The following is a 456,563-nucleotide window of genomic DNA, read 5'->3' on the forward strand; positions in this document are numbered from 1 at the left end:
GTCGCATACGTACAGTCTGTCGGCGCCGATGGCTCGGTCGTGCTCGAAGAGTACAACTGGATGGGCAGCCACGCGTATCACACGCGGACAGTGGCGCCGAGTGACGTCGCGCTCTACCTGTATCCACCGGCCTAGCGGCTACTGCAGCGACGACGTCAGCCGGGCCAGGCTGTCCCCGACCTTTTCGATGAGCGGTCGCTGCAGCCACTCCTCGAGCTCGAGACGCGTACTGTTGGCGCGGTAGCCGTCCTGGATCGTTCGCATCCGTTCGGCGAACTCTTCGCCGTGGATCAATACAGACACTTCCATGTTGAGGCTGAACGAGCGGATGTCCATGTTGCTGGAGCCGACGATCGAGACGCGGTCGTCGATGGTGAAGTGCTTGGCGTGCAGCACCGTGGGCGGGCGGTAGAGATAGATCTTGACCCCGGCACGCAGCAGGGCCTCGTAGTAGGAGCGCTGGGCGTGATAGACGAGTACCTGGTCGCCGATCTCCGAGACGAACAGCTCGACATCCACTCCGCGTGAGGCGGCAGTGATGATGGCCAGGAGCGTCGATTCCTCCGGCACGAAGTAGGGGCTCGTGATGCTGATGCGCGAGAGCGCGTTGTGGATAAGCATCGTGTAGAGCTTGAGATTGTTGTCATTCTCGAAGCTTGGCCCGCTGGGCAGGATCTGGGCGTCGAGCAGGGCCGGGTCGGGGGAGAGCACGACAGGGGTGGTGTCGAGCGGGAGGAGTTCATCGGTATCGCTGAACCAGTCGGTGACGAATACCGCGTTCAGCTCACGCACGACCGGACCATCCAGCCGGATCATCAGCTCATGCCAGTGCAGGCCTCGCTCGATGTTCTTCTTCTTGTGGTACTGCGCGTCGATGAGGTTCTGCGAGCCGGTGAAACCGACGCCACCGTCGATGACAACGAGCTTGCGGTGATTGCGCAGGTCGGGACGTTGCCACTGACCCTTCAACGGTCGAAGCGGCAGCATCGCTTGGAACTCAATACCGTTCTCGCGCAGGAAAGCTTCGGTCTCCTTGCGTTTGGGGTACATCAGGCTGGCGACGTGATCGGCCAGGACCCGCACGCGAACGCCGCGAGCCGCTGCGCGGGCGAGGGCGTCGAAAAACCCGGTGGTGCTCGCATCCCGAACCAAAATGAAGAACTCTACGTGTACGAAGCTGGTCGCCAGGTCGATCTCGCCGGCCATGGCCTCGAATGAACCCTGGTATGCATCACTGAGGTCGACGCGGTTGCCACCGACCATGGGCAGGGCGCCAAGGTTGAGGTTGAGCTGGGCCGCCGAGTGCAGCCAGGTCGGCCACTCGTCGCCGTGGCTCAGCTGATCGAGGCCGTCGGTGCGCTGCAGGATGCTCTGGCTCACCTCACGCTGCTTCTCACGGCGGGCACGGGGAAGACGACTGAAACCGACCAGGAAGAAGGCGATCGCGCCGAGGAACGGGATGAAGATGATGGTCAGCAGCCAGGCGATGGCCGTCGACGGGCGTCGGTTGGCCGAGATGATGACGATGGCAACCGTGCCGAGAATGAGGTGGAGGACGACCAGGAGCAGGGCGGAGACATCGAAGTCTGACAACGGGTTCACGCGGGATCAGCTCGCTGCCTGCTTGGGAACGACAACCTTCTTGATGATCAGCAGTATCGAGGCGACTGTCGGGCAGGCGATGAGGGCGCCGAGCAAGCCGAGCAGGGTTCCGCCGATGAGCGCTCCGATGAGTACGAGGGAACCGGGGATGCTGATGGCCTTGCCCACGACGCGCGGGGTCAGCACGTAGGCCTCGATCTGCATATAGACGAGCATCGAGATCAGCACGACGAGAGCCGTTCCTGGCGAGGTGAACAGAGAAACTGTCGTGATGATCGCTGTGCTGATCACGCTTCCGACCAGCGGAATGAGGGTGATCGGCAGAGCCAATGCCGCGAGAATGGCGGCGTAGCGAACGCCGACAACTGTGAGCAAGATAAAGGTGAATGCCGAGTTGATCACCGCGAGGATGAACATTCCGCCGAGGTATTTGCCGACTGAGTCGGCGATCTCTTCGGCGATGTCGACGAAGCCCTGACGCTTGCTCATCGGGACCAGTTCGTAGAAGCTCTGCTTGATGGTTTCAAGCGAGGCGACAAAGTAGAGCGTGAGAACGACGACGAAGATCACGCCGAACGTGGCGTTGATGATGCTGCCGGTCACGTGCAGGGCGCCACCACCGACGGCCAGCCAGACGTTCGGGTCTGCGGCGGCACGCTCAAGCCAGCCGAATAGCTGCAGTGGGTATCCGCCGAGTGCGCGATTGAGGTCGATGAACCACAGCTGCTCCTGAACGTTGTCGAAGTTGGAGGGCAGACGCGACACGAGGTCGGCAGCCTGCTCGCTGATGATCGGAACGACCAGGCTCACCAGCAGGCCGATGATGGCGACGAAGCTGCCGAGCACGATGAGCACCGCGCCGGTGCGGGAAATGCGCTTCGACTCGAGCCTCCGCACCAGCGGGGAGAGGCCGAGGCTGACAAATCCGGCGAAGAAGATGAGGGTGAGCGCCGAGCTGAGCGAGGCGATGGCCGAGCCAAGCAACAGCGCGAGCAACACGCCGAGCGTCGTGATGAAGCCGAATGTGAACGGACCACTCCTCAGGAGGGTCGCCGTGCTCAACCGACGGGGCGTCGGGACATCGAGCGTGTCTGTGCTGAGGGCGTCCATGCGTTGCGTCTCCTCGTTCGAAAGTGCGCGTTCGTATCAGGCGAGGCACGCGCAGCGGCGCCGGAACCCAGGAGGGAGCGGTACAGGCGTCGCGATCTTATCCGCTTTCAACATCCGCTTGAGAGTTGGCGCGCTGAGGGCGCCACGGAGTTGCGAGCCGGCCAGAATCAGCCGTGGCCAGCGGATGTTGCTGGTCGCGCCGTTTCGGTCAGGCGCGTGGCACCGGGTAAGCTCGTTGGGTCAGCCTCTGTAGCTCAATGGAAGAGCAGTTCCGTCCTAAGGAAAGGGTTGGGGGTTCGAGTCCCTCCAGGGGCACCATGGTCGATACGATCTGGTGGGCGACACCGATCGGGCTCACGTACTTTTCTAACTGTCTGCTGTCACCCAAGGTGATTCAGCAGGCTGGTTCTGGCACACGGTGCACAACCGGCTCACCCACTCGCTCAAGGTCTCGGCCGTCGCCCGATCGACTACATCGCGTCCTTCACCGACGCGCAGGCCATATCGGTTGCGGCGCTCATCAGCAACACCTCTGACAACCTGTTGGAGTCAGGACCGCAGCCTCTGAGCGCCGCATCCATGCAGCGATCGCGGCTACACCTACGCGCGGACGGTTCGCCCACCATCGACGGAAATGACCTGGCCAGTGACGTAGCCGGCGTCATCCGACAACAGGTACGCTCCGGCTGCGGCAATATCCTCTGGGCGCCCGACCCTGGACTTAACGAACGTCGATTCGATGGTCGGGCCCTCCATCGCCGCACGGACCTCGGCGGGGAAGCGGTCGTGAACAATCACGCCGGGAGCAATGGAGTTTGCTCGGATGCCGTCGATGCCGTAGCGGGATGCCACGTGGCGCATGAGTGCGTGTCCGCCAGACTTCGCCATGGCGTACGCAACGCGGACGGGCTCGGCTACGTAAGCGGATCCTGAGCTCGTGTAGACGATGGATCCGCCACCACGTTCGATCATGGGCGGCAGCGCTGCGCGCGTGCAGAGGACGTAACCGCGCAGGTTGACCCGGAGGCTGTCGTCGATCTCGTCCATCGTCATGTCGAGAAGGCCGTGTGTGGGATCGCCCCCCACTTTCGCAAAGTTGACGTGAAGGCCGTCAAGACCACCGAATGTCGACACGGCGAGTGCCACAGCGTCACCGACCGATGCTTCGTCGGCACCGTCAAGACGAGTAGCGACGATGGAGCCGCCTGCCGCGCTGATGGCGGCGGCCACGGATTCGACCCCGTCGATGTCGATGTCCCCGAGCACAACGTTCGCGCCCTCCGCCGCGTATCGCTCAGCCAGGCCAGCACCGATGCCGCCGGAGCCCGCAATCAGGATCGTTTTACCGTCAAGTCTCTTCATATGTCCGACCTCAGTCATCGCCGTTGATTTACGGGACAATTTGTCCCGTAAATCATCAGGCTATCGAGCGGGGGAGACGGGTTGCAAATTCCAGCTCAGGGGAACCGGTCTGGTCAACGGCAGATCTGCACCGGAGCCGTGCCCGCGGCAGCGCCGTGCAATATCAGATCGACCAGACTGTCAGACATGTCACTGCCTGGCCCGTGAATGTTGGTGATGCGGTGAAAAACCGCGCCAAGCAACGTGTCGACCATGGTGTCCAGATCGATGTCCGGTCTCAGCTCGCCGGCCGCGACGGCACGTGCGAGGCGTTGCTCAAGCTGGTCACGAAGCGGAGTAACCAGGAGATCGCGTTGTCGGATGGCGACCTCTTCATTCGCCGCGGCGGCTGCCGTGAGTGCCCTGCGAAGCGGGTCGACGCCCGGGGCGGTCAGCGAGGTCGACAGTGCGCTCAGGGTGGATTTGAGGTCTGTGCCGATGTCGGACGCATCAACCACTGAAGCCATAACGAAGGAAATGTTTCCCTCGACAATGCCCTCTGCCACGATGTCGCCTTTGGTTCGCCACCATCGGTACGCCGTCTGCTTTGACACGCCAGCGCGAACGGCGATCTGCTCAATGCTCAGCGCATCCCAGCCGATTTCGACGAGTAGGTCACGCGCGGCATTTAAGATTGCGACGCGATTCACTTCGCTGCGGGGGCGCCCCCGCGGAGTTTTCTCCATGTTCGAAGGTTAGCTCGGCCGTCGATGCTGTGTCTCCGCCCGAACGGGTCGTCCCCGAGAACCGAATCTCGGCGACGACCCGTGCACGTGCTGATACTCAAGTCCGGTTCATCGGAACTGCGTCATTTTCATAACCAGGTACTGGTCATTCTGATCCCTGGCTCTGCGGGCCTCTAGCTCCTCGGTGTTGAACTGCATGGCGCTGCGCCTCACGTCATCGGAGGCAGCGCGTTCGCGCCACGTTGCCCTGATGGGGCGGCGGCCCCACCGGATAAGCCCGATACCGAAATGCATCGCGGCACGATCCAGCAGCCCAACGCGGCGCACGGATGAGCGCGCCTCTGTGGCGGTAGCCGGTTCGGGCGGGTGGTCCTGGCGCCCGATTGTTGGCGCCATATGAGTTTTCATGATGGTTGAATCCTTCGTGTTCGCAACCCGGGGGCGCGCGAAAGAGCGTGCGGGGTCGCCGAATAATGGGTGGCCGCTCAAGGCGGCGAAAGTGGCTGCGCGCGAGTGCGCGCGCCACGCGCGGGGTGAGTGACCTAATGCAGGCGACTGCACAACGGTGCAGATGCTGCCTGGTCGAGCTTCGAGAGCGTCACCACCGTCTGGACCGGTGGGCTATCTACTGGTCGATCAGGCGGTGAAGACGCCGACGAAGCCGGCGGTGGTACGGGATGCGAATGCATTCATGTGGTTAATCACGCTGGGCTCCTTTCGTCGATGGCGTAAGCCTCACCCTAGGGGCAGTTCTGTGTTGAGCGCAACAACTTTCTGTGTATTGAAGAAGGCCCGGCTCAGATTTCTCTGAAGCCGGGCCTGTTGTCCTGCGGAGTGAAGTTAGCTTCCTGCGCCCACTTCGCTAGCCGCTGACTTGACCGCGTCGTCGATTTCGGACTTCTTGACATCCTTCAGCTGCTTGGCGATGTGCTTCTCGGCCTTCAGCTCTGCCTTGTCGATCGCTTCTTCAAGGTTGCTGGCGCCGGCGACGAGCAGCGCTGCCTCGCCTGCGTCAATGAGATCGCCGAGCTCCTTGACTTCGGAGCGGGACATGCCACGCCAGAGGTGGCCGCTTGCTGCGCCGATTGCGCCACCGACGATCGCGGTCCCGATGATGGCTGGCGGGAAAAGAAGTCCAACCACCGCGCCAGCGACGGCTCCGCCCCAGCCGCCGTGCCGAGTAGCCATCTCGTCCTTGTTGACGTGCACCTTGCCGTCTGAATCCTTAGTAATCACTGCCGCGTCGTAGGTGCCGACGACACCAGAAGAATGCATCTCCTTCACAATGTCGTAGTCAGCACGGGCTGCGCTTTCGCTCGGGTAGGTGCCGATGTAGAGAAACATTCCGTCGTCGTCAGCCATGGTGGTCTCCAATTCGTAGTGAAAATTCGCTAGTCAAGCGCGTTTTCTTCATAGAATCACGATGCGAGCAAAGCGTCACCCCCTTCACCCCAGACCGACAGGTTCAGGTGTTACCTGGCGATTTTCTTCGCAGCCGTTCTCGTGGCCTTCATCGCCCGTTTCTTGGTCTGGGCCCTGGCCTTCTTTACTGCAGGGTCGTTCCAAAATCTCTTCGCTGTGCGGCGGATCTGGCGGTAGCGGGGTCTGCCGGCTTTCGCGCCGGCGGTGTATGCGGAGGCGGCAATGGCGATAACCACGACCCATGCGATTGGCTTCGGCATAATGCTCCTTCTGTTTTTTGAATCTTTGTTTCATCGCAGTCTGGCGCTAGCGCCTACTGCAGGCGAGTCGTCGTGGTGACCCTGGCTCGCAATCCACCGCTGATCTGAACAAGCGCGGGGATCTCGCGGCCGAGGAGTTCGTCGAGGGCACGTAGTTTTGATTCCACGATCAGTGCTGCGTCCCTCGGCGATACTCCGCGCCGACAGGTGACCGCCACTTTCAGCACGGGAGTGCGGCGCACTTTATACATTGAGACGTGCGACGTGACGAATTCGGGGCGCTTGGCAAGCGCATCCTGGATGGCATTCTGCGGGACTGCCGCGTCGATGATGGTTGTGCCGTGTTCACTGGTGGATTCAGTCAGCGCAGTCCCGGTATGGCCACGGCCTTGGCGGGCGATGAAGACGATGAGCAGGACTATCGCGATGACAAGAAGTACGAGAATCGCCGGCATGATCCAACTCACTCCGGTGCTGCCGAGCGCTGTCTGTTGCAGCCAGGTCGACATCTGAGCGTTGATCTCGTCGATTGAGTCCTTCCAACCGTCACGGATGGAGGGCACGAGCGCGCCCGCGACGGCCACTGCGCCGACAACAAGCAGAAGCAGGCCGCACACGAAGATCAGGAGACGGTTGGCACCCCGGTTGGTGTTATTCATGCGCCGACCCTTCCTCGTTCTGCGAGACGGACCCGGGGGCGAACCGGCGGACGCAGCCCATATGAGTCGAGCTGCTCCGTGACGGCGTCGGTGACGTCATCCCGGCTCACGGGAATTCCCGAGGTCGGAGTAAGACGCACGTCAGCCTGACGGTGAGAGACCGAGACTGTTGTGTTGTCAGGGTCGACGTTGCCTGCGTATGACGAGTGCCGAGCAAGAGCGGATGCGATCACTTCGTTGTCGACGACGGTCGCTGCCCGTTCGGTGTCGAGCACGTGCCGTGCCCTGCGTCCCGGAATCAACGCGGCGATGATGAGGATCAGCCCGATCAGCGCAACGACGATCCCAACCGTCGACACGATCGCAACGGGTGCGTCAACGAGCCCGACGGCGTGTGTGAACATATCGGCGGGGGCCACCAGCAGTGCAGGCAGCCCGAGGAGGGCGATTACGATCTCAGTCCCGATCCAGGCGAAAACCACAATGAGGATCACAGCGAGAATGATCGCGAGCAGCGAGCGTGGCGAGTGGGTCTCCCTGCGGATGATCCGCGCGTAGAGAGATTTTCGGTTGGCACTCATGTCACTCGTTCCTCCGGCTGAATGTTCACGCCGCTGATCCGCACGGTGACCCGGCCGATTGTCGAACCGGTGAGGTTGCTCACGCGATCCCGAATCGTTTCCTGCGCCCTGCTGGTGCGATCAACGATCGAACCCCCTGCACGCTTCACCGCTGTGGGATCTGACTGCACTCGGTCGAGGGATACGACCCGGATGGGAGTGGTGACAGTGACGGCGAGTGCGCCGCTGTGGTCGGTAAGATCGACGCCGACATGATTGGCGTCGACTCCGAGAGCCTCAGCAGTGACAGCTGAGACAACACTTTTCAGAGCTTTGGACGTGATGCGAGTTCGACCCCGCTGTGCCGCGTCGGCCACGGGTGGCGCAATGGTCGCGGCAATGGTCATGAGGAGGAGCGCTTTCCTCGGAACGCGTCAACGAGGGTAGCGACGTTGAGCTTGCCATCGATGAGTCGACCGATCAGAGCGCCAACGGCCATGGCCACGGCGACGAAGAGGCACGGCCAGAAGCCGAACGCGATCCAGGTGAGGGAGAGGACCGCCCCAATCAGGATGCCGGTGCGAGTAGCGGTCGCGGTCATTGGACTCGTGCCTCGCTGTCGTCTTCCTTGTCGTCAGAGGGCAGGTGCACATCGTTAACGGTCACATTGACCTCGGCAACCTCCATGCCCACGATCGACTCGATCGCGCGGATCACGGCGGAGCGGACGCCGTCGGCCACGTCCTGCAGGGGAGCGGGATATTCAGCGACGATGGTGACATCGACGGCGACCTGAGTCTCGCCGACCTCGACGCTGATGCCCTGTGCCTGGTCGACACCGCTCACGACCTCTTTGATCGCACCGAGTGCGCGGGCCGCTCCGCCACCGAGGGCGTAGACACCACGGGATTCGCGGGCAGCGATGCCAGCAACCTTCGCCACGACGCCGTCGTTGATCGTGGTCTTGCCAAGCGAGTTCTGCGCGTGGGTGGGCACTCCTGCGCTTACGGTCGCTGGAGTGGGGATGTTGTTCGCCATGATGATTCTCCTTGATCCTGTGCCCGGACCATCCGGGAAATAGGGGTCTTCATCTATAAGACGCAGCTCGCGGTCGATTCGTCACGCCCGAACTCACCTGATCTTTCAGCCCGCGAAGCGCTGGCGCACAGACGTACTGACCCCGTCCTGATCGGACGGGGTCAGTACGGGAGGGTCTAGTGCTTAAAGGAATCCTTGACGTTCTCGCCAGCCTTCTTCGCATCCGCGACGGCCTGATCGGCCTTGCCCTCTGCGACTTTGCTGTCATCACCCGTGACCTTGCCCGTTGCCTCTTTGGCCTTGCCTTTGAGGTCTTGGGCGGCATTCTTGATCTTGTCGTCTGCACTCATAGTTTCGTCCTTGTCTTGTCATCTCGTGCCACACCGCAGCCGCGGTGGTGGATGCCGCAAGATCACCGGCCCAACTGGCTCCGTGTATGCGACTCTTACTAGTGAGACGCATCTGAAACCCGGATCGTCACGAAACCGCACCGAAAAGCTTTCGGGAGGTGAAGTCCATGCCGTCGAGTGCTTTGAACGAGGCCAGCGATCGCATCCTCGCTGGTCGCGCAGGAGACGGAGATATCCGCGCCTTCGAAATCCTGATCCACCGATACAGCCCGCTCTTGCGCAGCTACGCACGACATCTGCTCGGCTCCTCCGACGAGTCCGATGACACCGTTCAGCAGACCTTCATCACCGCCTGGCAGCAGCTTCCAACGCTCGTAGACCCCGGCGCGGTCAAACCGTGGTTGATGCGCATCCTCAACCGCAAGTGTCTCGACCGAATCCGGGCACGCAAACTCACGGAGAACATCGACGACAATGAGATCCTGGCCGTCGACCCGACAGTCGACCCGGAACTCGTGGCGGAGGATCACGCGTTCAACAGTGCGCTGACGGCTGCTCTCCTGACGCTGCCCGAGAACCAACGACGGTGCTGGCTGATGAAAGAAATCGCGGAATACAGTTATGTCGATATCGCGAACGAACTCAATCTACCCGCATCAACAATCCGCGGCCTTCTTGCTCGGGCACGGATGACCCTGATCCGAGAAATGGGGCCTTGGCGATGACACCCGATCCCACTCCGCCGACGTCAACTGACGAAGACATCGTCGTCGGCGATCTCGCTGTCTCCGATCTTGACGGACATACGGTCGACGAACTCCTCGAATACTACGACGCGGGTTTCGCCCCTGCGGATCCCAGTATCGACAACTCCGCGGGTTGCCAGATCGCGCTCGCCGCGATTCGGCGCCTCCGCACTCTCACCGATGAATTCCTTGAAGACGAGTCGCGAACGCTGCCACCGTTGGATGGGAGCTGGATCACAGGGATCTTAAACCAGATCAGTGTCCAAGCTCAGGCCGGCCGTGATATCCCCCTCTACCAATTGGAGAGCGACAGCGGAGTGGTGGTCACCGAAGGGGCAGTGCGGGCGATCATCCGTTCTGCAGGAGACGACCTTCCCGGACTCCTCGTCGGCCGCATCCGCTTCACCGGTGACATCACGCGCCCGGGCGCGCCCGTCGGAGTCGATGTGGATGCCACAGCCATCTGGGGCCGGAATATCCCCGAATCAGCTGACGAGCTGAAGCATGCAATTGCCGCTGAACTGAACAAGCACACGCATCTGAACGTCACATCGATCAACGTGACAATTCACGACATTCAACAGACCACGAGCTGAGGAATCGGTATGTCTGACATCACACCGAGCGTGCTCGCCGACGAGATTGAGACGCTGATTCGCGCCACAGACGGTGTGACGGCCGTTTATCCCACCGCAGCGATTTCCGTCGTCATCGTCGGAGAGGTGCTGGCCAACACCGTCCTGCCCATCGCGGCACCCGCCCTCGTCAGCGTGGATGTCGGCAGCGACGGGACGACGGTCACAGCTCTCATCGGCGTCGCTAACGGAATTCCTGCCCACGAAACCGGGCGGCTTGTGCAGACCCGCATCATTGACTACCTCGGGCGCACTCGCGTACAGGCCGCCGACGTGACGGTCAGAGTGGGCATGATCGGCTCCTGAACGCCGGCACAGCCGCGATGGGCCATCGCCAGGTGAGATGGCGCCAGAAGCGCGACGCCATCGAGCGAATGCGCAATCGCCGGCTGAATGTCCGCGCGTGGCGGCTCGATTTAGGCAGCCTCGACTTCACGGAATTCCCGTTGAAGCTCAGCGGTCAGCGCAGTGGTTGGACTGCGCCCATCGTGCGCGCGCATCACGGCATCGAGAGCCTCGCGGTCGATCCAGTACCCTCTGCCCGCGTCACCCGGCAGATTGAAATTCCAACGCGCCTGATTCATCGAGGTTCTGGCGAGATACCGCCGCCGGTTTAGCGAGGCGTTCCTCCAGCCAGGCAGCCTGCTTTGGCCAGTGATGTGCCTGTCCGCCTTCGTGCTGATTGAACGGATACACCTCGATATCGGCCTGCTGTGCCCAGTGGTTGCGTGACGCGAAGACGGTTGACGGTGGGCAGACCGTGTCATGCAAACCGACGGAAAAGAGGGCAGGGGCGCTCGCGCGTTTGGCGAAATTGACGCCGTCGAAATACGACAGGGTCTGGAACGTTTGCTCAACCAGATCGCGGTGCACTGACAGATAGGTGACCACTTCCTGGTAGGGGAAGTCATCGGTCATACCGACAGCCCGCTCGAAGTGCTGCAGGAAGGGCACGTCAGGAAGCACTCCAATGAGCCCCTCGACGAGGCCGGCGGCCGCGATGGCGATTCCACCGCCCTGGCTTCCGCCAGAGAGCGTGATCCGGTCGGGGTCGAGGCGATCCAACGTGCGCGCTGCGTCGACGAGACGGACGGCATCCGTGTAGACCCTGCGGTAGTAGTAATCATCAGGGCGCTCGATGCCCCGTGTCATGAAGCCCGGCGCTGACGGCCCGGTACCGGCGGGATCTGGGGTGTCTCCGCCGGAGCCCCACACGCTGCCCTGACCGCGGGTGTCCATGAAGAGGTACGCGTATCCGGATGCCGCCCAGGCCAGGCGCTCATGTGGGAAGCCGCGCCCGCCGCCGTAACCGTTGTACTCGATGACGGTGGGGAGCCGACCTGCCACCCCAACGGGGAGGAGCAGCCATGCCTTGACCGGCTGGCCGCCAAATCCATTAAACGTGAGGTCGTACGCCTCGATCTGGGAGAGCGGGGACGAGACGCGTTCACACACTGGCTCAGCCGGAAAGGTGCGCGCTTCGGCGAGCGTGCGCTGCCAGAACTCGTCGAAGTCGTCTGGCTCAGCGACGTCGGGTCGGTAACGCTGCAGCTCGGGTAGCGAGAGATCGAAACGTGCCATGCGGTACCCATTCTGTTGGTGGATGAAACGAGCGTAGTGGCAATCGGTCGCGTCGTTGCCGCGGTGTGGGTATTCCAGATGTGGGTAGAAGGGAGCCCGCCAGACGATCCGTCCAGGGCAAACGCGCTCCTGGGCTTTGCGGCGATTGGCGCTGGCCTCTATGGCCTGGTGCCGTTCTTCATCGCACATCGACCAGAGCGGATGCCGGTGGCATTGTCCTGAGCGACGACATGCGTGATCCGATAGCCTGCAAGGCCCGGCATTCGGGCATCCGCTTCGATATCCACCCGCAAAGGACGCCCCATGACCGATTCTCCGCACCCGTACAGCGATGCCTATCTGGAGCTGAACAAGGCCAATTGGGATGAGCGGGCTCCGCTGCACCTGGCCTCGGCTGACTACGGGGTTCAGCGATTTGTGGACGACCAGAATTGGTTGTCTCACGTGGTGACATTCGATCGAGCGCGCCTGGGCGACCTGTCTGGCCTTCGCGCCGTGCATCTGCAGTGCCACATCGGCACAGACTCCATCTCGTTGGCGCGCTTGGGCGCAACGGTCATCGGGGTTGATCTCTCGTCTGTCTCCATCGCCGGTGCGACAGAGCTTGCACAGCGAGCCGGTACCGACGTGACGTTTGTTGAGGCCGACGTGTACTCCGCGGTTGAGGTGCTCGGCGGCGAGCGGTTCGATCTGGTCTACACCGGCATCGGGGCGCTGTGCTGGTTACCCGACATCGCGCGGTGGGCCACAACCGTGGCATCGCTCCTGGTGCCTGGCGGGCGCCTCTTCATTCGGGAAGGGCACCCGATGCTGTGGGCCATTGACGAGGATCAGCCCGGCGCCCTCGTGGTCGGTTACCCATACTTCGAGCAGGTCGACCCGATCATCTGGGACGACTCATCGACGTATGTCGAGACGGACACGCCTATTCAGGCCTCGGTCACCCATGAGTGGAACCACGGCCTTGGGGAGATCATCACGGCGTTGTTCGACGCAGGCCTCCAGCTCACCGCGCTGGTCGAGCACACCAGCGTTCCATGGGAAGCGCTGCCCGGTCGGATGGCACTGGATGCCTCTGGAGAATGGTCTCTCATTGACCACCCGGAACGCTTACCCCTGAGTTACACGCTCCAGGCAGTCAAGCGAGCGTAAGTCATCGCGGGCGTGACCCTTAGCGTCGGCATGGCTCAGTCCGCTAATGCTCGAACACAAAGACGAATTATGAGCAACAAAGTTTAGAAAAGAATCGTTTTTCAGTTCTAGTCGCGGTAGAATTGAGGCATGCTCATAGTTGAGGAATCTCGCCAAGTGAAAGACATCCTGCGGGATTTCACAGCGGAGTTTTCGGAGGCCACGCCGTGCGCAACTGTGCGCGTCGAGAGTGATGATGACTTGGTCGAACGCGCCATTCAGGCCGAGCATGCCGGGCGGTGCCTCGATGCGTACCGGGTGTCGCTGGCCGCGGAGGTCGCAGAGCGGTCACGAAAGACGCTTGAGGTCGCGGAGCGGCTCTCATCCAAGCGGGGGTGCCGCAGTGGCACCGAACTCCTCGAGCGCCTGACGGGGGTGTCGGCGAAGACGATCGCGAAGCGAGTCCGGCTGGGTGGGCAGGTGCGCACCCAGTACGCGTTGGACGGCACTGCATTCCCCGCGAGGTTCCCGGTCGTCGCAGTGGGCTTGGCCAGTGGTCACCTCGGCCAGGACAGCGCCGAAGTGATCATTGCGGCGCTCGGCCCGTTGCGTGGTCGCATTGCCGTCGATCAGATTCAGCTTGCCGAGGAAGCCCTGGTTGCTGCGGCGACCGGGCAACCGATCGGGCCAGATGAGGAGCCCACGGTCCCGGTGGCCGCGGATGAGACCCTGCTGCAGGCGCAGGTCTGGAAGGCGTTCATTGACCCGGATGGGCTTGAGCCCGACGAGAAGCGGGCCATGCTGAACCGAGGTTTCCGGCTCGCCGCGGAGCGCGACGGGCTCATCCCAGTGTCGGGCGCGTTGATGCCGGAGACGGCGGCGAAGTTCCAACGACTGATGGATGCGTACATGTCGCCCAGAACTGCGCAAGTGAAGTTCCTGACCGCGGAGGAACAGAACCAGCAGATTGACCAGGACGAGCTGGAGCGCGACGACCGCACTCAGGACCAACTGCGCCACGACCTCTTCGCGATGATCGTCGACACGGCCGCACGAAGCGCTGAGGCTCCCACAATCGGCGGAGCAGCTCCGACGGTGCTGGTGAGCGTTCGGCAGGACGACCTGCTCACCGGAAACGGCGCCGGTCACATTGACGGACAAGTGGCACCGATCTCGATGCTCTCGGTGGAGCAGATGATCTGCGCTGGGGGAGTGCAACCGGTGACGATCAACGCGAAGGGCAAGATCATCGAACTCGGTGTCACCGACCGGTGTTTCACCGGACAGCAGCGCCGGGCCATCACGCTCCGCGACGGAGGCTGCATCATCCCTGGCTGCCAGAGCCCGGCGGCGTGGGCGGAGATTCACCACGTGATCCCGGATGCGCTCGGTGGGCCGACAGAGGTCGGCAACGGAGTGACGCTCTGCTGGTTCCACCACCGCACCATTCATCGGTCGGGGTGGCAGATCCGGATGGTCGACGGGGTGCCCCAGGTGAAGGCGCCGATCTGGATGGACGGGCACCAGAACTGGCACGTGGCCACGAAGTCACCAACGCGAATGACAGACCAACTCGCTGATAGACGCGATCAACGCGATCAACGCGATCAACGCGATCAACGCGATCAACGCGATCAACGCGATCAACGCGATCAACGCGATCAACGGCGAACCGGCTGAACCAAGCATTCCCCAACTACAAGCATTGCCCAACTAGTTATGCTGGCGCACCTCGAAGTGGTCACGCAGAGGCGCATGTAACTCCGACTCGACCACGACGGGCGCAGACGAGTCCTGGTGATGGCGTCAATCACTAAACTTGGAAGCCTTGACTGAGGGAGATCCATGACGAACGTGACCGGGCCAGACATGCATCAGAGGCTGCCCGTGGCCGGCTGGTATCCCGATCCGTCTGGGCTTCCGCGTCAGCGCTGGTGGGATGGCAGCCAGTGGACCGAGCACCTGCACGATCCATCGCTGGAGACCTACGGGGTCACTCCTGCTGTCGTCGTCGGTCCGAACACTCCGGCATACACGCCCTATATCTGGGCGATCGTGCTTCTGCCGATCTTGTCATTGATCGTTCTGATCACCATGGATCCGATGGGCCAGGCCTTCAGGATCGACGAGCATGGTATGCCGCAGACGAGCCTGGCGATGGTCGTGATCGAGCTTCTCGGCTGGGCAACGTACGCGGCGACAGTCGTGTTTGCCTATCTCGACTACGCACGGCTGAAGAGCGCAGGTTTTGCACGCCCGTTCCACTGGGCGTGGGCGTTCCTGTCGTCAGGTGTTTACGTGATCGGGCGTTCGGTGGTCGTACACAGGAGCATCCCCCGCAGCCTGACGCCGATCTGGGTTTACGCTGCTGTCGCACTCGCTGGCCTGATCATTGTCACGGTGCAGATGGTGTCGGCCGTGTCGACGTTCATGTCGACGGTGCCGGGCGGGATCGTCGCCTAACAGGCTGCTGGCCACGGGCTGCTGCGCTTCGCCGCCAGCGGCTACCTGGCGTCGTAGGTGGCGCGAGATGCTTCGATGTTCGGGTGGTGGGTGACCGCCCAATTCGCCAACACGATGGCCGGTTCGATCAACGTGCTGCCCATCGGGGTGAGGGTGTATTCGACGCGCGGCGGCACCTCGGCGAATACCTGCCGCGAGACCAGGCCATCTCGTTCAAGTTGACGCAACGTGAGGGTCAGCATCCGCTGTGAGATGCCGGGAATGTGCCGCTGCAACTCGGTGAATCGCAGGTGACCGCCCTTGAGGGTGACGATCACCAGCAGTGACCACTTGTCACCGATACGACTGAGCACCTCGCGGATGGCGCGGCCATCGGCCTGATCGCCGTGGCACGAATCTTCATACTCACTCTTGGTGATGGTGTCCAACATGTCCGTCGTGATCGTCGTCATCGTTTCGTTCCTGTTCCTCTGGCACACGCGTGTGCCTTTTGTAGCGACCACAATAATCACGCATCATGTGGTCACGCACAAATGGTAACTGAAGCGGATGTCACTATGTCAGTATCCGTCTCGGCATCAGCTACTGCGGCCCGCTCTCACGTCACTTCATCGATTGGACTCGCCATGCTCATCACTCTCTGGATCATCAACGGACTCCTTGCCGTCGCCTACCTGGGTGCAGGCTTGATGAAAGCATCCAGGCCCAAGTCAGCCCTCGCCGCGTCGGGAATGGGATGGGTCGAAGATTTCTCTCCAGCGAGCGTGAGGCTTATTGGTCTGTCTGAAGTACTCGGTGCGATCGGCCTTGTGCTGCCGTTGCTTCTGGGCGTGGCCCCTGTATTGACGCCGATCGCCTCCACGGCGCTGACGATCGTGATGATCGGCGCCGTCGTCGTGCACGCCCGCCGCAAGGAGAACGCAACTCCGTCGATCGTGCTCGCGATTCTCTCTGCGGCCAGCGCGATCCTCGGCTTCATCGTCGTCTTCTCCTAGCGTCCCCTGGTTGACATGGCCGGGCTGGCCTGTGCAGTGTGGCCCGGTCTGACCGGCTCCTTAAGTCGCTTAGAGTTTTCGTATGACTGCCACCGCGCTTGAGGAGCTCAGCACTGAGCCGTATGTCCTGCTGACGACGTTTCGCAAGAGCGGCGAGCCGGTATCGACTCCGGTCTGGATTGTCGACAGCGGCGACGGGCGTCTACTGGTGACCACTGCAGGTAACTCGGGCAAGGTCAAGCGCATCCGCAATGGTTCACGCGTGGAGCTCACGCCGTGCGACATGCGGGGCGCCACGAAAGACGATGCTGTTGTAACCCCTGCAACTGCCGAGGTGCTGACGGACAGCGCTACCCGCGAGACCATCGAGGCAGCGCTTCTTGCGAAGTACGGCCTGCGCTACAGGGCGATCCGTGCTGCGGGCAAGCTGCGCGGTTCCGACAAGGTGAGTGTCGTGCTGCGCCTCACGCTGACGCCGACGGCATAACGCACCTTTTTACTCCGCCGTCTTGGCGGCCTTCGCCGCGCGATGCTGTTTGGCTCGCGCCACAGCGGCTTTGGCTGCCTTATTCATGGTCGTGCTTGCTTTCTTAGCGCCCTCGAACTCGGTGCCGAGCAGCGCGAGTCCACCGAGCGCAATGAGTGAGCCAGGACCGGGCAGCGGGATGAGAACGATTCCGAGCGCCACGGTTCCGGTGCCGGCCACGCCGATGGTGGTGCGGTAGACACGATCAGCTGTGGGATTACGACGGATGCCGGAACGCACGCTGGTGAAAGCACGCGAGGCGACGCCCGGTGTGTGCGGCGGTTCCTGTGGCGTCGGCGTCGAAGTCGAAGTGGTGCTGTCGCTGCGCGATCCTGTTGCCATGGGGTCAGCGTAACCTCACCAGCTGACTGTGGCCATTGAGGTGCAGGGGCCCGGCCGTCTGAGGGCCGTGCCAGAATGACGACACGAATCACACGAATCACACGAATCACACGAATCACACGAATCACACGAATCACACGAATCACACAACACCGAACAGCAACGAAGCAAGCGACGGGAGCCTGATGCAAGAAACAGTCATCACAGTGCAGGGTCGATTCTCTGACTGGTACAAGCCCGAGCGAGCAACAGTCGATCTGAGCGTCAGCTTCGAGGGCCCCGACCGCCTGCCTGTCTTCGAGCACGCCACTCGCGCCGCCGAGATCGTGCGCTCGACGATCACATCGCTACATGATGCGCAGGCCGGCCCCGTCACCTGGTGGTCCTCGGACTCACTGGCTGTCTGGAGCACCAAACCGTGGAACAACGAGGGCAAGCAACTCGCACCGGTGATGCACGCGGCAATCAACTTCAGTGTTCGGTTCAGTGATTTCGAAGCACTCGCCCGCATGATCGAAGTCGTTGCAGGGATTGATGGTGTCTCGGTCGGAAACATCGACTGGTCGCTGACTGCCGGTCGTGAGACATCCGTCACAGCAGAGGTGCGATCACGGGCGGTGAAAGATGCAGTTGCCAAGGCCAGCGTCTACGCGCAGAGCATCGGTCTCGGCTCGGTGCGAGCGATCGCGCTGGCGGATCCGGGCATGCTCGGCGATCAGGGCGCTGGACCGATGCCGTTTGCGGTGGATGCCATGCGGATGGGCTCTGCCGGCGGCTCAGAGCTGATGCTGAAACCAGAAGACATCGAGGTCACTGCTGTGGTCGACGCCCGCTTCATCGCCAGCTAGGTAGTTCCCGCATGATTCAGCTCGCGAGCCCGCCCTGCTAATCGGCGATCAGGCGCTTGCCGAACGACGCGACGACATCCTGCGTGTACCCGAGAGCTTCGTAGAACGCGAAAGCTGCTGCGTTATCTGCACGCACCTGCAGGTTGACCTTGGGGCATCCTTTTTCTTCGAGCAGGCGCTCGACCTCACTCATCAGCACGCGGCCGAGACCCAGGCCCTGCTCGTCTGGCGTGACGGCAAGGTAGTTTACCCAGCCGCGGTGGCCATCGAAGCCAGCCATCACGCTGGCGATGACGGTGTCGGAACGAGCACCAGCGGCATCCGTGCCCGACGGAATGACCCCAACGAGAAACAGCTCAGGCTGCACAGTGAGCTTGCGTTCGATGTCGAGTCGAGGATCGTTCCATGGGCGGGTGAGCCCGCAGGCGTTCCAGAGTTCGATAACTGCATCGGTGTCTGCGGGGGAGAAGGCGCGAATCTGCATCCGACCATTCTCCCGACATTTCGTGGGGCGCGAATTACAAGTTGAAGGTAGCCAGCACCGCGAGGTGGTCGCTGGACCCCGACTTGAATGTGCGCAGCGACGTCGCCTCTAAGCCACGCTGGAAGATGTGATCGATACGACCGATCGGGAAGTTGGCCGGCCAGGTGAATCCGAGCGACGCATCCGACTGGTTCGGCTCGGACAGCTCAGCCTGCAACGGCGCCAGCGCAATGTCGCTCGAGGTCGCGTTGAAGTCGCCGAGCACGATTACCCTGTCGTTCTCGTCGTTCGGCACGATGCCAGCCAACTCGGCGAGCATAGTGTCGCGGTCGGTCTGTTCGCCGGGGCGGAACGAGGCGGCATGGATGACATAGACGCTCACCAGTCCTTGTGGAGTGTCGATGTCGGTGGCCAGTGCTCGCTTCCAGCCCAGGCCGAGGTCGAGCGGCTGCTCGTTCACAATCGGATAGACGCTCCAGAGCCCGACGGTGCCGACCGTATAGCTGTACGGATGGCTGTCGGCGAGAGCGGATGCTGCCGCGACGCGGGCATCCGCATCGAGTTCTTCGAGCGCGATCACCTGGGCACCCTCGTCAGCCAGTGTCGTTGCCGACGTTGCGGCGGAGCCCGAACCCGCGTGCACGTTCTGGCTGGCAACGGTCAATGAATTCTCGGATGCCGCGGCCGACGAGATCCAACCGAGTGGAACGAGAGTTGGCACAAATGCGACTGCCCACACCAAGAGAGGAACGACAACAATCAGCCAGGCGCGCCGTCGGCGCGTGAGAAGGGCGATCAGGAGTAACACCGGAATCAGCAGTCCGAGCCACGGCAGAATCGTGGCGAATCCGGTGCCGACCGAGCCGGGAACGAGCGAGCCGAATGCCAACAGAACGGCGAGAAGCAAGGCAGCTACAGCGACCGCCCGTGACCGCGTGCGCCGTGAGGCGTGGGTTGCTGAAGGAGTCGGGTCACCGCCGGGAGCTGCTCGATACATAGTTGATATCTTGTCGGCCCGCCCTGTGCAATTGCCGAGCGCACAGCGTGCAGGACCCAGGGGCGTGGCGTCGCACCTGCCCGGGTTCTCGCCGGGGGAGTGCGACACTTGACCGAACCGAGGAGGACCCGTGGCGCTGATCGACAACGCGATCTATGTGGATGGTCGACGAGCCGCGAGCCCCGCAACGCTCGACGAGAGCTTTGAGAGCATGAAGGCGAACGCAGGGTTTGCCTGGATCGGCCTGTACCGACCGACCGAAGACGAAGTGCGGTCGGTCGCCCGAGAATTCAACCTGCACCATCTGGCCGTCGATGATGCGCTGAAGGGGCACCAACGTTCCAAGCTGGAGAAGTACGACGACACCCTGTTCGTCGTGCTGCGACCCGCCAGGTATATGGACGAAGACGAGCGGGTGGAGTTCGGTGAATTACATGTTTTCGTCGGACCTGACTTCGTCGTGACCATCAGGCATGCAGAGTCCCCTGACCTGGCCCAGGTTCGGCAGCGGTTGGAGGGCGAGCCCGAGCTGCTTGCGCTCGGTCCCGAGGCCGTGCTGTACGCCATCCTCGACCAGGTCGTCGACGAATACGCTCCTGTTGTCGCCGGCCTGGAGGACGACATTGACGAGATCGAAGACCAGCTCTTCGATGGAAACCCAGCGGTGTCACGGCGCATCTACGCACTCTCACGTGAGGTGATCGAGTTTCAGCGGGCAACGAAGCCGCTAGCGCCGATGCTCGAATCGCTGGTCAAGGGATTCGAGAAGTACAACGTGGCCGTCGACCTGCGGCGCCACCTGCTCGACGTGCTCGACCACACCCTGCGGGTATCGGAGCAGGGGGATGCCCAGCGGGAGCTGCTGCAGAACGCACTGACTGCAAACAGCACGGTCGTGGCGCAACGGCAGAACGATGAGATGCGCAGACTGTCTGAGACGAGCCTCGCCCAGAGCGAAGAGGTCAAGAAGATCTCGAGCTGGGCCGCTATTCTCTTCGCACCCACCCTCGTCGGCACGATCTACGGAATGAACTTTCGGAACATGCCAGAGCTTGATTGGGAGTACGGGTATCCGTTCGCCATCGCGCTCATGCTGTTGATGGGCTTCGGGCTCTACCGGGTGTTCAAGAAAAGAAACTGGCTCTAGACCGCCCCAAAGCTGCGAAACTCGGGCCGCCTAAGCGGAAAATGCCCGTCTCAGACTTAGGGTTGCGATGTGTGGCGCCTCGATAAGAAACTAAGTGACGACGACGTGCAGTCGGAGTACGCGGACGCGTCAGCGCCCAGCGCGCAGAACATGACCTCGCCTCACGCCGTCAGTCTGGGAGATCCGACGCTTGTCGCCGGCAACATTGCTGAGCCGTCATGGCAACGCTGGCGTGAGGATCTCGCCAGGGTCGGTGGCGATTCGCCTCTGCTGCATTTCAGCGACAACCCTCGCACCCGCATTGAATTGAGTGCGAGCCACCCCGGTGGTCTTCCGCAGTTCATCACCGGCAAGTCGACGCTGCTGTCCAACCTCATCCGCGATGAGCTCGCGCTGCGCAACGCCCGTCTCGCCGCGGGAGAGATCACTCAGAAGGGCATCGAGCTGCGTTCGATGCGCGGAATCGAGTCGGTACACCTGGCGATCGGCCTGGCAGAGTGGCGCCACGGCGACACCGAGTTCACCGCACCTGTGCTGCTGCGCCCCGTCGCAATCCGCCGTTACGGCCGCGATTTCGAGCTCAAGCTCAAGGGTCAGCCGTTCCTGAACCCCGAGCTCGCGCATGCACTGCACGAACAGTTCAAGATCACGCTGGATGCTGACGCGTTCGTCGCACTCGCCATCACGAATGGTGCGTTCAAACCGCAGCCCGTGATCGACCGCCTGCGTGGCCTCACCACTCACCTTCCCTGGTTCAACGTGGTTCCGCGCCTTGTCGTTTCGTCGTTTGCCGATGTCGGTCGGGTGCTCGCCGAAGACGCCAGCAACTTCGACCACCCGCTGCTTGATGCGATTGCCGGCAACCCGACGTCGCGCCGCGCGGTTGAAGCCGCATACAACCCGGTCGTTCCGATCGGTCAGGATGCCAGACCGCCGGCCACCGACACGCTGCTGCTCGACGCCGATGCCGAACAAGAGAACGTCGTCGCGCAGATCGCTGCGGGCAACTCTCTTGTTGTGAAGACGCTGCCCGGCACGGGCGGCACCCAGACAGTCGTGAACGCAATCGGTTCGCTCATCTCGCAGCACAAGCGTGTGCTGGTAGTGAGCGCTCGCCGCTCAAGTCTGGACGGCATCGCTCACCGACTGACGCATGTCGGATTGCCCGGGGTCGCGGTCACTCCGCGGTCACTCCGCCGCGACCTCATCCAGTCGATCACCCGCAACGAGAAGGCGACCCAGCCCAAGGTCGGAGATGTTGACGATGCTCTCGTTCGCCTTCGCAAGGTGCTGCTCGACTACCGTTACGCGCTTACTCGCCGCGATCCAGCGCTCGGCGTCTCTGTGCTCGACGCCCTAGGTGAGCTGACGCGCCTGGCCCAGCTGCCTAACCCGCCTGCAACGACGGCTCGCCTCGACCGCGCAGCTCTCGAACGCCTCGCACACGACCGCACAGCGGCAGCCCAGACCCTGATCAAGGCCGCGGCGCTCGGTGAGTTCCGCTATGGCCCGGGGGATTCGCCCTGGTATGGCGCCTCGTTCGCCTCGACAGCTGAAGCCGGATCAGCGCACCAGCTGGCCAAGCGCGTCAACCAGATCGAGCTGCCGCGTTTGCTTGAGCGCGCATTCGGACTGATCGGTCAGACGAAGCTGCGCCCGTTCGAGACCATCACCGAGCTCGGCATCTACCTGCGTCTGCTGCTCGACATCCGCGAGACCCTCGACAAGTTCCAGCCGGCCGTTTACGACCGTTCTCTTGTTGAACTCATTGCGGCCACGTCGTCGCGCCGTGAGTCGTCCGAGATGTCGGCGACCAGTCGTCGCCGGTTGCGGAAGCTCGCGGAGGAGTACCTGCGTCCCGGCGTGCACGTCAGCGATATGAACGAAAGCCTGCGTCGCATCCAGCAACAGCGCACCCTGTGGCAGCGATACGTCGTGGCCGGAGCGATCCCTGAAGTGCCGGTCGGCATAGCGGATGTGCACGTTGCGTACCAGCGTGTCGCCGCCGATCTCGGCGCGCTCGACGTCCCTCTCGGCATCGCGGGTACGACAAATCAGCTGGCAAATCGTCCGGTGCAGGAACTCACTCACATGATCGCCGGGCTCGCCGCCGAGAGCGAGGTGCTTGCGAATCTGCACGAGCGCACCGCCTTGTTGGCGACGCTGCGCGAGCACAACCTCGATCCGCTGATGATGGACCTCTCTGAGCGTCACGTCTCTGAGCAGGATGTCTCAGCCGAGCTCGAACTCGCTTGGTGGCAGTCGGTGCTTGAGACGATGCTCGGTTCTGACAAGGCTCTGCTGAACGCCAACACCCAGGTGCTCGACCGGCTCGAAGCCGACTTCAAGCTCGTTGACGAAGCCCATGCGTCGTCCTCCGGCTCCCTGCTGGCCTGGCTGCTCGCCGAGACCTGGAAGATCGGGATCGTCGACTGGCCAGAAGAGGCCGAACAGCTGCGTCGCCTGCTCCGTTCAGACCGACTCAGCCCGACCAAGCTGCACGAGGTTGCTCCGCACCTGGGTCGTGTTCTCGCTCCGGTCTGGTTGGTATCACCATATGAAGTGGCGACGCTGACCGATCAGATCAAGTTCGACACCGTGCTCCTTGTCGATGCAGGCGCGACCACGCTTGCGGAGAACGTCGGGGCGATTCGCCGCGCCAAGCAGGTCGTAGCCCTCGGCGACCCTGTCACGCAGACGCCCTCGGTGTTCCAGACCAGCATCACCGACAACTCGGATGACGCGCCATCCGCCGAGACCAGCGTCGACGCGCTGCACGCCGACTCTGCATTGGCCAGGCTCGGCGAGCTGCTCCCCACTCTCACGCTCACCCGCAGCTATCGTGCCGGCGGCGAAGATCTCACCGAAATCGTCAACCATCGTTTCTACGGCGGGCGCATCGACTCCCTGCCCTGGGCCGGTAGCTTCCTCGGGCACGGCAGTCTCACCCTTAACTACGTCGAGGGTGGCCACGGTATGCCGGATGCCGACACCGGCGCCGTCGAAAGCGTCGACGCCGAGGTTGCCAAGGTCGTTGAACTTGTGATGGATCACGCGGTCAAGCGGCCACGCGAATCGCTGATGGTCATCACGGCAAGCACCAGGCACGCTGTGCGGGTGAACCAAGCAGTCCTCGCCGCGTTCGCGAAGCGCACCGACCTCTCTGACTTCATCCTGAAGGACCGCACGGAGCCGTTCACCGTGCTCACATTGGAGCAGGCCGTTGCTCAGAGCCGCGACCGCGTCATCTTCTCGATCGGCTATGGTCGTACCCCGCACGGACGCCTGCTGTCGAACTTCGGTTCGCTGGGTGAGCCGGGCGGAGACCGCCTGCTGGCGATCGGTATGACGAGGGCGCGCCGCGCGATGGATATCGTGTCGTGCTTCCGACCAGCAGACATTGACGATGACCGTCAGCGGCACGGCATCCTGGCGCTCTCGCAGCTGCTCAGCCAGACCGAGGCTCGCGGCACTGAGGTGTCGGTTCCTGATGCCAGTGAAGCCATGCTCGTTGACCTCGCCGGTCGCCTGCAGCGCATGGGCATCACCGTCTCGCTTGGGCACCGCGGCAAGCTCGCTCTCGCTGCCTCACACGCCGGACGTGCAGTCGTCGTCGAAACTGACGTCGTCGTTGGCCGCAGCAGCCTGCGTGAATCACTGCGACTGCGACCAGAAGTGCTGCGCCGTCTCGGCTGGCATTACCTGCGCGTGCACAGCTTCGAGTTGTTCAGCAACCCGGATGCCGTTGCGGCCCGTGTGGCAGCGCTGGTCGGAATCAAGCCGTCGACCGAAGGACAGGTTGAAGGCGCGTAGCCTTGACGCATGAGTGACCTGCACCATGGCACCACCGGTCCTGCCCAGACGGGCAGCGATACGGGTAGTGGAACTACCGCCGAACCACGTCAGAGCGTCGTCAAGGCGCCTGGACGCGCCAGGCGTGCACGGCTTACTCCTGCACCAGACACCGATCCGAGCCCTGACGTTCCGGTTCCGCGTGAAGACGGCGGGATGGCTCGAGCTGAGGGCGCTGCTGCCGGCAACACGTCACGGGGCGAGAACGACGACAGGCTGCGCCAGGACCGTCCGCCGCACTGGTAGGCGCTACTCGGTTTTGTCGTCGGTGTCTGTGCCGGTTTCTGTGACTGGGGAATCCGGGCCGGTGTCTGCGTGGCGCGCCCCGTTCAGGATCGCGCTCACTTCGTCATCCGCGGTCTGCCGAAAGTCGTCGTAGTACTCGCCGACGGCGAAGAATGACTCTGGAGTGTGCAGGCTCACGATCTCATCGGCAGAGGGCAGCCGATCGAGAGCGCTGACGGGACAGACCGGTATAGCAAGCACCACCTGTGACGCGCCGAGATCGTGCATGACGCGACAGGCGGCCTCTGCGGTTGATCCAGTGGCGACGCCGTCATCGACGACGATCACCGTGCGCCCGGCTGGGTTGATCCTGTCTCGTATCCGCCAGCGAGCAACACGATCGTCGAGCTCTGCCCGTTCGCGCTCCTCCACCCCGTTCAGTTGGCTGTCGGAGATCCAGCCTGGCCCGAATTCGGAGTTCAGCACGCGAACGCCGTCTTCGCCAATGGCGCCGAGCGCAACTTCAGGTTGTGGGGGATAGCCCAGCTTGCGCACGATCACGAGATCGAGCGGTGCGTCGAGGAAGTCGGCAACTGCGGCAGCGACCGGAACGCCACCGCGTGGAATGGCCATCACCACGGGGTCTACGTCGCGCAGGTGTTCAAGCAGCGGCGCCAACCGCTGCCCGGCATCCGCTCGATTCGTGAATGCCCGCATATCAGGCCGGCTGAGCTTAGAGAGTGTGCTTGGCGCCGCCCTCGCGGGTTGCCAGCAGGTCGCGGATCTCGGTGAGCATGTCGAGTTCGGTCACAGGATCCGCTTCGTCTTCTGCGGTGATGCCTGACTTGCGGCGGCGCTCCTGGGCTTCCTTCATCTTGTTGATCGGCACGACGAAGACGAAGTACACCACGGCGGCGATCAGAAGGAAGTTGATGATGGCCGCCAGCACGAGGCCAAACGAGATCTCGGCCTTACCGATATGTACGACCATCGAGTTCGCGAGGCTGTCCGCATTGAAGAGCGCTGCGATCAGCGGGTTGAAAATTCCGTCGACGATTGCGGTGACCACAGCGGTGAACGCAGCGCCGATGACGACCGCGACAGCCAGATCGATCACGTTGCCACGCATGATGAACTCTTTGAATCCCTTAAACATGGGGTCTCCTTCTATCACGGTATGGCACGACAGAAGCCGACGCCGGTACGTTGTGTGCTTCTCAGCCTATGCGTATCGGTCCCAATCAGGGAAGAGAATCGGCCGTGAGGCGCGCTTTGTGAAGCATTAGGAAGCGGCGGCCGAGGTGGAACTGCTTGGGCTCGAGCTTGAGCTCGAGCTGCTGCTTCCGGCACTGACGGCAGGCTTGCTTTCCTTGGCCGGCGTTGACGCAGCGGCAGTGCTTGCGCTCTTCGCCGGTGACGGGGCTGAACTTGACTTGGTGGTGTCGCGCGAGTCGTTGCGGTAGAACCCTGAGCCGTTGAATGTCACGCCGACTGCCGAGAACACCTTGCGCAGTTTGCCGTGGCAGGTGGGGCACACGGTGAGTGAGTCGTCGCTGAAAGCCTGGTGGATATCGAACGCGGTGTCGCACTCCGTGCAACGGTATGAATAGGTGGGCACTGAATCTCCGTGCTGTGTGGCGCCGCTAGCTGCGGCGCTGGGTGGCGGCGTGCGTCTGCACGTCGAAGAATTAGAACGAGATGATTCTCGTCGGGGTGATCACTCCGTTGACCGGCTGATCGTGCACTTCTTTGGGAACCTCGTCGAGAAACTCGTTGTCGTAGATGACGGCGTAGACCGGTGGGCAGCGTTCCATCGAGCCCAGAGTCTTATCGAAGTAGCCGCGACCCCAGCCCATCCGCATGCCGGTCTCATCGATCGCCGCGGCCGGAATGATGATCAGATCGACATCGTTGATGGCGATCGGACCGAGCAACTCGCCGACGGCTTCAGGAATTCCGGTAATGCCTTCGATCTCTTCCTGCTCTTCACCAACTGTCCAGTCGAGCAGGCCGTCTTCACGCGTGATTGGGAACAGAATCCGGATGCCTTCAGCCTCTGCCCAATTGAGGAACGGACGCGTGTTCGGTTCGTTGCGAGCCGAGAGATAACAAGAGATCGAGCGGGCAGACAGGTCGATGACCAGGCTCTGCAGGTTCTCTGTAAATCCAGCTGTTGCGGCTTCCCTCTCAACCGACGTCAGGTTCTGGCGGCGCTCCCGCAATTCTGCGCGAAGCGCCCTCTTTCGGTGACCGATATCAGAGCCCATGGCTTCATTCTAGATGTGGAATCCGATCGTATGCCGATAGCCTGTGGTGCATGATAAATCGGATTACTAAGGCCGTCATTCCCGCCGCAGGACTCGGAACACGATTTTTGCCGGCTACAAAAGCGATGCCAAAGGAGATGCTGCCCGTAGTCGATAAGCCCGCTATTCAGTACGTCGTAGAGGAAGCGGTCACCGCTGGACTCCACGATGTGCTCATGATCACGGGGCGTAACAAGAACTCGCTGGAGAACCACTTCGACCGACTGCCTGAGCTTGAAGCGCTGCTTGAAGCAAAGGGAGACGCCGGTCGTCTGGCGAAGGTGAACGCGTCGACCGACCTGGCTGACATGCACTATGTGCGCCAGGGCGACCCGCGTGGCCTCGGACACGCAATCCTCCGGGCCAAGATGCACGTGGGCGACGAGCCGTTCGCTGTGCTGCTCGGTGACGACATCATCGACCCGCGCGATCCGCTGCTCGGCCGCATGCTCGACGAGCAGGTCAAGCGCGGCGCAACGATCGTGGCGCTGCTTGAGGTCGACCCGTCGCAGATCTCGCTCTACGGTGCTGCTGCTGTCGAGATGACCGACGACCCCGACGTGGTTCGCATCACGGGTCTGGTCGAGAAGCCTGCAGTCGAGGATGCCCCGTCGAACCTCGCCATCATCGGCCGCTATGTCCTGCGTCCCGAGGTCTTCGGCATCCTGGAGAACACCGCCCCGGGCAAGGGTAACGAAATTCAGCTGACGGATGCGCTGCAGACCATGGCCGTCACTCCTGAGGAGACCGGTGGCGTCTACGGTGTGATCTTCCGCGGCCGTCGTTACGATACCGGCGACCGCCTCGATTACATCAAGGCAATCGTGCAGATCGCTGTCGACCGCGCTGACCTCGGACCGGATCTGCGCCCGTGGCTCCGCGAGTTCGCTGCGGGTCTCGAAGACGGTCCTGTGGAAACCAGCCCGCTCGATTAAGCAGGTTCCACTAGATTTATTTGGCTGTACCGAATACAACTGCACCAACCGGGCAAATGCCCCACGATTAGACGGGTGAAGCGTGCCGATCGCTATTCCGACCCTGCGCGAGGGCGATATCTCGTTGCGTCCCGTGCGGATCCGCGACGCGAAGCTGCTTGAGCAGGAGCTCATGGAGAATCGCGGTTGGCTGCGCAAGTGGGAGGCAACAAGCCCGTATGCGCCGATGTCGTTCGACACTCGGGCCAGCATCCGCGGCTTGTTGTCTCACGCCCGCTCTGGCAATGGCTTGCCGTTCATCATCGAATCGGACGGCGAGTTGGCCGGTCAGCTGAACGTGTCATCGATCACCTGGGGGTCGCTGTCGTCTGCGACGATCGGCTATTGGGTGAGTGAGCGGTTTGCCGGCAGGGGCATTACGCCGACAGTCGTGGCCTTGGCCACCGACTACTGCTTCTTCCAGCTCGGATTGCACCGGATGGAGATCTGTATTCGGCCGGAGAACGCGCCGTCGCTGCGCGTGGTGGAGAAATTGGGTTTCCGCTATGAGGGTCTTCGGCGGCGATACATCCATATCAATGGGGAGTGGCGCGACCATTTCTGCTTCGCGTTGGTAGTTGAAGAGGTGCAGAGCGGTGTGTTAGCTCGCTGGCACGACGGTACAGTGCCGCCGAATGCCGCCATGATCACGCCGGCAGACCTGGCTGCTTCTGCGCATCCATTGCCAGTGACGAAGAAATAACAGCTGATAGTCAGCTGAAATCTCTGCAGACACACCCTCGGGAATGTGGCACATAATACGTGGTCGCTCATACCGTAGGGAGCATGAGTGGTGAGGCGCTGGGTGGGGGAGTCATGGTGGCGATTGCCGCTGTGCTCTGGGTCGCGTATCTCATGCCCACATGGGCAAGGCGCCGACAGTATCTGGCGACTGAGAGAAATGCCGTAAGGCTGCAGCAGACGATGCGGATTTTGGCCGAAACCGCCGAGGTTCCCGGCGAGGTGCGGCTTGAAGCGTCGGCACGCACGGTGTCTGCTCAGCAGAAGTTGCTTGCTCAGGCCGAGAGCGACGCCAGAGCGGATGCCAAGCAGGCAGCGGATGCCGCACGGGCATCCAGGCGCGCTGCCGTTCTCGCAGCGCGGGCCTCATTGCAGCCTGCACCTGCTCCCGAAGGTTCGCCGCCGGTCTCAACGCTGCACAAGCTGCGTCGAGCCAGGTCGCTCGCCTCCGTTGTTCTTCTGCTGGGACTCATCACGATCATGGCCGGGGTTGCTCCAGCGCTGTCAGGCGTCTGGGTACTCCTCCTTGCTGGCGTGGTCACCGCTGGAGCGTCTCTTGGCCTGTTGTCCAAGCTCGCCAAAGCAGGTCGCTCAATCCGTGCTGCTGGACAGGTTGCGGTTGTGCGTCCATCCCAGGCTGTGCAGGATCTGGCACTGCCGCGGTTCGAGCCGGTCCAGTTGGTTTCAGAGCCTCAGACCGCTCCTGCGACCTGGACGCCACGCTCGCTGCCACGCCCCATGTACCTCTCGCGGGGATCGATCGCACAGACGGCTATGGCGTCGGTGGATGCTGCTGCCCAGCTGAAGGCAGCCGCTGCTGAGGCGGAGATCGCGCTGCGCGCTGCCCAGATCACCAGCGACGCAACACCGCTCACGCGGACGACATCTGCCCAGCCTGCGGCGAGTATCCCCGCTGCGCGTCCGGCCGAGCGCGAAACCGCGTCGAACAGCCGCTTCGCGTCGATGGGGATCATTGGCGAGACAGCCCCTGGAATGTCCGACCTTGACGCCGTGCTTCGTCGTCGCCGTGCCGGATAGCCCAGACGCCGAACCATCATCCGCCAGCTCCGACGCCGGCGGAGATTCCGCATGCTGGCTGGCGAATGTATGTCCGGGCTGTGGCAGCTATGTTGATGATGCAGCGCTCGGCGTCTGCCCACGCTGTGGGGGCGTTTTGCTGCAGGATGAATAGCCCAAACGCGCACTTTCAGCGGGCGCAGCTGTGTCGGTGGCGCGAAGTCCCCACTCGCGCGTGATAATCTTCATAAGCAGTTTGGGGCTATGGCGCAGTTGGTAGCGCGTCTCGTTCGCAATGAGAAGGTCAGGGGTTCGAATCCCCTTAGCTCCACCAACGTTCAAGAGCCCGACACGAAGTGTCGGGCTCTTGAACGTTAATGAACGCTGTGATTCGAGGAGGAGCGAGGGCGGAGCCTGAACGACGGGGTCCCCTTAGCTCCACTGAATGGATAAGGATCGGCCCAGAGGGTCGGTCCTTACCCATTTAACCGACGGGCGACCCTCGGCACTGAACACACAGGTCTAGTGCTCACTCAAGCGCCGAGAGCGGTGCCGCTCATGAGGCAAGAGCACAGGGTTGTCCAATTTGGATTGTGCACAATCTAATTGCCTGTTACGTTTATGTGATGACGATCTTGAACCCGCTCGCCCTCGATGCGCAGGTGTGTTTCGCCCTGTACTCGGGGGAGAAGGCAGTGACGTCCGCGTATCGGGAGTTGCTGGATCCGCTCGATCTCACCTACCCGCAGTATTTGGTGATGCTTGCCCTCTGGGAGGAAGACGACGTCACTGTCTCGTGGCTGGGATCGCGACTCGGCCTCGATAGCGGCACGCTGTCACCATTGCTCAAGCGTCTTGAGGCCGCGGGGCGGGTGACTCGCATGCGCAGCGCTGAGGACGAACGCGTGGTGAAGATCACGCTCACCGCCGACGGACGAGCTCTCAGGGAGGGGGCACTGCGCGTCCCCGCCGAGCTGTTCGCCCGGTTAGGCCTTGACCCCGTCGAGGCTACCGAGTTGCGGCGCCTCCTCGCAAAGATCTGTTTCACGAATACCGCCCGGCTTGAACGGGCAACCGACACGAAAGAAGCATGATGAACACGCTCTACACCGCTGAAGCCCTGGCAACCGGGGGTGGCCGCAACGGTCACGTCGCGACGACAGACAGCCGCATTGACCTGGGGCTCGCTATTCCTGTGGCGATGGGTGGCACCGGCGACGGAGCAAACCCTGAACAGCTCTTCGCTGCCGGCTACGCCGCATGTTTCCACAGCGCACTTCAGATGGCGGCCCGCGAGCACAAGGTTTCTATCGACGGATCAAGCGTGGGCGCCCAGGTGCACATCGGTGCAATCGAGGGTGGTTTCGGGCTTGCGGTCACCCTTGAGGTAGTGATTCCAGACGTCCCGGCGGATGTCGCGCAGTCGCTGGCCAGCCGGGCGCACGAGGTGTGCCCGTACTCCAACGCCACGCGCGGCAACATCGCTGTGGAAATTGTCGTTTCTGACGACTAATCGAGCGGCCCTCTGAACACATTCTCAACTGTTGCTGACACGACAAGCGCCACCCGAAAGGGTGGCGCTTGTGTGCAAATATAGGTGACGCAATGGAAGAGGGAAGCAATGGCTGGTCAGAGCGAGCGCACCGCTGAGACACGCGAGCGCATCCTGTCAGCCGCGGCCGTGGAGTTTGCCGAGCACGGATATGCGGGAGCCTCGATCAGCGCCATAGCCGAGACATCCGGCACCGGAAAAGGTCTGGTCCAGTATCACTTCCGCGCAAAGTCAGACATTGCGGCCGCCGTGATTCGATCGGTTTTCGCCGTGGCCCCGTTCGCCAATGTTTTGGGGGAGACCCCGTCGCGCGGTATCGACGCAATTATCGGCTCCATCCGTGGAGTCGGGGGAGCGTTCCGCAATGATGTGCGGGTTCGCGCCGCCGTGCGACTTGTCCGCGAGTACGACCAGATCAACATCCCCCTCCCGATGCCGTATGTCGGCTGGATCGCGCGGATCGCGGGAATGCTCAACGAGGCCGCTGACCTGGGTGAGGTGTCTCCTGGCCTGGATTCCGCGCGTGAGGCGTACCACTTGGTGGCGAATTTCTATGGGGTGCAAGAGGTGTCGAGCCGGTTGACCAATCGTGATGACCTGATGGAGCGCATAGAAGAGATGATGCTTCGCTCGTTGACCGTTCTGGGAGTATCCGACGTCGCGAATCGGCTGCGTGCGGGCTTGAACCAGGAAGCGTGACAACGCCGACGACCACGTGCACGTCACGATTGGCACAGCCCACCTCCTTACTGTACGCTCGTACAAGGCGGTGGTTTTCGGCCTCATGATTGACGCGAATCGGGGGATTTGCAGTCGCGTAGTGAGCCTTCCCGCCCAGACCGGCACTGGCGGGAGTGCCGGTTGATAGGCCAGCTGCGCTGGTGGTCGGGGGACTGCCAGCGCGGCGGGCGCCGTGGGCGAATGCCGGACTCCCCAATCTTCGTACGGCGCCACGCCGATGCGAATTTGCACTATTGCAACAATTGAGTAAAACTGCACTCCGTGTCAGAAAGTGCAACGTGTCAACCAGGCATCCGTGAACGCCGTAAGGCGTCCACTCGACGCCAGCTGACGTCCAACGCGCGTCGCCTGACGGCGGAGCGCGGTCTCAAAGGTTTCACGATCGAAGAGCTGTGCGATGAGGTCGGCATATCACGACGCACGTTCTTCAACTACTTCCCGAACAAGGAACATGCAGTCATGGGCAGCCATGACGACGAGTTCACCAGGCCCCTGCTTGAGAAGTTCATGGAGGGCAGGCCAGAGGGATGCATCGGAGTCTCTGAAACGTTGATGCCCGATCTTCTCGAGCTGGCCGTGACCCAGATGAACTTGAACGCAATCTCTGCGGAGGAAGCCAGGGCATTTCACGCGGCGATCGACAAGGAGCCCCAGCTCATCGGCTCAGTGCTGAAGATCGGGGCAGAGCGCGAGAAGCAGTTGGCCGAGATCATCACGAAGCGTGAAGGCATGGCACCAGATGACCAGACCGCGCACATTGCAGTGGTTCTCATGAGCGCTCTTTTGCGCAAGAGTACTGACGACTATTTCGCGCATGGAAACACAGTTCCCTTCGAAGAACTGATCAGGGGCCATTTTGCTTCAGCTCAGTCGCTCTTTGAATCACCCCACCCCACCCACACCCCCTAAGGACACTCTCTTCGATGGCCTCCTCTTCATCATCGACAGCAGTCGGCCAGCCGCTGCTGCTGACCCAGAAACGTATCTGGATCATCTTCTCCGCGCTCATCGCGGGAATGTTGCTCTCCAGTCTCGACCAGACGATCGTCTCCACTGCGATGCCGACAATTGTCGGGCAGCTGGGCGGCGTCGAGCACCAGGCATGGATCACCACCGCGTACCTGCTCGCGACAACAATCGTGATGCCGATCTATGGAAAGTTCGGTGACGTTCTCGGGCGTCGAAACCTGTTCCTGATCGCCATCGCACTCTTCACGCTCGCCTCTCTCGGCTGCGCATTCGCGACCGATTTCTGGGGCTTCGTCATCTTCCGTGCAATCCAGGGCCTTGGTGGCGGTGGCTTGATGATCCTCTCGCAGGCCATCATTGCTGACATCGTTCCGGCGAAGGACCGTGGAAAGTACATGGGTCCGCTCGGTGCAATCTTCGGCCTGTCTGCCGTTGCAGGCCCGCTGCTCGGCGGCTACTTCGTCGACCACCTCACGTGGGAGTGGGCGTTCTACATCAACATCCCGGTTGGCATCGCTGCGTTCGCGATCGCCTGGTTTGCCCTGACGCTGCCCAACAAGAAGGCAACGAAGAAGATCGACGTCCTCGGTGTCGTGCTGCTCTCGGCCGCGACGACCTTCCTGATCTTCTTCACCGACTTCGGTGGCAGCAAGAACCACGGCTGGGGTGCCCTCGAGACGTGGGCCCTTGGCGCCGCGATGGTCGCAGCAATCGGTGCATTCATCTGGGCAGAAACCCGTGCTGATGACCCCGTCATTCCGCTGTCGCTCTTCCGCAATCCGATTTTCATCAACGCGACGGCGATCGGTCTCACCCTCGGTCTCGGTATGTTCTCGGCAATCGCATTCGTGCCGACATTCCTCCAGATGTCCTCAGGGACGTCTGCCGCTGAGTCCGGCCTGCTGATGCTGCCGATGATGGCGGGTCTGATGTTGACGTCGATCTGGTCGGGTATCGCCATCAGTAAGACGGGAAAGTACAAGCTCTACCCAATTTTCGGCACGCTGCTGACCGCGGCAGCAATGCTCGCGATGACCACGCTGAGCGCGACCACGCCCATCTGGCTGATCTGCGTTTATCTGTTCTTCTTCGGGGCCGGCCTCGGACTGATCATGCAGGTCATCGTGCTCGTTGTACAGAACGCTGTGCCGGCCGAGATGGTGGGCACTGCAACCAGTACAAACAACTATTTCCGTGAGGTGGGTGCTGCACTCGGTGTCGCAATCTTTGGAGCGATCTTCACCAACTCGCTCTCCAGCAAGCTGACCGACGTGTTCACTGACGCCGGGGCATCAGCAGCGGATGCCGGCAGTGCCACAGCGACACTCGACCCGCAGACGCTGAGCCAGCTTCCGGATGCCGTCCGCGAGGGCGTCGTGACCGCATATGCCGACTCGCTCGCGCCCGTGTTCTGGTACCTGATTCCGTTCATCCTGCTGTCGTTCGTACTTGCGCTGTTCCTCAAGGAGATTCCGCTCTCTGACACTGCAGGCATGGTGGCTCGCGGCGAAGCAATCGGTGGTGCTGAGGCTGAAGAGATGCATGCCGCCCAGCTGGCTGGTGCTGGTGCTGGTGCCGGTGCTGATACTGCCGTGGATCGCGCTGCCTCGGATCGCGCTGCTGCGGGCGGCCCTGGGGAGGGATCGGGAGATCTGGTGTCAGACGACTCTGGCCCCGGAAAGGTCTAGCTCGAACACCCTCGCGTCCAACGCGACGTCCTGAAATGACGCGGTCGGCCTGATGGTCGGCCGCGTCATTTCACTGTGCAGGCACGCGGGGTCGGCCTTGCCGACGCGTTCACAACCGGCATAGAGTCCAGACATGGCCGATCACGCAGAGGTTCACAAGCCGCCAGTAGTTGTGGGGGTTGCGCCGGGGCAACCAGCCAGAATTGTCATTCAGGCGGCGCGCTTTGCTGCAGAGTTCGACACCTCGCTGATCTGTGCGCACGTGAACCCCGGACGGTTCGTGGTCTCGGAGTCAGCAGATGGCTCTGTGGTTTCATCGCCGATCGATCCGGACTTTGCCGACAATAGGGAAGTGGAGTTCGATCGTGAGCTGGCCGAAACCCTGTCGACAGTGCTGACTGACACTCACGTCGACTGGAGCACCCGTGTTCTGGTCGGCGATGTTCCGACGGCTCTTGGCCATCTGGCCGACACGGTGAACGCATCGATGATCGTCGTCGGCACCCATGATCGCTCGTTCAGCGGTGGCGTCCAGGAATTCTTCAACAGGTCGATTGCAATCCAGCTGGCCCACACTCAACTGCGCCCCGTGGTCGTCGTGCCTTCGCGGGCTCCCGGAGCCGAGTCGCGGATGCCATGGGAGTCAGCCTGATGGCGGGCGGCGGGCGCCCAAGTCACCTCAAGTGGAGATCGATCGGCCTTGTCGCTGCCGGCGGTGCGGTGGGTGCAGCCTGTCGTGAAGGGGTGTCTCTGTTAATCCCATCGGTGGGGGGCGTTCCCATCGCGATCGCCATCATCAACATAGTTGGCGCTTTCTTCCTCGGTTACCTCTACGAGATTCTCACTCGGCGCCCGTCAGGCGACCCGACGGTGTCGACGATGAAGTTATTGATCGGCACCGGATTCTGCGGTGGTTTCACCACATACAGTTCCCTGGCGACCGACACCGCAGTACTGAACTCGCACGGAGACTGGGGCATTGCACTGGTGTACTCGCTCGGTACCGTCGTGCTCGGCGCACTTGCCACATTGTTCGGAATCTTCATCGCAGCACGGGCGAATGACCGCTACAAGGCGACGCATCAGGCCGCGGCCGCATCCGGCACCCAGTCGGCGAGCGGAGCGCACTCATGAATCCGCTGATCTTCATCCTGCTCGCCCTTGCCGGCGGTGTCGGTGCCAGCGTGCGTTTTCTCGTCGATGGCCTGATTCGTGCCAATCTGAAGACCGCTTATCCATGGGCGACGACGATCATCAATATCTCCGGATCCCTGGTGCTTGGCTTCATCACCGGATTGACCATCGCCCGGGTGCTGCCGACCGACTTGAACATTGTGATCGGCACGGGCTTCCTCGGCGGATATACGACCTTCAGCACCGCGAGCTACGAGACAGTTCAGCTGATGAGACAGCGCCGGTATGGGCATGCTCTGGGGAGCGGCATCGGGATGCTCATCGGCTGCGTCGCTGCTGCGATGCTCGGGCTCTGGCTCGGCGGTTTGGTCTGACGACGAGTATTTGATCAGGTGTCCGAGAAATGCGGGCATAAGCGGATGATTCATAAGGTGAATTGTTATCACCGATTGAATTGTCTCCCCACCTTCGTGGGACACGCACAAAATGTCCAAGCTGCGGGCAGTTGGGAGCCCATCAGAAGGACTTATTGCCGCGAAGTTGACGCGCGGTTCGCGTGCCTGAAACAGTGAGTGCCTATGAGCACCGACGTCACATCAGCCCCATCAATTACCGGCTACGAGAGCCTCAACGACAGGGTATTTGTGATGGTCTCGTCGACAGCAAGCGTGGTCGACGCCACGAGCCCATCCCGTTTCCACTACTTCGAGCAGGATGGCGTCATCTGGGGGTCCTACGACGGCGACACCGTTGTGATCGGCCGCTTCTCCGGCTACCGCGAGAGCGACACCGTCACGATCAACTTCGTGCACCTGGGCATCAACGGAGCCACGACATCAGGCCCGGCGACCTCGGTCATCTCAACCGCCGCAGACGGAACGTTGCTGCTGACTGAGAACTTTGAGGGCCCGAACGGAACCCCAGAAGTCAGCGTGTGCCGCGAGGTGCGCGCTTAGCAACCTGCGCAGCGTGTGCGCTCTGTGCGCGTTCGTCGCTGGTTCGGACGAACCGGGTCATGCCGTAGCGCTCACCCGACTGTCGCAGGGTGTCGCTTGAATCGACGGGCATTCGAAGTGACACGTGTGAGCGTTCCTCGTCCATGAGGAAGACGGTCACGGTGGCTTTGATGGATGGCCACTGGGCGAGCCTGGTCGCAACCAGATTGTGGATGGCCGAGACCCCGGAGGCCCGGACGACAAGCATCGCGTCGTGCTCGCCTGTCATGACCGTGAAGTACTCGAGTTCATCGAGGCTTGACAGGCGGCTGCGGAAGTCGGCCCACTGGCTCTGGCGGACAGTGACGAACACCATTGCAGCGACGTTCAGCCCAACGGCCGCTGGGTCAATATCGGCGTGTACGCCGCGGATCACTCCCGAGCGCACCAGCGATTCGTAGCGGGTGTATGCGTTCGAGCGAGAGATGCCCAATTCCTCAGCCAGAGTGGCGATGGAGATCCGTCCGTTGTCTCGTAACATCTCGAGCATTCGTACATGAGTCTCATCAAGGTCCATCTGTGGCGCCCCTTTTGTCCATCGAATCATGCAGCCAGTCGGCTCGGTAGAGATAATATGCCGCCGATGGTCAATTTGTCATCAGTTTGTCCTGCATATCTCCGGTGACATTGACACTTGATCGACAATCCCAGTAATTTCAAGCTAACAATCCATCCCCCGTTAGGAGAACACTCCGTGTTGTCACCCACACGCCGTGTCGCGACAGTCGTTGGTCTCGCGACCGTAGCTGCGCTCACGTTCACTGCATGCAGCAGCTCACAGAGCACGGAATCGGGGTCAAGCGCGAAGTCCGTCGTCGTCGACGCATCCTTTGACCTGAAGACCGCCGACCCAAGCCGTCAGTATGAAACTACTGGGTCCATCGTCGCCAAGGCTCTCTACGAGACCCTGCTGACATTCGACGGTGATGACGTCACGCAGCCGGTCGATGGCATCGCAAGTTACGAAATGAATGCAGACAACACGGTCCTGACCCTCACGATCGATGGTGACCACACCTTCTCAGACGGTTCAGAGGTCACCGTCGACGATGCAGTGTTCTCCCTGGAGCGCGTGCAGGGCATCAAGGGAAACCCGTCATTCCTGCTCGACGGTGTCACCGTTGAGAAGACCAGCGACACCACGCTGACCCTGACATCCGCAGAGCCGAACCCGGCGCTTCCTTACATTCTCCCGAACCCGGCACTCGGTGTGCTGAGCGAGAAGATCGTCACTGAAAACGGTGGAACCACCGATGCAGACGACGACGCAGAGTCGTTCCTCAACACCGAATCTGCCGGCTCAGGCCCGTACATGCTCGAGTCATTCGACGCAGCATCGCAGGTCGTGCTGACCAAGAACCCGAATTACGCAGGCGAAGCGCCCGGCTACGACCGCGTTGTGCTGCGCAACGTGCAGGGCCCGACCCAGAAGCTCAACATCCAGGCCGGTGAATCGCAGGTCGCCCTTGATCTGAACCCCGACCAGGTTTCAGAGCTCGACGGTTCAGATGTCACAGTGATCAGCAACGCATCGCGCTACATGATCTTCCTGCTGCTCAACCAGGACAAGAACGTCAGCGACGTCACCAGCAACCCCGACTTCCTTGCAGCAGTCAAGCAGGGCATCGATTACGACAAGATCGTGTCGCTCGCCGGTGACGGTTCGGTTCAGCCGGGTGGATTCATCCCATCGCTGTTCGTCGGAGCACTCGACGCATCTGAGGGAAACCAGCGCGATGTCGCTGCTGCGAAGGCATCGTTGGCCGCGTCCGGTTATAAGGGTGACCCCGTTTCGCTCAACTTTCCCAACGACATCACTGTTCAGGGCCTGTCGCTGCAGAGCGTCGCGGAATCAGTCCAGGCTCAGCTCGCCGAGGTCGGCATCAACATCGTCCTCGCTCCGGCGCCCGTTGCCACTGAGCTCGACGCGTACCGCAACGGAACGGAGACCATCGGTCTCTGGTACTGGGGCCCCGACTTCCCCGACCCGTCGAATTACCTCGTATTCACCCCGGGTGAACTCGTCGGCCTGCGTGCGGGCTGGGCGGCAGGCTCCGATGCAACGGTGACCGACCTCGCTGCAGCGGCTCATGCAGCAGTCGGAACCGAGGCTCGTCAGGCCGCATACGCCGACCTGCAGAAGGCACAGAATGCAACGGGACCCTTCGTTCCGCTGCTGCAGCCGGCTCAGAATGTCGTGACGTCGCCGAGCATCACCTCGGTCAGCCTCAACCCCGTCTGGACGATTGATCTTGCCGGAATCAAATAGCATCACTGCCGCGCCAGCGGTTGCAGGTAACGCGTCAGCGGGGATCCCCCCGCTGGCGCGTTACCTCATGATCCGGCTCGGCATCACTGCCCTCCTCATCCTCGGCGTCACTCTGGTGACGTTCGTACTCACCAACCTGGTTCCGGCCGATCCCGTGCAGGCTGCCCTGGGCGAACAGGCGGCGGCGAACCCGGAGATCGTCGCACAGTTCCGCGCCGACGCCGGACTCGACAAGTCGTTGCCCGTGCAGTACTTCACCTACCTGGGCAATCTGATTCAGGGTGACCTCGGCACATCGACGCAAACCAGACAGCCGGTTGCCGAAGAACTCGGTCGCGCGTTCCCCGCGACAATCGAACTCGCCGTGGGGGCAATCCTCATCTCGGCGATCATCGGCATCGGTCTTGGCCTGTGGGCCGCACTTCGCCAGCGCACCTTCGTCGACCAGATCATCCGTGTCGTCAGCCTCATCGGGCTGTCGGTGCCCACCTTCTGGATGGCCCTGCTCGTCTACTACATCTTCTTCTTCCAGCTTCGACTGTTCCCCGGTTCAGGACGACTCGACCCGACTGCCATTGCACCGCCGCACGTCACCGGCATGTACACGGTCGACTCGTTAATCGCCGGCCAGTGGTCGACATTCTTTGATGCGGTCTATCACCTGGTGCTTCCGGCATCGGTGCTGGCTCTGTACACGATCGGTCTGCTGACGCGGTTCGCTCGTTCGGCAATTCTTGAGGTGCTTGATTCCGAGTACGTCAAGGGCGCCAGGGCCAAGGGGCTCAGTAGCCCGACGGTGATGTTGCGCTATGTGTTGCGTGGCGCACTCGTGCCCATCATCACTGTGCTCGGCATCGCGTTCGGCTCGCTCCTGAGCGGGACCGTTCTCGTCGAGAAGGTCTACTCGTGGCATGGCCTGGGTGAATACGCGTTCTCGTCGGCGACCAAGCTTGACCTGCCCGCCATCATGGGCGTCGGTCTCGTCGTCGGCATCGTCTACATCGGTCTCAACTTCCTGGTCGACATCGCCTATGGATTCATTGACCCGAGAGTGAGGGCAGCATGAGCCAGATAGCGCTCCAACCGGACATCCTCACCACGCAGGCACGCCGCAGGTTCCGCTTCCCGAAGGGTGCCCGCGATCCGCTCGCCGTGACCGGGGCGACGATCATCGTTGTCTGGCTGCTGCTTGCGCTGCTGTCGCCGATGATCAGCCCTGCCGGCCCTCTGGCCCAGGACTTCGAGCGTCTGCAACCGCCGAGTGCCGAGCACTGGTTCGGTACAGACCAACTCGGACGCGACGTGTTCTCTCGGGTGCTCGCTGGGGCACGGGTGTCGATTCTGCTCCCGCTGCTACTCGTCGTCTCATCGATGGTCGTCGGTACGGTGCTCGGCGCCATTGCCGGATACTTCGGCAAGGTAGCGGATGAGACCATCATGCGGATCGCCGACCTCGTCTTTGCGTTCCCAACGATCATCCTGGCCATGGTCATTTCTGCATCGCTCGGCCCGAGTCTGACCAATGCGGTGATCGCAATGCTCATCGTGTCGTGGCCGGCGTATTCACGCGTGACGCGTTCGCTGGTCGTCGTGGCATCCCGGTCTGAATATGTCGTCGCCGGGCGGCTGCTGGGCAACGGGCCGTTCGTGTCGCTTGCCAAGGACATCCTGCCGAACGTCATCGCACCGGTCGTGGTGCTCGCGACGCTCGACGTCGGCACGGCGATCCTGCTACTAGCCGGACTCTCGTTCCTCGGACTTGGCGCGGTTCCGCCGACGCCGGACTGGGGAGCCATGGTTTCGGACGGCGTCCAACAGTTCTCGTCATGGTGGATCTCGGTCTTCCCTGGCCTGGCCATCCTGACTGTCGTGCTGGCCTTCAACTTCCTGGGCGACGCACTGCGCGACTCGCTCGACCCGCGAACCGCCGACGCAGTGAAGGGACGCGCACTGTGACCAGCACCAGCACCAGCACCAGCACCAGCACCAGCGCTGGCGTGAAGACCGGAATCTCGATCTCCGGACTGACCATGACTCTCGGCAGGGGAGAGAACGCGAAGCACATCCTGCGCGGAATCGACCTGGACATCCCGGCCGGTCAGATCACCGGCCTGGCTGGCGAGTCCGGCTCGGGCAAGACCATGACCGGGATGACGATCTGCGGGCTGCAACCGCCGCAGGCGCAGCTGGGCGGTCGCATCGACTATCGAGGAACCAACCTGCTCGATCTGTCGCAGCGGGGGCTCAACGACTTGCGCGGCACGGAGATCGCCATGGTGTTCCAGGATCCGACAGCGAGCCTGCACCCGATGCTCTCGATCCAGACGCAGCTTACCGATCACCTGCGGCACCACACCGGGCTATCGAAGAAGGACGCCATCGAGCGCGCGTTCACCGTGCTCGAACAGGTGAAGGTTCCCGATCCGCGGGCTGCACTCAAGAAGTATCCGCACCAGTTCTCTGGCGGTCAGCTGCAACGCATCGCCATCGCATCCGCGATCATGTGCAACCCGAATGTGCTCATCGCTGACGAGCCGACGACAGCATTGGACGTCACGGTGCAGGCCGGCGTGCTCAGGCTGCTGCGTGAGCTGTGCGACGACCTCGGCCTCGCGATCCTGCTCGTTACCCATGACCTCGGAGTGATGTCGGCTCTGGCCGACACTATCGCCGTTATGAGAAACGGGGAGATCGTCGAACACGGCGATCGGTTCCAGGTGATCACGGCGCCGCAGGATCCATATACGAAAGCGCTCATCGACGCGCTGCCGCAGGCTGACGGTTCGCACGGAGTCACGCGCATCGACGCGCTGCTCCTCGACAACACGGTGGAGGCATAATGCCCGAATTGCTCACGATCGATCGGGCCAGGGTGACGTACAAGCAGCCGGGACGCCAGCGTCTCGTCGCGGTCAACGACGTCAGTCTGAGCCTTGGCAAGCGGCAGGTTCTCGGGCTGGTCGGCGAATCAGGCTGCGGCAAGTCCACTCTGGCGAAGGCCATCTGCGGACTCGAAGGTCTGGCTGGCGGATCTATCGAGTTCAACGGCATTCCGGTGAAGAAGCTCGGGATGCACAAACGTGACAAGGCGCAGTTGCGTATTCAGATGGTGTTTCAGAACCCGTACGCGTCACTCAACCCGCGCCGCACGATCGGTCGTCAGATCGAAGACGGCCTGCGCGTCAACCCGGACAGCTCCGCGTGGACGGTGCCAGACCTGCTCGATCACGTCGAACTGGATGCTTCTGCTCGCGACCGCTTTCCGCACCAGTTCTCCGGAGGTCAGCGTCAGCGCATCGCTATCGCGAGGGCGATCGCTGCCGGCCCAGAGCTGCTGGTCGGCGACGAGCCGATCGCGTCACTCGACGCATCGCTGCAGGCAAAGGTGGCCGGTCTGATGCGCCGGTTATCGCTGGAAACCGGGGCGTCGCTGCTGTTCATCAGTCATGACCTGTCAGTCGTGCGCGTGATCGCCGACGACGTAGCTGTCATGAGCCACGGTTCGATCGTCGAATCAGGCAAGGTCGACGAGATCTGGTCGAACCCGCAGCAGCCATACACGCAGCAGCTGCTTGCATCCATTCCGAAGGTCGACGGCCTCGGCATTCTGCCTGGTTAGTCTCGAAAGAACAGGGAGGGAGGACAGCCGCGTGGCTGCCCTCCCCTCCCTGTTGTTCTCCCCTTAGCCGTTGAACTCGGCCGGGTGCGGACCGGTGCGGCCCTCTCGCTCCAGAGCGTCGATGGCCGTGAGGTCGGCATCCGTCAGCGTGAAGTCAAGGATGTCGAGGTTCTCACGGATGCGCGACGGCGTCACCGACTTGGGGATGATGATGCGGTCCTGCTGCAGGTGCCAGCGCAGGATGACCTGGGCCGGCGTGCGACCGAGGCGCGCGGCGATCGCGGTGATCGTCTCGTCGCTGAGCATCGCGCCTTGGGCAAGCGGGCTCCAGGCCTCCGTCGCGATGCCGTGAGCGCGGTTGTAAGCCGCAGTCTCATGCTGCTGGAGAGCGGGGTGCAGTTCGACCTGGTTGATGGCCGGCACGACTGTCGCGGCAGCGAGAAGCTCGTCAAGCTGCTCTGGCAGGAAATTTGAGACGCCGATTGCCCGCACGCGACCGTCAGCGTATAGCTTCTCGAGTGCGCGCCACGACTCGACGAATAGCTTGTTCGCGGGGGCTGGCCAATGAATCAAGTACAGGTCGAGGTAGTCGAGCCCGAGAGTTGCGAGGCTGGCGTCAAACGCGGCCAGAGTCTTCTCGTAGCCCTGATCGGAGTTCCACAGCTTGGTGGTGATGAACAGCTCGTCGCGGCTGATGCCCGAGGTCGCCAGTGCGCGACCGGTACCTGCCTCGTTGCCATAGATGGTGGCGGTATCGATGCTGCGGTAGCCGGCAGCAAGGGCTTCGGCGACGGCAGTCGTCGTTTCGGCATCGCCGACCTGGAAGACGCCGAAACCGATCTGCGGAATCTCGACGCCGTTGTTTAGCGTGATGGTGGGGATGGCGGTGCTTGTCATGATTTCTCCTTGTGGTGCGGTGTGGTGCGATGTGAAGAGCGAGGAAGGTCAGGCGCCAACGTCGACCAGATCTGTTGCCGGCGCAGTGCGTCGCCTGGCGACCAGCATTGCGCCGCTCAGCAGGACCAGGGCGATCAGGGTGATCAGCGCGCCGGCCCAGATGGGCGAGGTGTAGCCGAGGCCCGCGCTGATGGTGAGGCCGCCGATGCCGGCGCCGAGCGCATTGCCGAGGTTGAACGCGGCGATGTTGGCACTTGAGGCCAGCGTCGGGGCTGTACCGCCGTACGTCATGGTGCGCAGCTGCAGCCCTGGCACTGTCGCGAAACCGAAGCCGCCCATCAAAAAGAGTGATGCGATCGTCATGATGGGGCTGTGCGCGGTGAGGGCGAAGACGACGAGAACAAGGATGAGGCCGATCAGGATGACGGCCAGCGCACGGTCGACACCACGGTCAGCTGCCTTGCCGCCGAGCACGTTGCCGATGAAGAGGCCGACGCCGAGCAGGATGAGCAACCACGGCACGCTGGTGCTGGCAAAGCCGGTCACCTCGGTGAGCGTGAAGGCGATATAGGTGAATGCGCCAAAGATTCCGCCGTATCCGAAGATCGTCAGAAGAAGCGAGAGCCAGACCTGACCGGAGCGGAACGCGCGCAATTCTGCTATCAGCCCGCCGGAGACATCCGCTGCTGACCGAGGAGTACGCGGGATGAACGCGATGAGGCCGATGAGGGCGATGACGCCGATGATGGTGATCGCGACGAAGGTCGAGCGCCAGCCGAAGCTCTGGCCGAGGAATGTGCCGAACGGGACGCCGAGAACGTTCGCGGCGGTGAGGCCGGTGAACATGATCGCGATGGCGCCGGCCTTCTTCTCTGGCGCGACGAGGCTTGCCGCAACGACAGAACCGATGCCAAAGAATGCGCCGTGGCAGAGAGCGGCGACAATGCGTCCGATCATCATCGACGGGTAGTCGGCGGCAGTGGCTGAGAGCAGGTTGCCGATGATGAACAGCACCATCAGAGCGAGAAGGACGGGCTTGCGGGGGAGCCGGGTGACAGCTGCCGTGATGACGAGCGCCCCCACGGCGACACTGAGCGCGTAGCCGGTGATGAGCCAGCCGGCGGCTGCCTCAGTGACCGCGAAGTCGGTAGCGATTTCGGGGAGCAGCCCCATGATGACAAATTCGGTGAGTCCGATTCCGAACCCTCCGACTGCGAGGGCGATGAGGCCAAGTGGCATGCGAATTCTCCAGGGATATACAGGTGCGGGCTAGGCAGAAACCAAGTTTGTGCTTACGCTTGTAGTTGCAGGCGCTGGATAAATCATTGCACACGCAACTATACCGCGCAAGCAACTAGTTACGACTGACAGGAGAAACAGATGGGTATCGCCGACGACGCCGTCGAGATTCGCACCAGGGGATGGCGAACGCTCGCCGCGCTGCACGGTCTTATCGAGACCGAGCTTGAGCGCGCGCTCCAAAACTCGGTTCAGCTTTCAGTCGTCGAGTACACCGTGCTTGATGCGCTGAGCCGCCAGGACGGCTGGCACATGCGCATGCAGCAGCTCGCGCACGCCAGCGCCCTGAGCGCGAGCGCGACGACCCGCCTCGTGACGCGACTCGAAGACAGGGGGCTGCTCACTCGCATCCTCTGTGCAGACGATCGCCGTGGCATCTATACCGAGCTGACGGTGGCCGGCAGCGAGTTACTCGAGAAGGCCAGGCCGATCCACGATGCGACGCTCGAGCGTGCGTTGGCCGAAGCGCGAGAGGTTCCCGAACTCGCGCCCCTCGTCGAGTCCCTTCCCGAGCTGTTGGCCGTGCCCACAAACTAACCGCGCCTTCGGGTAGCGCAGGCGACGAAAGCTCTATGCTCACTGCATGGATGCAACGGTGCAGACCCTCCCGCGCAAGACAATTGCCGCGTACGCGATCGGTTCGCTCGGTACCGGCGGTTTCGCCACGCTGCCCGGCCTGGTGCTGGTCTACTACCTGACAGACACTCTCGGCATCACAGCGCTCGCCGCCGGACTTGTCGTGACCCTGGCCAAGGTCTGGGATGTCGTCATCGACCCCATCATCGGCACCCGCAGCGACCAAAGCCTGGCCGCGACAGGCTCACGCAAGCGGTTCATGCTGCTGGGCGGTTCGCTGCTGCCGATCTTCTTCATCCTGACATTCGCGGTGCCGGCCGCCGTGGACCAGGTTGCTGCCTCGCTCTGGGTGTGCCTCGCGTTCCTGCTCTGCGCCACGGCGTTCAGCTTGTTCCAGGTGCCATACATCGCTCTGCCCGCCGAACTCACCGGCGACTACAACGACCGCACCCGCTTGCTCACCTGGCGGGTGGTGGTGCTTGCCTTCGCGATCCTGCTGTTCGGTGCCGGGGGACCGCTGCTTCGAAGCCTCAGCTCAGACGCCCGCGTCGGATACCTGCTGATGGCGGTGGTCGCCGGCATCGTCATCAGTGTCGGGATGCTGATCTCGGCATCCGTCGCCCCGCGCACTGTCTTGTCGACCGCGAGTCCGAACCAGCCAGCCGCGCCACGTGAGCGCTGGAGCAACGGATACCTCAACGGTGTCAGGGCGCTGAAGCGGAGCCAGCCGTTCCGTGTACTGCTTGCCACGTTCGTCCTGCAGGGACTGGCCACCGGCATCATGCTCGCCGGCGCCCAGTACGTGGCGACCTGGGTGTTGCACTCGGAGGATGCCGTCACCTTGCTCTTTGTCGCCCTGATCGCGCCGGCCTTGCTCTGTGCACCGATCTGGGGAGTGATCGCCAGGCACATCGGCAAGGAGCGCGCATTTCAGATTGCCAGCGTGCTCTTCGGCATCGCGGCCCTCGCGCTCGTCGGGCAGCTGTGGGCGCCCGGTGCGTGGATCTACGGTCCTGTCGCGCTGGCCGGGGCGGCCTATGCCGGCTTGCAGTCGCTGCCGATGGCCATGCTGCCCGACGTCATCTCACACGACGCCCAGGCCAACGGCTCAGGCAACGCCGGCATCTTCGGTGGTGTCTGGACGGCGGGTGAGACTGCAGGCATGGCATTCGGGGCGACCGCTCTCACAGTGGTGCTTGCGCTCACCGGCTACGTCGAGCGCGTCGCGGGCGAAACAGTGGAGCAGACCGCGAGTGCCGTGGCCGGCATCGTGATCAGCTTCAGCCTCGTTCCCGCAGCCGTCATGGTGATCAGCCTCATCACGCTGTCCCGCTATCGCCTGCGCAAGAGCGACATCGACCAATCAGTTACAACCCAGGAGGCCCTTCATGGTTGAGTTGACCAAACAGTCAGAACAGATCCTCGCTCGGTTGAGCGAGCTTCGCACAATGGATGCTCCGACGCACGGTGGCCACGTGCTCTCGTATGTGTACGACTCGGGTCTGGCGGAGCTCGACGAGCTGGCCGCGCAGGCGATCCGGACCATGCAGCCGGTCAACGGGCTTGATCCGACGACATTTCCATCGGTCGCGGCGATGGAGCGCGACGTCATCGGGTTTGCTCGCCGGATACTGCATGGTGACGCGACATCGGGTGCCGGCGCCACCGCAGACACCACCATCGTCGGCACCGTCACATCCGGTGGCACCGAGAGTTGCCTGCTCGCCGTCAAGACAGCCAGGGACCTCTGGCGCGCCAACGGCGGCACCGGGACTCCGCGTCTTCTCGCGCCGGTTACCGTGCACGCGGCATTCCACAAGGCGGCGCACTACTTCGGGCTTGACCTCGAGCTTGTCCCCGTCGACACCGACGGTCAGCTGGATGCCAACGAGCTGATCCTCCGCTTCGGAGCGGATGTCGCCCTTGTCGTCGTCTCTGCACCGTCGTACCCGTTTGCGAACCTCGACCCGGTCGAAGCGGTCGCGACAGCGGCATCCATTGCCGGGCTCTCCTGTCACGTCGACGCCTGCATCGGCGGTTGGGTATTGCCGTGGTGGGGGAGCGACTTGCCTGCATGGGACTTCGCGATTGCCGGCGTCACCAGCATCTCGGCCGACCTGCACAAGTTCGGCTACGCGCCCAAGGGCGTCTCTGTTCTGCTGCAGCGTGGCAGGGACAGGCAGCGCCACCAGTACTTCGCGACCAAACGCTGGCCCGGATACCCGGTGGTCAACCCGACGATGCTCGGCTCGAAATCGGCCGGAGCCCTCGCTGCCGGGTGGGCGATCATCCAGCGCCTCGGCGATGACGGCTTCGCTGCACTCAGCCAGTCATGCAAGCGGTCGACCGAGGCGTTGGTCACCGCGGCGGATGCCATCGAGGGGCTGCGCATCGTCGGCTCACCGATCGGCCCACTCTTCGCGATCGCCACCGATGAGAGTGCGCCGCTTACCAGCCGCGTCGACCCGCATCACCTCGCCGACCGGATGCGACAGCTCGGCTGGCTCGTGCAGCAGCAGCCGGGTTTGACCCAGTCGGATGGTGTCCGGCTTCAGCACACGGCACACCTCACCGTCACCCCGGTCACCGAGTCGGTGCTCACCGATCTGATCGGGGCGCTCGTGCAGGCCGCCGACGATGTGAGGGGCGAGCCCGCCGTCGATCCGGTGCGCCTGCTCCCTGCGCTGCCTGAGCTTCCGGCCGCCATTCTGGCCGGCGAGCAGGTGCTCACCTCAGAGCAGGCGTTCGAGATTCTCGCAAGCCTCGGCATCGGCGCCGACGGGGCAGATGCGCTGCCAGAGCACCTCGCACCCTTGCTCGCTGTGATGGAAGCCCTGCCCGCGCCGCTCACCGAGCGACTGCTTGTCGAGTTGCTGGCGCGGCTGGCCGAGCCTCAGCACTGAGACCTGAAACCGGATGCTGCCGAGTTATTGCGCCGTAGAATCCTGAGCCGCAGCGCCGTTCGACTCGAGGCTCTCGGTGAATGCCTTCTCGTCTTCTTCAGAGAGCGACGTCTTGACGACTTCGCCGCCGAAGGGAGCGAGCGCTGCAGTGAACTTGTCTTCGGTGATCTTCGTGGCGTAGATCACGACAGCTGACTTGCCGGCAGAGACCGCTTCCTGAACGCGCTTGCGAAACTCGCTGTTGATGCTTGTGCGATCGAGCCCAGCGACAAGGCCGCCCAGGATTCCTCCGGTGATCAGCCCGACAAAAGGCACCAGGAACAACAACCCGATTACTGTGCCGAACAGCGCGCCACCGGCCAGCCCGAGCCCGACATTCGTGGCATCACCCGGCGTGTGCACGTGTGTCTTGCCGTCTTCGTCAACCGTGACCAGGGCCAGTCCGGCCAGCTCGACGATCAAATCGTCCTGTAGCGCCTGGATTTTTTCGTACGCGCCCTCCGCCTGGGATTCGGTGTCGAATGCAATAACAATCAGGTCAGCCATGCGTATGCTCTTCTCTCTCGTGCCCCGACATTCGGCGTCGAGGCGTGGTCCCACTCTCACCCGGAGCGCATCGGGGGACAAGGGCGCTAGCGCTGAAGCCCGTTGCCCCTGGCAGGCGGGAGAGTATCGTTCGATCGTGAGGGTGGATGGCGCATCCGACTGGGGAGGGAGCGGCAGTGGACTCCAAGACGACAGCGGGCGTGGCGATTCCTGCGAGCGTTATCAATCGCATCGAGAACTTCAATGATCCGAGCCAGGAGTGGCGACGACTGTTTTCTGAGTTCTACGGCACATTCCTGCTCGTGATCGTCGCGGCCGGCGGAGGGATGATGAGCCAGGCCTTCCCCGGCGCGATCTCGCGCACTGCGGCAGTGGTCGCGCCAGGACTCATGGTGCTCGGCATCATCCTGTTCATGGGCAAGGTCTCAGGAGCTCACCTCAATCCCGCTGTCAGCATTGCATTTGCTCTGCGCGGTGACTTCCCCTGGCGCCGTGTCCCTGGCTACATCGTGGTTCAGCTCATCGGGGCGACGCTTGCCGGTTTGCTCTTGAAGGCAATCATCGGCGTCTCGGCCAGTTACGGTTCAAACTACCCGGCTGCGGATCACTCGGTATGGGCGGCGTTCGGCATGGAGGCACTGCTGACCCTCGGCCTGGTCAGCGTCATCCTCGGCACTGCATCGGGTGCCCAGAACGTGGGGCTCTTCGGGGCATTTGGCGTCGGTGCATACATCGCGCTGGCTGGCCTCTGGGGCAGCCCGATCTCTGGCACCTCGATGAACCCGGCTCGTACGTTCGGACCCGATCTCGCCAGCGCTGACTTCACCGACTATTGGGTATACGTGGCCGGACCGCTGCTTGGCGCAGTGGTCGCGGTCGGCATCGCCTTCGTACTTCGCGGCAGGGGTGGCGGGCGCTCAGGATCGGCTGCGGCACAGGGCGCGCTCTTCACCGAAGTCGCGGTGGACGATTAGTCCTGAGTGCGAGCTCAGTGGAAGAACGGCTAGGCCACGGCGACGGCGTTGACGGTGGTCTCCATCGTCAGGATCAGTGTGCCATCGGTCTCAGCGAGAGCAAGGGCAACGGATGCCTGGCCGAGCTCACCGAGAGAAGCCAGGTGGGTGCCGCCGCACGGGATGCGCGCGCTTCCCGCCGGCAGGTCACAGACCCAGTAGCGCCGGTCGGTGAGACCGGGGCCGTCGATGTCGATGTGCACGGCGGCATCAGCTGCGACCCACTCGGCGAGTGTCGCGTTGAGCCGGTTTTCGATGTCGGTCAGTTCAGCGGATGACCCGGCCACCAGTCCCTCGGTCATGAAACCCTTCTTGCGCAGGGACTTGCCGAGCCGGTATGTGTCTGTCGATCCGTTCTCGTGAATCAGCGAGACATCGATGGCGAGCCCGTCGAAATCGGGAGTGCCCAGGGAATCGGTGCGCACCTCTTTCTTCCAGCGGTCGGCGACAGCGAGATTGAGGGCGAGGGATGCTGCGTGGCAGCCGGTGTGCCCTGCAGAGACGAGCCGACGGTATGACGCGTCCACGATGACGTCGACACTGCAGCCCTCGGTCAGGGCATCGCCACTGCCGTTGGTCGGCGCGCGGTCGATGATGTGGGCGACGACAAATGCCCAACCGTCTGTGCCCTTTGCGACAGGGATATCGGCTCCGATATACAGGGCGGTGCCATCGGTGGCGCCCACGATGCAGTCGACGAGGGGGATCTCGGTCTCTCCGACACGCAGGACCGCGCGGTCTGGGCCCTGGTCCGGCCATCCGGCATCTACCGGGTGAGCGCTGGTGACGTCGAGAAGCACAGCGCGTCGATCGTCGGGGAGCGCTTCGATGTGGAGCTCCTGCGCCGTCGCGGTGAGGGATCCGGTGGGGTACGTCACCTGGGTGTCGCTGAGGGGGATGGTCATCAACCTAGGTTAACCAACACGGAGGTGTTGTCCGGGCGCAAGGCCGGGGCAACACCTCCGTCAGTTTCGAGGAAAAGAAGTATTAGCTCTTTCTGGCCTTCTCTGACGTTTCGTTCGACTTGGCCTTCTTGTCGGCCCGCTTTTCTTTCAGTGAACGATCGGCAGTCTTCTTCGATGCGTCTTTGCGCGGTGATTTGTCAGACATCAGTGTTCCTTCCTTCGGGGCCTAATGGCCCGCTATCCCTGACCATACTTGGCTTCCTGCCAAAACCAGCATCGTGAAGACACCCTGTCCCTTGTGCCGTCGCTCTCGTAGGCTAACGATGGCGGGCCACTCCGACGGCGGAGCGGCGTTATCCACGGAAAGGTCGGAGACCATGAGCAGCGAATCCACCTATCGGGCCATTCTGTACGGGCCGAATGTCATTGCTGCAGGCCAGGAGATGGACCTGCAATATGTTGACGGCAAGCAGCAGGAATTCGTGCAGTTTTCCACGACGGAAGGCGACGACACGATCACGCGAGTGTTTCGCAAGGCGAAGGACAGCGACAACGAAGAGCCGGTTCCGTATCGTTTCGTTGAAGAAGACAACAGCGATGACGAGACCAGCGTTCCGAACTGACCTGCATTCCTGACAGGTATCCTCGACGAGCAGGCCGCGGACAGCGGCCTGCTAGTCGAGTGGTCCGAGCCAGGCAGACGCGACAGTCGCGTGCGCCGACTCGGCGTCCGACGGGTGGAAGATGCCGGCAAGCACGTCGCGGTACAGCCTGCCGAGTTCGCTTCCCGCAAAGTACGACGAACCGCCGCTGACCCGGAGTGCCTGATCAACGACATATCGGGCGTTCTCGGTTGCGCGGTGCTTGAGGCCGGCCAGCTGCGGGAACCACTGCGAACCGTGGTCGGTCAGCGTGTCGACGTCGTGTGCGAGTGCATCGATCTGCGGGTAGATGCCGTCCATCGCCATGGCGGCATCAGCGATGCGCCAGCGGATGTCGGGATCCTGCGACAGCGGACGGCCGTCGTTCTTCATCGACGTGCGCCTGGAAGCCGCTTCGATCCCCAGTTCGAGTGCACGTTTCCCGATGCCGGTGTACACCGACGCCAGCAGGATTTCGAATGTCGCAAAGATACCGAAGATGAGTGGATCGGCATTCGGCCCAGGCGGCAGCTTACGGAAGACCCGATCCGGCCTGGCATACGCGCCGGTCAGCACGGTGCTCTGGCTCTGGCTGGCCCGCATACCGAGGGTGTCCCAATCGTCCTTCTGGCTGACGCCAGCCTCGCTTCGATCGATGAATCCCCAGATGATCTGGGGAGCATCCGGCGAGGTGGTGTCGAGCCCCATCGTGCCGAGTTTTGTCCAGGCGGGGGAGAGCGAGGTGAAGATCTTGGTGCCCGTGTACCGGTAGCCGCCGTCTGGCTGCGGCGCGGCTTCCGTTCTCGATCCGAACAGTACGAGGTCGTTGCCTGGTTCGCTGACGCCGAATCCGAAGATCTCGCCGCGCCCCGCTTCGTGCAGCAGGAATGACAGTGCGGTGTCGCCCCTGTCGTGCAGGGCTTTGGCGACGCCCGTCCAAACAAGGTGCATGTTCACGGCTAGTGCGGTCGCCGGTGCGGCGCCGGCCAGGCGAATCTGCTCGCGGCTGACCTGCTGCAGGCTGAGCCCGAGGCCACCGAATTCCAGCGGTACCAGAGCCCGCAAGTAGCCGACAGCGGCCAAATCATCGAGGTCTTCGGTGAAGAAGGCATTGTCGCGGTCGTACCCGGCAGCGCGATCCCTGATGCGCTCGAGCAGGGCATCGTTGAGCAGCGGATCCGGCGTTGGCAGGGTGATCATCGAATCATTCACCCCACCAGACTAGGCAGCCGCGCGCGTGCGCGTCGACACCCTCGACAGGCTTTCTGGGTGATCGCTGGGAGTCGGATGGCAATCCCGTCGTCGGCGGGATCACCACCGTATGGTCGAAAGTGGGACCCCACAGGGACCCACTTTGTTCAACCAGTAGTCGAAGGAGAAACCATGGGATTCGCAGACGACGCTAAAGAGACGCTCGACGCAACCGGCAAGAAGATCGGACGCACGGTCGAGGATGCCAAGGAGCGCATCGGCGACAAGATCGACGAAGCCAAGGCAGACGCCAACGTGAAGAAGGCCGAAGCCGAGCGCGACAGCACCAAGGCCAAGAACGACGCCAAAGAGAAGCTGCGCGACGATAACTAACGTATGAGTTGGTGGGCGGAGTTCACAGCACGATTCGATCGAACGCGCCCGCCACTCCTGCACATCGCAACCGATGATGGCCAGGGGCCTGTCGTCATCCTGGTGCATGGCATCGCCTCATCATCGGTGACGTTCGTCGAGGTCATTCCACTGCTCACCGCGAATCATCGGGTGATTGCTGTCGACATTCTGGGCTTCGGGGAATCCCCGGCGCCCGTGGACTGCGAATACAGGCTCGAAGACCATGTCGATGCGCTCGCCGCGACAATCAGGTCGTTGAAGCTGAAGGAGCCGTTCACGCTCGTCGGCCACTCACTCGGCAGCCTCATCGTGAGTCGGTTCGCCGCCTCATATCGACCGCTGCCGACCCAGCGCAACACGGTGAGGCGCGTGATCCTCGTCGGGCCGCCCGTCTATCTGGCGCCCAGCGAAATCGGCAATCCCAAGGTTCGCGCCAGGGTGAGCGCCTATTTGAAGGCGTTCGATTTTCTGCGGGCCAACAAAGATTTCACGCTGGCCAATGCTGCCATCGTGTCGCGGCTGCTGCCCAAGGGAATTTTCGAGTTGTCCGAAAAGACCTGGGACCCCTTCGTCAAGTCGCTCAAGAACTGCATCGAGTCACAGACGCTGGTGAGCGACGTCGCCAGCCTTCGGGTTCCGGTCGACGTCATCTACGGCACGCTTGATGCATTCATCCCGCCTGGCGCCATGACAGTCATCGAGCAGATGCGAAACGTCACCATGTATCGGGTCGAAGCCAATGACCACATCATCCGTAAGCGGCTTGCTCGCGTCGTCGCTCGAGCGGTGAATTCGGATACCGTCAGCGCCTCAACCGAGCAGTCGGCACAGACACCCCTCCTGCCACACACCTCGTAGATTCCCGGCCTGCGCCCCGGAAGCCCCGGCGCTAGGCTGGCCGAATGGACACACGAACCCTCGGACGAACCGGTCGAACTGTCTCAGTCATCGGACTGGGCACCTGGCAATTAGGCGCCGACTGGGGAGACGTCTCTGAAGCGGATGCCGTTGCCGTGCTCGCCGCATCCGTTGAAGCCGGCGTCACGTTCTTCGACACAGCTGACGTCTATGGCGACGGCCGCAGCGAGCAGATCATTGGGCACTTCCTGCACGGACATGCCGGCAGCATCGCCCCCGGAGTCGAGATCACCGTGGCGACGAAGATGGGTCGCAGGGTCGACCAGATCCCTGAGAACTACGTGCTTGAGAATTTCAGGGCCTGGACCGAACGCTCCCGCCGTAACCTCGACACGCAGACCCTCGACCTGGTGCAGCTGCACTGCCCGCCGACTGTCGTCGTCGAATCAGGCGAGGTCTACGACGCACTCGACACCCTCGTAGATGAAGGTGTCATCGCCAACTACGGACTCAGCGTTGAGACCTGCGACCAGGCGCTCGCGGCGATCGCGCGGCCCGGAACCGCCACCGTGCAGATCATCCTGAACGCCTTCAGGCAGAAGCCGCTCGATGAGGTGCTGTCCGCCGCCTCTGCGGCCGGGGTCGGCATCATCGCCCGTGTTCCGCTGGCCAGCGGCCTGCTGACGGGCAAGTACACCAGGCAGACGACGTTTGCCGAGAACGACCACCGCAACTTCAACCGCGACGGCAGCCACTTCGACGTAGGGGAGACCTTCTCCGGTGTCGACTACGAAACCGGCCTCTCCGCCGCAGCGGAGTTCTCGGCTCTTGTCGCCCGTGAAGACCCCGAGCTCACTCCTGCCCAGGCCGCACTCGCGTGGGTTGCGCAGCTCGACGGCGTGAGTTCGGTCATCCCAGGCGCTCGTTCGACCAGCCAGGCCGAGGCGAACGCTGCAGCGGGATCCGTTCCCCGGCTGAGCGCCGCGTTCAACGAGGGCGTGCGCGAGCTGTATGACCGCGTGCTGAGGGCTGACATCCACCCTCGCTGGTAGGGAGGAGCCGGTTCAGGAGCGGCTTTCTAGCCGAGTTCGTCTGGGTCTTTACCCGTGCGCTCACCGGAGTCGAGAGAAGCGATCAGCTGCATCTCATCTGCGGTGAGCGCGAAGTCGAAGACGTCGATGTTGTCCTGAATCCGGGACGGCGTGACCGACTTCGGAATGACGATCGTGCCGAGCTGTAGGTGCCAGCGGATGACGACCTGCGCTGCGGACTTACCGTGGCGGGCACCAATGTCATCAAGAAGCGAATTGCCGATCGCTCGCCCGCGGGCCAGCGGAGACCACGCCTCGGTGAGGATATTGTGCGCGGCGTCGTACGCGCGCATCTCTGACTGCTGAAGCCAGGGGTGCTGCTCTATCTGGTTCAGGACCGGCACGACATCGGTCTCGGCGAGTAGCCGGTCGAGGTGGTGCGCGTGGAAGTTGGACACGCCAATCGAACGTGCCCGGCCTTCCGATCGCAGGGTTTCGAGCGCGCGGTAGGTGTCGACGTAGCGGTCCTGCTTCGGTGCAGGCCAGTGGATGAGATAGAGGTCGACGTAGTCAAGGCCGAGCTTGGCCAAACTGTCGTCGAAAGCGCGCAGGGTGGCGTCGTAACCGTGATCGCTGTTCCAGACCTTGGTGGTGACGAAGACCTCTTCGCGGGGCAGCGCGACCCTGGCGACGCCAGCGCCCACACCGGCCTCGTTCTCGTAGAGGGCAGCGGTGTCGATGTGACGGTAGCCGGCGTTCAATGCGACCTCGACGGCATCCGCTGCCAGGTCGTCGGCGATCTTGTAGACACCGAGACCGATCTGGGGAATCGAGTGTCCGTCGTTCATGAGCAGACGTGGGGATGCGGTCATGTGACTACCTGGCCTTACGAGTGTGGGCTGTCGGAGTAGCGGGCTGTGCGGGGGTCAAGCCTAAGAAGTCTGGATCATTATGGGCTCGGTGTCGGGAATCGGGCTGGCGTCGCGACCGCGAAGGTCGGGGTGCCACTTGCGACCGAGCGCAGGGATAAGGCAGCCGAGTGCGGCGAAGGCCGCGGCAGCGATGAGTGCTGACTGCGCGCCGTAGTGATCGATCATGAATCCGGCGATGGCGGATCCGAGGGCTGCACCGATGAGCTGGCCGGTGCCGACCCAGCCGTACGCTTCAGCGGTGTCAGAGAACTTGACGCTGGCTGACACGATGCCGAACAAGACGGCGAAGGCGGGCGCGATGCCAATGCCGGCAACGAACAGTGCGGCGGAGAGCCACCAGAAATTGAGCCAGAAACTGGCGAGCACCATGCCGAAGGTGACGATGAGCATCCTGCCTGCCAGCGCCCACGGGCCTATCTGCATGTGGCCGAGGGCGAGGCCTCCGACGAGGGAACCGAGCGCGAAGATCGCCAGGACCCAGCCAGAGGATGAGCTGCCGTGTCCGAAGGATGCGACGACACCGGCCTCGACCGCAGCGGTGGACGCAACGAGCATGAAGCCGACGACAGTGCTGAGCAGCACGGCGGGGCGTCTGAGGACGACGCCGAACTTGCGCTTGCTGCGCGGGATACGAACGCGACCGACCTCGGGGGATGCGACGAACCAGAGGCCGCCACCGATCAGGAAGACGGCGGCCAGAAGGATGCCGGCAGCCGAATTCACCTGGATGGCGACGAAGGTGGCGATGACTGGGCCGAGTACCCAGATGATCTCCTGTGCAGAGGCGTCGAGAGAGAACAGCGGGGTCAGCTGCCTGGAGTTGACCATCTTGGGGTAGATGGTGCGCACGGCGGGCTGGATAGGCGGCATCGACAGGCCGGCTACAAATCCGAGGGCAACGAGACCGGGGATCGGCAGTGGCAGCAGGGCCATCAGGATGATCGATATTGCACAGACGGCCAGGGTGACCAGGATCACCGGGCGCATACCCAGTCGGCCCATCAGCCGGCTGGTGAGGGGGCCGGCGATTGCCTGACCGATACTCATCGCGGCCAGAACGATGCCCGCGATTGCATACGAACCGTATGCCTGCTCGATGTGAATCAGGAACGCGAGAGACAGCATTCCGAACGGGAAACGAGCCGTGAGTTGAGCTGCGATGATTCGGGCAACGCCCGGGGTTTTCAGAAGTTCGATGTAGCTACTCACAATGAACCATTCTACGACTTCCGCTTTGCTTCGCCACAGCGCTGCCGGGTGAACAACTGGTGGTTGAAGGCCGGGAGAGCGGTACCGTTGAGCGGGTGAAGACCCTCATCTCTGCCGAGCAACTCGCAGCCGAATTGGCTGACCGCACCGACATCCGTGTGATCGATGTGAGGTGGGCGTTAGGAGGCCCGCCAGGGCTCGGCGAATACCTCGCAGGGCATATCCCGGGTGCCGCGTATGCCGATCTGGACACAGAGCTCGCCTCCCACGGTGAACCGGCCGACGGGCGGCATCCGTTGCCCTCTCGCGAGACCCTTCAGGATGCCGCGCGATGCTGGGGTCTGAATGATGGCGACACTGTCGTTGTCTATGACGGTGCCGGTAATCTGTCGGCCGCCAGAGCCTGGTGGCTGCTCAAGGATGCCGGGATTACGGACGTGCTGCTGCTCGATGGCGCATTGCCTGCGTGGCGCGCTGCCGGGCTCCCACTGGTCGAGGGACCAGAACAGATCACTCCCGGCTCGATCACTCTGAGCGCGGGACTGATGCCTGTACTCGACGCCGACGGGGCCGCAGCCCTGGCATCGACCGGACTGCTTCTCGATGCGCGGGCCGGTGCTCGGTACCGCGGGGAGATTGAGCCGATTGATCCGAAGGCAGGACACATCCCCTGTGCACGAAGCGCGCCCACGACCGAGAACCTGGCCGCTGACGGTCGGTTCCTCTCGCCAACGGAATTGCGACACCGCTTCGAGGCGTTGGGTGCGGGTGCCGGTAGCGCTGCGGATTCCGAGCAGATCGGCGTCTATTGCGGCTCGGGAGTGACGGCCGCCCACGAAGCAGTCGCCCTCGTGCTCGCGGGATATGAGCCTGTGCTGTACCCGGGCTCGTGGTCGCAGTGGTCGAACCTGCCCGGTCGCCCGGTCGAGACGGGTGACGCACCGGCGTAGCGCGTGAGTATGGCAGCACGTATCGAGGACTCTGGCGTGACTAACCCGGTCTTGCCAGATAATTGAGGCGAACTGAGCTAGGTTCACAATCATGTTCTACAACTCCTCGGTGCTCATTCCGTTCGTCTATCTGCTCCTGTTGGTGCTGAGCATCGTACTTATCGTGGTCATCGCCATTGCCTTGATCCGGCTGATGCTGTCGGCTACGCGCGCTCTCGACGCCGTCACCGCCGAACGAAAGCTTCGACTTGACCTTCTCCTCAGTGATGACAGTGAGAGCTGAGAGCTGAGAGCTGAGAGCTGAGAGCTGAGAGCAGGGAGCTGAGATCGCGGCTGGCCAAGAGCCGATTCAGGCCGAGCGGTCAACCGCAGCCAGGATGATCGCGCCGAGCTCGGCCGGTTTGGTGAACTGGGGCCAGTGCCCCGTTGGCAGATCGACGTACTCGACGTCGCGGAGATGCCCGAGTTCTACCACGTACGGATGACCTTCAGTGATCCACTCGATAAAGAGCGACGACGGGAATTCACAAGCGATGATTGTCGCGGGCACGTCGTAGCGGCGCTCGTCGTGCAGTTCTTGTTCGTCGTATGCAACTCCCCGCGGCTCCGGAATCGCGCGAGCCCTGAACATCGCTCGCAGGTCGTCGTCGAGATCGACCAGATCGGCGTCATCGAACAGGCCCCACGGCGGCAGCGGGATGTCATCGCCCTCAAACGGGAGAGTGTCGTTGATCGCGCTGCCATCGGCAAGTGGACCGCTGTCGACGTACACCCCTCGAACCACGCGGTCGGGACGCGCGTCGATTGCGCCGTGGATGATCGCCCCACCACCTGAATGGCCGACGAGCACGACAGGGCCGTTCGTCGCATCGATCGCCGCGACGACGGCGTCGACGTGGTCACGCAAGCCGATGCCCGCGCGGGATGACTCGACCGACTCGAGCCCGGGCAGAGTGAGCGGATGCACTCGGTGCCCTGCTGCGACCAGCGGCGGTGTCACCGCCGACCATGACGATGCGTCAAGCCAGAATCCGGGTACCAAGATGATGTCCATGTCGCGACCATACGGGCATCCACCGACATCCGGCAATGCAACGACCAGTCGCCTCGCTAGTCGGCTGATCGCGTCGATGCACCCTGCACGAGCTGTGGCGCGAGAACGACGCGGCGCGCGATCCGCAGTGGGTCTGGAGTGAGGTCGTCAAGCAGCAATCGCACTGCCTCTCGGCCCATCGCCGGCCACGGGTGCCGAAGCGTGGTGATCTTGCGTTCGTCGTCCTCACCGAATGAGACGTCGAGCAGGCTGCAGACCTGCACCTGTCCAGGCACCGCGACACCCTCCATGCGCAGTACGGCGAGCAATCCGTTCGCGACATCGTCATTCACGCACACGATCGCATCACTGAACTGTGACAGCTCTGGGCCGGCAGCGGCCACCAGGAGTTCGGCGGCAGCGATGCCGCCAGCGACGGTGGGCGCCGCGGTGATCGGTGGGGCTACGATGACGCCCGAACGCGTCGCAGCTGCGCCGAGTGCGGTGAGTCTGTGGGCATCGGAGGCGATGTCGGGATTGAGTCCGACGACAGAGAGTGACCGTGCATCGCGCTCGGCAAGGTGGGTGATCAGGAGCGCCGTCGCCCTGGCGTCGTCGAGGCCGACGGAATCGGTGTGATCGGTGTCGATGTAGCGTCCAACCTGAACGACAGGCACGTTGCCGGCCGCAGAAATCGAGGCGCGACTTGCTGCCTCGGTCGGCGGACACACGATGATGCCATCGACCTGGCGTGCGAGCAGCGATTCGATGTGCTCGTTGTCTGTCACAGCGTCTGGTTCCATATAGCGCAGCACGATCGACAGCCCCTGCCGATCAAGCGCGGCGCTGACAGCCTCGATCAGAGTGGAGAGAAAGCCGGTGCTGTAGCGGGGGAGCAGCAGGCCGATGGTGCCTGACCGCTTGCTCCGCAGCGCGCTTGCCACCGCGTTGTGCCGGTAGCCGAGTACGCGACAGGCATCTTGAATCCGTAGGACAGCATCCGCAGAGACAGGTTTGGTACCTGACAGCGCCCGTGAGGCTGTCGCTATCGACACACCGGCCAATTCGGCGACGGCAGCGAGAGTCGGCGCGGATGCGGCGCTCATGCGGTCGACCGCGTCTGCACGCCCTGCCGTGAGGCACGAACCGTGGCAATGAAGTCGTCAAGCACTGCGACGGATGCCGTCACAGTGGCATCCAGGATGGCCGCACCCTTCGCGGCGCTAGCCGAAGCCGGGTCGCCGAACACGCCGGACTCCGAGAAGCGATGCAGCTGCATCGGAGTGGTGCCGAAATCGGTGGGAAAGTTGGGATAGCAGGACACGTAGCGGTCCTGCCGCACATCCTCCGGAGTGAGCTGCAACATGATTGACGTCTCGATCTCTTCGGCGTGGTTGAGTCCAGGCGCTGCTGGATGGCTGTCCCTGAGCATAGTGATGGCGTCATCCATACCGGGGTAGTCAAGAGTTATCGTGTTCAGCGCGCCGGAGTCAAGCAATGTTCGCGTTGCGGAGTAGAGAGGCTGGCGATTGCCCCAATCGCCGTTGACGATCACCAGGCCGCCCGCACCGGATGCCGCGAGCGCCCGCCCGAGGTCGACGGCGATTGCCGTGACGGTCGACGGTGCAAGCGACAATGTGCCCGGATACCCAGCGTTGTTCCAGGTGTCGCCGTAGTGCACGGGCGGCAGCAGCACGGCATCGAGGCGAGTCGCAATCTGCCTGGCCACGTATGCGGCAGTGATGGTGTCTGTGCCGAGGGGCAGGTGTGGGCCGTGTTGTTCGAGCGCACCGAACGGCAGCACGGCAATGCCGTGACCGCCGGCGAGGTGGGCGGCGACATCGGTCCATGGCGTTCGTACCGCCTCGATCATCACGGCTGGTAGTCCTGGATGCTGCGGCCGTGCGAGAGATCGGTGAGTTGGGGAATCCGGGAGTTGAGTTCATCGATGACCGGGTCGAGGTCGAGTGTGGTCAGCACGCCGTCGCGCACGACGACCTGACCGTCGACAACAACCGTCGAGACGTCGCTCGACTTGACGCTGAGTACAAGGGCCGCAGCGAGATCGTGCATGGGCTGCATGTGCGGCTTGCGGGTGTCGATCAGCACGATATCTGCGCGGTACCCGGGCAGCAGCTTGCCCAGCATGTGGCCCTGGCCGAACAGGTCGGCGCTCTGCCTGGTGAGCAGGTCGAGGGCGTGCGCAGACGTGAGCCAGGTCGCATCGCTGTGGTGGTTCTTCTCGGCGAGGGAGAGCAACCGCAGGCTTTCCAGCATGTCGAGCGTATTGTGCGATGCTGGGCCGTCTGTGCCGACGCCCACGGTGATGCCGGCATCGTGCAGCATCCGCACAGGGGTTCCGCCCGATTGCGCGTGCTTCATGTACACCTTGGTGCACGAGCCGACGGCGACACGGTCGGCATAGGGCGTGAGCCAGCGCAGGTCGTCTTCGATGATGCCGGCGCCGTGCGCAATGAGTGCGCCGGTTTCGAGGATGCCGGTGTCGTGCAGCACCTGTATCGGGGTCACGCCGCGCTTGGCGAGGCTCGACTCGGTCTGGCTGAGGCTTTCGGCCGCGTGGATGTGCGTGCGGATGCCGAGCCGCCTGGCATGCTCGGCGGTCGTGCGCAGGTCAGCGTCATCGACGGTGTACGTGGCGTGCGGGCCCATGGCCGTCGTGATGCGACCCCCTGCGGCTCCGTTCCACTTTTCGGCGAATGCTGCGGAGCTTTCGACTCCGGCCTGACCTTGCGACGAGAAGAAGGTGGAGGCCAGCATTGCACGAGCGCCGCTGCGTGCGACCACTTCGGCGATTTGATCTGTGGCGAAGTAGTGGTCGGCGAAGCTCGTCACCCCGGCGAGCAACATCTCACCGACGGCCAGTTCGGCGCCGAGGCGCACGTCGCGCTCGGTGAGGTTGACTTCCATCGGCCAGATGTGCTCGTTGAACCAGGAATGGGTCGGCACGTCTTCTGCCGAGCCGCGGAACATCGTCATGGGGGAGTGCGTGTGCGAGTTCATCATGCCGGGGATGGCAACTTTTCCGCGGCCGTCGATAATCTCAGCGCCGGCCAGCTCGGCAGGTGTCACCTCGGCGGTGGGTTTGATCCATTCGATCGCATCCCCACGGATGCCGATGGCGTGGTTCTCCAGAAACTCCACGCTGCCGCGCGCTGCACGATCGTCGCTCGGCAGCGATGGGTAACCGGGCGCAGGCCGAGTGGTCTGTGTGAGGACGGTGGCACCGGTGATGATCATCGGCGCAGAGTTGCTCGCAGTCATAACGTCAGCCTGTCACAATTTTTGGATAAGGAAATGACAACGATTACCCGATTTGATGAAACGCGTAACGTACATGAAATCGTTGAGATGTAAGTTGTTCAGTGGACGTTGGCCCCTGCCTAATCGTTCTACCCCTCGAATATCTCCGCCCGCATGCTTCAATCGGAGGTAATCGATTACATTTCAAGGAGTTCCCGTGATTAACCCCCTCCGGAAGTCAACGCTCACCCGCGTCACAGCGGGCGCAGCCCTCGGTCTCGCAGCAGCCCTGGTGTTCACCGGCTGCTCGGGCAAGACGGCCACGTCGGCGTCGGTGACCGACCCGGATGCATCGACCATCGCCCTGCTGTACGGCACCCGCGGCGACTTCTCCATCATGGACGGCGCATACAACGGCTTCACCGCTGCGCAGGACAAGCTGGGCTTCAACGCCCTCGACTTCTCCAGCCCGAACACCGACGACTACCAGGATCGCCTCGACCTGGCCCTGTCAGAAGACTCCGACCTGGCCATCGGCATCGGCTACCAGTGGGGCACCCCCATGGAGCAGACCACTGACCGTGGCACCACGTCGCTGGCAAACATCGACGTCGACCTCGGAACCGAGATTGACGGCGTGACCACCATCTCGTTCGCAGCCAACCAATCGTCGTACCTTGTCGGTGTTGCGGCAGCCCTCACCTCAACAAGTGGCCACATCGGCTTCGTTGGAGGCGTCGACCAGCCGCTTATCCAGAACTTCTTCGTCGGCTACGAAGCAGGTGCGAAGTCGGTCAACCCCGACATCATCGTCGACTCCACCTACCTGTCGCCGCTCGGTGACTTCTCCGGCTTCTCCGACCCGACCAAGGGTAAGGAAGCAGCAGCATCCATGTACGCCGGTGGCGCAGACGTGATCTACGCTGCTGCGGGTGGATCAGGCCAGGGCGTCTACGAGCAGGCCAAGGATTCAAGCACGGATGCCAAGAAGGTCTGGGCGATCGGTGTCGACGGCGACGTCTATAACCAGGTCGACGCCGACATCAAGCCGTTCATCCTCACATCAGCGGTGAAGAACGTCGATATCGCCGTCACCGATGTGATCACGGCATTCGAGGCCGGAACGCTTGAAGCAGGCGAGCAGGTCTACGACCTGTCGACCGGCGGCGTCAGCTACTCGACAAGCGGCGGATTCGTCGACGGCATTGCAGACAAGCTCGAAACGTCCAAGCAGAACATCATCAACGGAACGATCACTGTTCCGACTGCGCTCTAGGCAGTACGCACCACATGGAAGAGCAGGAAGTGCTGGTCCGTCTGAGCGGAATCGTCAAGCGATTCGGAACGTTCACGGCGAATGACCATATTGATGTCGCAGTTCGTGCCGGCTCAGTTCACGCAATCGTCGGCGAGAACGGAGCGGGCAAGTCAACCCTGATGAAGGTTCTCGCGGGTGAAGAGAAGCCCGATGAGGGAACCATCGAGGTCAACGGAATCGTTCAGGATTTCCGATCGCCGCGCCACGCCCAACAGGCAGGCGTCGGCATGGTTCACCAGCACTTCCTGCTTGCAGACGCCCTGCGCGTCTGGGAGAACATCGTTCTCGCCGATGAGCCCGGCAGCCCGATCCGCATCGATGCAGACGCAGCGAAGCGGCGCGTGGCCGAACTGGCTCAGGCGAACAGCTTCGACATCGACGTCAACGCCCTCGTGCGTGATCTCGGTGTCGGGAGCCGACAGCGGGTTGAGATTCTCAAGGTGCTCTACCGCAACGCCCGCATCATCATCCTCGACGAACCGACAGCGGTTCTGGTGCCGAGTGAAGCTGATGCTCTCTTCGCCTCAATTCGCAAGTTCACCGACCAGGGCGCAGCAGTGCTCTTCATCTCGCACAAGCTTGACGAAGTTCTGGCATTCGCTGACGAGATCACCGTCATCCGTGGCGGCAAGGTCGTCGGGCACACGACTCCGGCGCAGACCACCGCAGCAGAACTCGCCGCGCTCATGGTCGAGGTCGACATGCCGGTTGTCGAACCACGTCTCACACCGCCCGGCGACGAGGTGGTGCTCTCGGCATCCGCCCTCACCGTCGGTGAATTCGGTGAGCGTCCGAAACTGGATGCGATGGACGTCCAGGTGCACGCCGGCGAGATCGTCGGCATTGCCGGTGTCGAAGGCAACGGACAATCCGAACTACTGATGGCGCTGCTCGGCCGTGTGGCCAGCACCGGCATCGTCACAATGGCCGGCCGCGATATTTCGACGCTGCCGACAGTCACCCGCAGGGACCTCGGCATGGCCTACATCCCTGAAGACCGTCACCGCGACGGCGTCGTGCTCGATTTCTCGTTGCGCGACAACGCGGCACTCGGCTACCAGTCGCGCCAGCCGGTGCGGCGCGGCCTGTGGTTCAGCCGCAAGGCAGCGACGAAGATCGCGGCCGACATCATCCGCCGCTTCGATGTGCGCGGTGGCACCCCGGCAACTCCAGCCGGCGCGCTGTCGGGTGGAAACCAGCAGAAGTTCATCTTCGGGCGAGAGCTCAGCTCCAACCCGAGTGTGCTGGTCGCTGCCCACCCCACCCGCGGCGTCGACATCGGTGCGCAGAGCGCTGTCTGGGCCGAGCTCATCGCTGCTCGCGACAGAGGCCTCGGCACCCTGCTCGTCTCGGCAGACCTTGACGAATTGCTTGCGCTGTCCGATCGCCTTCTCGTGATGTACGGCGGGCGCGTGGTGGCAGACCTCGACCCTGCATCGGTGACCGCAACCGAACTGGGCCTGTACATGACAGGCGCGAAGTCCGGCGACAGCCTCGACCTTGACGGCCCCGAACTCCTAGAAGGGGAGATCACTCGATGATCCGCCGCATCCTGACTGCCGTTGCCGGCCCCGTGATCTCGATCCTGCTCGCGCTGCTGGTGACGACGCTGTTCCTCACCTTCGGTGGCTACAGCGCCAGCTCGGCGTACCAGGTGATGTGGGAGTACGGCACGAAACCGGCCTCTCTCGTCTCGAGCCTCAACAACGCGGTTCCGCTGTATCTGGCGGCTGTCGCCGGCGCATTCGCCGTGCGGATGGGCCTCTTCAACATCGGTGTCGACGGCCAGTACCGGATGGCGGCGCTCGCCGGTGCAGTCGCTGCGGCCTCGCTGCCGTTCCCACTCGCCATCCGTCTGCCGCTGACTCTGCTGATCTCCTGCATCGTGGGTGCCCTCTGGGCGTTGATCCCCGCGCTGCTCAAGGTGTACCGCGGGGTCAACGAGGTCATCACCTCGATTCTGCTGAACGCCATCGCGACGACGGTAGTGGCGATCCTGCTCGCCGATGTCTTCCGCTCGGGCGGTGGTCAGAACACCGGCACAGAGGTCATCGGCGCAGACGGTGCGATGCCGGTGCTGATCGACCTCGGAATCGGAAACCGCACGTCGATCACCGGGTTCCTGCTCGTGGCGATTGTCGTCGGCCTGTTCTACTACCTTGTGATGAACCGCAGCCTGTTCGGCTACACGATGCGCGTTGCAGCGCGCTCGCCAGAAGCCGCTGAATCGGCCGGTATCAGCGTCAAGAAGCGCATCATCATCTCGATGCTCATCTCGGGTGCCATTGCCGGTCTGGTCGGACTCCCGCACGTGTTGTCGACCGCATATCGCTTCGACGGCACGCTGCCGACCGACCTGATGTTCACCGGTCTGGCGGCCACCCTGCTCGGCAGGCAGCATCCGATCGGCATGGCCATCGGTGCATTCGTGCTCGCGTTCGTCGCGCGCAGTTCGCAGGTGCTCGGACTCGTCCAGCTGCCGACAGAGGTCGGCGAGGTGTTCATGGCCGTCGTGCTGCTCAGCTCGGCCGTCGGCTACTGGATCACTGAGCGTGCCGACAAGAAGATTTCGCTCTGGCAGGCGATGCGCAACCGGCGGAACGCTGCACGACACCCGGATATCACTGCAGACGCGGAAGGCGTGGCATGACGCTCATCTCGACACTCAACCGCCCAGACCTCGACAATTCGACGGGCCTTCGCCGCCCGCCGTCGCTCGGAGTCGTCAAGGCGCGCTCAGTTTTGCGCTGGGTGCTTCTCGGCCTCGCGCTGCTCATCCTTGCTCGCTACATCGCTGACGCGCCTGGCATCACAGCCTCATCAACCTGGGGTTCTGCGCTTCGGCTGACGGTACCGATCGCGGTGGTTGCCATGGGCGGCCTCTACTCCGAGCGTGCCGGCGTGATCAACGTCGGCCTCGAGGGCATGATGATCGGCGGAACCTGGATGGCCGGACTGTTCGGTTTTCTCTGGGGTCCGTGGGCAGCTCTCGTCGGCGGCATGGTCGGCGGCCTCGTCTTCGGTGTACTGATGGCCGTGCTCTGTATCGAGATGGGCATCAACCAGCTCATCGTCGGTGTATCGATCAACGTCATTGCCGCGGCAGTCGCCCGGTTCATGTCCGACCTGGTCTTCGCCGGCATGGACGGCGGCACCATCGCCAGGTCGCCCCGCATCGGCGGCAATGTGCCGAGCGTGAGTATGCCCTTCCTCTCCGGCGGCTGGGGCACTCCCGATGTGGCGCGGGCTCTGGAAGAGACCGGAACGCCTGTCATCGCCCAGATCGGCGGTGTGCTCGGTGGACTGACCCGTGATGTCTCACTCGCCGCGATCATCGGACTGTTGCTCATCCCGCTCACCGCCTGGATCCTCTGGAAGTCACCGTTCGGCCTCCGCTGGCGTGCTGCCGGCGAAAAGCCGGCTGCACTGCAGGCCCTGGGCGGCAGCGTGCACCGCACGCGCTGGATCGCAGTCCTTGCCGGTAGTGCTATGGCTGGTTTCGCCGGGGGCTACCTCGTGCTCATCTCGCAGGGCTATGTCGAGAACCAGACGGGTGGTCGAGGCTTCATCGGTCTGGCCACGCTTCTGTTCGGTAACTGGATGCCATCGGGTGTCTTCCTGGGATCGGCGCTCTTCGGCCTCAGTGACGCCATCGGACTCGGCCGTCCTGAGACGCTACGGGCGCTGATCTTCATGCTGGCAATCGTCTTCATCGGCCTGGCCGCGATGCGCATGATGCGCGGCCGCACCCGTGCCGGTATCCCGTCAGCGATCCTGGGCTTCGTCCTGCTCGCTGTCTTCTTTTGGGCACCCCTGCCGACAGCTCTTTCCAGCGCCGCGCCGTACCTCGTCACCCTCGCGGTGCTCGTGGTGGCCGGCACTGTGATGCGCCCCCCGGCAGCTCTCGGCTCCTTCGTACCGCGCCGCAACTCAAAGTCCTGATCCGCGCTTCGGCGCATCAGCTTCAGCACCCCCCGACTCGTTCAATCAGCAAGGAAACGCATCGTGCAGCACACCCTGACCGGCATCGAACTCTGGGACGGCCGCATCAGCCGAGGTCCGTCAACTCTCACCTGGACCCACGGCGACACGGATGCCGTCATCACGTCGGTCGGCGAAGCGACAACCATCGAAGCAGACAGTGCTGGCCTCAGCGTGATCCCCGGCCTGATCGATACCCACGTGCACCTCATCGGCAACGCGGGAAAACAGCAGGCTGGCTTCCTCACCTGGCCACTCACCACGCGGCCGGAGGAGCAGGTGCTGCACGGTCTTGCCCACGCCAGGCGTGCGATGCAGGCCGGCGTCACCACGATGCGCGACCTCTCTGCTGACGAGGTGCAGGTGTCACTGCGTCGAGGCATCGAGGGCGGACTCGTTGAAGGCCCCCGGGTGCTGGCCTATGGCCTTGTCGGAATGACCGGTGGCCACGGCGACATGTTCACGCCGGCGGCGCACCCGATCAGGAAGCCGACGGCCGACGGTCCTGATGAGTGCCGCAAGCTGGTGCGCTACTGGGCACGAGCCGGTGTCGACGGCATTAAGATCGCCACCAGCGGCGGCGTGCTCTCCGACGGCGACAAGGCGGCCTGGCGCAACTACACCCGCGCCGAGATCGATGCGGTCGTCGACGAAGCTCACGCCCTGGGTATGAAGGTTGCTGCGCACGCACACACCGCAGACGGCATCGACGTGGCGATCGCCGCCGGCGTCGACTCCCTGGAGCACGCAACCCTGATCACCGCAGAGCAGGCAGCTGCTGCCGCCGTTGCTGGAATCACCCTGGCCCCGACGCTTCTCATCAACGACGTCATCGCCAACGGCATGCCGGGCGTCTCGCCAGAGCAGAGCGAAAAGGCACAGCAGCTGGTTGTCACGCGTGATGCGCTCATGCGAGCAGCCGCAGACATCGGAGCTGAGTTCGTGCTCGGCACCGACGCCAACGGATTCCACGTGAAGTTCGGTGACGAGATGGCCGAAGTACGGCGGATGGCCGAGGTACTCGGCTACTCCCCGGAACGCGCGCTGCAGGCCGCAACCAGCCGTGCGGCCAAGGTCATCGGCTATGAAGACTCGCTCGGAACTCTCGCGCCTGGCTACCTGGCCGACTTCGTCGTAATGCGCGGTCGTCCGTGGGAAGACGCCGCAGCCCTCGACGTGGCGAACATCGTTGCAGTCGTCGCGCGCGGTCGCGTCGTCTTCGGTGAGCTTCCGCGCTAGCCAAAACGTTATCTACGCACGGAATCTGCGTCTGGACGCTGTTATAGGCTCGCATTACTACAAGCGGGTACGCTCTTGTCACCCGAAGTTCGCACCACCCGAGATCTGTATCACACCAGAAATAGAAGGTAGAAATGCGCGCAAGAATCGTACTCCCCGCAGTGGCAGCGGCAGTTGTGCTGATGTTCACAGGTTGCGTCGACAACTCGACGCCCGCAACAAACACGTCGAGTGATGCCAGCGCGATCGCCAAGGACGATACGGCCGCGGCCCTCGTACCGGCAGACATTGCCAGCACCGGCACCCTCCTGATCGGCACCGATGCGGCTTACCCGCCCAATGAATATAAGGATGAGTCCGGCCAGCCGATCGGTTGGGGCATTGAACTCTCCAACGGAATCGCAGCCAAGCTCGGCCTGACCCCGAAGTACCAGGTCGCCAAGTTCGAGAACATCATCCCGAGCATCACCGGTGGCAAGGTCAACATCGGTGAGTCGTCATTCACCGACAACGCCGAGCGTGAGAAGCAGGTTGACTTCGTCAACTACTACAACGCCGGCATCCTGTGGGCTGCTCCGACAGGCAAGACAGTCGACCCAGACAACGCCTGTGGCCTCAAGGTCGCGGTGCAGACCGGAACCGTCGAAGAGACCGACGAACTCCCCGCCAAGAATGAGGCCTGCGCTGCAGCGGGTAAGCCCGCCATCGAGGTGCAGAAGTATGACGCCCAGGAAGACGCGACCAACGCTGTGGTGCTGGGTAAGGCAGATGCGCTGAGTGCCGACTCACCCGTCACCGGCTATGCCATCTCGAAGACCGACGGCAAGCTCGAAGCCGCGGGCAAGAGCTTCGATGTTGCTCCGTACGGCATCGCCGTGCAGAAGGGCTCAGAGATGACCAAGGCAGTCCAGGCTGCACTGCAGTCGATGGTCGACGATGGCTCGTACGGCAAGATCCTTGACACCTGGGGCGTCACGGATGGCGGCATCAGCACCATCACCATCAACGCGGCGACGAACGGCTAATGACCGACACCGCTCAGAGCTCTCCGGTGGCGATGCCACCGGAGAGTGGCGGCGAGTCTGAGCCGATTAAGGCGATCCGACTCAAGCACCCGTGGCGCAATACGTTCGCCGTGGTGCTGATCGTGATCTTCGTGCTGTTCATCATTGATGCGGCCCAGCGGCCGGCATTCGACTGGCCATCCGTGGGTAAATACCTGTTCGATCGCCGCATCAGTGAGGCGGCATTCGTCACGATCCAGCTCACCGTCTACTCGATGGTGATCGCCGTGGTGCTCGGCGTTGCGCTGGCCGTGATGCGGCTGTCACCGAATCCGGTCTTGAAGAGCATCTCCTGGTTCTACCTCTGGGTTTTCCGGGGCACACCTGTCTATGTGCAGCTGACGTTCTGGGGCCTGCTCGCGATCATCTACTCGAGCATCGACATCGGGATTCCATTCACCGAGCCGTGGATCTCAATCGGTACTGACGCCGCACTCACGCCATTCATGCTCGCGGTGATCGGCCTGGCGCTGAACGAAGCCGCATATATGGCTGAGATCGTGCGTGCAGGACTCCTGTCGGTCGACCGCGGCCAGGAAGAGGCAGCGACGGCGCTTGGCATGAGCTGGTTCCAGACGATGCGCCGCGTGATCCTTCCCCAGTCGATGCGGGTCATCATCCCGCCGACAGGCAACGAAGTGATTTCGATGCTGAAGACGACCTCGCTCGTGATCGCGGTGCCGTTCAGTTTCGACCTCTATGCACGCTCGCGGGACATCTCAGTCGAGACGTTCAATCCGATTCCGCTGCTGATCGTGGCATCCATCTGGTACCTGTTCTTCACCTCGATCCTGATGGTGGGGCAGTACTTCCTGGAGAAGCGATTCGCCCGCGGAGTGGGTGACCGTCGTCCGGACAAGAAGGGCGATCAAGGCACCATCACGGGGACCCTGCCCGTCACGGCGGCAAACCAGCCGACGGTTGTGCTTCCCCCGACTGATACCGACAATCCGCCGATCAATCCAGGGCATGGAGGCATGCGATGACCGACACGTTCATCCCCGCGCCCGCGCCTGACGCCCGCACCGAGGTGCCAATGGTGCTCGCCGAGGGAGTCTCCAAGAGCTTTGGCTCGAACCAGGTGCTGAAGAGCATCTCGCTCGAGGTGAAGCGTGGCGAAGTGATGTGCCTCGTCGGGCCGTCAGGCTCCGGCAAGTCGACGTTCCTGCGCTGCATCAATCACCTCGAAGTGCTTTCGGCCGGAAGGCTGAGTGTTGACGGTCAGCTTGTCGGATTCCGGGAGGCGAACGACAAGCTTTACGAACTGCACCCGAAGGAAGCGGCGAAACAGCGTCGCGAGATCGGGATGGTGTTCCAGCGTTTCAACCTGTTTCCGCATATGACAGCTCTAGAAAACGTCATGGAAGCGCCCATCAGGGTGAAGAAGCTGCCGAAGGCCAAGGTCGAGCAGAGTGCTCGGGATCTCCTGGCCAGGGTCGGCCTTGCCGACAGGGCCGACTACTACCCAGCGCATCTCTCCGGCGGGCAGCAGCAGCGGGTGGCCATTGCCAGGGCCCTGGCGATGGAACCCAAGTTGATGCTCTTCGACGAGCCGACAAGTGCGCTCGACCCTGAGCTCGTCGGCGAAGTGCTCGATGTGATGAAGGGGCTGGCCAAGTCGGGCATGACGATGATCGTCGTCACGCACGAGATGGGCTTCGCCCGGGAGGTCGCAGACTCACTCGTCTTCATGGATGGTGGCGTCGTCGTCGAATCCGGCGACCCGCGTGAGGTGCTGGCGAACCCGCAACACCAACGCACGCAGGCGTTCCTGTCGAAGGTGCTGTAGGGAAACTCAGCACTCGTTGCGGCGGATCCAGTGCAGCCGGCTCAGCCGGCCAGCACCTTCTGGATCCGCTGCAACGACACCGACTCGGCAGCCTTCAGCTCCTGGGCGAACAGGCTGATGCGCAGCTCCTCGATCATCCAGCGCGCACGCATCAGACGTGCAGGGGAGTGCGGCTTCAGCGGAATCGTGCCGCCGGCATCCGCGAACTTCGCTTGCGCGGCCTGTACCTCGTTCATCCAGACCCTGTCTCGTGACGGGTTCTCGACGAGCTTGGTGAGGCGTGCGTTGATGCCGCCGAGATAGCGCGGCAGGTGCCGCAGCTGCGTCAGACCCGTTGCACTCACGAAGTTCGGGTACACGAGTCCGGACAATTGCGCCCTGGCATCGCTGATCGCGGGCAGCAACGCCATGCTCGTCGAGGCCTTGAGCGCCTTGTCTGCAGACCTGGATGCCGTGAGAATACGAGCGACGAGGCCGACGGTCTCAAACATCGAGTCCATCACCACGCCAGACACCCGATCGCGCAGCGTGTCGAACTGCACCTTCATGAACACCAGGCCGTCTGGCTGCACCCGGTAGAGCACGTCGTCGATGCAGGCAGCGAGGCAGTCATCGAAGAGCGCCTGTGTCGACCGGTACGGGCTGGTCGACAGGCTGAGCTTCTCGGTGCCGGTGAGGTGTTGCTGCACATAGTTGACCGGCGACGGGGTGGCCAGGAGCAGCAAGCGGCGCACGCCGTCCGGCAGGGTACGGGCCTGCTCGGCCTCGGTGCTCATCAGCTTGATCGAGACGGATGATCCGTCGTCGATCAGCGTCGGGTACGCCCGAATAGTGTTGTCGCCCTGCTTCGTATCGATGAAGCGGGGCAGTTCGGTGAAGTCCCAGGTGGTGAGGCCACTGCGCTCGATGGCATTCGGGGTGGCAGCAGAGGCCGCCGCAACACTGTCACGGGCCCGGCTGCCGAGCTGACGCTGCAGCTGCCCGAGATCGGTTCCGCTCGCAATCGCCCGGCCGCGGTCGTCGACGACCTTGAACGTCATCCGCAGGTGCCGGGGCACGCGGGCCAGATCGAAGTCTGACTGGCTCACCGGCACATGCGTGAGGCGCTGGATGAGAGTGGCCAGCACCTGCGTGAACGGCTCGGCATCCGCTGAAACAGTGCCAGAAACGGGCGTCGGCAATTCGGCCAGCAGCCTGGCTGCCCAGTCAGCGGCCGGAACCACATTGCGCCGGATGGCCTTCGGCAACGACTTGATAAGCGCGGTCACCAGATCGAGCCTGAAGCCGGGCACCTGCCAGTCGAAACCTGCAGGGGAGAGCCGGGCGAGCAACGCGAGTGGAACCTGAACTGTCACACCGTCGTCATCCGAGCCCGGCTCGAAGCGGTAGCTGAGCGCGAACTTCTGGTCGCCCTGCTGCCACACCGGCGGAAAGAGCGTCTCGTCGATCTCGGGGGTGTCCTCGGCGACAAGCGTCTCCGCGGTCATGGTCAGCAGGTCAGGCGTTTCGAGTCTGGCCTTCTTCCACCACGTCTCGAACGTGCGGGTAGAAAAGACGTCGGCCGGGATACGGCGCTGGTAGAAGTCGAAGACAGCCTCATCATCGAACAGGATGTCGCGACGCCTGGTGCGCTCTTCGAGTTCGGCCAGATCGGCACGCAGCTTCTGGTTGGCGCGGTCGAAGGCGGTGAGACGCTTGTCGATGCGGTCGATATCCCACTCGCCCTCGACGAGCGCATGCCTGATGAACAGCTCGCGAGCAACCGGCTGGTCGACCCTGGCGAACTGCACGCGGCGCCTGGCAACGATCGGCACACCGTAGAGAGTGACGCGTTCGTAGGCGACGACCGCGCCCTGCTTCTTCTCCCAGTGCGGTTCCGAATAGTTGCGCTTGCAGAGATCGCCGGCCAGGGGCTCGGCCCAGGCGGGATCGATCGCGGCGTTCATGCGAGCGAACAGCCTGCTCGTCTCGACGAGCTCGGCGCTCATCACCGCGTTCGGCTGTTTCTTGGCCAACGCTGAGCCGGGGAACAGCACGAAGCGCTGCTGTCTGGCGCCGACATAGTCGCGCTTGGCGGTGTCTTTCAAGCCGATGTGCGAGAGCAGACCGGCAAGCAACGAGCGGTGGATGCCGTCCGGATTGACCGCCGGATCCCCGATGTGCAGACCGAGCGGCTTGGCCAGCTGCTTGAGCTGGCGGTAGACATCCTGCCACTCACGCACGCGCAGGTAGTTCAGGTACTCGTTCTTGCACATCCGCCTGAACGCGCTCGATCCGAGCTCGGCCTGCTGCTTCTCGATGTAGTTCCAGAGGTTCAGCAATGACAGAAAATCGCTCGTCGGGTCCGCGAACCTGGCGTGCTGCTCGTCGGCCTGCTGGCGTCGTTCGAGCGGACGCTCCCGTGGATCCTGAATTGTCAGCCCGGCAACGATCGCCATCACCTCGCGGCTGGTGCCCTGGGGCTTCGACTCGACGACCATACGGGCAAAGCGCGGGTCGATGGGCAGCTTGGCGAGCTGATGGCCGATCTGGGTGAGCGTGGGTGTGGCAGATTTGCTTCGCGTTGCGCCTAGCTCAGCGAGCAGGTCGAGGCCGTCCTTGATGCCGCGGGAATCCGGCGGCGTCAAGAACGGGAATGCGGCGATGTCGCCCAGGCCGAGCGAGATCATCTGCAGGATGACGGCGGCCAGATTGGTGCGCAGGATCTCGGGTTCGGTGTACTCGGGACGCTTGTTGAAGTCGTCCTCTGAGTACAAGCGGATGGCGATGCCATCGCTGGTGCGGCCGCTTCGCCCGCTTCGCTGGTTGGCCGATGCCTGTGAAATTGCTTCGATCGGCAGGCGCTGAACCTTGGAGCGGACGCTGTATCGACTGATGCGGGCGGTACCGGCGTCGATCACATACCGGATGCCTGGCACGGTCAGGCTGGTCTCTGCAACGTTGGTGGCCAGCACGATGCGTCGACGAACGCCTGCGATGGACGACGGCTGGAACACCTTGTGCTGGTCGGCAGATGAGAGCCGGCCATAGAGCGGCAGCACCTCGGTCGGGCTTGAACGGTTCGACGAGGCGAACTTGCCCTGCAGTGCGTCTGCGGCGTCCCTGATTTCGTTCTCTCCGGAAAGGAAGACGAGCACGTCGCCGTTCGACTCGCGCTCCAGCTCATCGAGGGCTGCGCTGATTCCCTCGATGTAGTCGCGGTCGACGGCCGCTGCGGCCTTGTCGAGCACGTCGCTGTCGTCATCCGTTTCGGTGAGAGCATCGGCGACAAGCGGGCGGTAGCGAATTTCGACGGGATAGGTGCGGCCAGACACCTCGACGATGGGTGCCGGTGTGCCGTCGGCCGAGGCGAAGTGGGCGGCGAAGCTCTGCGGATCGATCGTCGCAGACGTGATGATGAGCTTCAGGTCGGGTCGCTTCGGCAGCAACTGCTTGAGGTAGCCGAGCAGGAAGTCGATGTTGAGGCTGCGCTCGTGAGCCTCGTCGATGATGATCGTGTCGTACTTGCGCAGCAGTTTGTCGCGGTGCATCTCGTTCAGCAGGATGCCGTCGGTCATCAGCTTGATGCGGGTGCCAGAACCGACCTTGTCGGTGAAACGCACCTGGTAGCCGACGAGCTCTCCGACCTCCTGGCCGAGTTCATCTGCGATGCGTTCGGCGATGGTGCGAGCGGCGAGACGCCGGGGCTGAGTGTGTCCGATGTTCTGCCTGCCAAGTTCGAGGCAGATCTTCGGCAGCTGTGTCGTCTTGCCCGATCCGGTCGAGCCGGCAACGATGACGACCTGATTGTCGCGGATGGCGTGCGCGATCTCCTCGCGCATCTGGCTGACAGGCAGCTCAGGAGGAAAGTTAATGGGGGGAAGCGGTGCAGGTTCCATGAGCTTTCCATCGTATTCGCTGTGGCTTGTGAGCGTGGGCTGCTCCCGCTGCTCCCGCTGCTCCCGCAGTCCCCGTTCTGTCCGCGCAGTCCAAGTTTCAGTCAGCTCAAGCCCGGAGGACATCCCGATTAACGCTTCTGAACTTCCGGGTCATATGACTCGGAAGTTCAGAACACTTTTTCGGAGTCCGCCAGCTGTGGAGCGCGCCCGGGCAGCCGCTACAAAATTCGGCCGACACCGCCGACACCGCCGACACCGCGACTCCGCATGCGCTGTTAGAGCAGGCCACTTCTCCACACAGTGCAGCGATCGCTCATCGGCAGACTCGACTGCCGGTTAGCCTCCGATCATGCATCCGTTCCAGGTCATGGCAGAGCCCGTTCGTCGCCGCATCGTCGACATCCTCGCGAGTGGTGAGCATACGGCCGGAGAGCTCGCTGCTGTCGTCGGCTTCGAGTTCGGGATCAGCGCAACCGCGGTGTCTAAGCACACGAGACGGATGCTCGACGCAGGCTTTCTCGAGGTGCGGGCCGAGTGGAACAGCCGGGTATACCGGCTGAGCGACGACGCCGTCTCCCGCCTCGAATGGGAAGTCGCCGATCTGCGCCGCAAGTGGGACGAACGTCTCGGCTGGAATGCGCCGGGCGACCCAACCAAAGCAGGGGTGCAGCGCAAGGGCGCGGGAAGACCGTCGCGGGCCGGACGCCGCGGCGCAGGCATTCGCGACGACCCATGGCAGCGGGATAACTGAGCGCATCCGGCTCTCCCGTGCACGGGAGTGACGGGTGCCTTCGCCCCAAGTGTGAAAAGTGTGAATAGTGTTGTCGCATGACAAAAACGGTGCCCACCCTCACACTCAACGATGGCCACACGATTCCGCAGCTCGGCTTCGGTGTCTTCAAGGTTGACCCGGACGAGACGATGCGCATCGTCACCGATGCCCTTGAGGTGGGCTATCGGCACATCGACACGGCAGCGATCTACGGCAACGAGGTGGGTGTCGGCGATTCGATCGCCCGCTCAGGCATTGACCGCGAAGACCTTTTCATCACGACGAAGCTGTGGAACGACAGGCAGGGTACTGAGTCGGTGTTCGACGCATTCGACGAAAGCCTGGAGAAGCTCGGTCTCGAGTACGTCGACCTGTACCTGATTCACTGGCCGACGCCAGCACAAGACAAGTACGTCGAGAGCTGGAAGGCGCTGGAGAAGATCAGGGAAACCGGCCGCGCTCGTTCGATCGGCGTCTCGAACTTCCTTGAGCCGCACCTGCAGCGCCTGCTGGCCGAAACGGATGTCGTACCGGCCGTCGACCAGATCGAGCTGCACCCTGCACACCAGCAGCCGGCGACCACGGCGTTCGCCCGCCGTCATGGCATCCAGATCGAAGCATGGGGCCCGCTCGGTCAGGGCAAGTACCCCTTGCTCGACGAGCACGTCGTCGCCATTGCCGCCGAAGCGCACCGCAAGACGCCAGCACAGGTGATCATCCGTTGGCACCTGCAGACGGGCAACATTGTCTTCCCCAAGTCGACCAGGCGCGAGCGCATGATTGAGAACTTCGATGTCTTCGACTTCGAACTGACCAGGTCTGAGATGTCGGCGATCACCTCACTTGAGCGTGTGGGCCGCGTTGGCGCCCACCCCAATGAGGTCAACTGACCGCAGAGAATTCACGTACACGTGCATCCGCCCGTCGCAACTGCGGCGGGCGGATGTTACGTTCCGCGACGACTCTTACGCCGTGTGTCACCCTCTCTAGCAGCTTCTGAAACGCCGGGCATAGCGTCGGACTATGTCGTACACCTTGAACGTCGTCGCCGTATCCGGCAGCTTGCACGCACCATCGAAAACCACGGTGCTCGTGCGCGAGATCGTGGCTGCCCTGGAGCGCGAGATGGCGATCGACGCACGAGAAATGTCGAGCGACGTGCACCTGATCGAACTCAGCGTTGTCGGACGCGAGTTCTCAGGTGCGCTCAATCGCTCCGAACTGTCTGCAGCGGCAGAGGCTGAACTCCGGCTGATTGAGAACGCCGACCTGCTCATCGTGGCCTCGCCGGTGTACCGGGCGTCGTTCACTGGCCTGTTCAAGCACGTCTTTGATTTCGTGGACCAGTACGCTCTCATCGACAAGCCGGTTCTCTTGGCGGCAACCGGCGGAAGCGACAGGCATGCGCTCATCCTTGAGCACCAGTTCCGTCCGCTGTTCAGTTTCTTCCAAGCGCTCACCCTGCCGCTCGGCGTCTATGCGAAAGACTCGGAGTTCACCAACTACCAGGTGACCGATGAGGCACTGCGCGACCGCATCGCGCAGGCGATCGCCCGGGGGCTGCCGCTTGTCCGGGCAAGCCTGCCAGCCGACGTATTCGCCGATTCAACCGCGATCGTCTGGTGATCACCGTGCCCATCTCTGACTGTCCATTGCTTCCGGTCGTCGGCCAAGACCTCACGGTTCCGCTCATTGACGGAAGCAGCACGCGCTATATCAACCTGGACTACGCCGCATCCACACCGGCACTCGACGTCGTCGCCCAGCACCTCAGTGAGTTGCTGCCGCTTTACGCCAGCGTGCACCGCGGGGCAGGCTACGCGTCACAGGTCTCGACCTCTGCATACGAGAACGCCCGGATCGTCGTCGGCGACTTCGTCGGGGCCCGCCAGAACGACCAGGTGATCTTTACTCGTAATACGACTGACTCGCTCAACCTGCTTGCCGGCATCGTGCCAGGCGAGACGGTGCTGCTCGACATTGAGCACCACGCCAACCTGCTGCCGTGGACCCAGACCAATGGCCGGGTGATCACCGCGGGGGCGACGATCGCCGAAACGCTGCAGAGGGTGGCGGCGACCCTCGCCGAGCGTCCGGCGGCGCTGCTCACTGTCACGGGAGCCAGCAACGTGACGGGGGAGACCCTGCCCCTACGGAAGCTGGCGACAATCGCCCATCGGTACGGCACCCGCCTGGCCGTCGACGGAGCGCAGCTAGTTCCGCACCGCAGGGTCGACCTGGCCTTCGATGGCATCGACTACCTGGTGTTCTCGGGGCACAAGACGTATGCGCCATTCGGCGCGGGGGTACTCGTGGGTCGGGGTGACTGGCTGGATGCCGGTGCACCGTACCTGCTCGGGGGCGGAGCCGTCAGCCGCGTCTCGCTCGATGAGACGACGTGGCGCACCGGACCGGCCAGGCACGAAGCAGGCTCTCCCAACGTGCTCGGCGTCGCCTTGCTCGCGCGCTCACTGCAAGCGCTGGCCGACCTCGACGATGCACAGTGGCACCAGCATGAAGCAGAGCTTCGCACCCAGCTGGTCGACGGGCTGTCCGCGCTGCCTGGCGTGCGTGTGCTGCAGATCTTCCCCGACTCCACGGCCCCGGTCGGCGTTGTCAGCTTCGCCGTCGACGGCGTCGACTCCCGGTTGCTGGCCACCTACCTCTCTGCCGAGCGGGGCATCGGTGTACGCGACGGCAAGTTCTGCGCGCATCCGCTGCTCGCGAGACTCGGAATCACGGAGCCTGCGCTGCGTGCCAGCGTGGGCGTTGGCTCATCGGCAGCGGATGTCGCAGCCCTCGTCGACGCCGTGGCCGCCTATCTCGCACATGGCCCGGTCTCCACCTATGAGCTCATCGATGGGCAGTGGGGCGTGAGCGGTGACGACCGGCCACGGCCGGAGTGGGCGCCAGTGCTCGAGGCTGGCGTCGGCTACTACGGCTGCGGGGCCTGACGTTCGAACGCATCCAGCAACCGATTCGTCAGGCGGCCAGAGGCATCCGCGGCATCGCCCTCTGCGGCCATGACGACACCTGCATTGGCCTCCATGAGTAGCGTGAAGTCACGCCATTCGAGATCGGCGACCACCTGGTGGTCGGCCTGTGCCCGGCGGATGAGCTCCGAAAATCCTGCCTCGATGCTTCTTCTCTCAGCGACATAGCCGTCGCCGTGGAGGAACGAGGTGACGAGCATGTCGGCGCACGCCGGATGGCGGGCCTGTTCGGCGGCAATCTCTTCGACGATCGTGCGGAGGGCGCCCCATGCGTGCGGCTCGGCCATGGCCTCGCCCAGGCGTCCATGCCACCTGGCAACGCTGGTGGAGAACACGGCATCGATCAGGGCTTCCTTGGTGGGGAATCGTCGAAAGAGCGTGGCAACGCCTACCCCAGCCCGTTTGGCCAATTCGGTCATGGAGATGCCTGTCCCGAGCTCGGCGAACGCGTCGCTCGCGACGGTCACGATGCGATCGCGATTGTCGCGGGCGTCTACGCGCAGCTCGGCTGCTCCCGTCGCGGCCATGGGTGCCTTCTCTCTGTCGTGGAACACGCACTAAGTGGAATTGTCGTGCCAGTTAACGATAGCGTTCCTAGTTGGAACGGTCGTTCCACTTATCGAAGGAGACCTCGTGCGTGCTGCTCAATTCTCGAAATACGGGGGTCCGGCTGTTCTGGGGATCGTCGAGGTTCCGGTCCCCGTGCCGACAACATCACAGGTGTTGGTGCGCGTGGCCGCCACCAGCGTCAATGCGATGGACACGGATACACGCAGCGGTTCGCTCAGGATTCTCGCTGGGCGCCGCTTTCCGCAGGGCAGCGGCATCGACGTATCCGGAACGGTGGAGGCGGTGGGAAGCGACGTCACCGGATTCCGGGTGGGTGACCGGGTCTGGGGGATCAAGGCTGGCTTCTTCCCTCGCACGACCGGAGCAGCAGCCGAATTCATGGCCATTGAGGCGTCCTTGCTCGCGATCATGCCACTCAACGTGAATGACGTGGATGCCGCCGCCTTGCCTGCCGTTGGCGTCACGGCGATCACCGCTGTACGAGACACAGCTCGAGTCAAGGCTGGTGATCGCGTGCTCGTCCGGGGCGGTGCCGGTGGGGTGGGCAGTGTGGTTGTGCAGTACGCGCACTCCCTCGGTGCGCACGTGACCGCTCTCGTCAGCGATCGAAACATTGACCTTGTTTTGTCGTTGGGTGCCGACGTGGCCCTGGATCGCAGGACGACACGAGTTGACGATCTCGGAGAATTCGATGTGATCGTGGACACCGTTGGATCCGACCTCTTGCGGTATCGGAGACACCTGTCGACGCATGGCCGCATGGTGACGATCGCATTCAGCTCGATCGGGAGCATGTCGGCCATCGTGCTGTCAGCCGTGTACGGACCGAAGCGGATTCGGACATTCTTCGGCCAACCCGCGCGAGGCGTGATTGCGGAGCTCACCACGATCGTCGAGGCCGGCGGGATTGTTCCGGTGATCGACGGAATTTACCCGCTCAACGACATCGCCGAGGCGCACAGAACGCTCGAGGCAGGCGGCGGGCGCGGAAAGACCGTGGTTCGAGTCCTGGCCTGACGGGCCTGTGCCTGACGGGCACGCGGGCCGGCCGAGCGGAACGGGCGGGACGGGCCGCGTAGGCTGGTCCTTGGCCACAGACTGGCCCCATCGCCCAGAGAGGATCTCGCGCGTGCCCGCAACAGACTTGCCCCGTGAGAGAAAAGTTCATCCAGTTGCGCGCGCTCGCGTGCTGCGCACGGAGCGGATCACCCCACACATGGTGCGCGTGGTGTTCGGCGGCGATAGCTTGGCCGACTTTCCGATGGCGGAGTCCGCACCCACTGACAGCTACGTGAAATTGATCTTCGCGCCCAGCGGGGCGCCCTATGCGGTGCCGTACGACGTCGAACAGGCCAAGCTCGATCACCCGACAGAATTCTGGCCAGTGCTCCGCACGTACACGGTGCGCCGCTGGGATGCGGCACTCGGCGAACTGTCGATCGACTTCGTGGTGCACGGCGATGAGGGTGTCGCCGGTCCGTGGGCGGCCGCGGCGCAACCCGGTGACGAACTGTATGTGCGCGGTCCTGGCGGGGCGTACTCACCCAGAGCGGATGCCGGATGGCACCTGTTCGTCGGCGATGACTCAGCGCTGCCCGCCATCGCGCGTGCGCTCGAGGCTCTGCCAGCCACGGCCACCGCCGTTGCCGTGATCGAGGTTGGCACCGCAGCCGATGAGTACCCCCTTGTCACCGCGGCGCAGCTCGAGGTGACTTGGGTGCACCGTGACGAACAGGGCATAACGGGCTCTGGCGCGGACGTCGAGTCGGACACGGACCCCGACGCCGCCATCGTCGCCGTCGTGCGCGACCTTCCGTTCCCCGAGGGCCAGGTGCACGCATTCGTGCACGGCGCCGCCGGGTTCGTGCGTGAGATCCGTCGGTTCCTGCGCGTGGACAAGGCCGTGCCGCGCGAGTTCCTGTCGATCTCCGGCTATTGGAAGCGGGGCTTGGCTGAAGACGGCTGGCGCTCGGCCAAACGCGAGTGGAGTGCGCCCGTCGACGCGGCAGAAGCGCAGCTCGATGCGACGCGCGATGAACGTCCGCCCCGCGTATGAACGTGATCGAGTGGCTCTTCGACGCCCAATTGCATATCGGCAATCAGGCGATCCTGTGGCGTGAGATTGTCGGAAACATGTTCGGGCTGGCGAGCGCGCTCGGCGGGATGCGGCGCAGAATCTGGGCCTGGCCCGTTGGCATCGTCGGAAACGCGCTGCTGTTCACGGTGTTCCTCGGTGCGGTGTTCGATACGCCGAACCCCATCAACCTCTACGGCCAGGCCGGTAGGCAGCTCATGTTCATCGCCGTGTCGATCTACGGCTGGTACCAGTGGTCGAGGAGTCGCAACTCACCGACGCACGTCGCAGTGGCTCCCCGGTGGGCAGGCAATCGCGTTCGGATTCTTCTCGGCCTCGGCATGGTCGGTGGCACCCTGCTGCTCACCCCGATCTTCACCGCGCTCGGTTCATTTGAGCCGGTATGGGCAGACGCCTGGATCTTCACGGGCTCACTGCTCGCCACATACGGCATGGCGAAGGGCTGGACCGAGTTCTGGCTCATCTGGGTGGCCGTCGATATCGTCGGCGTGCCGCTGCTCGTCAGCGCCGGATACTACGCATCTGCTCTGCTGTACGTCTTCTACGGTGTGTTCACGCTGATCGGATTCTTCGTCTGGATGCGGGTTCAGCGCCGCGCGAAGCTGGCAACTGCACTCAGCTGAGTCCGTCAAGACGAGGCCCGCCAGGTTACGCCCAGTTGCGCCGTGTGAACTGCCTGGCGTAACACGCTCGCCGGTGCACACGTGCGGCACATAGCGTGCAGTCATGAGCGATCAGATCATTCTCGGGGCAATGTTCAGGGCCGTCGGCGCGTACCCATCAGGCTGGCGCTATCCCGGCGCCCATAACAACCCGCTCGATGACACGGCAGTGTTGCGCAAGACCGCCAAGCTGGCCGAAGCGGCCAAGCTTGACTACATCTTCTTCGGCGATTGGCTGGCGACCGGCCACGACCTCGAGTTTCGCGACCCGTACCTGCTCGCGCGCATCGACCCGCTCTCGGCGATCACCTATCTGGCCGGCGTCACCAAGAAGATCGGCCTGATCGCCACGGCCAACACCACGTACACGGATGTCTACGCCCTGGCCAGGGCGACGGCATCCGTCGACAGGTTGAGCGGCGGACGAGCCGGACTGAACCTGGTGACGGGAGCAGAGCCTCGCGCTGCAGGAAACCATGGGCGGGATGCGCACTGGGGCAATGAGCATCGCTACGACCAGGCCGGAGAATTCGTCGATGCCCTGCGCCTGCTCTGGGACAGCTGGGAGGACGACGCGTTTGTACGCAACCGTGAGGACGGCGTGCTGATCGACCCCACCAAACTGCACAAAGCCCAGTATGGCGGTGAGCACGTGCGGGTCGCAGGAGCGCTCAACGTCGCCCGTCCCGTGCAGGGGCAGCTACCGATCGTCCATGCCGGCACTTCGCTGCGCTCGCGCCAGTTGGTGCGGGATGAGGCCGACCTGGCCCTTGTCGCCCTGCCGTCGCTCTCGGAAGCGGTCGCCTTCACCCGGCATCTCAAGCAGGAGGCTCTGAACATCGGGCGTGATCCCGAACAGATCAAGGTGATCACGCCTGTGCTGCCGATCGTGGCCAAGACTCAGGCGGAGGCCTGGGAGATCTTCGACACGCTGATCTCCCTGGTTCCTCTCGATGACGGCGGAGAGCTGTCGAAGGCCGATGACTTCCCGAAGGGACGCAGCATCAGGGCGCTCTCGCCTGTTGTCGGCGTTGCCCTCGGTCCGCGTGACCTCGATGACCCCGTTCCTGTGCGTGTCGCCGCACGGTTCAGTGATGTCGGCAAGCAGCTGCTTGAGACCATTGCCTCACGCACTGGCCGACGCATCGGCAGCGCGTCCAGACCCGTCACATACCGGCATCTGTTGGTGACCCACGTCATCCCGTCATCCGTCATCGTCGGCGATGCCCAGGCCATCGCCGACCACTTCGAACTGTGGTTCACCTCTGGCGCTGTCGACGGCTTCAACGTGCTCACTGCATTCATGAACGATCAGTTCGAGGCATTCACGACGCTGGTCGTACCCGAGCTGCAGCGGCGGGGACTATTCCGTACTGAGTACACCGGCCGCACCCTGCGGGACCACCTGGGGCTCGATCGCCCGCGCAATCTGCACACAATTGAACGGGAGCAGCGAGAGTCAGCCGAGAGCGTCAGGAGCGCATAACAACGCTGGGCCGGCGAAGGGCGCCGACGAATGCGCCGAGCAACCTCGGGCTTACTCGCACGGCCAGGATGCAGAATGGAACATGCCCAATCGACTTGCCACGGCCATCAGCCCGTACTTGCGTTCGCACGCCGACAACCCCGTCGACTGGTACGGCTGGGGCCCAGAGGCATTTGCAGAAGCGGCCAGGCGTGATGTCCCTGTACTGGTGTCGATCGGCTATTCGACCTGCCACTGGTGCCACGTGATGGCCAGGGAGTCCTTCAGCGATCCGGCCCTCGCCGAGTATCTCAATGACAATTTCGTGAGTATCAAGGTCGATCGCGAAGAGCATCCGGATGTCGACGCCAGCTATCTGGCCGCCGCCAGCGCTTTCACCGCCGAACTGGGCTGGCCCCTCAACGTGTTTGTGACGCCGACAGGGCAGGCATTCTTCGCCGGCACGTATTTTCCACCCAGGCCCATGCAGGGACATCCGGCATTCAGGCAGGTGCTTGACGCGGTGGTCGAGACGTGGGCCACTCAGCGTGAGGCCGTGCTGGCCAGCGCCGATCAGATCGCGACGGCGCTCGCCGAGGCTGCCGCCCAGCTCGGGGCATCGAGCGCCCCGCTGCCCACTGACGAAGAACTGCAGAACGCGGTCTCAGAGCTCGTCGCCTATGAAGACACGACGCATGGCGGCTTCGACGGCGCCCCCAAGTTTCCCGTCGCGCCTACACTCGGCTTCCTGCTGCAGCATCCGGGCAGCGGCCAGCAACTCGCACTCCGCACCCTGAAGCGGATGGGAGCTTCCCCCCTGCGCGACCCCGTCGAGGGCGGCTTCTTCCGCTACGCGGTGCGAGCCGACTGGAGCGAGCCGCACTATGAACGGATGCTCTACGACAACGCCCAGTTGCTCGACCTCTACACCCGAGCCTGGCAGCTCACCGGTGACCAGTGGGCGCGCATCGTTGCGACAGGGGTTGCGCGTTTCCTGACAGAGGTCATGCGGTTGCCCGGTGGCGGATTCGCCAGTGCGCAGGACTCCGAAAGCGCAGTGAACGGCCAGCGCACCGAGGGTGGCTATTACGCACTGGAAGCCGAGGATCGAGCCGAGCAGACACCACCTGCACGGGACGAGAAGGTGCTCACCGGCTGGAACGGGTTGGCGATCGGCGCCCTCGCGAACGCCGGGTTCGCATTCGCCGACGCTGCACTGATCGACGCAGCCAGTGCAGCAGCAGACTTCGTGCTTGAGCACCATCTCGGCTCTGACCAGCAGCTGGCCAGGGCATCGATCGACAACCGCCTCTCGTCGGCGCGTGCAACGCTCGAGGACTACGGGATGTTCGCCAACGGGCTCCTCGACCTCGCCATGGCGACAGGGCAGGTGCACTACGCGGATACCGCCAGGAGCCTCGTCGACAGCACGCTCGATGCCGACCTGCGTTTCAGGGTTCCGGGAGGGGCAGACCCGATCCTGGCCGCCCAGGGTCTCGCCGTGCAGATCGACCCGTCAGAGGGGGCATACCCGTCAGGGATCTCGGCGACGGCCGATGCAGCCAGACGATTGTTCGAGCTGACGGGAGAGCGCCGCTACCGGGAGGCTGCCGAGCGCGCGATGTCTGTGCTTGCGCCGTTTGCTCCCGAGCGACCCCTGGCATTTGGCGCTGCGCTGGCCGTGATGACACAGCTCACAGAGCCTGGGCGTCAGCTTGTCGTGGTGTCACCGGACGCTGGCTCAGCGGTGAGCGATCCACATGGTCTCGTCGCGAGCATCCGGATGTCTGTCGGCGTCACCGTGCGTGTCATCGTCACTGACGCGCAGGCTGCCCTGTGGGCGGATGCCGGTTTCGAACTCTGCGCGGGACGCACCTCGCTTCGAGGGCTGCCCACCGCCTATCTCTGCCACGACTTCGTCTGTCGACTTCCGGTCACCGATCCCGACGGACTGGCCCGCGGCTTGGCCACGGCTGTCGGTGACAGCACAATTGAATGATGAGCGACGTACAGATCAAACGAATCTACGATGAACCGGCAGACAGTGACGGATGCCGTGTGCTCGTCGATCGCCTCTGGCCGCGAGGCGTGAAGAAAGAAGACGCACACCTTGATGCCTGGGTGAAGGACGTGGCACCGAGCCCCGACCTGCGCACCTGGTGGAACCACGATCCGGAACGGATGCAGGAGTTCGCTACCCGGTATCGAGCCGAGCTCACCGAACGGCCGGAGAGCGTCGCTGCAGTCGCTGCCCTTGCCGGTCTGATCGCCCAGAACGACGACGCGGACAAGCCCACAACGCTGCTCTATGCAGCCCATGATCCGAAGGTGAATCACGCTCGGATCCTTGCTGATTTCCTGAATGAATAGCCTGCGAATACTCTCAATATTTTCGCTGTCGGAAATCCTGCGACTGCAGCATAGACTGAGCCAAGCGCCACTGGTGTTCTTCCGGCATTAAAGCCGGGCACCGGGATAGCCCACAGCGGCCAAGCGCCGACGTTCAGCAGCGAACGCATCCACTTCAAGCACATATTTCAGTGCTCCGAATTACGTGATTCCATTTCCAGGAGGACCATGGCACCCATCGATCGATCAGACGACAATTCGCTCCAGGGCGACGGCGACGGCTTCCGCAAGGTTGACTCTGCTGGCAGCGATACCGGGGCAATTCCCGTGCTTTCGCTCAGTCGGGAGCCCGAGCTGGTACTCGTTGCAACAGATGCGAGAACTCGCCGTTTTGATCGAGACGATGTGGTGGTGCGTAAGGGTGAAATAACCCTCGCGCGCGGACACTTCACTCCCCATGAGTCGATGGTCAGCGATCTGGTGGCCGTGTACGACGCGCTCACCCGCGCCGACATCGAGTTTTTGCTTGTTCGCGGCGACGGCGGTCGCCTGGCTATTGCCGTCGATCGATCGAAGCGCAAGAAGATCACCAGGGTTCTTGCCGAGGAGTTCGCCAACGAACCTTTCTACGTGCGGCCCGTCACTATCGAGGCAAACGGCGACACCCACGCGGATGAGTCTGGCTCTGCACTCCTCGCCGATGACGGCCTGATGACCTACCGATCGTCAAACGTCTTCCGTGTGTATCGGCCGCGGATCGAGCCCATCGGCCGTCTGCGCTACGGAGCAGAAACCGCGTTCCAGTTCGAGCTCTGGCGGTTCGAAGACGACGAGATCATCGCCCCTGTCGAGAACGCCGTGATGCGTACAACGCTTCCCCGCGCAGAAGCTCGTGAGATGACTGTCGAGCTGCACGGTCGCACGTGGCGCACATTCCAGAGCATGTTCGACGACCTCGCAAGCGACGTGAGCTTCGACATCGACCTCGTGTTCTCCTGGGTCGACGGTTCATCCAGCGATTTCCAGCGCGAGCGCGCCAAGCGGATGCAGGCATACGTGGTGGGGGAGGGCGACGATTCCGACGCCAGGTTCCGCCAGATCGACGAGCTCAAGTACGCACTGCGCAGCGTCTACCTGTTCGCCCCGTGGATCCGCCGTATCTTCATCGCGACAGACTCACCCGCGCCGGCATGGCTCGCTGACCACCCGAGGGTCACCATCATGCGTAGCGAAGAGTTTTTCGCAGACCCGAGCGTGCTGCCGACCCACAACTCGCACGCCGTCGAAAGCCAGCTGCACAACATCCCGGGGCTGGCAGAGCACTTCCTTTACTCGAACGACGACATGTTCTTCGGCCGCCCGATCGGACCAGACCTGTTCTTTTCGCCCGGCGGTGTCTCCAAGTTCATCGAGGCCTCAACGCGCATCGGCCTGGGGGAGAACGAACCATTCCGCAGCGGCTTCGAAAACGCGGCCCGCGTCAACAGGGCGCTGCTGCATGAGCGCTTCGGCAAGGTGACGACCAGGCACCTGGAGCACACTGCTGCCCCGTTGCGAAAGAGCGTGATGCGTGAACTCGAAGCGGAGTTCCCCGACGACTTCGCCCGCACTGCCGCCAGCCGGTTCCGTTCGTCGACCGACATCTCGGTGACGAACTCGCTGTACCACTACTACGCGCTGATGACCGGACGCGCGGTGACGCAGGCACAGGCTCGCTCGCTATACGTCGAGACAACGCTCAAACGTGCGCTCGGCCAGATGGACAAGCTGCGCAAGCGTCGCGACCAAGACATGTTCTGCCTGAACGATGGCAGCTTCCCCGAGATCTCAGACGAGGTCCGTCGCGAGGCCGTCACCGAATTCCTTGAGCGGTACTTCCCGTTCCCCGCGCCGTGGGAGAAGGATGAGCCGCAGTCTTTGGCTACCCAGCAGCCCGGTGGCGCGCTTCAGCCTGAAGCCGTGGAGCTGCTCAATTCAGAACGCGGATCGGCCGCGTCATCGGTGGCTCCCTAAACGCAGATATGGTTCCGGCCGGCATGATCCGGATGCCGGCCTCTGCCAGTCTGCGCGCGCTTTCTTCTGCGTCGATGTAGTCGAGGGCGGCGTAACTGCCGAGCGGAACGACCGAGTGCAGCACTGTGTCTGGATAGACGTGCACGAGATTGAACGCGCGGGCGCCATCGCGACCGCGTGTTCCGCCGACAGGCACTGTCAGATCCTGGGTGTAACAGGTGGCGGATGCCACTGACACCGGGATGCCGGCAAAGGTCGCCGTCGAGGAGTAGTGCAGGTGTCCGGCCAGAATGCTGCGCACATCCGTTCCCCGGAGCACGCTCGCGAGCGGTCCCTGGTCGCGCAGTTCGACCGATACCGCAAGATCAAGCACGCTGGGGATTGGCGGGTGGTGCATCACCAGGATGCTGCCGTCAGGTGCAGGCACGGCCAGGATGTTGTCGAGCCAGTCGAGCTGGGCCTGTGTCACCTCGCCGTGGTGGGCTCCCGGCACTGTGGAATCAAGCGTGATAATCCGCAGTCCGTTGAGTTCGGTCACGCTGTCGATCGGACTGGTAGTCGGCTTCTCGTCGAGCAGGGCCGTACGGAAAGTTGCACGGTCATCGTGGTTTCCCATCACCCAGATCACGCGCGCACCGAGGCGTTCGGCAACGGGTTCCACGATTTCCCTGAGCCTGTCGTATGCGCCGGGCTCGCCGCGATCGGCGAGGTCGCCGGTGAAGACGATGGCCTCAGGTCTACAGCCGGATGTCTCTAGCTCGGCGAACAGTTCGACCAGGTGTCTGGTGCTGTCAACCGAGTTGTACAGCTGATTGCCTGCGGCAAGGAGGTGCGTGTCACTCACATGGATAAGGAAATGGTCCGGCCTGGGGTATTCGGCCGTTCGCATGCTCACAGAGCTTCCATTCGTTCACAAGTGCGAACTCGTCGCGCGCGCACTTACGGTACTGCCGATATTCGATCACGCGTTCTTGAACGATTGGTGTACGCCACGCGTATTGGAACTGTACGCCCGACATTCATGTGCGGGTAAAAAGCTACCTTCGGTGACGTGAAACAGCGCACTATGTGCGACACACAGTGCGCTGTTGTGGTTACTCAACCGCTCTGAGTTGCTCAACCGTTCTTAGTCAGCAACGTCTTTGTGGCTCTCCTTGACAGAGAGGGTGTCTTCGCCGATGTTGGTTTCGACCTTCACCTTGCGTGGGCGAGCCCGTTCGCTGACGGGGAGCGTAATGCTGAGCACGCCGTTTGCGTAAGTGGCGCTGATCTTCTCGATGTCGATTCCTTCGCCGAGATTGAGTTGGCGCAGGAACGAGCCGGCCTGGCGTTCACGGGTGATCCACTTGACGCCCTCGTGGTTGGCAAGCGTGCGTTCAGCGCGGATGGTGAGCAGCTGGCCGTCAACGTCGATGTCGACAGAGCCAGGATCGATGCCGGGCATGTCGGCGCTCAGGACGTAGACGTCACCGTCGCGGTAGAGATCCATCGGCATCCGACGCGGTCCGAGTCGGTTGTCAAACAGGGCACCTGCGAAACGGTCGAGGTCGCGAAGTGGGTCAAAGTTCGATGCCATTTTCTACTCCCTTGCTTCGGGCCGTGGCCCGACTCGTGATCAAAGTTTTCAAAGTTGAGTCGACTTGACTCAACTATGTCCAATTTAACACCCGTGATTGTTGCCCGCCAATGGAGCTGACGAATTCTCAGTCGGCTCTCAGCGACGCCGCCAATCCGGAGTCTGATGGCGCGTTGTACGGTGACTCGCATCGGCCTAGCCGGAATCGGGCGCACTGCCTAGGCTGTGCGACATGGCTCGCTACGTGCGTTTTGACGAATTCGGTGGCATCGACGTGCTGCACATCGTGCATGAGGATCCGCCGTTACCCGCGGCAGGGGAGATCCGGGTGCAGGTCCACTCAGTGGGCCTCAATCCGGTCGACTGGAAGATCCTGCACGGAGGTCCGACTGCTGCGGCCTATCACGCTGTACCGCCATGCGGAAACGGCAATGACTTCGCGGGTGTTGTCGACGAGATCGGGAGCGGCGTGGTCGACTTCGACCTCGGCGACGAGGTGCTCGGCGGAAGGCGGATGTTCGCTCAGGCCGACTTCGTGATCATCGATGCGGACAAGGTGATTCGCAAGCCCGCCGGCCTGGGTATGGACGAAGCGGGATCGCTCGACATCGTGGGACGCACGGCGTGGGCAACAGTGCACTCGCTTGACCTCACTCGGAAGGACACCGTCCTCGTGAGCGCTGCGGCCGGCGGAGTCGGGGTGCTTGCAGCGCAACTGGCCAAGCGCACCGGGGCGACGGTGATCGGCACGGCGAGCGAAGCCAACCATGAATTCTTGCGCGAACTCGGCATCATCCCGGTCGCGTACGGCGAGGGTCTGGTTGATCGGGTGCGCGCTGTGGCGCCGCACCTCACCGCCGCACTCGACAACAACGGGCCCGCAACGATCGATGCTGCCCTGAAGCTCGGCGTGCCGGGCAATCGCATCAACACCATCGCGGCCAGGGGCCACCGCACCGATGCCGGAATCCAGGGAGTCGGCGGTGCCCAAGCAGCCCTGCCAGAGCTCGAGAAAATCGCCGAGTTGATCGCGTCAGGCGACCTCGTCTTCCCTATCGACAGCGTCTACCCCCTCGAACGCGTGCGCGATGCATACGAGCACCTCATGACGGGGCATGTGCGCGGCAAGGTTGTGCTCAGCCTGGTGTGAGGCCCGCGTCGCCCGTATGGAAAGTTCCTCTATCGTGGTGTGCGAAGGTTGTTAGGTGCGCCAGAATCCGACGAACAGCCCCGGCAGGTATCTACTTGCCGGCGCCTGCATCGTTGCCGCGTTCACGATGTTGTACCTCTATTTCGTGCGCACCGAAAGCGGGCAGCTGATCGATCAGCTGGCATATAACGGCGCGGATTTTGGTTGGCGCAGCGTCACCCCGTTCACGAGAAGACTGCTTGACACCCTGCCGGCGATCTCGGGAGTCATCGGCTTCGTATTGACTGTGGTCATCGTCCTGGTGCGCAAGAACTGGACCACATTCGTCGTCGCCCTGACCGCTGCCGCGGCCGCAGCTGCCTCGACGCAGATCCTGAAATATGCGATCCTGACGCGTCCGGACCTGGGGGTTGAGGGCTTCGCTGACAACTCATTCCCCTCGGGGCATACGACGGTGGCCGCGGCATCCGCTCTGGCGGTCTTTCTGGTTTCCAGCGCCAGGACACGGCCCATCGTCGCCGGTTTGGGCGGTGCATACACGGTCATTGCCGGGGCATCGACTCTCGCCAACCAGTGGCACAGGCCGAGCGATGTCATTGCGGCATTGCTGGTGGTCGCCTTCTGGGGTTGCGTCGCCGGATTCCTGCTTGCTGTGCTCGTTCCCGGACGGGCCGAAGTGCGCACCACCTCCAGGTCGCGATTGCTGCTGTGGTTGCTCGGCCCGTTCATCGTGGTGGCAGCGATCGCATTCGTGCTCACCCTGATCAATTCGACGAAGGACGACCCCGATACGGTGATTGCCTACATCGGTGGTGTCGCCGCGATCATCGCCGTTGGCTTCACTCTTGCAGTGATGGCAGTGCGCACCTTCGCGCGACTGCCCTGACTGAATGTGAGCGCGATCAGCACTATCATCCGGAGAACTCGCGTGTAACACTGGCCATATGGTCGTCACGCTCAGGGGGCTGCAGACTGCGGTACCTCCCACAATTCTTGTGCAGGATCAAGTGCGCGACGTTTTCGCCGCGCAACATGGTCTCAGTCGATTGGCCCAGCGGCTGGTCACCACGTCGTTCAATATGTCGGGGATAGAAACGCGCCGCACGGTCATCGAGGAGCTCACGCTCGATCCTGGTTCAGGACACTCGACCGCGGAGCCGCAGTTCTTCGATTCGGAGACGCAACAGCTGCTGTCACCGAGCACAGGGTTGCGAAACGAGCTCTACATTGTCGAGGCGACGAAGCTCTTCGTCGAGGCAGGGCGGCTGGCACTCGCAGCATGCCCAGACGTCGAGGCGGCCGACATCACCCATGTGGTGACGGTGTCGTGCACGGGGTTCTACGCTCCTGGTCCCGACTACATGCTGGTGCGCGAGCTGGGTTTGAACCCGGCGACACAGCGCTACCACCTGGGATTCATGGGCTGCTACGCCTCGATGCCAGCGCTCCGCACGGCCAAGCAGTTTGTTGACGCGAACCCTGATGCTGTCGTACTCGTGGTCAGCGCCGAGCTCTGCTCACTGCACCTGCGTTCATCGAGTGACCCAGACACGATAGTTGCATCGTCGCTGTTCGGAGACGGTGCCGCAGCGGGAATCGTGAGTGCGCGGCATCCGGTTCCCGGCGAGAAGGCGTTCACGCTCGACCACTTCGAGACGGTGATCACGCCGGTCGGTGAGGGAGCGATGGCCTGGAAGATCGGCGATGCCGGCTTTGAGATGGTGCTGAGCTCGTATGTGCCGCACATCATTGACGAGCACATCGAGGGGGCTCTCGCTCCGCTGCTGGCCAAAGACGAGCAACTGAGCGTCTTTGCTGAGGGGATGCGGGCTGAAACTGTTGTGGCTGCTGACGCTGCGCTGCAGCCGGACGGAGCGCGTCAGGTAGCGACGCTCGAGCAGCCGCTCGACAGGGCGATCGCGCACTGGGCGATCCACCCGGGCGGACGCAGCATCCTCGACAAGACCGAGGCCAAACTGGCGCTGCGCGAGGAGCAGCTGGTGCCCTCGCGCGAGGTGTTGCGTACCTACGGAAACATGTCGAGTGCCACGGTGCTCTTCGTGATGAAAGCCATCCTGGACAGCGACAGGGCCGAGGACGGCGATCGCACCTGCGCCATGGCCTTCGGGCCTGGCCTCACTGTCGAGAGCGCTTTGCTCAGCGTCATCCGCGGATAAAGCGTGCGGGTAATCCCATCGCTCGCGCTTCGTGCCGACGATATCAATGAGGTGATGGACTCACCGGACTGCGATGCTGGGCGCCTGCGCAACACCTATCTGTACTTTCGCTACGTCAATGCGGTGCTGTCGGGATGGCGCCTGACGTATCTGCGAGACATCAGACCGACACTGTCGCCCGACCGCCTGAGCACCCTGCTTGATATCGGAACCGGAGGTGGAGACGTCGCTCGGTCGCTCAGCCGGTGGGCCAAGCGCGACAGGTTGAGGCTGAGTATCACCGCCATCGACCCGGATGCCAGGGCGCACGAATTCACCGCCAGCCAGCCGACCATGCCCGATCTCACCTTTCGCACCGAGCTGAGTTCTGACCTGGTGGCCAGGGGCGAACGCTTCGACTTCGTGATCTCGAACCACGTGCTTCATCACCTGACCGCCGTCGAGCTCGGTGCGTTGATGGTGGATTCGGAACGACTCTGTTTGCAGCAGGTGCTGCACTCCGACATCGAGCGCAGCCGCTGGGGATACGTCGGCTTCGGGCTCGGCACCTGGCCACTGTTTCGTGATTCGTTCATTCGGGAGGACGGCCTGACGTCGATTCGACGCAGCTACACGGCGACGGAACTACGGGCGGGGCTGCAGGACCTGAAGGATGCCGGCCTCGCGTCTGGCTGGGACGTGACCCGCGAACTACCGTCGCGGCTGGTGTTGCGGTGGCGGCATCCGTCACTCCGGCCGTCACGGGGGCAGCCGGATGCGTGATGTCGTCATCGTGGGCGGTGGCCCGGTTGGGATGCTGCTGGCGTGCGTGCTGGCGCAGCGCGGCCTCGACATCGAAGTGCTTGAACAGCGTGTGGAACCGGCGCGATTGTCGCGGGCCATCGGCATCCATCCGCCCTCGCTGGTGGCGCTCGGGCACGCGGGTGTCGCCGACGCAGTGCTGGCAGGAGCAGCTCGGATTCGGGACGGCGAGGTGTGGAGCGACGGGTCACGCCTCGGCAGCCTGACATTCGATCGGCTGCGGACGGAGCATCGGTTCGTGGCGTCGCTGCCGCAACATGTGACAGAGGAGCTGCTTGCGGCGCGGCTTCACTCGCTGGCTCCCGGCGCCCTTCGCCGTGGCGTGCGGGTGACGTCGGTGCGTGATCTGCCCGATCGGGTCGTTGTCGGGGTGGAGCAGGGGGAAGGCGCAGGCGAGATCGATGCCAGGTTCGTGTTGGCTGCCGATGGTGCGCGCAGTACGGTGCGTGCCGCGGCTGGCATCCCCTGGCGGGAGTACGGGCATCCTGAGACCTATCTGATGGCCGATTTTCCAGCGGATGCAGCGCTCGAGTCGATCGCCGTGCTCTACTTTGAGCGGTCGGGAGTCGTTGAATCGCTGCCGCTTCCGGGTGGCCAGCGGCGGTGGGTGGCGCTGACCGCTGGTTTGCAGACCGGGGCGTCCGGTGCCGATCTGGCCGACATCATCCGCTCGCGAACTGGCGTGCAGCTGCCGGCGACGACTGACACGCCGAGTGCGTTCACGGCCAGGCAGCGGTTGGCGGGGCGATTTGTGTCTGGCCGCACGGTGCTGGTGGGAGACGCGGCGCATGAGATCAGTCCGATCGGTGGGCAGGGTATGAACCTCGGCTGGCTTGATGTGCTTGAACTCGCTCCGGCGCTGGAACAGGCGGTGCGCGGATCGGTAGCTGGAGCGACAGCTGCAGCGGACACGCTCGCCGGCCTCCGTCGCTACGACCAACATCGCCGATCGAAGGCCAGGATGGCGATGCGTCAGGCCGGCTTCAACATGGCGATGGGTCGCCCCATCGACGGCGTGCCGCTGCGTGCGCGCAACAGTGTGGTGCGGGTGCTTGCGCTTCCGCCAGCCAATGGCGTGGTGGCGCGCGCGTTCACGATGCGTTGGTTGTAGGTGCCGGCGGGCGCACGAATTCGAGTTCGGTGCAGCGGAAGAGCATTGGTGCAGAAGAATAGACAGGTGACTGTTCCACTGATCGACCTTCTGCGTGCCGACCTCGCCTCCGCCAACTACTCAGTGACTGCGCTCACCGGCTTGTGGGGTGTCGAAGCGGATGCCGCTCTTCATCGCAACCAGCGGGTGCCTGCCCTGCGGGCGCTCAAGGCGCTGCGGCAGAAACTCGGGCGTCCGGAGCGCTCGGCAACACTGGCGCAATTGTTCGTGCTCGGTCTCCCCGTCACCCGCGCCGACCTGGATGCGGCGTTGCCCACGCTCGGCACGACCGGCGCCCTGGAGTTGGGGCTGGTTGAACCCGACACCGCGCCCGACCTGCTTCGCCCCCTGCTTGACCTGCGACCGTACAGCTTCATCGATGCCCAGGGTGCAGGCAGCTGGTGGATCGCGTCCGACCTCGGTGAGCTCGCACTCGGCCATGCCCTCGGCGAGAATCACGTGCTCGGCGTCGGAGGGGCGTCCCTCACGCTTGCGGGCCTCGTGCTGCCGAACCCCGTGAGTTCGGCTCTCGACCTCGGTACCGGATGTGGCATCCAGGCCATGCACGCCGCCAGGCATGCCGACCGGGTCGTCGCCACAGACATCTCAGAACGCGCCCTCGAACTGGCGGCCCTGAACGCCCGGTTGAACGGCATCACCAACATCGAATTTCGGCTCGGCAGCCTCTTCGAACCTGTCGCGGGGGAGCGCTTCGACCACATCATCTCGAACCCGCCGTTCGTCATCACCCCGCGCACCGAGGGTGTGCCGAGTTACGAATACCGCGATGGTGGACTAGTCGGCGACGCGATTGTCGAGGCCGTCGTCACCGGAGCCGCGGCTCACCTCACGCCAGGCGGTGTCGCCCAGCTGCTCGGAAACTGGGAGTACCGCACCAATGTCGATGCATTCGACCGGATGACTGCGTGGCTCGACCGACCGGAATCGGGCAACCTCGACGCGTGGATCATCGAACGCGAGGTCGAACTCCCCACCGAGTATGCCGAGACGTGGATTCGCGATGGCGGAACCCGACCAGACACCCCAGACTTCGATCGGCTCTACGGCGCCTGGCTCGACGACTTCGCTGCCCGCAACGTGGCCAAGGTCGGCTTCGGCTACATGCTGCTGCGCGCACCGGTTGAGGGACCAGCGGCATCCGCTGCGCCGTTCCGCCGCCTGGAACGTCTGCTCGGTTCACTCGGTCAGAACTCCTCTGGCCTCGGAACCTACCTGGCCGAGTGTCTGGCTGCCCACGACTGGCAGGCGGCAACCAATGACGACGCGTTGTCCCGCGCGCACCTGATCGTTGCGCCCGATGTCACCGAGGAACGTCACTACTGGCCGGGCAACGACGACCCCACGCTGATGACCCTGCACCAGGGTGCCGGATTCGGACGCACGGTACCGCTCGACACCGCCCTTGCCGCCTTGATCGGTGCCTGCGACGGCGACCTCAGTGTCGCCGCAATCATCGGCGCGCTTTCCCAGCTGCTTGAGGTCGACGAAGATGCCCTGACAGCAGATTTGCTGCCGCGCCTGCGCGAGCTGCTGGACGACGGATTCCTGCGAGCCCCGTCGGAGTAGTGCTTAGGGCTTAGGGCTTAGGGCTTAGGGCTTAGGGCTTAGGGCTCAGGTTCAAACGGCTTGGTGTTGCATAACTCCTGCAGAATGCCGAGAGCGCTCGGGTCGATGGCCGGAATCATGCGGAAGTCTCGGCCCCGACGCAGCAAATTGCAGGAGTTATGCACTGAGTACTGCCCCAAACGACGCGACTCGGCTGCCGACCAAGCTTGACTTGCATGTGAGAACAGCCGACAGCGACAGCGACAGCGGCAGCTCAGCTCAGGCTCAGCTCTCAGTAACGGATATCGAAACCCGAGTGCCCGGTCGGCTCCAGCTCGGTGACGGTCAGCGACGACACCTCGGCACCCCACGGACCGGCCTTCAGCCACTCGAGCATGGAGGCGACAGCTGCTTCGGAGCCCTCGATGTCGACTTCAACCGAGTCGTCGGCCTGGTTGCGGACATAACCGGTGACGTCACGCCTGATCGCCTGCTCGCGCGCCGAGTACCGGAAGCCGACGCCCTGAACCTGGCCATGGACGATCACGTGTCGTCTGATCACGCATCTATCCTGCTCCGCCGTCGGCTATGCGGCCACTGCAAATATGCCTGACTGCAAAAATTCTCGCAGGCGTGCGGTGTGCGGTGCCAGATCGAAGCCGCGCTCCGCGACCCAGGAATCGGAGTAGTACGAGTCGAGGTAGCGCTCGCCACCGTCGCAGATCAGCGTAACGACGCTGCCGGTCTCACCGGCCGCGAGCATGCGGGCGATCAGCTGGAAAGCGCCATACAGGTTCGTGCCTGTTGAGCCACCGGCATTGATTCCTGTCACGTCGGCCAGAAAGCGCATGGCGGCGATCGACCCTGCATCGGGCACAGCGAGCACCTCGTCGATGACCGCCGGAATGAACGACGGCTCAACTCGGGGCCGACCGATTCCCTCGATGCGCGACGCACACCCGATGACGTGCCGACAGTTCTCTGCCCAGGCCCTCGCGAATGCTGAGCCTTCCGGGTCGACGACAGCAACCTTGGTCGCGGTCTTCGTATAGTGGGTGTACCGGCCGATCGTCGCGCTCGTTCCGCCTGTGCCTGCCCCGACGACGATCCAGCGAGGTTCGGGATGCGCCTCTGATGCCAACTGGTCGAAGATCGCCGAGGCGATGTTGTTGCAGCGCCAGTCGGTGACGACCGAGGCGTTAGTGAACTGATCGAGGTAGAACCAGCCGGCTTGTGCGCCCAGACGTTCAGCTGCAGCGTAGACCGCGTTCGGGTCGGCGATGAGCAGGCACGTGCCGCCGTACTGCTCGATGAGCGCGAGCTTCGACGGGCTTGTCGTCGCCGGCACGACAGCGACGAAGTCGAGGCCGAGCAGCCGGGCGAAGTACGCCTCAGAGACCGCCGTCGAGCCACTTGACGCCTCGACCAGTGTCGTGTTCGCGTCGAGATCTCCGTTGACCAGGGCGAACATCAGCAGCGAATGGGCCAGACGATGCTTCAACGACCCGGTCGGATGCACCGACTCATCCTTCAAATAGAGGTCGATGCCCCACTCGGCCGGCAGCGGAAAACGTCGAAGCGGGGTCTCTGCTCGCTCAGCATGACGACCGACTTCAGCATCGAGCTTCTTGATCGCCTCGGTGATCCACATATGGGTATCGGTAGGCATGATTCAACGATGCCAAACCAGGGATATTACAACAATGGCCAACATGTTTCGGATGCCATAAGCAGGGCTTATGGGGGTTGGGTCGAGGGTCAGTCGACGGTGACGAGATCAAGCCCACCTGCGGCAGCGCTGAGCGCATCGATCGTCTGACGGACGCCCGGTACCCGCAGCAGTGACTGCGAAGACACCACCCTGACAGTTCGAACGGGCGCGGGGGAGAGCCTGCGCAGTACGAGATCGGAGTCGGGGCGCGCTGCAGCGAGCATGATGTCTGTCACCATTGCGACCCCGAGGCCCGCAGCGACAAGCCGTTGAAGCGCCACATAGTCATCGGTTTCGAAGGCGATATCGGGGCTGAACCCGGCCACCTCGCACGAGTTGACGAGGTTGCCTCGGCAGGAGGGGCAGCCCGCGATCCAGTGGTCGTCCGCCAGGTCGTTCAGGGTGACCCGGGCTTTCGCGCTGGCCGGATGCGAGCGCGGCAGGGCAACATACACGTTTTCCTCGAGCAGCTCTGTGCTCACTTCGTCGGTGAATGCCAGCGGCGCGGGTTCGTCGTTGGAGCTGCCTGACGCGTAGTGGTACACGACGGCCAGGTCGCACTCGCCGTTGCGCAATATGTCGAGTGACTCCTCTGGCAAGGCCTCGACAAGCGTGAACGAGAGTCCAGGATGCGCCTGCGAGACAGCGGCGAATGCGCCGGGCAGCAGCGTCGCGGCAGCGCTGGCGAACGAGGTGACCCGCACCTGGCCGGCCCGAAGCCCGGCGACGGCGTCGACTTCGGCGCGGGCGAGCGACACCGACGAGAGCACCGATGCACCGTGTCGCAGGAGAACCTCGCCTGCACTGGTGAGGTGCACGCCCGTTGTCGTTCGAGTGAGCAGCGGAGTGTTGAGCTCGGCCTCAAGCTTCTGCAGCTGCTGGGTGACAGCAGGTTGTGAGTAACCAAGCTGGCGTGCGGCACCAGAAAGACTGCCAGCGGATGCCAGTGCCTGCACGAGTCGCAGGTGCTTGATTTCGATCATCTAGAGCATGCGCTTGGAAGTTTGCTTGTACCGCAGCAGATGTGCTCGCACCGAAAAGGCTCCACCAATTAGGAGCGAGACCCCGGCGATCGGCAGCACCACGGCGATCATGGTGTTGCCCGTGAGGGCATTGACGATGAGCAACAGCACTGCAACGGTGCTGAAGGCGAATCCGGCGATTGCGCAGGTGTTGAATGACCAGTGCTTCACGGAGTGTGGCATCCCATCGGTTGGTGTCTGGATCAGGTATCTGAATCAGGTGTCTGGATCAGGTATCTGAATCGACTGTGCGAACGTACATCTCTCACGGTATCAGCAGCGCATGGCAGCTGGCCCGGCATAGATTTGACGTGAAGCTGGCTGACCCTGCCGGTCATTCACCGAAGGACACTGCCATGAGCACAAGCGAAACGCGGGCCGCCACCGTCGCCCGCCACGAAATCTTCCAGACAAGCGTGATGAGCGCGCTGCTTGACGGTGTGTACGACGACGAACTGACAGTTGCAGAACTGCTGACCCACGGCAATTTTGGCATCGGTACCTTCAATGCCCTCGATGGCGAGATGGTCATCCTCGACGGCGAATGCTTCCAGCTTCGCAGCGATGGAACGGTGAGCATGCCGTCACCCGAGGCCCGCACGCCCTATGCCGTCATCACGGAGTTCGTGCCTGGCATCCGTCGCGAGCTACCGGACGGCAGCCTGCGCAGTGATGCCTCGACGTTCATCGACCACATGACAGTCTCAGAGAACTACATGTATGCGCTGCGGATCACCGGTGATTTTGAGTGGGTGCGTACCCGCACAGTGGTCAAGCAGAGCAAGCCGTATCGCCCCATGGTGGAGGCGACGGATGACGACGCCGTCGTTCGCTTCGATGACGTGCGGGGCACCGTCGTCGGCTTTCGGACGCCGTTGTATGAGACGGGAATCTCGGTGCCTGGATGCCACGCTCATTTCATCGACGATTCCCGCAGTCAGGGCGGGCACGTGCTCGACTTCAAACTGCGCAGCGGGGTGGCCGAGCTGTGCCTAGCGACCGACCTGCACCTGCGCCTGCCGATGACTCCCGCGTTCCGGGAGGCGAACCTGGCGCCGGATGACCTCGACGCTCAGCTACAGAAGACGGAGATGCACCGCTAGAGCGGATGCTGTCGGCTGTCGGCTGTCGGCTGTCGGCTGTCGGCTGGTCGGCTGGTCGGCTGGTCGGGCCGGGCAGCGGGGTCAGCGCGCCCGCTGTGGCGCTTCGCTACCGCTACAGCGGGCGCGACGAGCCAGAACGGGCGCGGCCGACGCCACTTCGTGCGCTTCGAAGGACTAGCGCGACGCCCAGACTCCGAGTTCGTTGCCGCTCGGGTCAGCGAAATGCAAGCGTCTGCCTCCGGGGAACGCATATGGACAAGCGTCGACGAGATCGTCGCAGAGGTCGGCCGATACGCGGCAGAGCACCCTGACGACGAGTGGATCATCGGTGCGTCCTACAACGGCAGCCTCGCCCCAGACGGCCTGTTCGACGCTCGCTGGCTGGCCGAGTCGGCTGTAGACTTGTACCCGGATTTCCGCCTCTCAAGTGGCAGAGACAACCCCACGAGGCGTAGCCTGAACTATTGTTTCTGCGCGCCCCGTTTGGGGTTCGCCAGCTCCCGGACACAGTCGCTAGATTCGATGAAGCCCCGTGTGAGCTTATCGACCAGTTCCGCCGGAGACGCGTGAACGAAAAATCAGACCCAGGGAGAGTGACGTGACGCAAGCTCTCTCCATGCGCCAACGCTGCCCTGGGCAGTCGGTCATCGAAGAGTTATTGCGGCTGCAGGCAGATTCTCCTGCTCGCTCAGCGCTGTCCCGGATGTTCGGACGGTCGCCGTTGACGGCCGCGGCCAGGTCCTGGTACCAGGGCGCCAAGGGCGAGATCGCGGTCGGCAGTCTGCTGACGAACCTGCCCCCGGAGTGGACGGTGCTGCATGCGCTGCCCGTCGGCACCCGCGGGTCAGACATCGACCACATCGTCGTCGGCCCTGGCGGTGTCTTCACGATCAACACGAAACACCACAAAGACAAAAAGGTCTGGGTGGCGAAAGACACCCTGCTCGTCGACGGAGCGAAGAAGGACTACGTGCGCGACGCCGAGTTCGAGGCACGTCGCGTCGGCAAACTGATCGAGAAGCGGATGCCCCTTCCCGCGCCGGTACAGCCCATCCTGACGTTCGTCTCGCCCGCGCAGCTGATGATCCGCGAGAAGCCGGTGCAGGTGAAGGTTCTCGAGGCCTGGCAGCTCAATCGCTGGCTGACCAACCTCTCACACGTCTTCACCGAACCAGAGCAGGACGAGATCACCTCAATCCTCGAGGATCCGAACACGTGGGCCGTCGTGGCCAGCGGGACTGTGGCATCCGCATCGGCCCCAGCTTCAGTCGACGTGCTCACGAGTCAGTCGGCGCACGGAGATGCCCGCGTCACGCCGACACCGGCCGACAGGGTCTGGACCGGTGACTCTGCACTGATTCCTGAAGACCCCGATGAATCCGAAGCGGCCGGCTCAGAAATATCTGTCGGATTGATGGCCGAGTTCGAACGACTCGACGCCGAGGTGCGCTCTGCGCGTACGCGTCGCGCGGGCTGGAACGTCGCCGGCTATGCGCTGCTGGTAATCGCGCCGGTTTCGGCCCTGTGGATACTGGGCGACATGCTGACGGGTGCCGGCGGGCTCTAGTCGCTCGTCAGGCACTCGTCCCGGAGCGCCGAGAGTCGCCGTTTTCGCCGAGAATCGCTGTTGCAACGGCGACTCTCGGTCGTATGGGCGACACTCGGGGTAGCGGATGCGAGGACTGCGGATGCGAGGACTGCGGATGCGAAAACTGCGGATGCGAGGACTGCGGATGCGAGGGCTCCGGATGCGAGGACTGCGGATGCCGAATTACAGGCCGGATGCCGCCAGCGCCTCGGTGATCTGCTCCTGCACCTCCGTGCTGCTGATCGTCGCTGTGCCGTCGCCCGGTTGCACTCCGTAGTCGCCGAAGCTTGCGTGGTTGGCGCCGTCGATCTCGACAAATGTGGTGTCGTTCGGCAGCAGGTGGGCAGCCGCGTCAATCTTCTCTGGCGTGCTCAGCCCGTCGTTGCTGCCGCCGATGCTGATGACCTCGAGGTCGGTGTCGGACAGATCATTCGCGCAGTAGCTGCCGAAGAGCACCAGCCCGCTCACCTCGGGAGAGTCAGCGAGCTGGCAGGCGCGCACCCCGCCGAGTGAGTGTCCGCCGACGAACCAAGTGGAGACATCCGGAGCCTGATCGGTGAACGTCGTCAGCGGGCGGGTGTCGAAGAACGCGAGGTTGAGCGTTGGCTTGGTGATGACGACTGTCGCTCCGGTCTGCTCGACGATGCCCGACAGCTTGTACATGTAGGCGTACGGGTCGACCTTGGCTCCCGGAATGAAGACGAGCCCGGTGCCTGACGCATCGTCGGTAGGGGAGAGGATGACGGAGTCGTCGGTGGAGGTGACCTGGATCGCGGGATTGCGCCACACCTCGAGCGCTGCGGAGCGCGTGCCCTGCATCACGATGTTCGCCCAGACCAGCACTCCGACGACGAGGAGTAGGAGCACGGCGAGCACCGCGCAGACGATGGTTACTGTACGGCGGCGGATGCGAGCGGCAGAAGTAGTCACGATGTCATACTCTCATTTCACGCCCGTGCCTGTGGTATCTGACAGCTCGAAAGTCGCCTGTTCGACGGCCTCCGCGACGTCTGGGTCAGCAAGAGGCAGGAAATGCCCGGCGATCGGCAGCCGAACGTTGCGCGCTCCGACCAGGGCGCTCGTGTTCGGAATGTGCGGGTCGAAGTCGGCGTAGATCGACACGATGCGCTCATTGACGTATTGCTGGGCGAGCAGCGCCAGCACGACCTCGTTGTGGGGCGAGAAGTCGCGGAGGATCCGAGACGGCATGAACCGCGCGTAGCTCGACCCGGAGAACGGTGTTGAGACGGCCACCATGCCGACGATGTTCAGCGGGGCACGCGCAGGGGCACGGGCAGGGCCAGGCGCAGACGCAGACGCAGACGCAGGCGCAGACGCAGACGCAGGCGCAGGGATGTCATCTGGATGGGGCTGGTCTGCCGCCTGCGCCAACATCAGCTGTTTGCCGATCAGGCCGCCCTTGCTGTGCGCCAGCAGGATGAACCTGTCTAGTGCGTGCACCGCCTGTAACCGGCGCAGCGCGTCCTCGACGACCTCCGCCGACTGGCGGATCGGCATCCGGTTGAATGCGAGGTCGGGCACCGAGAACACCCGAAATCCGAGGGAGCTCAGGCGCTGCGCGACCGGTTCAAGAAAGTACCAGTTTTCGAAGACGCCCGGCAGCAGCACGATCGCGGGGCGGGCCGCGTCGCCCTGCATGAAGTGAGCGGGAACGTCCCGGTGCAGCAGTGAGCGCGCTTGCTGCGACCCGGCGTAGGCATAGTCACGTCCTCGCCACCCGAGCTGCTGCAGCAGATTCATGCGAGCGGCAGATGTTTCACAATGAGGTCGGCGGCACAGACGCCGTCTTTGACCATGGTTTCGTGGCCTCTGCCCTCGATTTCGGCCAGACGGGCATTGGGCACGAGCGCCGTGACCTCGGTCGCCCAGTCGTGCGGACTCACCGGGTCGCGCAGCCCGCGAATCACCAGGGTGTGTGCCTGGATGTGCGGCAGCGTCGCCTCGATCTCGTGCGCCATCATGCTGCGCAGTTTCTTGGCGAACCAGCGCGGCCCCGCCTTGAGATAGTTCTGGATGCCGAGGGCGAGCACGCGCGGGTCGTCGTTGTAGAGGTCCTGCACCATCCGCCACGCTTGCAGCCCGATGCTTCGCTCGTGCCGGTTGACGGTCGGCGCGATGAGTACAAGTTCATCGAACAGATCGGGGCGCGCTCTGGCGGCTTCGGCCACGACCTGCGTTCCCATGGAATGACCAACCAGCACCGGATGCTCGAGTGCCAGGGCCTCGGCAAATTCCGCGAGCACCCGACCCAGCTCGGCCATGCTCAGGTCGTTGTCTGGTTCGGGTTCGGGGGAGTCGCCGAAGCCGGGCAGGTCGATCGCGACCACGCGGCCGGATGGCTCAAGCGCCTCGCGCAGTTCGGCGAAGTACGACGTGCCCATGCCGATGCCGTGTACGAGCAGGAAAGTAGGGGATGCGGCGCTGGAGTTTGTGACGGCGGAGTCGGAGTCCGTGTATGCGATGTCGTACTCGCCCACTCGCATCCGTCGAATCGCCATCAGACCATCATCGTGCATGCCGGGCGCGGGCGGATGTCGGCGGGTGTTCGCGGCCAGCGACATCCGTTTTCAGTAAGTCCGCATGTTTCGGAACACCAGGGCGAGGAGAATGGTTACAGTCGTTGGTCGCCTGGGCGATCGTTATGAGAGGTAGTCCGTGTCACACACCCACGCACGCGAAGCAGGTGCCGCTGCGCATCGCACCGCAGTCGAACCCTTGACCGAGCAGGAGGTCGAGGCGATTCGCGCTGATTTCCCCGCGCTGGCGGAGCAGGTCAACGGACTGCCGCTCGCCTATCTCGACTCTGGGGCCACGGCGCAGCGCCCACAGGCCGTGCTCGATGCCGAACTCGACTTCCTGGTGCACAGCAACGCTGCCGTGCACCGCGGCGCCCACACTCTCGCCGGTCTCGCCACCGAGGCCTACGAAGACGCCCGCGCCACGGTCGCCGCGTTCGTTGGCGCGCGTGAAGACGAGATCGTCTGGACCTCCAACGCAACGGATGCCCTCAACCTCGTCGCGTACGGCTTCGCCAACGCCAGCCATGGCCGCGGCGGAGACGCCGCCCGCCGATTCGCGCTGAGCGCGGGCGACGAGATCGTCGTGACAGAGGCCGAGCACCACGCCAACCTCATCCCGTGGCAGGAGCTCGCCGCGGTCACCGGCGCCACCCTGCGCTACATCCCGGTCAACGACGAGGGCGTCTACACCGTCGCCGATGTCGAAGCCGTCATCAACTCGAAGACTCGCATCGTTGCGGTCGCACACGTCTCGAACGTCACCGGTTTCGTCGCTCCCGTCGCCTCGATCGTCACGCTGGCGCACGGCGTCGGCGCATACGTCGTGCTCGACGCCTGCCAGTCGGCCCCGCACCGCCGCCTCGACCTGCTCGCCCTCGACGTCGACTTCGCCGCGTTCTCCGGGCACAAGATGCTCGGCCCCACCGGCATCGGTGTGCTCTACGGCCGCCAGGAGCTGCTGAACGCGCTGCCGCCTTTCCGCACCGGCGGCTCGATGATCTCGACTGTCACCATGGATTCGGCGACGTACCTCCCTGCACCGCAGCGTTTCGAGGCCGGCACGCAGCCCGTCTCCCAGGCCGTGGCGCTCGCCGAGGCTGTGCGCTACCTCGAACGGATCGGCCTCGACCGCATCGAAGCCCGCGAAGAAGAACTGGCCGAGCGGATGCTGGTGGGCCTGGCCCAGATCGACGGCATCCGTATCGTAGGTGAGCCGGCTGGCACCCCGCGTGCCGGGCTCGTCGCCTTCGACGTCGCCGGCGTGCACGCGCACGATGTCGGCCAGTACCTCGACGCGAAGGGCATCGCTGTGCGGGTTGGACACCACTGCGCGCAGCCGCTGCACCGACGCCTCGGCCTCACCGCCACCACGCGTGCCAGCGCGTATCTGTACACCACGACCGCTGAGGTCGACCGCTTTCTCGCCGCCGTTGCCGAGGTCCGTCCGTACTTTGGAGAAACCTCATGACCGACCCGTTGGCCGGGCTCTACCAGGAGCTCATCCTCGACCATTCCAAGAAGCGCAGCGGATACGGTGCCCTCGAGCACTCCGACGCCGAACGCTTCGAACGCAACCCCACCTGTGGCGATGAGATCACGCTGCAGGTTTCGATGGACCCCGGAACCGACCGGATCGCCTCGCTCGGCTGGGTCGGCTCTGGCTGCAGTATTTCGCAGGCGTCGGCATCCGTTTTGGCTGAGATCGCGCCGGGGCAGACCATGGCTGAGTTGCAGTCGACGATCGACGTGTTCCGCGAGATGATGCGCTCCCGTGGTGCAGGCGAACCCGATGAGGATGTGCTCGGCGATGCGATCGCCTTCCACGGTGTCTCGAAGTTCGTCATGCGCGTGAAGTGCGCGATGCTCGGCTGGGTTGCCGCCGAGGGTTGCCTGAATGATGTGAAGGCGTCCCAGAGCGCGTAGCTGCTGCGCGCGTGGGCGCTGTTCGTGGGCGCTGTTCGTGGGCGCTGTTCGTCGTCGCTGTTCCGTCGCCGCCTCGAGGCGGAGGCCGAGGCGAAGGCAGCGGGGCGCCGAAAAAGTGTTCTGAACTTCCCGCTCATATGAGCCGGAAGTTCACAACGCTTGTGGGCACGTCGGATCCGCACCGTCGGATCCGCACGCCGGATGCGGAAGGCCGGCCATGGTCGCCTCGAAACCTCTGCATCGCGGCTGCTGCAGCGCCAGTGCTTTCGCCCACTCGGCGTGGCCATGGCTGCAGCGCCTGCTGGCCCGGCCGACGCCCCCCGGCCTACGCCCGCCCCCGGCCGGCAGGGCATTGATACACGAGCGCATACTTGTTGTATGGGCATGCACTGCATGTCCACAACGAGAAAGAAGTGAATATATATGCGTGCTGTTGTTTTCGAAGCCTGGAAGACTGTTCCGTCACTGAGAGAGTGGGAAAAGCCCACCCCGGGTCCCGGTGAGGTGTTGCTGAAGGTGGCCGGCGCCGGCGCCTGCCACTCTGATGTTGCCGTGTACAAGGATTTCGTGGCCGAGACTGCACCGCCGCAGCTGGCGCCGAGTTACGTGCTCGGGCACGAGAACTCGGGCTGGGCCGAAGAACTCGGCGAGGGCGTCGAGGGCATTGAAATCGGAGATGCGTTCCTGGTCTACGGCCCCATCGGCTGTGGCCACTGCGCCGCGTGCTCACGCGGTGAAGACACGTACTGCGACAATGCGGCCACGATGCCATACCTGGCGTCGGGCCTCGGTCGTGACGGCGGAATGGCAGAGTACATCACCGTTCCCGCCCGCAACCTGGTGCCGCTGGGCGACGCCGATCCGATCGCGGCTGCTCCGCTGTCTGATGCCGGCCTCACCCCGTACCACGCCATCAAGAACTCGCTTCCGAACCTCGCGGGCGGCGGCAAGTTCGCTCTCGTCGTCGGCCTCGGCGGCCTGGGCCAGATCGCCGTGCAGATCCTGAGTGCGCTCACCGGGGCGACAATCATTGCCACCGACTCGAAGCCGGATGCCATGAAGCGCGCCGAGGCCAACGGCGCCGTCACCGTGGCCAGCGGACCCGACCAGGCCGCGCAGATCCGCGAGCTCACAGGCGGCCGCGGTGTCGACGCGGCCTTCGACTTCGTTGGTGTCGCACCGACCATCGCGCTGGCGTCATCCGTTATGGCGACGAAGTCGCGTCTCACCGTGGTCGGCATCGCCGGCGGCGCGTACGAGTGGTCGTTCTTCACGACCCCCTACGAGTCGACGCTGACGAACACCTACTGGGGCACCATTGCAGACCTCTACGAGGTTGTAGCCATGTACAAGGCCGGGCAGATTACGCCCGACGTGGAGCTGTTCGCAATGGACGACGCGCTCGAGGCGTACCGCAAGCTCGAAGCGGGCGAACTCACGGGACGCGCCGTGGTGGTTCCGCACATGAAGAAGTAGGTCGCGGCAAGCGGATGCGACGGGCGGGTTGGGAGCGTGATTACGCACCCAGCCCGCTTTGTGCGCAGTCAAGGCCGGTTGCGCGGCATCCGCTCCTGAAAACAGCTCGATCGCACAGCGGATGTCGGGAGCTTTCGCGATCCTGCTGTCTCGCGTCACAAGGGTGGCGCTGGTGTATTCGTTCTAGTCCCAGACCGATCAGTAGTGGTGGCGCGCAGCCACGATGACGATCTGCTCGGCCTCAACGGCATAGACCAGCCGATGCTCGTCGGTGATGCGCCGAGACCAGTAGCCGGCGAGTTGGTGCTTGAGCGCCTCTGGTTTGCCGATTCCGCTCGTCGGTGTGCGCTGAATCTCGGCGAGGAGGCGGTTGATGCGCTTCACCATGGCCCGATCAGTGGCTACCCAGTACTGGTAGTCGTCCCAGCCGTTCTCGGTGAAGAGCAGATTCATTCCGAGAGCTGCCTGGCCGTGGCGCTTCCCGCGCGATGCTGGGCGATGCTCTCCAGGAGGTGTGCGGCGTTGGCGGGCGTGCGCAAGAGGTAGGCAGTCTCTTCGAGTGCTTCGTAGTCGGCCAACGACATCAACACGGCGCTGCCCTTCTTAGAGACGATCTCGATCGGCACATGGTCTTCATTGACCTTTTCGATCAGCGGGAACAACTGGGCGCGAGCCTGCGATGCGGTGATTGCCATGACGATCTGGCCTCCAGAATCATGCTGAGTGGTACTGGATATTGTACCACTGGTGCTTTGTGGCGAAGAGGAGGCGGCGCCTGATCAGGAGCCGTGTGTGCCCACGCTCCACAATCCGCCGGCCTCATCGTCTGCAGCGTCAAGTAACTCAGTGGCCTGCCTCACCACCTCGTCGAAGAAGACCGTCGTGTAAAACAGCGCCGTCTGATAGCTCTTCTCTGCGTTCTCCTCCGTCCCATCGTCAATCACGGCGGCGAGTCTCATCGCCTTCTCGAGCTCATCGACTCGTGAGCGTTCAGCGGCTTCGATCAGCTCGGCCGCTTCGCTGCCGGCAGCGGCAAGCGCCCGAGACTCTGGCCCGTGGCTCGCTTTGCAGACTTGGATTTTCGCGATCACGGAAGCGAGTTGCAGGCGGCGCACTTCCGTTTGAATTGATGCTGCTTCCGTCAAGATCGTGGACAACCGCTGGCTGGGGATAACGATTCCCTTGTCGCGTAGAGATGCGGCCTCCGTCTCGGTCGCTTTGGCCTCGGCTTTGGCATCCTCCATGAGCCGCTTAAGCGTGCGGCGCATCTGTTCCGATTCCTTGTTCATTGGGTCCTCCGTTGCGAAATTGGTGAGAAGCCGCGATTTGCGGCTTCTACTTCTCCACGGGCGGCAACTCACCTTCCATCGGGGCCCATCGTCGTTCCCGAAGGCGACGCTTTCGCCTAGCGCGAGGATTGCTCGTGTCGGTCGTAACGCTAGCCGGAGCCTCCGACGCTCAGCATTCGACGGCGTTCTGCATCCGCTGCGCGCACGCACAGGTGAGAAGGCTGGGCCGAGGGTCGCCATGCGGGTGGAGTGCGCTTTCGTACCGCTGGGTATGGTGGGTGCCATGACTTTCGCGAACGCAGGAACACTCGGTGTGATCCCCGGCAAGCGTGATGAGCTGGTCGCTCACCTGACTCAGCGCAGTGACGCGCTCACGCAGATCGGATGCCTGGCCTACGAGGTGGGCGTCAACGATGACGATCCTGACACGGTGTTCGTCGTTGAACTCTGGGAGAGTGCCGAAGCACATCAGGCCTCACTGGCCTTGCCGGAGGTGCAAGCATCGATTGCCGCTGCACGGCCGCTGCTGTCCGGCTCTTTCGGCGGGTTTCACTTCAACGTTGTCGGGTCGCCGCTGCACGACTGACGAACACAGCTGGCGGTGCGGCACCGAGGCTGCACCGCGATGATCGGGTGTCACGAGGCGACATCGCCTGCCGAGACGCATGACCGATATGGTGAGCGAATGAAGACTCGGGGGAGCATTCGGTGGGTTGCGGCGGCAGTCGTGACCGCAGGAGTGAGCGGCATGCTGATGGGCTGCACTGCGGTCATTCCTCCACCACCGCTTGCGGTCACGGCGGTCGTTGACCACGCGGTGGCGATGATGCAGGCGATCGAGGGTGTCGCATCCGCTGACTCGCGCATATCGGCTGATGTGTTGCGGGGCGGCCCGCTGTCGAGGGCAGAGGCCTGGAGTGCGAGCATCAGCATCGAGGTGGAATCGAACCTGCTCGATCTGGAGGCGGTGTCCAGCGGCGTCGAGCACGAGGTCGCTGCCGCAAATGCCACCGTTGCGACCTGCGGAACAATTCGCATTCCGGCGGACGCTGGCGGTGTGCAGGCATCGCTCACGTTCTCGTCTCACGATGGCTATCCGGCTGGGCCGCTCACCCCTGCGGAGCTCGCGGCCGCCGCCATGTCACTTCGAGGAGTCGAGGGCGTGACTGACGTCCAGGTGGCGGACGACAGCCGACCGGCGAGAGTGTCGGTGGATTCGCCCCGTGAGTGGCCACGGGTTGCTGCCGGGGTGCGCGCAGTCCCAGGATTTGGCGATCGAGCTCTCGCCGCCGTGACACTGGACAGTTCGGTCTCCGGCTCGCTGCTGACCCTGAATGCCGTGTCGCCACACCCACGCCTCATCGCAGATCTCAGCGCGCTGGCTATGGATCCTGCCATTGACGTGCTCGCCTACTCCGGTGCATCACCGAGTGGCAACTCCAGCGGGTTGGCTACGTGGCGGCCATCGCTCTACGTCAGGGTGTCAGCGGATGCGGCCGGGCAGGCCGCTGAGGGGTCGACCGCCGCGCCAACGGCCAGGTCGAAAGCCAAGGCAGCAGCGAAAGCCGATGTCGAGCGGATCACCGCGATGCTGGTGCACCTCGATGACTCGCAGACGGCCGTGGAGGGCATTCCGCGGGCGTCGTTCACGGTCTCCACCGACGTGGCAGCCTCATCCGCTGAAACGGCGGCGACGACCATCGAGGAAGAGGGGTATGTGGGCCTGCCGCTCGGCTCGGCAGAGCCCGACGACCACATCGTGCCGGCCAACGACCCTGCCGCGCTCGGTATCCCGCTCGAAGCGGATGCCGCAGCCGCGCGACTGCAAAGCGATCAACTTCTGGTCGAGCAGCTGTTGAACGACGCGGGCGACGCAGCCGGCATCCGTGGCCCGTCACAAGTCGCGATAGCCGCGTGCACCTCCGGGGCGGGGGAGCAGGTGACTGGCTCGGTAGTGATTCCCATCTTCGAGATCGCTGACAGTGCCGACGACGCCTTCGACGCCATCACGTCGTCGTGGGTTGCTGAGGGATACTCCGCGACGGATCGGGCGATGGGCCGGGACTTTTACTCTCTGGTGGACCCACATGACGATGGCGCGGAATACGTCGAGCTGGAGTTGTTGTCGATCCGCGGCACGGCGGACGGAATCTCAATTCAGGTGCAGTCGGAGTGCATCGTCGCGACGTGAGACTGGCACACGTTGGGGACACGGCGGCATGCCATCGGCAAGAGACCTAGCGCGCCTCCACCCGGCCGTTGGTATCAGCTCGTGACTCTCGCCAACCAGACGCATGAGCAGCCGGCGTTGTTTCTCGTGTCCATCGGCAACATCCACGCGACGCAGCATCACGTCGTTACGCCGGCGGGGTACCTGGCCTGTCTCCGAGATCAACGTGTCAGCGGCGGATCGTACCCAGGTCACCACGCACACGCCCGCGTGGGCGATCATCATGGTGGTCATTTTCATCTGGTCTTTCCTGCTGAGCCTGCTCTTCCTTCTCGCGCGCGAGTCGCGCATCTCCGGGTACATCACGGTCACCATTGAGTCGAATGGGCAGTCATTCATCGAGAACCTGCCGGTAGCCGACGAGGCCCAACGCGCGGACGTATTCAACCGAGTCGCGTACCTGCAGTCCCTGATCGGCCAGGAGCGGTTCCGCCTCGGGCGGTAGCTTGTCGGCAGACGGATGCCGTCTGCTGGGCCCGTCGGAGAGAGACCGTCGCAGGCAATCGTGCTCGATCTTCCTCGTTGAGGTGCTCTCGACGAGGAAGGGGTCTCTGCCTAGGGGCTCCGCTCGGTTTTTGTCATCGCGGTACCCCAATGTTGTTTGTCAAGCGGTAAGGCGATGCTTGGCTTGGTAGAGGGTGCCGCAACGGAGCATTGCGAAGAGGAGGTAGCTGCGTGCCGGCGAGGACGATGAGTGCTTGGTTGGTCGGACGGGTCGGCCGCTTTTCCCAAACCGCTTCTCAGCGAAGCGATTGAGAACGCAACTGCTCTGTGGTAGCCCCACCCCTTCAGGCCAGCACAAGCTCCGACACGCGCTGCAGATGCCCACTCACCCAATCCTCAATGCAAAGCCTCCCCACTAGAGTGTGGAGGTAGTGTGAGCATCTCATTTGGATCGATCAGAGGCTTCACGGAAGCCCATGGCTTGACACGATTTGATCAAAGGATGACCGCATGACCGCCAATGAATCTCAGACATTCAACGAGCCATTCCGTCCGCGGGCACGCCTTCTTCAGCTCTTGGGGGACCAGCTAATTGGAAGTCCACGGTTAGCGCTCTTTGAATTGGTCAAAAACGCCTATGACGCTGACGCCTCACGCGTGACTGTCACGATGAAGGATCTTGGCCGCCCCGAAGTCGCAGAGATCAGCGTCCGAGATGATGGTGTGGGAATGTCGGTCAGTACCCTTAGGGACATCTGGCTGGTTCCTGGACACGATCACAAAGCAACCATGCGAAAAGAGAACCGCCGCACGCTCAAGGGACGTCTTCCACTCGGGGAAAAAGGCGTCGGACGTTTTGCTGTTCACAAGCTGGGCAACAAAGTCGAGATAGTGAGCCGTGAAGCAGGGGCAATCGAATGTGTCTTGAGTATTGATTGGTCGGAGATCGCCAATGCAGAGTTTCTCGATGAAGTTAAGATCCAAATCGATACTCGGGTACCGAGGGTTTTTCTAGGCGATGATCACGGTACCCGGGTGCATGTAACGCACTTGAGAGGAGAGGAATGGACCCGTGGTTCGGTGCGGCGCCTAGCTAGGCAGGTAACGTCGATCTCGTCGCCATTCGTTGATGACCGTGCCGACTTTTTGACGCAGATCGAGGTCCCAGACCAACCAGCTTGGCTCAAAGACCTCCCGGATACGCAATCGCTGATAAAGCACGCCACCTGGCAATTCGACTTCGCTATTCAAGACAACGTGTTTACGTGGATGTACAAGTTCAATGGGGTGCCAGGAGTAAAACTCGAGCCACGAACGGTCAACGGCCAAGAATTTGGACTGCTACTCAATCCCTCTGACCTCGCTGAGATCGACCGCCCTAGTCGAGTCGAGGGGAAGCCGAAGCCTAAGGCAGTGAGGAGCACATCAGCTCTTCGCGACGGTATCGGCAAGATCAGCGGTCGGCTGTATGTCTTTGACCGGGACAAAGACGTGCTTGCGAAAATCGGGTATAGCCACTCGTTGCAAACGTTCTTAGACGAGAGCGGCGGAGTGCGCGTCTATAGAGACGGCATGCGCGTGTACAACTATGGCGAGGCTGGCGACGATTGGCTGGGATTGGATCTCCGGCGCGTGAACTCGCCCACGAAACGAATTAGCAACAACATCGTTGTGGGTTCCGTTGAACTTGACCTCGCAGAAAGTACCGATCTAACCGAGAAAACAAACCGAGAAGGCTTTGTCGAGAACCTTGCTTTGACGCGTTTCAAGGCCTTGATCCTGGGAACAGTCGCGGTTTTTGAAGCCGAGAGGAACAAAGATAAGCGGGAGCTCCGGAAGCTGCTCACAAAGGACCGGTCGTCTTTGGGCGGCGGCATCGAGAAACCTCTCCAAGAGATCAGCACATTTGCCAAGCAAAATGGGCTTGGCAGTGATATCGATCCGCTCGTTCAGAAGGCACAGCGGGCATACGATGATATGCGCGAAATAATGTTGCGAGCGGGAGTCTCTGGGATGTCCCTCGTCATCGTCTATCACGAGATTGATCATGGTGTACGGCTGCTGCAGAAGTTGGTCGCCAAAGGAGAGAATTCGGAAAAAGTCGTTCAGCACGCACGTGACTTGGTCGGTGTGCTCGATAGCTTCGGCGATCTTATTAAGAAAGGTGCGAGTACCCAGCATGATCTTGGGTTAGTTGCGCGGCGCGTCACGGAGCTAAATAGTGTTCGGCTATCCAATCATGAGATTGAGCTTCGGATAGATTCAAATGGCGCTGAAGACGGGCTTTCGTTGCTCGCAGAATTGCCTCTCGGGCTGGTTTTAGGGGCAATTACGAACCTGATCGATAACAGCATCTATTGGATGTCCGCTCGATGGTCAAGTCAAGCCGCTCTTGGCCAGAAGAAGCTCTACATTCGAGTGGACGCTGATGCATTTCCCGAGGGTCCTTCAATCATCATCGCGGACAACGGTCCCGGATTTGTGGATGATTTGTCTGACGCTGTTGAGCCATTCTTCACCCGCCGCCCTGACGGAATTGGCGTGGGGCTCTATTACGCGAAATTGATAATGCAAACTATCGGTGGCCGGCTCCGGGAGGTTACACGCGAAGACGTGCCCTTACCTGATGAATACGACGGTGCGGCACTCGCGCTCACCTTTAGGAGGGCGTGAGTGTTTACCCCTCCGCGGTTCGTTGTGGTCGATGACAATGCCAAACATGCACATGCAATCGCCGCTTGCATTCAGGAACTTGGATCAGCGTGCGCAACGGTGATCTATTCGCTGGAGAAGGATGTGCCCGTTGCGGCGTTCCTTGGTGCACGCGTTGTCTTCATGGATTTGCAGCTCATGGACCGGGCTCACGGTGATTTCAAACGCCACTATGCCGAGATTCAAAGAATATTGAGCCAGGTCATTAACCCGGTTGGTGGACCGTACATGCTCGTTCTTTGGACCGAGGTCCCCGAGAGAGCAGACGAACTGCGCGGGTATCTCGAAGAACATCTCTACGCAAAATCTCCGCACACAAGGCCACTCTCGTTGCTCGCACTCTCGAAGAATGACTACATCGACTCATCGACGGAAAGCGCAACGAACTCTGCAGAGTTGGGCAACAGGATTCGAATTGACATGGCTGAGGCTACGGCCGTAGCAGCATTGTTGCAGTGGGAGTCTGACGTGCTACACGCAACGAATGGTGTGCTTCAGACTGTCATCTCGGCAGCAAGTACTGCGAGTGGTGGGCCGGTGGAAGTCTCAGCAGTTTTGAAGCGAATTGCTATTGATGCGGTGGGGGAAAGTCAGGCACTTGCTGATCCCGAGTCGGCCGTGCATATTGCGATGCTTCCACTGCTTCATGATCAGATTCAAGATACTGCTTCTCGAGCGGGCAGCGTGGATGTATGGAACAACGCCTACGAAGGCGCCCCGGAGCCGCTACCGAAACTATCTCGAGAGAAGGCCGCAAAGCTCAATTCGCATTTGCATTTGCAGCTTGCGACCAACGGTGACGTGACACCCACGTCATGGGGCGCCTTGTCATCCTTGGAACCCGACTTTTCTTGGGCCGATTTCGGGTTCGATGGTGCGAAGCAATTCGTCGAAAAAGTTGTTCAAAAACAGGTTCAAACCCAATGGCTCGACAACGTGGTTGACATGGAAATCGATGACTCCAACACGCGGCGAGTTCGAGTTGGACAAGTTCGGATCGGGGCCGCGTGTGATTTCGCGCAGAAGGCACATGGCCCAATTCCTTTCGTGCTGGCGGCCTTCATCCCGGTGCGAAAAGACCACGCGGCGAAGAAACCAGTCTTGGCTGACCGATCCACGGCCTGGATGTCTCCGCTGATGGATATCGGGGAGTGGGGACGCGGCCATCTATTTGTGGATCCACGTTTCTCGAGAACGCGCGGGCATCAACAGGCTCAGCAATTCACTCCCGTGGCCCGAATACGAGAGCAGCTCCTCATCGAATTGATCTCGACGGTTTCACATCATGGCGCTCGACCGGGAATTACTCAGTTCGAAGGTGAGGATTCGCCGTGAATGGTTGCAGGACCATGCTATGACAGCCCCGATCATCGCTCGTGTGGTCGGCCCTTCCCATCGAGGGGTGCAGGGCAGAACCTAGAGGCCCTTTTCATCATCGGCTTCGTTGCACGATTCAGAGTCCGCGCCGCGTGCACGGATCCATGGAGGTGCGCTACTAGCATTGCTGAACATTCGAAGGGGAATCATTGCACGAGGAAGAAGTTCCACCTGAGCCTCAGCTCATGGAATCCATGCGTGCGGTCGGCTATACCTTGGAGACCGCGATCGCGGACCTCGTGGACAATTCAATCTCGGCTTCGGCTTCGTATGTGCGAATATCCTTTGCGTCTGAGCCGCTTGCATATGTAGCCATCGTTGATGACGGTGCGGGAATGTCTGCTGAGGAAGCTAGACATGCCATGAAGCTTGCGGGAAGGAACCCCAGTCTTTTGCGTAAATCGACTGATCTGGGGCGGTTTGGATTGGGGCTCAAGACTGCTTCACTTTCGCAGTGTCGCGATTTAACCCTCATATCAAAGACGGCAGACGGGACAATCGGCCTTCGATGGAATCTCGACCATTTGGCGCAGTCGGGTCGGTGGTCGTTGCTGGTTTTGTCCGATGAGGAGATCGCTGTTCTGCCTCACGCGGCCGACTTGGAATTCCTTGAGTCCGGAACACTAGTCCTTTGGCGCGAACTTGATCGTATGTCCGCCACTCTTGGAAACAGCGGTCGGAGTTTGGATGCACAGATGGTTCGCGTCAACCAGCACCTCTCACTGGTGTTTCACCGTTTCCTATCTGGCGAGCACGGCCAACAGCTCGACATCGCAGTAAACGGCGTAAGTCTTCCCCGTACTGATCCGTTTTTGTCGAGCCACCGTGCTACGCAGATCGGGCCACTAGAGTCCTTCAGCATAGAGGGAGCGAGAATCGAGCTCCGTTCGTATACGTTGCCTTTTCTCAACAAGCTCAGTCGGAGGGATCTAGAGAGAGCTCAAGTCGCCGGTAGTCTGCGAGAAAGCCAAGGCTTCTATATCTACCGCGCAATGAGGCTAGTAATTTGGGGAACTTGGTTCAGGATCGTCCCCAAGAACGAGCTTGGGAAGCTGGCTCGAGTGAAGGTTGATATCCCCAACACTCTTGATCATCTTTGGGCTCTTGACATCAAAAAGTCCGCGGCCGTCCCTCCTCCAATAGTTCGCGCCGAGCTTCGGCGCATAGTCGACAAGATCGTCGGTCCAAGCCGGAGTGCCCATGTTTACAGAGGGCGAATAGAGTCAAATCTCGACGACGTGGTGCGAATGTGGCGTCTCATCAAAGACCGTGGGTCGTTTAGATACGAGATCAATCGTGGTCACCCGATCGTGAAAGTGCTTGGTGATCAACTTGACCCAAGTGCGCTGGAGTCGCTCGAACGCGTTCTAACGCTCTTGGAGGAATCCTTCCCCATTGAGGACGTCTACAACCGTCTTGCTGAGGACGAATCCCACAATTCCAATGAACAGGATGAAGCCGCGCTCCTGACCTTGGCGCGTGGCGTGTGGGGCGTTCAGTCAGCCGCCGGCGGAACGGTTGAAGATTTCATTGAAAGTTTCGCTCGTTCCGAACCATTTAATCGCGCAAGGAATGCGCACGAGTTGCTTCGAAAGGCCACCTGCTCATGAACCAACCGAACGTTACCTCTGCAGAGACGATTGCAGCCGAACTGGCGGACCTTGAGAACATCGTGAGTACCTTGTTGGGAAGCAAGACACATTCTGAAGAAGCGCTCATTGACGAGATAGCCAAATATCGCGCTGTGACGGGTCCGCACCTTAGCGATTCAGACTGCAATCAATTGACGCGCAAACTGATCAGACGCCTCAACATTGATGTTGAGCAAGGAGTTGCCGTCTTTGACCAAGACTTCAAACCATGGCTCGACGACAAGAGGCACGAGCTTACGTGGGATCGGTGGCTGACCTACAAACAATGGCTGCTCACGGTAAAACGTCCTTGGCGCGTAGTTGACAAGATGGATTTGCTCACCCAGGAGCTCCTTGATTTCGCTGGTGACCCTTCGCTTGCTGGTCCTTGGGCACGGAGGGGGCTTGTGATCGGAGACGTGCAGTCGGGCAAGACTTCGACCTATCTTGGTCTCCTCAATAAGGCTGCTGACGCCGGGTACCGCCTCGTGATTGTCTTGGCTGGAAACACGGAGTCCCTTCGTCAGCAGACCCAGGCTCGGATTGATGAGGGATTCATCGGGCGTGATTCTCGACTCAAAGTGGCGCGTGCAGGGAGCGGTCCATCCAGCGAACGCTTCATCGGGGTGGGAGCAATCCGCAAGGACCTGGCGAAAGCCTCGGGGATGACAACCGTGATGCGCGACTTCCGAAAGAGCAGCCAAGAGGCGACAAACATCACGGTCACTCTCGATCAGCCACAGCCGTACGTGTTTGTCCTCAAGAAGAACAAAAGTGTGTTGCAAGCCCTGACTGATTGGCTGAGTGAGCAGCCGCTAACCGCCGGGCAGCTTGATATTCCCCTACTGCTTCTGGACGACGAGTCCGACTATGCGTCGGTCAACACCAGAGAGGACACCAACCCCACAGCCATAAACAGTGCGATTAGAGACATTTTGAAGATGTTTTCGCGAAGTTCCTACGTGGGATTCACGGCAACTCCATTCGCCAATATCTTCATTGATCATGAGACTGACAACGATCTCTTCCCCAGGGACTTCATCTACTCGCTAGAGTCCCCGAACAACTATGTCGGGTCCGAAGCAATTTTCGGGACAACCGATCACGCGAATAGTTCGGCGGTTCTGGATCTTGACGATGCCGAAGAATCATTTCCCATCGGCCACAAATCGTCCTACGAAGTCAGCGCGATTCCAGACAGCCTCCGGGCGGCCCTACGTACTTTTCTAATCGCAAACGCCATTCGAGATGTGAGGGGACATGATGAACCCCGCTCCATGCTCATCAATGTGTCGCGATACAAAAAAGTGCAAGCTCGAGTCTATGAATTGGTGGAAGAGGAGCTGTCGGGTCTTCGCAATTCCATACAACTTCATTCGGTGAATTACTCGAACGGAGTCCCGAATGTTGACGTTGATCTACTCCGCAGTACCTTCCGTGAAATGTACGCAGATGTAGGTGTCAGTTGGGAAGAAGTCTTGGATGCCCTTCCTGGCGCGGTCACCGACATTCGCGCCCAACTCTTCAATTCAGATAGAGACAAGAAATTGGAGGAAGCTGGCATCCCGTGGGATCGACCCAAGAGATTGGTGGCGGTGGGTGGCGATGTTCTCAGCAGGGGGCTGACCCTCGAAGGGCTCATTACGAGCTACTTCTATCGCAATGTGCAGGCGTCCGACACCCTCTTGCAGATGGCACGATGGTTCGGATATCGAGATGGCTATGAGGACTTGTGTCGGCTTTGGATCGATCCCGCCGTTGCCGCTGATTACCGCTTCGTCGCCAGCTCAATTGACGATCTGCGGAGAGATCTCCGTCTAATGCACAGCCAGAAACTCACGCCAGAGCATTTTGGACTCGCAGTGCGCAAGCATCCGGGCTCGCTTCTCGTCACCGCCAAGAACAAAATGAAAGCGACCGAAACCCGTCACCAACGTATTTCGCTTCTTGCGAAGCGAATCGAAACCACAAAGCTGTCGAAGGATCACGCAATTATTGACGGCAACTATCGAGCGTTGGAACGTTTGATTGACACACTTGAAGAGACTCGTGTCACCAGAACGCGCACTCGACGGGGATACCATCGATGGCAGCACTCTCCGAAGAGCATAGTTTCGGATTTCTTGGGCAGTTTCCGCGCCCATCACACAGACGAAGTCTTCTCGCAGTCCGCGATCAGTAGCTTTGTGAGTCACACGCAGAGCCCGCTCATGCAGACTTGGGACGTCGTATTGGTAAACGGTGAGAGGACGACTCCTGACGGCCAGTCCGCCGAGACCACCCTCGGCGGGATCACCTTCTATCCCCCAAGCCGTGGGATGACAGTGGGATCTGGCGGAGAACTTCGGGTGTCAGGTAGTAGTAGCCGGCTCGCGGGGAGCGACGATTTGCGCAACCTCGTCGATGAAGCAACTGCGGACCGTGTGACTCAGGAATTCAAGTTGAAGTTCCCCGGTAAGGCAGTGCCAGAACATGACTTCTACGCTCACCTTGCACGCCCCACACTCCTCATTTATGCCCTGAAACCAAAGACGACTCCAGAGGGCAAGAAGAGGATTGAGCTCGATACCACGAGCCTTGTTGTCGCGATCAAGCTGGCAATCCCTGGGGATCCAATCGACGTCTACAACACCTCAACCGATGTTGAATACGTAATCAACACTGTGGCGCAACGGCTTTGGTTCGTTGAGTATGCGGACGACGCGTCCGATGAAGATATTGATGACTAGCGAATTCGTCGCAGAGTGGAAGAGGCTCTTGGCCGCTCCAGGCAGCGGGAAGAAGGAGATCGCTGGAGAGTACCCCGTCCGTATCGTCTATGGGACGAACGAGAATGGCGCGGCGCTGTTCTTCGTAATCACTGACGCAAAACCTGGCTTGCCGGAGCTGTCACGCGTTGTCAACATCGAGCGCGGAATACGTACGATTGACGGGAAATGGACTCTTTCCCTGACACTCGTGGATGCACTCTTCATGGACGTCTTCATGCGCCTGATCGAGGATCTCGTTAGACGATTGGGAAAAGCTACTTCTGAGGCTCAGGCCATAAATTATCTGCTCGCCGGGATCGACGAATGGAGGCACCTCCTCCGCAACCAGGGTGACGACCGACTTCCGCTCGAAGCAATCCGTGGATTGGTCGCAGAGCTTTGGTTTGGGTTTCGGCTCTTGTCCAATGAGCGGTCAGGTGACGAAGTGGTTGATGCGTGGACCGGACCACTTGGAAGTCCACAAGACTTCAACTTCCCGCTCGGGCCCTCATACGAGGTGAAGTCGGTTCACCCTGATTCGAAGGCAATTACGGTTTCTTCCGCTGAGCAACTGGATGTCGTGGATCATCAGCTGTCGTTGGCGGTTGTTACGTTGGTACAGGTGGCGGCGAGCGTGCCCGGATCGATCACTCTGCGTTTACTCGTGGAGGAAGCTGCGAGTCAGTTCAGATCCGGGTCAAACACCATCGATGAGTTCCACCGACGGTTGGATGCGCTTCGTGTGGACGTGAGCGATTCCTACTACAGCGATTTCTGTTTTGTGGTCTCTGGGTGCAGGCAATTCGAGGTGACAGACAACTTCCCAGCCATACGAGGCTCTCTTTTGGAAGCGGGGATCGACCGCGTGACTTATTCGGTGAGCCTGTCATCGATTTCGGAATTTGAAATTGACCCACCACCGGGACCCGCATCTCGTTCGAACATTGGAAAGCAATGGACATAGAAGCGTTCTACAGCGATATTCGAAACGCCATTGGCACACGGGCTGCAGCGGACAACGAATACCGCTCTGTGGCATTCATGTCTGAAGTCGCGGATCGCCTCGCCGACGCCGAGGAAATTGAGCAGCTAACGGTCACTCAGTTCGAGGGCATTGGCAGCCGCAATCGTCGGCTTGCCATGAATGGCTTTGACCTCGATGACTCCGACAATTCAGTTGCGCTTGCGGTGCTCGCCTTCCAAGACTCGGAGGAGCTTGCGACACTAACTATGGGGGAGGCGAAGAGAGCATTCGCCGGACTGGAGAACTTCCTTGTAGATGCGACAGGTGGAGTCTTCACCCAAGGCCGCGAAGAGAGTTCTCCGGCGTTCCAGCTAGCGGAAGATCTTTATCGCCGGGCCAGGAATGTTACCCGGTATCGTCTCTACTTGATCACCGACTCTCGGATGAGCGATCGAATCACGGTCCTGCCAAGCTCCGAAGTAAATGGTGTTCGAGTGGAATATCACATTTGGGATATCCGGCGGCTTCATCAGGTGGATCTATCCAATCAAGGCCGCGAAGAACTAGAGATCGACCTTGACGAATGGATCCCGGGTGGGCTGCGCGTGCTAGAAATTGCCGGTCAGTCCAATGATTTTGCGACCTATTTGGCGGTTATCCCTGGCAAGGTTGTAGCTGATCTCTACGGCCGCTTCGGGAGCAGGCTCCTCGAAGGAAACGTTCGTTCGTTCTTGAGCGCACGTGGCAAAGTGAACAAGGGCATCAAAGCAACTGTGCTCTCGGAGCCGGAAATGTTCTTGGCCTACAACAATGGGATCACTGCGACGGCAATCGGGGTGACGGTGAGTGAGACTGGATCCTTCTTGACGCACATCCGCGACCTCCAGATTGTCAACGGTGGTCAAACGACTGCGTCACTCTTCTACGTCGACCGGGAAAACGGGAGCGGAGGCGGCCTTACCGACGTCTACGTGCAGATGAAGTTGGTTGTAGTAGATCCTGATAAGGCGGTGGAACTTGTTCCAAACATTTCTCGCTATGCCAACAGTCAGAACAAAGTGAGTGAGGCAGACTTCTCCTCAAACAGCGGATTCCATGTCAGATTGGAAGAGCTGTCTCGAAGGGTTCTCGTCCCAGCCCAAGCGGGTGTGCATTTCCAAACGAAGTGGTTCTATGAGCGCACTCGGGGTCAATACCTAAACGAGAAAAACAAGCTGAAAACAGCGGCCGCAAGACAATTCGTGATGACGTACCCACGGAATCAACTTATGACTAAGACTGACGCGGCCAAGTACGTTGTGTCATGGGCCATGAAACCACACATAGTCAGCGCCGGTGCCCAAAAGAATTTTGTAGCATTCGCTGGGCACATAGAGTCCAAGTGGCGTACGTCAAACACTGAATTTAACGAGCTATATTTCAAGGAACTCGTCGCGAAGGCGATACTTTTCAATGCGGTCCGCGGTGTCGTAGCGCGCGCTGAATGGTACCAGAGCGGTTATTTGGCGAACATCGTGACCTACACCGTTGCAAAACTCGCTTTCGAGATCGAGCGGCAAGGCTCTGGAAACCAACTCGATTTTGGGGAGATATGGAATGACCAAGCACTTTCTCCGCTGTTGAAGGATGTGACTCTCTCCATCGCCCAGCAAGTCTTCGGAGTCTTGGTCGACCCTCGACGTCGTGTAGCGAACGTGACGGAATGGGCCAAGAATGCCGAGTGCTGGAATGCTGTACAGACACTTGAAGTGACCCTCCTTCCGGAGTTCCTGATGTCTCTCATTCCAAGTGAGAGTCAGCAGGAGGCTCTTCGAGATGCTGCCGCAACTCAGCGAATTGACAGCGGAATTATGGTCCAACAGCAGGTAATGTCAATCTCTCAGACGAACTGGGCGCTTTTGCTTGCATACGGCGAAGACCGGAAGATAGTCTCTCCTACGGATTTGGGAGTTCTTGGAGTCGTTGCGGGAGCCGGGGTCCCATCAGAACGCCAAAGCCGAAGATTGCTGGATATCTTGCTCCGGGCTAGGAAGCACGGATTCTCGAGTTTCTGACCTAGCTCCTTCATGGACGGGTGCTTGGAGCTGTAGAGTTTGGGCGACTTTGATGGCAATCTGTCGAGCTAGGAATGGTGGAACTGCATTACCCACCTGCGAGTACTGCTGGGTCCGTGATCCCTGGAAGAAATAGTTGTCAGGAAACGACTGGAGCCTGGCAGCCTCTCGCACCGTCAGGCTTCGCATCTGTTCTGAATCAGGATGAATGTAATAGTGACCGTCTTTGGCGATGTGGGAGACGACCGTCGTCGAAGGGGCGTCCCAAAGTTGCACGCGGAACCGGTCTACAAATGGAGTGTCGGGTCTTCCGATGTTCACGTGGGCTGGTTGAAGATCATCGGGCAAGGCCACGATCGTCGGGTTCTTACTTAGCGAGATAGCTTTGCGCGCGAGATAGCCGTAGCGCTCGAGGTCGCCAGCCATATGGCGCCGCGCCTCATGCAGGGTCACGCCCTTGATGCGAGGGTCGAGCAGCCATCTTTGGAACTCTGTCTTGGGCTCTGGGGTTACATATTGGCGTGAGAACGGGCCGCCTGTATCTAGTATTGGCTGGCTGGTTTTGTCCGCCGCCGCTACATCGTCATTGGCTAGGCGCAAATCCACTGCTCGTCGAATTGCGGACCATTTTTCCCAGCTATTGTCGCGCACGGGTGCGATGCCAGAACGAATCTTAGGTAAGTCTTCGATTGCCATTCGAACTGTGACTTGGTCCGACTGTTCGAGTATGGAGCGCGGCATTCGGTGAAGCAGATCCGCGCGGACGCCTAGAAGGATAACTCGGTGACGTCTCTGAGGGACGCCATAGTTTTCCGCCTTGATAATGAAGTCGTGAGGATCGAGTTCGGCAGGCGAGCCCGTAACCACTAGAGAGCGGACCTCGTAGTGAAGACCATCCTTCGGGTTCGAAAGGTCGTTCAAAATACGCGAGAACATCCCCTTACCTGCGTTTGTAGAAGAGAGAAGGCCCTTGACGTTCTCCATGACGAAGACGGAGGGAGAGAAATTTTCAATGATTCTGAGGTATTCGCGATATAGGAAGTGCTTCTTGTCCTGCTCGAAGGCCTTGTCATTTCGCCGTCGAGAGCGCCCGGCCATTGAATAGGCTTGGCAGGGTGGCCCCCCTATCAGTACCCAGTCGTCGCCGTCCCTGTCTAGCGCCTCTTCAAGTGCTGCTCGGATCAGTTCGTCTGTTTTTGCGCGGTTTGCAGGGCCAAGTTCGATCTGATGAATCTCCTTCGCGGCCTCAGCCAACACCTCTGCGATCTCCGGCTCCGAGGAAAACTGTTCCCACGATTTAGCACCAGCGATGAACTCGTAGTAGCTGCGAGGGACCGAGCCCTTCCGTTTTAGCGCCCTGAAGGCGCTACGAAGTCGGAGTGTTTGACACGCATGGAAATCCATCTCAAACGATGCAACTGTCCTGAATTGCGGTTGATTCGTATCTTCACCGACGCTGGAGAAGCCCTCATTGAGGCCTCCTGGGCCTGCAAACAGATCAATTATAGGAATCACGGGTACCAGCCTCCGGGCGCGATGGGATCAACTTCAATTCGCCAGGCTACCAGGTGCTTAATCGCATACCTAGCCCGAAGCGAGGCAAGCGGAACTTATCTAGCCTAGATCAGTTGGGAGCAGTTCCATTTCAATGTGCCGGGCTGCTCAACTGCTGGTGTGACATGTCAGCGCAGAGGCAGAGGCAGAGGCAGAGGCAGAGGCAGAGGCAGAGGCAGAGGCAGAGGCAGAGGCAGAGGCGCCTAGCGCAAGGGCAGACTAATGGCGGTTGCGACACAAAACTAGCCGTGACGGGTCGCAGTCTCATGTCGGAGAATACCGAATCGCAATCCAGTCGTGTCGCTCGACATCAGCGAACGGCTGCGCTCCTATGTCCGAAGCGGTCCTTTGTCTACCCTGGAATTGGAGACGCCGGTTTTGTGCGGTTGTCCCTGAAATTGCGACAGAGGGGAGGGCGGAATGTCGCGAGGTTCGAGTGCTGGCTCGTGGGCTTCATCTAGCGCAGTCCGCAGGGTGATGCAGGCGAGCAAAGGACGGGACACATCTCCCGAGATCGCAGTTCGAGTGTTGCTGCACGCCGCAGGTTGTCGCGCGAAAATCGCCGTCTTCATCGACGGCTGTTTCTGGCATGGGTGCCCGGTGCACTACCAGCTGCCGTCGTCCAACCGCCAGTATTGGAGCGCAAAGCACGCAGCCAACGTTGCGCGAGATGCTGACACAATTGAGATACTCACTGCTGCGGGCTGGACGGTCTTGCGGTTTTGGGAACACGAAGATCCTCACGACGTGGCCAGTGCGATCCTGGCAATGCTAGATCCCCGTTGACTACGCTGCCGCCCTGGCTCGACCTAGCCGAATTGGCGCAGGGCAGCCAAGTCTGGACCGGTCTCGACCATTGCGCTCGTTCGTCATACCGTTCCTCGTGGATTACCGGTGACTGCGGGCAACGTAGATCGGGCTGTAGCCGCAGCCCAGTCAAACACCCGCCGCTTCAAGCAAATACCTTGGCGTAGCCTGCCACGCCTCTCGTTCGTTGGAGCGGCAAGTGCACCTCAAATTGCGCTGGAGGCCATTCAGAGGTCACTCGACAACTCGCTGTCAATCGTCTTTTCGTTGTCGAAGTATTACTCCCTCTTAGGCCTCAACAAGTTCCGCCTTGACCATTCCCCGGTTGCACGAGATGCATAGAGCGCGAGCGTTTTCGAGGCTCGTCGGACCACCGTGGTGATGCCAAATTATGTGATCCCCATCGAGTTCCTCAAGCGTGGCAAGCTCCACCCCGCATTCCTGACACTTCTTCGCGGCACGCTGCCAGAGCACCCATCGCTCCTCAAGCGAGAATGTTCGAGAGGTATCTTTCAGCTGTACGTCCGGATTGGCCAACAAGAATCGACGAGTGAGGATCTCCACCCGACGTTCCATGCTTCCGGCGTCATTCGTGCCCTGCTGCATATAGAGGCCAAAACTGACAAGTTCGGGATCTCGGGCTTCCTCGTCTAGCTTAAGATTGGCCGCGCGAGACAGCCGGAATATTGCGAGGAAATCCCGTAGACGACCGGCCATGTTTACCGCGCCGTATCGCGAGAGCATTTCTTTTCCGAATAAGTACATCAGTTGTGGGTACGACTGCTTTTCGAGTTCGATGTCGCGAGGGATGAAGATCGGCACGATCGCATTCAGCTGGCCAGTTACGCGGTCCCTTAATTTCGCGGCGTCCGCAGTTGACATGAGCTTATTGTCGCGGACGAATCCATCTAGGTACTTCTTCTTCAGGTCAACGAACCCAGGAACGCCCGTCTTCTGGTGCACATGTTCGATGAATAAGAGTTTGCAAGCGACCTCGTAGTGCGAATAGCGGCGATTCGTGAAGCGGATTTTCTCAGTGAAGAAGGGAACGGTGACCAGCTCGCGGACGAGTGCAGCGACTGTCCCGCCGATGGCGTTTCGGGACTCTGCCGCGTTGAGTTTCTCGCCATTGTTTAATCGGGAGAACAATTCCTCGATGTCGTCCTCATCGTCGGTTTCGATCACGACGACATCTAGGCTTTTCTCCTTGAATATGTCCCGCGTCTGCTCTTCCAAATCTTTGAAAGTGTCGCCAGGTTTCGGAGGAACATCGCATTCGTAGCCCAGGTACTTGAAATCTTCGGCGAACTCAAACTTACCGTCGAGAAACTCCAAGATGGTACTAATCCGTTGTTTGCCATCCACGACGGCATATGCGAAGCCGGTTGCATCCTGGTCTACCTTGTGCACGTAGATCTTGGGAACGTCATACCCATTGATTACCGAGTCGATAAACAGTTGCTTCTTGTCGGTAGACCACACCCCGGCCTCGCGTTGATACGTTGGCTCCAGGTTTATCAACCGTCGTTCGCGCAGGATCTTCGAAACGGCGAACGGAGCTCGAGTTGTGTCCATGCAATCGATGATAGGGGTGGCGGGGGCATTGCTTGCGTGAATTGGCAACGATGCGGAGAACTCATGCTCAAGTCGGATCGCGGCACAGCGCCGCACTCCGCACCCCGGGATCCGCAAAAACCGCTGGTTGACAGTATTTGACAGGAACAACCCCACGACAGGGGTGAGCCGCGGATCCGGTAGCCGGCAGTGACCAGACGGTCGGAAGGCAAGGTCGCCGGCGGCGCTGTTGACATGCCGCCGAGTCTCGGCTGAGACTCTTGGCCGGCCGTTCACCACATAATTCACTATCGCCGGAGTGACTCTCGACGCCCTGCCAACGGCAGTGGCGGAGACTTTCACGGGCCTCGTTGACGCCACTAATGGTTCCCGGCAACGTCAACCGTGCCTGACATGGTGGCTTCCTTCGCAACGCTTGGGATAGTTCAGTGTGATCGCCAACCGGTCTACCAATTTCAGGGTAATCGCACGACATAAAGCAACGTTTAGCGATCGCCTAGTCCCGACGGGCAGAGTCCGACGGGCAGAGTCCGACGGGCAGATCGACGCGAGGTAAGCCCTTGGTGCCACCCACCCCTTGCCGCTCACCTGCCCCGCTACTACAGTTCCATCGCCAACTCGCTGACGATCGGAGCTCTCATGCCCGCAACCGCGCTTCCCTCCAGTGGCGATAACCCCGGTGACCGGCCCGATGGCAATGGCAACAACGGCCCCAATAACAGCACCGGCCCCGTCACGCCGCCGGCGCCCCCAAGACCTGCGACGCCAGCGGCATGGCCGACATCCACCGGATGTTCCGGGCCGGCTTCGGCGAAGCCCCCACGCTCGTCCACGGCGTCACCCCCAACGATGCGGCGCAGGCTGACATCGTCGGCGACTACCTGGCGATGCTCTCGGCCACGCTGCACGGGCATCACGACGGCGAAGACTCGCTGCTGTGGGGCCGGCTCGAAAGCCGCGCCCCCTCGTGCACGGTCCACGTCGAACGGATGAAGGCGCAGCACACCGAGATGCTCGTGCACCTCGATGAACTCGACGCGAGCCTGCCGGCCTGGCGAGCGAGCGGACGCACGGAGGACGCCGCATCCGTTCTCTCCGCCCTCACCGGCATCAACGCGGCGCTCGCCGTGCACCTGCCCGACGAGGAGACGACCATCGTGCCCGTGATGGAGACCGTCCTCAAGCCGGCGGATGTCGAGGCCCTGTCCACGCATGGCCGCAAGTCAACGCCGAAGGGCAAGACGTTCATTCAGCTCGGGGCGATCCTCGACGCGCAACCGGATGGCGGCGACGCCTGGCTGCACAAGAACCTGCCTGCGCCGGTGCGGCTGGTCTGGCGTCTGGTCGGCAAGTCGCGGTACGAGAAGTATCGGGAGGCGCTGGTCAGATAACTAAGCGGATGCAACACCGGCCGACGACTCCCTCCTGTCAGCATCACGCCGCTAGCGAATCGCGCCCGGAACGTGGTGCAATCGATGTAATGCGAAACATGAATGATTCAGAGCAGCCTGACGTGCCAGGCGCCGCCACCGACACCGCCACCGACACCGACACCGCCACCGACACCGACACCGACACCGACGCCGCAACCACCGCCATCCGCTCCCGGAAAGTCCCAGAGGCACCAACCGAGCAGAGCGCGATCGGCGACTCCGAGTTCCGGGTCGACCTCGAGCGCATCCGCTTCTCGCCCTACTTCTCCCGGCTTTCCGCGGTCACCCAGGTCATCCCGCAGGCCGGCTCCGGCACGACGGTGCACAACCGGCTGACGCACTCGCTCAAGGTCACCGCGGTCGCGCGCTCCATCGCGGTCGGGCTTCGCGAGAGCTCGGAGGAGACCCGCGCCACGATCGCCGCACTCGGCGGCTGCGATCCCGTGGTGGTGCAGGCCGCGGCCAGCGCACACGACCTCGGACACCCACCGTTCGGACATCTCGGCGAGCAGGTGCTCGACCGGTTGGCCAGGGGCAAGCTCGGCCTCGCCGATGGCTTCGAGGGCAACGCGCAGACCTTCCGCATTCTCACCACGCTCGACACCTCGGATGCGACCGAGCGCGGCCTCAATCTCACCGCGGCCGTGCGCGCGGCCGTGCTCAAGTACCCGTGGACACGTGGCGAATGGCAGACCTTGACGCCCGGGCCACCCCACGAGTTGCCGCGCGGGGTCGGCGCCGATCGTGCCAACGGCGCGCAGAAGTACTCGGCCTACTCACTCAATGCCGCCGAGATGATCCAGGTGAAGGATGCCTACCCCGCCATCGGCCTGCACCAGCAGACCGTCGAGTGCTCGGTCATGGACATCGCCGACGACATTGCGTACTCCGTGCACGACCTCGACGACTTCTACCGCGCCGGCGTGCTGCAGCACACCTCGGTGTCGCGGGAGCTGACCAGTTGGCTCGCCGACCAGCGCTCGCTCGCCCAGCTGCCACACGAGACACTGGAGTCCTCGGTGCGCACCCCCGGATACTCGCTCGAGCGCGCGTGGCGGTCGCTGTATGCGAAGGATGCCTGGATCGCCGACCCGGAGGCATTCCGCGAAGCCGTGCTCCGCGTGCAGGTCGGACTCGTTGAGGGGCTGCTCGCCGTGCCATACGACGGCGGCATCGCGGCCGACCGCGCTGTGGCGGCGTTCACCCGGCACTGGATCGATCGGCTGAAGGCGTCCATTCGGGTCGAGAGGCACCCCGACGTGCGCAGCGGACACGTGCGCCTCACTCAGGACGCCTGGCATGACGTCGCGGTTCTGAAGTTCGTGCACTCGCACTTCGTGCTCGATCGCTCCGACCTCACCATTTACCAGCGCGGCCAGGCGCGCGTGCTCCAGGCGCTGGTGGCCGGTTTCACGGCCTGGCTCGATGATCCGGATGACGCGCCCCGCGCCCCGCGGCGCCTCACGGATTCCGTGGAGTGGACCACACACTCATATGCAGAGCTCCACGGCGGAACCAGCGCAGACGTGGTGCGTCTCGGACGTTCGCGGGCCGTGCTCGACTACATCGCATCCTTCACTGACGCGCAAGCCATGTCGGCGGCCGCCCTGATCGGCGGAACCTCTGACCGACTCTGGGAGGACGGGCGCAGCCTGTAGCTCGCTGCGGTTGCAAGATGAAACTGCGCGATTCATGGATAATCTGCTTTTCGGTAAGCTGGCCGCCGTCCGATACCGGCTACTGAAGATTCCTCGATGCTCGAGGAGAGCGTCGGTAGACTTGTGCCATGACGACGGGGCTGGCTCTGGACCGCGACGCGATCGCGCGCGTGTGCCGCGCTCATGGCGTCAGTCGTCTCAGGGTCTTCGGATCCGCCATTTCCGAGCGCTTCGACGCCGAGCGGAGTGACGTCGACTTTCTCGTCGAGTTCGCCCCCGGCGCTGAGGATCCGTTCGAGGCCTACTTCGGGCTCAAGGAAGACCTCGAGGGTCTGCTCGGGCACAGGGTTGATCTTGTGATGTCGAGCGCGGTGCGCAATCCGCACTTTGCGGCGTCGGTATCCACCGGGGCCGAGGAAGTGTATGCGGCCTGAGTCTGCTGCGCTTCTGTGGGATATCCACGCCGCGGCCATTCGGATTGCGGAATTCATCGCGGGGAAAGACGGAACCAGCTACTCGACTGACGAACTCCGTCGGTCGGCAGTTGAACGTCAACTGGAGATCATCGGCGAAGCGCTGAAGAAGGTCCGAATCGCAGATCCGGAGACCGCGCAACGGGTTCCCGATATCGCTCGGATCATCGGGCTGCGAAACATTCTCGCGCACGGGTACGCCGTGGTCGACGATGCCGTGGTGTGGAGCGCCGCATCACAGCGCGTGCCCGAGTTGCTCGCAGTGGTCGACCAACTTCTCGCCGACTGACCGTGGCCTGGAGCGATCGTCGCCTACCTGGGTTCTACAGGGCGAGCGGTCGGTTGGCCGCTCGCCCTGTGCCGTGAACAGCGCTCAGTTGGCCGCAGAGACCGGTGAACGTTCGATTGTCGGGCCTCCTCAGCATTGACGTTCGAGCTGCGCGCGGGTTGAACGCAGCTATGCGCACACTGCAGTGGTAGCGCAGCTGCGTTCGAGGCGCGCAACGCGTCCCGCCGGACTCCCCGTCGGGCCTCCCTCACAGGCTGTTAAACCAGCACCCGGTCCACAATTTGCTCTCATCACTCTTCGCGCCACTCGCATCGGAGGTGAGATTGCCTATGCCAAAGTCCGCGAAGAGAAGAAGACCTAACAGTTCCGCGCATGCCCCGGCCAAGTCGGTGGCCCGTCGATCCGTCGCTGCTGGGCCCACGAAGCCCAGCGGGTCGAGCCCCATATCGGAGGTTGTGAACCGAGCAGCCGATGAATTTATGGCGTACACGAAAGCGCGCCCCGTTGCGTTGTTGACCGATGAGGAGCTCGTGGCACATCTGAAAGCCTTGTCGGAGTTCTCGCGGGACCTCGACGAGCTGCGCGCGAAACTCCTTTCAGAAATGGTTCGGCGCGTAATGCTGGACCCGTGGAGATACGTGGTGAGCTACGCAATGATTGAGCGCAAATCGTGAGTACTGACGTTCCAGGCCATACGGCCAAGCTTCCCGTCAGACCCCTCCGTTAGGGTTAAAGGAGTCCCTGCCCCACCCGGCAACCCCCAATCGGAGGAGCACCATGCCCACCACAGTCTCAGGCGTCATCGCCCGCTCGAAGGGCGCGCCGGTCGAACTGGTCGACATCGTCATTCCCGACCCCGGCCCAGGCGAAGTCATCGTCGACATCGACACGTGCGGCGTTTGCCACACCGACTTCCACTACAAGGAAGGCGGTATCAACGACGACTTCCCCTTCCTGCTCGGACATGAAGCCGCCGGACGCGTCAGCGTCATCGGCGAAGGCGTCACCCACGTTGCCGTCGGCGACTTCGTGGTGCTCAACTGGCGCGCCGTCTGCGGCGAATGCCGCGCCTGCAAGCGCGCCGAGCCCTGGTACTGCTTCAACACCTTCAACGCCACCCAGAAGATGACCCTCACCGACGGCACCGAGCTCACGCCGGCCCTCGGCATCGGCGCCTTCGCCGAGAAGACCCTCGTGCACGCCAAGCAATGCACCAAGGTCAACCCGGATGCCGACCCCGCAGCCGTCGGCCTGCTCGGCTGCGGCATCATGGCCGGCATCGGCGCGGCAATGAACACGGGCAACGTCAGCTACGGTGACTCGGTTGCCGTCATCGGCTGTGGCGGGGTGGGGGATGCCGCGGTCGTGGGATCACGCCTGGCCGGAGCATCCGTCATCATCGCCATCGACCGCGACGCTAAGAAGCTCGACAAGGCGCAGCAGCTCGGCGCCACCCACGTCATTGACTCGTCCCAGCTCGATGAGGAGGGCGTCGTCGCAGCCGTGCAGGCGCTCACCGGCGGATTCGGCGCCAACGTCGTCATCGACGCGGTCGGCCGCCCCGAAACCTGGCGCCAGGCGTTCTACGCCCGCGACCTCGCCGGCACCGTCGTACTGGTCGGCGTGCCGAACCCCGACATGATGCTCGAGATTCCGCTGCTCGATGTCTTCGGGCGCGGCGGCTCGCTCAAGTCCAGCTGGTACGGCGACTGCCTGCCGGAGCGCGACTTCCCGATGCTCACTGACCTCTACCTGCAGGGCCGGCTGCCGCTCGACGAATTCGTCAGCGAGAAGATCGGCATCGACGAGATTGAGGCCGCCTTCGAGAAGATGGCCCGCGGCGACGTGCTGCGCTCGGTGGTGGTGCTCTGATGTCTGCTGGCTCCGCCACTTCCGCACGCATTGACCACCTCGTCACCGTCGGCACCTTCAGCCTCGACGGCGGCACCTGGGATCTCGACAACAACGTCTGGATCATCGGCAACGACACCGAATGCGTCGTTATCGATGCAGCCCACGACGCCGACGCGATCCTCAAGGCTGTCGGCGACCGCACGCTGCTGGCCGTGCTGTGCACCCACGGGCACAACGACCACATCGGTGCGGCCGGCGCCGTGCACGCGGCAACGGATGCCCCGGTCTGGCTGCACCCGGACGACACCATGCTGTGGGAGATGGTGTATCCGGCGGATGCGGCGGATGCGGCTGATTCGGCAGCTGAGGCTGGTGCAGCTGTTGCGACTGCCGCTGCCCCCCTGCGCCCGATCGCCCTGGCCGACGGCCAGCGCATCGCCGTCGCCGGCATCGAGCTTGAGGTGCTGCACACGCCAGGACACTCGCCCGGGTCGGTGTGCTTCTACGCGCCGGACCTCGGCACGGTCTTCAGCGGAGACACGCTGTTCCACGGCGGACCGGGCGCGACAGGTCGCTCGTTCAGCGACTTCCCGACGATCATCGAGTCGATCACCAACAAGCTGCTGACGCTGCCGGCCGACACCGTGGTGCGCACCGGACACGGCCAGACCACGCTGATTGGCGACGAGGCGCCCCAGCGCGAGGAGTGGATCGCGCGCGGGCATTAACCGCTGCTGCTGGTTGAGGAAGGCCGGCCACGGCCGCCTCGAAAGCTCGTGCGCGCTAACCTCTTCTGCTAACCGCTGCCGCTAACCGCTTCTGTTGAGCGCGGCATCGCAACGCAAAACGCCCCGGCGATCTTTCGATCACCGGGGCGTTCGGCATGCTGTCGTGAGCAATACCCGACCATGCTGTGCCGAACTGCGGAGAATGTCTGCACTTCGCACATCTTGGGCCCGAATCAGCCCGAATTTGCAAGAATCTCCGCCGTTAGGCACGTGTTGCCACGTATACGCGACGTGCTTGGGTCTCGAGACGGCCTGGCGGCCTCCTCAACCAGCGGAGGACAGCTCAGCTACGCCACCGACTCCGCACTGCACCTCGGCAGCACCCAGCCCGGGCGTGCGAAGTGGCAGGTGTATCCATTCGGGTACTTCTCGAGGTAGTCCTGGTGCTCTGGCTCTGCCTCCCAGAACGGGCCGGCCGGCGCGATCTCCGTGACGACCTTGCCTGGCCAGAGCCCGGAGGCGTCGACGTCGGCGATAGTGTCGCGAGCGATGGCATCCTGCTCGGGGCTTGTCGGGAAGATCGCCGACCTGTAGCTCATGCCGACGTCATTGCCCTGACGGTTGCGGGTCGACGGGTCGTGTACCTGGAAGAAGAACTCCAGCAGCTCGCGGTAGCTCGTCTGTGTCGGGTCGAAGACGATCTCGATTGCCTCAGCGTGCGTGCCGTGGTGGCGGTACGTGGCGTTCGGCACGTCGCCGCCGCTGTAGCCGACGCGGGTGGAGAGGATGCCGGGACGCTTGCGGATGAGGTCCTGCATGCCCCAGAAACATCCGCCAGCGAGAATGGCGGTTTCGGTCGCGGTTGTCATTATGCGTTCTCCTTCGGGGAGCTGTCGGGTGGGGTGGAATCGGATGAGGGGGAATCAGACGAGGGGGAATCGGATGAGGGGGAGCCCGCCGTCGCCGGGAACAGCGAACGGTACTTCCCGTAGCCCTCAGCGTCGAGATCGGAGACCGGGATGAAGCGCAGCGCCGCTGAATTCATGCAGTAACGCAGACCACCGGCATCCGCTGGTCCGTCGTCGAAGACGTGTCCGAGATGGCTATTGGCACCCGACGAGCGTACCTCGGTGCGCTTCAGGAACAGGGCGCGGTCGGTTTTTGTGGTGACGGCATCCGGTTCGATGGGCTTGGTGAAGCTCGGCCAGCCGGTGCGGCTGTCGTACTTATCGGTCGAGGCGAAGAGGGGCTGCCCCGAGACGATGTCGACGTAGATTCCGGGCTCGTGATTGTTCCAATACGCGTTGCGGAAGGCGGGCTCCGTGCCCTCCTCCTGCGTGACCTGATACTGGGCGGGCGTGAGGCGAGCGAGCGCCTCGGGAGTCTTGCGGTAGTCGGGTGACATGTCATTCCTCCTTGTCGGCGGCGCTGGCTGCGTCGCGCTGACGCCTGATCGTTGGCGTCATCTGAGTGAACCGCGGGGGAGCGGATGCTGTTCCGCCCAGGCTGGGAGCCAGCTGTGGGTTTGGCGGCGCGAAAACGGATGCGGCACAACCGAATGATCGGCGTGGAGCCAAAACTCAGGAGTCGGGAGCAGAGTCCGAAGTAATCCGGTACTTTTTGTAACCAATTCAGGGGGTAGAGATGTACTTTCACGTGCAACGACTTATCAACGATATTGAGCAGGATGAGCCAGATCCCGCCGCAGCCAATGCCTTGCAGGAGGGCCTCGGCGGCCAGTTCGGCGAGATGCGCACCATGATGCAATACCTCTTTCAGGCGATGAACTTTCGCGGACCGGCGGCGAAGCCGTATCGCGATCTGATTCAGGGGGTGGGTACCGAGGAGATCAGCCACGTTGAGCTCATCGGCACCACCATCTCTCGCCTTCTTGACGGCTCCCCGCGCTATCAGGGCAAGCCCACCGATCCGCTGGATGCGCCAGGGGCTGGCGGTTCAGTCCCGCTGAGCATTGCGCTCGATCACAGCAACATCCACCACTATCTCGTTGGTGCTCAGGGCGCATTGCCCGTGGATGCTGCCGGCAACCCGTGGAGTGGTAGCTACGTTTACAACTCCGGGAACCTGGTGCTCGACCTGGTGTACAACTTGATGCTGGAATCCACTGGGCGGCTGCAGAAATGCCGGATCTACGAGATGACCGACAACAAGACCGCGCGGTCGACGATTGCCTATCTCATCGTTCGTGACCAGGCGCACGAGAACGCCTATGCCAAGGCGTTGGAGTCTTTGGGCGTGGAGTGGAACAAGCTCTTGCCGATTCCCAAGACGAACGCCGAGCAGTTCCCCGAGGTGAAGAAGCTGGTAGACCTTGGCCTGCAAAGCAAGCAATACACCTTCGATCTCGCTGGCCAGTCCGAAGCGGGCAAGATCTTCCAGGGGCTGTCGCCGTCCAAAGACGGCACAAACCTGGATGCCAGCGAACAGGCTCCCGAGGGAGTTCCGTCAACCATCGCCAAGGAGCGTTTCGAGGAGTTTGCGCCTGGGCTCGATCCCGAACTGCTCAAGCTGATCCAGGCCACGGCTGATATGGAGCTCGCTGAAGTCGATGCGATGTTCGGCCCAGTTTCCAAGAAGAAGAAATAGACAGTCGTTCGACGCGTCTACTTAAGCGGCCAGGTCTCACGCGAGAGACCTGGCCGCTTTGGATGCATCCGGAGCGCCGGATTCGGTGCGGTTGAGCGTAATTGTCGTCGAGTGTCGCCGTTTGTGCCGAGGGTCGCCGCTACGACAGCGATTCTCGGTCGGAACGGCGATTGTCGATAGATATCTAGGCGCTAGAGCAACGGATGCGTGGATCGCTCAACCACGAGTGCTGCGAGCGGTGTGGCGAACACGGCAAAAGCGATCAGGTTTAGCACTACCGTCACCCAGAATGCTGCCCGAAAACTGGCCTTCTTGGTTTTGTGCCGCAGCGTCTGCTGGGCGACGATCGCGCCGGGCCAACCGCCGATGACGCCGAGCAGCAGCAGTGTGTTCTCCGATATGCGCCAGCGCCCGTTCGTCGCAGCGGACTTGTCGATCGCGTAGACGATGAAGCTCACGATGCTCGCTGCCAGGTACAGGCCCGCCACCCAGAGAGGCAGCGGCCAGAGTGCATTCACGGCAAGGTATCCGGCCACAAAGATGACGACCATGATGTAGTCGGCGAACGGCGATGTCCGACGGGAACGACCGCGCCGTGGGTTGGTGCCGGGCGCACTCGACGACCCCTGTGGCCGCCTCACGCGCTGCCCATGACCGACCGGCCGCACACGCGCCGCCCGATCCTTGCCCTCAGCCGTGTGCTCAAGGTCAAAGGTGAGTTCTGTGCCGATCTGCGGCCGGCCGGGCCCTGGGGGAAACGCCTTGATGTGCACGAAAATCCGCTCCGTGCCCTCTTCAGGGGAGATGAAACCGAATCCGCGCTCGTCGTTCCACGAGGCCAACGTCCCGCTCAGTCGCTTAGTCGTTGAGCTCATCCTCAGAGCGTAGCGTTCTCGGCTTGTGGCCTAGCCGAGGACCGACACGAGGGCGTTGCAACAAGCCCAACCCGCGCCGACAACTTATCTACGGCTCGCCTACTTGTCATCGCCGTTGGTCTGGCCGGTCGTCTTGCGGCGGCGACGCCCCAGGAAGAATACGACCGCGCCGACCGCCAGCAGTATTGCGCCGAAGATCAGCGGAGCAGCGAGGTTGGCACCGGTCGACGCCAACGACGTCGACGCCGTCGGAGTGACAGCTGCTGATGTGGGCTGAATCGAGGCGGGCGGCGCGGGCGTCGGCGCCGGAATGACGGGCGTACCAGCACCCGGGATGGGGCCAGTAGTCGAGACGGCGCCGACGGACTGGTTTGCCAGTACAGAGAACCAGATGGTTTGGCTGAGTGGCGTGCCATCGGCGGCGGTCGCTTCAACGACCAGACGGTGGGATCCTGGCTCGACGTGAGCCGGCAGGGCGGTGGTCGCGGTGTACGCACCTGCCGCATCCGCTGAACCGGCGTGAAGCACAACGGGCGTGGAGTGCATGGTCACGGTGACGGGCGAGCCCGGCGCCAGACCGATGGCGGACACGTTCACGGCTGTGCCGCCGACCAGGGTGCCGACAACGAAGTCAGTGGCGATGTCGAGAGTCGGTTCGACGACGGGAGGGATCACGACGGGAGGGATCACGACGGGAGGGACTACGACGGGAGGGACTACGACGGGAGGGACTACGACGGGAGGGAGCGCAGCACGGGTCAGTATGACCGAGTAGGTCTTGAGGGTCGTCCCGTTTTGTGCAGTGACCACGACCGTGACGGCGTTGTCGCCGACACTCAAGCTGACGGGTGCGGATGCATCGCCACTGACAACCGGCCTGCCGTTCACTCTGACGGATGCGGTGGCATCCGCAACTGTTGGGGTGACCGTCAGGGAGTCGGTCGCGTTGCCGACCGATGCCGTGTAGCTGGTTGTGCCGGCCGCGAATGCTGGGTCGAGCGTTCCGTCCGACAGTGTCAGGCTGGCGAGGTCGGCGACTGCCGAGGCGGCGCGAGTGATGACGACGGTGTAAACGGTGGTGGTTGTGCCGTCCTGGGCGGTGACCACGACGGTGACCGCCGTGTCGCCGATCGCGAGTGCGACGGGTGCGGATGCAGCGCCGCTGACAGCTAGCCTGCCGTTCACTCTGACGGATGCGGTGGCATCCGCAACTGTCGGGGTGACCGTCAGGGAGTCGGTCGCGTTGCCGACCGATGCCGTGTAGCTGGTCGTGCCGGCCGCGAATGCCGGGTCGAGCGTTCCGTCCGACAGTGTCAGGCTGGCGAGGTCGGCGACTGCCGAGGCAGCGCGACTGATGGTCACCGTGTAGGTCTTTGTGGTCGTCCCGTCGTATGCGGTGACAACGGTGGTGATGGTGTTGCTGCCGACGTTCAGGGCGATGGCGCGGGAAGCTTCTCCGCTGGTGGTCCTGACGCCGTTGACCCCAACGGAGGCATTGGTATCGGTCAGGGTTGGAGTGACGGTGACTGAAGTCGTTGCATTGCTGACGGATGCCGTGTAGCTGGTTGTGCTGGCGGCGAATGCTGGGCTGAGCGTGCCGGCGCTGATGGAAAAGGCGCTGAGGTTGGCGTTAGTCGAGGCGCCGGCGGCGCGGGTGATGGTGACCGTGTAGGACTTTGTGGTCGTCCCGTCTTGTGCCGTGACAACGGTGGTGATGGTGTTGGGGCCGACGGCAAGGTCGATGGCGCCGGAAGCTGAGCCGCTGGACACTGCCACACCGTTGACCGCAACCGAGGCATTGGCATCGGCCACTGTCGGAGTGACCGTGACCGACGTCGTTGCGTTGCTGACGGATGCCGTGTAGCTGGTCGTGCTTGGCGCGAACGTGCGGCTCAGCGTGGCGGCGCTCAGCAAGAGTGCGCTGAGGTAGGCGTTGGACGAGGCGGCGCGGGTGATGGTGACCGTGTAGGACTTTGTGGTCGTCCCGTCTTGTGCCGTGACAACGGTGGTGATGGTGTTGGGGCCGACGGCAAGGGCGATGGCACCGGATGCGTTTCCGCTGGCGATGCTGACGCCATTGACCCTGACGGAGGCATTGGCATCGACTGCTGTCGGGGTGACCGTGACCGACATCGTTGCGTTGCTGACGTATGCCGTGTAGCTGGTCGTACTGGCGGCGAATGCTGGGCTGAGCGTGCCGGCGCTGATGGAAAGTGCGCTGAGATCGGGGGTAGCGGCGGGGGCGCGGGTGATGGTGACCGTGTAGGCGTTCGTGGTCGTCCCGTCTTCTGCGGTGACGACGGTGGTGATGGTGTTGGGGCCGACGGCAAGGGCGATGGCACCGGATGCGTTTCCGCTGGTGATGCTGACGCCATTGACCCTGACGGAGGCATTGGCATCGGCCGCTGTCGGGGTGACCGTAATCGCTGTCGTTGCATTGCTGACGGATGCCGTGTAGCTGGTCGTGTTGGCGAGGAACGCTGTGTTGAGCGTGCCGCTGCTGAGCGAGAGTGTGCTGAGGTCGGCGTTGGCCGAGGCGGCGCGGGTGATGGTGACCGTGTAGGTTGTTCCGTCTGCTCCCCCCGGCGCGATCGTAGCGATGGTGATGACAGTGCTGCCGACTAGCAGGCCGATGGCGCCGGATGCACTCCCGTTGTTGGAGCTGACACCGTTGACCGTCAGGGAGATCCAGGGATCGACCAGGAGCGGGGTGACCTTGACCGACGTCGTTGCATTGCTGACGGATGCCGTGTAGCTGGTCGTACCCGGCGCGAACGCCGGGCTGAGCGTGCCCGCGCTGAGCGAGAGCGCCCTGAGCGACGTATCAGTTGCGGCGTTCGCCGGTGCGGCGGCCATGGTCGACAGGCCAGAGATGGCGAGGACGGCGACGAGCGCCATGGCACTCAGGCGGAGGGAGGTGAGGCGAAAGGCACGCATGGAAACGAATTTACAGGACGCAACAGTTCGTAGCGGTTCAGATTGGCGAACGCGCCCGAACTGGGGGTACTGCGCCCGCGGCCGCTAGCCGATCAGGATGCTGAACTCGAGAAAGCCCTCAACCTCTCTAACGATCACGTTCAACCCGGCCACGGCCGGGCACCGTCAGTCGTGACCCACCGACCGCCGGCTCATTAACGCGGCCGTCAGGAAGCACGCGGCGCCGAGAAACGTTCCGAGATTCGCCCAGAACAGGCTCACAAGGTCATCCGTTTCAGGGATCACGAAAGCGCCGATCGCCGAGATGCCGAAGAAGACCGACCCGAGCAAATTGAGCCACGTGCAGCGCCAGGTGCGAGCGCGGGGGTCCCAGAGCCGGTCACGCTCCGTGGTCGCAACCACGGCGAAAACGCTCGCAACGAGGAAGCAGACCGAGCCAAAGGCATCCGGTCGCCATCCGCTGTTCACCTGTGACTCGCTGTTCACCGCCGTGATGAGGGCTTCGGTCGTACTGACGTTGAAGAAGAGCGTGCCGAGGAATTGCACGGCCGCCCCCCACCAGTCGAATGCGTCAGGCCGATTCATCGCGTGATGCGGCGGGCGACGACCGCTCAAGCTGAGCTGGATGAAGGCCGCAGCGGTGAAGAACAGTGCTCCGATGAAGAAGGTGACGTCATCGATCGGTGTGCCGACCGCGAGCGCATAGAACGGCACCGCCCCAATGAGGAAGCAGACCGAACCGATGGCGAACCCCCAGGCTTCGCGTCGCAATCGGATAGTTCGCTGGTGGGCCACGCCGCTGCTGCTTCGCCCGTGCGGCTCTGCGCCCTAGCCGATCAACTGGCTGAACGCTTCGGGCAATATGACGTTCGGGGACGCTCCGACGAACAGCGGAGCGATCTGCGCCGGTCGGTAGCCCGCGATCCCGCAGCCGATTTCTGTGACGAGAAAACGCAGCTCGGGATGCGCAGAGGCGAAGCTCACGAAGCCGGCGACCTCGACAACGATCACGTCGAACCCGCTCATGGTATCGATGGCATACGAACTGCCATGCAGGCCGTGGCCTTCACCCCACAGCGCCCCGAACTTGTCGGCGGCGAGTGCAGCGGCCCCTGCAACGTGCTGGCCACTGGCATTGGAGCCGAATACGAATACTTCGCCAGGCGCGAGTTCGGTGATCCTCATGGCGCGAGTCTAGATCGGCCTCCACTGCCTGCATAGTGGGTTGCCCGAACAGGACAAAACAGCCAGCCAAAGCCATGCGAATTGGATTTCGTCCATGATTCAGCGGCGGCCGACGGTACCCCGAAGACAGATCGAGAGGAGTCGTGAATCCCTCCTGCGCGCACGGCATACTCGATCCGTGACCAACCTCAACGCGGCTCCAACGCTCTCACTCGATGGTGCGCTGTTCACGCTCACCCAGACTTCGGGGCGTTCGTATTCCCTGATCAGGTTTCATCAGCACAACGCGATGGTCTGGGGGGAGTACCTGGGTGATGCCTCCAGTCCTGGCCGTTTCGTCGGGAGGCTGACCGGCGATCTTCTTGAAATGCAGTTCGTGCACGCCGAATCTGAATCCGGCCAATCCGGCCAGCTGACATATGGCCGTGCAACCGCGCTGATCGACTCCTCGGGCAAAACGGTGCAGTTGGTATCCCAATCTCCGGGCGCTGAAGACTCGACGGTCACAACGGTGTGGGCACAGTCGATGGCGACCGAAGAGACCGCCGAGGCCTTCGATACCGCCTTTGGGCTTGCATCCGCTCGGCACAGTGGTGACAACATGATCGACGACACCGAATTCGTACTGTTGTCATCGACGGCCAGTGAGGTCAACCATGAGTCGCCGTCTCGTTTCTTCTTTCACGAGGCCGCCGGCATTGTCTGGGCCGAGTACGAAGGCGACACCGTAACCTTCGGCTACACCGTCGGTTTTCGCGTCGGCAACATGCTGCAGGAGTGGTTCGTGCACGAGGTGAAGGCAACCGGCGCAACGCTCATCGGCGACAGCGCCAGCCAGATCGAAATGCGAGCGGATGGCCAGCTCGAGTTGAAGGAAGACTTCGTGCTCGACGGCGTTCCTGGCTACAGCATCTGCGTCGAGGTTTAGCCCGCTCGCTATCTACCGCGAGACGCTGCCAGCTTGGTCTCCAGCGCTGTCTCGTTGGGAAGGAACCAGACGTGCTCGCCCCGGTTCGACTCCCAGACGAAGTCGCCCAACGCTGTGCTTGCTGCGACAAACTCACTGATGTCGCCGATCACCGCAAGTTTGACCTGGTAGTTCACCAGCTTCTGAGTTATCTCCCCGGCGAGAAGCGAACTCAGGTCGAAGAAAAGCGGGTCGAGCCTGGCGACGGGAATCGCGATCAGGCTCACGTGGTTGATCCAGGCGTTACTGATGAGATCGGACGTGTCGTCAGAAGTTGAGACGAGCGGGCCGTTTGCCTCGAGGTGCATGACTCGAAAATCGTCGGTGCCGTTCTCAGCGCTGTCAGTGGTGCCGTCGTTATTCATGCAGCGAGCGTAGAACGACGATGCGAGCGGATGGGGATTGTTACGCAGACAGATTGTTACTCGGACCAGACGCCCACCAGATTGCTACGCAGGCCACGCGCCGATGATGAGCGCCATGACGATGAGTGTCACGAACTCGTGGGCGATGTTGAGAATCGTCAGACCCGCAGGTCGCTGATCGAACGCATCATGAGTGATGAACCGAGCAGCGGTGAATCCGGCCCAGAGCACGACGGTCGTCAGGAGAGTGATGGCCAGGAAGCTGCCACCGTAGAAGTCCCAGGCGATAAATGCGGCACCGGCCAGCACCCACGCCGTGATGAAGCTCACAAGCACCGTCACAATGATTGGACCGGCAGCATCCGATGCCTTACCTGATGGGGTGACCCCCGCAGCCTTCATCCAGTAGTTGCCGAAGACTTTTGGGGTGTACCAGATCGAGCCGACGATCATGCTCGAGAGCGTGGCCAGTATCACTGCCCAATAGTTGATGTCGGGGAGCATGATCGTCCTCTCGTGACGCATCAGTGGGTCGGGGTCTGCTGGCAGGATCCCCTGTGATCCAGAAGTCTATGACCATGGAGCGTTCTGTAACAGAAATGCTGATGGGTGGCCACATTTCCCGGATTATGTGCGCGCTCGCGCTACAGTGCGAGTGCGCACATATGAGGCGTGCCGATTCTGCCCACGAGAGCGTTCTGCTCATTCAGATACCCCTGGAGAACCATGACCGACCTGAACAACGCGCCGGCCTACTACCCGTCGCCGACCGCGTATTCCGCCCAGCCCGCTGTGTCGAACAAATCGTTCGTTGCCAACTGGCTGCTGGCGCTGCTGCTCGGCACGCTGGGCATCGACCGGTTCTACCTGGGCAAGATCGGCACAGGCATCCTCAAACTCATCACCTTCGGTGGCTTCGGAATCTGGACGCTCATCGACCTCATCCTTGCGCTGACCGGTTCAACCCGTGACAAGCAGGGGCTGCCGCTGGCCGGGTACGACGAGAACAAGAAGATCGCACTCATCGTGACGCTGATCCTCGTGGTGCTGAGCGCAATCAGCAGTGGAATCTCAACTGCCACATACCTGACTCAGGTGACCGGCTAATCAATTCGTTATTGTGCCGGGCGCTTGCACACCAAGCGCCCGGTACACCAAGCGCCCGGTACGTCACCGCCCGGCACAGTGTCAGTGGACACCGATACGCTCGCCTGAGAAGGAAGAGGGTATTGATGTTCCTGCTTGACGGCACGGTGATCACGAGCGCCAGCGACCTGACTGCAGCGTCGAGCTGTGAGTTCGCCTTCCTCCGCAAGCTCGACGTGAAGCTTGGTCGCACCGATGCGGTGCCCGATCCCGTCGACGCCATGCTGCAGCGCACCTCAAGGCTGGGCGACGAGCACGAACACCGGGTACTCGAGCACTACAGGCAGACCGGTTCGGTCGCTGAGATCGAACGCCCAGAGCGGATGTCACGCGCGGCACTCGATGAGGCCCAGGCCGACACCGTGCGGGCGTTTGGCAGCGGAGCGGATGTCGTCTTCCAGGCCACATTCTTCAACGCAGGCAGCGAGAGCGGCACCGATGCCGACAGCACGAGCAGCACCGGATTCATCGGTTTCGCCGACTTCATCGTGCGCCAGCCAGACGGCAGCTATCTCGTGCAAGACACGAAACTTGCCCGCAGTGCCAAGGTCACGGCCCTGCTCCAGCTCGCGGCATATGTCGAGCAACTTGAGCGCATCGGAGTGCCAGCGGCAGAGACGGTCGAGCTGTTGCTCGGTGACGGTTCGGTCAGCGTGCACCGGGTGAGCGACATCCTGCCCGTCTACCGCAAGCGGCGCCAACGCCTGCTGCAGGTCATATCCGACCGGCTCACCGCCGCCGATGCGCTGTCGTGGGGCGATCCGCTGTACGCCGTTTGTGGGCGCTGCACCACCTGTGAAGCCGAGGTGCAAGCTAGTCGCGACCTGCTGCTCGTCGCCGGCATGCGCGTGACGCAGCGTGACCGACTGGCCGCCGCCGGCATTCGCACTATCGAAGAGTTGGCAGCGCTGCCAGAGCTCTCGCCCGTCATCGACGCCACCGGCATCGCCGAGAACACGCTCGCAGGGCTGCGCAAGCAGGCCAGGCTGCAAATCGAGGCGCTCGCCGGTGAGCCACCTCCCATCGAGGTGTACAACGCCTCGGCATTGGCCGCGCTGCCCGAGCCCGATGCTGGCGACATCTTCTTCGACTTCGAGGGTGACCCGCTGTACACAGAGGGCGACGCCGAACGCTGGGGGCTCGACTACCTCTTCGGTCTGGTCGAACCCGACGGCACGTTCAGGGCGTTCTGGGCGCACACCTTCGCCGAAGAGCGCCAGGCGCTGCTCGATTTTCTGGAATACCTCGAAGCCCGCAGGGCCGTTTATCCCGACATGCACGTCTACCACTACGCCGCCTACGAACGCACGCACCTACTCAGCCTCGCCGCCAGGCACGGCGTGGGCGAGGCCGAGATTGACCAGCTGCTTCGCGAGAACGTCCTCGTCGACCTGTACCCGCTGGTACGCAAAGCGGTGCGCGTGGGCTCCCGTTCGTATTCCATCAAAAAGCTCGAGCCTCTCTACATGGGCGACGAACTGCGCGGGGGAGAGGTCACCAACGCTGCAGACTCAATCACCGAATACTCGGCCGCCCGCGAGCTGACGGCACTCGGCGAGTTCGCCGAGGGGCAGCGGATGCTCGACTCAATAGCCGACTACAACCGCTACGACTGCGTTTCGACACTGCGACTGCGGGATTGGCTGCTGGAGCAGGCAGCAGCTGCACAGGTGCCGGTCGGTGCGCTGCAGTCGAGCGCCGACGACATCTGGGAGCCCGAACAGTCGCTCCTGCGCGACGGGCTTCTCGCTCTGGCCGGAGACCCGCTCGACCCGCACCGCACGGCAGACCAGACGGCCGCTGCCTTCGCTGCTGCCGCCATCGACTATCACCGCCGGGAGCAGAAGAGCTTCTGGTGGGGGCACTTCGCCCGACTCGAACAGCCGATCGAGGAATGGGAAGACACCCGCGACGTGCTGCACATTACCGACGTGCGTGTCGAACGCGACTGGTATCGCGAAGGCAGGCAGCGTACAGACAGGCGTGAGATTCGCGTGCATGGCAGGCTGGCGCCTGGCAGCAGCATCAAGCCCGGCGATCAGGCCGGTCCCTATCTGCTCTATGAATACCCGGGACCCTTCATCGACCCGCGGGCGGCTGCTGGCGCCCGCACCGCACGCACTGTGAAGGTGCTCGAGGTAGCGGATGACGGCAGCATCCTTCTCGAAGAAACGCTGGGTGCCGGAGTGGAGCAGTACTCGAATCGGCCGAGCGCCCTTGCGCCATCTGCCCCACCTCCTGCCGGTCAGCAGAAGCCGGCAATTGAGGAATGGGCGCAGGAGATCATCGACACTCAGCCCGATTGGCCGGCCGAGCCGATGGTCGACATCCTGCGCCGCGTGGCTCCCCGCACTCGCTCCGGCGCGCTCAGCCCGGTTTCAGCCGACCCGCAGGGCGACGAACGTATCGATGCCGTGGTGTCGAGCCTGCTCGACCTCGATCACTCCTACCTGGCAGTGCAGGGCCCTCCCGGTACCGGCAAGAGCTACCTCGGTGCACACGTGATCACGGCGCTGGTGCGCGAGCACGGCTGGAAGATCGGTGTAGTCGCGCAGTCGCATGCTGTCGTCGAGAACCTGCTCGCGGCCGTCGTGAAGGCCGGGCTCGACACGTCACTGGTCGGCAAGGTAGAGAAGGCCGGCGGTGCTGCGACGGCGACCGACAACGACGACGAGCGTGAGTCCTCGTTCACCGCGCTGCCGAAAGACGGGCATCTCCTATTTGCGCTCGACAATGCAGACTCGGGCTTTGTGCTCGGCGGCACGGCATGGGACTTCAGCAATCCCGCTCGCGTACCCAGGCACAGCCTCGACCTGCTGGTCGTCGACGAAGCGGGCCAGTTCTCGTTAGCCTCGACGATTGCCGCCAGCGTTGCCGCTTCGAACCTGCTGTTGCTCGGCGACCCACAGCAATTGCCTCAGGTGAGCCAGGGCACGCATCCTGAGCCCATCGACCAGTCGGCTCTCGGCTGGGTCAGCGCAGGGCACGACGTGCTGCCTGCGACCCTCGGATACTTCCTGGCCGAAAGTAGACGGATGCACCCGGCCGTCACCGCGCCGGTGTCTCGGTTGTCTTACGAGGGAGCACTGCACTCGCATCCGGTGGCCGCGACGCGTCTTCTCGTCGGCGTGGAGCCGGGGCTGCACATCGTTCCCGTCGAGCACGCCGGCAACGCGGTGGAGTCGCCTGAAGAAGCAGCTGCTGTCGTCGAGCTTGTGCGTTCGCTGCTCGGTCGACTGTGGAGCGATCCGTCTGAGAAGCGGCACGATGAGCCGCTCACCGAAGACGACATCATCGTTGTCACGCCATACAACGCTCAGCTCAACACGGTGCGGGATGCATTGGCCGTTGCCGGCTTCACGTCAGTGCGCGTCGGCACCGTCGATAAGTTCCAAGGACAGGAAGCGGCTATCGCTCTCGTGACATTGGCTGCATCCTCGGCGGCAGACGTGCCACGGGGCCTGTCGTTCCTCATCATGAAGAACCGTCTGAACGTGGCGATCTCGCGTGCCAAATGGGCGGCTTATCTGGTGTTTTCGCCCGCACTCATCGACAGTCTTCCTGTCACGCCGGCAGGAGTGGCCGAGCTGAGCGCGTTCATCACCCTTGTCGAATCCGGGCGGTGAGCGCGCCTGCACACCGAAATTCGAAAAGAGTGCGCGCACTGCAACTTTCTGCTTTTTCACGAGATACCCAGCCGAAACGGCAGGAAACGGTAAATGGGGCATCCGAATTACCCGTAACGTTGATAAGTGGTTTTCGTTTCGTCGGATCTCGAAGTGAATGAGTGCCACGCATAGGAAAGGTTTTGCGTTGAGCGACGAATGTAAACATGGACTTGAGGGCGGATTGTGCGCCAGCTGCTTCCCGAAGGCAGCCCCCGATGAATCACTGATGGTCAAGGCTCCACGCGCCCGTGCGTCGAAGCCGATGTCACTGCGTTCAGCACCGTCACCGGTGTCGGTCTCATTGAAGGGACCAGGGTCAGTCACCGCTGTACAGACCTCTGTGGCAAAGACTGCAGTGTCGATGCCGCCAGCCAGGGTCGGCGAACAGCGCATCTACCACGTGACCCACATCGACAACCTGGTGCAGATCCTGGATCGCGGCGCACTGCTTGCCGATTCCAGCGACTCGACGCCCGTCGTCGATATCTCCTCGCCGGAGAACCGCGCAACCAGGCGCCAGACGACGGTTTCGGCAGACAGCGAGGCAACAGTCGCCGACTACGTACCGTTCTTCCTGTCTCCGAACGCAAGCGTGTGGAACAGCATCCGCGCTCACAACGCTGACCCGCGACTGTCGGAAGACGCAATTGATTCGTCAATCTTCGACTACGTGATTCTCGTCAGCACCGTCAAATCGGTCATCGACTCGCAGGCTGAAAGCACCGATGTGGTTGACGACGATGCAGCTGCCAGTTCGCCTTCGTTCACCGTGACAGACGGCGACGCTGTCATCGGACACACACGGTTCGCGGCGAGCCGCGACGAGGCGGAGCGCCTGCTCTGGACCTTGCGTGCCAACCCCGACGCCGGCACCATCCTCGAATCCGAGTTCCTGGTGAAGGATGTGCTGCCATTTGACCGCATCACCCTCATCGGTGTCGCCAACGACAAGGTGCGCCAGGGCGTCCGCGCAATTCTGAGCCCCTCAGGTTTCGCCACCAAAGTTGCCGTGTACCCGCCGTGGTTCCAGGCGACTGACGAGACGGCCGGTCTCGACGACTAGTCGTCAGCACGCTGAAATCGAGCCTGCCGAACCCTCGTATGAGGATTCGGCAGGCTCGATTTGTATGTGCAGCGTTACGTGAGGGCTATTTGCGGGGCAGCACGGTCAGCACCCGCAGGACGAAATCGTAGAACTCGTTCATGTATGTGCGCAGAAACTCTGCGGTTGCCTCGTTCGTCACCTCGCCGTCGTCGGTAATCAGCCCGGGCGTCATGTGGATGTACGCCTCCGGCGCCGTCATCTGCGGTGCGTTGCAGAACGAGAGAGTTCCGCGCAGGCTCTGCTGGGCAAGGGCTGTGCCGATCGCACCCATCGAGGCGCCGATCACGGCCGACGGTTTGCCGGTCAGCGCGTTCTGTCCCCACGGCCGACTCGCCCAGTCGAGCGCGTTTTTCAACGCGCCAGGCACGGATCGGTTGTATTCAGGGGTGATGAATAAGAGTGCATCAACCGAGGCGATCGCCGCCTTGAAGTCGCGGGCGACGGGTGGGTAGTCGATATCGAGATCCCGGTTGTAGAGCGGGAGATCCCGAATCGCTATCTCGACGAACTCCATCTCTGGGGGCGCCAGCTTGATGAGTGCTTTCGAGAGTGTCCTGTTGATCGACTCCGACGACAGGCTGCCGATGAAGTATCCAACGGAGTAGGGCGGTTCATGTTCAAAGGTGGTGGCCATGAATCCAGCTTGCGCCTCGTGCTCGCAAGAGTCGAGGTTCGCGAGGACTCTGTAACGTCTATCGCTCCAGCAGGCCGCGGATGTCGTCGGCCGTGAGCGCGGTGCTGAACAGGGCGTCGTCATCCACTACCGCGTTGAAGAGTGTGGCCTTGCGCTCTTTGAGCGCCATGACCTTCTCTTCGATCGTGCCGGTAGCCACCATTCGGTACACCATCACGTTCTTGGTCTGGCCGATGCGGTGGGTGCGGTCGATGGCCTGGGCCTCGCTCGCCGGGTTCCACCACGGGTCGAGCATGAAGACGTAGTCGGCCTCGGTGAGGTTGAGGCCGAAGCCGCCGGCCTTGAGACTGATCAGGAAGACCGGGGCATCGCCGCTCTTGAATCGGTTGATGACCTCTGGGCGCCGCAGCGTGGATCCGTCGAGGTACTCGTAAGCAATGCCCTCTGCGTCGAGGCGCTCTGCGGTCTTACGCAGATACGAGGTGAACTGGCTGAAAATGAGTGCACGATGGCCCTCGGCGACCACATCTTCGAGCTGTTCGAACAGTGCGTCGAGCTTGCTTGACGGAATCGAGGCATAGGCGGGATCGATGAGTGAGGCGTCGAGGCTCAGCATCCGCAACAAGGTCAGCGACCTGAACACGATGAACCGGTTGCGGTCGAGATCCTCGATCAGGCCGAGCAGCTTCTGGCGCTCGCGCTGCAGGAACGTGTCGTACAGCTCGCGATGGGCAGGAGCCAAATCGATGTACAGGGTCTGTTCCTGCTTGGCCGGTAGCTCGGTCACGACTCGTTCTTTGGTGCGACGGAGCATCAGCGGACGGATGCGACGCTTCAGCCTGGCGAGACGCTCGCGGTTCTTCTCAAGTTCGATCTGGCGCACATAATCTTCGGTGAACTTACGCGCAGAGGGGAACAGCCCAGGGGCGACGATAGCGCACAGCGACCACAACTCAAGCAGGTTGTTCTCCAGGGGAGTCCCGGTGAGAGCCAGCTTGAACTGGGTGTTCAAGTCGACGGCCGATCGATGCACCTGTGACTCGCGATTCTTCACGAACTGCGCTTCATCGAGGATCAAGCCGGCCCAGCTTTGTGCCTGATACGCATCGAAGTCGAGTCTGAAGAGTGCGTATGAGGCGACGACGACATCGGGTCCTGTTTCGCCTTCAGCGGCGGCCCTCCCGCCGACGCCGACATCCGCCAGCCCGCCGATTTTCGTGACAATCCGCACATCGAGGTCGGGCGTGAACCGGGAAGCTTCACTGGCCCAGTTCGCCACAACGGATGTCGGCGCCACGATCAGGAACGGCTGGACGGGTTTCGTCTGGTCTGGGAAGGTCACCCGTTGTTCTGTCACGTGGGCGAGCAGGGCGAGAGTTTGCAGCGTCTTGCCGAGCCCCATGTCGTCGGCGAGGATGCCGCCGAGGCGGTGAGTCCACAGGAAGGCGAGCCAGTTGAATCCGTCGATCTGGTACGGGCGGAGGGTCGCAGCGAGCCCGGAGGGCAGCGGAACCGGCTGAACCGGTTCGTTGCCAGGAGTGTCTGCTGCAGCTCCGAGCTCGAGAAGCCCGCTGACGGCGGCACGCCAACTTGTGGCCTGCACCGTCTCGTCTGCGAGGTCTTCGAATTCGGCCCAGAGGCCGGCCTGGTGCCGGTTGATGCGCAGCTCGGTCTCCCACTCGGCGAGTTCCCTGGCCTCCTCGATGAGCTCCTTGAGGCGGTCGAATTCGGGCTGGTTGAGCGAGAGATACGACCCGTCGACGAGGAGCAGCTTCTTCTTGCTCTTCGACAAGGCTTTGAAGAGAGGGCCGAACGGGATCGTGTGGCCGCTGACCTTGACCAGCACCCCCAGGTCGAACCAGTCACGATGGTCACTCTCAACGGTTGTGAACACCATCTCCGGGCGGTCGGTGAGCTCGCGGTAGCGCGGCTTGGTACCCACGACATCGACGCGGATGCCGGCCCGCCTGGCTAGCTTCGGCAACGTCCGCTCGGTGAATTCGGCGGCATCGACGTCGCGGATGGTTGTCGGGGCAAAGTTCTCGATGCCGGTGCGCGAGAGGATCGCACGCTCAGTACGTCGGTTGCGCCACGCGTCGTCGCCCTGCTGCTGCGAGCCACTGGCCTCAGACACGGGCAGCACGGTGGTCGCCGCGCCGAGTGAATATTCCCAGTGCCAGTCGAGCTGCAGGGTGTGCTTGGGGCCAAACGTCGCGGTGAGCACGAGCGTCGGTGGGCCAGGGCGTGGAAACTCGACTGAAGAGTCTGAGCTGGTGATCGTGAGCGAGCTCCGCAGCCGGGGATAGTGCTCTGCCAAAAACTCGGGCACGTCGGGTGCCGGAATGACGAGCTCTGAACTCTCGCCGAGCAGACGACGCTGCTGTTTGGTGAGCTGCCGCGGCGTCGGGGCGAGCACAAAGCTCTGGCGGGGGCTGACCTGCGCCCAGTAGATGCCGTGGGTGCCGATGAACCCGGCGGATTCAGGGGGATACGAGGTGCCGTCGATCATCAGCTGGGTCACGAGTTGCACGTCGCTCGCCGCTGCATCCGCTGCGTCTGGGCCAGACACCCGGGTGGCGTCGACGCTCACCAGCGCTTCTGCGCCGATGGTGACGATGGCGTCTTTCTTTGTCCCGACGAAGTCGATGCCCAGCGCGACGGCTTCATCGAGCAGGTGCCAGAGCACGGGGCTGACGAAATCGTCGAGGTAGATCCAGTCGCTTTCCTGCCCGGAGTAGGCACCCCTGGTCGCTCGGTGCATTGCAACGAACTGCGAGAACCAGCGGTGCTGCTCTGGGTGCAGGTTCAAACGATTGAGCTGGTGCGCCACACTGTTCCAGGCCACGGTCGACTTGACCCAGCTGCCCCGAGAATTGCGCAGAACGGGTCGGATGCCCAGCCGAAATGCCCCGGCCGATCCCTCAGCATCCGCCGTCACCGGTCTGGCTGTCGGACCTCGCCAGCGCTCGCTGGTGCGTGGCGTCTGCTCGCGCAATTCGAATTGCAGTCCGAGCGGGGTGAAGACGCTGGCAGCTGTGGGGCGCGGCTGATCGGCCGGACCGGTGAGCGCCAGCACGGCGGTCTTCCAATCGGGCTGCGGCATGCCCCCATGCTCTCACGCGCGACCGACAGTTCCCGTCGAGTGACAGTTCCCGTCGGGAGCGAGCGGTGTGCACTGCGGCGGGCAGGCTCAGGGAATGTGGCGCAGCAGCGCAAGCCGGCTGGTCGTGCGTTCGAAGTCACGCGTCTCTGCTGCCACCTGCAGCGCATCCGCTGCGGCATGCTCGCTGACGATGTGCAGCGTCACGTTCCGATCGGCGAGCACATCGATGAGATTCGCGAAGCGTTGTCTGGCCTGCATGGTCGCCGTGTGGAGCACCGGCACGCCCTCAACAACCCAGCTCTGATAAACGGATGCCCACCTCAGGTAGTCACCCACCACCGAGTCCGCCTCGCACAGCTCGTCGAACCGAAACCACACCTCGCCGTCGCCAGCACGGCGGGCGGTAAAGCTGTGACCGTTCGCCGAGAGGGTGGCCTGCTCAGCGGCGTGCGGGGTAACCAGGCCGGCATCGGCGAGCTGCCGCGAGCTGCCCGGAGTCAGCCAGCGGCCCGCGGCGAAACCCGTCCCCGTGGTGGCCGGGGCGGCTCGGCGGTAGTCGATCGTGCCACCGAGCTCGAACACCTCGAGATGGCGTTCGATGAGAATGATGCCCGGTTCGAATAGGTCGTGAAAATCAGCGTCAGGCAGCAGGTCGCCTGGCGCGTAGTTCGACGTGGCCAGCACACTCACGCCCCGCGCGACGATCTCCTCGAGCACGCGGGTGATGAGTGCAGCATCCCCGGAATCGTGCACATGAAACTCGTCGAAATAGAGCAGGTTGATGCCGTCGAGCAGCTCGGCGATGGCATCGGCGATGACCTGACCAGGCTCTGAGAGTCCGCTCGACCGGTTACGCCAGATCGACTCGTGCAGGCTGCGGAAGAAGGTGTGGAAGTGCGTGCGACGTTTCGCCTCGGTGGGCAATGCGTCGAAGAACGCGTCGCACAGCCACGTCTTGCCCCGGCCGACGGGACCATGGATGTACAGGCCTCGACCGACGCCTGTTGCCGGCTCGGCGGCATCCGCTGGCTGGAGGCTGGCAGACGTCAGACCGATGCCAGGCGCCAGACCGATGCCAGACGCCAGACCGCTTGCCGATACCCGCGCGCCGAAGGCATCCAGCGCCGCGACAAGTCGCTGCTGTTCTGCGTCGAGAACCACCCCATCGCTTACGAACGGTGCGGTGGGGGTGGCGATGCTCATGAATCGAACCTACAGGGGTGTGGCGTTGGTCAATTGTTGAAGTGAGGGGTTGCTAGTTTGGCCGAACTACGACGGCGATCAGGTTCTCGGCATCGTCCTGCCAATCGGGGCGACCATACGAGGAGCCGATCCCGTGCAGCGCTGTCATGACGACCCCCGGGGTGATGTCGTTTGTCAGAGCGCCGTCCTTCAAGGCGCTGCCTGCAGGGCCAAGAAAGGTCCCGGTGCAGTCGTGACCGAGCGGCCTGCCGAACGCAGCAGCGCGGTGGGGTGGACTCAATCTGGGCGCGCGGTTTCCCGGCAGGCGCGCGCTTTATTGCGCGCCTGCCGGGAAAGCGCGCGCCAGGATTGGCCGTCGGCGTCCCTAACCATTGCGGTGGCTGCCTCCGCCGGCCGAAGGGGCCGACTGCGGGCCGCTGGCACGTCCATACGTCGAGGTGCGAACGTCAGCAAGAGAGGCACACGGGTGTGCAGTCGAAGCGGATCCCGTTCCGATAACGATCCGCAGGGAGATCACATGGAACCTCGACGCCACGTGGACGAGCCGCCAGAGTGAGCCCATGACTGGACGAATCGATGATGCGATGCAACGCTCACTGACGGCCATGGGGTTGGCGACCGTCACACTATTGCTTCTGAGCGGATGCGGCAATGCGCCGGGCGGACCGTCCGGGTCGGTTCGCAGCGTGCCGATGGCTGAGGTGGTGGCCGCCGCCGATTGCCTCGCTCCGAATCTGGGTGACGGGTTATACAGCGAGCCGGTATTACCGGGACAGACAGCGCCAGCCCCGGAGGAAGAGGACGCCCACGCCGACGCCCCGCCTGCCGGCCGGGTGCCAGCCGGTTTCGAGGCCGTCGCGGCCATCCGCTGCAATCTACATGGCAGCGTCGACGACGCGGAGGGACGCTGGGCCGCGGTCACGGCCGAGACCCGCGGCGGCAACCTCGCCAGGTTGTTGTCGGCGTTGGCCGAAGCGGATGATGGCTCATCCATTTTTCCGTGCACGGCGGATATGGAACTCATGCCCCCGCTCTGGCTCGTCGACGCGAGTGGCCAGGCGATTCACGTGCACTATCCGAGAAACGCATGCGGCAAGACCAAGTCGGGCGCGCGGGAAGCGTTCGAGGCGCTGGACGTTGTCGCGAGCGTCACGCTGAAGCGAAACCTCATCGAACCGAGGGCAGCCATCGACGCGGGGTGCGCTGTGCAATGGACTGCCCCGTCCGCCGGTTGGCCCGCCTTGACCACACCGGGGCCGCCGGTCATGACCGAGGACGGGTTGGCCACGATTCCCCTGGAAGCAGCCACAGCCGGGCCCGTTGTGCCGACCATCGCCCTGCGCTGGTGCCGGTACGCGACCGAACCGCTTGCCCCGGACACGAGTCCTGCGCCCGTCGCGTTCGAGGGCGCGATCATGCTCCGCACCGGTACGTTCGTCGCCGGTGGTGTACTCGATTCGGCGCTCACCGCGCGCGTCTACGTGGAGGCGGCCGCAGCAGTCGCCGAGTCGGGTGGCGCCAGGTGCGACGCGGCTGCCGAGTCATTCATGGTGCTCTGGCCAGCGGATGGCGGGGCCGAGCTTTCGTGGAACTCCGAGACGTCGCTGAGCGTCGACCTGGACGGCTGTCCGAAGCTATATCGCGCGGGCGCTGATCCGCGGCCCATCTCCGCCGAGCTGCTCGGGCTGCTTGCCTCCGCATCCGAATAGTAGTTTCTCGGTGGACGAGGCAGCCAACGGGGTCCTCACCACTCAGCCTCGCGCTGCGTGCCCGGCCTGTCGCCAGCACAGGATGGATCGAGCGATTGCCACCGAATACAGGACGGATCGCGCTCTCCGCGGCAACGCTTCCGGTTTTCGTGACATCCGCTGGCTGAGAGGTCGAGGAATGGGCATCCGCTGCGTCGCCATTGGCGGCAACCCGTCGACTGTCGCGCCAGGGACTGTCAGGGGTAGCAGCTAGCGTGAACATATGAGAATCCTGCACACGTCGGACTGGCACATCGGACGCACGTTCCATGGGCATTCGACGGTGGAGAACCTGCGCACCGTGCTCATGGCGCTGGTGGAATCCGTGCGGGAGCACGGTGTCGACGTGGTTGTCGTCGCCGGGGATGTCTTCGATTCGGCCACGCCGGCAGCGGACTACTACACGGTGCTCACCGACACCCTGCGTGCCATCCGCGACACGGGTGCGACAGTCGTCATGACGAGTGGCAACCATGACTCTGCAGCACGCCTCGGCTACCTCTCTGAGTTCGCCAGCCTCGCCGGCATTCACATCGTCACCAGGCCGGAACAGCTCGACCAGCCGATCACGCTGACCGATGAGCACGGCCCTGTGCATTTTTACGGCATTCCCTACCTTGAGCCGGCGCTGATTCGGCACCTCTATCCGGATGCCACGCTGCGCACCCACGAGCAGACCCTCGGCTTCGCTCTCGACAGGATCAGGGCCGACCTTGATTCCCGCGGTGGCCGGTCAGTTGTCATCTCGCACTGCTTCGCCGTGGGTGGAGTGGCGCTCTCGGCGCTCTCGGCGCCCGAGTCCGCCGAGTCCGCCGAGGGCGCCGAGACGACAGGAACTACAGAGGCCACCGATGTTGAACGGGACATCACCGCCGGCGGCCTCGACTACGTGCCGCTCGCGGTCTTCGACGGCCCCGACTACGTAGCTCTCGGCCATATCCACGGCCGCTCTGCCCTGAGCGACCGGGTGCGGTACTCCGGCGCTCCGCTGCACTATTCATTCTCTGAGGCGAACAAGCCGCGCGGATCGTGGCTGGTCGAGCTGGACGCCGGTGGCCTGGCATCCGTTGACTGGGTACCGCTTCCTGTGCCGCGTGCTCTTGTCGTGCTCACCGGCACGATCGACACCCTCCTCGCCGACGCGGCGCTCGCCGAGCACGAGGAGCACTGGGTATCCGCGGTGCTCACCGACCAGGTGCGGCCGATGGACTCGATGCGTCGCCTGCAGGAGCGCTTCCCCTGGTGCGTCACGCTGGAGCATCGCCCGGCGTTCACCGCGCCGACGGCGAAGACGTCGTATTCAGACCGCGTGCACAAGAAGGCTGACCATGAGATCGTGGCCGGGTTCCTCGAGCACGTGCGTAACGGCGTCGGCCCGTCGAGCTTCGAGCACGACGTGCTGGCCGAGGTGCTCGCTGAGGTCGTTGCCGCGGGTGGGTCTGCCGATCGATCTGCCGACCGATCAACCGAGCACGCCGGCACCGCGCGTGGCGCTGCCGGGCGGGCCAGCGTATGAGGATCAAGCGACTCACCGTCGCCGGGTTCGGCCCGTACAAGAATGAGCAGCACGTCGACTTCGAACGCTTTCGGGACGACGGCCTCTTTCTGATCACTGGCAAGACCGGCGCCGGAAAATCGAGCATCCTCGACGCCATCTGTTACGCGCTCTACGGCAGCATTCCGCGCTATGACAACGCCCAGCAGAAACTGCGGAGCGACTACTGCACGCCAGATGACCCGACGTTCGTGGAGCTGGTCTTCAGCGTCAACGGCACCGAATACCAGGTACGCCGCAGCCCCGAATTCGAGCGACCGAAAGCCAGGGGAGTCGGCACCACCCTGCAGAAACCGACGGCCGTGCTGTCGCAGCGGAGCGAAGCCGGCGGTGCGGATGCTGGTGCCGGGGGGTCTCGCACCGATGACAGCGACTGGGTGGGGGTAGCGGCAAGGCCCGTTGACGTCGGCCATGAGCTCGACCGCGTCCTGGGTCTGACGAAAGACCAGTTTCTGCAGGTGATCCTGCTGGCGCAGAACCGTTTCCAGGAGTTCCTGCTGTCGAAGAACGACGATCGGCAGGCGGTACTCCGCAGCCTCTTCGGCACGCGACGGTTCGATCACATCGAGACCACGCTCGTCGAACGGCGAAAGGCGCTGGCCGCCGAGCTGGAATCCGCGCGCGAGAAGCTGGAACAGCAGGCATCGCAGGTGCGCACCCTGCTCGACGCTGCCGTTGGGCCTGCAACGGGCGATGACGCTGCGAATGCCACGAATGCCACGAATGCCCTGAATACGAGCGCCCCGACACTGTCGTGGTTCGAGGCGGCGCTTGCCGCGATCGACGAACAACTCGATGCCGCGACCCTCATGGCCGAAGAAGCCGATGCTGCGTTCGACGCAGCGGATGCCACGGTGCGCGCTCTCGTCGATATCCAACGACTGCAGATCCGTCGCGATGGTGCCGCGGCAACGCTCGGGGAGCTCGATGCGAATCGCGACGGCATCGAGGCCGATCGACGCGCGCTCGCTGCGGCGCACAGGGCGGCCGTCGTCTGGCCGCACCTGGTGGCCAGGCAGAATGCGGAAGCGGCCCGCGACGCAGCGCTCACCGAAGAGGAGGAGGCACGCGAGGCATTCGAGCCATTCGCTGCGGAATCGTCCGCAACACCGGCAGAGCTGGCGTCCCCGACGGAGTCGCTCGCCGCAACGATTGACGAACTCACCCGCACCATCGGTACCCTCGACACCGTTCGCGCCGACGAACGCCGACTCCCGACACTGCTGCAGGAGGTCGAGAGCCTGCAACGTCGCGTTGGCGACATCCAGGGTGAGCTGGAGGAAGCATCCGCTCGCAGCGTCGCGGTGCCGGCGCAGATCGACGATGTCGCCGCTGAACTCACCGAGGCGCAGATTGCCGCTGCCGCCCAGCAGGCGGCGACCGAGAAGATCAACCGCTTGACGGTTGCCCGTGACGCCGCGCGCTCGGCCATCGCCCTCGAGACCCAGCACCGCGAGGCACTCACCGCGGAGACCGATGCCAGCGGCGAGCATTCGACGGCAGCAGCGCTGATCCACGACCTGATGCGTCGACGCCTGGCCGGGCACGCAGCCGAATTGGCTGCCGAATTACAGCCGGGGGAGGCGTGCTCTGTCTGCGGGTCGCCCGCACACCCCGCACCCGCAACGGCCCAGGCAGAACCGGTGACCGCCGACGACGTCGAGCGCGCACGCAGCGCGGCCGACGTGCGCCGAGGCGAGATGGACGCCGCCCACGAACGCGTCCTGCACGCGGCTACTGCACTCGCCGAAGCGCGCGCAGCGGCGGCCGGCAAGACCGTCGACGAGTTGGACGCCGAACTCATCGATGCGCGTGCAGCGCTGGCGGAGGCCACGACGGCTGCCCGAAGCGTAGCTGCGCTTGAGGCCAGGCACGAGGCGCTCCGCGGCGAGCTGGAGGGGGCGGCGGTACACCTCACCGCGCTGCGTGACGAGAAGGAGACCGCGGCGGCCACGCTTGCCGAGGTCGAGCACACCTGCGCTGACATCCGCACGCGGATCGCGCGCTACCGCGGCGCATTCGAGTCCGTCGCAGGGCGGGCGAGCTGGCTGCAGGATGCCCTGGCCGCAGCTACGTCATTCGCGGCGGCGCTGCGCAGCACCCAGTCAGCGCGAAGCGCCTACGCCTCAGCCGCGGCGGCCCTCACCGAGCAGCTGCGCGAGCAGGGATTCGTCACCGAAGACGATGTTGCTGTTGCCCGGCGCACGAGTGCCGAGATGGCCGCCCTCGATGCGCGGATAACCCTGCACGACCAGGCGCGCAGCACGGCGCTGTCGATCCTGGCTGAACCTGAGATCGTCGGCCTTCCCGCAGAGCCCGTCGAGCTCGAGGGCCCGACGGCGCGGCTCGCAGACGCCAGGGCTGCCCGCGACGCCGCGCTCAGGGAGCGCAGCGTCGTCGCCGAGCGCCAGGGCCAGCTGGCCCGCATCGTTGCGAAAGTGCGCGACGAGTCTGCGGCATCCGCCCAGCTGCAGGAGGAGTACGCCCAGCTGCACGAGCTGGCCAGCGTCGTTCAAGGAAAAGACCCGAACACCAAGCGGATGCGCCTCGAAACGTACGTGCTCGCCGCCCAGCTTGAAGAGATCGTCGCGTCGGCAAACATCCGGCTGCGTGCCATGACGAGCGGACGCTACGCGCTGGAACACGACGATTCGGTGCAGTACCGGAACACCCAGTCAGGGCTGGGACTGACGATTCTCGACCAGCACACTGGGCGCGCCAGGGCGACCAACTCCTTGTCGGGTGGGGAGACATTCCTGGCGTCGCTCGCGCTCGCACTGGGACTCGCGGAAGTCGTCACCAACCAGGCCGGCGGCATCACGCTCGACACCCTGTTCGTCGATGAAGGTTTCGGGTCGCTCGACAGCGACACCCTCGAAATCGCGATGGGCACGCTCGACAGCCTGCGCGCTGGCGGACGCACGATTGGGTTGATCAGCCACGTCGACGCGATGAAAGAACAGATCCCCGCCAAACTGCGCATCATCGTCACCGATCGCGGCTACAGCGAGATTCAAGCCGGCTGATCCGCGGTTCAGGGATCGGCCAACCGCTCGTCGAGACACGCACTGGCGCTTGTTCCTCGACTAGCGGTGGGCCGGAGCGATACTCAGCCCCTAGCCTACTCCTCGCGCAGCAAGCGTGACTTGCGGCCTTCGCCAGACGGATGCGCGCCAGCGGCATCGATGATCCAGGCGTACTCAAAAGCCCGCTCGCGCCACGCGCTGTAACGGCCGGATACCCCGCCGTGTCCGGCCGACATCTCTGTCTTGAGCAGCGCATCCGCTCCCACTTCGCGCAGTTTGGCCACCCACTTCGCCGGCTCGACATAGAGCACGCGGGTGTCGTTCAAACTTGTCACGGCCAGGATGCGTGGGTAGCTCGTCTCGTGCACATTCTCCAGCGGAGAGTACGACTTGATGTACGCGTACGCCTCTGGATTATGCAACGGGTCGCCCCATTCGTCCCACTCGATCACCGTGAGGGGGAGTGATGGGTCGAGGATCGTGGTCAGCGGGTCGACGAACGGCACCTCGGCGACGATTCCGGAGAAGAGCCTCGGCGCCATATTGGCGACAGCACCCATCAGCAGGCCACCGGCGCTGCCACCCTCGGCAACCAGGCGGTCTGGCGCGGTGTAGTCGTTGTCGATCAGGTGATTGGCGCACGCGATGAAGTCGGTGAACGAATTGCGTTTGTGGAACTTCTTGCCCTCTTCGTACCAGGTGCGACCCAGCTCGCCGCCCCCGCGCACGTGAGCGATCGCAAAGATCATTCCGCGATCGAGCAGGCTCAGTCGGGCGATACCGAAGCCGGGATCGATGCTGTGCTCATAAGAGCCGTAGCCGTAGAGCAGGGTGGGGGCCGGGGTGCCTGGCGCGACGAGATCCTTGCGGTAGACCAGCGAGATCGGAATGCGGGTGCCGTCCTCGGCGGTTGCCCATTCCCGTCGCTGCTCGAACAGGGTGGGGTCGTATTTGCCGAGCACGGGCTGGCGCTTGAGCAGGATCAGCTCGCCCGTCGCAACGACGTAGTCGTAGACAGATGACGGGGTCACGAAGCTCGTGTAGCCGAGCCGAATCCGGGGTTGCTCCCATTCGGGGTTGGCCGATGTGCCGACGGAGAAGAGTTCCTCGTCGAACGTCAGCTCGGTGAGGCCACCGCGATCATCCTTGCTCTCGCGGCGACGGGCGACGGCAACCCGGGTGAGGCCATCTCGGCGGTACTCAACGGCGACGAAATCGCGGAACGCGTCGACACCTTCAAGCCTGATGGAGTCGTGATGCGGTAGCAGCATCTTTTTGATGCCGCGTGGGTCTGACGCTGCAACGCTGACGAGTTCGAAATTCACCGCGTCATCGTTGTGAACGATGAGCAGCCGGTCTTCGCCGTCGATCACCGCGTGTTCGACGTCGTATTCGACGCCGTCTCGGCGCGGCCACACTACCTCGAACTCGCCGGTGGGGTTCGCGGCTTCGAGCAGTCTGGTCTCGCTCGTCACATTGGAACCGGCCTCGATCATGAGGTACTTGCGGCTGCGGGAGCGACCGACGCCGACCCAGAACCGTTCGTCAGGCTCGTGGAACACCGACACGTCATCGGCCACTGCTGTGCCGAGCTCGTGACGCCAGACCGTGTCTGGGCGCCAGGCGTCGTCGACGGTGGTGTAGAAAATGAAGCGACCGGTCGGGTCGATCATCGCCCCGCCGCCGGTGTTCTCGATCTCATCGGCCAGGTTCTCGCCGGTTTCGATGACGCGGATCTTCACCGTGTAGCGTTCGTCACCCTCGATATCAACGGCGTAGAGCAGCAGGGTGCCATCCGTGCTGATGTCGTAGCTGCCGAGCGAATAGAAATCGTGCCCCGCTGCCTCGACGTTGTCGTCGAGCAGTACTTGCTCGCCTGGCACTCCTTCGGTGGCCTCCAGCACCGGCGGCGTCCAGTCATCCGGGTCGGTGATCGGTGCCCGAGCGTGGATGCCGTATTCGAGCCCTTCGACGGTTCGGGTGTAGTACCACCACTGCCCGCGGCGCACCGGAACGCTGAGATCGGTCTCCTGGGTGCGTTCCTTGATCTCTTCGAAGATCAGCTCCTGGAGGATACCGAGGTGTGACGTGCGGGCCTCGGTGTAGTCATTCTCGGCATCGAGATAGGCCAGAACCTCCGGATTGTCCTTGTCACGCAGCCACTCGTAGTCGTCAATGTAGACGTCATTGTGGTGGATACGCTCAGTCGGCTTCTTAGCGGCGACGGGAGGAGTGATCATGGTTCTCAGCGTACGTGACTAGCTGGTTCGCCTCGCGGTTCAGGCCGGGAATCGTACGGTCGCGGCGACAGCGCCGCCGCCGGGAACATCCTCGGCACGCACAGCGAATACTCGTGCATCCGAGAGCAGGGCACGGCGGAGGATTTCGTCGACGACACCATAGTTCGAGGCGTCATCCTCGTCGCTCAGAGTGACAGCACCTGTCTCATCGTCGATGTAACCGGGAACGCGCTGATCGATGTCAACGAGTAGCGTCTCGATCGCCTTGCTCGTGGCGGCCCTGGCGACGTCGGTCAGGTCGATCACTGCCCGGCCGTGCGCCGCGCTGGTACCGAAGCGGTCCTTGATGTCGGCGAGTACCGACGCATAGAGTTCGTCGAGCAGCGGCCTGGCTGCTGCGGCGAGTTGTTCGTCGGAGCGATCCTCCGGGTTGCCGGCGATCACGGGCTCGACCAAGCGCGGATACGTGCACACCGATCTGAAGATGCTGGTGAGTGGTTCGGCGCCCGCAAGGATGAGCGGCCTGCTCGACGTGGCGAGAACCGGATGGATCGCAAGCTCGATGGCTTGCGAATACTCGCGCATCCGAACCTTCTGGCCTTCGCTGCCTTGGATGCGACCGTCAGCGGTACGGCCCTTGATCGACTCGAGGCCGACGGCACTGGCGACATCGGTTGGCATTCCGGGAACAGCCAGTCGGTTGGCCGGCTCTGCAACGGAAATCTCGATGAGCCTCACCGAGTTCTGCGCGAGGGCAAGGATGAATGCCGACTGCGGGAACGTGACGGCACGGATCAGGGGCTTGATGTAGAACCGGTCAGAGACTTCGAGGGCTGATTCCAGACGATTCGGAACGCGGTATGCGTAAAACGATGAGCCAGACACGAAGATCGCGAGGCTGTTCGACTGGTAGCGCCAGAAGGTGGGATCGTCGACTTTTGCGGTGACAGCGGACTTGATCGAGGCGATGACCTTCTCGTCGGTGCCGGCTGCTGAGAGCTGCTCTGTGGCGGCTTTGAGCATGTTCTTGAGTTCTATTTTCCAGACATCGGCCTCGGTGGGGAGGCTGCCCGTCGGGAGGTAGATCGACACACACCCCGGTTCCCGAGTTGTAGCCAAATCTTCGATTTCGCTTCGGGTTGGGATATCGGTGTGTTGCATATCAATCTCCTTCGAATCGACGAGAAGCGAGGCATCCGCTGAATTCCAGACTATGAGTTTGCTGACGGCGTTCATAGAGGGGAACCCCAAACGGACCCGTTGCCGGCGATGCCTCAGCGGTTCTCAAGGGTGGGTGGAACGATGATTGTCGGCTCTGCTCCAGGCTCGTCCCAGCGCCTTGGCAGCGTCCTTCCGCGGAAGAAGTCGGGATGCTTGATCCACCAGATTCCCATGAGTATGAGCCCGAGTACGAGGCCGCCGATGCCGACGACAGCCTCGGCACCGATTCCGAAGATGGTGACGTTATTGCCGTTGTCGTCGGTCAGCCAGTCTGGGGCAGCGAACTGGATGGTGCCGTAAATGAACACCGCGAGCAGCATCAGGCCGCCGAGGAGCGGGAACAGGCCGCGCATGATGAAATTGCGGAACGACGAGGTGAGCGTCTTGCGGTAGAACCAGGTGCAGGCGAACCCGGTGAGCCCGTAGTAGAACGCAATCATCAGCCCGATCGAACCGATCAGGGCGTTGAGCAGGTTCGAGCTGATCAGCGTGAAGATCAGGTAAAAGGCGATCGAGACGATTCCGAAGCCGATCGTTGACCACGTGGGGGTCAGGAACTTCGGGTGGATGCGCGCGAACCGCGCGGGAATCGCCTTGTACGTCGCCATCGAGAGCGCGGTTCGTGCAGTGGGGAGGATAGTCGTCTGGGTTGAAGCGGATGCCGACGTCAGGATGGATGCTGCCAGCAAGAGCACGCAGATATGGCCGATAACGCTGTTGCCGAAGAGTACGGGACCAATGGCAGAGAACACGTCTTCTGCGTTCGCCTCATTGCCAAGGCCGATACCGTCTGTGCTGACACCGGCGAACGCGACGGTTGCAGTCGTAACCAGGGCGTAGGTCACGAGTAGCAGCACGGTGCTGATCACGGCGGCGCGACCAGGGGTCTTGCTCGGGTCCTTGGTCTCCTCATTCACGGACACGGCGCTGTCCCAGCCCCAGTACAGGAAGATAGCCGTCAGCATTGCGGGCGCGATGATGCTCCCGAAGTCGAGGGTGAACGGGTTGAACCAGTCGAGCGTCGGAATAATCGAATACGACTCGGCAGTGCCCGAGAAGACACGCACCAGAGCGAAAGTGGCGAACAGGATGAGCACCAGCACCTCGATGCTGAGCAGGATGATCTGGACACGAGCCGTGATCTCGACGCCGCGGTAACAGATCCAGGTCATCACGACAATCCAGAGGATCCCGACGGCTGTCGACCAGAACACGTTGCTTCCGAGGTCGGCGACGCCTGGGACGCCGAGTTCGCCGATGAAGATGAAGGTGTACGACCCGGCGATGGCCGCGAGATTCGCCATCACGATGACATCCGCGACGATGATGCCCCAGCCGCCCATCCAACCCGTCACCGAGCCGAACGCCCTGCTGGCCCACGTGAAGGTGGTGCCGCAGTCGGGTTCGGCCTTGTTGAGCTCCTGGTAAGCGACGGCGATGAAGTACATCGGCACGAACGCGAGAAGCACGATCCCAGGAGCTTTCACCCCGGAGAGGAGAGCGCCGCCGCTGGCGACGATGAAGCCCAGGCTGGCCGCGAGGCTATAGGCGGGTGCAGTGGATGCAACGCCGATGACGATGCTCGAGGTCAAGCCGAGCCGACCGTCATCCAGGCCTTTGCTATCGACCGAGTGTGACCCGGATTGGCCGGATGCGCCTGTCAGCCCGGAGGATCCTGCTCGCCCGGATGGTGTGGGTTGGGGAATCGGAGAGCCTGTTGTACTCATGCGTGCACGTCCCTTGCACAAGGCCGTCGCGTGAGGCGGCGTGGGGCCTGATTGCAAGAAATGCTACGCCGCCTCGTGGGGTGCGGCTACGCCCGGAGTGCGAGAGTGAACGGCAGCACAGCGCCTGCCCCATGCTTGCGAAGAAGCCGGCCGGCGACCGTCAGCGTCCACCGGCTGTCGGCGATGTCGTCGACCAGTAGAACCGGTCGACCGGCCAGCGCCTGCAGCGCGTCGTCGAGCTCTGGTCCGACGGCGAATCGATCCCAGACGTTCGCCAGTCTGTACGCGCTGTTGCCACCGGCCTCGCCCTGCGGGCCACCGTTCGCCAACTCAAGGGATCCGATCAGCGGGATGCGACCGATCTCGGAAAGCGCCCGGCTGACCGAGTCAACGAGCAGCGGATGACGCCGGCTCGGCATGCTCACGATCGCGGCGGGCCGCTCCTCCCAGTTCCACTCGGCGAGCACCTGCACGGCCGCCGAGATGAGTGCGGCGCTCGCCGGGGCATCCGGTGTGGCAGGCGCGAAGATGGTGCGTAGCGTGCCGCCCCAGCCAAGATCGGTGAGCCGGGCGACGGCGCGGCCGGGGGAGAGCCGTTCGGTGGGCGGGATGTTGCCGCGCACGTTGACTCCGAGGCTGGCGACACCCGTCGGCCACTGGGCACGCGGCTCGATGACCACGCCGACACGTTCGAGCGAGTGTGCCGCCTGATCTGAGGCGTCTGACGCGATATCGGTCGGATACCAGACGCCCGCGCAATTGTCGCAGCGTCCGCAGGGGGTTGCGGTGTCGTCATCGAGGGCACGCTGCAGGAACTCCATGCGGCACTCGGTCGTGCGCTCGTACTCGAGCATGTGCTGTTGCTCGGCCACTCGGGCCGCAGCGATGCGCTGGTAACGCTCGGCGTCGTAGACCCATGGCTGGCCGGTAGCAAGCCAGCCTCCCTTGACCCGGCGCACGGCGCCGTCGACATCGAGAACCTTGAGCAGCAGCTCGAGCGGACTGCGACGGATATCGACCCTGGCCTCTAGCGCCGGAGTGGATAGCGGAGCACCGCCGTTCTCGACAAGCGCGCCGATCACGGCTTCAGCTCTGCTCTGGCTGGGCATTGATGAGGTGGCGAAGTACTGCCAAATCGCTTCGTCTTCGGGGCCAGGCAGCAGCAGCACATCGGCGTTGTCGGTGGCGCGGCCTGCTCGACCGACCTGCTGGTAGTAGGCAACGGGAGAGGACGGCGCACCCAGGTGCAGCACGAAGCCGAGGTCTGGCTTGTCGAAGCCCATGCCGAGGGCGCTCGTCGCGACGAGGGCTTTCACCTTGTTCGCCTTGAGTAATTGTTCGCTCTCTTCCCGCTCCGACGTGTCGGTCTGGCCGGTGTACGCGCGCACCTCGTGCCCGGCCTCACGCAGCAGCCTGGCCGTGTCGTCAGCTGCGGCGACGGTGAGCGCGTAGATGATGCCGCTGCCCGGCAGCTCGTCGATGTGGCTGAGCAGCCAGGCGAGCCTGGCTTTGGCATCGGGCAGGCGCAGCACGCCGAGGCGCAGGGACGCCCGGGCGAGCGGACCACGGATCGTGACGACCTCGGCGTGACCCTCGGTTGCCGTGCCCAGCTGCTCTGCGACATCCGTCACCACCCGGCTGTTGGCCGTCGCCGTCGTCGCGAGCACCGGAACGCCCGCAGGCATCTCGGCGATCAGGTCGCGCAGGCGTCGGTAGTCTGGCCGAAAATCATGCCCCCAGTCAGAGATGCAGTGCGCTTCGTCGACGACGAGCAGGCCGACCCTGCTGATGAGAGCCGGGAGCTGTTCGTCGCGGAACGACGGGTTGTTGAGCCGTTCGGGGGAAACGAGCAGTACGTCGACCTCATCGGCTGCAAGTGCGGCGAGGACATCGTTCCACTCGTGGGCGTTCGACGAGTTAATCGACATGGCGCGCACTCCGGCACGTGCTGCTGCGGCGACCTGGTCGCGCATAAGCGCAAGCAGGGGAGAGACAAGGATCGTCGGGCCGGCTCCGCGTTGGCGCAGCAGCAGCGTGGCGACGAAGTAGACGGCGGACTTGCCCCACCCGGTGCGCTGCACGACGAGTGCGCGGCGACGCTCATCGACCAGAGTCTCGATGGCCTCGAACTGGCCGTCATGGAAGTCGGCATCGTCGCGCCCGACCAGCGTGCGCAGAATCTGAAGTGCGCGGTCGCGGGTATCGCTCGTGCTCGTCGTGCCGTCGGTCTCGTTCATGCCTCCAGCTTGGCAGCTACTGCTGACAGTCGCGCCGTGCTGTGGCGGGGCTGCGGCCCGTGCATAACTCCTGCTGCCGCTCGTGCTGCCGCTCATGCTGGTGCTGTCCCGTCGTGTTTGGCCCGCACCGTGCATAACTCCTGCTGGATGGCGGGTTTGGGGTCGAAACAGGTCTGTGGGCGGCTGCAAATTGAAAATTGCAGGAGTTATGCACGGCAGGGTCGGTGCACTGGCTGTTCTGATGCCGGCTGTGCTTTTGTCGGGCGGGGCAGTCCCATCCCGGCTGTTTGGGCCCGCCCCGTGCATAACTCCTGCTGGATGGCGCGTTGGAGGCCTAAACAGGTCTGTGGGCGGCCGCAGATTGAGAATTGCAGGAGTTATGCACGGAGCGCCGGAGCACCCGGAGCACCCCGAGCGCCCAAGGGACGACGCACCGCACGAACCACAGAAACCACGACGACGCACCGCACGAACCACAAAAGTCACGCAGACGCACCGCACGAACCACAGAAGCCACGACGACGCACCGCACGAACCACAAAAGTCACGCAGACGCACCGCACGAGCACAGAAGCTATGCCGATCCGCGCCAGACCACCGGGGTTTCGAGCAGGATGCCACCCAGCTGGGGCGGCTCTCCGCGTAACTGGCCGAGGATCGAGGCCGCTGCAGCTTCGCCCAGCCCCTGCGCCGGCTGATGCACGGTGGAGAGCGTCGGCTTGGTACGGAGCGCCCAGGTGCTGTCGTCGAATCCGACGATGCCCACGTCACGGGGGATTGACCGGCCCGCTGCGCGCAGTGCGTTCATTGCACCGGCAGCGACAGCATCCGAGGCGGCGAACACTCCGTCGATGTCCGGCTCCCGTTTCAGCAGCTCCTGCATGGCGCTCACTCCGGCGGAAAACTCGTACAGGGGCACGCTCTCGACGAGGTTCTCGTCGAACCGGTCTCCGAGGGCGTCCCTGAAACCGGCAAGCCGGTCAGCTCCGGAGTCGCGGTCCAGAGCCGCCGCGATCATGCCAATTCGCGAGCGGCCGGTCGCGATGAGACGTTCGGTGATGGACCGAGCAGATGAACGGTTATCGATTCCGACGAAGGGAATCTGGGGCAGGTCTGGGGGATGGCCGACGAAAGCTGCCGGCAGGCCAATCTTTTCGACGACGCGGGTAATCGGGTCATACGCCCTGGCGGAGACGATGATCACACCGTCGACGAACCCGCCGCTCAGGTAGCGAGAGACGCGTTGGGTATCGCGCTCGGAGTCGACGATGAGAAGCACCATTTGGTAGTCGGCATCGGACAGCGTGGCGTTCGCGCCGAGCATGATCGCGCCGATATTAGGGTCTTCGGCAAACAATGATGCTGGTTCGTGCACCACGAAAGCAACGGCGAGTGTGCGCTGCATGACGAGGTTGCGAGCCGCGGTATTCGGTAGGTATCCAACCTTCGCGATCGCCGCCTCGATGGCGGACTGAGACTCTGCAGAGACGTATCGCTCACCATTGATGACCCGGCTGACGGTGCCTCGGGACACCCCGGCCTCTCTGGCGACATCGATGATCGTCGCGCGCTTCTGACGGGGGCGGTCGGTGGACATCTGACCACTGTAGCGGGAGTGTCGTGTTGACATCTCGCAAGCGCTGTGGCTAATCTGTGAACGTTCCCAGATCCTCAGTGTCGAGTAGTCACCGTCGAGTCTGTGCACGTTCACAGAGCTGGCCAATTATTGACCAGCTCATCAAGGGCCTCGACAGCCAGATCCACCACAGGAGAGTGCAGTGACTTCGCGATCTACCTCAACCGACGAACGCCCCGCGTTCGTTCACGACGGCATTGCGTTCGGGTGTGACTACAACCCCGAGCAGTGGAGCCGTGAGGTTTGGCAGGAGGATGTCGTACTCATGCGTGAGGCCGGCGTCGATCTGGTCGCGATCAACATCTTCGGCTGGTCACACATCGAGCCCCGTGACGGCGTCTTCGACTTCGAGGGCCTCGACGCGATCATCGAGCTGCTTCACGAGAACGGCATCCGCGTCAACCTCGGCACAGGCACCTCGTCAACACCGCCGTGGCTCACCACCAAGCACCCCGAGATCCTGCCGATCATGGCTGACGGCACAACTCGCTACCCCGGTGGCCGCCAGGCCTGGTGCCCGAGCTCGCCCGTCTTCCGCGAGCGAGCACTTCTGCTCGTCGACAAGGTCGCAGAGCGCTACGGCTCCCACCCCGCTGTGGCGCTGTGGCACGTGTCGAACGAACTCGGCTGCCACAACGCCCTCTGCTACAACGAGGAGAGCGCAGAGGCGTTCCGCCGCTGGCTCGAACGCCGCTACACGACGATCGATGCACTGAACGCAGCGTGGGGCACCTCTTTCTGGAGCCAGCGCTACGGCACCTGGGACGAAATCCTCCCGCCGATGCTGACCGTTTCGACAAGCAACCCGTCTCAGGTCGTCGACTTCCACCGCTTCAGTTCTGACGAACTGCTCGACTACTACCGCGCCGAGTACGCGGTACTGCGTCGACACAGCAGCATCCCCATCACCACAAACTTCATGGTGACGGCACACATCAAGAACCTCGACTACTGGTCGTGGGCTCCCGAGATGGATGTCATCGCCAACGATCACTATCTCGACAACCGTCTGGAAGACCCGACGGCTGAACTGTCGTTCTCTGACGACCTGACCAGGGGCCTGGCTCAGGGCGCGCCGTGGATCCTCATGGAGCACTCGACAAGCGCCGTCAACTGGCAGCCCCTCAACCTGGCCAAGCAGCCGGGGGAGATGACCCGCAACTCACTCACCCACGTCGCTCGCGGCGCCGACGGCGTGTGTTTCTTCCAGTGGCGCGCATCGCTGCAGGGTTCAGAGAAGTTCCACTCAGCTCTGCTGCCGCACGCCGGCACGAACACCGACCTCTGGCGCGAGGTCGTCGAGCTCGGAGCAACCCTCGATCGTCTCGACGAGGTGGCAGGAAGCCGCGTCGTCGCCGATGTCGCCATCCTGTTCAGCTGGGACTCCTGGTGGAGCGCAGACGGAGAATCACGCCCGTCGAAGAGCGTCGACTATCTGCAGCAGGTGCACGCGGCGCACGGCGCACTGCGCGATCTCGGCATCACCACCGACGTCGTTGCACCTGGAGCCGACCTCAGTGGCTACCGAATGGTCATCGTGCCCGGCCTCTATATGGTGACGGATGTCGAGGCCACCAATATCAACGACTATGTCGCAGCAGGCGGCAGCGCTCTCGTCACTTTCTTCAGCGGTATCGTTGACGAAGATGACCGCGTGCGCACCGGGGGATACCCCGGCGCATTCCGCGAGATGTTGGGTGTCAGCGTCGACGAATTCGTCCCGCTTGCGCCCACAGATCAGGTGAGCCTCGATGACGGATCGTCGGCAGGACTCTGGGCAGAACGCCTGAGGTCGACCGGCGCTGACGTGATCGCACGCTACGCCGACGGTCCGCTTGTCGGCGTGCCGGCGGTCACCCGCCACGACTATCAGAGCGGGGTTGCTCGCTACGTTGCGACAGTCCTCGACCGCGACGGCCTGAAGGCGCTTCTGCGCAGCATGGCTGCAGAGGCGGGAGTGACACCGACGGGCCCCGAAACCGATGGTTCGGTCGAGGTCATCCGTCGCCGCGCACAGTCACAGCAGACGACGCAGGACTACCTGTTCGTGATCAACCACTCGGTCGACGACATCACCGTTGCGACCAGCGGAATCGAGCTCGTCACCGGCGAGGGCGTCGAAACACGTGTCACCGTTCCCGCCGGAGCCGTCCGTGTTGTGAAGGAACGAGAAACGAAAATGGAGAACGCAGCATGAGTGCAGCAGTGACGAGCGCGAATACTCCTCTTCACGTCAAGAGGCCGAAGGCCCCTGTGCCGCACAAGCGGGCAATACTTGCGTTCGTGCTGCCGTTCGGCATCCTGTTCGCCCTGTTCTACCTGGTGCCGATCGGGTACGCCGTGTACCAGTCGCTGCTCGTGATCGAGCGTGATGGCACGTTCGGCGAGGCACACGAGGTGTTCGGCGGTTTCACGCAGTACATCGCGGTCTTCCAGAACGGGCCGTTCTGGTCGTCGATCGGGCGAGTGCTCACCTTCGGTGTCGTGCAGGTGCCGTTCATGCTCGGATTCGCGCTGCTCCTCGCGCTGCTGCTTGATTCCCCGCTGGTACGGGGCAAGAAGTTCTTCCGGCTGGCATTCTTCGTGCCGTACGCCGTTCCCGGCGTCATCGCCGCCATCATGTGGGGCTTCCTCTACTCGCCGAACCTGTCGCCGTTCACGGCGATCACCGGCAACATCAACTTCCTCTCGGCAGACCTGGTTCTGTGGGCGATGGCCAACGTCGTCACGTGGGTTTATGTCGGCTACAACATGCTGATCATCTACTCGGCACTGCTGGCCATCCCGACCGAGATCTACGAGGCAGCGAAGCTCGATGGTGCAGGCCAGATGCGGATCGCCTGGTCGATCAAGATTCCGTTGATCATCCCAGCCCTGACGCTCACGGCCATCTTCTCGGTCATCGGCACACTCCAGTTGCTGGCTGAGCCGCAGGTGTTCCGCACATTCAGCTCGGCTGTCACGAGCACGTTCACCCCGAACCTGGCCGTGTACTCCACCTCATCAATTCCGAACTTCAGCCTCGCTGCAGCGATGTCGGTCGTGCTCGCCGTCGCCACCTTCGCGCTGTCATTCACCATCCTCAAGTTCACCCAGCGGAAGGCCGACTAATGAGCACTCTTGCCCAGAAGCCCAGCGCGTCGGCACCGACCGAACCCGGCACGAGCGCGCCGAAGTCGACACGGCCCAAGCGTCAAACAACCAAGCCGGATGCCGCACTCGGCGGCCCCAGGGAGAGCATCTTCTCGCGCGGTGGCGCCATGCTCGTAATGGGCATCTCTGCCGTCTACTTCCTGATCCCGATCTGGTGGCTTTTCGTCTCGTCGACGAAGGACCAGTCGCAGTTCACCAACACGAATCCGCTGTGGTTTGCCGACTTCTCGCTGTTCACCAACATCGGAAACCTGGTGGCGTACCGCGACGGCGTGTTCCTGCGCTGGATGCTGAATTCGGTGCTCTACGCCGGCTTCGGTGCACTTATCGCCACCGTGCTCGCCGCAGCCTGCGGTTACGCCCTGGCCAAGTACCGCTTCCCCGGCAGGGACCTGCTGTTCAACATCGTGCTCGGCGGTGTGCTGGTGCCGGCCACGGCACTTGCGCTCCCGCTGTTCCTCATCTTCAGCCAGATCAACGCGACCGACACGTTCTGGTCGGTGTTCCTGCCCAGCCTTGTCAGCCCGTTCGGTGTGTACCTGACGCGCATCTACGCGGCATCCAGCGTTCCAGACGAACTGCTCGAGGCCGCCAGGCTCGACGGTTCCGGCGAGATCCGTACCTTCTTCACGGTGTCGGTCAAGCTGATGTTCCCCGCCCTGGTCACGGTGTTCCTGTTCCAGTTCGTCGCCATCTGGAACAACTTCTTCCTGCCTCTCATCATGCTGCGTGACGAGACGCTCTTCCCGGTGACGCTGGGTCTGTACGCGTGGAACTCGCAGGTGAATCAGATTCCAGAACTGCGTGGCTATGTGCTGATCGGTGCACTGCTGTCGATCATTCCGCTCATCATCACGTTCCTGTTCTTGCAGCGCTTCTGGCGTAACGGCCTCGGTGCCGGTTCGGTCAAGTAGCGCGGCAACACCCCGCACCATCTACCCCCAGCACCATTCACCCCAGCAACACAATTCCTGCAACACCCCTAACCAAGGAGAATCATGCAACTCAAGAAGCGAGCGGTCACCGTCGTCCTGCTCTCCAGCCTGGCGCTGACCGGTTGTGCCACATCATCCGGATCAGACAGCACCGATGCGTCAAGCTGCACTCCGTCTGACGAAGCAGTCACACTGAGCTTCACCTCGTGGATCCCCGGAATTGAAGACGTCGTTGACGTCTGGAACAAGGCGAACCCCGACATCCAGGTCACCGTCCAGACCGGCCCCAACGGCAACGGCGGCACCTACCAGAACTTCTTCAACCAGCTGAAGGCCGGCAACGCGCCCGACCTCGGCCAGATCGAATACGACGCGCTGCCCAACTTCCGGGTGCAGGACGGCCTGACCGACCTCGGTGCCTGCGAGAACGTCGCTGCCGCCCAGGACAAGTTCGTCGACTGGACCTGGAACCAGGTCAGCTTCGGCGAAGACGGCTCCGCATACGCCGTCCCGCAGGACTCAGGTCCCACGGCTCTCTTCTATCGCGCTGACCTCTTCGCAGCAAACAACATCGCGATTCCCACCACGTGGGCTGAATACGCGGATGCTGCCGTGAAGGTGCGCGCTGCCGGTGGATACATCACCAACTTCTCGCAGAGCGACATCAACCAGTTCGCCAGCTTCGTCTGGCAGGCCGACGGCAGCTGGTTCCAGAACGACGGTTCAGACTGGACCGTCGACCTGACCAGTGACGCATCCATCACGGTTGCCGACTACTGGCAGGACCTGATCGACCGCGACCTCGTCTCGACGTACCCGGCCTGGACCAGCGAGTGGGACAACGCATACAACTCCAGCCAGGTCTGGACCTGGAACTCCGCTGTCTGGGGTGCAAACTCCATCGCCAGTGGTGCTCCTGACACCGCGGGAAACTGGGCTGTCGCCCCGTCACCGCAGTGGAAGGCCGGCGACACCGCAGCAGGCAACTGGGGCGGATCCTCGACTGCAGTCTTCAAGGGCTCGAAGCACCCGTACGAGGCTGCAGAGTTCGCGCTCTGGCTGAACACCTCTGACGAGGCACTCACCATGCTCAACGAGTCGGCCAACATCTACCCGGCCACCAAGGACGGCCTGAACCTTCCGGTTCTCAAGGAAGGCGTCGAGTTCTACGGCGGACAGGCCATCTATGATGTGTTCGCAGCGGCATCCGCTGAGGTCAACCCTGACTTCACCTGGGGCCCGACGATGACTCAGACCTACAATGACGTCTCTGACGGCTTCAAGGCTGCTGTCTCGGGCACCGGAACTCTGGCCGATGCCTTGAAGTCAGGTCAGGCATCCACCATCAAGGCGCTCAAGGCGCAGTCGATTCCTGTCAAGGAGTAGTTGAAAAGTGATTCACCACCTTCGTGCCGCGGGCGTCAGTCTTCTCATTGATGCCCGCGGTACGCGGGTTCCCACGATCGTGCACTGGGGTGCAGATCTCGGAGAGCTCGCCGATTCGCAGCTGGCCACACTGGCCGATGCGCTCGTTCCCGCGATCTCGCCGAGCTCGATCGACGTTCCCCTCCGACTCTCACTGCTGCCCGGCGTCAGTGAAGGCTGGAGCGGTCGGCCTGGATTCGCGGGCTTCCGTGCCGGTCGGCAGGCTCCAGAGCAGTCGTTCACCGTGCGCGACGTGCAGGCGACATCCGCTGCATCCGCTGAATCGGCGCTGCGCATCACGCTGACGGATGCCGCCTGGCAGCTCACTATCGTCACCGACATCGAGCTCACTCCGCAGGGAATCCTGCGGGTGCGGCACACCATCACCAACGAGGGGGAGAGTGCCTTCGAGCTCACTTCGCTCGACGTCACACTTCCGCTGCCCGATCGCGCGCGGGAGATCCTCGACTTCGCGGGCCTCTGGACCCACGAGCGTCAGCCGCAACGCACACCGCTGGCCAACGGCGTCTGGAGCCGGGAATCCCGACACGGTCGCCCTGGCCACGACGACGCATTCTTGATGGCAGCCGGCACCCCCGGATTCGGTTTCAGGCACGGCGAGGTATGGGCCAGCCACCTGGCGTGGAGCGGCGACAAGCGTCAGTGGGCCGAAAGCTCGGCCCTGGGCGCCTCCACGCTCGGCAGTGGTGAACTTCTCGCCCCCGGCGAGCTGAGCCTGCAGTCGGGCGAGAGCTACACCTCGCCGTGGACCGTCGCCGTCTACTCGGCCGCCGGGCTTGACGGACTGAGCGACAGGCTGCATCCGTGGATCAGGTCGTGGTCGACGATCAGCCGCCCGCGTCCTGTCGTACTGAACACCTGGGAAGCTGTCTACTTCGACCACGACCTGCCCACGCTGACGCGCCTGGTCGAGGCAGCAGCCGAAGTGGGAGTTGAGCGCTTCGTGCTCGACGACGGCTGGTTCACCGGACGCACCGACGACCGCCGTGCCCTCGGCGACTGGTTCGTCGACAGCCAGAAATGGCCGGCCGGACTGACCCCTCTGATCGATGCGGTGCACGGAGCCGGACTCGAGTTCGGCCTGTGGGTCGAGCCCGAAATGGTCAGCCTTGATTCAGACCTGGCCAGGGAGCACCCCGACTGGGTGGTCGGCCCGGCCGATGCCCTCACCTGGCGCTTCCAGCGAGTGCTTGACCTCGGCAACGCTGACGCATTTGACCACCTCTTCTCGCGCATCGACGCGCTGCTGGCTGAATATCCCATCGCCTACCTCAAGTGGGATCACAACCGTGACCTGCTGGGCGGATCCGCTCACCGCCAGACGGCCGCTCTCTACCGGCTGATCGATGCGCTGCGCGCGGCGCATCCGGATGTCGAAATCGAGTCATGTGCATCGGGTGGCGCTCGCATTGACCTCGGCATCCTCGAACGCGTCGACCGGGTGTGGACCAGCGACACCAACGACCCACTCGAACGCCAGGCCATCCAGCGCTATACGAGCATCCTGGTGCCACCGGAATACCTCGGCGGACACCTGGGTGCTGCGACCTCGCACACCACCTGGCGTACGTCAGACCTCAGTTTCAGGCTGGCCACCGCACTGTTCGGCAGCGCCGGAATCGAGTGGGACCTCACCACGACGACGGCCGACGAGCGAGCCACCATCGGTGCCTGGATCGCGACGCACACAGCGCTCAGGGGACTGCTTCACAGCGGCACGGTGGTGCGCGCAGACAGCAGCGATCCGTCACTCGCCCTGCACGGCGTCGTCTCGACAGACCGCCGATCAGCGGTGTTCGCCCAGGTGGCACTCGCCGCACCTCGGGCTGCGATTCCCGCCCCGCTGCGGTTCCCCGGCCTCGATCCCGAACTTACATACACGGTCACACCACTGGTGATTGGCACGGATGCCCGTGCGCTGCCACGGGCGATTCAGGATGCGCCGCCCGCCTGGCAGGCTGCAGGCAGCGTGACGCTGAGCGGCCGGGTACTTGCCGAAGTCGGGCTGCCCGGTTCGTTGCTGGCGCCCGAGCAGGCGCAGTTGTTCTCAGTCGACGCGGCGTAACCCGGTCTCATCCCTCTCGTCTCCGTCTGCAGACGGATGACGGCCGTCGGAGGTGACGGCTACGGTGAACACGTGACTGCTGAACCCTCCACCGAATCTTCCACCGAGCCTGCTTCTGTGCCCGCTGCGGTGCCTGCATCCGACGTGCCTGATGTGCCTGAATCCGAGGTTCCTGCACACTGGAAACGCAACGTCACCCTGTTTCTGAGCGGCCAGACGATTTCGCTGTTCGGCTCGATGATCGTGCAGTACGCGGTGATGTGGTGGGTCACTTTCGAGACCCAATCGGGCTTCGCTATCGCGTTGTACGCCATCGCGGCATTCCTGCCGCAGGGCATTGTGTCGATCTTTGGCGGTGTGGTCGCCGACCGGATGAACCGCCGGTTGCTGGTCATCCTGGCCGACGGTTCAATCGCGGTTGTCACCTTTGTGCTCGCACTGCTGATGCTGAACGGTGTCACCGATTTGTGGATCATTCTGCTTGCCGTCGCGGCCAGATCGATCGGGGCGGGGGTGCAGACTCCTGCCGTGCAGGCGATGATTCCCCAGATCGTGCCCGGCGAACAGCTACTGCGAGTCAACGGCATTTTCGGCACCATCCAGTCGGGGATGGCGCTGCTCGCCCCAGCAGCGGCCGGTGCGGTGTTCGGTCTGTTCGGCATCGTTCCGGTGTTCTTCATCGATGTCGTGACAGCGGCCATCGGAATTGGCTTCCTGGCGTTCGTGGCCGTGCCGACGCTCGCGTCGATTGCCGCAAAGACATCGACGTACCGTGAAGACCTCGTCGAGGGCTTGCGTTATATCTGGGGACACCAGGTCGTTCGCTGGCTGCTCGGAGTGTTCGCCATCATCTTCGTACTCACCGTCGCGCCCACGTTCATCGCGCCGCTGTTCGTCGCCCGCACCTTCGGTACCGAGGTCTGGATGGTCACGGTGCTCGAGATCGCCTTCAGCGTCGGCATGATGTTCGGCGGAGCCCTGATCGCATCGGTACTGGCCAAGCGCAGCAGGATCGGGCTGATTCTCTTTGCGACCTTCGGCTTCGGCATCCTCACCGTTGGGCTGGGGCTGGCGCCCAACCTCTGGACGTTCTACGGATTCATGTTTGCGATCGGACTGCTGGTGCCGCTGTTCTCGGCACCTGTCATGACGCTCGTGCAAGAGAGTGTCGAGCCAGAGATGCACGGCCGTGTGTTCAGCTATGTCAGCATCGTGATGGCGCTGGCGACCCCTGTCGGCATGACGGTGTTCGGTCCGCTCGCCGATGTCATCAGCGTGCAACTGCTGATGATCATCGGCGGTGTTGGAACGATTCTGCTGATGACCGTGGCCGTGCTGCTCCCGTCGGGCCGCGCCGCGATCGCAGCCGCGCGAGTTCAGCAACCAACAGCGGGCTAGCGCCTGCCTGAGTGTCGGTCAGGCTCCCGGAGTCTCCGGAGCAGCGCTCAGGTCCATCCAGTTCACTTCCCACTGGTGCCCGTCAGGGTCGAGGAAGCTGCGGCCGTACATGTAGCCGAAGTCCTGCGCATCGCCGGCAACGCTGCCGCCATTGGCCAGGGCCTTGTCTGCGAGAGCGTCGACAGCATCGCGACTGTCAGCGCTGAGGGCGATGAGCACCTCGACGGCCTTCGAGGTGTCAGCGATCTCGCGCGGGGTGAAAGTCTTGAAGAAATCGTGCACGAGCAGCATCGCGTAGATGTGACCGTCGTCGATGATGAGGCAGGTTGCGTTCTCATCGGTAAACTGGGGATTGAACGAATAACCAAGGGCCGTCCAGAATTCGACTGACCTGTCGAGGTCTTTCACGGGCAGATTGACGAAGATCATCGTCATGGAAATCTCGCTTTCGATCTGGGGCGGGTGATGTGCCGCACGCGGCTACGCCCAGTCAAGCGTGCCGACATCGTGGCGTCCAGTGCCGCTGCCATGATTGAGATGCACCGTGGCATCTCTGCCCGGCGCGGGGAGGACTCATCAGTGACACTCGAAATCGGCGCGAACTGGGCCGGAAATCTGGCATATCGGTCTGTGCGTATCGAGGAACCCGCCACGGTGGCTGAGGTGCAAGACCTGATCGCTGGCGCCACATCGGTACGCCCGCTCGGTACCAGACACTCGTTCAACGCGATCGCGGATTCAGCCGAACTCTTGATCTCGACAGCTCGACTGACGGCTCCTCCTGTTATCGACGCTGGGCGCCGAACTGTCACTGTGGGCGCTGGCATCCGCTACGGCGACCTCGCCACCCAGCTGCAGAAGGCCGGCTGGGCGCTCGCCAACCTCGCGTCGCTGCCGCATATCTCCGTCGGCGGTGCAATCGCAACGGGAACCCATGGCTCAGGGAACAATGTCGGCTCTCTGGCCAGCGCTGTCGCCGGGCTCGAACTCGTCACGGCAACCGGAACTGTGCTGCAGCTGCAACGTGGGGATGCTGACTTCGACGGCGCTGTCGTCAGCCTCGGCGCCTTCGGCGTGGTGACGAGTGTGACGCTCGATATCGAAGAGACATTCACGATCGAGCAGTCGGTGTACGAGCTGCTTCCCTGGGCATCACTCGAAGCACATTTCGATCGGATCACCGGTGCGGCCTATAGCGTCAGCCTGTTCACCACCTGGCGTAATCCTGATGTCTTCGATCAGGTGTGGCTGAAGCGCAGGCCCGATCAGGATGCCGCTGCCCCCGCGGATCTGTTCGGTGCCATTCCGGCGACGGGGGAGCGACACCCGCTGCCCGGAATCTCAGCGGTGAACTGCACCCCGCAACTCGGTGTCGCCGGAGCCTGGCTCGATCGCCTGGCTCACTTCAAGCTGGCATTCACCCCGTCGAATGGCGACGAACTTCAATCAGAGTTTCTCGTTCCGCGCGCGCACGCCGTCGCGGCGCTGGCCGCCGTACGTTCACTCGCCGATCGGATATCGCCGCTGCTGCAGGTGTGCGAGGTGCGCACGATGAAGGCGGACAGCCTCTGGTTGAGCCCGGCAAGCGAGACAGACGCCGTCGGCATCCACTTCACCTGGCTTCCTCGGCAGGCCGAGGTGGAAGCGCTGCTGCCCGAGATCGAAGCTGCACTCGCTCCATTCAACGCGCGGCCGCACTGGGGCAAGCTGTTCACGCCCGATGCGGCGCTGCTCGACAGGCTCTTCCCGCGGCTGGCTGACTTCCAGGCACTCGCTGCCCGGCTCGACCCTGAGCGCACATTCGTGAACACGTTTTTGGCGAGCACGGTGCTCCCGGAGCGCTGACCGGACGGTGGGCATCCCGACACATGGTTGGATTGAACTATGGACGTAATGCCAGCCTTCATCGATGATTTCGCCGCGTTCATCGCGGCCTCGCCTAGCTCGTACCACGCAGCAGCAGAGGTGGCCAGGCGTCTTGACGACGCCGGTTTCACCCGGCTGAGCGAGGCAGAGGCGTGGGGGAACGATGCAGGCAAGCGCTACGTCGTGCGCGACGGCGCGATCCTCGCGTGGATCCAGCCCGCCGGATCCACATCGACAACGCCATTCCGCATCCTGGGCGCACACACCGATTCTCCTGGCTTCAAGCTCAAGCCGAAGCCGACAACCGGCTCGAACGGCTGGCTGCAGGCCGGCGTCGAGGTTTATGGCGGCCCGCTGCTGAACTCGTGGCTTGACCGCGAACTTGAGCTTGCCGGGCGCCTCGTCACCCGCGACGGCCAGGAACACCTGGTGCGCACCGGGCCGTTCATGCGCATTCCCCAGCTCGCCATCCACCTTGACCGCGGGGTCACCGCCAACGGCCTCACCCTCGACAAGCAGCGCCACCTCAGCCCGGTCTTCGGCGTGGGCGAGGCGAGCGAGGCCGACCTGATCGGGCACCTCGCCGGGATCGCCGGTGTCGAGGCAGCGGATGTCGTTGGTTACGACATCCTCACGGCTGACACCAACCCGCCGGCGCGATTTGGCCTGGACAACCAGTTATTCGCCGCCGGTCGCATGGACAACCTAAGCTCGGTCTTTGCCGGGCTGATCGCCCTGCTGGGTACCGCAGGCGAAGAGCCTGTCGACGAGGACACCGAGGTGCCCTCGCACATCAGCGTTCTCGCGTCCTTTGATCACGAAGAACTCGGTTCAGAGTCGCGCTCCGGTGCGAGCGGTCCGATGCTCGACGACATCCTCTCCCGGATCGGTGAGGGGCTCGGAGCAACTGTCTCAGACAAGCTGAGGGCCTATGCCGAATCCTGGTGTGTCTCTGCAGATGCCGGCCACGCCGTGCACCCGAACTATGCAGAGCGCCACGACCCAGTGAACCAGCCGATCGCCGGTGGCGGACCCCTGCTAAAGATCAACGCCAACCAGCGTTATTCGACCGATGCCGCTGGCGCTGCGCTGTGGAACCGTCTCTGCGACGCTGCCGGCGTGCAGTTTCAGGAATTCGTCTCGAACAACACGGTGCCGTGCGGATCGACGATCGGTCCGCTCACGGCGACCAGGCTCGGCATTCGCGTCGTAGATGTTGGAGTGCCGTTGCTCTCAATGCACTCGGCGCGCGAGCTGTGCCACGTCGACGACCCGGTGGCGCTGTCTGCAGCGATCTCGGCGTTCTTCGCGGGCGAGTAGAGAGAGCCGTGGCCGTAGGCGCTAACGCGGCAACCGCTGCCCGCGCCGCTTGATCGGTGGCGTTCCGTCGACCCCGTGTCGACCGTCTCGCGGACCGGGGTCCGGCAGCGCAGGAAGCTGGTCTTCTCCCTCGAACTCACGGGGCACAGGAGTCACGGCAGAGGCATCGTCTGCGCCCGTCGTTGCCGTCGGGCCAATCGACGGATTCGTCTGGTGATGCCCCATTGCACTGAGCCGCGCGACATCGTGACCGCGGTCGGTCAGGACGACGTCGTCACCGTTCTCGACACGATCGACAAGTATCGCCAGGTGTCTGGATGCATCCGCGACGCTCACCCGAAGCGGGCCGAGCCCGGTGGCGATGCCGAAGTGAACGGGAGGGTACGGGTCGTAGCTGGCGTCGTTATCGACGCCGTGCCTGCCGTCCCGTGGCCCGGGATCCGGCAGTTCTGGTAATTGGTCTGGGTCGTCGACGTAGTACACGAATGAGCCCCTCTCCCGTGACTGATGCCTGATTTCGAGCGTACGCCGACCCCGAGGGAGTTGCTACGCCACCGATCGTCTCCACACGATTTCGTCACCGATGAGAACGATGAGCAGCACGACGTTCACCAGCCAGACGAGGGCAAGCGCTGAGAGCATCGGGTGCCCAAACGCGAGGCCGACGAGCACGAGCGCGCCGAGCACGTTGCCGCCGAGCATCCGGCCGCCGATCGCGCGGCGGAACAATGCGTTGCCGAGCAAGAAGAGCGCTGATGATCCGCAGGTGAGCCAGGCTGTCCACGAGCCGGAGTCTTCAAGCGGGTTCCCAAGGATGAGGCCGTCGGCGACTGCTGACAACACGATGCCGAACACCATGGTGATGGGCACATACGTGTACGCGACCTGGGCGATCATCCCGCGTTCGCTCGCGTGGCTGATGTAGTCGCTGCCGCGCTGCTGGCCGTGCGCAAAGTACAACATCCACATCAAGACGGTGCCGGTGAATGCCGCCAGAAATGCCAGGACGAACTGCCATTCAAGGGGCGACTCGGCGAAAGTCGTGCCGGTGACGATGATCGATTCGCCCAGTACGATGATCAAGAACAGGCTGACGCGCTCTGCCATGTGCTCGCCTGACACATCCCAGGTCTCGACGCCAGAGCGTCCGAGCCCCGGTGTCCAGAAGCGGGCACGAGGGCCAGAGATGTCGAGCAGAAGGGCGACGAGCCAGATCCAGATGCGTAGATCCTCAGGCGCGAATGCTCCGCCGATCCAGAGCGAGCCTGAGACGACCTCCCACAGTCCGATCCGGACGAAATTGACTGCGTGGTCTGGCCGATACCGCGCAAAGGCGAGCGCAGTGAAGGTACTCCGTACCAACTGGAACGCCACCATCGAGAACGCGAACAGCACTGCCTTGTCGCTGAAGGCTTCTGGGATGGCACTGGACATCAGAATGCCGAGCAGCATCAGAACGATGAGCAGCCCGCGAACCGGACCGCGTTCTGGATTCAGCCAATTGGTCGCCCAGGTGGTGTTGATCCAGACCACCCACACGACGATCATCAGCATGGCTGTGTGGCCGAGCTCGACGGCATCCTGGCGGTGCAGAAGCACATGGGAGACCTGGGTGACGGCGAAGACGAACACCAGATCGAAGAACAGCTCGACGAACGTCACCCGGTGCGCATCATTACCGGTGGTCGGGCGCAGCACGTCGCTGCCGATTCCGATCTTCATGCGAATCAGCGTAGTGTGAACAGGAGTAAACTACTTTCCATTGGACAGTATGTTTGTCACCTGTGGTCACACTCAGGTGTCGAGAGGAGGCTGGGCGCATGGCTCGGAAAATCGATGATGCCCAGATCCGTGCCGATAGTGCGGCGGACGACGCAGCTGCGAGCATCCCACTGCCATACGAATCAGATCTGCTGACGTCACTCCTTGGTATCGTCCAGGAATGGACGTCGTCGTCATTTCTTGAGGAGTTCGCACGCCGGTCTGGTATCCAGCTCGACTCGAATGCCATCTCGGCCATCTACCTGCTCGGCCGCCGGGGTCGCCTGCGTCCTTCTGAGCTGGCGCACGGTCTCAAGATGTCGGCTCCGACAGCGAGCAAGCTGATCGCCAGACTGAGCGACGCCGGACTTGTCTCTCGGGGCGCCAACGAGAGCGATTCTCGCTCGTCGTTCGTCGCGCTGACGGAGTCCGGCGCCCATACGGCAGTCACCCTGTTTGAGAGTGGCGACCTGATGATGGCCGACCTCTTGGCCGACTGGTCTCCCCGTGATGTGAGCGCATTGACCCGGCTCATCCATCGGCTGGCGGAAACTGTGACCGCCCCGAACCCATCCACACCACACGCAACACAACACAACTGAAAGTGAGTCACCCCATGGGTATTTACGCTGTCACCGGTTCCGCATCCGGTATGGGAAAGGCCAGTGCAGACAAGCTGCGCGCAGAAGGCCACACCGTCATTGGCATCGACCTGCGCGATGCTGACGTTCTTGCCGACCTGTCGACGACCGATGGCCGCGCCGCTGCCGCAGAGGCTGTCATCGCTGCATCGGGCGGCAAGCTCGACGGTGCAGTCCTCGCTGCCGGCCTCGGCCCGGTTCCGGGACGCGAAGCCCTGATCGCCCAGGTCAACTTCAAGGGTGCAACCGAACTGCTCGGCGCGCTGCGTGAATCGCTCGCGGCTGCCGGAAACAGCAAGGTCGTCATTTTCGGCTCGAACTCTGCCACCACCATTCCCGGAATCCCGGACGCCGTTGTCAACGCATTCCTCGACGACAAGCTGGAGACGCTGCCCGAATTGCTGGCACCGTTCGGCGAGCACGCGGCAAGCTTCGCGTACGGCGGATCCAAGCTCGCGCTCAGCCGCTGGCTGCGTCGCACCGCAGTGCTGCCCGAGTGGGCAGGCGCCGGCATCCGCTTGAACGCCATCGCTCCGGGAGCCATCCTCACCCCGCTGCTGCAGTCCCAGCTTGACGGTCCAGGCCGCGCCGCAATCGAAGCCTTCCCGGTTCCGATCGGTGGCTTCGGCGACCCGGATGCCATCGCGTCCTGGATCACGTTCATGCTGTCACCGGCCGCTGACTTCCTGTGCGGCAGCATCATCTTCGTCGACGGCGGAACCGATGCTCTCTTCCGTGCCAATGACTGGCCGGTCAGCATGGCCGCGCGTAGCTAGTAATCCCCAGTCGTCAGTGTGACTAACCGCTGACGCATGCACCGGTCGTCACTGAAGCGCTGAGCGAAGGCGCCGCGGTGGCGACCGGCTGCACTTCATCCATTGCCAGGGCGTAGCCCACGTTGTCGGTTTCGGTCGACGTGGCGAAGATCACGCCGGCGACCTTCCCTGCCTTGCTCAGTAGCGGTCCGCCAGAGTCGCCGTGGTTCACGTCGGCGGCCAGGGTGTAGACCTGACGGAGTGACGGATCCTGACCGTAGATATCGGCCACCAACAGCTGTGAGACGTTGATCACCTGAGCGGCGCTTGCGGTGAACGGCCCGCCAAACGGGTATCCGCTTGCCACCGCGGGGCTGCCGACTGACAAATTACTCGTCAGATCGAGCGGTGACGCATCAAGACCGTCGACAGCGATCACTGCAAGATCGTCCTCCGGATCGAAGTACACGACAGTGCCCTGGATCGCCTGGCCGGCGGGGGACTCCACGACCGGTTCGCTCACGCCGGCGACAACGTGTGCGTTGGTGATGATGCGGTCATGCGAGACGACGAATCCGCTGCCTGACTGGTTCTGTCCGCACGCGTATGCGTTGCCGGTGATGCGCACGACCGACTGGGCGGCAGCGTTCAGCTCCGCGGTGCCGAGATTGATGTCTGGAATTGGCGGCACCTCACCGGTGAATGCCTCGGCAATCTTCGGCAAGCCGTCATCGACGACGGTTGTGCGCAGCTGGGCGAGAAACGACTGCACGGGCGTCGGCGTCAGGGTGTTGATGGTGCGCAAGACGTTCGAGGATGCGATGGCGGGCGACAGCCAGGGCACGCCGAGCACGGCCACGCTGGTCGACAGCATCAGGAGCACCAGTGCAGAGGCGACAGTGGCAACGACTGCGCCGAGGGCCCGATCGATCACGCGAAGCTTCGACTTCTGCGTGCGGCGCCGGAGCACATAGCCGACGCTCTGGCCGATGCTGAGCCCGCCGATCACCAGCACCACAGCCGCTGCCAACGCTGCAGGTGTGCGCCACTCGGGAGCAGGGATCCAGAGCGTGACGAGCGGCACGATGAAGTATGCGGCGATGCTGCCGGCCACGAGGCCGATCAGGGCGCTGAGACTGCCGAGCAATCCGCTGCGATATCCCGAAACGAAGAATGAGATGAGGATGATGATCAGGACTACATCGAGGATGCCCGAGCCGCTCATGGGTTCCTTTCCTGCGGTTCTGTCAGTGCTAAATCAAGCTGCGCAGGAATTCTTCGATGCCGACGCCACGCTCGTGTGCCCGCTTGACGAGTCTCGCGTGGTCAGCTGAAGTGAGCGTGATCGAGAGCGTAGTCGAGTCATCTGGGTCATTGCCTGAGGTGTCTGTGCTATCTGTGCTGCTGCTCTCAGCGCTGAAGTCAGCGAAGTCGAAGAGGCCAAGCGCTTCAGGTGCAGGGGCGGATGCCGGCGCTGCTGATGATGGCTGTGCCGTTGATGCTGCGGATGCCGATGCTGCCGGTATTGCCGGCGATACCGACGGAGTGGGGTCGCCGGCGCGCACCCAGCCGGGACCGGCAGGAATAGGAAGTCCGCGCTGGAATGCCTCCGACACGGCCCGTGCTCGTGAGTCGGCTGCTTCGTTGAGTGGGTGGTTGGCGTGGCCCTTGACCCACTCGAACCTGTAACGTCGTCCCGCCAGGACCTCATCGAGTTCTTTGAGCAGCTCGATGTTCATCACTGCCTTGCCGTCGGCCTTCTTCCAGCCCTTGCGCTTCCAGCCCGGCATCCACTTCGTGATGGAGTTGATCACGTACTGGCTGTCGCAGAGCACAAGCAGGTCGTCATCGAGGTGGGCCGTGGCGCGGAACAGCTCAAGAACAGCCTTCAGCTCGCCCTGATTGTTCGTTGCGTGCTTCCATCCGCCGGCTGCCCAGCAGGAGTCGTCGACATACCAGGCCCATCCGGCTGGTCCAGGGTTTCCCAGGGCTGAGCCGTCTGCGGCAGCGGTAATCGTCATGTGTCCAGTCTTTCATCTGGCTCGATGCGTTTTTACCCGTTTCGCTGTCGCTCCGGTGTTCGTGCCCCCCCATGGACGCCGACCCGATCTTCATCAGGGAGGGGCGACACCGATGCTGCCCGCGCGCTCGTTGCGGGTCAGGGCAGCAAGATCACCTTTCCGTTGAGAGTGCGGGACTCGGCGAGGGTTAGCGCCGCGGCCGCTTCTTCGAGGGGGAACCGCGCGGCGATGTTGGCCTTGATGGTACCGTCGGCGAGCAGGGCGAACACCTGGGCGAGGTCATCCTCGAGGTGTGCGCGGAAGCGCTTGGGACGGGTCTTGTGCCCAGCCCAGAGGTCGTAGAACCTCGCGCGGCGCCCGTTCGGCAACGCGTTCCAGACCATCACCCGCCCGATGGCGGCGACGAAGTGCATCACCAGTCCGCCGGAGCCACCGGCGATCCCGACGATGGCGAAACAGACCAGGGTGCCGCCGCGGGTGAGCAACTCGAACGAGGTGCGTGCCATCGGTCCGCCGATGTTGTCAAAGACCGCGTCGACTCCCTCTGGCGCCAACTCCCGCACGCGCTCCGCGAAATGAGGGTCGGCGTAGTCGACCGGCTCGACTCCAACCGCCCGCAGCACCTCGTGGTGCCTCGGTGAAGCTCCACCGATTACGCGGATGCCCTCCCGCTGCGCCAGCTGGATGAGGATGCCACCCACTCCGCTGTTTGCGCCGTGGACAAGGATGGTCTGGCCGGGCTTTACCCGCGCACTGCGGTGAAGCATCTGCCAGGCGGTCACTCCGTTGACGACGACGGTCTCCGCATCCGCTGGTTCAATTCCGGCTGGCACCACGATGCTGTCGATTGCCGCGACGACCGCGTGGGTGGTCCAACCCCCTGTCTTCGTCATTGTCGCGACGCGCTGTCCGAGGAGTGTCGGATCGACCCCATCGCCCACCTGCAGCACCGTGCCGACGATGTCGTAGCCGGGCACGAAGGGGAAGGCGGGCTGCCCGAAATAGCGGCCGCGGCGCATCGACTGTTCGGCGAAGGAGATGCCGGTGGCCTCGACTTTGACGAGCAGCTGACCGGGTCCGGGAGCATCCACCACGAAGCTTTCGACCTGAAGGCCGCTGGGCTCGACGAGGCCGGGCAGCACCACTCGGGTAGCGGTCAGTGGGGCTCGTGCGGTCGTGTTCATCATGTTCTCCATCTGTTTGTAACTGACTGAACAGTCACATTTTTGGGCAAAGCCTAGTGGCCCAGCTCGGGTTGGTTTGTATCGGTCAGGACGGGTGGCTCATGCCCGCGGTGATGAGCTCAGCCCAGCTTTCGCGCACGTCGTCGAGGCCGGCCTGCACGATGAGGTGACAGAGCTGGCCATACGCGATGAAGCGCTGCACCGCGATCGGATCGGCACCCGATGCGCGGGATACCTCACGCACGATCGTCGCGAGGCCTCGATGCACGGCATCCCGGATCTCCGGCACATCGCAAGCGCTCTGCGCATGCACCTGCAGCATGATGAGGTCGCGGTCGCGGATAAGGTCGACGTAGGCCAGGGACATCGCCTCGAGCACATCGTCGGGCTTCGACGACGACGACGAGGTCTCAGCGCCTGCGAGTAGTGCAGACGCCACTTGTTCGTAGCAATAGTCGATCGTGGCCACGAACAGGCCCAGCTTGCCGGGGAATAGGCGGAACACGTACGCCGGCGACACCTGCGCTGCCTCAGCGATCCCCGCAACCGGCGTGGCATGGTAGCCGGCGCGGGAGAAGCCAGCGAGGGCGTGCGCGACGATGCGGGTGCGCTGTTCGTCTGCGGTGGAGCGCGGGGCTCCCGCCTGGGACCGGAGCACAGGAGAAGTCATGTGACTGATTGAACACTTACAAGTGCTCAATGTCAAGCGGGCACCCCGCAGCTCAGGCTTCTGCGAAGAAGTTGGCCAGCGCTACGGGGTTGGCGCACCTAGGGGAAAGGCCACTCCAGTGAGTTCTTCGGAGACGGTCCACAGGCGTTGCTGGATTTCCTGGTTGTGGGAGTCTGCGCTGGAGGTGACCACCTTCGGATATCCGCGGTTCTGACCGCCATGGGCGGGACCGTAGTACTGGCCGCCGGCGACCGCTGGATCGGTGGCGGCTCGCACAGTGGGCATGGCGCCCATTTCGGGCTTCTGGGAGATCAGCGGCGCCAACCAGGTGAGGGGTACCCGGATCGCGGCGGGTGTATCGCGGGTGAGGGCGGTGTTGGCCACGCCGGGATGGGCGGCCACCGCGATTGTCGTGCCGTGCGACGCGAGCCGACGCTGCAATTCGTACGTGAACATCAGGTTGGCCAGTTTGGCCTGGCCGTACGCGCCGGCGCGGCTGTACGAGCGCTCCCACTGCAAGTCGTCGAAGTGGATGGCGGCCCTAATGCGGTGGCCGTTACTGCTGACCGTCACGACGCGGGAGCCGGGGACGGGCAGGAGCCGGTCGAGCAGAAGGCCGGTGAGGGCGAAGTGGCCGAGGTGGTTGGTGCCGAACTGCAGCTCGAAGCCGTCGGCCGTTGTTCGCTTCGGGGTATACATCACGCCGGCGTTGTTGACCAGAAGATCGATGCGCGGGTGGGCGGCGCGCAGGTCGGCCGCCGCGGATCGGACCGAGTCGAGGGAGCTCAGGTCGAGGGCCTGGACAGTGACGTCGCCGGTGATGCGGGCGGCTGCCTGCTTGCCCTTCTCGACGTCGCGGACGGCCAGGACCACAGCTGCCCCGCGCGAGGCGAGCATGCGGGCGGTTTCGAAGCCCAGCCCGGAGTTGGCGCCGGTCACGATGGCTACCCTGCCGTGCTGATTGGGAATGTGTTGCTCTGTCCAGTTGTCGCTCATGGTGCACTCCTAAAATACTGACGGTCTGTTATGAGATCACCATAAGGTACCGCCGGTCTAATGTCAAAGAACCGGCGGTCTTTAAGCTAGGCTGATGGCGTGACATTCCAGCGAGCGCGAAGCGAAGAGCAGCGGGAGATCCGCCGCCGGGCAATTCTGGATACGGCCGCGGCAATGCTCGACGAGATGCCTGTGGCCGAGGTGAGCCTCAACGAACTCAGTCGGCGGGTGGGCCTGGCGAAGTCGAACGTCCTGAGATATTTCGAGTCGCGCGAGGCGGTGCTGCTCGAACTGCTGGATGACTTTCTAGGAAGCTGGCTCGACGAGCTGGCGGAGGAGCTGGACGCGGGCATCGAGCCGCACGCGGCACCGGATGTGCGGGCGCGCCAGTTGGCCGAGGTCCTCAGTCGATCGTTGGCTAGCCGAGTTGTGCTGTGCGACCTCTTCGGTGCGCAGGGCGGCGTCCTCGAGCACAACGTCTCGGTCGAGGTGGTCAAGAGACACAAACGCTCTTCCCTCGCCAGGCTCGCGGTCATGACCGAACTCGTGTGCCGCCATGTGCCGGAGGTCGGCGACGGCGCGCAACTGTTCTGCCTGATGAGCCTGGTCTCGGCGGGCGCCCTGTCGGCCTACGTCCCGCCGCCGCCCAGCCTCCTTGCCGCTTATGCGGACGAGCCCGCCCTCGGCGTGCTCAACCTCGACCTTCGTGATGCCCTGCGGGTCTCCTTCACGTCGTCGCTCGTTGGCGTGCTGCCGCGCGGCTGACTCTCTCCGTCTCGCCAGCGCATGGGCGACCACGTTTGCTCGAATCGCAGGAGTCACTGTTAGTTAGGCCGCGCGCAAGATCAGGACGCATCCAGACTGATTGCAGCTTCGGGAGTGGCGACCCTGAAACTGAAGGTCTCTTCGAGGTAGAGATGCACGTCATCCGGGTCGTGATAGTCGTACCCGACAGAGAGGTCTTCGCCGGATTCGAATAGAAAGTCTCCACCGCGCAGGCTGAGGACGACACCGCCGCGTACGCCGGGTGCCCAGACGATCGGGCCACCGAGGATCTTGCGCACGTGATCGAACAACGGGTAACCACCATGTTCGGCCGTCTCGATGATTGCCGTGTAGTGCGCAGGCCCGACGGCGAGTCCGTATGGGCCACTGATCCCGCTCGACAGCAGGATTTCGACCGCCTTGGCCACCCGCTGCGGGTAGTCGTTGAAGTCGTCGACGCGTGGCACCGGCGTGTGCGGGGATGCCTCGGTGATGCCGACGATTCCGGCGGCCTTCCAGCCGTGGAAGACAGCGGCGTTCTCGGTGAACGCGATCTGCATCGCCGCGTCATCGAGGTCATCGAGGTCGGTGTCGACGGCACCGCGATCGAAGTCGAGCAACTCTTCACGTGACACCGTGAATTCTGCCCTGACCTCGGTCAGCGGTAGTACCAGACGACGTCTGGCGCTGATGGCATCGACGGGGGTGTGCGGGATCGGTTCGGTACGGCCGAGATTGGTCGCAGAGTATTTCCAGCCGAACGGACCGGCGAAGTCGACAAGTCTGCGGGCACCGAGGGCGGAGGTGAGCCGTTGCTTGGCCTCGAGGTCGAGCAGTGCCCAGCCTTCATCACTGATCGGGGCGTGTGCGCGTAGCAGATGGTCCATGACTAACGCTCCTGACCTTTCAAGCTTCCGATGCCGAGCGATCCGCCCGACACGATTCCGACTCCACCACCTGCACCGTCACGCGAGCTGACGGTGGGATTTCCGCTGGGGCTACTGCTGCCTCCGCTACCGCTCTCTCCCGTGAGAGAAGCATCCGAACCGGCCGCGGCCTCCGATCGTTCGCCGTTCTCGACGATGTCGCCATCCTGGAACAGGATGCCGCGAGCGGTCTCGCGCCAGAGCGGCTTCTGCCGCAGCAGAAACTCCAGGTCCATGCTGAAGTGCTTGAACTCCTCGCCGAGGGAATCGGCCATGATTGCACGCGAGACGGCATCAGGTTCGAGCGACATCCGCTGCTCGTACCAACCGATGGCTTCAGCCTCTTCGGTGAGGTTGGAGCACATTCTGGCGAATGTTCGAGTCTCGGCCGAGAGCTCATTCGCCGGCTCGTGATATTGATCGAATCCCATAAGAACCCCTCTCAACCAACAGATCTGCTCCGACAGTACGCCCGGGTAAGGCAAGATCGAAGGATCATGTCAACACTCGAAGCACTGCCGCACGTAACCGATCCCGATGTGCTGTTCGAGGCATTTGAGCTCTGGGCCGGCCGCCAGGGACTGACGCTGTACCCGGCGCAGGAGGAAGCGGTCATCGAGATCGTCTCTGGCGCCAACCTCATCCTCAGTACGCCAACCGGCACCGGCAAATCACTCGTCGCGATCGGCGCACACTTCGCCGCGCTCTCTGCCGGCAAGCGCAGCTTCTACACCGCGCCGATCAAAGCGCTGGTGAGCGAGAAGTTCTTCGCCCTCGTCGAGGTATTCGGCGCGGAGAACGTCGGCATGATGACGGGGGACTCCTCGGTCAACTCTGACGCTCCCATCATCTGCTGCACCGCTGAGATCCTGGCAAACCTGGCCCTGCGCAACGGTGAGGACACCCCGGTCGACCAGGTCGTCATGGACGAGTTTCACTTCTACTCAGACCCGGATCGCGGGTGGGCCTGGCAGGTTCCGTTGCTCACGCTGCCGAAGGTGCAGTTCATCCTGATGTCGGCAACGCTTGGTGATGTCACCGAACTGGCTGCAGACCTGAAGCGCCGCACCGGTCGGGAGACCGCTGTTGTCACGGGTGTCGAGCGCCCGGTGCCGCTGCACTACTACTACGAGACGACGCCCATCCATGAGACGGTCGAGGACCTGCTCGGCACCGGGCAGTCACCGATCTACGTAGTGCACTTCTCGCAGGCTGCTGCGCTTGAGCGTGCGCAGGCACTGGCCAGCGCCAAGGTCGCCACACGCGAGCAGCGGGATGCCATCTCAGAACTGATCAAGGAATTCAGGTTTACGACAAGCTTCGGCAAGACGCTCTCGAGACTGATCAAGATGGGCATCGGTGTGCACCATGCCGGCATGCTGCCGAAGTATCGGCGTCTCGTTGAGCAGCTGGCCCAGCGTGGCCTGCTCCGCGTCATCTGCGGCACAGACACTCTCGGCGTCGGTATCAACGTGCCGATTCGCACGGTGTTGTTCACCGCGCTCACCAAGTACGACGGCACGAAGATGCGCCAGTTGAACGCGCGCGAGTTCCACCAGATCGCCGGGCGGGCCGGTCGCGCGGGTTACGACACCGCTGGCACCGTCGTTGTGCAGGCTCCTGAGCATGAGAGCGAAAACCTCAAGGCCATTGAGAAGGCAGGAGACGACCCCAAGAAGCGCCGCAAGATCATCCGCAAGAAGGCGCCTGAGGGCTTTGTGTCGTGGGGAGAACCGTCGTTCCAGCGCATCGTCGCTGCCGAGCCTGAGACGCTCACGTCCAGCATGCAGATGACCAGCGCCATGCTCATCAACGTGATCGCGCGCGGTGGGGATGTCTTCGCCAACGTGTACTCGCTGGTCTTCGACAACCACGAGCCGTGGAAGCGCCAGCTGGAACTGGCCAAGCGTGCGCTCGGCATCTACAAGACGCTGCGTGCTGCGGGGATCGTCGAACAGGTGACCGATCCGAAGACGGGGGAGACGATCATCCGTCTCACCGTCGACTTGCAGCCAAACTTCGCCCTCAACCAGCCGCTGTCGCCCTTCGCGCTCGCCGCATTCGAGCTGCTCGATCCTGACCCTGCAGTCGTCACCGGTTCAGGCAACTATGCGCTCGACATGATTTCGATCGTCGAGGCGACGCTCGATGATCCGCGTCCCGTGCTTTCTGCGCAGCAGTTCCGGGCGCGTGGCGAGGCTGTGGCCGCCATGAAGTCAGAGGGCATCGAATACGACGAGCGGATGGCGCTTCTCGAGGAGATCACTCACCCGAAGCCGCTGGACGAGTTGCTGACGTATGCGTTCGACACGTACAAGCTGTCGCAGCCGTGGATCGCTGACTTCGAGCTCAAGCCGAAGTCGGTCGTGCGCGACATGTATGAGCGGGCGATGTCGTTCGGCGAGTTCATCGCCTATTACAACCTGGCCCGCAGCGAGGGTGTTGTGCTGCGATACCTGTCTGACGCCTTCAGGGCGACCAGGCAGACGGTACCGGATGAGGCCAAGACCGAAGACCTGCTCGACCTGATCGAGTGGCTGGGCGAACTGGTGCGCCAGGTCGACTCGAGCCTGCTCGACGAGTGGGAAGAACTGATCCACCCCGATCTGGCCGCACACGAAGCTGGCGAGAGCGCAGTACTGCCGCCTGCGCCGAAGCGGTTGACGATGAATGTGCGGGCGTTCCGCATCCTGGTACGCAACGAGATGTTCCGCAGGGTGCAGCTGGCCGCGCGTGAAGACTACGAGGCGCTCGGCGCTCTGGATTCGGCCAGCGGCTTCGACTCCGATGCCTGGGCGAATGCCATGGACGACTACTTCGAGGAACACGATGAGGTGCTGACCGGTGCGAATGCCCGGAGCGCGTCGCTGATCATCTTCGATGAGACAGGCCAGCGGCCTGACGGCACCGTGGCGACCGGATGCTGGACTGTGAGGCAGATCTTCGACGACCCTGCAGGCGATCACGACTGGGGTATCTCGGCTGAGATCGACCTGGCGGAGTCGGATGAGGCTGGCGCGGCTATCGTGCGGGTGACCGGGGTGGACCAGCTGTAGGTGCCGCTTCTGGTGCTGCTTCTGGTACCGCTGTCAGGTGGTGTGCGGTGCTGGACAGCATCCGTTCGATCGGTGAGACTGCAAGGATGCAGATCACGCATCACTTCACCGACGACGAGTTCTGGGCACGTATCGCTGGGTCAGATGAGGAGCTACGAGCTTCGTTCGATCGGGCGGGTGCGTTTGAGATTGCGGGCTGGCAGGGGCCGGTCTCGATCGGAGAGTGGGGATTCACCGGTGGTTTGCGCTCGTTGACCTTCGGAGTTGTGCCACTGGCGTCCGGGAGTTCGACGGATTCTGGCGAGCCTGTCGCATCCACTCACCCGGTGACTGCCGTCACGGTGCTCGTCGAAGATGGCACGAGCCCGCGGGATTTCGTCGCGCAGCGCCGGCAGGTGCTGGCGGTGATGGACGATCCGGAATACAGGCCGCCAGCTGTTGATGTGCCGGCTCTCCCTGACGATGTGCGGGTGATCATGGTGGATGACGTCCCCGTGGCGTTCGAGATCTGGGCGCAACCTGGTCGCTGGTGCGCGGCCGGCCAGATTCGCGAACTCACGGTTGCTATCGAGGCGGACAGCGAGCTCGCTGATGATGCGTCGCTGCGGCTGGTCACGAATATTGAGCCATATATTGACGGACGCAACGCACTCATTCGCGGCATGCGTGGGGGGATCTGATCACGGTGAGCGCGAAAAGTTCAACTGAAGTTCCGGCTCGGTGGGTGTGGATCGTGGCTGTCGTCTGGACAGTTGTGGCTCTCGGGCTGGGCATCTGGGTGACGGCGGCTACCGGGGAGTGGATGGTGCTCCTGCTGGCGTTTGGCCTCACAGCACCTCTCGACGTGATGCTGATTCGAAGCCGTCGGGGAGCGCCGGGGAGTGCTGCAGGCATCGCCGCCCCACCTACCTGAACACACTCAAATCGCTCAGCGCATCGCTCACCTGAAACGACAGTCCACGCCGGTCTGCGATGAGTGACCTGTAGCTGACGGCAAGGTCAGGGTGGTCGGTGACGATACCGTCGACGGGCATCCGCAACAGGTCTCGGATCGTTTCCTCACCGTTGACTGTCCAGACATAAACCGGCTTGCCGATCGCATGCGCCTCGGTGAGGAAGTTCTGGCTGAATGACGCTTGCTCGACAACGAAGAAGTCGCAATCGAGATCGGGGATATCGCCGATGGTCATCGCGATCGTGTATCCGACGCGCAGCTCTGGCCGCTTTTCCTTGAGCTCCGACACTGCAGCGGCGCTGAGCGAATGATAGATATTGGAGTTCGTAACCCCGAGGGAGTCAAGCTCCGCGAGGAACGTATCGACGAAGTCCGGCTTTTCGTGACCGTGCACCTTGAGCTCGATGAGAAGAGGAATGCCAAGTTCGGCTGCACGGGTCACGTACTCGGCCATCGACGGAATCGTTGCAGAGAAGCCGCCGACGTGTTCCTCTGTAGCTGTCACCTCATCCAAAGTCATGTCGTAAATGTTCTTGTTCACTCCCGCCACGATGAACAGATTGCTGTCGTGACTCGCGACGAATTGCCCGTCGCTGGTCTGCTGCATATCAGTTTCGACATAGTCGGCTTTCGCTGCGGCTGCCGCCTCGAGCGCGGGGATCGAGTTTTCGACCCCACCGTCGATGAAGCCACGGTGAGCCAAAATCACGGTGTCACTCGCATCGGTTACCGGCGTTGCCACGGCAGGCGCGGCATCCATTCCGATGACCATCACGACAGCCGAGGCCACTGTCCACGCCACGGCCGAAATTGCTCGGGCACCATTCGTGCGCGGCGTAGCCGGCCGAGCCGGAATGCCCGGCATGCCCATCAGTTCACGGCTCACCGAGACCAGGATCTGGGCGACGATGACCTGGGTGATCCCGATGATGATGAAGCCGAGAACACGTCCGGCACCAATCCCAACGGATGCCGCCACGACAGCAGCGCTCGGATCCATGCCGGCCGACAGCTCGGTCAGCCGCACGATCAGCTCGACGATCGCCGACGAGATGAGTACGGCGAGGCCAACGGGGAGTCCGACCGACACCGCCAGCTTCCAGGCGTGCCTACGCGTTGCGAGCAGACTCCGGCCAACAGAACGCAGCGGAGTCCGGCCAGAGACGACGAGCAGAGGCAGCGTGAGGATGAGCCGCAGATTCACATAGAGAATGACGCCGATCACGAGGGTGTAACCGATGGCGCCGAGCGGCGTCTTCATGTACTCGCCCGTCACGAAGGGCGGAATGCCGATGCCGCGGGTGAGGACTGACAATAGCCCCAGACCTCCTAGTGGAGCAACGACGAAGAAATACGCCAGGAGAACAGGGGATTGGTAGTGGAACACCCGGCGCACATGCCAGCTGAGCGAGTACGCAATGGAGCGCATTCCGAGCGAGCGGCCGGCCTGCTGTCGATTGGCCATGATGAAAATCGTTGAGAACTGCAAAGAGACAGCCGTGAGCGCGATCACCGCGATCCCGATGAGCAGGAATACGGAGAGCGGATCGGCAAGCATTGTGCCGAGGTTGCGGTCGGTCAGGTTTGAGAGCCCCGATGAGGAAAGCGCGAGCTCGAACAATGCAGTAATCGCCGGAATCGCACCGAGCACGATGGCACCCTGCATCACCAGGATGATAGCCAGATAGTGCCAGATCGACGAGACGGTCAGCCTGAGGACGTCGACGGCACTCGAGAATGTGAGCAAATCGATGCGACGGCGAGGGGATATCGAATCCGGGGGTGTCACAAGGCCGGATTTTTGCACTACTGCATTGTAAGCATGCGCTTCATGTGGAAATGCACGACGGCGGAGCGCTAGTGCTGGACCGGCAGGCTGGCGGTGTCGTCGCGCGGTTGATGTTTGGGCAGCATCAGCGTGAAGACCACGCCGATGACCGCAGCTGCAGCACAGATTCCAAAGCTGAGCTGGAAGCCGAAGGTGTTCGGTGTGGTGACGCCATCGACGGTGATGATGTTCGACGCGAGGATCAACCCGATGACGGCGCTGGCGGCGGTCGAACCCAGCGTGCGCATAACCGAGTTGAGTCCGTTGGATGCTGCTGTCTCTGACGCGGGCACCGCGGCCATGATCAGTGTCGGCATCGCCGCATAGGCAAAACCGACGCCGAAGCCGACGGCCGTCGCGACAAGCACAGCGTGCCAGATCTCGGTCATCAGGAAGATGGCAAGCAGATAGCCGACGGCAATGATTGCAACACCGAGAAGCAAGCTGATGCGCGCACCGTGCTTTGCTATGAGTTTGGCGGCCGTACCGGACATTGCCCACATGACCAGGCCGCTCGGCATCAGACAGAGGCTGGCGATGAGCATGCTCTGGCCGAGTCCGACACCGGTATCGGTGGGGGCCTCAAGCAGCAGAGGCAACGCAACGGCAGTGGCGAAGAATGCGAAGCCGACGGTGACCGATGCCAGGTTGGTGAGCAGCACGGAGCGACGCATCGCGACACGGATGTCGATCAGCGGGCTGTCGACGCGCAACTCGAGCACCAGCCACAGGCCGATGACCGCTACGCCGCCGAGCCCGATTCCCAGCGTGAGCGGGCTGGCCCAGCCCCACTCGTTGCCCTTCGATATGGCAAGCAGGATCCCGACAAGGCCCGCGGCCAGTCCGACAGCACCGACGTAGTCGAACGTGCCCTCGCTGCGCAGCGTGCTCACGGGAACGAAGACCACCACAAGCACGAAGCCGACAACCCCGAGCAGCCCCGACACCACGAACAACACGTGCCAATCGAGGTACTGCGAGATGACGGCCGAGATCGGCAGGCCCACGGCGCCACCGATTCCCAGCGTGGCGCTGACCAGGGCGATGGCCTTGCCCAGCCTGTCGCGGTGCAGCACATCGCGCAGGATACTGATGCCGAGTGCGATCACGCCGAGGCCGGCACCCTGCAGGGCCCGACCGATGACCAGCGGGATGAGCGAAGACGAGAACCCGGCAACCACCGAACCGAGGATGAGGCTACCGAGCAGCACCAGCATCATCCGTCGCTTGCCGTAGAGGTCACCGAGGCGACCGCTGATAGGAGTCGCAACCGCCGCGGCAAGCAGTGTGGCCGTGACCACCCAGAGGGCGTCCTGCGTCGAGACCCCGAGGATCCCGGGCAATTCGGGAAGCAGGGGAGTGACCAGGGTCATCATGAACGAGGCGACAAGGCCGGTGAAGGCCAACGAGGCAACGATTGCGCGTTCGTTCGGGCCCCTGCTGAGCCTGGCGCGATCTGTGTCGCTCAGCCAGTGGTCGTCGTTGCTCATGTGTTCGTTGTCTCCAGTGCAGTGTCAGCGATGGCGACTACGCCAACGGAGTCGTTTCACTGTACCGCTGCCCCACGACCTGCCGATTCCGCAAGGAAGTGACGTTGCGTGACGAACGCGGTAGCCATGTGACACCTCGGCTCGATCGCCGAGACATGTCTTGGCAGCATCGTTCTCACACAGCACCGAACACAGCACACGCACAGCAGCGAAAGGGAACCCCGTGTCACGCATCACACGAACAGCACTCATTGCAGGGGTGGCGCTTGGCGCAATCGCCCTGCTCAGCTCATGCGCAGCGCCGACAGCGTCCGACTCGTCAACCGGCGCAGCCGCAGGCGACCCGGTCACCGGCGGCTCGCTCACCTACCTTGAATATCAGGCCCCGACTTGCCTGTACCTGCCAGGAACCGGGTTCTACCCGAGCGGCGGAATCGTCAACCAGATCACCGACAAACTGACGTACCAGGATCCAGAGACGCTCGAGATCGAGCCCTGGATCGCATCGTCGTGGACGATCAACGACAACGCCACCGAGTACACCTTCGTGATCCGCGACGGCGTGACGTTCTCGGACGGCACCCCACTCGATGCAGCTGCGGTCGCGGCCAACTTCGACGTGTACGGCAAGGGAGACGCCGACCTCAAGCTCACCGTCTCAGAGGCCATCAACAACTACGACCACAGCGAGGTCATCGACGCGAATACAGTGAAGTTCTTCTTCACTCAGTCGTCGCCGGGCTTCTTGCAAGGCACCTCGGTGATCCAGTCAGGCCTGGTCTCTCCGGCCACGCTCGCGCTGCCATACGAGGAGCAATGCCAACTGAAGAACATCGTCGGGTCAGGCCCGTTCACTGTGTCGAACCAGATCATCGATAAGGAGATCGACTTCGCGGCCAGGGAAGACTACGACTGGGCGCCGGTCGAAAGTGAGCACCAGGGGCGCGCATACCTCGACGAGGTCAAGGTCATCGTTACCCCCGAAGACAGCGTGCGCATCGGTTCGCTGCTCTCCGGCCAGGCCGACTACGTACGGTACGTGCAGTCATTCGATGAGGCATCAGTTGAGGGAGCCGGCTTCGACCTGTACGCCCCGCAGACCCGCGGTGTGAACAACGGGCTCTTCCTCAGGCCGTCGAACTCGATCCTGCAGGACATCAACGTTCGTAAGGCTCTGCTGGCTGGAACAGACAGCCAGGAGATCGTCGACACGATCTTCACCGCTAACTACCCGAGGGCCACATCGGTGCTCTCCTCCAGCGCACTCGGCTACGAAGATCTCTCAGACAAGCTCGCCTATGACCCCAAGCAGGCCAACAAGCTGCTGGATGCTGCCGGCTGGGTTGCGGGGGATGACGGCATCCGCGTCAAAGACGGCGTGCCGCTGTCGCTGAACGTCTTCGTTGCCGGCGCGCAGCCGCAGTCGAAGCAGACCCTCGAGCTGGTTGCACAGCAATGGACAAAGATCGGCGTCCAACTGAACGTCAAGCCCGCCGACTCCGGATCGCTTGCTGCCGACATCAAGGATGCCGAGAAGACGCCGCTCAACCACTCGATGGTCGGTCGCGCAGATCAGGACGTAATCAAGAGTCAGTTCCACACCAAGAACCGCAACATCATCCTGTCGAACGACCCGAAGCTCGACGAGCTGCTCGAGGCTGAAGCATCAGAACCGAACCTGGACCTCAGGAACGCGGATGTCGCTGCAGCTCAGGAATACATCATCGACCAGGCGTACGCGATCCCGTTCTTCGAGGAACCGCAGGTCTACGGAGCAGCGACCTACGTGAAGGGCATCAGTTTTGAGTCCGTCGGCCGCCCGAGCTTCTACAGCGTCTGGCTCAACAAGTAAGGCATGACCATGAGCCCCAGGGATTCGAGCAGATCGGCCGCGATCAGATACTTCGCGGGTCGGATCGGCCAGGCAGCGCTTGTGCTGTGGGCTGCATTCACCATTACGTTCGTGCTGTTGCAGGCGCTGCCAGGCGACTCGATCATGATCAAGTTCGAGAACCCCGAGCTCGGCCTCTCACCGGAGCAGATCCTCGAGATCCGCACCCGGTACGGGGTCGACGAACCCGCGGTGATTCAGTACCTGCACACCCTGCTCGGATTCCTGGGCGGCGACTTCGGTTACTCGATCCAGACCGGAACCCCGGTGATCGAGCGTCTCGCCGAAGGCCTGCCAGAGACGCTCAAGCTGGCATCAGCCGGCTTCCTGCTCGCCGTTGTACTCGCCGTACTGATTGCCTTCACCGCCAGCTACACACGATTCGCCTGGCTCAGGGGAGTGCTCCTCGCTGTCCCGAGCTTGTTCATCTCGATCCCGACGTTCTGGCTCGGCATCCTGCTCGTACAGGTGTTCTCGTTCCAGCTGCGATGGGTGCCGGTAATCGGAGGGAATGAGATCCAGTCGTTGATCCTGCCGGTGCTCACGCTGGCCATCCCGATCTCGGCGCCGCTGGCGCAGGTGCTTTGCCGAAGCCTTGACTCCGTCTACACCCAGCCGTTCGTCGCCGTCGCCCAGGCCAAGGGTGCATCGCGGCAGTGGATCCTGTGGCGCCACGTCTGCCGCAACGCGATGGTGCCCACACTCACCATCGCCGGCCTGGTGTTCGGTGAGTTGATCGCCGGATCGGTTGTGACAGAGACAGTCTTCGGACGCAACGGCATCGGTCGCCTGACCGAGCAGGCCGTCGCGTCGCAGGACGTACCGGTGATCCAGGCAGTGGTCGTGCTGGCCGCTCTGGTATTCGTCGTGGTGAACCTGGTTGTCGACCTGCTCTATCCCGTGCTTGACCCACGGCTGACGCCGAAGCGTCCGGCCAGGGCCGGCGTCGCCCAGAACACAGCAGACGACACCGCCACCACCGAGTCGAAAGGCAGCGTGCTCGCATGACGATCCAGACCGTAACCGACTCACCGAACCTGGTTGACGTATCGCCGGCCGGGCCGTCGCCCATAAACACCGGTGAGGACGCTGCCACGGTGAAACCAGCACGTCGCCGCAGGCGCCTCCCGCAGCTTGGTCTCGTCCTGGCCTGGGCCGTCATCCTGCTCGTTGTGCTCTGGGCGCTCGTGCCTGGCATCTTCACCGGCCATGACCCGATCAGCGGTGTTGCTGCTGAGAAACTACAGGCACCGAGTCTCGCCCACATCTTCGGAACGGATGCCCTGGGGCGCGACCTCTTTGCCCGCGTCGTGTTCGGCGCAGGTAATTCACTCTCAGGCGCATTTGTCGCTGTGACAGTCGGCCTCATCGTCGGCACGGCGACCGGACTGCTCGCGGGCTCTGTTGGTGGACTTGTTGACGACATCCTGATGCGCGTCATCGACGTGCTGCTGTCGATCCCTGCGCTGCTGCTTGCGCTGACGATCATCATCCTGCTCGGGTTCGGCACCATCAACGCGGCGATAGCCGTCGGCGTCGGTTCGATCGCCGCGTTCGCCCGGTTGTCCCGATCAGAAGTGGTGCGAGTGCGCCGCGCCGACTACGTCGAGGCCGCGTTCGGGTCTGGCGCACGTTTCGGCGCAGTGCTGCTCCGCCACGTGCTGCCGAACTCGCTGTCTCCTGTCATTGCGCTCGCCGCGCTGCAGTTCGGTGTCGCGATCCTGGCCATCTCGACGCTGGGCTTTCTCGGCTACGGCGCTCCGCCGCCCACGCCCGAATGGGGCCTGCTCATCGCAGAGGGTCGCAACTATGTGGCCACATCGTGGTGGCTCACCACCATTCCCGGAGCCATCGTCGTCATCGTTGTGCTCTCTGCCAACCGAATCAGCCAGTCAATCGGAGGTGAGCGCTCATGAGCCTGCTCGACATCAACAACCTGGCCGTGTCGTACACCACAGCGACGGGCACGACCAGAGTGGTGCACGACGTCTCGTTCGGCATTGAGCCCGGCGAGGTCGTTGCCGTCGTCGGTGAGTCAGGTTCGGGCAAGTCGACGACAGCGCACGCGATCATTGGCTTGCTTGCCGGCAACGGACGCATCGACCATGGCTCCATTTTGCTGAATGGCACCGACATCGCCGGCTGGGCTGACAAGCGCCTCGAAACCGTGCGCGGTGCCCAGATCGGGCTGGTGCCGCAGGACCCCACCAGCTCGCTCAACCCGGTGAAGACCATCGGCGCCCAGGTGGGCGAGGTGCTTCGCATCCACAAGAAGGGCGCCAGACAGCAGGTGGCTGCCCGCGTCATCGAGTTGCTGACCCGCGTCGGCCTGCCGAATCCCGAGCAGCGCGCACAGCAGTATCCACACCAGCTCTCCGGCGGTATGCGCCAGCGGGTACTCATCGCAATTGCCATCGCACTTGAGCCGCAGCTGATCATCGCTGACGAGCCGACGAGCGCTCTCGACGTCACCGTGCAGCGTCGCATCCTCGACCTGCTTGACGACCTGCGGGCAGAGTTTGGCACAGCAATCCTGTTCGTCACGCACGACCTGGGGGTGGCCGCCAGCCGGTCGAGCCGTCTGGTCGTCATGCAGGGTGGCCGCATCCAGGAGCAGGGTCTCACGAGTGAGGTGCTGCAGAACCCGCAGAGCGAATACACCAGGCGTCTGCTGGCGAACGCGCCCGCGCTGGCACCCGTGACATTCAGGTCGCAGAAACCGCCGATTTACCTGCGGGATGCCGACAGCGTCGCCGCCGAGAAAACGTCAGCCATCGTGGTGAAGAACCTGGTCAAGGTTTTTCCTGCACCAACCCGCATCGGTGAGCCGTTCCGGGCTGTTGACGACGTGTCGTTCAGCGTGCTGCGCGGTACGACCCATGCAATCGTTGGTGAATCGGGGTCGGGTAAGACAACGACGGCCCGCATGATCGTGCGGTTTGAAGAACCCACAAGCGGCCACGTCGAGGTCGACGGTGATGACATCGCTCAGCTGAAGGGCGAGGCGCTTCGCCAGCTGCGCCGACGCATCCAGCTCGTCTATCAGAACCCATTTGCCTCCCTCGATCCCCGGCAGAGCGTGGGGCAGATCGTTGCAGAGCCGCTGCGCAACTTCGACCTCGCCGATAGGGCTGGCCGGACGAAGCGAGCTGCCGAGCTGATCGGTCGGGTCGCGCTGCCGACAACCGTGCTCGAGCGTAAGCCCCGTGAGCTGTCTGGCGGTCAGCGCCAGCGCGTGGCCATCGCCAGGGCGCTGGCGGTCGACCCCCGCGTCGTCGTGCTGGACGAAGCAGTGTCTGCTCTCGACGTGACCGTCCAGGCGCAGATTCTCGAACTGCTCGGCCAGCTGCAGAACGATCTCAACCTGACCTATCTCTTCATCTCGCACGACCTGTCGGTGGTCAGGCAGATCTCCCACACCGTCTCGGTGATGAGTCGGGGTCGCATCGTCGAGAGCGGCAGCGCCAAGCAGGTTTTCCAACATCCAGCGCATGAGTACACCCGCGAGCTCCTGGCTGCGGTGCCAGTGCCGCAGCACGAAAGGACAATTCTCGTATGACGACCAGACGCCTCGGATTCTTCACCCGGCTTCTCGATGAGGTACCGGCGGGCGATCGCTATCGGTACGCCGCCGAACAGATCGTCACAGCCGAGCGATTCGGGTTCGATTCGGCCTGGGTGGCCCAGCACCACTTCCATGAGGCAGAAGGCGGACTGCCGTCTCCACTGGTGTTCCTCTCGCACGTCGCTGCCTTGACCTCTGGTATCCGCCTCGGCACCGGCATTATCACCCTGCCGCTCGAGAACGCGATCAGGGTCGCAGAGGATGCCGCGGTACTCGACCTGCTCTCGGGCGGTCGTCTTGAAGTTGGCGTCGGCTCAGGTGGCACGGCGTCGTCATTCACCGCCTTCGGTCAGCAGAGCTCCGAGCGCGGACGCATCTTTGCCGAGCACCTGCAGGTACTGCGCAACGCGTTCGCCGGTGAGGTATTCGGCGGTAGCGATGCTGTCGACGACAACCGGCTGTATCCGGCAGCGCCCGACCTGCTCGGACGACTCTGGCAGGCAACGTTCTCGGCAGCGGGTGCGGCCAGGGCCGGTGCAGCCGGCGACGGACTGATGCTCTCGCGAACCCAGCCACGCCCGGCGGATGAGCTGTACGCCACGCTCGCCGACATCCAGCTTCCGGTAATCGATGCCTACCTCGAGGCGCTGCCGGACGGCACCCCGTCACGCATCATGGCCTCGCGCACACTGTTCGTCGCCGACGATCGCGCCGAGGCCAGGCGCTACGCCGAGGTCGGGCTGCGCCGGGCAGCCGCAGGCTTCAGGGCATCGGGCCAGGTGATCGCCGGTGACTCCCTCGACGAGCTGATCGTGTCGCTCGACACTCACGTCGGCACCGTTGACGAGGTCATCGAGTCGCTGGCCGCCGACAGGGCGCTGGATGGCGTGAGCGACGTGGTGTTCCAGGTGCACTCCGTCGATCCGCCGCACGAGCTCATCCTGCGCTCGATTGAACTGATTGCCACCGAAGTGGCACCGGCGCTCGGCATTGGTGTCGGCGCTCGCCATGTGCAGACGCTTTCACACTCCTGATCACTCACCCGCGCCTCATCACCCACTCACGTTTGGAGCACACCATGACACTCACCACCCCTGATGTGATCGACCACCTCGTTGGCATCGAACCGGGGTCGCCCCTTGCCGCCCTGCGCGGCGCTCGACCGGAAACCACCGCGAATGCGCAGGCCAGTTACAGCGCGCTGTTCGCACCCGAATACCTGGGCACGGTGACCGAGGCAGAGCGTTTCGCCCTCGCGACCTTCGTCATCGGACTGCATCAGGACGCCATCACTCGCGACTTCTATGAGGCCGACCTTCGTTCAGCAGACGGGGGCGCGATCCTGGCAGACGTCGTCCTCGACGAGATTTCTCGTGGTGCGACGACAGGGCCCTACGGCTTCTACCCAGAAGAACCGCTCTCGGCCGAGAACGTCGACGGGCTGCGTTACGTCGTGGCTGACCAGCACCGCGACATCCTCGGCTCACGCCTGGTCGCCGGACTTGAGCACGCTCACCTGCTGGTCTTCCGCCCGCGAGAGTCTAGTGCGAGTGCGCTGCAGACACTTCTGGATGCGGGCTGGTCGACAACCGACATCGTCACGATCTCGCAGCTTGTCGCGTTCCTCAGTTTTCAGGTGCGTGTCATCGGTGGTCTGAGGGTGCTCGCCGCCGATATCGCTGGCTCCCGTACTTCATCCACAGCTTCATCGTCATCCACAGCTTCATCGTCGAAAGGTCTCTGATGACTACCGCCGCTACCGACATTGTTACCAGCACTACTCCTGCAACCACGATCGAGTACCCCGACCTGGCGAGGCCCACCGTTTTCACTCAGGATGACCTGGGCTGGGTGCCATGGCTCGAACCGCTGGCCGAGTCCGAGCTGACCGAGCGTCACTGGGCAGGCCTTGTTGATGCATCGAGAGCGAAGTCGCCGTATTTCTCGCTGCTCGCCCGTGACCCCGAGATCCTCGGTGCTCGCACCCGCACCGACAAAGACATCTTCTACAACACCAAGGCCGGGCTGCCCCGTGCTGAGCGCGAGCTGGCTGCCGCGGCGACGAGTCGCGCCAACGGCTGTATCTTTTGCGCATCCGTTCACTCGCGCTTCGCGACGCACCACTCCAAGCGAGGGGATGACGTGCAGCGCCTGCTCGACGATGGCACGGATGCGACCCAGGACCCGCGTTGGAGTGCGATCATCGCGGCATCCGTCGCCCTGACGGCGACGCCGTCGGCGCTGACCGCCGCCCACCTGGTCGAGTTGCGCGCGCAGGGCCTTGACGATCTTGCGATCGCCGACGTCATCCACGGCGCCGCATTCTTCAATTGGGCGAATCGTCTGATGCTGAGCCTGGGGGAGCCGGAGCTGCCGGCATCCGCTTAGTCCCGCGCCCGGGTCCTCCTCCTCCCGACCCATTGTCCAGTCTGTCGCGAGCGAGCGTGGGGCTGTGTCAGACGATCAGCATCACGCTAGACGGTCGCAGGCACGGTCGCGGGCACGGTCACGACAAGCGGAGCATCGGCATCCGCTGCCCACTCGTTGAGTGAGCCGTCGTAGATGGCGACGTTCTGCTGCCCGGCACGCACCAGCGCGAAGGCGCTCGACGCGGCAGCGATGCCGCCTCCGCAATACGTCACGAATCGGGGTGCGTCGGTGAAGGGGGCGAGCTTAGCTTCCAGCGCGCTGCCCTGGAGGAACGCGTTCGTTTCGCGGTCGACGAGCCGACTGGCCGGAACGCTCACGCTGCCTGGGATGTGCCCGGCACGCGGACGCGAGCTCACTTCGCCGGAGAACTCAGTTGGCGGTGCCGAACAGACGAGGGCAGCATCCGTTTCACCGGCGACGATCGACTCGACGAACGCCTTGTCGACCCAGAGTTCCTCGCGCGGCTCGGCAGTGAAGCCGGCCACCCGGCGCGGCTCGACGAATCCGGTCTCTGTCGGGCGCTCCTCCGCGGTCCACTTCGTGTAGCCGCCGTCGAGTACGGCAACGTTGTCGTAGCCGAACGCACGGAATATCCACCAGATGCGGGCTGCCCAGTGGCCGACCGAGGTGTCGTAGACGACGACAGTCGTGGAGTTGTCGATGCCTACTGAGGTCGCCGCAGCCTCGAAGAGCTCGGCACTCGGGCGGGCGAAGCCGTAGTCACCATCGGGATCCGAGAACACCTCGAGCACATCGGCGAAGACTCCGCCGGGAATGTGGCCCTCGATCAGGTATTGGTCGAGTCCGCTCAGCCAGCGCGATCCGCCGCCTGGAGCCTTGGTGAGCAGCACCGTGGCATCCACGACGACCAGGTCGTCAGCGCCGAGATGATCGGCGAGCCACTGGGTCGAGACGAGGGGTGCTTGGGTGCTGAAATCGCTCATGCCGCAACGCTAAACCCGCGGTCGTCTTTGCCCCAGTTCCAACGACACAGTGGGTAACTCTCACAGCACAGTGGGTGACGCTCGGCTGCAGGATGCCTAGCGTTTGGTCGTCCAGTCCAGATTGATGACCTGGTTGATGTAAATATTTTCGCCGAGGCCTGGCACAGACGGGTTCATGTGCAGCATCTGCTGCACGGGCACGTCAAAGCGCTGCGCGATGTCGAAGAATGAATCGCCGCTGACCACGGTGTACGTCAGGAGATTGCCGGAACCATCGGTGGTCGTCGAGCCGGATGCGCCGGGGATCGCGCCGAGTTCGACTGCGGGCCCTGGTTCGACGAGCGGCGCCGGGGCGTTCGGTACTACCTCGCCGACCGGTGGGTTGGGAACAAGCTCAGGCTCTTCAACCGGAGCCGGAGCAGGCTCAACGGTTGGCTCAGGCGTGGGAGTGGGCGTCGCTGTGGGAGTCGGTTTTGGCGTCGGCGTGACGGTCATCGTCGCGGTGACCACCGGCGTCGGTTCACTGGCGCATCCGGCAAGCGTGAAAAGAAGAGCGGATGCAGCGAGCGCAGTGAGCGTGCGCTGCATCGGTGAATGCGTAGAAATAGTGACCCCCGGTTGATCTGCTGCTGAGAATGACGCCCTGACCAGCGGTATCCGCGGTAGCAGCGTGTGAACATCCTAGGCTGAGAGAACCCAGCAGCGCACGCCCCCAAATGTAGGTGGCTAGTTGCAGGAGCGTGCCAGAGCGGGTGCGAGAGCGGTGACAGTGCCGTGACAGCACTGTGACAGCGCCGTGAAAGTCAGGCCATCCAGCATGGTGGTTATGACAATCACAACCACCTCAGACTGGGCAGTCGAAGCCCACGGACTGGTCAAGACGTTCGGTTCGAACCGCGCTGTCGACGGGATCGACCTCACCGTTCGCACAGGCACCGTCTACGGTGTGCTCGGCCCGAACGGCGCCGGCAAGACCACCACGATCCGCATGCTGGCCACGCTGCTTCGACCGGATGCCGGTGAAGCTCGCGTCTTCGGCCACGACGTACAGCGTGAGGCGCAGATCGTGCGCCAGCTGATCGGCGTCACCGGCCAGTACGCGTCCGTCGACGAAAACCTCAGCGCCACGGAGAACCTCGTGCTCTTCTCCCGGCTGCACGGCCTCGGTCGCGCGGAAGCTCGAAAGAAGTCGGCCGACTTGCTCGACGAATTCGGGCTCACCGAGGCGGCCAAGCGCCCCCTGAAAAACTTCTCCGGCGGAATGCGTCGCCGGCTCGACCTCGCGGCCAGCCTCATCTCGCAGCCGCCCCTGATCTTTCTCGATGAGCCGACAACCGGCCTCGACCCGCGCACGCGCGCCCAGATGTGGGACACCATCCGCCGTCTGGTCGCCACGGGATCGACGGTGATGCTCACCACCCAGTACCTCGATGAGGCCGACCAGCTGGCCGATCGTATTGCGGTGATCGACCGCGGGATCGTTGTCGCAGAAGGCACAGCTGACGAACTCAAGGCCTCGGTTGGTGAGGCATCGCTGCAGGTGACACTCGTCGATCCGACGGATGCCGATGACGCGGTGCGTGCCATCCACTCCCTGCTGGGCGTCCAGGGCACCGTTTCGCCGGAACGCTCCCGCATCAATGTGCCGATCAACAACCCCGACCGTGTGACAGAGCTGCTCGTGGTGTTGCGTGAGGCAGGCATCCGCTTGACCGAATTCTCGCTGCAGAAGCCAACCCTCGACGAGGTGTTCCTCACGCTCACCGGGCACGGTGTCGCTGATGAGACCGACTCCGCCGCCGCCGCCTCCACCGCCTCCACCGACTCCACCTCCGAAAGGATCAGCGCATGAGCGCCACCATCATCGCCCCAGGGGCAACCCGCACCCTGGGCAATCGCGTCAGCCTCGAGCAGACGATGCGCAACTCCTTCACGATGGCCTGGCGCGGTCTGCTGAAGATCAAGCGAACGCCGGAGCAATTGTTCGATGTGACGCTGCAGCCGATTATCTTCACGCTGATGTTCACGTACATCTTCGGCGGGGCGATCTCTGGGGATGTGGCGAGCTACCTGCCGGTGATCATCCCGGGCATCCTGGTGCAGACCGTCATCACAACGTCGGTCGTCACCGGGGTGCAGCTGCGCGAAGACATGGACAAGGGCGTGTTCGACCGGTTCAAGTCGCTGCCGATCGCTCGCATCGCGCCGCTGGCCGGCGCACTGCTTGCCGACACCGTGCGATACGCCATCGCGGCAACGCTCACCTTCACCATGGGATACATCATGGGCTTCCGTCCGGAGGCTGGACTCGGCGGTGTTGTGCTGGCCATCCTGCTTGTGATCGTGTCGGCCTGGGCGATCAGCTGGGTCTTCGCCTTCTTCGGTGTCATCGCCCGCAGCGCGAGCAGCGTGCAGGGCATCTCGATGATCGTGCTGTTCCCGCTGACGTTCCTCTCGAACGCCTTCGTTCCTGTTGACACCATGCCGAGCTGGTTGCAGGGCTTCGTGAACGTGAACCCGGTATCCCATCTGGTCAGCGCTGTTCGTGAGCTGACGCTGTCCGGCACTTTCGGAGCGGATGCCGCCCTCGCGCTCGCCGGCGCGGCCGTCATCGTGCTGGTGTTCGCACCCCTCACCGTCCGGGCTTACATGCGCAGGGCCTGAAAACGGCGCGGGGCGCCGTTTTAGGCCCTGCGAAAGGCGGCAGCCCTCACTCAGGTATTCTGCGATACCCAATCGCTTCGCGTGACCAGCACCCAACCCGAGTCCGTCTGTCTCGCGGGGCGCCGTTTTTAGGCCCTGCGCAAGGCGGCAGCCCTCACTCAGGCATCCTGCAGAACCCAATCGCTTCGCGTGACCAGCACCCAACCCGAGTCCGTCTGTCTTGCGCGGGGCGCCGTTTTAGGCCCTGCGCAAGGCGGCAGCCCCCACCCAGCCGAGCCCGCCTCCTCCGACCGGAGGAGGCGGGCTCGTTTGCGCATCCGCTGTGGTGGAGCTGAAGCCGCGCCCGTTCTGGCTGGTCGCGCCCGCTGTAGCGGTAGCGCTGCGCCACAGCGGCCGCGGTGACGGGAGGGCGAAGCGCGCGCGGTGCGCACCGGGCGGGAGAGCGCGATGGGAGAGCAGCGGCGATGGGAGAGCAGCGGCGGTGGGAGAGCAGCGGCGGTGGGAGAGCAGCGTGGGCGAAGCGCCTCACCCCACATACATCGGACGCGCGAACAACTCGTGCGCTCGCATGGCGCGCTCACTGAGCGTGAGCGCTGCAGCGGCTGCCCGCATGCCGGCAATCTGCTCCGCCGAAAACTGCGCGGCCACACGGAAGAAGTGGGCATCCAAGTGCAGCACTGGCAGGTCCTGCCTGCCGTGGATGGCCTCGGCCAACGCGAGCAGTTCCAGCCCCTGGTCGGCCATGGCGGGCACGGTCATCGCCCAGACGGCGTAGCCGATCGCCGCGGTGCCGAGCACTGGCTTGTCGACAAAACCAGGTCTGGCCCTGTGCACGGCAAGCACGCGGGCTCGAAGGACCCTGGCGTGTGCGGCGATCTGCTCCGGCTCTCCCGTTCCATCGCCCACCCATGCCGAGATCAGGGCGGCTCCCAGCATTGTGAACCAGGGTGACGTGCGTTCCCTGCCGGTGACATGCATCTGGATAGCGGCGAGGTACAGCGCGGCTCCCTCATCGAATCGGCCGCGTGCCCGGGCAATCTCCGCGTGCCCTGCCATCGTCACAGAGCGCAGGTCCAGTCCATCAGGAGTGGAGGAAGGCGAAGCTGCGGTGATGCCGCTGAATCCGTCGAAGACAGCCGTGGCCTCATCCAGCTTGCCGATGGATACAAGGTTGGCGCCCTTCATCCACAGCAGCTGCCTGACGTCTTCGTCTGCGCTGAGCGCGCTGAGGCCTGCGGCCGCGCGATCGATCCAGCCGAGGGCATCCGTCGGCTGGTTGTTCTGGCTGGCGAGTTGCCCCATCAGCATCGCCGACATCGACGAGATCCACACATCACCCCGCTCCGTTGCCAACTGCCACGCCCTGGCGCCCAGCCGCTGGGCCAGGTCAAGGTCGCCATCATTCTCGGCGAGCTGGACGCCGATCAGATGACCGATCAGCGCTGTCGATGGATCGCTGGAGATCTGCATCGTGGTGAGTTCAGCAACGGAGCCCTGGCGGTCGGAGCTCCGCACCAGGAATCGGGCAAGAGTGGCAAGGCGCAGGGAGACCGGATGCCCGTTTGCCGCCAGTTTTCGCACCGTGCCGAGCGCGACGGCTCCGTTACGGTTGCCTTCAAGGAGTAGGATGGTGGCGACAAGAATGGCGGAGGCCAGCGTCGATTCCGCACGCCGGGCATCCGGTTCGTAACCGCGCATGACGCGCAGCACGTTCGGTGCGAATGACATGACTTCGCTGTGGTTTCCGCGCATGTTCCAGTAGAAACCGAGAACGGCGAAGACGCTTGCCACGACATCCGGTCGATCGGCAGCGAGGGATTGACGCAGGGTCCAGAGCAGCGTGTCATGTTCCAGGCGGATCTGGACGTACTGTTCCAGCTGGGTGTGGCCATCCAAACGGGGGAAAGCGGAGAGCGAGAACGACTCTGCCCAGTCAAAGATGGCCTGCTGGGCCACCTGGTCTTCACCGGCCCGGCTGAGTTCTCGGGCGCCGAATTCCCGCACCGTCTCCAGCATCCGATAGCGGAGTTGGCCTGTCATCGAGTCTTCGTGTACGCCGAGCAGCGATTGGGACACAAGGGCATCGAGGATGTCGAGAACGGCGGCGGGGTCATCGGTGTGAACGCCGAGCAGCGCGACGCGGTGGGCCGCTTCTTCGCCGAAACCGTCGGGAAAAAGCGCCAACCGTCGCAGAGCAGCTTGTTCGACGGGGGAGAGCAGGTTCCAGCTCCAGTCGATGACGGCCTGCAGGGTGCGATGACGCTCCGCGGCAGCACGGTCGCCGCCGACGAGGAGCGCGAACCGGTCTCCCAAGCGGCGTTCGATCTCGTCGACCGACATGGATCGCACGCGCGCCGCGGCCAACTCGATGGCCAGGGGCAGACCGTCGAGACGGGTGCAGAGCCGCGCGATGGTGTCGATGGGCAGCGCGACGCCGGGCCGAGCTGCGCGGGCACGTTCGCAAAACAGGCGGACGGCCGGTCCCTGGTGCTCGCCGCCGACTGTGTCCGTGCCGCCAGCCGTGCCGCCATTCGTGCCGCCGTCCGCGGTGCTGGCCAGCGGTTCGAGCGGGTAGACCCGTTCGCTGCCGATGCCGAGCGGGCTGCGACTCGTCGCGATCACCCGCACTGTCGAGGTGCTCGCCAGGATGTCCGACACCCAGCGTGCGGCGCCATCGATGACGTGCTCACAGTTGTCGACGACGAGCAGGGTCTCTCGCTCGCTGAGCTGACGAATGATGAGCGACCGCAGATCGTTGACGGGGGCGTCCGCGAGGCGCTGGCCGGGCATCCGCTCGCTGATCCCGAGCGTGGATGCCAGCGCAAAGGTGACATCCTCGTCTGAGCCGACGCTGGCCAGCTCAACGACGATCACTGCGGGGGCGCTCGAGCGGTGCGCCAGTTCCTGGGCCAGTCGGGTTTTACCGAGTCCACCAGCGCCCAGAATCGTGACGAGGCGCGTACTCGTGAGCGCGTGCTCGATATGACGGATGTCCTCATCACGCCCCACTAGCTGGTTCGGCGGGTTGCGCAGCCCGATCAATACCTGCGCGGGCGCGGGTGCCAACACCGATAACCCAGGCGCCGCCGAACTCTCCGCAGCGCCGTCACCATCGCCATCGTCCTGCAGCAGTCGCGTATTGAACGACACCAGCGCGGCAGAGGGAGAGCTGCCGAGCGCGTCACGCAACCGGGAACGGAATTCGCTGAAGACGAGCAGGGCATCGCCGCGGCGTCCGAGTCGGGTGAGCGCGCGCATCCGCTCGAGGGCCACGCTCTCATCGAAAGGGGATTCCTCTGCCAGGGCATTCCATGCGACGAGGGCTGCAGCGTCGTTGCCGAGCGTGGCCAGGAGCGCGGCGCGCGTGCGGGTGAGCGAGCGGTGGATGTCAACGGTCGGTGCAGGCAGTTCACTCGGCTCTGCGCGCCACAGGGCGAGCGCCTGTTCGACCAGCGCCAGGGCGGCGGCCGGGTCCGTTGCGGTCAGCGAATCCGCGCGGTTGCGGAGGGCGCGGGCGAGGTCAAAATCGGTGGTACCCGGCTGGGTCGCCAAGCGATAGCCATTCTCGGTCGACGCGATCAAGCCATCGGCGGCGACGGCACGCAACCGCGAGACGAGGGTCTGCAGGGCTGCCCGCGCATTGACTGGCTGCTCGTCTGCCCACAGCTCGTCGATGAGGGCGGCGCCGGAGAGAGCATGCGTGCGAGAGAGGGCGAGTGCCTGCACGAGGGCGCTGCCGCGTGCACCATGAGGGGGAACGAGCGCACCGCGACGATCTTCGACCAGGACAGGGCCAAGAACCGCAACGCGAACGCGCGCCTCGCCAGAAGAATCCACTCTGCTGATCCTAGCGAGCCGTGTCATCCGCGGTAGCGTGTGGAGCGGCGGCAGTGTCGGGCATCCTGGTCACGGTCGCCCTGTTCGGGCCTCCGTGCACCGAGCGTCGCCACTACGACCGAGGCTCGCCGTTGGAACGGCGATTCAGGGCCGGAGCGGCGATTCTCGGCGGATGCTGCCGCCAGCGGATGCTGTCTAGCGAATCGTCTTTCGAGCGGTGATCTGCCCTGTGTCGAAACCGAGAAGGTGTAGCCCGCCGTTGAAGCGCGCGTGCTCGATCTTGATGCAGCGATCCATCACGACATTGAGCCCCTTGGACTCGCCGTACTCTGCGGCATCCTGGTTCCAGATGCCGAGCTGCACCCAGATCGTCGGGGCGCCGATCGCCAGCACATCATCGATGACGGAGGGGATGTCGCTTCCACGGCGGAAGACATCAACGATGTCAGGTACCTCGGGCAGCGAGGCCAGGTCGGGGTACGCCTTCTGGCCGAGGATGGTGTCGGCGTTCGGGTTGACGAAGTACACGCGGTAGTCGCTCGACTGCTGTAGGTATGTACCGACGAAATAGCTCGACCGTGCCGGGTTGGGCGATGCGCCGACGATGGCGATCGACTTCGCCTCGCGCAGCAGTTTCAGGCGGGCCTTGGCATCGGGACCGACCCAGGTGCGCTGGGAGCGCAGCAGCTTGGCCAGCGGTGAGTCGGCCGGAACGTCACAGCTCAGACCGTTGGCAAGCTGAACAGTCTGGGATTCGGAGGATTCGACTGTGGCCGTCTCGATAGTGCTCAATTGGTACCTCCCGCTGCCTTCGCGAGTGCCTGGTCGAGGTCGTAGATGATGTCGTCGACATCTTCGATGCCGACGCTCAGTCGCACCAGTCCTGGCAGCACTCCCGCGTTGATCAATTGTTCCTCGCTCAGCTGGGCGTGCGTGGTGGATGCCGGGTGGATCACCAGGGTCTTGGCATCACCGATGTTGGCCAGGTGGCTGGCCAGGTCGACAGACTCGATGAACGTGCGACCGGCATCCCGACCGCCCTTCACGCCGAAGGCGAAGACGGAGCCAGGGCCCTTGGGCAGGTATTTGAGCCCACGCTCGTAGTGCGGGTGACTCGGCAGTCCGGCCCAGTTGACGTAGTCGACGCGCGGGTCGGCATCCAGCCACTCTGCAACGATGCGGGCATTGTTCACGTGGGCTTGCATGCGGTACGGCAGAGTTTCGACGCCCTGCGCGAGCAGGAACGCTGAGTGCGGGGCAAGCGATGGCCCGATGTCGCGCAGCTGCTCGGCGCGCAGCCGGGTGAGGAATGCGTACTCGCCGAAGTTGCCAGACCACTCAAGTCCGCCATAGCTCGGCACCGGCTCGCCGAACAGCGGGAACTTGTCGCTGTGCCAGTTGAACCTGCCACTCTCAATAACGACGCCGCCGAGTGTGGTGCCGTGTCCGCCGAGGAACTTTGTGGCGGAGTGGATGACGATGTCAGCGCCCCACTCGATGGGCCTGGTGAGGTAGGGGGTCGCTACCGTCGAGTCGATGATGAGAGGGATGCCGGCAGCATGGGCGACGGCGGCCAGGCCTTCGATGTCGGCGATCTCACCTGAGGGGTTCGCCACCGTCTCAGCGAAGATCAACTTGGTCTTGTCGGTAATCGCCGCAGCATAATCGGCCGGGTCAGAACCCTGCACAAATGTCGTGTCGACACCGAAGCGGCGCAGGGTCACGTCAAGCTGCGTGATCGAGCCGCCATAGAGGTTCGCCGACGACACGATGTGGTCGCCAGCACCGACCAGGCTGGCGAATGTGATGTACTGCGCAGACAATCCACTGGCCGTCGCGACGGCACCGAGACCACCCTCAAGGCTCGCGATGCGCTCCTCGAAGCTTGCAACAGTGGGGTTGCCCAGACGCGAGTACACGTTGCCGTACTTCTGCAGGGCGAAGCGCGCAGCGGCATCCGCTGTGTCATCGAAGACAAATGCACTCGTCTGATAGATCGGAAGCGCACGCGCTCCCGTCACCGGGTCAGGGATGTTGCCTGCGTGAATTGCACGCGTGCTGAAGCCGTACTCGCGATCTGCCATGGCATCACGCTAGCGGGGCAGCGTCACGGTCGCAGACGGTAACGTAACCGGACGAAATGGAGGAGTACGGCAGGATTGTCACATGGGCACACAGGTTGAAACGGTAGTTATCGGCGGCGGAGCCATGGGCTCGGCGACGGCGTGGCAGCTGGCCAGGCGCGGCAGGTCGGTCGCCCTGCTCGAGCGTTTCACACCCGGGCACCTGAACGGCGCCTCGCACGGCGCATCGCGCAACTTTAATACCTCATATTCCGACCCGACCTACGTTGCGATGCTCGCTGAGGCGCTGCCGCTCTGGCGTGAGTTGGAAGCCGAATCGGATAGCCACCTGCTCGATCAGGTCGGCATCGTGAACCACGGTCGAAACCCGGCATTCGACGACGTTGCCCTGGCTCTGGCCGGTATCGGCTTCGGGGCGGAGTTCCTCACTCCTGAGGCCGCGGGGGAGCGCTGGCCCGGCATCCGTTTCGACGGTCGGGTGCTCTACACGCCGGATGCCGGTCGGCTGAATGCGGATGCTGCTGTGGAGGCCATGCAGGCAGCCGCACGCTCGCACGGAGCTGAGGTGAGGCACGGCACTCGGGCCATCCGCATCGACGTGATCGACGACGACCGCGTCGAGGTCACTGTGACGGGTCCTGACGGCGAGACCGAGACCATCATTGCCAACCGAGCAGTGGTCACCGTCGGCGCTTGGACGACCACACTCCTGGAGGGCCTGGTCGCGTTGCCGCGTCTCGTCGTCACGCAGGAACAGCCTGCCCACTTCGCGCTGCGCGACCAGTCAGCGGATGCCGACACCCGGGCAGCGACCCAGTGGCCTGGCTTCAACCACGCCATCGATCCCGCAGCCCGCGACTACTGGTACTCAGCGGTGTACGGCATGTACACGCCGGGTCAGGGCGTGAAGGCCGGCTGGCACGGAGTCGGTCCGGTAACCGACCCAGACGCGCGCACCTTCCTTCCGGAACCCGCTCAACTCGTTGCCCTGCAGCGTTACGTGCGGGACTGGTTGCCCGGTGCCGACCCCGAGGCGCTTGAACCGGTGAGCTGCACATACACGACGACGGCTGATGAGAACTTCGTACTCGACCGCGTCGGACCGGTCATCGTGGGCGCGGGGTTCAGCGGCCACGGCTTCAAGTTCACGCCAACTGTCGGGCGGATACTGGCCGATCTGGCAACGGGGGCACCCCAGCAGTTCGACATCGGGCAGTTCGTGCTCGCTCGCCCCTGACCCCTTCAGCAAGAACCGCTGCACAGCGCCTGCACAGTCCTGTCGGTTAGGCTGATTCACAGGTTGCGAACAGCGGCCCCGGACGACGGATCAGTACCCGGAATGCGACAAGACTGGCCACAGGAGTGACTAAAAATGTCGTGGATCATCCTTATTGCGTCAGGCGTGCTCGAAGCCGTATGGGCAACAGCACTCGGAAAATCTGAGGGCTTCACGAAGCTCTGGCCGACAGTAATCTTCGGGGTCGGACTTATTCTGAGCATGGGCGGACTGGCCATGGCGATGCGTGACATCTCAACGGGCACCGCATACGGCGTCTGGGTCGGCATCGGTGCGGCGTTGACCGTCACGTACGCCATGATCTTCGGCGGCGAACCGGCATCGCTCATCAAAGTGCTGCTGATCCTCGGCTTGATCGGCTGTGTCATCGGCCTCAAGCTCGTCGACCACTAGCCTCAGCCCAGCTGCACCGCACCGAACGCGAGCGCTGCGACGAGCAGCCAGGAGAGCAGCCCGACTCCGAGGGCGCGTCCACCGGTCTTGACCAGCGCGCCCAGGCGCACCGCAGAGCCCAAACCGAACAAAGCCATGGCGAGCAGCGCGGTCTGCGCGGTGTCTGCAGCGTCAAGCACTGCTTCTGGCAGCGGAATGAATGAGCGAATCAATACCGCTGCAATGAAGCCTGCCACGAAGAGTGGCACGATCGGTGGACGCTTCGATGCGGTGTCAGTCGCTGTGCCGTCGGCCAGGGCTGCGGTGTGCTTGCGATGCTCGACAATCGAGGCGACTGCCACGATCGGTGCCAGCATCAGCACCCGGGTGAGCTTGACGACGATGGCCACGGCGAGGGCTGCCGATCCGGCGATCTGCGCCGTCGCTACGACCTGGCCGACATCGTGCACGCTGGCGCCCACCCAGTGTCCGTACTGCAGTGACGACAGTCCGAGCGGATGCCACAGCAGCGGCAGCACACCGATCGCCAGCGTCCCGCAGAGGGTCACCAGCGCGACCGGAGTGGCTGTCTCTTCGTCCTTGGCCTTGACCACGCCGCTCATCGCGCCGATCGCTGATGCTCCACAGATCGAAAATCCGGTGGCGATCAGCAAGGGCTGGTGGCCGGGCAGCTTGAACCAGCGTCCGAGCCAGTACGTGCCCGCGAAGGTGAGGAGCACGACGGCAATCGTCGTAGCGATGGCCACCCAGCCGAGGCCGGCGATGTCGAAGATGCTCAGTTTGAGCCCCAGCAGTACGATGCCGATGCGCATCAGGCGCTTGGAGGCGAGCGAAAGCCCAGGCGCGAGTACACCGCTGAGTGCAGGCCGGGCTGCGGGGATCTGGGCGACGATGATCCCGAGGGCGACAGCCGCAGTCAGCAGCGGTACAGCTGGGAACAGCAGGTGGATTCCCCAGGCAAGTAGAGCGGCCACGGCCGCGACACCAAAGCCAGGAAGCCACATGACTTCCACCTTACGGTGTCGTCACATGGCTTCCTGCCGACGTGCTGTCGCGCTGGATCAGTGAGTGCGGAAGCTTCTCACCATCGGGCAGTCGAACGGGTCGCGGGCCGAGAGGCCGACCTTGTTCAGGTACTGGACGACAATGCCGTACGACTCAACCAGCGAGGTTTCCGTGTAGAGAATGTTGTGAGACTTGCAGTATTCCTTGGTGATCTCCTGCGCCTTACGCAGGCTCGGCCGGGACATGTTCGGGAACAGGTGGTGCTCAACCTGGTAGTTCAGGCCGCCCATGAAGGTATCCATGAAGGTGCCGCCGCGAATGTTGCGCGAGGTAAGTACCTGGCGACGCAAGAAGTCGACCTTGCTGTCGTGCGGCAGCAGCGGCATGCCCTTGTGGTTCGGAGCGAACGACGCGCCCATGTAGACACCGAAGACAGCCATCTGCACGCCGATGAAGGCGAAGGCCATTCCGAGCGGCAGGAAGTAGAAGATCGCTGCGATGTAAAGCGCCATGCGGGTGGTCAGCATGCTGATCTCGACCCAACGCTTGTCGACCTTTCCGCGACCGAAGACCGTACGGAAGCCGTGCGCGTGCAGGTTGAGGCCTTCGAGCGTCAGCAGCGGGAAGAAAAGGTAGCCCTGCTTGCGAGTGATCAGCGCCATGAAGCGGTTGACCTTTGACGCATCTTCTTCGGTGAAGCGGATGGTGTCGACTTCGATGTCGGGGTCTTTACCAATGACGTTGGGGTTGGCGTGGTGACGCGAGTGCTTGGTCATCCACCAGGCGTAGCTGATGCCCACGAAGAGGTTGGCGAGGACGCGGCCGGCCCGGTCGTTCGCCTTGCCTGATTCGAACACTGCGCGGTGCGAGGCTTCGTGGGCGAGAAAAGCGAACTGGGTGAGGATGATGCCGAGTGCGCCGGCGATCAGGAGCTGGTACCAGGTGTCACCCAAAAGGATGAAGCCGGTCACCGCGCCTGCGAGGGCGACGACGAGGATCGAGAACATCATCCAGTAGAAGCCGGTGCGACGTCGCAGCAGGCCCAGATTGCGCACGGTATTCAGCAGGGCTGAATACTCGGTTGTGGGGTTCTTGCGGTCACCACCGGGGCGCGTCTTGACGATGCGAACGGTGGGGGCGGCAGAAATGGCTTCCGACATGAGGCCTCCGGTTTCCGTTGACTTCTCAGTCGGAGATTGAGCAAATACTCGCGGTGCAGATACTGGTCATCCTAGGGGGAAATAGTCCGCAGAAGCCTGCAATTCTCACCTGTTTCACAGCCGTAATATTCCAAAAATGGAATGTATGCCGCTCTGGCTATCGCCAGCTCGGTAGCCAAATATGGAGCTGCCAGAACTGGAACGGAGTCTGTATCCCTGTCCACAGGGGGAAATAGAAGGCGGACACGAGTGTCGCGATCACCAGAAAGACCACCACGACGCGACCACCGACTTTTCGGCGCTCAGGATCGTCTGTGGGTTTGCCGAGTATCAGCCCGATGACGAACGTGAGTCCGAGCAGCAGATATGGCTCGAACGCGATTGTGTAGAACTGGAAGACGGTGCGGTGCAGGTACATCAGCCAGGGCAGGTAGCCGGCGACGATGCCCATCAGGATCAGGCCGACTTGCCACTCGCGATAGCGGGCCAGACGGTAAACGAGGTAAATCAGTGCTGCAGTCGCTGCCCACCAGATGATCGGATTGCCGATCGAGGTGATCGCCTCTGAGCAGCTGTCGAAGGTGCAGCCGTTCTCGCCGTTTTTCGAGCCGAGGTAGTACATGCTTGTCGGCCGAATCATCAGCAGCCACGTCAGTGGGTTCGCCTGGTACGGATGTGGGGACTGCAAACCGACGTGGTACGTGTAGGCGGCAACCTGGTAGTGCCAGAAGCTCTGCAGCGAATGCGGTACCCAGGCCAGCGCTCCGGTCCAGGCCGCACCGTCTGAATCTGCCCAGTTGCGGTAGTAGCCCCCGCTCGTGACGAACCAGCCTGTCCATGAAACGAGGAACGTGACAATGGCGATCGGCACCATCAGCAGGAAGTTGGCCGGAGCCTGTTTCAAGAGTGCCGCGCTGAGCCAGAACGGCACGCCGGCGCGTCTTCTCGCGAGGGCGTCGACGACGACGACGTAGACGCCGAACGCAGCAAGAAAGTAGAGACCTGACCATTTCACCGATGAGGTGAGACCGAAGGCGAGTCCCGCGGCCAGAAGCCAGGGACGCCACCATAGCGTCGGGCCCCAGGTCGGCTCGTCACCGCGTTCGCGGGATTCGGCCAGCCAGGCGGCAAGCCGACTCTGATGCCATTGTCTGTCCATGAGGACCGCGCCGAAACCGAGCAGGGCGAAGAACATCACATAGTTGTCGAGCAGGGCGATCCTGGACATCACTATCGCGTGTCCATCGATGGCCATCAGGAATCCGGCAACGGTGGCCAGCAGCACACTGTTGAAGAGCTTGTTCGCGATCACCATGATCAAGCCGACGGCCAGAATGCCCACGATCGCCGTGACGATGCGCCACGACCAGCTGTTCTCAGCACCGAATGCTGCCATCCCGAGGGCGATCAGCCATTTGCCGAGCGGCGGATGCACCACGAATGAGGGATCAGTCGAGAAGATCTGGGTATTGCCAGACGCGAACTGCTGATCGGCGTTCTCCGGCCAGCTCGATTCGTAGCCGTTATTGAACAGCGTCCAGGCGTCCTTCACATAGAAGGTTTCGTCGAACACGAGGGTGTTCGGGCTGCCGAGGTTCCACAATCTGAGAATCGATGCAAGCAGCATCACTGCGAGGGGGCCGACAGCGCGGAACCAGCTTTGTGTTCTGAGCACCTGACCATCGTAGTGAGAGCGGACACGCCCTGAGGCTGGGAGACTGGACACATGATCATTCTGGCTGCAACACCCATCGGAAACCTCGGTGACGTCACGACGCGCCTGGTAGAGGCATTGGGCTCGGCGACAGTCATCGCCGCAGAAGACACCAGGGTGACCGTGCACCTGCTGAAGGCGCTCGGCATCGAGAACCGGCCGAAGCTCATCAGCCTGCACGACCACAACGAGCGCGACAAAGCAGCAGAGCTTGTGGAGCTAGCGCGCGAAACGGATGTCCTGGTCTTGAGTGATGCTGGCATGCCGACGGTCTCAGACCCTGGTTTTCACCTCGTGGATACCGCGGCCGCCGCCGGTGTCGTGGTGACTGCTCTGCCTGGCCCATCAGCCGTGTTGACCGCGCTTGCGGTCTCTGGACTCCCGACCGACAGGTTCACCTTTGAAGGATTCCTGCCCAGGAAGCCCGGCGATCGTCGGGGCACGCTCAGGGAGCTGGCCACAGAGCCGCGCACCATGGTGTTCTTCGAGTCGCCCAACCGCCTCGCTGCATCACTGGCCGACATGGCCACCGTGCTCGGCGACGACCGGAGAGTCGTCGTCTGCCGCGAGCTGACGAAATTCTTCGAAGAGGTCAAGCGTGGAACAGTCAAGGAATTGGCTGAGTGGGCGACCAAGGGCGTCAAGGGCGAGATCTGCGTTGTCGTCGCCGGGGCAGAGCCCCGCGTGATGGATCTCGGGGCAGGTGTCGACGAGGTGCTCTCGCTTGTCGCCGGTGGTGCGCGCCTGAAGGATGCTGCCTCGGATGTGTCAGCAGCGACAGGCCTCAGCAAGCGTGAACTGTACGAAGAAGCTTTGAAAAGGAAGTAATTATTCGGGCCTCCAAACCTCAGGCATACACTGAAGAAGCCGAGTAAATCTCAGGTGCTTCAGGGAATGCGGGGTGCGACATGCCATATGCGGTTCAATATCCACGATACGGCGGGGTCGATGTCTTAGAAGTCGTCGACATGGTCAAGCCGGCCGCGGGCGCCGGCGAGGTGGTTGTGCAGGTGATGGCCGCCGGACTCAATCCCATCGACTCGAGCATCCGGGAAGGTCGATTTGCCGACAAATGGCCACCGCATTTCCCCGAGTCACAGGGCAGTGATTTTGCGGGATTCATTTCGGATGTCGGATTAGGCGTCACCGGCTGGGCGATCAACGATGCAGTGATCGGCCACGTCAGGCATGGGGCGCAGGCCAGTTATGTGACGGTGCCGGCAGCGAACATCATTGCCAAGCCGGATCGGCTTGCCTGGGAAGCGGCCGGAAGCCTGTACCTCTCTGGAGCCACGGCTTGGGAGGCCGTTGAGGCGGCAGGTCCGAAGCCGGGAATGACGGTGCTTGTCCAGGCCGCTGCGGGTGGCGTAGGGATATTGGCCGCCCAGCTGGCACGGATGCGTGGTGCCACGGTCATCGGCACAGCACTCCGTGAGAACTTCGACTACCTGCGTCAGTGGGGTGTCATTCCCATTGAACATGGTCCGGACCTGGCACTTCGGCTCCCTGAAGTGGCACCTGACGGCATCGACGTCGAGCTGAAGCATGACGTGTACGAGACATTTGACATTGTGAATTCCGCTGACACCGGCGTAATGGCGCGCATCGCTGTCGACATCGCCAATCGTCAGCTCTCGTTGCCGATTGCCGCGATCTATCTGCTCGGACAGGTGCAGGATGCCTACCGGGAGCTCGAAGCTGGGCATGCGCACGGCAAGATCCTGTTGAGCATGTTGCCCGTCGGCTATTCGCACCAGAAGGTGCACGGCGTCGACATCCGAGAGGTTGAGGCGACACGAGACGACCCGAATCGGCCACCGATTCCGCACCAGGAGGAGGCGCTCCCTCCGGTGATCGGTCACTACAACCCTCATGAGCCAGAGCACGACAAGCAGCATGAAAAGCAGCATGAAAAGCAGCATGAGGGCCTGTTTCACCTGCATGGGAAGCGTCCCAAGAAGGAAGACGGGGAGTAACACGCAGAGGAAGGGTCGCCGCTCGCAATAAGATGTCAGCATGTCCGACGGCTCTTCTTTCTACATCACCACTCCGATTTTCTATGTGAACGATGTCCCGCACATCGGGCACGCGTACACAGAAGTTGCGGCTGATGTCTTGGCACGCTGGCACCGCCAGTCTGGTGACAAGACCTGGTTGCTCACCGGTACAGACGAGCACGGACAAAAGATCCTGCGCACTGCAACCGCAAACGGTGTCACTCCTCAGGAGTGGGCAGACCGTTTGGTTGAGACCGCATGGAAGCCGCTTCTGGAGACGGTGAACATCGCCAACGACGATTTCATCCGCACAACCGAGAAGCGCCACGAGGTCAATACCCAGAAGTTCCTGCAGCACCTGCACGACGAAGGCCACATCTACACGGGCGAATACGAAGGCTTCTACTGCGTCGGTTGCGAGGAATACAAGCAGCCCAGCGACCTCGTCGACGGCACGGGTGAGTACGTGGGCCAGCAGGTCTGTGCGATCCACTCCAAGCCGGTCGAACTCCTGCACGAGAAGAACTACTTCTTCAAGATGAGCGCGTTCACCGACCGCCTCCTTGAACTCTACGAATCGAATCCCAACTTCGTGCAGCCAGAATCGGCACGCAACGAGGTGCTGTCCTTCGTCAAGCGCGGCCTGGCCGACCTGTCGATCTCGCGCTCCAGCTTCGACTGGGGAATCAAGGTGCCGTGGGACGAAAGTCACGTTGTCTACGTGTGGTTCGACGCGTTGTTGAACTACATCACCGCCGCCGGCTATGGCCAGGACGACGAGAAGTTCGCTTCGCTGTGGCCCGCAACGCACATCGTCGGAAAAGACATCCTCCGTTTCCACGCCGTCATCTGGCCCGCAATGCTGATGGCCGCCGGCATCGAGGTGCCCAAGCAGGTCTTCGGTCACGGCTGGCTGCTCGTCGGCGGCGAGAAGATGTCGAAGTCGAAGCTCACCGGAATCGCGCCGCAGCAGATCACTGACACCTTCGGCTCAGATGCGTTCCGCTACTACTTCATGAGCGCAATCACCTTTGGTCAGGATGGCTCGTTCTCCTGGGAAGACCTGTCTGCCCGCTATCAGGCAGAGCTGGCCAACGGCTTCGGTAATCTGGCCTCGCGCGTCATCGCCATGGTCGTGCGCTACTGCGACGGCACGATCCCGACGCCCGGCGAGTTCACCGCGGACGACGAGGCGATCATTGCCACAGAGAAGCGTGCCACTGAGGGCGCAGTAGACGCCATCTCGCGTCTCGCCATCCACGAAGCCATCGCTTCGGTGTGGGAACTCGTTGACGAATTGAACGGGTACATCACCAGCCAGGAGCCGTGGGGCCTCGCCAAGGACCCCGCCAACCGCGCTCGCCTCGAAACCGTGCTCTACACGGCGCTTCGGGGCCTCGGTACCCTTGCCGTGCTGCTTTCCCCGGTTGTGCCCGAAGCGACAGCGAAGTTGTGGACCGCCCTCGGCGGCACCGGCGACGTCACCGACCAGCGCATCGACCAGGCATGGAAGTGGACGGGAGGCGACACCGTCGCTCCTCTGGAAGCACTGTTCCCGCGCATCGAGGCTTCGTTTGACTGACACCCGCGACCAGAGTTACCCGCCGCTGCCCGTTCCGCTGGTCGTCGGCGTGTATGACAACCACACGCACGTGAACTATGCGGATGGCGAGTACGCGCTGTCGGTCGCCGAGCAGCTCGATCGCGCATCGAGCGTCGGCATCCGCGGCATAGTGCAGGTGGGTACAGACGTTGCAAGCTCACGCTGGGCTGCCGAACAGGCTGCACACGAGCCGCGGATGCTCGCTGCCGTCGCAATTCACCCGAACGACGCTCCTGAGCTTGACGCTGCCGGAACGCTCGACGATGCCCTGGCCGAGATCGCATCACTGGCCACCAAGCCCAGGGTTGCCGCGGTCGGTGAGACGGGACTCGACTACTTCCGGACTCCGGAAGAGGGTCGTGCTGCCCAGCAGCGTTCGTTCGAAGCCCACATCGAGATCGCCAAGGCCAACAACCTGGCCCTGCAGATCCATGACAGGGATGCCCACGCTGCTGTCATTTCGACGCTTCTGCGGGTCGGGGCACCAAAGCGGACTGTGTTCCACTGTTTCTCCGGCGATGCCGAAATGGCACGGATCTGTGCCAAGAACGGCTGGCACATGTCGTTCTCTGGCACTGTGACGTTCAAGAACGCTGTGCCGCTCCGCGAGGCGCTGTCTATCGCGCCGCGCAATCTTATCCTCGTCGAAACCGACGCCCCTTACCTCACCCCAACGCCGTTCCGCGGCCGCCCCAACGCGCCATACCTGTTGCCGTACACGCTGCGCGCCATGGCTGAACACCTCGAAACGGATGTCACTGTGCTCGCCGCCCAGATCTCGTCAAACACTGAATACGTCTATGGGCGGTGGGATGCCGAACCTGTCACGGTTCAGCCCTCGCCCCTCACCTCGCCGTCTGGCCCCGAAGGGGGACTCGCATGAGCGAGACAACTCCCGCGGGCGGCAGCCACGCCGAACCCGCCAAAAACAAGAGCGCACTGCTCGGCCCTGCTGAGATTCGTGACCTGGCTGAAATGCTGGGCGTCAACCCCACCAAGAAGCTCGGACAGAATTTCGTCATCGATCCGAACACTGTGCGACGCATCGTCAAGTCGGCGTCTGTCGCTGCCGGTGACGTTGTGCTCGAAGTCGGTCCAGGCCTCGGCTCACTGACACTCGGCTTGCTGGAGACCGGCGCACGCGTCGTCGCTGTCGAGATCGACAACCGCTTGGCAGAGCAGCTGCCGCTGACTGTTGAACTGATGCAGCCGGGAGTGCCGCTCACCGTCATCCGCGAAGATGCGCTGCGCATCCTCGATCTGCCAGGCGACCCGTCGCGTCTCGTGGCGAACCTGCCATACAACGTGTCAGTGCCGGTGCTGCTGCACCTGCTCGAGCATTTCCCGTCGATTCGGGCCGGTGTCGTCATGGTGCAGGCCGAGGTCGGCGAACGTCTGGCTGCACCTCCCGGCTCGAAGGTCTACGGAAGTCCGAGCGTGAAGGCGGCCTGGTACGGCGACTTCAAGACAGTCGGCAAGGTGAGCAGGCAGGTGTTCTGGCCGGTGCCGAACGTCGACTCGATCCTCGTCGGCTTCGAACGTCGTGAGGAGTCCCTCGAGTCCGAGGAGCTCAGGCTCGCGACATTCGCCCTGGTCGACGCCGCGTTCCAGCAACGCCGCAAGATGCTGCGCCAGTCTCTGTCAGTCGTCTTCGGTGATTCAGCCACAGCGTCTGAGGTCATCACAGCTGCAGGGGTGGATCCCACTGCCCGCGGTGAGCAACTCGATGTGCATGATTTCCTCAATATCGCCAGGGCCTGGCCCGGCGAATAGGTGAGGACCAAGGGGGAAGGTTCGCACGAATGAAACACGATGGCAGGGGCGGTGCTGTCAGCTTGATGCAGCGGCCGCGTCAGAGGCGCCTCGCGCGCTGGAATAGGTTAGTTACATGACTGTCTCGGGCCCCTCTCAGGTCGTACACGCGAGAGCTCCAGGAAAGATCAATGTCTTTCTCAAAGTCGGCGCTGTACTTGACGACGGCTACCACGAAGTTGCAACGGCATACCAGGCGGTATCGCTGTATGAAGACGTGCGCGCGTACCCGGCGGCAGACTTCTCTGTCTCATTCAGCGGTTCGGTCGATACCTCTGAGCTGACGACCGATGGCAGCAACCTCGCGATCAAGGCGGCGCGCGCTCTGGCCCGTCAGGCCGGTTACCGCGGGGGAGTGCGTCTCGAGATCGAAAAGAACGTGCCCATCGCCGGTGGAATGGGTGGCGGGTCAGCGGATGCCGCTGCCTCATTGCTCGCCTGCGACGCACTCTGGGGCACTGAGGCCTCGAAGGATGAGCTGCTTGCCATCGCTGCAACCCTGGGCGCAGACATCCCGTTCGCCCTCACCGGCGGGACGGCTGTCGGTACCGGTCGAGGTGACGAACTGAGCCCGGCACTGGCCAAGGGTCAGTTCCACTGGGTGTTCGCGCTTGCCGAGTTCGGGCTGTCGACTCCTGCTGTGTACACCGAGCTGGATCGCCACAGGGAGCGTCATGCACAGGACATTTTCCCGGCACAGCTGCAGCCGACTGTCGACCCGGATGTGTTGCAGGCGCTGCGTGCCGGTGACCCGGTGATGCTTGCCGAATCGATGCAGAACGACCTGCAGGCTGCGGCGCTTCAGTTGGCGCCTGGTCTGGGATCCGTGCTCGAGCTGGGCGAAGAGAACGGAGCGCTGGCTGCCATGGTCTCGGGCTCCGGTCCCACGGTTGCCTTCCTGGTACCAGACTCCGACAGTGCGCTCGAATTGCAGGTGGCGCTGTCTGCTGCGCGACTGAACGCCGTGCGTGCCGTTGGTCCCGTACATGGAGCCCGTCTCATTCACGATTGAGCTCGTTGGTGTTGGTGAGTGCGGGCGTCCTGGTGCCGTCGCCGCTGGTGCTGGTGCTGGTGCTGCTTGCCGTGGCGCGATGCTGCCCGCCGGGCCGCCACGTTCTCGAGGGGTCAAGCCAGGGTGGCGCCTTGACCTGGGGTGACCCGTTGACCATCCGAAGTTTCCAACCGGATGTCTCAATACTGTGGTGGTGATACCAACACAGGAGCACTCCATTGCTGGTTGATCGCTAATATGCCCGTATGGATCAGCTGCGCTCCGCGGTTCGCCGCGCAATACCTGCGAAGCTTGGCTCGAGCCCGACGGCCCGCCTCGGCAGCGGCCCTCTCCGGGTCCTGCGCCGACCCGGCAGCCACGTACTCCGGCACCCGGCGCACCGAGTATTGGAACGAGCCGCCGCCCTCCCCGGCGTCGGGGTAGAGGCTGAACTGCCAGCCCGCATCGGGGCGGCGAAGGGCGGCGAGCGAAGGCGAAGGGGTTGACGAGAGCAAGGGGCCTCATTTGGACGCAGCGACAGGGAAGGCCCCAAATATTCGCTGCTGCCAAAGTGAGTGATGGGCACCGGGCTGATGATGTCACTCAGCCCCTCCCACTAGGGCCCCTCTACAATTTTTTTGTCGCGGCAGGCTCGTGGGAGGCACCTGTTGTTCCGCAGCTCGTCCGAAGACGGCTCTCGCAAAACCCAGCATGGCTGACTGCCTCAGTCGGCGAAAGGCCCAGCTATCCACTTTCAGCGTTTACACAGCTGCCGCGGTTTCCGACGCGCGAGGCGCGCCGGAAACCTTGCCGACCAAGGGGTTAGTCCGGTCCCGAGTTACGTTGCAGATTCAAGTAAAGCGCGCGGCTACGCCGCGCAACCCTTACCGTAAGGGCATGGCAGAACCTGAATCCAACCGAATCGATGACTGGACGATCCAGACGTACTTGGGTGAGTTGGTGAATCAAGCCGAAGCGGCCGAACTAGCTGTTGCCGACTTCAATGCTGCCCTGGCTGGCGGAGCTAGGGGTGTCGCGCGAGCCTTTGCCTCGGTCCAGGCTCTACTCGGTGCCGCAGCGCTGATTTCAAAGCTCTTGTGGCCACAGCCTCCATCGCGGAATGCAAATGGAGACAGTCTGACCAGCGATGAAGAAACGCAGCGCGCATTTACGATCGCGAGGGCTCGACGGCTGCGGGAGCTGACCGCCATCAAAGGTCTACCAATTCTGGAAAGCAGGAAAGTACGCAATGGCCTAGAGCACTTCGACGAGCGGCTCGACAAGTTCTTCCTCTCTGGCCAATCAATTGTTGCGGACCGAAACATCGGCCCAAAGGATCGATTGGTCATAATTGGCGACGCTCCGGCCATGCACCTTCGTCTCATCGACAATGAGAGGCTGACAGCCTCAGTGCTCGGCGACGAGGTATCTCTCCAGGGCTTGATGAATGCAACACAGTTGGTTGGCATGAAGGCATCGGCGGCAATCGAAGTACTCAGACGGTCGTATTAAGAATTGACCCCGTTACTGATGTCTGTCTTCTGGTTGATAGCCCACGGGATCACGTGGTGGCCTTCGGTCCAGGCGGGTGGGGTGGTGCAGCCGGGGATGACGCATCCTCCGTCGCGGGCGGTCATCGCCCGGCGTTGCCTCCGGTTGAAGAACCGTTCCTCGTGGCCAAGGGAGAGGACCTCGTTGTTCTCGCCAAGGACGATCTCCTGAAAACCACCGGCGCAGATCATCTGCTTCACCGTGCGCATCGCCACCGGCGCGTCGACGCCGTCGATCCAACCGACACCGTGGCCGTCGGCGAGATCGCGGGCATTCACGTGCACCATGACCGTTGGGGCTGACCCGCCCATTGTCGGTGTCTGTGGGTCGCGGGCTGCGTGGTCGAACACTGCGCGGAGGATGTCGGCGCGCTTCTCGCCATTCGACCGGTCATCGAACGCGATCGGGTCATCCGGCAACTCACCCGCATCGATGCGGGCTTGACGCTCGGCCTCAGCGGCTTGCTCGGCGGCTTGCTCGGCTGCCGACGGGAACGCCGGGCCGTCGACCTTCTCTAGCGCACTCGTGGCCGCGCCGTCCGGGTCAGCTAGATGGGCATCCGGGCGGAGGCCACCGTTGCCCGGAGTCTCCGTGTGCGCGGAGAGGTACGTGTCGGTAATGCCGTCCATGATGCCGCGCAGCTCGGGCGTCACGCCTCCCCTCAGCGGGTAGAGGCCGTTGCAGAATGGGCCGAAGTCGATGTTGCTGCGTGCCTCATAAATATCGTCGTTGGGGGCGGCACCATCCGGGTCGAGACGGGCTGCCCACACGGTCACCTGCCCGCGGATCGAATCCGCATCGAATGCGAACCCGGCGTTGGGCATGCCCTCGGTCGACTCCGACTCGAGCCCCGTCGCCGCCGCAACCAACGCTTCCTCGGCGACCTCGAGCAGGTCGGGATCTACCCGGGAACGCAGCTCACCGAGACCGGTCACGATGGCCTCCGCGGCATCGATGCCTAAGTCACCATTGGCCAAAGCGTCGGCGACGACCGGGAACAGCGGTGGCAACACCTGCGTCAGCTCGTATCGGGGTCGCACCTGGTTGCCGAGCTTCAGGCGCCGTACGATTTCTCGGCCGGCCGCCCTGGTCACGAGGATGACCAGGTCGGTCCCGTTACTGCAGCCACGCTTACGGGCCAGAGAATCCTTGCCCAGCCACTTCGCTGAACGCCGCTCCACATCGGCCGCCACCACAACCCGCGCCATATCCGCCACCCGACCGAGAGCTTCGACCGAACCCAAGGCCCTGATCGAATTGTCGTCACTCAATCGAGCAAAATCGATACGCGCCAGAGCTGCGGCGCACTGCTGGCGGGCGTAGTCGAGAGCGTCGAGGGGAGAGAGCTCGGCCGCGACGGCGGTTGCGACTTCGCCCACTGCGGGATCTGGGGCGATGAGAGTCATGAGACCACCATCTGTGGTGAACAAGCTCCGACTGCAACATCAACTGCAACATCAACTGCAACGACCACCGGAACATCCACCGCAAAAGGGTGCGCCACCTCAGCCGCGAAAGCACGCGTCGGCTCGGCTTGAGAGCCGGTTGCCACATCGGGGAAAGTAGTCGAAACATCCATAGAGCAATCATTCCAAGTATCGAAGATATGTTCTATAGTCTCCGCGCATCTGTGGAGAAGTCACGCGGCCGCAGCCTGTGGAGGAGACAGTACCCTGCACCACATCTCCCTGCACCACATCACCACGCACCCGGCCACCAGCCTCCCGGCCACCCGTCTCCCGACCACCCGCACCCGACCTCCCAGCTGGTTCCGGTAAACTCGGAGGCACAATGGCACATTTGCTCGGGGCTGAGTCCCTGCACCTCGAATTTCCTACCCGCGTCATCTTCGACAGCGTCACCGCCGGCATCGATGAGGGCGACCGCATCGGTATCGTCGGCCGTAATGGCGACGGCAAGTCAACCCTGCTGAAGCTTCTCGCTGGCCGCATGGAGCCCGACTCCGGCCGCGTCACACGCCGCCGCGGGGTCACGATGGGCATCCTCGACCAGTCAGACGACCTCGTTCAGGGTGTCACCGTCGGTCACGCGATCGTCGGCGGCATCGACGAGCACGTCTGGGCAGGCGACTCCAAGGTCCGCGACGTCATCGGCGGACTCGTCCGTGACATCCCATGGGATGCGCTCGTCGACGACCTGTCAGGTGGCCAGCGCCGCCGCGTCGCCCTGGCCGCTGTTCTCGTCGGCGATCACGACATCGTGATTCTCGATGAGCCCACTAACCACCTTGACGTCGAAGGCATCTCCTGGCTCGCCGGTCACTTGAAGACCCGCTGGGCCCAGAACTCCGGCGGCCTGCTGGTCGTCACCCACGACAGGTGGTTCCTCGATGAGGTCTGCAACCAGACCTGGGAGGTGCACGACCGGATGATCGAGCCCTTCGAGGGCGGTTATGCGGCGTACATCCTGCAGCGCGTCGAGCGCGACCGCATGAGTGCCGTGTCAGAGGCGAAGCGCCAGAACCTGATGAAGAAGGAGCTGGCCTGGCTTCGTCGCGGTGCTCCGGCCCGCACGGCCAAGCCCAAGTTCCGCATCGATGCAGCCAACGAGCTGATCGAGAACGAGCCACCGCCCCGCGACACTGTCTCGATGCAGTCGATGGCGATGCAGCGCCTCGGCAAGGATGTCGTCGACCTCATCGACGTCACGGTGACCTACCCGACCAAGTCGGGCGAGAAGACCGTGCTGAACGACATCACCTGGCGTATCGCGCCGGGTGAGCGTACCGGCATCCTCGGTGTCAACGGTGCGGGCAAGAGCACGCTGCTCGGCCTCGTCGCCGGCACCGTGCAGCCGACCAAGGGCACGGTCAAGCGCGGTAAGACAATCAAGGTCGCCGTGCTCACCCAGCAGCTCCAGGAGCTCGCCGGCATCCAGAACGATCGCGTCAGTGAAGTCATCGGTCGCCAGAAGAGCTCGTATGTCGCCGGCGGCAAGGAAATCACGCCCGGCCAGATGCTTGAGCGCATGGGCTTCATGAGTGCGCAGCTTTCCACCCAGGTCAAAGACCTCTCGGGTGGCCAGAAGCGCCGCCTGCAGCTGTTGCTCATCGTGCTCGACGAGCCGAACGTGCTCATCCTCGACGAACCGACTAACGACCTCGACACCGACATGCTCGCTGCGATGGAAGACCTGCTCGACTCGTTCCCCGGAACGCTGCTCGTCGTCTCTCACGACAGGTACCTGATCGAGCGCGTCACCGACAACCAGTACGCCGTAGCGGATGGCGCCTTCCGCCACCTGCCAGGCGGCGTCGACCAGTACATCGCGATGAGCAAGGGCGGCAGCCTGGCTGGCGTCACCGGCTCACCGACCGAAGCTGCTGCGACGGATGGCGGAGGAGCGTCGGCAACGGCATCGAAGAAGCTTGCAGTCGGCGGTGCTGAGCTGCGGAATGCGCAGAAGGAGCTGGCCTCCAACGAGCGCAAGATCCAGAAGCGCCAGAGCGAAATCGCTGCACTTCACGAGAAGATCGCCCAGCACGACCAGTCCGATTACTCGGGCCTCGGCGCGCTGACCAGCCAGCTGCAGGAACTTGAGGCCTCTGTCGCAGTGCTCGAAACGCGCTGGCTCGAACTTTCTGAGCTGATCAACGGATAACAACCGTCGCACGATACTCCGCGCCCGTTGCAGCGAAGCGCGCCCGCTCTAGCGGGCGCAACTCGCCACAGCGGGCGCGGTTGTGTTTGTGCACCGGCCTCAAACGGGCAAATCTCGGCCATGCTGCGATCTGGCGGCATCCGCTCGCAGAAGCTGTGACTTTGTGTGACGGAGTGGTCATGGGGCCGCAGAATCTCCGGCTAACGTAGAAACGTGCCTCGCGACGCAGCGGCACAGACCCCCACTGCATGTGCACGTGGATTCTCTGTGCCCGCGTGCGCCCGCTCATCGAAACCGATGCGGGCCAGGCGCACACAGCGAAAGGGAAACACACACGTGAACAAGAAGATTCTGGCTGCCCTCGCAGTCGTACCACTCCTCGCAGCCTTCACCGGTTGCGCCGCAAGCACCGGCGGAAGCGACGATGTCGTGAAGATCGGTGTCGTCGGTGCCAGCGACCCGTACTGGGCCGACTACAAGGCAGCAGCAGAGGCAGAGGGCATCAACGTCGAGATTGTCGACTTCACCGACTACCAGCAGCCGAACCCTGCTGTCAGCGCGGGCGAGCTTGACCTCAACCAGTTCCAGCACATCGTCTACCTCGCCGACTACAACGTATCGAGTGGCGAAGACCTGGTGCCGGTCGGTTCCACTGCGATCTACCCGCTTGGCCTCTACTCCACCCAGTACGACAGTGTCGCCGACATCAAGGACGGCGACACCATCGCTGTTCCGGATGACGTCAGCAACCAGGCGCGTGCGCTCCTCGTGCTGCAGTCGGCCAAGCTGATCACGCTGAAGTCCGGCGGATCGATCTTCTCCGACCTGTCTGACGTCGACACCGACAAGTCCAAGGTGAAGGTCACCGCGCTCGAGGCATCCCTCACCGCGACGTCGCTGCCCGACGTCGCCGGCGCCGTCATCAACAACGACTTCGTCGAAAAGGCCGGCCTCAAATTCGAAGACGCCATTGCGCAGGACGACCCGAGCGACGCCAACGCGCTGCCGTACGTCAACATCTTCGCCGCACGTGCAGAGGACAAGGACAACGAGACCTACAAGAAGCTCGTTGAGATCTACCAGAACTCAAAGGAAGTGCAGGAAGGCGTGCTCGCAGTTTCGGGCGGCTCCGCAATCCTGCTGAAGACCCCTGTCGCAGACCTGGAAGCGTCGCTGACCAAGGTCGAAGCAGACACCAAAGCACAGAAGTAGCAGCAACACCGTTTTATTGAATCGGTGGTCGCGATGTTCACAGGACATAGCGGCCACCGCTTCGCCGTTTGAGTCAGGAAACCCGTACATGCCAGGCACAACCCATCCCGTCGTCAGTTTGAGAGACGTCAGCAAGATCTACCCACCGACGACCAAGGGCGGCAGCCCCGTCGTGGCGATCGACAACGTCAGTCTCGACGTTGAAGCCGGCGACGTGTACGGAATCATTGGTTATTCCGGCGCAGGGAAGAGCACGCTTGTGCGTCTCGTGAACGCGCTCGAACGCTCGACGTCCGGCTCAATCCTGGTGAACGGCCAGAACATCGCCGGCCTGTCAGAACGAGAACTGCGCCCGATCCGTCTCGGCATCGGCATGATCTTTCAGCAGTTCAACTTACTGAACTCCCGCACGGTGGCCGCGAATGTCTCGTATCCGCTCGAGGTCGCACGGATGCCCAAAGCCGAACGCGTCGCTCGCGTGGCAGAACTGCTCGACTTCGTGGGTCTTGGTGACAAGGCGAGCGCCTATCCGGACCAGCTGTCTGGCGGACAGAAGCAGCGAGTCGGCATCGCCAGAGCGCTGGCCACCCAGCCGCAGATCCTTCTCGCCGACGAGGCGACAAGCGCACTCGACCCTGAGACCACCCATGAGGTGCTCGCGCTGCTGAAGCGCGTCAACGAAGAATTCGGTGTGACGATCATCGTCATCACGCACGAGATGGATGTCATCCAGACCATCGCGACCAAGGTCGCGGTGATGGATAAGGGCAGGGTGATCGAGAACGGCGATGTGTTTGACGTGTTCTCGAATCCGCAACAGGCGGCATCCGCTCGCTTCGTCTCCACGGTGGTACGCGGAGTGCCGTCTGCACAGGAGCTGGCCGTGTTGCGCGAGCGCCACAGCGGCCGCATCGTGACGCTCTCGTTCCGCGACAGTGTCGTGAATCAGTCAGAGGTGTTCGGAGTCTTCGCAGCCGCCGGCATCGCGTTCGAGGTGATCTACGGCGGAATCAATGAGATCCAGGGCAGGCCGTTCGGTCATCTCACCCTGTCACTTGCAGCGGATGACGCCACCATCGACGCAGCCCTTGGCCGCGTTCGAGAACTCACCACTGTGACGGAGGTGCGCTGATGGATGCCCTGCTTGCCCTGATGCCCGAATTCTGGACCGCCAGCGTCGAGACGCTCTACATCGTTGCCCTCTCGCTGTTCTTCGGTGGGCTGGGCGGACTCGTGATCGGCCTCGGTCTCTACCTGTCTCGGGCGGGAAACATCCTGGAGAACCGGGCGGTGTTCCTCGTGCTGAACGTGGCGGTGAACTTCTTCCGGCCCATCCCATTCATTATTTTCATCGCGGCAATCCAGCCGTTGTCGCGGCTTGTTGTGGGCACGGGAATCGGTAATCCAGCGGCGATCTTCGCCATCTCGCTTGCAGCATGCTTCGCCATTGGACGCGTCGTGGAGCAGAACCTGCTCACCGTCACGCCCGGTGTAATCGAGGCGGCCAGGTCGGTGGGTGCCAGCCCGCTGCGGATCATCTTTACTGTGCTGCTGCCAGAGGCGCTCGGCCCGCTGATCCTCGGTTACACCTTCGTCTTCGTCGCCCTGGTAGACATGGCAGCCGTCGTCGGCGCAGTCGGAGCAGGCGGACTCGGAAAGTTCGCACTGACCTATGGGTTTCGGCAGTTCAACCCCGTCGCGACCTGGGCGGCCGTGCTGGTGATCATCGTGCTGGTGCAGGTCGTGCAGTTCCTTGGCAACTGGCTGGCCAGAAAGGCGATGCGCCGCTAATCGCTGGCGTACCTGATTAGTCGAAGTCGAGCGACAGCTTGCGCAGCAAGCCGGCCAGGCGTTCCTGGTCGGATGCCGACAGCGTCGAGAGCAAGTCTGCTTCTTCGTCGAGCAGGCGCGTGATGGCGGCATCCACTCGGGTGAGGCCGCTCTCGGTCATACCGACGAGCACACCACGACCGTCGTTCGGATCGGTGCGACGGGTGACCAGACCGCGCTCGACGAGCCGGTCGATGCGGTTCGTCATGGTGCCGCTGGAGACCAGAGTCTGCTGTAACAAGGCCTTCGGGCTCAGTTCATATGGCGTGCCTGCTCGGCGGAGAGCCGAAAGCACGTCGAATTCCCAGGAATCCAGCTCAGAGCGAGAGAACGCAGTTCGCCTGGCACGATCAAGGTGTTTTGACAGTCGACCGACTCGGGAAAGCACCTGGAGAGGCGAAAAATCAAGGTCAGGCCGTTCGCGCAGCCACGAGTCAACGATCCGGTCGACTTCATCATGGGCAGGCATCCGTCTATTATCTCCTGTGTATCTCGGCCACAGGGAGCAAAACGCGCGTGAGTGGGTGCTCACATCTGGCAGACTTGACTGCGGCGCTCGGCCCTGGTCGACGTTATCCGCCGTGGTGTAATGGCAGCACGACAGCCTTTGGAGCTGTTAGGTCTAGGTTCGAGTCCTGGCGGCGGAGCTGTGAGAACTGACTTCAGGGAGATTACGTGACCGAACATCCACTCGCCATCATCGTCCTAGCAGCAGGCCAGGGAACTCGAATGAAATCGAGTTTGCCCAAGCTGCTGCATCCGCTTGCCGGCATGCCCGTCGTCAGCCACGTGCTGGCGACAGCACGCGAGCTCGGTGCGGAACACATCGTGACGGTGGTCAGGCACGAGCGGGACCGGCTTGTTGCTGTCGTCGAAGCCGAGCTGCCCGAGAGCATCATCGTCGACCAGGATGAGATCCCCGGCACCGGTCGAGCGGTCGAGCAGGCAGTTGCTGCTCTCCCCGCCGACTTCACCGGTGACGTCCTCGTGATCAACGGCGACGTTCCGCTGCTTGATGCCGCGACCCTTGCGTCATTCATCGCCGCTCACCGCGCCGATGGTGCAGCAGCCACCGTGCTGTCTGCGATGCCGGAGGATCCCACTGGTTATGGGCGCATCATCCGCTCGGCTAACGGTGAATTCGACCGCATCGTCGAACAGAAGGATGCCACGCCTGATGAACTCGCTGTCGGCGAGGTGAACGCCGGCGTGTACCTGTTCGGTGCTTCGGCGCTTCGCGATCAGCTGGCCAACCTGACGACCGACAACGCGCAGGGAGAGAAGTACCTGACGGATGTCATCCAGCTGCTGCGTGCAGCAGGCTCAGAGGTCAGCGCAGTGCCGGTGTCAGAGCCCTGGATCGTGGCCGGCATCAATGACCGCGCCCAGCTGAGCGAGGCAGCTCTCAAGCTGAACGCACTTATTGTGCGCGGCTGGCAGCTTGCCGGCGTGACGGTTCAGGACCCAGCGACCACCTGGATCGACCTCAAGGCCAAACTGGCAGCGGATGTCACGCTGCTTCCCGGAACACAGATCCTCGGCTCGACTGTCGTTGCGACAGGGTCGACCATCGGACCTGACACCACGCTGCTCGACTGCGAGATCGGCGAGAACGTCACGGTGCGACGCACTGACGGCACGCTCGCTGTCGTGGATGCCGGCGCAACCGTCGGCCCGTTCTCGTTCCTGCGCCCAGGCACTCACCTCTGCGCCGATGGAAAGATCGGAGCGTTCGTCGAGACGAAGAACGCCACCATCGGTGAAGGAAGCAAGGTTCCGCACCTCAGCTACGTGGGCGATGCTGTCATCGGCGTGCACTCGAACATCGGTGCAGGCACGATTTTCGCCAACTACGACGGAGTGAACAAACACCACTCGGTAGTTGGGTCATATGTGCGCACCGGATCGCACAACGTCTTCGTCGCGCCGATTACAATTGGTGACGGAGCCTATTCAGGAGCGGGAACTGTCGTTCGTAAGAGCGTCCCAGCTGGCGCGTTGGCTATCAACGTGGCTCCACAGCGCAATATGGACGGCTGGGTAGAAGCCAACCGCCCGGGAACCGACGCGGCAAACGCGGCGTCAGAGAGCGGAGACTAAGTGTCGGGCATCAAGGCCAAGGGTGAGAAACGGCTCGTATTAGTTTCGGGGCGAGCGCACCCGCAGCTGGCATTGGATATTGCCACAGAATTGGGATCCGAACTGGTCCCTACCGACGCGCGAACATTCGCCAACGGTGAGATCTATGCACGATTCGACGAGAGCGTGCGCGGAAGCGACGCGTTCGTCATCCAGTCGCACACCGCGCCGATCAACGAGTGGCTCATGGAGCAGCTCATCATGGTCGACGCACTGAAGCGCGCATCGGCGAAGCGGATCACAGTTGTGGCTCCGTTCTACCCGTACGCCCGTCAAGACAAGAAGGGCCGCGGTCGCGAGCCGATCTCCGCTCGTCTCGTTGCTGACCTGTTCAAGGTCGCCGGCGCAGACCGCATCATGTCTGTTGACCTGCACGCCGCACAGATTCAGGGCTTCTTCGACGGCCCCGTCGACCACCTGTTCGCGATGCCCGTTCTGCTCGAGCACATGAAGCAGAAGCTCGACGCATCCACTCTCACCGTCGTTTCTCCCGACATGGGCCGCGTTCGCGTCGCCGACATCTGGAGCGACAAGCTCGGCGCACCGCTGGCTATCATTCACAAGCGTCGCGACCCGCTGGTACCGAACCAGGTTTCGGTCCACGAGATCGTCGGCCAGGTCGAAGGCCGCGTCTGCCTGCTCGTCGATGACCTCATCGACACCGGCCGCACCATCGTCAAGGCTGCAGAAGCACTGAAGGCCGCCGGTGCAATCGGTGTCGTCGTCGCTGCGACGCACGCCGTGTTCAGCGACCCGGCAATCGAACTGCTGCAGTGTGAGGCCATCGACTCCGTCGTTGTCACCGACACCCTGCCTGTACCCGAAGAGAAGCGCTTCCCGACACTGACCGTGTTGCCGATCGCGCCGCTTCTGGCCGAGGCCATCAAGGCAGTCTTTGAGGATGCATCCGTCACCTCGATGTTTGACGGTGCTGCGTAGTCTTTCTTGATCTTGATTCTGTCGTTTCTCTGATCGCGAAATCGGAGTTGTGGTCGTTCTCAGCAGTTCATAACGACCACAACTCCGATTTCGCGTAAACGGCGGACGACAACACGAAGAATGGCCAGGCACGCTGTGCGTGACTGGCCATTCTTCGTTAGTACGTGGCTAGTGGGATGAACCCTGCGTTTCGATTTCTGTACGGTCGCCTGACCACAGCGTGTGGAACGTACCGGGCATGTCGACTCGCTTGTACGTGTGCGCACCGAAGAAGTCACGCTGGCCCTGAACGAGTGCGGCCGGCAGGTGCTCGCTGGCGAGCGAGTCGTAGTAGCTGAGCGCAGAGGCGAACCCGGGTACCGGGATGCCGCTGAGAGCAGCCGTCGAGACGATGCGGCGCCAGGCCGCCTCACCATCGGTGACGGCCTGGGCGAAGTACGGGTCGACCAGCAGCGTCGTGATCGACGAGTCGTTGGCGTATGCGTCCTTGATGCGGTTCAAGAACTGTGCACGGATGATGCAGCCGCCGCGCCAGATGGTGGCGATGGCACCCTTGTCGATGTTCCAGTTGTACTTCTTGGCGCCGGCGATGATCGCGTCGAAGCCTTGCGCATACGCGACGATCTTCGAGGCGTAGAGCGCGGCGCGCACGTCGTCCTGGAAGGTGTGGCCGACGATTGCGATCTCGGGACGAGCGGTGATGCTCGCACGCACCGGTTCGCGCTGCTCAGGGTGGCTCGACACTGCACGGGCGAAGACTGCCTCTGCGATTCCGCCGACGGGAACGCCGAGGTCGAGTGCGTTCTGCACTGTCCAGACGCCCGTACCCTTCGAGCCTGCCTCGTCGAGCACGATGTCAACGAACGGCTTACCGGTTTTGGCGTCGACCTGGCGCAGGACCTCTGCGGTGATCTCGATGAGGTAGCTCTCGAGCTCGCCCGTGTTCCAGTCGGCGAAGATGTCTGCGATGGCTGCGGGGGAGTGCCCGCCCACATTGCGGAGCAGGTCGTATGCTTCGGCGATGAGCTGCATGTCGGCATACTCGATGCCGTTGTGGATCATCTTGACGAAGTGGCCTGCACCGTCGGTCCCGACGTGCGTGACGCAGGGTACCCCGTCGACAACTGCCGCGATCGATTCGAGGATCGGCCCGAGGGTCTCGTAGGCCTCTGCTGAGCCGCCAGGCATGATGCTCGGGCCCTTCAGTGCGCCTTCTTCGCCACCGGAGATGCCGGCACCGACGAAGTTGATGCCGGTTTCGCTGACTGCCTTCTCGCGACGGATGGTGTCGTGGAAGTCGGCATTGCCACCATCGACGATGATGTCTCCCGGTTCGAACAGTTCGGTGAGTTGGTTGATGACGGCATCAGTGCCCTTACCTGCCTGGACCATGATGATCGCCGTGCGCGGCTTTGCGAGTGAGGCGACGAAGTCTTCGATGGTCTCAGAGGCGACGAAACCTGCCTCTGGATGCTCGCTGGTGAGTAGGCGAGTGCGCTCGGGAGAGCGGTTGTAAACGGCGACGGTGTTGCCTTCGCGGCTAGCGAGGTTGCGGGCGAGATTCGAGCCCATCACCGCCAGCCCGACCACGCCGATATTCGCCTGTGCTGCGCTGGTGTCTGACACATTCACTCCTAGGGGTCGATGGATTCCAGACCGTCTTCAAGGCTAGCGGCTGGATGCGAATTGCGCAGTAGTTGTTGGGTTCTGCTCATTTTGACAGAGCAGATGTAACTGATAAGTTAACCCATTGAAATCTGATTTATTCGGTGCGATACCGCCAAATGATCTGATGTAAAGAAGCGTCTGAGAAGAGTGGCGGAGCGTCAATGACTGATGTAAAACAGCCCATCATTGTGATGGGCGTCCAGGGCTGTGGAAAATCCACCGTCGGGCAGGCGCTCGCGGATTCCCGCGGAATGCGTTTCCTCGATGGCGATTCACTGCACAGCGCAGAAGCCAAGGAAAAGATGGCGTCCGGGCATCCGCTCACCGACGTCGACAGGCTGCCCTGGCTCACCCGCATCGCCGAGACCATCGCCGAGGCGCTGGACAACGGCGACCCGCTGGTCGTCGCCTGCTCAGCCCTCAAGGTGAGCTACCGCGACATGATGCGCGACATCGTGCCCAGCCTCTACTTCGTACAACTCGAAGGCAGCCAGGCCTTGATCGCCGAGCGACTCTCTCACCGCAACCACGAGTACATGCCCCCCACATTGCTCGATTCGCAGTTCGCGACGCTCGAGCCGCTGACCTCTGTTGAGGCCGGCGTCCGGGTTGATCTCACACGCAGTCCCGCCGAAATCGTCGGGCTGATCACCACTCAGATAGGACAATGATGACCGACCTAGAGATGAACTGGGTGCTCTCGACGCCCGCACTTCTCGGAATCGCCGCATCAGCCATCGGGCTGCTGCTGGTGCTGATCATGAAGTTCAAGGTGCACGCATTCCTCTCGCTGATCATCGTGAGCCTGCTCACGGCAGTGGCGACCGGAATCCCCACCGCGGCCTTGATGCCCACACTGCTCGGCGGGTTCGGCAGCACACTCGGAAGCGTCGCGCTTCTCGTGGGTCTCGGGGCGATGCTCGGACGGATGCTGGAAACCAGCGGTGGTGCACAGGTGCTCACCGATGCCTTGATCAACAAATTCGGTGAGAAGCGCGCTCCCCTTGCCCTCGCCGTCGCCTCGCTGATGTTCGGGTTCCCGATCTTCTTCGATGCGGGCCTCGTCGTGATGCTGCCCATCATCTTCGCCGTGGCTCGTCGCCTCGGTGGTTCGTTCCTCATGTACGCGTTCCCGTCGGCCGTCGCCTTCTCTGTGATGCACATCTTCGTGCCACCGCACCCCGGCCCGGTTGCTGCAACCGGCTTACTGGGAGCGGATGTCGGACTCGTCCTGATCTTCGGCCTCATCGTCGCCCTGCCCACCTGGTACGTCGTCGGACACCTGTTCGGCCGCTACGTCGGCAAGAAGTACGACCTTCCGGTGCCGTCGATCCTGCGCGGAAGCACGGGTGACTTCGCTGACTTCGAATCGAAGCCAAAGCTCGGCACCATCCTCATGCTGCTGCTGCTGCCGCTCGGACTGATCTTCTTGAACACCGGCCTGAACATGGCTGCAACTGCAGGCCTCGTCTCGCTCGATGATGGCTGGGTCCAGGTTCTTCGCACGCTCGGTGAGACCCCTGTCGCCCTGCTGATCACCGTGCTGCTCGCGATGATCCTGCTCGGCTGGAGGAAGGGCAAGTCGGCAAGCCTCATCGACTCCGTCGTCGACAGCGCGCTCGGCCCGGTATGTTCTGTCATCCTCATCACCGGTGCAGGTGGAATGTTCGGTGGCGTCCTGCGCGCCAGCGGCATCGGCAACGCCGTCGCTGACTCACTCGATGCGATCGGCCTTCCCGTCATCGTCGCCGGCTTCGTGATCGCAGCCGTCGTGCGTGTCGCCCAAGGGTCGGCAACCGTCGCACTCACCACCGCAGCGGCGCTGATGCAGCCCGTCGTGATGGGAAACACCGACTACAGCCCGATCCAGCTCGCTGCAATCGTGCTCGCACTCGCTGCCGGTTCGGTATTCGCCGGTCACGTGAACGACTCAGGATTCTGGTTGGTCAGCCGCTTCTTCGAGATGGACACCAAGACCACACTGAAGACGTGGACTGTCGGCCAGGCCCTGGTCGCTGTCGTCGGCTTCGTGATTGCGCTCGCGATCTTCCTGATCGCCGGGCTCTTCTAGTCGTGTGAACGGGGGAGGGCTTCGGCCTTCTCCCGTTTTCGTCACGGCGCAGTACTACATGAAAGGCAGTTAGTCATGTCAAACCTGTTTGATATTTCCGGACGCATCGCTCTCGTCACCGGTTCAAGCCGTGGCATTGGCAAGGCGATCGCCAGGGGCCTGGCTGACGCCGGCGCCATCGTGATCCTGAACGGCATCAACGGTGAACGCCTCGAAGCAACACGCGCCGACTTCGCCGCTCGCTTCGGTGCAGACAAGATCTTCGCCCTGGCATTCGATGTGACGGATGACGTCGCTGTCGCGGCCGCCATCCAGTCGATCGAAGACGAGATCGGCCCGCTCCGCATCCTGGTCAACAACGCCGGCGTGCAGCACCGCGTGCCGATGCTTGACCTCGAAGTCGCCGACTGGGAACGCGTCATGAAGACCAACCTCACCAGTGCATTCCTTGTCGGGCGCGAAGCCGCCAGGCACATGATCCCGCGCGGCGAAGGCAAGATCATCAATATCGCCTCCGTCCAGACCGATCTGGCCCGCCCCACCATCGCGCCGTATACGGCATCGAAGGGCGGCATCCGCAACCTGACGCGTGCAATGACGGCCGAATGGGCCGAGCATGGTCTGCAGATCAACGCCATCGCGCCGGGTTACATCCACACCGAGATGACCCAGAACCTCGTCGACGACGAGAAGTTCAACTCCTGGATTCTCGGTCGCACTCCCGCACACCGCTGGGGAACCATCAACGATCTCGTGGGGCCAGCGCTCTGGCTTGCCGGTGACGGCTCACAGTTCGTCAACGGCCAGGTCGTCTTCATCGACGGTGGCATGACCGTCGTCGTCTAACCCGGTTCTCCAGCATCACCCGCTGGCCCGGCCAGCCCATTCACTCACTTCAACGAAGAGGATCCCCATGACAATCCCCAGCGAAACCCTCGCCGTCGTCGCCCACGCCGCAGGTGACCTGCGCGTTGACACCGTTCCGGTGGCTGTTCCGGATGCCGCAGAAGCGATCGTCGAGATCGCATACGGCGGCATCTGTGGCTCAGACCTGCACTATTGGCAGCACGGCGCTGCCGGTGAATCGATTTTGAAGGCGCCGATGACGCTCGGGCACGAGGTCGTCGGAACTGTCGTCCGGGCCGCCATCGACGGTTCAGGCCCCGCTGTCGGCACCCAGGTCGCCGTGCATCCGGCAACGCCAGGCGCCGGAGACGGCGCCCGCTATCCCATCGACCGTCCTAATCTGTCGCCCGGCTGCACCTACCTCGGTAGTGCTGCTCGCTTTCCGCACACCGACGGCGCGTTTTCGAAGTTCGTCACCCTGCCCACCCACATGCTGCGCGCTCTTCCCGCCGGACTGTCGCTCCGCCAGGCTGCTCTCGTCGAGCCGGCCAGCGTCGCGTGGCACGCGGTCTCCCGTGCGGGTGATCTGACGGGGAAGCGTGTTCTCGTGATCGGTGCAGGTCCGATCGGATCCCTTATTGTCGCCGTGGCCACGCGCGCAGGCGCGGCTGAGATTATCGCCACCGACATGCACGAGCTGCCGCTGGCAACCGCGACGGCCGTCGGCGCGACCCGCACCCTTATCGCGACCGATGCGGATGCCATTGCTGCCGTCGACGCAGACGTCGTCTTCGAATCATCCGGAAGCTACCGGGGACTGGCATCCGCTGTTCGTGGCGCAACCCGTGGCGGACGTGTCGTCATGGTCGGTCTGCTGCCCTCCGGTGAGCAGCCAGCGCTTATCTCACTCGCCATCACCCGCGAGCTCGAACTCGTCGGATCATTCAGGTTCAATGACGAGATTGATGAGGTCATCGCGGCTCTGGCCGACGGCAGCCTCGACATCGATCCCGTTGTGACACACGAGTTCGATGCTGCAGATGCGCTCCAGGCATTCGAGGTCGCACGCGACTCGTCGACCTCGGGCAAGGTGCTGCTGCGCTTCTGATCTGCAGGCCTCGGCCTCGAGATCGAGGCCAGCAGGGCCTCGAAATATCTAGCTGAAGAACGGCCGCGCGGTCTCTGCCCAGGTGGACTCGACCTCACTCACCGTACGTCGCATGATGAGCTCCATCGACTCCCGCGCGGCCAACGGATGCCCGCCCTGAATCGCGTCGGCGACATCCACGTGCCACTGCAGTGCGGTCTCGTGGGGATGAGTGGGCATCAGGCCGAGTTCGGTGCGACCGGAGAGCACAGCAGCGATGGGGCCGTCGAGCTTGGCAAACATCTCGTTGCCTGAGCCATGCAGCACGAGCTTGTGGAACAGGATGTCGAGTTCAAGAAAGTGTTCGAGGTCGCCGGAGCGCCCGACGGTGCGCATCTGGGCCGCAGTCGCCATCAGCTCGCCAGACAGGATTTGCGGGCTGTGAGTTGCGGCAAGTTCAGCCGCCATCGGTTCAACCGCCGCACGCAACTCCGTGAGCGAGCGCAGCTGGGCGGCGCGGCCTGCACCGGCCAGGCGCCAGCGGATGAGCGTCGGGTCGTATGCGTTCCACGCAGAGTGTGGGAGCACCCTGATCCCGAGGCGCTTGACCGACTCGACGAGCCCGATCGTCTGCAATACCCGCACTGCTTCCCTGGCTACAGACCGGCTGACGCCGAGGCGCTGCCCGATCTCATCCGAGCGGATGATCGACCCGGCAGGATAGGTGCCGTCGACGATCGAGGTACCGACGTCGTCGAGCACGCGGGAGTGGAGGCTTGACGACATATCCGTACCTTATCGGGCCGCGGAGGAGTGCACTTCGCCCCATGCCGCGAGGCCGGAATCCACGATAAGAAACCTGCGCTAGACTGGGCAACTGAACTTCGGCGAGGGATTCGCGGCTACTGGAAACAGCTGCTGTGGCATCCGTTATCGACGCGGCGAGAAGACCCCTTCGGACTTTCCTCACGCTGACATGCGTTCGAGTTGAACCAGTACACCGATTCGCCAGGCACCGCCTGCGAACATCATCTGGGTCGAAAGGCCCGCAAGGAGACATCTCATGGCTGACAACTACACCCTCGACGCAGAACTGCGCGAGAACTTCGGCAAGGGCTTCGCTCGCCGCCTTCGCGTCGCTGGCAAGATCCCCGCCGTCATCTACGGCCACGGCACCGACCCGGTGCACGTTGCCGTTCCGGCCCACCAGACCGCACTGGTCCTGCGTAAGGCCAACGCCATCATCGAGATCAAGCTCGACGGCGAAAGCCACCTGACCCTGGTGAAGGATGTCCAGAAGGACCCCGTTCGCCAGATCATCGAGCACATCGACCTTATCGTCGTTCGCAAGGGCGAAAAGGTCCAGGTTGAGGTTGCAATCCACGTTGTGGGTGAAGCAGCTGCCGGCACCAACATTGACTTCGACACCAAGACCCTGCTCCTCGAGGTCGAAGCTGTCAACATCCCCGAGAACGTCGTCGTCGACGTCGATGGCCTCGAAGAGGGCGCGCAGATCCACGCCAAGGACATCACCCTTCCCGAAGGCGCCTCGCTCATCACCGACGCTGACGCCCTCGTGCTCTACGTCCACGTGCCGCGTGGCGAGTCTGACGACGAAGGCACCGCCGAAGCTGAGGCACCGGCAGCCGAGTAGTCATCCCCAACTGGTTTCGTCGTAAGCGGAGGAATCCCCTGGACGAGAATCTCTGGCTCGTAGTCGGGCTCGGTAACCCCGGGCCCGGCTACGCCGGTAATAGACACAATGTCGGTCAGATGGTTCTGGCCGAACTTGCCGACCGTATGTCGGCCAACTTCAAGTCGCACAAGGCCAATGCCACCGTGGCCGAGGGACGCAGTTTTCCCGGCGGTCCCCGACTGATACTCGCCAAGCCGAATACGTTCATGAACGTGTCAGGCGGCCCGGTCGCGGCTCTACTTCGCTTCTACTCCATCCCGCCGTCGCGCCTGATCGTCGTTCACGACGAGCTCGACATCCCCTTCGACACCCTCAAGCTCAAGGTGGGTGGTGGCCACGGCGGTCACAACGGACTGCGCGACATCATCGCCGCAACAGGCACAGGCGACTTCATCCGCCTCCGCGTCGGCGTCGGGCGTCCCCCCGGCCGACAGGATGCCGCAGACTTCGTGCTTCGCGACTTCTCATCCACAGAGCGCCCCGTTCTCCCTTCGCTGCTGTCTGATGCAGCGGATGCCGTCGAGCTCGTTGCCGCTGAAGGCCTGGTTGCCGCTCAACAGAAGGTGCACAGCCCGTAGCCCTGGCCGACGGCTGCGTCAGCAGGAAGTGCCCAGCCAGCACTGGATTAGACTTGGGATGTGATCCTCCAGGGCTTAATCGCAGCGCTTTCTGGCGCCTCCACGTTCGATAAGGCACTGGGCTTCGCAGCCAGGGACGCCGATTTCTCGCTGACAGAGGGTCTGCGAGCACCGCTGTTGGCAGCGTTGCTCGGGCAACGACGCACGCTGGGCGAGACTCAGGCGCTCTTCGTCATCACGGCAACGGGGCGCGACTCTGAAGCCCTTCGCGAGAATCTGGCCTGCTTCGCACCTGGCTCAACGCCAGACGGTCAGAACCACGCCGAGATCGTCGATTTCCCCGCCTGGGAGACCCTGCCGCACGAACGACTGAGCCCGAGCGCCGAGATCGTCGGTCGTCGTCTCTATGCGCTGCGCCGCATGCGTGACTGGGAGAAGTCAGACCCGGCAACCCGGCGTCCGCTCATCGTGGTTGCCTCGGTTCGTGCTGCACTGCAGCCCGTTGCAGACAACCTCACCGACTATGAGCCCATCGAACTGGTCGCCGGTGCGCGCGGCCATGACCTCGCGCAGATCTCCCTGCAGCTGGTCAACGTGGCATATTCCCGCGTCGACATGGTCACCAGGCGCGGTGAGTTCGCTGTACGCGGTGGCATCCTCGACGTGTTCCCGGCGATTGCGCCGCATCCGTATCGCGTCGAGTTCTTCGGTGACGAGGTCGAGCAGATCCGTGCGTTCTCCGTGGCTGACCAGCGCTCGATGGCCGAGCCGATCGAGTCAGTGTCGCTGCCGCCGAGCCGCGAGCTGCTGCTGAGTCCCGCTGTCCGCCAGCGCGCGGCCGAGATGCAGCATGAGTTCCCGAGCCTGTCGAGCATGCTCGCCAAAATCGCAGACGGCATCCCCGTCGAGGGCATGGAGAGCCTGGCACCCGCACTTCTCGAGCGGCTGGTTCCCGTCACGCACTACCTGCCGACCGGCGCCGCCGTTGCCGTCATCTCGCCCGAACGCGTCGCATCGCGGGCTATCAGCCTGGCCGAGACGAACCGCGAGTTTCTCTCGGCGGCCTGGAATGCCGCAACCGCGGGGGCCGAGGCTCCGATCGACCTTGATTCAGGTGACTTCATCACCCTGGGCGCGCTCAAGGAATCGGTGAAGTACTCGGCTCCCGGCCAGCAGGCACCCACCCACCCGTGGTGGACGCTCAGCACCTTCCAGGCGGCTCCCGACGACGCTCCGGTGCTACCTGAGCACCGCGAGATTGACGATCTGCTCACCGTGCGTATCGATGCAGAAGCCGTACCGAGTTTTCAGGGCAGTGTCGAGGGAGCGGTCACCCACCTGGGCACGCGCCTGAAAGACGGATGGACCGTCGTCATCACTGCGCGCGGCATCGGCCTGGTCGAACGCGCAGCAGACGTGCTCGCCGAGTTCGAACTACCAGCCCGCATCGTGCCCGAGTTTCCCGCCGATCCCGAACCCGGCATCGCATACGTGGTACAGGCATCCGTCGAGCATGGTTTCGAGATGCCGGAGACCAAGCTCACCCTGGTGAGCGAGACCGAGTTCTACGGCCGCACCATCGGCTACGACGCCCGCCAGGTGAAGAAGCTGGCCACCAGGCGGAAGAACGTCGTCGACCCGCTGCAGCTGACGGCTGGCGACTACGTCGTGCACCAGACGCACGGCATCGGCAAGTTCGTCGAACTCACCCAGCGCGAGGTCTCAAGCGGCGGGCGCAACCCGGTCAAGTCCAAGCGTGAATACCTGGTGCTCGAATATGCGCCGTCCAAGCGCGGGCACCCCGGCGATCGTCTGTTTGTGCCGACAGACCAGCTCGACCTGCTCAGTCGATACGTCGGCGGTGAGGCTCCTGCGCTCAGCAAGATGGGCGGCAGCGACTGGTCTGCGGCCAAGACCAAGGCGCGCAAGGCCGTGCGCGACATCGCCGTTGAGCTGGTCAAGCTCTACTCGGCGCGGATGGCGAGCAAAGGCCACGCATTCGGCCCCGATACTCCCTGGCAGCGCGAGCTGGAAGAGGCGTTCCCATTCGCGGAAACGCCCGACCAGCTCACTACCATCGACGAGGTCAAGGCCGACATGGAGCGGCCCATCCCGATGGATCGCCTGCTCTCGGGTGACGTCGGCTTCGGCAAGACAGAGGTGGCGGTGCGCGCCGCGTTCAAGGCCATTCAGGATGGCAAGCAGGTTGTGATGCTTGTACCGACAACCCTGCTCGTGCGTCAGCACATGGAGACGTTCCAGGAACGCTTCGCCGGTTTCCCCGTGCACCTGCGCGCGCTTTCTCGGTTCCAGACCGAGAAAGAGTCCAAGGAGACCATCGCCGGACTGCTCGACGGCACCGTCGACATGGTGATCGGTACCCACAGGCTGCTCTCCGGCTCGATCATCATCAAGGATCTCGGCCTCGTCATCATCGATGAAGAGCAGCGATTCGGCGTCGAGCACAAGGACGCGCTGAAGAAGCTGAAGACAAACGTCGACATCCTGGCCATGAGCGCCACCCCGATCCCGCGCACGCTCGAAATGGCTGTCACCGGAATCAGGGAGATGTCGACCCTGGCCACCCCGCCGGAAGACCGGCATCCGATCCTCACCTTCGTCGGCCCGTATTCCGAGCGGCAGGTCGGCGCGGCGATTCGCCGCGAGCTTTTGCGCGAGGGGCAAATCTTCTTCGTGCACAACCGGGTATCGAGCATCAACCGGGTGGCGGCCCAGCTCAAGGAGCTGGTACCGGAGGCAAGGATCGCCGTCGCGCACGGTCAACTTCCCGAAGCCGTGCTCGAGCAGGTCGTCGTCGACTTCTGGGAGCGCAAGTTCGATGTGCTCGTCTCGACGACGATCATCGAAACAGGCCTCGACATAGCCAACGCGAACACCATCATCATCGACAGGGCAGACAAATACGGTCTCAGCCAGCTGCACCAGCTGCGTGGCCGAGTCGGCCGTGGACGCGAGCGCGCATACGCGTACTTCCTCTACGACGAGAACAAACCGCTGTCAGAGACAGCCCACGAACGCCTCTCGACCATCGCAGCCAACAACGAACTCGGCAGCGGTATGCAGGTAGCGCTGAAAGACCTCGAGATCCGTGGTGCAGGTAACCTGCTCGGTGGCGAGCAGGCCGGTCACATCGCCGGTGTCGGCTTCGACCTGTACCTGCGGATGATCGGCGAAGCCGTCTCAACGTTCAGGGGAGACGTCGCAGAAGGCCAGACAGAGCTGCGCCTCGAACTGCCCGTCGACGCCCACATTCCCGAGGACTACGTCGACAGCGAGCGACTGCGGCTCGAGGCTTACCAGAAGCTCTCGTCGGCAAGCTCACCGGCGGCCAAGGACGACCAGATCGACCTCGTGCTCGAGGAACTCACCGATCGCTACGGCGAACCGCCGCTGCCGGTGAAGAACCTGATCGCCGTCTCCCGGCTCCGCAGGCAGGCCCAGCGGGCCAGCCTGAGCGAGGTAGTCGCCATGGGCTCGAACCTCAGGGTTGCACCGGCCGACCTCGCCGATTCGATCCAGGTTCGTCTGCAACGAATGTACCCTGGCGCGCGCTACTTCACGCAGAACGGTTCACTCACTGTGCCATTGCCCCGCGTGAACGGTGAGGCTCCGGATGACGCGACGCTGATCGCGTGGGCGGGTACGTTCCTCGACGCCATCTTCCCGCCGGCGAAGACGGAAGCAGTAGCTCAGTAGCTCAGTAGCTCAGTAGCGCGCCTGCGTTCTAGCCAGCCAGTGTGCGCTCGCGCGCGTGAGCCCTGTACGTGCGAGCCCGCAGCATCACGACGATCGCCGAGATGACCATCGAGATGCCGGAGCCGAGAAGCACGGCGAGGGTGGCTTCGTCGATCACTTCGTTCTGGCCGCGGAATGCGAGCTCGCCCATCAGCAGCGAGACGGTGAAGCCGATTCCGCCGAGGCAGGCGACCACGATGATGTCCGGCAGCGCCAGTACTGTGCCGCCACGTCGCTTCGAGATCGAGGCTCCCAGCCAGCCGGCGAGGGTGATTCCGACGAACTTGCCGACAGGCAGTGCGATGATGATTCCCCAGAACGCCGGGCTCAGCGCTGAAATGCTCACCTGCGGAATGGCGACCATGGCAGCAGAGAACGCGAACAGCGGCAACACGACGCCGTTGGAGTACGGCTCGATGATGTAATGCGCGCGACCGGCAGGAACGCGGGCCATCACGAGGCCGAGCACCACGCCGGCGATGGTGGCGTGCACTCCTGACTGGTAGGTGAAGTACCAGGTGAGGACGCCAAGCACGACGAGCGAGGCCACCAGGGGCCACTGCGGCTTTCGAGACAGGATCCAGTTGGAGCGTGGCTTGAGCAGCCGGCTGATCATGCCAAACAACGTCGCCGTGATGGCAGCAAAGCCGATGTACTGCATCTGGGCATCCTGGGTGAAGAAGAACGCAATGATCAAGATAGCGATCAGGTCGTCGAGCACCGCCAGCGCGAGCAGGAACACCCGCACCCGAGTCGGAAGGCCCTTCCCGAAGACAGCGAGCACGCCGAGCGCGAAAGCGATATCCGTTGCCGTGGGTACCGGCCAGCCGGAGGAGAGATGACTGCCACTCGTGACGACCAGGTAGATGACAGCCGGGATGATGACACCGCCGAGTGCGGCAAACGCGGGCAGGGCGGCCTTGCTTGCACTGTTGAGATCGCCGATCACCAGCTCGCGCTTCAGCTCGACGGCAACATTGAAGAAGAACAGCGCGAGGATGCCGTCGCTGATCCAGTGGCTGATCGACAGGTCGAGGCCAAAGATGCCGAGATCACGATGTTCGTCGAAGAACGCGATCATGTCGTTGCCGAACGACAGGTTCGCGAGGAGAAGGCCGAGTGCAGCTGCGATCAGCAGCAGCGCTGCCGCGTAGCGCTCAGAGCGGATGAAATTCATGCGGGAGGCTGTCATGAGTGCCTGTTCCAACCCAAACGGGTTCGTGTAGAGATCGAGAGTGGAATCCTCCACCCGCCGACCAGACTTCCCGGCTCACCAGAATTTCAGTTTAGCGAAGCGGTCTACGATGTTGTGAACTGTGCACGCGCTTAAGGAAGACATGACCGACAATTCTCAGCAGGACCAACTCAACATCCTGATCGCTACCGTGGCGCAGCTCCGTGCACCTGGGGGGTGCCCCTGGGACGCTGAACAAACACACGCCTCGCTCGTGCAGTACCTCATCGAGGAGAGCCACGAACTGATCGAAGCGATCGAGAGTGGCAACCGTGACGACATGCTCGAGGAACTCGGCGACGTGCTCTACCAGGTGCTGTTCCACGCCGATATCGCGGCGCACACCAGCGGTGAAGACTTTGACATCCAGGATGTCGCTGCCCACATGAATCAGAAGATGGTCGGCCGTCATCCGCACGTATTCGGTGGAACCCAGCTGGAGACAGCCGAAGAAGTCGTCGCTGCCTGGGATGGCTACAAGGCACAGGAAAAACCGAACCGCACCAGCGTGCTCGACGGAATTCCGCAGGGGATGCCTGCACTGGCGCTGGCCGACAAAGTGCTCGGACGCGCACACAAGATCGGATTGCTTGATCCGAACGCCCCGCAGGCGATGCCAATTGAGAGCGAAGACGACCTCGGTCCGCTGCTGCTGGCGATCGTTGCATCGGCCAAGGCCAATGGGCTCGACTCCGAGCGTGCGCTGCGCAGTGCACTCCGTGATCTGCAGGACGAGATCCGGGATGCCGAACAGCACGATCAGCGTGACCAGGGCGATCAGTTCGACGCTGGCATCATCGGTCGCCAGCTGGACTAGGACATGGCGAACTACACAGACAACCTCGATGACAACACCGAGGAAGCATCCGGCGCGCTGAATTCATCTCGCCGATCATTCTTGAAAGCAACGGGAATCGCCGCAGCAGGCTTTGCCGCCGGCGGCATCAGCGGCGGGACAGTGGGAGCCGCCGTCGGATCAGCCCTCGGCGCTCGGGCGGCCGAGAACGCTGAGTTCGCCCGGCCGCTCAACGCCCGCTCGGAGCCCGGCTTCGACCATGTCGTCGTGCTGATGTTCGAGAACCGGTCCTTCGACAACATCCTGGGCTGGCTGTACACGCCAGACACGGTGCCTGACGGTCAGCAGTTCGACGGTCTGGCTATGGGTAAGTACACAAACACGGCACCGGATGGCACGGTCATCGAGGCCCAAGCGTACAGCGGGTCAACCGACGAGATCATGGGGTCGCCCAACCCTGACCCCGGCGAGCAATACCAGCACGTGAACACGCAGCTGTTCAATACAGTCGACCCCGCATCGAACGAACGGCTGTACACAGAGCCGCTCAAGGCCCCGTTCAACGCGCCGAAGCCCGGTCAGGTCGCCACCAACTCGGGCTTTGTGCACGACTACGACATCAACTATCGGCTGCTCAACAAGGGCAAGGCGCCCTCGGCCGACGATCTGCGGCTGGCGATGGGTGGCTTCACGCCCGACATGCTTCCGGTCACCTCGACACTCGCGCGTAACTTTGCGGTCTTCGACCACTGGTACTGCGCTGTGCCGTCGCAGACGTTCTGCAACAGGTCGTTTTTCCACGCATCCACCTCGCACGGTTTCGTCACGAACGACAAGAGTGGCGGCTACACCAAGTGGCTGAATGCCCCGAAGGCGCCCACGATCTTCAACCGACTCGAGGATGCCGGGATCTCGTGGCGTGTGTACTACGACGCGACCCAGCTGGTGTCGTTCACCGGCGTCATCCACGCCCCTGTACTTGAGAAGTACTGGAAGACGAACTTCAGAACCATGGAGCAGTACCACCTCGATGCCAAGAACGGAACGCTACCGGCGTACGCGTTCATCGAGCCGCGGATGACCTTCAATCACAACGACATGCACCCGCCGGTTGGCAAAGTTCGCGAGAGCGACGTCAACGGTGTCGAAGTCTTCAGTGATGCTATCTCCGACGTACGAGCGGGCGAAGCGCTGCTGCACGACGTGTATACCTCGATCAAGACGTCGGCATCGTCGACGGGTTCCAACGCGGGCAACACTCTCTTGCTCGTGACCTTCGACGAGCACGGCGGAACCTACGACCACGTCGCTCCACCGACGGCGACCCCGCCTTCGAGCCCGGCGACAGAGGGGGAGATGGGGTTCACCTTCGATCGCCTCGGCCTGCGGGTACCCACCATCGCGATCTCGGCCTATACGCGGGCCGGAACCGTCATCAACACCGAAATGCATCACGCCGCGGTGATCAAGACGCTCAGTCGCCTGCATGGTCTCGCCCCGCTCACCGAGCGTGACGAGGTGGCGAATGACCTGTTCTCCGTGGTCAACAGGCAAACTCCTCGGCCCGTGTCCGACTGGCCGGACACTCATCCGCAGTACACGCCGCCGAACGCAGAACTGTCGCCGATACCGCGAGAGAAGTACAAGGGTCGACCGCTCAGTTCACCGGCCAAGGGCTTGATCGGCCTCTTGATCGCGCGTTTCGGCGCCCCGGGCCAGAGCGCGCCTGACACGTACGGAGAGGCGTTCGACACGCTGATGCTGCACGGTAATGGCCTGTTCGGCACGACCGACTAGCTGCTACGCGATCCGGCTTCCGGTCGGCAGCTTGCGCGCCGGTGTGCTCGTGCGCCGCCAGGCCCAGAACAGCGCGCCGGCGCCCATCAGCAGGTGGATGCCAAGGCCGACGAACCAGGACGGCACAGTTGTCGCGTAGATATCCTGCGGGTCAGGGTTTGCGCCGTCGGTGTAGCCCTCATTCGGCAGCGCTGCCTGTGCGCAGTAGTCGTTCACGTTGTGCAACTCCGGGCTCTCCTGAGCAGAGCGCACGGCGTACGAGATCCAGCCGAACACGTCGGACGGGTATCCGCTCTCATCGCTCACTGTGGGTGACGAGTCGGCGACGACAACGTAGGGATTCGCTGCCAGGACCCACCAGTACAGATCGAAGCGCGGAACCTCGTATGTGGAGGTGACGGGTGGTGCGCAGACGATATCGGACTGGGCGCCGGTGTCAGAGTCGTAGCTCGATGAGGCCACATCGATAAACACCGACGTCGCTTCCGATCGGGTCGCACTGCCAAGCAGCGCAAACGCGATCAGGGTTCCGACGCTGAGTGCTGCAACGACCAGGTAGGTGACGACGATGGAGAACAGGCCACGACCGAGCACGCCTGACAGGCCGACGCCGATCGCCGCGATCACTCCGAGTTCAATCGCAAGAACCAGGATTGATATCAGGATTGTGGCGACCGAGACCTTGCCGAGGATCACGGCGAAGCACAGGAACGGCACAGCGGCAACCAAAAAGGCCAGGGCGGTGATCCAGGCAGCGATGAACTTCCCGAGCACGAGTTGGCCCGTGGTGATAAGCGTCACCTGGGTGGTCGCCAGCGTGCCGGCTTCGCGGTCGCCGTTGATCGCATTGCCAGAGAGTGCGGGTGAGACGAGGGTGCCGAGCAGGAGAACGAACAATACGACGATCGAGTAGATAGCCCCGCCGCCGGTCTCCCACGCCGATGTCGCTATCCAGACGAGTACCGTAACAGCGGCGACCAGAAGAATGAAGATTCCAAGCAGCACGTACCACGCGACGCCGCGGGCTCGCTGCCGCAGCTCAAGGGTCACGATCAGCCAGAGGCCGGACCAGTACGTGCGCCAGGGGGAGTCTTGGGCGCCCTGCGGTGCCTCGTTCTCGCGCGCGTCGGTCACGTCGATGCGGCTCACAGGCTGACCCCTCCAGTTGCGTTGTTGGTTCTGCTCAGGTCAAGGAATGTGTGCTCCAGGTCGCCGACGGCCGGGCCATATGCCGAGATCGGCACACCCAGGCCGATCAGCCGGGACAACAGCTCGGCCGCTGCGGCTTCGTGGGCGACCTGCACGAGCGTGCCGAGGTTGTCAGTGCTGCTGATGTCAGGTCCCACCCCCACCTCGGCCAGCGCTGCGGCAAGTGCGACGGGATTCAAGGAACGGATGCGCCACGCCCTGGCGCTGGCTTCTGCCTGCGCGATGCGGTCGGCGCCGACGGTTCGTCCGCTCGTCATGTAGACGGCGGCATCGGCCATCTCGTCGAGTTCGGCCAGCACGTGGCTGGAGATCAGAATCGCCGTTCCCTCGCCGGCCAGCCTTCTAATCAGGTCGCGGAGCGCTGCTCGGGCTGACGGATCCAGGCCGGAGGCCGGCTCGTCGAGCAGCAAAACCGACGGGTTGTGCACCAGCGCCCGCGCCAGGCTGAGGCGCTGCTTCTGGCCGCGGGAGAGCACACGGGACGGCTGGTCGGCCAGCGCGGTGAGATCAGTGAGTGCGATCAGCTCTGCCGCCCGTTGTTCGGCCAGGGCGCGCGGCATCCGGTACATCCGTCCGGTGACGTTGAGGGCAGCACGCACGCTCAGGGTGGGCCAGGCGCCGAGGGCATCAGGCATCCAGCCCATTGAGGCGCGCACGGCGGCAGGGTCCGTGAGCGGATCGTGACCGGCGACGCTGATGGTGCCGGCATCGGGGGCAAGCAGGGTGGCGAGCATCAGCATGAGGGTGGTCTTGCCAGAGCCGTTGGGACCGATGAGCGCGGTGACCGAGCCTGGCGCGACGCTGAGCGTCGCATCCTGCACGGCGTGCACTGAGCCAAAACTGCGGCTGACTCCGACGACGTGGATTCCACCCGACACTGCGTTGTTCATCTGACTCCCCGTTGGTTCTGCCGATGGAGGCAGATTGGCTGAGAGTCTACTGGGGCGTGAAAGCAAGTTCGCGGAGCCTAACCTCACTGGTGCTGGCGTGCCGTTGCCGTTAGCGTCTGAACATGAGCGAAACGTCATTCAAAGAACTACTGGCCGCCCAGATCGGAAACGAGTTTGCTGCATCGCAGCAGTACATCGCCATCGCCGTCTGGTTCGACAACCAAGACCTTCCGCAGCTGGCCGCACATTTCTATCGCCAGTCGCTCGAAGAGCGCAACCACGCCATGATGCTGGTGCAGTACCGACTCGACCGTGGTCTCGACATTGTGATTCCGGGCATCCCTGCAGTGCGCAATGACTTCGCGAACGCCGTGGAGCCGATTGCACTCGCCCTGGAGCAGGAGAAGCAGGTCACCAGCCAGATCGAGGCGCTGTTCAAGGCGGCTCGCGCAGACGGCGACGCCCTCGGCGAGCAGGCGATGCTGTGGTTCCTCAAAGAACAGATCGAAGAGGTCGCCTCGATGTCGACCCTGCTCACTATCGCCAAGCGTGCGGGTGACAACTGGTTCGACCTGGAGAACTTCATCGCTCGCGAGAACGTTGGCGACGGCGGACTCGAAGCGGATGCACCTGGTGCAGCCGGCGGAGCGCTCTAACCTCCTGAATCTGTCACGCTTGCCGTCGGCGGCGTTGTCGCCGACGGCAAGCTGGCAGAATTGATGCATGGCGACTTCTGTAACCCCTCCCCGTGGCATGCGCGACTTCCTCCCGGCCGAAAAGGCAACCAGGGAGCATGCACTGGGGATCATCAGGACGAGCTTCGCCTCACACGGCTTCGACGAGATCGAGACTCCGGTCATGGAGGATTCCTCCCGGCTGCACTCCGGTCTCGGTGGCGACAACGAAAAGCTTGCATTCGCCGTCATGAAGCGTGGCCTGGGGGCAGAAGACCTCATTGCCGCGGCAGAGACCGGCGATGTACTCTCACTCGCCGACCTTGGCCTGCGCTTCGACCTGACAGTGCCGCTTGCCCGGTTCTACGCCACCCACAGGGCTAACCTGCCGACAGTGTTCAGATCCATTCAGATCGCGCCGGTCTGGCGAGCCGAACGCCCGCAGAAGGGCAGATACCGCCAGTTCATGCAGTGCGACATCGACATCATCGGCGAGGCCAGCGCGCTCGCCGAGATCGAGCTCATCACCGCGACGGCAGCAGCCCTCGATGCCCTCGGGCTCACCGGCTGCTCGATCCGCATCAATGACCGCCGTATCCTCAGCACGCTGCTCGCCCACTGGGGTGTGCCGGCCGAGCTCACCGAACGTGCGCTGATCACCATCGACAAGCTCGACAAGATCGGGGTCGACGGCGTCGTCGCAGAGCTCGGTGCTCTCGGCATCATCGACGACGGCAATGCAGCGGATGCCGTGGCAGCCACCCTCAACTCGATCGGTGACGCCGGCTGGCACCTCACAGACGGTGTCGTCGCTCCGCCGGCCTGGCTCGACCAGGACGCATACGCCGACCTGCTCACGCTGAAGGCCGCGGTTCCGGGTATTGAGATCGTCTTCGACCCGACACTGGTGCGTGGCATGGGCTACTACACCGGCACAATCTTCGAGATCGCACACCCCACCAGGGGATACTCGCTCGGCGGTGGCGGACGCTACGACGGCATGATCGGCCGCTTCCTCGGCACGGATGTTCCGGCATGCGGCTTCTCGATCGGCTTCGAACGCATCGTCGACCTGCTCGAAGAAGACGAGGCATCGGCACAGAACGCCGTCGTCCTCGTTCACGAGAAGGACGCTGACCCCGCAGTGCTCGTTGCGCTCAAGGGCCAGCTCATCACACAGGGCCTGCGGGTGCGCCTCGAGCGCAGGGCCAAGAACATGAAGGCGCTGCTCGAACGCGCAGCGGATGCAGGATACGGCCGCTTTGCCTTCGTCGGTACCGAGGCGTCAGATGCCGATTCACTGGAGTTCAAGTCGCTTCGGTGACCTCGCGGCTAGACTGGCAGCTGATGACAGCGTCGTTTTCAAACAAACCATCAACACAGAACACAGGAGATAGTTGTGGCTCTCATTGAGGCAGTAGACGCCCGCGAAATTCTCGACTCCCGGGGTAACCCAACGGTCGAGGTCGAGGTTTTGCTTGAGGATGGCACGGTCAGCCGTGCCGCCGTACCCTCCGGCGCATCGACCGGCGCATTCGAAGCATACGAACTGCGCGACGGCGACAAGGATCGCTACCTCGGCAAGGGCGTGCTGAAGGCCGTCGACGCTGTGATCGAAGACCTCGGACCGGCGATCGAAGACCTCGACGCCACCGACCAGCGCATCGTTGACGCCGCCCTCAGGGAGGCAGACGGTACCGATAACAAGGAGCGCCTCGGCGCCAACTCGATCCTCGGCGTGAGCCTGGCCGTTGCCAAGGCAGCTGCACACTCTGCCGACCTGCCGCTGTTCCGCTACCTCGGTGGCCCGAACGCGCACACGCTGCCCGTTCCACTGATGAACATCATCAACGGTGGCTCGCATGCAGACAACGACGTTGACATCCAGGAATTCATGATCGTTCCGCTGGGTGCAGACACGTTCAGCGAAGGCCTGCGCTGGGGCGTTGAGACCTACCACGCCCTCAAGGGCCTGCTGAAGTCGAAGGACCTCTCCACCGGCCTCGGCGACGAGGGTGGATTCGCTCCCAACCTGCCGAGCAACCGTGCGGCGCTCGACCTCATCGTCGAGGCCATCACCCTCGCCGGCTACACGCCTGGCAAGGACATCGCCCTGGCACTCGACTGCGCAGCAACCGAGTTCTACAAGGACGGTTCGTACAACTTCGAAGGCAAGCAGCTGTCGGCCACCGAGATCGTCGCGTACTACGCAGAGCTCGTTGAGGCATACCCGCTCGTCTCGATCGAAGACCCGCTCGAAGAAGAAGACTGGGACGGCTACGTCCACCTCACCGAGCAGCTCGGCGACAAGGTGCAGATCGTCGGAGATGACCTGTTCGTCACCAACCCGGTTCGCCTGGCCAAGGGTCTCGCGATCGGCGCAGCAAACTCGATCCTGGTGAAGGTCAACCAGATCGGCACGCTCACTGAGACGCTCGACGCCGTTGCCCTCGCGCAGCGCAGCGGATACACCGCAATCCTGTCGCACCGTTCAGGTGAGACCGAAGACACCACCATCGCCGACCTGGCAGTGGCAACGGATGCCGGTCAGATCAAGACCGGTGCGCCTGCCCGCAGCGAGCGAGTCGCTAAGTACAATCAGTTGCTGAGGATCGAAGAAGAGCTGGGCGAGGCCGCGGTTTACGCCGGCCGTTCCGCTTTCCCTCGTTTCAAGGGCTAAGTAGTGACGAGAGCTCTCGAAGCGCTGGATGCACCCGCGCTTCGAGAGCTTTCTTTTTTGTGCAGGTATTCGTAAGCCAGCGAACGGAGTTGTAGTGGCAAAATCTCGCCCCCAACAGCAGCCGGTAGCCCTTGATGGCGCTGAATCGGCCGCAGGCGGCTGGCTGCGCGGCATCCGTGTTTCAGGCTTCTCATTTGTGATGATGGGCATCCTGGTGCTGGCGGTTGTAGTGCTTGCTCCCAGCCTGCGCACGTACGCTGAACAGCGGCAACAGATCGATCAGTTGCAAGACGGTGTGCAGTCAGCGCAGGCGGAAGTCGACAAGCTCAAGTCGGAACGCGAACGGTGGAATGACCGCACGTACATCACGACACAGGCTCGCGATCGGCTCTCCTATGTGCAGCCAGGCGACATCTCCTTCCTCGTGATCAACGATCTAGACCTGCCCACCACCGAAGCTGCAGACACTGCTCCGGTGAGTAAAGACATCCAAGACACCCAAGTCGATTGGCTCAAATCAATGTTTGCCTCTGTCATGACAGCCGGCCTCGCCCCCGAGGCGGTCGCCCAGTGACCAGACCCCCTTTCGACCCGCCGACCGACCGCGACATCGCGATCGTTTCAGCACAGCTGGGCCGCCAGGCCCGCGACGTCGCCGGTATTGCAGCGCGCTGCGTGTGCGGAGCGCCGACGGTCGTCGCCACAGCCCCACGTTTGAGCGACGGAACTCCGTTCCCGACGCTGTACTACTTAACGCACCCGGCAGCGACGGCCGCCATCTCGTTCCTCGAGGCCACTCAGGTCATGAACGAGTACAACCAGATGCTGGCGGATGACGCCGATCTGAAGGCCGCATACCTGGCCGCGCACCAGAGCTTCCTGGCCGATCGCGAAAAGCTCGGAACTGTGACAGAGGTCGCCGGGATTTCGTCAGGCGGTATGCCAGAACGCGTCAAGTGCCTGCATGCCCTTGCGGGCCATGCGCTGGCTGCCGGTCCAGGGGTCAACCCCATCGGCGATCTCGCACTCGAGCGCGCGAAGTGGTCACCCACCGTGTGCGAATGTCTGGACTATGAGTTTGATGAGGTCAGCCGGTCAGGCTCGGCGGACGCGTGAGGGATGGGATGCGACGACTAGGACTTGGCATCGGAGCTGTCATCGCTGGTGCGATGCTGTTCGGCTCTGTCGCTGTCGTCGCAGCCCCTGCTCAGGCCGACCAGGTTCGTGACCTCGAATACTGGTTGAACGACTACGGATTCAGCCAGGCCTGGAACACCACGCGTGGTGCCGGTGTCACTGTTGCTGTGATCGATACCGGTATCGCCACCGGCGTGGCCGATCTGGCCGGCGCTGTCTCAGGCGGTACCGACGTTTCGGGCATCGGATCGTCAGACGGGCGCATGCCTGTCGGAGAAGACAGCGACCACGGCACCATGGTGGCGTCGCTGTTGGCCGGACGCGGAACGGGCAACGGCAACGGCGTCATCGGTGTTGCACCTGCGGCGTCGCTGCTCTCGATTTCTGTTGCCTTCGGCAATTCAAGTTCGCCCGTGAGTAACGATGAGCAAATCGCCCAGGCGGTTCGCTGGGCCGTTGACAACGGGGCCGACGTCATCAACATGTCACTCACCCGCAACACCCTTGACTGGCCGCAGAGCTGGGATGACGCGTTCCTCTACGCGTTTGAGAATGATGTCGTCGTCGTCGCTGCAGCGGGCAACCGTGGCAGCGGTACCACCGAGGTCGGCGCCCCTGCCACGATCCCTGGCGTGCTGACCGTTGCCGGAGTCGACCGCAACAAGAAGGCGAGTTTCGACGCATCGTCGCAGGGAATCACGATCTCGGTCGCCGCACCGAGCGAGGAGCTCGTCGGCGTCAATCCCCAAAGCGACTACATGGTGTGGAACGGCACGAGTGCCGCGACGCCGATCGTGTCAGGACTTGTCGCGCTCGTGCGTGCCGCGCATCCCGAACTCGATGCAGCCCAGGTGATGAACAGGGTCATTGCAACAGCAGACTCCAACGGTCAGAGTGTTCCGAGCCCGATTTATGGAAACGGCCTGATCGACGCGGCCGCTGCGGTCAAGGCGGATGTGCCTGCCTCGACAGCTCAGACACCGGCTGCACTGCTTCAGGACTGGATTCACCTGCACCGCAGGGCAGAAAACACTCCGAGTTCCGGCGAAACACCATCGGTGATTGCGCCGGACGCGCCTCAGCAGGACCCCCCACTTCCGGTGCAGAGCGTGATGGCTGCATGGGTTCCCAACCAAATCACCATGACATATATCAGCTTGCCGCTCGGTGTACTTCTGGGATTTGGTATCCTAGTAACGCTGTTCGGCATCGGCGCCTCTCGGCACATCAAGCGCGTTCGACGAAATTACTGATCGTAAGCGCATTTCATTTCATGTAGGAGGCCTTTTCATCGTGCCCAAAATTCTCATCGTTGGCGGTGGCTACGCCGGTTTTTACACCGCTTGGAAGCTTGAGAAGTGGCTCCGCAACGGGGAAGCCGATGTAACAATCGTTGACCCGCTGCCGTACATGACGTACCAGCCGTTCCTTCCAGAGGTCGCCGCGGGCTCCATTGAGGCACGTCACGCCGTTGTTGCGCACCGTCGCCACCTCAAGAAGACGAACATCATCACCGCGAAGGTCACGAACGTGAACCACGCGGAGAAGAAGGCGACTATTCAGCCGCCCACAGGTGATGCATACGACTTCGAGTACGACATCGTCGTGGTGACTGCAGGAGCCGTCTCGCGCACCTTCCCGATCCCGGGCGTCGCAGACCAGGCAATCGGCCTGAAGACGATTGAAGAAGCAGTCGCGATCCGCGACCGTGTTCTCACCAACTTCGACAAGGCCGCAAACCTGCCTGCCGGTCCAGAGCGCGACCGCCTGCTGACCTTCGTGGTCGTCGGTGGTGGCTTTGCCGGTATCGAGGTCTTCGCCGAGCTGCGTTCATTCGCGACAGCCCTGCTCAAGCGCTACCCGGAGATCAACTTCGAAGACACGCACTTCCACCTCATCGAGGCCATGGGACGCATCATGCCCGAGGTGTCGCTTGAGACCAGCAAGTGGGTTATCAACAACCTCGACCAGCGTGGCGCAACGATCCACCTCGACACCCAGCTCACCTCGGCTGTCGACGGCAAGATTGAGCTCTCCACCGGTGAAAGCTTCTACACCGACCTCATCGTCTGGACCGCTGGCGTCATGGCGAACCCGACGATCGTGCGTCACACCGACCTTCCGATCGAAGAGCGTGGCCGCCTCAAGGTGCGCGCCGACCTGCGCGTCGGTACCGAAGACGAGATCATCGAAGGCGCATGGGGCGCCGGCGACGTGACGGCCGTTCCCGACCTCAGCGGTGGTGGGGTCGGCGGCTACTGCGTTCCGAACGCACAGCACGCTGTTCGCCAGGGCAAGCTCATGGCCAAGAACATCGTTGCAGTCCTCCGCGGCGAAGGCCCCAAGGAGTACCTCCACAAGAACCTCGGTGCTGTTGCCGGCCTCGGCGTCGGCGTCGGCGTCTTCCAGTCTGGCAAGTTCGCGCTGAAGGGCCTGCTTGCCTGGTTCGCACACCGTGGCTACCACGGTCTGGCGATTCCGAGCTGGGAGCGTAAGCTCCGTGTCATCTGGGGCTGGGTGAACAACTTCTTCCTGGGTCGCGACATCGTCTCGATCGCTGCTGTGCAGCACCCGCGTGCAGTGTTCGAAGAATTCGCATCGCGTCCGAAGCCCCCGGTCGAGGCTGCTCCTGCTGCTCCTGCTGCTACGGCAATTGCTGCGCCGGCCGCCAAGGCCACCGCAGCAGCCAAGGCACCGGCAAAGGCCGCAGCACCCAAGGCCGCCAAGGCCGCAGCAACCAAGGCTCCCGCAGCCGATACGACTCCGAAGGCTCCGGCAGCTCGCGCTCCGCGTCGTCCGGCGGTCAAGAAGGCCCCTGCGGCTGCTCCGGCAGTCGATGCTGCAGCAACCGACGCTCCTGCGTCAGACGCAGTTTCCACGTCCTAACCGGCGTACCCGCACCAACGCACAAGCACTAAGGGCTGCGACCATTCGGTCGCAGCCCTTAGGCTTAAGCGTTCCTGGCCGTTTCTGACGTTCAGGTGCGCGCCCCCGTAGCCCAATCGGCAGAGGCAGACGACTTAAAATCGTCACAGTCTGGGTTCGAATCCCAGTGGGGGCACCAGCACGCAGCGGCGACGCTAGCCCAAATGGTCGCCGATATTCTCTGTCGGCGCCCCACCCCGCCCTGCCAGCGGTCAGCGCAGGATCGGTGCGATGTAGGTATACCAGCCCCAGATGCACACGCTGACAAGTGCGAAACCGATGGCTGAAAGCCACACGACGGTTGCCGTGCCGCTGGCATTGGCTGCAGCAAACACCGGGGTCATCGAGACGAACAGCACGGTGAGCGTGCTCACGGCCAGCCCTGCCCAGATAGGCGGCGACCAGGCAAGCAGACTGCGTCCGCTCGTCCGCGTGAGCGGGGCCAGAAGCACCGCTGCTGAGCCGAGCGAGGTGAGCACGACGATGTTCACGAACTCGGCGCTGAACGTTGCCAGCAGGCTTGTTGACGGTGGAAGCAGCGGAAGAATCAACCAGCCAACAACGGCCAGGATGATCAGGCTCGCTGCGCGTACCGCGGCAAGTCGTCCCCTGGTGGCCAGCTCACGTGCTCTGGCCGCCGCATCAGCCATGGCGTCGGATTCAGCGGCCGTGGCCCCGACGGTGATACCAAAAAGCAGGCCGAAGAGGAACGCCGGATTCAAATCGATGTAGCGTGACGCCAGGGCGGCGGCGCCGACGATGAACAGCGAACCGGGCATGAACTTGTACGTCGCGGACACGTTGAGCACGCGCGAACTCCACCACAGCGGCACGAATACACTCACTGCGTTCACGAGAGCGACGGCAAGGATCGCACCGATGAGCAGTCGGAGATAAGCCGGCTGGTCGGCGATTGGGCCTGACATGACGATGAATGCTGCGGCGGCAACCACTGCAGCGCCCTGGCTGAGCGGCCGGCTGATACGCAGCGTTGGAGCAGTCTCGAACTCGACGGCTGCGCGATTGCGACCTGACAACTTCGCCGTCCGCCAGAGCGGCTTGCCACCGCGGGCTCGCGTGATCGTGCTGGAAAGCAACAGCGCGGGGACGACGAGCAACAGCAGTACAGCACCGGTGAGTATGAGCGCCTGGATCCAGGGCAGCGTCTCGACGAAGCCGAGCGGCACGATCGCAGTGGCAAAGCGCGTCGGGTCGCTCCAGCTGCCTGTGACGCCCAGCGCGGGCAAGCTGCCGTTGCTGCTATTTCCGCCGGTGCCTGAGGCGCCAGATGGTGGTATGGGCGCCGCAGTCGGGCTGCTCGTCCCCGGTTCGGCTGAAGCGGATGGCGTGCCCGGTACGGGCGGGGCAGCTGGATCAGGCTCATCAGAGGGGCGCACAGGGGCTGGTAACTCACTGGGCGATGCTGAACTCGTGTCGTTGGCGAACGTCAGGGTGAGCGCTACGGAACCGCTGCTCAGGTTTCCGGCAGCATCTTGTTGCACGGCAATCACTCGGTAGGCGCCGGCCGGAACCGCGCCGGCACTGCAGCTCCACGTGCCGTCTGACACCACTGATGTGCACAGCTGCTGAGGGCCGGCATAAACGATGACGCGGGCGCCATCGTCACCGGTGCCGGCGTAGGAGCTTCCGGCCAATGACACGATTCCGCCGGTGCTTGGCGCGGTGATCACCGGCGGCGCCGGGCGGTCGAGGTCAAACAGAACGGTCATCGCCGCGCTGGTGTTTGACGAGGATGGCGAGCTGTAATCGGTCTTCTGATTCGCTGTGACGGCGTGGCTTCCGCTGGTCAGCGTGCCGATCAGTGCGCACACCCAGTTGCCTGAGCCGTCGACGACAGCAAAGCACTGGGCGCCGCTCGGCACAGAGGCCGAGACCGTTGCGCCCGGGTAACCGGTTCCGCGCACTGTACCGTTCGACGACGACTGGCCGCTGGGACCACCCACGACGGTCGGAGCGGCAAGCACTGCAACAGTGATGCTGTCGTTCAGGGCGGCGTCGCCAGAGACGACTGCACGCAAGGGAACGACGGGACCGCTGGGCAGTCTCACCTCACAACTCCACGTCGTCGTTCCATTGGCGGGAGCGATGCAGGCAGGTTCGCCGCCCGCAGTTGAAAAGACCTGGATCTCATGTGCTGCGTCGCGGGTGCCAGACACCGTTGTGGAGTCGCGGCTGATGAAGATGCCTGAAGCGGGGGCAGTGATGATGGGGGCGGCAGCGGGCTGAACGGTGCTGGGGGGACTGGTCGCCGGTGGAGCCGGCGTTGTCGTGGACGGCGTGGGCGTCGTCAGGTCGGACGAGCCAGGAGTCGGCGTCGACAGTGCGACCGCTGGTGGGGTCGGCTCATCGAGAGTTGTCTCTGCATGGGCCGCGGTGGCGGCTCCGGGAAGACCGATCGAGAGTATCCCGAACGCGAGAACTCCTGCGACGACAACGGCAGTTGTCTTTCGGGTACGCCAGTGAATGAGACCGCGTTTGATCGTGATTGGCACATCCACCCCCGCTACCATTTCAGGGGGTAGAACGCGTGAAGTCAACGTCCGCCACGGCTCGGCAGAGATTCGTCAGTAGATTGTTACCCTTCGGTAACCCGACGTAGTGCATACTGGCGACTGGGTCAAATGTCCCACTTCTTGCCCACAGCAGCGTGAGGAGCAGGCGTGCCACGCATTCCAGCACCGGAGCGACGCAGCGCATTGGTCCACGCCGCATTGACGGTTGTCGCTGAACGTGGCGTCGCTGCTGCGACGACTCGAGCAATTGTCGCCGAAGCAGGCATGTCCCTCGCTAGTTTTCACTATGCATTCGCCTCACGGGACGAACTGATGGCTGAGGTCATCCGATACGTCGTGAGTCAAGAAGAGGTGGCGATTCTCGGCGGGGGAGAGCAGACGGGTCTGCCGAAGGACGCAACCATGCGCGACTTCATCTACGCCGGACTGCAGGGCTACCTCGACCTGCTGCGCACTGATCCGTTGCGGGAGAAGGCGATGTTCGAGCTCACTCATTTCGCGCTGCGCTCGCCAGACATGACCTACCTGGCCAAGGAACAGTACGACCACTACTACAGCCTGGCCGCTGCATCGCTCGAGCAGGCAGCGGTGTGGGGCGGATGCGAGTGGGAACGCCCCGTCGCAGAAGTCGCCCGAATACTGGTTGCGGTGACCGACGGCCTGACCATCGCCTGGCTGGTCAACAGAGATGACAAAGCAGCAACATCCATCATCGAATTTGCGGCCGACACGGTCGCGGGAATGGCGAGAACCGTATGAGTGCACCGGCAGTCGTCGCAGTCTTTGCCGAGCCGACCAAGCGCGTACCCGGCCGGTGGATAGCGGCTTTCGCATCGGCCTGGCTCGGTATTTGGATGGCGCAGCTCACGCCGGTGCAGCTGTTGCTGCCCGCTCAAATCGATGCGCGCCTGAAGCCAGAACACTGGGTCGACAGCGTTGTCGCCTTCGGGATCATCTCTGGAATCGCTGGGCTGTGCGCAGTGGTCGCGTATCCGCTCACCGGGGCGCTGTCTGATCGAACGACGTCCAGGTTCGGCCGTCGCCGCCCGTGGATCGCCGCCGGCACTCTACTTTTCGCACTTTCGCTCCTGATGCTCGGCCTGCAGCAGAGCCTTGTGGGCATCGGTATCTTCTGGGCGCTCGCCCTGACTGGCTTCTGCGTTCTGACCGCCGCCTTGACTGCGACGATCTCTGACCAGGTTCCGGTCAACCAGCGTGGGTTGGTCTCCGGTTGGCTGTCTGCACCACAGGCGGTCGGCATCATCCTGGGCCTGCTGCTTGTCACCATGCTCTTCACCGGCCAATTCCTCGGTTACACGGTCATCGCTGTGCTGCTCGTGGTGCTGGTGACCCCGTTCATGTTCCAGCCTGATGCTGTTCTTCGGCCCGATCAGCGCGAAGCGATGACTCTGCGCGGCATCATCGAAAGCTTGTGGATCAGCCCGAGGGAATACCCCGACTTCGGCTGGACGCTACTCAGCCGGGTGCTGGTGAATTTCGGCAACGCCTTCGGCACGACGATGCTGCTGTACTTCCTGATGTTCGGGCTGAACGATCCGAACGCCGAAGACGACCTCATCATCCTCACACTCATCTACATGGTGTTCGTCATCCTCGCCTCGCTGTTCCTCGGTGCCCTCAGCGACAGGCTTGGACGGCGCAAGGGCTTCGTCTTCGCTGCCTCTGCGCTCCAGGGTGTCGCGGCGCTGCTACTTGCCTTCATCCCCGATCTGACTGTTGCGAACATCGCTGCCGGCCTTCTGGGGCTGGGATACGGATGCTTCCTCTCTGTCGATCAGGCGCTTGCCACCCAGGTGCTTCCCGACCCGGCAGCGCGAGGCAAAGACCTGGGAATCATGAATATCGCCACCGCGGTTCCGCAGGCGATCGCGCCGCTGCTCGGTGCCGCGGCGGTTGCCGCGCTCGGAGGATTCACCGGTTTGTTCATCCTGGCCGGCGTATTCGCATTCGCGGGTGCGTTCGCCGTCGCACGAGTGAAAGCTGTTCGCTGATGCAGATCGATCTGTCCAAACCGCCCCTCGCGAAGCCATGGCTGATGCCCGAGCGATACTGGTCGGGGATGACGGCAGCAACGGCCGACCTCGATGCCCCTGTCGCCGCGCTCAATCTCGACGCCCTGCGGTACAACGCCCATGACATGCTGCGGCGTGCTGACGGCAAGCCCATCCGCATCGCTACCAAATCACTGCGGGTACGCAGTGTGATCGAGACACTCCTTGAGCTGCCGAGTTACGAGGGTGTTCTTGCCTTTACCCTGGCTGAAGCACTCTGGCTCAGCGACACCGTCGAGGACATCGTCGTCGGGTATCCGGCCGCTGAACGCCATGCGATTGAGCAGTTGTCGCGCTCGCCGCAGGCAGCAGGCAACATCACCATCATGGTCGACTCAATCGACCAACTCGACTTCATCGACTCGGTTGTGCCACCGAAGACTCGCGAGACGATCAGGGTCGCCATTGAACTTGATTCGTCGTGGGATGCACCGGTGCTCGGGCACCTCGGAGTGTGGCGTTCACCCATCCACACTCCGGAACAGGCCGTGTCGCTGGCGCTACGCATTGTGTCAAGGCCCGGCTTCGATCTCGTCGGAATGATGGGCTACGAGGCACAGATCGCCGGCCGAGGAGACGACCCGGCGGGGAGGCCTGTCGAGGCGGGTCTCAACCGGTGGATGCGCAAGCACTCGATCGCAGAGCTTGCCGAGCGGCGAGGAGCGGCGGTCGCGGCTGTGCGCCACGTCGCCGACCTCGAATTCGTCAATGGAGGCGGCACCGGTTCGCTTGAAAGCACGAGCGCCGATACCGCGGTCACCGATATCGCTGCAGGCAGCGGATTCTTCGGCGGTCACCTGTTCGACAACTATTCGGAATTCAGCCCGGCCCCGGCAGCGGCTTTCGCCCTGTCTGTCGTGCGCAAGCCGACGGCTGAGATGGCCACCCTCCTCGGCGGCGGCTGGATCGCATCCGGCCCGCCTCACGCCGACCGGTTACCCCAGCTCGTTTGGCCGCAGGGCCTGGCGATGGTGCCGCGCGAGATGGCTGGCGAGGTACAGACTCCGCTGACCGGAGCAGCAGCTGCGTCACTTCATGTCGGGGATCGTGTGTGGCTGCGGCACACGAAGTCGGGCGAACTCAGTGAGCGCGTGAACGAGTTCGCGCTGGTGCAGGATGACAAGCTGATTGACATCGTTCCGAGCTATCGGGGCGAAGGAAAGGCATTTTTGTGACGGCTAATGGAGGGGTGTGGCGCAACTGGGCACGCACCGAATCGGTACGACCCAAGCGTGTGGAACGACCAACAAGTGCGGCAGCCGTGCAGCGTGCGGTCGCCGCGGCCGGGCGGAGTGCGCTCCCGATCAAGGCCGTCGGCGCCGGACACAGCTTCACCGGCATCGCCGTGGCGCCTGGCGTGCAGCTTGACCTCACCGACCTCGCCGGGGTGATCAGTGTCGACGAGGCCACCCACCGGGTCACGCTCGCTGCGGGAACCCACCTGTACCAGCTGCCGCGCCTGCTCGCGCCGTACGGGCTGGCCCTGGCCAATATGGGCGACATCGATCGCCAGACAATCAGCGGCGCCACCTCGACAGGCACTCACGGCACCGGATCAGCGTGGGGAGGGCTAGCCACCCAAATCGTTGCGATGACGCTGGTTGTCGGCGACGGATCATTGCTGCACGTGAGCGAAACCGAGAACTCGGAATTGCTGCCCGCGGTGCGCCTCGGGCTCGGCGCGCTGGGGATCATCGTCGATCTCACGATCCAGTGCGTGCCCGCGTATCTCTTGCAGGCCGTCGAGGCCGCTGAACCGCTCGGCGACATCCTCGACACGTTCCAGGAACGCTCACTGGCCAGCGATCACTTCGAGTTCTACTGGTTTCCGCACACCGAAACAGCGCTCACGAAGACCAATACGCGGTTGCCGATCGACGCGCAGCGTGCACCGCTCGGTCGCCTCTCGCGCTTCGTCGACGACGAGGTGATGGCCAACGGCCTCTATCGCGTGACCTGCGCGCTCGGCACTGTTGTGCCACCACTGATCCCTGGCTTCAGCCGCATGGCCGAGAAGCTGAGCGGGCGACGCGAATTCACCGATGTCTCCCCACGAGTGTTCGTAACAAATCGCACTGTGCGCTTCAGGGAGATGGAGTACGCGCTGCCCCGCGAGGTGATTCCGGATGTGCTGCGCGAGGTCAAGGCGCTGATCCATCGTCGCGGCTGGCGAATCTCATTCCCGATCGAGGTGCGCTCTGCGGCGGCGGACGATGTGTGGATGTCGACGGCGAACGGTCGTGAGACCGGCTACATCGCCGTGCACCGCTATTACCGCGAAGACCAGACAGAGTACTTCCGCGACATCGAGGCGATTATGCGATCGCACAATGGTCGCCCACACTGGGGAAAGATGCACACCCAGGATGCCGACGCGCTGCGAGGCTCCTATCCCCACTTCGACGACTTCATCGCTGTGCGCGATCGACTCGATCCTGATCGTCGGTTCGCCAATCCCTATCTGGAAAGAGTTCTCGGCCGATGAGTAGCCAGTCCCAGCCCGACGGCCCGCGCAACACGAACAACGGCAGCGTCAGCAAACGTCAGGCCAGAGCCTGGCAGCACCGTGCACACGAACTCGGCGACCGCCTGCCTGAGGGATTCGTCGTCGGTACAGCGACCGCTGCCTTCCAGATCGAGGGTGGCGCTCGTGACGGCGGACGTGGCGAATCGATTTGGGACTGGTTCACCACGCAGCCTGGTCGCATCCTCGACGGCAGCAACGCGTCGGTGGCCACCAACCACTATCAGCGGGTTGATGAAGACGTCACGCTCATGAGTGAGCTCGGTGCAGACGCCTACCGATTCTCCTTCGCCTGGCCCCGGCTGCAACCCGACGGCCGCGGTCGGCTCAACCAGGCAGGCATCGGCTTTTACGACAAGCTGCTCGACGGCCTGCTGGCGGCCGGCATCAGCCCGATGGCCACGCTGTTCCACTGGGATACTCCGCTGGCGTTGCGCGGCGGCTGGATGAACAGGGACACCGCGCTGCGCTTCGGTGATTACGCGGAACGCGTCGGAGAAGTGTTCAGCGACCGCATCGCATCCTGGGTCACCATCAATGAGCCGGCCACCGTGACGCTGAACGGGTACGCCCTCGGCCTGCATGCGCCGGGAGACCCGCTGCTGTTCGACGCGTTGCCCAGCGCGCACCACCAGCTGCTCGGGCACGGTCTTGCCGTACAGGCGCTGCGTTCGGTGGGAGTGAGCGGCGAGATCGGTATCACCAATGTGCACTCGCCCGTGCTGCCATACAGCGACCGTGATGACGATGTGGCGGTTGCCGGACTCTTCGATGCGCTGCACAACCGGATCTTCGCCGACCCTGTGCTGCTCGGCCGCTATCCGACGCTGCAGCCGCCATTCGACGGCCTGGCCCGATTCCTCGACGAGGTCGATACCGCTGACCTCGCGACCATCGCGCAGCCGCTCGATTTCTACGGGCTGAACTACTACATGCCATCGCGCGTACGTGCCTCGCACGGGCGAGCGGGCGGCAGCACGGCGACTCCCGACGGCGAATCCGCGGCCATGGCTGCACTGCCGTTCAGCCTCGAGCCGTTCCCCGAATTCCCGGTTACGGGCTTCGGCTGGCCGGTCGCGCCCGAGTTCCTGACCGAGACTCTCAAGGAGATGAACGAGCGCTACGGCGACGTCTTGCCGCCCGTCTACATCACAGAGGGCGGCGTCAGCTTCCCCGACGAAGTGGATGTCTACGGCGACGTTGACGACCCGGCGCGCATCGACTACCTGGGAGAGCATCTGATCGCGGCCATTGATGCCGTGCGCCCCGGTGGGGTTGCCGAGGGCATCGACCTGCGCGGTTACTTCGTGTGGTCGCTGCTTGACAACTTCGAGTGGGCCGCGGGCTACACGCAGCGCTTCGGTCTGGTGCACGTCGACTTTGCCGATCAGAAGCGCACACCGAAGTCGTCGTATCGCTGGTTACAGCAGGTCCTCGCCGCGCGCTGACCTGTACCTCTGCCTCGCCCGCATCCGCGTCGGGTCACCACTATGGCGTACGGCGGCGCAGCGTGATTGAGCCGAGCACCACGGCGCCCACGACCCAGGCGCAGATGATGAGCAGCTCTCCGGCGATATACGCGGCATCGTGCGAGTCGGTGGCCACAGCCTGGAGCGCGTCGATCGCGTGCGACAGTGGCAGCCAATCGCTGATCTCCTGCAGGCCGGGCGGAAGCTGGTCCCTGGGCAGAAAGATTCCGCCGAGCAAGATCTGCGGAAAGATCAGCAGCGGCATGAACTGCACGACCTGAAACTCGGTGCGGGCGAAGGCGCTGGCTAGCAGGCCGAGTGTCGTGCCGAGCAGGGCATCCGCTACAGCGACCGCGAACAGCAGCCAGAGGGAGCCCTTGATATCGAGCCCGCAGACCCAGGTAGCGAAGGCGACGGCTACCGCAGATTGCAACACGGCGAGCAGCCCGAATGCGAGCGTGTAGCCGAGAATCAGGTCGCCCTTGCCGAGCGGCGTCGACAGCAGGCGTTCAAGCGTTCCGGTGCGACGTTCCCGCAGGGTGGTGATGCTGGTGACCAGGAACATCACGATGAACGGGAACAGCGCGATCATCGACGGGCCGATCGTCTGGAAGGCGTCGGTGTCGGAGAAGATCCAGGCGACGAGTCCGATCAGCAGGCTGGGCACGATCAGGAGCAGCACGATCGTGCGCGGGTCATGCCTGATCTGGGTGAGGATGCGACCGGTCGTCGCGAGTGTGCGCTGCGGGTTCATGCTGTCTCGTCCGACGACTGCTCTGGCCGACCGGTGATCAGGGCCAGGAACGCGCTCTCGGCATCCGCTGCCCCTGTGCGTTCGAGGAGACCTCGCGGGGTGTCGTCTGCGAGGATCTCGCCGTTGCGCATCAAGAGCAGCCGGTCACAGCGGGAGGCCTCATCCATGACGTGACTTGAGACCAGCAGGCTGGTGCCGGCGGCAGCCAGACGGTGGAAGAGCGTCCACAGCTCGGCGCGTAGCACCGGGTCGAGTCCGACTGTCGGTTCGTCGAGTACTAGAAGCTCGGGGGAGCCGAGCAGTGCGCCGGCCAGGGATACCCGGCTGCGCTCGCCGCCCGACAGCGACCCGGCAAGTTGCGTAGCGTTGGCACCGAGATCCGTGGCCTCGATCACGCGGTCAACATCCGAGCGCGGTGCGCCGAGGACGGTGCGAAAATACTGCAGATTCTGTTTGACGGTCAGGTCGTCATAGACGCTCGGTGACTGGGTGACATAGCCGACACGACCGCGCATCGACCTGCTGCCCGCCGGCTGCCCCAGTACGGTGACGGTGCCTGACTGCACGACCTGCACGCCGACGATCGAGCGCATCAGTGTCGTCTTTCCGCAGCCGCTCGGCCCGAGGAGACCGATCACCTGGCCAGCCGGAATGCGAAGGTTCAGGCCGTCAAGGACGCGCTGTCTACCCCGACGCACGTTCAGATCTGTGATCAGCACTGCGGGCAGATCGCTCATAACCGAAGCCTATGACCTGGCGCACATGTGAGGGAGGCGGTCGCCGGCTTTGACTTAGCTTTGAGTGTGGTGAGAAGCGGAGGGGGGCACTCAGATGCCCCGTTAGGATAGTGCTGAATCAGTTGGGAATCGCCTCACACTGACGCTCATTACTGCCTACATCACAAGGAGACGCTGCCATGGAATGGCTTATCCCGGTCATCATCATTGTTGCTCTCATCGTGATTGCAGGCATCTATCTGTGGGCGACGTACAACTCGCTCGTCACGCTCAACGTCCGTGTTGACGAAGCGTGGAGCGACATCACGGTTCAGCTGAAGCGTCGTGCAGACCTCATCCCCAACCTGATCGAAACAGTCAAGGGATACGCGACTCACGAACGCGGCGTCTTTGAGAACGTCACTAAGGCCAGGGCCGAAACGCTCTCTGCCCAGGGTCCGGCAGACGCCTCAGTCGCTGAGAACCACATGCAGAGTGCGTTGAAGAGCATCTTCGCTGTCGCAGAGGCGTACCCGCAGCTGCAGGCAAGCCAGAACTACCTCCAGCTGCAGGCTGAGCTGGTCGACACCGAAGACAAGATCCAGGCATCACGCCGGTTCTACAACGGTGGAGTGCGTGAACTCAACACCAAGCTCAAGGTGTTCCCGAACAATATCTTCGCGCGCAACCTCGGCTTCTCGGAGCGTGACTTCTTCGAGGTCGCAGACTCCGCGGCAATCGCCGAGCCCCCGCGCGTCCAGTTCTAACGGCAGGCGTAGATGTATAGCGCGATTGCGCGCAACAAGCGCAACACCGTATTCATCCTGATCTTCTTCATCGTCTTTATCGGCGCGCTGGGCTGGTTGGCTCAGGTCGTCTATGGGCAGGCCGGCTACGGAATCATGATCACCACGATCGTGATCGCCGGGCTCTACGCGTTGTTCCAGTACTACATGGCCGGTCGTCAGGCCGTCGCCATGAGCGGCGGCATCAAGGTCTCGAGTAAGGCAGATCACCCGCGGCTCTGGCGCACAGTCGAGAATCTGTCGATCACGACGGGCACCCCAATGCCCGAGATCTACATCATCAACGACCCGGCTCCGAACGCGTTTGCGACGGGTCGCGATCCAGAGCACGCTATCGTCGCCGCGACCACCGGTTTGCTCGACATCATGGATGACTCCGAGCTCGAGGGCGTGATGGCTCACGAACTCGGCCACGTGCAGAACTACGACATCCGTGTCTCGACGATCGTCTTCGGACTCGTCGTGGCGGTCGGGTTCATCGCTGACATGTTCCTGCGGATGGCGTTCTTCGGCCGCAACAATAACAACAACAACCCGGTGGTGCTGGTCTTCGGCCTCGTCGCCATGATCGTTGCGCCGCTTGTCGCCTCGATGGTTCAGCTCGCCGTCTCCCGGCAACGCGAATACCTCGCGGATGCCACGAGCGCGATGACGACCAGGCACCCCGACGCTCTCGCTAGCGCGCTGGCCAAGCTCGAGGCGTATGGGCGTCCGATGCAGAAGCAGAACACCTCGATGTCACACCTGTGGATCGCCGACCCGCTGAAGCCGGGTGTCATCGACCGTCTGTTCAGCACGCACCCCCCGATTGCCAATCGGATCGAGCGCCTGCAGACGATGGGTCGCAAGTTCTAGCTGCTACAGCTGACTAGCTGCGTAGCTCTGCAGCCAAGCCGTCGGCGAGCGTGCCCCGCTGTACGACCTCGATGTCGTCGAGACCCTGCCAGGCTGCGGTCTGCCTGAGCACACCCGCCAGTCGCTCAGCGGTCTCTGCCGGAGCATCAGGCTCCGCCCAGGCCGCCTGCACTCGTAGCACCCCGGCCTGCCTGTCGTTCTTGAGATCGACCCTGCCGACGATGGTGTCGCCGATGAGAACGGGCAGCACGTAGTAGCCGAATACCCGCTTGGGCGCCGGGGTGTAGATCTCGATGCGGTAGTGGAAGTCGAACAGGCGCTTCGCTCTCGCCCGTTCCCAGACAACAGGATCGAACGGTGAGAGCACTGCCGCGACATCGATGCGGCGGGGCAGCCGCGCCTCTGCATGCAGCCAGGCCTCGCCAGGCTGACCATTGCGGCCCCATCCAGGCACAGCGACGGGGATGAGCTCACCACTCTCTTCGAGATCGGCGATGGCTGCCCGCGCCGGAGCGGTCTTCAACCTGAAATAGTCGGCGAAATCGGTGACCGTGCCAATGCCATGGGCGCGCGCTGATCGACGCACCAACTCGCGGTGAGCGTCGTCGTGGCTCACCTCGCGGTCGAGCAGCGCCGAATCAAAGACCTGCTCTGGCAGTGCGTAGACGCGCTCAAAACGCTGCCTGCCAGCGCTGACGACGTCACCCCACCGAAACAACACCTCGAGCCCGGTTTTCACATCTGACCAGCCCCACCAGGGGCCGCTGCGCTTGTTGGCGTCGTGCTCGATCTCACCGGCCCGTAGCGGGCCTTTCGCTGCAAGCTCAGCGAGCAACCAATCAAGCATGGGCTTGTTCGCCTGTGCCCAGGAGTCGTGATCGGCCGAGGACCGATCACGGTAGTGCTGCATGCGCCATCGCAGCAGCGGCCAGGTGTCGATGGGCACGAATGAAGCTTCGTGTGCCCAGTATTCGGTGTACCTGGCGGACTGGCGCTTGCCTGCAGCGCCATAGGTGAGGCGGTCGAGTGTCGCCTTGTCGTAGCTGCCCAACCGGCTGAAGGCTGGCATGTAATGGCTGCGCTCAAACACGTTCACCGAATCGATCTGCAGCAACTCAAGCCGGGTGACCAGCTGATCGAGCGCGCGGATGCCCTGGGTCTGGGCGGTCGGGCGCCCGAAGCCCTGCGCGGCCAACGCAATGCGCCGGGCAAGCGCTGGAGAAATCGTGTGCTGTGTGCTGTGAGTCATCGGTTAGAGAGTATCGCCGACCCCCGACGTTCATTCTCCGTTCAGTCCAACTGCCACAGCCGGATGCCTGAGCTCCCTAGCCTCTGATCGACCCGAAGTGTGGCATCCAACAGTTCGCACCACAGCGCGAACGGCCAGGCACGGTCAGGAGGTACTGTGATCACCACACGCACCCTGGTAGCGACACTCGCTGCCACTGCTGCACTCGCTCTCACTCTCACGGGTTGTGCGAGCACGACGACCACCGATGGAGCCGGGGTGGATGCCGCATCCGCTACGAGCCTGAGCGCATTCGGCGACCTGGCCGGCCTGGAGGACGCAGCCAAGGCCGAGGGCGCGCTCAACGTCATCGCGCTGCCCCGCGACTGGGCGAACTACGGCGCCGTCCTCGACGCCTTCTCAGAGAAGTACCCGGAGATCACCATCACCGAGGCTTCGCCAGACGGTTCGAGCGCTGAAGAGATCCAGGCCGCACAGAACCTCAAGGGCCAGGACACCGCACCGGATGTCTTCGACCTCGGCCTGGCCGTCGCCCTCGCCAACACCGACACGTTCGCTCCGTACCAGGTTGCCACCTGGGCCGACATCCCAGACGCCCTGAAGGAAGAGAGCGGCCTCTACGTGGGCGACTACGGCGGATACATGGCCGTCGGTTACGACCCGGATGCCGTTCCGGCCCCGACCTCGCTCGACGACCTCCTCGGTGCCAACTACAAGGGAAAAGTCGCCATCAACGGTGACCCAACCCAGGCCGGCGCAGCATTCGCCGCCGTCGGACTCGCGACAGTGCAGAGCGGCGGCACCGTCGATGACTTCCAGGACGGCATCGACTTCTTCCAGAAGCTGAACGCTGCGGGCAATATGGTCAAGATCGACCCGACCCCCGCGACAATCGCATCCGGCGAGACTCCCGTCGTATTCGACTGGGACTACCTGAACGTGGGCTACGGCACGCAGCTTGAGGGCCAGCGCAACTGGGAAGTCGTCGTCTTCCCCGACACCGGCTACGCGGGCTACTACAACCAGGCGATCAACGCGGATGCCCCGCACCCGGCGGCTGCACGCCTGTGGCAGGAATTCCTCTACAGCGACACCGCGCAGAACCTGTGGCTTGAGGGTGGCGCTCGTCCGGTCCGTGCGGAGGCCATGGCCGAAGCCGGAACCATCAACGCTGAGCTCTTTGACGCGCTCCCGGCAGCACCGAAAGAGACGGTGGTTCCCACTGCAGCACAGAGCGAAGCAGCGTCGACGCTCCTCGGCACCAAGTGGGCGGCGGCTGTCCAGTAGGTCCCGCGACGCGGCAGCAGTCTTCGGGCTGCTGCCGTTCGCGGCATACGTCGTCCTGTTCCTCGCCATCCCCACCCTCATCGCGGTGGGCACCGGCTTCTTCGACTCGTCAGGTGCTTTCACCTGGGACACCGTCGCAGCACTCAGCGACCCGCTGATCCTCAAGACCTTCCTCAACTCGTTCTGGCTCTCAGCGCTGACGGCAATCGTCGGCGCCATCGTCGGGGCCTTCGCCTGTTACGCCCTGCTCGGCTCTGCACCCGACGGTCCACTCCGCTCGACCGTCGACTCGCTCAGTGGCGTGCTCGCCCAATTCGGCGGTGTGATGCTTGCATTCGCCTTCGTGGCGACGATCGGCATCCAGGGCATGGTCACCGTCTTCCTGCGTGACACGCTCGGGATCGACATCTATGCCGACGGCGTCTGGCTGTACGAGTTGCCCGGCCTGGTGCTGCCGTACCTGTACTTCCAGATTCCCTTGATGATCATTACGTTCATGCCGGCAATGCAGGCGCTGAAACCGCAGTGGGCAGAGGCCAATGCGACGCTCGGTGGCAACCGGATCTCGTACTGGCTGCAAATTGCATTCCCCGTGCTCGCCCCCTCATTCCTCGGCAGCCTGCTGTTGCTGTTCGCCAACGCGTTCTCCTCCTATGCCACTGCTGCTGCACTCACCAGCCAGGGGTCGCAGATCGTGCCGCTGCAGATTCGTGCAGCACTGACCAGCGAGACCGTGCTCGGCCGCGAGAACCTTGCTGGAGCATTGGCGCTCGGCATGATCATCGTGATGGCAGTCGTGATGTGCGGCTATGCGGCATTGACAAATAAAGCGGCGAGGTGGCAACGATGATCGGCATCCGAAACGACGTTGCCCACGCACCCGGCCGTGTCAGCCGCGGTGTCATTCTCGGCGTGATCGGCGCTGTCTTCCTGATCCCGTTCATCGCGATGGTCGCGTTCACGCTGCGCAAGGGACTGAGCGGCGGATACGATTTCTCGCGCTGGAACGCACTGTTTGGCGGAGGGCTCACGGGGGAGTATCGGCCAGTGCTCACCGCGCTCGGCAACTCGGTGTCGCTGGCCGTCGGCACCGTCTCGATCATGCTGGTGCTGCTGGTTCCGACGATGATCCTGGTGCAGCTGCGCTTTGCCCGCTTGCGTCGCGTTCTCGAGATCATCTGCGTGCTGCCCATCAGCATCCCGGCGATCGTGCTTGTCGTGGGCCTGGCACCGGTCTATTCGGTCGTTGCCCGTCTGTTCGGCAGCGGCGTCTGGACCCTTGCCTTTGCCTATGGCATCACCGTCTTGCCCTATGCATACCGAGCAATCCAGTCCAACCTCGACGCGGTGGATGTCCTCACGCTCAGCGAGGCTGCCCGAACGCTCGGCGCGGGGCCGGTCAGCATTCTCTGGTCCGTATTGCTGCCGAACGTGAAGCGCGGTGTGCTCGCTGCCTCGTTCATCTCGGTGGCCGTCGTTCTCGGGGAGTACACCATCGCCTCGCTGCTCAATCGCACCAACCTGCAGACAGCCCTCGTCGTCGTGAGCAAAAACGACCCGTACACGGCGGTCATCCTGTCACTGCTCGCTCTGACGTTCGCCTTCGTGCTTCTCATCGTCATCGGCCGAATCGGCGCACTTAGCAAGAAAGGCACTCCATGACCAATCAGCTTCTTCGCCCGTCAGCATCGACCAAAAACCCCGGCAGGCCGGGTGCCGAGGCGCGCGGTGCAGGGGCCGTCGTGCAATTCGCCGGCGTCGTCAAAGAGTTCGGGGGCCATCGCGCGCTGGACGGCGTCGACCTCACCCTGCACGCGGGAGAGTTCGTCGCGCTGCTCGGTCCGAGCGGCTGCGGAAAGACAACCGCGCTGCGGGTGCTCGCCGGTCTGGAATCGACGGATGCCGGCACCATCACCCTCGATGGTCGCGACGTCTCGCAACTACCGAGCAGCAAACGCGACATGGGTATGGTCTTCCAGTCCTATTCGCTATTCCCTCATCTGAGCGTGGGAAAGAACGTGGAGTTCGGCCTCAGGATGCGACGGATCGGCGCACAGGAACGACGGAACCGGGCCATCGAAGCGCTGGAACGTGTCGGGCTGGGGGCCCATTTCGATCGCTACGCGCACCAGCTGTCTGGCGGGCAGCAACAGCGGGTCGCCCTGGCGAGGGCGCTCGTCACCGAACCGAGGGTACTGCTGCTTGATGAACCGCTGTCGGCGCTTGACGCGCAGGTGCGCGTGCAGCTGCGCGACGAAATCAAGCGCATTCAGACAGAACTCGGCATCACCACGCTCTTCGTCACTCACGACCAGGACGAGGCACTCGCCGTCGCTGACCGGGTGGCCGTCATGAAGCAGGGAGTAATCGAGCAGGTCGGCACCCCTGAAGAGCTGTATGCCAGACCGGCGACCGCATTCGTGGCGAGCTTTGTCGGCCAGAGCAATGCGATTCGTGGCCGAGTCGCCCACGGTACCGCAGAGGTGTACGGCATCCGTCTGCCACTCATCGACCCCTCGCAGGATGACGGCGATTGTGACGTTTTTGTGCGGCCTGAAGACATCCAGTTCAGCGACGCCGGAATTCAGGGCACGATTAGCGCATCGAGCTTTCACGGATCGCTGCGCCGAAGCAGAATTCTGATGGCTGACGGCCAGTTCATCGTGGTGCAGCATGACGTACGGTTAGCCCCGGTGATCGGCGAGACGGTGCATCTCTCGCTGCACGGAAACCCTGTCTCGGTGCGAGCAGTTACGGCTTGAACCAACCCGGGGTTTCACAGTTCTAGACTGGGCGAGTGACGGATTCCACGGGAACCACAAGCGGCAAGGCAGGCGCACAGGAAGAACGTGTGCCTGTGACCATCGAAGAGTCACTTCCGCGCGGTATTCGATTGGCCGGCGCCTGGTCGTGGCGGCTGTTGGTGCTCGCGGGGATCATCGCTGTTTTCATCTTTCTGGTCATTCAACTTCGACTGATCGTCATTCCGCTGCTGATCGCGGTGTTGATCTCAGCGTTGTTGGTTCCATTCGTCGCATTCCTCGTACGGCATAAATGGCCGAAGGGGCTCGCCGTCGCCTCAGCAATGGTTGCGACGCTGGCCGTTGTCGCCGGCCTGATCGCCCTGGCGTCCACCCAGATCGCGAGCGGTTCGACAGGACTCAGCTCTCGGCTGCAGAACTCGTACCAGAGCGTCAGAGAGGCGCTGCTCGCGCCCCCGTTTAACTACAGTGAATCCCAGCTGAACGGCTTCGTCGATCAGCTGTGGTCGGCGATCCAGTCGGATAGCCAGGTCTTCGTCAGCGGAGCACTGTCTGTCGGATCGTCGCTGGGGCATTTCCTGACCGGCCTGCTTCTCACGCTGTTCAGCCTGTTGTTCATCCTCATCGACGGTAAGAGCATCTGGGGCTGGATCGTGCGCATCTTCCCCAAGCGCGCCCGTCCGGCTCTTGATGGCGCCGGTCGCGCGGGCTGGACTACCCTCGGTAACTTCGTGCGGGTGCAGATCCTTGTCGCATCGATCGATGCAGTCGGGATCGGCGTGGGAGCTGCGCTGCTCGGCGTCCCCATGGCCATCCCTATCGGCATCCTGGTCTTCCTCGGCGCGTTCATCCCGATCGTCGGTGCAGTCGCCACCGGTGCAGTCGCTGTCCTTATCGCGCTCGTGTTCAACAACTGGGTCATCGCCCTGGCCATGCTCGGCGTCGTTCTGCTGGTTCAGCAGGTCGAGGGACACGTGCTGCAGCCGCTGATTATGGGCACGGCAGTCAAGGTGCATCCGCTGGCCGTCGTTCTGGTTGTCGCGGCCGGAACCATGCTGGCCGGTATTCCCGGCGCGCTGTTCGCTGTTCCTGTCGCCGCGGTGCTCAACGTGATGATCGGCTACATCTCGAGCGGTCGCTGGCGCGGTGACGGATCGCCGCCCGACACACCGATCCAATCCAATCTCTGGCAGACGGTGCCTCAGGCGCCGCCGAAATACCGCAGGTTCGTCGTCTCAGGCCCCCGCAAGAAGCCGGTACCTCAGACGCAGCCTGAATCCACGCCTCTCCCCAAGAAACCCGACACAGAAAGCACCACGAATGACTAACACCCGCCTCGCCGGACCGTCGCTTGACGACATCGAAGCTGCCCGCGATATTGTGGGCCGCGTCGCGCAGGTGACCCCGATGGAGAGTTCGCGCTACCTGGAAGAGGTCTTGGGCGCGCCCGTCTACCTCAAATGTGAGAACCTCCAGCGCACAGGGTCATACAAGATTCGTGGGGCATACAACCGCCTGTCCAAGCTCACTGAAGAAGAGCGTTCGCACGGCGTCGTCGCCGCATCCGCCGGTAACCACGCACAAGGCGTTGCCTTCGCCGCCCGTGAACTCGGAATCAAGGCCACCATCTTCATGCCCATCGGCGTCGCTCTGCCGAAGCTGCAGGCGACGAGGGACTATGGAGCGGATGTCGTACTGCGTGGGCACACAGTTGCTGAGCCCCTGCTGGCCGCCGCAGAGTTCGCCGAGGAGACCGGTGCGATCCTCATCCCGCCCTTCGATCACGAAGACGTCGTGACGGGTCAGGGCACCCTCGGGCTCGAAATCCTCGACCAGCTTCCTGAGCTGGAGACGGTGATCGTGCCGATTGGCGGCGGCGGTCTCATCTCCGGTGTGGCCAGCGCGCTCAAGCAGCGGGCAGCACGCGAAGGACGCAGCATCCGTGTCATCGGTGTCCAAGCCGAAAATGCCGCACCGTACCCGCTGTCGATCGCTGCAGGGGTGGCGACCGAAATCGTGATCCAGCCGACGATCGCCGACGGTATCGCGGTCGGCAAGCCCGGCCTGCTGAACTTCGAGATCATCCGCGAGCTTGTCGACGAGATCGTCACCGTGACCGAAGACGACATCGCCAGGGCGCTGCTCGTACTGCTCGAACGCGCGAAGCTTGTCGTCGAACCAGCCGGAGCCGTGGGCGTCGCAGCGATCCTGGCCGGCAAGATCACTCCGACAGGACCGACAGTGTCGATCCTGTCTGGCGGCAATATCGACCCACTGTTGATGCAGCGCGTCATCAGCCACGGGCTTGCAGCATCAGACCGCTACCTCACGCTGCGCATCATGCTCCCTGACCGCCCTGGCCAGCTCGCGCGCATCTCTGAGCTGCTTGCAGAGGCCCGCGCGAACGTGATCGAAGTGCTGCACACGCGCCACGGTGTCGGCATCCAGCTCAGCGAGGTTGAACTCGACGTCAGCGTCGAAACGCGTGGCACCGAGCACCGCGAGCAGGTCGTCGAACTGCTGCGTTCAGCCGGCTACGATCCTCGTATCTCTTAGAACCGCGCCTCGCTCTTAACGCTCTTAAACGCAAGAACTGCGGTTGTCCAGACTGAGTGATCAGTCAGGACAACCGCAGTTTCGCGTTGTCGTCAAAAAACTACCTGAATCAGGCTCCAGTGAAGGTCTCGACGTTCTGGATCACGACGGTGATCTCTTTGCCGTTCGGGGCCGTGTAGCTGGTGCTTGCGCCGACGGCGAGACCGATGATCGCTTCACCGAGTGGGCTCTGCTCGCTGTAGACATCGAGGTCGCTGTTGCCCGCGATCTCACGGCTGCCGAGCAGGAAACGGCTCTCGTCGCCAGCGATCGTCGCGGAGATGACGGTTCCCGGCTGCACGACGCCGTGGCTTTCCGGGGCGCTGCCGACCTCAGCATTGCGCAGCAGCAGGGTGAGGGTGCGGATTCGCGCCTCGATCTTGCCCTGCTCTTCTTTGGCAGCGTGGTATCCGCTGTTCTCCTTGAGGTCGCCCTCTTCGCGAGCGGACTCGATCTTTTTCGTGATGTCTTCACGGCCGCTCGTGCTCAGAGTTTCCAGTTCGGCCTCGAGACGGTTGTACGCCTCTTCGGTCAACCACGTGACTGTCGTGTCGGTAGCCATGGATGTTCTCCTCTATTGCTTGTCCCAGATGGTTCTGCTCATGATGGGCAGCACCCGCAGATACAGTCGACGCCCCGACGATGATCGTCGAGGCGAATACATCAGTCTAGGTCAGCCAGCAGCGGTAAATCAATCCAGTGTTGGCTAGTTCGCTGGTGCGCACAAGCTCGGTCACTGACCGAGTGAAGGTGTCGGACGCCGGAAGCTCGATAACCTTCCAACCGATGACGGTGAAGCTTTCGTTGAGCGATGAGACGGCACAGGCTGTCGCCGTTCCTGTCGGTACCGAGATCTCGAAAGTGACGTTGATGCTGCTGTCATCGATGATCTCGTAGCCGATGTCGCGAGCATCGATCTGTGGGCCGGCCGCATCGAGTCCTGCCCAGATGACCCAGGCGCCGAGAACCAGAGCGAAGACGCCGCCCGCGATCCAGAACATCCGCTTGTCGCGCTTCTGGCGCTTCGGACCGCGCCCATACCGAGCCTCGAGATCGGCGTTCTCACTCACTCAGGACTCCACACTCATGTTCAACGATTAGGCTTGCACTCAAGATTAGCTGGCATTCCTGAGGAGTTTCGTGACACTGCGACTATTGGCGGTGCACGCCCATCCCGACGACGAGTCGAGTAAGGGCGCTGCGACGTATGCGGCATACCGGAGCCGCGGCGCCGAAGTACTGATCGTGAGCTGCACGGGCGGTGAACGCGGCAGTATCTTGAACGAGAACCTGCCGAACCGCGCGATGGCTGAGCGTGACATGCCAGGCCTCAGGCGTTTGGAAATGGCTGAAGCACAGCGCATCCTCGGCGTCGAGCACCGCTGGCTGGGATACCAGGACTCAGGCATGGACGACGACGGCTCTGTGCCGCCGAATTCGTTCGCCGATGTGCCGCTTGAGATCTCTGCGGCCCCGCTGGTGCGCATCATCCGTGAATTCAAGCCGCAGGTGCTCATCACGTACGACGAAAACGGTGGCTACCCACACCCCGATCACATTCGCACGCACGAGGTGTCGATTGCGGCCTATCGTGCTGCAGCGGATGCAGAGGCATACCCGGACGCCGGCGAGCCGTGGCAGATCGACAAGCTCTACTACGACCGCATCTTCAACCTGCAGCGCATCGACGCGATGTACCTCGAACTCAGCGCGACAGAGCCAGATTCCGATCTGCTTGAGCCTCTCAGCGAGGCCAGGGAATGGATGAAGGATTACCCCCACGTCGCGACGACACACGTTCCGGTCGGCGATTTCCTCGAGGTGCGCGATGCCGCGTTGCGTGCCCACGCAAGCCAGGTTGCGCCCGACAGCAGCTTCTTCTTCTGGCCGAATGGCCTCGTCAGGCAAGCCTGGCCCTATGAAGATTTCCAACTCATCGAATCGAAAGTGAATTCCACAGTGCCAGAATCAGACCTGTTTGCCGGCGTTCGGGATGACGCATGATCCCGTTGCTCCTCCAGATGGCCGAAACCACCCCCGACCCTGATACCGTCACGCCGGGCCCACTCGGGTTCGCACTGTTCTTCTTCGTCGTTGTAGCGGTCATCCTGCTTGCGATCGACATGGTCCGTCGCATTCGTCGCACCACGTATCGCGCTGAGATCTCGGCACGTCTCGAAGAAGAAGTCGCCCAGGCGAAGCGCGACGAGGCCGGCTCTACGCCCGATCAGGGATAGAGCGGGTGGGTCGCGATGATCAGGATCGCGACCCAGTGGCACAGGAATGCCACAACCGTCAGGCTGTGGAAGATCTCGTGGAACCCGAACACACCGGGAACTGGATTCGGTTTCTTGAGCCCGTAGACCACCGCGCCGATCGTGTAACACAGGCCACCGATCAGGATGAGGGTCATCATCGCTGCGTTGGCGTCGAAGAGATCGACGATATAGGCGAGAGCACCCCAGCCCATCGCGACGTACAGCGGCACGTAGAGCCAGCGCGGTGCTGAGATCCAGAAGACGCGAAACGCGATACCGAGGAGTGCGCCACCCCAGACCAGGCTGAGCAGCAGAATCGACTTCGACGGCGGCAACGCCAGAACAGCGATCGGCGTGTACGAGCCGGCGATCAGCAAGAAGATGTTGGCGTGGTCGATGCGCTTGAGGATGAGCTTGGTGCGTGGCTTCCAGTTGAAGCGGTGATAGAGCGCTGAATTGCCAAACAGCAACATCGACGTGGCAACGAACACCGCGCTGCTCCATTTGGCCGCGGCGCCGTCGGCAAGGATCAGCAGGATGACGCCTGCCACCACCGTCACGGGGAAGATTCCGGCGTGAATCCAGCCACGCCAGGTGGGCTTCATGTCCTCAGTGGTGAGGTCGTCAGCCTCGTGCAACGGCAGGCTCGGGATGTCGTGCTCTGGGGTCATGCAGCAAGACTACGGCAGCCCCAGCGAGGTCCGTGTGCGCGAAATCATTCGAATGGGGCTAGCGTAACTGTGTGCATAAGCGGCAAATTCCCTTCGGACGCGGACTCCTCTACGAGGTGTACCAGCGCCGGATTCGTCGCGGCCTCACGCCTGACGTCGTTCCCAAGCATGTGGCGATGATCATCGACGGCAATAGACGCTGGGCCAAACAGCTCGGCTACGATTCCGTTTCGCATGGTCACCGTGCCGGAGCCGCGAAAATGCGCGAGTTTCTCGAGTGGTGTGACGACCTCGGCATCTCCGTCGTCACCCTGTATCTGCTTTCGTACGACAACCTGTCAGGGCGCGACAGCGACGAGCTCTCCGACCTGTTCGAGATCATCGCCGACCTTGCGGAGGAGCTCTCGCACTACCGCAACTGGCGTGTGCAGCAGGTCGGCTCGAAGAAGGGGCTGCCTGAGCCTCTGGTTCAGGCCCTGGATGCGGCTGACGCGCGTACCGCAGGCAACAAGGGCCTGCACATCAACCTGGCCGTCGGGTACGGCGGTCGCACCGAGATCACCGACGCCATGCGCAGCATCGTTGCAACGCACCACGCCGAAGGCGGCACGCTCGACGACCTCGCCGAGACGCTGACGCCCGAGCTGATCGGACAGCACCTCTACACGGGTGGTCAGCCCGACCCCGATCTCGTCATCCGCACCTCGGGGGAGCAGCGCCTGAGCGACTTCATGCTCTGGCAGAGCGCACACAGCGAGTTCTACTTCGTTGAGGCCCTGGGGCCCGACCTGCGGCAGGTGGATTTCCTGCGCGCGCTGCGCGACTACGCACGCAGGCACAGGCGTTACGGAGCCTGACACCACAGCGCAAATTTGCTCTCTGTACGAATAAAAGCGGAGAGTAGACACCATGACACTTGCGGACCAGTTCATCGACGGCTTCATCGAGGAACCCGGATACCTCGATTACGGTCGGGTCGGCCCGCTGTCTGCGTCTGTGGTTGCCGAGATCCGGGCGCAGACCGATGTGCTCTCTCGCGCCCGATTCGGCAGCCTCGACAACCTGTTCAGGCAGAACGTTCGGCTGGAGAACGCGGTTGCAGCCGTCACCGGATTCAGGGCAGACCAGATCGTCGCTCAGCCCAACACCAGTTCAGGACTCATGCATGCCATGTTCGGGCTGACCGGTGGCATCCTGCTCTCTCCTGGCGATTTTCCGAGTGTGCCCTTCGCGGCGATGCGAGCAGCCGAATCACTGCACGTGCTGACACCCACCTGGCTTGAAACCGATCATGGACGGGTCACGCCCGGCGAGATCAAGGACCAACTCTCATCGAGCATTGCTGCCGTCGCAGTATGCCTCGTGGACTCCCGCACCGGCTACCTCGCCGACCTGGAGGGCATCAGGCAGGTCATCGGCGATCGGCTACTGATCGTCGACGCTATCCAGGGCTTCGGCGTCGTGGATGCTCCATATGAGTGCGCGGATGTTGTGGTGTCCGGCGGCCAAAAATGGGTGCGTTCCGGCTGGGGCAGCGGATTCCTCGCTCTCAGCGATGCGGCGGCCGAACGCCTGACCCCGGTCTTCTCCGGCTTCAACGCCAGCAGCGTCGACGACCCATGGGACGAGGTTCCGCCGCCTGCCCACGGAGCCAGAGCATTCCAGGTCAGCAATGGTGACGCGATAGCGCAGGCCAGGTTCTCCACTGCTCTCGAAGAGATGGAGCAGGTCGGCATCCCCGTGATTGCCGGGATCATTGCCGATACCGTCAGCGAGGTCATCGACCTCGCCGACGAGTTCGCGATTCCCATCGCCTCGTCGCGGGACGTCCGCGAACGCGCTGGCATCGTAGTGCTCGAACCGCCGACCGAGCAGCTGACACTCTTGGTCGCGTCGCTGCACAACCACGGCATCACAGCAACATCTCGGCTCGGTACTGTGCGGCTCTCTATCCACGCAGGAACCTCGCGGGAGACCCTCGATATGCTGCGGAGCGCATTCATGTCGTTCGCCTCAGCAGTGACCTACTAGCGCCTGCTGCCCCCGTTCTATTCGTTCTATTCGTTCTAATCGATTGTGAATCTCTGGTGACGGTAGGCGTGTCGCGGCCGCAATTCACAGCCCACGGCTTTAGCGTCATCCACATCAGGTATGGCGCCTGATCGAGACGGCCACATAAGTACGGCTCGATACCCGCCCGTGGCCAGCTCGCCGAAGGAATCCGCGCACATCGCGCGGGGTGGGAGTGGTTGTGGCCTCGAATCGAACCGACTACCAGAACGCGAACCAGACGACGGCAGCGTCCGGCACGGCGGTGCGCACCTATGTGCTCGACACCTCGGTACTGCTGTCTGATCCCCAGGCGATCTTCCGATTCGCCGAGCATGCAGTTGTCTTGCCCGTCGTCATCATCACCGAACTGGAGTCCAAACGAAACGATCCTGAAATCGGGTACTTCGCCCGGCAGGCACTGCGCAATCTTGATGAGCTGCGCATCCAGCACGAGCGGCTCGATTCAGCGATTCCCGTCGGCGACGGCGGAAGCCTGCGCGTTGAGCTGAATCACTCAAACATGTCGGTGCTGCCATCCGGGCTCCAATTAGGCGACAACGACTCGCGCATCCTCGCCGTGGCAATGAACCTGTCGAACGACGGCTTGAACGTCACGGTGGTGTCAAAAGACCTCCCGCTGCGGGTCAAAGCGGCATCAATCGGGCTCGCCGCTGAGGAATACCGGCACGAACTCGCCATTGATTCGGGGTGGACAGGCCTCGACGAGATCACGCTCGGCTCCAACCAGATCAACGACCTGTACGACACCGAGGTGATGCACACGCGGCTGGTGCAGGACATGCCCATCAACACGGGGCTCGTCATTCACTCCGATCGCGGGTCGGCACTCGGGCGAGTGACCGGACGCGGAGAGCTCAAGCTCGTGCGCGGCGACCGGGATGTTTTCGGGCTGCACGGTCGATCGGCCGAGCAACGCCTGGCCATCGACCTGCTGCTCGACCCTGAGATCGGCATCCTGTCGTTGGGAGGTCGAGCGGGGACGGGGAAGTCGGCGCTCGCCCTCTGCGCCGGCCTGGAAGCTGTACTCGAACGTCAGCAGCACAAGAAGATCATGGTGTTCAGGCCGCTGTACGCGGTTGGCGGCCAGGAACTCGGTTATCTACCCGGCGACGCGAACGAGAAGATGAATCCGTGGGGTCAGGCCGTGTACGACACTCTCGGTTCAGTGGTGTCAGACAACGTGCTCGAGGAAGTGGTGGAACGTGGCATCCTCGAGGTGCTGCCGCTCACTCACATCCGCGGTCGGTCGCTGCACGATGCCTTCGTGATCGTCGACGAGGCGCAATCACTTGAGCGGAATGTGCTGCTCACGGTCCTCAGCCGGATCGGCCAGAACTCCCGCGTCGTGCTCACCCACGATGTTGCTCAGCGCGACAACCTGCGGGTCGGCCGGTTCGATGGGGTCGCGTCGGTGATCGAAACGCTGAAGGGGCATCCGCTCTTCGCGCACATGACCCTGACGCGATCGGAGCGCAGTGCTATCGCCGCGCTCGTCACCGAGATGCTCGAGAGCAACGAGCTGGCCTAGAGCGCCCGGTACGCACAGAGTCGCCCATTTTTGCTAGTGCGAGAGATTGCAACTAGCGAAAATGGGCGACTCTGGTGTTTGAGACTTGCTACTTTGCCTGCGGCGGACGCGTCATGCTCAGCACGTCGAGCGCCGTGTCCAGCTGCTCCAGCGTCACTTCGCCACGTTCGACGAAGCCGAGGTCGATGACAGCTTCACGCACGGTGAGACCCGCAGCGACCGAGTGCTTGGCAACCTTGGCTGCGGCTTCGTAGCCGATCACGCGGTTGAGCGGCGTCACGATCGACGGCGACGACTCGGCGAGGGCACGGGCGCGCTCGACGTTGGCTTCGAGCCCATCGACTGTCTTGTCGGCCAGCACGCGCGTCGCGTTGGACAGCAGGCGGATCGACTCAAGCAGCGCGGTTCCCATCACGGGGATTGCCACGTTCAGTTCGAAAGAACCGGATGCCCCAGACCAGGCGATCGTCGCGTCGTTGCCGATCACGCGTGAGGCGACCATGAGTACGGCCTCCGGGATGACCGGGTTGACTTTGCCCGGCATGATCGACGACCCAGGCTGCAGGTCGGGGATCGAGAGCTCGCCGAGGCCGGTGTTCGGGCCTGAACCCATCCAGCGCAGGTCGTTGCAGATCTTGGTGAGGCTGACGGCAATGGTGCGGAGCGCACCGGATGCGTCGACGAGGCCGTCGCGGTTGGCCTGCGCCTCAAAGTGGTCGCGTGCCTCGGTGATCGGCAGCTCGGTCTCGTCGACGAGCAGCTGGATGACGAGCTGCGGGAAGCCGGCGGGGGTGTTGATGCCGGTGCCGACTGCGGTGCCGCCAAGCGGAACCTCTGCGACGCGGGGGAGCGCCGACTGAACGCGCTCGATGCCGAGACGGATCTGCCTGGCGTATCCACCGAATTCCTGGCCGAGTGTGACCGGCGTGGCATCCATGAGGTGCGTACGGCCGGCCTTGACGACCTCGGCCCACAATGAGGCCTTGGCCTCGAGTGCGACGGCGAGGTGGTCGAGTGCCGGGATCAGGTCGTCGATGAGTGCGCTGGTGACGGCAATGTGCACCGATGTCGGGAAGACGTCGTTCGATGACTGGGATGCGTTGACGTGGTCGTTCGGGTGAACGCTGCTGCCGAGGATCTGAGAAGCCAGCGTCGCCAGCACCTCGTTCATGTTCATGTTCGACGAGGTTCCGCTGCCGGTCTGGTAGACGTCGATCGGGAACTGGCTGTCGTAGCGGCCAGAGATCACGTCATCCGCTGCTGCCGCGATTGCATCGGCAATCTGGGCGTCGAGCACGCCGAGGCGAGCATTGGCCTGGGCTGCGGCCTTCTTGATCCGGGCAAGAGCCGCGATCTGGGCCGGCTCAAGTACCGAACCCGAAATCGGAAAGTTCTCGACTGCACGCTGCGTCTGTGCGCTGTACAGCGCATCGATCGGGACACGCACCTCGCCCATCGTGTCGTGTTCGATACGGTATCCGGCGTTTGCGGAGTTCTCCACCACTGTGTGATTTCCCTTTCGGTTGTAGTGACGCTTAGCGCGCCTCAATTTCGCCGACGACAATGTCGGCGGCTGCGCGTCCTTCGACCAAGCGATAGTTCGCGCCGACGATAGCCAATGTACCTTCTGCGATCGCCGAGCTAATGACCTCAGAACTCTTAAGCAGCTCCGCAACGGTATCGCGGAGGTGCTCTCGGCCGACCGCAGATGCGTCGACGGCGTCCGCGTCGATGTGCACGGATTCAGTCGCTCCCGTCACGCGGCGGACTGCAGGCACGATCTTTTTGATGATGCCGCCGATGTGCGGGGGCAGCATGGGGGCGTCTTCTTCCTGGGACTCGATGGCAGCGCGTACAGCACCGCAGTTGTCGTGGCCGAGAACGACGATGAGTGGGACCTGGAGCACACTCACCGCATATTCGAGCGAGCCCAGAACTGAATCGGAGATGACCTGGCCGGCGTTGCGTACGACGAACAGGTCGCCGAGGCCCTTGTCGAAAATGATCTCTGCGGCCAGACGGGAATCGCTGCAGCCGAACAGTGCGGCGTGCGGAGCCTGCGAGTGGCCGAGCTCTGCTCGTCGCTCAACGTCTTGGCGCGGATGACTCGGCTCGCCGGCTACGAAGCGATCGTTACCCCTGCGCATCTCATTCCAGACCTGTGCGGGCGTGCGATTCTCAGCCATTGTTCTCCCCTGTCGGTGTGGGAGCGTCGTTGCTCGGTGATTCGGTGGTTGGTTCCTGATTGCTCAGGATGTCGTCGGACAGCGCGCTCGCCAGCACGGCGAATTCTGTTTCGTCCGCTGTCCCGATCAACAGGTATGTGCTGTTGCCTGCGGCCGTCACGAGCGCGTACTCAAAGTTGCCGCGGTCGTCCTCAGGGACAGTGTTGCGATACACGTCCCAGGTGACACCATCGATCGACGTCGTCTCGACGGCGGCCTGGCGCTGCAACTGGTTGGCGATCCAGGTGGCGTTCGCGCCCAAGGCCTGGCTGAGCCCGATGTACTGGTTTTCGGGAGTGAGCAGGCCGATATTCCAGGAGGGCACGTTGTCGGCTGAGCCGGCTGCTGTTCGCCACTCGGCTGAGTTCGCACGCCAGCCGCCGGGCAGCACGGGCGATACGATCGGGTCTGGGATGCCGATCTGCACCTGGCTGGCCGTGGTGGCGTAGTCGATGTTGCGCTCGATGGGGGTGTTGCTGCGCGGCACGGCGAGCACGATGATCACCACGGCGGCGACGGTGACCAGCATCGACAGCACCAGGTTGTTGACCGTCTTGTGCGCACGGTACTTGCGAGAGTTCTCCGCCTTCCGGATGGCTGTCTCCTCTGGAGTCTCCGGACGGCCGAGCTCGGCAACGACGTTGGGGGCCTTCTTCGGCTTCACTGCGCTCATTCCGCTGAAACCGTCTGGCCGGCGCGGGCTGCATCCAGCCGGGCCTTGGCTCCGATCAGCCATTCTTCGCAGCGACGTGCAAGCGCTTCTCCGCGTTCCCACAGGGCGAGCGACTGTTCGAGCGTCGAGGAACCCTGTTCAAGCTCGTTGACCACGCGAACCAGCTCGTCACGCGCCTGCTCGTAACTGAGGGCGTTGATGTCGTCTGCGGGGGTACTCATGGAATCCATTCTATTTCGACGTAGCAGTGAGCTTGCCCGCAGCGAGAGTCAGGCGCAGTTCGGTGCCGATCGGCGCCTGTGCAGGATCTTGCAATACGGCTCCGGTCGGGACCTGGACGATGGCGTAGCCGCGATCGAGGGTGCCCTGCGGGGAGAGCGCCCGCAGCTGGGAGCGGAGTTCGACGATTTGGTTGCCCGCTCGCTCGACAATGCGTTCGACGAGCTCGGTTCCGCGCGCAACGCTACGGGTGAGTTCTTCTGAGCGTGAATCGACGATCCAGGTTGCGTTGGCGAGTACAGGTCGGCTGCGCAGCTGGGAGATCCTGTCGATCTCGGCCGAGATGATGCCGGTGAGCCGACTGGACAGGCGGGCCTTGGCCTGCTGCACCCGGTTCAGTTCGTCGAGTACGTCGGGAACAACGCGCTTGGCGGCATCCGTCGGGGTAGAAGCCCGGAGATCAGCGACATCGTCGAGTAGGGGGCGGTCGGCTTCGTGACCGATCGCGCTCACCAGGGGAGTGCTGCAGGCAGCGGCGGCGCGCACGAGCGTCTCATCGCTGAATCCCAGCAGGTTCTGGAAGTCGCCACCTCCGCGGGCGATGATGATGACGTCGACCTCGGGGTCGGCATCCAGCTTCTTGATCGCGGCGGTCACCTCGCCCACCGTGCGGTCGCCCTGGACCGCTGCGTGCACCACGCGGAAGTTGACGGCAGGCCAGCGCAGCTGGGCGTTGCGGATGACATCTTTCTCGGCGTCAGAATCTTTACCGGTGATGAGACCGATGCAGTGCGGCAGGAACGGAAGCGCCTTCTTACGGGACAGGTCGAAGAGGCCCTCACTTGCCAGCTGCGCCCGCAGGCGCTCCAGGCGTTCAAGCAGGTCGCCGAGGCCGACATGGCGCATCTCGAATACCTGCATTGTGAGGCTGCCGCCCTTGACCCAGTAATTGGGCTTGACCAGTGCGATCACGCGATCGCCCTGCTTGAAGTTCTCGGTGAGCTTGGCCTTGACCGATGACCAGATGGTGAAGCTGACGGTGGCGTCTTCGTTCAGGTCTTTGAGCTTGCCGTAGACGTTGCCTCCGCTGACGCCCCATTGGGTGACCTCGCCCTCCACCCACGCTGTGCCGAGACGGTCGATATAGCCGCGGATCTTGTTGGAAAGGAGCGCGACCGGCCACGGTGCATCGAAGCTGGGGGGTGCGTCTGTCATACGTTCTTCCTCCCACGGGCTGTTCAGGCGGGCCCGCATAGACTGGGGTTGTGAGCATCAGTACAAATTCGCCTGTGATCGGCCTCGGCATGCCTCGAATTATGAGCGCGCCAGGCAGGCTCAAGGATACCCCTGTCGTCGGACACAAGCGGGTGCTGCTTGCAGCGCCCCGTGGATACTGCGCCGGCGTCGACCGTGCGGTGATCGCCGTAGAGAAAGCGATCGAGCACTACGGCGCTCCCGTCTACGTGCGCAAACAAATCGTGCACAACATCCACGTGGTCACTGAGCTTGAGAAGCAGGGCGCGATCTTCGTCGAGGAGGTCGACGAGGTTCCCACGGGCTCCCACGTCGTCTTCAGCGCGCACGGTGTCTCCCCGGCTGTCGTCAACGCAGCGGCAGGCCGCGGCTTGCAGGCCATCGACGCCACCTGCCCGCTAGTCACCAAGGTGCACCGCGAAGCGGTTCGCTTCGCACGTGACGACTTCGAGATCTTGTTGATCGGCCACGAAGGCCATGAAGAGGTCGAGGGAACTGCCGGTGAGGCGCCAGAGCACACCACTCTCGTCGGTAGCCCGGACGAAGCAGACACCATCGTCGTTCGCAACCCTGACAAGGTCGTCTGGCTTTCGCAGACCACTCTCAGCGTTGACGAAACCATGGAGACGGTTCGCCGCCTGCGCGCCAGGTTCCCCAACCTGCAAGATCCGCCCAGCGATGACATCTGCTACGCCACTCAGAACCGTCAGGTTGCCATCAAGAAGGTCGCGAAGGATGCCGACCTCGTGATCGTCGTCGGTTCGGCCAACTCATCGAACTCGGTGCGCCTCGTCGAGGTCGCGCTTGAGTATGGCGCCAAGGCCGCATACCGCGTCGACTACTCGAGTGAGGTCAAGCAGGAATGGCTCGACGGCGTTGAGACTGTCGGCGTGACCAGCGGTGCATCAGTGCCGGACGAGCTCGTCCAGGAACTGCTGCGCGACCTCGCGGATGCCGGCTACGGCGACGTGCAGGAAGTCAAGACCGCCGAGGAAGACCTGATTTTCTCGCTGCCCAAGGAACTACGCAAGACCCGCAGTGGCACCACGGACGAGCGCGCACTGGGCGGCCGAAACTCGGCTGAACCGGCGGGCAAGGGCTGCAACGACTAAGTCGCTGACAAGCCAGTCGCACAACTGAAACAGGCCTGCCGAGATCCCGTGAGGGACTCGGCAGGCCTGTTTCGTAGGCGGATGTCCGCTACTGCTGACTGTAGAAGTCCAGCAGGGTGGGATCGGTGGTCAGGATGATTCCCAGGAACACGAAGATCGCGAGTACCGAGAGCACGCCGCCGATCAACGGGACGTAGAACGCCCGCCTGCGGCGAACCAGCAGCAGTACCGAGACCGCAACCATCGCGACCCAGAGCACGACCTGCGTGATGATCCCCGCGGTCGTCAGCCCGCCAACTGAGGCCGCTGCCTTGTAGGTGCCGAGGTCCTCCTGCGTGTACAGCATCTGCATCGCATCAGGAATCGCGTTCAGCACGGCAACGGTGAAGAAGGTGCCGAACAACCCGAAGACCATCAGTGCCAGGGTCACCGGCCTGTCCCAGAGTGGTGCAGTCCGCTTGGGCAGCTGTGCACCGTTGTACGGCGCGCCGTATGTCTGCGCAGCGTAATGCTGCGGAGCGCTCGGCGGCGTCGGTAGCTGGGGCTGCTGCGCCTGATTGGGCGCGGCAGCGTCCTGGCCCGCAGGGGCAGCGGGAGCTGCCGGTTCCTGCGGGGGAGTCCAGGTCCAGCCCTCTGGAGCGAGTTCGCCGTAGCGAGGTCGCGGGCGAGGATCCTCGGGGGGAGTGTTTTCCCCCGAGGATCCCGTGTTCTCAGTCATAGTCATCCGTTAGCTGTTGGAGTGCCCGGCGGAGCCGAGCTGGCGTGTCGAGTCGACGACGCGAGCGGCCATCGCCGATTCAGCGACCTTGCCCCACGCGCGCGGGTCGTACAGTTTCTTGTTTCCGACCTCGCCGTCGACCTTCAGCACGCCATCGTAGTTCTTGAACATGTAGTCAGCGATCGCGCGGGTGAAGGCGTACTGGGTGTCGGTGTCGATGTTCATCTTCACGACGCCGTTGGCGACGGCTTCGGCGATTTCGGCATCCGTTGAGCCTGAGCCACCGTGGAAGACGAGGTCGAGCGGCTTGGTCGCGGTGCCGTATTTGGCCTGGATGCCGTCCTGAATGTCTTTCAACAGCTCGGGACGGAGCTTCACGTTGCCGGGCTTGTACACGCCGTGCACGTTGCCGAAGGTGAGGGCAGACATGTAGCGACCGTTTTCACCCAGCCCGAGTGCTTCGACCATGGCGACGGCATCGTCAAGTGTGGTGTACAGGTTGTCGTTGATGTCGTGGCTGACGCCGTCTTCTTCGCCGCCGACGACGCCAATCTCGACCTCGAGGATGGCGTTGATCGCCTGGGTGCGCTTGAGGATCTGCTGCGCGATCTCCAGGTTCTCACCGAGCGGCACTGAGGATCCGTCCCACATGTGCGACTGGAAGATGGGGTTGCGGCCGGCCTTGACCTCTTCTTCGGAGGCCGCGATGAGCGGCAGCACGAAGTCGTCGAGGGCACCCTTGGGGCAGTGGTCGGTGTGCAGCGCGACGGTGACGGGGTAGTTGTCGGCGACCGAGTGCACGAAGCGTGCGAAGGCGAGTGCGCCGGATGCGCGGTTCTTCACGGTGTGGCCGGCGAAGTAGTCAGCGCCACCGGTGGTGACCTGAATGATGCCGTCTGAGCCGGCTTCGGTCAGGCCCTGCAGCACGGCGTTGATCGACTGCGACGACGACACGTTGAAGGCGGGGTATGCAAAGCCCTTGTCCTTGGCCTTGTTCAGCATTTCTGCGTACTGGTCGGGGGTTGCGATGGGCATTGCTTCTCCTCTGAAGTGCGAACGTGCGCTGATGATCGTGCCTACTACATCTCAAATTCTATTGACCGAGAGAGGCTCGCATCTGCCGTTTCAACGTGAATACGCATGGCTATCACGAGAGCATCGGGATCTCGGGTCGGAAATGCGTCGAATACTCGGGCGTGTTCCGCATTTCGGCCGCTAGTCGCCCACGCCGCTATCGGCAATGATGAGAGCGTGCCAGAACTCATAATGTCGAATGACCTGCTGTTATCGATCCTGGCGGTGACGGAGTCGGCAGCGATCGCGACGACCCCGTTCGTCGGCGGTGGTGACAAGTATGCCGTCGATGCGGCCGCCGTCGCTGCCATGCGATCCGCATTTGAATCGGTGCCGATCGGCGGGGTCATCGTGGTGGGCGAGGGCGAGAAAGACGAAGCTCCAATGCTGTTCACCGGGGACCTCGTCGGAACGGGAGACGAGCCGCTCGTCGACATCGCTGTCGATCCCATCGACGGGACCAGGCTGGCCGCCCAACAACTGCCCGGCTCGATCGCCGTCATGTCGATTGCCCCGCGCGGAAGTCTCTTCGATCCGGGTCCAGTGTTCTACCTCGAGAAGTTGATCAGTTCGGGGGACACCCACTCGCTCACGCTGGACGTACCGCTCACCGAGACCTTGCTCACCATGGCAGCTCAGCTCGATCGACCGGTTGATTCGCTTCGGGTCGCTATCCAGGAGCGAGCTCGCAATCAGGTCTACGCGGATGCCGTGCGCGCTGTCGGTGCGCACGTCGTCACCTTCCGTGACGGCGACGTCGTCACCGCACTGCGTGCAGCGCAGCATGGCAGCAGCATCGACCTGCAGGTGGGGATCGGCGGCGCACCCGAAGGCGTGCTGACAGCGGTGGCGGTGCGCGCCCTCGGCGGACAGATGGAGGGGCGCCTTGCCCCGCAGACCGCTGAGGAGTCCCAGCTTGCTGCCGAACGGGGCTTCGATCTCAATCGAGTGCTCAGGCTGAGCGACCTGGCGGCTGCAGACGGCTACTTCTTCCTCACCGCAGTGACCGAGGTATCGGGGATCACCTCCGGCATCGATCTGCGCGAGGTGCGCATCCATTCGGACAACGTGCACGGCACGCGTTCTCACACCGAGTCCGTGGTTATCTCCCCGGGCGGAGCCATCCGCTTCGTCTCGCGCCAGCGGGCGGTCTGAAACCTGCACGCATGTGCACGATCGGCTTCAAACAGGAGTCTGGAGAGTGCGGGCGAGTACGCTGACACAGGCGGCACTGAAGCTCAGCGCCTGGCCCAATGAGGGGCTCCGCCACATCACACGACTCGTCCGGGAAGGACCATTTAGTGACCAGCACAGAATCCGCCACGCTCTTCGAGCACCCCGATCGCAACCTTGCAATGGAGTTGGTGCGCGCTACAGAAGCCGCAGCAATCCGCGCGGTGCCATTCATCGGCCGTGGTGACAAGAACGCGGCAGACGGCGCAGCCGTCGACGCTATGCGCAAGTTCCTCGGCACCGTCAACTTCGATGGCGTCATCGTCATCGGCGAGGGCGAAAAAGATAAAGCTCCCATGCTCTTCAACGGTGAGCACGTCGGCAACGGGCGCGGTCCGTCCTGCGACATCGCGGTTGACCCGATCGACGGAACCAGCCTGACCGCAGCCGGCCGTCAGAACGCACTCTCGGTCATTGCTGTTTCGGACCGCGGCACCATGCTCGACGCCTCTTCGGTGTTCTACATGGACAAGATCGTCACCGGTGCACTCGGGCGCGGCGTCGTCAGCCTCGACCAGTCGGTCGGCGACAACATCCGTGAGTTCGCCAAGGCAGCAGGAAAGCCCGTCGGCGAAATCGTCGTCGCGGTGCTCGACCGCCCGCGTCACATGGGCCTGATGGAAGAGATTCGCGCAGCAGGAGCCGGCACCCAGCTGATGCTCGACGGCGACGTCGCAGGCGGCATCAACGCTGCTCGCCACGAAAGCCGCATCGACATGTGCATCGGTATCGGCGGCAGCCCTGAGGGCATCACGACCGCGTGTGCGCTGAAGGCGATCGGCGGTTTCATGGAGGCTCGCCTCGCACCGGGCACCGACACCGAGCGTGCAAACGCCCTGGCTGCTGGACTCGATGTCGACAAGTTGATGAGCATCGAAGACATGGTCAAGGGTGACAACACGTTCTTCGTCGCCACCGGTGTCACGGATGGCGCCCTGGTCGAAGGCGTGCGTCGCGTCGGCCCGATGATTCGCACGGAGAGCATCGTGCTGCGTTCGCGTTCAGGCACACAGCGTCGCGTGATCGCCGAACACCTCGCGGAGAAGTGGCTCTAAGCAGCTGCGCAGAGAGCTGGGTTGAATCCCAGCCGCTAGCTGAATAGCTGAAGCCAACCGCTGGATAGCGGTTGGCTTCAGCTGTCTCGCCGTGCATTCGCGTATCGGCGCACCGAGAGTCGCCGTTTCGGCCGAGGATCGCCGTTGGAACAGCGACTCTGGGTTGAAGCGGCGACTCTCGGCGAATGTTGCGCTCGCTGGTCGCTACGCGGCGAGGCGGTTCAGCCCGTGACCGCAGGCGACGTGTCGAAGCTGTTTCCGTTGTCTGGGTCGCCGTCGAACGGGAAACCGTTGTCGAGCTCGGCAACCAGCTCGAAGGCTACGAGTTCGCGCGGAGTCTCTTCGATACCAACCAGTGGAGCCAGCACCTTTGACTCGTCAAGCGCATTGAGCTTGCGGGCGGTCGGGAGCACCTGGCGCTCCATCGAGCCGACGAAACCGTTGTAGTCCTTGACCGTGCGTTCGATCGAGCGGCCGAGCTTCTCAATGTGGGTGGCCGTCGTCGCCAGTCGTGTGTAGAGCTCACGGCTGAGATCGAAGAGCACCTGGGCGTCGTGGGTGAGTACATCCTGCTGCCAGCTGAACGCCACAGTCTTCAACACCGACCACAGGGTGACGGGGGAGGACAGCGCCACGCGCTTACTGAAGGCGAACTCCATGATCGACGGGTCGGCTTCGAGGGCTGAGGAGACCAATGATTCGCTGGGGATGAATGCAATCACGAGTTCGGGGGAGGCGTTGAGCCCTTGCCAGTACGCCTTGCTGCCGAGTGCGGTGATGTGATCGCGTACTGCCTTGACGTGCGCCTTCATCAGCTCGGCGCGTCTGGCGCCTTCTGGACCGGTCGCCGTCGCCGGAATCTGGCTCGCTTCGAGGTATGAGGTGAACGGAACCTTCGCGTCGACAGCGATGTTCTTGCCGCCCGGCAGGTGCACGACCATATCGGGTCGGCCGGCGCCGGCATCCGAGGAGATGCTCGACTGCAGGTCGAAGTCGACTCTCTCGATGAGTCCGGCGGCCTCGACAACGCTGCGCAGCTGGGTTTCGCCCCAGACCCCACGGGTGTTGTTGGCCCGAAGCGCCGACGCCAGCGATTCGGCGGTGCTGCGCAGGCGCTCCTCTGATTCGGTGGCTGAGCGCAACTGCTGGCTCAGTTCGCCGTGCTGCAGGCTGCGCTGGGCTTCGAGGTCTGTGACCTTCTTCTGCATGTCGTGCAGGCTCTCGCGTACGGGAGCAAGTGCCTGCAGAACGCGGCTCTCTTGCTGCTCGCGAGCTGCCGTCTGCTCCTGGTCGGCGCGCGTACGCTCAATCAGCTCGCGATACTGCTGCTGCGACGCCACAACCTGACTCCGCAGCCCGTCTGAGGTGGCCTGCACCGCTGCGAGTTCTTCGCGCAGCATGGAAGCGACGGCTGCTTCGCCAGACCGTACAGACGCCAGCTCAAGCTGGTGTCTGGCATCCACGATCGCTGGGTCGTCGCCTACTGCGACACCGCCGCCTGCAGCACCGTGTCGGCGCTGCAAAATGACGATGGCCGCCAGTGCGCCAACGGCTGCGCCGATGACAATGCCGACGATGAGGCTGAGTACGGGATCCATGCGTCTATCCTCGCAGCGACCACCGACAGAGTCTGAAGCGAGGCGCCCACTCCGGCTGAGTGTTGGCTCAGCGCCAGTGTTAGCTCAGCGCCATGGGGCCGTGCGTCGACGCGTTCTCCTTGATGGCGACGGGGCCGATGGCGCCGATCTTCACGCGGGTGACGTGGGCAAGCTGCTCGATGGTGTCGACCTCGTGGCGCTTTGCCGAGTGGATCATGATGGCCGCGCACGCCTCGGAATCGGCGAGGGCATCGTGGTGGGCGAAGTCTTCGAAGCCGGCGGCCATGGCGGCGACCGGCAGACGGTACGAATCGAGGTGGTACGTGCGGCGCGCGACCTGCAGGCTGCAGACGTAGTTGAAGTCGGGCACGGTGAGGCCGGCGACTGTCGTGGCCTTCGAGATCACGCCGAGGTCGAAGCCTGCGTTGTGCGCGACCAGGTGGTCGCCGTCTGCAAACGCGACCAGATCGGGAAGCTGCTGGCTCCAGGTGGGGGCTCCCACGACATCCGCTGGGGTGATGCCGTGGATCTTGATGTTCCACTCCAGGAAGTCATCATGCCCCGGTGCCGGCTGGATGAACCAGGAAGCGCGGTCGACGACCTTGCCGTCTCGAACCTTCACCAGCCCTACTGAGCATGCTGACGCACTTGATGAGTTGGCGGTTTCGAAATCGATGGCTGTGAAGTTCAATGGCACGCATTCATGCTCTCATGCGGCACTGACAGCGACGTTCAGGCACGTGTGCGCAGCGTGTGGACGCTTCACGCACGCATCACTGCCACCTCACAGCGGCGGAGCCGGTACGATTGACCCTCGTGGCTCTCACTATTGCAATCGTCGGTCTGCCCAATGTCGGCAAGTCCACCCTCTTCAACGCACTCACCAAGAACAACGTGCTCGCAGCGAACTACCCGTTCGCCACGATCGAGCCGAACGTTGGTGTGGTCAACCTGCCCGACAAGCGCCTCGCCGCGCTCGCCGAGGTCTTCGGCAGCGAACGCCTGCTGCCCGCCCCGGTGTCATTCGTCGACATCGCCGGCATCGTGCGCGGTGCCAGTGAGGGCGAGGGGCTCGGTAACAAGTTCTTGGCGAACATCCGTGAAGCGGATGCCATCGCCCAGGTCATCCGTGGATTCGAAGACCCCGATGTCGTGCACGTCGACGGAGCGGTGAACCCGGCCAGCGACATGGAGACCATCAACACCGAGCTGATACTCGCCGACCTGCAGACCCTCGAGAAGGCCGTCGCGCGCTTCGAGAAAGAGGTCAAGGGACGCAAGGCTGAGCCGATCGTGCTCGAGACAGCCAAGAAGGCGCAGGAATTCCTCGACGCCGGCAAGCCGCTGTCAGCCTCCAACATCGACCTGGAGCCCATCAAGGAGCTCGGTCTGCTGACGGTCAAGCCGTTCATCTATGTCTTCAACGTGGACGAGTCAGTGCTGCAGGACGCCGACAAGCTGAAGACGCTGGCCGACCTCGTCGCCCCAGCGCACGCCGTGTTCCTCGACGCGAAGCTCGAGTCTGAGCTTGCAGAACTCGACGATGAGGATGCCGCTGAGATGCTGGCATCCACCGGCCAGACCGAGAGCGGTCTCGACCAGCTCGCTCGCATCGGCTTCGACACCCTTGGCCTGCAGACATACCTGACGGCCGGCCCGAAGGAAACTCGCGCCTGGACGATCCCCAAGGGTGCCACGGCACCACAGGCAGCCGGTGTCATTCACACCGACTTCCAGAAGGGCTTCATCAAGGCCGAGATCGTCTCGTTCGACGACCTGATCGAGACCGGTTCGGTTGCCGAAGCGCGTGCAAAGGGCAAGGCTCGCATGGAGGGCAAGGAGTACGTCATGCAGGATGGCGACGTGGTGGAGTTCCGCTTCAACGTCTAGGTCTACGCATTGAGAAGCGGCGCAATTCGAGAGTGTTGCGCCGCTTCTGCATTCAACTGGTCCCCTCGGTCTAAGCGGTGCTTTTGCCCCATTTGGGGGCAAGGCCCATCGCCTGGAACTAGTTATGCTCGCGGCATGCGTCTATTCAGTCGTAAACCGAAGTCAAAGACGGGGCACCCCGGGGACGATCAGTTGCTTGGAATCATCGCGACCTTAGCCGGCGGGACCGCAGCGCCCCGAGAGTGGATTCACTACCTTTATTGCGAGACCGACGACGGGGCCGGTTTGCTCGAAGCGGCCGCCTCACGTGCTGGTTGGGATGTCCATCGCACCGCTGCAGGCGCAGGCATCGTGGCCAGCCGCGCAGATCTTGCAGTAAACGCCGAAACGGTGCGGGTGCAGCGCGAATACTTCGAGGCGCTTGCCTCGCAGGTGCCGGGAGGCGAATACGACGGGTGGGAAGCTGCCGCATAGCCCGCAACTCGTGGCTCCCTGGTCTCTACGACGGTGTGCCGTTCTGGCTCGGGGTCACACGTTTCCGCAGTCGTGGATTTCCGCTTCAGCGTCTAAGTCGAGTTCCGCTTCAACGTCTGGAAAGTGCGGGGTCAGATCAGATCAGCTCTGCTGTGACAGGATTTGTTCGTGGCATCGATTCAGACCCTCAGCGATTCAGACCGAAGGGCCGTTGCACGGTGGGCACTGGCCTGTGCTGAGCGTGTTCTACCGCTGTTCGACGCCGATGAAGCGGCGGTGGAAGAGATCCGGCATGCGGTTGCTCGCACGCGTGCGTACAGCGCCGGCGAGAGCAGCGCCGCCGACGAGATCAGCAAGCGCCTTGTTGCGGTGAAGGCAGCGAATGCGGCGACCACTCCCGCCGGTGCTGCAGCAGCCAGGGCGGTTGCCCAAGCCGCGGCAGTCGCTCACATGGGTGCTCATGCACTGGGCGCGGCCGCGTACGCGACGAAGGCAGTTTCGCTGGTGAACTCGGATCAACAGGAAGCGGTTCAGGAAGAGATTCGCTGGCAGCTGGCGCAGCTGAGCGAACGCGAGCGATCAGCGTTGCGGCTGCTTCCGCAGCTGGGCACTGACTCCTCCGGTCCGCTCGGGGTCGGACTTCTGTCACGGGGCACCCTGGGCGCGACGATCCGGGAGATTCAGGCGCAGATCGGCTAGGTTTCCAGGCGGGAAGTCGCTCATCGTGAGATGTTGCGACCCGCGCCCACCGCATCGTCTAGGATTTTCAGGACTACGAGCTGGTCGCCTGGTGTTATGGTCGGCAATTCAGGAGAGTGCTGAAATGGCAGAGGTCCCCGCGCGAGCACGGCGAGCTCGTGGATGGATTGTGTTCAGCGTTATCGCGGCGGTCGTCATCGGCTTCGCTATATCGATCCCGATCGTGAATGATGTTGCTGCGCGCGACGTTGAGATGCGACTGCTGAACCTCCCGATTCCCGAGGGTGCGGAGCGCATTGACTCGATGGCGCAGGCCGGAAAACTCGTCGGCAACGGGAACGGCATGCAGTATCTGGGCGCGCTCCTCATTCGGGGCGATGACACCGTGGGTGAGCTGCAACGCTTCTACGGCGTGCACGGGGGGACGGTCGGTCTTTCGATCACAGTGACGCCGGCAGAAGACCTCGATGGCTTCCACGGTGCTGGCGGGTTCTTAGCTCACTCTGGTGAGCGCGGCACCTTCGTCGTGCAGGCGTGGGGAAACGGCCCGGGTGAGATCTTCGAGGAGTTCGATATCCGAGGTCATTGAGCGCGAGTCGGGCTCCGCGACATCAGCTGAAGGCGTGATGCAAATTTCGCCGTAATTCGGTGGAGTTCAGGCTTAACGCCTAGCGTTATTGACGCATCGCGTTATATTCTGATCGTGTGATCAGATCGTTCGGCAGCAAAGACACCGAGCACATCTGGCATGAGCAGTACGTCAAGAGCTTCGATCGAACCGTGCAACGCGCGACCTTGAGGAAACTCGAACTGATTCACGCGGCCAAGGATGTGGAGGACCTTCGGATCCCTCCGGGGAACCGTCTGGAACGGCTTGCTGGCGACCGTCGCGGACAACACAGCATCCGGGTGAATGCCCAGTGGCGCATCTGTTTCGTCTGGAGAGAAGGAGGTGCGGACGATGTCGAACTCGTCGACTATCACTGAGAACGATCTGATCGAGCCGATCCATCCGGGGGAGATCCTGATGGCGGACTTCATCGAGGGCTTCGGGATCACCCAGAACAAGCTCGCAGTCAGTATCGGGGTGCCGCCGCGCCGGATCAACGAGATCGTGCACGGAAAACGGGGCATCACGGCCGACACGGCGATCCGTCTGGCGCGGTACTTCGGCACGTCGGAAGAGTTCTGGATGAACCTGCAGTCCAACTACGAGCTGCGGCTCGAGCGCCGGGCTCTGCGCGAAAAGATCGCGGCGATTAAGCCTCTGAAGGTCGCGTGAGGAGCAACTCCGCAGTCGCATGTACGGGGCCCGACTTCCGAGCATGCTTTTTCGGCGACTCCTTAGTTGCAGAATTAGGAGATTTGATCGGCCTTTGATGGATGGGCCGTGTGACGGCAGCGGCACAAGCGGTAGGTCACAGAGTTGCGTCTTGCAACCTCTTCTGGGACGGCCCCGGCTGCTTCGGCATAGAGCCGATGTCTGTGGTACGTGGCACGGTGGCGACATGGAACGCGCAGCGATCACCGAACGAGCAGAGCGGATTCTTCAGGATGCCGCCACGACGCTCATGACTCCCAAGGCCGGCGAATGTCTCGTCTGCTTCGTGGCTCGTCAACTCGACGAGTTCGGGTACGACGGCACCCATCGATTCGCATTGCACTATCGAGACAGCGTTGCACCTCGCGCGACGGCACTGCTCCGGCACCTCTCCGCGATGGGCGCCTGTTGTTGCGACTGTGAAATGTTCATGAACGGCTTCAAGCCCGTCAAGAAGATGTGGGCACAGGCACAGGCACAGGCACAGGCGCAGGTCTCCGTCGACAAGGATGGACTTGATGAGGAGCGTGCGGGCCCGGAGTCACTCAACACGATGCCCTTATGCGAGACGACGCGACGGGGCTCGACCCAACCGTGTGCGAGTTGGAAACGGATCCCCCGCTCGCGGTACCGGTAATTGGGCTTCGCAATGCGGTGAAGTCTAGGTTCAACGTGTAGCTCGCCTAGCCTCGAAATGGGGGACTCAAGAGAGTTGCGCCAATTCTGTTTTCAGACTGCAGCAGCCGGTGCCCATCCCAGCGCTGGCCCCAATCTGGTGGCGATGTCGGTGAGGATCTGCACGTAGTCCTCATGCTCGAAGCTGAAGGGCAGCGCGAACGCCACTTCATCAACCTCCTGAAACCCGGCATGTGCGTAGAGCTGTTCGGCGATCTGGTCGCTGGTGCCGATGAGATCCGGGGCGAACAGCATCCGTTTCGGTCCCTGAGGCGAGCTGGTGCGGGGAGTGCGTTCATCGACGTACCGCTGGTACTTTTCCCGCTGTTTCGCCGAGGCTGAATCTGTGGGGATCACCACGAGACCTTGTGAGACCCTGGCGGGTCCGCGCGCGTGAGCGTTCGTCGCGTCGGCTTCACGGTAGGCACGAATCTGCGATTGCTGGATGTCGGCAAACGACGGCTCTTGATCCACTTCGGGAAAGATCACGCTGCTGGAGAGCAGATTGAATCCGTTTGCTCCGGCCCAGATGGCCGATTTCTTGCTTGCCGCTCCATACCAGAGGCGTTCGCGCAGCCCGGACGAGTGCGGCTCGACGCGGTTGGAAAATTCCTCCACGACACCCTGCTTGCCGGAAAATTCCCGGACCGGTTCCCCTGCAATCAAACGGGCGAGCCGGGCTACGCGTTCGTAGCCGAAGTCTTCGAGCTCTGCGGAATCGGGGTACAGCTCGTGCTGCACGGTGTCGTAGTGCATTGGTTCGCCCACGCTCACTCCCGGATTGATTCGTCCGCCGGCGAGCAGATCCACGGTGGCCAGATCTTCGGCCAGCCGGAGCGGGTTCTCCCAGCCCATCGGGGTTACCGCGGTTCCGAGCTCGATCCGGGATGTGCGCTGGCTGGCTGCGGCCATGACCGCAATGGGGGAGGAGATCCCGAACTGCAGGTGGCGGTGGCGCAGCCAGGCGCTATCGAAGCCAAGTCGTTCGCCCAGTTCGATGACCTGCAACGTTGATTCGTGGCCCGCAGCTGGGTCCGCCGGATCGAACATGCCGATGGTGAGGAAGCCGAGCTTGCGTAGTGGACGTGAGGAGTCGGGCATGGCTTCCTTCATGGGTCTGACTGCGGCTGATCTCATGATGTGCGAGCAACCAGGAGTTCCTGAGAATGCTAGCGCCATCGTGGGCGGGGCTTCTTGCGGCTACTGCGACTTCCGTGCGGCGGTAATGAATCCGTGCGTCCGCACTCCGGGATCGGTGCGTCTATCCGTCCCGGTGATGGTGAGTCCGCACGCCTCGACGCGCGCGGACAAGAGCTCCAGCGGCCAGTAGTACGCCGTCGTCACGGCGTGGTCGAACTGGATGAGTTCAGGCCCCTCGAAGAAGCCGAGCGCCAGGCTGCCGCCCGAGCGCAGGCAACGCGCGAACTCGGTCAGGGCAGAGTCGATGAGCTCTGGATCAGTATGAATGAGGGAGTACCACGAGAGGATGCCGCCGAGACTTTGGTCATCGATGTCGAGGTGCTCGGCTTGTCCGATCCGGAAGCGGATGTCTGGATATCGACACTGCGCGGCGGCGACGAACTCCGGGGTGGGATCGATGCCCTCGATCTCGAGGTCGTGCTCCGACAGAAAGTGCGTCCATTGCCCCGGACCGCAGCCAACATCAATGATCGGTCCGGTGAGTCCGCGCGCCCAGGTGAGAACAGCGTTCCGATCCGTTTCGACGGCGGCATCGATCCTGCCGAACAGCTCGATGTACTCCGCCGATCGCGCACCGTACGCGTCACTCACCCTCGAAACGGTCATGGTGGCCATCATAGGATCTGGCTGCTCGCAGAATTCGTCGGCCTGATTCCCCTCAGCCCTGGTCCGGCAGGGGATAACTGCCGAACCGGCTCTATTCTTTGCCTTGGGACAAGCGCAGGCTTGGTGACACCCCGCGGGTGGAAGACGATACGGGTCCAGCGTTCAGGTGTCAACACATGAGGAGATAGCGATATGTGGCCGGGTGGACTGATTGATTTGCATCATCATGTGATTCCGCCAGCGCTGCTGGAGGAATTGTCTGGTTCGGTGGGTACTGGTGGCACGAGCGGGTTGCGACTGCCGTCGTGGAGCAAGGACGGGATGCTGTCGTTCATGGACGACAACATGATCGGAACAGTGATTGCATCGGTCGCGTTCAACATTTCTTCCGGCGATGCCGCACCGACAGTGAAGATGGCGCGACAGTGCAACGACTTCCTCGCGGAACTTGTCCGCGACCGCCCCGACCGCTGTGGTGGGTTTGGAGTGCTTCCCCTTCCCTTCGTTGATGAGAGCATCGCGGAAATCGATCGCATCTTCGATGACCTCGGCCTTGACGGGGTGATGCTATCGACCAACTATGCGGGTGCCTACCTCGGTGATCCGGTCTTTGATGCGGTCTTTGACGCGCTGGAACGGCGTGGAGCTTTGGCATTTGTGCATCCCACTGAGTCACCTGACGCAGTGGCGCACTCCCTGGGCATTCCTGACTTCGTTTTTGATTATGTCGCGGACACCACGCGTGCTATTGCCCGGCTCCACTATTCCAACACCTTTGCCCGCACACCCTCGGTGCGCTACGTCTTCTCGCATGCGGGAGGAACGGTCCCGTTCATCGCACAACGTTTTGACCTGCTTGATTCCACCAATGCCGTTCCTGGCAGCGAAATCCGTGGGCCCGCGCGCGATCAATTTCGTCGCCTCTACTTCGACACCGCGCTCGCCTATCAGAAGCCTGTGCTCTCTCTGGCAGCCGACGTTGTCGGTTCAACGCAACTTGTGTTTGGCAGCGACCGTCCGTACGCCTTGGACAGGTCGGAGGAAGCAGCCACCGCTATCAACTCGGCGGACTATCTTTCCATCGAGGCCCGCGCCGCTATCGGATGGCAAAACGCGCAGCGCCTGCTGCCGCGCCTCGCGAGTTGACAGGCGATTTCTTCTGTTTACGCTTCGAGTCGTTTCTTCTACAGAAACAGGATCTGGTTACCATGGTCGGGCCTACGGGGTCCGTGCGTCCCGAAACTCCTCGATCGAGACATTGAACTTGTGCATCAAGTCAGCGAAGGCGTTGACCTCATCGGTAGGCCAGTCGGCCAGAATCTTGTCGAGGGCGTGAACCGAGCGTCCGCGTGCCTCCGCGAGCCGCGCTCTCCCCAGGTCACTCAGTACAAATTTTCGCGCAGCGCTGCCGGCCGGATCGAGGATCCGTTCAAGTAGCCCTTCACGCACGGCCACGGTGGTTTGGCGCTGCAGAGTCGAGACATCGAGAAGAAAAGCGGTGCTCAGCTCGCCGATCGACATGGGCCCCTGCCCGTCAATGCGGCTCATCAGGAGGTAGACGCTACGGTCAAGACCGTCCTCAGCGCGATGCTGGGCGACTGTGTAACGGCTGAGCAGTGTCTGCTCGTATTCGATGTCGGCGATGCGGCGTTCCATTAAATCGATACCTCCTCGGCCCTTACGATCCTACTTCATACGTGTATCATGAACGTTTTGTGCATTCTGCACATTCATTCTGAAGGGCCCTCTTGTCCAAGAAAACCTCTGCCGGTGTCCCCGGCTCAGGAGTAGCCGTTGGCATTCTCGCCAGCGCCGGCATCGCCTCGTCTATCACCCAGACCATGGTCACGCCGCTCATCCCTCAGCTGCCCACCATCTTCAATACCCCGGCAACAAACACCGCGTGGATCATCACGGCCACGCTTCTTGCTGCGGCAGTGGCGGTACCTATTTCGGGTCGATTGGGCGACCTGTTCGGCAAGCGCCGCATGATCCTGATCCTGGCCATTCCGCTGATGCTCGGCGCCATTGTGTGTGCCATCGCTCCCACGGTTGAAGTCATGATCGTTGGCCGTGCAATGCAGGGCCTGGGTTCTGGAATGGTGCCGATCGGTATCGCCATGCTGCGTGATCTCGTGCCGAAGGAGCGACTCTCCGCGGCGATTGCCACGGTCAGCGCCACGCTGGGTGTTGGTGGTGCGATCGGCATGCCGATCTCAGCGGCAGTGGTTGAGTTCGCAAACTGGCGGGCGTTGTTCTTTGGCAGCGCGGTCGTCACGCTGCTCGTTGTGGTGGCCATTTGGAAGTTCATTCCGGTGCTGCCCGCAGGTGCGGCCGGACAGCGCTTCGACTGGTTGGGTGCCATCGGGCTGACCATCGGTCTGGTCTCACTCATCCTCGCCGTTTCCAAGGGATCATCCTGGGGATGGGCTTCGCCACTGACCCTGGGTCTGTTGGTCATCACAGTGGTGTCCCTGCTGTTGTGGGGAATATGGGAAACGCGTACCAAGGATCCACTCGTTGACCTGCGCACCGCAGTAATCCCGCGTGTGCTGCTGACAAATATCGCATCGATCTTCGTGGGCTTCGGAATGTACGCGAGCATGCTGGTCATGCCGCAGATCCTGCAGCTCCCCGCGGAGACCGGTTACGGTCTGGGCCAGTCGATCCTCGCCGCCGGTCTGTGGATGGCCCCTGCGGGATTGATGATGTTGGTGCTCGCTCCCGTGGGTGGCCGACTCACTGACGCGCGCGGCCCCAAGTTCACACTGGTACTGGGCGTTGTGGTCATAGCGCTCGGCTATGGCGTCGGCCTGCTGGGCATGGGGAGCACGTGGGGTTTGATGGTCACGGGTTTCGTCGTCAATGGTGGCGTGGCCCTGGCGTACGGGGCCATGCCGGCCATCATCATGGGTGCGGTTCCGCTCAGTGAAACCGCTGCCGCCAACGGGTTCAATACGCTGATGCGCTCGCTGGGTACCACCACGGGCGCTGCAGTCATCGGCTTAGTGCTGGCACAGATGACAACCGACTTCGGCGGTTTTTCTGTCCCGTCGGAATCCGGATTCCGCCTTGCCCTGATTCTGGGTGCTGGCATCTCCGTCATCGCCGCCATCGTGGCCGCGTGCATCCCCGCAGTGGCAAAGCGGATGCCGGCCAAGGCCGATGCGCAACAAGAATTGGCTTCCACCACGTAGCCACGCCAGGGGCGGACGTCTCGCCTGAGACCCATTCAGAGTATGAGGGCGGTGACCGGAACATGTGCCGGTCACCGCCTTTTTTGGCTATCATAGGGACCTTGCAGAATCACATGCTGACGTCAGTCAGACATATTTCAGGTGCGCTGGATCCGGTTCTGGGGGACACAGCGAATCGACACGACAATCGGATCCATACGTGAACTACGCAGCACGGCAACAACGCGCTCAACAACTGGTTCAGGAGATCGGCCTTCCGCGCCCCCTGACCTCAGAGACTTTGCACCAGCATATGGAGCACGTTCGCCAGAAGAAGATCGTGATCATGCAGGCACCTCAGGGAATGGTCGACAGTGGAATCTGTGCGCTCTGGCTCGAGGTGGCCGGTGAAGGGTTTGAGCGGATCCACTACGCGCCCACAGACTCCGCTGTGCACCGCCAGCAATTCGTGAACCATGAATTTGGCCACATGATTCTCAACCACAAGAAGATGATGATGCCAGCCGACCGGGTCGCCCTTCTTGCGCCCCTCATCCCCATGAACGCCATCGTCTCTGCTCTCTCCAGAAGCAGTTTCACCGATGAGGAAGAAGCGCTGGCAGAGGCCATCGGGGATGAGCTGGCGATGATCCTGCGGAAGGACGCGTCACTCAGCCGGCGTGGACTCGAAACCGGATTCGGGCAGGTTCTCTGATGTTCGCACTGATCGAATATGCGGTGCTCGCGGCGCTCTGGGGCACGACCCTTCTGCTTGTGCCCAGCGCGCTCCGTGGCACACGACGTCTGCTTTTCGGGTTCATGCTGGCCTTCGCTATCACGATAACGCTGATCAGCGACGGCCCGTATGCATTCGTTGACGGCCTCCTGGGTGGAGTCGACCTCACGTACTTCATCTTCCATGCGACCGCGATCATCTGTGTGGCACTGTTCGACGGCCTCATCCAGACAGCTGTCTCCAAGGTCGGTTTGACCCCGGCCAGGAAGCGGGTCGCTTTCTGGGGATCGACCGGACTCATCCTCATTCAGGCCGCTCTGTTTTTCACCAGCGGCTGGGAAATCGACAACATCCAGTTCATCGGCCCCGGTGATTGGAGTCAGCTGGTCTATAGCTTCACGACCTGGGTCGCTCTCATCGTTCTCGCGATCTCGACAATCGTCGCGTGCACATCAGACTTCAAGCGCCAGCAGGACGCAACGATAAAGGCAGCGCTGGTGATCATCTCCGTAGGCTGGGTTGTCATCTCCCTCTACGTCGTCGTCCAGATGGGGGTGGCGATCGCCAGGGCAACCGGCGACACCTACGTGAGCGCGACGGTCGATTTCCTGTCGGTGACGTGCCCGCTTGTCGCATCCGTTCTCTTGGCTGGTGGTCTCGGTCTCCGCTTGCTGGTCGGAGTTGTCCGGAACCTGATCGATGCGGGCAGGAGCCGACGACTGCTGTGGGAGCTGAGTCCACTCTGGGAGCGGCTGCTCGCTGACCTGCCTGAGCTCAGTATGGAAGCACCAACGTCACGGCTGGACCTATGTTTCCGCGGGAACCACGCCCTCCATCTTCACCGCCGCTACGTCGAAGTTCGTGACAGCCTTCTTCTGCGCCCTGAGCAGCAGCTCTCAGATCGTGAAGCCAGACTCATTCGAAGGATCGAAGCTCATATTCGACACGCATCAGATACACGAAGCGGGACCACAAACGACTCGAGGACCAATGAGTACCAAGACGCCTAATGAAGCGGATGGGACAGTGACCCCGCAGACCACACCTCAACAGGAGCTTGCACGCAAGCTGAATCTGCTGCTCGACGTCGTGGTGGCCGAGGGAAACACGCCGTACACGTACCGCGAGATCGCCGCCGGTCTCAAGGCCAAGAGGGTCTCGCTCTCTAGGGCCAGATGGCAGTACATGGTCAGGGGCGAGGGGCCGCTGGTCAGCGACGTTCAACTTCTCACCGAGATCGCCAACTTCTTCGGGATTGCACCCGAGTACTTGCTCGGGTCAGACGATGACCTTCCGGAGCGCATTGACTCTCAGCTGGAGCTGGTCCGGATGATCCGAGTCAAACGAGTGATCAACTTCGCGGCCAGGACCCTCGGAGACACTTCACCGGACGCTCTTCGAGAGATCACGAAACTTCTCGAGGGCGGCTTGGCCGGCGGCCCCGACCAGACAGGCGAGTAGCGCCATCCACCGCACGCGCACCGAACAGCTCCACGCGGTCAGAGACGCCTCGCCAGACGATTGGGAGGCGACCTTCCGGGAGCTAGCCCTCATTCATTTCGACTCGGAGATGAGGGTGGGGTTCCTCCTCGCCTATTACCGCAGCTTCGGCGTCCCCCGCATCTCGGACGTCCTGGTTGGCTCGGGGGAAGTAACGGGGCGTCCGAAGAAGCGTGCCTCAGACACCGGCATCGTCATCTACGAGATCATCGCGAATGGGATTGAGAGTGAGCGCGGTGAGCAGATGGTTGAACTTCTCCGACGGGTACACCGGAGCGTTCCTGGAACCGGCGACGATTTTCTCTACATTCTGATCTCGTTGCTTGTTCTTCCTGTTCGTTGGACGATGGCACACGGTTGGCGTCCCCTTGAACAGGCTGAGGTGCGCGCTGCTCACCGGTTTTACCAGGAACTTGGGCAGCGGATGGGGCTGACGAATATTCCGCCCACCTATGAGGCCGCAGCTGAGTTCTTCGACCGCTACGAATCAGCTAACGTGCGCCCGGCACCAGCGAACCAGACATTGATGGCTGCAGCAGCGCAGCTCACCGCGGTGCGGCTGCCAGCGTTACTCAGGCCGCTCGTTCCCGCCATCCTCAGCGGCCTCGTCGACGACCGGCGGTTCTGTGATGCTGTCGGACTGCCGACACCCAACAGGGCCATTACGACACTGGTCGGGGCGGCCGTCCGTCTTCGGGCGATCAGGGCGTCCCAACGGCCACTGCCTGTCACAGCCCGGTTTGTGCCCGGTGCTGCCGGTTCATCATCGTCATACCCCCGTGGGTACGCACTCTCAGAGATCGGCCCAGAATCTGCGAACACAGAGTCGAATGGGGAGTAGACAGTGTGATTATTTTGTTCGCACAGGGGGTAGGCTTAGACATGTCCAAGGGGGGATAAGGACAGAAATGCGCCGGAAATCGGGGGACATGAACCGGGGGACATGGACTGGGGGGCCGGCGCGCTTCGTAAGCAACACGTTTGAGGCGGATCACCCGCCAATACAACGTCCCGCCGCGGGGGGACGCGGCGGGACGTAACGTGGCCGTTGGGATGGGGACAGCTCCGGGCTCGGACCAATCCTGGGAGATTATGCCTAAAGCTCGGTCGTGACCTCCCACGACGAGTGGATGGCGCCATGGATGTAGTTGACCTCCTTGGCGTCGCCGATCACATCCACGGTGAGACCGGCTTCGCGAAGTCCGTCGGCGAGGGGCGCCGCGGCCGTAGTGCCGTCTGCGTAGACCACCATGGCGGCGGGAGCGGAGAAGCTCTCCTCGCCCTCTGTCCACTCGACGCTCTTCGGCGTGATGCGCGTGATCGAGACGTTGCGGTGGATCTTGACACCGTGGGCCAGGGAATCCTTGACCGCGGTCCAGCGCCTGGGCATCGCCAGCGGCAGGCCGAGCTGCTGCTTCTCGTGCAGCAGGGTGACGTGGCGTCCGCGCTCTGCCAGGAACTCTGCGAGCTCCAGGCCCACCAGCGATCCGCCGATCACTACGACGTCCTTGCCCATCGGCAGCCAGAACTTGGTGAACTGGCGCACGAACTCGGGGCTCTTGGTGACGCCGGAGAGGCGTCCAGCCTTGCCCAGGGTGCTCAGCACCAGGCCGGCCTCGTCAGCGGTTGCGGTGCCGAGCATCATGGCACGCAACGTGTCGCCGGTCTGCACGTTCGGCAGGTCGCCGCCAGGGAAGTCCGGCTTGGGGCGTACGGCTCCCGTGGCCACGATGACGTGATCGGGGCGAAGGGCCTTGATCGATTCGACGGTCGCCGGGGTGTTGAGCTTGACGGCGATGCGCAGGCGCTTGATCTCGGACTTGAACCATCGCAACAGGCGCTCGTTGTCTGGAGTGGTCATGGTGGAGAACCACATCGTCCCGCCCAGGCGATCTGACTTGTCGATCACGGTGACGCGATGGCCGCGCTCGGTGAGCACTCTGGCGCTCTCCAGGCCGGCGGGTCCTGCGCCGATGACCACGACGTGCTTCGACGCAGAGGCGGGCTTGAGCGGCAGCAGCGCTTCGTTCCCCAGCGCGGGGTTTACAGCGCAGAAGGGAGTATCGTCGAAGAAGTTCTCGGCGACGCACAGGTAGCAGTTGATGCAGGGGCGCACCTGGTCGAACTTGCCGTCGCGAAGCTTGTTGGGCAGGTCGGGGTCGGCGAGCAATTGGCGACCCATTGCGGCGAAGTCGACCTGACCGGCAGCGATGGCCTTCTCTGAGACCTCTGGAAGCATGCGACCAACGGCGATAACGGGGATGCTGACGTGCTTCTTGATCTCGGCGGCGTTTGAAATGTATGCGCCCACCTTGCTGGGCAGTGGGCCGTCAGTGAAGTTGTCGAAGGGGTTGCGTCCCCAGCCGGTGACGTGGATGGCGTCGGCGCCCGCTTTCTCGAACAGCGCGGAGGCTTCGATCGCTTCTTCGAGAGTGAGACCGCCCTCTTGTCCATACTCTTCGCCGGAAACCCGCACGAGCACGGCGAGACGGTCGCCCACCCGCTCCTTCACAGCGCTGATGACCTCGCAGGCCAGGCGTGCCCGGTTGGCCAGGGTGCCGCCATACCCGTCGGTGCGCTTGTTGTCCCGCTGGTTGAGGAACACGCCGAGAATGTAGCCGTGGGCGACGTGGATCTCGATCGCGTCAGCGTCGGCTTTGGCGACGCGCTCTGCGGCATCCGCCCAGGTGGTGACCAGCCAGGAGATGTCCTCGTCCGTCATCTCGTGGTAGGAGGTCTGCTTGCCTGCGGTGGCCGCGCCCATCTTGCGCAGTTCGTCGGGGGTGCTGTCGGCCAGGGCTGACATGTCGTAGCTGTAGTCCGGCTTGTTGGGTGCCAGAACGGCGCGGTCGTTGGCGGTGTCGACACGGGCGACCTTGCCGTGGTGCGTGGACTGCACGCAGAGCTTGCTGCCCGCCGCATGGATGGCGTCGGCCAATGCCTTCAGCCCGGGGATGAACTTGTCTTCTGACAGCCCCGGCTCCTTCATGGATGCTGCGCCGTAGGGGAACGCGATGGCGCACGCGCCCGTGATGATCAGGCCGGCTCCGCCTGCGGCGCGCGCCACGTAGTGGTCGATCTCGGTCTGTTCGATCTCGCCATGCTCTGAAACGTTCATGTCCATGGCGGGGAGGACGATGCGGTTGGCCGTCTGCATGGACCCGATACACCCCGGAGACATGAGGTGGGGGAATAATGTGCTACTCATGCCTCCATGGTAATTTTGTGCATCACCCTTGACCAATTGGACAAAGTGTGCTTTGCGCGATCATATGCAGTGGTGTCGGCACGGAAGATCTGATGCGCGAAGTTATGGCATCCGTGCAAGATTGGCGGCAGGTGTGACACATTCAAGTCGTGACGATTGACAGCACCGCAGCCGATGCGCCCACCTATACCCAGCCGAACACAGCGTGGTTCACTGCTGTGGTCACCGAACATTCAACCGCGCTTGTGCGCTACTTCGCGCGGCGTGGCCCGCGCCAAGATGCCGAGGACCTCGCCGCTGAGGTCTTCGCAACAGCTTGGCGACGCCGAGATGACGTGCCACTCGATGCCGTGCTGCCCTGGCTCTATCGGACAGCTGGCTTCACGCTCGCCAATCACCGCCGCAAACACATTGATCTGCCGGTTGACGAGGTGCCGGAGTCTGGCCGGATCCGCATCAGCGAGGACCCGGAGTTGAGCGCGCTGTTCGACGCCGAACTCCGCGGAGCCCTGGCCAGCGTCGGCGAACGCGATCGGCAGATCCTGCTCCTGCACGCATGGGAAGGGCTCGACGGTGAAGAACTCGCTGCAGTGCTCGCCATCTCGCGTTCCGGAGCGAATGCCGCACTCTCCCGTGCCCGCAAGAGGCTCAGGGATGCGTGGCAGGAACGCCTGACGTTCTAGACGTGTGTGTGCAAGGTTCAGGCCTCGCCGCACATATCCGTTAGTGAACCGCTTCGCGCTACAAGGCAATCCGCAACGCAACCCGCACTCACAACGCAATCCGCACTCACAGAGGGTGATCACCATGAACGACGACAATGAGCTCGACCCGATCGCACGACTGCGCGCCACTGACCCCGCCGCAGGGGTTGAGCCGCGCGCGGGATTCGCGGACGACGTGGTTGCGCGAACGCTCGGTGAGCCTGCCGTAGAGACCGAGACCGAGACCGAGCCGGGTAGCGCGGCAGAGACCGAGTCGGCGCCGGTAACCGACCTGAACTCCGAGCGTGTGCGCCGCCGTCCGCGATGGATCCAGATTGCGGCCGTCGCGGCATCCGTTGCACTCGTCGGTGGTGCCGGCTTCGGCCTTGGCGCGCTCACCGGGGGAGAGCCGACAAATGCAGCATCGGGTGCGGGGGCTCCGATCTCGCTGCCGGCAGGTGCGGGCACCACCGACCAGATGCCGGAAGGCGCTGCCGCCCAGAGTGGCTTCGCGGGGGCCAGCAGCGCCCAATCGAAGTCGTCGGCCGGATTATCAGATCGGATGTTCCCGTACTCCCTGGGCCGCAACAGCTTCAGCGCATCCGGGCTGTCAACGAGTGCAGGCAGTGCAGCGGCCTACACGTTTGACGCACGTGGATCGTCAAACGCCGCCACCGTCGCGGCGCTCGCGGCAGCACTCGGTGTCGAGGGGACTCCGGAACAGAGGGACGGCGCCTGGTTCGTCGGATCCCCAGACGGCTCAACATCATTCGTGTCTGTGAGCCTCGACGGAACGCTCAGCTTCTCCTTCACCGACCCGCTGATCAACCCGTGGGATTGCGGTTTGGATGCTGCGGCGACGGAGTCATGTGATCCCCCCACTGACCTGCCCAGCGAGAGTGCAGCAATCGACGCGCTGCGTGCGCTCATCGTCTCGGTGGGAAGGGATGCCGACGCGTACGAGTTCACGTCGGAGTCGTGGGAGGGTTCATTCACCCGAAGCGCTCAGGCATCGTTGCTTATCGACGGCCAGCGCGTCGATCAGAGTTGGAGTATCGAACTCACCAGCTCTGGCACCTACAGCGCGTACGGTTCGCTCGCCAACGTCGTACCGCTCGGCGACTACACAATCGTGAGCGAGCAGGACGCCTTTGAGCGGCTGTCCGACCCGCGATTCGGCGCCCAAATGACAGCGATGCCGATGGCTGTGCGAGAGCTCTCGGCCACAGCCGAGGAGTGGGTGGCGCCGACAGAACCGCCGGCCACCCCGACAGCGGAAACCCCGCTCTCCTGGTCGGTGAATCAGGTGCAGATCGTCAGTGCGAGGCTTGGCCTCGCGAGCCAGTGGCAGCCTGACGGCAGTGTGCTGGTTGTTCCAGCGTACGAGTTCACCGATGCCGAAGGTGCAACCTGGTCAGTCATCGCCGTGGCCGACTCGCAGCTCGATTTCTCGACCGAGTAGACCGAGTAGGCTGGCGGTTCGCACCTATCGAGGAGCCCCGATGACTCGTGTCGCCGCCATTGATTGCGGAACGAACTCGCTCCGCCTGCTCATTGCCGATGTGAGTGCCGATGTCGACGGCGGTAGCGGAAGCGTCACCCTTGTGGACGTTGTGCGCACGCTTGAAGTTGTGCGGCTGGGCGAGGGCGTCGACCGCACTGGGCGCTTCGCGGACGACGCGCTGCAACGCACCCTTACGGTCACGCGTCGCTACGCCGAGCTGTGCCGCGAGCACGGGGTGGAGCGCATCCGCTTCGTTGCTACGTCGGCGACCAGGGACGCGTCCAATCGCGACGACTTCACCGATGCTGTGCAGTCGATTCTCGGTGTACCGGCCGAGGTCATCGCCGGAACCGAAGAAGCGGCCCTGTCGTTCCGCGGAGCACTGACAGCGCTCGGCGAAACGGATTTCGACGGCCGTCACCTCGTCATCGACCTCGGCGGCGGCTCGACCGAGTTGGTACTCGGTGCCAGTATTCCCCAAGCGGCATATTCGATGGATGTCGGCTGCGTGCGCCTGACCGAGCGCTTCGTGCAGACCGATCCGCCGGCTGACGCAGAGCTGGCTGGTATCCGTCGCGACGTCAATGCCGCGCTGGACGTGGCATCCGAAACGGTCGATCTGTCGCTGGCCACCGACGTGATCGGGGTGGCGGGCACCGTCACAACCATCACCGCACACGCGCTCGGCCTCACGTCTTACGATCCATACGCCATCAACGGCAGCAGACTGCCGCTGTCTGTAGTGCTTGACGCCTGCGAATCGCTTACCCGCATGTCACGCGCCGAGCGTGCTGCGCTGGCGTTCATGCATCCAGGACGTGTCGATGTGATCGCCGCCGGCGCGGTCATCTGGGCGACGATCCTGCAGCGGGTAGCGGATGCCACAGCAGCGGCGGGCAGGCCCCTTGAGTTCGTCACGACCAGCGAGCACGACATCCTCGACGGTGTGGCCCTGTCGCTGGCCGAGTAGCTCACGCAGCCCCTAGGCTGTCGCCATGGGGAACAGGATTCGCATTGCCGTCGCTGGCCTGGGGGTAGTTGTACTCGCGCTGACCGGATGTTCGGCGCTCACGCAGCCAGATGCGCAATCGGCGCCAACCAGCTCGCCGAGTGCGCAGACGCCGACCGCAACCGAGAGTCCGGCTCCTGCCGCTGCGGCATCAATCGTGATCTCCGTGGAATCGATCCAGATCTTGGACGGCTCTGGCGCAGTCCTGAGTGACAACGACTATTTCGAGCCTGCCGCAGATGTCGCAGCAACGCTCGCCGAAGCCATTGGAAGCGAGCCGACGGTCAGTCGCTACCCCGCTGGCGGCGACAATCCTCCCGGAATCGAATATGCCTGGGATGGGTTCGCTCTGCGCGACGGCGAGTGGGCTGTGGAAGCCCCGTATTATTCGGAGTTCTTTGTTCTTCTCACCGGCGCGACTGTGGGGAATGTCACCCTGTCGACCAGTGACGGCGTTGCAATCGGAGACTCGATCTCGAGTGTCGGAGAAGCCCACCCCGATCACCTGGCGGACGGCTTCGTTTCGCTCGAGTGGACAGAGCTTCCGCAGTTTCCCGATGGCTATGGGATTGACGGTGTGCCGGCAATTTCTGTGCTGGTACTCGCGACAGAAGGCAACGATGTAGTCTCTCGCATCATCGCCCCGAGCCGCAGCTGGGGCGCCTAGCCCCCTAGATCACCTCATCGATGAATTCGCGCACCGTATCGATGACCACACGCCCGACGCCCGACGCGTCAAGCGGTGACGATTTCAATACGGCCATCGAGTGATCGGCGCCCGCCACAGGCATCACACGAATGCTGCGAGGGATCGCGCTTACGGGTGCAACGTCATCCATCGCCGTGACTGCGGATGTCACGTCACGCGCGCTCCCGTAGGCATCCCGTTCGCCCTGCAGCACCAACACGGGAACACGTGGCGTCAGCAGTTCATCGATTCGGGACTTCTCGGGTTTTCCGGGCGGGTGCAGCGGGAAAGATAGGCAGACGACAGCGACGGCGCCGACGGCACCCGCTGTACGGCAGGCAACTCGCGCACCCGCACTGCGGCCGCCGACGATGAGGGGAAGACCCTCGGCGATGTCGGTCACGTGCGATACAGCATCCATCCAGCCCACGTCGAGCGCCGCCGGACGAGGCGCGACCTTGCGGCCAGCCACACGCCAGGGTTGTTCGTAGCGCACAACGGTGATGCCGAAACTGGGCAGGGTCGTCGCTAGGGCGACCAGGTCGGCGGCCTCGATCCCGCTTCCGGCACTGTGACCGAGCCAGAGCACTGCACGCGGCTCGTCTGCCCAATCGACGACGAGTCGTCCCGGTCCAAGCGTTGTCGGTACATCGAGATCCATGCCTACGACGGTACCCGGCAACAAGGGAAGAGTCAGCCGGCCCTGCAGCCGGCTGACTCTTCTTCGCTGTCGATCTATTTGATCTATTCGATCTATTCGATCTATTCGTAAACGGCGATGAAGCGGCCGACAACGCCACCTGCGCGCAGCTTGTCGACTGCGTCAGGGATCTCGGCCTGGGTGATGATGTTCATCGGCGGGTTCAGCTCGCCGGACTTCATCAGAGCGTAGAGGTTCTCGAGGTCTTCCTTGGTGCCGGACTTGGAACCCTTGATGGTGAGCTGGTTGATGATGATCGGGTAGGTATTGATCGTCGCTTCGAGGCGACCCATCCCCACCTGTACGAACGTGCCGAACTCAGCGAGAGTTTCGATGCCGGCAGATGTTGTGGTGCCGAAGCCTGCATAGTCGACGATCAGGTCGAGGTCTTTGTCCTTGAACGCGTCGATCGATTCTGCGACACCGGCCAGTCCGATCTCGTCGGCCAGCTTGCGGGTCTCAGGGTTGACCTCTGCGCCGTATACCTCTGCGCCGGAAAGTGCCGCGACCCGGGCGCCGATATAGCCGAGACCACCCAAGCCGATGACTCCGACCTTCATGCCTGCCTTGGCCCCGCCCACGGCCATGATGGCGTGGTAGGCCGTGAGCCCGGCATCCGTTGCCATGGCACCGAGCTCGAACGAAACTTCATCGGGCAGCTTCACCAGGTTGTCATCGGTGGCCAGGAGCTGCGGGCCGAAGCCGCCATCCCACTTGCCGTAGCCGAGTGCGTCACCGTCGCTCATCACGGGTGCGAGGCCGACGCGGTCACCGACCTTCCAGTGGTCCATTCCTTCGCCAACCTCGATGATCACGCCGGCGTTCTCGTGGCCCATGGTGCGGGGCAGCTCGAAGAACAGAGGCATCCAGCCTGCGTCGTCAAGTGCAGTCACGTCTGAGTGGCACACTCCCGCGGCTTTCACCTGGACGACGACCTGTCCCGGACCCGCGTGCGGTTCTGGAACCTCATTCAGCTCGAGTGGCTTGTCTGTACCGGTGAACTGCCATGCCTTCATGGGGCATCTCCTTTTTATGCAAACGTATATAAATGTGGATACGTGTTAGCCGTATCAAGACCGCGCTTCGGGGTCTACCGCTGCCCGTTCTCGCAATCCACAATACGCTCGCACTCCCTGCGTAGCTCACGACGTCGCTCCCAGCGTCGCTAACCCGGTGTCGATCGAGGCGTCGGTTTCAGGCCACGCGCTGAAGAGAACTGCGGGTGTAGCCTCGAAATATGACGCCGCAGGAGCTTGCGAATCTGGCGCACCTACGGAGGGCGCGTGACCTGATCGATCGGGAGTACGCGCATCCGCTCGATGTGCCGACGATGGCGGCGCGGGCGCTCATGTCGCCCGCTCATTTCTCGCGGCAATTCAAGGCTGCGTATGGCGAGACGCCCTATGGCTACCTGATGACCCGTCGGATAGAGCGCGCGATGGTGCTGCTGCGTGCGGGGATGAGCGTGACCGATGCGTGCATGGCTGTCGGCAGCACGTCGCTCGGCTCCTTCAGCTCGCGATTCACCGAACTCGTGGGGGAGACGCCGAGCTCGTACCGTCTCAGGGAGCATGGCGCGGTGACGGCTATGCCCGCCTGCGTGGCGAAAGCCCACACCAGACCGAGCAGGACGCGCGTGAACGGGCACGGGCACGGTGAATCGAGCAGGATTCGAGAAGCGGTTGACGCCGGCGTTGCCTAGCGTTGCAGTCATGACTATCGCACTCCAATACTCACAAGTAACCGTCAACGACGTCGATGAATCGCTCGCGTTCTATCGTGATGCGCTCGGTCTCGAGGTGCACAACGACGTCGCATCCGGCCCCTATCGCTGGGTCACGCTCGGCAGCCCCACGCAGCCCGATGTAGAAATCGTGCTCTCTGAGCCACACGCCGGCAGGTCGCCCGCTGACGGCGATGCGATGCAGGAACTTCTCGTCAAAGGGGCGCTGCCGATCATCGTCTTCCGCACCGACGACGTCGACGCCATGTTCGAAAAGGTTCGGGCAGCAGGAGCCGAAGTTCTGCAGGAGCCGACTGACCAGGCGTGGGGCCCCCGTGACTGTGCATTTCGCGATCCGTCGGGCAACATGGTGCGATTCCTGCAGGCGCCGCCTCGCTAGTATCGAGCGATGAGCACTCCACTTTTCGAGATCCGCCGCACCACAGAAGACGACTGGCAAGACGTCAGGACGCTCCGGCTCGAGATGCTGGCCGACACGCCCATCGCCTTCGGTGAAACGCGTAACGATGCGCTCGGGCATGACGAAACCGAGTGGCGGATGCGTGGCGCTCGCGGAACCGCTGAGCACGGCATCGCGCTCGCCGCAATCGATGAGTCCGGTCGCTGGATTGGCGGCATGGGTGCTTATACGGTGCCGCCGGGTGAGCCGATACTCGTCGGGGTGTACGTCACGCCTGACCACCGGGGCGCGGATGCGGGAGTGACGGATGCGTTGCTGTCGGCCGTTGAGGACTGGGCCCGCACCAGGAGCGACGTTCTCACCCTGCACGTGCACGAAGACAACGAGCGCGCCCGTGCGTACTACGAGAAGCGCGGCTACGCCCTCACCGGTGACGCGCTTCCGTATGAGTTGGATCCCGGAAAGCTCAACGTGCAGATGGCGAAGCCGCTCTAGCGTCCCGCGTGGCCCGCGTGGCCCGCGGGGGAACGCTCGGCTATGCTCTGGCCATGTTTAAGGCAGCGTGCAGCGCATGACAGGTTCTACTCTCTTCGACGGTACGGCCGAACGTGCCGCGAGCGTGGTGACTCTCATCCGCTCACCCGAACTGTCAGACCGAGCTCAGTACGCGTACGCGGCGACAGCGCCCGCCGAAGCGCGGATTGTGTATCTCGCAGGCGCGTGTCCGCTGAATGTCGATGGATCGACGGCCGGTGTCGGCGATTACGCTGTGCAGGCAGCGAAGGCTATGGAGAATCTGGTCGTCGCGCTGGCCGCAGCAGGTGCTGGCATCGCGGATGTCATCAGCACCCGAGTGCTCGTCGCCTCCAATGTTCGGGCCGACCTGGTCACCAGCTGGGACGTGGTGAGAGCGGCATTCGGTGACCATGATGTGCCGAGCACGCTGCTCGGCGTCACGGTGCTTGGCTACGACGACCAATTGGTCGAGATCGAGGCGGTGGCGGCGTTGCGATCCTGAGAACGCGGCTCGCCCATTTTCGCTGGTCGCGGCGCGCGAGCAGGAGCCAAAATGGGCGACCCAAGAGCTCGGCACGGCGACCAGCCACCCAATGAGACGATTGAGGGATGACCGCAACACTCGTAGCCCAGGGCCTGGCCGGCGGCTATGCCCACCGCACACTCTTCGATTCGCTCAACCTGACTGTCGCTCCCGGCGACGTGATCGGGGTCGTCGGCGTCAACGGTGCGGGCAAATCGACATTGCTCAAGATCCTCGCCGGCGTCGAACAGCCCCAGGCCGGCACCGTCACCCTCTCGCCAGCGGATGCCTTCATCGGCTGGCTGCCGCAGGAACACGAGCGGATTCCCGGCGAGACCATCGCCGACTACATCGCCCGCCGCACCGGTTGCGCCGAGGCGACCCGCGAGATGGACGATGCGGCAGCCGCACTTGGTGACCTCAACCCGACACCGCGACCCGACGGCAAGGACCCAGCGGATGTCTACTCCGCCGCCCTTGACCGTTGGCTCGCGAGCGGCGCAGCTGACCTCGACGAACGCCTGCCGATTGTGTTGGCGGACCTCGGCCTGACTCTGTCGGGCGGCTCTGCAATCCCGGGCGGCTCAGCGTCATCCGTCTCGCAAGACTCACTGATGACGTCGCTTTCCGGTGGTCAGGCGGCCCGCGTCGGGCTGGCCGCACTGCTGCTGTCCCGGTTCGACATCGTGTTGCTCGATGAACCGACCAACGACCTCGACCTCGACGGCCTCGAAAGGCTCGAGTCATTCGTGCAGGGGCTGCGTGGCGGCGTTGTGCTCGTCAGTCACGATCGCGAGTTCTTGGCGCGCTGCGTCACGCGTGTGCTTGAGCTTGACCTGGCCCAGGGGTCCAACCGGGTGTTCGGCGGCGGATACGACTCCTACCTCGAGGAGCGCGAGACCGACCGGCGCCACAAACGAGAGAAGTACGACGAGTTCGCCGAGAAGAAGGCCGACCTGGTCGGCCGTGCACGCACCCAGCGCGAATGGTCAAGCCAGGGCGTGCGCAACGCCATGAAGAAGGCGCCAGACAACGACAAGATTCGCCGCAAGGCATCCGCTGAGTCCAGCGAGAAGCAGGCGCAGAAAGTGCGCCAGATGGAAAGCCGCATCGCCAGGCTCGACGAGGTCGACGAGCCGCGCAAGGAATGGCAGCTCGAGTTCACCATTGGTGCAGCACCGCGCTCAAGCACCGTTGTATCCACGCTCAGCAATGCAATGTTCCGCCAGGGCGGTTTCACGCTCGGTCCTGTATCGATCCAGATCAACGCGGGGGAGCGCATCGGTATCACCGGCCCCAACGGCGCAGGCAAGTCGACGCTGCTGCGCGCACTGCTCGGCAGGCTTGAACCGGTCGAGGGCACCGCAAGCCTTGGTAGCAGCGTGCGAATCGGTGAGATCGATCAGGCCAGGTCACTGCTGGCTGGTGACCGTCCGCTCGCTCTGAGCTTCGAAGAGCTCGTTCCCGATATGGCCAGTGGCGAAGTGCGCACTCTGCTGGCTAAGTTCGGGCTCAAGGCCGACCACGTCAATCGTCCCGTCGATGAACTCTCGCCCGGTGAGCGCACGCGCGCCGGACTTGCCCTGTTGCAGGCGCGCGGCATCAACCTGCTCGTGCTCGATGAGCCGACAAACCACCTCGATCTGGCGGCCATCGAACAGCTCGAGCAGGCGTTGGAGACCTACGAGGGCACGCTGCTTCTGGTCACCCACGACCGACGGATGCTGGGCAACGTGCACACAGACCGCCACTGGCGCGTGGAGGCCGGGCAGGTCACTGAGCTCTAACGGAGGTCAGTCTGCATGCCTCACTGCACATGACTCACGGTGCGTCGTGGATGGTGACCACGTAGCCGTCAGGGTCGGCAAAGCTGAAAGTTCGGCCGAATGGGCCGTCGACGGGCGGCGCCGTGATGTGAGTCCCCGCGGCGACAAGCGCATCGTGGAGTTGCTGGGCGTCACTGCTGCGGAGCCACAGTGCCACTCCCGCACCGGGCTGAGGGACGGTTGCGAGGTCAAAGCCTGGCACACTCGCGCGCACAGCGAAAGCGATGGGCGTGGTGTCGAAGACGACGGCTCCTGGCGGGCTCTGCGCCGCCCGGGCGAGTCCCAGGGTGCCCTCGTAGAAAGTTGCTGAGCGATTCAGATCGCTCGCCTGCAGCGAAATGAAGTCGGGCCCGAAAACGGCCATGATGCGTCCTTTGGTAGATGCCAATGTTTGATGTCAATATGTTGACATGATGATTCTATGTCAAGATGTTGACATGAATCAAGGGGCCAAGGGAGTGGAGCTGGGCACATCGCTCGGATATCTGCTCAAGCAAGCGCACAGCGTGCTTCATTCTGCAATGGATGCCGCGCTGCGGCCGTTGGGATTGACGGTCTCGCAGTATGCCTGCCTCGAAATCCTTGCGCAGCGACCGGGGCTGTCAGGTTCTGAGCTCGCTCGAGCAGCATTTGTGTCTAGGCAATCGATGAACGTCTTGCTGCAGACGCTGGAGCGCGACGGCCTGGTTTCTCGCCAGGAGCACCCGCAGGGTGGCCGAACTCTGCCCGTGGAGCTCACCGCTGCCGGCCGCGCGAAGCTGCAGGTGGCCAGCTCTGCGGCCCAATCCGTCGAGGAAGCAATGAGCTCGGGCCTTGACGGCGCCGAGCAGGCGCAGCTGCGCCGACAGCTCGCAGCGTGCGTGTCAGCGCTTGAGGCTCGGGGCAGAACAGACGCTCAATAGATACAGCTGTCTCAGCAGATTCAGCGGTCTCCGCGGGAAAGCAGGCCCTAGCGGCCCTGACGTTTCTTGAACGGTTTCGGCTCGCCCTTCACCGCGGGTGCCCTGCCCTTGCCCTTGGAGGCTTTGGCCTTGCCGCCTCCGTTGGTCGCCTTCTTGACAGGCGCGGGGGCTGCGGCGATGTCTGCCCTGGCGTCCTCGAGCAGCACGGTACCGATTTTGGTCAGTTTGGTTCCCTCGCCGGTACGCACGAACACGGGCTGACCGATCTCGGCCTCGATCGCGGCGATCGAAGAATTCATCATCGCCAACGGGATGTCGAGCTTGTCGGCGGCACGCGCAAGGTGCAGCTCCTCGGCGGCTGCGACGAAGTGTCGAAGCTGGTTGATCTTCACGGGAGCCTTTCATGCGGCCACGCGAGTCGTGGTCCGGCTTCTAGGCTACGCGGGTTCTGACTGTAAGCCGCATCCTGCCCCGCCGGCCGTCCCGGTGGCAGGATGGCCGCATGGTCGAGATTTCGGACGAGGACTTCGAGAAACTGGTCGGCGATATCTTCGATTCGCTCCCCGACGAGATGGTTGGCGATCTGCAAAACGTGGGAATCGTGGTGGCGAACCAGCCGCCCAGCGAACGTCCACGGTTGTACGGTCTCTACACCGGGCATCCGCTCACCACTCGTGGCATGTACGGCTTCGGCGAGCTGCCGGATCGGATCACCCTGTTCAAGAACAACATGCAGGAGCACTGCAACACCTTGGACGAACTGCGGGCTCGCGTGCGCATCACCCTCGTGCACGAGATCGGCCACTATTTCGGCCTCGACGATCAACGCTTGCACGAACTCGGCTGGGCATAGAGGACTTGTCGCCTTTGACGACTCCTCGCACACTGCAGATATAGCTGAAACGAGCTTTCAAGCTGACAGAGCTACTTGCTTTGAGAATCTGGGGGAGCCATGGACATCGCACTCTTCATCCTCGAGCTGCTTGTGGTTCTGGGCTGCATCGTCATGGGCACCAGATCGAGCGGCGTCGGCCTCGGCCTCTGGGGTGGCGCAGGCGTTGCCCTGTTGGTCTTCGTTTTCAGGCTGCCGCCCGGCTCACCGCCGGTGGACGCCCTGCTCATCGTGCTGTCTGTGGTGCTCGCCTCGTCGGTGATGCAGGTTGCAGGAGGCATCGACTGGATGGTAACGATCGCGGCACGTCTCATCGAGCGCAATCCGAAGCAGATCACGCTTGTTGCGCCTCTCGTTGCGTTCCTGTTTTCTGTCGGTGCAGGCACCTCGAACATCCTGTATCCGCTGCTGCCTGTCATCCAGGATCTCTCGTACCGCAACAACATCCGCCCCTCCCGCCCGCTGTCACTGTCGGTCGTCGCTACAGGCATCGCACTGGCCTGCAGCCCGGTTTCGGCCGCCATGGCAGCGATGGTCACGCTGACCGATGTGAATCCGTACGACTACGAGCTAATCGACATCATCAAAGTGACATTCCCTGCCTGCGTCGTCGGCATCGTTCTCACCTCATTCGTGGTGCGCCGTCTGGGAAAGAACATCGCCGACGACCCCGAGATTCAGGCCAAGATTTCTGCGGGCCTCATCACGGCGCCGTTCGCTCAGCAGCGCATGGCAGCGGATGCCTCAGGTGCAGTAACAACAGCGGCTGCGGCTGCGGGGGCAGGTGCAGGTGCAGGTGCAGGTGCGGATGCAGGTGCAGGTGCGGATTCCTCAGGCGCCTCGGATCCCGCGGGCAGTCAACCCGGAAACGCCGCCCCGGTGCACGTACAGGTCACCGCAACCAAGTCAGGTCGCAATGCGGCACTTATTTTCTTCGCCGGCGTCATCCTGATCGTTGTGTTTGGGCTCTTCAAGGGCATCCGTCCACTCGACGCCGTCGGTGACCCGATCTCGATGACAGCGATCATCGAGATTGTCATGTTCGTTGCCGGAACAGTCATCTTGATCGTCTGCCGCCCGAAGGTGTCTGAGGTTCCGATGGCTACTGTCTTTCGGGCCGGCATGGTCTCGGCGATCGCACTTTTTGGTCTCGCCTGGCTCACCGACACGTTCCTGGCCGCGTACTCCGAGGAGATCGCATCCACAATCGGAGATCTGGTCACCGCAGTACCGTGGATCTTCGCCCTCGGCGTCTTCATTGTCTGTGTGCTGACCACCAGCCAATCCACGGCAACGCGAACAATCGTGCCGATCGGATTGGCGGCTGGTATCCCGCTTGGTTTGCTGTCTGGGATGTGGGCAGGAGCGTTCGCCGGAATCTATCTGTTGCCCACTAACGGTTCTCAGATCGCGGCGGCGAACTTCGACACCAGCGGCAGTACCAAGCTCGGAACCAAGCTGGTCGACCACTCGTTCTTCGTGCCGACCCTCGTCCTTGCAGGCGTCACGGTAGCGTTCGGTGCGCTGTTCGGAGTGCTCTGGGGCTAGTTGGTTTTCTGGCGCACTTCTTAGTGTCGATTCCTCCACAGAGATCGCCTGTGAAAGTTATGCACAAGGGCCGGTCAGCGGATGTTTCCGCCCGCAGGAATGTCGGTGGTGCCGAGGAGAATACGGGGTATGAACTCCCTTGTAGATCGCTTCGATAAACGGCTCGATCTGGTCGTCGAAACCGAGGCGCGGCTGGCCTCTGACGCTGGTGATCGGGCAGTCGCGATCGATGCCGCTCGGGTCGACGCGCTGGCGTTGGCAGCGGATGACACGGCCGACCAACAGCACAAAGCGCGGCGGATTCTGGTCACCGAGATCGCCGCAGCGCTCCGGTTGCCCGAGCGCACGACCGAAACGCTGATCGAGTACTCGCGGGTGCTCGTGCATGAACTTCCCGCGACGTTGGCTGTGCTGCAGTCGGGCCGAATGAGCTACCGGCACGCGACGATCATGATCGACCAGGTCTCTGGCTTGAGCGCCGAGAACCGGGCGGCTCTTGAAGAGAAGATGCTGCCGAAAGCTGTCGAACTGACTGCCGCGCAATTCGGTGACCGGGTGCGAAAAGCACGCGAACGACTCGATGAGTCATCGATCAAAGCCCGGCACGAAAGGTGCGCCGAGGACCGAGCGATGTTCCTTGACCCGGTGGCCGACGGAATGGCGAACCTGACCCTGTACCTGCCTGCGGTGCAGGCCTATGCGATCTTCAACCGGATCACCGACGTGAGCATGAGCCTGCAGGGTCCGACCGAGGATCGCACACTCACACAGTTGCGGGCCGATGTGGCAGCCGAACTGATCCTCGCCCGCGGCGACGCGTCAGATCCCGGCGGGCGCCCTGGCGTCGGCGGCTGGTCCGGGATCAAGCCCGATGTTGCCTTCCTTGTGCCGGTGCTCAGCCTGCTGGGCCAGAGCGAGGAACCCGCCACCCTCGAGGGCTACGGACCCATTGACATGGATTCCGCCCGCAAACTGGTTGGTAACGCGACGAGTTTCATCCGCATCCTCACTCACCCCGAGACCGGCGCCTGGCTCTCGGTCGGACGAGACAAATACAAGGCCCCGTCCGATCTGCGTCGGGTGCTGCAGCTGCGCGATGAAACCTGCCGAGATCCCGGCTGCAACCGGTCAGCGAGAACCTGCGACATCGACCACACGGTGGCTTTCAATGAAAACGGTGAAGAAGGCGAAACCAGTCTGGGCAATCTCGCCCATCTCTGCCCCAAACACCACACAGACAAACACGAAACAGGATGGAAAGTCACCCAAGATCCATCCGGTGACGGCACCCTGCACTGGACATCACCAACCGGCCGAAGGTACAGCACCGAGCCGGCCAATCAGATCGAATTTCCTGAGATCCAGGCGAAGGCGAAGACGAGGTCCACGCCCGAGCCCACGCCCGAGCCCACGCCGGTGACAGAGCAGATGCCTCCGCCGTTCTAGCAGTGGTCCAGGCTCCGACGCTCTACGCAGCTGCGTCGCGAAACAGATCCCACGATGCCTTGCACGCGTGAGCTATGCGATCGACGTGCTCAGCGTCTGGCGTGACCCATCCGCTACCCGGTTTCATCAGCGTTGCGGCGTTCGCCTCTCCCAGCAAAAATTCGCGCAGAAATTCGGCCTGCACAGCAGCGAGAATCAGCCCGACAGCGTCCGCCTGCGGTTGCAACTCCCTGAAGCGTGCACCGGCCTTGATGATCTCGTAGCTACCGAGATACGGCTTGTTCAACGCGACGTCATCGGGCAGGTCAACAGCGAAACCAGCGCGATGCGCATCGGCGAGTGAGCGGATGCGGTCGGGCTGCATCGTCACCGGTTGCGCGACTCCGGCCGCGTCCACACGCGGGTCACCGTCCGCGTCGCCGCGGTTTGACAGAGCGACGACGCGAGGGAGCCTGTCGGCCTCCGGCCTGTCAACGTTCACCGCGCCATCCGGTGTCGTCGTGTGGTTCATGGTGTCGTGGAACGAGAGCGTGGTGAACGTCGTGGTGCCAGAGAGCGCCGCGCCTTTGTCGGCTGCAGCCCCCAGTTTCGCCTCGACAAAGCGCTCGATGAGCGCATCCCTGGTGCTCTCGTACACGCCGAGTCCATGGGTCGCGACTTCGGTGAATGTATCGGCTAGGTCGTTCAGTTCAGCCTCGGAGTGCGGGATTTTCAGCAGCGGGTAGAACGAAAAGGTGACGGGTCGCACGGCGTCGACGCCGCTGAGGTCGGTGCGGACTCCGCGGCCGACGGCCTCGACCCGCGCGAACGCTTCGCCGAGCGTTGCCCGCAGGTCGGCGGGCTTCTCGCGGTTCGGATCTCTGATCATGCGGGGATGCGGGTTCTCCACATAGACGATGCGCGGATCGATCTCGGCCCAGCGCCGCACGATGGGACTTGTCGACTGATCGCTGAAGTCGAACTGCAACCGCCTGGTGAACTCCGGTGCAAGAAAGCGGGCGAGCTCGGCGGGAATCGCGGCGCCGGAGTGCGGGCAGCTGACGAGCACATCGGCCGTGCTTATCGCTTCATCGAGGCTGCGAGAATCTCGATCTTGGTAGAAGGTGAGGTCGTCCGGAGTGAACACGGTACCGGCTGGAATCAGCAGGGGAGTCGCATCGGTCATGCTCCGAAGGCTAACCACGCTGTCTGCTGGCGGCGAGGGCTGGAAGACAATCCCTGAGCGATGCATCCGGGTGTCGAACGAACCGAGTCCGGTGGCGCTAGGCTGGCTGCAGACAAGTGAATATAGGGCCAATAGGTCGATGCGGAAGAGCCAGTAGCGTCATCAAAGCTGGCACCGAAGGAGCAATCCTCCCCGATAATCTCTCAGGTACGTGTACCGCATTGAACTGGCCACTCTGAAAAGTGGATCTTGTGAACACATCGAGATCCCGCCCACGGTGAAAGTCACGACCTTCTGGTCGGACGAAGCTCTCAGGCCGGATGACAGAGGGGGAGTTCCCACGGGGCTCGATCGAGCCTCGGCGAATCTCGCCCGCCGGCATCGTCGGGCGACGTCCCGGAGAACTCATGACCTCGGCATCCGAAAAAACAACTGTCGCACCTGACGCTGTCGCACCTGACGCTGTCGCACCTGACGCTGTCGCACCAGACGCGCAGCGCCTCTCGCCACTGAACGACGCCCACGTGGCCGCAGGCGCCAGCTTCACCGACTTCGCCGGCTGGCAGATGCCGGTGCGTTACACCAGCGACCTCGCCGAGCACCACGCCGTGCGCACCTCAGCCGGCCTCTTCGATCTGTCACACATGGCAGAGATCATGGTCGAGGGCCCGGATGCCGCCGCCTACCTCGACTACGCCCTCGCCGGCAAGATCTCGGCGGTCGCACTCGGCCAGGCCAAGTACAGCCTGCTGCTGAACGAGGCCGGCGGCATCGTCGACGACCTCGTCGTCTACCGTCTGGCGGATGACAGGTTCCTCGTTGTCGCTAATGCCGGCAACCGCTTCCCCGCCGCCGAGGCGCTGATCGCTCGCGCAGCCGGCTTCGAGGTGAGCGTCACCGACCAGAGCGACGATGTTGCGCTGATCGCCGTACAAGGACCGAACTCCCGCGCCATCCTCGAGGCCACAGCCCGCCTCACCGATTTCGGCATTCCGCTCTCCGAGCTCAAGTACTACTGGTCGACTCCCGCAACCTTCACCGGACTTCCCGTGCTCGTCGCCCGGACCGGCTACACCGGCGAAGACGGCTTCGAGCTCTACATCCAGGCGGATGCCGCTGCCTCGCTCTGGGACGCCATCGTCGTCGCCGGCACTGCGCACGACCTCGTACCCGCCGGACTCGCCAGCCGCGACACGCTTCGACTCGAAGCCGGTATGCCGCTGTACGGCCACGAACTCGGCCTCGACACGTACCCCGCCCAGGCCGGCCTCGGCCGCGTCGTCGCCCTGGCCAAGGAGAGCGACTTCGTCGGTCGAGCAGCGAGTGAAACCGGTCCGGCAGCGGATGCCCGAGTGCTCGTCGGCCTCGTGTCAACGGGTAAGCGCGCCGGTCGCGCCGACTATGCAGTCTTCGCCAGCGCAGACCCAGTAGCCGCTGATACGGCAGACGCAGCAACATCCACTGAGCCCGTCGGCATCATCACCAGCGGTGCGCTCTCGCCGACACTCGGGCATCCGGTCATGATGGCCTACGTCAACCCCGACCTGGCCGAGATCGGCACCGAACTCTTCGTCGACGTGCGCGGAACCCGCATCCCGGCATCCGTCACGAAGCTCCCGTTCTACAAGCGCCAGAAGTAATTCGCGCACTCACTCACGCTCACACCCACCCCGCAGAGGAAACTATGACTGACAAGACCGAACTCAAGTACACAGCAGAGCACGAGTGGCTGCGCATCGATGGTGACGTCGCCACCGTTGGCATCACTGCCTATGCGGCAGACAAGCTCGGAGATGTCGTCTTCGTCGAGCTGCCCACGGTCGGTGCAGGCGTCACCAGCGGAACCGTCGTCGGCGAGATCGAATCCACCAAGTCGGTCGGCGAACTTTTCGCTCCCGTCAACGGCACGGTCACCGAGATCAACGATGCAGTCGTCGGTAACCCCGAGCTCGTCAACAGCGACCCCTTCGGCGAAGGCTGGCTCATCAAGGTGTCGTTCACCGAGCTGCCGACGCTGCTCAGCTACGACGAGTACACCGCGCTCGTCGGCGAGTAACACCAGCCGCAAGCATCCATCACCCTCACAACAGGTTCGACACCAGGAACGCGCAGGTTCAGTTCACTCATGTCTCAGGCTTTTGCAGGACGTCACATCGGTACGGATTCCGACGCCCAATCACAGATGCTCGCGGTACTCGGCTATGACTCGGTCGAGTCACTCGTCGATGCTGCCGTCCCCGCGTCGATCCACGTCGACCAGTTCCGCGTCGAGGGAGACAGCACGCTGCCGCCCGCAGCGACCGAGCGTGAGGCGATCACCGAACTTCGCGCGCTTGCCGGTCGCAACACGGTGAAGCGCTCGATGATCGGTCTCGGTTACTACGACACCATTACGCCGGCCGTGATCAAGCGCAACGTGCTCGAGAACCCGAGCTGGTACACGGCATACACGCCGTACCAGCCCGAGATCTCGCAGGGCCGGCTTGAGGCGCTGATCAACTTCCAGACGATGATCACCGACCTCACCGGACTCGCAACGGCCAACGCTTCGATGCTCGATGAGGGCACAGCGGTCGTTGAGGGCATGATGCTCACCAGGCGCGCATCCAAGCTCACCTCGAACCGTTTCATCGTCGACGCCGACGCACTGCCGCAGACCAAGGCACTGCTGGCCAATCGAGCGGATGCCGTCGGCATCGAACTCGTCGAGGTCGACCTCGCGGCATTGGTCGAGGCCAACGCTGACAACCCCGAGAATAACGTTGCAGATGCTCACGCCGAGCTGGGTGAGCACTTCGGAATCTTCATCCAGTACCCGGGCGCATCAGGCCGCATCTGGAACCCGCAGGCCGTCATCGCCGCGACCCAGGCGCAAGGTGGCCTCGCCGTCGTCGCCGCCGACCTGCTTGCACTTACCCTCATCGCGTCACCCGGCGATCTCGGAGCGGATGTCGCCGTCGGCACCAGCCAGCGCTTCGGTGTTCCGATGGGCTTCGGTGGCCCGCACGCCGGCTACATGGCCGTGCGCAAGGGACTCGAGCGTCAGCTTCCCGGTCGCCTCGTCGGTGTGAGTGTCGACGCAGCAGGCCACCCCGCATACCGCCTGTCACTGCAGGTGCGCGAGCAGCACATCCGTCGCGATAAGGCGACATCCAACATCTGCACAGCTCAGGTGCTTCTGGCCGTCATGGCCGGAATGTACGCGGTCTACCACGGTCCGGCCGGCCTGAAGGCGATCGCAACCGAGGTACACGAGAGCGCGAGCGAGCTCGTCGCCGCGCTGACGGCATCCGGTGTGAACGTCATTAACGACAGCTACTTCGACACCGTACGTGTGTCGGTTCCCGGCCGTGCAGCAGAGATCGTCGCTCGGGCGGCGAACGACGGCATCAACCTGTACCTCGTTGATGCCGACACCGTCGGAGCGTCGGTCGACGAAACCACCACCCGTTCAGACCTCACCAGGGTCGTCGGCGCATTCGGTGGTCGCAACGCCTTCGGCGCCGTCGACTTCGACGCGCTTGCCCCCGCTGCTTCGGCAAACGCGGCAAGCAGCCTGCCGACAGACCTGGCTCGCACCAGCGAGTACCTCACGCACGCGGTGTTCAACACTCACCGCTCAGAGACAAGCATGATGCGCTACCTCAAGCGCCTCGCTGACTACGACTACGCACTCGACCGCGGCATGATTCCGCTCGGCTCCTGCACGATGAAGCTGAACGCTGCGACCGAGATGGAAGCCGTCACCTGGCCCGAATTCGGTGGCATCCACCCGTTCGCTCCCAAGGATGACGTTGCCGGCTACCTCGAACTGGTCAACCAGCTCGAGACCTGGCTGACGGATGTCACGGGCTACGCGTCTGTCTCACTGCAGCCGAACGCGGGCAGCCAGGGTGAGCTCGCCGGGCTCCTCGCCATCCGCGGCTACCACCTCGCCCAGGGCGACACGCACCGTACCGTCTGCCTGATTCCCTCGAGCGCGCACGGCACAAACGCTGCTTCGGCTGTGCTGGCCGGCATGCGCGTCGTCGTCGTCGCCTGCGACGAGCTCGGCAACGTCGATCTCGATGACCTGCGCGCGAAGATTGCTGAGCATGCCGAGAACCTCGCCGCGCTCATGATCACGTACCCGTCGACGCACGGTGTCTACGAGCACGAGGTTCCAGCAATCACGAAGGCCGTGCACGATGCCGGCGGCCAGGTTTACGTTGATGGCGCCAACCTCAACGCCCTGCTCGGCTTCGCCCGTTTCGGTGACTTCGGCGGCGACGTCTCGCACTTGAACCTCCACAAGACGTTCTGCATCCCGCACGGTGGTGGCGGCCCCGGCGTCGGTCCGGTCGCAGCACAGGCACACCTCGCGCCGTTCCTGCCAGGCCACCCGCTCGCACAGTCGAGCGAGCACTACCTGCTCGACGCTGCTCAGGCTGGCAACACCGTTGAGCACCGCGGCGGACCCGTGTCGGCAGCACCGTACGGCAGCCCGAGCATTCTGCCGATCTCGTGGGCGTACATCCGCATGATGGGAGCCGACGGCCTCAAGAAGGCGACGGCATCCGCTGTGCTCGCGGCGAACTACGTGGCCAAGCGTCTGTCTGAGCACTTCCCGGTGCTCTACGCGGGCGACAACGGACTCGTCGCTCACGAGTGCATCCTCGATGTGCGCCCGCTCACCGAGGCAACCGGAATCACCGTCGACGACGTGGCCAAGCGCCTCATCGACTACGGCTTCCACGCGCCGACGATGAGCTTCCCTGTCGCAGGCACTTTGATGGTCGAGCCCACCGAGAGCGAAGACCTCGGCGAGATCGATCGCTTCATCGACGCGATGATCGCGATCAAGGCCGAAGCGGATGCCGTCGCAGCCGGCACCTGGCCAGCCGACGACAACCCGCTCCGCAATGCACCGCACACCGCGCAGTCGGTAATCGAGGGGGAGTGGACACACGACTACACCCGCGAAACAGCGGTCTATCCCGTGCGTGCGCAAATCCGAGGCAAGTACTGGCCCCCGGTGCGTCGCATCGACCAGGCCTATGGAGACCGCAACCTGGTCTGTGCCTGCCCGCCGCCCGAGGCCTTCGAGAGCTAGCCTCCTCTGGAGCTAGCCCTACGCCCCGAAAACACGCGCGCGAAATCGGAGTTGTGGTCGTTCTCAGGTGCTGAGAACCGCCACAACTCCGATTTCGCGTTAATTCGTGGGGGCGGGGGAGGGCGTGAGGGTGGGGGTCGGGGTGGGGAGCACAGAGGGCGCCAGGAGGTCTGGCCACCAGGCCAGCGCTAGTGGATAGCCGACGAACGACGCGATATCCAGAATCCAGTGCGCGATCACGAGGGGCATCGTTCGGCCCCAACGGGTGTAGCACCAACCGAATACGATCCCCATGGCAACGTTGCCGAAGAACGGCCCGATGCCCTGGTACAGGTGATAGCTCCCGCGCAGTATCGCCGAGCTGATGATGATGTTCCAGCGCGACCAGCCGAGTTCGGCTAGCCGGGTGAACAGGTAGCCGACAACGATCAACTCTTCGCTGAGTGCCGAACGAAGTGCAGAGAAGATCAGGATCGGAATCGTCCACCAGAAACTGTCAAGCGGGGCAGGGACGACTGCGACAGTGAAGCCGAGTGCTCGCCCGACCAAATACAGGGCAAGGCCAGGAATTCCGATGATGACGAGCAGTCCAATACCGCGCTTCAGATCTGTGCCCGGTTGCGTGAAATCGAAGCCGAGTCGCGTGAACGAGCTCTGGCCGGGTCGCCACAAAAGATAGAGCACCAGGGCGACAGGGAAGAGAGCGAAGAAGATGCCCAGGAACTGGTACGTGAAGTCGAGCCACTCGCGGGGCGACTGCGATCCATTGAGCGTGGCCGACTGGTCGGCGAGGGCAACCTTCGACGTGAGCTTGGCAATGATCGACACGATCGAATAGACAGCGGATGCCCCGAGCGAGAGCCCGAGCACAATCACGATCTCCAAGCGCAGCTGGATTCGTCTGCCTCGAGAGATCGGCAGCGCTGCCGCCGCGTCGCTCACTTCGCAACTCCGGCGAGAATGAGCGCGGCACCAGCGGTTCTATAGATGGAGCGGGATGCGAGCAAGGCAGACATGCGTCCAATCATGCCAGCCGGTTGAGCGACCCGTGGGTGGCGGACTTATCACATTCACGACACGGAACGCGCCAAATTGTTCATCTGAGGCCGATTTAGCGCACTTATCTTGTGTAATTGGCAAAGAATCCTCAATCACGTTACTTCTATGTAACGTTTCTCTCCTCAATTTGGTGCATGCACTGGTGCAGTTTTAGTCTCGTGTGTATCTGGCGTGTCGGCTTGGTCACAAACCGTGCTGCTTCGCTCCGTTTTGCACAGGAGGAAAATTGAAAATCAAGAAGCTTGGCATCACAGCCATTGCTTTGGCTTCAGTGGGAGCGCTCACGCTCTCCGGCTGCGCCAGCGACAGCAAGTCGACTGAATCGGCTGGAGACACTTCAGCCATCATCAGCACGAACGGTTCAGAGCCACAGAACCCGTTGCTTCCCGCCAACACCACTGAGACCGGCGGCGGAAAGATCGTCACGTCCCTCTTTGCTGGTCTGGTTTCGTACACGTCCACCGGTGACATCGAGAACGAGGTCGCTAAGTCGATCGAATCCGATGACGCTCAGAACTGGACTGTCACGCTGAACGACGGCTGGACGTTCACGAACGACGAGCCCGTCACCGCGAACTCGTTCGTCGACGCATGGAACTACGCAGCACTGGCCAGCAACGCCCAGGGTGGTTCGTACTTCTTCGACGACATCGTCGGCTACTCGGCTGAAGCCGACTCAGAGCTCACCGGCCTCAAGGTCGTTGACGACACCACGTTCACCGTTGAACTGGCCGCTCCCGAGGCCGACTGGCCTCTGCGTCTCGGCTACTCGGCATACATGCCGCTTCCCGAAGCCGGCCTTGCCGACATGGAAGCCTTCGGCGAGAACCCGATCGGAAACGGCCCGTACATGCTGGCCTCCGAAGACGCGTGGGAGCACGACGTCAAGATCGACCTCGTCACTAACCCTGACTACGATGGCGTTCGCAAGCCCGCCAACGGTGGACTGAGCATCGTCTTCTACGCATCGCAGGATGCCGCATACGCCGACGTTCAGGGTGGAAACCTTGACGTTCTCGACGCCGTTCCGGACTCCGCGTTCGAAACCTACGAGGATGAATTCGGTGACCGTTCGGTCAACCAGGCTGCTGCGATCTTCCAGGGATTCAACATCCCGGGCTACCTCGAGCACTTCGGCACCGACGAAGAAGGCGCACTGCGCCGTCACGCCATCTCGATGTCGATCAACCGCGACGAGATCACGGATGTCATCTTCCAGGGCACTCGTACCCCGGCCACCGACTTCACGTCGCCGGTTATCGCTGGTCACTCTGACAGCCTCAAGGGTGCAGAGTTCCTCGAGTACAACCCGACCGAAGCCAAGAAGCTCTGGGCTGAAGCCGATGCAATCTCCCCGTACACCGGCACGTTCGACATCGCGTACAACTCCGATGGTGGACACCAGGCCTGGGTTGACGCAGTCACCAACAGCATCTCCAACACGCTCGGCATCACTGCCGTTGGCAAGCCGTACCCCACGTTCGCCGCAGCACTTGACGACCGTGAGCAGAAGAAGCTGACCGGCGCAACGCGTGCAGGATGGCAGGGTGACTACCCGTCGCTCTTCAACTTCCTTGCCCCGCTGTACCAGACCGGTGCTGGCAGCAACTACGAGGAATACAGCAGCCCTGAGTTCGACAAGCTGCTCAAGGAAGGTGCAACTGCAACGTCTGTTGAAGACGCGACCTCCAAGTTCCAGGAAGCACAGGAAGTGCTGCTCGCTGACATGGCGACAGTGCCGCTCTGGTACGCAAACGTCAACGGTGTGTGGGCCGACACGGTCGACAACGTCGTGTTCGGCTGGGACTCAGTTCCGCTCTACACGCAGATCACCAAGGGCTAGTCTTACCCGCTAACCCAGCTCTCTAAAAATCGCCCTGCTGTCCGAGGCGTTTTCAACCTCGGACAGCAGGGCGACTATGCTACTTCAGTGATTGTGATCCCAATGCTCCTTCTAGCCCACGGAGGATGCTGATGCTCTGGTATACAGGCAAACGTATTCTTCAGATGATTCCCGTTTTCTTCGGCGCAACATTCTTGATTTATTTCATGGTGTTCTCGCTTCCGGGTGACCCGATTGCCGCCCTGTACGGCGATCACCCACCCGCCCCCAATGTGGTCGAAGCAGTACGGGCCCAGTACAACCTCGACAAGCCATTCATCGTTCAGTACCTGCTGTACATCGGCGGACTGTTCCAGGGCGACTTGGGCACGACCTACTCTGGTCGTCCGGTTGCAGACGTCATGGCATCCGCTTTCCCGATCACGCTTCGCCTGGCTACACTCGCCCTCTTCTTCGAGGCAGTCGCCGGTATCACCGTCGGCCTCATCGCGGGTCTTCGCAAGGGCAAGTTCTTCGACGCGAGTGCACTCGTCGTGAGCCTTCTGCTCATCTCGGTGCCGACATTCGTCATCGGCTTCGTTCTGCAGCTCGTCTTCGGTGTGCAGCTCGGTTGGGCCAGAACGACGGTGAGTGGAGATGCTCCATACAGCGAATTGGTACTGCCGGCCATCGTGCTCGCTTCAGTGTCATTCGCCTACATCGTGCGACTCACCAGGGCCAGCGTTGCTGACAACCTCAACGCTGACTTCGTCAGGACTGCAACGGCCAAGGGTCTGAGTCGTCGTCGCGTTGTTCAGGTTCACGTTCTGCGCAACTCGCTGGTTCCCGTCGTCACGTTCCTGGGCGTCGACCTTGGTTCTCTCATGGTCGGAGCGATCGTGACAGAGGGAATCTTCAACATCAACGGTGTAGGTGGGACCGTCTACCGTGCAGTCAAACTCGGCGAGGGCCCCACAGTCGTGTCCTTCATCGCTGTGATGGTCATCATCTTCGTGGTGGCCAACCTGCTCGTCGACCTGCTCTACGCTCTGCTCGACCCGAGGATCCGTTATGCGAAATAGAAATACCCAACTCCAGGAGCACTACGTCGCTCCTCTGGAGGAGACCCCGATCGTAGCCATCGATCGTCTGGATGAGTCGGAGAAGGCGCGCAGTACCTGGGCAGACGCCTGGGACTCCATGCGTCGTCGCCCGACATTCTGGATCTCGTCGGTTTTGATCTTGCTCATCATCATCGTTGCTGCCTTCCCTGGCCTGTTCACTTCGGTTTCGCCGAACCTGAACTGCCAGCTGGCGAACAGCAACGGCGGGCCTGTTGCCGGTCACCCGCTCGGCTTCACCCGTCAGGGCTGTGACGTGTACTCACGGATCATCTTCGGTGCGCAGGCTTCTGTCACCGTCGGTCTGCTCGCAACACTGTTGGTCACGATCACAGGCGTCATCGTCGGTGCACTTGCCGGCTACTACGGTGGAGCACTTGACTCCATCGTGTCGCGCGTAGGCGACATCTTCTTCGCGATCCCCACCGTCCTCGGTGCAATCGTCCTGATGTCGGTTCTCCCCGAGCGCACTCCCGTCACAGTGGCACTTGTGCTGTCGATATTCGCGTGGCCTCAGATCGCTCGTATTATGCGTGGCGCTGTGATGTCTGCGCGTAACTCTGACTACGTGATGGCGTCGACTGCCCTGGGTGTGTCGAAGTTCCGAATCCTGCTTCGTCACGTCGTTCCCAACTCGATTGCTCCGGTCATCGTGGTTGCGACGATCTCGCTCGGAACGTTCATCGTTGCTGAGGCGACGCTGTCGTTCCTGGGTATTGGTCTGCCGCCGAGCGTCATGTCCTGGGGTAACGATATTTCCCAGGCGCAGACGTCAATCAGGACCAACCCGCAGGTACTGCTGCTTCCGTCTGCAGCGTTGTCGCTGACCGTCCTCTCCTTCCTTATGCTCGGAGACGTCGTTCGCGATGCTCTCGACCCGACAGCGAGGGCACGCCGATGAGCCAGCTTGTAACCGAACCAGCACCCCAGAGCAAGGATGTGACCGAACAGCCACTCCTGCAGATCCGCAACCTCGAGGTCGGTTTCCGCACCCAGCGTGGCCTGGTGCCCGCCGTGCGCGGCGTTGACCTGACTCTCTACGCCGGCCAGACACTGGCCATCGTCGGCGAGTCTGGTTCTGGCAAGACGACCACCGCGCAATCGGTAATCGACCTGCTGCCAGGTACCGGACAGGTAACCGGCGGAGAGATTCTCTTCGAGGGTCGCGATCTCACGAAGCTGTCGCAGAGAGAGATCACTGATGTCCGTGGCCGCCTGATCGGCTACGTTCCGCAGGACCCGATGTCGAACCTGAACCCGGTGTGGAACATCGGTTTCCAGGTCGAAGAGGCGATCAAGGCCAACAATGTCGCCCAGGGCAAGGAAGCGCGTAAGCGCACCATCCAGGTTCTGCAGGAAGCCGGTCTGAGCGACGCGGCAGAACGACTCAAGCAGTACCCGCACCAGTTCTCCGGTGGCATGCGCCAGCGCGTACTGATCGGTATCGGCCTGTCGTCACGTCCGAAGCTGCTGATCGCCGACGAGCCGACATCTGCTCTCGACGTGACGGTGCAGCGTCAGATCCTTGACCACCTGGGAACCCTCACCCGCGACTATGGCACCTCAGTGCTGTTCATTACGCACGACCTGGGCCTTGCGGCCGAGCGTGCAGAGCAGCTTGTTGTCATGTACAAGGGCAAGGTCGTTGAATCCGGTCCGTCACAGGAGATCCTGGCCAACCCGCAGCACCCGTACACGCAGCGTCTGGTCTCGGCTGCGCCGAGCCTCGCGTCGCGACGCATCCAGTCGAAGAAGCACGCGGGTGAAGACAGCGGAAGCCACATCTTCGCCGGCGGCTCACTCGATGAGACGCTGATCGCACGCGCTGTCGAGCGCGAAGAGGCTGCACCGGCCAAGGACCTCATCTCAGTTGAGAACGTGTCCAAGGTTTACCGCATCCGTCAGGGTGGCTTCAAGAGCACTGAACTGCGTGCAGTCGACGATGTGTCGTTTGGCATTCAGCGCGGCACGACGATGGCCCTCGTGGGCGAATCAGGCTCTGGCAAGTCGACTGTCGCCAAGCTGATGCTTCAGCTTGAAGACATCACGACGGGACGCATCGAAATTGATGGTCAGAACGTGGCCGGACTCAAGGGCGCCGAGCTGCTGAAGTTCCGTCGCAGGGTTCAGCCGGTGTTCCAGGACCCGTATGGTTCGCTCGACCCGCAGTACAGCGTCGGCAACACGATCGCTGAGCCGCTGCTTGCCCACGGCGTTGGAACGGCCAGGGAGCGCCAGGCGCGCGTTCTCGAGTTGCTCGACCAGGTATCACTGCCTGCGGCAACGAGGTACCGCTACCCCAGCGAACTCTCGGGCGGACAGCGTCAGCGCATCGCCGTTGCGCGTGCACTGGCTTTGAAGCCGGATGTACTGGTGCTCGACGAGGCAGTGTCAGCACTCGACGTGTTGGTTCAGGGCCAGATCCTCAACCTGCTCACCGAACTGCAGACCGAGCTTGGTCTGACCTACCTCTTCATCACGCACGACCTCGCGGTTGTGCGCCTGATTGCAGACAACGTCTGCGTCATGAAGAAGGGCAAGATCATTGAGTCGGCTACGACCGATGAGGTCTTTGACAACCCGCGTGAGAGCTACACACAGGAGCTCCTCGCGGCGATTCCCGGTGGAGACTTCGTCTTCGGGCGCTAAACAGTACGAGTTGAATCACTAGCTGGCCGGCACCTCCTTATTGGTGCCGGTACATAAGAATCGGGATGGCGCCAGCAGGCGTCATCCCGATTCTGTTTGCGCCATGAGTGCGGCTACTATGTCTCCGCGCAAATGCACAGATTGAGTGCGGTAAGATATTCCGTTGGGTCAATCTCTGGCCAACATTCCATTCTTCGTCGCATGCGACATTTTTGCGGCAGCCATTCTTTTGTAAGGATTTCTTCTATGGCGATTGCCACGCGCAATAATCTTCGAAACGTAGCTATTGTTGCCCACGTTGACCACGGTAAGACCACGCTGGTCGACGCCATGCTCAACCAGACAAACTCTTTCGCGGACCACTCGCACGTCGATGAGCGCGCCATGGACTCGAACGAGCTCGAGCGCGAAAAGGGCATCACGATCCTCGCCAAGAACACGGCGATCTCGTACAAGGGCAAGCACGCCACCGATGGCCCCATCACCATCAACGTGATCGACACCCCAGGCCACGCCGACTTCGGTGGCGAGGTCGAGCGCGGCCTGTCAATGGTTGACGGCGTTGTTCTGCTGGTTGACGCCAGTGAGGGACCGCTCCCGCAGACCCGCTTCGTGCTCCGCAAGGCACTCGAGGCCAAGCTTCCCGTCATCCTGCTGGTCAACAAGACCGACCGTCCCGACGCTCGCATCGACGAGGTCGTTGCTGAGAGCCAGGACCTCCTCCTCGGTCTTGCCAGCGACATGGCAGACGACGTTCCCGACCTCGACCTCGACGCGATCCTCGACGTTCCCGTCGTATACGCATCCGGTCGTAACGGTGCAGCCAGCCTCACCAAGCCCGAGAACGGCACCCTGCCAGACAACGATGACCTTGAGCCGCTCTTCGAAGCGATCCTCGAGCACATCCCGGCTCCCGTCTATGACGACGAGCACCCGCTGCAGGCCTGGGTCACCAACCTTGACTCCTCGCCGTTCCTCGGCCGCCTCGCACTGCTCCGCGTCTTCCAGGGCACGATCAAGAAGGGTCAGACCGTCGCGTGGATCAAGCACGATGGTTCAGTGCACAACGTGCGCGTGACCGAGCTCATGATCACCAAGGCTCTCGACCGCTACCCGGCCGAGAGCGCTGGCCCCGGTGACATCGTCGCCGTAGCCGGATTCCCCGACATCACCATCGGTGAGACGCTGGCCGACCCGGACGACCCCCGTCCGCTGCCGACCATCACGGTTGACGACCCGGCCATCTCGATGACCATCGGAACCAACACCTCGCCGCTCATCGGCAAGGTCAAGGGCCACAAGCTCACCGCTCGTATGGTCAAGGACCGCCTCGACAAGGAGCTCGTCGGTAACGTCTCGCTCAAGGTCGTTGACATCGGACGCCCGGATGCCTGGGAAGTCCAGGGCCGTGGCGAGCTCGCTCTTGCCATCCTGGTCGAGCAGATGCGTCGCGAGGGCTTTGAGCTCACCGTCGGCAAGCCGCAGGTAGTTGTCAAGAAGATCGACGGCAAGGTTCACGAGCCGTTCGAGCACCTGACCATCGACGCTCCTGAAGAGTACCTCGGTGGCATCACGCAGCTCCTCGCCGCTCGTAAGGGTCGCATGGAGAACATGGCGAACCACGGCACCGGCTGGGTTCGCATGGAGTTCATCGTTCCGTCACGAGGCCTCATCGGCTTCCGTACCGAGTTCCTGACTACCACGCGTGGTACCGGTATCGCCAACGCCATCTCGCACGGCTACGAGCCCTGGGCCGGCACCATCAACACGCGCAACAACGGCTCGATCGTTGCTGACCGTTCAGGTGTTGTCACCCCGTTCGCCATCATCGCCCTGCAGGAGCGCATGACCTTCTTCGTGAACCCCACTGAAGAGGTCTACGAGGGCATGGTCATCGGTGAGAACTCACGTGCAGACGACATGGACGTGAACATCACGAAGGAAAAGAAGCTGACCAACATGCGTCAGTCCACCTCTGACACCTTCGAGTCGATGACCCCGTCACGCCAGCTGACCCTCGAGCAGTGCCTCGAATTCGCTCGTGAAGACGAGTGTGTTGAGGTCACCCCCGAGATCGTGCGCATCCGCAAGGTTGAGCTCGCAGCGCAGGCTCGTGCACGCAACACCTCACGTCTGAAGAAGCAGGACCAGGCGTAACCAGCACTACCAACGAATGCGACAGCCGCCTCCGGAATTCGGAGGTAGCTGTCGCGTTCGCTCGTTAAGCTTGATCGTGCACGTGCGAGAGGACCCCACCATGACCACACGTAAGAAAACAACGACCATCGCGGTCGCGGCGCTCATCGCTTTCGCCGGAGTCGGTGGCCTGGCTGGCTGCGCTCAGGCGAGCAACATGGTCAATGGCGCAGTCCAGAGCGCGTCGGGTGGCGATGTCAGTCTCGGCGGATCACTGCCGAATGGCTGGCCGACAGAGGTTCCGGTCATTGACGGTGAGCTGATGTTCGGTGCTGGCGGCATCGCAGACGGCACCGGTTGGGTCGTGACAGTGAAATCGAGCGCCGCTGAGCCGCTCGCAGACGCCCAAGCGTTGCTCGAGGATGCGGGCTTCACCGTGGGTTCGACAGCTCAGGGCTCGCAGGCCGGCGTGGTCTCGATGAAAAACGAGAACTACACCGTCGTGGTGGCCGGCACCGGAGATGGTCTGCTCTACACGGTGACGCCGATCTCAAAGTAGCCAGCACCCCGAGCGCACCCCGAGCACGGCAGCGACGTCCTAGCCCCACAGGGCGACATCCGCCGAGAGTCGCCGTTCGCGCCGAGAGTCGCCGTTGTAACGGCGACTCTCGGTCGAAACGGCGACTCTCGACGAGCGGATGCCCATCCGTTGACTCGAAGGAGGCAGCTGGCAGCCGCCGGAGCTAGGCGAAGAGCTCTGCCCCGATGTAGGAACCCTTCGTCGCGCCTGCAGGCACAGCGAAGATGCCGGATCCGACATGGCGCAGGTATTCGTTCATCGTGTCGTTGGCGGCCAGCCGCTTCTGAATGGGGATGAACTGCGTGCGCGGGTCGCGCTGGAACGCGATGAAGAACAGGCCAGCATTCAGCCTGCCGAGGTCGTCATTCCCGTCGACGAAGTTGTAACCGCGGCGCAGCAGCACCGCACCGTCGTTCTGGTCTGGATGCGCGAGGGCGACATGCGAGTCGATGGGAATCAGCGGCTTGTCGTCGTTTCCGGCCGTGGCGAAGTCCGGCTCCGAGAACTCTGTGCCGCCAGAGAGAGGTCCTCCCTCACCCTTGGTGCGTCCGACGATATTCTCCTGATCGCGAAGTGAGGTGCGGTCCCACGTCTCGATGGTCATCCGGATGCGTCGGGCGACGAGATACGAGCCGCCGTCCATCCAGGACGCCCCGTCTGCGCCGGCCGCCCAGATGTGTTCGGCGACCACCGACGCGTCCTCCGACTTCACGTTGGCCGTGCCGTCTTTGAATCCGAAGAGGTTGCGCGGGGTGACCTGCGACCTGCTTGTCGATGATGTGCGCCCGAAGCCCAGCTGCGACCAGCGGATCGATGCCCGGCCGAACGCGATGCGGGACAGGTTCCTGATGGCGTGCACGGCCACCTGGGGATCGTCGCTGCAGGCCTGGATGCAGAGGTCTCCACCGGTCTGCGCGTCGACGAGGGCATCGGCCTGGAAGTGTGGCAGGTCGACCAGGGCTGCAGGACGCTTGCTAGCGATACCGAAGCGGTCGACGCCCCCTGCAGTGCTGAACAGCGTCGGGCCGAAGCCGAACGTGATCGTCAGAGCGGATGCCGGCAGGTCAAGTGCCTCACCTGTGTCGTCCGGTGGTGCATCGTACGGTCCATTGGCCGGGCCGAACGTGCCCGCGGAGCCGCCCGTTGTCATCCGTGCTGCGGCGATCGTCCAGTCGGCCAGCAGGCTGATGAGTTCGTCGCGCGTGATGTCGCCCACATCGAAGCTGGCGAAGTGCAATCGATCCTGGGCTGGGGTGATGATTCCGGCCTGATGTGCGCCGTAAAACTCGTACACTGTCGATTCACTTGCGTGGCTGGTCGCGGCCATGACGGCGCGATCACCGGCGACACCGGCCGCAGCACCGATAAGCCCAGCGCCGACCCCCACCCCGGCGAGGCCGAACAGGCCACGCCGTGACAACTTCGGTGCGCTGTCGCTGCCTGTGGCAGCGGCTGAGTCGGCGCGAGGGGAGTCGGCGGGCGACATCTAGCCGACCAGAACCGAGGTGAGCGTGCTGAGCGGTTCGCTCAGTGCGTTGACACCATCGGCAAGCTGCTTGACCTGAGCTGTCGACAGCTCGTTGTAGTAGGTGAAACCGGTGTCGAGAGTTCCGTATGTCACCAGCTGAGTCTGCAGGCTGTCGAACTTCGCGTCGAGGGTCGCGACCAGGTCGGCATCCTTCGCCTTGACGATGTCACGAACACCCTCGTATGCGACGCGTGCGCCCTCGAGGTTGGCCTGGAAGTCCCAGAGGTCGGTGTGCGACCAGATCTCTTCTTCACCGGTGATCTTGCCGCTTGCAACCTCTTCGAGCAGGCCGATGGCACCGTTGGAAATCGAGTCGATCGTCACGCTGTAGTCGGAGGCGTGCACCGCGTCGTAGAGCTCCTGCGTGTTGGCGGTGAGCTTGTCCGCGTAGTAGCTACGCTGTTCAGGCGTCAGAGCGACGTATTCTGCGCCACCGTTCTCGGCAGCCGTCGGCGGGAAAATGTCCTTCTCGATGCGGTGCCAGCCTGTCCACTCGTCGCCCTCGGCGACATCCGCCTCGCGGAAGTCGATCTCGGGGTCGAGGTCACCGAACGACTCTGCCACAGGTTCGATGCGCTCGTAGCTGGCGCGTGTGGTGGGGTAAAGGGCGCGGGCGCTCTCGGTGTCACCGGCAAGGTACGCGTCGAGGAATGTCTGGGTGCCAGTCACGAGCTGACCGACCTGGTCCTTGATGTACGCAACGTAGTTCGTCGCGGCCGCGTCGATCTGCTCCTGCTCATCACCCTCAAGGGCGACGGTCTCGCCGGTGACGGTGAACGCTGCCTTGCCGATACCATCGCCGACCATTCCAGGCTTGCACACGGTGAAATAGTTGCCGGGCTGTGCGCGCACGACGAGGTTGCGAGTGACGCCAGGGCCGACATTCTCTACTTCACCGACAATGCGCAGGCCGTCCTCGGCCAGCAGGTAGAACTCGCTGACCTCATCGGTCGAGTTCGAGACCGCGAATGAGATGGTGCCGCTGGCCACGCTGTGTGACGATACTGCGCAGTCATCGGCAGTGGATGTGACGGTGAGGCCTGATCCGTCTCCGCCAGCCGTGGCGTTCTGCACGCAGCCGGAGAGAAGCAGTGTTGCCGCAGCAAGCGGTGCGACGAACAGGATGGCGCGGTTTCTCAAAGGATTCTCCTGGTGGGGTGGTGAAGCGGCAATCACGGCGTTCCGCTGAGTGCGGCGCGACGAACGAAATTAGACGGTTGCGTGAACTCGAACGTCCTGAGGGGCAATCGTGCGGGGTGCGCGTCGGCTTGCACGGCTCTTGATGATGAACATCGTCATCGTCGGAACCAGGTAGGCGAGCCAGACAGAGAGTTCGAGCCATGTGGTGGCCGGCGAGAAGTTGATTGTGCCCTTGAGGAGCGTTCCGTACCAGCTGCCGGGCGGGATGACGCCGCTCACGTCGAATGCAAGGTTGTTCAGGCCAGGCAGCACGCCGGCCTCCTGAAGGTCGTGCACGCCATACGACAGCACGCCGGCAGCAACAACGATCAGGATGGCGCCCGTCCAGGTGAAGAAGCGCGACAGGTTGATGCGCACCATCCCCGTGTAGACGAACCCGCCGAGCGCGGCGGCCGTCAGGATGCCCAGTGCTGCGCCGATGAGGGGAAGCGTCGTCTCACCGGTGGCCTGCACGGCTGCCCAGATGAACAGGGCGGTTTCGATTCCCTCTCGACCGACGGCGAGGAACGCAACGAGTACGAGACCGAGGCCTGAGCCGACAAGGTGCTTGTCGATGCTGCCGTGCAGGTGTCCCTTGAGGTCCTTGGCGGTGCGGAGCATCCAGAAGACCATCCAGGTGACCAGGCCCGTCGCGATGATCGACAGCAGGCCGCCGATCGTCTCCTGGGCCTCGAATGTCAGCCCATACGTTCCGAAGGTGAGCAGCGCGCCGATTGCGAGAGCAAGGAGCACGGCGAGACCGACTCCGGCCCAGAGACGCGGCAAGACATCCTTGCGTCCGATCTTGACGACGTACGCAATGAGGATGGTGACGACAAGCGCGGCTTCAAGACCTTCGCGCAGGCCGATCAGATAATTTGCGAGCACAGCGGCTTTCGATTCGAACAGATGGAGAATGGTAAGGCTAACCTAAGCCCGTTCGACTCTAATCTCTGATTCCCGGGGTGTCCAGCTAAGATTTTTGTTTGGGCAGACGCGTCATACGACGTGGCCAGAAATTCGAGGGACGCAGCATGGTCGACCAGACCGATTACGGTGTTGACAAGCCGACAGTGACGAACCGAATCGTGTCGGCAGTGCTGCTCATCCTTGTCGGTATCGTCTACGGGGTACTCGGAACCATTGCGCACCAGACAACAGTGACGATCGCCGGTCTGGTGATCCCGATCGGTCTCATCCTGGCTGTCGTTGGAGCATCGGCGTTACTCGTCGGGCTGCGTCTGATTCAGATCGGCCGGATGCTGTTGCTCCTGTGCGCCCTCGGCATGCTGCTGACAATTTTCGTGCTGTCGCTGGAAAGCGCCGGCGGTTCGATTCTCATTCCTGCAGGGGTTTCTGGCACTGTCTGGACGATCGTGCCCACAATCGTTGCCGCCATCACACTGGCCTGGCCTACGCTGCCGCCCAAGCAGGTTTAGACTGGTCATCCAGCTCGTGAAGGGAATCTGACCACCGTGACGTACGTCATCGCTCTTCCTTGTGTTGATGTCAAAGACCGCGCCTGCATCGATGAATGCCCGGTTGACTGCATCTACGAGGGTGAGCGCTCCCTCTATATCCACCCAGACGAATGCGTCGATTGCGGTGCCTGCGAACCTGTCTGCCCTGTCGAGGCCATCTACTACGAAGATGACCTGCCAGAGCAGTGGGCCGACTACTACAAGGCCAACGTTGAATTCTTCGACGACATCGGCTCGCCAGGTGGAGCGGCCAAGGTCGGCGTGATCCCGAAGGATCACCCGGTCATCGCGGTTCTGCCTCCCCAGGTCCAGCACTAAATACGACGTGCTCGCCTCTCTTCCTGACTACCCGTGGGACCAGATGGTTCCCTACGCCACGCGTGCACGCTCGCACGCAGACGGCATCGTCGATCTCTCGATCGGTTCACCCGTCGATGTGACACCCGAGCTCATTCGTCGTGCACTGGCCGAGGCCACGGATGCCCATGCCTACCCGCAGACCGCAGGTACCCCGCAGCTGCAGCGTGCGATCGTCGACTGGTATGAACGTCGCAGGGGAGTGAGCGGGCTCACCGAGAAGAACGTGCTGCCCACCATCGGCTCCAAAGAGCTTGTCGCGCTGCTGCCGTTTATGCTCGGCATCGGCGAGGGTGACACCATCGTGCACCCCCGCGCCGCGTACCCCACGTATGCGATTGGGGCGGCGATCGCGGGAGCGGATGCCCTGGCATCCGACGACCCGGCAGAATGGCCGGCATCCACCAGGTTGATCTGGCTGAATAGCCCAGGCAACCCCGACGGCCGTGTGCTCACCGTCGACGAGCTGCGCGCTGCTGTGCGGCGCGCGCGCGAACTCGACGCAGTGATCGTGAGCGACGAGTGTTATGCCGAGCTCGGCTGGGACGGCCCCTGGGCGACGGAGCCGATTCCGAGCATCCTCGACCCTCGCGTCATCGAGGGCAGTCGGCACAATGTGCTCGCCATTTACTCGCTGAGCAAGCAGTCGAACCTGGCCGGATACCGAGCCGCGTTTGCGGCCGGCTGCAGCACTCTGCTGGCTCGGTTGCTCACAGTGCGTAAGCACGCCGGCCTCATGCTTCCTGCGCCCCTCCAACACGCGATGGTCACGGCGCTCGGTGATGACGTTCACGTGGCCGAGCAAAAGGAGCGCTACAGGGCGCGCCGCAATGTTTTGCTGCCCGCACTGCTGGATGCCGGCTTCCGCATTGACAACAGTGAGGCCGGTCTCTACCTCTGGGCGACCGAAGGCGTTGACGCGTGGACGTCGATCGATCGACTGGCTGACCTCGGTATCCTTGCTGGTCCCGGACCGTTCTATGGCGACTTCTTCCCGAAGCACGTGCGCTTTTCGCTGACGGCTACCGACGAGCGTATAGCCGCTGCAGCCGACCGATTGCGCGCTGTATCTGTGGAGAACATCTAACGAACTTGCGTCACCGTTAGCGGATGCAACAGTAGGCGTCTGAGCGGATTAGGCTGTATCGAGGTTGACGTTGCCCGGCACCACCAGTGTTCTGCGGCGTACCGCTACAGACCAACAGGCACTAGCAGCCAGCTCAAAGATTCAGGGAGGCGCCGTGAGCGACGTCGCAACACCGTCCAATGAACCGCAGAAGGCAACACTCACCTACCCAGGTGGAACTGCAGAATTTCCAATTCTGTCGAGTGTTGATGGGGCATCAAGCCTCGATATTTCTACCTTGACTCGTCAGACGGGGCTGACAACCCTCGACTACGGGTTTGTGAACACCGCTGCAACGCGGTCAGCGATCACCTACATCGACGGCGATGCCGGGATCCTGCGTTACCGCGGATACCCGATCGAACAGATCGCGCACAACTCGAGCTACCTCGAGACTGCATGGCTGCTCATCTACGGCGAGCTGCCCACCGAGAGCGAACTGGCTGACTTCGATCACCGCATCCGTCACCACACGCTTCTGCACGAAGACCTCAAGCACTTCTTCAGCGCCCTGCCGCACAACGCCCACCCCATGTCTGTGCTGTCGGCCGGCATGTCGGCACTGTCGACGTACTATCAGGATTCGCTGAACCCGAAGAATCCAGAGCACGTCGAGATCGCCACTGTGCGCCTGCTCGCCAAGCTTCCGGTCATGGCTGCATACGCTCACAAGAAGAGCATCGGACAGGCCTTCCTGTACCCAGACAACTCGCTCAGCTTCGTCGATAACTTCCTCAAGCTGAACTTCGGCACCCTGGCTGCGCCGTACGAGGTCAACCCGGTCGTCAGCAAGGCGCTTGAGCGCCTGCTGATGCTGCACGAAGACCACGAGCAGAATGCGTCGACGTCGACGGTGCGCCTGGTCGGCTCGACCGAGGCCAACCTGTTCGCCTCGGTCTCTGCCGGCATCAACGCGTTGTCAGGCCCGCTGCATGGTGGCGCCAACGAGGCAGTGCTCACGATGCTCGCTGACATCAAGGCATCAGGCGAGGGTGTCGCGAAGTACGTCGAGCGGGTCAAGAACAAAGAAGCCGGCGTCAAGCTCATGGGCTTCGGTCACCGCGTCTACAAGAACTACGACCCGCGCGCCAAGCTGGTCAAGGAGAGCGCCCACGAGGTGCTCGCAGCCCTCGGTGTGCAGGACGACCTGCTCGACATCGCCATGGAGCTCGAGCAGTACGCGCTCAACGACGACTACTTCAAGGAGCGCAAGCTCTACCCGAACGTCGATTTCTACACCGGCGTCATCTACAAGGCCATGGGCTTCCCGACCCGGATGTTCACCGTGCTGTTCGCCATCGGTCGCCTGCCGGGCTGGATCGGTCACTGGCGCGAGATGAACGAAGACCCCGCGACCAAGATCGGCCGCCCGCAGCAGCTGTATATCGGCTCGCCTGCACGGGATTACCCGACGCGCTAGCGCGATTCGGTCGGCGTCAAGACGAGAGTGTTCGTCGAAGCCGTTTCAACAAGGGATTGGCTGAACAGCCAGTCCCTTGTTGCATTCTTCTGCCACAGCGGAGCCTGGTCGGTGTAGTTGGGGTGATAAGCGTGACCAGAAGCCCCTGTGAGGTTGATCCAGGTCGACGAGTCGAAGTCGGCCAGGCTGATCACCTGGCGCATCGACGGCACCCAGTCGACGGTGTAGCCCTCCGATGAGGTCCAGGCGGTGGCGTTGACCACGGATGACCCGCCACCGACCTCGTACGGCCCGCGGTTGAAGAGCCACTCGATCGGGCCAATGCCTGACGTGCCGAAGCTTGAGTTGGCCAGGGTGAGGGTGTGGATGCGTCCCCACTCCCAGGTCTCCAGCCTCGGGCCCATCAGGTCGGCTGCTTCTGCTGCTGCATCCTCCATTGCATGGCCGAGTATGGCGTCTCGGCCCGTCACTCCTGTACGTGTGTTGGTCCACCACGGCGAATCAGGCTTGTCGAGGAGACCGATCACCACCTGGAACGATCGGTCGTTGCCGGTGAGCGCCGTACCGTCTGGCAGTGAACTGAACATGTCGTCGAGCAGGGTCGCCCAGACGATGTTGAAGTAGGCCGCTGCCGCCGAATCTGCATCGACAGAGAAGTCCCAGCCGTCGAGCAGCGCCTGGGCCTTCGACGTCGTCGCAGAGCTGCGCGTTGTGTCCATGGCGAGCAGATGCGGTACGAGGGCTGCGGCGATTGCACTTCTGTTGTCGGCCTGGATGTCACTCATATCGGATGCCGTCAGTAGGGTGCCTGAATCGATGAGCGTCTGGATCCTGGTGGTGATCTGGGTCGCCCGATAGCCGGCATCCCAATCGGCGGTGAGGAAAAGTTCGGACTCAGCACTGGCGACAGCGTTGTTCGCCGTGACGATGACCCCGCTTGGCGGGTTGTACAGCGACGGCAGCTGATCGAAGGGCACTGTTCCCTCCCAGCCGTATTCGCTGGTCCAGCCGGGCACAGGAAGCGTGCCGTCGCCGCTTCTGCGGATGGGGATGCTGCCAGGCGCCTGGTAACCGATGTTGCCGTCGATATCCGCGTAGATCAGGTTTTGCGACGGAACCTCGAACTGGGCGGCCGCCGCGCGAAAGCTGGCCCAGTCAGTGGCGAGATTGATCGAGAAGATCGCCGATGCCGTCACACCGGGAGTGAGCGCAGTCCACTGCAGCGCGAGCTCGTAGGTGGGCTCGTCGCCATCCGCCGCCAGGTCCGGCTCTGCGGTCTCCAGGTCGGGCATCTCGGCAGACACCGGATATTCGGTTGACACCTGTTCAAGCTGAGTGCCGACGAGACCGCTGACGATCGGACCGTGCTCGGTCGACCTGATCTCGATCTTCACCGGCTCTCCGCCTGCGACGTTGATCTTCTCGTTGCGTACGGTCAACGGCTTCTGCACGCCGTCGTACTCGTAACTGTCGCCTGTGACTTTCTCCATGTACAGATCGGCGACATCCGGCCCGAGATTGGTCAGGCCCCACGCGATCCTGGCGTTATGCCCGATGATGACGCCTGGCATACCCGAGAAGCTATAGCCGGCGACGTCGAAAGGGCAGTCGGCGGAGAGCGTGGCGCAGCGGAGGCCCACCTGGTACCAGACGGAGGGAAGGGCTGGTCCGAGGTGCGGGTCGTTGGCAAGCAGCGGCTTGCCGGTGTCGGTGTGGGTGCCGGAGACCACCCATGAGTTTGATCCGATGCCACCGCCAGCCGGGCCCAAGAGCTCCGGCACGCTGGACAGCGCTGCCCTGAGGGTGGACAGGGGGGCGCCGAGTGGTGCCAGAGCGATGCCGGTGGAGTCCGTCTCGCTCTCGCCCTCACCGTCGGCATCCGGGAGCGGATCGGCCACGACCGCTGGCATCCCTCCGACGATTGTCGGTTGCGTTGCCCAGGAGTACGCGGGGTGAAGCTCGTCGACGTCACTCGCTGACATGTCGGTCGAGAGAAGTGCACGATCGATCTCGTCGTCGAGATTTGATCTGAGGTCCCAGGCCATCGCCTTCAACCAGGCCACCGAATCGGCCGGTGTCCACTTCTCTGGTGTGTATCCGGAGTTCTGGAGGTCGAGCACTGCGTATTCCAGAGAGAGGTCAGCACCTGAATGTGTGTCGAGGTAAGCATTCACGCCATCGGCATACGCCTGGTAATAGCCGAGCGTCACCGGGTCGAGCAGCGCAACCTCCTGCTCGGCGATCGCGCGCCAGCCCAGGGTCCTGACGAAGACATCGGTGTCCACCTGGCTTTCACCGAACAGCTCGGCCAGGCGGCCAGATGTGACGTGCCGGCGGAAGTCCATTTCCCAGAACCTGTCCTGGGCATGTACGTACCCCTGGGCCCTGAACAGATCGCTCGAGCTCTGCGCCACGATCTGGGGGATGCCGGCATCGTCACGATAAACCGTCACATCGGAGCCAAGTCCGGGAACAGCGATCTCACCGCTCAGCGTCGGGAACGACCGCGTGACAGTCCAGACGCCGACACCACCCGCGATCACCACGAGGATCCCTACAACACTCAGAGAGATGAGCACCGGCGTGAATCGCCGGTGCTTCTTGCTTCGCGGTGCGTCAGTTCCCATCATCACTCCTTCGTGATTACGTGTGCTGTGCTGTGCTGTGCTGTGCTGTGCTGTGCTGTGCTGGCGGGACCTGTTTTGACTCCTGCGCGGGGCCCGTGTTGGCTCTGCGAGACGTCTGCCCCCCGACGTTACGCTATGCGTGCAGTGCGTCGTTCAATACGACACCCGTTCCGCTGCGAGGGAGTACCTCCACGGCTCCGGTGAGTGAGTTGCGACGGAAGAGCAGGTTCGGCACGCCGGAGAGTTCAACTGCCTTGACCGAACGACGGGCGCCATCGGCTGTGCGTGACTCGTCGAGCAGCACAACCTTGGTACCGGCCGTAACATAGAGGCCAGCCTCAACGACAGTGTCATCACCGATCGAGATGCCGATGCCTGAATTGGCACCGAGCAGCGCGCGCTCACCGATTGCGACCCGCTGGGAGCCGCCACCTGACAGCGTGCCCATGATCGACGCGCCGCCGCCGATGTCTGATCCGTTACCGACAACGACGCCCTGAGACACTCTGCCTTCGATCATCGAGGAGCCGAGCGTGCCGGCGTTGAAGTTGACGAAGCCCTCGTGCATGACAGTGGTGCCTGGGGCGAGGTGCGCTCCGAGGCGAACGCGCGAAGCATCGGCGATGCGGACGCGATCCGGGGTGACGTAGTTCAACAGCGGCGGGAACTTGTCGATTCCGGATGCCTGGATTCCAGCACGCTGCAACATCGGACGGAGACTGTCGAAATCAGAGGGCAGGATCGGGCCTGCATTGGTCCAGACGACCGAGGGAAGGTGGCCGAAGATGCCATCGAGATTGATGGTGTTCGGGCGCACAAGCAGGTGCGAGAGCAGGTGCAGGCGGAGGTAGACGTCAGGGGTGCTTGCCGGTGCGGCATCCAGGTCGATTTGGGTGGTGATCGCCTCGAGGCGGACGTTGCGCCTGGCATCCTCGCCCGACAGCTCTTCGAGCTCGGCCGGCACGATCCAGCGCTCACGATCTTCAGGCAGCGAACCCAGTCGAGGCGTGGGGTACCAGGTATCGAGCACTGTGCCGTCACCCGCGATTGTTGCGAGCCCGTAGCCCCATGCGCTTGAGTGCGATTCGGTGGAAACGGGGGTCACGGAGGTGGGTGTGGCAGCCATGCATCTAGATTAGTAGGGTGCCTGAGAATACCGAGTCAACCGTCACCATGCCGCCCCTCGATCTGACACTCGGTTCGATCGAACTGACGCAGGTCATTTGTGACATGGAGTCGGTGTCCGGAAACGAAACCGGGCTGGCGGATGCCATCGTCGCAGCTCTCGCCGACTCGCCGCACCTCGAGATCATTCGCGACGGCGACACGATCGTCGCCAGAACCAATCTGGGTCGTGAGAACCGCGTCGTGATCGCAGGTCACATCGACACGGTTCCGGTGAATAAGAACCTGCCGACTCGCTACGAGACGATCGACGGTGTCGATTACCTCTGGGGCCGTGGCACCGTCGACATGAAGGCCGGCGTCGCCGTGCAGCTCAAGCTCGCTGCCGAACTCGTTGAGCCCGCCGTCGACATCACCTGGATGTGGTACGACCACGAGGAAGTCTCAGCAGACCTCAACGGCCTCGGCCGTCTGGCGCGCAACCGACCCGATCTGTTCGCCGGTGACTTCGCCATCCTCGGTGAGCCGAGCAACAGCCAGGTCGAGGGCGGCTGCAATGGCAACGTGCGCGTGGAGATCCGCACCTTCGGCAAGCGGGCGCACTCGGCTCGCAGCTGGGTGGGCGAGAACGCCATCCACAAGGCAGCGCCGATCCTCGACATCCTGGCCGCATACCAGCCACGAGAGGTCGAGGTCGAGGGCCTGGTGTACCGCGAAGGGCTGAACGCCGTCGGTATCACGGGCGGCATCGCTGGAAACGTCATTCCAGACGAGTGCATGGTGCACGTGAACTACCGATTCGCGCCGAGCCGCAGTGTGGCCGAGGCACTCGCTCACCTCGACGAACTCTTCCCCGGTTACGACATCACCGTCGTCGACAAGGCCGAGGGCGCCAGGCCTGGCCTGGATGCCCCGCTCGCCCAGGAATTCCTCGCAGCCGTTGGCGCCGAGGCCCGCCCCAAGTACGGATGGACCGATGTTGCGCGCTTCTCAGCGCTCGGTGTCCCTGCGGTCAACTATGGCCCTGGCGACCCGCTGAAGGCGCACGCCGACGATGAACGGGTCGCACTCAGCCAGATCACTGAGTGTGAGAACGCGTTGAGGTCGTGGCTCACCGCCAGCGTGTGAGCAGCGTGCTTCCCGTCTCCTGGCGGGTTCGCTATCGACTGACTCCCTGGTGGGCTCGTGTGCTCGGCGTCTGGGCACTCTCTCGGCTTGTGACAACCACTCTGGTGCTGATATTGGCGAGCGCGCAGGGCGCCAACGCGTGGACGGGCGCTCACCCCTCATACGTTGACTTCGCGAACATGTGGGATGGTCGCTGGTACAACATCGTTGCCGTCGGCGGTTATCCCTCCGAATTGCCCCTGACCGCAGGGGGCGAAGTCGGTGAGAACGCCTGGGCATTCATGCCCGCATACCCGGTGATCGTCAGGATGCTGATGCTTGTCACTGGCTTGCCGTGGAATCCGCTTGCGGTCTTCGTGTCGCTGGCGTTCAGCGTGGGCACTGCGCTGGTGTTCTACCGTCTGATGATCAGGTTCTTGCCTGCATCGACAGCGCTGTTTTCCGTCGTGCTGTTTTGCGTTGCACCGCTCTCGCCCATCCTGCAGTTCGGTTACGCAGAGTCGATGTACCTGTTCTTCCTTGCCCTCGCCCTGCTCATGCTCGTCGAGCGGCACTACGGGCTGCTCTTCCCCGTGATCGCGGTGATGGCACTCACCAGGCCGAGCGGGCTGGCGTTCGCCCTGGCCCTCGGCCTACACACGGCACATAGATGGTTCACCAGGGAGCGCGATCCGTTCCCGGTGCGCGAGCGGGTGCTCGCGGCATCCGTCACCGTCTTCAGCGGGCTGATGGGATTGGCCTGGCTCGGGGTTGCCGCGCTGGCCACCGGATCGATCACCGCGTACCTCGAGACCGAACTGGCCTGGCGTTCCGCTTACATCGGCTATCAAGAACTCATTCCGTTCACTGCGTGGTTCCAAAGCGGTGTCTGGTGGTTTGGGATGCCGCAGGGGATCATCCTGGTAGGCGTCGTGATCGTGCTCTTCGCCGTAACACTGTTTCTGCCGGCTGTCAGACGTCTCGGCGTTGACCTGCGGTTCTGGTTGCTCAGCTACGCGCTCTATTTGCTCGCCGTGTTCTTCCCGCAGTCGAGTACATTCCGGTTGCTGATGCCCATGTTTCCGTTGCTTGGGGCCCTCGCACAGCCTCGAAATACGCTCTACCGGGTATTCCTCGTCTTAGCCTCAATCGGGGGGCAGTGGGTCTGGCTCTTGATCTGTTGGGGGGTCGACGGGGCCGATTGGACACCGCCGTGATTATTGTCTAGGCGAGAAATGGTCGATAATGGGATCAAACACGAATGAAAGGGGAGTTCATGGCGGCCATGAAGCCAAGGACCGGAGACGGGCCAATGGAGGCTGTAAAGGAGGGGCGCCTCATCATCGTGCGTGTACCGCTCGAGGGGGGAGGGCGACTCGTCGTCTCTGTGAACGACGCTGAGGCACTTGAGCTTCACGATGCGCTCGCTGGGGTAGTGGGCCTCACCAAATAGCCTTTTTCAAACGGCTGTGCAGCTTGGGCTGCACAGCCGTTTGCTGTTTAAAAGCGAGGCCGCACGGCTCAAGGCCAGCTGTGACTGCCGCCCTGCTACGCGCGCTTGGTCATCTGCAGCAGCCCGTCGCCCACGGGCGAGAGAGCGCTGACGACCGCGCCTGATGCTGCAATCTCGGTGAGCAGGGTCCTGAAGCCGGTTGCCACCTCGTCGCGCTGGGCAGGATCGGCAACACGTCCGCGCCACAGGGCGTGAGCGACAAGAACGGTTCCGCCCGGTCGGGTGAGTCGCAATCCGTGTTCGACATATTCGATGACCGATTGCGGATCTGCGTCGATGAAGACGATGTCGTATGAGTTCTCGTTCATCCGTGGCAGTACCTCGCCGGCTTTGCCGGTGATCAGGCGGATGCGATTGGCCATGATTCCGGCCTCGGCAAAGCTGATCCTGGCGTGCTGCTGGTGATCGATTTCATTGTCGATGGACGTCAGGGTTGCCGCTGGTGCGCCCGACAACAGCCACAGGCCGGACACACCGGTTCCCGTTCCGACCTCGAGGATGTTCTGGGCGCCGGAGGCAGCGGCGATGACAGCTGTCTGGGCTCCGACGGCTGGCGAGATTGCGTCGACTCCGAGCTCGAGTGACTGTTGGCGCGCACGGGTGATGGCCTCGGTCTCGACGATGAAATCGTCGGCGAATTTCCAGTTCAGTTCTTTGTCAGACACAGTGCGACTCCAGTAGATGATTAGCACTACCTTACGGCTGGCTGGGGTCTGGCGCGGGGAAGCCTCGCCGCGGGTTATCCTGAGGGGATGTTCGGGTTGACTTTCGAGAAGGTCCTGGTGATTGGGATCATTGCCGTCTTCCTGCTTGGACCCGAAAAATTGCCGCAATATGCCGCAAAGTTCGCCCAGCTCGTTCGCCAGCTCCGTGACATGGCCAACGGCGCCAAAGATCGCATGCGCGACGAGATGGGCCCTGACTTCGACGATGTCGACTGGAAGAAGCTCGACCCGCGTCAGTACGACCCGCGCCGGATCATCCGTGAAGCGCTGCTCGACGATGACCCTGCTGCCGGTGCGGTCGGTACCGCAGCAACAGCGACGACGATCTCTCGGGCGACGCCGAACCCCAATGGTGCCTACCTTCAGCGCAAGCGGGCGCGTGAGGGCGCTCTGGCGGCCGCTGAGCCCGCTCCGTTCGACTCAGAGGCCACCTAGCGCTGCGGCGCCATAACTGTCGTTAGCGGCGGCGTAGCGCCTTCAAGACCTTGGCCATGAGGATCATCGTGCCGGTCAGCTGCGCGAACTCCTGCCCGGTGCGGGGAAGTTGGACGAAGCCGGTTGCCCGCGAGATCGTGATCGGGTTGACGAAGCGGTGCAGACCCTCAGGACCGTTCCGACGGCCAAGGCCCGAGTTCTTCACACCGCCCATGGGGGCAGCTACCGACGAGAACGAGCCGCGGTAGCCCTCGTTGATGTTGACGCTGCCAGCCTCGAGAGCCGTGGCGACCCGCATCGCCCGAGTCGTCGATCCGGACAGCACAGAGGCGTTGAGGCCGTACTCGCTGCTGTTGGCCGCGATGATCGCCTCCTGGTCGGAGTCGACGACGGAGATCGAGACGACAGGTCCAAATGTCTCGTGGGCGAAGCAGTCCATCTCTTCGGTGACATCGGTGAGAATCGTCGGCTCGTAGAACAGCGGTCCGATATCGGGCCGCGGCTTGCCGCCTGCCAACACGGTTGCACCGAGGGACACAGCGTTCTCGACGTGGGCAGACACCCGTTCAAGCTGGGCCTGGCTGGTCAGCGACCCGACATCTGTTGAGTAGTCGAACGAGCGGCCGAGCTTCAACGCCGAGACGACAGCGGCGAATTCGGCGGTGAAGGCATCGGCGACCGAACGCTCTACGTAGATGCGCTCGATCGAGACGCAGAGCTGTCCCATCGATGAGAAGCAGGCGTACGCGGCATCCTTCGCCGCCTTCTTCACGTCGACATCGTCGAGCACGATCAGCGGGTTCTTACCGCCGAGCTCGAGGGAGACACCGATGAGGTTCTCCGCAGCCTGGGCGGCAACCCGCTTGCCGGTCGCCGTCGAGCCGGTGAAGCAGATGTAGTCTGCGCTCGCGGTGACAGCGCCACCGATCTCGTTGCCGTCACCCGTGACGACGGCCCACAGCTCGGCAGGCACCCCGGCCTCGATGAAGGCGCTCCGCAGGGCCAGGATGCTCAGGGCGCCCTGGTTGTCGGCCTTCTGCACGACGCCACAGCCGGCAGCGAGGGCGGGAACGACATCCATTGCAGCCAGGCTGAGGGGGTAATTCCACGGTGTGATGACCCCAGCGACACCCTTCGGGCTGTAACGCACGCGAGTTTGGACAACCGTCGGGAGGCTCGAACGGCGGCGCCTGCCCTTCAACGTGGCATGAGCTGCGAGCGCGTTGTATCGGGTCACGCTGACGGCCTGGAAGACCTCTTCGAATGCCTGGCCGCGGGTCTTGCCCGTTTCGGACTGCATCAGGTCAAGGAGCAGCTCTGTGCGCTCGAGAATCAGGTCATGGGCGCGCAGCAGCACTGCACGTCGATGCGCGAACCCTGCACGGGCCCAGCTGAGCTGCGCGAGGCGTGCTCGGCCGTAGGAGTTCTCGACGTCTGTCGTGCTGCTTGTCGGCAGCTCGTGCAGCACTTGGCCGCTGAACGGTGCGATGACGGGCACGGTGAGTCCTGAAGTCGAGTTGATCTCGCGATCAAGTTCGGCAATGAGCGTGTGATCGAGCGGAGAGGCTGCCATGCGAGCCAGTCTAGGTCAGCTGACCCACAGGGGCTCGGCCTCTCTGATCACGAGTTGCAGTACTGGGTGATCCAGTCGTAGATCTGGCTCCGCACGTGGTCGGACACCGTCACGTCGATGAGGCCCGAACGCGTGCCCAGATCGGTGCTGGACGCACTCAGCTCAAGTGGAAAAACGGTTCCGCGTTTGTCTTCCGCGATGGCATGCGGATCGCATCTGGTCGGCCGCAGGTCGAGGGCGACGGTGAGCGGTTGCGAATCGGCGGTGAGCGCGACGCTGAGCGGCCAGCTCTCTCCCGTCGTGGGCGCCAGCAGCACGGTGCTGCGCACCCCGGTGAGCGTGAGGGTTCCCGCTGCGCCGGTCGGGGCGATCGTGATGTCGACCCGGGCCATGGGCTTACCGTCGCCGTCATCAATCCGGAGCTCATCGCCGACCGCGATGCTCGCTACCGCCCGCACAGCTTCAGCCAGGCACTCCTCGGCCAGAATCTGGGCGAGCACATCGGTGTCGTCTCGCGGGGTGACGGATGTGCTGAGCACTCGCCCGTCCGGATCCTGCCACGTGAGCACCACGGTTGCAGGATCTGGTGCCCCACTGGCCTCTCCGGCCGTGCTGCACACGGGGCTGGGCAGCACGACGGGCAGGTCGCGGGTCATGCCGGGGGAGAGCACGAGGTCATCGCCATAGTGTGTCTGGCCCGCGAAGTACGGCGAGCTGAATGCGGCATCACGCAGATCAAGGTCAGAGTTGCCGTCGTTCGTAACGCTCACCTTGAGGGTGCGGGACGCATAGTCGAACCGAGACTGGAACACGCGCACGCTGATGCCGGCAGGAAGCTCTTCGTCGGGCGCAGGCGGTGCAGGCGACACGGGAGTGCACGCTGTCAGGACCAGTACGACGGCCGAAAGCGCAGCGACGGCCGAAAGCACAGCGACGTCACGAGCACTGCACCAGCGCCGTGACATGTAAGTCGTCGCCTTCTACCGGGGTGTCACAGACAGGCTGAGCCCCGACAGGCCCCGTGCCCGTGTCGCCAACGTATCGGCGACGGCCTGGATGGCGACGCTGGCGGGGTCTGCGGGGTCGGCGAGCACGACGGGTGCCCCGTCGTCTCCTCCACTGCGCAGAGCGACGCTGAGCGGTACCTGGGCGAGCAGTGGAACCGGAGTGTCCTGGCTGGCGCTCAGTCGCCTGGCCACCTCTGCGCCGCCGCCTGAACCGAACAACTCAAGTACTGTTCCATCGGCCTGGGGCAGGCCTGCCATGTTCTCGATGACACCGTAGAGCTTCTGACCCGTCTGGCGCGCGACGATGCCACTGCGCTCGGCGACATCCGCTGCAGCGGGCTGCGGTGTGGTGACGACGATGACCTCGGCGTTCGGCAGCAACTGCCCGACCGAGATGGCGACGTCGCCCGTACCTGGCGGCAGGTCGAGCAGCAACACGTCAAGATCGCCGAAGTAGACATCCGTCAAAAACTGCTGGATTGTGCGGTGCAGCATCGGCCCACGCCAGGCGACGGCCACCGAGGGGTCATCGACGAACATGCCGATCGAGATGACCTTCACGTTGTGCGCGATGGGCGGCAGGATCATGTCGCCGACCTGGGTCGGCTTCACCCCGTCGAGTCCGAGCAGGCCGGGGATCGAGAAACCATAGACATCAGCATCGACGATGCCGACCTTGAGGCCCTTGGCCGCGAGGGCAACGGCGAGATTCGCGGTGATCGTCGACTTGCCGACGCCGCCCTTGCCGCTGGTGACGGCGTAGACCCGCGTCAGCGAGTCAGGCCCGAACTGCACGCCGCGAGCGGCCTTGCCTCCGCGCAGCTTCTCGGTCAGCGCTTGGCGCTGCTCCCTGGTCATCACTGTGACGTCGACGGCTGCGTTACCCGCGCCGGCGACTGACTCCGCGGCGGCCAGCACGTCGCGCTCGATGCGATCGGCGGCCGGGCATCCGGCAATCGTCAGACGGATGCCGACGGTCACGCTCCCAGAAGCGTCGGCGTCGACAGACGCCACCATATCGAGCTCGGTGATGGGTTTTCTGATCTCAGGGTCGTTCACGCGAGCCAGCGCTGTACGTACCCGTTCGATGAGCGCCGCGATGTCAGCTAGTGGCGTTGACTCATTCTGCGCCGGCACGATTGCGTCCTCTACTACGCTCGGCGGGGTCGGACTGACCCGCGCCGGTGTGCTCGGTGTGCTCGCGCTGGTCGAGCTGCTCGATCAGCGTGCGCAGTTCGGCACGAATGAAGTCCTTCGACGCCATGTCTTTGATGGCCAGGCGCAGGGCGACGACCTCGCGAGCGAGGTATTCGGTGTCAGCCAGGTTGCGCTCGGCGCGCTGGCGATCCTGCTCGATCTGCACGCGGTCGCGATCATCCTGTCGGTTCTGTGCCAACAGGATCATGGGCGCGGCGTATGACGCCTGCAGGGAGAGCACGAGAGTGAGTGCGATGAAGCCGAGGGCCGCTGAGTCAAACCGCAGGTGCTCTGGCGCCAGGGTGTTCCAGCAGATCCAGGCGATGGTGAAGAGCGTCAGACCGGCGAGGAACCAGGGCGTGCCCATACCGCGGGCGATGGACTCGGTGAAGCGACCGAACCTGTCGCTGCCGCCGCTGCGGCCGACGAGGGAGTTGGTCCGCAGGCCCTTCGGTGCGTCGAGGCGAATATCCGACTTGCTAGCTCGTGCCATTGGTGCTCCTCCTTCCCCGTAGCATCCGGCCGCCCTGTGCGGGGGCTGCGGGTGTCGATCCGCCCGGAAGCGGAATACTGCCTGTCTTTAGCTGGTTTCTGGCTGCCGCGCGCCTTCGCACGTCGTCGTTGCCGTCCTGACTTCGCCAGTCGTCTGGCAGTAGAAAATCGAGAACATCATCAATGGTCACCACCCCGACGAGTCGGTGGTTGTCATCGACGACCGGCACTGAGACCAGGTCGTAGCTTGCAAGGATGCGGGACACTTCTGCAGCTGACGTGTCGGCGGTCACGGGTTCTAGACCGGCGTCAAGCAGCGTGCCCAGGCGTTCGTGGGGCGGGTAGCGCAGCATCCGCTGGAAGTGCACCATGCCCAGGAACCTGCCGGTCGGAGGCTCGTACGGCGGCAGAGTGACGCAAATGGCGGCGCCAAGGGCCGGAGCCAGGTCGTGGCGGCGGATGAGAGCGAGTCCTTCGGCGACAGTGGCGTCGGCCGACACGATGATCGGCTCTGTCGTCATCAGTCCGCCTGCGGTGTCTGGCGCGTAGGAGAGCAGGAAGCGCACATCGTCGGCTTCTTCTGGCTCCATGAGGCCGAGCAGCTGCTCGCCGCGTTCTTCTGGAAGCTGCGCGATGAGGTCGGCCGCGTCGTCCGGCTGCATGTGGTCGAGCACGTCGGCCGCACGAGCGTCGCCGAGGTTGGCGAGGATGCCGACCTGTTCGCTTTCTGGCATCTCTTCAAGGACATCAGCCAGACGGTCGTCAGAGAGCTCGCCAGCGACCTCGAACATGCGCTCCTGTGGCAGGTCGAGCAGGGTGTTAGCGAGGTCGGCCGGCTTGAGGTCTGAGTATGTGGCGATGAGCTGCTCGGCTGACTGGGCTTCGCCGGCAGTCGGCTTCTCGCGTACATCTGCCCAGGTGGTGAAGACTGTCGCACCCTTGGCGAAGGGTGACGGGCTGGTCTTCGGACGGCGAACGAAGAGCTGGCTGATCTCCCACTCGCCCTGGTCGGTTTCTTCGATGGCGACATCTTCGACGGTCGCTTCGCCGGAGCCGTCGTTGAAGATGACCTTGCGGCCGAGCATCTCGGCGATCACGCGAACTTCACCCCCGCGCTGCTCGAACCGACGCACGTTGATGAGGCCTGTCGTGATGATCTGGCCGCTGCCGATGCTCGTCACCCGCCCGATGGGCAGGAAGACGCGGCGCTTTCCGGGAATTTCGACGATGAGGCCGACAACCGTTGGCGAGTCGCTTTTTCGATAGACGACCAGTACGTCGCGCACCTTACCCACGCGGTCACCCGCGGGGTCGAAGACGGTGCACCCGGCCAAACGGGCGACGAAAACTCTGGAGGCACTCACAGTTACAAATCTAGGCCACGCGCCTGAGTTTTCCTGACCCCGTGGAAGAATGGGGTTATGAGCAATCAGAGGGCATTCGGCGGCCGCAACCAGGCACTCTTTCCAGCGCTACCCAAGGGCGACGTCGTTGCAACATATGAAACCTATGTCGAGGCGCAGGCCGCGGTCGATACTTTGGCCAAGGCCGACTTCCCCGTGAAGCAGTTGTCGATCATCGGCAACGACATGAAAAGCGTGGAGCGAGTGACCGGCAAGCTCACCTGGGGTCGCGTTGCGCTCGCTGGTGCGGCATCCGGTGCCTGGCTCGGTGTGTTCTTCGGACTGCTCTTCTTCATCTTCTCGCCAGACGGTGCTGGGCTGCCGTTCGTGCTCGCCGCTGTACTCATCGGTGCCGGCTTCGGCATGATGTTCGGGCTGGTCAGCTATGCGGTTAACCGTCGTCGTCGCGACTTCACCTCGACCATGCAGGTGGTCGCCGCGAATTATCAGGTGATCGTGGAATCCGGCCTGGTCAACCGCGCTCGCAACGTGCTTGCCGGACACGCGGCAACCGAGGCCGCTGCGCACCCCACAGAGTCTGCACCGCACCCGTCAGATCCTCCGCGTGCCTTCGTTCCGCCGACGACTCCTCCGCCCGCTGCGCCCGTCACGCCGCCGGTCGATGCGCCGACGGACGCGCCGCCCGCGGCTTCCCCGCCAACCGATGCGCCCGACGCCAACGGAACCCCTGCGCAGAGCTAACCGCTTAACGCGAAATCGGAGTTGTGGTCGTTATTATCTCTGGATAACGACCACAACTCCGATTTCGCGTGTGCCGGCCGGTGTCGCCACGTAGCGGCCTACGCCGGGTGTGAAGCGAAGTACTTGGCGAGATCTCGGAGAGCGGATGTCGCCCGCACCCCGTCGGTGACAAGCGGCTCGGGAACCCGGCGCAGCTTCTCAGACCAGATGCTTCGCATGCGCTGCAGGTTCTCGGTTGCCAGCTGAGTGGCGACCAATTCGACTGAGCGGTCGTTGCCTTCTGCGGTACGTCGCTCAAGAAGCCCGCGGGCTTCGAGCGAGCGGATCGCCGTGCTGACATTGCTGCGCTTGAGTCCCGTGGCTGCCGCGAGCCTGGTCGGGCTGATGCGCGTGGATCGGTGAACCTCGCGAATAACAGCGACCTCAGTTCCCGTCAACGAGCCGATCTCTCGCAAATCCTCACGGCTCAATGCCAGCTGACGTGCGATCTCACGGATCGCATCTGCAAAGTCGGCCAGATTCTCGTCGGTGATTGGTTCTTCGCGCGCAGCCATGGTTGCATCCTATCGTTCGAGGGTTGTATGTTTTCATAAACATAATCAATCAGGTTTTCCAAGAGGAGCATTAATTTGAGCAACTACACTCATCCAGCGGAGTCAGCCCCCACTGTTTTCCCCGCGGGGCAGAGCCGGTTCGGCGTCACGATCGGACTCGCCGTGCTGGGCATCTTCGTAACCTATGTGCCGATCACCGGTGTCAGCGTGTCATTGGACACCATCAGCCGAGCGACAGGTGCGAGTACCCCAGAACTCCAATGGGTCACCGATGCGTACATCATTCCTATGGCGGCCGCTGTGCTGTCTGCAGGCGTATTCGGAGATATCCATGGCCGCAGGCGTGTTTACTCACTCGGGATGATCCTCACTGCGGTCGGCGCGGTCGTCGCCGGACTTGCCAGCCTTGCCGGTGCTGCGGCAATCTACGTACTCTGGGCGGGCCAGGCCGTCTCTGGCCTGGGAGCCGGACTTTTGCTACCGACCACGCTTGCCCTGATCGCGTATGCGGTGCCCAATCCGAAGGAACGGGGACGCTACGTCGGAATGTGGGCGACCGGCATGGTGCTCGGGCTGGCAGTGGGCCCTCTGGCATCCGGCGTGATTCTGCAGTTCGCCGGCTGGGGTTGGATCTTTGCCCCCATCGTCGTTCTGGCCCTCATCGCAGGCATTTTCGCGCACCTCCGCCTTCCGGAATCCAAGAATCCGGACGGACGACAGCTCGATTGGCCAGGACAAATCGCTGGAGCAATTGCTATCGCGGCGACGATCTACGGCGTCATCGAAGGTGGGTCACTCGGCTGGGGCTCCGTCCAGGCCATCCTTGGCTTGGCTTTCGGCGCAGCCGCCGTCATCGCGTTCATCGTCATCGAATCGAGGTCAACGGCTCCGCTGATGGACCTCAAGCTATTTCGCTCGGCCGCTTTCTCTGCTGCGGGCTTCGCCGCGCTTGTCGCGCTGTTCTCCGTGGTCGGCACGATGTTTTTGCTGAGCGTCTTTCTCGGCTCAGTTCAGCACCAGTCTTCTCTTGATATCGGGGTGCGACTGGTCTTCGTGACTGGAGTTGCTGCCCTGGTGAACCCGCTGGTGGCGAAGCTCATGGCGCGGATCACGCCGCTCGTTCTGCTCTCGGGCGGCCTTGCTCTCTCCGCCGTTGCGATTCTGCTACTGACAAACGTTGACGAAAGCACCGGCTTCGCAGACCTGGTCTGGCGCTTGACGATCTTCGGGATCTCGCTCTCGCTGATGCTGACCCCGGTCTCAGTCGTAGCCATCAATGCTGTCCCATGGCAGCAGGCCGGCATGGCCTCAGCGGCGAACACCGTGCTGCGTCAAACCGGGGCTGCACTGGGTCCGGCAATCCTCGGTGCAATCTTCGTGAGTCAGATAGCCAGCGGGTCGAGCCCCGCATCAGCTCTCCATGCGGCGCTCATCACGAACACCGTGCTGCTTGTTCTCGCGGTTGCAGCGTGCCTGCTCGCGATCAGGTCAACCCGAACCGCGCGGCGAGCCAACTGACAAGTTCTTAACGCGAAATCGGAGTTGTGGTGGTTATAACCTCTGGATAACGACCACAACTCCGATTTCGCGTGAGGAATACGCCCGAAGAGTTAGTTAGCTCAGGCTCGCGATCCAGGCCTCGACATCAGACGAAGAACGCGGGATGTGGGCCGACAGGTTCTCGGCACCGTCAGCTGTGACGAGGATGTCGTCTTCGATACGCACACCGATGCCGCGGAACTCGGCCGGGACAGTGAGGTCGTCGAGTTGGAAGTACAGGCCAGGCTCAATCGTGAAGAGCATTCCTGGCTCGATCACGCCGTCCATGTACATGTCGCGACGAGCCTGGGCGCAGTCGTGCACATCGATGCCGAGGTGGTGGCTCGTTCCGTGCACCATGTAGCGGCGGTGCTGACCGTTCTCCGGCTTGAGTGCGTCTTCGGCCGAGACAGGCAGGATTCCCCATTCTGCTGTCTTGCGGGCGATGACCTCCATGGCGGCGGCATGTACCTCGCGGAAGATCGCGCCGGGGCGCACGACAGCGAATGCGGCATCCGCTGCCTCGTGCACGGCATCGTAGATGCGGCGCTGCACGTCGGTGAACGTACCGTTGACGGGCAGCGTGCGCGTGATGTCAGCGGTGTAGTAGCTGTCGACCTCGACGCCGGCGTCGATCAGGATGAGGTCGCCGGGAACGACCGGGCCATCGTTCGTGGTCCAGTGCAGGATGCAGGCGTGCGGGCCAGAGGCGGCGATGGTGTCGTAGCCGACGGTGTTGCCCTCCACACGGGCACGGGTGTTGAAGACACCCTCGACGAGACGTTCACCACGAGCGTGGCTGCTCGAACGCGGCAAATCGCTGATCACGTCGGTGAAGCCGAGCGCAGTCGCATTGACGGCCAGGCGCATCTGCTCGATCTCGTACGAGTCCTTCACCAGGCGCAGCTCGGACAGGTCGCGGGCGAGGATGCCATCAGGTTCGTGCTCTGAGTTCACTTCGAGGCTGAAGGGGGAGTCGCTCGCGTTGTTGCTCAGCGCCTTCTCTGCAGCGAAGCGGATGCGGGCATCGTCGATGAGTGCGGTCAACTCGGGGTCTGATTCGCGCACGACGAGCGTTGAGCTGTCGATCGCACCGAGCACCAGGTCGAAGTCAGCGATGCCGCGCACGTTGATACCGAGGTCGCTGGCGACCTGCGCGATGGAGGGACGGGCACCGATCCAGAATTCACCGATGGAGGAGTTGGCGTAGAACTCGCTTGATTCACGTCCGGCGCGTTCACGGAAGTACAGGGTGGCGTCGTGGCCCGTCTCTGTGGGCTCGAGAACCAGGATCGCGCCTGGCTCTGAGTCGCTGCCCCAGCCGGTGAGGTACGAGAAAGCCGAGTGGGCGCGGAAGGCGTAGTCGCAGTCGTTTGAGCGCTGCTTCAAACGGCCGGCAGGAATGATCAGGCGCTGGCCCAGGTAGAGCGCTGAGATACGGTCGCGGCGCGCGGCAGCGAACGGTGCCTGCTCGCGTGCCGGTGGAAGCGTATCTTCTCGATCGGCCCAGCCACTGGAGATATAGCTCTGGAACCCCTCTGAGCTGGGCGTCGTTGACCGGTTCTCATTGGAACGTGAGACCTGCGCCGCCTGGACGTTGGTGGCTTCAGCTGGGCTATCGGTGTTGATGGTGTCTGCCATATCTCTATTCTCTCATTCTGGCGAAGACCAAGATTATGCGGCGAGGCTGGAGATTGACTGGTTCGCGCGAGTTGCCAACTACCATGGGGGAATGGCAGCTGCACGTCGTTTCAAAGCTCCCATCGACTTGCACACGCACTCGAGTGTCTCCGATGGCACAGAGTCTCCGGCACAGTTGATCAGGGCTGCCCGCGTCGCCGGGCTCGGTACGGTGGCACTCACCGATCACGATTCGACCGCGGGATGGGCTGAAGCCACCCAGGCGACACTCGGTACCGGTCTGACGCTGATACCCGGCATGGAGTTCAGCACGCGCATCTCGTTTGCCAGCGTGCACCTGCTCGCCTACCTCTTCGACCCGACCAACGCGACGCTCGTTGCCGAAACCGCCAGGATCCGTCAGGCCCGCCTGGTGCGTGCAGAGCAGATGGTCAATCGCATCGGTGAAGATTACGCCCTGAGCTGGGATGACGTGCTTGCACAATCGACGGATGGCGGCACGATCGGGCGACCGCATATCGCGGATGCGCTCGTGGCTCGTGGTCATGCGCTTACCCGGAGTGAGGCGTTTGCCGGCATCCTGCATTGGAAGGCTGGCTATTACCAGCCGCACTACGCACCGGATCCGCTCACCGCGGTGAAAATGGTGCGGGCAGCCGGGGGAGTGCCCGTACTGGCGCACCCGGCAACTCGGAGCGTCTCAGAAGTGGTTCCGGAAGAACGGCTGGCCAAGCTCGTCGACGCCGGCCTGTTCGGCCTGGAGCTCGATCACCGGGAGAACAAGCCGGAGTCTGTTGCCAGGCTGCGCGAACTTGCCGCAAAGCTCGGGCTCGAGATCACTGGCTCCAGCGACTACCACGGCGACGGCAAGCCGAATCGGCTCGGCGAAAACACAACGGCGCCCGACGTGCTCGAAAAGATCATCGAACAAGCTACGGGCGCCGAGCCGGTTTACGGTTAGGTATTCAGGCTGAGTGCTGAGTGCTGGTTTCTGCGCCGGGCTATGAAGCCTGGGTGTCGCCGGTCGCCTGTGGCGAACGACGTGAACGGCTGCGACGACGAGGTGCGCTGTTGCCGTCGTGGTGCTCGACTCCGCCGCCATCGTGGGTGCCGGCAGCAGAGGTGGCCACAGGGGCCTCAGGGTTGGTGGTCTGGCTCACGCGGGTGCGGCTGCGTGTGCGGGTGCGCTGGCCGCTGCGCTGGGCAGCGCCTTCGCCAATGCTCTCACTTGAGATCGGGGTTGATCCTGCCTGCGCCTGGGCGCCGTTCGAGCCGGAGCGTGAGCCGCCGCCTGAACGTGATGAACCCGAGCGCGAGCCGCCTGAGCTGGAGCCTGAGCCTGAACCAGAACGGGATGATCCCGAGCGGCCAGTGCCAGCGCCGGCACCGGAGCGGCCGCCAGTCGTCGGTGCGGTCTCCTTAATCGGAGTTGCGCGCAGGCGTCCCTTTGAACCGGCCGGAATGTTGAGGTCGGTGAAGAGGTGCGGCGACGACGAGTACGTCTCGGTGGGTTCGGGCTGGCCGAATTCGAGTGCGCGGTTGATCAGGGCCCACTTGTGCAGGTCGTCCCAGTCGACGAACGTGACGGCGATGCCAGTCTTGCCCGCACGGCCGGTACGGCCGACGCGGTGCAGGTACGCCTTGTCGTCTTCAGGGATGGTGTGGTTGATCACGTGGGTGACGTCGTCGACGTCGATGCCGCGTGCTGCGACATCCGTTGCGATCAGGATGTCTTTCTTGCCGGCCTTGAATGCCGCCATCGCGCGTTCGCGCTGATCCTGGTTGAGGTCGCCGTGCACTGCTGTCGCGTTGAAGCCGCGGTCGCCGAGTTCTTCGACAAGCTTGGCTGCAGCGCGCTTGGTGCGGGTGAAGATCACTGTCTTGCCGCGACCTTCTGCCATCAGGATGCGACCGATTACTTCGTCTTTGTCCATGTTGTGTGCACGGTAGACGAGGTGCTCGATGTTGGCCTGCGTCAGGCCCTCATCGGGGTCGGTCGCACGGATGTGGATGGGCTTGGTCATGAAGCGACGCGCGAGTGCCACGATCGGGCCGGGCATCGTCGCGGAGAAGAGCATGGTGTGGCGGGTGGCCGGCGTCTGCGCGAACAGCTTCTCGATGTCGGCGAGGAAGCCGAGGTCGAGCATCTTGTCTGCCTCGTCGAGCACCATTTCGCGCACGTTCTTGAGGTTGAGCAGTCGCTGGCTGGCGAGGTCAAGCAGACGACCAGGCGTGCCGACGACGATCTGCGCGCCAGCCTTCAGCTGTTCGATCTGGCCTTCGTATGCCTTGCCGCCGTAGATCGACACGATCTTGGTGTCGCGGTTCTTGGTGGCGAGCTCGAGGTCTTCGCTCACCTGGACGCACAACTCGCGGGTCGGAACAACGACGAGTGCCTGCACGCCAGGCTCGGGGTTCAGACCGAGGCGCTGGATGAGGGGAAGGCCGAACCCGAAGGTCTTGCCTGTTCCTGTCTTGGCCTGGCCGATGATGTCCTGGCCGGCGAGTGCCAGCGGAATCGTCTGTGTCTGGATGGGGAATGGTTCGACAATGCCTTTTTCGGCGAGTGCGTCGACCATGTCCTGGTCAATTTTAAGTTCGGAGAAAGTCACGAATGTATGCCTGTCAATGCGTAGAAGAGAGATGCGCCTGTCATCTGCTCTCAGGCGCAATGCCACCGATCCATCGCCGGTAACTTTCCCCCATTCTACCGGATGGCGCCTTGGAGAGCCCTGAGCCGCCCGGCGCGCCCGGTGCTGTGTCCTAAGCTGATCAGGTGATCTCGTGGTTCGGTGGACGTAAGAGTGGTAGTGAGACCCCGCGGTTGAAGCCCAGGGGGAGCTCGACGTCGACCACGAAGGTCGATATTGCCGAGTTGACTCCTGAGCCGCTCGCGGCGCTCGGTCAGGCAGCCTATTTCGAGCTCGGCGTATTCCTGACACTGGCCCAGGCCGTGTCAGAGGCACCCAGCCTGCTCGCCAAGGAAGACCTCAGTCTTGTCGCAGGCGTTGCACTGGCCAAACACCACGCGCTCGGCGCAGAAATTCGCCGCAAGGGCGGCGAACCCGCTGACGCCATGGCCGTTTTCGCCGAACGCCTCGACGAGTACCGCAGGATCACCCGCGGGGCAGACTGGTACGAGCTGCTGGTCAGCTGCTACCTCACTACAGGCCTGCTCGAAGACTTCTTCACGAGTCTGTCTGCAGGATTGCCTGGCGACCTCGGAACCAGGGTCGAGCGCATCCTCAAAACCGATGACGCAACCGACGTCCTGGTTCGAGAGATCACCGCAGGCATAGCTGCGGATCCGAAGCTCGGCTCACGGTTGGCGATGTGGGGCCGTCGACTTGTCGGTGACACCCTGTTGATCGCGCGTTCAGCAATGCATGTGTCAGGTGACTTCAGTCAGGACGAATCACTAATTGAACCGGTGTTCACCGAAATGATCTCTGCGCACACGAGAAGGATGGATGCCATCGGCCTCACGGCCTGACATCCATCCAGCGCTCGATGTTGTAACGGCGCTCAGCTCACGACGAGCGCTAGGCCTTGCTCTGCACGCCCGTTTTGATCAGGGTGTGCAGCATTGCCTCATCGCTTTCTTCGCGTTTCTTCGACAGCAGGAAGTCGACGCCGAATGAGACGATGCCAGCAAGACCGAGGGAAACCCACCAGATCCAGCCGCCATCCCAGGCCCAGCCGAACCAGGTCAGGATGACCCAGACGACGGATGCCACAGCCGTGCCGATCGCAGGGATCAGCAGAACGCCGTGTGTACGGCGTCTGGGCATTGCGTAACGCGCGACGAGCCCCAGGATGGCGCCACCGAGGGCGACGAAGAGGATTTCCATCGAAGTTAGGCGACAAATCCGATGCGACGGGACGATTCGCTGCCTACCTCGACGTAGGCCAGGCCTGCAGTCGGAATGATGTAGACCTTGCCCTTGTCGTCTGAGAGCTTGAGGTAGCCGGTCTTGCCGGCGAGAGCGGCGGCAACCGTCTCTTCGATTTCAGTCGCAGGTCGCGACGTCTCGAAACCGATCTCACGGGGAGAGTTGAAGATGCCAATGCGGATATCCACCAGATGCGCCTTTCGTTGACTACCCGCCCAGATTACGACAGATCGGCGGAGCCGTCTGACACAGTTCACTGTCGGCGCAACCCGCTAGCGTTGAATTGTGATCAACCCGGTAATCGCCACCAGCGCAGAAGCAGCACCAGCGACCCCCCTTGATCCTTCGCAGAGCGCGATTCTCGGCTTGGCCGACGGCGAGTCTGCTGCGGTGATCGGCGCCGCCGGAACAGGCAAGACGCTCACCATGCTCGAGATCATCGCCGATCGCGTACTCAACCGCGGATATTCCCCGAGCGACATACTCGCCCTTGTGCCGACCCGCACCGGAGCAACCAGCCTGCGCGACACCATCGCCTTGCGGCTGGGCGTGCCCACCAATGGGCCGCTTGCGCGCACGCCCAACTCGGTCGCATTCCAGATCGTGCGCAACGCTGCAACAGCGGCAGGCGACGGCGCCCCGACGCTGCTGACCGGTGGCGAGCAAGACCAGATCATCGCCGAACTGCTCCAAGGCGACATCGACGATGCAACGGGCCCGACCTGGCCAAGTCAGCTCGGCCCAGACGTACGCAGCCTGCGCGGCTTCCGCACCGAACTTCGCGATCTGATGATGCGCGCGGTTGAGTATGGGGTGACGCCTCCGGCCCTAGCCGCACTCGGCCGAACGCACAAACGCCAGGAATGGGTCGCTGCCGCCGAATTCATCGCGGGCTATGAAGAGGTAAAAGATCTCGCCAGGCCCAATCAATACGATTCGACTGAGCTGGCCCAGTACGCGGCAGCCCTGGTGCAGGCTGCTCCACGGACAGGGTCAGCAGACGCCCTCGGACCCCTCGCCGGCGTCAGGCTGATCCTCCTCGACGATGCCCAGGAGGCCACCCAGGCCACACTCACCCTGCTCGCACAGTTCGCGGCCAGGGGAGTGGCGATCATCGCTCTCGGTGACCCCGACCTGAGCACGGGGTCGTTCAGGGGCGCGCACCCTGATTCACTCGGGCGGCTCGGCTCCTACCTCGGTACCGGGCCGGTTCAGACATTTGTGCTCGACACCGTATACCGACATGGTGGAGCGGTGCGCTCAGCTGTCATCGAGGCGAGCAGCCGGATCGGCACCGCCGGTGCAGGCACCCAGCGCAAGGCTCAGCTTTCCGTGGTCGGCGCCGCTGGCGACGAAGACGCCGACACAAATACAGAGAGCAGCATCGTCGAGACGGTGATCGCGGCTAGTCCGGCCGAACAGCTCGCCGTTATCGCCAGGAGGCTGCGCGAACGCCACGTGATCGATCGCGTGCCGTGGGGCGAAATGGCCGTGATCGTGCGCAGTGGCTCACTGGTGCCGTCGCTGTCCAAAGGGCTCGCTGCCCTCGAAGTGCCGACAAGCGTGTCATCGGCAACAACAGCACTGCGCGACGAGTTCGCGGTGCGAGCATTCATCACCGCGCTCGACGTGACCTTCGGCAGGCGACGCCTCGACGGTCCGACGGCGGTCGAACTCCTGTCAGGCCCGCTCGCCGGCCTCGACCCGATCGCTCTCCGGCGATTGCGGGCAGCTCTTCGGCAAGAAGAATTGGATGCCGACGGCGACCGGAGTGCAGAAGACCTCCTCGTCGAAGCCCTGATGATTCCGGGGTCCCTCGCCACAATCGACACCAGGGTCGCCCGCAAAGCTGCAGCATTCGGGGCGAGCCTGCGCGAGGCAGCAGCAGACCAGGCTGCCGGTGCCACGATCGAAGAACTCCTCTGGGGGCTCTGGACCCGCAGCGGCCTGGCCGATGTCTGGTTTGAACAATCCCAGGGCACCGGCATCGTCGCAGAAGAAGCGAATCACAACCTCGATGCCGTCGTCGCACTGTTCTCCTCAGCCCAGAGATTCGTCGAACGCACCCCAGGTATGCCCCCTGTGTTGTTCCTCGAGCATCTCGTCGACACCGATGTTCCTGAAGACACCCTGGCGCCCCGTGCGCTCTCTGATGCCGTGATGGTCTCGACCCCACCCGGCACGATCGGCACCGACTTTCAGGTGGTCGTCGTCGCCGGCGTGCAAGACAACGTCTGGCCAGACCTCCGGATCAGAGGCTCCCTGCTCGGCGCAGGCGACCTCGCGGCCGTGCTGCGCGACGAGGTTGATGTTGATGCCCGCGCCCAGGTGCTGCATGACGAACTCCGCATGTTCGCTCAGGCGCTCTCGCGGTCACGACATGAGGTGCTCGTCACGGCAGTCAAAGACGAAGACAGTCAGCCGTCAGCGTTCTTCCGGATGCTGCCAGAACCCGACCCCAGCCAGGTCAGCCGCTATCCGATGTCCCTGCGGGGCATGGTTGGTCGGCTCAGACGCGACCTTACCGGTGCGCTCCGGCCGTCGATCGGTACGCAGGCGACCGTGTATCCGACGCGGGCGATGGATGCCGCAGCCACGCTGGCGAGGCTCGCTCACGAAGACGTCGTCGGTGCCGATCCGTCAGCCTGGTACGGCATGAGCGCGCAGAGCACGCTCCGACCGCTGAACGATCTGGAGGCCGGCGACGGTCCGGTTCGGGTATCCCCGTCGAAGATGAAGTCGTTCGAGACCTGCCCTCTGCACTGGCTGATCGATCAGATCGGAGGCGGCACCAGCAATACAGCGGCCAACCTCGGCACGATCATCCACTCGGTGATGGAAGAGGCGAGCCTCGCGGCAATGTCTGCACCCGACGCACCCAGCGGGGCGGTGTTCAGCTCTGAGGCGTTGTGGCAGAGCGTCGAATCACGCTGGGGCGAACTCGCCTTCGATGCACCCTGGCAGTCAGAGGTGCAGAAGAAAGAGGCGCGGAGGCTGACAGACAGGCTCGCGTCATACCTCGGTGACTTCACGCGCGACGGATCAACCCTGCTGAGTGCCGAAGGGCGATTCGCCTTCGATGTGGGTGGGGCGATCCTGTCCGGGACGGTCGACAGGGTCGAGCAGCAGGCCGATGGCACAGCGCTCATCGTCGACCTGAAGACGGGCAAGGGCGATCCGATCAACGATGCGGGTGTCATCGATCATCCGCAGCTCGGTGCATACCAACTCGCGTTCCGCGACGGTCAGATCGCTGGAGTGCCAGAGGGATCAGAGCTCGCCGGGGCCAGGCTCGCCATCGTGTCGTCTGGCACAGTGAAGCAGAACTACCGCAATCCCACTCAGAAGGCGTTCACTCCTGACGAACTGGCCGCCTTCAGGCAGCGCGTCCTCGATGACGCCGTGGGGATGGGAGACGCCGTGTTCCTCGCCGAAATCGCCAACCATTGCCTCGATCCGTGGTCATTCGGATCGTGCCGCCTCCACGTCGTGAAGCAGGTCAGTTCATGAGCTCGATTTCAGCACTCACCATTGCCGAAGCACTTGAAATGCCGAGCCCCACCTCTGAGCAGCAGGCAGTGATCGAGGCCCCACTGGCCCCGACGCTTGTCGTTGCCGGAGCCGGCAGTGGCAAGACTGAAACGATGGCCAACCGGGTGCTGTGGCTGCTCGCCAACGGACATGCGCGGCCAGACCAAATTCTCGGCCTGACGTTCACGCGAAAGGCGGCCGGAGAACTCGGCGCCCGCATCAACAAGCGGATCGGCGAACTCGACGAAGCCAAGCTCCTGCCTGCTGCCAGCACGATCACCGAGTCCGAGCCCGTCTCTGACCTCTTCAACACGCCAACTGTCTCTACCTATAACTCGTTCGCCAGTCGGCTCTTCAGCGATAACGCACTGCTGCTCGGTCGCGAGCCCGAATCGGCTCTGCTCACCGAGACGTCTGCATGGCTGCTTGCCCGCCGCGTCGTCATCGACCACGGTGACGATCGACTGGTCTCCCACGGCAAGAAGCTCGATGAGGTGACGGATGCCGTGCTGCAGCTCAGCCGGATGCTCGCGGAGAACCCGCCACCAGCTCGACTGAGCGATACTGTCCCGTCGCACGACCTCGAAGCCCTCGCCGCCGGTTTCGGTTACCTCGCCGATCTGCCGTACGGTTCGGCACGCAAGAGCAAACCGTACGACTCGGTCGTTGATGCGCTCGCAGCAGTGCAACCATTGCCCGTACTTGCCGAGTTGGCCGATCACTATCAGCAAGAGAAGCGGCGCCTTGGCCTGATCGAGTTCTCGGACCAGGTCGCCCTCGCACTGCAGCTCGCGCAGAAGGTGCCGACGATCGTCGAGCGGGCCCGCGAGCAGTACAAGATCGTGCTGCTGGACGAATACCAAGACACGTCGGTGCTGCAGACCGAGCTACTGAGCACGCTGTTCGCCCACCACTCGGTGATGGCCGTTGGTGACCCTCACCAATCGATCTACGGCTGGCGTGGAGCCAGCTCGGCCAACCTCCTTGGCTTCTCCCGCGACTTCGCCGGCAAGTCCAACGCCGACGCTCCTGCAATGTCGCTGTCGTATACCTGGCGCAACCCGGTAGCAGTACTCGGAGTGGCCAACGAGTTAGTCGCCCCGCTCAGCGAATCGCTGCGAGCCAAGCCGAACGGCATCCAAGTCGATACCCTCAAGGTGCCTGCAGGTAAGGCGCAGGGGTACGTCTCCGGCGGTATGTTCGAGACGATCAGTGACGAGGCATCCGCTATCGCCCGCTGGTTCGCCGAGCGGTTGCCCGCCGACACCGACAAGACTGCGGCAATGCTGTTCCGTGCCAGGCGTGACATGGAATTCTTCGCAGAAGTCCTGCGTGAACACGGCGTCAAGGCGCACGTGCTCGGACTCGGCGGACTGCTGTCAACGCCCGAAATCTCGGACATCGTCAGCGTGCTGCGGGCCGTCCACGACCCGGCCGCCGGCTCTGAGTTGATCAGGCTGCTGACCGGTGGCCGCTGGCGGATCGGACCCCGCGATCTGCATGCGCTCTCCGATGTGGCCAGGGAGCTGGCAACACACGACTGGGCGCAGCGTGCGGTCAGCGCAGAGCTCAAGGAAAAACTGCGGGCATCGGTCGCCGGCGACGAAACAAGTTCGCTGGTCGACGCCCTCGATTTCGTCGCGACAGCGCCGGCGGGCCATCGATGGCTCGAGGGCTTCAGCGACGAGGGCCTTGCTCGACTACGGGAGGCCGGGCGGCAGCTTGCCTGGTTCCGCTCCAGGGCTGGGCTGCCACTGCTCGACTTCGTGCGCCTGATCGAACAGGAGTTGCTGCTCGACATCGAGCTGGTCGCCAACGAAACCCGCAGCCTCGGCCTGGCCAACCTCTATGCGTTCCACGATGCGATTTCAGCGTTCCTCGACAGCGACGAGCAGGGCACTCTCGGTAGTTTCCTGCGCTGGTTGAAGCGGGCCGAACGCCAGGACGACCTCGGCCCGCGCACCGAACCCGCCGAAGCCGGCACTGTGCAGTTGCTCACCATCCACGGATCGAAAGGTCTCGAATGGGATTTCGTGGCGATTCCATCGCTGGCCGAGAACTCCCTGCCAGCGAAGGCGAAGGAGGGCGCCGGTTGGCTGCGCTTCGGAGAGCTGCCGTACCCCTGCCGAGGTGACAGAGACGAATTGCCGCAGCTGCGGTGGGCAGGTCACGATACCCAGAAGGAGTTCGACGAGGAGTTCGCCACATACAAGGCCGAGATCGGTGCCAGGCACGATGCCGAAGAACGCCGACTCATCTATGTTGCGACAACACGCTCGCAGGACGAACTGTTGCTGACCGCCTCGTTCTGGGCCAACGGTAAGCTGCCGCGCAAGCCCAGCCGCTACCTGGTTGAGCTCGCAGAGGCCGGTCTGATAGCCGAACTGCAGCAGCAGAGCACACTCGACGAGAAGCCAGAGATGGCCGGCGATGGCAGCGAACTGTGGCCATTCGATCCACTCGGCAGCAGGCGTCCCGTTGTCGAAGCTGCGGCAGCCCTAGTGTGGGCTGCCGCGGATTCAGCGGATTCAGCGGATGCCGAAGCAGCGGTGGACGTGGCGGATCAGGGCCGTGAGACATCGGGCCGTGAGACATCGGGCGATGAGCCTGCGTCGGATGCCGGCTCTCCGTGGTCAGATGATGTCACCCTGCTGCTGCGCGAGCGGGCAGCACGACAGAGCGACGTCGGGCTGACAGTGTTGCCCACCCGCATCCCCGCATCCCGCTTCAAGGACTACGTCGACAATCCATCCGCGGTCGCGGCAGCCCTCCGCCGCCCGATGCCGCAGAAGCCATACAGGGCGACGCGCCTCGGCACGCTCTTCCACAGTTGGGTTGAGCAGCGGTCAGGCGACAGCTTTGCAAGCGACCTCATCGATGCTGGAATGTTCGGTTGGGACATCGATGTTGATTCAGCCGATATCGATTCAGCCGAGGACGAGGCTGCTGACAGCATGCGGGTTTCAGGCGACCTTGCCGAAGCCGCGCGCTTCGAAGAGTTCAAGGCGACGTTCGAACGCTCGCAGTGGGCAGATCTGAAGCCAGAAGAGGTAGAGATCGAGATTCATCACGTGATGGCCGGTCAGGTCTTCATCTGCAAGCTCGATGCCGTGTACCGCACAGCAACCGGCTACCAGGTTGTCGACTGGAAGACCGGAAAAGCCCCGAAGAACGCGGCAGACCTTGAGCTCAAGCAGACCCAGCTCGCGCTCTACCGGCTCGCGTACGCGCGCTGGAAGGGTATCGATCCCGAACTCGTCGACGCCGTGTTCTACTTCGTCGCCGACGACACGATCATTGCCCCCGAACGCCTTTATTCCGAGGACGACCTTCGTGAAGCCTGGTCGTCTGTGCGCGCTGCGGTGTCTGCACCAGCACCAGCACCGGCACCGGCATCGCCGAGCGCATCCCTCAAATCGGCATCGGTGTAAGCGGCCGTTTCGGCCGGATCACGTGGCGCGAATTCCGAGTCAGAGAAATCAGACGGGATGAAACGTGAGTCGTCGACATCCGAGACCTCATACGAATCGGTGTGCATCGAACCTTTCGGCTCGTGAGTCACTGCAGTGCGCGGGGTCTGAGCGAGTATCGCCTCGATGTCTGACACCTCGAGTGCCGGACCCGTGGTCGGATTCAGCGGATGCGTGGTGTGGCTGTGCACGGTGTCGACCAGACCGTCGAGCATATCGATGGCGTCATCGATGATTGTCTGGTCCTTGGTGTCTGTTCCATGCAACAACCAGCGGGCGAGTTCGAGTTCGGCGTACAGCATCGCGCGCTGCGCAATGCGGTGGTCGCTGCCCTGCCTGGCCTGGTTGTATGCGGCCAGTGCGGTTTCGGATGCCTCGCCGCGTGCGGCCAACAACCACGTCAGGTCCTGGGCGGGGTCGCCGACGGCGAGCTCAGACCAACCGAGTACACCGGAGACGGCGTCATCGGAGATGAGCAGTGAATCGGCCGTCAGTGAGCCGTGAATGACGGTGGGCTGGAACTGCCAGAGAGCGTCGTCATCGGTGGCCAGTTCCCAGCGACGCAGAAGCGCCGCGGGCAGGTGTCCGGTCGCTGCGGCCCGATCGATCAAGTCGATGGTCGACGTGCGGCAGTCCTGGGCGCTGTGTTGAGCGATGCCGGCCTCGGCGACGAATGAGGTGGGAAGAGAATGGATGGCGGCGATGGCACGACCGATCGAGCCCGACACCCCGACGTGGCCTGTCAGGGCATCCGCGTCGAAGGAATCGCCGGTGAGAAGCTCGTAGACGACGGCGCGCGTGTTGCCGGCCGGAGCCTGGCCCACGAATTCGGGCACGTCGAACGGCAGCCTGCTGCGGTTGCCGACGGTGAGCGCGCGCAGCGCCACGAGGTCGGCTGACTGCTCGGTCTCTGCAGACTGTGACACCGGAACGCGAATGATCAATTGCTTGCCGTCGCTGCCGATGATCAACGCTGAGTCGAACAAACCGTGTGCGCCCTGGCTGTGCTTGCGGGCCTGGACGACGTCGAGTCCGGGCACTGCGGATGTGGCCAACGCGGCTAGAGTGAGATGGGATCTGGCCATGATTACTAGGTTAGGTCGACTTGGCCGTGTCACGGTTGTTCGCCACGCCCCGGCTGAACTTCGGCGGCCATAATCGTCACCAGCAATGCGCGTCATCAGTGCAAGAAGAGGTTTTCATGTCGTTCGGTCTTACGGCGAGACTCCCGCTGTCACGTCACGCCGTTGATCGGAATCATGTCAGGCGCGCGCAGCCCGGACTGCTCGAGGCGCTGTGGGCGGATGCCGCCACTCGCGTTCTGGTGCTGTCTCGCGGCCGAGCACTGCTGCAGACCGCACCGACGGATGACCCTGCGGCTGCCCCGAAACTGGCATTGCTTGCACCGGCTGCACTCGGCGACGTCGAGGTTGATCCCGGAACCCTGCTTTACCTCGGTCTCTCCCTCGACGAATCAGCTACCGAGCCGGCCGGCACATCCCTCGTCTCGGTCGTCCTCTCCGACGACGCAGCTCATACGCTTGAACCCGACGAATCACGCTGGGTGATCCTGCGCGACATCGCAACCACCGCATCAGACCGTGATGCGGGCGTTTTCGCCGAGGCACTCGCCGTGGCCAACTGGCATCGCTCCCACACGCACTGTCCGCGCTGTGGTGCAGCCACCGTCGTTGAAGATGCCGGCTGGACCAGGCGCTGCCCGGTCGACGGCGGCCAGGTTTTTCCGCGCACCGACCCTGCAGTGATCGTGCTCATTACCGATGACGCCGACCGCATCCTGCTCGGTTCGAACGCCATGTGGGAACACAACCGGTACTCGTTGCTTGCCGGATTCGCCGAACCGGGTGAGTCGCTGGAAGCCGCGGTCATCCGAGAGATGTTCGAGGAATCAGGGCTGCGCGTGACCGACCCCGTCTATCTCGGCTCGCAACCGTGGCCATTCCCTGCGTCCCTGATGGTTGGGTTCGCGGCCAGGGTCGCCGATGGACAGGATCCGCAGGCGTTGTTGCCTGACGGCGAAGAGATCCTCGACCTGCGCTGGTTCTCCCGTGCCGAGCTGCTGAGCGAGCGCGATGTGATCATGCTGCCCGGTGCCTCCTCCATTGCGAGGGCGATGATCGAACACTGGCTGGGCGAACCGCTTGAGCCGACCGGAGCAGCTCGATGATGCAGCAGAGTACCGACTCGCTGCTTGCAGGACTCGACGAACAACAGCGCGTTGCCGCAGAAGCGTTGATCGGACCTGTCTGCATGCTCGCCGGCGCAGGGACGGGCAAGACCCGCGCCATCACTCACCGGATCGCATACGGCGTGCGCACCGGTGCATATGCTCCCAACCGCGTGATGGCCCTCACCTTCACCTCGCGCTCGGCTGCAGAACTTCGCGGCCGGCTGCGGCACCTCGGTGCCGGGGGAGTCGCTGCGCGCACGTTCCACGCTGCCGCGTTGTCGCAGCTCAACTACTTCTGGCCGCACGTCGTCGGAGGCCAGACTCCTCGGGTGCTCGATGGCAAGGCGCGGATGCTCGGGCATGTTGCCGAGCAACTGCGGCTGAAGCTCGACACAGCAACACTGCGTGACCTGGCCGCCGAGATCGAATGGCGCAAGGTGTCGGGTCTCAGCGTCGACCAGTACGTGACGGCCTCGCCCAAACGCAGCCTGCCGGGTCGGCTCACTATCGATCAGGTTGCGGCACTGCAGCTGGGTTACGAGCGACTCAAGGACGAGCGCAAGCAACTCGACTTCGAAGACGTGCTGCTTGCGATGTCGGGCATGATCGAATCTGAGCCGTCGGTCGCCATGCAGGTACGCGAGCAGTACCGCTTCTTTGTCGTAGACGAGTTCCAGGACGTTTCGCCGTTGCAGTACAACCTGTTGTCGCTCTGGCTGGGGGATCGTCGTGACCTGTGCGTCGTCGGTGACGCCAGCCAGACTATTTATTCGTTCGCAGGGGCGCGCAGCGACTACCTGCTCGATTTCCCCAAGCGCTATGAAGATGCCACCGTCGTGCGCCTCGAGCAGAACTACCGCTCGACGTCGGCGATCGTGGCAACGGCCAATCAGCTGATGCGGGGTCGCCCCGGCGCCCTGTCGCTGCACGCTGCAGTCTCAGAGCCAGGCCCGGATCCGATCATCCGCGAGTTCGCCTCCGATATCGCCGAAGCGCGTGCTGTCGCGCAGAGCATCCTCGAACTGATCGAATCCGGTACCAGGCCCGAAGAGATCGCCATCTTGTTCCGGGTGAACGTGCAGTCTGCACTGCTGGAGGCGGCACTCACCGAGGTGGGCGTGAGCTACCAGATCCGTGGCTCGAAGCGTTTCTTTGACCTGCCCGAGGTCAAGCAGGCGGTGATGTCGCTGCGTGCAGCGTCGGTATCGATCATCGGCGAGCCACTGTTCAAATCGGTCAGCGATGTGTTGCGCTCGCTCGGCTGGAGCCAGACTGCCCCCGAGGCCAGGGGTGCAGTCAGGGACCGCTGGGAATCGCTGAACGCGATCATGGGACTTGTTGATCAGGCGGTGCCAGGCACGACATTCCGCCAGTTCACCGACGAGCTGATGGAGCGCCAGGCCGGTCAGCACGAACCGACGGTGGCCGCAGTCACCCTCGCAAGCATGCACTCGGCCAAGGGCCTGGAGTGGGATGCCGTGTTCCTGGTCGGACTTGCCGAAGGGCTGGTACCGATCAGCTATGCGAGCACATTCGAGCAGATCGATGAGGAACGTCGCCTGTTGTACGTCGGCGTCACTCGCGCTCGCAAACGACTCACGCTCAGCTGGGCGTCGACGGGCTCGCAACAGCGCTCGCCTCGGGAGCGGTCACGTTTTCTGTCAGAGATCGGCATCCGCAATGCTCGTGTGGCCGGTGCTCGCGGAGTGTGACACTACCGGTTGCTGAATCGATGACTGCAGCAGTGGTTCCTGGTCCGGGTCGATCGGCCGTTAGGCGGTCGATCACCCAGCCGGCGACGAGTGCTGACACCTCGATCTGCTGACCGACGTCTTCGACGATCTCGGGTCCGGCGAGCAACTGGATGGCGATGGCCGGCCAGGCAGCATCGGCGTCGATATGGCTGAGCTCCAGGCAGCCCAGACAGGGGCCCGTTCCCGGTTCGATGAGCGGGCCGACCCGGATCTCGGTGTCGCTGAAGACGACAGGCAGGTGCGGGATGTCTCGTCGCAGCCACCTGCCGTATCGCTCGGGTGGCAGGGCGTAGTAGCCGACGACCACCGCAAGATCGGCAGCATCGGCCGCGAGATCATCAGTTGACGCCACCCCGCTGCGAGAGCTGACCCCTATTCCGAGTTCGCCGAGCAACCCGCTGATGCGCTGCGCGGTCGGCGCCGTGCCGTCGACGACAACGCGCCACTGCAGGTGTTTTGCTTCAGGCTCGGCCAGCAGCGCTGGCTGCAGGATGCGCAGCAGCTCAGCGACCTGGAACGCGCTCGCGCCGCTCGCCTCGGCCACATATTCGATGATCGGCAGCGGGGCGCCGGTACGCAGCACGGCTATCAGCCGCTCGATACCGGGGGTCGTGGCATCGAACACGGCAATCGGGGCATCGATTCCGACCTGCAGCGAGTCTGGTGTACGCCAGACGACGGGAATACGAGGGTTCAGTCGTACGAGCATGCGCACGATGATGCCGCAATGCGGCACCATCGTGCGCGATCTCTCCACAGGCCAGCAGTACGGCCTGCCTTCGATTGACTACTCCTCGTGTGGGCGCTCTGTACCGTCGTCGCGCAGCAGGTCTTGCAGTGCCTGGTCAAACTCGTCGAGCACAGGCTCAGCGCCGGATGCCGTCGTGGTGAGTCTGGCGATCAGCGCCGCCGGATCATCAAGGTCCTCGGCTGTCGGAACGATGTCGGGGTGTGCCCAGAGAGCATCGCGTGCTTCGTTGCCGACGGCATCCGTCACCGCCTGCCACATGGCGGCTGCCTCCCGCAAACGACGGGGACGCAACTCGAGGCCGACGAGGGTGGCGAACGCCGACTCGGCCGGGCCACCGGCGGCGCGGCGACGACGGACCATCTCGGCGATGGCATCCGACTTGGGCAGACGAACTGTTGCTTCGGCCGTGACGACGTCAACCCAGCCCTCGATGAGGGCGAGCATCGTCTCGAGACGACCGAGTGCAGCGGTCTGTGACTCGCTCTTCGGCGGGATCAGCGTGCCGTCGACCATAGCCTGGCGGAGTTCCTGCGGATTCGACGGGTCGAAGCTCTCAGCCAGGTTCTCCAGGCGGTCGGTATCAATGCGGATGCCGCGGGCGAAATCGGTGATCGAGCTGATCAGGTGCAGACGCAGCCAGCGTGAGTGCCTGAACAATCTGGCGTGTGCGAGTTCGCGGACCGCCAGATAGATCTGAACCTGGTCAGCCGGGATGTCGAGTCCTTCGCCGAACTCGGCGACGTTCTGGGGGAGGAGTGCCGCCTGCTGGTCATCGAGCAGCGGGATACCGATATCGCCGCCTGACACGACCTCGCTCGCGAGCTGGCCGACGACCTGGCCGAGCTGCATGGCGAACAGGGTGCCGCCGAGGCTGCGCATCACCTGGCTGGCGTTGGCCAGCATGCCCTTGAGCTCTTCAGGGGCCTGCTCGGTGAGCACCGTCGTCAGCGAGTTGGAGATGCTGGTCGCAACGGGCTCTGCCAGCTGCGACCAGATCGGCAGGGTGGCAGTCACCCATTCCTTGCGGGTCATCAGTCTGGGCGGCACGGTGAGCTCGGCGACCGAGATCACGTCGTCGAGCCAGAGCGCTGCAATGTGGAATGCCTGCTCGAGCTCAGCGCGCTGTTCGGGGGTCGTCGGCACCTGTCCGGCAGCGGCATGTTCCTGCCCCTGCTTCAGCGCGATGTCCCAGTTGATCTCACCGGTGCCGCCGCCTCGAAGGGCGTTCTGCAATTGGCTCATCAGCGCTGCAACGCTTGCCGGATCGTTCGGCAGCCCGGCGGCGCCGGCAAGCTGGCCAGGATCAATCGACGAGTTGCCGGACAGGATGTCGCGCAGCATGTCCTGGAATTCGTCTTCGGGATTTTGGTCTTCGTTGGAAAGCGAGTCGTCCGCCACGTCAGGCACCTCTCAGTTACTTACTTCTACGCTAGTGCGAGAACTGCCGCCGGGACTGGGAAATGACCTAGGCTGAGAGGCTCCGGTGTCCGCCTGTCGCGAACACCGTGCGGAACACGATGAAGGATCGACATGGCACTCTTTGACGATGGACCCGTGTCACCGGTTCGCCCGCGCAGCACAGGACGCAGAGTCGGCTGGATTGTATTGGGTGTTGCACTCGCCATCGCCCTGATTCTTGCCCTGATGCCGGCTCCGTACGTGATTGAGAAGCCCGGCCCCGTCTTCAATACTCTCGGATCGACGAAGGACGCAGAGGGCGTCGAGACGCCGCTCATCTCGATTCCGGACCAGACCGTGTACCCCACAAAGGGCAGCCTCGATATGCTCACCGTGACGATGCTCGGCAACAGGGAGTCGCGACCGAGTTGGCTCAACATCCTGAGCGCCTGGATGTCTCCGAGCGAAGCAGTCATTCCGCTTGACGATGCATTCCCACCGAATGTCACGACAGAACAGCAGCAGCAGCAGAGTCAGATCGCCATGGTCGACTCGCAGCAGGATGCCATCGCGGCAGCGCTCACGAACCTCGGTTACACCTTCCCCGCGTTCGTCACCGTCGCGTCGTTGCCGACTGATTCCCCGGCCGATGGCATCCTCAAGCCAGACGACCAGATCGTCTCTGTCAACGGTACGGCCATCGCCAGCGTCGACGAGTTGCGTGCAGCCCTGGCCGCCAGCGGCGCGGGCAAGCCTGCTTCGATCGGCATCATCAGGGATGGCGCCTCCATGACGGTTGATGTCACCCCCGTCGACATCGACGGCACCGTCGTTGCCGGAATCAACGTCTCGACCACGTATGAGTTCCCATTTGAGGTGAAGATCCAGCTCGATCGCGTCGGTGGCCCGAGCGCCGGAATGATGTTTGCACTCGGCATCATCGACAAGCTCACTCCCGGACCGCTGCAGGGCGGCGAAACCGTTGCAGGTACCGGAACAATTGACGAATCGGGCACCGTGGGTCCGATCGGCGGAATCAGGCAGAAGATGTATGGCGCCGTGGATGCCGGTGCCGACTGGTTCCTGGCTCCCGCTGACAACTGTTCAGAGGTCACAGGTCATATCCCTGACGGCCTTGAAGTTTTCGCAGTGTCAACACTTGATGAATCGCTGGCTGTGCTCGACGCCATCAACACGGGCGCAGACACCAGCTCATTGCCCACGTGCCCGGTCGGCTGACACCAGGGGGCGCTGTCGCAGTCGCTTTTTTCGGCCAAGCAGTGAGAATCATCTGAATACTCTCAGCAAGCCCACTCTAGGATTAGGTTCTGACCCTGATCTAACCGAGCAAGAGGCCAAGTAAGTGACATCAGCAACAGCTGCAAGTGCACCACACCGTAGTAGAGCACCACTCGCCATCACCGTGGCGATCATCGCGGCATTGGTGGTGCTTTTCTTCGTCTTCGCGGGCCTGTATGCCGACGTTCTCTGGTTTGACCAGCTCGGTTTCCTGAGCGTTCTCACTACCCAGTGGATCGCTGGCACCTCGCTCTTCCTGATCGGGTTCGTTGCGATGGCCGTGCCGGTCTGGGTGAGCATCATGCTCGCTTACCGTTTGCGTCCCATGTACGCGAAGCTCAACTCCCAAGTTGACCGTTACCAGCAGGTGATTGAGCCGCTGCGCAGGCTGGCGATGTACGGCATCCCCGCCCTGCTCGGCTTGTTCGCCGGTGTTGCGGCATCCAGCCGCTGGGAGACCAGCCTGATGTGGCTGAACCGCACAGAGTCCGGCACCACAGATCCACAGTTCAACATGGATCTGTCGTTCTACCTGTTCGACCTGCCCTTCTACCACGCGGTACTCGGCTTCGCCTCTGCCGTCGTCATCATCTGCGCGCTGGTCGCGATTGCGACGAGTTATCTCTATGGCGCGGTTCGTGTCAGCGGCCGTGAGGTCCTCATCTCGAAGGCTGCACGTGTACAGATCGCGGTCACCGCTGCCCTGTACCTGTTCCTGCAGGCGATCAGCATCTGGCTCGACCAATACTCGACCTTGACTGACTCGAACGGTCTCATCACCGGTGCCGGCTACACGGATGTCAACGCCACGATCCCCGGGCGCGCGATTCTTGCCGGCATTGCCGCCGTCGTCGCAATCCTGTTCCTGATCACCGCCTTCATCGGACGCTGGCGCCTGCCCCTCATCGGTACGGTCCTCCTGATCATCTCCAGCCTGCTGATCGGATCGCTGTACCCGTGGGTCGTGCAGCGCTTCCAGGTCGACCCGAGCGCCAAGACACTCGAGTCTGAATACATCCAACGCAATATCGACCTCACCCGTGATGCATACGGTGTCGCCGGTGTCGAAGAGATTGAGTACAACGCCACAACTACGGCTCTGCCCGGTGCGCTGCGTGCCGATGCCGAGACCACAGCGAACATCCGCATCATCGACCCTGCGGTCGTCAGTCCAGCGTTCGCGCAGCTCGAACAGTTCAAGCAGTACTACCAGTTCCCGAGCGCCCTCAACGTCGACCGTTATGAGATCAACGGCAAATCGCAGGATGCCGTCGTCGCCGTGCGAGACCTTAACCTCGATGGCCTCGGCTCTGGTGCGACCTGGGTCAACTCGACGGTCGTCTACACGCACGGTTACGGTCTGGTCGCTGCATACGGCAACCAGCGTTCAGCCGATGGCCAGCCGGTGTTCTTTGAGTCGGGCATTCCGACTCAGGGTTCCCTCGGTGAGTACCAGCCGCGTGTGTACTTCGGTGAGACGTCGGCGCCGTACTCGATCGTCGGTGCACCTGAGGGGTCGAAGCCTGTTGAGCTCGACTACCCGTCAGGCACCGACGGAGCACAGCAGACGTACACGACGTTCGACGGTGACGGCGGGCCCAAGCTCGACAACTCGTTCAAGAAGCTCGTGTACGCGCTGAAATTCCAGTCAGAGCAGATCTTCCTCTCTGACTCGGTTAACAGCGAGTCTCAGATCCTGTACGACCGCACGCCGATCGAACGTGTGCAGAAGGTCGCGCCGTACCTCACCCTGGACTCCCAGACATACCCGACTGTCGTTGACGGTCGACTGAAGTGGATCGTCGACGGGTACACCACGTCGACGAACTACCCGTACTCGACGCCGGTGAGCCTGTCGGCATCCATCACCGACACAGAGACACCGCCGAAGCCGTACGCGATCGATGACATCAACTACATCCGTAACTCGGTGAAGGCGACTGTCGACGCATACGACGGATCGGTGACGCTTTATGCATGGGACACGACTGACCCGCTGCTGAAGACGTGGCAGAAGATCTTCCCGTCGACGCTCAAGCCGATGAGCGACATGAGCGGTGGGCTGATGAGCCACGTCCGCTACCCGGCAGACATGTTCAAGGTTCAACGTGCAATTCTCGGCAAGTACCACGTGACCGATGCCGGTTCGTTCTATTCGCAGGACGACGCCTGGATCACTCCGGATGACCCGGTATCGTCAGCGACCGACCCGACCCTGCAGCCGCCGTACTACCTGACGATGCAGATGCCGGGCCAGGATGCTCCGGCGTTCTCGCTCTACACCACGTACATCCCGAATGCGTCTGGAACCTCCAGCCGAAACGTTCTGACCGGTTATCTGGCAGTGGATGCGGATGCAGGCTCGACAGACGGGACCAGGGCGGATGGCTATGGAAAGCTCAGGCTGCTCACCTTGCCGAAGGACGACACAGTGCCAGGCCCAGGCCAGGTTCAGGCCAAGTTCAACGCAGACCCGACGGTCTCGCAGCAGCTCAACCTGCTGAAGCAGGGCCAGTCCAAGGTCATCAACGGAAACCTGTTGACGCTGCCTGTCGGTGGTGGACTGCTCTACGTGCAGCCGGTCTACGTGCAGTCGACGGGTAACACCGGATATCCGCTGCTGCAGAAGGTGCTCGTTGCCTTCGGCGACCAGATCGCGTTCGAAGACACCCTCGATAAGGCACTCGATGTGCTCTTCGGTGGAGATTCAGGTGCGAACGCCGGTGACACGTCTGTGCCACCGAGCACTGGGGCACCGAGCACCGAGACACCGAGCACCGGCACGCCGGGCACCCAGACAGGCGATCCCGCCGTCGACGCCCAGCTCAAGTCACTGCTCGATGTCGCAAAGCAGGCTATGAGTGACAAGCAGGCTGCACTGGCAGCCGGTGACTTCGCCGCTTATGGTGCCGCAGACACAAAGCTGTCTGAGACGATCCAGAGCATGCTGAACCTGCTCGGACAGTAGTCATCCTGTAGCAGCTGACGCTGTCTGGCTGAAGCCCGGCGAATCAGGGGGGAGACCCCCTGACTCGCCGGGCTTCTCTGGTTTACTTCGGCTGAAGGGGCCGGATTGGTTCGCGGCGTTCTCATGCTGTGGTAAATTAGTACTTGTAACGCGGGGTGGAGCAGTTCGGTAGCTCGCTGGGCTCATAACCCAGAGGTCGCAGGTTCAAATCCTGTCCCCGCAACGTTGTGTTCAACACGAAAGGCCCGGAATCCTTGTGATTCCGGGCCTTTTTGCATACCCGGGCACGGTCGCCGAGCAGCGAATCGCTAGGGCGAGGGCGTGCCGGTTGGAGGTGCGCCGGTTGGGGGCGTTCCGCCGGGGCCACTTCCGCCATCTGGTGGTGTTCCACCACCACCGTTCGGTGGGGTGCCGCCGCCGTCGGGGGCAGCCCCCGCAGTCGGCACGGTCGTCGTGTCGACCCGCACTGTCAGCGCAACGGTGAAGCCGGAGTTGACATCTCCGGTCAAGGTCGCGATCTGCGAGGCGCCGCCATCGTCGCCGAACACGTTGTCGTTGTCGAGGGATACCTGGGCCAGGTTGGCGGAAGATCCCGCGTATCCGTCAAGCGCATAAACGGACTTGCTGACAGCCTCGGGGAGCGCCACCTGCGATGTTGCAATGGCGTTCGTGGCATCCGTTATCGAGTCAACGTTCGGGTAGACCTCGAAGTGAATATGTGGCCAGCGGCCGGTATAGCACGCCGGGAAGATCGAGGTGTAGCTAACCTTGCCGTTGCTGTCGGCGACCTGCACGCCGCGCAGGTATGTCTCATTCTCGATTCCCTCTGAGTACATCGAGTATCCGCCGGCGGCATTGCAGTGCCATACGTATACCGCGACGTCCGTGAACGGGATGTTGTTGTTCGCCATGTCGAGGATGGTGAGGGTGAGGGCCATGGGAACGCCCGCGGCCGTCAACCCGCCATCAAGGCTGGAGCGGATGTCGCTGCGCACGATGCCAGACTGATCGAGCACGTCGGCGCCGTTCGACCCGTCGCCCGGGTATGGGCCAGCCGTCTCGTCTGGAATCTCACCGGTTGACGTTGCCGATGTCGAGGCGGTTGAGGAGTTTCCGGTGGAGCAGGCGGCTAGGGCCACGGCTCCGGCGCCGATGCCGATGAGGCTGAGGACGTTTCTCCGAGTGAGAAGCGTGCGAATGTCGAATGCGACGCCCTGGTCAACGACCTCTTCGTCTGCCCGATCGAGCAGGCGGCCTTCGTAGGCGGGACCATCGGGAGTGGACTCTGGTTCAGGGATGCGGCTCATTGAGACCTTTCGCAATTGGGGATGTGGTGTCAGTTCGCTACGTTCCTCTGGTTGCGCACGGAACCGTTTGGAGAGGCCTATGCATTGGCCAAGAATTGTGGCGCTGTGGGCTGAGGACATTCCGCCTCGTGGCCCAACCGCCCTGCGCGCGTTCCCGCAGCGTGACCGAGTAGGTTCGGCTGAATCCCGGTCACGGTTGCTCGAGTGCGAGCTCTAGCTCCGTGATTTCGAGTGCGAGTTCTTCCCCGCGACGGTACATCCGCAACGGTGTCGAGATGACATGTCGTGCGGCGGTATCCGAACAGTGCAGAAGGTGCTGCACATTGGCTGCTGCTTCATCGTCGCTTGGTGAGTCGACGACGATCTGAGCAACTTCTTTGATCCGATTCCTGGCGTCGAGAAGCGTGCGCAGGTGACTCAGTTGTTGCAGGTAGCGTTGACGGTCTTCTGCATCCATGAGTGCCAGCGTAGTTGCGGCGATAGCGCAAAACCGGTGTGCCGGGGGTGATAAAGCGCTCCGCGAAGAGAATGCCACGGCCAGAAAGTGGCCAAGTGGTGATCGGGGATCAAAACGTCAGGTAGTATTGAAGAAGTGGCGCGGGGTGGAGCAGTTCGGTAGCTCGCTGGGCTCATAACCCAGAGGTCGCAGGTTCAAATCCTGTCCCCGCAACAAAAGATCGTTCATGAAACGGTCACAAGAATCGCTCCTGAGATTACTCAGGAGCGATTTTTGATTTCCGGACGTCGGCTGCGGATATACATCCGGTTGCGCTCGTCAGGCGCGTTCGACGAGAATCTCCCGCCAGTTGGCCGGAACCCGATCGGCCGGCCCTGGTATCGCCTGCGAGGCGGGGTGGCTGCGCGGTGGTGCCAGTGCAGGGCCTTCTGCGAAGTCGTCGATCGTGTAGTCCCAGAACCAGTCCTCACCAGGCTCAAATGTCTGGATGATTCGATGGCCGGTCTCGACAAAATGCGCCGTGGCATGCCGGTTGAGTGAGTCATCGCAACAGCCGACGTGGCCGCAGGCTGCGCAGCGGCGAAGATGAACCCACCAGCCGCCGTCTCGGTCACATCCAACGCAGCCATCGCCGACCGGCGGGACCAATACATTGATGAAGTCGGTGGTCACTTCTACTCCTCGTTGATACTCGCTGCTTCAGGGGAATGCCTCTGAACAGTTTCGCTACGCGACTGCCGTCGAGAGATCTCACTTCGAGGTTAGCCAGCATGGGGTAGCGCGGCTACAGCCCCCGATGCGCCGCAGTGGTCCGTGCAGTCGTCCACGCAGCCTCACTCGATGTGCGCCGGCTCTGCTGTATACAAGAGAAAGCAGCGAGTGTGAGGGAGACGTAGTGCAGTTGACGACCGGAATGGGCAAGGGCTTCATCGCCGTGGCCGCCACGATGACGCTGGCCGCGGCCATGGCGCTAACCGGATGCGTGGCATCCGACCCCGCGCCGACGAACACAGGGCAGGCTCAGGACGCCTCATCGCCACGGCCCATTCCGTCGAGTACGGCCAGCGCGATTCCGGTTCCTTCGGGCGCGCAGCGGGCTTATGAGGCAGTAACCCAGATCATCGTCCGCCCGGAGATACTCGAGCTCAAAGATAGCAGCGGTGCCGATGTCGCCACACTGTCGTACGACGCGGCAGCTGAAGAGTTCGTCGGCCTGTTCACCGAGATTCTGGATGCAGATCCGGTGGTCACAGAGTTCCCGGGTGGCTTGGAAACGCTGCCGACGACTCGCTATGCCTGGACGGGTTTTGAACTAATGGATGACCATGAACATGGCGATGCTCAGTCAGACATGAACGTCTCGGTAAAGTTCACTGCGCCAGAACTCGGCGCGCGTGGCATTACCGTGTCTACGATTCAGGGTTTCAAGCCGGGCGACGACCTGCGCTGGCTGGCGACATACATGGATGAACCGTATTACGACGACAGTGAGTACCAGCAGATTCAGGCAGAGCATGGCCCGCCGATCGGTGAGCAAGAGATCAGCGGTTACTCCAATTCACACTCCGTCGCCGGGCGAACGAACTATCCAGAGGGAGGGACAGCGATCTATGCCCCATGGAACTTCGGCATTGGGCACGTTTAGCCACTGACCTTCGTCGCTGACGCGCCTAGCGAGCGAGGGCGCTGACGGCTCCGACTGCGGTCGAAACCGCCCTGGCCGCGACCAGCGCATCCGCTGGTTTGGTTGTCGGCGAGAAGGTGAATCTCACGGCCGTTTGTGCCACCTCGGCACCGAGGCCCATCGCGGTGAGTACGTGCGAGGGTTCTGAGCTGCCGGCGGCGCAGGCTGAGCCGCTTGAGCAGATCACGCCGACGCGCTCAAGTTCGAGAAGCACGGCCTCACCGCTGGTGCCAGGAAAGACGAACGATGCGTTGGCCGGCAGCCGAATGCTCGCACTGCCGGTGAGGCATGCAGAGGGAGTCGACTGCAGTACCTCGGCGATAAACGCATCTCGCATACTGCTCACCCGAATAGCCGCCTCGGCCCGTTCAGCCTCGGCCAGTCGAAGCGCAACGGCGAGTGCGACTGCACCCGCAACGTTCTCTGTGCCGCTGCGTTTGCCACGCTCCTGTCCACCACCGTGGATCAAGGGTTCAAGCGGCAGTCGACCGCGCACGAAGAGTGCGCCGATTCCGTGAGGCGCGCCCACCTTGTGTCCCGAGAGGCTGAGCGCGTCGACGCCGAGGTCTGTCACGTTCAATGGCAACCAGCCTGCGGCCTGCACTGCATCGGTATGAAACGGCGCTTTCACCGAGCGCGCGTGTGAGGCTAGCTCGGTGATCGGCTGTACTGTGCCCACCTCGTTATTCGCGTAGTGCACTGAGACGAGGGTGGTGTCCTCGCGGAGCATCGTCGCGAGTTCGTCCGGGTCGAGCCTGCCCGCCGAATCTGGGCTGAGCATGTCGATGGTGAACCCGTGCACGCGGCGCAGGTAGTCGCATGACTCAAGGACAGCTTCGTGCTCCAGCGGCGACGTGATGAGGTGGCGGCCACGCGGCCTGCCGAGCGCGATGCCCTTGATGGCGAAGTTGGCGGCTTCGGTACCTCCGCTCGTGAACGTTACCTCACCGGCACGGCAGCCCAAGGCATCCGCTACGGCGCTGCGAGCCTGGCTGAGAGCACCTGCAGCGGCTTCGCCGACGTGATGATGACTCGACGGATTACCGACGCCACCGGCCAGCAGGGGCCACATCGCCTCGAGTGCCTCGCGGCGTACCGGTGTGGATGCCGCATTGTCAAGATAGATCATTGTGACGTGGCTCAGGCCGGGGCGATCGTCACATCGAGACCGAGGTCGAGCGACCTCACGCTGTGCGTGAGTGCACCAACCGAGATCACGTCGACCCCGCACTCGGCGATCGTGCGCACAGTGGCCAGCGAGACATTGCCGCTGGCCTCGACGATTGCCCGCCCTGCCACGATGGCGACACCGTCGCGGAGTTGCTCGGGAGTGAAATTGTCGAGCATGATCGTGTCGATGCCCGCTGCAAGCACGGGTTCGATTTGGTCTATGCGATCAACCTCCACCTCGAGGTGCGTGGTGTGCGGGAGGCGCTGGCGCACCTGCGTCAGAGCGGTGGTCACGTCCAGGCCGCCGGCGGTGAGTACCGCGAGGTGGTTGTCTTTGGCCATAACCGCATCCGAGAGGCTGAAGCGGTGGTTGTGGCCGCCGCCGGCCCTCACCGCCGCGCGCTCGAATGCACGCAGGCCGGGCGTTGTCTTGCGGGTATCGACGATGCGTGCCTGCGTGCCGGCGATGATTGAGACGTACTGCGCGGTGAGCGTCGCGATGCCGCTCATGCGCTGGACGAAGTTCAGGCCGATGCGTTCGGCTTGCAGGATGCCGCGTGCCGGGCCTGACACGACGGCGATCGTGTCACCAGCGCTGAACACCGCGCCGTCTGCCAGCAGCAGGTCGACCTGGATGCGTGGATCGGTCAGTGTGAAGGCTGCCTCGAACACGGTGGCGCCACTGAGCGTGCCTGGCTCGCGAGCGACAAGTGCCGCTGTCGCAGTGGCATCCGCGGGGATCAGGTACTCAGAGGTGATGTCACCCCAGGGAGCATCCTCGTCGAGCGCTGCCTGAACGACGGTGGTGATGGCGGAGCTGGTCAGCATACGAAGGCCTCCTCGGCCGAGTGGGGTGTGGTGTGCAGGGGAGTAGCGCGCTGTAACGGAGCGGCTGTGCTGTGCCCGGGGGCCCAGACGAGCGAGTGGGCGAGCGCAGGGTTGGCGGCAGGGGCGTCGGCGCGAAAATGTGCCCCTCGGGATTCCGTGCGGGCCAGGGCGGCGCGAACGATGAGCCTGGCCACGAGCAACAGATTGTTGTCTTCGAGCCCGCGAAGCCAGTCGGATGAAGGAGGAGTAGCACTCGTGCTGGTTGCCCAGCTCGCCAGCACGTCCTGCGCATGCCGCAAGCCTGACTCAGTTCGTTCGACGCCGACGCAGTCCCACATCAGGGTTTGTAGTGCAGCGCGGGTAAAAGTGTCCGAGTGAACGCCATCACCAGCGCCAAAAGCTACATCGGTAGAAACGCCCGCGTCAGCCCTTGCCGCAACAGGGGGGTTGGTAGCCACGACCGGTTCGTCGAGCGCCCGCACCGCCCGGTCGGCGAAGACTGCTGCTTCAAGCAACGAGTTTGAGGCAAGCCGGTTGGCGCCGTGAACCCCGGTGCGCGCGACCTCGCCGATTGCGAACAGGCCTGCCACCGATGTGCGACCCCGGTCATCGGTGAGCACGCCGCCCATCGAGTAGTGGGCTGCAGGCGCGACGGGAACCGCGACGCGGGTCCAGTCGAGGCCGGCCGCCGCGCACGTGGCTGTCAGTGTCGGAAACCGCGATGTAAGCAGTGAAGTGCCGAGTGAGGTGGCGTCGAGCAGTACAGGTGCACCACCCTGCAGCTTCATCTGCGCTGCAATGGCTCTGGCCACGACATCCCGCGGTGCCAGCTCGGCGTCGGAGTGCATGGGCACCATGAAACGGGTACCCGCAGTATTGCGCAGCACGGCACCCTCGCCGCGGACCGCCTCCGAGATGAGCGGAGTACCAGGAGCGGCAAGTGCAGTGGGGTGGAACTGGACGAATTCCAGATCGGCCACGGATGCTCCCGCTCGCCACGCGACTGCAACACCGTCACCCGTTGCCAACTCCGGATTGGTCGTGTGCAGGTAGAGCGAGCCGAGGCCGCCTGTGGCGAGAATCACGGCATCCGCTGCCACCGTGCGTGTACCGGTGCGGTCCTGCAGGAGTGCACCGGTCACGTGAGCGATACCCGACGGGTGGTCGCCGACCACCAGGTCGACGAGCATCGTGTGTTCCAGAATGGTGAGGCCGGGCTGAGGCTTCTCGGAGGCGGGCGGTGTTCGCATCGCCCGCCTCCTCGCTGTTGCAACCAGGGCGCCGACGACGGCCGCGCCTGTTGCGTCACCGCCAGAGTGCAATACGCGCCACTTGGAGTGAGCAGCTTCCAGCCCGCGGGTGAGGCCAGACTCGTCGCGGTCGAACTGCACGCCGAACCTGATCAGGTCCAGCACGCGGGCCGGTCCCTCTGTACAGAGGATGTTGACGGTGTCTGCGTCGCACAGGCCTGCACCGGCGCGCATGGTGTCTGCAGCGTGGCGCGCGATTGAGTCGTCGCGGAAGAGAGCCGCAGCGATCCCGCCCTGAGCTGCGTTGGTGTTGCTCTCGGGCAGTGCGCCTTTGGTGACGAGCGCAACGTGGTGACCGGCATCCGTCGCTCTCACCGCGGCGAACAGTCCGGCAAGGCCGCTGCCGACGATGAGCACGCTGCTCATGCTGAGGTGCCGGCCTGCACCACAGGCGGGCGGGCAGCGAGCATCCGTTCGAGGGCGACACGGGCGTGCATGGCGACGTCCTCGGATACCGTGATGCGGTTGAGTACCTCGGGCGGACGCTCGGTCGAACCGACGAGGGCCTCAAGTACCCATGCGAGGTAGCCGGAGTGAATGCGATACATCGTCGAACACGGGCAGATCACCGGGTCGAGGCAGAAGATCGTGTGTTGCGGGTTCTGCGCGGCGAGCCGCTGCACGAGGTTGATCTCGGTGCCGATGGCGAAGGTTGAGCCGGCAGGGGCTGCAGCGATCGCCTTGGCGATGTAGTCGGTCGAGCCATACTCGTCTGCTGCATCGACGACCTGCATCGGGCATTCGGGGTGCACGATCACGCGCACTCCAGGGTGCTCGGCTCGCGCCGCGTCGATCTGATCGACGGTGAAGCGGCGGTGCACGCTGCAGAATCCGTGCCAGAGTATGACGCGGGAATTGGTCAGTTCGGCCTCAGAGTTTCCGCCGAGCGGTTTGTTCGGATTCCACATCGGCATCTGCTCAAGCGGAACGCCCATGGCTTTTGCCGTGTTGCGCCCGAGGTGCTGGTCGGGGAAGAACAATACGCGCTGGCCGCGCTCGAATGCCCATTCAAGGACGGTCTCGGCGTTGGAGGATGTGCAGACGATCCCACCGCGCTCGCCGCAGAATCCCTTGAGGGCTGCCGACGAGTTCATGTATGTGACGGGGATTACCGGAACGCGTCCTGAGGCGTCTGGTTCGGTGCCGTAAAGCTCTTCAAGCTGTTCCCAGCACTCGGTAACCGAGTCGAGATCCGCCATGTCAGCCATCGAGCATCCGGCGGCCAGGTTCGGCAGGATCACCGCCTGTTCTGGTCCCGACAGCAGGTCGGCCGTCTCGGCCATGAAGTGCACGCCGCAAAAGATGATTGCTTCGGCATCTGGGCGGCCCTTCGTTGCCTGCGCGAGCTGGAACGAATCACCAACGAAGTCGGCGTACTGCACGACCTCCTCACGTTGGTAAAAGTGGCCGAGGGTGACGACGCGGGACCCGAGAGTCGCCTTGGCTGCGCGGATCCGCTCATCGAGCTCGGCCGGTGACGCTGTGCGATAGAGCTCGGGCAGCGCGCCCTGACGGGGTGACCCTGCCGGAATCACATCACCCATCGATGAGCCCGGTCCGTAACCGAGGGGACCAGAATCGAATTCCCACGGCCCCTTGACCAGATCGGGGCTGCAGGAGGACCCCGCACTTTCTCCCGTGCTGATCAGTGTGATGGCCAGGTCGACGGATGCGGTGCTCATTCGATACTCCGGTGGGGTGCTTGGGAAGGGGCTGACGTGGGGGAGGCAGGGGCGCGGCTGCCCAGGGTGCCGAGACCGGCTGCAGGGTTCTGCAGCGGCTCAGGGTCGCTGAAGCGATACAGGCGAGGTGGCCGGTGTCGGGTGCCGGCCACGCGTTCCCCGGTGTCGACAAGGGTGCCGGATGCTTCGACCGCGCGCCGGAAGTTGGCCGGGTCGAGAGGCCGCCCGAGTACTGCCTCGTTCACCTCGCGCAGCTGCGTGAGGGTGAAGGTATCGCCGAGAAAGGCATGCGCGATGCGGGAGTATTCGAGTTTGGTTCGAAGGCGCCAGAGCGCGTATTCGACGATGCGATTGTGGTCGAAGGCGAGTGGCGGCAGATCATCGGCTCTGAACCACCGCACATTGTCGCCGACGGTGGCGAGTTCGGCCTCGTCTGATTGCACGAGTGCCCAATACACAACAGAGACGACGCGCTGTCCTGGTGAGCGGTCAATGGCACCGAACGTGTAGAGCTGCTCCAGGTATTTCGGGATCAGGCCGGTGGTTTCGTGCAGGGTGCGGGCTGCGGCCGCCGACATTTCTTCGTCAGCGGGCAGCCAGCCGCCTGGCAAAGCCCAGTAGTCGAGGAACGGTTCCCGTGTGCGCCGCACCAGGGGGAGCCACAGAGCTTTCAGGTCGGAGCGCTCATCGGGGCGCAGGGCAAAGATCACTGTGGAGACCGCGAGGGTGGCTTGGGATGCAGGCATGCTCCTGGCTTTCAGTCTGGGGTGCCGTTACGAGTAAAGGTGCGTCTGACTCAAACGGGCCTCTGCACAGCATAAGGTCAATTTGACCAAAACCCGAATTCCCTGATGAGCCATTGGTCAAAAAAGAATTTCTCACCTTTCCGTCCTGAACCGGACACAATGAGAGCGCGTGAATGCTTCTTGGGGAAGGGCGGAGACGATGCAACAGAATTCTGATGGTCGGCCACAGATGGCTACGCGAGAAACCGGCGGCGCGGCTCATTCGACAGCCAGCTCGTCATCGAAGAGACGATTTACGATCACCGACACCGGCTACCTGGTGGTTTTCATTCTTCTCGTGGTGTCATACATCGTGTCGGCACTTCAAGAGAGTGTGCAGGCCAGCCCGCTGGCACTCGTGCTGCAGCTAGTGAGCGTCGTTGTGATCTTCCGGGTGGCTCGGGTCAACGTCATCGCCATTCGCGTGGTCGACGTCATCATCGTCATCTCACTCATCTTGGTGATCGCGGCGTGGTGGGTGTCATGGGCTGCAGAATTTGATCGCCAATGGCTTGACATCCTGCTGTCGGCGGCGTCTGCAGTGTTCTATCTCGTGACACCTGTTGTGATCATCCAGGACCAGTTGCGGCGCAAGACAGTCGACATCCAGACGCTGATCGCGTCGATCTCGGCCTACCTTCTGATCGCCATGTTCTTCACCTTCCTGTTCAACCTCATCAGTCTGATCGAACCGGGCCGTACATTCGGAGAGCCAAAGCCGGAATCACTCTCTGCCCAGCTCTTCTACTCGTTCACCACCATCACGACAATCGGCAAGAGTGCGCTGGGGCCGGTGACGGCGCTGGGTCAGAGCCTCACCGTTGCTGAAGTCACAATCGGCCAGCTCTTCCTCGTCGTCGCTGTCGCCAAGGTCGTCAACGACTGGACGCCGATGAGCACTCGCAAGCTTGCGGCGCAGGTTGCGCGTGACGCTGAACGCGATGAGGCCAGGGACAGGGCGAGGGATGCCGAGCGCGACGCAGCAAGGGACGCAGCCCGTGATACCGAACGGAGTGGCACAGGCTCGTCCTCGTCTGCGCCCTCGTCTGCGCAGCCGCCGGTGCCACCTGCTTCCACGCCACCGTCAGCTACACCGCCGCCTGGCGGAACTCCGCCGACGGGCACCGCGTAAGTCGTCGGGCTGGAGGGCAGATCAGTATGGATGCCGGTAACATCCTGCTCAGCTTCACCATCGGCCTCGGCGCCACATTCCTGGTGCTGTTCCTCGTCATCATCGTGGTGCGCCGACTGATCGGTGTGCAGGTCGGCACAACGCGCATCGTGCTTGCCGGGATTGTCTCGCTCGCCGCTGAGGTGGCGTTCGAGGCCAGGTTCGTGTGGACGCAGCCGTCCTATGCGTTGGCGTTTGCGCCCATCCAGATCGGGGTCGTGGTCATCACCGCCATGGTCTTCCTGTTGGTGGCCGAGATCATCCTGCCGCAGGGAAGCCTTCCGCCCATCTCGTCGTGGATTCCGGCGCTCCGTTCGCAGCGAGCGAGGGCACGAAGATATTCGGAGATCACCAGGATCGCCGTCAAGCACGGCCTGCTCAGCCGAGGTTCGCAGCGGCGAAAGAGCGCACCGGACACAGCGGTGCAGCGGCGCACGCAGGCACGCGCGCTCCGGTTGGCTCTCGAAGAGGCCGGCGTCACGTTTGTGAAGCTGGGACAAGTGCTGTCGACACGACCGGATCTGGTGCCGCGAGAGTACATAACCGAGCTGTCATTACTACAGCAGGATGTTCCGCCTGCCCCGTGGGATCAGGTCAAGGCGGCGCTGGAGGCCGAGCTGGGCAGACCCGTTTCTGAGGTATTTGCCGAGTTCGACCCGATGCCGATCGCCGCGGCATCCATCGGACAGGTCCACCGCGCTCGACTGGTCACGGGGCAGGTCGCTGCGGTGAAAGTTCAGCGCCCTGGCATCGAGCCGAGCGTGTCACTTGACCTCGATATCACTGTCCGACTTGCCCAGGCCTTTGAGCGGGCATCGGGAGGAGCTAGTTCGTTTCGGGTGGCTGGGATGGTCCAGAGTTTCGTCGATTCTCTCAGGGAAGAACTCGACTATCGCGTCGAAGCTGGCAACCTCGCCGCACTCAGCAACGCGCAGAACCGCCATCCGATATCCGACCGGGTGGTCTTGCCCCATCTGTTCACCGAGCTGAGCACGCGGCGGGTATTGACGATGGAGATGCTCGATGGCCACTCATTGAGCGTTGCCTCCACCGTTGCAGAACTTGAGCCAGCAGTGCGCATCCGCGATGCCCGGGTGCTCTTCCGGTCGCTTGTGCGGCAAATTGCCGACGATGGAGTGTTCCATTCCGACCTCCATCCAGGAAACGTGATGGTCTTGGGCGATGGCAGTCTCGCGCTCGTCGACTTCGGTTCGGTCGGACGGATGGATTCCGAACTCCGCGCGTCGCTGAGAGCTCTCGTCCAGGGGTTCAACCGACGCAATTCGCAACAGATGGGGGATGCCATACTCAGCATGATTGTGCGCCCCGACTCGCTGGATGAGCCAGCGTTTCGTCGGGCACTGTCTGCTTTCATCGCCGCCCATTTCGGGGACGGCGCCGATGTCGACGTTGGACTATTCAACAAAGTCGTTGACTTCATGGGTGACTATTCCCTGGCGGTGCCCGACGAGATAGCTGCTGCGGTACGCGCTCTTGCCGTGGCGCAGGGCACTCTCAACGTGCTTGAGCCGGGCTTTGACGTGATCGCCAACGCTCGTGAATACGGCAGCGACCAGATCCGATCCTCACTTCGGCCCTCCCACCTGGTCGACGTCGCCGTCGACGAGGCGCTCACGCTCTTGCCGATCCTGAGACGTTTGCCCAGGAGCATCGATCAGATCGCCAGTTCGGTGGAAGCCGGGCGGCTGACCGTCAACACACGCGTTTTGGCCGATGAGCGGGATCGGCAGTTCATCACTGGTTTGGTCCAACAGGTGATGGTGGCGTTCCTTGGCGCAATCATCGGAATCATTGCGACGACCCTGCTCGTCAACGGCGGAGGGCCGACCCTGGCTCCTGATCTCAGCCTCTACCAGCTCTTCGCGTACCTGCTTGTCGTTGTTGCGTCAGTACTCATCGTACGAGTGCTATTTGACGTCTTCCGACGACGGTGAAACCCGGGTGATGCCCACGGGCGAGATGCCGGAGGGCAACCCTGCCCGCTGTCCCTGCTGAGCCGGCCGGTGGTTCGCGCCTTTACCGGTAAGGCCCCAGATCGTGACGCGGCGCATGGCCTCGAGCACGATTCCGCTGCTCATCTTCGACGAACCTCTAACGCGTTCAACGAAGGTAATGGGTACTTCAACGACGCGCAGGTCTGCGCGTACCGCATGGAGGAGCATGTCAATCTGGAAACAGTAGCCGTGGCTCTCAACGCTGCCCAACTTCATCCGCTCGAGAGCGTGCGCGCTGTATGCGCGGTAGCCGCCTGTGACATCACGCTGCGGGAGTCGGAGGATGATCCGTGAGTACGCCGAACCTCCACGAGAGAGAGCGCGGCGGTGCCATGGCCAGTTCTGCACTTCGCCACCTGGAACCCAGCGCGACCCCATCACGACATCGGCGCCTTCGGCGGCATCTAGCAGGCGGGGGAGCTGCTCAGGCAGGTGTGAGCCGTCGGCATCCAACTGAACCAGGAGGTCGAAACCATGGGCGAGTGCCCAGCTGAATCCATCGAGGTAGGCGTCGCCCAAACCACTCTTCTGCGTCCGGTGCAGCACGTGCACGCGGTCGTGGATGTCGGCCAGCCCATCGGCCATCTCGCCCGTGCCATCCGGTGACGAGTCATCCACCACGAGGACTTCGCACGCCGGAACGCTCTCCAAAACCCGTCCGACAATGTTCTCGATGTTGTCGCGTTCGTTGTACGTGGGAATGATGACCAGAGTTTTCGGCATGATAGCTACCTTGTCATTTCAGTGATGATCGTGCGGTTGACGGTAGTTGAATCAATGGTGACGAAACCAGATTCTTGAAGAGTTCTAATGTCTGCTCCCGATTTATTCTCTGTGCTCCCGATGTTCTGCAGTACCCAGACGGTGTTGGCGCCCGATAGCCGCCCTGTCACGTCGGCAAGTGGCTTGGTCGTATCCCAGAGCCAGCTTGAGTCGAGATAGCTTCTATCGAGCGTCACATCGGTGAGCCCGGCGAAAGCCGCAGGGTACAGATGTTCTGCCAATCGCGGGCGTTGTGAAGGAAGCACACTCTCATCAAACACGATTGCGTCGCCTGGGCGCGCACTCGCCTGCATGATGTCGGCCACCTGGCGCCAGTCGCTGCCGTCGTTCTTCGCGAAATCTCCGCGCTGATCGACGTAATTGGGAAGAGCGAGGACCACGACTGCGGCGAGCGCTCCGTAGCGCAACCATCGGGATTTCAGCGCGGAGAGTCCGATGGCGATGGCTATCGCGGCGGCCGGTGCGCAGATCGACAAGTATCGCAGTGAATACATCGGCGCGATGAGATGCGTGCCGATGAGGAGGATCCCACTCGGGACGAGCATCCACACCAACGCGACGATGAGCGCGCTTCGCGCACCGCGTTGCTGTGCAGCCCGACCGGTGAAGAACACCGAGTAGACAGCAATGCCGATCAGGAGCCAGGCAGCGATGGCGAGCGGTATAGACCCGAACCATTGCCTGACAGCTGCATCGAGCACACCGATCTGCGGGCGGCGGGCAATGAAAGAGATCTGATCGTGTTGAGCGAGACCGAAGACCAATACGGGAATCGCAAGTACGCAGCCCAGAAAAGTTGCGGCTACCCAACGCCGAACTCCTGCCCAGCCGCTTCGGGAGAGGTAGACGACGACTGCGTGTACGGGCAGCAGGAGCAAGATGTAGAGGAAGTCGTAGATACCGAGCGCGAGGAGCGCACCGTATGCCACCCAAAGCCAGCGCGAGCGGCGCGTGCCGGGATCTAAACGCAGGACGCGTACGAGCAGGACGGTGAGCCAGACGGCGATGGCTGTGGCGAAAGCCGTCGATCTGGCCTCGGCGCCCATATAGGTGACGCGAGGGAGGATGGCGAAGACGAGGCCAGCAATCACCGCGACTCGCGCTGGCAGAACTGTGCGGGCCAGAACGAACACGCCGGAGGCCGCGATGCCGATAGCGATGGCGCTCGGCAGGCGAGTCGCGAACTCTGTGGCCCCGAACTCATCGATCCAAATGTGCAGAAACACGTAGTAGAAACCGTGCACCGCATCGACGTTGCCGAGCATGCCGAACAGCGACGGGAAGCTGCGCTCCGCGGAAAGCACGCTCGCCGCTTCGTCTCCCCAGTACGACGGTTGCCACGACCATGCGGCTGAAATGATGAAGGCGAACAGCCCGATCACGAACGCCGCAGCCCTGAATTTGCGCTTCGAATGCGCTGCCGTCACCGAAGCGACGTCAGTTTCAAACGGAACGAGGATGGAGGTCACAGTGTCACGCTATGCGGGCTCTCTTAACGTTTCCCTCCGAGCGCACAGGAGCTTCTTCGAACACTCACAGACTGGTGCCGTTGCGTCTGGGCAGTCGGATCTCCACAGCTAGTCCGCTGCCGGTGTTCCACAGTTTCACCGACCCGCCGGCGTGCTCGACGATTGCCTGCACGATCGCGAGCCCCAGACCTGAACCGCCGGTTCCGCTTGAGCGCGAATCGTCTGGCCGAGAAAAGCGATCGAAGGCGAACGGCAGAAACTCGGCGGGCATGCCAGGGCCCGAATCGACGGTTCGCAGTATCGCTCCGTCCTGATAGCGATCGAGGCTGACGGTGACGGTGCCGGATCCGTCCATGGCGGCAACCGCATTTGAGATGAGATTGTCGACAAGCTGACCGACATTGGTGCGCGAAAGCATATAGTGGCCGTCAGCATCGTCGCCGGCGATCTCGTAGGCCACCTCGAGGGTTCCGCTGGTACTGACGCTTCGTGCCCTGTCGACGGATGCCGTGATCTCGGATTCGAGTCCGGCCCAGTCGAGTGCCGCCTGAGACTGCTGGCTCTCCAGCTTTGACAGTTCGAGCAGGTTCGTGGCCAGGCGCGACAGCCGAGTGACAGTCGCAGAGGCATCGTCAATGTCCTGCTCAAGCGCTTCTGCGTCCCCCGAGTTCAGATGGGCGAGTTCCAGCTGCGTCCGCAGTACGGCAAGTGGTGTGCGCAGCTCGTGACTCGCATCGTTCACCACTTGCTTCTCGCGGTCAACAGAGTTGCGGAGTCGAGTGATGAAATCGTTGAGGGTGACGGCCAGCTGGCTGACCTCGTCCTTCCCTGCCGGAACGAGCAGTTCAGCTGAAGATCCCGACACGCTCAGGCTCTCGGCCTCTTCCCGAAGTCTGTTGACGGGTCGCAGCGCCGCTCCGGTGAGCAACCACGACGCGATTGCGAATCCGGCCACCAATGAGAAGGCTCCGATGAAGAGAACCTGGTCGAGTTCGGTCATCAACAGACCGAGTGCCTCCTGGTTCCTTGCCGAGATGATCGTCCATTCCCCGTCGCTTGCCATCACCGTCGTCTTCAGCACCCAGTAGCTCGATCGGCCGGCAGTGATGCTCACCGGTTCGTTGCCTAGCTCCGTCATCGTGTTCAGTTCGGCGGCGAGCTTCTTGGGCAGTGTTGACTCGACGACGATGCCGTCAGGTCCGAGCACTGCGATCAGTTGACCCTCGCCCGCCTCCCTGATTGGGTCGGCCGGGTTCTCGACTATCGAGGTCACCAGAGGGGCTGCATCGTTTCGAAGCAGCGTCGTTGTCGTCTCCGTCAGGATCGACTGCACTTCGACACGGAAAACTAAGACGCCAACGCTGAAGAGGACAATCGCGATGATTGTGCTGCCCACGGTGATGCGAGCCCGGATTGAGAGTCCGAGCCTTCGCCTCATTCGATCAGCTCCAGCGAGTATCCGGTGCCCCGCACGGTGACGATTCGTACGCTTGAGGCATCGGTATCTATTTTGCGCCTCAGGTAGCTGATGTACTGATCGACGATGTTCGGATCGATGTGCGCGGTTCCGTCCCAGATTTCCTCCAGGATCGTCGCACGGTCGACGGTGGCGCCTGCGTGGCTGGCAAGCAAGCGCAACAACGAGAATTCTTTTGGGCTCACTGACACTGAGCGTCCGGCGACTGCAACCTTGAGGTCGCGGGAATCGAGGGTGAGATTGCCGATCTCCACGTTGAGGGGAGTCCCCATCGCCTGGCGTCGCAGTAACGCGCGCACCCTGGCCTTCAACTCTTCGAAGGCGAACGGCTTTGTCATGTAGTCGTCCGCGCCGCTGTCGAGACCGTATACCCGATCTTCGACGGTGTCCCGAGCTGTCAACAACAGCACCGGCATGGTGCTCCCGGCTTCGCGCATACGACGGCAGATCTCGATGCCGGACATCTGCGGCAGCATCACGTCGATGACTCCAGCGGCGAAGTCTTCGTGAGCCGCAGCGATCAGGGCATCCATTCCCGTCGAGACTCGCACAACCGTGTAACCCTCAGCGCTGAGTCCGCGTTCAATCAGCGCACCCATCTGCTCGTCGTCTTCCACGACCAGGATCTTCATGTCCAGCTCCTTCACGGCATATCCGTCATAGATGGCGCGTATCCGCAGCCTACCCAGTGCTGGTTCTGCACCACTGAAGACGCTACCGAATTCGTTACGTCCGAATCGGCCATTGTGTGTGTGCGCTGTGAGGACTCTCAGTCGGTGTTTGATGCCCAGACAGGTTGGATCAAGTCTGGCCCGATATCGTCGGGCCGTGAGTACAAGATGGCGCAGCCTGAAACCGTGATTTTCCGGGGCGAGCAACGACGGTTGGCGTTTAAGTTTGCGCTTGTCCAGATTGTCACGTTCGTCATCTTTGCGCTCGGTGTCTATCTGGCTATTGGGATCGCTGCGCGGACTGTGCTTCCTCTCGCTGATTCGCAGTCGATGCTTCAGATACGCGATGAGTTCGTCTCCGAGTTGCGCACCTGGATCTTCCTCGGTTCAGTCGCTCTGATCGTGTGCATCGCTCTAACCAGTGTTCTGCTGGCCAGGCTGGCCATGCGGCCACTGCGTGAGAGCCGTGAGGCGAGGCAGCGCTTCATCGACAGCGCCTCGCACGAACTGCGAGCACCTCTGGCTTCGATCAGGGGTGAGCTAGAGCTTGCCCTGCAGCACGACAGGACGCCGCAGGAGTACCGTTCGGCGATTTCTCACTCGCTTGCCCAGGCCGAACGACTGGGAAAGCTGACGACCGACCTCCTGCTTCTCTCACGAGGCACGCCTGAATCGATTCGCATGAGCCTCCAGCGGGTATCGGTGGCGAACGTCATCGAGCGTGTGGTCACGCAGCAGCGGGCAGCGCATCCTGAAACGACCATCAGTGTGCGGGTTGATGCTGATCTGTACGTCACGGGTTCTGAGCCATTGCTCGAGCGCGCAATCGGAAATCTGTGTGACAACGCTCGGCTGTACTCTCGGCCGGGCCAGGTGACTCGCCTGGAGGCGCGTGTGGATAGCTCAAACGTACTCATCGTGGTGACTGACGATGGCATTGGTATGACCTCGTCCCAGCTTGCCCATGCAACTGAGCGATTCTGGCGGGCAGATACGTCACGCACAGTCGACGGCTCCGGACTGGGGCTCGCGTTGACTGACGACATCGTCCAGGCAGCAGGCGGACATCTCACCCTGACATCGAGGCCTGGCATGGGGACAACGGCCATGATCACGCTTCCTCGGCTGCGCACCAGCTATTCTCAGAATCACACTCGCTCACGCTGACTGACCTGCAAGCATTGATCTGCAGGCACTGACGTGCAGCACCGACCCGGCTCAGTAGGCTGGCGACATGGCCGATTCCTCCTCGACTCTTCCCGCTTCAGCTCTCGGTGTTGCTGTTGCTCAGTTCCGTCCTGGACCTGACGAAGCCCAGAACCTCGCGACGATGCGGGCGCTCGCCGCAACTGCAGCGGAGCGAGGCGCGCAACTCGTTGTCTTTCCCGAGTACTCGTCGTACTTCGAGGCCGCGATCGGACGCAATTTCGTCGACGCTGCTCAGCCGCGTGACGGATCGTTCGTGACCGGCCTCAGCGCGCTCGCCGTCGAACTCGGCCTGCACGTTGTGGCCGGCATGCTTGAGAGCGCCGTTGATACCGATCGCTTCTCAAATACCCTGGTCGCCATCTCGCCGACGGGGGAGCTGGTCGCCAGCTACCGCAAGATCCACCTGTACGACGCTTTCGGTGACCGCGAGTCAGACTGGGTGCTGGCCGGGGCTATCGACGAGCCGGAGACGTTTTCCGTTCACGGCCTGACTGTTGGACTGCAGACGTGTTACGACATCCGCTTTCCTGAGGTCACCCGTCGACTCGTTGATGCCGGGGCAGACCTCGTCCTGGTACCGGCCGAATGGGTGCGTGGTCCCCTCAAAGAGACGCACTGGCGCACGCTTGTCACGGCGAGAGCGCTGGAGAACACGATCTACGTGGCCGCCGCTGACCACGCCCCTCCGGTTGGTGTGGGCAACAGCATGGTGGTCGACCCGATGGGCGTCGAGCTCGTCACAATCGGTGAGTCGACTGACGTTGCAGTTGCGTGGGTCTCTACCGAGCGGATTGCAGCCGTGCGTGCGATCAACCCTGCCCTCGAGCTGCGCCGTTTCGGCGTCGTTCCGCGCTAGAGAGACTGCTCAGATGCAGATACCACCGGCCAGTTGGGACGAGCGGATCGACGACGTCTGGAATTCGACTGACGAACGTTCCGACTCAGAGACGGTGTCGCTCATCCGAGCGCTGGCGTCCGAGCGCCCGAAGAACGATGCTGCGGCGCTCTACGAGCGTGCTTCTGCACACGACTTCGCCGATGAAGAGAGTGCTGCAGAGAAGTTGTACCGCGCCGCGCTGGATGCCGGACTTGATGCGTATCGTCGCCCGCGAGCCGTCATCCAATTGGCCAGTACTCTGCGCAACCTGGGTCGCCCAGCTGAGGCGATTGAACTCCTGCGGTCTGAGAAAGCGGATGCTGACGGGCTCGACGACGCACGCACATCGTTTCTCGCCCTCGCGCTTGTCGACCTGGGTCGGGCAGACGAAGCGGCTGTGCTGGCGCTCACCGCATTGTCCGGCACTCTGCCGGAATATGGCGGAGCGATCTCGCGCTATGCGGCAGAACTGCGTGAGAGGCCTAACGCGTAGTGAGCGCGCCCAATTGCTGGGCTGCCTGCTCGAGCACGTCGACCTTCTTGCAGTAGGCGAACCGCACGAGCGACGAATATCGAGCGCCGTGAGTAGGCGAGCAGAACGCTGAAATCGGAACAGCGACAACACCAGCCAGGTCAGGAAGTCGGCGACAGAAGTCCGCGCCGTCTGGGTATCCGAGCGGGCCGGGATCCGCAACGATGAAGTAGGAGCCGCCCGGTAGCGTCACGTCGAACCCTGCCGTGGTCAGTCCGGCAGCCAGAACATCACGTTTGTGCTGAAGATCGGCGGCGATCCCAGCAAAATAGCTGTCGGGCAGCGCAAGCCCGGCAGCTATCGCTGGCTGGAACGGCGCACCGTTGACATATGTGAGGAACTGCTTCACCGCAAGGATCGCCGTGACGATGGCAGCGGGCGCACTCAACCAGCCGATCTTCCATCCGGTCGTATTGAAGGTCTTGCCTGCGGACGAGATCGTGATCGTGCGCTCGCGTGCACCCGCAATCGTCGCCACCGGAATGTGTTGCGCGCCGAAGGTGAGGTGCTCGTAGACCTCATCGGTGACGATGAGCGCGTCATGACGGTGGGCGAGCTCGACGACGCGCTCCAGCACCTCACGAGGAAAAACGGTGCCTGTGGGGTTGTGCGGATTGTTGAGCAGGATAATTCGGGTGCGGTCGCTGACCATCGCGCTCAGCTCGTCGAGGTCAGGCAGAAAATCGGGCGCCAGCAACGGAACCGTGCGGTGGATGCCTCCTGCCAGGGTGATCAGAGCGCCATAGGCGTCATAGAACGGCTCGAAGGTGACCACTTCGTCGCCAGGCTCGAGCAGGGCAAGAAGTGTCGATGACAGCGCCTCTGTGGCGCCGGCCGTGACGAGGATTTCAGTGTCAGGGTCAGAGGTCAGGCCGTAGAAGCGCTGTTGGTGCGTGGCGATGGCGTGCAGCAGCACGGGGGAGCCGCGTCCTGGTGGATACTGATTGATGCCGTCGGAAATGGCCTGGCGAGCGGCTTCAAGAATCTCGGCGGGGCCGTCTTCATCGGGGAAACCCTGGCCCAGGTTGATGGAACCCGTGCGCATGGCGAGCGCGCTCATCTCGGCGAAGATACTCGCGGTGACGCTGCCGTCTGCCGCGAGGAGACCAGCTCCACTCGCTGCCTTTTTCCATGCGCCATGTACTGTCATCGCTTCACCTGCATCCCCCAAAACTACGACATGCGGGGGCGCTCTTCGGTGAGCGGCACTCTGCACATCAGTGGGCCCAGCAGCGACGCGACCCCGAGCAGTTTCGACGGCCTGTGGATAGATCGCCCACGAGAGAGCAATCTGCCATACCGTGGCTGCATGCGGATTGCTGACGCGCGAAGAGTTGACGGTCCGTCAACAGCGCGCGTCGCAGCGGTTGCGCTGCTTGTCGTGCTGGTCGGATCCCTGTTGAGCGGATGTGCCTCGACCACCGAACCGCAGCCTACCCCGACGCCGACGGCGACTGATGCTGTTCCCGTGTTTGCGTCGGATGAGGAGGCGCTCGCTGCAGCGACGGAGGCCTACGCTGCGTATCTGGAAGCCGACGACCGATCTTGGAGCGGAAATCCTGAGTCGATAGAAGTCTTCCTTCAACTCACCACAGGTGAAGCACACAACGAGGACGTTTCCATTCGGGCTCTCTATGCCAAAAACGGATGGACACGGATTGGTTCAACTTCAATTAGTTCGATGGAACTTCAGTCACATGGGGTGAATTCAGATGGACTCGCTGAGATCCGTACATATGTGTGCTTGGACGTCAGCGGTGCAGACGTTCTGGATTCCGAGGGCAAATCGGCATCAAAACCCGATAGGCCCTTAGTGCTGCCATTAGAAGTGGCTTTTCTCTCAAATTTCAGTCCGGAGTCACCACTTCAATTGTCGGAGTCACGGGTATGGTCCGGTCAAAACTTCTGTTGACGGTCCTTGTTTCAATCCTGATCTTGAGTCCCGCCAAGGCAAACGCGTTTGTGCTTTCTGGCATATGTTCATCCGCGGCCTCAGTGGCTGGCCTCTGCGAAACACCATCATCAACAGGCTCTATCGCCAACGGCGGAGTCGATGTGACAGCGGGTTATGAAGACAGCTCCGGCGGCGACACTGCCGATGCCGGTGCTTCCTCGGGCTCCGGTGGCAATGACGAACCGGGAGCTGGCGTCCCAGTCGGGGGAGTCGCGGCAGAGACACCACCACGAATCCAGCGTGATGGCTTCACCGTCAATTGCATTCCCCGTAGCCCGTGCGACCCGACCCTGGTCGTCAGGATTTCAGATCTGGTGAACTTCAGGTCTACTGCTCCCGCGCAGGTGATGGAACCCGACGGCTGGGCCGTAACAGGCCTGCCGATCAACTTCTACGCAGTGGCATCCGTCAACGTGCAGTCTGGAACGTTGCTCGGGTATTCCGCCGATGTGCGGTTCACGCCCATCGGCTACCACTGGGACTACGGAGATGGAACCGCCTCATCCTCGCGTAGCGGCGGCTCCTCGTGGGCTGCGCTGGGCCAGCCGGAATTCTCCACTACCTCTACGAGCCACGTATTCGCCTCACGCGGTGTCATGGCCGTCACTCTCAGCGTCGAGTATTCAGCTGAGTACCGTTTCGCCAGTCAATCGTGGCGCGAGGTGCAAGGTACGCTGGCCCTGTCAGCGGACCCGCTCATTGCGGTCGCAGGAGACGCCAAGACGGTGTTGGTCGGGCAGGATTGCAGTCGCAATCCGACAGGTCCCGGCTGCTGAGACGGCCCACGGCAGTAATGCCGGGCAAGATCGCAGCGTCGTCATTGAGTGCTCTCAGACTGTCCTCATCAAACGCACAGGTTTGAGATGGAAGCTGATCTCGCTTGGAAGGAGCACCCCATGACTGACAAAGAGAATGAAGCCGGAACCGCCTCGAACCTGCCCGACGATGAGTCGGCCTTCGCTGTCAGTTCCGACGGAGAAGCTGTCGCTCCCATTGCTGACGCCTCCACTCCTGCAGTATCCGACAACGTGGTCGCCGACGACGCTATTGCGTCCACAACCGCTGCGGCAGCCGCGCCGGCCGACGGTACTGCGGTGACTGAGGTCATCCCGCCGGCACCCGGTACTGGCGTTGTCGCCTCCGCCACGCCGGCAGCATCCGCTGCCACGCCGCACCCGCAGTCAGCTCAGCCCGCGCCGGCAGCACAGCCCACCCAGGCAGCACAGCCCAGCGCATACCCGACCGACGCGTTCGGTCGCCCGCTCGCGGCAGGCGACGCAGCAGCTCATGGTTACGCACCGCACGCTGCACCCCAGGCATACGCAACGGCAGACGGACAGCCGCACACAGCTCCCGCCCACAAGGATCCGGCCAAGCGCAGGACCGCTGCACTCATCGCAGCGCTCGCGATTGCTGCGATCATCGGCGGCGTATCAGGAGCCGGTGTCGTTGCGCTGACGGGTAACCAAGGTAACGGCGTGCCGGTGAGTCAGGCCCAGGGCCCGGCGAACGTCGTCGTAAACGACACATCCAGCGTCAACGAGATCACCGCCGTCGCCGCGAAGGCGTCTCCCAGCGTCGTCACCATCGGGGTCTCAAGCGGCCAGTCGGCCGGCACCGGCTCTGGCGTCATCCTCTCCGACGATGGCTACATCCTCACGAACACCCACGTGGTCACGCTCGACGGTGAAGTCAATGACCCCACCATCCAGGTCACGACGGATGACGGCAAGCTTTACAACGCCACGATCGTCGGCACAGACCCGGTCTCAGACCTCGCCGTCATCAAGCTTGACGGTGCTTCAGGACTGACCCCCATCGAGTGGGCTGATTCCAACAAGCTCAACGTGGGATCGACAACCGTCGCCATCGGCGCTCCCCTCGGCCTGTCAGGCACCGTGACCAACGGCATCGTCAGCGCACTCAACCGCAGCATCACAGTTGCGTCGTCAGCGGCACCGACCTCACCAGACGCCACGACGCCCGACCAGGGTTCGCAGAGCCCGTTCGACTACTACTTCGATCAGGGCGGCCAGCAGAGCCAGACACCGTCGACAACCCAGAGCAGCATCTCGATCCCGGTGATCCAGACGGATGCTGCCATCAACCCTGGCAACTCCGGTGGTGCGCTTCTGAACAGCAAGGGTGAACTGATCGGCATCAACGTTGCCATCGCCAACGCCAGCGAAACGTCGAGCACGGCAGGCAACATCGGTGTCGGGTTCGCGCTGCCGTCCAACCTCGCCAAGCGAGTGTCGGACGAAATCATCGCGAACGGCAAGGCGACCCACGGTCTGCTTGGCGCGACAGTTGGAAACGCGGCAAGTGCCGCCGACAGCACCACGGTCGGCGCGCTCATCAACGAGGTGACCTCTGGCGGCGCTGCGGCCAAGGCCGGCCTGAAGTCTGGTGACGTCATCACCAACTTCAATGGTGTTCCGATCACGGATGCCAACGACCTCACGGCTCAGGTCCGCGCGTTGAAGGCTGGCGGAACTGCTGACCTCACCTACGTGCGAGACGGTAAGTCGGTGACAGTCTCGGTGACTGTCGGAGAACTCTCCAGCTAGTCACATTCGGCCTTCCGCAGAACTGCACCGCCAGGGTTTCCCTGGCGGTGCAGTTCTGTTTCTACCCGAGATCCTCAAATCTGGCGACTGATATGCTCTACCGACCTCCTAAACAAGTGGAAAGACGGCCAAACAGGTGCACTCATCCGGAGACGAATTGCTCAGTGGCGTCTCCTATGTGATGCCAGTGCTCAACGAAGTCACCCACGTTCGAGCTGCTGTCGACAGTCTGCTTCAGCAGGACTACGACGGCCCATTCGAAGTAACGCTCGCCCTGGGGCCGAGCATCGACGGAACAACCGAACTCGTCGAGGAAATGGCAGCTGTCGACCCTCGCATCAAGATCGTTGCCAATGAGGTCGGTTCAACACCCGCCGGACTCAACACTGCAATCCGCGCATCGACATATCCGGTGATCATTCGGGTCGATGCCCACTCCGTGCTTCCGCCGAACTACGCACGCATCGCGGTCGAGACGCTGCAGCGTACCGGCGCAGACAACGTCGGCGGCATCATGGATGCCCAGGGCACGAGCCCGTTCCAGAAGGCCGTTGCGCGCGCCTACGGAACCCGGGTCGGGCTGGGCGGAACGCCACTGCACGTCGGCGGCAAAGAGGGCGAATCAGAAACCGTCTACCTCGGTTGCTTCCGCAAGGACAGCATCGTCAAGGTCGGCCTGTTCGACGAGGGCATCAAGCGTGGCCAGGATTGGGAACTGAATCGCCGCCTCCGCGAAGCCGGTGGCACAGTCTGGTTCACTCCTGAGCTCAAAGTCATCTACCGTCCGAGACCCAGCGTGTCGCGCCTGGCCAGGCAGATGCTGTCCACCGGCCTCTGGCGCGGAGAACTTGCCAGACGTTTCCCGGCCGACAACGGCATCCGCTATTTCATTCCGCCCGCAATGGTGGCCGGAGTGATCCTCGGAGTGCTGCTCGGTTTGGGCGGACTGGTACAGGCCATCGCCGGTGTGCAGCCGTGGCTGCTGCTCGGCTTGCTGATTCCCGCCGTCTACGTCGTTTTTGTCATCGCGGCAACGATCGCCGTCGCCAGGCCAGACGGGTTTCGTGCTTCGGTCTGGTTTCTCGTAGTGTTGCCCTGCATTCATTTCTGCTGGGGACTCGGTTTTCTCCTCGGCTATCTCAAGCTCACCAGTAACATCACTGCCCATACAGGAAGATGACCATGACGCACGGTTCGCCAGCCCCTTCAGGCGCCTTGCCCTCTCGCCCCTCATCCATCGCAGAACTGCGCAGAGTCGCGCAGCCACCCGAGGTCAGGCTCAGGGCAAACGCCGAACACTGGACAGCATCGCTGTACCTGCGCGACCTGTCACCGTACGTGACCTGGTTGTTCCTCAAGACGTCGATTTCGGCCAACGGCGTGACGGCGATCATGATCCTCGTCGGCTGGTCGACCGCAGCTGCTCTACTGATTCCCGGCATTTGGGGCGCGCTACTCGCCCTGATCCTCGGCCAGTTGCAGATGCTCATTGACTGCTGTGACGGTGAGGTCGCTCGTTGGCGCAAGACGTCGTCACCGGCCGGTGTGTTCCTTGATAAGGTCGGGCACTATTCGACAGAGGCACTGATTCCGATCGCACTCGGACTCCGCGCAGCCGCGTACCCGTTCGATGCTCCGGCAGACTACCTGTGGACCACTCTCGGCCTGCTCCTCGCACTCATCATCGTGCTGAACAAGGCGCTGAACGACATGGTGCATGTCGCGCGGGCCAATGCGGGGCTGACCAAGCTTGCCGATACCCACGGCGAAAAGGTCCTGACATCAAGCGCACTCGCAAAGCTCAAGCGCATTGTTCGCTTCGTGCCGTTCCATCGCCTTTACCACTCGGTCGAACTCACCATCATCATCTTCATTGCGGCTGTCGTTGGTCTGCTCGTCGGGCAGCCGGAGGTAAACCGGATCGTCTTGATCGCGCTGGTCCCGCTGGCGTTCCTGGCACTCATCGGGCACTTCGTTGCGATCATGGCCTCCAAGCGAGTCAGGTCCTGACGTGAAGGCCGTTCCCACCGTCGGTGTCGTCCTGCTCACGCAGGGCACACGACCGGACGACCTCGACAGGGCAATCAGAAGTGTGCTCGCTCAGACCGGCGTGCGACTCGACATCGTGTGCGTGGGCAATGGATGGCAGCCCACCGGGCTCCCGGATGGCGTCGCGGCGTTGGCCCTGCCGGAGAACCTTGGCATCCCCGCTGGCCGCAACCGCGGTGCAGACGTGGTCACCGGTGACTACATCTTCTTCCTTGACGATGACGCCAGTATCCCGGATCCGTTGTTCCTCGACGCCGCGATCGCGAAGCTGCGCCACAATCCCTTCATCGGACTGCTGCAGCCTCGCGTCGATGATCCGTCGGGCCTCACCTCACCGAGGCGCTGGATCCCGCGCATCCGCAAGGGTGAAGCCACGCATTCGAGCCCGGTTTTCTCAGTTTGGGAAGGCGCTGTCGTCCTGCCTCGAACCGTATTCGACGCGACCGGCGGCTGGGCAGAGCCCTTCTTCTACGCGCACGAGGGCATCGAGCTGGCCTGGCGCGTCTGGGACCAGGGGCTGCGTGCCTGGTACGCGGGCGATCTTGAAGCCAACCATCCGGTGATCCAGCCGACACGCCATTCCGACTACTACCGGTTGAATGCCAGGAATCGAGTATGGCTGGCGCGGCGCAACCTGCCCGCGGTGCTCATTCCGCTGTACGTCGGCTCATGGACGGGCATCCAGATCCTGCGCTGGGCACGCAACCCAGAAGCGCTCCGTGCCTGGTTCGGTGGCTGGCGCGAAGGATGGTTGAGTGACCCAGGGCAGAGGCGGCCAATGTCGTGGCGCACGGTGGGTCGGATGACGCTGGCCGGCCGGCCTCCTATCGTCTAACGATTCGCTACCGGTATACCCATTTCGGGGTTGATTCTCAGAGCCGTCCCAACGCGATCTGTAACCTTGGACGGTGGGTATTAGGAATGACATTAGACGTGCACGAAAGCTGGTTAGGGATGTCAGGTCCTCAAGGAAGGCGCAGCGGGCGCTGAACGGGCGGCTGGCCGTCCGAGAGCCGCTGCCGAAGAAGCACTTCAAAGTTGCCGTCTACTTTGCCGACGGCCCTGTCAACCTGTACCAGATGCGTCAGTGGTACAAGCCTCTCGCCAAGTTGGCCGAGCGCTGGCCGGTCCTCATCCTGAGCCGCTCCGGCGGCGGAACCTTGGCGCTGATGAAAGAGTCGCCGGTTCCGGTTGCCTACGTTCGAAAGGTCAACGACCTGGAGCGCGTGCTTGAAGAACAAGACATCCGCATCGTCTTCTACGTCAACCAGAACACCCGCAACTTCCAGATGATGCGCTACGGACGTCGCTGGCACGTTTTCATCAACCACGGTGAGAGCGACAAGATGTATATGACGACCAATCAGTTCAAGGCGTACGACTACTCCTTCATCGCGGGAGACGCCGCACAGGCGCGCCTGAATCGGGTGCTCTGGGACTACGACTTCGACAAGCGTGCCATCGAGATCGGCCGCCCACAGGCCGACTACTACTACGGGGATCCGCTGCCGTACACGCCAGATTCGCGGCAGGTCATCCTCTATGCGCCCACCTGGGAAGGCGACCGTGCAGCAGCGGCGTACGGCTCGATTGCGACCCACGGTGTCGCGTTGGTCACCGCATTGCTCGCCAGCGGACGTCACCGCGTCATCTATCGCCCACACCCGCGCAGCGGTGTGATCAGCCCCGAATACGGTGCAGCCAACAAACGGATCATCGCGGCTATCGAGGCTGCGAATGCTCGCGATGGATCAGCACAGCACATCTACGACAACGGGCCGACCCTGGGTTGGCAGCTGGCTGCAGCGGATGTCGCCATCGTCGACATTTCGGCAATGGTCTACGACCGTCTCGCGGTTGGCAAGCCGCTCATGATCACGCGTCCGGCGAATCCGGGCGCCGAGATCGACACGAGCGGGTACCTCTCGGATTGCGAGTGGCTCACCACAGACGCCGCCTCAGGCATCGTCGCGACTCTCGACGAGCTGACGCACGACGATGCGGTCCAGGCTCGCCTGCACCGCTGGGTAGAGCACTACTTCGGCGACACATCGCCCGGCGCTGCCACCCGGCGCTTCCACGGTGCAGTCGAGCACCTGATGGCGGAATGGGATCGCAACGCTGCACTCCACGCTGCCGATGGCTTCATCGACGAGCACGCGCTCATTGAGGACGACGTCGAGGAAGTCTGAGCACGCTCCGAACCGATGTCACGCCCGTCGCTACGCGAACGAGGCGTGGCTCCGGATCAAGGTCGTGACGGTAGTACTCAGGCGGCATGCCGAATGCGAAGCGTGACGACTTAACGACACGCTTGCCCAGGATGTGGTTGCCGCTGCCGCCGATGACTGCGCCGATTCCGAATGGAATCGCCTTACCGATGAAGCTGACGCTGCCGCGAGTGGTGAACTGCCTAATGAACGAACTCTTCAATCGGTCGGTCAGCGGTCCCATAATCGTGCGAGGAATGCTCGACGTGACCAGCTCGCCCCAGTACGCGTTGCGCGCCATACCGACGCCCTGAGCCTGACCGGCAAGTTGCCGTACGAGGTCGGAGCCTTCCTTGCCGAGCATCATCGTCATGACGAGGGCGCGAGCCCGATCAGGGTCCTCGACCGGAAGGCCGTGCACTTCACTCACCGACTGCGTGAATAGGGCAGTTGCCTCAAGGAACCCCATCGTCTCCACACCGGACAGCGCGAGTGTGATGCCTGTCGTGACCCCGGGGATTACTGCCGTCGCTCCGACAGCTGCTCCACCGGTCGTCACTGCGGCCAGGTAGCGTCGCTCCAGGATGCGGATCAGCTGGGCGGGTGACGCGTTCGGATTGCGCCGCCGGATCGAGCGGATGTGAGCGAGGACTACCGGCCGCTGGACGGCGAGGACTCGATCAAAGCCCCTGACGAATCCGTTCGGAAGCTCGCCGCCCTGCGGGGTGCCACCGGTGGGTGAGAGGAGAGGTTTTGGTTTCCTTGCCATGCTGCGAGTTTACGGGCTGGCCGCTGACTGCCTGATGACAACAAGCAAGATGAGCAATCGTCATTGAAGTATTCGGGTGAGTGTGGGTAGATGTACAGTGCCCAGGCGTACCAGGGGGAGGGCGCAATCACAGTCGCGAAGGGACTAGCGTGTCGGCACAGAAGTCAGAAGCATCCCGCATTCTTGGACTGCGATTGAGGCGACGCCGTTTGGCGCTCGATCTCAACCAGGAGACAGTGGCGCACCGTGCAGGACTCAATGTGTCCAACTACGCACGCATCGACAGGGGCTGCGGTAATCCAACGTTCCACACGCTGATCCGCTTGGCTCAGGTGCTCGGACTCGAACCGAGTGAGTTGCTTGCCGATCTCACTGTCGATCAGCTGCCGCCCACGAGAGACGACGCCTCAGCTGGTGCGCTGGTTCTCGTTTAGGCCTTGGCTGGGGCGACGCCGTAGTCCTCGTTGTACTTCGCGAGCACCTCGGCGATGGGAGCGTCAAGCACCAGGGCACCCTTGTCGAGGTACAGACCGCGGGTGCAGAACCTGCGGAGGTCGCGTTCGTTGTGCGAGACAAAGAAAAGGGTGCGGCCACCGGCCAACAGCTCTTCGATGCGGCGATAGCACTTCTCTCTGAATGCCTTGTCGCCCACTGCCAACACCTCGTCGACCAGGATGATCGGCTCTTCGAGGCGGGAGATCACGGCGAAGGCGATCCGTACCTTCATTCCGCTGGAGAGGTGCTTGTACGGTGTGTCGATGAAGTCGCCGATCTCAGCGAAATCGATGATGTCATCGAAGCGTGACTCAATCTGCTTCTTTGTCATGCCGTGCAAGCCGGCAGTGAGGAAGACGTTGTCGCGCACGCTCAGGTCGTCGACGAATCCGCCGGTGATCTCAATGAGTGGTGCAACGCCCTCATTGACGCGAACGATGCCCTCGTCAGGAAGAACGACGCCGGTCACTAGCTTCAGTAGCGTTGACTTGCCCTGACCGTTGCGGCCGACGACGCCGATGGCTTCGCCTCGTTCAACCGAGAATGACACGTGGCGAAGGGCCCAGAACTCGCCTGGCCTGTTGCGGCGCTTGCGCCCGGCGAAGAGGTCTTTGAATGTGCGACGGCCGCGCCTGTTGCGACGGAAGCGGATACCGACGTCCGTCAAAGTGATTACCGGCGCCATCGTTAGATCTCCTTCAATACAGCGCGTTCGGTGCGCGAGAAGACGAGGAGCCCAATACCGAGGATCGCGAAGGAGATCACGGCGCCGACGCCCACGACGAACCAGTCGAGCTGGTCAGGGAAGAACGCCGCCCTATACAGGCTGAAGATTCCGCTCAGCGGATTGAAGGCCGCCCAGAATTGCAGCTGTTCAGGCAGATCCTGCGTGCTGTAGATGATGGGCGATGCATAGAAGAGGAAGCGGAGGATCAGCTTGACAGCTCGTTCCAGGTCGCGGAAGAACACGACAAGAGGCGCAACGATGAGGCCGACGCCAGCGGTCAGTGCCGCCTGGATGATGATGGCCAGTGGGAAGAGAATCACGTCTGCATTGATCGGGGCGTGATAGATCACGGCGAACAGCAGGAGTACCGGCAGCGACGCCACGAACTCGATGCCCTTGGAGAGCACGAGCCTGTTTACCCAGATCGTGCGGGGGATACGTGTCGACCTGATCAGCTTCGCCTCGCGCAGAAAAGCGCGGGTGCTGTCTGAGACCGTGCCGTTGAACCACATCCAGGGCAGTAGCGCCGACAGCAGGAAGACGATGTATGGGTCGTTGCCGACGGTGCGCTCGAAGACCTGCGTGAAGACGAACCAGTAGATCCCGGCCATGACCAGCGGGTCGAGGATCGACCAGAAGTAGCCCAGGACGGATGTCGAGTAGCGAACGCGCAGGTCACGTTGGGTAAGAAGCCACAACGAATGCCGGTAGCGAGCGAGCGGGGTGCGCTGTCCTGGTCGCACTTCGGTGTAGTTACTCACGACACCTATCGTAGGTGCGCGAGCGTCAGGCTTTGCGCACCGTCGTTCTCGCGTCGGGCGCAGGCGCCCGACGCGTCGTTGAGTCGCGTGACAAGCACCGACTAGACGTAGAGGTTTGCTCGCTCGAGGTCTTCAGCGAAGTCGACCTCAACGGCGTACAGGTCAGAGATATCGACCGGCTCAACGAGGACGCTGTTCTGCTCGATGGCGAGCTCAATGCCGCGCTCGAAGTAATCCTGGTCGCCGACCTTGCCGAGGTGGTGCAGCAGCACTGCCTTGTCGGCGCTTGAGATGTAGTTGATGCCGACGGCTTCGCCGAGGCCGCCCTTGACGGTCTTGGAGAGCTCCTTGATGTAGCCCTCTGCGCTAGTGGTGTACTTCACCTCTTCGTCAGAGACCTTGGAGGTGTTGACCGTCACGAACGACTGGTCACGGGCGATCATCGCTGCCGCGCGGTCGAGCACGGTGGGGTCGAAGACGACGTCACCGTTCATCCAGAGGACGCCACCGGGGGCCGATGCCTGCAGCGCACGCATGAGGCTCTTCGAGGTGTTGGTCTGGTCGTACTGCTCGTTGTAGACGAATGACGCCTGCGGGAAAGCCTCGATGATGTGCTCGAGCTTGTAGCCCACCACCAGTGTCACCTTGGCTGCATTGCCGAAAGCGTGGTGGATGTTGTCGAACTGCTGCTGCATGATGGTGCGGCCGTCGCTCAGCTCGGTCAGAGGTTTAGGAAGCGAGCGGCCGAGACGGCTGCCCATTCCTGCGGCAAGAATTACTACCTGTGTGGTCACGAATATCTCCTGATAAATGTCTGGGTGATAGTCGAGAACTCACTCGATCATCGAGTTCGTTCGCCGTTCACCCATAAGTTCACGTATAGACACACCGTTATGCCATTTTTTACTGTACCGTGCCTCCCGGATTGGGGGGAAGCTGGGAATGATGACGTGATCAAGCTGTGACCGATCGCCCTGTAGATTCACAGGGAACAGGCAGTGTTGAAATCTGACCCGGCGAGGACTGACTGTCCTTGGTAGGTTAGCGGAGTGACTTCTGTACCATCGCCTTCTCAGCCAGATGACGCAGCGAGCGTCGGACCGGATGATGCTGCCAATGGTGCATCGTCGCTACCAACATCTGAATCAGAGTCATCTCCGCCGAAAGCATCCAAACGGACAGCCTCGGTAGATCACGGTTCCCCGGGGGCGGGGGCCACAGCGCAGACTGCTCGGGGGGAGCACACCACGGATACTCAATCCGATTCAACGCCACACAACCGTGCGCCGCGCTCGACGACGGGCCGCAAGCCTGTCACGCGGAAGCCAGCAGCTCGCCAGCCCATCGAGGGTGACGAGCCGTTGAAGGATGCCGACGCGGCGCCTCGAAAGCCGCCCGTTCGCAAGACTCCTGTTCAGAAGACTGCCGCCGCTCGAACGCCAGTTGAGCGCGCTTCTGCCGAGAGCACGACAGCCGCACGCAAGCCATCAACCCCCAGAAAGCCGAAGGCTGCGCCCTCGACGCCAGCTGCCGCAACTGAGCCGAGCACTCCCCAGCGCAGCGAGAGCGCAGCTGCGCTCGTGGACTCGTCAAGCGCATTGGCAGAGAAGAAGCCGGCCACGGATGCTGCACCCGCGGCAGCCGGAGCCACAGCAGCGCAGGTTCCTGCGGGTAAGCAGGAACGACCCAAGCGGGCGACATCCACGCAAGCACGTGCCACGGCTGCAGCCAAGACAGCTGCAGCGCGTGAAGCAGCGGCCAAGCGCACTGCGGCACGGGCCGCAGCGTCACAAGCCGCCGCCGAAAAGGCGGCCGCTGCTCGTGCGGCCGCAGGCCTGGTCCAGGCTGCAGAAGCAGCCGAGGTTGCTCACGCCACAGAAGCCGCTCAGATTGCAGAGGCGGCAGAGGCAGAAGCAGCCGTGAAGGCAGAAGCAGATTCCCAAGCAGCTTCCGAAGCGCAGGCAGCAGTAGACGCACAGAAAACAGAAGCAGCGAAGCAGGCTCGGGCTGAAGCCAAGGCATCCGCTGAAGCCGCCCGACATGCCGAGGCAGTCCGCATCGCTGAAGTCACGCGCATTGCGGAGGCCACGGCGGCCGCAGCAGCGGCAACCAAGGTCATTCCCGCCCAGGCGGCACCTGCACAGGAACCCGTCCAGGCTCCTGCTCCTGCGCGTGCTGCGGCACCCGCACCTGCCGCGCCCAAGGAGGTCAAGCCCGTCAAGCCGCCGCGAGAGACGACGCGCCAGCCGCAGCTCACCGTGCCGGAACCCGGAACCCAGTCCGCCGCAGAATCGTTCCTCGTGCCAGAGCAGGTGCCAGCGCGAAACTCGGTGGTGTTGTCGGTATCCCAGCTGACCAAGAGCTTTGGACGAAACCTCGCAGTCGCCGGGATCGATCTGGAGGTCACCGCCGGATCGTTCTACGGAATCGTCGGGCCGAATGGTGCCGGAAAGACCACGACGTTGTCGATGATCACTGGATTGCTGCGCCCTGACTCCGGCTCGATCACTGTGAACGGCATCGACGTCTGGTCGGATCCCATCGCAGCGAAGCAGGTCATTGGAGTTCTGCCAGACAAGCTTCGGCTGTTCGATCGTCTGACCGGTGCACAGCTGCTCTACTACTCCGGTGTGTTGCGTGGAATCGACAACGACACGGTGCGTGCACGCTCAGCCGATCTGGCTGCCGCCTTCGGGCTCGAAGATGCGCTGAACAGACTTGTGGCCGACTATTCGGCCGGCATGACGAAGAAGATCGCTCTGGCGTGCGCCATGATCCACTCGCCGCGGGTACTTATCCTTGACGAACCGTTCGAATCTGTCGATCCGGTATCTGCGGTCAACGTCACTGAGATCCTGCAGAAATATGTCGCCAGTGGTGGCACCGTGGTGCTCTCAAGTCACGGTATGGACCTGATCCAGCGCGTTTGCGACCGGGTGGCCATCATCGTGCAGGGCAAAGTGCTTGCGTCGGGCACCATCGACGAGGTACGTGGCGAGAAGTCCCTGGAAGATCGATTCGTCGAGCTTGCCGGTGGACGCAAGGTAGCGGAGGGTATGGAGTGGTTGCACAGTTTCTCGGACTAAAACTCCGGCTTCTCGCAAACCTGTTTCGACGTAGCCCCTGGCAAGTTGTCGGGATAGCAGTTGGGCTGCTGTATGGCCTGGTCATTTCGGTCGGTCTCGCCGCAATACTGATCGGTCTCCGACTCTTCGGCGACGTCGAGCTGCTTCGCAATGCCATGATCGTCGGCGGCGCGCTCGTCGTGCTCGGCTTCTTCCTGCTCCCGCTCGTCTTTGGTGTCGATGACTCGATGGACCCGAGATCGTTCTCGTTGATGGCGATTCCGAACCGCACGCTCGCATTCGGCCTTGCTGTCTCGTCACTCATCGGCATCCCGGCCATCGCGCTCACCATCGTGTTGCTCGGCACCGTCGTCACTTGGTCGCGCGGAATCGGTGTGACGATTCTGGCGATCGTCGCCGCCGTGCTTCTGCTCGCGACCTGCATGCTCGCCTCCAGAGTCAGCACGTCGATGGCAGCCTTCCTGCTCGCAACACGCCGCTCTCGTGAGTTCACTGGTGTCGCCGGCCTGCTGCTGCTCGTTGTGCTCGCGCCAGCAGTCATTCTCGTGCTTACCCTGGACTGGGCGCGATACGGCCTTGGCCTGCTTGAGGGCCTCGCCGGAATCCTCGGCTGGACGCCGCTCGGCGCGGCGTGGGCGGTTCCTGCTGATGCTGCGAACGGCGATTGGGGACTTGCTCTGCTCCGTCTCGTCATCGCCGCTGGCACGGTCTACCTGCTCTGGCTGGCCTGGCAAGGACTCGTCGCACGGATGCTGGTGACGCCTGAACGCGAAGCCCACGTCAAGCACTACGGCGGCCTGGGCTGGTTCGACCGGATGCCAGGAAACACTGTGGGAGCGATTGCTGCCCGGAGCCTGACATATTGGAGCAGGGATGCCCGCTATTGGGTGTCGTTCATCATGATCCCCGTGGTGCCCATCCTGGCTGTGCTGCCGTTGTCAATCGCCGGTGTGCCGTCCGACGTTCTTGCGCTATTGCCGATTCCGCTGATGTGCGTATTCCTCGGCTGGACAATGCACAACGACGTGGCATACGACAACACGGCAATCTGGCTGCACGTTGCCTCCGGCACTAAGGGGGTCTCTGACCGCATCGGCCGAGCGATCCCTGCGCTGCTTGTGGGTGTTCCGCTAATTGGAATCGGCTCGGTCGTCAGCATCTACTTCTACGGTAACTGGGCTGCGCTTCCGTCGATCCTCGGCGTGAGCACCTGCATCCTGCTGGCGGGGCTCGGATTCTCCAGCTACACCTCCGCACGATTCCCATACCCGGTGGCGAAGCCAGGGGACAGCCCGTTCGCCCAGCCGCAGTCCTCAGACACGGCATCCGCCCTGATCCAGTCCGTGAGCTTCATCGGTTCAGTTGTGTTGTCGCTGCCGGCAATTGCATTCGCTGCGCTCGGCCTGTTCGTCGACCCGATCTGGAACATGCCTGCGCTCTACGTCGGTGTCGGTGTCGGCATCCTGGCGCTCACCGGTGGAATCTGGCTGGGATCGGTGACGTTCGAACGTCGTGGCCCAGAGATGCTCGCGTCTGCCCTTCGGGCCTGAGCGGCGTCTGACCGGCGTCTGGGCGGTGCCTGACTCACAGGCGAGCGTTGATCCTTCTCCGGGTTCTCGGAATTAGACTATGGGTATGACTGAAATCTTCCGTGCGAGTATCGCAGACCCAGGCCAGCCAGGTGGGGGCACGTCGACGCTCGACCGCGAACTCGAAGAACTCCTGAACCAGGAGCAGATCGAACCTGGTGACCACGAGCGTTTCTCGCACTACGTACCGAAAGACAAGATCCTCGAATCGGCGATCACTGGTAAACCGGTCAAGGCGCTGTGTGGCAAGAAGTGGCTGCCCGGCCGCGACCCGGAGAAGTTCCCGGTGTGCCCCACGTGCAAATCGATCTACGAAAATATGAAGCCGTAACGAGCAGTTTTTCTGGGCTGGCTCGGTGGCCAGCCCGTGTGCGTTAGCGGTAGACGGTCGGAATGACGGCTTCGCCGTGTCCGAGTCTGAACGCCTGAACGGGCAGTTCGGTCACCACGGCAGCATGGTGGTCGCGAGCACGTGTGGTGCCGATGATTCCAGTGTGGAGCTCATCGACAACGCCCGCAGTGATGAACGGAACCAACAGGTGACGCTCGCTACCGGCATCGATTGCTTCAGGTTCACCGGCCGGTCCGTCGCCAAGGATCACGATCTCCTCGCGAGCGATCCCTGTTGCATCCAGCCGTCGCGCGGCGTTTTTGCGGCCGCCCACTGAGGCCTTCGAGGCCGACGTTTTGGCAACGGACACCCAGTCGCCGTTGTCGTCGGTGTGGGCGACGAGCTTGTAGACCAGGCCAGCAGCCGGTGCCCCAGACCCGGTTACGACCGATGTTCCAACGCCGAACGCGTCGACCGGAGATCCGGAGAGCGCGGCGATCGAGTATTCGTCGAGGTCGCTGGTGACGGTGATCTTCGTATTCACTGCGCCGAGGGCATCGAGCTGGCGCCTCGCTGCAGCAACGACAGTGGGCAGGTCACCTGAATCGATGCGGATCGAGCCGAGTTCGAGTCCGGCGACCTCGACAGCAAGAGCGATGCCGTTTTCGATGTTGTATGTGTCGACCAGGAGTGTGGTCTCCGGGCCGAAAGCCGCGACCTGGGCGCGGAAAGCCTCTTCTTCAGAGTCGTGGAGGAGCGTGAACGAGTGGGCGGCAGTGCCCATCGTTGGGATTCCCCAGGTGCGGCCGGCTTCCATGTTGCTGGTCGCCGCGAAGCCCGCGATGTACGCTGCCCTGGCCGCAGCGACCGCCGCATGCTCGTTGGTGCGGCGCGAGCCCATCTCGGCGATGGGGCGATCGAGGGCAACCGACACCATGCGCGCTGCGGCGCTGGCCACCGAGGTGTCGTAGTTCAACACGCTGAGGATGAGGGTCTCCAGGATGACGCCCTCGGCGAATGTGCCTTCGACGAGTAGCAGTGGTGAACCGGGAAAGTAGAGCTCGCCTTCGCGGTAGCCCCAGATGTCACCGCTGAACGAGTAGTTCGCCAGCCAGTCGAGCGTGGGCTGACGCACGACGGCGTTGTCCTGCAGCCAGGTGATCTCGGCGTCTGTGAACCTGAACTGCTTGATCAGCTCGATCAGGCGACCGCTTCCGGCCACGACACCATACCGACGGCCGTCAGGCAGACGTCGGGCAAAAGCCTCGAACATGCAGTCGCGGTCGGCTCTGCCGCTTTGGATTGCGGCATCCACCATCGTGAGTTCGTAGCGGTCGGTCAGGAGAGCGGAGGATGCGGTCACACACAAAGCCTAGCCACCCGCGGCGCCTGAGCCAGCGTTCCGGTGACGCGGCTAAGCTTGTGGGGTGACGGATGCACCGATAGGAATCTTCGACTCCGGCGTAGGCGGACTGACTGTGGCCAGGGCCATCAAAGATCAACTGCCAAACGAATCTCTTCTCTACATCGGCGATACAGCCCATTCGCCGTATGGCCCGAAGAAGATTGCTGATGTGCGCAGGTACGCGCTCGACGTACTCGATGACCTGGTGGCACAAGACGTCAAGATGCTGGTGATCGCGTGCAACACCGCCTCTGCCGCAATGCTCAGGGACGCACGGGAACGCTACAGCGTGCCGGTCATTGAGGTTATCCAGCCCGCGGTTCGCCGTGCCGTCGGCACAACCAGGAACAATCGCGTCGGCGTCATCGGCACTGTCGGTACAGTCAAATCCCGCGCGTACGAAGACGCATTCGCTGCGGCCACCAACCTGTCGCTGTTCACCCAGGCTTGCCCTCGGTTCGTTGAATTCGTCGAGGCCGGAGTGACCACTGGAGACGAGGTGCTCGCCGTTGCCGCCGAATACCTGTCGCCGCTGCAGTCTGCCGACATTGACACGCTGGTGCTTGGCTGTACCCACTATCCGTTCCTCAAGGGTGCGATCTCGTATGTAATGGGCGATGGCGTGACGCTGGTATCAAGCGATACCGAGACGGCGAACGACGTCTACCGCGTACTGGTCAGCCAAGGCATGTTGCGTACCACCTCCACTGCACCCACCTATCGCTACGAGGCCACAGGCGGCAGCGCAGACGAGTTTCTGCGCCTGGCGCACAGGCTGATCGGCCCAGAGGTGTCTCGGGTCGACCTCGTCCAGACGGGCGCCATCAGCCTGGGAGGCCTCTCCCACTTCAACCCACCACTCACCAAGGAGAATCAGTGACTGACACCCTGCGTTCAGACGGACGCCGCAACGACGAGTTGCGCCCCATCACCATCGAACGCGGCTGGAGCGACCAGGCCGAAGGCTCTGCGCTCATCTCGTTTGGCCGCACCAAGGTGCTGTGCACCGCATCATTCACCAATGGCGTACCGCGTTGGATGGCAGGAAAAGGTAAGGGCTGGGTGACAGCCGAGTACTCGATGCTGCCCCGCTCGACGAACGACCGGATGGACCGCGAGTCCGTGCGCGGCAAGATCGGTGGCCGCACCCATGAGATCAGCCGCCTCATCGGTCGGAGCCTGCGTGCTGTCGTCGATATGAAGGCGCTCGGCGAGAACACGATTGTGCTTGACTGCGACGTTTTGCAGGCAGACGGTGGAACTCGTACCGCAGCCATCACGGGCGCATACGTCGCATTGGCCGACGCGCTTGAGTGGGGCCGTGAGAAGAAGTTCATCGGCCAGAAGGCCGTGCCGCTGATCGACAGCGTCGCAGCAGTCTCAGTCGGCATCATCGGTGGTTCTCCTATGCTCGACTTGGCATACGTCGAAGACGTGCGTGCTGACACTGACATGAACGTCGTCGTGACTGGCCGCGGTCTGTTCGTCGAGGTGCAGGGCACTGCAGAGGGCGCCCCGTTCGACCGCCGCGAACTTGACTCGCTTCTCGACCTGGCGCTGGCGGGCGGCGTCACGCTGACTGAGTTCCAGAAGAAGGCACTCGAGGCCTAATCATGCTCAGACTGGTTCTTGCCACGCACAACCAGCACAAGGTCGAAGAGCTGCGGCGAATCCTCGAGCCGCAGCTTCCCGGCATCGAAGTGCTCGCGTACGACGGGCCAGAGCCTGTCGAGGATGGCGCTACCTTCACAGAGAACGCGCTGATCAAGGCGCGTGCCGCTGCAGCTCACACCGGACTTCCTGCCATCGCAGACGACTCAGGTATCTGCGTCGATGTGTTGGGGGGATCCCCGGGGATCTTCTCTGCCCGCTGGGCGGGTCCGGCCAGAGACGCGGGCGAAAATCTGCGACTGCTGCTTTGGCAGATCAGCGACATGGGAGACGAATACCGTACAGCGCACTTCACGTGTGTTGCAGCGCTGGCGACGCCAGACGGTACTGAGCATGCGGTGGAGGGAGAGTGGCCAGGTCGCATTCTCCGTGAGGAATCAGGCGCTCACGGTTTTGGGTACGACCCCATTTTTCAGCCTGACGATTGCGACGTCTCTGCCGCCGAAATGGATCCCGAAGTCAAGAACGCCACGAGCCATCGTGCGCGTGCATTCGAGAAGCTCATCCCGCTCGTCAGAGAGTTGGGCGAACGCTCAGATCGCTGAGGCTCAGCCCCATTTGCGCCTACTGAGAACGGCACTCATTCCCAACTGTGCGGGGAGCTGGCGATTGTGAACCAGTCCCCGTACCGTTGAGATATGGGTCACGATCACAGTCACGGTGCAGAGGCGAATCGCAGGCGTCTGTCGATTGTGATCGGCATCGTTTCTTTCGTGCTCGTCATCGAGGTTGTCGGTGCGTGGCTGACCGGGTCACTTGCACTGCTCGCGGATGCCGGGCACATGTTCTCCGATCTTGCCGGGTTGATCATCGCCCTGATCGCCACGATCGTCGCATCCAAGCCGGCCACCGATCGTCAGACCTATGGGTACCAACGCGCTGAAGTCTTCGGCGCACTGATTAATGGGTTGATCCTCGTCGGTGTTGCGATCTCGGTCGTCATCAGTGCCATCCTGCGGCTCGCCTCGGGAACTGCCGCCGATGTCCATGGCGGCCCGATGCTCATCGTCGCCATCATCGGACTGATCGCCAACATCGTTGCGCTTCTGATGCTGCGCCCTGCAGCATCGAATTCGATCAACATGCGCGGCGCGTATCTCGAAGTACTGGGTGATGCCCTCGGATCTATTGCCGTCATCGTGGCTGCCGTGCTCATCTTGACGACGGGGTTCCAACAGGCCGACTCAATCGCCTCACTGATCATTGCGGCGATGATCGCCCCACGTGCGTTCTCACTGCTCAGGGATGTCGTTCGGGTTTTGAGCGAATCTGCTCCAGCCGATACCGACGTTGCCCAAATTCGCCAGCACATCCTTGAAACGCCCGGGGTAGTCGCCGTCCATGACGTACACGTCTGGGCGATCACATCCGGTGCGCACGTCTTCTCGGCCCACGTTGTGGTCGAGCCCAGCGTGCTGACCTCAGGTGGCGCCGGCCGGCTGCTTGATGACCTCGGCGGCTGCCTGTCAACTCACTTCGACGTCGATCATTCAACGTTCCAGCTCGAGCCGGCCGAGCACGCCGAACACGAAGACCACTCGCACGCCTGACCGGAGGCCAGCGGATGAGGCGAGCTACGCGTCAGTATTGGCGTCTGGGTGATGCTTCGCGTTGAAGACGTCGGGGTCGAGCGTGAGGTCCTCACCGTGGACGGCGGGAGCGTTCTTCGCTTCGCGGCGTGCTTTCATCGATGACTGGACATAGTGGAAGACTGTCGGGATTAGCGTGATCGCGACAGCGCCGAGCAAAATGAAGTCGATGTAGTTCGTGACGAATTCGGCGACGGGCGGGATGTTATTCAGCAGGTGACCGATATAGGTCAGGCCGGCGCCCCAAATCATTGCTCCAATGAAGTTGTAAAGCGAGTACTTGCGATAGTTCATGTGCCCGACGCCCGCGGCGACCGGGGCGAATGTGCGCACGATGGGCACAAACCGAGCAACGATCACGGCGAGGCCGCCGAATCGAGCGAAGAATGAATTCGTCCGCCGCACGTTGGCGACGCTGAAAACGCCTGATTCCTTCTGCTCGAAAATTCGTGGACCGAGTTTGTGGCCGATCAGATAGCCGACTTCACCGCCGAGGAACGCGGCAAAACCGATGGCGAGGCAGACCCACCAGATGTCGATGTGGATCAGGGTTCCGGTCACGAGGCCGGTGATGATCAGCAGTGTGTCGCCCGGCAGAAGAAAACCAACGAGCAGACCGGTTTCGGCGAAGACGATTGCGCACACAATCAGAAGTGCCCAAGGCCCGGCGGAACTGATGATGATTTCCGGGTCAAGCCAGGGGATGAGTGCGGTTGCGGCCAAGGGGGATCTCCAGTGAACGGCGGTCAGGTACCTATGGCGATGATCGCTGCGGTTTTTCCAAGGCTAACGCTTCGCGGGAGTCTGCGTACGGGGGTTAGCCTCCAGAAGTGCCGTGAATCGCTAGCGGTTGAGCATTGATGCCTTACGTTCGGCCCTGTCTGCCCGCCAGGTGCGGAGTCCGAAGAATATTGAGGCCGCGATGAATATGCCGGCGATGACATATGCCGCACTCTTCACGCCGGGAATCGAAGCTGCGTAGTAGCCGACGAGAGTGAGCCCGACGCCCCACGCGAGTGCGCCGACCAAGTTGCTGGTGACGAACTTGTAGTAGTTCATCCGTCCGACGCCGGCGACCACGGGAACGAATACGCGCGCCCACGGCATGAAGCGGGCGATCACGACCGACCACCAGCCGTATTTGAGATAGAAGGACTCAGTCTTGGCAACAGCGATGGCTGTGCGTCGGCCACCGCGTTTGTCGAGATAGCCTCTGCCGTATTTTAGACCAAGCAGGAAGCCGACCTGGTCGCCCAGGAATGCAGCAATACCGGTTCCGGTCGCGAGAATCACGATATTGAGATTCTGCGATGACGCTGCGACGAGTCCAGACGCGAAGAGAAGCGAATCACCTGTGATGAACGGGATGAACACGCCCAGGAGCAGAGCGGTGCCGGCAAATACAAGTCCCCAGACCAGCAAATAGAACAGGATCACCCCTGAATGGGCGAAGACGTCGGTCAGCTGGCCGTCAAGGGCAGAGGCATGAAGCACTCGCTAACCCGCCAGCTCATCGAAGATTGCGCCGTTGAAGGTAAAAGCAGCATCAACTTCACTGACGAGTTCATCGATCTCGTCCTGGCCCAGGCTCAGCGTGTTCATTCCCTGGCGGTATGCACGCTTGTAGTGAACGATGTCGTCGATCTCGGTAAAGTTGTAGAAGCTCAGCTGCTCGGGAGTCGCACCGTAGTGACGCGCAACGAGGCGAGAAATCGCCTGGCCGCCCGAGAGGTCGCCGAGGTAACGCGTGTAGTGGTGAGCGAGGCATGAGATGCCATCGTTTGTGCCCAGACTGTTCAGGTGCGCAACGTATGCGGCTGTCGCGGGCAGTGGTGCGTTCGTCACGCGCCACTCGGCAGCGCCGAGTGCAGTGAGATCGCTTTCGATTGACGCAAGACGGTTGAGGCGGGTGTCGAAAAGCGGGTAGCCGTCGATCTTGGCTACCAGAGCTTCAAGTGCCTCATAGACCCAGGCATACTGCGCAAGGTAGCGGGTGTAGTCCTCCAGTGAAAGCTCACCACGCATCAACTGAGTGATAAACGTGCGGTTTTCAGTGCTCTTGTGCTGGTCGCTTGACCCGGACCGAATGAGATCGGCAAGGTCAACGGGTTCAGCGGCGAGTGTCGGAGTCATGAAGGCACCAGTCTGTCGGGGTTTGCGTAAGGCAATGCTAACCTAACAACCCTTCGCCGGGCGAGCCCCTGAAGCGACACTCAGAGCCTGCACTCAGGGCGCTATGGCGACAAATGAGCCGCGCCGATCGCCCGTGGTTCCTGGCAACTTTCACTGATACTTCGCCTCCGCGCAGTGCGGAGACTCCAGACACGTGACTGTGCCTCGGCTTATCGCGGCACGGGTGCCAGGGATGCAATCGAGATGGCAACCCGCGGTGTTACCGGTGAACGCTACGTGGCGGCGGAAGACCTCGAACGACCAGACGGCGGCGATGTGCTGATGCACACGTTTTCGAATTGACCTACCGCGGAATGATCTGGTCGTTTGAGATCAGGGCTGACAGCCCCATGACCAACGAATTCATCGCGCGCTGTGTTGCACTGGTGCGGGAGAGGGGACTTGAACCCCCACGCTCGAAAGCACAGGAACCTAAATCCTGCGTGTCTGCCAATTTCACCACTCCCGCGAGTGCCGTTCTAGTGTACGGGCAACCTGGCATCCGTTGTGCCGCCGTCTGCACGCCGGGGCAGGCTCCTGTGGATAAGTTCAACGGGCAGCAGCGCCACTAGACCATCATGCAAAGCATGAGCGACGCCGTGCGCACCATCATTGAGCAGGTGCGTGTGCGCGTGCGTCGCGATGGCGTGGATCTCGGCTCAGACGGTGTGCTTGCCGAGAAGTACGTGCACGACGAAGTACGCCGGTACAGCGAGTTGGCCCTCGGCGGATCGCTGCCGCTGCTGGCCGACGAACAGCAGGCGGCCAAAGAGGTCGTGGCGTCGCTGACCGGGTTCGGTGTGTTGCAGCCACTGCTTGATGATCCCGGGATTGAAGAAATTTGGATAAATTCTCCGACCCGCGTGTTTGTCGCACGCAACGGTGTGCCCGAGTTGACCAACCTGCTGCTGACCGAGCGCGAGGTGCGCGATCTCGTCGAGCGGATGCTGCAAGCCTCGGGCCGCAGGGTGGATCTGTCGTCACCGTTTGTCGATGCTTCGCTGCCCGACGGTTCCCGCCTGCACGTCGTGATTCCCGATATCACGCACAAGCACTGGGCGGTCAACGTGCGAAAGTTCACCGCACGCATCCGTGATCTCAATCAACTTGTGACCTCAGGGTCGCTCACCCAGCAAGCGGGGGAGTTCTTGCGAATGTGTGTGCTCGCCGGGCAGAACATCCTGGTGTCCGGCGCAACCCAGACGGGCAAGACCACCATGTTGAACGCATTGTTGTCTGCATCACGCCAGAACGAGCGCATCGTCACCGTCGAGGAGACCTTCGAACTCGACCTGAGTGCGCGGGATGTCGTCGCGATGCAGTGCAGGCAGGCCAGCCTTGAAGGGACCGGAGAGATCACGCTACGGCGGCTGATCAAAGAATCCCTGCGGATGCGTCCTGACCGTCTGGTCGTCGGCGAGGTGCGTGAGGCGGAGAGCCTCGACCTCCTGATCGCCTTGAACAGCGGATTACCCGGCATGTGTTCAATCCACGCGAACAGTGCCCGCGATGCGCTGTCGAAGCTGTCGACCCTCCCGCTGCTCGCCGGCCGCAACATCGACTCCGCTTTCGTCTTGCCCACCGTGGCGGGCTGCATCGACATCGTGGTCCATTGCGAAATCGACAGGCACGGACGACGGTCGGTAGCCGAAATCATTGCGCCAAGCGGTGCCCTGTCAGGGGCAGTGATCGAGGCCAGCCCGATCTTCGTGAAGACTGCAGGACAGCTGGAGGCGACCGGTGGTTTCCCCACGAAGCTTGCGAAGTTCAACGCTGTGGGTTTGGATCCTGCCGTCGTGCTGAGGGGCGATGCGCGATGACTCTCATCCTCGGTTGCCTTCTTGGCTGCGGCATCCTGTTGCTGGCCTCACCCTTCCTCTGGCCCAGAGGCGTGGCACGACCCCGCGTGCGCCCAAGTGTTTTCGACGTCGTCCGAGCCAGACTGACTCAGGCCGGACTCGAGTCGGTTCCGGTCGGCGTATTCCTCACGCTTTCGGTGATCGTTGCGATCATCGGGGCAGCGCTCTGCCAGGTACTCCTCGGGGTCACCGCGATCACTGCCGCCGCAGGTGTCGCCGGGCTGATGCTCCCAGCGCTCCTTGTCATGGTCAAGGCCCAGGCGAAGCGGCAGGCCACCAGAACGGTATGGCCGGATGTTGTCGATCATCTGGTCTCCGCTGTTCGATCAGGACTCGCCTTGCCCGACAGCGTCAGTAGCCTCGCGCACAGTGGCCCGCCGGAGACGAGAGACGCCTTTGCCGGATTCGAACGCGAGTATCGTGCGACCGGCAGCTTCTCCCACGCAATCGACACGCTGAAGGACGCCCTGGCCGATCCAGTGGCTGATCGAATCCTTGAGACGCTGCGCATGGCTCGGGAGGTCGGTGGGAGCGACCTGACGATGGTGCTCCGCAGTCTTGCGGCCTGGTTGCGGCAGGATGCCGCGATCAGGCAGGAAGCAGAGGCCAGACAATCCTGGGTGGTGAACGCGGCAAAGCTCGGTGTCGCGGCGCCCTGGATCATCTTGGTGCTACTGGCATCACGCCCTGAGGCTGCGCTGGCATACAACTCTTCGTCCGGTCTCGTCGTCATCATCGGTGGGCTGGCCGTCTCTGTCGTTGCATATCGAGTCATGATCGCGTTGGGCAAGCTGCCCGAAGAGAAGCGGTGGTTCCAATGAGCACATCGCAAGCGTTGGCAGTCCTCTGCGGGGCGATGCTCGGGATTGGCCTGTGGTCACTGGTGAGCCTGACCCCGCGGCTGAGCCGTCCCCGGCTGGCCGACCGGGTAGCACCCTACGTGCTTGACGTCTCCGCAGAGGCGCGGCTTTATGTCGGTCGCACGAGCACCGATCCGATTCCGGTGCTCGGAGCCCTGTTCGCACCGCTGTTCAACCGTGCCACTGCGATGTTGTCAGCCGTTCTCGGCGGGCGGGAGACAGTAACGATTCGCTTGCACCAGTCAGGTTCGACAAAGTCAGTCCAAGAGTCCCGCTCTGAGCAGTTATTGTGGGCACTCATCGGGTGTGCGGGCGGATTGCTGGCTGTCGTGACAGTGCCACAGGTGGGCGATGCGCCCCTCGTCGCTCGGGTGCTTCTGCCATTTCTCGTGGGTATCGGCGGTGGCTATGCGCGCGACATCGCCCTGCAGAGTGCAGCGAAGGCACGGATGCTGCGCATAGAGAGCGAGTTGCCCACCGTGCTCGAGTTCCTTACTCTCTCGCTTGCCGCAGGCGAAGGCATCCTCGATTCTCTCCGCCGGGTGTCTTCGTCGAGTTCGGGGGAGCTCTCCGGAGAACTGTCCGGCGTTATGACCGAAGTACGTTTGGGCGTTCCGCTGGCCGATTCGCTTCAGCGGATGTCCCAGCGACTCCAGCTGCCCTCGCTGACACGCTGCGTCGATCAGATCACCAATGCGCTTGAACGCGGTTCGCCGTTGGCCGAGGTACTGCGCGCACAAGCTCAGGATGCCAGGGAAGAGACCAAGCGACGGCTCCTGGAAACCGTGGGAAAGAAGGAGGTTGCGATGCTCGTGCCGCTGGTCTTCCTCATTTTGCCGCTGACCGTGGTCTTTGCCATCTTCCCCGGAATCTTCGTACTGCAGGCCGGCTTCTGAAGCCGAGATGAGAGAGGTGTGTGACATGAACAACCCGACAAAGACAGCAGACTCCACAGAGACAGAGCGAGGAGATGTTCCTGGCTGGGTGCTGATCACGCTCATGACTGCCGGACTCGTCGTGGTGATTTGGGGCCTTGCAGGACCAGCGCTCAGCGGTGTTTTCGAGCGAGCCATCGAGAGCGTCAGCGGTCTGTAGCCCATGAATCCTGCAGCGGATGAGCGTGGTTCAGCCGTCGCTGAGTTCGTTATGGTCGTCTCGCTCCTGACGTTCCTGACGCTTGCCGTCCTCCAGTTCGCACTCGCCCTGCACGTGCGCAACACCGTGCTTGATGCCGCTGCCGAAGGCGCGCGTCACGCAGCGCTGGCCGATAGCGGGCTTGCCGATGGTGAGGCCAGGACACGGGAACTGATCACCGTGGCGTTGGGCGAGTCATACGCTCGGAATGTCGTTGCCCGCTATACCGAGACAGCGGGCTACGCGAGCGCAGAAGTAAGCGTCGTTGCCCCGCTTCCGATGCTCGGACTGCTCGGCTTTGATTCTGGACTTCAGGTCGCCGGTCATGCGCTCGTCGAAACCCTTGATTGACATGGCAGCTCTTGCCATGACAATCGATCGGCGGATGCGCGACGACAGCGGGTCTGCGTCGTTGGAGTTCATCACCGTCGGCATGATCCTGCTGGTGCCACTCGTCTATCTGGTCCTGGCTCTCTCCGCAGTGCAGGGTGGTGCGCTCGCCGTTGAGGGAGCAGCTCGCCAGGCAGCCCGGGTATACGTCCTTGCTGCAGACGATGCGGCGGCACGCGCTGGTGCGGCACGAGCAGTCGAGGTGGCGCTCGCCGACTATGGCCTGGAGAACCAGGCGGTGACAGTGCAGGTCGACTGCGAAACTCCCGATCGCTGTCTGACGCCACGCAGCGGAGTCACGGTGACGGTTCGAGTTGTCGTGCCCCTGCCCCTGGTTCCCGATGTGTTGTCGCTTGGCAACGTTGCAGCTCTACCCGTTGAGGGCACGGCTACCCAGATCGTGTCTCGTTTCTGGCATGCCGAAAGGACAGAATGAGCAGGCATCGCCACAACGACGACGGCACCATCCTCATCCTGACGATGTTCTTCAGCGCGCTTGCCCTCGTCGTGATCCTGGTTGTAACAGCTGCGACATCCCTCTATCTGGAGCGCAAACGATTGTTCAGCCTGGCCGACGGTGCAGCTCTGGCTGGCGCTGAATCTTTCGAAATCGATGAAATGTCGATCGTTGACGGACAGGCGCATCCGATGCTCACGCCAGGCGCCGTGCATGAAGCGGTTCAGGAATACGTCGACGGTGCGTCGCATGCTCGCTTCGAGGGTCTGAGCATCGGCCGAGCGACGACCGTCGACGGCTCAAGCGCGACGGTCACTCTGCACGCCTACTGGCGCCCGCCGGTGGTCAGCTGGGTACTGCCAGCGGGCGTACCTCTCGATGTGACAAGCATCGGAAGATCGGTGTTCTGGTAGTCAATTCGTAAGGGTGTTCGGTTTTCGCGTATTCTCGAGGGTTGCCGTTTTTCGGCAGGGACTGGAGATGGTGTGTCAAAGCGGCGTGAACAGGCGATCGGTGCGGGCGCACAGGTCGTCACCGAAGTAAGTATCAACTTCGGGTCGTCTCTCGCCGGACTGGCGATCCCGCTGGTGGGCTCGCCTGTTGTCGTTGCGGCCAGACAGCTGGTGATGATCGCCGTATTGCTGCCGTTCTACCGACCGAAGCTTGCGCACCTGGCTTGGGGGCGCATCTGGCCGGCACTGATGCTTGGCGTCACGCTCGCGGTGATGAACCTGTCGTTCTACGAGGCCGTCAACATCCTGGGCCTCGGCGTCGCAGCCACCATCGAATTTCTCGGGCCCCTCGCGATCGCGTTGCTGGGTTCTCGACGGCTACTCGACGTGGGTTGCGCTCTTGCGGCGGCCGCCGGTGTCGTGCTGCTGACCTGGTCAGACTCTGAGCTCAGCGTGATCGGGATCGTCCTCGGGCTGGTCGCTGCCGCGGCGTGGGCCGCATACATCCTGCTTACCCGTCGGGTCGGCAAGGACTTCCCCGGCCTGGAGGGCATTTCAATTGCCGGGGTCGTCAGCCTCGCCATCGTGCTGCCGTTCGCGCTCATCACTCTCGACCTCAGCGCCCTTAACTGGGGTGTCATCGGGCTGCTCGCTGCCATCGGCGTGCTGTCGTCTGCGTTCCCGTACTCGCTCGACACGTTCATCCTGCGTCGCATCCCACCGCGCCTGTACGCGATCATCACGAGCTTCGGTCCGGTAATCGCAGCGATGTTCGGCGCCCTGGTGCTGGGGGAGTCGTTCACTCTCGTGCAGCAGATCGCGATCGTGGTGGTCTGCGTGGCAGCCGGCGCCGCCATCGCCACACAACGGGAGCGCCCGAAGACTGACCTCGAGCGCACAGCGGATGCCGTGACCTAAGACAGAGCTACTCGACGATGATGCCGAGGTGTGCCGCGATGATCGGCGCAAACAAACTCAGTTGCGAGTCGTCGATGGTGACGCCGCGCAGCCCGTCGATGCCATGCACGGCGCTGAAATCGCTTGAGCGCAGGTCTACATCCTTGAAACGTGCGCCAGCTACATCGAGCGTGCCGATGCGGCAGTTCTGCAGTTCGAGGCGCTGCACGGTGGCACTGCCGAGGTCGAGTTCTTCGATGATGCAGTTCGAGAGCAACACGTCGGTGAGGTTCGCATTGCGCAGGTTCACGAAGTCGAGCTTTGACCCGTCGATCTGTACTGAGCGCATGTTGGCCTCGTAGACCTCAACTGAACCGAGACGTGAGTGCTCGATCCGCACGTCGCGCCAGATCGAGCGCGGTGCGCTGAAGATCGGAGCCTGCAGGTCGCTGATCACACACTCTGCAAATGTTGCGCCGCGCAGCTTGGTCGCGTTCATCGAGACACCCGAGAACTCGCACTCACGGAAAGTGATGCCGGTCAGCTCGCGGCCGTCGAAATCGACACGGTCGAAGCGCTCACCATCGTGGTCGCCACCTGTCCGTGCCAGGGAGCCATCGACATCCAGGAGGTTGTCGAGCACTATCGGGTCGATCGCGGGGCTTGCAGTCCCCGGCTTCTTCACTCGGCGGCTTCCGGGAGGCGCTCAAGCACGAACACGGGAATCTCACGATCGGTCTTCTTCTGGTATTCCGCGTATTCGGGGTACGCCTCGACTGCACGCTCCCACCACTCAGCCTTTTCTACTCCGAAGATCTCGCGAGCGACCATGTCCCACTTCTGAGGACCGTCCTGCAGCTCGACGACAGGATGCTCAACGACGTTCGAATACCAGACAGGGTTCTTATCACTGCCGCCAAGCGAGGCGACGATGGCGTACTCGCCGTCGTGCTCGACACGCATCAACGCGACCTTGCGCAATTTGCCGGTCTTCGCGCCAACTGTTGTGACAACGACGACGGGCATACCTCTCATCGTCGTGCCCTGGGTGCCACCGGAGCTCTCGTAGAGCTCAACCTGGTCGCGTACCCATTTTTCCTGGCTTGGTTCGTATTCTCCGTTGAGTGGCATCCTGCTATTCAATCAGCCTTGGCCGTCAGATACACGAGCCGACCGCGGTTTGTGAGTGATGTATCGCGGTATGTAACGGCCGAGCAGCACGGCTCCGGCAAGGCCAAGCACGCCCATCACGCCGCTGGCAATGGCGATGGATGCCGCGGCAGTGATTCCCGCGACGGCCAACGGGGCAGCAGCTCCGCCGAAATCGGCCGTGAAGCGCCAACCACCCAGGAACGGTGCCGGGTCGTTCTTCGGTGCCAGGTCAGCGCCCAGGGTCATCAGGATGCCGCTGCCGATGCCATTCGCCAGAGAGAGGAACATGGCAACACCGATGAACCACTCGACGTTGCTCGGAAGATCGTGGGTGAACGCAAGGATGAGATGCCCTGCACCCAGCCCGATCATTGACGGCAGGGCGCTCCAGATGCGGCCGAAGCGATCCATGATCTGGCCACTGACATAGAACAGTGCGAAGTCAATGGCGCCGGCGATACCGATGATGAGCGCGGTGTCAGGTTCGTTGATGCCGATGCTGACGGCCCAGAGCGGCAGGATCACGGTGCGGCTCGCGCGCATTGCTCCGATCAGGCCGGCCCCGGTGCCGAGCCTGAGCAGCACCCCACGGAAGTTCCACAGTGTCTTGAACAGTCCCTCTGACTCCTCAGCGGCGAGCTCTTCGCCTGCGCTGCGCACGACGCCATCCTTCGAGACAGCAACCTGCGGCGGCCCGAAGGTGCTCTCAGGGTCGGGCAGCAGCAGCAACACGACTGCTGCACTGACGGAGCAGATGATGAAGACCCAGAACACCGCCTGGGTGCCGCCGGTGAGGTGGATGAGCCCGGCCGAGATGAACGGCCCGATGAACCAGCCGGCCCGGAAGATGCCGCCAAGGGTCGACAGCGCCCGTGCCCGGTATTCGACGGGAACGTAGCTGGTCATGAACGCGTGCCTGGCGAGCGCGAAGACAGCGGTTGCCAAACCGACGATGAAGATACCGATTCCGAGTACCCAGGGGTTTGGGGCGATGATGCACAGCAACACTGCGGCGATCGTGAGCGCAGACGCGGCGATCATTGCGTTGCGTTCACCGATGCGGGACACAACCCATCCGCTCGGGATGTCGCCGACCAGCTCGCCGAGCATCACCATCGCCGCGATCAACCCGGCCACCGCGAGCGACGCTCCGAGGTTATGGGCGACGATCGGGATCAGCGGGATGATGGCTCCCTCGCCGATGGAGAAGAGCAGAGTGGGGAGGAAAGCAGCGAGTGCGACAGAGCGCAGGCTGAAGGGGCGCGCAGGGATACTCATGACCCATCGATGCTATGCCAGCCCGACCGCAGCTACAGGCCGTTAGACTCTCTGTGACATGGATGAGCAGGATTTCTCGGAGCAGATCGCCGCATTGCGGGCAACGTTTGGCGACATCAGATCGGTGATCGGAGTCGATCGACTTCGCGCCGAAATCGCCGACCTGAGCGAGCAGGCGGGGGTGCCCGACCTCTGGGATGACACCGAGCGTGCCCAGAAGGTCACGAGCGCGCTCAGCCACCGCCAGTCAGAACTGGCGAAGCTTGAGAGCATTGCCTCGCGACTCGACGACCTCGAAGTTCTCGTCGGAATGGCCTTCGACGGCCAGGGTGACCAGGACTCGGCTGATGAAGCCGCGGCAGAACTGAAGAGCATCCAGAAGATTCTCGGTGAGCTTGAGGTGCAGACGCTGCTGAACGGTGAATTCGATCCGCGTCCGGCCGTCATCACAATTCGTGCCGGTGCCGGTGGCGTCGATGCCGCCGACTTCGCCGAGATGCTGATGCGCATGTACCTGCGCTGGGCCGAACAGCACAACTACTCGACGAGCGTGCTAGACGTGAGCTACGCCGAAGAAGCCGGCATCAAGTCAACGACGTTCGAGGTCAACGCTCCATACGCATTCGGCACCCTCAGCGTCGAAGCCGGTACCCACCGCCTGGTGCGCATGAGCCCATTCAACTCGGCGGGCAAGCGCCAGACCTCCTTCGCGGCAGTCGAGGTTGTGCCGCTGATCGAGCAGACCGAATCCGTTGAGATTCCCGACAACGACATCCGTGTCGACGTCTTCAGGTCGAGCGGTCCAGGCGGCCAGTCGGTCAACACCACCGACTCCGCTGTGCGCATCACCCACCTTCCGACGGGCATCGTTGTGAGCTGCCAGAACGAGAAGAGCCAGATTCAGAACCGAGCTGCAGCCATGCGCGTGCTGCAGTCGCGGCTGCTCCTTGTTCAGCGCGAGCAGGAAGCCGCGACGAAGAAAGAACTTGCGGGCAACATCACCGCCAGCTGGGGTGACCAGATGCGCAGCTACGTTCTCGCTCCGTACCAGATGGTCAAAGACCTCCGCACTGACTTCGAGGTCAACAACCCCTCGAACGTGTTCGACGGTGACCTTGACGGATTCATTGCTGCCGGCATCCGCTGGCGTAAGCAGTCTCCCGAGAACTAAGCGCACGATTCATAGCCAACGGATCACCCGAATTCGCATGTCGCGCTCGATAAATCGCGGATGCCTGCCTAGGCTCGAATGGCCATGATCCGCTTTGATCACATCACCAAGCAATATCCGGGTACGAACCGACCGGCCCTGAATTCCATCGACCTCGAAATCCTGCGTGGAGAGTTTGTCTTCCTCGTCGGCGCATCGGGCTCGGGGAAGTCAAGCTGTCTGCGACTTGTCTTGAAGGAGGAGAAGCCGACCAGCGGCAGCATTCACGTGCTGGGGCAGGATCTGCGCTCCATCTCCAACCGCAAGGTGCCGTACTTCCGCCGCAACCTCGGGGTCGTCTTTCAGGACTTCCGTCTTCTGCCAAACAAGAGCGTGTACGACAATGTCGCCTTCAGTCTGCAGGTGATCGGTAAATCGCGTGGATTCATTCAGGAAGCCGTGCCTGACACCCTGAAAATGGTTGGCTTGGCCGAGAAAGCCCAGCGTCTGCCGCACGAGCTTTCAGGTGGTGAGCAACAGCGTGTTGCCATCGCCCGCGCCATTGTCAACAAGCCGCAAATCCTTCTCGCCGATGAGCCGACGGGTAACCTCGATCCGACGACGAGCGCGGGAATCATGTCGCTTCTCGAGCGCATCAATGCTGGTGGCACCACAATCCTGATGGCGACCCACGAGGCCGGCATCGTCGACCAGATGCAGCGCCGCGTGATCGAGCTGGCCAGCGGCCAGATCGTGCGTGATGAGCGCCAGGGCGGCTACGGGCGCACATCGGCGATCCAGACGATCACGACATCCGCTCCGGCAACCGCGAGCACCCCCGTTGCTGCTGCTGCGCCGACGACCGCGAGCACTGCGGCCCAGGTCGCACCGACGGCGGGTCCGACGGCTACGAGCCCGACTGCTACGAGCCGGTCGGCCACCAACCTGTCAGCGACCGGCCCGTCAGCGACCGGCCCGTCAGTGGTGAGCCGACCAATCACCAATCCGCCAGCACGTCGGTCCGCAGCGCCGGCTGCACCAGTCGCACCGCTGGCACCTCCGGCTGCTGTCCAGGCACCGTCGCGGCACCGGCCACCGGTTGCTCCGGTTCCGACCGCCCATTCGCCGTTTGCTCCTCCTGCTCGCGGTGCTGAGCAGGCCCCTGCGGCCCCATCCACACCAACGAGTGCACCGACATCCGTGCCGACACACACGGGCATGCACGCTGCTGTCTCGGAGCAGGACTCCATAACTGCCGATACCGGCATGCCCGTCATCCCCGCCCCCGAGCCGGTGCGTGAGTCGAACGTCGACACCCAGCCGCCAACGGATGCCGTGCGCACAATGGGCCGTCCGGTGCTGCCTGTTACCCAGCATGACGTTCCTGAGCAGTTGACGCTCGCCGAAAAACTGGGGCTGCGTGCCCCGGGAGAAAAACCTGACCACACCGGTGAGCAGAATGTAGGACCAACCCGATGAGACTTGCACTCGTTCTTTCCGAGGCTGCAAGCGGTTTGCGTCGCAATGCCTCGATGGTCGTTTCGGTCGTCCTGGTGACCTTCATTTCGTTGACCTTCGTCGGTACCGCGATTCTGCTGCAGATGCAGATCGGCCAGATGAAGAACTTCTGGTATGAAAAGGCCCAGGTCGGTATCTACATGTGCACGGCGATCTCGCCTGGCGAGACCTGTGCTGCTGGTGAAGCGACACAGGAGCAGATCGATGCGGTGGAAGAGAAGCTCCAATCTCCGACGCTCGCGCCGTACATCGACAAGTTCTACTTCGAGACGCATGAACAGGCGTTTGAGAACTTCAAGAAGCAGTTCGCCGGAAACCCCGTCGCCGACTACGTCACGGCCGATCAGCTCAACCAAACGTTCTGGGTGAACCTGATCGATCCGTCGCAATCCGATGTGTTGATGGAAGCCCTTTCCGGCACCTCGGGTGTCGAGAACGTGACTGATCAACGCAAGTATCTCGACCAGATCTTCTCGGTGTTGAACGTCGCCAGTTACACAGCGATCGGTATTGCAGCCCTGATGCTGGTGGCTGCGGTGCTACTGATCGCGACGACGATTAGGCTGTCTGCGTTCTCGCGTCGCCGGGAGATCGGCATCATGAGATTGGTCGGTGCGTCCAACCGGTTTATTCAAACCCCTTTCATCCTGGAAGGCGTGTTCGCTGCCCTCCTCGGTTCCTTGCTGGCCGGGGGTGCCATCCTCGCAATCGTGCGATGGTTCGTTCAGGATTATCTGACGGTCAGGCTCAATGGTTTCGCGTTGATCGGAATGGATGACGCGCTGATCGTCGTGCCGGTCCTGCTGATACTGGGTGCTCTGCTCGCCGCACTGTCAGCGAACTTCGCGATCAGCCGGTATTTGAAGGTGTAGTTGGCCTCACCGGTCTGGCGTGATGGCATCCGTCGTCGCGCTAGACTGGTGGGCTGCCCGGCAGATGCCGGCACACAGACACTAGATCGAGGAGAACTTCGTGCCCAGGGAACGTGGCGAAAAGGTCGTAGCGACCAATCGCAAGGCGCGTCACGACTATCTCATTGAGGACACCTACGAGGCCGGAATGGTTCTCAGCGGTACCGAGGTGAAGTCGTTGCGGGCGGGTCGAGCGTCCCTGGTTGACGGCTACGCGTTCATCGAGAACGGCGAAGCCTGGCTCGATGCCGTGCATATTCCCGAGTACACGGCCGGCACCTGGACGAACCATCCTCCGCGCCGCAAGCGCAAGCTGCTTCTGCATAAGCAGGAGATCATCAAGATCAGCCACAAGACCAAGGAGGGTGGATACACCCTCATTCCGCTGAAGATCTATTTCAGCGACGGTCGGGCCAAGGTTGAGATTGCAGTCGCCAAGGGTAAGAAAGAATACGACAAGCGCCAGACGCTCAGGGAGCGTCAGGACAAGCGCGAATCCGACAGGGCGATGTCGGCACGGAAGCACCTCGGAGACTAAGACCTCTATCTCGACAGGAGACCGGTGGGAATGAACACAGAAGTTCGCATACCAGTGGACGGCACATTCAATTTTCGTGAGCCGGCCGGTTTTCAGGCCACTAACGGGGTGATCCGGAGTGGTGTTCTCTATCGCTCTGATGCCCTGAAGGGGCTGACGGATCTCGGTCGCACGCAACTTGTCGAACTCGGTGTGCGCACCATCATCGACCTGCGCGATGACTTCGAGGTCAAGGTGCAGCCGGATGCCATCGACGACCTCGATATCGATGTGGTGAGCCTGCCGGTCTACGAGGGGACAGCGGCGGCGAACAGCGGGCCAGGAATCACCCTGCCTGCGATGTACGAGAGCATGGTGCTTGAACACGGCGCGATGCTGGTGAGTGCATTGCGCCTCATTGCAGAGCATGAGGACGGCGCGGTGCTCGTGCACTGTACGGCAGGTAAGGACCGCACCGGAATCGTGGTGGCGCTCGCACTTCGCGCTGTGGGTGTGGCTCGCGAGGTAGTCATTGCTGATTACGCGGTGTCTGAGCAGAACCTCAAGGGGGAGTGGCTGCACGAGATGCTTGCGCTGCTCGGGCGCTATGGCATCGAGGAGACGCCCGAGCTTCGCGCTCTCATGGGTGGCACGCCGCCCGACGTGATGGCGGGGCTGCTCGATCTCATCGACGAGCGCTACGGCTCGGTCGGAGACTATCTGATCTCGCAGGGGCTCACCGCTGCCGAGATTGCGGAGCTCGATAACACCTTGGTCGCATCGGCATGAAATACCCAGCGGATGTGTTGTAACATAAAAGGCTGCAGGGTACTGAACTAGTTCGGTGCACTGCATTGGTAATTCAACAGTGTGTGACAGCGACCCACCTTCTGCCCTGTTCAATGGCGCAAGGTGTGCATGGGGATGATCGGTTTCGACATTGCCTGCGCAATTGTGAGAAGCGGGTCGAGGATGCAGGGTTATCTCGTTAACGATCTCTGCAAAACAATAAGTGCCAATTCAAAGCGCACTGACTCTGCTTCTGCTTACGCCCTCGCGGCCTAAGTAAAGCACTTATAGAGTCCGTCAGACCGGGAATGCTCTCTACCCGGACCCTGGCGCAATTTAGAGAGATTGCTTCTACATTGAGCCCCGGGGTGTAGAGGGACTTAAACGAAGGCTGGGCTCGTCGGAGTAGGTGCCAGTGGCAAATTCCGGAGCCGAGTAGAACGATTTCACTGGATACACCCGTAGAAGGCACATGACCACAGCAGTGGACGGGGGTTCAATTCCCCCCATCTCCACCATTTGGTCGCTGTTACACACGTTGACGAATCAACCCGCGCTCCTCGTGAGTGCGGGTTTTTTCGTGTCGCGGGGTCTCGCCGCTCTGCTCCCAGCGGATGACAATGGGCAGAGTCGGCGTCGACGGGTCCAGCTGCTGGATGTCCGGCCGCAGGAAGGAAGCTCAGTATGACGGATCCCGAGCCTGCAGCTCCACGGCATCAGGCTGCCGCTCATCGCGTCGACTCCACGACATCCGCTGGCCAGAAGTCGATTGTTCTCGTACTGCGGGCGTACCGCACCGAGTACGCGATCTACGGCACCGTGCTGGTGAGCGCCCTGATCGCCGTCGGCTGGAAGTACAACACCGACCTTGAGGTGCTCATTTTCACTGTCGGAACGGTCGGCGTTTTCTGGCTCGCACATATCTACTCTGGCGTGGTCGCCGGGGAGAAACCGGAGGGCCCGCGCGCGCCTGCTCTGTGGCACGCCGCACGTGAATCGGCCCGCACGTCCGTCGGTATGGTGCTGGCCATGCTGCTTCCGGCGTTCATCCTGCTGCTGGCGACCCTGGGCATCCTCGACGAATATGTGGCCTACTACATCGCGCTGTGGGTAGGGGTGTTTGTGCTTGCGGTGCTCGGCTGGATGAACTCCATGCGGCGGGGCAATACCTGGCCCTTGCACGTGCTCAGTGCGGCCATCACTACTGCGCTGGGGCTCGGGGTGATCTGGCTCAGTACCTTGGTGCACTGAGCGCGCCCTAGGCTGAGGGTGTGAATTCCTCTGGAGCGGCGCCACAGTATCGACTTGAGCTGTTGCTATCCAAGCCACCACTCGGCTGGTTTCCGAAGCCGACAGTCGTTCTGAACGGACGCGGCCAACCTGCGCAGTGGGGGAGCGGCACCTGGCAGGTCACCGCAGACGATTCGGCCGTCATCAAAGTCTTCTTGTTCAACCGTATGTGGCGTTTCGGTGCAGCTGAACTGGATCTCGGTTCTGAGCGCCCTGCCCGGCTCGTCTATTCGGCGCCGTGGCTTCCATTCCTGGCCGGGAGGCTGCGCGTTCACTCTGGACGCTGACCTCGCTGCAGTTGAGTGCTATTTCGTGTTCAGGTGGTCGAGCACGCTCTTGTGCAGCAGGCCGTTGGTGGCCAGCGAGCTGCCGTGAGCGAGGTCGTCGTGCCCGTCGATGGTGGTGAATTGTCCACCGGCTTCCAGAACGATCGGAATCAAAGCTGCGATGTCATAGGGCTTGACATCAAACTCGGCGACCACGTCGATGAGTCCTTCAGCGAGCATCATGTACGGCCACATGTCGCCGTAGGCGCGGTCGCGCCAGACGGTGCGGGTGAGGCTGATGAGTCGGTCGAGGTAGCCGGCGTCATCCCACTGCTCGATGCTCTGGAAGCTCAGGGACGCGTCAGCGAGGTTGCTGACTCCTGACACGCGGATCTGACGGGGAGCTTCAGTGCCCTCTTGGATCCACGCGCCCGCGCCGATTGTCGCCCACCAGCGCTTGCCGAGTGCCGGTGCACTGACGACGCCGACAACAGGAACGCCGTCGATGGCCAGCGAGATGAGTGTTGCCCACACGGGCACCCCGCGCAGAAAGTTGGCGGTGCCATCGATGGGATCGATGATCCACTGGCGCCGTGCATCGCCGGCTGTGCCGTATTCCTCACCGAAGAAGGCATCCTCAGGACGAGCGGATGTGACGAGATCGCGGATTGCGCGTTCAACTGCGCGGTCGGCATCGGTAACGAACGTGCGGTCTGGCTTTGTCGAAATCTCGAGGTCAACCGATTTAAAGCGTTCGCGCGAAATCGCATCCGCCGCATCGGCAAGCCCGATGGCCAGCGCGAGGTCGTTTTCGAGGGTGTATTTACCGGTGTCAGTCACACCCCAAGACTAGTGAAAGCGGCGCAACACGCCGACGTGCACGCTCGATTGGCGCCACGATCAAATCTGATGCTATTGTTTTACCTCGGCCGGGGTTACAAGCTAAGGCCAGAAACAAGCACCTCTAGCTCAATTGGCAGAGCAACTGACTCTTAATCAGTGGGTTCCGGGTTCAAGTCCCGGGGGGTGCACCACCGAATCCCGTCTCGCAGGCTCCAAGCCGCGAGGCGGGATTTTTCTGTTGCCTACGCACCCCGATCGGGACGGGACATATCGCCCGTCGTCGGCTTTCCCTCGCCGGGTCCATAGCGCAGCAGCACGGTGCCTGTCTCAGACGCAATCGGAGTCGCCAGCAGCGTGAGCCCGAGCGGAGACCCAACAGGTTCGAACAGGCGCTTGCCCGCACCGAGCACGATCGGATACACCCACAGGTTGAGCTGGTCGAACAGGCCATCGGCCACCAGCGTGCGAGCGAAGTTGATGCTGCCGATGACGTGAACCTGCTCGTGGCGCCCGCGCAGTGTCGATATCTCTGCGGCCAGATCGCTCCCGAGCAGGTGCGAGTCGCGCCAGGGCAGTTCAGGGGTGCCTCTTGATGCGACGTACTTGGGAATCCCGTTGAATATTCGCGCGATCTCGCTGTCGGGCCCGTCGAGCTGATGCGGCCAGTACCCGGCGAAGATATCGTAGGTGCGCCGGCCGAGAAGTAGGGCATCAGTCGCTCGGATGCCTTCCATGATTTGTTCGCCATCGACTGCGCTGGCCAGCGGCGCCTGCCAGCCACCGAAGGCGAAGCCACCGTCGGTATCTTCGTCTGGACCACCAGGAGCCTGCGAGACTCCGTCGAGTGTTGTGAACAAGTCGATGAGAATTCGACCGGACATAGGGATTTCCTTTCGTCGTTGCACACGCCTCGCGGCCAGCCTGCGGGAGAGATCATCCCGCGTCAATGCCCGCTGTGCCATTGTTCGAAGCCGTCCACCTTTCTAGACTTCAGGGCAATAAAACTGACGTTGAGGAGAGCAAAATGGCACTCACATATGGGCTGCTTGCCCTGGTCGAAGCCAAGCCAGGAAAAGAACAGGATGTCTGGGACTTCCTGGAATCCGGTCGGGAGATCGTCGCAGGCGAACCTGGCACCAGAACCTGGTACGCCTTTCGAGTAGATGAATCGACATTCGGCATCTTCGACACATTCGAGACCGAAGATGCCAGGCAGGCCCATTTGCAGGGGGCGATTCCCGCAGCACTTGCCGAGAACGGCCCCGCCCTGCTGGCCAAGGATCCAGACATTAGGCTGCTCGACATCATCGCCGTCAAATAGCAGCGCCGGCGCCCTGGTCACCGGGGGTGTCGTGAGGTGGCCTAGGGCATGAAAGCTCGAAGGACTGCAACGACCCAGTAAGCGCCTGCCGTGGCCGCCACAAGCGCTCCGGCGCAGATTCCAGCCTTCTGCCCAATTGTCGTACGACGACGGAGGCGCCGTCCGCGCGAGCCAATCCTGAAGGTCGCGTCTGTACCTCCCATGGCAGTGATCTGGGCTCGGCGGAACGGATCGCTCATGGAGGTCCCGCCATCTCGGGCGTCCTGGTAGTGGATCGTCTGTTTGTTCAGCTTGCGTTCAAGAAACTGCACGAGCTCTGGAACGACCGAGAGGGCTGTCGTCGTTGCGAACGCGGCGGCCGGCGCGTAGATGAGGACTCGGTTGTCGACGAGCTCTATGTCGCATCCGGAAGCAGAATCAACCAGATGCGACATCACATCTGGGGTGAAGACATAGAGTGCGTCTGCCTCGTATCCGCGAGGGCAATACAGCGAAAAAGTCGCGTCGAAGTCGCCCTCAAGTGCAAGGCGTTGACCCTCGTTCAGTGCAATCCCTGCTTTGCTCAGAACGCCGTCAGTCGAGCTGATCAACACCATGTTCGGCACAGGCCGTGGCAACGTGATCACCACAAGCTGAACGTTCCGAACTCGTCTACCCATTGCCGACAGCGACCCGAACAAAAACGGGGTCAGAGAGGCTGTGGCGTCTATAACGTCGGTCATGATGACGCGCTTCGTATTGGCGAACAGCAGGCCGGACACGGGCGGATTCAGCACTCGCGCACGGTAAGCGTAGCCACCAGCGTCAGCCACGGTTCTCACCAACGATGCGCGATGGTGCAGCTGGCGGCTACTGCGCACTATTACGCTTTGCCGACCTGGCCGCCGAGTCGTCGAACAACCTCGAAGAGCGTGTCGTTGTCGTGCTCCTGGATCTCTTTGGCGCGGTCAGCTCCGACTGTGGCGTCGTTTGCGGTGTACGAGAGGTTCACCTTGTACTTCGTACCGTTGAGTGCAATCTGGATGCTGGGCATGAGTGAGTAGAGCATCACCTTCTTGACCTGAATGTCTGAGACCGGTGCGCTGTCGATGAGGTCTCCGTTGTCGCGCAGGAGGCCGAGGTGGCCTTCGTCGATCACGACCTGCCCCTGCTTGGCAAACCACTTCATGCCGGCCGTAATCGTTGCACCGAAGCCGCTGGTGAATTCAGGTGTAGTAGTCAATGTTCAGTTGCCCCTCGTTGGCGAATTTCTAGCTATCTTCGCGAACCATACCAGCCGATGAGCTCTGTCAGGTGGCCCCAGTACGTGGGCTGATCGGGAGTTTTGTTGCAGTCCTCGCCATCCTGCAAGGAGATCGTGGGTCTCAGGCGATCTCAGCAAAGGGCGTCGTGACAGCCTGTGTCGGCACTGACGGTTTAGGCTCAGCCCCATGGGTTCATCACCGGACTATCCCTTGGTCAGAGACGCCAGGGGTCGTGCGCTCCGCGACCTCCGGATCTCGGTCACTGACCGGTGCAACTTTCGGTGTGTTTACTGCATGCCGAAGGAGATATTTGGCCGTGATTTTCAGTACCTTCCGAAGTCGTCACTCCTCACCTTCGAGGAGATCACTCGGCTGGCCGGAATCGCTGCGCTGCACGGCGTCGAAAAGATCAGGCTGACGGGCGGCGAACCGCTGTTGCGCGTGGGTCTGCCCGATCTGGTTGGTATGTTGAGCGCGATTCGGACCTCTGACGGGCATCCGCTCGATATAGCTGTGACCACGAATGGCTCTGCATTGGCGCACCTGGCTCCCGCGCTGAAGGAGGCTGGGATGTCCCGCGTCACCGTATCGCTCGACTCGCTTGATAACGCCACGTTCACCGCTATGAACGACGTCGACTTTCCCGTATCGCGGGTACTCAAAGGGATCGATGCTGCACGTGACGCTGGCCTGGCCGTCAAGGTGAACATGGTGGTCAAGCGCGGCTTCAACGACCAGGACATCCTGCCGATGGCCCGCCATTTCAAGGGCACCGGCCACATCCTGCGATTCATCGAGTACATGGATGTCGGATCAACGAACGGTTGGACGATGAACGAGGTTGTTCCTTCGGCTGACGTCATTGCTCGAATCACCGCTGAAATGCCGCTCGAGGTGATTGTGCCGAACTACAGCGGCGAGACTGCGGCCAGATGGCGCTATCAGGATGGCGGCGGCGAGATCGGCGTGATCTCCAGCGTCACCCAATCGTTCTGCGGCAGCTGCACCCGGGTGCGCGTGTCAACAGAGGGACGACTCTTCACCTGCCTGTTTGCGACTGAGGGGCACGACCTGCGCGGCCTGATGAGAAGCGGATGCTCAGACGAGCAACTCGGCGGGTTCCTGGCAAATATTTGGCGGGCCCGCGACGACAGATACTCAGAGCTTCGAAGCGCGCAGACACCGTCAATGACCGGCCGTGCGAAGAAGATCGAAATGTCGTATATCGGAGGCTAAGGCCGCCGAGCTATTTGTCTTCGGTGTCTTGCGCTGGAAGGTCGTCGATCTCTTCGTCGGCTTCGTCGGCTTCGTCAGCGCGGGTGCCCTCATCGAGTGTGCCCATGCCATCCGGGTAGCCAGCCTGGTCTGGATACTCAATATCGTCGGCGTGCTTACGCGCGTCGCCATTGTGTGAATCACTCATCGTCATCGCCTCAATCGCGCTTGGGCAGCTGCTGAAGTGCCCACGTGTTGCCATCTGGGTCTGCAAAGTACACGAAGCGACCCCAGTCCTGTTCATCGACTTCGCTGGCGTCTACGCCGGCCGTGATCAGCTGCTCTCTGGCCGCATCCGCGTCGGGAACAACGATCTGGATGCCCTTCTGCGAGCCGGGTTCCATCTCGGAGATTCCGACGCCGAAACAGATCGAACAGGCAGATCCAGGCGGCGTGAGCTGCACAAATCTGAGGTTCTCATTGACTACGACGTCGAAGTCGGCATTAAATCCGACCTGGTCGACATAGAAGGCCTTTGACCTGTCGGTGTCTGTGACGGGTATCGGAATGAGTTCTATCTTCCAGTCCATGTTGTGCGCTCTCCTCGTCGTGAAGCATGCGGTTTCATCGCTGTGCTGCCGAGGTTAGCGCTGTCACTCTGGACAGGCCAGAGGAAGATTGACTGGTTGATCGACTACGCGCACGCGCGCGTTTCGACCCATTCGTAAGTTGCTTCGGACGAGCGCGG

General features: G+C 62.8%; 433 protein-coding genes, 8 tRNA genes, 1 other RNA gene and 2 riboswitches (1 of these 444 cut by a window edge). Of the genes, 270 read left to right on the plus strand and 172 right to left on the minus strand.

All coding sequences use genetic code 11. The features are described 5' to 3' along the window. Positions 1-135, plus strand: the final stretch of a protein-coding gene (locus ACMT3I_RS01135; RefSeq protein WP_414802604.1) for a CHAP domain-containing protein. 822 nt of this gene lie to the left of the window's left edge; 135 of the gene's 957 nt are visible here — the last part of the coding sequence; its start codon lies beyond the left edge, outside the window; its stop codon occupies positions 133-135. Positions 136-138: 3 nt separating this feature from the next. Here ACMT3I_RS01135 and cls read toward each other — a convergent pair whose 3' ends face one another. Both cls and ACMT3I_RS01145 read right to left on the minus strand, forming a co-directional pair. Further along, positions 139-1,602 (minus strand): cardiolipin synthase, encoded by a 1,464-nt coding sequence (gene cls, locus ACMT3I_RS01140; RefSeq protein ID WP_414802605.1) that lies wholly within the window; start codon positions 1,600-1,602, stop codon positions 139-141. A gap of 6 nt (positions 1,603-1,608) precedes the next feature. Beyond that, positions 1,609-2,712, minus strand: coding sequence for an AI-2E family transporter (locus tag ACMT3I_RS01145; protein WP_414802606.1), 1,104 nt, complete (start codon positions 2,710-2,712; stop codon positions 1,609-1,611). Between the two features lie 243 nt (positions 2,713-2,955). Here ACMT3I_RS01145 and ACMT3I_RS01150 point away from each other — a divergent pair. Further along, positions 2,956-3,030: transfer RNA gene (locus ACMT3I_RS01150), tRNA-Arg, on the plus strand. A 282-nt stretch (positions 3,031-3,312) separates the two neighbouring features. Here the strand turns inward: ACMT3I_RS01150 and ACMT3I_RS01155 are convergent. From ACMT3I_RS01155 to ACMT3I_RS01200, 10 genes are all read right to left on the minus strand, one after another. After that, positions 3,313-4,074: an SDR family NAD(P)-dependent oxidoreductase gene (locus ACMT3I_RS01155; protein WP_414802607.1), complete on the minus strand. Its 762-nt coding sequence runs from the start codon at positions 4,072-4,074 to the stop codon at positions 3,313-3,315. A 113-nt stretch (positions 4,075-4,187) separates the two neighbouring features. After that, positions 4,188-4,799 carry a TetR/AcrR family transcriptional regulator gene (locus tag ACMT3I_RS01160; RefSeq protein WP_414802608.1) on the minus strand — a complete coding sequence of 204 codons (612 nt, stop codon included), beginning with the start codon at positions 4,797-4,799 and terminating at the stop codon, positions 4,188-4,190. 840 nt (positions 4,800-5,639) lie between these two features. Continuing rightward, positions 5,640-6,161 (minus strand): DUF1269 domain-containing protein, encoded by a 522-nt coding sequence (locus ACMT3I_RS01165; RefSeq protein ID WP_414802609.1) that lies wholly within the window; start codon positions 6,159-6,161, stop codon positions 5,640-5,642. Between the two features lie 110 nt (positions 6,162-6,271). Then, entirely contained in the window at positions 6,272-6,481 is a 210-nt protein-coding gene (locus ACMT3I_RS01170) for a hypothetical protein (protein ID WP_414802610.1), read from the minus strand. Positions 6,482-6,534: 53 nt separating this feature from the next. Then, a complete protein-coding gene (locus ACMT3I_RS01175) occupies positions 6,535-7,140 on the minus strand; it encodes a hypothetical protein (protein ID WP_414802611.1) in 606 nt (201 codons plus the stop codon). Further along, a complete protein-coding gene (locus ACMT3I_RS01180) occupies positions 7,137-7,721 on the minus strand; it encodes a DUF6286 domain-containing protein (protein WP_414802612.1) in 585 nt (194 codons plus the stop codon). Before ACMT3I_RS01180 ends, ACMT3I_RS01175 begins: the two co-directional genes overlap by 4 nt. Further along, positions 7,718-8,107, minus strand: a complete 390-nt coding sequence (locus tag ACMT3I_RS01185; protein ID WP_414802613.1) for a hypothetical protein — start codon at positions 8,105-8,107, stop codon at positions 7,718-7,720. The genes ACMT3I_RS01180 and ACMT3I_RS01185 overlap by 4 nt, the downstream gene beginning before the upstream one ends. Beyond that, on the minus strand, positions 8,104-8,301 hold the full coding sequence (locus ACMT3I_RS01190; protein WP_414802614.1) for a DUF2273 domain-containing protein: 198 nt from the start codon (positions 8,299-8,301) through the stop codon (positions 8,104-8,106). Before ACMT3I_RS01190 ends, ACMT3I_RS01185 begins: the two co-directional genes overlap by 4 nt. Then, positions 8,298-8,738: an Asp23/Gls24 family envelope stress response protein gene (locus ACMT3I_RS01195; protein ID WP_414802615.1), complete on the minus strand. Its 441-nt coding sequence runs from the start codon at positions 8,736-8,738 to the stop codon at positions 8,298-8,300. The genes ACMT3I_RS01190 and ACMT3I_RS01195 overlap by 4 nt, the downstream gene beginning before the upstream one ends. Positions 8,739-8,914: 176 nt before the next feature. After that, on the minus strand, positions 8,915-9,088 hold the full coding sequence (locus ACMT3I_RS01200) for a CsbD family protein (protein WP_414802616.1): 174 nt from the start codon (positions 9,086-9,088) through the stop codon (positions 8,915-8,917). Positions 9,089-9,255: 167 nt separating this feature from the next. Between ACMT3I_RS01200 and ACMT3I_RS01205 the strand changes: the two genes are divergently transcribed. The 3 genes from ACMT3I_RS01205 to ACMT3I_RS01215 are packed head-to-tail and all read left to right on the plus strand — an operon-like array spanning position 9,256 to position 10,775. Continuing rightward, a complete protein-coding gene (locus ACMT3I_RS01205; RefSeq protein WP_414802617.1) occupies positions 9,256-9,813 on the plus strand; it encodes an RNA polymerase sigma factor in 558 nt (185 codons plus the stop codon). Next, positions 9,810-10,430, plus strand: a complete 621-nt coding sequence (locus ACMT3I_RS01210) for an Asp23/Gls24 family envelope stress response protein (RefSeq protein ID WP_414802618.1) — start codon at positions 9,810-9,812, stop codon at positions 10,428-10,430. Before ACMT3I_RS01205 ends, ACMT3I_RS01210 begins: the two co-directional genes overlap by 4 nt. Positions 10,431-10,439: 9 nt before the next feature. Next, the gene (locus tag ACMT3I_RS01215) at positions 10,440-10,775 is read left to right on the plus strand and encodes a hypothetical protein (protein WP_414802619.1); all 336 of its coding nucleotides are present in this window, start codon (positions 10,440-10,442) and stop codon (positions 10,773-10,775) included. A gap of 240 nt (positions 10,776-11,015) precedes the next feature. On the opposite strand, the gene ACMT3I_RS01220 is transcribed toward ACMT3I_RS01215, so the two are convergent. Then, positions 11,016-12,050 carry an acetylxylan esterase gene (locus ACMT3I_RS01220; protein ID WP_414802620.1) on the minus strand — a complete coding sequence of 345 codons (1,035 nt, stop codon included), beginning with the start codon at positions 12,048-12,050 and terminating at the stop codon, positions 11,016-11,018. A gap of 36 nt (positions 12,051-12,086) precedes the next feature. On the opposite strand from ACMT3I_RS01220, the gene ACMT3I_RS01225 reads away from it, so the two are divergent. From ACMT3I_RS01225 to ACMT3I_RS01240, 4 genes are all read left to right on the plus strand, one after another. Beyond that, positions 12,087-12,272 (plus strand): hypothetical protein, encoded by a 186-nt coding sequence (locus ACMT3I_RS01225; RefSeq protein ID WP_414802621.1) that lies wholly within the window; start codon positions 12,087-12,089, stop codon positions 12,270-12,272. A gap of 81 nt (positions 12,273-12,353) precedes the next feature. Beyond that, positions 12,354-13,202, plus strand: a complete 849-nt coding sequence (locus tag ACMT3I_RS01230) for a class I SAM-dependent methyltransferase (RefSeq protein ID WP_414802622.1) — start codon at positions 12,354-12,356, stop codon at positions 13,200-13,202. 129 nt (positions 13,203-13,331) lie between these two features. Then, the gene (locus ACMT3I_RS01235; protein WP_414802623.1) at positions 13,332-14,861 is read left to right on the plus strand and encodes a DUF222 domain-containing protein; all 1,530 of its coding nucleotides are present in this window, start codon (positions 13,332-13,334) and stop codon (positions 14,859-14,861) included. Positions 14,862-15,026: 165 nt separating this feature from the next. Continuing rightward, positions 15,027-15,644, plus strand: a complete 618-nt coding sequence (locus ACMT3I_RS01240; protein WP_414802624.1) for a DUF2510 domain-containing protein — start codon at positions 15,027-15,029, stop codon at positions 15,642-15,644. Between the two features lie 41 nt (positions 15,645-15,685). Here ACMT3I_RS01240 and ACMT3I_RS01245 read toward each other — a convergent pair whose 3' ends face one another. Continuing rightward, complete coding sequence (locus ACMT3I_RS01245) at positions 15,686-16,096, minus strand: winged helix-turn-helix transcriptional regulator (RefSeq protein WP_414802625.1); 411 nt, start codon at positions 16,094-16,096, stop codon at positions 15,686-15,688. 105 nt (positions 16,097-16,201) lie between these two features. Here ACMT3I_RS01245 and ACMT3I_RS01250 point away from each other — a divergent pair, with 105 nt between their 5' ends. Further along, positions 16,202-16,639 carry a DoxX family protein gene (locus ACMT3I_RS01250; protein ID WP_414802626.1) on the plus strand — a complete coding sequence of 146 codons (438 nt, stop codon included), beginning with the start codon at positions 16,202-16,204 and terminating at the stop codon, positions 16,637-16,639. An 82-nt stretch (positions 16,640-16,721) separates the two neighbouring features. Then, positions 16,722-17,126, plus strand: coding sequence for a PPOX class F420-dependent oxidoreductase (locus ACMT3I_RS01255; RefSeq protein ID WP_414802627.1), 405 nt, complete (start codon positions 16,722-16,724; stop codon positions 17,124-17,126). Between the two features lie 9 nt (positions 17,127-17,135). Here the strand turns inward: ACMT3I_RS01255 and ACMT3I_RS01260 are convergent, their stop codons facing one another. Next, entirely contained in the window at positions 17,136-17,507 is a 372-nt protein-coding gene (locus ACMT3I_RS01260) for a PGPGW domain-containing protein (protein ID WP_414802628.1), read from the minus strand. A gap of 185 nt (positions 17,508-17,692) precedes the next feature. Here ACMT3I_RS01260 and ACMT3I_RS01265 point away from each other — a divergent pair, with 185 nt between their 5' ends. Next, on the plus strand, positions 17,693-18,355 hold the full coding sequence (locus ACMT3I_RS01265) for an SIMPL domain-containing protein (protein ID WP_414802629.1): 663 nt from the start codon (positions 17,693-17,695) through the stop codon (positions 18,353-18,355). Positions 18,356-18,392: 37 nt separating this feature from the next. Here the strand turns inward: ACMT3I_RS01265 and ACMT3I_RS01270 are convergent, their stop codons facing one another. Both ACMT3I_RS01270 and ACMT3I_RS01275 read right to left on the minus strand, forming a co-directional pair. Beyond that, positions 18,393-18,839 carry a GNAT family acetyltransferase gene (locus ACMT3I_RS01270; RefSeq protein ID WP_414802630.1) on the minus strand — a complete coding sequence of 149 codons (447 nt, stop codon included), beginning with the start codon at positions 18,837-18,839 and terminating at the stop codon, positions 18,393-18,395. A gap of 34 nt (positions 18,840-18,873) precedes the next feature. Further along, positions 18,874-19,836: an endonuclease/exonuclease/phosphatase family protein gene (locus ACMT3I_RS01275; RefSeq protein WP_414802631.1), complete on the minus strand. Its 963-nt coding sequence runs from the start codon at positions 19,834-19,836 to the stop codon at positions 18,874-18,876. Between the two features lie 130 nt (positions 19,837-19,966). Between ACMT3I_RS01275 and ACMT3I_RS01280 the strand changes: the two genes are divergently transcribed. The 3 genes from ACMT3I_RS01280 to ACMT3I_RS01290 all read left to right on the plus strand — a co-directional run bounded on the left by ACMT3I_RS01280 (position 19,967) and on the right by ACMT3I_RS01290 (position 25,081). Next, the gene (locus ACMT3I_RS01280; RefSeq protein ID WP_414802632.1) at positions 19,967-20,983 is read left to right on the plus strand and encodes a magnesium and cobalt transport protein CorA; all 1,017 of its coding nucleotides are present in this window, start codon (positions 19,967-19,969) and stop codon (positions 20,981-20,983) included. A gap of 69 nt (positions 20,984-21,052) precedes the next feature. After that, positions 21,053-24,796, plus strand: a complete 3,744-nt coding sequence (locus ACMT3I_RS01285; protein ID WP_414802633.1) for a DUF4011 domain-containing protein — start codon at positions 21,053-21,055, stop codon at positions 24,794-24,796. Positions 24,797-24,805: 9 nt separating this feature from the next. Then, positions 24,806-25,081, plus strand: a complete 276-nt coding sequence (locus ACMT3I_RS01290; RefSeq protein ID WP_414802634.1) for a hypothetical protein — start codon at positions 24,806-24,808, stop codon at positions 25,079-25,081. A 3-nt stretch (positions 25,082-25,084) separates the two neighbouring features. On the opposite strand, the gene ACMT3I_RS01295 is transcribed toward ACMT3I_RS01290, so the two are convergent. The 4 genes from ACMT3I_RS01295 to ACMT3I_RS01310 form a co-directional block, all read right to left on the minus strand. Further along, on the minus strand, positions 25,085-25,777 hold the full coding sequence (locus ACMT3I_RS01295) for a phosphoribosyltransferase (RefSeq protein WP_414802635.1): 693 nt from the start codon (positions 25,775-25,777) through the stop codon (positions 25,085-25,087). Positions 25,778-25,793: 16 nt separating this feature from the next. Next, positions 25,794-26,216: a large conductance mechanosensitive channel protein MscL gene (gene mscL / locus ACMT3I_RS01300; protein WP_414802636.1), complete on the minus strand. Its 423-nt coding sequence runs from the start codon at positions 26,214-26,216 to the stop codon at positions 25,794-25,796. Positions 26,217-26,342: 126 nt separating this feature from the next. Further along, positions 26,343-26,678 carry an FmdB family zinc ribbon protein gene (locus ACMT3I_RS01305; protein ID WP_414802637.1) on the minus strand — a complete coding sequence of 112 codons (336 nt, stop codon included), beginning with the start codon at positions 26,676-26,678 and terminating at the stop codon, positions 26,343-26,345. Positions 26,679-26,748: 70 nt separating this feature from the next. After that, positions 26,749-27,327: a 5-formyltetrahydrofolate cyclo-ligase gene (locus ACMT3I_RS01310; RefSeq protein WP_414802638.1), complete on the minus strand. Its 579-nt coding sequence runs from the start codon at positions 27,325-27,327 to the stop codon at positions 26,749-26,751. Positions 27,328-27,377: 50 nt separating this feature from the next. Between ACMT3I_RS01310 and galU the strand changes: the two genes are divergently transcribed. The 13 genes from galU to ACMT3I_RS01375 all read left to right on the plus strand — a co-directional run bounded on the left by galU (position 27,378) and on the right by ACMT3I_RS01375 (position 37,138). Further along, positions 27,378-28,301 carry a UTP--glucose-1-phosphate uridylyltransferase GalU gene (gene galU / locus ACMT3I_RS01315; RefSeq protein ID WP_414802639.1) on the plus strand — a complete coding sequence of 308 codons (924 nt, stop codon included), beginning with the start codon at positions 27,378-27,380 and terminating at the stop codon, positions 28,299-28,301. An 82-nt stretch (positions 28,302-28,383) separates the two neighbouring features. Continuing rightward, positions 28,384-29,043 (plus strand): GNAT family N-acetyltransferase, encoded by a 660-nt coding sequence (locus ACMT3I_RS01320; protein ID WP_414802640.1) that lies wholly within the window; start codon positions 28,384-28,386, stop codon positions 29,041-29,043. Positions 29,044-29,126: 83 nt separating this feature from the next. Next, complete coding sequence (locus ACMT3I_RS01325) at positions 29,127-30,119, plus strand: hypothetical protein (protein WP_414802641.1); 993 nt, start codon at positions 29,127-29,129, stop codon at positions 30,117-30,119. 237 nt (positions 30,120-30,356) lie between these two features. After that, a tRNA-Ala gene (locus ACMT3I_RS01330) sits at positions 30,357-30,432 on the plus strand. 292 nt (positions 30,433-30,724) lie between these two features. Then, positions 30,725-31,192 carry a MarR family winged helix-turn-helix transcriptional regulator gene (locus tag ACMT3I_RS01335; protein WP_414802642.1) on the plus strand — a complete coding sequence of 156 codons (468 nt, stop codon included), beginning with the start codon at positions 30,725-30,727 and terminating at the stop codon, positions 31,190-31,192. Further along, positions 31,192-31,611 (plus strand): organic hydroperoxide resistance protein, encoded by a 420-nt coding sequence (locus tag ACMT3I_RS01340; protein WP_414803503.1) that lies wholly within the window; start codon positions 31,192-31,194, stop codon positions 31,609-31,611. The genes ACMT3I_RS01335 and ACMT3I_RS01340 overlap by 1 nt, the downstream gene beginning before the upstream one ends. Before the next feature lie 108 nt (positions 31,612-31,719). Next, entirely contained in the window at positions 31,720-32,349 is a 630-nt protein-coding gene (locus ACMT3I_RS01345) for a TetR family transcriptional regulator (protein WP_414802643.1), read from the plus strand. 303 nt (positions 32,350-32,652) lie between these two features. Next, a complete protein-coding gene (locus ACMT3I_RS01350) occupies positions 32,653-33,300 on the plus strand; it encodes a TetR/AcrR family transcriptional regulator (protein ID WP_414802644.1) in 648 nt (215 codons plus the stop codon). A gap of 14 nt (positions 33,301-33,314) precedes the next feature. Further along, positions 33,315-35,048 carry an MDR family MFS transporter gene (locus ACMT3I_RS01355; protein ID WP_414802645.1) on the plus strand — a complete coding sequence of 578 codons (1,734 nt, stop codon included), beginning with the start codon at positions 33,315-33,317 and terminating at the stop codon, positions 35,046-35,048. A 133-nt stretch (positions 35,049-35,181) separates the two neighbouring features. After that, positions 35,182-35,700 (plus strand): universal stress protein, encoded by a 519-nt coding sequence (locus ACMT3I_RS01360; protein ID WP_414802646.1) that lies wholly within the window; start codon positions 35,182-35,184, stop codon positions 35,698-35,700. Further along, positions 35,700-36,182, plus strand: a complete 483-nt coding sequence (locus ACMT3I_RS01365) for a fluoride efflux transporter FluC (RefSeq protein ID WP_414803504.1) — start codon at positions 35,700-35,702, stop codon at positions 36,180-36,182. The genes ACMT3I_RS01360 and ACMT3I_RS01365 overlap by 1 nt, the downstream gene beginning before the upstream one ends. Beyond that, the gene (crcB, locus tag ACMT3I_RS01370) at positions 36,179-36,556 is read left to right on the plus strand and encodes a fluoride efflux transporter CrcB (protein ID WP_414802647.1); all 378 of its coding nucleotides are present in this window, start codon (positions 36,179-36,181) and stop codon (positions 36,554-36,556) included. The genes ACMT3I_RS01365 and crcB overlap by 4 nt, the downstream gene beginning before the upstream one ends. Before the next feature lie 204 nt (positions 36,557-36,760). Then, entirely contained in the window at positions 36,761-37,138 is a 378-nt protein-coding gene (locus ACMT3I_RS01375) for a hypothetical protein (RefSeq protein ID WP_414802648.1), read from the plus strand. On the opposite strand, the gene ACMT3I_RS01380 is transcribed toward ACMT3I_RS01375, so the two are convergent. After that, a complete protein-coding gene (locus tag ACMT3I_RS01380) occupies positions 37,110-37,724 on the minus strand; it encodes an Lrp/AsnC family transcriptional regulator (RefSeq protein ID WP_414802649.1) in 615 nt (204 codons plus the stop codon). The genes ACMT3I_RS01375 and ACMT3I_RS01380 overlap by 29 nt on opposite strands. A 147-nt stretch (positions 37,725-37,871) precedes the next feature. On the opposite strand from ACMT3I_RS01380, the gene ACMT3I_RS01385 reads away from it, so the two are divergent. From ACMT3I_RS01385 to ACMT3I_RS01405, 5 genes are read left to right on the plus strand one after another with little or no spacing between them, the layout of a single operon-like run. Then, positions 37,872-39,446, plus strand: coding sequence for an ABC transporter substrate-binding protein (locus tag ACMT3I_RS01385; protein ID WP_414802650.1), 1,575 nt, complete (start codon positions 37,872-37,874; stop codon positions 39,444-39,446). After that, positions 39,430-40,512, plus strand: a complete 1,083-nt coding sequence (locus ACMT3I_RS01390; RefSeq protein ID WP_414802651.1) for an ABC transporter permease — start codon at positions 39,430-39,432, stop codon at positions 40,510-40,512. The genes ACMT3I_RS01385 and ACMT3I_RS01390 overlap by 17 nt, the downstream gene beginning before the upstream one ends. Next, positions 40,509-41,402 (plus strand): ABC transporter permease, encoded by an 894-nt coding sequence (locus ACMT3I_RS01395; protein ID WP_414802652.1) that lies wholly within the window; start codon positions 40,509-40,511, stop codon positions 41,400-41,402. The genes ACMT3I_RS01390 and ACMT3I_RS01395 overlap by 4 nt, the downstream gene beginning before the upstream one ends. Continuing rightward, positions 41,399-42,286, plus strand: a complete 888-nt coding sequence (locus ACMT3I_RS01400; RefSeq protein WP_414802653.1) for an ABC transporter ATP-binding protein — start codon at positions 41,399-41,401, stop codon at positions 42,284-42,286. The genes ACMT3I_RS01395 and ACMT3I_RS01400 overlap by 4 nt, the downstream gene beginning before the upstream one ends. Continuing rightward, a complete protein-coding gene (locus ACMT3I_RS01405; RefSeq protein ID WP_414802654.1) occupies positions 42,286-43,065 on the plus strand; it encodes an ABC transporter ATP-binding protein in 780 nt (259 codons plus the stop codon). Before ACMT3I_RS01400 ends, ACMT3I_RS01405 begins: the two co-directional genes overlap by 1 nt. A gap of 63 nt (positions 43,066-43,128) precedes the next feature. Here the strand turns inward: ACMT3I_RS01405 and ACMT3I_RS01410 are convergent, their stop codons facing one another. Next, positions 43,129-43,962 carry an aldo/keto reductase gene (locus ACMT3I_RS01410; protein WP_414802655.1) on the minus strand — a complete coding sequence of 278 codons (834 nt, stop codon included), beginning with the start codon at positions 43,960-43,962 and terminating at the stop codon, positions 43,129-43,131. 48 nt (positions 43,963-44,010) lie between these two features. Then, a complete protein-coding gene (locus tag ACMT3I_RS01415; protein WP_414802656.1) occupies positions 44,011-45,201 on the minus strand; it encodes an MFS transporter in 1,191 nt (396 codons plus the stop codon). A gap of 141 nt (positions 45,202-45,342) precedes the next feature. On the opposite strand from ACMT3I_RS01415, the gene ACMT3I_RS01420 reads away from it, so the two are divergent. The 3 genes from ACMT3I_RS01420 to ACMT3I_RS01430 are packed head-to-tail and all read left to right on the plus strand — an operon-like array spanning position 45,343 to position 48,740. Next, a complete protein-coding gene (locus tag ACMT3I_RS01420) occupies positions 45,343-45,798 on the plus strand; it encodes a MarR family winged helix-turn-helix transcriptional regulator (protein ID WP_414802657.1) in 456 nt (151 codons plus the stop codon). Positions 45,799-45,844: 46 nt separating this feature from the next. Then, positions 45,845-47,233 (plus strand): MFS transporter, encoded by a 1,389-nt coding sequence (locus tag ACMT3I_RS01425; protein WP_414802658.1) that lies wholly within the window; start codon positions 45,845-45,847, stop codon positions 47,231-47,233. Then, positions 47,226-48,740, plus strand: a complete 1,515-nt coding sequence (locus ACMT3I_RS01430) for a pyridoxal phosphate-dependent decarboxylase family protein (RefSeq protein WP_414802659.1) — start codon at positions 47,226-47,228, stop codon at positions 48,738-48,740. The genes ACMT3I_RS01425 and ACMT3I_RS01430 overlap by 8 nt, the downstream gene beginning before the upstream one ends. 24 nt (positions 48,741-48,764) lie before the next feature. On the opposite strand, the gene ACMT3I_RS01435 is transcribed toward ACMT3I_RS01430, so the two are convergent. After that, a complete protein-coding gene (locus ACMT3I_RS01435; RefSeq protein ID WP_414802660.1) occupies positions 48,765-49,286 on the minus strand; it encodes a DUF1269 domain-containing protein in 522 nt (173 codons plus the stop codon). A gap of 176 nt (positions 49,287-49,462) precedes the next feature. Here ACMT3I_RS01435 and ACMT3I_RS01440 point away from each other — a divergent pair, with 176 nt between their 5' ends. Continuing rightward, positions 49,463-50,260: an MIP/aquaporin family protein gene (locus ACMT3I_RS01440; RefSeq protein ID WP_414802661.1), complete on the plus strand. Its 798-nt coding sequence runs from the start codon at positions 49,463-49,465 to the stop codon at positions 50,258-50,260. 29 nt (positions 50,261-50,289) lie between these two features. Here ACMT3I_RS01440 and ACMT3I_RS01445 read toward each other — a convergent pair whose 3' ends face one another. Both ACMT3I_RS01445 and ACMT3I_RS01450 read right to left on the minus strand, forming a co-directional pair. After that, positions 50,290-51,204, minus strand: a complete 915-nt coding sequence (locus ACMT3I_RS01445; RefSeq protein WP_414802662.1) for a metal-dependent hydrolase — start codon at positions 51,202-51,204, stop codon at positions 50,290-50,292. An 82-nt stretch (positions 51,205-51,286) separates the two neighbouring features. Then, positions 51,287-51,409 carry a hypothetical protein gene (locus ACMT3I_RS01450; protein WP_414802663.1) on the minus strand — a complete coding sequence of 41 codons (123 nt, stop codon included), beginning with the start codon at positions 51,407-51,409 and terminating at the stop codon, positions 51,287-51,289. A 172-nt stretch (positions 51,410-51,581) separates the two neighbouring features. Here ACMT3I_RS01450 and ACMT3I_RS01455 point away from each other — a divergent pair, with 172 nt between their 5' ends. Further along, positions 51,582-51,827 carry a hypothetical protein gene (locus ACMT3I_RS01455; RefSeq protein ID WP_414802664.1) on the plus strand — a complete coding sequence of 82 codons (246 nt, stop codon included), beginning with the start codon at positions 51,582-51,584 and terminating at the stop codon, positions 51,825-51,827. A gap of 51 nt (positions 51,828-51,878) precedes the next feature. On the opposite strand, the gene ACMT3I_RS01460 is transcribed toward ACMT3I_RS01455, so the two are convergent. Next, positions 51,879-53,045 carry an acyl-CoA dehydrogenase family protein gene (locus tag ACMT3I_RS01460; RefSeq protein ID WP_414803505.1) on the minus strand — a complete coding sequence of 389 codons (1,167 nt, stop codon included), beginning with the start codon at positions 53,043-53,045 and terminating at the stop codon, positions 51,879-51,881. Between the two features lie 183 nt (positions 53,046-53,228). Here ACMT3I_RS01460 and ACMT3I_RS01465 point away from each other — a divergent pair, with 183 nt between their 5' ends. Genes ACMT3I_RS01465 through ACMT3I_RS01475 form a run of 3 tightly spaced genes read left to right on the plus strand, consistent with a single transcriptional unit; the run spans position 53,229 to position 55,360 of the window. Next, the gene (locus ACMT3I_RS01465; RefSeq protein ID WP_414802665.1) at positions 53,229-53,429 is read left to right on the plus strand and encodes a hypothetical protein; all 201 of its coding nucleotides are present in this window, start codon (positions 53,229-53,231) and stop codon (positions 53,427-53,429) included. A gap of 3 nt (positions 53,430-53,432) precedes the next feature. Next, positions 53,433-54,308: an alpha/beta fold hydrolase gene (locus ACMT3I_RS01470; protein WP_414802666.1), complete on the plus strand. Its 876-nt coding sequence runs from the start codon at positions 53,433-53,435 to the stop codon at positions 54,306-54,308. A gap of 44 nt (positions 54,309-54,352) precedes the next feature. Further along, entirely contained in the window at positions 54,353-55,360 is a 1,008-nt protein-coding gene (locus ACMT3I_RS01475; RefSeq protein ID WP_414802667.1) for an aldo/keto reductase, read from the plus strand. A 26-nt stretch (positions 55,361-55,386) separates the two neighbouring features. On the opposite strand, the gene ACMT3I_RS01480 is transcribed toward ACMT3I_RS01475, so the two are convergent. Next, entirely contained in the window at positions 55,387-56,211 is an 825-nt protein-coding gene (locus ACMT3I_RS01480) for an aldo/keto reductase (RefSeq protein WP_414802668.1), read from the minus strand. 60 nt (positions 56,212-56,271) lie between these two features. Beyond that, entirely contained in the window at positions 56,272-57,480 is a 1,209-nt protein-coding gene (locus ACMT3I_RS01485; RefSeq protein ID WP_414802669.1) for an MFS transporter, read from the minus strand. Between the two features lie 95 nt (positions 57,481-57,575). On the opposite strand from ACMT3I_RS01485, the gene ACMT3I_RS01490 reads away from it, so the two are divergent. Both ACMT3I_RS01490 and ACMT3I_RS01495 read left to right on the plus strand, forming a co-directional pair. Next, positions 57,576-58,430 carry a sulfurtransferase gene (locus ACMT3I_RS01490; RefSeq protein WP_414802670.1) on the plus strand — a complete coding sequence of 285 codons (855 nt, stop codon included), beginning with the start codon at positions 57,576-57,578 and terminating at the stop codon, positions 58,428-58,430. A gap of 91 nt (positions 58,431-58,521) precedes the next feature. Next, a complete protein-coding gene (locus ACMT3I_RS01495; RefSeq protein ID WP_414802671.1) occupies positions 58,522-58,713 on the plus strand; it encodes a hypothetical protein in 192 nt (63 codons plus the stop codon). A 66-nt stretch (positions 58,714-58,779) separates the two neighbouring features. Here ACMT3I_RS01495 and ACMT3I_RS01500 read toward each other — a convergent pair whose 3' ends face one another. From ACMT3I_RS01500 to ACMT3I_RS01515, 4 genes are read right to left on the minus strand one after another with little or no spacing between them, the layout of a single operon-like run. Then, positions 58,780-59,484, minus strand: a complete 705-nt coding sequence (locus ACMT3I_RS01500; protein WP_414802672.1) for an alpha/beta fold hydrolase — start codon at positions 59,482-59,484, stop codon at positions 58,780-58,782. A gap of 56 nt (positions 59,485-59,540) precedes the next feature. After that, the gene (locus ACMT3I_RS01505) at positions 59,541-60,569 is read right to left on the minus strand and encodes a LacI family DNA-binding transcriptional regulator (protein ID WP_414802673.1); all 1,029 of its coding nucleotides are present in this window, start codon (positions 60,567-60,569) and stop codon (positions 59,541-59,543) included. After that, on the minus strand, positions 60,566-61,336 hold the full coding sequence (locus ACMT3I_RS01510) for a creatininase family protein (RefSeq protein ID WP_414803506.1): 771 nt from the start codon (positions 61,334-61,336) through the stop codon (positions 60,566-60,568). The genes ACMT3I_RS01505 and ACMT3I_RS01510 overlap by 4 nt, the downstream gene beginning before the upstream one ends. Continuing rightward, positions 61,336-62,745 carry an amidohydrolase gene (locus ACMT3I_RS01515; RefSeq protein WP_414802674.1) on the minus strand — a complete coding sequence of 470 codons (1,410 nt, stop codon included), beginning with the start codon at positions 62,743-62,745 and terminating at the stop codon, positions 61,336-61,338. Before ACMT3I_RS01515 ends, ACMT3I_RS01510 begins: the two co-directional genes overlap by 1 nt. Before the next feature lie 196 nt (positions 62,746-62,941). On the opposite strand from ACMT3I_RS01515, the gene ACMT3I_RS01520 reads away from it, so the two are divergent. The 8 genes from ACMT3I_RS01520 (at position 62,942) to ACMT3I_RS01555 (ending at position 72,115) form a co-directional block, all read left to right on the plus strand. Continuing rightward, a complete protein-coding gene (locus ACMT3I_RS01520) occupies positions 62,942-64,000 on the plus strand; it encodes a BMP family lipoprotein (protein WP_414802675.1) in 1,059 nt (352 codons plus the stop codon). A gap of 14 nt (positions 64,001-64,014) precedes the next feature. After that, positions 64,015-65,583 carry an ABC transporter ATP-binding protein gene (locus tag ACMT3I_RS01525; RefSeq protein WP_414802676.1) on the plus strand — a complete coding sequence of 523 codons (1,569 nt, stop codon included), beginning with the start codon at positions 64,015-64,017 and terminating at the stop codon, positions 65,581-65,583. Then, positions 65,580-66,692 (plus strand): ABC transporter permease, encoded by a 1,113-nt coding sequence (locus ACMT3I_RS01530; protein ID WP_414802677.1) that lies wholly within the window; start codon positions 65,580-65,582, stop codon positions 66,690-66,692. The genes ACMT3I_RS01525 and ACMT3I_RS01530 overlap by 4 nt, the downstream gene beginning before the upstream one ends. Then, on the plus strand, positions 66,689-67,984 hold the full coding sequence (locus ACMT3I_RS01535) for an ABC transporter permease (protein ID WP_414802678.1): 1,296 nt from the start codon (positions 66,689-66,691) through the stop codon (positions 67,982-67,984). Before ACMT3I_RS01530 ends, ACMT3I_RS01535 begins: the two co-directional genes overlap by 4 nt. A gap of 63 nt (positions 67,985-68,047) precedes the next feature. Beyond that, positions 68,048-69,262, plus strand: a complete 1,215-nt coding sequence (locus ACMT3I_RS01540; protein WP_414802679.1) for an amidohydrolase family protein — start codon at positions 68,048-68,050, stop codon at positions 69,260-69,262. Between the two features lie 134 nt (positions 69,263-69,396). Next, positions 69,397-70,287, plus strand: coding sequence for an ABC transporter substrate-binding protein (locus ACMT3I_RS01545; RefSeq protein WP_414802680.1), 891 nt, complete (start codon positions 69,397-69,399; stop codon positions 70,285-70,287). Further along, the gene (locus ACMT3I_RS01550; protein ID WP_414802681.1) at positions 70,287-71,312 is read left to right on the plus strand and encodes an amino acid ABC transporter permease; all 1,026 of its coding nucleotides are present in this window, start codon (positions 70,287-70,289) and stop codon (positions 71,310-71,312) included. Before ACMT3I_RS01545 ends, ACMT3I_RS01550 begins: the two co-directional genes overlap by 1 nt. A gap of 50 nt (positions 71,313-71,362) precedes the next feature. Then, entirely contained in the window at positions 71,363-72,115 is a 753-nt protein-coding gene (locus ACMT3I_RS01555) for an amino acid ABC transporter ATP-binding protein (RefSeq protein WP_414803507.1), read from the plus strand. Between the two features lie 41 nt (positions 72,116-72,156). Here ACMT3I_RS01555 and hrpA read toward each other — a convergent pair whose 3' ends face one another. Then, the gene (gene hrpA, locus ACMT3I_RS01560; RefSeq protein ID WP_414802682.1) at positions 72,157-75,993 is read right to left on the minus strand and encodes an ATP-dependent RNA helicase HrpA; all 3,837 of its coding nucleotides are present in this window, start codon (positions 75,991-75,993) and stop codon (positions 72,157-72,159) included. Between the two features lie 349 nt (positions 75,994-76,342). Between hrpA and ACMT3I_RS01565 the strand changes: the two genes are divergently transcribed. The 4 genes from ACMT3I_RS01565 to ACMT3I_RS01580 all read left to right on the plus strand — a co-directional run bounded on the left by ACMT3I_RS01565 (position 76,343) and on the right by ACMT3I_RS01580 (position 79,719). After that, complete coding sequence (locus ACMT3I_RS01565) at positions 76,343-76,744, plus strand: ArsR/SmtB family transcription factor (protein ID WP_414802683.1); 402 nt, start codon at positions 76,343-76,345, stop codon at positions 76,742-76,744. Positions 76,745-76,821: 77 nt separating this feature from the next. Then, positions 76,822-77,655, plus strand: coding sequence for an aldo/keto reductase (locus tag ACMT3I_RS01570; protein WP_414802684.1), 834 nt, complete (start codon positions 76,822-76,824; stop codon positions 77,653-77,655). A gap of 133 nt (positions 77,656-77,788) precedes the next feature. Then, complete coding sequence (msuE, locus tag ACMT3I_RS01575; protein ID WP_414802685.1) at positions 77,789-78,391, plus strand: FMN reductase; 603 nt, start codon at positions 77,789-77,791, stop codon at positions 78,389-78,391. Further along, a complete protein-coding gene (locus tag ACMT3I_RS01580) occupies positions 78,391-79,719 on the plus strand; it encodes an aminotransferase class V-fold PLP-dependent enzyme (protein ID WP_414803508.1) in 1,329 nt (442 codons plus the stop codon). The genes msuE and ACMT3I_RS01580 overlap by 1 nt, the downstream gene beginning before the upstream one ends. Here the strand turns inward: ACMT3I_RS01580 and ACMT3I_RS01585 are convergent. Further along, positions 79,701-80,312, minus strand: a complete 612-nt coding sequence (locus tag ACMT3I_RS01585) for a TetR/AcrR family transcriptional regulator (RefSeq protein ID WP_414802686.1) — start codon at positions 80,310-80,312, stop codon at positions 79,701-79,703. The two genes, ACMT3I_RS01580 and ACMT3I_RS01585, sit on opposite strands and share 19 nt — an antisense overlap. Before the next feature lie 148 nt (positions 80,313-80,460). Between ACMT3I_RS01585 and ACMT3I_RS01590 the strand changes: the two genes are divergently transcribed. From ACMT3I_RS01590 to ACMT3I_RS01620, 7 genes are all read left to right on the plus strand, one after another. After that, positions 80,461-81,345: an NAD(P)-dependent alcohol dehydrogenase gene (locus tag ACMT3I_RS01590; protein ID WP_414802687.1), complete on the plus strand. Its 885-nt coding sequence runs from the start codon at positions 80,461-80,463 to the stop codon at positions 81,343-81,345. Between the two features lie 112 nt (positions 81,346-81,457). Next, on the plus strand, positions 81,458-82,384 hold the full coding sequence (locus tag ACMT3I_RS01595; protein ID WP_414802688.1) for a siderophore-interacting protein: 927 nt from the start codon (positions 81,458-81,460) through the stop codon (positions 82,382-82,384). After that, positions 82,381-83,046, plus strand: a complete 666-nt coding sequence (gene pnuC / locus ACMT3I_RS01600) for a nicotinamide riboside transporter PnuC (RefSeq protein WP_414802689.1) — start codon at positions 82,381-82,383, stop codon at positions 83,044-83,046. Before ACMT3I_RS01595 ends, pnuC begins: the two co-directional genes overlap by 4 nt. 103 nt (positions 83,047-83,149) lie before the next feature. Next, on the plus strand, positions 83,150-84,571 hold the full coding sequence (locus tag ACMT3I_RS01605; protein WP_414802690.1) for an NtaA/DmoA family FMN-dependent monooxygenase: 1,422 nt from the start codon (positions 83,150-83,152) through the stop codon (positions 84,569-84,571). An 82-nt stretch (positions 84,572-84,653) separates the two neighbouring features. After that, positions 84,654-86,549 carry a thioredoxin domain-containing protein gene (locus ACMT3I_RS01610; protein WP_414802691.1) on the plus strand — a complete coding sequence of 632 codons (1,896 nt, stop codon included), beginning with the start codon at positions 84,654-84,656 and terminating at the stop codon, positions 86,547-86,549. Then, complete coding sequence (locus tag ACMT3I_RS01615; RefSeq protein WP_414802692.1) at positions 86,549-86,920, plus strand: DUF488 domain-containing protein; 372 nt, start codon at positions 86,549-86,551, stop codon at positions 86,918-86,920. The genes ACMT3I_RS01610 and ACMT3I_RS01615 overlap by 1 nt, the downstream gene beginning before the upstream one ends. A 207-nt stretch (positions 86,921-87,127) precedes the next feature. Next, a complete protein-coding gene (locus tag ACMT3I_RS01620) occupies positions 87,128-88,912 on the plus strand; it encodes a stealth family protein (RefSeq protein ID WP_414802693.1) in 1,785 nt (594 codons plus the stop codon). On the opposite strand, the gene ACMT3I_RS01625 is transcribed toward ACMT3I_RS01620, so the two are convergent. Both ACMT3I_RS01625 and ACMT3I_RS01630 read right to left on the minus strand, forming a co-directional pair. Continuing rightward, positions 88,869-89,801 (minus strand): phosphodiesterase, encoded by a 933-nt coding sequence (locus ACMT3I_RS01625; RefSeq protein WP_414803509.1) that lies wholly within the window; start codon positions 89,799-89,801, stop codon positions 88,869-88,871. The two genes, ACMT3I_RS01620 and ACMT3I_RS01625, sit on opposite strands and share 44 nt — an antisense overlap. Before the next feature lie 237 nt (positions 89,802-90,038). After that, positions 90,039-90,488 carry an Hsp20/alpha crystallin family protein gene (locus ACMT3I_RS01630; protein ID WP_414802694.1) on the minus strand — a complete coding sequence of 150 codons (450 nt, stop codon included), beginning with the start codon at positions 90,486-90,488 and terminating at the stop codon, positions 90,039-90,041. A 232-nt stretch (positions 90,489-90,720) separates the two neighbouring features. On the opposite strand from ACMT3I_RS01630, the gene ACMT3I_RS01635 reads away from it, so the two are divergent. The 6 genes from ACMT3I_RS01635 (at position 90,721) to ACMT3I_RS01660 (ending at position 97,353) form a co-directional block, all read left to right on the plus strand. Further along, entirely contained in the window at positions 90,721-91,638 is a 918-nt protein-coding gene (locus ACMT3I_RS01635; protein WP_414802695.1) for an NADP-dependent oxidoreductase, read from the plus strand. Positions 91,639-91,693: 55 nt separating this feature from the next. Next, positions 91,694-92,524, plus strand: coding sequence for a phosphatase PAP2 family protein (locus ACMT3I_RS01640; protein WP_414802696.1), 831 nt, complete (start codon positions 91,694-91,696; stop codon positions 92,522-92,524). A 58-nt stretch (positions 92,525-92,582) separates the two neighbouring features. After that, positions 92,583-93,815: a type III polyketide synthase gene (locus ACMT3I_RS01645; protein WP_414802697.1), complete on the plus strand. Its 1,233-nt coding sequence runs from the start codon at positions 92,583-92,585 to the stop codon at positions 93,813-93,815. 3 nt (positions 93,816-93,818) lie between these two features. Next, a complete protein-coding gene (locus ACMT3I_RS01650) occupies positions 93,819-94,577 on the plus strand; it encodes a methyltransferase domain-containing protein (RefSeq protein ID WP_414802698.1) in 759 nt (252 codons plus the stop codon). After that, positions 94,570-95,727, plus strand: coding sequence for an FAD-dependent oxidoreductase (locus ACMT3I_RS01655; protein WP_414802699.1), 1,158 nt, complete (start codon positions 94,570-94,572; stop codon positions 95,725-95,727). The genes ACMT3I_RS01650 and ACMT3I_RS01655 overlap by 8 nt, the downstream gene beginning before the upstream one ends. Positions 95,728-95,793: 66 nt before the next feature. Next, positions 95,794-97,353 carry a class I SAM-dependent methyltransferase gene (locus ACMT3I_RS01660; RefSeq protein ID WP_414802700.1) on the plus strand — a complete coding sequence of 520 codons (1,560 nt, stop codon included), beginning with the start codon at positions 95,794-95,796 and terminating at the stop codon, positions 97,351-97,353. A gap of 271 nt (positions 97,354-97,624) precedes the next feature. Here the strand turns inward: ACMT3I_RS01660 and ACMT3I_RS01665 are convergent, their stop codons facing one another. From ACMT3I_RS01665 to ACMT3I_RS01680, 4 genes are all read right to left on the minus strand, one after another. Continuing rightward, a complete protein-coding gene (locus ACMT3I_RS01665; protein WP_414802701.1) occupies positions 97,625-97,894 on the minus strand; it encodes an acylphosphatase in 270 nt (89 codons plus the stop codon). Positions 97,895-97,918: 24 nt separating this feature from the next. Further along, positions 97,919-99,001: a PLP-dependent cysteine synthase family protein gene (locus ACMT3I_RS01670; protein ID WP_414802702.1), complete on the minus strand. Its 1,083-nt coding sequence runs from the start codon at positions 98,999-99,001 to the stop codon at positions 97,919-97,921. 89 nt (positions 99,002-99,090) lie between these two features. Continuing rightward, on the minus strand, positions 99,091-100,026 hold the full coding sequence (locus ACMT3I_RS01675; protein ID WP_414802703.1) for a LysR family transcriptional regulator: 936 nt from the start codon (positions 100,024-100,026) through the stop codon (positions 99,091-99,093). Further along, positions 100,027-100,236 (minus strand): hypothetical protein, encoded by a 210-nt coding sequence (locus ACMT3I_RS01680; RefSeq protein WP_414802704.1) that lies wholly within the window; start codon positions 100,234-100,236, stop codon positions 100,027-100,029. A 185-nt stretch (positions 100,237-100,421) separates the two neighbouring features. Between ACMT3I_RS01680 and budA the strand changes: the two genes are divergently transcribed. Further along, the gene (budA, locus tag ACMT3I_RS01685) at positions 100,422-101,168 is read left to right on the plus strand and encodes an acetolactate decarboxylase (protein WP_414802705.1); all 747 of its coding nucleotides are present in this window, start codon (positions 100,422-100,424) and stop codon (positions 101,166-101,168) included. Between the two features lie 598 nt (positions 101,169-101,766). Then, complete coding sequence (locus ACMT3I_RS01690) at positions 101,767-102,735, plus strand: NERD domain-containing protein (RefSeq protein WP_414802706.1); 969 nt, start codon at positions 101,767-101,769, stop codon at positions 102,733-102,735. Between the two features lie 204 nt (positions 102,736-102,939). On the opposite strand, the gene ACMT3I_RS01695 is transcribed toward ACMT3I_RS01690, so the two are convergent. Genes ACMT3I_RS01695 through ACMT3I_RS01705 form a run of 3 tightly spaced genes read right to left on the minus strand, consistent with a single transcriptional unit; the run spans position 102,940 to position 105,338 of the window. After that, on the minus strand, positions 102,940-103,686 hold the full coding sequence (locus tag ACMT3I_RS01695; protein ID WP_414802707.1) for an alpha/beta hydrolase: 747 nt from the start codon (positions 103,684-103,686) through the stop codon (positions 102,940-102,942). A gap of 12 nt (positions 103,687-103,698) precedes the next feature. Continuing rightward, positions 103,699-104,517 carry an esterase/lipase family protein gene (locus ACMT3I_RS01700; protein ID WP_414802708.1) on the minus strand — a complete coding sequence of 273 codons (819 nt, stop codon included), beginning with the start codon at positions 104,515-104,517 and terminating at the stop codon, positions 103,699-103,701. After that, positions 104,514-105,338, minus strand: coding sequence for an alpha/beta fold hydrolase (locus tag ACMT3I_RS01705; protein WP_414802709.1), 825 nt, complete (start codon positions 105,336-105,338; stop codon positions 104,514-104,516). The genes ACMT3I_RS01700 and ACMT3I_RS01705 overlap by 4 nt, the downstream gene beginning before the upstream one ends. 94 nt (positions 105,339-105,432) lie before the next feature. On the opposite strand from ACMT3I_RS01705, the gene ACMT3I_RS01710 reads away from it, so the two are divergent. From ACMT3I_RS01710 to ACMT3I_RS01720, 3 genes are all read left to right on the plus strand, one after another. Next, a complete protein-coding gene (locus ACMT3I_RS01710) occupies positions 105,433-106,764 on the plus strand; it encodes a SufS family cysteine desulfurase (protein ID WP_414802710.1) in 1,332 nt (443 codons plus the stop codon). After that, positions 106,761-107,219 carry a Fe-S cluster assembly sulfur transfer protein SufU gene (gene sufU / locus ACMT3I_RS01715; protein WP_414802711.1) on the plus strand — a complete coding sequence of 153 codons (459 nt, stop codon included), beginning with the start codon at positions 106,761-106,763 and terminating at the stop codon, positions 107,217-107,219. Before ACMT3I_RS01710 ends, sufU begins: the two co-directional genes overlap by 4 nt. A gap of 423 nt (positions 107,220-107,642) precedes the next feature. After that, entirely contained in the window at positions 107,643-108,695 is a 1,053-nt protein-coding gene (locus ACMT3I_RS01720; protein ID WP_414802712.1) for an NAD(P)-dependent alcohol dehydrogenase, read from the plus strand. 198 nt (positions 108,696-108,893) lie between these two features. Here ACMT3I_RS01720 and ACMT3I_RS01725 read toward each other — a convergent pair whose 3' ends face one another. From ACMT3I_RS01725 to ACMT3I_RS01735, 3 genes are all read right to left on the minus strand, one after another. Further along, entirely contained in the window at positions 108,894-109,148 is a 255-nt protein-coding gene (locus tag ACMT3I_RS01725) for a Txe/YoeB family addiction module toxin (protein WP_414802713.1), read from the minus strand. After that, a complete protein-coding gene (locus tag ACMT3I_RS01730) occupies positions 109,145-109,390 on the minus strand; it encodes a type II toxin-antitoxin system Phd/YefM family antitoxin (protein WP_414802714.1) in 246 nt (81 codons plus the stop codon). The genes ACMT3I_RS01725 and ACMT3I_RS01730 overlap by 4 nt, the downstream gene beginning before the upstream one ends. An 84-nt stretch (positions 109,391-109,474) precedes the next feature. Further along, the gene (locus ACMT3I_RS01735; RefSeq protein ID WP_414802715.1) at positions 109,475-109,984 is read right to left on the minus strand and encodes a hypothetical protein; all 510 of its coding nucleotides are present in this window, start codon (positions 109,982-109,984) and stop codon (positions 109,475-109,477) included. 283 nt (positions 109,985-110,267) lie between these two features. On the opposite strand from ACMT3I_RS01735, the gene ACMT3I_RS01740 reads away from it, so the two are divergent. From ACMT3I_RS01740 to ACMT3I_RS01780, 9 genes are all read left to right on the plus strand, one after another. After that, positions 110,268-110,570: a putative quinol monooxygenase gene (locus ACMT3I_RS01740; RefSeq protein WP_414802716.1), complete on the plus strand. Its 303-nt coding sequence runs from the start codon at positions 110,268-110,270 to the stop codon at positions 110,568-110,570. Positions 110,571-110,669: 99 nt separating this feature from the next. Beyond that, positions 110,670-112,175, plus strand: a complete 1,506-nt coding sequence (locus ACMT3I_RS01745; RefSeq protein ID WP_414802717.1) for a hypothetical protein — start codon at positions 110,670-110,672, stop codon at positions 112,173-112,175. 205 nt (positions 112,176-112,380) lie between these two features. Beyond that, a complete protein-coding gene (locus ACMT3I_RS01750; RefSeq protein ID WP_414802718.1) occupies positions 112,381-112,659 on the plus strand; it encodes a hypothetical protein in 279 nt (92 codons plus the stop codon). A gap of 509 nt (positions 112,660-113,168) precedes the next feature. Continuing rightward, positions 113,169-115,331, plus strand: coding sequence for an ATP-binding protein (locus ACMT3I_RS01755; protein ID WP_414802719.1), 2,163 nt, complete (start codon positions 113,169-113,171; stop codon positions 115,329-115,331). Then, on the plus strand, positions 115,332-116,705 hold the full coding sequence (locus ACMT3I_RS01760) for a hypothetical protein (RefSeq protein WP_414802720.1): 1,374 nt from the start codon (positions 115,332-115,334) through the stop codon (positions 116,703-116,705). It begins immediately after the preceding gene. Between the two features lie 227 nt (positions 116,706-116,932). Continuing rightward, on the plus strand, positions 116,933-118,357 hold the full coding sequence (locus tag ACMT3I_RS01765; protein WP_414802721.1) for an ATP-binding protein: 1,425 nt from the start codon (positions 116,933-116,935) through the stop codon (positions 118,355-118,357). Further along, positions 118,354-121,107 carry a Z1 domain-containing protein gene (locus ACMT3I_RS01770; protein WP_414802722.1) on the plus strand — a complete coding sequence of 918 codons (2,754 nt, stop codon included), beginning with the start codon at positions 118,354-118,356 and terminating at the stop codon, positions 121,105-121,107. Before ACMT3I_RS01765 ends, ACMT3I_RS01770 begins: the two co-directional genes overlap by 4 nt. Continuing rightward, on the plus strand, positions 121,100-122,092 hold the full coding sequence (locus ACMT3I_RS01775; protein ID WP_414802723.1) for a PD-(D/E)XK motif protein: 993 nt from the start codon (positions 121,100-121,102) through the stop codon (positions 122,090-122,092). Before ACMT3I_RS01770 ends, ACMT3I_RS01775 begins: the two co-directional genes overlap by 8 nt. Next, on the plus strand, positions 122,083-124,146 hold the full coding sequence (locus tag ACMT3I_RS01780) for an AIPR family protein (protein WP_414802724.1): 2,064 nt from the start codon (positions 122,083-122,085) through the stop codon (positions 124,144-124,146). Before ACMT3I_RS01775 ends, ACMT3I_RS01780 begins: the two co-directional genes overlap by 10 nt. Here ACMT3I_RS01780 and ACMT3I_RS01785 read toward each other — a convergent pair. Continuing rightward, complete coding sequence (locus tag ACMT3I_RS01785) at positions 124,075-125,661, minus strand: DNA cytosine methyltransferase (protein ID WP_414802725.1); 1,587 nt, start codon at positions 125,659-125,661, stop codon at positions 124,075-124,077. The genes ACMT3I_RS01780 and ACMT3I_RS01785 overlap by 72 nt on opposite strands. Positions 125,662-126,177: 516 nt before the next feature. Between ACMT3I_RS01785 and ACMT3I_RS01790 the strand changes: the two genes are divergently transcribed. After that, positions 126,178-126,486, plus strand: a complete 309-nt coding sequence (locus ACMT3I_RS01790; RefSeq protein ID WP_414803510.1) for a very short patch repair endonuclease — start codon at positions 126,178-126,180, stop codon at positions 126,484-126,486. A 309-nt stretch (positions 126,487-126,795) separates the two neighbouring features. On the opposite strand, the gene ACMT3I_RS01795 is transcribed toward ACMT3I_RS01790, so the two are convergent. Then, positions 126,796-128,082, minus strand: coding sequence for an HNH endonuclease family protein (locus ACMT3I_RS01795; protein WP_414802726.1), 1,287 nt, complete (start codon positions 128,080-128,082; stop codon positions 126,796-126,798). A gap of 773 nt (positions 128,083-128,855) precedes the next feature. Between ACMT3I_RS01795 and ACMT3I_RS01800 the strand changes: the two genes are divergently transcribed. The 6 genes from ACMT3I_RS01800 to ACMT3I_RS01825 all read left to right on the plus strand — a co-directional run bounded on the left by ACMT3I_RS01800 (position 128,856) and on the right by ACMT3I_RS01825 (position 134,517). Continuing rightward, a complete protein-coding gene (locus tag ACMT3I_RS01800) occupies positions 128,856-129,473 on the plus strand; it encodes a hemerythrin domain-containing protein (protein WP_414802727.1) in 618 nt (205 codons plus the stop codon). Between the two features lie 98 nt (positions 129,474-129,571). Next, entirely contained in the window at positions 129,572-131,173 is a 1,602-nt protein-coding gene (locus tag ACMT3I_RS01805) for a deoxyguanosinetriphosphate triphosphohydrolase family protein (RefSeq protein WP_414802728.1), read from the plus strand. 128 nt (positions 131,174-131,301) lie between these two features. Then, positions 131,302-131,607, plus strand: a complete 306-nt coding sequence (locus ACMT3I_RS01810) for a nucleotidyltransferase family protein (protein WP_414802729.1) — start codon at positions 131,302-131,304, stop codon at positions 131,605-131,607. Then, positions 131,597-131,935, plus strand: a complete 339-nt coding sequence (locus ACMT3I_RS01815) for a DUF86 domain-containing protein (protein ID WP_414802730.1) — start codon at positions 131,597-131,599, stop codon at positions 131,933-131,935. Before ACMT3I_RS01810 ends, ACMT3I_RS01815 begins: the two co-directional genes overlap by 11 nt. 777 nt (positions 131,936-132,712) lie before the next feature. Then, a complete protein-coding gene (locus tag ACMT3I_RS01820) occupies positions 132,713-133,807 on the plus strand; it encodes an S-(hydroxymethyl)mycothiol dehydrogenase (RefSeq protein ID WP_414802731.1) in 1,095 nt (364 codons plus the stop codon). After that, the gene (locus ACMT3I_RS01825; RefSeq protein WP_414802732.1) at positions 133,807-134,517 is read left to right on the plus strand and encodes an MBL fold metallo-hydrolase; all 711 of its coding nucleotides are present in this window, start codon (positions 133,807-133,809) and stop codon (positions 134,515-134,517) included. The genes ACMT3I_RS01820 and ACMT3I_RS01825 overlap by 1 nt, the downstream gene beginning before the upstream one ends. Positions 134,518-134,864: 347 nt before the next feature. On the opposite strand, the gene msrA is transcribed toward ACMT3I_RS01825, so the two are convergent. Together msrA and msrB are read right to left on the minus strand one after the other, a co-directional pair. Then, on the minus strand, positions 134,865-135,386 hold the full coding sequence (gene msrA / locus ACMT3I_RS01830) for a peptide-methionine (S)-S-oxide reductase MsrA (protein WP_414802733.1): 522 nt from the start codon (positions 135,384-135,386) through the stop codon (positions 134,865-134,867). Continuing rightward, positions 135,386-135,922, minus strand: a complete 537-nt coding sequence (msrB, locus tag ACMT3I_RS01835) for a peptide-methionine (R)-S-oxide reductase MsrB (RefSeq protein ID WP_414802734.1) — start codon at positions 135,920-135,922, stop codon at positions 135,386-135,388. The genes msrA and msrB overlap by 1 nt, the downstream gene beginning before the upstream one ends. A gap of 239 nt (positions 135,923-136,161) precedes the next feature. Between msrB and ACMT3I_RS01840 the strand changes: the two genes are divergently transcribed. Further along, a complete protein-coding gene (locus ACMT3I_RS01840; RefSeq protein WP_414802735.1) occupies positions 136,162-137,124 on the plus strand; it encodes a manganese catalase family protein in 963 nt (320 codons plus the stop codon). 191 nt (positions 137,125-137,315) lie between these two features. Here the strand turns inward: ACMT3I_RS01840 and ACMT3I_RS01845 are convergent, their stop codons facing one another. The 4 genes from ACMT3I_RS01845 to ACMT3I_RS01860 all read right to left on the minus strand — a co-directional run bounded on the left by ACMT3I_RS01845 (position 137,316) and on the right by ACMT3I_RS01860 (position 142,121). Beyond that, a complete protein-coding gene (locus ACMT3I_RS01845) occupies positions 137,316-137,999 on the minus strand; it encodes a DUF1294 domain-containing protein (protein ID WP_414802736.1) in 684 nt (227 codons plus the stop codon). Between the two features lie 99 nt (positions 138,000-138,098). Continuing rightward, the gene (locus ACMT3I_RS01850) at positions 138,099-140,936 is read right to left on the minus strand and encodes a beta strand repeat-containing protein (RefSeq protein ID WP_414802737.1); all 2,838 of its coding nucleotides are present in this window, start codon (positions 140,934-140,936) and stop codon (positions 138,099-138,101) included. Positions 140,937-141,101: 165 nt separating this feature from the next. Then, a complete protein-coding gene (locus tag ACMT3I_RS01855) occupies positions 141,102-141,731 on the minus strand; it encodes a hypothetical protein (RefSeq protein ID WP_414802738.1) in 630 nt (209 codons plus the stop codon). A 33-nt stretch (positions 141,732-141,764) separates the two neighbouring features. Then, complete coding sequence (locus tag ACMT3I_RS01860; protein WP_414802739.1) at positions 141,765-142,121, minus strand: hypothetical protein; 357 nt, start codon at positions 142,119-142,121, stop codon at positions 141,765-141,767. A gap of 178 nt (positions 142,122-142,299) precedes the next feature. Here ACMT3I_RS01860 and ACMT3I_RS01865 point away from each other — a divergent pair, with 178 nt between their 5' ends. After that, positions 142,300-143,049, plus strand: coding sequence for a hypothetical protein (locus ACMT3I_RS01865; RefSeq protein ID WP_414802740.1), 750 nt, complete (start codon positions 142,300-142,302; stop codon positions 143,047-143,049). A gap of 8 nt (positions 143,050-143,057) precedes the next feature. Here the strand turns inward: ACMT3I_RS01865 and ACMT3I_RS01870 are convergent, their stop codons facing one another. Both ACMT3I_RS01870 and ACMT3I_RS01875 read right to left on the minus strand, forming a co-directional pair. Then, positions 143,058-143,453, minus strand: a complete 396-nt coding sequence (locus tag ACMT3I_RS01870) for a DUF4180 domain-containing protein (protein WP_414802741.1) — start codon at positions 143,451-143,453, stop codon at positions 143,058-143,060. A gap of 84 nt (positions 143,454-143,537) precedes the next feature. Beyond that, positions 143,538-143,957, minus strand: a complete 420-nt coding sequence (locus tag ACMT3I_RS01875) for a DUF1761 domain-containing protein (RefSeq protein WP_414802742.1) — start codon at positions 143,955-143,957, stop codon at positions 143,538-143,540. Between the two features lie 222 nt (positions 143,958-144,179). Between ACMT3I_RS01875 and ACMT3I_RS01880 the strand changes: the two genes are divergently transcribed. The 3 genes from ACMT3I_RS01880 (at position 144,180) to ACMT3I_RS01890 (ending at position 149,330) form a co-directional block, all read left to right on the plus strand. Further along, a complete protein-coding gene (locus ACMT3I_RS01880) occupies positions 144,180-144,560 on the plus strand; it encodes a TM2 domain-containing protein (RefSeq protein WP_414802743.1) in 381 nt (126 codons plus the stop codon). A gap of 125 nt (positions 144,561-144,685) precedes the next feature. After that, positions 144,686-148,225 carry a TM0106 family RecB-like putative nuclease gene (locus tag ACMT3I_RS01885; RefSeq protein ID WP_414803511.1) on the plus strand — a complete coding sequence of 1,180 codons (3,540 nt, stop codon included), beginning with the start codon at positions 144,686-144,688 and terminating at the stop codon, positions 148,223-148,225. A 268-nt stretch (positions 148,226-148,493) separates the two neighbouring features. Continuing rightward, a complete protein-coding gene (locus ACMT3I_RS01890; protein WP_414802744.1) occupies positions 148,494-149,330 on the plus strand; it encodes a DUF4433 domain-containing protein in 837 nt (278 codons plus the stop codon). Between the two features lie 85 nt (positions 149,331-149,415). Here the strand turns inward: ACMT3I_RS01890 and ACMT3I_RS01895 are convergent, their stop codons facing one another. The 4 genes from ACMT3I_RS01895 to ACMT3I_RS01910 form a co-directional block, all read right to left on the minus strand. Continuing rightward, entirely contained in the window at positions 149,416-150,006 is a 591-nt protein-coding gene (locus ACMT3I_RS01895) for an NADPH-dependent FMN reductase (protein ID WP_414802745.1), read from the minus strand. Positions 150,007-150,064: 58 nt separating this feature from the next. Further along, positions 150,065-153,109 (minus strand): DEAD/DEAH box helicase, encoded by a 3,045-nt coding sequence (locus ACMT3I_RS01900; protein ID WP_414802746.1) that lies wholly within the window; start codon positions 153,107-153,109, stop codon positions 150,065-150,067. An 87-nt stretch (positions 153,110-153,196) separates the two neighbouring features. Further along, positions 153,197-154,312, minus strand: coding sequence for a cell division protein ZapE (zapE, locus tag ACMT3I_RS01905; protein WP_414802747.1), 1,116 nt, complete (start codon positions 154,310-154,312; stop codon positions 153,197-153,199). Between the two features lie 52 nt (positions 154,313-154,364). Then, positions 154,365-154,505, minus strand: a complete 141-nt coding sequence (locus ACMT3I_RS01910; protein WP_414802748.1) for a hypothetical protein — start codon at positions 154,503-154,505, stop codon at positions 154,365-154,367. Between the two features lie 367 nt (positions 154,506-154,872). On the opposite strand from ACMT3I_RS01910, the gene ACMT3I_RS01915 reads away from it, so the two are divergent. The 3 genes from ACMT3I_RS01915 to ACMT3I_RS01925 all read left to right on the plus strand — a co-directional run bounded on the left by ACMT3I_RS01915 (position 154,873) and on the right by ACMT3I_RS01925 (position 160,641). Then, positions 154,873-156,021, plus strand: a complete 1,149-nt coding sequence (locus tag ACMT3I_RS01915; protein WP_414802749.1) for a hypothetical protein — start codon at positions 154,873-154,875, stop codon at positions 156,019-156,021. 262 nt (positions 156,022-156,283) lie between these two features. Then, positions 156,284-157,576, plus strand: a complete 1,293-nt coding sequence (locus ACMT3I_RS01920) for an exonuclease SbcCD subunit D (protein WP_414802750.1) — start codon at positions 156,284-156,286, stop codon at positions 157,574-157,576. Then, positions 157,573-160,641 (plus strand): AAA family ATPase, encoded by a 3,069-nt coding sequence (locus ACMT3I_RS01925; protein ID WP_414802751.1) that lies wholly within the window; start codon positions 157,573-157,575, stop codon positions 160,639-160,641. Before ACMT3I_RS01920 ends, ACMT3I_RS01925 begins: the two co-directional genes overlap by 4 nt. A 95-nt stretch (positions 160,642-160,736) precedes the next feature. On the opposite strand, the gene ACMT3I_RS01930 is transcribed toward ACMT3I_RS01925, so the two are convergent. From ACMT3I_RS01930 to ACMT3I_RS01950, 5 genes are all read right to left on the minus strand, one after another. Further along, on the minus strand, positions 160,737-162,881 hold the full coding sequence (locus ACMT3I_RS01930) for a S9 family peptidase (protein WP_414802752.1): 2,145 nt from the start codon (positions 162,879-162,881) through the stop codon (positions 160,737-160,739). A gap of 39 nt (positions 162,882-162,920) precedes the next feature. Further along, positions 162,921-164,042, minus strand: a complete 1,122-nt coding sequence (locus ACMT3I_RS01935; protein WP_414802753.1) for a hypothetical protein — start codon at positions 164,040-164,042, stop codon at positions 162,921-162,923. Positions 164,043-164,155: 113 nt separating this feature from the next. After that, positions 164,156-165,829, minus strand: coding sequence for an APC family permease (locus ACMT3I_RS01940; RefSeq protein ID WP_414802754.1), 1,674 nt, complete (start codon positions 165,827-165,829; stop codon positions 164,156-164,158). Positions 165,830-165,915: 86 nt separating this feature from the next. Continuing rightward, a complete protein-coding gene (locus tag ACMT3I_RS01945; protein ID WP_414802755.1) occupies positions 165,916-168,066 on the minus strand; it encodes a RecQ family ATP-dependent DNA helicase in 2,151 nt (716 codons plus the stop codon). 574 nt (positions 168,067-168,640) lie between these two features. Beyond that, a complete protein-coding gene (locus tag ACMT3I_RS01950) occupies positions 168,641-169,663 on the minus strand; it encodes a LacI family DNA-binding transcriptional regulator (RefSeq protein WP_414802756.1) in 1,023 nt (340 codons plus the stop codon). Positions 169,664-169,844: 181 nt separating this feature from the next. Between ACMT3I_RS01950 and ACMT3I_RS01955 the strand changes: the two genes are divergently transcribed. The 6 genes from ACMT3I_RS01955 (at position 169,845) to ACMT3I_RS01980 (ending at position 178,699) form a co-directional block, all read left to right on the plus strand. Further along, a complete protein-coding gene (locus tag ACMT3I_RS01955; protein WP_414802757.1) occupies positions 169,845-171,899 on the plus strand; it encodes a beta-galactosidase in 2,055 nt (684 codons plus the stop codon). After that, positions 171,896-172,813 carry a carbohydrate ABC transporter permease gene (locus ACMT3I_RS01960; protein ID WP_414802758.1) on the plus strand — a complete coding sequence of 306 codons (918 nt, stop codon included), beginning with the start codon at positions 171,896-171,898 and terminating at the stop codon, positions 172,811-172,813. Before ACMT3I_RS01955 ends, ACMT3I_RS01960 begins: the two co-directional genes overlap by 4 nt. Then, complete coding sequence (locus ACMT3I_RS01965) at positions 172,813-173,769, plus strand: carbohydrate ABC transporter permease (protein WP_414802759.1); 957 nt, start codon at positions 172,813-172,815, stop codon at positions 173,767-173,769. The genes ACMT3I_RS01960 and ACMT3I_RS01965 overlap by 1 nt, the downstream gene beginning before the upstream one ends. An 84-nt stretch (positions 173,770-173,853) precedes the next feature. Continuing rightward, positions 173,854-175,176 (plus strand): ABC transporter substrate-binding protein, encoded by a 1,323-nt coding sequence (locus tag ACMT3I_RS01970; RefSeq protein ID WP_414802760.1) that lies wholly within the window; start codon positions 173,854-173,856, stop codon positions 175,174-175,176. Positions 175,177-175,183: 7 nt separating this feature from the next. Further along, complete coding sequence (locus tag ACMT3I_RS01975; protein WP_414802761.1) at positions 175,184-177,301, plus strand: alpha-galactosidase; 2,118 nt, start codon at positions 175,184-175,186, stop codon at positions 177,299-177,301. 72 nt (positions 177,302-177,373) lie between these two features. Then, positions 177,374-178,699: an MFS transporter gene (locus ACMT3I_RS01980; protein ID WP_414802762.1), complete on the plus strand. Its 1,326-nt coding sequence runs from the start codon at positions 177,374-177,376 to the stop codon at positions 178,697-178,699. An 18-nt stretch (positions 178,700-178,717) separates the two neighbouring features. Here ACMT3I_RS01980 and ACMT3I_RS01985 read toward each other — a convergent pair whose 3' ends face one another. Further along, a complete protein-coding gene (locus ACMT3I_RS01985) occupies positions 178,718-179,134 on the minus strand; it encodes a VOC family protein (RefSeq protein ID WP_414802763.1) in 417 nt (138 codons plus the stop codon). Between the two features lie 102 nt (positions 179,135-179,236). On the opposite strand from ACMT3I_RS01985, the gene ACMT3I_RS01990 reads away from it, so the two are divergent. After that, positions 179,237-180,544, plus strand: coding sequence for an FAD-binding protein (locus ACMT3I_RS01990; RefSeq protein ID WP_414803512.1), 1,308 nt, complete (start codon positions 179,237-179,239; stop codon positions 180,542-180,544). A gap of 48 nt (positions 180,545-180,592) precedes the next feature. Beyond that, entirely contained in the window at positions 180,593-181,885 is a 1,293-nt protein-coding gene (locus tag ACMT3I_RS01995; protein WP_414803513.1) for a M18 family aminopeptidase, read from the plus strand. A gap of 21 nt (positions 181,886-181,906) precedes the next feature. Here the strand turns inward: ACMT3I_RS01995 and ACMT3I_RS02000 are convergent, their stop codons facing one another. Both ACMT3I_RS02000 and ACMT3I_RS02005 read right to left on the minus strand, forming a co-directional pair. Then, on the minus strand, positions 181,907-182,368 hold the full coding sequence (locus tag ACMT3I_RS02000) for a type II toxin-antitoxin system Phd/YefM family antitoxin (protein ID WP_414802764.1): 462 nt from the start codon (positions 182,366-182,368) through the stop codon (positions 181,907-181,909). A gap of 63 nt (positions 182,369-182,431) precedes the next feature. Continuing rightward, positions 182,432-183,607, minus strand: a complete 1,176-nt coding sequence (locus ACMT3I_RS02005; protein WP_414802765.1) for a low temperature requirement protein A — start codon at positions 183,605-183,607, stop codon at positions 182,432-182,434. A gap of 98 nt (positions 183,608-183,705) precedes the next feature. Here ACMT3I_RS02005 and ACMT3I_RS02010 point away from each other — a divergent pair, with 98 nt between their 5' ends. Next, positions 183,706-184,248, plus strand: a complete 543-nt coding sequence (locus ACMT3I_RS02010; protein ID WP_414802766.1) for a MarR family winged helix-turn-helix transcriptional regulator — start codon at positions 183,706-183,708, stop codon at positions 184,246-184,248. 14 nt (positions 184,249-184,262) lie between these two features. After that, the gene (locus ACMT3I_RS02015) at positions 184,263-185,063 is read left to right on the plus strand and encodes an SDR family oxidoreductase (RefSeq protein WP_414802767.1); all 801 of its coding nucleotides are present in this window, start codon (positions 184,263-184,265) and stop codon (positions 185,061-185,063) included. A gap of 22 nt (positions 185,064-185,085) precedes the next feature. Here the strand turns inward: ACMT3I_RS02015 and ACMT3I_RS02020 are convergent, their stop codons facing one another. The 5 genes from ACMT3I_RS02020 to ACMT3I_RS02040 form a co-directional block, all read right to left on the minus strand. Then, positions 185,086-186,267 (minus strand): MarP family serine protease, encoded by a 1,182-nt coding sequence (locus ACMT3I_RS02020; protein ID WP_414802768.1) that lies wholly within the window; start codon positions 186,265-186,267, stop codon positions 185,086-185,088. 28 nt (positions 186,268-186,295) lie between these two features. Continuing rightward, complete coding sequence (locus tag ACMT3I_RS02025) at positions 186,296-187,063, minus strand: RNase H family protein (RefSeq protein ID WP_414802769.1); 768 nt, start codon at positions 187,061-187,063, stop codon at positions 186,296-186,298. Positions 187,064-187,200: 137 nt separating this feature from the next. Next, on the minus strand, positions 187,201-188,247 hold the full coding sequence (locus ACMT3I_RS02030; protein WP_414802770.1) for a medium chain dehydrogenase/reductase family protein: 1,047 nt from the start codon (positions 188,245-188,247) through the stop codon (positions 187,201-187,203). A gap of 85 nt (positions 188,248-188,332) precedes the next feature. Further along, positions 188,333-188,917 (minus strand): TetR/AcrR family transcriptional regulator, encoded by a 585-nt coding sequence (locus ACMT3I_RS02035; protein ID WP_414802771.1) that lies wholly within the window; start codon positions 188,915-188,917, stop codon positions 188,333-188,335. An 81-nt stretch (positions 188,918-188,998) separates the two neighbouring features. Further along, positions 188,999-189,913, minus strand: a complete 915-nt coding sequence (locus ACMT3I_RS02040; RefSeq protein ID WP_414802772.1) for an SDR family NAD(P)-dependent oxidoreductase — start codon at positions 189,911-189,913, stop codon at positions 188,999-189,001. A 99-nt stretch (positions 189,914-190,012) separates the two neighbouring features. Here ACMT3I_RS02040 and ACMT3I_RS02045 point away from each other — a divergent pair, with 99 nt between their 5' ends. Next, positions 190,013-190,678 carry a TetR/AcrR family transcriptional regulator gene (locus ACMT3I_RS02045; protein ID WP_414802773.1) on the plus strand — a complete coding sequence of 222 codons (666 nt, stop codon included), beginning with the start codon at positions 190,013-190,015 and terminating at the stop codon, positions 190,676-190,678. A gap of 80 nt (positions 190,679-190,758) precedes the next feature. Here ACMT3I_RS02045 and ACMT3I_RS02050 read toward each other — a convergent pair whose 3' ends face one another. Further along, a complete protein-coding gene (locus ACMT3I_RS02050) occupies positions 190,759-191,565 on the minus strand; it encodes a family 1 encapsulin nanocompartment shell protein (RefSeq protein ID WP_414802774.1) in 807 nt (268 codons plus the stop codon). Positions 191,566-191,567: 2 nt separating this feature from the next. Continuing rightward, a complete protein-coding gene (locus tag ACMT3I_RS02055; protein ID WP_414802775.1) occupies positions 191,568-192,035 on the minus strand; it encodes a hypothetical protein in 468 nt (155 codons plus the stop codon). 66 nt (positions 192,036-192,101) lie between these two features. Between ACMT3I_RS02055 and ACMT3I_RS02060 the strand changes: the two genes are divergently transcribed. From ACMT3I_RS02060 to ACMT3I_RS02070, 3 genes are all read left to right on the plus strand, one after another. Continuing rightward, positions 192,102-194,660, plus strand: a complete 2,559-nt coding sequence (locus ACMT3I_RS02060; protein ID WP_414802776.1) for a DEAD/DEAH box helicase — start codon at positions 192,102-192,104, stop codon at positions 194,658-194,660. 86 nt (positions 194,661-194,746) lie between these two features. After that, positions 194,747-195,340 carry a hypothetical protein gene (locus tag ACMT3I_RS02065; RefSeq protein WP_414802777.1) on the plus strand — a complete coding sequence of 198 codons (594 nt, stop codon included), beginning with the start codon at positions 194,747-194,749 and terminating at the stop codon, positions 195,338-195,340. 5 nt (positions 195,341-195,345) lie between these two features. Continuing rightward, complete coding sequence (locus tag ACMT3I_RS02070) at positions 195,346-195,573, plus strand: hypothetical protein (protein ID WP_414802778.1); 228 nt, start codon at positions 195,346-195,348, stop codon at positions 195,571-195,573. On the opposite strand, the gene ACMT3I_RS02075 is transcribed toward ACMT3I_RS02070, so the two are convergent. Further along, the gene (locus tag ACMT3I_RS02075) at positions 195,566-197,422 is read right to left on the minus strand and encodes a glycerophosphoryl diester phosphodiesterase membrane domain-containing protein (protein WP_414802779.1); all 1,857 of its coding nucleotides are present in this window, start codon (positions 197,420-197,422) and stop codon (positions 195,566-195,568) included. The genes ACMT3I_RS02070 and ACMT3I_RS02075 overlap by 8 nt on opposite strands. Before the next feature lie 50 nt (positions 197,423-197,472). Then, the gene (locus ACMT3I_RS02080) at positions 197,473-198,933 is read right to left on the minus strand and encodes an MFS transporter (RefSeq protein WP_414802780.1); all 1,461 of its coding nucleotides are present in this window, start codon (positions 198,931-198,933) and stop codon (positions 197,473-197,475) included. A 223-nt stretch (positions 198,934-199,156) separates the two neighbouring features. On the opposite strand from ACMT3I_RS02080, the gene ACMT3I_RS02085 reads away from it, so the two are divergent. The 7 genes from ACMT3I_RS02085 to ACMT3I_RS02115 are packed head-to-tail and all read left to right on the plus strand — an operon-like array spanning position 199,157 to position 206,777. Further along, positions 199,157-200,785 carry a TIGR04028 family ABC transporter substrate-binding protein gene (locus ACMT3I_RS02085; protein WP_414802781.1) on the plus strand — a complete coding sequence of 543 codons (1,629 nt, stop codon included), beginning with the start codon at positions 199,157-199,159 and terminating at the stop codon, positions 200,783-200,785. Positions 200,786-200,794: 9 nt separating this feature from the next. Continuing rightward, positions 200,795-201,832, plus strand: a complete 1,038-nt coding sequence (locus ACMT3I_RS02090; protein WP_414802782.1) for an ABC transporter permease — start codon at positions 200,795-200,797, stop codon at positions 201,830-201,832. Then, positions 201,829-202,740: an ABC transporter permease gene (locus ACMT3I_RS02095; protein WP_414802783.1), complete on the plus strand. Its 912-nt coding sequence runs from the start codon at positions 201,829-201,831 to the stop codon at positions 202,738-202,740. The genes ACMT3I_RS02090 and ACMT3I_RS02095 overlap by 4 nt, the downstream gene beginning before the upstream one ends. Continuing rightward, positions 202,737-204,383, plus strand: coding sequence for a dipeptide ABC transporter ATP-binding protein (locus ACMT3I_RS02100; RefSeq protein ID WP_414802784.1), 1,647 nt, complete (start codon positions 202,737-202,739; stop codon positions 204,381-204,383). The genes ACMT3I_RS02095 and ACMT3I_RS02100 overlap by 4 nt, the downstream gene beginning before the upstream one ends. Next, a complete protein-coding gene (locus ACMT3I_RS02105; protein WP_414802785.1) occupies positions 204,380-205,423 on the plus strand; it encodes a putative FMN-dependent luciferase-like monooxygenase in 1,044 nt (347 codons plus the stop codon). The genes ACMT3I_RS02100 and ACMT3I_RS02105 overlap by 4 nt, the downstream gene beginning before the upstream one ends. A gap of 44 nt (positions 205,424-205,467) precedes the next feature. Continuing rightward, on the plus strand, positions 205,468-206,133 hold the full coding sequence (locus ACMT3I_RS02110; protein ID WP_414802786.1) for a CMD domain protein: 666 nt from the start codon (positions 205,468-205,470) through the stop codon (positions 206,131-206,133). Beyond that, complete coding sequence (locus ACMT3I_RS02115) at positions 206,133-206,777, plus strand: alkylhydroperoxidase domain protein (RefSeq protein ID WP_414802787.1); 645 nt, start codon at positions 206,133-206,135, stop codon at positions 206,775-206,777. Before ACMT3I_RS02110 ends, ACMT3I_RS02115 begins: the two co-directional genes overlap by 1 nt. Before the next feature lie 86 nt (positions 206,778-206,863). Here ACMT3I_RS02115 and ACMT3I_RS02120 read toward each other — a convergent pair whose 3' ends face one another. Further along, positions 206,864-207,763: a sulfurtransferase gene (locus ACMT3I_RS02120; protein WP_414802788.1), complete on the minus strand. Its 900-nt coding sequence runs from the start codon at positions 207,761-207,763 to the stop codon at positions 206,864-206,866. Positions 207,764-207,859: 96 nt separating this feature from the next. Further along, entirely contained in the window at positions 207,860-208,351 is a 492-nt protein-coding gene (locus ACMT3I_RS02125) for a LysM peptidoglycan-binding domain-containing protein (protein WP_414802789.1), read from the minus strand. Positions 208,352-208,589: 238 nt separating this feature from the next. Here ACMT3I_RS02125 and ACMT3I_RS02130 point away from each other — a divergent pair, with 238 nt between their 5' ends. Together ACMT3I_RS02130 and ACMT3I_RS02135 are read left to right on the plus strand one after the other, a co-directional pair. After that, positions 208,590-209,615 carry an ATP-binding cassette domain-containing protein gene (locus tag ACMT3I_RS02130; RefSeq protein ID WP_414802790.1) on the plus strand — a complete coding sequence of 342 codons (1,026 nt, stop codon included), beginning with the start codon at positions 208,590-208,592 and terminating at the stop codon, positions 209,613-209,615. Then, entirely contained in the window at positions 209,612-210,427 is an 816-nt protein-coding gene (locus ACMT3I_RS02135; RefSeq protein WP_414802791.1) for an ABC transporter permease, read from the plus strand. The genes ACMT3I_RS02130 and ACMT3I_RS02135 overlap by 4 nt, the downstream gene beginning before the upstream one ends. 525 nt (positions 210,428-210,952) lie before the next feature. Here ACMT3I_RS02135 and ACMT3I_RS02140 read toward each other — a convergent pair. From ACMT3I_RS02140 to ACMT3I_RS02150, 3 genes are all read right to left on the minus strand, one after another. Then, the gene (locus ACMT3I_RS02140) at positions 210,953-214,264 is read right to left on the minus strand and encodes an ATP-binding protein (RefSeq protein ID WP_414802792.1); all 3,312 of its coding nucleotides are present in this window, start codon (positions 214,262-214,264) and stop codon (positions 210,953-210,955) included. A 195-nt stretch (positions 214,265-214,459) separates the two neighbouring features. Continuing rightward, the gene (locus tag ACMT3I_RS02145; RefSeq protein WP_414802793.1) at positions 214,460-215,056 is read right to left on the minus strand and encodes a CoA-binding protein; all 597 of its coding nucleotides are present in this window, start codon (positions 215,054-215,056) and stop codon (positions 214,460-214,462) included. Next, positions 215,053-216,348, minus strand: a complete 1,296-nt coding sequence (locus ACMT3I_RS02150; RefSeq protein WP_414802794.1) for an O-acetylhomoserine aminocarboxypropyltransferase/cysteine synthase family protein — start codon at positions 216,346-216,348, stop codon at positions 215,053-215,055. The genes ACMT3I_RS02145 and ACMT3I_RS02150 overlap by 4 nt, the downstream gene beginning before the upstream one ends. 82 nt (positions 216,349-216,430) lie before the next feature. On the opposite strand from ACMT3I_RS02150, the gene ACMT3I_RS02155 reads away from it, so the two are divergent. Beyond that, complete coding sequence (locus ACMT3I_RS02155) at positions 216,431-217,585, plus strand: FAD-dependent oxidoreductase (RefSeq protein ID WP_414802795.1); 1,155 nt, start codon at positions 216,431-216,433, stop codon at positions 217,583-217,585. 58 nt (positions 217,586-217,643) lie between these two features. Further along, positions 217,644-217,707, plus strand: a riboswitch (guanidine-III (ykkC-III) riboswitch). 13 nt (positions 217,708-217,720) lie between these two features. Next, positions 217,721-218,038 carry a DMT family transporter gene (locus ACMT3I_RS02160; protein ID WP_414802796.1) on the plus strand — a complete coding sequence of 106 codons (318 nt, stop codon included), beginning with the start codon at positions 217,721-217,723 and terminating at the stop codon, positions 218,036-218,038. A 2-nt stretch (positions 218,039-218,040) separates the two neighbouring features. Here ACMT3I_RS02160 and ACMT3I_RS02165 read toward each other — a convergent pair whose 3' ends face one another. The 3 genes from ACMT3I_RS02165 to ACMT3I_RS02175 all read right to left on the minus strand — a co-directional run bounded on the left by ACMT3I_RS02165 (position 218,041) and on the right by ACMT3I_RS02175 (position 221,878). After that, on the minus strand, positions 218,041-219,042 hold the full coding sequence (locus ACMT3I_RS02165) for a YeiH family protein (protein WP_414802797.1): 1,002 nt from the start codon (positions 219,040-219,042) through the stop codon (positions 218,041-218,043). A gap of 57 nt (positions 219,043-219,099) precedes the next feature. Further along, the gene (locus tag ACMT3I_RS02170) at positions 219,100-220,203 is read right to left on the minus strand and encodes a fatty acid desaturase family protein (protein WP_414802798.1); all 1,104 of its coding nucleotides are present in this window, start codon (positions 220,201-220,203) and stop codon (positions 219,100-219,102) included. A 157-nt stretch (positions 220,204-220,360) separates the two neighbouring features. Continuing rightward, entirely contained in the window at positions 220,361-221,878 is a 1,518-nt protein-coding gene (locus ACMT3I_RS02175; protein WP_414802799.1) for a dolichyl-phosphate-mannose--protein mannosyltransferase, read from the minus strand. 51 nt (positions 221,879-221,929) lie between these two features. On the opposite strand from ACMT3I_RS02175, the gene rsmI reads away from it, so the two are divergent. The 8 genes from rsmI (at position 221,930) to ACMT3I_RS02215 (ending at position 229,832) form a co-directional block, all read left to right on the plus strand. Continuing rightward, on the plus strand, positions 221,930-222,745 hold the full coding sequence (rsmI, locus tag ACMT3I_RS02180; protein WP_414802800.1) for a 16S rRNA (cytidine(1402)-2'-O)-methyltransferase: 816 nt from the start codon (positions 221,930-221,932) through the stop codon (positions 222,743-222,745). Between the two features lie 80 nt (positions 222,746-222,825). Beyond that, complete coding sequence (locus tag ACMT3I_RS02185; RefSeq protein ID WP_414802801.1) at positions 222,826-223,893, plus strand: NADP-dependent oxidoreductase; 1,068 nt, start codon at positions 222,826-222,828, stop codon at positions 223,891-223,893. 40 nt (positions 223,894-223,933) lie between these two features. Further along, positions 223,934-225,496, plus strand: a complete 1,563-nt coding sequence (gene metG / locus ACMT3I_RS02190; protein ID WP_414802802.1) for a methionine--tRNA ligase — start codon at positions 223,934-223,936, stop codon at positions 225,494-225,496. Then, positions 225,489-226,400 (plus strand): TatD family hydrolase, encoded by a 912-nt coding sequence (locus ACMT3I_RS02195; RefSeq protein WP_414802803.1) that lies wholly within the window; start codon positions 225,489-225,491, stop codon positions 226,398-226,400. Before metG ends, ACMT3I_RS02195 begins: the two co-directional genes overlap by 8 nt. Continuing rightward, a complete protein-coding gene (gene rsmA / locus ACMT3I_RS02200; protein ID WP_414802804.1) occupies positions 226,397-227,290 on the plus strand; it encodes a 16S rRNA (adenine(1518)-N(6)/adenine(1519)-N(6))-dimethyltransferase RsmA in 894 nt (297 codons plus the stop codon). The genes ACMT3I_RS02195 and rsmA overlap by 4 nt, the downstream gene beginning before the upstream one ends. 115 nt (positions 227,291-227,405) lie before the next feature. Further along, positions 227,406-228,341 (plus strand): 4-(cytidine 5'-diphospho)-2-C-methyl-D-erythritol kinase, encoded by a 936-nt coding sequence (locus ACMT3I_RS02205; protein ID WP_414802805.1) that lies wholly within the window; start codon positions 227,406-227,408, stop codon positions 228,339-228,341. Next, positions 228,338-228,538 carry a hypothetical protein gene (locus ACMT3I_RS02210; RefSeq protein ID WP_414802806.1) on the plus strand — a complete coding sequence of 67 codons (201 nt, stop codon included), beginning with the start codon at positions 228,338-228,340 and terminating at the stop codon, positions 228,536-228,538. Before ACMT3I_RS02205 ends, ACMT3I_RS02210 begins: the two co-directional genes overlap by 4 nt. A gap of 679 nt (positions 228,539-229,217) precedes the next feature. Continuing rightward, on the plus strand, positions 229,218-229,832 hold the full coding sequence (locus tag ACMT3I_RS02215) for a hypothetical protein (protein WP_414802807.1): 615 nt from the start codon (positions 229,218-229,220) through the stop codon (positions 229,830-229,832). On the opposite strand, the gene ACMT3I_RS02220 is transcribed toward ACMT3I_RS02215, so the two are convergent. Next, positions 229,829-231,277: a DUF222 domain-containing protein gene (locus tag ACMT3I_RS02220; protein ID WP_414802808.1), complete on the minus strand. Its 1,449-nt coding sequence runs from the start codon at positions 231,275-231,277 to the stop codon at positions 229,829-229,831. The genes ACMT3I_RS02215 and ACMT3I_RS02220 overlap by 4 nt on opposite strands. Before the next feature lie 385 nt (positions 231,278-231,662). Here ACMT3I_RS02220 and ACMT3I_RS02225 point away from each other — a divergent pair, with 385 nt between their 5' ends. From ACMT3I_RS02225 to ACMT3I_RS02240, 4 genes are all read left to right on the plus strand, one after another. After that, complete coding sequence (locus tag ACMT3I_RS02225) at positions 231,663-233,492, plus strand: ABC-F family ATP-binding cassette domain-containing protein (protein ID WP_414802809.1); 1,830 nt, start codon at positions 231,663-231,665, stop codon at positions 233,490-233,492. A 336-nt stretch (positions 233,493-233,828) separates the two neighbouring features. Further along, positions 233,829-234,704 carry a MetQ/NlpA family ABC transporter substrate-binding protein gene (locus ACMT3I_RS02230; protein ID WP_414802810.1) on the plus strand — a complete coding sequence of 292 codons (876 nt, stop codon included), beginning with the start codon at positions 233,829-233,831 and terminating at the stop codon, positions 234,702-234,704. Positions 234,705-234,792: 88 nt separating this feature from the next. Next, complete coding sequence (locus tag ACMT3I_RS02235; RefSeq protein ID WP_414802811.1) at positions 234,793-235,836, plus strand: methionine ABC transporter ATP-binding protein; 1,044 nt, start codon at positions 234,793-234,795, stop codon at positions 235,834-235,836. Continuing rightward, entirely contained in the window at positions 235,836-236,495 is a 660-nt protein-coding gene (locus ACMT3I_RS02240) for a methionine ABC transporter permease (RefSeq protein ID WP_414802812.1), read from the plus strand. Before ACMT3I_RS02235 ends, ACMT3I_RS02240 begins: the two co-directional genes overlap by 1 nt. A 16-nt stretch (positions 236,496-236,511) precedes the next feature. On the opposite strand, the gene ACMT3I_RS02245 is transcribed toward ACMT3I_RS02240, so the two are convergent. Beyond that, positions 236,512-237,003: a MarR family winged helix-turn-helix transcriptional regulator gene (locus ACMT3I_RS02245; RefSeq protein WP_414802813.1), complete on the minus strand. Its 492-nt coding sequence runs from the start codon at positions 237,001-237,003 to the stop codon at positions 236,512-236,514. A gap of 106 nt (positions 237,004-237,109) precedes the next feature. Here ACMT3I_RS02245 and ACMT3I_RS02250 point away from each other — a divergent pair. From ACMT3I_RS02250 to ACMT3I_RS02260, 3 genes are all read left to right on the plus strand, one after another. Beyond that, a tRNA-Gln gene (locus tag ACMT3I_RS02250) sits at positions 237,110-237,181 on the plus strand. A 28-nt stretch (positions 237,182-237,209) separates the two neighbouring features. Next, positions 237,210-238,634 carry a bifunctional UDP-N-acetylglucosamine diphosphorylase/glucosamine-1-phosphate N-acetyltransferase GlmU gene (gene glmU, locus ACMT3I_RS02255; protein ID WP_414802814.1) on the plus strand — a complete coding sequence of 475 codons (1,425 nt, stop codon included), beginning with the start codon at positions 237,210-237,212 and terminating at the stop codon, positions 238,632-238,634. Next, on the plus strand, positions 238,635-239,612 hold the full coding sequence (locus tag ACMT3I_RS02260; protein ID WP_414802815.1) for a ribose-phosphate diphosphokinase: 978 nt from the start codon (positions 238,635-238,637) through the stop codon (positions 239,610-239,612). A gap of 168 nt (positions 239,613-239,780) precedes the next feature. Here ACMT3I_RS02260 and gndA read toward each other — a convergent pair whose 3' ends face one another. Continuing rightward, positions 239,781-241,238, minus strand: coding sequence for an NADP-dependent phosphogluconate dehydrogenase (gene gndA / locus ACMT3I_RS02265; protein WP_414802816.1), 1,458 nt, complete (start codon positions 241,236-241,238; stop codon positions 239,781-239,783). A 203-nt stretch (positions 241,239-241,441) separates the two neighbouring features. Here gndA and ACMT3I_RS02270 point away from each other — a divergent pair, with 203 nt between their 5' ends. The 4 genes from ACMT3I_RS02270 to ACMT3I_RS02285 all read left to right on the plus strand — a co-directional run bounded on the left by ACMT3I_RS02270 (position 241,442) and on the right by ACMT3I_RS02285 (position 245,305). After that, on the plus strand, positions 241,442-241,951 hold the full coding sequence (locus tag ACMT3I_RS02270; RefSeq protein ID WP_414802817.1) for a gluconokinase: 510 nt from the start codon (positions 241,442-241,444) through the stop codon (positions 241,949-241,951). Further along, positions 241,948-243,351: a GntP family permease gene (locus ACMT3I_RS02275; RefSeq protein ID WP_414802818.1), complete on the plus strand. Its 1,404-nt coding sequence runs from the start codon at positions 241,948-241,950 to the stop codon at positions 243,349-243,351. Before ACMT3I_RS02270 ends, ACMT3I_RS02275 begins: the two co-directional genes overlap by 4 nt. A 75-nt stretch (positions 243,352-243,426) precedes the next feature. Further along, positions 243,427-244,197 carry an SDR family oxidoreductase gene (locus ACMT3I_RS02280; RefSeq protein WP_414802819.1) on the plus strand — a complete coding sequence of 257 codons (771 nt, stop codon included), beginning with the start codon at positions 243,427-243,429 and terminating at the stop codon, positions 244,195-244,197. A gap of 67 nt (positions 244,198-244,264) precedes the next feature. Continuing rightward, positions 244,265-245,305 (plus strand): L-idonate 5-dehydrogenase, encoded by a 1,041-nt coding sequence (locus ACMT3I_RS02285; protein ID WP_414802820.1) that lies wholly within the window; start codon positions 244,265-244,267, stop codon positions 245,303-245,305. 48 nt (positions 245,306-245,353) lie between these two features. Here ACMT3I_RS02285 and ACMT3I_RS02290 read toward each other — a convergent pair whose 3' ends face one another. Beyond that, positions 245,354-246,070 (minus strand): FadR/GntR family transcriptional regulator, encoded by a 717-nt coding sequence (locus tag ACMT3I_RS02290; protein WP_414802821.1) that lies wholly within the window; start codon positions 246,068-246,070, stop codon positions 245,354-245,356. 277 nt (positions 246,071-246,347) lie between these two features. Between ACMT3I_RS02290 and ACMT3I_RS02295 the strand changes: the two genes are divergently transcribed. From ACMT3I_RS02295 to mfd, 3 genes are read left to right on the plus strand one after another with little or no spacing between them, the layout of a single operon-like run. After that, complete coding sequence (locus ACMT3I_RS02295) at positions 246,348-246,938, plus strand: 50S ribosomal protein L25/general stress protein Ctc (RefSeq protein ID WP_414802822.1); 591 nt, start codon at positions 246,348-246,350, stop codon at positions 246,936-246,938. A gap of 38 nt (positions 246,939-246,976) precedes the next feature. Further along, complete coding sequence (gene pth / locus ACMT3I_RS02300) at positions 246,977-247,558, plus strand: aminoacyl-tRNA hydrolase (RefSeq protein WP_414803514.1); 582 nt, start codon at positions 246,977-246,979, stop codon at positions 247,556-247,558. Between the two features lie 60 nt (positions 247,559-247,618). Further along, on the plus strand, positions 247,619-251,275 hold the full coding sequence (gene mfd, locus ACMT3I_RS02305; protein ID WP_414802823.1) for a transcription-repair coupling factor: 3,657 nt from the start codon (positions 247,619-247,621) through the stop codon (positions 251,273-251,275). A gap of 28 nt (positions 251,276-251,303) precedes the next feature. Here the strand turns inward: mfd and nhaA are convergent, their stop codons facing one another. After that, positions 251,304-252,563, minus strand: a complete 1,260-nt coding sequence (gene nhaA, locus ACMT3I_RS02310) for a Na+/H+ antiporter NhaA (RefSeq protein ID WP_414802824.1) — start codon at positions 252,561-252,563, stop codon at positions 251,304-251,306. Between the two features lie 88 nt (positions 252,564-252,651). Between nhaA and ACMT3I_RS02315 the strand changes: the two genes are divergently transcribed. Both ACMT3I_RS02315 and ACMT3I_RS02320 read left to right on the plus strand, forming a co-directional pair. Then, on the plus strand, positions 252,652-253,365 hold the full coding sequence (locus tag ACMT3I_RS02315) for a MazG family protein (RefSeq protein ID WP_414802825.1): 714 nt from the start codon (positions 252,652-252,654) through the stop codon (positions 253,363-253,365). A gap of 3 nt (positions 253,366-253,368) precedes the next feature. Beyond that, entirely contained in the window at positions 253,369-255,141 is a 1,773-nt protein-coding gene (locus ACMT3I_RS02320) for an alkaline phosphatase family protein (RefSeq protein ID WP_414802826.1), read from the plus strand. Positions 255,142-255,144: 3 nt separating this feature from the next. On the opposite strand, the gene ACMT3I_RS02325 is transcribed toward ACMT3I_RS02320, so the two are convergent. Continuing rightward, positions 255,145-256,290: an ABC transporter permease gene (locus ACMT3I_RS02325; protein ID WP_414802827.1), complete on the minus strand. Its 1,146-nt coding sequence runs from the start codon at positions 256,288-256,290 to the stop codon at positions 255,145-255,147. Next, positions 256,287-257,240 (minus strand): ABC transporter ATP-binding protein, encoded by a 954-nt coding sequence (locus ACMT3I_RS02330; RefSeq protein ID WP_414802828.1) that lies wholly within the window; start codon positions 257,238-257,240, stop codon positions 256,287-256,289. The genes ACMT3I_RS02325 and ACMT3I_RS02330 overlap by 4 nt, the downstream gene beginning before the upstream one ends. Before the next feature lie 122 nt (positions 257,241-257,362). On the opposite strand from ACMT3I_RS02330, the gene ACMT3I_RS02335 reads away from it, so the two are divergent. The 8 genes from ACMT3I_RS02335 (at position 257,363) to ACMT3I_RS02370 (ending at position 264,795) form a co-directional block, all read left to right on the plus strand. Then, positions 257,363-257,896, plus strand: coding sequence for a ferritin (locus ACMT3I_RS02335; RefSeq protein WP_414802829.1), 534 nt, complete (start codon positions 257,363-257,365; stop codon positions 257,894-257,896). 67 nt (positions 257,897-257,963) lie between these two features. Next, positions 257,964-259,238, plus strand: coding sequence for a histidine--tRNA ligase (hisS, locus tag ACMT3I_RS02340; protein WP_414802830.1), 1,275 nt, complete (start codon positions 257,964-257,966; stop codon positions 259,236-259,238). Positions 259,239-259,313: 75 nt separating this feature from the next. After that, the gene (gene eno / locus ACMT3I_RS02345; RefSeq protein WP_414802831.1) at positions 259,314-260,594 is read left to right on the plus strand and encodes a phosphopyruvate hydratase; all 1,281 of its coding nucleotides are present in this window, start codon (positions 259,314-259,316) and stop codon (positions 260,592-260,594) included. Between the two features lie 94 nt (positions 260,595-260,688). After that, positions 260,689-261,168: an FtsB family cell division protein gene (locus tag ACMT3I_RS02350; RefSeq protein ID WP_414802832.1), complete on the plus strand. Its 480-nt coding sequence runs from the start codon at positions 260,689-260,691 to the stop codon at positions 261,166-261,168. After that, entirely contained in the window at positions 261,165-261,710 is a 546-nt protein-coding gene (locus tag ACMT3I_RS02355) for a DUF501 domain-containing protein (RefSeq protein WP_414802833.1), read from the plus strand. Before ACMT3I_RS02350 ends, ACMT3I_RS02355 begins: the two co-directional genes overlap by 4 nt. An 8-nt stretch (positions 261,711-261,718) precedes the next feature. Further along, a complete protein-coding gene (locus ACMT3I_RS02360; RefSeq protein WP_414802834.1) occupies positions 261,719-262,984 on the plus strand; it encodes a S8 family serine peptidase in 1,266 nt (421 codons plus the stop codon). 40 nt (positions 262,985-263,024) lie between these two features. Next, positions 263,025-264,617 (plus strand): NAD(P)/FAD-dependent oxidoreductase, encoded by a 1,593-nt coding sequence (locus ACMT3I_RS02365; protein ID WP_414802835.1) that lies wholly within the window; start codon positions 263,025-263,027, stop codon positions 264,615-264,617. A 101-nt stretch (positions 264,618-264,718) separates the two neighbouring features. Continuing rightward, a tRNA-Leu gene (locus tag ACMT3I_RS02370) sits at positions 264,719-264,795 on the plus strand. Between the two features lie 73 nt (positions 264,796-264,868). On the opposite strand, the gene ACMT3I_RS02375 is transcribed toward ACMT3I_RS02370, so the two are convergent. Next, entirely contained in the window at positions 264,869-267,175 is a 2,307-nt protein-coding gene (locus ACMT3I_RS02375; RefSeq protein WP_414802836.1) for a hypothetical protein, read from the minus strand. A gap of 162 nt (positions 267,176-267,337) precedes the next feature. Here ACMT3I_RS02375 and ACMT3I_RS02380 point away from each other — a divergent pair, with 162 nt between their 5' ends. From ACMT3I_RS02380 to ACMT3I_RS02400, 5 genes are read left to right on the plus strand one after another with little or no spacing between them, the layout of a single operon-like run. Further along, entirely contained in the window at positions 267,338-267,949 is a 612-nt protein-coding gene (locus ACMT3I_RS02380) for a TetR/AcrR family transcriptional regulator (protein ID WP_414802837.1), read from the plus strand. After that, the gene (locus ACMT3I_RS02385; protein WP_414802838.1) at positions 267,946-269,202 is read left to right on the plus strand and encodes an MFS transporter; all 1,257 of its coding nucleotides are present in this window, start codon (positions 267,946-267,948) and stop codon (positions 269,200-269,202) included. Before ACMT3I_RS02380 ends, ACMT3I_RS02385 begins: the two co-directional genes overlap by 4 nt. Further along, positions 269,202-270,437 carry an alanine racemase gene (locus ACMT3I_RS02390; protein ID WP_414802839.1) on the plus strand — a complete coding sequence of 412 codons (1,236 nt, stop codon included), beginning with the start codon at positions 269,202-269,204 and terminating at the stop codon, positions 270,435-270,437. Before ACMT3I_RS02385 ends, ACMT3I_RS02390 begins: the two co-directional genes overlap by 1 nt. Further along, positions 270,434-271,747, plus strand: a complete 1,314-nt coding sequence (locus ACMT3I_RS02395) for a D-arabinono-1,4-lactone oxidase (RefSeq protein WP_414802840.1) — start codon at positions 270,434-270,436, stop codon at positions 271,745-271,747. Before ACMT3I_RS02390 ends, ACMT3I_RS02395 begins: the two co-directional genes overlap by 4 nt. Then, on the plus strand, positions 271,744-273,234 hold the full coding sequence (locus ACMT3I_RS02400; RefSeq protein WP_414802841.1) for a GH1 family beta-glucosidase: 1,491 nt from the start codon (positions 271,744-271,746) through the stop codon (positions 273,232-273,234). Before ACMT3I_RS02395 ends, ACMT3I_RS02400 begins: the two co-directional genes overlap by 4 nt. A 40-nt stretch (positions 273,235-273,274) precedes the next feature. Here the strand turns inward: ACMT3I_RS02400 and ACMT3I_RS02405 are convergent, their stop codons facing one another. Together ACMT3I_RS02405 and ACMT3I_RS02410 are read right to left on the minus strand one after the other, a co-directional pair. Continuing rightward, entirely contained in the window at positions 273,275-274,009 is a 735-nt protein-coding gene (locus tag ACMT3I_RS02405; RefSeq protein WP_414802842.1) for an ABC transporter permease, read from the minus strand. Further along, positions 274,006-274,746, minus strand: coding sequence for an ABC transporter ATP-binding protein (locus tag ACMT3I_RS02410; RefSeq protein ID WP_414802843.1), 741 nt, complete (start codon positions 274,744-274,746; stop codon positions 274,006-274,008). Before ACMT3I_RS02410 ends, ACMT3I_RS02405 begins: the two co-directional genes overlap by 4 nt. Positions 274,747-274,925: 179 nt before the next feature. Here ACMT3I_RS02410 and ACMT3I_RS02415 point away from each other — a divergent pair, with 179 nt between their 5' ends. Both ACMT3I_RS02415 and ACMT3I_RS02420 read left to right on the plus strand, forming a co-directional pair. Continuing rightward, positions 274,926-275,492, plus strand: a complete 567-nt coding sequence (locus tag ACMT3I_RS02415; protein WP_414802844.1) for a LemA family protein — start codon at positions 274,926-274,928, stop codon at positions 275,490-275,492. 12 nt (positions 275,493-275,504) lie between these two features. Beyond that, entirely contained in the window at positions 275,505-276,386 is an 882-nt protein-coding gene (locus tag ACMT3I_RS02420; protein WP_414802845.1) for a M48 family metalloprotease, read from the plus strand. Positions 276,387-276,399: 13 nt separating this feature from the next. Here ACMT3I_RS02420 and ACMT3I_RS02425 read toward each other — a convergent pair whose 3' ends face one another. Then, positions 276,400-277,635, minus strand: a complete 1,236-nt coding sequence (locus tag ACMT3I_RS02425; protein ID WP_414802846.1) for a winged helix-turn-helix domain-containing protein — start codon at positions 277,633-277,635, stop codon at positions 276,400-276,402. Between the two features lie 156 nt (positions 277,636-277,791). Between ACMT3I_RS02425 and ACMT3I_RS02430 the strand changes: the two genes are divergently transcribed. From ACMT3I_RS02430 to ilvA, 6 genes are read left to right on the plus strand one after another with little or no spacing between them, the layout of a single operon-like run. Next, on the plus strand, positions 277,792-278,922 hold the full coding sequence (locus ACMT3I_RS02430; RefSeq protein ID WP_414802847.1) for an ABC transporter substrate-binding protein: 1,131 nt from the start codon (positions 277,792-277,794) through the stop codon (positions 278,920-278,922). After that, a complete protein-coding gene (locus ACMT3I_RS02435) occupies positions 278,912-279,772 on the plus strand; it encodes an ABC transporter permease (RefSeq protein ID WP_414803515.1) in 861 nt (286 codons plus the stop codon). The genes ACMT3I_RS02430 and ACMT3I_RS02435 overlap by 11 nt, the downstream gene beginning before the upstream one ends. Further along, positions 279,769-280,584: an ABC transporter permease gene (locus tag ACMT3I_RS02440; protein WP_414802848.1), complete on the plus strand. Its 816-nt coding sequence runs from the start codon at positions 279,769-279,771 to the stop codon at positions 280,582-280,584. Before ACMT3I_RS02435 ends, ACMT3I_RS02440 begins: the two co-directional genes overlap by 4 nt. Continuing rightward, on the plus strand, positions 280,581-281,684 hold the full coding sequence (locus tag ACMT3I_RS02445; protein ID WP_414802849.1) for an ABC transporter ATP-binding protein: 1,104 nt from the start codon (positions 280,581-280,583) through the stop codon (positions 281,682-281,684). The genes ACMT3I_RS02440 and ACMT3I_RS02445 overlap by 4 nt, the downstream gene beginning before the upstream one ends. Positions 281,685-281,719: 35 nt before the next feature. Then, complete coding sequence (locus ACMT3I_RS02450; protein WP_414802850.1) at positions 281,720-283,012, plus strand: AI-2E family transporter; 1,293 nt, start codon at positions 281,720-281,722, stop codon at positions 283,010-283,012. After that, positions 283,005-284,240 (plus strand): threonine ammonia-lyase, encoded by a 1,236-nt coding sequence (ilvA, locus tag ACMT3I_RS02455; RefSeq protein ID WP_414802851.1) that lies wholly within the window; start codon positions 283,005-283,007, stop codon positions 284,238-284,240. Before ACMT3I_RS02450 ends, ilvA begins: the two co-directional genes overlap by 8 nt. Positions 284,241-284,349: 109 nt before the next feature. On the opposite strand, the gene greA is transcribed toward ilvA, so the two are convergent. Together greA and ACMT3I_RS02465 are read right to left on the minus strand one after the other, a co-directional pair. Beyond that, on the minus strand, positions 284,350-284,841 hold the full coding sequence (greA, locus tag ACMT3I_RS02460; protein ID WP_414802852.1) for a transcription elongation factor GreA: 492 nt from the start codon (positions 284,839-284,841) through the stop codon (positions 284,350-284,352). Between the two features lie 106 nt (positions 284,842-284,947). Continuing rightward, positions 284,948-285,349, minus strand: coding sequence for a DUF4307 domain-containing protein (locus ACMT3I_RS02465; RefSeq protein WP_414802853.1), 402 nt, complete (start codon positions 285,347-285,349; stop codon positions 284,948-284,950). Between the two features lie 70 nt (positions 285,350-285,419). On the opposite strand from ACMT3I_RS02465, the gene mca reads away from it, so the two are divergent. Both mca and ACMT3I_RS02475 read left to right on the plus strand, forming a co-directional pair. Further along, positions 285,420-286,283 carry a mycothiol conjugate amidase Mca gene (gene mca / locus ACMT3I_RS02470; protein WP_414802854.1) on the plus strand — a complete coding sequence of 288 codons (864 nt, stop codon included), beginning with the start codon at positions 285,420-285,422 and terminating at the stop codon, positions 286,281-286,283. Continuing rightward, positions 286,280-286,516, plus strand: coding sequence for a hypothetical protein (locus ACMT3I_RS02475; protein ID WP_414802855.1), 237 nt, complete (start codon positions 286,280-286,282; stop codon positions 286,514-286,516). Before mca ends, ACMT3I_RS02475 begins: the two co-directional genes overlap by 4 nt. Here ACMT3I_RS02475 and trhA read toward each other — a convergent pair. Further along, entirely contained in the window at positions 286,507-287,208 is a 702-nt protein-coding gene (trhA, locus tag ACMT3I_RS02480) for a PAQR family membrane homeostasis protein TrhA (protein ID WP_414802856.1), read from the minus strand. The genes ACMT3I_RS02475 and trhA overlap by 10 nt on opposite strands. Positions 287,209-287,279: 71 nt before the next feature. Between trhA and ACMT3I_RS02485 the strand changes: the two genes are divergently transcribed. From ACMT3I_RS02485 to ACMT3I_RS02495, 3 genes are all read left to right on the plus strand, one after another. Beyond that, the gene (locus ACMT3I_RS02485; RefSeq protein ID WP_414802857.1) at positions 287,280-288,065 is read left to right on the plus strand and encodes an isoprenyl transferase; all 786 of its coding nucleotides are present in this window, start codon (positions 287,280-287,282) and stop codon (positions 288,063-288,065) included. Between the two features lie 52 nt (positions 288,066-288,117). Then, on the plus strand, positions 288,118-289,239 hold the full coding sequence (locus tag ACMT3I_RS02490) for an aminotransferase class V-fold PLP-dependent enzyme (protein ID WP_414802858.1): 1,122 nt from the start codon (positions 288,118-288,120) through the stop codon (positions 289,237-289,239). A 283-nt stretch (positions 289,240-289,522) separates the two neighbouring features. After that, the gene (locus tag ACMT3I_RS02495) at positions 289,523-290,809 is read left to right on the plus strand and encodes a PhoH family protein (RefSeq protein ID WP_414803516.1); all 1,287 of its coding nucleotides are present in this window, start codon (positions 289,523-289,525) and stop codon (positions 290,807-290,809) included. Between the two features lie 88 nt (positions 290,810-290,897). Here the strand turns inward: ACMT3I_RS02495 and ACMT3I_RS02500 are convergent, their stop codons facing one another. The 5 genes from ACMT3I_RS02500 to xseA are packed head-to-tail and all read right to left on the minus strand — an operon-like array spanning position 290,898 to position 295,141. Further along, positions 290,898-292,313 carry a class II fumarate hydratase gene (locus tag ACMT3I_RS02500; protein WP_414802859.1) on the minus strand — a complete coding sequence of 472 codons (1,416 nt, stop codon included), beginning with the start codon at positions 292,311-292,313 and terminating at the stop codon, positions 290,898-290,900. 31 nt (positions 292,314-292,344) lie between these two features. Continuing rightward, the gene (locus tag ACMT3I_RS02505; protein WP_414802860.1) at positions 292,345-292,995 is read right to left on the minus strand and encodes a carbonic anhydrase; all 651 of its coding nucleotides are present in this window, start codon (positions 292,993-292,995) and stop codon (positions 292,345-292,347) included. Continuing rightward, complete coding sequence (locus tag ACMT3I_RS02510; protein ID WP_414802861.1) at positions 292,988-293,707, minus strand: DUF4245 domain-containing protein; 720 nt, start codon at positions 293,705-293,707, stop codon at positions 292,988-292,990. Before ACMT3I_RS02510 ends, ACMT3I_RS02505 begins: the two co-directional genes overlap by 8 nt. Continuing rightward, complete coding sequence (locus ACMT3I_RS02515; protein WP_414802862.1) at positions 293,704-293,937, minus strand: exodeoxyribonuclease VII small subunit; 234 nt, start codon at positions 293,935-293,937, stop codon at positions 293,704-293,706. Before ACMT3I_RS02515 ends, ACMT3I_RS02510 begins: the two co-directional genes overlap by 4 nt. A 1-nt stretch (position 293,938) precedes the next feature. After that, positions 293,939-295,141, minus strand: a complete 1,203-nt coding sequence (gene xseA / locus ACMT3I_RS02520; protein ID WP_414802863.1) for an exodeoxyribonuclease VII large subunit — start codon at positions 295,139-295,141, stop codon at positions 293,939-293,941. A gap of 89 nt (positions 295,142-295,230) precedes the next feature. Between xseA and ACMT3I_RS02525 the strand changes: the two genes are divergently transcribed. Continuing rightward, positions 295,231-296,292, plus strand: a complete 1,062-nt coding sequence (locus ACMT3I_RS02525) for a 4-hydroxy-3-methylbut-2-enyl diphosphate reductase (protein ID WP_414803517.1) — start codon at positions 295,231-295,233, stop codon at positions 296,290-296,292. Positions 296,293-296,380: 88 nt separating this feature from the next. Here the strand turns inward: ACMT3I_RS02525 and ACMT3I_RS02530 are convergent, their stop codons facing one another. After that, positions 296,381-297,010: a DUF6264 family protein gene (locus ACMT3I_RS02530; protein WP_414802864.1), complete on the minus strand. Its 630-nt coding sequence runs from the start codon at positions 297,008-297,010 to the stop codon at positions 296,381-296,383. Between the two features lie 9 nt (positions 297,011-297,019). Further along, positions 297,020-298,045, minus strand: a complete 1,026-nt coding sequence (gene fbaA, locus ACMT3I_RS02535) for a class II fructose-bisphosphate aldolase (RefSeq protein WP_414802865.1) — start codon at positions 298,043-298,045, stop codon at positions 297,020-297,022. A gap of 216 nt (positions 298,046-298,261) precedes the next feature. On the opposite strand from fbaA, the gene ACMT3I_RS02540 reads away from it, so the two are divergent. Beyond that, positions 298,262-299,239, plus strand: coding sequence for a fructose-bisphosphatase class II family protein (locus ACMT3I_RS02540; RefSeq protein ID WP_414802866.1), 978 nt, complete (start codon positions 298,262-298,264; stop codon positions 299,237-299,239). A 200-nt stretch (positions 299,240-299,439) separates the two neighbouring features. Beyond that, positions 299,440-300,372 carry a class II fructose-bisphosphatase gene (gene glpX, locus ACMT3I_RS02545; RefSeq protein WP_414803518.1) on the plus strand — a complete coding sequence of 311 codons (933 nt, stop codon included), beginning with the start codon at positions 299,440-299,442 and terminating at the stop codon, positions 300,370-300,372. 221 nt (positions 300,373-300,593) lie between these two features. Here glpX and rmuC read toward each other — a convergent pair whose 3' ends face one another. Together rmuC and ACMT3I_RS02555 are read right to left on the minus strand one after the other, a co-directional pair. Then, positions 300,594-301,970: a DNA recombination protein RmuC gene (rmuC, locus tag ACMT3I_RS02550; protein ID WP_414802867.1), complete on the minus strand. Its 1,377-nt coding sequence runs from the start codon at positions 301,968-301,970 to the stop codon at positions 300,594-300,596. 79 nt (positions 301,971-302,049) lie between these two features. After that, positions 302,050-302,667: an exonuclease domain-containing protein gene (locus ACMT3I_RS02555; RefSeq protein WP_414802868.1), complete on the minus strand. Its 618-nt coding sequence runs from the start codon at positions 302,665-302,667 to the stop codon at positions 302,050-302,052. A 119-nt stretch (positions 302,668-302,786) separates the two neighbouring features. Here ACMT3I_RS02555 and ychF point away from each other — a divergent pair, with 119 nt between their 5' ends. The 6 genes from ychF (at position 302,787) to ACMT3I_RS02585 (ending at position 306,315) form a co-directional block, all read left to right on the plus strand. Further along, positions 302,787-303,860: a redox-regulated ATPase YchF gene (gene ychF / locus ACMT3I_RS02560; RefSeq protein WP_414802869.1), complete on the plus strand. Its 1,074-nt coding sequence runs from the start codon at positions 302,787-302,789 to the stop codon at positions 303,858-303,860. Positions 303,861-303,995: 135 nt separating this feature from the next. Next, positions 303,996-304,334 carry a ribonuclease E inhibitor RraB gene (locus tag ACMT3I_RS02565; protein WP_414802870.1) on the plus strand — a complete coding sequence of 113 codons (339 nt, stop codon included), beginning with the start codon at positions 303,996-303,998 and terminating at the stop codon, positions 304,332-304,334. 168 nt (positions 304,335-304,502) lie between these two features. Then, positions 304,503-305,033, plus strand: coding sequence for a putative immunity protein (locus tag ACMT3I_RS02570; RefSeq protein WP_414802871.1), 531 nt, complete (start codon positions 304,503-304,505; stop codon positions 305,031-305,033). Between the two features lie 124 nt (positions 305,034-305,157). Next, on the plus strand, positions 305,158-305,622 hold the full coding sequence (locus tag ACMT3I_RS02575) for a hypothetical protein (RefSeq protein ID WP_414802872.1): 465 nt from the start codon (positions 305,158-305,160) through the stop codon (positions 305,620-305,622). A gap of 116 nt (positions 305,623-305,738) precedes the next feature. Beyond that, complete coding sequence (locus ACMT3I_RS02580) at positions 305,739-306,020, plus strand: type II toxin-antitoxin system RelE/ParE family toxin (RefSeq protein ID WP_414802873.1); 282 nt, start codon at positions 305,739-305,741, stop codon at positions 306,018-306,020. After that, positions 305,995-306,315, plus strand: coding sequence for a HigA family addiction module antitoxin (locus ACMT3I_RS02585; protein ID WP_414802874.1), 321 nt, complete (start codon positions 305,995-305,997; stop codon positions 306,313-306,315). The genes ACMT3I_RS02580 and ACMT3I_RS02585 overlap by 26 nt, the downstream gene beginning before the upstream one ends. Before the next feature lie 136 nt (positions 306,316-306,451). Here ACMT3I_RS02585 and ACMT3I_RS02590 read toward each other — a convergent pair whose 3' ends face one another. After that, positions 306,452-306,682, minus strand: coding sequence for a hypothetical protein (locus ACMT3I_RS02590; RefSeq protein ID WP_414803537.1), 231 nt, complete (start codon positions 306,680-306,682; stop codon positions 306,452-306,454). On the opposite strand from ACMT3I_RS02590, the gene ACMT3I_RS02595 reads away from it, so the two are divergent. After that, positions 306,605-306,991 carry a DUF2695 domain-containing protein gene (locus tag ACMT3I_RS02595; protein ID WP_414803519.1) on the plus strand — a complete coding sequence of 129 codons (387 nt, stop codon included), beginning with the start codon at positions 306,605-306,607 and terminating at the stop codon, positions 306,989-306,991. The two genes, ACMT3I_RS02590 and ACMT3I_RS02595, sit on opposite strands and share 78 nt — an antisense overlap. Positions 306,992-307,083: 92 nt before the next feature. On the opposite strand, the gene ACMT3I_RS02600 is transcribed toward ACMT3I_RS02595, so the two are convergent. Together ACMT3I_RS02600 and ACMT3I_RS02605 are read right to left on the minus strand one after the other, a co-directional pair. Next, positions 307,084-308,130, minus strand: a complete 1,047-nt coding sequence (locus ACMT3I_RS02600) for an LLM class flavin-dependent oxidoreductase (RefSeq protein WP_414802875.1) — start codon at positions 308,128-308,130, stop codon at positions 307,084-307,086. Between the two features lie 99 nt (positions 308,131-308,229). Beyond that, on the minus strand, positions 308,230-308,835 hold the full coding sequence (locus tag ACMT3I_RS02605) for a class I SAM-dependent methyltransferase (protein ID WP_414802876.1): 606 nt from the start codon (positions 308,833-308,835) through the stop codon (positions 308,230-308,232). Positions 308,836-309,027: 192 nt separating this feature from the next. Between ACMT3I_RS02605 and ACMT3I_RS02610 the strand changes: the two genes are divergently transcribed. Beyond that, entirely contained in the window at positions 309,028-309,981 is a 954-nt protein-coding gene (locus ACMT3I_RS02610; RefSeq protein WP_414802877.1) for an amidohydrolase family protein, read from the plus strand. A gap of 72 nt (positions 309,982-310,053) precedes the next feature. On the opposite strand, the gene ACMT3I_RS02615 is transcribed toward ACMT3I_RS02610, so the two are convergent. Then, positions 310,054-310,491, minus strand: a complete 438-nt coding sequence (locus tag ACMT3I_RS02615) for a MarR family winged helix-turn-helix transcriptional regulator (RefSeq protein ID WP_414802878.1) — start codon at positions 310,489-310,491, stop codon at positions 310,054-310,056. Positions 310,492-310,583: 92 nt separating this feature from the next. Here ACMT3I_RS02615 and ACMT3I_RS02620 point away from each other — a divergent pair, with 92 nt between their 5' ends. The 5 genes from ACMT3I_RS02620 to ACMT3I_RS02640 all read left to right on the plus strand — a co-directional run bounded on the left by ACMT3I_RS02620 (position 310,584) and on the right by ACMT3I_RS02640 (position 315,088). Beyond that, on the plus strand, positions 310,584-312,032 hold the full coding sequence (locus tag ACMT3I_RS02620) for an MFS transporter (RefSeq protein ID WP_414802879.1): 1,449 nt from the start codon (positions 310,584-310,586) through the stop codon (positions 312,030-312,032). Positions 312,033-312,231: 199 nt separating this feature from the next. After that, on the plus strand, positions 312,232-312,726 hold the full coding sequence (locus tag ACMT3I_RS02625) for a hypothetical protein (RefSeq protein ID WP_414802880.1): 495 nt from the start codon (positions 312,232-312,234) through the stop codon (positions 312,724-312,726). Continuing rightward, positions 312,726-313,757 carry a DUF6545 domain-containing protein gene (locus ACMT3I_RS02630; RefSeq protein ID WP_414802881.1) on the plus strand — a complete coding sequence of 344 codons (1,032 nt, stop codon included), beginning with the start codon at positions 312,726-312,728 and terminating at the stop codon, positions 313,755-313,757. Before ACMT3I_RS02625 ends, ACMT3I_RS02630 begins: the two co-directional genes overlap by 1 nt. After that, a complete protein-coding gene (locus tag ACMT3I_RS02635) occupies positions 313,738-314,208 on the plus strand; it encodes a hypothetical protein (protein ID WP_414802882.1) in 471 nt (156 codons plus the stop codon). Before ACMT3I_RS02630 ends, ACMT3I_RS02635 begins: the two co-directional genes overlap by 20 nt. A 115-nt stretch (positions 314,209-314,323) precedes the next feature. Further along, the gene (locus ACMT3I_RS02640) at positions 314,324-315,088 is read left to right on the plus strand and encodes an oxygenase MpaB family protein (protein WP_414802883.1); all 765 of its coding nucleotides are present in this window, start codon (positions 314,324-314,326) and stop codon (positions 315,086-315,088) included. A 255-nt stretch (positions 315,089-315,343) separates the two neighbouring features. Here the strand turns inward: ACMT3I_RS02640 and ACMT3I_RS02645 are convergent, their stop codons facing one another. Further along, the gene (locus ACMT3I_RS02645) at positions 315,344-317,455 is read right to left on the minus strand and encodes an FAD-dependent oxidoreductase (protein WP_414802884.1); all 2,112 of its coding nucleotides are present in this window, start codon (positions 317,453-317,455) and stop codon (positions 315,344-315,346) included. A gap of 149 nt (positions 317,456-317,604) precedes the next feature. Here ACMT3I_RS02645 and ACMT3I_RS02650 point away from each other — a divergent pair, with 149 nt between their 5' ends. The 4 genes from ACMT3I_RS02650 (at position 317,605) to ACMT3I_RS02665 (ending at position 321,339) form a co-directional block, all read left to right on the plus strand. Next, positions 317,605-318,138, plus strand: a complete 534-nt coding sequence (locus ACMT3I_RS02650) for an RNA polymerase sigma factor (protein WP_414802885.1) — start codon at positions 317,605-317,607, stop codon at positions 318,136-318,138. 124 nt (positions 318,139-318,262) lie between these two features. Continuing rightward, positions 318,263-319,621, plus strand: a complete 1,359-nt coding sequence (locus ACMT3I_RS02655) for a hypothetical protein (protein WP_414802886.1) — start codon at positions 318,263-318,265, stop codon at positions 319,619-319,621. Positions 319,622-319,661: 40 nt separating this feature from the next. Then, positions 319,662-320,633, plus strand: a complete 972-nt coding sequence (locus ACMT3I_RS02660) for an exopolyphosphatase (protein ID WP_414802887.1) — start codon at positions 319,662-319,664, stop codon at positions 320,631-320,633. A 25-nt stretch (positions 320,634-320,658) separates the two neighbouring features. Continuing rightward, positions 320,659-321,339, plus strand: coding sequence for a hypothetical protein (locus tag ACMT3I_RS02665; RefSeq protein ID WP_414802888.1), 681 nt, complete (start codon positions 320,659-320,661; stop codon positions 321,337-321,339). Positions 321,340-321,343: 4 nt separating this feature from the next. On the opposite strand, the gene ACMT3I_RS02670 is transcribed toward ACMT3I_RS02665, so the two are convergent. Both ACMT3I_RS02670 and ACMT3I_RS02675 read right to left on the minus strand, forming a co-directional pair. After that, positions 321,344-322,021 carry an alpha/beta family hydrolase gene (locus ACMT3I_RS02670; protein ID WP_414802889.1) on the minus strand — a complete coding sequence of 226 codons (678 nt, stop codon included), beginning with the start codon at positions 322,019-322,021 and terminating at the stop codon, positions 321,344-321,346. 101 nt (positions 322,022-322,122) lie between these two features. Further along, positions 322,123-323,076: a zinc-binding dehydrogenase gene (locus ACMT3I_RS02675; protein WP_414802890.1), complete on the minus strand. Its 954-nt coding sequence runs from the start codon at positions 323,074-323,076 to the stop codon at positions 322,123-322,125. Positions 323,077-323,297: 221 nt separating this feature from the next. Between ACMT3I_RS02675 and ACMT3I_RS02680 the strand changes: the two genes are divergently transcribed. The 5 genes from ACMT3I_RS02680 to ACMT3I_RS02700 all read left to right on the plus strand — a co-directional run bounded on the left by ACMT3I_RS02680 (position 323,298) and on the right by ACMT3I_RS02700 (position 327,030). Then, positions 323,298-323,762 (plus strand): helix-turn-helix transcriptional regulator, encoded by a 465-nt coding sequence (locus ACMT3I_RS02680; RefSeq protein WP_414802891.1) that lies wholly within the window; start codon positions 323,298-323,300, stop codon positions 323,760-323,762. A gap of 10 nt (positions 323,763-323,772) precedes the next feature. Continuing rightward, positions 323,773-324,183, plus strand: coding sequence for a VOC family protein (locus tag ACMT3I_RS02685; RefSeq protein ID WP_414802892.1), 411 nt, complete (start codon positions 323,773-323,775; stop codon positions 324,181-324,183). A 9-nt stretch (positions 324,184-324,192) separates the two neighbouring features. Next, complete coding sequence (locus ACMT3I_RS02690) at positions 324,193-324,699, plus strand: GNAT family N-acetyltransferase (protein ID WP_414802893.1); 507 nt, start codon at positions 324,193-324,195, stop codon at positions 324,697-324,699. A 76-nt stretch (positions 324,700-324,775) separates the two neighbouring features. Next, entirely contained in the window at positions 324,776-325,222 is a 447-nt protein-coding gene (locus ACMT3I_RS02695) for a RidA family protein (RefSeq protein WP_414802894.1), read from the plus strand. A gap of 107 nt (positions 325,223-325,329) precedes the next feature. After that, the gene (locus ACMT3I_RS02700) at positions 325,330-327,030 is read left to right on the plus strand and encodes an ABC-F family ATP-binding cassette domain-containing protein (protein WP_414802895.1); all 1,701 of its coding nucleotides are present in this window, start codon (positions 325,330-325,332) and stop codon (positions 327,028-327,030) included. A gap of 34 nt (positions 327,031-327,064) precedes the next feature. On the opposite strand, the gene ACMT3I_RS02705 is transcribed toward ACMT3I_RS02700, so the two are convergent. Continuing rightward, positions 327,065-327,433: a VOC family protein gene (locus tag ACMT3I_RS02705; protein WP_414802896.1), complete on the minus strand. Its 369-nt coding sequence runs from the start codon at positions 327,431-327,433 to the stop codon at positions 327,065-327,067. A 73-nt stretch (positions 327,434-327,506) separates the two neighbouring features. On the opposite strand from ACMT3I_RS02705, the gene ACMT3I_RS02710 reads away from it, so the two are divergent. Continuing rightward, positions 327,507-327,971, plus strand: a complete 465-nt coding sequence (locus ACMT3I_RS02710) for a MarR family winged helix-turn-helix transcriptional regulator (protein WP_414802897.1) — start codon at positions 327,507-327,509, stop codon at positions 327,969-327,971. 47 nt (positions 327,972-328,018) lie between these two features. Here ACMT3I_RS02710 and ACMT3I_RS02715 read toward each other — a convergent pair whose 3' ends face one another. Further along, positions 328,019-328,363, minus strand: coding sequence for a LysR family transcriptional regulator (locus ACMT3I_RS02715; protein WP_414802898.1), 345 nt, complete (start codon positions 328,361-328,363; stop codon positions 328,019-328,021). A gap of 110 nt (positions 328,364-328,473) precedes the next feature. Between ACMT3I_RS02715 and ACMT3I_RS02720 the strand changes: the two genes are divergently transcribed. From ACMT3I_RS02720 to ACMT3I_RS02730, 3 genes are all read left to right on the plus strand, one after another. Then, entirely contained in the window at positions 328,474-328,824 is a 351-nt protein-coding gene (locus tag ACMT3I_RS02720) for a metallopeptidase family protein (RefSeq protein ID WP_414802899.1), read from the plus strand. A 99-nt stretch (positions 328,825-328,923) separates the two neighbouring features. Then, positions 328,924-330,411, plus strand: coding sequence for an anaerobic C4-dicarboxylate transporter family protein (locus ACMT3I_RS02725; protein ID WP_414802900.1), 1,488 nt, complete (start codon positions 328,924-328,926; stop codon positions 330,409-330,411). A 129-nt stretch (positions 330,412-330,540) separates the two neighbouring features. Continuing rightward, positions 330,541-331,857 carry a DUF222 domain-containing protein gene (locus ACMT3I_RS02730; RefSeq protein WP_414802901.1) on the plus strand — a complete coding sequence of 439 codons (1,317 nt, stop codon included), beginning with the start codon at positions 330,541-330,543 and terminating at the stop codon, positions 331,855-331,857. A gap of 22 nt (positions 331,858-331,879) precedes the next feature. Here the strand turns inward: ACMT3I_RS02730 and ACMT3I_RS02735 are convergent, their stop codons facing one another. Next, positions 331,880-333,022: an N-formylglutamate amidohydrolase gene (locus ACMT3I_RS02735; RefSeq protein WP_414802902.1), complete on the minus strand. Its 1,143-nt coding sequence runs from the start codon at positions 333,020-333,022 to the stop codon at positions 331,880-331,882. 132 nt (positions 333,023-333,154) lie between these two features. Next, a riboswitch (glycine riboswitch) is annotated at positions 333,155-333,251 on the plus strand. Between the two features lie 178 nt (positions 333,252-333,429). Between ACMT3I_RS02735 and gcvT the strand changes: the two genes are divergently transcribed. The 3 genes from gcvT (at position 333,430) to gcvP (ending at position 338,114) form a co-directional block, all read left to right on the plus strand. After that, positions 333,430-334,662, plus strand: coding sequence for a glycine cleavage system aminomethyltransferase GcvT (gcvT, locus tag ACMT3I_RS02740; RefSeq protein WP_414802903.1), 1,233 nt, complete (start codon positions 333,430-333,432; stop codon positions 334,660-334,662). A 44-nt stretch (positions 334,663-334,706) separates the two neighbouring features. Next, complete coding sequence (gene gcvH / locus ACMT3I_RS02745) at positions 334,707-335,078, plus strand: glycine cleavage system protein GcvH (protein ID WP_414802904.1); 372 nt, start codon at positions 334,707-334,709, stop codon at positions 335,076-335,078. A gap of 69 nt (positions 335,079-335,147) precedes the next feature. After that, positions 335,148-338,114 (plus strand): aminomethyl-transferring glycine dehydrogenase, encoded by a 2,967-nt coding sequence (gene gcvP, locus ACMT3I_RS02750; RefSeq protein ID WP_414802905.1) that lies wholly within the window; start codon positions 335,148-335,150, stop codon positions 338,112-338,114. A 99-nt stretch (positions 338,115-338,213) separates the two neighbouring features. Here gcvP and ACMT3I_RS02755 read toward each other — a convergent pair whose 3' ends face one another. After that, on the minus strand, positions 338,214-339,056 hold the full coding sequence (locus ACMT3I_RS02755; RefSeq protein WP_414802906.1) for a CPBP family intramembrane glutamic endopeptidase: 843 nt from the start codon (positions 339,054-339,056) through the stop codon (positions 338,214-338,216). A 343-nt stretch (positions 339,057-339,399) separates the two neighbouring features. Here ACMT3I_RS02755 and ACMT3I_RS02760 point away from each other — a divergent pair, with 343 nt between their 5' ends. The 6 genes from ACMT3I_RS02760 (at position 339,400) to ACMT3I_RS02785 (ending at position 347,460) form a co-directional block, all read left to right on the plus strand. Continuing rightward, the gene (locus ACMT3I_RS02760) at positions 339,400-341,016 is read left to right on the plus strand and encodes a peptide ABC transporter substrate-binding protein (RefSeq protein ID WP_414802907.1); all 1,617 of its coding nucleotides are present in this window, start codon (positions 339,400-339,402) and stop codon (positions 341,014-341,016) included. A gap of 131 nt (positions 341,017-341,147) precedes the next feature. Beyond that, positions 341,148-342,077 carry an ABC transporter permease gene (locus ACMT3I_RS02765; protein ID WP_414802908.1) on the plus strand — a complete coding sequence of 310 codons (930 nt, stop codon included), beginning with the start codon at positions 341,148-341,150 and terminating at the stop codon, positions 342,075-342,077. Next, complete coding sequence (locus ACMT3I_RS02770; RefSeq protein WP_414802909.1) at positions 342,067-343,017, plus strand: ABC transporter permease; 951 nt, start codon at positions 342,067-342,069, stop codon at positions 343,015-343,017. The genes ACMT3I_RS02765 and ACMT3I_RS02770 overlap by 11 nt, the downstream gene beginning before the upstream one ends. Further along, on the plus strand, positions 343,014-344,765 hold the full coding sequence (locus ACMT3I_RS02775; RefSeq protein ID WP_414802910.1) for a dipeptide ABC transporter ATP-binding protein: 1,752 nt from the start codon (positions 343,014-343,016) through the stop codon (positions 344,763-344,765). The genes ACMT3I_RS02770 and ACMT3I_RS02775 overlap by 4 nt, the downstream gene beginning before the upstream one ends. Positions 344,766-345,011: 246 nt before the next feature. Continuing rightward, the gene (gene typA, locus ACMT3I_RS02780; RefSeq protein WP_414802911.1) at positions 345,012-346,922 is read left to right on the plus strand and encodes a translational GTPase TypA; all 1,911 of its coding nucleotides are present in this window, start codon (positions 345,012-345,014) and stop codon (positions 346,920-346,922) included. A gap of 100 nt (positions 346,923-347,022) precedes the next feature. Further along, positions 347,023-347,460, plus strand: a complete 438-nt coding sequence (locus ACMT3I_RS02785) for a hypothetical protein (protein ID WP_414802912.1) — start codon at positions 347,023-347,025, stop codon at positions 347,458-347,460. Between the two features lie 184 nt (positions 347,461-347,644). On the opposite strand, the gene efeB is transcribed toward ACMT3I_RS02785, so the two are convergent. The 3 genes from efeB to efeU form a co-directional block, all read right to left on the minus strand. Continuing rightward, positions 347,645-348,967, minus strand: a complete 1,323-nt coding sequence (gene efeB / locus ACMT3I_RS02790) for an iron uptake transporter deferrochelatase/peroxidase subunit (RefSeq protein WP_414802913.1) — start codon at positions 348,965-348,967, stop codon at positions 347,645-347,647. Then, the gene (gene efeO, locus ACMT3I_RS02795) at positions 348,968-350,149 is read right to left on the minus strand and encodes an iron uptake system protein EfeO (RefSeq protein ID WP_414802914.1); all 1,182 of its coding nucleotides are present in this window, start codon (positions 350,147-350,149) and stop codon (positions 348,968-348,970) included. A 69-nt stretch (positions 350,150-350,218) separates the two neighbouring features. Next, entirely contained in the window at positions 350,219-351,076 is an 858-nt protein-coding gene (efeU, locus tag ACMT3I_RS02800; RefSeq protein ID WP_414802915.1) for an iron uptake transporter permease EfeU, read from the minus strand. 146 nt (positions 351,077-351,222) lie between these two features. Here efeU and ACMT3I_RS02805 point away from each other — a divergent pair, with 146 nt between their 5' ends. The 4 genes from ACMT3I_RS02805 to ACMT3I_RS02820 all read left to right on the plus strand — a co-directional run bounded on the left by ACMT3I_RS02805 (position 351,223) and on the right by ACMT3I_RS02820 (position 354,572). Further along, positions 351,223-351,627: a hypothetical protein gene (locus ACMT3I_RS02805; RefSeq protein WP_414802916.1), complete on the plus strand. Its 405-nt coding sequence runs from the start codon at positions 351,223-351,225 to the stop codon at positions 351,625-351,627. A 36-nt stretch (positions 351,628-351,663) separates the two neighbouring features. Then, positions 351,664-351,987 (plus strand): ferredoxin, encoded by a 324-nt coding sequence (gene fdxA / locus ACMT3I_RS02810; protein WP_414802917.1) that lies wholly within the window; start codon positions 351,664-351,666, stop codon positions 351,985-351,987. Between the two features lie 7 nt (positions 351,988-351,994). Beyond that, a complete protein-coding gene (gene dapC, locus ACMT3I_RS02815; protein WP_414802918.1) occupies positions 351,995-353,113 on the plus strand; it encodes a succinyldiaminopimelate transaminase in 1,119 nt (372 codons plus the stop codon). 154 nt (positions 353,114-353,267) lie between these two features. Continuing rightward, on the plus strand, positions 353,268-354,572 hold the full coding sequence (locus tag ACMT3I_RS02820) for a citrate synthase (protein WP_414802919.1): 1,305 nt from the start codon (positions 353,268-353,270) through the stop codon (positions 354,570-354,572). On the opposite strand, the gene ACMT3I_RS02825 is transcribed toward ACMT3I_RS02820, so the two are convergent. Together ACMT3I_RS02825 and dapD are read right to left on the minus strand one after the other, a co-directional pair. Next, a complete protein-coding gene (locus tag ACMT3I_RS02825) occupies positions 354,569-357,199 on the minus strand; it encodes a penicillin acylase family protein (RefSeq protein ID WP_414802920.1) in 2,631 nt (876 codons plus the stop codon). The two genes, ACMT3I_RS02820 and ACMT3I_RS02825, sit on opposite strands and share 4 nt — an antisense overlap. Before the next feature lie 133 nt (positions 357,200-357,332). After that, complete coding sequence (dapD, locus tag ACMT3I_RS02830; protein WP_414802921.1) at positions 357,333-358,325, minus strand: 2,3,4,5-tetrahydropyridine-2,6-dicarboxylate N-succinyltransferase; 993 nt, start codon at positions 358,323-358,325, stop codon at positions 357,333-357,335. Positions 358,326-358,372: 47 nt separating this feature from the next. Between dapD and dapE the strand changes: the two genes are divergently transcribed. From dapE to ACMT3I_RS02845, 3 genes are read left to right on the plus strand one after another with little or no spacing between them, the layout of a single operon-like run. Then, on the plus strand, positions 358,373-359,452 hold the full coding sequence (dapE, locus tag ACMT3I_RS02835; RefSeq protein ID WP_414803520.1) for a succinyl-diaminopimelate desuccinylase: 1,080 nt from the start codon (positions 358,373-358,375) through the stop codon (positions 359,450-359,452). A gap of 5 nt (positions 359,453-359,457) precedes the next feature. After that, complete coding sequence (locus tag ACMT3I_RS02840) at positions 359,458-360,648, plus strand: hypothetical protein (RefSeq protein ID WP_414802922.1); 1,191 nt, start codon at positions 359,458-359,460, stop codon at positions 360,646-360,648. Between the two features lie 59 nt (positions 360,649-360,707). Further along, positions 360,708-360,884: a DUF3117 domain-containing protein gene (locus tag ACMT3I_RS02845; protein ID WP_414802923.1), complete on the plus strand. Its 177-nt coding sequence runs from the start codon at positions 360,708-360,710 to the stop codon at positions 360,882-360,884. 95 nt (positions 360,885-360,979) lie between these two features. On the opposite strand, the gene ACMT3I_RS02850 is transcribed toward ACMT3I_RS02845, so the two are convergent. Further along, entirely contained in the window at positions 360,980-361,609 is a 630-nt protein-coding gene (locus tag ACMT3I_RS02850) for an O-methyltransferase (RefSeq protein ID WP_414802924.1), read from the minus strand. An 87-nt stretch (positions 361,610-361,696) separates the two neighbouring features. Here ACMT3I_RS02850 and ACMT3I_RS02855 point away from each other — a divergent pair, with 87 nt between their 5' ends. Continuing rightward, on the plus strand, positions 361,697-362,104 hold the full coding sequence (locus ACMT3I_RS02855) for a Sec-independent protein translocase TatB (RefSeq protein ID WP_414802925.1): 408 nt from the start codon (positions 361,697-361,699) through the stop codon (positions 362,102-362,104). A 22-nt stretch (positions 362,105-362,126) separates the two neighbouring features. On the opposite strand, the gene ACMT3I_RS02860 is transcribed toward ACMT3I_RS02855, so the two are convergent. Genes ACMT3I_RS02860 through ACMT3I_RS02880 form a run of 5 tightly spaced genes read right to left on the minus strand, consistent with a single transcriptional unit; the run spans position 362,127 to position 367,737 of the window. After that, on the minus strand, positions 362,127-363,677 hold the full coding sequence (locus ACMT3I_RS02860; RefSeq protein ID WP_414802926.1) for a succinic semialdehyde dehydrogenase: 1,551 nt from the start codon (positions 363,675-363,677) through the stop codon (positions 362,127-362,129). Positions 363,678-363,724: 47 nt separating this feature from the next. After that, positions 363,725-364,642: a hypothetical protein gene (locus ACMT3I_RS02865; RefSeq protein WP_414802927.1), complete on the minus strand. Its 918-nt coding sequence runs from the start codon at positions 364,640-364,642 to the stop codon at positions 363,725-363,727. Positions 364,643-364,657: 15 nt separating this feature from the next. Continuing rightward, positions 364,658-365,824: an Mrp/NBP35 family ATP-binding protein gene (locus ACMT3I_RS02870; RefSeq protein WP_414803521.1), complete on the minus strand. Its 1,167-nt coding sequence runs from the start codon at positions 365,822-365,824 to the stop codon at positions 364,658-364,660. Then, positions 365,805-366,374, minus strand: coding sequence for a DUF1003 domain-containing protein (locus ACMT3I_RS02875; RefSeq protein WP_414802928.1), 570 nt, complete (start codon positions 366,372-366,374; stop codon positions 365,805-365,807). Before ACMT3I_RS02875 ends, ACMT3I_RS02870 begins: the two co-directional genes overlap by 20 nt. Beyond that, positions 366,361-367,737, minus strand: a complete 1,377-nt coding sequence (locus ACMT3I_RS02880) for a magnesium transporter MgtE N-terminal domain-containing protein (protein WP_414802929.1) — start codon at positions 367,735-367,737, stop codon at positions 366,361-366,363. The genes ACMT3I_RS02875 and ACMT3I_RS02880 overlap by 14 nt, the downstream gene beginning before the upstream one ends. A 57-nt stretch (positions 367,738-367,794) precedes the next feature. Here ACMT3I_RS02880 and ACMT3I_RS02885 point away from each other — a divergent pair, with 57 nt between their 5' ends. After that, positions 367,795-368,478, plus strand: a complete 684-nt coding sequence (locus ACMT3I_RS02885) for a general stress protein (RefSeq protein ID WP_414802930.1) — start codon at positions 367,795-367,797, stop codon at positions 368,476-368,478. A gap of 98 nt (positions 368,479-368,576) precedes the next feature. Here ACMT3I_RS02885 and ACMT3I_RS02890 read toward each other — a convergent pair whose 3' ends face one another. After that, on the minus strand, positions 368,577-369,032 hold the full coding sequence (locus ACMT3I_RS02890) for a MarR family winged helix-turn-helix transcriptional regulator (RefSeq protein ID WP_414802931.1): 456 nt from the start codon (positions 369,030-369,032) through the stop codon (positions 368,577-368,579). 75 nt (positions 369,033-369,107) lie between these two features. Between ACMT3I_RS02890 and ACMT3I_RS02895 the strand changes: the two genes are divergently transcribed. Next, positions 369,108-370,550 (plus strand): MFS transporter, encoded by a 1,443-nt coding sequence (locus ACMT3I_RS02895; protein WP_414802932.1) that lies wholly within the window; start codon positions 369,108-369,110, stop codon positions 370,548-370,550. A gap of 96 nt (positions 370,551-370,646) precedes the next feature. Here the strand turns inward: ACMT3I_RS02895 and ACMT3I_RS02900 are convergent, their stop codons facing one another. Further along, entirely contained in the window at positions 370,647-372,212 is a 1,566-nt protein-coding gene (locus ACMT3I_RS02900; RefSeq protein ID WP_414802933.1) for an aminopeptidase P family protein, read from the minus strand. Between the two features lie 91 nt (positions 372,213-372,303). Between ACMT3I_RS02900 and ACMT3I_RS02905 the strand changes: the two genes are divergently transcribed. Beyond that, a complete protein-coding gene (locus ACMT3I_RS02905; RefSeq protein ID WP_414802934.1) occupies positions 372,304-373,173 on the plus strand; it encodes a PHP domain-containing protein in 870 nt (289 codons plus the stop codon). 40 nt (positions 373,174-373,213) lie between these two features. On the opposite strand, the gene ACMT3I_RS02910 is transcribed toward ACMT3I_RS02905, so the two are convergent. Next, positions 373,214-374,791 (minus strand): DEAD/DEAH box helicase, encoded by a 1,578-nt coding sequence (locus ACMT3I_RS02910; RefSeq protein WP_414802935.1) that lies wholly within the window; start codon positions 374,789-374,791, stop codon positions 373,214-373,216. 197 nt (positions 374,792-374,988) lie between these two features. Between ACMT3I_RS02910 and ACMT3I_RS02915 the strand changes: the two genes are divergently transcribed. Next, on the plus strand, positions 374,989-375,705 hold the full coding sequence (locus tag ACMT3I_RS02915; RefSeq protein WP_414802936.1) for a ferritin-like fold-containing protein: 717 nt from the start codon (positions 374,989-374,991) through the stop codon (positions 375,703-375,705). A 49-nt stretch (positions 375,706-375,754) separates the two neighbouring features. Here the strand turns inward: ACMT3I_RS02915 and ACMT3I_RS02920 are convergent, their stop codons facing one another. Further along, a complete protein-coding gene (locus tag ACMT3I_RS02920) occupies positions 375,755-376,063 on the minus strand; it encodes a hypothetical protein (protein WP_414802937.1) in 309 nt (102 codons plus the stop codon). A gap of 5 nt (positions 376,064-376,068) precedes the next feature. Then, on the minus strand, positions 376,069-376,293 hold the full coding sequence (locus ACMT3I_RS02925; protein ID WP_414802938.1) for a DUF3107 domain-containing protein: 225 nt from the start codon (positions 376,291-376,293) through the stop codon (positions 376,069-376,071). 97 nt (positions 376,294-376,390) lie between these two features. Here ACMT3I_RS02925 and ACMT3I_RS02930 point away from each other — a divergent pair, with 97 nt between their 5' ends. Beyond that, a complete protein-coding gene (locus ACMT3I_RS02930) occupies positions 376,391-379,615 on the plus strand; it encodes an ATP-dependent helicase (protein WP_414802939.1) in 3,225 nt (1,074 codons plus the stop codon). Further along, on the plus strand, positions 379,612-383,067 hold the full coding sequence (locus ACMT3I_RS02935) for a UvrD-helicase domain-containing protein (RefSeq protein WP_414802940.1): 3,456 nt from the start codon (positions 379,612-379,614) through the stop codon (positions 383,065-383,067). Before ACMT3I_RS02930 ends, ACMT3I_RS02935 begins: the two co-directional genes overlap by 4 nt. Here ACMT3I_RS02935 and ACMT3I_RS02940 read toward each other — a convergent pair. Then, positions 382,950-384,191 carry a phosphotransferase gene (locus tag ACMT3I_RS02940; RefSeq protein ID WP_414802941.1) on the minus strand — a complete coding sequence of 414 codons (1,242 nt, stop codon included), beginning with the start codon at positions 384,189-384,191 and terminating at the stop codon, positions 382,950-382,952. The genes ACMT3I_RS02935 and ACMT3I_RS02940 overlap by 118 nt on opposite strands. Before the next feature lie 116 nt (positions 384,192-384,307). Between ACMT3I_RS02940 and nudC the strand changes: the two genes are divergently transcribed. Together nudC and ACMT3I_RS02950 are read left to right on the plus strand one after the other, a co-directional pair. After that, positions 384,308-385,294: an NAD(+) diphosphatase gene (gene nudC / locus ACMT3I_RS02945; protein ID WP_414802942.1), complete on the plus strand. Its 987-nt coding sequence runs from the start codon at positions 384,308-384,310 to the stop codon at positions 385,292-385,294. Then, positions 385,294-387,009 (plus strand): ATP-dependent helicase, encoded by a 1,716-nt coding sequence (locus tag ACMT3I_RS02950; protein WP_414803522.1) that lies wholly within the window; start codon positions 385,294-385,296, stop codon positions 387,007-387,009. The genes nudC and ACMT3I_RS02950 overlap by 1 nt, the downstream gene beginning before the upstream one ends. On the opposite strand, the gene ACMT3I_RS02955 is transcribed toward ACMT3I_RS02950, so the two are convergent. Both ACMT3I_RS02955 and ACMT3I_RS02960 read right to left on the minus strand, forming a co-directional pair. Beyond that, entirely contained in the window at positions 386,900-387,760 is an 861-nt protein-coding gene (locus ACMT3I_RS02955) for a hypothetical protein (RefSeq protein ID WP_414802943.1), read from the minus strand. The two genes, ACMT3I_RS02950 and ACMT3I_RS02955, sit on opposite strands and share 110 nt — an antisense overlap. Positions 387,761-387,838: 78 nt before the next feature. Beyond that, on the minus strand, positions 387,839-389,143 hold the full coding sequence (locus tag ACMT3I_RS02960) for a zinc-dependent metalloprotease (protein WP_414803523.1): 1,305 nt from the start codon (positions 389,141-389,143) through the stop codon (positions 387,839-387,841). Between the two features lie 189 nt (positions 389,144-389,332). Between ACMT3I_RS02960 and ACMT3I_RS02965 the strand changes: the two genes are divergently transcribed. From ACMT3I_RS02965 to ACMT3I_RS02975, 3 genes are all read left to right on the plus strand, one after another. Next, a complete protein-coding gene (locus ACMT3I_RS02965; protein ID WP_414802944.1) occupies positions 389,333-390,439 on the plus strand; it encodes a PDZ domain-containing protein in 1,107 nt (368 codons plus the stop codon). A gap of 124 nt (positions 390,440-390,563) precedes the next feature. Then, the gene (locus tag ACMT3I_RS02970) at positions 390,564-393,467 is read left to right on the plus strand and encodes a UPF0182 family protein (RefSeq protein WP_414802945.1); all 2,904 of its coding nucleotides are present in this window, start codon (positions 390,564-390,566) and stop codon (positions 393,465-393,467) included. 149 nt (positions 393,468-393,616) lie between these two features. After that, positions 393,617-393,690 (plus strand) — tRNA-Met (locus tag ACMT3I_RS02975). 85 nt (positions 393,691-393,775) lie between these two features. Here ACMT3I_RS02975 and ACMT3I_RS02980 read toward each other — a convergent pair. After that, positions 393,776-394,774: an intradiol ring-cleavage dioxygenase gene (locus ACMT3I_RS02980; protein WP_414802946.1), complete on the minus strand. Its 999-nt coding sequence runs from the start codon at positions 394,772-394,774 to the stop codon at positions 393,776-393,778. Positions 394,775-394,964: 190 nt separating this feature from the next. Continuing rightward, positions 394,965-395,231 (minus strand): hypothetical protein, encoded by a 267-nt coding sequence (locus ACMT3I_RS02985; protein ID WP_414802947.1) that lies wholly within the window; start codon positions 395,229-395,231, stop codon positions 394,965-394,967. A gap of 139 nt (positions 395,232-395,370) precedes the next feature. Here ACMT3I_RS02985 and ACMT3I_RS02990 point away from each other — a divergent pair. Continuing rightward, a tRNA-Met gene (locus tag ACMT3I_RS02990) sits at positions 395,371-395,444 on the plus strand. A 105-nt stretch (positions 395,445-395,549) separates the two neighbouring features. Here ACMT3I_RS02990 and ACMT3I_RS02995 read toward each other — a convergent pair. Continuing rightward, positions 395,550-395,903, minus strand: coding sequence for a UBP-type zinc finger domain-containing protein (locus ACMT3I_RS02995; RefSeq protein WP_414802948.1), 354 nt, complete (start codon positions 395,901-395,903; stop codon positions 395,550-395,552). Positions 395,904-396,126: 223 nt separating this feature from the next. Here ACMT3I_RS02995 and ACMT3I_RS03000 point away from each other — a divergent pair, with 223 nt between their 5' ends. Next, positions 396,127-396,876: a hypothetical protein gene (locus ACMT3I_RS03000; protein ID WP_414802949.1), complete on the plus strand. Its 750-nt coding sequence runs from the start codon at positions 396,127-396,129 to the stop codon at positions 396,874-396,876. Between the two features lie 25 nt (positions 396,877-396,901). Here ACMT3I_RS03000 and ACMT3I_RS03005 read toward each other — a convergent pair whose 3' ends face one another. The 5 genes from ACMT3I_RS03005 to ACMT3I_RS03025 are packed head-to-tail and all read right to left on the minus strand — an operon-like array spanning position 396,902 to position 402,651. Next, positions 396,902-398,044 carry a cysteine desulfurase family protein gene (locus ACMT3I_RS03005; RefSeq protein WP_414802950.1) on the minus strand — a complete coding sequence of 381 codons (1,143 nt, stop codon included), beginning with the start codon at positions 398,042-398,044 and terminating at the stop codon, positions 396,902-396,904. Between the two features lie 11 nt (positions 398,045-398,055). Further along, the gene (gene nadC / locus ACMT3I_RS03010) at positions 398,056-398,913 is read right to left on the minus strand and encodes a carboxylating nicotinate-nucleotide diphosphorylase (RefSeq protein ID WP_414802951.1); all 858 of its coding nucleotides are present in this window, start codon (positions 398,911-398,913) and stop codon (positions 398,056-398,058) included. Beyond that, a complete protein-coding gene (gene nadB, locus ACMT3I_RS03015; RefSeq protein WP_414802952.1) occupies positions 398,907-400,589 on the minus strand; it encodes an L-aspartate oxidase in 1,683 nt (560 codons plus the stop codon). The genes nadC and nadB overlap by 7 nt, the downstream gene beginning before the upstream one ends. Then, positions 400,586-401,905 carry a quinolinate synthase NadA gene (gene nadA, locus ACMT3I_RS03020; RefSeq protein ID WP_414802953.1) on the minus strand — a complete coding sequence of 440 codons (1,320 nt, stop codon included), beginning with the start codon at positions 401,903-401,905 and terminating at the stop codon, positions 400,586-400,588. The genes nadB and nadA overlap by 4 nt, the downstream gene beginning before the upstream one ends. Continuing rightward, the gene (locus ACMT3I_RS03025) at positions 401,902-402,651 is read right to left on the minus strand and encodes an NUDIX hydrolase (protein ID WP_414802954.1); all 750 of its coding nucleotides are present in this window, start codon (positions 402,649-402,651) and stop codon (positions 401,902-401,904) included. The genes nadA and ACMT3I_RS03025 overlap by 4 nt, the downstream gene beginning before the upstream one ends. A 229-nt stretch (positions 402,652-402,880) precedes the next feature. Between ACMT3I_RS03025 and ACMT3I_RS03030 the strand changes: the two genes are divergently transcribed. Together ACMT3I_RS03030 and ACMT3I_RS03035 are read left to right on the plus strand one after the other, a co-directional pair. Beyond that, complete coding sequence (locus ACMT3I_RS03030) at positions 402,881-403,822, plus strand: ion channel (protein ID WP_414802955.1); 942 nt, start codon at positions 402,881-402,883, stop codon at positions 403,820-403,822. A gap of 26 nt (positions 403,823-403,848) precedes the next feature. Beyond that, positions 403,849-405,816: an ABC1 kinase family protein gene (locus ACMT3I_RS03035; RefSeq protein ID WP_414802956.1), complete on the plus strand. Its 1,968-nt coding sequence runs from the start codon at positions 403,849-403,851 to the stop codon at positions 405,814-405,816. Here ACMT3I_RS03035 and ACMT3I_RS03040 read toward each other — a convergent pair. The 4 genes from ACMT3I_RS03040 to ACMT3I_RS03055 form a co-directional block, all read right to left on the minus strand. Then, positions 405,790-406,599 (minus strand): polyprenol monophosphomannose synthase, encoded by an 810-nt coding sequence (locus ACMT3I_RS03040; protein WP_414802957.1) that lies wholly within the window; start codon positions 406,597-406,599, stop codon positions 405,790-405,792. The genes ACMT3I_RS03035 and ACMT3I_RS03040 overlap by 27 nt on opposite strands. 5 nt (positions 406,600-406,604) lie before the next feature. Continuing rightward, positions 406,605-408,128, minus strand: coding sequence for a glycosyltransferase family 39 protein (locus tag ACMT3I_RS03045; RefSeq protein WP_414802958.1), 1,524 nt, complete (start codon positions 408,126-408,128; stop codon positions 406,605-406,607). Between the two features lie 64 nt (positions 408,129-408,192). Then, entirely contained in the window at positions 408,193-409,566 is a 1,374-nt protein-coding gene (locus tag ACMT3I_RS03050) for a sensor histidine kinase (protein ID WP_414802959.1), read from the minus strand. Then, positions 409,563-410,237 carry a response regulator transcription factor gene (locus ACMT3I_RS03055; protein WP_414802960.1) on the minus strand — a complete coding sequence of 225 codons (675 nt, stop codon included), beginning with the start codon at positions 410,235-410,237 and terminating at the stop codon, positions 409,563-409,565. The genes ACMT3I_RS03050 and ACMT3I_RS03055 overlap by 4 nt, the downstream gene beginning before the upstream one ends. Before the next feature lie 252 nt (positions 410,238-410,489). On the opposite strand from ACMT3I_RS03055, the gene ACMT3I_RS03060 reads away from it, so the two are divergent. From ACMT3I_RS03060 to ACMT3I_RS03070, 3 genes are all read left to right on the plus strand, one after another. After that, complete coding sequence (locus tag ACMT3I_RS03060) at positions 410,490-411,443, plus strand: sensor histidine kinase (RefSeq protein WP_414802961.1); 954 nt, start codon at positions 410,490-410,492, stop codon at positions 411,441-411,443. Positions 411,444-411,510: 67 nt separating this feature from the next. After that, positions 411,511-412,341 (plus strand): carbon-nitrogen hydrolase family protein, encoded by an 831-nt coding sequence (locus ACMT3I_RS03065; RefSeq protein WP_414802962.1) that lies wholly within the window; start codon positions 411,511-411,513, stop codon positions 412,339-412,341. 13 nt (positions 412,342-412,354) lie between these two features. Next, positions 412,355-412,855, plus strand: coding sequence for a tetratricopeptide repeat protein (locus tag ACMT3I_RS03070; protein WP_414802963.1), 501 nt, complete (start codon positions 412,355-412,357; stop codon positions 412,853-412,855). Here ACMT3I_RS03070 and ACMT3I_RS03075 read toward each other — a convergent pair. Further along, positions 412,845-414,044 (minus strand): aminotransferase class I/II-fold pyridoxal phosphate-dependent enzyme, encoded by a 1,200-nt coding sequence (locus ACMT3I_RS03075; protein WP_414802964.1) that lies wholly within the window; start codon positions 414,042-414,044, stop codon positions 412,845-412,847. The two genes, ACMT3I_RS03070 and ACMT3I_RS03075, sit on opposite strands and share 11 nt — an antisense overlap. A gap of 159 nt (positions 414,045-414,203) precedes the next feature. Here ACMT3I_RS03075 and ACMT3I_RS03080 point away from each other — a divergent pair, with 159 nt between their 5' ends. From ACMT3I_RS03080 to ACMT3I_RS03110, 7 genes are all read left to right on the plus strand, one after another. Then, on the plus strand, positions 414,204-414,806 hold the full coding sequence (locus ACMT3I_RS03080) for a hypothetical protein (protein ID WP_414802965.1): 603 nt from the start codon (positions 414,204-414,206) through the stop codon (positions 414,804-414,806). Further along, positions 414,803-415,624, plus strand: a complete 822-nt coding sequence (locus ACMT3I_RS03085) for a hypothetical protein (RefSeq protein WP_414802966.1) — start codon at positions 414,803-414,805, stop codon at positions 415,622-415,624. Before ACMT3I_RS03080 ends, ACMT3I_RS03085 begins: the two co-directional genes overlap by 4 nt. Before the next feature lie 120 nt (positions 415,625-415,744). Next, positions 415,745-417,418: a S1C family serine protease gene (locus ACMT3I_RS03090; protein ID WP_414802967.1), complete on the plus strand. Its 1,674-nt coding sequence runs from the start codon at positions 415,745-415,747 to the stop codon at positions 417,416-417,418. Between the two features lie 181 nt (positions 417,419-417,599). Continuing rightward, positions 417,600-418,598 carry a glycosyltransferase family 2 protein gene (locus ACMT3I_RS03095; RefSeq protein WP_414803524.1) on the plus strand — a complete coding sequence of 333 codons (999 nt, stop codon included), beginning with the start codon at positions 417,600-417,602 and terminating at the stop codon, positions 418,596-418,598. A 2-nt stretch (positions 418,599-418,600) separates the two neighbouring features. Continuing rightward, positions 418,601-419,428 carry a CDP-alcohol phosphatidyltransferase family protein gene (locus ACMT3I_RS03100; RefSeq protein WP_414802968.1) on the plus strand — a complete coding sequence of 276 codons (828 nt, stop codon included), beginning with the start codon at positions 418,601-418,603 and terminating at the stop codon, positions 419,426-419,428. A 1-nt stretch (position 419,429) separates the two neighbouring features. After that, on the plus strand, positions 419,430-420,302 hold the full coding sequence (locus ACMT3I_RS03105) for a glycosyltransferase family 2 protein (RefSeq protein ID WP_414802969.1): 873 nt from the start codon (positions 419,430-419,432) through the stop codon (positions 420,300-420,302). Between the two features lie 73 nt (positions 420,303-420,375). After that, entirely contained in the window at positions 420,376-421,659 is a 1,284-nt protein-coding gene (locus tag ACMT3I_RS03110) for a CDP-glycerol glycerophosphotransferase family protein (RefSeq protein WP_414802970.1), read from the plus strand. Here the strand turns inward: ACMT3I_RS03110 and ACMT3I_RS03115 are convergent. Next, the gene (locus ACMT3I_RS03115) at positions 421,631-422,446 is read right to left on the minus strand and encodes a hypothetical protein (protein ID WP_414802971.1); all 816 of its coding nucleotides are present in this window, start codon (positions 422,444-422,446) and stop codon (positions 421,631-421,633) included. The genes ACMT3I_RS03110 and ACMT3I_RS03115 overlap by 29 nt on opposite strands. 149 nt (positions 422,447-422,595) lie before the next feature. On the opposite strand from ACMT3I_RS03115, the gene ACMT3I_RS03120 reads away from it, so the two are divergent. Further along, positions 422,596-422,880 (plus strand): helix-turn-helix domain-containing protein, encoded by a 285-nt coding sequence (locus tag ACMT3I_RS03120; RefSeq protein ID WP_414802972.1) that lies wholly within the window; start codon positions 422,596-422,598, stop codon positions 422,878-422,880. Here the strand turns inward: ACMT3I_RS03120 and ACMT3I_RS03125 are convergent. From ACMT3I_RS03125 to ACMT3I_RS03140, 4 genes are all read right to left on the minus strand, one after another. Further along, entirely contained in the window at positions 422,877-423,626 is a 750-nt protein-coding gene (locus ACMT3I_RS03125) for an ABC transporter ATP-binding protein (protein ID WP_414802973.1), read from the minus strand. The two genes, ACMT3I_RS03120 and ACMT3I_RS03125, sit on opposite strands and share 4 nt — an antisense overlap. Before the next feature lie 2 nt (positions 423,627-423,628). Further along, positions 423,629-424,429 carry an ABC transporter permease gene (locus tag ACMT3I_RS03130; protein WP_414802974.1) on the minus strand — a complete coding sequence of 267 codons (801 nt, stop codon included), beginning with the start codon at positions 424,427-424,429 and terminating at the stop codon, positions 423,629-423,631. A gap of 101 nt (positions 424,430-424,530) precedes the next feature. Next, on the minus strand, positions 424,531-425,223 hold the full coding sequence (locus ACMT3I_RS03135; protein WP_414802975.1) for an NTP transferase domain-containing protein: 693 nt from the start codon (positions 425,221-425,223) through the stop codon (positions 424,531-424,533). Between the two features lie 620 nt (positions 425,224-425,843). Continuing rightward, positions 425,844-426,050 (minus strand): hypothetical protein, encoded by a 207-nt coding sequence (locus ACMT3I_RS03140; RefSeq protein WP_414802976.1) that lies wholly within the window; start codon positions 426,048-426,050, stop codon positions 425,844-425,846. Between ACMT3I_RS03140 and ACMT3I_RS03145 the strand changes: the two genes are divergently transcribed. The 3 genes from ACMT3I_RS03145 to ACMT3I_RS03155 all read left to right on the plus strand — a co-directional run bounded on the left by ACMT3I_RS03145 (position 426,028) and on the right by ACMT3I_RS03155 (position 429,435). Next, positions 426,028-427,515: an ABC transporter ATP-binding protein gene (locus ACMT3I_RS03145; RefSeq protein WP_414802977.1), complete on the plus strand. Its 1,488-nt coding sequence runs from the start codon at positions 426,028-426,030 to the stop codon at positions 427,513-427,515. The genes ACMT3I_RS03140 and ACMT3I_RS03145 overlap by 23 nt on opposite strands. Further along, positions 427,491-429,065 carry a hypothetical protein gene (locus tag ACMT3I_RS03150; RefSeq protein ID WP_414802978.1) on the plus strand — a complete coding sequence of 525 codons (1,575 nt, stop codon included), beginning with the start codon at positions 427,491-427,493 and terminating at the stop codon, positions 429,063-429,065. The genes ACMT3I_RS03145 and ACMT3I_RS03150 overlap by 25 nt, the downstream gene beginning before the upstream one ends. Before the next feature lie 85 nt (positions 429,066-429,150). After that, positions 429,151-429,435 carry a DUF3039 domain-containing protein gene (locus tag ACMT3I_RS03155; RefSeq protein ID WP_414802979.1) on the plus strand — a complete coding sequence of 95 codons (285 nt, stop codon included), beginning with the start codon at positions 429,151-429,153 and terminating at the stop codon, positions 429,433-429,435. Between the two features lie 43 nt (positions 429,436-429,478). Here the strand turns inward: ACMT3I_RS03155 and ACMT3I_RS03160 are convergent, their stop codons facing one another. Next, entirely contained in the window at positions 429,479-430,798 is a 1,320-nt protein-coding gene (locus ACMT3I_RS03160) for a nicotinate phosphoribosyltransferase (protein ID WP_414802980.1), read from the minus strand. A 64-nt stretch (positions 430,799-430,862) separates the two neighbouring features. Between ACMT3I_RS03160 and murI the strand changes: the two genes are divergently transcribed. The 4 genes from murI to ACMT3I_RS03180 all read left to right on the plus strand — a co-directional run bounded on the left by murI (position 430,863) and on the right by ACMT3I_RS03180 (position 434,061). After that, positions 430,863-431,720 (plus strand): glutamate racemase, encoded by an 858-nt coding sequence (murI, locus tag ACMT3I_RS03165; protein ID WP_414802981.1) that lies wholly within the window; start codon positions 430,863-430,865, stop codon positions 431,718-431,720. Beyond that, on the plus strand, positions 431,717-432,451 hold the full coding sequence (gene rph / locus ACMT3I_RS03170; protein ID WP_414802982.1) for a ribonuclease PH: 735 nt from the start codon (positions 431,717-431,719) through the stop codon (positions 432,449-432,451). The genes murI and rph overlap by 4 nt, the downstream gene beginning before the upstream one ends. Before the next feature lie 2 nt (positions 432,452-432,453). Then, entirely contained in the window at positions 432,454-433,056 is a 603-nt protein-coding gene (gene rdgB / locus ACMT3I_RS03175; RefSeq protein WP_414802983.1) for an RdgB/HAM1 family non-canonical purine NTP pyrophosphatase, read from the plus strand. Between the two features lie 93 nt (positions 433,057-433,149). Further along, positions 433,150-434,061, plus strand: a complete 912-nt coding sequence (locus tag ACMT3I_RS03180) for a cation diffusion facilitator family transporter (protein ID WP_414802984.1) — start codon at positions 433,150-433,152, stop codon at positions 434,059-434,061. Between the two features lie 24 nt (positions 434,062-434,085). Here ACMT3I_RS03180 and ACMT3I_RS03185 read toward each other — a convergent pair whose 3' ends face one another. The 4 genes from ACMT3I_RS03185 to ACMT3I_RS03200 all read right to left on the minus strand — a co-directional run bounded on the left by ACMT3I_RS03185 (position 434,086) and on the right by ACMT3I_RS03200 (position 436,741). After that, positions 434,086-434,823, minus strand: a complete 738-nt coding sequence (locus tag ACMT3I_RS03185) for a DedA family protein (RefSeq protein ID WP_414802985.1) — start codon at positions 434,821-434,823, stop codon at positions 434,086-434,088. Positions 434,824-434,943: 120 nt separating this feature from the next. Continuing rightward, complete coding sequence (locus ACMT3I_RS03190) at positions 434,944-435,594, minus strand: DedA family protein (protein ID WP_414802986.1); 651 nt, start codon at positions 435,592-435,594, stop codon at positions 434,944-434,946. Between the two features lie 3 nt (positions 435,595-435,597). After that, the gene (locus ACMT3I_RS03195) at positions 435,598-436,233 is read right to left on the minus strand and encodes a heme oxygenase (biliverdin-producing) (protein ID WP_414802987.1); all 636 of its coding nucleotides are present in this window, start codon (positions 436,231-436,233) and stop codon (positions 435,598-435,600) included. Between the two features lie 423 nt (positions 436,234-436,656). Further along, positions 436,657-436,741: transfer RNA gene (locus tag ACMT3I_RS03200), tRNA-Leu, on the minus strand. 118 nt (positions 436,742-436,859) lie between these two features. On the opposite strand from ACMT3I_RS03200, the gene ACMT3I_RS03205 reads away from it, so the two are divergent. The 8 genes from ACMT3I_RS03205 (at position 436,860) to ACMT3I_RS03240 (ending at position 442,342) form a co-directional block, all read left to right on the plus strand. Next, positions 436,860-438,092: a CpaF family protein gene (locus ACMT3I_RS03205; RefSeq protein WP_414802988.1), complete on the plus strand. Its 1,233-nt coding sequence runs from the start codon at positions 436,860-436,862 to the stop codon at positions 438,090-438,092. Continuing rightward, the gene (locus ACMT3I_RS03210; RefSeq protein ID WP_414802989.1) at positions 438,089-438,952 is read left to right on the plus strand and encodes a type II secretion system F family protein; all 864 of its coding nucleotides are present in this window, start codon (positions 438,089-438,091) and stop codon (positions 438,950-438,952) included. The genes ACMT3I_RS03205 and ACMT3I_RS03210 overlap by 4 nt, the downstream gene beginning before the upstream one ends. After that, positions 438,949-439,887 carry a type II secretion system F family protein gene (locus ACMT3I_RS03215; protein WP_414802990.1) on the plus strand — a complete coding sequence of 313 codons (939 nt, stop codon included), beginning with the start codon at positions 438,949-438,951 and terminating at the stop codon, positions 439,885-439,887. Before ACMT3I_RS03210 ends, ACMT3I_RS03215 begins: the two co-directional genes overlap by 4 nt. Positions 439,888-439,912: 25 nt before the next feature. Beyond that, positions 439,913-440,086 (plus strand): hypothetical protein, encoded by a 174-nt coding sequence (locus ACMT3I_RS03220; protein ID WP_414802991.1) that lies wholly within the window; start codon positions 439,913-439,915, stop codon positions 440,084-440,086. A 3-nt stretch (positions 440,087-440,089) separates the two neighbouring features. Further along, complete coding sequence (locus tag ACMT3I_RS03225) at positions 440,090-440,476, plus strand: TadE/TadG family type IV pilus assembly protein (protein WP_414802992.1); 387 nt, start codon at positions 440,090-440,092, stop codon at positions 440,474-440,476. A gap of 1 nt (position 440,477) precedes the next feature. Next, positions 440,478-440,951 (plus strand): hypothetical protein, encoded by a 474-nt coding sequence (locus ACMT3I_RS03230; RefSeq protein ID WP_414802993.1) that lies wholly within the window; start codon positions 440,478-440,480, stop codon positions 440,949-440,951. Continuing rightward, positions 440,948-441,385 (plus strand): pilus assembly protein TadG-related protein, encoded by a 438-nt coding sequence (locus ACMT3I_RS03235; RefSeq protein WP_414802994.1) that lies wholly within the window; start codon positions 440,948-440,950, stop codon positions 441,383-441,385. Before ACMT3I_RS03230 ends, ACMT3I_RS03235 begins: the two co-directional genes overlap by 4 nt. Before the next feature lie 72 nt (positions 441,386-441,457). Further along, positions 441,458-442,342: an EamA family transporter gene (locus tag ACMT3I_RS03240; RefSeq protein ID WP_414802995.1), complete on the plus strand. Its 885-nt coding sequence runs from the start codon at positions 441,458-441,460 to the stop codon at positions 442,340-442,342. 7 nt (positions 442,343-442,349) lie between these two features. On the opposite strand, the gene ACMT3I_RS03245 is transcribed toward ACMT3I_RS03240, so the two are convergent. Genes ACMT3I_RS03245 through ACMT3I_RS03255 form a run of 3 tightly spaced genes read right to left on the minus strand, consistent with a single transcriptional unit; the run spans position 442,350 to position 444,751 of the window. Beyond that, on the minus strand, positions 442,350-443,006 hold the full coding sequence (locus ACMT3I_RS03245) for a pentapeptide repeat-containing protein (protein WP_414802996.1): 657 nt from the start codon (positions 443,004-443,006) through the stop codon (positions 442,350-442,352). Continuing rightward, a complete protein-coding gene (locus ACMT3I_RS03250; RefSeq protein ID WP_414802997.1) occupies positions 443,003-443,452 on the minus strand; it encodes a nitroreductase family deazaflavin-dependent oxidoreductase in 450 nt (149 codons plus the stop codon). The genes ACMT3I_RS03245 and ACMT3I_RS03250 overlap by 4 nt, the downstream gene beginning before the upstream one ends. 12 nt (positions 443,453-443,464) lie before the next feature. Then, positions 443,465-444,751: an MFS transporter gene (locus tag ACMT3I_RS03255; RefSeq protein ID WP_414802998.1), complete on the minus strand. Its 1,287-nt coding sequence runs from the start codon at positions 444,749-444,751 to the stop codon at positions 443,465-443,467. 58 nt (positions 444,752-444,809) lie between these two features. Between ACMT3I_RS03255 and prfB the strand changes: the two genes are divergently transcribed. The 8 genes from prfB (at position 444,810) to ACMT3I_RS03295 (ending at position 451,213) form a co-directional block, all read left to right on the plus strand. Then, a complete protein-coding gene (gene prfB, locus ACMT3I_RS03260) occupies positions 444,810-445,922 on the plus strand; it encodes a peptide chain release factor 2 (protein ID WP_414802999.1) in 1,113 nt (370 codons plus the stop codon). Positions 445,923-446,006: 84 nt separating this feature from the next. Then, positions 446,007-447,380 carry a cell division ATP-binding protein FtsE gene (gene ftsE, locus ACMT3I_RS03265; protein WP_414803000.1) on the plus strand — a complete coding sequence of 458 codons (1,374 nt, stop codon included), beginning with the start codon at positions 446,007-446,009 and terminating at the stop codon, positions 447,378-447,380. Beyond that, a complete protein-coding gene (ftsX, locus tag ACMT3I_RS03270; RefSeq protein ID WP_414803001.1) occupies positions 447,377-448,291 on the plus strand; it encodes a permease-like cell division protein FtsX in 915 nt (304 codons plus the stop codon). Before ftsE ends, ftsX begins: the two co-directional genes overlap by 4 nt. 100 nt (positions 448,292-448,391) lie before the next feature. Then, entirely contained in the window at positions 448,392-448,868 is a 477-nt protein-coding gene (smpB, locus tag ACMT3I_RS03275; RefSeq protein ID WP_414803002.1) for an SsrA-binding protein SmpB, read from the plus strand. Between the two features lie 30 nt (positions 448,869-448,898). Next, positions 448,899-449,636 carry a tyrosine-protein phosphatase gene (locus tag ACMT3I_RS03280; RefSeq protein WP_414803003.1) on the plus strand — a complete coding sequence of 246 codons (738 nt, stop codon included), beginning with the start codon at positions 448,899-448,901 and terminating at the stop codon, positions 449,634-449,636. A 131-nt stretch (positions 449,637-449,767) separates the two neighbouring features. Next, positions 449,768-450,154: a transfer-messenger RNA gene (ssrA, locus tag ACMT3I_RS03285) on the plus strand. A gap of 166 nt (positions 450,155-450,320) precedes the next feature. Beyond that, the gene (locus ACMT3I_RS03290) at positions 450,321-450,887 is read left to right on the plus strand and encodes a hypothetical protein (protein ID WP_414803004.1); all 567 of its coding nucleotides are present in this window, start codon (positions 450,321-450,323) and stop codon (positions 450,885-450,887) included. A gap of 20 nt (positions 450,888-450,907) precedes the next feature. Further along, on the plus strand, positions 450,908-451,213 hold the full coding sequence (locus ACMT3I_RS03295; RefSeq protein WP_414803005.1) for a hypothetical protein: 306 nt from the start codon (positions 450,908-450,910) through the stop codon (positions 451,211-451,213). Positions 451,214-451,231: 18 nt separating this feature from the next. On the opposite strand, the gene ACMT3I_RS03300 is transcribed toward ACMT3I_RS03295, so the two are convergent. Then, the gene (locus ACMT3I_RS03300) at positions 451,232-452,032 is read right to left on the minus strand and encodes an inositol monophosphatase family protein (protein WP_414803006.1); all 801 of its coding nucleotides are present in this window, start codon (positions 452,030-452,032) and stop codon (positions 451,232-451,234) included. A gap of 118 nt (positions 452,033-452,150) precedes the next feature. Here ACMT3I_RS03300 and ACMT3I_RS03305 point away from each other — a divergent pair. Next, positions 452,151-452,226, plus strand: a tRNA-Lys gene (locus ACMT3I_RS03305). Between the two features lie 51 nt (positions 452,227-452,277). On the opposite strand, the gene ACMT3I_RS03310 is transcribed toward ACMT3I_RS03305, so the two are convergent. Then, a complete protein-coding gene (locus ACMT3I_RS03310) occupies positions 452,278-452,916 on the minus strand; it encodes a dihydrofolate reductase family protein (RefSeq protein ID WP_414803007.1) in 639 nt (212 codons plus the stop codon). Positions 452,917-453,059: 143 nt separating this feature from the next. Here ACMT3I_RS03310 and ACMT3I_RS03315 point away from each other — a divergent pair, with 143 nt between their 5' ends. Then, a complete protein-coding gene (locus ACMT3I_RS03315; protein WP_414803008.1) occupies positions 453,060-453,356 on the plus strand; it encodes a putative quinol monooxygenase in 297 nt (98 codons plus the stop codon). Between the two features lie 41 nt (positions 453,357-453,397). On the opposite strand, the gene ACMT3I_RS03320 is transcribed toward ACMT3I_RS03315, so the two are convergent. Together ACMT3I_RS03320 and ACMT3I_RS03325 are read right to left on the minus strand one after the other, a co-directional pair. Then, on the minus strand, positions 453,398-454,168 hold the full coding sequence (locus ACMT3I_RS03320; RefSeq protein ID WP_414803009.1) for a hypothetical protein: 771 nt from the start codon (positions 454,166-454,168) through the stop codon (positions 453,398-453,400). Between the two features lie 50 nt (positions 454,169-454,218). Continuing rightward, positions 454,219-454,578 (minus strand): hypothetical protein, encoded by a 360-nt coding sequence (locus ACMT3I_RS03325; RefSeq protein ID WP_414803010.1) that lies wholly within the window; start codon positions 454,576-454,578, stop codon positions 454,219-454,221. 208 nt (positions 454,579-454,786) lie between these two features. On the opposite strand from ACMT3I_RS03325, the gene moaA reads away from it, so the two are divergent. Further along, entirely contained in the window at positions 454,787-455,836 is a 1,050-nt protein-coding gene (gene moaA, locus ACMT3I_RS03330) for a GTP 3',8-cyclase MoaA (protein WP_414803011.1), read from the plus strand. Between the two features lie 10 nt (positions 455,837-455,846). Here moaA and ACMT3I_RS03335 read toward each other — a convergent pair whose 3' ends face one another. Then, a complete protein-coding gene (locus tag ACMT3I_RS03335) occupies positions 455,847-456,023 on the minus strand; it encodes a hypothetical protein (protein WP_414803012.1) in 177 nt (58 codons plus the stop codon). A gap of 10 nt (positions 456,024-456,033) precedes the next feature. Then, a complete protein-coding gene (locus ACMT3I_RS03340) occupies positions 456,034-456,405 on the minus strand; it encodes a VOC family protein (protein WP_414803013.1) in 372 nt (123 codons plus the stop codon). Positions 456,406-456,563 lie beyond the last annotated feature (158 nt).

The organism is Leifsonia sp. A12D58 (assembly GCF_047530025.1).
GTDB lineage: Bacteria > Actinomycetota > Actinomycetes > Actinomycetales > Microbacteriaceae > Cryobacterium.

Coding starts and splice junctions, on each gene's coding strand:
- ACMT3I_RS01355 (WP_414802645.1), top strand. CDS start 33,315: ATGGCCTCCTCTTCATCATCGACAGCAGTCGGCCAGCCGCTGCTGCTG.
- ACMT3I_RS01570 (WP_414802684.1), top strand. CDS start 76,822: ATGACAAAAACGGTGCCCACCCTCACACTCAACGATGGCCACACGATT.
- ACMT3I_RS01820 (WP_414802731.1), top strand. CDS start 132,713: ATGCCCACCACAGTCTCAGGCGTCATCGCCCGCTCGAAGGGCGCGCCG.
- ACMT3I_RS01510 (WP_414803506.1), bottom strand. CDS start 61,336: ATGATCGAGGCGGTACGAACGCCATGGACCGATGTCGCCGCCCACCTC.
- ACMT3I_RS02205 (WP_414802805.1), top strand. CDS start 227,406: ATGACTGTCTCGGGCCCCTCTCAGGTCGTACACGCGAGAGCTCCAGGA.
- metG (WP_414802802.1), top strand. CDS start 223,934: ATGTCCGACGGCTCTTCTTTCTACATCACCACTCCGATTTTCTATGTG.
- ACMT3I_RS03290 (WP_414803004.1), top strand. CDS start 450,321: ATGACGGATCCCGAGCCTGCAGCTCCACGGCATCAGGCTGCCGCTCAT.
- ACMT3I_RS01620 (WP_414802693.1), top strand. CDS start 87,128: ATGGCACCCATCGATCGATCAGACGACAATTCGCTCCAGGGCGACGGC.
- ACMT3I_RS01770 (WP_414802722.1), top strand. CDS start 118,354: ATGAACCAACCGAACGTTACCTCTGCAGAGACGATTGCAGCCGAACTG.
- ACMT3I_RS01925 (WP_414802751.1), top strand. CDS start 157,573: ATGAGGATCAAGCGACTCACCGTCGCCGGGTTCGGCCCGTACAAGAAT.
- ACMT3I_RS01555 (WP_414803507.1), top strand. CDS start 71,363: ATGGTGCTCGCCGAGGGAGTCTCCAAGAGCTTTGGCTCGAACCAGGTG.
- ACMT3I_RS02010 (WP_414802766.1), top strand. CDS start 183,706: ATGGCTCGGAAAATCGATGATGCCCAGATCCGTGCCGATAGTGCGGCG.
- ACMT3I_RS01950 (WP_414802756.1), bottom strand. CDS start 169,663: ATGTCCACCGACCGCCCCCGTCAGAAGCGCGCGACGATCATCGATGTC.
- ACMT3I_RS01310 (WP_414802638.1), bottom strand. CDS start 27,327: ATGGGCTCTGATATCGGTCACCGAAAGAGGGCGCTTCGCGCAGAATTG.
- ACMT3I_RS03220 (WP_414802991.1), top strand. CDS start 439,913: ATGAACAACCCGACAAAGACAGCAGACTCCACAGAGACAGAGCGAGGA.
- ACMT3I_RS01970 (WP_414802760.1), top strand. CDS start 173,854: ATGCAACTCAAGAAGCGAGCGGTCACCGTCGTCCTGCTCTCCAGCCTG.
- ACMT3I_RS02040 (WP_414802772.1), bottom strand. CDS start 189,913: ATGAGCGACAACTGGACAGAGCAACACATTCCCAATCAGCACGGCAGG.
- ACMT3I_RS02160 (WP_414802796.1), top strand. CDS start 217,721: ATGTCGTGGATCATCCTTATTGCGTCAGGCGTGCTCGAAGCCGTATGG.
- ACMT3I_RS01525 (WP_414802676.1), top strand. CDS start 64,015: ATGGAAGAGCAGGAAGTGCTGGTCCGTCTGAGCGGAATCGTCAAGCGA.
- ACMT3I_RS01365 (WP_414803504.1), top strand. CDS start 35,700: ATGGCGGGCGGCGGGCGCCCAAGTCACCTCAAGTGGAGATCGATCGGC.
- ACMT3I_RS01445 (WP_414802662.1), bottom strand. CDS start 51,204: ATGACCATCCCCCTCAGCGACACCCAGGTGACGTACCCCACCGGATCC.
- ACMT3I_RS01675 (WP_414802703.1), bottom strand. CDS start 100,026: ATGATCGAAATCAAGCACCTGCGACTCGTGCAGGCACTGGCATCCGCT.
- ACMT3I_RS01200 (WP_414802616.1), bottom strand. CDS start 9,088: ATGAGTGCAGACGACAAGATCAAGAATGCCGCCCAAGACCTCAAAGGC.
- ACMT3I_RS02295 (WP_414802822.1), top strand. CDS start 246,348: ATGGCTGACAACTACACCCTCGACGCAGAACTGCGCGAGAACTTCGGC.
- ACMT3I_RS02980 (WP_414802946.1), bottom strand. CDS start 394,774: ATGAGCCGCATCCCTGAACCAGAGTCCACTCCCGATGGTCCCGCCTAC.
- ACMT3I_RS01850 (WP_414802737.1), bottom strand. CDS start 140,936: ATGCGTGCCTTTCGCCTCACCTCCCTCCGCCTGAGTGCCATGGCGCTC.
- ACMT3I_RS02700 (WP_414802895.1), top strand. CDS start 325,330: ATGACCGCAACACTCGTAGCCCAGGGCCTGGCCGGCGGCTATGCCCAC.
- nadB (WP_414802952.1), bottom strand. CDS start 400,589: ATGAGCAGCGTGCTCATCGTCGGCAGCGGCCTTGCCGGACTGTTCGCC.
- ACMT3I_RS02490 (WP_414802858.1), top strand. CDS start 288,118: ATGACACTTGCGGACCAGTTCATCGACGGCTTCATCGAGGAACCCGGA.
- ACMT3I_RS02065 (WP_414802777.1), top strand. CDS start 194,747: ATGCAGATCACGCATCACTTCACCGACGACGAGTTCTGGGCACGTATC.
- ACMT3I_RS02590 (WP_414803537.1), bottom strand. CDS start 306,682: ATGGGTGCCGTCGTACCCGAACTCGTCGAGTTGACGAGCCACGAAGCA.
- ACMT3I_RS03065 (WP_414802962.1), top strand. CDS start 411,511: ATGGCCGATTCCTCCTCGACTCTTCCCGCTTCAGCTCTCGGTGTTGCT.
- ACMT3I_RS03280 (WP_414803003.1), top strand. CDS start 448,899: ATGAACACAGAAGTTCGCATACCAGTGGACGGCACATTCAATTTTCGT.
- ACMT3I_RS02585 (WP_414802874.1), top strand. CDS start 305,995: ATGTCGAACTCGTCGACTATCACTGAGAACGATCTGATCGAGCCGATC.
- ACMT3I_RS01375 (WP_414802648.1), top strand. CDS start 36,761: ATGAGCACCGACGTCACATCAGCCCCATCAATTACCGGCTACGAGAGC.
- ACMT3I_RS02055 (WP_414802775.1), bottom strand. CDS start 192,035: ATGGGATTCGATCAATATCACGAGCCGGCGAATGAGCTCTCGGCCGAG.
- ACMT3I_RS01455 (WP_414802664.1), top strand. CDS start 51,582: ATGAGCAGCGAATCCACCTATCGGGCCATTCTGTACGGGCCGAATGTC.
- nadC (WP_414802951.1), bottom strand. CDS start 398,913: ATGCTGACCAGCTCCGCCATCACCACCGTCGTTCAGGCAGCGCTCGAC.
- ACMT3I_RS01180 (WP_414802612.1), bottom strand. CDS start 7,721: ATGAGTGCCAACCGAAAATCTCTCTACGCGCGGATCATCCGCAGGGAG.
- nudC (WP_414802942.1), top strand. CDS start 384,308: ATGTCGTTCGGTCTTACGGCGAGACTCCCGCTGTCACGTCACGCCGTT.
- ACMT3I_RS03335 (WP_414803012.1), bottom strand. CDS start 456,023: ATGAGTGATTCACACAATGGCGACGCGCGTAAGCACGCCGACGATATT.
- ACMT3I_RS02965 (WP_414802944.1), top strand. CDS start 389,333: ATGGCACTCTTTGACGATGGACCCGTGTCACCGGTTCGCCCGCGCAGC.
- crcB (WP_414802647.1), top strand. CDS start 36,179: ATGAATCCGCTGATCTTCATCCTGCTCGCCCTTGCCGGCGGTGTCGGT.
- zapE (WP_414802747.1), bottom strand. CDS start 154,312: ATGAGCATCGCCACCCCCACCGCACCGTTCGTAAGCGATGGGGTGGTT.
- moaA (WP_414803011.1), top strand. CDS start 454,787: ATGGGTTCATCACCGGACTATCCCTTGGTCAGAGACGCCAGGGGTCGT.
- gcvP (WP_414802905.1), top strand. CDS start 335,148: ATGTCTCAGGCTTTTGCAGGACGTCACATCGGTACGGATTCCGACGCC.
- ACMT3I_RS01275 (WP_414802631.1), bottom strand. CDS start 19,836: ATGTATCGAGCAGCTCCCGGCGGTGACCCGACTCCTTCAGCAACCCAC.
- ACMT3I_RS01765 (WP_414802721.1), top strand. CDS start 116,933: ATGGAATCCATGCGTGCGGTCGGCTATACCTTGGAGACCGCGATCGCG.
- ACMT3I_RS01795 (WP_414802726.1), bottom strand. CDS start 128,082: ATGGACACAACTCGAGCTCCGTTCGCCGTTTCGAAGATCCTGCGCGAA.
- nadA (WP_414802953.1), bottom strand. CDS start 401,905: ATGAGCACCGCATCCGTCGACCTGGCCATCACACTGATCAGCACGGGA.
- rsmA (WP_414802804.1), top strand. CDS start 226,397: ATGAGCGAGACAACTCCCGCGGGCGGCAGCCACGCCGAACCCGCCAAA.
- msrA (WP_414802733.1), bottom strand. CDS start 135,386: ATGACAACCGCGACCGAAACCGCCATTCTCGCTGGCGGATGTTTCTGG.
- hisS (WP_414802830.1), top strand. CDS start 257,964: ATGGCGACTTCTGTAACCCCTCCCCGTGGCATGCGCGACTTCCTCCCG.
- ACMT3I_RS01170 (WP_414802610.1), bottom strand. CDS start 6,481: ATGCCGAAGCCAATCGCATGGGTCGTGGTTATCGCCATTGCCGCCTCC.
- ACMT3I_RS02960 (WP_414803523.1), bottom strand. CDS start 389,143: ATGCTGCGCGACATCCTGTCCGGCAACTCGTCGATTGATCCTGGCCAG.
- ACMT3I_RS02600 (WP_414802875.1), bottom strand. CDS start 308,130: ATGCCCGACTCCTCACGTCCACTACGCAAGCTCGGCTTCCTCACCATC.
- ACMT3I_RS02645 (WP_414802884.1), bottom strand. CDS start 317,455: ATGAGTAGCACATTATTCCCCCACCTCATGTCTCCGGGGTGTATCGGG.
- ACMT3I_RS02865 (WP_414802927.1), bottom strand. CDS start 364,642: ATGTCACGGCGCTGGTGCAGTGCTCGTGACGTCGCTGTGCTTTCGGCC.
- ACMT3I_RS01810 (WP_414802729.1), top strand. CDS start 131,302: ATGACGACGGGGCTGGCTCTGGACCGCGACGCGATCGCGCGCGTGTGC.
- ACMT3I_RS02825 (WP_414802920.1), bottom strand. CDS start 357,199: ATGGGAACTGACGCACCGCGAAGCAAGAAGCACCGGCGATTCACGCCG.
- ACMT3I_RS01185 (WP_414802613.1), bottom strand. CDS start 8,107: ATGACCATTGCCGCGACCATTGCGCCACCCGTGGCCGACGCGGCACAG.
- hrpA (WP_414802682.1), bottom strand. CDS start 75,993: ATGGAACCTGCACCGCTTCCCCCCATTAACTTTCCTCCTGAGCTGCCT.
- ACMT3I_RS01615 (WP_414802692.1), top strand. CDS start 86,549: ATGAGCGACGTACAGATCAAACGAATCTACGATGAACCGGCAGACAGT.
- ACMT3I_RS02920 (WP_414802937.1), bottom strand. CDS start 376,063: ATGGAAATCCTCTTCGTCGCCCTCGGTGGCGCCATCCTGGGGCTCGTC.
- ACMT3I_RS01410 (WP_414802655.1), bottom strand. CDS start 43,962: ATGACAAGCACCGCCATCCCCACCATCACGCTAAACAACGGCGTCGAG.
- ACMT3I_RS01935 (WP_414802753.1), bottom strand. CDS start 164,042: ATGCAACACACCGATATCCCAACCCGAAGCGAAATCGAAGATTTGGCT.
- ACMT3I_RS01780 (WP_414802724.1), top strand. CDS start 122,083: ATGGACATAGAAGCGTTCTACAGCGATATTCGAAACGCCATTGGCACA.
- ACMT3I_RS02095 (WP_414802783.1), top strand. CDS start 201,829: ATGACGATCCAGACCGTAACCGACTCACCGAACCTGGTTGACGTATCG.
- ACMT3I_RS02475 (WP_414802855.1), top strand. CDS start 286,280: ATGATCCCGTTGCTCCTCCAGATGGCCGAAACCACCCCCGACCCTGAT.
- ACMT3I_RS02665 (WP_414802888.1), top strand. CDS start 320,659: ATGGGGAACAGGATTCGCATTGCCGTCGCTGGCCTGGGGGTAGTTGTA.
- ACMT3I_RS03055 (WP_414802960.1), bottom strand. CDS start 410,237: ATGAAGATCCTGGTCGTGGAAGACGACGAGCAGATGGGTGCGCTGATT.
- ACMT3I_RS01415 (WP_414802656.1), bottom strand. CDS start 45,201: ATGCCACTTGGCCTCATCGCCCTCGCAGTCGGAGGGTTCGGAATCGGA.
- ACMT3I_RS01205 (WP_414802617.1), top strand. CDS start 9,256: ATGCCGTCGAGTGCTTTGAACGAGGCCAGCGATCGCATCCTCGCTGGT.
- ACMT3I_RS03230 (WP_414802993.1), top strand. CDS start 440,478: ATGGCAGCTCTTGCCATGACAATCGATCGGCGGATGCGCGACGACAGC.
- ACMT3I_RS01845 (WP_414802736.1), bottom strand. CDS start 137,999: ATGAGCTCAACGACTAAGCGACTGAGCGGGACGTTGGCCTCGTGGAAC.
- ACMT3I_RS03210 (WP_414802989.1), top strand. CDS start 438,089: ATGACTCTCATCCTCGGTTGCCTTCTTGGCTGCGGCATCCTGTTGCTG.
- ACMT3I_RS02670 (WP_414802889.1), bottom strand. CDS start 322,021: ATGGATCTCGATGTACCGACAACGCTTGGACCGGGACGACTCGTCGTC.
- ACMT3I_RS02615 (WP_414802878.1), bottom strand. CDS start 310,491: ATGGAACGCCGCATCGCCGACATCGAATACGAGCAGACACTGCTCAGC.
- ACMT3I_RS01215 (WP_414802619.1), top strand. CDS start 10,440: ATGTCTGACATCACACCGAGCGTGCTCGCCGACGAGATTGAGACGCTG.
- ACMT3I_RS02290 (WP_414802821.1), bottom strand. CDS start 246,070: ATGTCGTCAAGCCTCCACTCCCGCGTGCTCGACGACGTCGGTACCTCG.
- ACMT3I_RS01565 (WP_414802683.1), top strand. CDS start 76,343: ATGCATCCGTTCCAGGTCATGGCAGAGCCCGTTCGTCGCCGCATCGTC.
- ACMT3I_RS02280 (WP_414802819.1), top strand. CDS start 243,427: ATGTCAAACCTGTTTGATATTTCCGGACGCATCGCTCTCGTCACCGGT.
- ACMT3I_RS01340 (WP_414803503.1), top strand. CDS start 31,192: ATGAACACGCTCTACACCGCTGAAGCCCTGGCAACCGGGGGTGGCCGC.
- ACMT3I_RS02695 (WP_414802894.1), top strand. CDS start 324,776: ATGACAGGTTCTACTCTCTTCGACGGTACGGCCGAACGTGCCGCGAGC.
- ACMT3I_RS01530 (WP_414802677.1), top strand. CDS start 65,580: ATGATCCGCCGCATCCTGACTGCCGTTGCCGGCCCCGTGATCTCGATC.
- ACMT3I_RS02440 (WP_414802848.1), top strand. CDS start 279,769: ATGATCGGCATCCGAAACGACGTTGCCCACGCACCCGGCCGTGTCAGC.
- ACMT3I_RS02875 (WP_414802928.1), bottom strand. CDS start 366,374: ATGGCACGAGCTAGCAAGTCGGATATTCGCCTCGACGCACCGAAGGGC.
- ACMT3I_RS02655 (WP_414802886.1), top strand. CDS start 318,263: ATGAACGACGACAATGAGCTCGACCCGATCGCACGACTGCGCGCCACT.
- ACMT3I_RS01550 (WP_414802681.1), top strand. CDS start 70,287: ATGACCGACACCGCTCAGAGCTCTCCGGTGGCGATGCCACCGGAGAGT.
- ACMT3I_RS03250 (WP_414802997.1), bottom strand. CDS start 443,452: ATGCCACTCAACGGAGAATACGAACCAAGCCAGGAAAAATGGGTACGC.
- ACMT3I_RS02900 (WP_414802933.1), bottom strand. CDS start 372,212: ATGGCAGACACCATCAACACCGATAGCCCAGCTGAAGCCACCAACGTC.
- ACMT3I_RS02935 (WP_414802940.1), top strand. CDS start 379,612: ATGAGCTCGATTTCAGCACTCACCATTGCCGAAGCACTTGAAATGCCG.
- ACMT3I_RS01790 (WP_414803510.1), top strand. CDS start 126,178: ATGCAGGCGAGCAAAGGACGGGACACATCTCCCGAGATCGCAGTTCGA.
- ACMT3I_RS02635 (WP_414802882.1), top strand. CDS start 313,738: ATGAGTACCAAGACGCCTAATGAAGCGGATGGGACAGTGACCCCGCAG.
- ACMT3I_RS03030 (WP_414802955.1), top strand. CDS start 402,881: ATGGCTACGCGAGAAACCGGCGGCGCGGCTCATTCGACAGCCAGCTCG.
- ACMT3I_RS01915 (WP_414802749.1), top strand. CDS start 154,873: ATGACTGGACGAATCGATGATGCGATGCAACGCTCACTGACGGCCATG.
- ACMT3I_RS02270 (WP_414802817.1), top strand. CDS start 241,442: ATGACTGATGTAAAACAGCCCATCATTGTGATGGGCGTCCAGGGCTGT.
- ACMT3I_RS03340 (WP_414803013.1), bottom strand. CDS start 456,405: ATGGACTGGAAGATAGAACTCATTCCGATACCCGTCACAGACACCGAC.
- ACMT3I_RS01460 (WP_414803505.1), bottom strand. CDS start 53,045: ATGATCACCCTGCCAACGCCGGATCCGCTGCTCAACGATGCCCTGCTC.
- ACMT3I_RS02905 (WP_414802934.1), top strand. CDS start 372,304: ATGGCAGCTGCACGTCGTTTCAAAGCTCCCATCGACTTGCACACGCAC.
- greA (WP_414802852.1), bottom strand. CDS start 284,841: ATGGCTACCGACACGACAGTCACGTGGTTGACCGAAGAGGCGTACAAC.
- ACMT3I_RS02185 (WP_414802801.1), top strand. CDS start 222,826: ATGCCATATGCGGTTCAATATCCACGATACGGCGGGGTCGATGTCTTA.
- ACMT3I_RS02525 (WP_414803517.1), top strand. CDS start 295,231: ATGCCTCGAATTATGAGCGCGCCAGGCAGGCTCAAGGATACCCCTGTC.
- ACMT3I_RS02020 (WP_414802768.1), bottom strand. CDS start 186,267: ATGAGCGGCTCGGGCATCCTCGATGTAGTCCTGATCATCATCCTCATC.
- ACMT3I_RS02565 (WP_414802870.1), top strand. CDS start 303,996: ATGCGTCTATTCAGTCGTAAACCGAAGTCAAAGACGGGGCACCCCGGG.
- ACMT3I_RS01430 (WP_414802659.1), top strand. CDS start 47,226: ATGGTTGAGTTGACCAAACAGTCAGAACAGATCCTCGCTCGGTTGAGC.
- ACMT3I_RS01420 (WP_414802657.1), top strand. CDS start 45,343: ATGGGTATCGCCGACGACGCCGTCGAGATTCGCACCAGGGGATGGCGA.
- ACMT3I_RS01395 (WP_414802652.1), top strand. CDS start 40,509: ATGAGCCAGATAGCGCTCCAACCGGACATCCTCACCACGCAGGCACGC.
- prfB (WP_414802999.1), top strand. CDS start 444,810: ATGGATGAGCAGGATTTCTCGGAGCAGATCGCCGCATTGCGGGCAACG.
- ACMT3I_RS01500 (WP_414802672.1), bottom strand. CDS start 59,484: ATGGACATCATCTTGGTACCCGGATTCTGGCTTGACGCATCGTCATGG.
- ACMT3I_RS03080 (WP_414802965.1), top strand. CDS start 414,204: ATGCGGATTGCTGACGCGCGAAGAGTTGACGGTCCGTCAACAGCGCGC.
- ACMT3I_RS02940 (WP_414802941.1), bottom strand. CDS start 384,191: ATGGCCAGATCCCATCTCACTCTAGCCGCGTTGGCCACATCCGCAGTG.
- ACMT3I_RS01800 (WP_414802727.1), top strand. CDS start 128,856: ATGGCCGACATCCACCGGATGTTCCGGGCCGGCTTCGGCGAAGCCCCC.
- ACMT3I_RS02705 (WP_414802896.1), bottom strand. CDS start 327,433: ATGGCCGTTTTCGGGCCCGACTTCATTTCGCTGCAGGCGAGCGATCTG.
- dapD (WP_414802921.1), bottom strand. CDS start 358,325: ATGGCTGCCACACCCACCTCCGTGACCCCCGTTTCCACCGAATCGCAC.
- ACMT3I_RS02245 (WP_414802813.1), bottom strand. CDS start 237,003: ATGCCTGCCCATGATGAAGTCGACCGGATCGTTGACTCGTGGCTGCGC.
- ACMT3I_RS02275 (WP_414802818.1), top strand. CDS start 241,948: ATGATGACCGACCTAGAGATGAACTGGGTGCTCTCGACGCCCGCACTT.
- ACMT3I_RS01270 (WP_414802630.1), bottom strand. CDS start 18,839: ATGCAGATTCGCGCCTTCTCCCCCGCAGACACCGATGCAGTTATCGAA.
- ACMT3I_RS02115 (WP_414802787.1), top strand. CDS start 206,133: ATGACTACCGCCGCTACCGACATTGTTACCAGCACTACTCCTGCAACC.
- ACMT3I_RS01960 (WP_414802758.1), top strand. CDS start 171,896: ATGAGTGCAGCAGTGACGAGCGCGAATACTCCTCTTCACGTCAAGAGG.
- ACMT3I_RS03155 (WP_414802979.1), top strand. CDS start 429,151: ATGACTGAAATCTTCCGTGCGAGTATCGCAGACCCAGGCCAGCCAGGT.
- ACMT3I_RS02240 (WP_414802812.1), top strand. CDS start 235,836: ATGGATGCCCTGCTTGCCCTGATGCCCGAATTCTGGACCGCCAGCGTC.
- ACMT3I_RS01295 (WP_414802635.1), bottom strand. CDS start 25,777: ATGCGGGCATTCACGAATCGAGCGGATGCCGGGCAGCGGTTGGCGCCG.
- ftsE (WP_414803000.1), top strand. CDS start 446,007: ATGATCCGCTTTGATCACATCACCAAGCAATATCCGGGTACGAACCGA.
- trhA (WP_414802856.1), bottom strand. CDS start 287,208: ATGACCCCAGAGCACGACATCCCGAGCCTGCCGTTGCACGAGGCTGAC.
- ACMT3I_RS01720 (WP_414802712.1), top strand. CDS start 107,643: ATGCGTGCTGTTGTTTTCGAAGCCTGGAAGACTGTTCCGTCACTGAGA.
- ACMT3I_RS02035 (WP_414802771.1), bottom strand. CDS start 188,917: ATGACTTCTCCTGTGCTCCGGTCCCAGGCGGGAGCCCCGCGCTCCACC.
- ACMT3I_RS03050 (WP_414802959.1), bottom strand. CDS start 409,566: ATGAGGCGAAGGCTCGGACTCTCAATCCGGGCTCGCATCACCGTGGGC.
- ACMT3I_RS02090 (WP_414802782.1), top strand. CDS start 200,795: ATGAGCCCCAGGGATTCGAGCAGATCGGCCGCGATCAGATACTTCGCG.
- ACMT3I_RS02710 (WP_414802897.1), top strand. CDS start 327,507: ATGAATCAAGGGGCCAAGGGAGTGGAGCTGGGCACATCGCTCGGATAT.
- ACMT3I_RS01740 (WP_414802716.1), top strand. CDS start 110,268: ATGACTTTCGCGAACGCAGGAACACTCGGTGTGATCCCCGGCAAGCGT.
- ACMT3I_RS01190 (WP_414802614.1), bottom strand. CDS start 8,301: ATGACCGCGACCGCTACTCGCACCGGCATCCTGATTGGGGCGGTCCTC.
- msrB (WP_414802734.1), bottom strand. CDS start 135,922: ATGTCACCCGACTACCGCAAGACTCCCGAGGCGCTCGCTCGCCTCACG.
- ACMT3I_RS01805 (WP_414802728.1), top strand. CDS start 129,572: ATGAATGATTCAGAGCAGCCTGACGTGCCAGGCGCCGCCACCGACACC.
- ACMT3I_RS01435 (WP_414802660.1), bottom strand. CDS start 49,286: ATGGCTGACCTGATTGTTATTGCATTCGACACCGAATCCCAGGCGGAG.
- ACMT3I_RS03310 (WP_414803007.1), bottom strand. CDS start 452,916: ATGTCCGGTCGAATTCTCATCGACTTGTTCACAACACTCGACGGAGTC.
- ACMT3I_RS02985 (WP_414802947.1), bottom strand. CDS start 395,231: ATGGATGCAGAAGACCGTCAACGCTACCTGCAACAACTGAGTCACCTG.
- ACMT3I_RS02410 (WP_414802843.1), bottom strand. CDS start 274,746: ATGAGCGATCTGCCCGCAGTGCTGATCACAGATCTGAACGTGCGTCGG.
- fbaA (WP_414802865.1), bottom strand. CDS start 298,045: ATGCCCATCGCAACCCCCGACCAGTACGCAGAAATGCTGAACAAGGCC.
- ACMT3I_RS01940 (WP_414802754.1), bottom strand. CDS start 165,829: ATGAGTACAACAGGCTCTCCGATTCCCCAACCCACACCATCCGGGCGA.
- ACMT3I_RS02950 (WP_414803522.1), top strand. CDS start 385,294: ATGCAGCAGAGTACCGACTCGCTGCTTGCAGGACTCGACGAACAACAG.
- ACMT3I_RS03195 (WP_414802987.1), bottom strand. CDS start 436,233: ATGACTCCGACACTCGCCGCTGAACCCGTTGACCTTGCCGATCTCATT.
- ACMT3I_RS02335 (WP_414802829.1), top strand. CDS start 257,363: ATGAGCGAAACGTCATTCAAAGAACTACTGGCCGCCCAGATCGGAAAC.
- ACMT3I_RS01240 (WP_414802624.1), top strand. CDS start 15,027: ATGACGAACGTGACCGGGCCAGACATGCATCAGAGGCTGCCCGTGGCC.
- ACMT3I_RS02170 (WP_414802798.1), bottom strand. CDS start 220,203: ATGTCGGAAGCCATTTCTGCCGCCCCCACCGTTCGCATCGTCAAGACG.
- ACMT3I_RS02215 (WP_414802807.1), top strand. CDS start 229,218: ATGGCAGAACCTGAATCCAACCGAATCGATGACTGGACGATCCAGACG.
- ACMT3I_RS01475 (WP_414802667.1), top strand. CDS start 54,353: ATGGACACACGAACCCTCGGACGAACCGGTCGAACTGTCTCAGTCATC.
- ACMT3I_RS01610 (WP_414802691.1), top strand. CDS start 84,654: ATGCCCAATCGACTTGCCACGGCCATCAGCCCGTACTTGCGTTCGCAC.
- ACMT3I_RS01870 (WP_414802741.1), bottom strand. CDS start 143,453: ATGAATAACGACGGCACCACTGACAGCGCTGAGAACGGCACCGACGAT.
- ACMT3I_RS01145 (WP_414802606.1), bottom strand. CDS start 2,712: ATGGACGCCCTCAGCACAGACACGCTCGATGTCCCGACGCCCCGTCGG.
- ACMT3I_RS03180 (WP_414802984.1), top strand. CDS start 433,150: ATGGGTCACGATCACAGTCACGGTGCAGAGGCGAATCGCAGGCGTCTG.
- ACMT3I_RS01745 (WP_414802717.1), top strand. CDS start 110,670: ATGAAGACTCGGGGGAGCATTCGGTGGGTTGCGGCGGCAGTCGTGACC.
- ACMT3I_RS01260 (WP_414802628.1), bottom strand. CDS start 17,507: ATGGCAACAGGATCGCGCAGCGACAGCACCACTTCGACTTCGACGCCG.
- ACMT3I_RS02630 (WP_414802881.1), top strand. CDS start 312,726: ATGTTCGCACTGATCGAATATGCGGTGCTCGCGGCGCTCTGGGGCACG.
- ACMT3I_RS01155 (WP_414802607.1), bottom strand. CDS start 4,074: ATGAAGAGACTTGACGGTAAAACGATCCTGATTGCGGGCTCCGGCGGC.
- ACMT3I_RS02105 (WP_414802785.1), top strand. CDS start 204,380: ATGACGACCAGACGCCTCGGATTCTTCACCCGGCTTCTCGATGAGGTA.
- ACMT3I_RS02505 (WP_414802860.1), bottom strand. CDS start 292,995: ATGGCTGAGAATCGCACGCCCGCACAGGTCTGGAATGAGATGCGCAGG.
- ACMT3I_RS02385 (WP_414802838.1), top strand. CDS start 267,946: ATGAGTGCACCGGCAGTCGTCGCAGTCTTTGCCGAGCCGACCAAGCGC.
- ACMT3I_RS02050 (WP_414802774.1), bottom strand. CDS start 191,565: ATGGACCATCTGCTACGCGCACACGCCCCGATCAGTGATGAAGGCTGG.
- ACMT3I_RS02530 (WP_414802864.1), bottom strand. CDS start 297,010: ATGACTGAGAACACGGGATCCTCGGGGGAAAACACTCCCCCCGAGGAT.
- ACMT3I_RS01425 (WP_414802658.1), top strand. CDS start 45,845: ATGGATGCAACGGTGCAGACCCTCCCGCGCAAGACAATTGCCGCGTAC.
- ACMT3I_RS02855 (WP_414802925.1), top strand. CDS start 361,697: ATGTTCGGGTTGACTTTCGAGAAGGTCCTGGTGATTGGGATCATTGCC.
- ACMT3I_RS03005 (WP_414802950.1), bottom strand. CDS start 398,044: ATGATCTATCTTGACAATGCGGCATCCACACCGGTACGCCGCGAGGCA.
- ACMT3I_RS01885 (WP_414803511.1), top strand. CDS start 144,686: ATGTTCCTGCTTGACGGCACGGTGATCACGAGCGCCAGCGACCTGACT.
- ACMT3I_RS02155 (WP_414802795.1), top strand. CDS start 216,431: ATGGGCACACAGGTTGAAACGGTAGTTATCGGCGGCGGAGCCATGGGC.
- ACMT3I_RS02730 (WP_414802901.1), top strand. CDS start 330,541: ATGAACTCCCTTGTAGATCGCTTCGATAAACGGCTCGATCTGGTCGTC.
- ACMT3I_RS02955 (WP_414802943.1), bottom strand. CDS start 387,760: ATGCTCGTACGACTGAACCCTCGTATTCCCGTCGTCTGGCGTACACCA.
- ACMT3I_RS02515 (WP_414802862.1), bottom strand. CDS start 293,937: ATGGATTCCATGAGTACCCCCGCAGACGACATCAACGCCCTCAGTTAC.
- ACMT3I_RS02110 (WP_414802786.1), top strand. CDS start 205,468: ATGACACTCACCACCCCTGATGTGATCGACCACCTCGTTGGCATCGAA.
- rdgB (WP_414802983.1), top strand. CDS start 432,454: ATGCTCAGACTGGTTCTTGCCACGCACAACCAGCACAAGGTCGAAGAG.
- ACMT3I_RS01630 (WP_414802694.1), bottom strand. CDS start 90,488: ATGGCATCGAACTTTGACCCACTTCGCGACCTCGACCGTTTCGCAGGT.
- ACMT3I_RS02390 (WP_414802839.1), top strand. CDS start 269,202: ATGCAGATCGATCTGTCCAAACCGCCCCTCGCGAAGCCATGGCTGATG.
- ACMT3I_RS03255 (WP_414802998.1), bottom strand. CDS start 444,751: ATGAGTATCCCTGCGCGCCCCTTCAGCCTGCGCTCTGTCGCACTCGCT.
- ACMT3I_RS01160 (WP_414802608.1), bottom strand. CDS start 4,799: ATGGAGAAAACTCCGCGGGGGCGCCCCCGCAGCGAAGTGAATCGCGTC.
- ACMT3I_RS01670 (WP_414802702.1), bottom strand. CDS start 99,001: ATGCCTACCGATACCCATATGTGGATCACCGAGGCGATCAAGAAGCTC.
- ACMT3I_RS01235 (WP_414802623.1), top strand. CDS start 13,332: ATGCTCATAGTTGAGGAATCTCGCCAAGTGAAAGACATCCTGCGGGAT.
- ACMT3I_RS01930 (WP_414802752.1), bottom strand. CDS start 162,881: ATGATCACTCCTCCCGTCGCCGCTAAGAAGCCGACTGAGCGTATCCAC.
- ACMT3I_RS01175 (WP_414802611.1), bottom strand. CDS start 7,140: ATGAATAACACCAACCGGGGTGCCAACCGTCTCCTGATCTTCGTGTGC.
- typA (WP_414802911.1), top strand. CDS start 345,012: ATGGCGATTGCCACGCGCAATAATCTTCGAAACGTAGCTATTGTTGCC.
- ACMT3I_RS01995 (WP_414803513.1), top strand. CDS start 180,593: ATGCCAGCCTTCATCGATGATTTCGCCGCGTTCATCGCGGCCTCGCCT.
- ACMT3I_RS02060 (WP_414802776.1), top strand. CDS start 192,102: ATGTCAACACTCGAAGCACTGCCGCACGTAACCGATCCCGATGTGCTG.
- ACMT3I_RS01290 (WP_414802634.1), top strand. CDS start 24,806: ATGAGTGACCTGCACCATGGCACCACCGGTCCTGCCCAGACGGGCAGC.
- ACMT3I_RS01465 (WP_414802665.1), top strand. CDS start 53,229: ATGGGATTCGCAGACGACGCTAAAGAGACGCTCGACGCAACCGGCAAG.
- ACMT3I_RS03070 (WP_414802963.1), top strand. CDS start 412,355: ATGCAGATACCACCGGCCAGTTGGGACGAGCGGATCGACGACGTCTGG.
- ACMT3I_RS02015 (WP_414802767.1), top strand. CDS start 184,263: ATGGGTATTTACGCTGTCACCGGTTCCGCATCCGGTATGGGAAAGGCC.
- budA (WP_414802705.1), top strand. CDS start 100,422: ATGAGCACAAGCGAAACGCGGGCCGCCACCGTCGCCCGCCACGAAATC.
- ACMT3I_RS02595 (WP_414803519.1), top strand. CDS start 306,605: ATGACTCCCAAGGCCGGCGAATGTCTCGTCTGCTTCGTGGCTCGTCAA.
- ACMT3I_RS01880 (WP_414802743.1), top strand. CDS start 144,180: ATGACCGACCTGAACAACGCGCCGGCCTACTACCCGTCGCCGACCGCG.
- ACMT3I_RS03100 (WP_414802968.1), top strand. CDS start 418,601: ATGACGCACGGTTCGCCAGCCCCTTCAGGCGCCTTGCCCTCTCGCCCC.
- ACMT3I_RS02885 (WP_414802930.1), top strand. CDS start 367,795: ATGAGCAATCAGAGGGCATTCGGCGGCCGCAACCAGGCACTCTTTCCA.
- ACMT3I_RS01985 (WP_414802763.1), bottom strand. CDS start 179,134: ATGACGATGATCTTCGTCAATCTGCCCGTGAAAGACCTCGACAGGTCA.
- ACMT3I_RS01265 (WP_414802629.1), top strand. CDS start 17,693: ATGCAAGAAACAGTCATCACAGTGCAGGGTCGATTCTCTGACTGGTAC.
- gcvH (WP_414802904.1), top strand. CDS start 334,707: ATGACTGACAAGACCGAACTCAAGTACACAGCAGAGCACGAGTGGCTG.
- ACMT3I_RS01625 (WP_414803509.1), bottom strand. CDS start 89,801: ATGCGAACGGCCGAATACCCCAGGCCGGACCATTTCCTTATCCATGTG.
- ACMT3I_RS03315 (WP_414803008.1), top strand. CDS start 453,060: ATGGCACTCACATATGGGCTGCTTGCCCTGGTCGAAGCCAAGCCAGGA.
- rmuC (WP_414802867.1), bottom strand. CDS start 301,970: ATGGATCCCGTACTCAGCCTCATCGTCGGCATTGTCATCGGCGCAGCC.
- ACMT3I_RS02220 (WP_414802808.1), bottom strand. CDS start 231,277: ATGACTCTCATCGCCCCAGATCCCGCAGTGGGCGAAGTCGCAACCGCC.
- ACMT3I_RS02785 (WP_414802912.1), top strand. CDS start 347,023: ATGACCACACGTAAGAAAACAACGACCATCGCGGTCGCGGCGCTCATC.
- ACMT3I_RS01945 (WP_414802755.1), bottom strand. CDS start 168,066: ATGAACGAGACCGACGGCACGACGAGCACGAGCGATACCCGCGACCGC.
- ACMT3I_RS02415 (WP_414802844.1), top strand. CDS start 274,926: ATGGAATGGCTTATCCCGGTCATCATCATTGTTGCTCTCATCGTGATT.
- ACMT3I_RS01535 (WP_414802678.1), top strand. CDS start 66,689: ATGACGCTCATCTCGACACTCAACCGCCCAGACCTCGACAATTCGACG.
- rsmI (WP_414802800.1), top strand. CDS start 221,930: ATGATCATTCTGGCTGCAACACCCATCGGAAACCTCGGTGACGTCACG.
- ACMT3I_RS02285 (WP_414802820.1), top strand. CDS start 244,265: ATGACAATCCCCAGCGAAACCCTCGCCGTCGTCGCCCACGCCGCAGGT.
- ACMT3I_RS02120 (WP_414802788.1), bottom strand. CDS start 207,763: ATGAGCGATTTCAGCACCCAAGCACCCCTCGTCTCGACCCAGTGGCTC.
- glpX (WP_414803518.1), top strand. CDS start 299,440: ATGGAGTTGGTGCGCGCTACAGAAGCCGCAGCAATCCGCGCGGTGCCA.
- galU (WP_414802639.1), top strand. CDS start 27,378: ATGATAAATCGGATTACTAAGGCCGTCATTCCCGCCGCAGGACTCGGA.
- ACMT3I_RS01635 (WP_414802695.1), top strand. CDS start 90,721: ATGGCTCGCTACGTGCGTTTTGACGAATTCGGTGGCATCGACGTGCTG.
- ACMT3I_RS01405 (WP_414802654.1), top strand. CDS start 42,286: ATGCCCGAATTGCTCACGATCGATCGGGCCAGGGTGACGTACAAGCAG.
- ACMT3I_RS02735 (WP_414802902.1), bottom strand. CDS start 333,022: ATGACCGATGCGACTCCCCTGCTGATTCCAGCCGGTACCGTGTTCACT.
- ACMT3I_RS01965 (WP_414802759.1), top strand. CDS start 172,813: ATGAGCACTCTTGCCCAGAAGCCCAGCGCGTCGGCACCGACCGAACCC.
- ACMT3I_RS03115 (WP_414802971.1), bottom strand. CDS start 422,446: ATGGCAAGGAAACCAAAACCTCTCCTCTCACCCACCGGTGGCACCCCG.
- ACMT3I_RS01325 (WP_414802641.1), top strand. CDS start 29,127: ATGAGTGGTGAGGCGCTGGGTGGGGGAGTCATGGTGGCGATTGCCGCT.
- ACMT3I_RS03040 (WP_414802957.1), bottom strand. CDS start 406,599: ATGCCGAAAACTCTGGTCATCATTCCCACGTACAACGAACGCGACAAC.
- ACMT3I_RS01495 (WP_414802671.1), top strand. CDS start 58,522: ATGTTCTACAACTCCTCGGTGCTCATTCCGTTCGTCTATCTGCTCCTG.
- ACMT3I_RS02845 (WP_414802923.1), top strand. CDS start 360,708: ATGGCGGCCATGAAGCCAAGGACCGGAGACGGGCCAATGGAGGCTGTA.
- ACMT3I_RS01380 (WP_414802649.1), bottom strand. CDS start 37,724: ATGATTCGATGGACAAAAGGGGCGCCACAGATGGACCTTGATGAGACT.
- ACMT3I_RS01655 (WP_414802699.1), top strand. CDS start 94,570: ATGCGTGATGTCGTCATCGTGGGCGGTGGCCCGGTTGGGATGCTGCTG.
- ACMT3I_RS01255 (WP_414802627.1), top strand. CDS start 16,722: ATGACTGCCACCGCGCTTGAGGAGCTCAGCACTGAGCCGTATGTCCTG.
- ACMT3I_RS02445 (WP_414802849.1), top strand. CDS start 280,581: ATGACCAATCAGCTTCTTCGCCCGTCAGCATCGACCAAAAACCCCGGC.
- ACMT3I_RS01755 (WP_414802719.1), top strand. CDS start 113,169: ATGACCGCCAATGAATCTCAGACATTCAACGAGCCATTCCGTCCGCGG.
- ACMT3I_RS02360 (WP_414802834.1), top strand. CDS start 261,719: ATGCGACGACTAGGACTTGGCATCGGAGCTGTCATCGCTGGTGCGATG.
- ACMT3I_RS01470 (WP_414802666.1), top strand. CDS start 53,433: ATGAGTTGGTGGGCGGAGTTCACAGCACGATTCGATCGAACGCGCCCG.
- ACMT3I_RS01700 (WP_414802708.1), bottom strand. CDS start 104,517: ATGAATCTGCTGCAGCAGCTCGGGTGGCGAGGACGTGACTATGCCTAC.
- ACMT3I_RS02100 (WP_414802784.1), top strand. CDS start 202,737: ATGAGCCTGCTCGACATCAACAACCTGGCCGTGTCGTACACCACAGCG.
- ACMT3I_RS02770 (WP_414802909.1), top strand. CDS start 342,067: ATGCGAAATAGAAATACCCAACTCCAGGAGCACTACGTCGCTCCTCTG.
- ACMT3I_RS02690 (WP_414802893.1), top strand. CDS start 324,193: ATGAGCACTCCACTTTTCGAGATCCGCCGCACCACAGAAGACGACTGG.
- ACMT3I_RS02680 (WP_414802891.1), top strand. CDS start 323,298: ATGACGCCGCAGGAGCTTGCGAATCTGGCGCACCTACGGAGGGCGCGT.
- ACMT3I_RS01220 (WP_414802620.1), bottom strand. CDS start 12,050: ATGGCACGTTTCGATCTCTCGCTACCCGAGCTGCAGCGTTACCGACCC.
- ACMT3I_RS02315 (WP_414802825.1), top strand. CDS start 252,652: ATGACCGACAATTCTCAGCAGGACCAACTCAACATCCTGATCGCTACC.
- ACMT3I_RS02675 (WP_414802890.1), bottom strand. CDS start 323,076: ATGAAGGCATGGCAGTTCACCGGTACAGACAAGCCACTCGAGCTGAAT.
- ACMT3I_RS01775 (WP_414802723.1), top strand. CDS start 121,100: ATGACTAGCGAATTCGTCGCAGAGTGGAAGAGGCTCTTGGCCGCTCCA.
- ACMT3I_RS02150 (WP_414802794.1), bottom strand. CDS start 216,348: ATGGCAGATCGCGAGTACGGCTTCAGCACGCGTGCAATTCACGCAGGC.
- ACMT3I_RS02235 (WP_414802811.1), top strand. CDS start 234,793: ATGCCAGGCACAACCCATCCCGTCGTCAGTTTGAGAGACGTCAGCAAG.
- ACMT3I_RS02320 (WP_414802826.1), top strand. CDS start 253,369: ATGGCGAACTACACAGACAACCTCGATGACAACACCGAGGAAGCATCC.
- dapE (WP_414803520.1), top strand. CDS start 358,373: ATGCCGCCCCTCGATCTGACACTCGGTTCGATCGAACTGACGCAGGTC.
- ACMT3I_RS03095 (WP_414803524.1), top strand. CDS start 417,600: ATGCCAGTGCTCAACGAAGTCACCCACGTTCGAGCTGCTGTCGACAGT.
- mscL (WP_414802636.1), bottom strand. CDS start 26,216: ATGTTTAAGGGATTCAAAGAGTTCATCATGCGTGGCAACGTGATCGAT.
- ftsX (WP_414803001.1), top strand. CDS start 447,377: ATGAGACTTGCACTCGTTCTTTCCGAGGCTGCAAGCGGTTTGCGTCGC.
- ACMT3I_RS02720 (WP_414802899.1), top strand. CDS start 328,474: ATGGTCGAGATTTCGGACGAGGACTTCGAGAAACTGGTCGGCGATATC.
- ACMT3I_RS02330 (WP_414802828.1), bottom strand. CDS start 257,240: ATGAACAACGCAGTGTCGGGTGGAATCCACGTCGTCGGAGTCAGCCGC.
- ACMT3I_RS02080 (WP_414802780.1), bottom strand. CDS start 198,933: ATGAGCAACGACGACCACTGGCTGAGCGACACAGATCGCGCCAGGCTC.
- ACMT3I_RS02225 (WP_414802809.1), top strand. CDS start 231,663: ATGGCACATTTGCTCGGGGCTGAGTCCCTGCACCTCGAATTTCCTACC.
- ACMT3I_RS02510 (WP_414802861.1), bottom strand. CDS start 293,707: ATGAGCGCAGTGAAGCCGAAGAAGGCCCCCAACGTCGTTGCCGAGCTC.
- ACMT3I_RS02030 (WP_414802770.1), bottom strand. CDS start 188,247: ATGAACACGACCGCACGAGCCCCACTGACCGCTACCCGAGTGGTGCTG.
- ACMT3I_RS03090 (WP_414802967.1), top strand. CDS start 415,745: ATGACTGACAAAGAGAATGAAGCCGGAACCGCCTCGAACCTGCCCGAC.
- ACMT3I_RS01645 (WP_414802697.1), top strand. CDS start 92,583: ATGGTCGTCACGCTCAGGGGGCTGCAGACTGCGGTACCTCCCACAATT.
- ACMT3I_RS01605 (WP_414802690.1), top strand. CDS start 83,150: ATGAGCGATCAGATCATTCTCGGGGCAATGTTCAGGGCCGTCGGCGCG.
- ACMT3I_RS01545 (WP_414802680.1), top strand. CDS start 69,397: ATGCGCGCAAGAATCGTACTCCCCGCAGTGGCAGCGGCAGTTGTGCTG.
- ACMT3I_RS03205 (WP_414802988.1), top strand. CDS start 436,860: ATGAGCGACGCCGTGCGCACCATCATTGAGCAGGTGCGTGTGCGCGTG.
- efeB (WP_414802913.1), bottom strand. CDS start 348,967: ATGTCGCCCGCCGACTCCCCTCGCGCCGACTCAGCCGCTGCCACAGGC.
- ACMT3I_RS01345 (WP_414802643.1), top strand. CDS start 31,720: ATGGCTGGTCAGAGCGAGCGCACCGCTGAGACACGCGAGCGCATCCTG.
- ACMT3I_RS01165 (WP_414802609.1), bottom strand. CDS start 6,161: ATGGCTGACGACGACGGAATGTTTCTCTACATCGGCACCTACCCGAGC.
- ACMT3I_RS02575 (WP_414802872.1), top strand. CDS start 305,158: ATGGCAGAGGTCCCCGCGCGAGCACGGCGAGCTCGTGGATGGATTGTG.
- ACMT3I_RS02605 (WP_414802876.1), bottom strand. CDS start 308,835: ATGACCGTTTCGAGGGTGAGTGACGCGTACGGTGCGCGATCGGCGGAG.
- gcvT (WP_414802903.1), top strand. CDS start 333,430: ATGACCTCGGCATCCGAAAAAACAACTGTCGCACCTGACGCTGTCGCA.
- ACMT3I_RS02405 (WP_414802842.1), bottom strand. CDS start 274,009: ATGAACCCGCAGCGCACACTCGCGACGACCGGTCGCATCCTCACCCAG.
- ACMT3I_RS01505 (WP_414802673.1), bottom strand. CDS start 60,569: ATGAGCGCCGCATCCGCGCCGACTCTCGCTGCCGTCGCCGAATTGGCC.
- ACMT3I_RS02610 (WP_414802877.1), top strand. CDS start 309,028: ATGTGGCCGGGTGGACTGATTGATTTGCATCATCATGTGATTCCGCCA.
- ACMT3I_RS01480 (WP_414802668.1), bottom strand. CDS start 56,211: ATGACCGCATCCCCACGTCTGCTCATGAACGACGGACACTCGATTCCC.
- ACMT3I_RS01335 (WP_414802642.1), top strand. CDS start 30,725: ATGACGATCTTGAACCCGCTCGCCCTCGATGCGCAGGTGTGTTTCGCC.
- ACMT3I_RS02910 (WP_414802935.1), bottom strand. CDS start 374,791: ATGGTCGACGCACTCGCCGAAAAAGGCATTGTCGAACCATTCCCCATC.
- xseA (WP_414802863.1), bottom strand. CDS start 295,141: ATGACAGACGCACCCCCCAGCTTCGATGCACCGTGGCCGGTCGCGCTC.
- ACMT3I_RS01245 (WP_414802625.1), bottom strand. CDS start 16,096: ATGACGACGATCACGACGGACATGTTGGACACCATCACCAAGAGTGAG.
- ACMT3I_RS01840 (WP_414802735.1), top strand. CDS start 136,162: ATGTACTTTCACGTGCAACGACTTATCAACGATATTGAGCAGGATGAG.
- ACMT3I_RS02890 (WP_414802931.1), bottom strand. CDS start 369,032: ATGGCTGCGCGCGAAGAACCAATCACCGACGAGAATCTGGCCGACTTT.
- ACMT3I_RS02025 (WP_414802769.1), bottom strand. CDS start 187,063: ATGACGATTACCGCTGCCGCAGACGGCTCAGCCCTGGGAAACCCTGGA.
- ACMT3I_RS03225 (WP_414802992.1), top strand. CDS start 440,090: ATGAATCCTGCAGCGGATGAGCGTGGTTCAGCCGTCGCTGAGTTCGTT.
- ACMT3I_RS02135 (WP_414802791.1), top strand. CDS start 209,612: ATGAGCGCCACCATCATCGCCCCAGGGGCAACCCGCACCCTGGGCAAT.
- ACMT3I_RS01450 (WP_414802663.1), bottom strand. CDS start 51,409: ATGTCTGACAAATCACCGCGCAAAGACGCATCGAAGAAGACTGCCGAT.
- ACMT3I_RS03025 (WP_414802954.1), bottom strand. CDS start 402,651: ATGCCTGCATCCCAAGCCACCCTCGCGGTCTCCACAGTGATCTTTGCC.
- ACMT3I_RS03215 (WP_414802990.1), top strand. CDS start 438,949: ATGAGCACATCGCAAGCGTTGGCAGTCCTCTGCGGGGCGATGCTCGGG.
- ACMT3I_RS02765 (WP_414802908.1), top strand. CDS start 341,148: ATGCTCTGGTATACAGGCAAACGTATTCTTCAGATGATTCCCGTTTTC.
- ACMT3I_RS01195 (WP_414802615.1), bottom strand. CDS start 8,738: ATGGCGAACAACATCCCCACTCCAGCGACCGTAAGCGCAGGAGTGCCC.
- msuE (WP_414802685.1), top strand. CDS start 77,789: ATGTCGTACACCTTGAACGTCGTCGCCGTATCCGGCAGCTTGCACGCA.
- ACMT3I_RS02165 (WP_414802797.1), bottom strand. CDS start 219,042: ATGTGGCTTCCTGGCTTTGGTGTCGCGGCCGTGGCCGCTCTACTTGCC.
- ACMT3I_RS01705 (WP_414802709.1), bottom strand. CDS start 105,338: ATGTCGCTGGCCGCGAACACCCGCCGACATCCGCCCGCGCCCGGCATG.
- ACMT3I_RS01895 (WP_414802745.1), bottom strand. CDS start 150,006: ATGGCCACCACCTTTGAACATGAACCGCCCTACTCCGTTGGATACTTC.
- ACMT3I_RS02860 (WP_414802926.1), bottom strand. CDS start 363,677: ATGGCAGCCTCTCCGCTCGATCACACGCTCATTGCCGAACTTGATCGC.
- ACMT3I_RS03235 (WP_414802994.1), top strand. CDS start 440,948: ATGAGCAGGCATCGCCACAACGACGACGGCACCATCCTCATCCTGACG.
- ACMT3I_RS01875 (WP_414802742.1), bottom strand. CDS start 143,957: ATGCTCCCCGACATCAACTATTGGGCAGTGATACTGGCCACGCTCTCG.
- ilvA (WP_414802851.1), top strand. CDS start 283,005: ATGACTAACACCCGCCTCGCCGGACCGTCGCTTGACGACATCGAAGCT.
- ACMT3I_RS02660 (WP_414802887.1), top strand. CDS start 319,662: ATGACTCGTGTCGCCGCCATTGATTGCGGAACGAACTCGCTCCGCCTG.
- ACMT3I_RS01825 (WP_414802732.1), top strand. CDS start 133,807: ATGTCTGCTGGCTCCGCCACTTCCGCACGCATTGACCACCTCGTCACC.
- ACMT3I_RS01360 (WP_414802646.1), top strand. CDS start 35,182: ATGGCCGATCACGCAGAGGTTCACAAGCCGCCAGTAGTTGTGGGGGTT.
- ACMT3I_RS02805 (WP_414802916.1), top strand. CDS start 351,223: ATGGTCGACCAGACCGATTACGGTGTTGACAAGCCGACAGTGACGAAC.
- ACMT3I_RS01920 (WP_414802750.1), top strand. CDS start 156,284: ATGAGAATCCTGCACACGTCGGACTGGCACATCGGACGCACGTTCCAT.
- ACMT3I_RS03035 (WP_414802956.1), top strand. CDS start 403,849: ATGGATGCCGGTAACATCCTGCTCAGCTTCACCATCGGCCTCGGCGCC.
- ACMT3I_RS01900 (WP_414802746.1), bottom strand. CDS start 153,109: ATGCCGCAGCCCGATTGGAAGACCGCCGTGCTGGCGCTCACCGGTCCG.
- ACMT3I_RS01250 (WP_414802626.1), top strand. CDS start 16,202: ATGTCAGTATCCGTCTCGGCATCAGCTACTGCGGCCCGCTCTCACGTC.
- ACMT3I_RS01725 (WP_414802713.1), bottom strand. CDS start 109,148: ATGAATCTGCTCTTCACCGAGAACGGCTGGGACGACTACCAGTACTGG.
- ACMT3I_RS01815 (WP_414802730.1), top strand. CDS start 131,597: ATGCGGCCTGAGTCTGCTGCGCTTCTGTGGGATATCCACGCCGCGGCC.
- ACMT3I_RS02685 (WP_414802892.1), top strand. CDS start 323,773: ATGACTATCGCACTCCAATACTCACAAGTAACCGTCAACGACGTCGAT.
- ACMT3I_RS01990 (WP_414803512.1), top strand. CDS start 179,237: ATGCACCGTGGCATCTCTGCCCGGCGCGGGGAGGACTCATCAGTGACA.
- ACMT3I_RS01515 (WP_414802674.1), bottom strand. CDS start 62,745: ATGACTGCGAGCAACTCTGCGCCGATGATCATCACCGGTGCCACCGTC.
- ACMT3I_RS01890 (WP_414802744.1), top strand. CDS start 148,494: ATGGTCAAGGCTCCACGCGCCCGTGCGTCGAAGCCGATGTCACTGCGT.
- ACMT3I_RS01730 (WP_414802714.1), bottom strand. CDS start 109,390: ATGGCAATCACCGCATCGCAGGCTCGCGCCCAGTTGTTCCCGCTGATC.
- ACMT3I_RS02400 (WP_414802841.1), top strand. CDS start 271,744: ATGAGTAGCCAGTCCCAGCCCGACGGCCCGCGCAACACGAACAACGGC.
- ACMT3I_RS02725 (WP_414802900.1), top strand. CDS start 328,924: ATGGACATCGCACTCTTCATCCTCGAGCTGCTTGTGGTTCTGGGCTGC.
- sufU (WP_414802711.1), top strand. CDS start 106,761: ATGACCGACCCGTTGGCCGGGCTCTACCAGGAGCTCATCCTCGACCAT.
- ACMT3I_RS01210 (WP_414802618.1), top strand. CDS start 9,810: ATGACACCCGATCCCACTCCGCCGACGTCAACTGACGAAGACATCGTC.
- ACMT3I_RS03125 (WP_414802973.1), bottom strand. CDS start 423,626: ATGGCGCCGGTAATCACTTTGACGGACGTCGGTATCCGCTTCCGTCGC.
- ACMT3I_RS01860 (WP_414802739.1), bottom strand. CDS start 142,121: ATGAGGATCACCGAACTCGCGCCTGGCGAAGTATTCGTATTCGGCTCC.
- ACMT3I_RS01230 (WP_414802622.1), top strand. CDS start 12,354: ATGACCGATTCTCCGCACCCGTACAGCGATGCCTATCTGGAGCTGAAC.
- ACMT3I_RS02425 (WP_414802846.1), bottom strand. CDS start 277,635: ATGACTCACAGCACACAGCACACGATTTCTCCAGCGCTTGCCCGGCGC.
- pnuC (WP_414802689.1), top strand. CDS start 82,381: ATGAACGTGATCGAGTGGCTCTTCGACGCCCAATTGCATATCGGCAAT.
- ACMT3I_RS01735 (WP_414802715.1), bottom strand. CDS start 109,984: ATGAACAAGGAATCGGAACAGATGCGCCGCACGCTTAAGCGGCTCATG.
- ACMT3I_RS02005 (WP_414802765.1), bottom strand. CDS start 183,607: ATGAAGATCGGAATCGGCAGCGACGTGCTGCGCCCGACCACCGGTAAT.
- ACMT3I_RS02420 (WP_414802845.1), top strand. CDS start 275,505: ATGTATAGCGCGATTGCGCGCAACAAGCGCAACACCGTATTCATCCTG.
- ACMT3I_RS02125 (WP_414802789.1), bottom strand. CDS start 208,351: ATGCAGCGCACGCTCACTGCGCTCGCTGCATCCGCTCTTCTTTTCACG.
- ACMT3I_RS03075 (WP_414802964.1), bottom strand. CDS start 414,044: ATGACAGTACATGGCGCATGGAAAAAGGCAGCGAGTGGAGCTGGTCTC.
- ACMT3I_RS02775 (WP_414802910.1), top strand. CDS start 343,014: ATGAGCCAGCTTGTAACCGAACCAGCACCCCAGAGCAAGGATGTGACC.
- ACMT3I_RS02130 (WP_414802790.1), top strand. CDS start 208,590: ATGACAATCACAACCACCTCAGACTGGGCAGTCGAAGCCCACGGACTG.